The following is a 411,770-nucleotide window of genomic DNA, read 5'->3' as shown; positions in this document are numbered from 1 at the left end:
GTAATCGATGTCGAAGCCCAGAGTTTTCGCCGTCGCGTAGAGATTGGCTCCATCGATGAAGAGCGCGATCTTGTCGGAAGAGGAAGGTGACATTCAGTTCACGCTTTCGGTGAAGCAGCGCGGATTGAGCTGGAAGCGTCGCGGGCGCGCGACGCGGATGGGCAGTCGCATTCTATATAGGTCACTACCGCAGATCGTCGAGGAGACGGATGCTTTAAGCTTCTACTAATTTTAAATGTATCACGCCTTGGAACCTGACATTAGCCGAAAGTTGGGCTGTCAGATTTGTAATGTGTTCTGTCTATTTTCGGGTGCTTATTTCAGGGTGCTCGCGCCATGACAGTTGGCGACGTTGCTCTCTTTGATCTTTGGATTCGGCGGCGCGGCCGCGGCTGGCGGTGGTCTGTTTCAAGTCCATCCGGAAACCTTCTGTTGGTCGGAAGCGAGAGGAGCCGGTCCGCGGCGCGTTACATGGCTGCTCGAGCCATGTTCCAGTTGCTGCTGACCGCTCCTTGTCGCAACGGAATGAGATCTAAAGATAAGTCGGAACCGTGGCGTCGACCTGAATGCCAGGAGGGGCGTTGGCAGTGGATCGCTTAGGCCCACAAGGACGTCGCGGCGATTAAGGCGGGTCTGCAGTTCGGAGCGGGGCGCCACCGGATAGGTTCAAAGGACTAGTGCACCGAGCAGACCGGCGCCCGTGGACGGCTATCGGACCTGCCGGACGTTCCGCATCTCCATGATTTGAGCCGCTGTTCACTTGGCCCCTCGTACCTGCGCTCGCAGTGCTAGAGGGAACGCGCCCGATGTGCTGAATTGGAACCTCTTCCACGATAGGCGTGTTCACGGCAAAGAACCCGTAGGAGTTTGCCGATGAACAGACTGCTTGTGTCGCTCGGGACAGCAACCTTGATGGCGATCTCAATTGCCGACGCATCTGCGAAAGATAAGCAAAGCGAAACGTTCCTAAAGAAAGCAATCGAAGGCAATTTCGCTGAAGTGAGCATGGGAGAGCTGGCCCAGCAGAACGGTCAAAGCGATGCCGTAAAGTCATTTGGCAGAATGCTTTCCACAGACCACGCTGCCGCCAACCAGAAGGCTTTAGATGCTGCCCAAGGACTTGGAATGAACTCACCAAGCGGACCGAATGCGAAGCAAAAAGCCGACCATGATAAGATGTCAAAAATGTCCGGCGCGGGCTTCGATAAGATGTTCGCGAATCACATGGTCGCAGACCACGAAAAGGATATCGCCGAGTACAAGAAGGCATCAAAAACTAAGGATGCTGCCGGAGAATATGCTTCCGGCCAGATAGATACGTTGCAAAAGCATCTGGACACCGCAAAATCTTTGAAAAGTCGGTAATTGATCCGACGCGTTCGTGGAGACGTGCGAAGACTACTTGCCCGGCTGGCGAGCGTTTTGGATGATATCGGCACGCCAGCAGGTGATAATTCGGGACCGGTATATCGACACGCGTTCGAGGTGCGCTCGCAATTGCGGAGGCCTAAGTCTTCGCCTGCGCTCACGGCTGCACGTTTCGTTGCGACCGGATTGAGCAACAAGGCGTGTTCACCCGATCATGTCCCGCCGTCGGACGGGTTTAGCCTGGTATTGAGTTTGGTCCTCGGGCAATTCGCACTCGACGGCCGGCTGATCGGGTTTAGGTACTGCGGATTCTCGCACACGCCCATCCGGCGCTGTTTGACGGACCCCTGTCGTTTCCGAAAGGTGCGCCGCCGTCCCGAGGCTCGGGCATAATCGCGCCTAGGACGAGGGCCGCAGCAATGAGACGTTACTACTTCCCGATTTTCCACAAGGGAGAGACACAGGCGGACGATGCAGGGCAGGTGTTTGGCTCTGCTGAACTAGCCATCGAATACGGCGCCCGTGTTGCTCGGGATATCGCCAGTGATCCCGACTATGATTAGCCAAGCGGCGCCGCCGTCAGAGTCAATCGTCAATGGGTAGGGAAGCGCGACGTTGGCGAACAATGCCCACCAATTCATGCCGGCGGGCTTCCTGCACACGGCTGTGATGCGCATTGTGTGAAGTAGTTCACAACTGGCAGAGTATCACCGAACGTGGCGTGCGCGCTTCTAATGGAGGGAAGCGCAATGAAGTGGAACTTGGCAACCTATCGAATGCTCGCGCTGACGGCCGCTGTTCTGGTCGCGGCTGGTACTACTATGGCCATCGGTACTCCTCGTGGAGTCCCTGAACCAATGTTGGGCTCCGATTGGCAATGCAGCCGGACCATGCTGCTCGTGACCACGTGTGCGCACTGAAGCATTGATCGGATAGCCGCAGACGCGCGCTCGGCAAAGCTAGCGGGCGCTCGTTCACACATCTCGGCCCTACGAATGTCGAGCTAACAATCGGTTAACGAAGAACCAATGCGTGTTCCGCCGTTGACCTGCATCCCGTCACGCATGACGAGGTGGGTCTAGGACGGGGCCGATACCATGGCGGACCTAAGGGAAAAGTTGGACAAACTCCGTGCCGATGCCGCGGATTTGGTCCTTATGAGCAGGCGATCGAGCGACCCGCAAAAGCGCGCACTTTTCGAACGCTTGGCAGATGAGCTCGCCATAGAGGCTCTCGAACTCGAGCAGGTGGTGAAGCTGCAAAGCCGGCGCTCCGGTTACAGCGACATGGATAAAGTCGTGCCTCTCCACGTGCGTCCAGATCGTCGCTGACCCATTCCCTTTCCCTTTGTGGGCGTCGACACCAACAAACCCGATGCGGCGGCGGCCCGATGTACGTAAGGCCCGAGCTCGCCGCTCGAATGGCGCGACCAAGCAGATGGATAGCTCGCCGCCAAAAAAGCGACCCTCGCTCGCCCCACTAGGAGATCGGCGGCTTGCAATCTTTTCAAATGTCACCCCATTAAATATCAATTAACTGAATTAAATGCTAGACGAGATTTAAATTTGGATTAGAATGCGAATGCTTGGCGCCGGACGCACGCGTCAAGGACCTCCTGGAAGCGGCCCCATCATCGTGCCCCTGCTTACGCGGTCCAATGGATGTAGGGGCCGCTTCTTTGGCAAATTGGGAGGCGGATCATGCAGTTCCTGTCATTAGGTGATTGGTTTTTCATCTCCGCAGCGACGGGTACGCTCCTACTGGTCGAGGTCGGAGTTTTGATCATTGTGGGCGTGATCTGAGCCGGACGTTTTCCCTCAATTTCAATTTCAGCGCTCCCAGGGCGCGGACTGCAATTTATGCCCTACATAGTGTCTACGCACTTCAGCACAGAGCTTTCCGAGAGGTCGAGTGGAAGCTCGATGCGCCGCCCATGGTTGGCCGGACCCCGTCCGAGGACCTTGCCGAGTACTGCCGACGTCACCGCATCAGCTTCGACTGGATGCTCGGCGGCTGTCTGATGGACCTCAAGAAGATGGTCGACGAGCGCCGCGGTCGAGAGACGCAGCTGCGTCCGCCGAGCAGGTCGCAGCGAGATATGCTCAACCTTCGCCCGAGGATCAGGCGATCGTGAAGGATGAGATCAAGCGAATCATAGGGGAGCGTGACCAATGAAGCGCCGGCGCCGAGCGGCGCGCCCGGCAGCGGCTACTGACGCACCGCCGGCGGTTAAAGCGGTAACCTACCGTAAACAGGTATCGCGTTAGGATCTATCATCGCGGATTGGTGACGAGTACCGCGGTACGCATGGGCATAGAGGACCCGTCGGCTACCGGAGCCGGCGGGTTTTTCGGTCTCTGGCACCGATTAAAAGCCAGGGTCGCTGAGCCGGAACAGCGCCCTGACCGGGATAAGCCGGAACGAGAGGCGTCGGCCAGGAATGGCTACTTTTTCCGCTGGCGATCTCCATACTTTTCCTTACAGCGGGAATCGCCACGCGATACGAGATCGACCTGTTGAAGGGGCAGATAACAGTGAAGCAGCGCGTATTCGTTTGTATATGGGGCGGGTGAGCGGACGCAGACGTCTGCGCCAACTGGTAGATCGACCGACTGCCCGCCCATAAGCATGTAGCTGCAGCTGTCCATCTTCTTTGTTTGTCTGCGGCAATCATCGGCCGCCTCGGCTGAAACCAGCGAAGCAAGGGTGACGCCGGCAATTATGAGTTGCGCATTTGGATCCCTTTCCACTCGAGCGCGTCACGAATGTCTCGGAGATAGGACGTCGAGCCCCATCACGAAAGAGGTTACGCGCAGCCGCGAGAGGCTGAGGCGGTCGTTAGCCACCGCGGCCGACATTGGACGAAGCGTTATCCAGCCATCGCCGCGTTGCATCGTCACTCCATCCGGGGACCGCGAAGCGTGCCCGAGAATTGACATCTGGGCTCGGACGTTCCGCCGCGGGTTGGCGTGCCCGAGAGTGACGCACCTTCGCAGCGTCGGCCGAGGTGCACAGGAGCATCGAGAAACTCACCGCCAAAACCGAGCGCATAGGGTCAGCTCCAATTCCGCAACTGCCCCTATCTGATGCTCCGACTGTTCCCTCACAATCTGTGCCGGCTTCACAACTGCGAGAAAGAGGGGACCGCGTCGGCGATCGGAAGTCTGCGGCCGCATGGGGCGACATCAGCACGACACCGACGAGTTCTCGCGCATGGAGCGCATCTGCCTAGAGTTGGCTGGCAGCTTTCGGTGCAGCCGGAGGGTTTTTCGCCGTGGCTGCAGACGGGCCAGTAAGAACACGGGTGCGTATCTGACAGCGATGCCGGCCGCATTCTTTTGACACACCATCGATCTCATGGCGTCACACATTTCAATGCCTAATGGTCGGTTTACCGTTTCATCAGCAAGAGCGGTGCCAGTGCGGAGCATGCGCGGCAGCGGCGCGGAATGACGGCGTTGGAAATAGGGCACGTGAACCTGCGCGGAGTGGCCAGTCCAAACCCGCAAACGAGAACGGCTCCACCTCGCGAGGCTGGGATACACCAGAGCCGTCTCTTCCTGTGCGCTCCGCCGCGCGCAAACAGGCGTTGCCGGAGGCGCGGTCTCTGCCGATCACATGTTAGTTACCCCGGTGCTACCCTGATGTGTCCTGGCTTGATTCTCAGGCGGGAAATGCTGGGCTTGGGTCATTGATTTTGCCTGGTGAGCGCGCTGGGGCTAGAACCCAGGACCCCTGATCGAAAGCCATGTGCTCAGGCGTCCGTGCGCGCCTTAGATCCGCTCCCCGGCCATTTTGAAGGGAAAGCGTCCGTAGCCGTTCATGCGAACGGACCAGGCTTCGGCCTCCGTCCGTCATTGCCTGTTTGGCACGCTCGCGGGCTACTTGGGGCATCGATCTTTGCGCCCAGTATCCGGCCGCCCAGATTACCCTCACGACTTCGTACTCATGGCGGTGGATGGCCCATCGCCTGTTGAGGCAGCGCATCGGCAGGTCTGGAGTGGGGGAGAACAGGAAGCCTTCGACTCAGGGCGGACCGACGCGAATGACCGAAACCGGAAGTCCGCAGGCCAGGTTTTCTCAAGCGCGCGCCCGCCATAGCGTAACCGCAAGCAGTATATAGGCAGCACAAGTCCACAACGACTGCCAATTGTCCGGCCCTTCGCTAAGCGCCGCATAGAGGGCTGCCACCAAGAACACGCCGGCAAATATTGCTTCCGCCATAGGGCGGATTCCTTTCTTGGGGCCATTGAGCTGCGTCATAGCCGCAAAAGGGACCGCCGCCATAGTGAGGGCCGCAAAAGGAAAATCCTTTTCGCGCGGGTCAAACATGAAGCCGAGCGCGGTCTCCGCGCCGATCACGACGGTTACGATCAAGATCAATCCGTGCATCATCGCCAGGACCGATAGGGTGCGGTAGTCCTTCGGGCCCAGCAGTTCAAGAAATGTGGGCGGTGCGCGCCTCGACATCAAGGCGTTAACGCCGAACACTGGCGAGCCAGTTGCCGCCACCAGAAGTGCGCCCCACAGAAGCCAGCTGCCCGCATGGTGGCTTTCATAGAACATCTTTTGAGCGGCCACCCCAAACAGGACTCCGGCGGTGCTTGCCAATATTCCGACCGCAAACCATGAGACGAGCCGGGGCTGCGAGGGCTTCCGGCGCGAGGTCAGCCATGCAGCGCCGAACACCAGGATCGCCAGCGCCATTCCGGCGCTCATTTGCAGCTTCCAGAGCGGATAATTCCTGACGGGGACGCCGGGCGGATACTTCAGCGTGCGCTGCGCGGAATCGAATAAGCCCCACGATCCGCCGACGGTGCCCTCGAACTCATGCTTCCACAATTCATCATACGCCTCGAACAGGTCGACGCGGAAATTCTCGCGCCGGGCAACATCGAGGACCTCCGAGACCACCCGCGCCTGATTGGTGCGCGACGGTAGCGCCGAACCGCGCATCCGCCCTTCGCTCGGCCAACCAGTTTCTCCAACCAGGATTTCCTTGCCCGGAAACGCCGACGCCACCTGCTTTCGAACGGCGTCGACGTGAGCAGCGGCAGATTTCGCCGGGACCGGGACGTTTTCCCAATATGGCAGGATATGCACGGTGACGGAGTCGACCGCGTCACCGAGTTCCCGATAGCGCAACCAGTACTCCCAGACGTCGGAATAGGTGACGGGGACCGGCACTTGTGCCTTGACCGAGCGGATTAAGGCAGCAAGGTCGGAAGGCGTCATCTTCCGATGCAACAGAACCTCATTGCCGATCACGAGCGCGGTGATGGTTTCCGGATAATGCTGGGCCAGGCGTATGCCCGTGGATATCTGCGTCGCGTTCTTCTGTCGGTCCCTGTCGAGCCAAATTCCCTGAATGACTTTCAGCCCCACCTTGGACGCAAGTTCGGGGATCTGATTGAGACCGAGATCAGTCGCATAGGTACGGATACAGTCGGTTATTTTGGCAAGTTGGGCGAGATCTTCCGCGATCTGGTCTCGCGGCACTGGTGTCGGCGGCTCTGACGTTTGGTTGTTGCGGAAGGGCGCGTAGGATATGCAATGCAGTTTGGCATTCGGATCGATCGGTGCGCGCGCCAAGTTGATCGGTTTGGCCAGCCACCACCAGGCCGCCGCGATCGCACCTAGGGATATGATCAGAAGCGCCAGAGGCGTACGAAGCGAAATGGTTTGACCCTCCAACGTAGATATCGTCGGTCAAAAGGCATGCTGTCGTGACCCGACCACAACAGAAATCATCGTTCGCCGGGACCTACTTGATGCTGAAAGCTGCTGACAAATCGTCCGGGGCGCAAGAGGCGAGTACACATCCAACGAAGGCCTTAAGGCTACCGCAGGGCAGGGCAGGTAGAAATAATCTTCGCCATCTCCCGACACGGCCTACGGGGACCGGCAGCAGAGTGGCCTTTCTCTGGCGGTCGCAATGCCAGCTAACGAACGTCGCCTGCTGGCCCATTAGAGAAGTAGCGGCGCACTTCATTAAGTCCGCTCAGTGGCACAGCGGACTAGATTTGCTCAGGTTGAGTTCTTCACCCTTTGCCCCCCAACAGACATCGCGCTTGGAAGCGTCTCTTTTATGCAGTGGCCACTGGTTACATTGCGCGAGCAGTCCGGCGATCGGCGCTTCGTCGACAGATGTGCCTTCGCAAGGCTCTCCCATGTGCTATTCTGAATTGTATAAGCCATAGGTATAACATGACCGGTGTTGCAGAGTGGCTGGCATCGATCGGTTTGGGCGAGTACGCCGATCGATTCCGCGAAAACGCCATCGACCTCTCGGTGGTTCGAGATCTCACGGAGCAGGATCTAAAGGATTTGGGCGTCCTGCTTGGGCATCGCCGCAAGATGCTGCGCGCGATCGTAGAACTTCAGGGAGAGGTCCCGCGAACGCCTCAAGTCGGCGCTAAGCCGGCGTCGGCGGATCACGCCGGGCGGCGTCAGCTTACAGTCATGTTTTGCGATTTGGTCGGCTCGTCGGCACTTTCGGCCCGCCTTGATCTGGAGGACCTGCGGGCCGTAATGGGCACCTATCACCGCTGCATCGCAGAGGTTGTTGCCAGGAATGAAGGCGTTATCGCGCGGTACATGGGAGACGGCGTGCTCGCCTATTTCGGCTATCCCCAGGCGCACGAGGATGATGCCGAACAGGCGACACGCGCCGGGCTGGCGCTTGTCGATGCCGTAGCTAGCCTCCGGACAGACCCCGCCACCGAGCTGCAGGTTCGCGTTGGCATCGCTACCGGTATGGTGGTCGTGGGCGATTTGACCGGCGAAGGTTCAGCTCAAGAGCAGACGGTCATTGGCGAGACGCCGAACCTGGCTGCGCGCCTGCAGACCTTCGCCAATCCCGGTACCGTGCTGATTTCCGAAAGTACGCACCGGCTCACTGATGGGCATTTCGAATTCCGCAATCTCGGCCCTGTCGCGCTTAAAGGATGGGCGGAGCCACTGCCAGCCTGGCAGGTTCTGGGAACAACCGAAGTGGAAAGCCGGTTCGAGGCACAGCACAAAACCCGATTGGCACCGCCAATTGGGCGTGACGAGGAAATCGAGATGCTCTTGCGTCGCTGGCAGCACGCCAGGCGTGGCGAAGGTTGCGGGGTGATGCTCATCGGAGAGCCCGGTATCGGCAAGTCGCACATTGCGCTGGCGCTTGAGGAGCGGCTCCAGGGCGGACCGCATATCACGGTGCGCCAGTTCTGCTCGGCGCACCACACCAACAGTGCGCTGTATCCTTTCACCCGCCAGCTCGAACGCGCTGCCCGGTTCGAGCGAGGCGATCCGCCCGCAGAGAAGTTCGCTAAGCTCGAGGCTCTGCTCGTGCGGGCTGATGCCGACCGCGTGTTGCTACCTCTAGCTAACCTTCTGTCGCTACCAACCAGTGAGCGCTACCGCATTCCAGAGCTGAGCCCGCAGAAGCGCAAGGAGATGACACTGGCGGCGTTTTTGACTCAGCTCAATCTATTGGCGGCGCGACAGCCCGTGTTCGTCATTGTGGAGGATGTCCATTGGGCAGATCCGACGTCGCTGGAGCTGCTCACGATGACGTTGGAACAGCTACCCCGCCTTCGTGTGCTGCTGCTCATCACGGCGAGGCCAGAGTTCACGCCGCCGTGGCCAGGTCATGCGCATGTAACGACGATCTCGCTCACGCGGCTAAACCGAGGCAACGGGGCGGCGTTGATCGAGCGCGTCACCGCCGGCAAGACGCTCCCGGAAGAGGTAATGGACCAGATCCTTGCCCGGACCGATGGCGTGCCCCTGTTCGTCGAGGAACTGACCAAGACTGTGCTCGAAACCGGGCTATTGCATGAGCAGGGCGATCACTACGTCCTCAACCGTCCTCTGCCCCCGATGGCGATTCCGACGAGTTTGCACGCATCGCTGATGGCGAGGCTTGATCGATTGGCTCCGGTGAGGGAGGTGGCTCAGATCGGCGCTGTGGTGGGTCGCGAGTTCTCCTACGAACTGCTGAGCACCGTAGCCGGGTTGCCAAAAGAGAGACTTGAGGAGGCGCTTGCCCAGTTGGTTCGGTCGGAGTTGATATTCTGCCGGGGCGAGATACCCCAGGCGGTCTATACCTTCAAGCACGCGCTTGTCAGGGATGCTGCCTACTCGGGGCTGCTGAAGAGCCGACGCGCAGCGCTGCATGCCACCATCGCAGACGCCTTCGAGCAACGATTCCCGGAAATTGTGGAGACTCAACCCGAAACTCTCGCGCACCATCTGAAGGAGGCCGGGCTGTTTCAAAGGGCGGAGGCATATTGGCTGCGCGCCGGCAAGAAGGCCGCCATGCGCTCGGCCAACCTTGAGGCCATCGCGCACTTGCAACGAGGTATCGAGGCCTCGGGCCATCTGCCCGACAGCGAGCGAAAGGACAGGTTGGAACTTGACTTCCAATTCGCTCTCGGGCCTTGCCTGATCGCTACTCAAGGACCAGCCTCGAACAAGGCGATGGCAACCTTTGCCCGCGCGCGTGGGCTGTGCGAGCGCCTTGGAGACCCTCCCGAGCAACTCCAGGTGATGTTCTGGTTGACCACCGCGAGCGTAATGCGCGGTGAGTTGCCGGTGGCTGAGGAAACGATCGCCGCCCTGTTGCAACTCGCCGAAGCGCGCGACGATCGACCGACGTTGCTCAATGCGATGCGCGGGCAGGGGATGATCCGCCTTTTCATGGGACGTCTCACTGGTGCCCATGAAGCGATCGAACGGGCCTACGATGCGTTTGAGGCGAGCAGCGAAGGGGATAGGCTGGCGGCACGTGTGGCCGGCCAGGACGCCGGCGTTGCTGACCTGGCGTTGATGTCGTGGGCGCTCTGGCTGCTCGGCCACGCTGATACGGCACTCACGCGAGTGAACTTCGCCATTCAGCGTGCCGACGCCATCAGTCATCCGCATTCGCAGGCGTATGCTTGTTACTATGCATGCATTCTTCACGCTCTTCGCGGCGAGTTCCTGACTGCGCAAGGTCATGCCGCACGCTGTATCGCCCTGTCGGAGGAGCATGGATTCCGGCAATGGCGCTTGGCGCGCGCTATTCGGGGCATATGCGCGGCGTCGCTCGAACCTTCACCCAGCGCACTCGGGGAGATCCGTGCCGCGCTGGACGAATATCGTAGCGCAGGTTATCAGCTGGCCATCACCGCGCTGTACGTGCTTTTGTGTCCGCCATTGCTAATTGGTCACGACTACGAGACGGCGCTGGAATTGATCGAGCACGGCCTCGCTACAACGAACCGAAACGGCGAACGAATTTTGGAGGCCGAATTGTATCGGCTGAAGGCACGGGTGCTGGTCGCCCGCGGCGGACCGGGCGTTGAAGCCGAGGCGCAGGCGCTGCTCGACCGGGCATTGAGCACGGCAAGAAGCCAACGCGCCAGGACGCTTGAGCTCCGCGCCGCAACGGATCTAGCCGCTCTGTGGATCGATCAGGGCAGACGCGATGAAGCGCTCAACGTCCTCGCGCCGATCTACGCCTCGTTCACCGAGGGCTTCGACACACAGGATCTAAAGCAGGCAAAGGCTTTGCTCGACCGGTTGCGGTGACACGAACTACAACTGCTCCAAACGCGAGGCTGGCGCACCAAGGCGGTCGTAGATCGCTTTCACCTGGGGGACGCGTAGTGCGAAGTCGGGAAAAGGAATGGCGCCTATCGGATATTTGCCAGTCTCGTCCGACTCGACTTCTTTTCCCGACGCAGCATCAACCCACGATTCCATTCTTTCTAACCAACGCTTTTGATCGCGCGTGCCCTTCGCTTCGGCAATCGCGATTGCCAGCCGCTCCCTCTCGATATACCGCCCCCTTTTGTCGTCTTTCCTCTCGTTTATGAACCGAACTCTTTCGCTTTCGGCAAAAGGCGTTTTATCCCTCGCCTGATACGCGGCGACTGCTTCCTCCGCCGCCTTTCTTCCCAGCGTCCGCCCCTTATCCAGATTGCTATGATTCCACTTGAAATTAATGCCCGCCGGCACGTGAATCTCAACGACCGTACCGGTCCATGGCTTCTTCCCAGGGGCGGGCTTGTCATACTGGACGTGATATTTGAACAACTTAACGTCATCCTCACCGACGGTTGCTGCAAACAGCTGGCAGAGATTTGCTAGGGCATCATGAAGGTTGTCCGGCTTGCGGACTTGCTTCGCATCGACAATCCGCATCACCCAAATCTCGTCAGGATCTTCCTCGTCTATCAAGCTTTCGAAATTGACGGTGTCGACCAGCGCTCCTTCGCAGTACGTGTCTCCATCGATCTTTACAGTTTCCTCGACGAAGGGAAGAGCCGAACATGCGCACAAAGTTGATGCGTCGATCGGCCCCTGATAAAACCTATCGCGCATAGGACGATTTGAAAACAACGCGAGTTCCTGCTCATCTAGATTCCACGCATTGTGAAAAATAAATGGCTTCTTCTTCTCTTTCTCCTCTCCTTCCTTCCCTCCCTTCTTCTTGTCGAATAGGTTTTCGAATTTGATGCGCTTCATAAATTCGCTTTTCGGATAGTTGATCCTTGAAAGTCCGGTGACGTTGGACAAGTACATCATGGATGTTAGATAGCGAATGAAGGGATTCGGGGCCATCCCGTGATTGAGAATCCATCCATTGATATCTCCCTCGTCCAATTTGTCGTATTTCTTCCTCCCGTCACTGTCCTTCATGCGATTGAGCAGGAGCGACATGGATTCCTGAAACGAATCCACCATTCTGTACGGGTCCCATACAAAATCTTTGTAATTATCGGAATCCGTTACGAACTTACTCAGAGCTTTCATGTTAGCGCGCCAATCGGGCCCGAACACCGTATTGATCGGAAAGCGCTCATAGCTTTCGTCGTCTCGAAATACGCCATCCTTGAAGAACTGATAGGTTAGTCTGGCCCTGTCTTCGTCGTCATCGAATTGATTGTAGACGATTCCAACCCACGCGCCGATGCAGGACAACGCCCATACATCAAAGGTTATACCGGCAGCGGCAAAAGCTTCCAGAGCCCCGATGTGCAGCCCTGCTGCTGGTCCACCACCGCCGAGCGTAATCGCTCTCTTCACTGGTCCACCACCGCCGAGCGTAGTCGCTCTCTTCGCCATTGGTCCCTCCATCTAATTTATCGTGTGGGTTATTCTCCGATCAGGCTTCCTAGTTGCGTGAAGAGGAGATTAATCGTTTTTGGGATCGTTGGAAAGCGCGGTGGCGTCGATGCTCGACGCTTTTCTCCTGACCTGCCGATCGCACTAGCGCACATCCACTAAGCGCCCGGTCTCGCGTATCGTCCGCGGTTACATTTTGGCCTTCTCGTCCATTTGTGAACCCGTTCACGTTAGGCATTTATCGCTGGCGATAGTATGGGGTAGGTGCAGTCCACGTGACTTCCGTTATTGGCCGATTTTGCTGCAAAAGCCAGTTGAGACAGGGCGCGAGGCGGGACTCCGTTGTGCTGACGCGAATCGCGGCGAGGTCGATCTATGATGGCCGTCTGAAGGGTAACCAAGGTCAACTGTTCTACGAGTTTCGTCGTGTCGATGAGGTTCTGGAAGATCATTTGGTGCGCAAGATCGATGCTACTCTCGATCTGTCCTGGCTTCGCGGTCACCTTGCATCTCACTGCGCCCGTCGATTGATCCGGAACTGGTGATCCGGATGCTGGTCGTGGGGTATGTCGTTGCGATCCGCTCTGAAGGGCTGATCTGCCGTGAAGTGCAGGCGAACCTCGCCTATCGCTGGTTTTGCAAGCTCGGCATCGAGGACGCTAGGTCGGCACGGATGACGACGGCGGCAGGCGCGTGCGGTAGCTTTGCTTCTACGTCGAGCCGCTCGCCCGCGACAGTGAACTGCCTTTCATGAGCGGAGCAAAGCCCGAAGACTTTCTTCACACGCTGCTGAGAGACCATTCCGCTTGCATGGAGATCGCTGAAAACCTCCTCGCGCGCTTGATCGTGAGCGATCGGACAAGCAGTCCGCAGGTAATCTGAGAGTGTAGGCGTGGCTGGACAGGGCCCGCCGATTCGCGCCGGCGGGCCGGGCGCTTTGATCACGTGTACCGAAATTGAGTACACGCTTTGGTGCTGCGATCTTCGGCGCTTTCACCGCTCCAGTTCCTTGACGGCATCCTTTAGCAGTTCGAGAAGCCGGATTTCACATGCCCCCATCACGAACTGATCGGCGTCGTCAGGCACGACAATCTGCCCCTGCACGTGTCCATCATGGGATTGGATGATGAAGTCTCGGGCCTTGCACGCTTCGTTGCGGACGTTCGTTATCGCCGCAAGCGGACCCCATTCAATTCTGACAGCCATTGCTAACCTCGCTCTTGGGGGAACGCGCGCGAGCTACTGCGGGTCATGCGAGTTGACGAGCGGTAAAGCCGGCACATCGATCGGCTCGCCTGGAGGTCGATCAACCCTGTTCGCTTTCTTTCCGCTGACGAGGACACCAATATAGCCGTCACCCACCAGTAGGGCCCCTGCGATCATCAGCCAGTGCGGGAATGCCAAGGACATGGTCGCTGGCCTCAAAATACCGCGCTCACGGGCGCCGGTAGGACAAACCTATTCAACCATTTCGTAATTGAACAAGTCAAATATTTAATATATTTAATAGGTAAATTAACCGTTTAATTGTGAGATATTAAGAGCGGGGTGCACTTATGCCCTCGATAGAGTCTATGCACTTCAGCAGCACAGGGCCTTCCGACCAGTACCCCTATGATCGCGAGCCGGGTGCGCCTCCTGCGTGGCGTCCTTCGGCAAGTGGGCCAATCGACGCCGAGCCGGAAGCCGCGAATGACATCGCGGGCGAATGGCCTCTGCTGCCGTTCCCTGATGGCTGGTACGCCACCTGCTGAGTTGTGACGCGGCGTCTGCCTCTATGGTGCTGGCAACCGGCAAAGCCGACACCTGAAAGCGTCTGCGGGCCGGTGGGGTTGCCCATTTAGCACATTGGCGAGGATTCACCCCAATCAGGGATGATATGTGAGATACTCGACAGACAGTGTCGGAAGAGGCGATACTCTTGATGTGGGATGATGGGCCTAGTCGCGTCATTTTGCATGTCGGAAGATGTACTTCGCTTCTACCAGTTTGCTGAGGTGTGCAGGGAACGGGCGGCGCAAGCCCGTCAGTCCGCCGACGCGGAGCCGTGGCTAAAGCTTGCTGAGGACTGGCTCGAATTCGCACGAGCCGACCAGCAACGGAGCGCCTACGAGCCGCGCTGCATCCGATGAATAGCGACCAGAAGATCTGGCCGCTCGAGCACTTCCACCAGCTTGTCCGAGATGATGCGCTCGTTATTCCGGGGCCTCGGTTCTAAGTATTCTTCCAGAATGCGCTGGGCGTCGCTAACAGCCTGACGAGCTAGCTGTTCATCCGTCATCTGTTAGCCTCCAGTGGCCATTCAGAACGGAAGAACTTACGTGTAAGATAGTTCCAAATCCCTTAACTGCCGGTTGATGATGCGGTGCTCACGACAGGTGGGGAGGCCGGCGGGTTTTTCTTTGATCAGATCGGACCGGGGCAGGCCAGTCCACGATGACTAAGTTTCACCCATGTGTATGATTCCCTTGGGCGGGCTTGATTCGTCATGCTGGAAGCCATTCTCCTATTGCTGGGAATTGGGGCCGCAGCCCTTCTGCTGATCGCCTTCTGGGCACTGCAGCATCACGTATGACTGCGCCTCTGGGGCCTAGCGCATCGAGGGCCGCCGCTTCACGCAGCAGGCTTGCTGCACGCGACTGTGATGACCGTTACGAAGCGCCCTGTGAAGTAGTTCACGAGCGGGAGGTATCCCTGAGCCTAGTCTGCGCGCTTCCACTGGAGGGAAGCGCAATGAAGTGGAACTTGGCAACGTATCGAATGCTCGCGCTGACGGCCGCTGTTCTGGTCGCGGCTGGTACTACTATGGCCGTCGGTACTCCTCGTGGAGTCCATGAACCAATGTTGGGGTCCGATTGGCAATGCAGCCGGACCATGCTGCTCGTAACCACGTGTGCGCACTGAAGCATTGATCGGATAGCCGCAGACGCGCTCGGCAAAGCTAGCGGGCGCTCGCTCACACATCTCGGCCTTCACGAATGTCGGCCTTACAATCGGTTAACGAAGAACCCCTAGCGTGTTCCGCCGTTGACCTGCATCCCGTCACGCATAACGAGGTGGGTCTAGGACGGGCCGATACCATGGCGGACCTAACGGAAAAATTGAACAGACTCCGTGCCGATGCCGCGGATTTGGTCCTTATGAGCAGGCGATCGAGCGACCCGCGAAAGCGCGCACTTTTCGAACGCTTGGCAGATGAGCTCGCCATAGAGGCTCTCGAACTCGAGCAGGTGGTGAAGCTGCAAAGCCGGCGCTCCGGTCACAGCGACATGGGCAAAGTCGTGCCCCTCCACGTGCGTCCAGATCGTCGCTGACGCGATCCCGCGTCGCTTTTTGGCCACGCCTTAACTCGCGGCCTTTCGTTCACACCTGGCGGTCTTCATGCGACAGAGCCTCGCGCTTTGTCCGGATCTCGGTCTACAGGCCAAACTCCGTCGGCGGCCGGACAACAACTACCGCTCGACTTGCGCTGTCACATCGCCATTGCGAAGATGAGCGCAAAGACCGCAGTGACAGTGATCAACCGGGCCGTCTCGGATCGTGAGCGGGCCCCCCCACGTAACGCATGTGGCTCCGTTTGCTCGAAGGCGCTGCCGCGTGTTGCGACCAAGGCCTATTTAATTCGGGTGGCCAGGAGCATAATTAATCCATCACGTTGCCAGTTTTCTATTTACAGATGTGATTTGTGAGGCAAAGATCAGATATCGCCGGTTATTCGATTTCTAAATTGATATCTGTTGGATGTGCGTAGCGCGCCGCGCTTCGGATTTCTGAGGAGAGCCGAAAGCTGAACGACAGAATTGGAAACTCAGTGCCAGCGCAGCCCCGACAGCCGATCGCGACTCAAGCAGCGGCTAGCTCGGCCTGTAAGAAGGAACAGCCTGTCTAGACGCGAGCGTCGAACGGATGGCCGACCTGTACTCGTTTCGGATGCCGGCCGTCGCGCTCCTTAGTTGAAAGCCTCACTGCCAAACCAAACGGAGGGTAAGATGAAGAGTGCGCTCGCGATTATTGCTGTTGCTTGTCTCTTTGTTTCGTTTTCGTTGGAAGTAAAGGCGCAAGCCATGCCGCCCGCTCCCGGTGCGGCAAAATCAAAGGCGCCGGTGGCGCAACCAGCGAAGGGCGCGGCCGGGCAGAAAAGGATGATGACCACCTGCACGCCCCGTCAAAAAATGTCCGGAGCAACCTGCTCGTAACAAGCCGAAGGCCGCCGACGTCGGCGGCGGCCTTTTCGCTAGAGCGGAAACGAGCGGTCGGGCCCCCGATCCTCGTGCTTGTCCACTAGTTTCCTTGGTTGGCGTTGACCTTGATGCCAGGACAGGCTTCGACTGCATGCAAGCGACCCGAGCCGTCGCCAAGATATCTCAAAGCGACATCTGCCAACGGCCCATCCGCACTTGCGAAATGCGGCGCCGCGTTCAGGGTCTACTCGTGTGGGTCGTTTCCCTTCGGTTCTTGCAAGAATTTGGGCATGTGTCCACGCGCATCACGATCGCGCGGGGCGGGGCGTTCGGACGGGTCGCGGCCGAGCTTTGACTGCAGCTCGACGAGGTCGGTGAAGACGTCGGCCTGGCGGCGCAGCTCGTCGGCGATCATCGGCGGCTGGCTCGCGATCGTGGAAATCACGGTGACCCGCACGCCGCGGCGCTGAACGGCCTCGACCAGGGAGCGGAAGTCGCCGTCACCCGGCGGCTTGCATCGTTGCAAACGTCACCCGATTGAATATTAAACAAACAAATTACATTAAATGAATTAAATGCTAGACGAGATTTAAATTTGGATTAGGATGCGAAGCTTGGCGCCGGACGCACGCGTCAAGGACCTCCTGGAAGCGGCCCCATCATCGTGCCCCCTGCTTACGCCGTCCAATGGATGTAGGGGCCGCTTCTTTGGCAAATTGGGACGCAATCATGCAGTTCCTGTCATTAGGTGATTGGTTTTTCATCTCCGCAGCAACGGGTACGCTCCTACTGGTCGAGGTCGGAGTTTTGATTATTGCGGGCGTGATCTGAGCCCGGACGTTTTCCCTCAAATTCAATTTCAGCGCTCCCAGCGCGCGGACTGAACATTATGCCCTCCATAGAGACTACGCACTTAAGCACAGAGCTTTCCGAGCAACGCTCCCATGGTCGCGGGCGTGCGCCTGCTGCCTGCCTCTCTTCCCCTCCTACTGAGGGGGCGAGTGGGCGAAGAACCATCAACGTCATGCCCGAGGTTGCGAATGACAACGCGGGCACCTGGCCTCTGCTACCGTTTCCGGATGGTTGGTACGCCACCTGTTGATGTGTGATGCGGCTCGGTCGTGCGGGGGCTCAGCACGTAGCAGGCGGGCGGATTTTGATGGCTTTCGATTGCCCACCATCCGCCGGTTCTCGCTGGCGTGCCTTTGTGCTCAAGTAATTTCGCGGTCTGTCCGGATCGTAATCCTAGTCATCCCGCCGGGTCCCAGGTGGGCGGGCTTTTCATTTGCGAAAGCCGCCCGTTGCATCCGGTAGAAGCATCTTGACGCCAGTTAACTCAAAGGCTGTAGTGGCCATAATCTACCGCGTTAGCGGCCTCGCAGTTTCTTGTGTGTGATTATTTTTGGGGCGTTCCATGCGTAATTTTGCTCGCGCAGATGTCCTGCGCCGCCAGTATCTGAATGCACTCATCTCTGAACTTTCCGAACTCGAAGCCCTTCGCAACCGCGTGCTCGAAGCTGAGCAAAGAAGGATTGGCACGCCGCACCGACGGCGGAGAGGGTCAGTCAGAAGAACAGCTAAAGTTCGCGGGCGCCTCTAACCTTCCGCGCTCCGCAGACGACTAGTTGCCAGCTTCCCCTTTGCATGTCGGATAAAGAGCTGTGGCGACTCCACCGCTGGTCAATGACGTTCTTGCCGTAAGGCTCGTGGCAAGAAGGAAGAGCTTGAGCGAGGATTGGGGCTGCTTAACTGGGACGACAAGCCGCTCAATTTATAAGGTCGTCTGGCTCGTCGCGGCCCGCCATTCGCTCTGACTAGCCTCTGTGCTAACAGTTGCAGCCGCCACGCCGATCGTGCGGAACGTCGCGGCGTCGGTCGCAGGAGCAGCCTCTGGCCGTTCCTGCGACCTTCACTTTCGAGGCTCCGGCGCTCAAATCCGCAATTGGATTCGGCAGCGGGGAGCATTGGGGGCTGGAAAGCAAGCCGTGCCATCTTCGCTCTAAAGTGACAAGGCGCCACCGGTAGTTATACCGACTCCATCTTTGGAACGGGGTGTTCTACTCTCGGAACACCGGCGCGATTTAAGTACCAACCCAATTTCGAGTTGCCCGGGAATGCCGCAGTGGGGCTGGAACCACGCTGCGGCTTTTCCCATGGGTCGACCTTCGTTTCGAGGCTCTTTTTGGCAGCTTTCTTGTCCAAACTCGCTGAGGTTGTGGCTGGAAATGCGCCGATTCTGAGCGCATGGTAGGCAGATGCAGGTGCAATGCCCAAAATGCAAAGTGATCGTCGCCATTGGCAAAGCCAAGTGGTTCTTCGATGGCGGCGAGTGCAGGGAGCTTCGCGGTACTGTTGCGGGCGATGCTAAGGAATATGAAAGGTGCCCGGTCCTCATCGAAGCTGTGTCGACTGTCATGAAGAATGTCGCCACCTAGGCGAGCGCCTCGCTTCCCAGGGTGCCCGTGAGCGAGAGCGAACCCTCCCAAAAACCAGCCAAAGCGGATGCTCGCAGCTGCGTGGTCGCCAACCGAGATACGGCCCCGGCTTGGGGGCTGGAGCATTATAGACCGGGGCCGCTCCGCCAGCTCAGGGCGCCGAGCCAGCGCGGATTCAAGCAGAGTTTGCCCGGTCGGTTCCTAACGGAGTGCCAGCAGATCCTGGCCGGGCGTCAGCACCCGCACATACGTGCCGCTCTCATGCAGCTCTAACCGGCCCTTCTCGACAGCGCACCTGATACCGGCGCCGAACTCTGCGCCGCTTGCCTTGAGCGTGTAGAGGAAGGGGTAGTTGATCTTCTCGATATGGATTCTGCCGTCCTGCACCGCCTCGATGCCTAAAGCGAGCCGAAGGAGCTGGTGGGCGGCAGCTTCCGGATTGGCAAAAGGGCGTTCGGTGACGGCTTCATCGCTGGAATCAAAAACCTAAAGCCTATGCTTGGCCTGACTTGCCCGCGACTGTCATGCCAGTTCGGGACGATATGCACAGATCCTGCGGCGCCGCATGTGGAGCAGACCAGGCGCAAGCCGACGCGCGACACGGCTGATCCGGCGGGAGTGTATCGAGCCGCACGTCGATCCTGCGATCACAGAGGCCGTTCAGGCACTGGATGCTGCAGGTCACATGGCCGTCAGCCAGCCATTTACCAGGAGAGCGGGGCGGATAATGGCCGGACCATTTCGTGTATCGGCGAGTGCGCACGCCGCCTCAAGCGGCATCGTAAGTACATCGCAAATTATCGATTCCTGGTAGGCCCGGCCGCGCTCCTGCCACCGGCTGTCGTGGGTGAGGAAGCGCCGTGGACATTGGGAAATTTACGATCGAGTTCCTGCTGGCGGTGGTGGTGATCTGCAAGGCAGCCGCTAACGTATGAAGAGTATGGATCGCGAACGCGAGAAAGAAGCACTTAGGGGTAAATTGTCGTATTGTGAATGGGCGAAGCTAATTGCGGCGTCCATCCTTATCGCGCTTGCGGTTGATGCTTTCGGCTAGCGATCTGGTGGTACTTCATAAAGTAAGGCCGCTCAGAGGCTACTCCCGCAGAGCTGCACTGATGGTCTGCAACTGGGAGAAGACGAATGCATGTGATGCGCCATCTCATCATTGAAGGGTTCAAGCTCCAGTGTCGATAACGGCGGGGCTAGTACGATATCCTATCACACCCTACCAAACGCTATCCATGAGAGTAGTCAGCAATGCTTTGCGACGGATGGTGCTCTTCTCGCAGGTATGATCGGCCGACAATCGTCAGTGATCGCCGCCTTCAAAGATGTCCCGAACATATTGTTCATTCAGGCGGGACAAAACGATCTTCGTTCGACTGACGCTTCAGCGTGGCTGGCGGCATTTGCCGGTTATTTGGCCAACTTCCAGAATGCAAATAAGTCCTCACGCAAAATCCTGCAGCTCGGAAATCAGCACGCACAATTCCCGTAACGATAGTGTCTTCAATGTTAATCGGGCCGCCGCCCGATGGGGCTCTGCGGCTTTTTCCAAGGGAAGGAAAGTGCGACTTTGTTGTCGATTGGGCTGCCGATCCGACCTGGGGCCCTGACTCCGCTGCCGCAAACCAAACTTTATACCCTGACGGCACGCATCCTTCGCAGGGCGGACAAAGCAACATGGAGGCAAACCACTTTCGACCTACGCTCAACTCCCTCTTTCCCCTCACTTTGATTCATCCTAGAAATCTGCTCTCATTCGCTGGACCTGGAGGCTATGATCGACTTCAACATTTCCCGGGGGGCGATGGGCGAACGAGCTCAGTGTGCTGGTGGAACTTTATAGCCCCTCGATCTTTGCGTTAGGCGCCGAAGTGAACAGGCAAACGATGCTCCGCTGGCTTAGCTCAGATCATCAAAAGATCCGAAGCGATCGAAAGCAGCTTGAAGCGAGGGCTCGCCGCCTGCTGCATAGCTACCTGACGGCCAATGAGTGGCAAAAGCGCCAATACTATCAGGCAATCGCCGGCGCAGCTTCTGCATGTCAGCCTGGTATTGATGATCCGAGCCTAAGTAACGAGAAGCTTGCCGAATTAGCCGCTCAGGCGGCGACAAAAGTCGTCCAAGTACGTAATCGGATAGCCAAGGATGCGCACGATCATTCAGCTGTACTGATCACGGATGCATACGCAACCGTTGCAATCGCCTATCGACGAGCGGCTTCAGCCTACACTGCTGACAAGGAAATGGAGCAGCTGGGCACCGCCGCAGTACACCTGGTTACGATAGCGAATTCATTCATGAATGCTGAATCGGTGCCGTCACCGACAGAAATATGACTGCGGCTACGGCAAGCCGACGTCCCTCTTCGCTCTGGCGTATACCTTGCGCAAACCCTTTCTCCTAAGCTGGCCGTAAGGCATTGTTTGTACCGTCGTCACCAATAAGAAAAGGTGGGCGGCATGTCGATTGCATTTCGGATCGTTGTTCTCTTGTTTTGTGCTTACGCCGGTTGGGAAACCCCAAGCATTCAATTCGGCGAATTGCGAGAGCCTCAGCAGCAAGGGCGTTCTCCAACCGGATAAGTAAGGAATGAACAAAACAACCCTTCACCTTGAACGTCCGCAACCAAGCCAAGTCCGGCTTGCTGACCTCGCGCCGGCCACCGGTTATGCGATTCTCGTCGATGGTCGTTTCAAGACCGAATTTCTTGATCAGGACGCCGTGACTAAAGCGGCCCCTTGAATTGTCGGCCAAGTATCCGATGCTGAAGATCGAGATTTACGATGCAGCATCGAAGTCACGGACGTCCGCGAAATAGCCACTTCTGCGTCGCAACATGCGTAATAACCATGTCTTCCGTTTTAATCTACCTTTAGCCTTTTGCTAATAACCAGGTCGCAAGGTCGTCGCCAAACGGAGGCGGCCTGTGCCTTTGATGAAATACTTCGGATTCGTCGGCAGCGCTCTCGTCTTGTTGCTGATCGCAATCGGCTGGTGCCTGCCGCAGCAGGCGATGGGCCCGGGTAACAGTGACCTGGAGCGACCGGTCATCAGGATCAGCTCATCCGAGCGGGCACCTGAACGGGTCGTAATCGATACCAGCTTGCCGACCATTGTGGCTCCGACGAACATCAATCCTTCTATATCGATGACGTCGGTGCAATTTGCTCGGCCTCTGCAGAGCGCATTCTCCGAACTTGACGTAGCCCCGAAATCGGACACTCCGAAATCGGGCGTCGAGGTCTTGAAGCCGAAGCATGCTGCGAAAGGAGAAGCTGCGAAAAAAGTCTCTAGCCGTCGAGCAGCGAAACCGTTGAATATTAATCCCGTACCCGCAATGGGGACGCAAGTTGCGGCGCCTGATACGAGACTGTCGCTACTGGAAACGCTCAAGGAACGGCTGGGGCACACGTTTTTCAAGCTGAACTGATGACGGTGCCGACTATAGGACCTCGGGGAGCGCCATTCACCGCGGACGCGCCCCAGGCGTCGCCCCGCAGAGGCGAGGAACTCGGGCGTACGCCTTTCCCCGGGCTAAAATTCGAGCCACGGTCATGCGGCGACGCCACAGCGGTCTCGTCCATTGCAACCACAACCTTGTGGTTGAAGAGTGTTGCGTGATCTGTCCGGTGCCACCTGGGTGTATTGGCTTATTGATTTCGGAGTGCTGCCCTGATCGATTTGGCACTTGAGATCGGCAGTACGGTGAACCTCTTCGTCGTCTGCCCAGTAGGCCGCTATTCGGCCTGAGTGATAACCCAAGCACTGGGGCGTTCGAATGGGAGCTATTTTGTCTCAAAGAATGCAATTCTGGACCTCCTTTTCATCGATGCAGCCTTGGAGGAGAAGGGCCGAAGAGCCGAGGACCGCGAGGAGAGGGTAGAACAGGCCGCCGCGTTCGGATTGATTCTCCGTGGACTGACGCTGCCGGGACGCGCGGGAGAGCTCGCAACACTAAGGTGGCGCGACGTACAAGCCTTTAGGCTCGATGGAATTCCACTGCCCGCTGTCTCAGTGAAACTCTGGCCGTGAAGCCTGCCTGCAGCCACGCCATCGCCTGCGTGTGCCCAGCTTTGCGCGAACTCTCATTTCCCCACCAGGCACTGAATTTGTAAGCTGACGGCGGTAACGGCCTCCCAAGAATTCCCTCGATTTCCGAGAACGTGAGCCGAATAGTTTGCGCCCTTGTGCGCACCAGCTCCCTCAATAGCGGATCGTAAACGGACATGACGCTCGGCTCGTCACGTTGGTCTATCATCACCGCTCGCGGGGATGTTGAACCCCCGGGCGGCAAGTTCCAGCTCGAGTTCAGTGATCCGCTCGAAGATGCGAGCAGCAATCGCCTCGGAATCTTCAACGCTTAATGATTGCATGCCCCTTAAAGATAGCTCGTCCCTGAGAACCTTCGCCACAAGCAATTGAATTGCCATTGGATCAAATCCTAAAAAGACGATCCAACCGCAACCGAAGGGCGAGTGCAAGTGTTTAGGTGGTGCTGCCGTGCTTCGGCTAGTTGTCTCCGCTCGGAATGCTGAAGCTGCGCAGCTGCTCGCACAAGCCTTTCTGCCGCAGCCCTTAACAGCAAGCCCGTGTGCTCCATCGGGTGTCCTACCCTGCGTGATCTGTAGCCGCTTGGCCGTCTCGCTTTGCTTGAGCACGAGTCGTTAGCCTATCCAGCTTCGATTGCTCCTCGCTCAGACGTCTTTCGACATACTGCCGTTCGAAGTCCGTCAGAGTGGTTTGCAATAAGAGGTGATAGCGTTGAATATTGTTGCGATGTGCCCGACCAAATCGTCGTCAATCATCGTCGCCGCCTTTTCCGCTACCGAGACAACAAAAAATTCATCATCAAGCCGGATGGGCAGACGACCGGGCAACAGCAGGCCGGAGCATCTCCGCCGCTCTCTCCATGGTAGCGAGCTTTTCTTTCCCAATCTGTGAACTATTTCACACGGCCTTTGCGATCACACCTAGCTGGCAGCGGACACACTGCAGTGGTTTAATGGGCGTGGGTCGGCTTCATCCAACCCGATGACGGCGGTAGAGCCTAGCGCAGTGCAGCGCGCCGGTTCATCGGGCTTGGCTGAAGGCCAGAAGGTCTTTTATGAAGTCCAAGTCGTTCGAAAACGCCGGAAACAAGCTGCGAAGTCTATGCGTCTGACAAGCGCCAATGGCGTGGCGGTTCGATCACTGCATTTTCCGCCCGAGGTCTCTCAGCAGCGTGTGGAGAAAGTCGCTGGCATGGTCGTATTGTGCATTGCCGTTCGTGATTTGACGGACGTGTGGATCCATTACGCGGCCAACGGTTTCGGAGCCGAGCAACTCAGCTCTGTCCGACCACTGCTGCAGCAAAGCATCGGGTATATCGTCCGCAGATCCGAACATCCGCAAAAGGGAATGTTCGGCCTCGGGCTTGTGGTCGTGATGAGCCTTCGCCGCATAGAAAGCGAATAGTCCCCGGAAGGCATCACGGGAAACGGCAGGTTTTCCCATCGCAATGTCCCTGAAAAAATTACGTTCTCAATGGACGCAAGTTTGACGCCCCCGTTCGGGAAAAGCTAGAAAAAACTAAAACCCTGTGCTCAACCGTTTTCAAAGAATTTGCCGTTGGACGCTGAGTGCAATGCCAACCCGTCAATGATCTTGACCGATTTTGACGACGGCCTGGTTGAGCATTCGAGGGGCTCTCTGGCTCTTGCTGTTCCCCAGCCGCCCCATTGGCTGAAGCGTAGGCCGGCGGAGGGGCCATTTTGTACAAAGCCAGCGCAGAAGTTGCGCCGAACGGGCGGCTTGCACTAAGCTCATTCGATTAGATCCGAATTGTTTTTGTGGAGTAGCGTCATGTCGAGTACGATTGAGTTGTTTGGCGCTGGCGATCGGGACTTTCCTGCTTCGCTAGTCGCCACAGATGCGCGTTTCGGCCCCTCGATAGCTACCTAGATTGCGCCGATCTTCACGCAGAGTGCATGGGCGACCATGAATACCGGGAGCGCGATCAGGAACCAAACAATGGCGTCTGATTGGCGATCTGGCGCAAACTCCCGGTTCGCATCTGTCTCACGGGTATGAGGAACTACAGAAAAGACCTGGCTTGGTCGGGTGCGCTTGGCTGCGCGACGCAATAGCTGTTTGACGGCTGCTTCGCGCTTTAGCGTCGCAGTTGCGCGGGTTTCTTGATCAGACATCCGTTTCAGCTATCCATCTATCTTGACCAAATATACCGGGAGGCCAGCATCTGCCGATCGCGCCGCGGTCTGCTCTCGGTAAAGCTTCTTTTCGTCGGAATTGGACAGCCGCACGCGCAAGGTTGCGAGTTCGTCGCAAAGAGGGTTGCCACCCGAGCGAGCCGAACTGAGCTTGTCGCGGACTCTTTGGTCGGCACAGATGGTCTCAGCATCCGAATATTTGCGAGCTGAAAAAGCAAGGACTGGCTTTCGATCGACCTCGATTGTAAATACGGATAGTGAAAGCTTGTCGTCGATCATGCCTTTCCCTTGCCGCGGTCGACACGTTGCTCCCGGAACTCCGAAGGCCCTTTGATCAACCGGCGCTGCCGAGTGGCGTTTTCCTCGGCCGAAGCGGCAGGATCGCCAAGTCGATCGATGGTTTTTCCAACAAGCTCTTTGGCGCGCTCGGCGGAGACTTTTCCGGTGGACGTCATGGCCGAGTTTGATAGGGACTTACCCAGGCCGATCTCGGCCAGCCGCGGACTGCTTCTGAGCGAGATGCCGCGTTTGCGGTTGCTCATGCCTAGACGGGAATCGGCTAGGCCATCGTCGCGCCGAACTGGGGCAATCAATCGGGACAGGGTCGCCGCTCGCGGCAATTTTATCTTCCTATGGTGTTTTGGCACTCTCAGCCTTCTCCCGCTCCGCCGCCCTTTGGAGTTTTTTCACATAGGTAGCGGCGGCTAGCCCCTCTTCGCTGTCGACCAACTCGCGCTTAACAATTCATTTTCCAGTAGAGAAAACAAATACTCGGAAAACCTAACACCCGAGAGTCGACGAACCTCTTTTCGGTTGGCTTCCGCCATGTTCCCCGTCCGCAATACGGCAGCGACGGCATACTTGCCGCTGGTCTGCTTTTCATTCAGCGACTCAGTGAGAGAGTCCTTCGAGTAACCTTCCGCGCTCAAACTGCCAAAGCAGCATATGACGTCGTCGCTCTTGCAGTCGCAGGACAACACGTCGATCTCGAAGACGAGCGCCTTGTCGATCGGCTTGCCAAATTTCAGAGTGTACAGCCGCCACACCGCGCCGTTCGATAAGACAACCCAAGACACGCCCTCATTGGCGGCATAGTCTACAGCCTGTTTGACGTGAGAATCCTTGAGCTCAACGCCAATTGTTTTCGCCTCGATCAAGAAGCGCTTCTTATTGTCGACCGTGATGACGCGGTCAACGTAGGTACCGCGGATGGCATGCTCGCTGGAAACCTCTTTGTACTTATCGTAGCCTAAGGCGTTACAGAGGAAATCAGTGATGATCGTTACCGTATCTGCCTCGCCTATGTCGCGCTGCTTTGCTGTGGCGAGCACCTTCTGATATTTCTTTAGTTGTGGTGAAATTCTCGCAGCAACTTTTCCTGAAATTCCCATAATCGGCCTGCCCCAAGGAAAACAACCTCTGACCGATGATGATCCCGCGCCTCCGAAGCTTGCGCAAGGGGGATAGACGTCAGAGCCCAGTGCGGTGCGGCAGATTCAACTGCTTTGAGCCCGAGCGCGACCGGAGAGGGCTGCGCAGACCCATGGAAGCCTCAGCATGCGGGCATTCCACGCTTGGCAGGCGAGCCCGTCAGGGTCCTTCCGGGCGTCTCTGGCGCGCTCAGCGAGGATGCGGTGCGGAAAGTTTCCGCACCTATAGGTTCTCCCAGCAAAGGGGCAACTTGCCCCCCTTCGCGACAAGCAGTTCGGGCCTTACTCACAAGGTCGGCCGCTGATGGAGCACTGTTTTGGTTTGCAACAGTGCGGACGTACCTAGGCACTCGAGGCAGATGTATCGCCCCTCTCAGATCTCCATGAACTTAGGTCGCTCGGGAGCAGAACGGGTTCGCTCTCAACCTGTTTGTTTCGGGTAAACCCAAGGCCAATGAGTCCAGCCATTACCAACGCGGTGCCAGAAATCATCAACCAGTGTGGCAATTCCAACGCGAGCATCGCAGCCTCCCACTGAAAGGAGCGTGTTACGCAAAGCCTGCCGGAACGAATTACCTTCAACAGCGTCGATTATCGTCCGCAGAGCAGACCAAAGCAAGTTCGCCAAGGTCAGCGAAGGACAGAAATCAGCTTCTGGGGCTCGGCGACGTCGCTTGCGCGCGACCCGCGGTTGCGATTGGATGTGGCCCCTGGCGTATGAAGATCGCTGCGCCGATCGTGCGGAACGGTGGAGCGTGGCCGCAGGTACTGCAATTGCGGGCCTGCGGCCGTTTCCGCCCCAAGGGGAAAGGGAATGAGATGCGTACACTTATACTCGTAGGCGTCGCGTACACTTATACTTGTAGGCGTCGCCCTAGCGTCGCTTGCCGCAGCTAGGGCGGCCGATGAGAGTACGGTCGACAGAACAAAGAAAATGGATACCTGCAGCTACATGCTTGTGGACGGGCAGTCGGTCGATCTGCCGGTCGGCGCAAACGTTTGCGTCCGCTCACCCGCGCCATACACCAACGAATACGCGCTGCTCCACTGCTATCCACCACTACAAGAGGTCGATCTTGTAAAGCGTGGTGATTCCCGCTGCACTGAAAAGTACGAAGATCGCGAGCGGAAAAAGTAGTGGCCTAATTCGCATCTGGGCGTGGGCTTACACAGCAGTGATGGCATCCGCCGGACGGCGAAAGTGATCGCGCCCCGAGGCGCCCCGAAAGGGATGATGCTTCATTTTCCCTTCGCCGTCCTGGCCAGCCTATTCTTTTTGACCGGGCGGAATGGCGCCTGCGGCAGCGGCGGGCAGGGATGGCGGGGCGGTTTCAGCCGTGGGTGCGGCGCCTCTAAGTTCCGCGGCGTCCGTGCAGTCTCCTGCCCAAAGCTTCGTCCCTTTGACCGTTCCGACGAGCTTGCAACCCACCGGCGCTTGCGGCCTGAGCTGAACGGACGGGCGTTTGGCCGCCTTCGGTGGAGCAGTTTGAGCAAATGCGCCAGTCGTAAAGAGCAGCGCGATAAGTCCGATTAGCGGCTTCATCGTTTGTCTCCCCTTCGCCGAGCCTCCGTCTCAACCAACGCGCGGATGTTCCCGCAACGGAGACGAGCGCGCAAGGGGCAGATGAGCTGGTGAAAAAATGGTGTCCTGAATGTTGAACCCGGGCAGCCTATGCGAGCCGGATCCTCTTGTCCCACGTCTTCAAGCTCCCCGATGCCAGGCTGTATCCTAGGCAAAGAACCTGTCCGATCTTCGGTAAACGGGATGACGGCTACCCGCGACCGAGGAAGTGGAGTAGCGATGTGCCACCTGCGACGCCCTCCATCCGCTGGAGTCTCCGGGCGCGCGGTTGGATCGAAAGCTCGTTAAAGCCGCCCGATAAATAACTGCTCAACTTTGATCTGGGTCACGAGCGCCGCCGACGCGGGGCCGATGCTGCAGCAATGACCAGCATCATGTTTAGCTGTCCGACGACTGACCAAAACGTGCAGCAGTGGATCGAGGGCGATCTGAATGCAGCAAGTGATGCCTTTATGCTGGTGAGATGCCCGGCTTGCGGCAAGACCCATTTCATCAATCGGATGACGCATTGCCTTCTGGGCCAGGAAAACGAGCCCCAATCTGAGTAGCGCAATACCGCGTGCCGTGCAGATGGAACAGTGCCGACCAGACCAGGAGCATCGCGGACCAGGTCAACGGGATCGGTCGCATGGATGCGATTATTCACAACGCCGGGTCTACACCGAGGGAAGCCGCGGTGTCGCGCGAGCCGGTGTGGTTTCGACAGCCGCCGGACTATTGCTTCCCGCGTGCCAGCAAGATCCAAACTGGTGACGTGCCGTCCCAGCGCCGAAGCCGCCCGTAGAAACGCACCCGAACCCCGGCCACTTTCACCCGCTCGACCACGAGATGCAGTGCGATCACGTCGCCCTCTGCCACTCCACGCAATCGCGCTTGCGAGACCACACCGCCCCCGGGAAGCGAAACAGGTTGTGCTTCAGCCATCGGCCGCCCCGCTCGGATAGCGGTTGTAGGTCTACCTGTACGCCGTTCCGAGGCCGCAGGCCGACATCCGGCCGGCGGAGCAAATTCGCGATCCAACCCACTAAATTCGGCTATGCAACAAGCCCGTGGTCGTTATGGACGCAATTGGTTCGTCGGACGGACTGCTTGCTATCTTTCGGTGCTCCGGCGGCAGCACACGGTTGTGGAGATCGGCAGTGCGCGGCCCCAGATGGCGGCCTTCTGCCGAGGTTCACGCGCGCGGGTCTTCCTCTCTTCTAGTGAGGCGCCACCAGCTGCCATGCTGAATCCCACGACGCAAAGAGCTGCCAGGACGAAAGTGCTATGGCGATCTCTGCGCCGTGGTGGTCGCCTTTGGCCTCAATGGCGGACGAGCCTCGAGTGCATACCGATCAGCATTGTGTAGGCAAGCCGTCGCCAAATCAGGTTCATCAGGACTAGCATCTTGACGGAGCGGCAACCCCGCCGGTTCAAGCTGACGGTTTTTCTTGCCGTGACGTGCGTGCTCGATTTAAGCTCGGTTCATTGCCCGGTGCGCGGCCGGCCATTCTGCCTCAGTCGAAATGATAACCGGCGCACCGGCCACTGGCCTCGCCGCTATTCGCGATCATTATCTCGAACCGCCGCATGTTCGTGAGATCGTCAACAGAGCACCTTCGTCCAGCAGCATGGCCACACCTTGAATGCAGCATTCACCGTGTACCCGTCATGGCGTGCGCGGTCATCTGAGGCCAACGCCGTCGCGGCCATCAAGAAATTTCGCGAGGAACTCACCGCTAAGTTCGGTCTTGCAAACGCTCCGTTTGCGAGTCGCGACCTATGAGCGCGATTTCGGTGGTGTTCTCGGTCGGGTCACCAACCTCTCTCGTCATCGCATGAGACGTTGCCTCAAGCCTTTGCAGTTTGTGAACGCAGCGCGCCTCTGAGCGGGACTTGAGGGGGCAGATTGGCCTCGTGGCGGGTATCACCGCGATACCGGGGAAGATCCGTTGCGCCCCCGGATGGTAGGCGCTGTCTCCGATTGCCAGCATCACTGTATGGCGCGTGAACCTCTGATCCGCACGTTTTCTTAGCAAGAACAATTAGTTGGATCGACAGAGACGATATCGTGCGTCCGGATTGGTCAAACGGTGATTCAGCGGATCCCGCTTGACGCAGTTGCCGGACTGACGGTACTTACGAACATTCGTTAGTACCGATCAACGGCCAGCAGTTGGAGGGAGACGACCGATGCGGATGATTATCGTGGGAGCCGGAATCGCCGGCATGACTGCAGCCATTGCGCTTCATCAGAAGGGGCACGACGTCCTCGTCCTGGAGCAGGCGACAGCGCTCAAGGAGATCGGCGCCGGTATTCAGATTGCCGCCAATGCTACGCTGGTCCTCCGCGAGCTAGGCCTTGAAAAAGACGTTGCAAGCGTCAGCGTGATTCCGCAGTCGTACGAGATGCGGGATATCAGCACCGGTAAGCTGTTAAACTTGTCACCGCTTGGCGATCTCGGAACCAGGCATTGGGGCGCGCCGCTGTACAATATTCATCGCGCCGACCTTCTTGATCTATTAGCGAGCGCCGTTCCATCGGGAACATTGAGATTCGGTGCGCAAGTCGCTGGCTTTGAGCAAGACGACGACGGTGTGACCGTTCGCCTCGCTTCGGGCGAGCAAGTGCGCGGCGATATTCTGATCGGTGCGGACGGTATCCATTCCGTAATCCGAAAACAGTTGCGGGGCGCGGAGCCGACGCAGTTTTCGAACATCTTGATGTGGCGAGCGCTGATCCCGGCGGAAAAGTTGCGTGATGTTCATCTCGAAGAGAAGGGAAATTACTGGCTTGGGCCGGGGCGCACGCTGATCACCTACTGGGTGCGGCCGAACAATCTCTACAGCATTCTGGCCTCGGTACCCGCTGCGGAGGTCCAACGCGAATCTTGGACCGAAAGCGGCGACATTGAAGACCTGCGACGATCCTTTTCCGACATCGAGCCGAGGGCGCGGAAGATGATGGAGCAGATCGAATCTGGCTTTATCACGGGCATGTACTACCGCGATCCAATCGACCGCTGGACGTATGGGCGCGTGACGCTGATGGGGGATGCCGCGCATCCTATGGTGCCTTTCCTGGCGCAAGGTGCTGCGCAAGGCATCGAGGACGCCTGGACTATGGCGACGGTGCTGGAAAAGGCCTCGAAGAAAGACGTTCCAACTGCGCTTCAGGAATACGAGCAACGCCGCCGTCCACGGACAACGCGTGTGCAAGCAGGCGCTCGTGCGATGGTGAAACTCACCCACGAAACGGAGCCTGATCGCATTCGAGCAAGGAATGGACGCTGGAAGGGTATGCAGCACATCGATCCCATGACGGAGACAACATGGGGATTTGTCTGGGGATATGATGTGTTGAAGGCCGTCAAGCTGCCTGCCGGCGAAGTTTTGGGTTTGTCGGCCACCAAGGAAGGCAAGAGCCTGAAGCGGCCGGAGAGCCAGCGCGCGTTTTCTCTTTGGAAAAATGCGTTCTCGCCGGAGCAAGTTGCGCGTGGGCATGACGGGCTTCGAGAAGGATACGAGGAATTTCTGGCGAAGAATTTTCCCCTCAGTAAGGAGGTTGGGGTCGAGTCCCTTGAGTTGCATGGCGTCCCGTCGCTGCGTGTGCATGCGTTGAGGAAGCGCGCAAACGCGCCGACCGTTCTGCATTTTCATGGTGGGGGCTACGTGCTCGGTTCAGCGCGCGGATCGCTTGAATATGCGCATCGGCTCGCGGAAGCCGTCGGTGGTACGTCCATTGCCGTGGATTATCGGCTGGCGCCGGATCATCCGTACCCAGCTGCGATAGACGATGCGCTCGACGCATATCGCGGCCTTGTTAATAGCGGCGTTCCGGCGTCTTCCATCATCCTCAGCGGAGAATCGTCCGGCGGCGGACTCGCGCTTGCGTTGGCGCTGGCGCTGAAGACCGCAGGAACTCCGTTGCCGGCCGGCATCATCGGCGTGTGCCCCTTCGTCGATCTTACTTTGCGCGGACCGAGCGTATCCCAGTTCGCCGGAGATGATCCCGCCGCAAATCGCGACATGCTCACATATCTCGGCGCTTCCTATTTCCAGGGGCATGAGCCCACAGACCCTATGGTCTCTCCTCTTTACGGCGATCTCGCCGGGCTTCCGCCGCTGTTCCTGACCGCGAGCGAAGGAGAGGTGCTGCTGAGCGATACGACTCGCTTGATCGAGCGTGCACAGAAGGCCGGAGTCGATGTGACGTCGCGGATCGTGGATGATTCCGTGCATGTCTACACAATCTTTCCGTTCCTGCCGGAGACCGCCTCGACAATGAAGGCGATTGGGGAATGGATCGAAGGAAGTTTTAATCGATAAGCCTGGATGCGAAGTCAGGCTCGCTTCGGTGTGGCCTCACCTCGTTGAAAGACCAATCACGAAATGAGGAGGAGAATTCTATGGGGATTGCCAGGGGATTAATGCTCGCGTCCGCTCTCGGAGTGATGTTCACGGGAGGCCTGCAAGCGCAGCGACTGGGTATTTCAAACGACGTCGTGAAGATCGGCATCCTCGGCGATATGTCTGGTGTCTTTCAGGATCTCAGCGGGGCAAGCTCGGTAGTCGCGGCGCGCATGGCCATTGATGATTTCGTCAAGAATGAAGAACCTCCATTCAGGGTCGAACTGGTCGTATCCGATCATCAGAACAAGCCGGATATCGCGATGACCCGCGTTCGCGAGTGGTATGATGTCGACGGTGTCGATATGGTCACGGATTCGATCAATTCAGCAGTTGCTTTGGCGGTATCGGGACTTACGCGCGAAAAAAATCGCGTCCTGATGGTCACTGGTGCAGGAACCGTCAGTTTGATCAACGAGCAATGCTCGCCAAATACTGTGCTTTATACCTGGGACACGTACGGAATCTCCCGCGCTCTGGCCGGGTCCATCACGCGCTCAGGTAACAAGAACTGGTATTTCCTGTCCGTTGACTATGCGCTGGGTCAGGCGATCGAGAAGGATGCGACCAAAGCGATCATCGCTGCGGGTGGCAAGGTCATCGGGTCGCGGAAGCATTCGACCGGAACCTCTGATTTTTCGTCATTCGTGCTGAGCGCTCAAAGCTCGGGAGCGGATGTGATCGGATTGGCAAATGCGGGCGGCGATCTGATCAACGCGGTTAAGGCGGCGCGCGAGTTCGGGGTTTCCCAGACACTTGCCCCGATGGCCGCGACGCTGATGGATGTGCATGCGATCGGATTGGAAGCCGCGCAAGGCATGGTTCTGGTGGAGGGATTCTATTGGAATCGTAACGATGAGTCGCGGGCGTGGAGTCAGCGTTTCTTCAAGGAGCGCAATAGAATGCCGATCATGCTCCAGGCCGGCCTCTATTCCGCCATCACGACTTACCTGAAGGCGGTCAAGGAGACCGGGACAGACGAAGCGAAGACGGTGCTTAATCATATGAAGACAATGGCGATCAATGATGTTTTCGCTAAGGGAGGGCGGATTCGTGAGGACGGTCGCATGGTCTACGACATGTACGTCCTGGACGTGAAGAAACCCGCGGCATCCAACGGCGAATGGGACGATCTCAACGTTCGCGAAACAGTATCCGGGGCGGACGTCTATCAGCCGCTTTCCGAGTCAAATTGCCCGCTGGTGCACAAATGACCAGAGTTGGCGGCGTGGGCTGACCGGAAGGCTACGGATGTAGCTAAGAGGATTCTCGCCAACGATGCTGTGATAGCTACACCCCGGAAACCGCGCCGCTGTTGAGCGATAATTCTTCGTCTGGACTAAAGGTTGGCAAAATGCAGCGTGATAAGCGATCGTTAACGGCCTGGCCAAAGCGGCTGCCGGCTGCAGTTGAGCCTCCCGCCACCTCGTTGTGGGACAATCTGGCCGTCAATGCGCGCCGATATCCGGATCGGACAGCATTGGCTTTCCTGGGCGGTAACATCAGCTATCAGCAGCTGAAGCAGACCTCTGAGCGATTGGCTGGCCGTTTGCATGCGCTTGGCGTTCGGCGGGGAGACCGCGTCCTCGTGGTGATGCAGAACTGCCCTCAACTCGTGATCGCGCACTTTGCAATTGCTCGAGCAAACGCCGTTGTTGTGCCTGTCAATCCGATGAATCGAGCGGAAGAACTGCGTCACTACATCACGGATGCGCAAGCAAAGGTGGCGATTACGACAGCGGATTTGGCCGGGGAGCTAGCCGCTGCGAGCAATGGCATCGAATCCGGCAGTCATCTGGAGCATCTGATCCTCAGTCACTTCGCCGATGTGTTCAGTGAAGACGAGCAATTGGCGATACCGCAAGGGTGGCGGGACTGGCTAACGGCGCGGCATCCTTCGCCGAACCTCGCTCGCGGCAACGTCGTCCAATGGCGTGATGCAGTGCAGACAGATGACGCGCCCGGCGAACTGCTCATCAATTGCGATGACCTCGCGCTTCTTCCGTATACCAGCGGGACCACCGGTCTGCCGAAGGGGTGTATGCTGCCTCATTCGAACGTCATGCACAACGCCATAACGATGTCGTTCTGGACCAACGGCACGCCGGAAATGGTGAGTCTCGCGGTTTTGCCCTTGTTTCATATTACGGGCATCGTGTGCGTAATGCACGCTTCGATCTTCTCGGGGGGAACGATGGTCATCATGCCGCGGTGGGATCGCGAAGTGGCCGGCCAACTCATTTCGCAGTACGGTGTGAGCCACTGGACGTCGATTCCCACCATGATCATCGATTTGTTGGCCAGTCCCCGTCTAGATAGCTACGACCTATCCAGCCTCGTCTATATCGGGGGCGGCGGTGCGGCGATGCCTCAGACCATCGCCGAACGTCTGCTTGATCAATTTGGGCTGCAATTCGTTGAAGGGTATGGTCTCACCGAGTCATCAGCGGTTACGCTGATGAACCCGTGCGACACGCCAAAGCTGCAATGCCTGGGTATCCCCTTTATGAGCGTCGACGCGCGGATCATAGATCTCGATAGCGGGCTTGAGGTAGCCGACGGGGAGCAAGGCGAAATCGTCGTACATGGTCCGCAGATTTTTCGAGGGTACTGGAAGCGCGAAGACGCCACCAAAGAGGCGTTTATGACAATCGGCGGGAAGCGGTTTCTGCGTACGGGAGATATCGGATATAAGGACCAGGATGGCTATTTCTTCATCACGGATCGCCTCAAGCGCATGATCAACGCGTCGGGGTACAAGATATGGCCTGCCGAGATCGAGGCGCTCATGTTCCGACATCCGGGAGTTCAGGAAGTTTGCATCATCAGTTCAACGGACACTTACCGGGGCGAAACAGTGAAAGCCCTTGTCGTGCGCAAGCCGTCGCATGGGGATCTCACCGCGCAAAGCCTGATTGAATGGTGCCGCACCCAAGTCAGCGCGTACAAAGTTCCTCGGATTGTCGAGTTTGTAGTTGGGTTGCCAAAGAACGCCTCGGGTAAGGTGATGTGGCGCTTTCTGCAGGAAGCCGAATCCGCGAATAGATAATCGTCTCTAACAGTTAGCCCGGAGATGATCACCGGGGTTGAATTATGTACTTCTGAATCGTCGTTGCAGGTGCGGCGCGTCTAGGCTGTATCTACTATCCGTCTGGAGGATCGATGCGCTTGGCAGTTCGGCATGGTTCGGCCAACTCTTTTGCTGAGGTCGATTGGTCGTGTGGAGCAAGACGTAGATGAGCCGGACAGTAATGAAGCGGACTCGAACAGGAGCGCTAGTGCCAACTGACGGAGCAGCCCTCAGTTATCTTGGCGAGGCAATCGACGAGGCAGCCATTGTTCAGCTGCCGGAATCTTCTGCTGGCCGGGCACGTATTCGCATTCTCCTGGCCGCCATAGCGTTGTTTGCTGAACGAGGTTACGAGACCTGCAGTATGCGCACAATTGCCAGCGCTGTCGATCTGCGTGCGCCGACGCTTTACAATTACTACCCTTCAAAGGAGGCTTTGCTCGTAGCAGCGATTGATTTCGGTATCGATAATTTCTTCTCGTGCGTCCTCAAAGATATCGATCAAATAGGGCGAGGCCAACGCTTGTTCGAAATCGCTCGGCGTCATGTGGGTTATAAGTTACGTCATCAGGTGATCGCTCGGGCCAATGATCGGCTCATTGATCCTCAATTTGGGAAGCTGTTTCTTTCCGAAGATGACCGAAAACACTTTGGTAGGCGTCTCCACGATTACAGATACAGGATACACGGTCTGGTTACGGACTTCGTCGGTGAAAACGATCCAGTCGATCCAATGTTCGTCACGCTTTCCATTATGAACCAATGGGATCGTTCGGCCTATTGGTACAACCCTGAGGGAAGGATATCACATGCGGAAACGCTGGAGCAGATATTGATATTGACACGCCGTCTTTTGGATGTAGATGTCGATGGACAAAGCAAGGGCCTCCCTAAATCCAAGCGCCAACGTTGACCCCGATCAACGGGAATAGATTGATGCGCTTTTCACTCACGAATAAAACAGCTATTCGCGAGAACGCAGGCTGCTGATGAAGCGCGCGGCCTAGTGCCGAATAATTGTCCTGCGCGGATAGCTTAGTTGAGATCAGCATGGTTGGAAGCTCCGCCGGAGGAATTCCTGCAGAGCCACCGATCACTTGTTGTTAGATAACCCAGAGATACCAATCTCATGGATGTTCGGCAGATCACTTAGTTCATGCTCGTTCATGAAGAGAAAAGCGTCAGCAGGGCGGCACCAAGGCAAAGGTCGCTCAGCCGGCGGTGGGTAGCGCCGCCGCCCCAGGCCGCTTTCAACTCCCGCGTTCACATTGGTTCAATTCCGATCTTTCTGATGATCGCGGCCCATTTGGCACTTTCCGACGCCATGAAGTTTCTGAGTTCTTCCGGGCCGAGGACAAGCGGTTCGGCGCCTTGCTCGACGAAGAGGGTGCGCACCTTGGGATCATTCATGGCGTCCACCACAGCGGCATAAAGCTTGTCGATCACGGCCTTGTTAGTGTTGGCCGGCGCGAGCAGGGCAAGCCAGGCAGAGCTTTCGTAGTCCGGAAGGCCTGCCTCGGCAGCCGTCGGGATGCCGGGTAGCGCAGTCATGCGCTTGCTGCTGGCGACCGCGAGTGCCCGCGCATCGCCGTTCCTGATCAGGCCGATCACGTTGGGCAGAAGCTGGAATCCGAGCGGCACCTGGCCGGAGAGGAAGTCCGGCGTGTAGTTGGAAATGTTGCGATAGGAGACGTGTGTGAGTTCGGTGCCGGTGAGTTGCTCGAAATAGGCGCCGGCCAGATGCTGTGACGAACCGACCCCGACCGTGCCATAGTTCAGTTCCTTGGGATGTGTCTTTGCGTATTCGATCAATTCGCGAAGCGATTTCGGCGGAAGTTTCGAATTGATGACCACGACGTTCGGCAGGACGGCGAACAGGCCAATCGGCGCGAGATCCTTCAGTGGATCGTAGCCGAGGTCCCTGAACAACGACTTATTCGCGGCCAGAGGCCCGGAGGTGCTCATCAACAGCGTATAGCCGTCCGGTGCGGCATGCGCGGCTGCCGCAGTGCCGATATTTCCGCCGGCGCCGGGGCGATTGTCGACCACGAAAGTCCGCCCCAGCGACGTGGCCATCCTGTTGAGCAGGATACGCGTGATCACGTCGCTGGCGCTGCCTCCGGCAAAAGGCACGTACACCTGGATCGGTCGACTGGGATAATCGGTGGGTTGCGCTTCGGCAGAGGGCGCCCCCGCGACGGCAAGGATCACAGCCGCGCATATGGACAGGAGCGATCTCCGGGCGCTCCTGAAGCCTTCTGCATGCCGCGCCGTACACCTTGTAGTCCTGCTGCAACCAAGCCTTCCCATGTTCGGACTCCATCTTTCGACTGCCTTCTTGAATTGGCAGTCTGTTCGAATTCGCCCAGATATCCGGGAGCTAGGATGGCGCGAGGCACCGCGGCCGCGGCCTTGACGTTCGCCTGGAAAACTTGTCCCGCCACGAATTCTGCGCTTGCGGCGAAACGTAATCAGGCGGGAATATAACCGTCATGCCGGTTCGTCTCGAAACTTACCAACCGGTCTCATTCTGAGCTACGGCGCGACATCCTTCCGAGTGGGTTCGGCGAATCGAAGTCTAGGAGGTAGTTCGTCTGCGAAGCTGTTGGCGCGAGCCACGAGAAGGCGACCCCACGAGCGTCCGTACCGAAGCCGCAGCCTCCGCCAGATCATGGCTGATAATGTCAAGCACGGCCCTTGCAGCGACGGATACCGCCCTTCGTGGATGATGAACCCAGGCAATCGAGCGAACGATTTTTTGTTCGTCGAAGCGATGGGCTCGGATGCTCCCGGCCGAAAGGGACTGCCGCAGCGCGATGGTCGGCAAAACCGTTGCAAAATTGGTGGTCGCGAGCACGTCGCACAGAGCTGGCAGGGTGTCGAGCTCCAGCCGCGGTCTCAGGTCGATGCCGACCGCGGCAGCGTGCTCGTCGAGGATCAGTCTCAAGCCATGCCGTTTCGAGGGCAACACCAGATCGAAATCAGCGATGCGATCGAAGCGCAGTCTTGCCGGTGGCTTGATCGGTCCCTCTTTCCGGCAGGCCAAGACCATTTCCTCGTCCATCACGTGATGCGCGGCCAGGGGAGTCCGCCGGCGCGGTACGTTGATGAGCGCGAAATCGAGCTGGCCGGTGTTGACCCAATCGACCAGCGTTTCGGTGTAGCCTTCACAGGCGGACAGAGTGATCTCGGGGTATCGGCTGGCAACGGTTGCCGATGACCTTGCCATGATGCTTTGCGCGACCGAGGTGATGAGGCCGACAGACACCCGGCCGGAGATGCGTCCGCCGAGTTGCGCCATCTCCTGCTGCGCGTGCTCGGCATCGCGCACGATCGGCGCCGTCAGCCGCAGCAGCGTCTCGCCCGCGCTGGTCAGCGTCATCCCCTGAACGCTGCGGTCGAACAGCTTCTGGCCAAGCTCGGCCTCGAGCTTGGCGATCTGCATGCTCAGCGCGGGTTGCACGATGTTGAGCTGGCGTGCCGCGCGGGTGACGCTCTTTTCTTCGGCCAGGCACAGGAAATATTGCATCTGCCTGATTTCCACGGCGTTCTCCTCTAGTTCTGCGGATGAAGCCATCATTTCAGGTGATCGATACCATAATCAATCATTATTTGTGCTGATGATAGCCACTGCATAGTCTTGTCCATCGGTTGCGCGGCTCGGTCATGGGCCCCCGAACGCCAATCATGGGAGCGGAATGACAAACATGCAGGCCACGCCCAAGCGGCTAATCATCGGTATCTCGGGTGCATCGGGCGTCACTTATGGCGTGCGCATGCTGCAATTGTTGCGCAATGCCGGCGTCGAGACACATCTGGTGATGTCGAAGACCGCCGAACTGACTTTCGCCTATGAGACGGACCTGAAGATCGCGGAGGTGAGGGGGCTTGCCAATGTCAGCCATGCGATCGATGACATGGCTGCCTCGATATCGAGCGGCTCGTTCCGCACCGCCGGCATGATCGTAGCACCTTGCTCGATGCGTTCGATGTCTGAAATTGCATCGGGCGTGACCACGACGCTGCTGACCCGCGCCGCCGACGTCGTGCTCAAGGAGCGTCGACGCCTGGTGCTCATGGTGCGCGAAACCCCGCTGCACACCGGCCATCTGCGCACGATGACGGCATTGTCCGAGATGGGCGCGATCGTAGCGCCGCCGGTGCCCGCGTTCTATGCCAAGCCTGAGAACCTGCAAGAGATGGTCGATCATACCGTTGGCCGCGTGCTCGACTTGTTCGACGTGGATGTCGGCATCGTGCGCCGCTGGGGCGAGGACGATGCGCTGAAGCATCGTCCGCAAGCGGTGCGCAAGATCGTTCCCTGACGATTGTGACGACTTGAGGAAAGACCAGTCATATGCGAACTGAACACATGGTAAGGCAAGAGGCCAATCCGCCTTCCGATCTGCGAGCATGGCTTACCGATCTTACCGGACGTGGCAGGCTCGCGATTGCTCGCGAAGGCATTGGCCTCGTCGACGAACTGGCCGCGGTCGCCAAGCGCCTTGAGCGCGACCGTGCCGTGTTGTTTCCGCGCCCCGGCGGACACGAGATTCCAATCGTCGCCAATCTGTTTACCGGTCGTGACTGGGTCGCTGACGCCATTGGGGTCAGCGAGGATCAATTGCTGCCGCGATTTCTAGCGGCCGCGCGCGAGCCGCTGCCGACCAATGAAGTGGCAAGCGGGCCAGTGCAGGAGGTCGTCCATGGCAACGTCGATTTGCTCCGCCAGCTTCCGATTCCCAAGCACAACGAGCGCGACAGCGGGCCGTATATCACGGCCGGATTGCTGATCGCACGCAATCCCGAAACCGGCGTCCAGAACGTCTCAATCCACCGCTGCCAGATTAGTGGCCCGAACCGCATCGGCGTCCTGCTGCTTCCGCGCCACACGTTCTCCTACCATCGTATCGCTGAAAAGAAGGGGCAGGCGCTTGAAATCGCGATCGTCATCGGCGCTCATCCGGTCCTGCTGCTTGCCTCGCAGGCGATTGCGGCGTTGGACGAGGACGAAATGGCGATTGCCGGTGCGCTGCTGGGCAAACCCGTGGACGTCGTGAAATGCCGGACCAATTCGGTGCGCGTTCCCGCGCACGCGGAAATTGTGATCGAAGGACGAATCCTGCCCGGTGTGCGCGAGCCGGAGGGACCATTCGGCGAATTTCCTCAATATTACGGTCCCCGTGCCAATCGCGAGGTGATCGAGGTGGACGCGATCACGCATCGAGCGCAGCCCATCTTCCACACCATCGTCGGCGGTGGCTACGAGCACCTCATCCTCGGCGGCGTTCCACGAGAGGCGACCCTGCTCCAGCATCTGCGGCGCAGCTTTCCCAATGTGCTCGATGTCCGCCTCACGCGCGGTGGCACGTGCCGCTACCATCTCGCGATCAAGATTGACAAGACCAATGATGGCGAGCCGAAGAACGTCATGATGTCGGCATTCGGGGCCCATTACGACGTCAAACAGGTGGTCGTGGTGGACAAGGACGTCGACATCAGCAGCACCGACGAGATCGAATGGGCGGTCGCCACGCGCTTCCAGGCAGACCGGGATTTGCTGGTCGTTGCCGGCGCCCTCGGCTCCAAGCTGGATCCGACATCGAACGATGGTATTAGCGCAAAAATGGGCCTCGACGCGACAGCGCCCATCGATGCGCCCGAGCTCGACTTCAAGCGGATACGTGTGAAGGGTGAGGACCAGGTCGATCTGGCCGCGGCTCTGCAAGCCGATCCGAACGCCGCCTTCGCGCGAATTCTGGCAGAGGTCCGGTCGTGAGCCAATTGCCGCAGCATGACTGCATCTTGAATCTATCCGCACGAATAGCGTCGGTTCCAGATCCCAGTTATACTGGCGCTTCGGAAACCAGATCATTCCGCATCGCAATGCCTCAAGGGAAGTCATCCTGATGTCTACGGCCCTGCGCATCGCTCACGGTGCTTTCGGCAGGGTCGCTCTGCTCGACATGGACCGTTCGCTGATCCGTCACGCCCATCATCACTGCCATGTCCTGCTCAAGGTCGAAGGCGCCGACACGCAGTTCCTGGTTGGCGACCGGGTCTATCCGCTTACGGACACGACCGCCGTGCTCGTCGACGGGTGGAAGCCGCACGCCTACGTGCATGACGTCAACCGGCCGCGAACCCTTATCCTGGCGCTCTATATAGAGCCTGAATGGCTAAAGGAGTTCCGGCCAGGATGGGCCGCCAGCGGCGCGCCCGGCTTCTTCGAGCAACCGTCGGGCGAGATTTCTCCGCGCATTCGCCAGCTTACGCTGCACCTCGCGGCCGATATGATGGCGCATCCGGACGCCCTGTGCGCCCATGAGCAGACGTTGTCGGATCTCATGATTGCGGTGATCGAGCGGTTCACGCCCTGGCGCAGTTTTCCAAACTCGATCCGGGGCATGAGCGCGGTTAGCTGCGACTGGCGGATCCGACGCGCGATGGATGCCATGCGTAGCAGGAATTCCTACGCGAGCGTCGATCAGTTCGTGAGGGGTGCAGGCCTCTCGCGTGCGCAGTTCTTCCGCCTGTTCGAGACCTCGCTCGGAGTCTCGCCAAAACTCTATCTCAACGTCGTGCGGATGGAACGGGCACTGGGCGCGGTAATGCGCGAGGACACCCCGCTGGGCGAGCTCAGCGAGCGTTTCGGTTTTCCCGAGCCCGCGCACTTCACGCGCTTCTTCCGTGATCATGCCGGCGTCAGCCCGCGCGAATTCCGCAACGTCTCGCGTCTTGCGAGCTGATTTGCGGCGGCTGCTCCTTCAAATGAGACGATTTGGTAAGTCCTGAGAGCGGGCGGTATGGCCCTGCACCCCCAAGTCCTGACAAGTGTCGGCGTCGCATCGAATAACGCGTCGGGAGGCAGGCGAAGACATGGTGCAGGACGCGGCCCGAACCGCAACATCGATCGAGAGCGGGGGCGCCGACCGGCCGTGGGTCGGGCGTTCGATCGAACGCGTCGAGGATGCTGGGCTGCTAACCGGTCGCGGCCGTTTTATCGACGACCTCGGCGTCCGCCCCGGCACGCTGTACGCCGCCATCCTGCGTTCGCCCCACGCTCACGCTGAGATAGCTGGGATCGATAGCGAAATCGCGCGGCATGCGGACGGGGTTGTCGCGGTCTTGACCGGTGACGACATCAAGGCACTGACCGCCAGCCTTGTCGTCGGCGTGAAGGCTCCGGTCGAATGCTGGCCGATCGCGGTCGGACGGGTCCGCTATGTCGGGGAGCCGGTCGCCGTCGTGATCGCGTCTGACAGATATAAGGCCGAGGACGCGGTCGATTTGATCGTCGTGCAGTACCGGGCGCTTTCCGCCAACATTGACCCGCTCAAGGCGTTGTCGCCCGAATCCCCCGTTCTTCATGATGGATTTCGTGGGAACGTCGCGAGCGACCGGGCCTTCCGCTACGGCGATCCCGATCGCGCATTCGCCGAAGCTGCCCACCGTATCTCGGTCGACATCAGATATCCCCGCAATTCATGCACGCCGATCGAAACCTATGGCGTCATCGCTGATTATGACGCGTCAGAAGATGCCTTCGACATACTCGCAAACTTCCAGGGACCTTTCAGCATCCATGCGGTGATCTCGCGTGCCTTGAAAGTGCCCGGCAACCGCGTGCGGCTGCGTACCCCTCCGGATTCCGGCGGCAGTTTCGGCGTCAAGCAGGGCGTGTTTCCCTACATCGTGCTTCTCTGCGCTGCATCGCGCGCGGTCGGTCGTCCCGTCAAGTGGATCGAAGACCGCCTGGAGCATCTGACGGCCTCCGTGTCCGCGACAAACCGTGCCACCACGCTTTCGGCGGCAGTCGCATCCGATGGCAGGATTTTGGCGCTCGACTGGGATCAGGTGGAGGATTGCGGTGCGCATTTGCGGGCGCCCGAACCCGCCACGCTCTACCGCATGCACGGCAACCTGACGGGCGCATATGACGTTCGTCACGTCGCGGTGCGGAACCGGGTCGTCGTTACCAACAAGACGCCGACTGGCTTGAATCGCGGCTTCGGCGGACCGCAGGTCTATTTTGCGCTGGAACGGTTGGTGCAGCGGATCGCTGTCGAGCTAAATCACGATCCGTTGGATGTCATCAAGCGAAATCTGGTTCCGGCTGATGCTTTTCCCTACCGGACCGCGACAGGCGCCTTGCTCGATTCCGGCGACTATCAGGAAGCGATCGCGCGCGGTACCGCGGGTGGGGCGCTCGATGAGCTGAAAGCCCGCCGAGACGCCGCTCGGGCCGAAGGCAGGCTCTACGGAATCGGATATGCGGCTGTAGTCGAGCCAAGCGTCTCAAACATGGGGTATATCAGCACCGTGTTGACCGCGGCCGAGCGCCGCAAGGCCGGACCGAAAAACGGCGCGCAAGCCACGGCCACCGTGACCCTCGACCCCGTCGGTAGCATCACCGTTCACGTCGCATCGGTCCCCCAGGGACAGGGGCACCGAACCGTTTTGTCTCAGGTGGTGGCCGACGTCTTCGGCCTCACTCCTGCTGACGTACGGGTCAATACCGAAATCGATACCGCCAAAGATGCATGGTCGATCGCGTCCGGCAACTATGCGAGCCGCTTCGCTGCGGCGGTCGCCGGTACCGCGAAGCTTGCTGCCGAACGCATTGCAGCACGTCTGGCGCGCGTCGCCGCGAGCCAGTTCAATACCGATGCGGACGACATCATGTTCGCAAACGGCAGCGTGAACTCGAAGCGGAACCCGGACAACAGAATAGCGCTCTCGCGGCTCGCCGCACTGGGCCATTGGGCGCCCGGCACGTTGCCCGATGACGTCCAACAGACCATTCGCGAGACTGTGTTCTGGACGCCGCCCGAACTCACGCCGCCGGACGACGAGGACAGGATCAACTCGTCGCTTTGCTACGGCTTCATCTTCGATTTCTGCGGCGTTGAAATCGACCGCACGACCCTGATGACGCGCATCGATCGCTATGTGACCATGCACGATTGCGGCACGATCCTGCATCCTGCAATGGTCGACGGGCAGATCCGCGGCGGGTTCGCGCAGGCGTTGGGCGCCGCCCTCTACGAAGAGTACGCTTACGCGCCGGACGGCAGTTTCCTGACGGGCACATTTGCCGATTACCTGCTGCCGACCACGGCCGAAGTCCCGGATCCCGTCATCCTTCATATGGAGACACCGTCGCCCTTCACTCCGCTCGGATCGAAGGGGGTCGGGGAGGGGAATTGCATGTCGACGCCGGTCTGCATCGCCAACGCGGTAGCCGATGCGCTTGGCACCAAAGACGTGGAGCTGCCGATCGTTCCCGCCAGATTGACCGAGATCGTTCGCGGGGCCGAGCCGATCCCTCCGGCTGGGCGCCGTGCCGAAACGCCAGAATCCGGCAGGAGCGGTCGTCAACTCAATGGCGAAGGCAGCGCGAAGGTAAATGCTTCGCCCGAGGCGGTCTGGGAGATGCTGCTCGACCCGGCAACACTGCAGGCCGTCATTCCGGGGTGTCACGGGGTAGAGAAGATCTCCGACACGCATTTTCGTGCCGACGTCACGATCGGAATCGGGCCGGTCAAGGGCCGCTACCGCGCCGAGGTGACATTGTCCGATCTCGACGCGCCCCGCGCCGTGACGCTGGGGGGCTCCGCTGAAGGGGCTCTCGGGTTCGGCAGTGGCGAAGGTCGCATCACGCTGGCGCCCGAGAACGGCGGTACGCTGGTGCGTTATGAATACGACGCCGCGATCGGCGGCAAGGTCGCCACTATCGGCGGTCGTCTCCTGGACGGAGCGGCACGCGTCATCATTGGACAGTTCTTTTCGGCCTTGGCCCGCCAGGCGGGCGGCGCGGCGGCTGCAGTTACCGGGGCGTCCCTGATCGGCAAGCTGCGGTATCTGTTCAGGAGGCCGTCGTGAAGCCGGCTCGGTTCGATTATGTCCGAGCGGAGACGCTCGAGGAAGCCCTTGCCGTTCTGGCCGCCGAAGGCGGCGACGCGCGGATCATGGCGGGCGGGCAGTCGCTGATGGCGATGCTCAACACGCGGCTGGCAAAGCCGAAAGTCCTGATCGACATCATGCGGCTAAAGGAACTCGACCGCATCGAAACCAGGGCCGGATCCGTAACGGTCGGTGCCGGAGTCAGGCAAACGGCTCTGCTGACCTGGCCCTCGCTTGCCGAGAAATTGAATCTTGTGGCGTTGGCGCTGCCGTGGACAGGCCACGTCCAGACCCGCAGCCGCGGCACCATCTGCGGTTCGATTGCGCACGCTGATCCGAGTGCGGAAATGCCGCTGGCTCTCCTGGCGCTGGGTGGTGAGGTCCATTTGCGAACCGCCAGGAAGGGCCGAAGGGTTGCGGCCAGCGAATTCTTCACGGGCATGATGTCAACGGCCCGCGCCGACGACGAATTGATCGAAGCGGTTTCCTTTCCGTCGGGCAACGCGACACGTTGCGCGTTTCGTGAGGTGGCGCGGCGTCACGGCGATTTCGCGATCGTCGCATGCGCGGCGGTCGCCGATCGGAACGGCGTCCGCTTCGCGGTCGGCGGCGTTGCGGACACCGCCGTCCTGCGCGATTGGCCGCACCTCGACGGCAGCGCCCTCGACGATGCGTTGAACGCGCTCGCATACGAACTGGACGCGCGGGACGACGTACATGCAACGGCCCGATATCGGCGTGATCTGGTCCGCTTGATCGGACGCGACCTCGTGCGGGAGGTATTGCAATGACGCGTCTGCAATCGGAGCGGCGGCATCGTATCAGCTTCACTTTGAACGGTTCGACGGCGCATGGCGAGGCTGAACCCCGGATGCTGTTGACCGATTTTCTGCGCCACCAGATCGGCGTCACCGGAACCCATGTCGGATGCGAGCACGGTGTCTGCGGAGCCTGCACCGTCACCGTTGATGGCATGGTCACACGGGCGTGCCTGACGCTCGCCGTCCAGATCGACGGCAGCGAAGTGCGGACCGTGGAGGGTCTCGCACCGGCACCTGACCGCCTCGGCGTGCTGCAGTCCGCGTTCAAACGCCATCACGCGCTGCAGTGCGGCTTTTGCACGGCCGGAATCCTCATGTCGCTTGATCACTTGCTGCGCGACCATCCGACGCCCGATGAGGGCGATATCCGCGACCTGCTGAGTGGTCATCTGTGCCGTTGCACGGGCTATACGCCCATCGTCCGCGCAGCTCTCGATGCCGCGCGTGAGCTGGCAAGTTCCTCCACAAGCGAAGAGAAGACAGATGCTTGATCTTGGAACCAGCTTCGTTGCGAGCGTGGCCCGTGACCCTACTGCTGTAGCGATCGTCGATGGCGACCTTCGCCTTACATATTCGCAGTGGTACGCGCGAATATCATCAGTCGTCGCGTTGTTCGACGAGCTTGGGCTGAAGCCGGGCGATCACATTGTGACTGCGCTGCAGAACCGCTGGGAGGCCGCAACCATCCATTGGGCCTGCCAATTCGCCGGTGTCGTGATCACTCCGGTCAATTGGCGGGCCAAGTCCGACGAGCTCGATTTCTGCATCGAGAACTCGGAATCGCGGGCGGTGATCTACGAAGGCGTTTCGGCGGAAGCCGTGGCGAGCTCGAAGTTCGGGCGCCGCACGCTGCGTATCGCAGTCGGCGGCATCGCCGCAGAGGATCAAGGTTCAGTTTCGTTCGGAGAGATGCTGGCAAAATCGGTGCCTGAGATCACGCCACGCGTGGGTCCGGACGCCTGGTCGATCATGCTCTACACGTCGGGGACGACGTCGAAACCAAAAGGGGTTCCGCGCCGCCACCGGGCGGAGCGCGCCGCAAGCGTCGCCCATGTGGCGCAAAATCTGTACGGTCGTGATGAACGTACCCTCGGCGTCATGCCGCTCTATCATACCATGGGCGTGCGATCGCTGATTTCAATGTCGTTGATCGGCGGAACCTTCGTGTGTCTGCCGCGCTACGACACGAGACGGGCCCTCGCGGCTATTGAGCGAGAGAGGGTGACGAATCTCTATCTGGTTCCGACGCTCTATCACGACCTCGTCCATCACCCCGACTTCGTGCACACCGATATTTCCAGCGTGCGCAAGCTCGGATTCGCGGGCGCGCCAATGACCGATGGCCTTTTGAAAAAGTTGGACCAGACGTTCAAACCTGACCTGTTCGTCAATCATTACGGCAGCTCCGAAATCTACACCTTCACTATCGAGCCGAACTCTGTTGCAAAACCAGGATCGGCGGGCAGGGCGGGTATCAACCAGCACGTCAAAGTCGTCAAACTCGAGGCCCGGTCGGCGGCGGACACGGCCGGGCTCAACGAGGAAGGCGAAATCATCGCGCTGCTCGCGGGCGACGAATCGTTCGAGGGCTATTGGAGGCGTCCTGATGCGGACGCCAAATCTCTGCGAGACGGCTGGTATTTCACCGGCGATACCGGTTTTGCGGATCGGGATGGCGATCTGTTCGTCACCGGTCGCGTCGATGACATGATCATCACGGGGGGAGAAAACGTATCTCCCGTCGAAATCGAAAGCTGCCTGTCGCTGCATCCCGCCGTGTCCGAGGTAGCAGTCGTCGGTCTCGCGGACGAGAAATGGGGCAAGATCGTCGCTGCTTTCGTGAAGCGCAGTGCTCCGGTCAGCGAAGGCGAACTCGAAGCATTCTGCCGCGACTCCGGACTGGCCAACTTCAAGCGTCCGCGCCGCTTCGTCTTCGTCGACGCCATCCCGAAGTCCCCCGTGGGAAAACTGCTGAGGCGACTGCTCGTCGCCGGTGAATATGAAGCCGAAAGTCGATCGCCATCAACCACAGCCTAGCTTTAAGTGTCAAAAAAGGAAAAACGAAAATGCCATCACCTTTCAACTTCACTGACCCGCGTCTCGGTAAACTCGACGGCTTTCAGGTGGAAATCGACGAGGCGCATGAACGGGCCGACATCATTCTCAACCGGCCTCCCTACAACATCGTGGCGATGCCGCAGCGCGACCAGCTTCGGCTGGTGTTCGAGACGCTGGACGAGGATCCTCGTGTCAGGGTCATTGTCGTGCGATCAATCGGCGAGCATTTCTCGAGCGGCGGAAATATCGGAGGCTTCATGGAAGCAACGCCGGAGCACGTGTCGAAGCTCGCCTGGAACATCGCCTCGCCGGCGCGCTGCGCCAAGCCGGTGATCGTCGCCAACCGGGGATATTGTTTCGGGGTCGGGTTCGAGCTCTCTCTGGCGTGCGACTTCAGGATCGCATCTGAGACCACATTTTACGCGTTGCCGGAGCAGAAACTCGGACAAATTCCCGGTTCGGGCGGATCCGCGCGCCTGCAGAAGATGATCGGCATCACCCGCACCAAGGACATCGTGATGCGTTCGAAGCGGATTACGGGAAAGCAGGCGCAGGAATGGGGAATTGCGACCGAGTGCGTGCCTGATGGTGAACTGGAAAAGGCGACCGACAAGCTCGTCGACGAGCTTCGCACGTTCTCGCCGTTGGCTCAGCGCACGGCAAAGAAGCTGCTCAACGATACTGAGGATTCGACGCTCGCGATTGCGATCGAACTCGAGGGCCATTGCTACAGCCGTCTACGCCAATCGGCGGATTTCAAGGAAGGTGTCGAGGCCTTCAACGCCAAACGCGCTCCGAATTTTACCGGACTCTAGGCCAACATCGAACGTGCCCCGGCAGAAAGACCACCGTTCGCCGGGTCACGTCGCGCTGTGCGCCTCGCAAGCAACATTCAGGATCAGCATTTCATGACATCAACGCAGGCTCGCAATCTCATCGACGGTCTCTGGCAACCTGCTCAATCCGGCCGGACCGTGCCGAGCATTGACCCGTCGACCCAGCAGGTGTTGGGAAGTTATGCAGCAAGCGGGCTCGCGGATGCAGAAGCGGCCGTTGCTGCGGCACGCCGGGCCTTCGACCGTCCGGAGTGGGCGCAGAATGCACGACTCCGCCAAGTTGTGATGCTGCGATGGGCCGATCTGATGGAGAGCCGCGGGGAGCAATTGGCGCATCTCCTTACACTGGAGAATGGAAAGCCGCTCGCGCACTCGCGGGGCGAGGTCGCCGCCAGCGTATCGGAGATCCGCTACTATGCTGGATTGACACGCTACATTCCCGGACACGTATTCGAAGTCGAACCCGGAGCATATTCGACGCTGCTCAAGGAACCGGCCGGTGTCGCCGGGCTCATCATCCCGTGGAACGCGCCTGCAGTGCTTTTGATCCGGGCACTTACGCCTGCGCTTTGCGCGGGTTGCACCGTCGTTATAAAACCAGCGCCGCAAACTGCGATGATCACTGCGGAGCTTGTAAAATGCCTCCACGAAATCGCGGGGTTGCCCAAAGGAGTCGTCAATCTTCTCTCAGAAGAGGGGCATGAGATTGCGCAATATCTCGTCACCTCACCCGAAGTGGACGTCATAAGCTTCACCGGTTCGAACGCCACGGGGCAGCGCATTATGGCGGCGGCGGCCCCGACCATGAAGAAGCTGTCGCTTGAACTGGGCGGGAAATCGTCCTGTCTTGTTTTCGAAGATGCGGATGTGGCTGACGTTGCGCCGAAGCTTGCTGCGGCGGCAACGATCATCGCTGGGCAGCAATGCACCGCAGCCCGCCGCGTACTGGTCCACGCTTCGCGTTACGATGAAATGAAGACTGCACTCGGGTCCGCGCTCGCACGCGTCAAGATTGGAGCAGGCACAGAAAGCGCAGTGGAGATGGGGCCCCTGATCGACGCGATCTCTCTGGAAAACGTCTCCAGGCGAATTGCAGAAGCTATGGACGTTGCCGACGAGGTTGTCCTTTGCGGGGGACGGCCGGACGGCGATCTTTCGCGGGGATTCTTTTTGAGGCCGACGCTTGTCGCGCACAGCGACACCGCTGCATTCTTCGTCCAGGAGGAAATCTTCGGCCCGTTGGTGGTGATCGAGAAGTTTGAAGACGAAAAGGAGGCCGTCGCCCGCGCCAATCACAGCGAATATGGCCTCTCAGCCAGTGTATGGACCAACGACGGCGCACGCGCGATGCGGGTGGCACGTGCGCTGCGCAATGGAACCGTCTGGATCAACGACCACAACAAGCTGTTTGCCGAAGCCGAGACGGGCGGCTACCGCCGCAGCGGTCTTGGCCGCCTCCACGGCTATGAGGCGCTGAACGATTTTGTCGAGATCAAGCACGTGTATCAGAATTGCGGTGTGGTGTAGAGGCGAGCGATCTCCTTTCGATAATGCTACTGCCAAGTCTTTGTCAGTTCAGCCACACCTTGCGTAGCCGACAATGGCTGGCCGGCGCTGCCTTCGATCTTGAGCTTGCGCTCCATGAAGTCGAGAAACGCGCGCAGGCGGCGCGATTCCTTGCGCTTGCCGAGGAATGTCGCACTGACCTGCAGCGACGGACTTTCCCAGTCGGTGAGTACGCGCACCAGCCGTTTCGCCCTTACATCGTTCTGACACATGATGTTCGGGAGGATGCCAAGTCCGACCCCGCCGATCACGAGCTCGCGCGCGACGCCGATGTGATTCACTGAAATCCGCCCCACCACATCGATCACCTTGACACCAAGCTCGCTTCGAAAATTCCAGACGCCTTCGGCGCGTTGATGTTCGGTCACGATGCAATCGAAGCGTTCGAAATCGTCGACGCTGAGGGGAACGCCCTTTCTTTCCAGAAATGACGGGCTTGCATAAACGCCTCGCGTGATGCTTGCCAGGTGGCGGATGCCACCGTGCGTCTCCGGAAGAGTGCCGAGTTGTACTGCGACGTCGTAGGGTTCGACCGATACGTCGATCCAGCGGCTATTGGCGTCGATCACAAGATGAATGTCGGGATAACTGACAGCGAACGCGGCGATAGCGCTGCTGAGCCAACCGGTGCCAAAATCCACGGGCATGCTCACGCGCAGCATTCCCCGCAGTTCGGTTTGCATTCGCGTCGTGCCGAGACCAGCTTCCTCTATTTCGGCGGCGATGCGTTCGCAATGCTCGTAGAGAGCCTGACCGATGTCGGTGACCGCAAGCTTGCGGCCTCCTTTCTTGAACAGCACTGCGCCAAGCTGATCCTCGAGAAACATCAGCTTACGGCTAACCGTGGATTTTGGGATATCGAGTTTTTTCGAAGCGCTGCTGATGCTGCGAGCGTTCACGACTTCAAAAAACAGCAGCAGCGCGTTCAGATCCAGTTTTCTGGCCATCGACTGCACTCCTCCATCTCGGATCCCGTCCGCTCGTCCCATTTATGGAACGATGGTAGTCTAGAAATGCGCTATCGTCCCGGCTTTGGCAAGCATAGGGTCAATTCAAGGTTCGGATCGTGATGGCTTCGATCTTCCGGACTGGGCCCAAAAAGCAAGAAAAGACGGGCACGCATCGCTCTGGGAGGAGAAAATGGCGCAATTTACAAGGCGGAACTTCCTTGCCGCTTCGGCCGCGAGTTCTCTCACGCTGCCATCGGCTATCCGACATGCATTCGCGGCTGCGAATATTCGCGTTCGCTGGGCGTCGCTCCAGCCGGGTTTTACGGTCCTACCTGTTCAGTACATTCTGGCCAACGATCTTGGGGGCAAGAACGGCCTCTCTTTTCCTGATCCTGCCCCGTATACGGCGGTGTCGACCTACTACAACGATTTCGTCGCCGGAAACTACGACGTCTGCATCGGCAGTTGGGATACCTTCGCTGCCCGCTACCAGGCCGGCGTGCCCATCAGATACCTCTGCACGATTACCGACGCCAACATGATCGCGCTGTTGGGGCCCAAGGGCGGTGTCGACCATGTATCGCAGCTCAAAGGCAAGACGATCGCTGCCCTGCAGTCGACCGGCACCTACCGGATGGTCAAGGCCCTCATCAACGAAGCCTTCGGTTTCGACATCGAAAAGGACGCGACGATCCAGAACGTCGACAATCCCGCCGCGTCGGTAACGCTGCTAATGGCCGATCGCGCCGATGCGGCCTTGTCGTGGGAGCCAAACATAACGACGGGTCTGATGAAAAAGCCTGACCTGCGCGTGATTCTGAAGGCGGGCGACGCCTACAAAAGACTCTCGGGAGGGCTGGAGCTGCCCTACTTTGGCGTGGCGATCCGGAAGGAATTGGCCGACGCAAATCCTGGCATCGCAGCGAAGGTCAGTAAGGTCTTTGAAGATTGCCTCAGCGGCATCAACGCGGATACCGCCAAGGCGGTCGATCTATTTGGCAGCAAGACTGGCGTTGCGCCAGACGCGCTGAAGGAGGCGATGGGTTCGAAGCGTCTCACCTTCAACTATCGGCCTATGAGCGACGAACTTTCCAGATCAGCCATACTGCTCGCGAGCGATTTTCTGGCGCGCAACGGCCTGCTGACCAAGCCGGTTGATGCAAACTTCTTTGCCGTCTGACAGATCATGACGGAAAGACCGATGTCCATTACAGTAAATACCGGACGAACGTCAGGTCCAGAGCGCTCAGTCGCTGCGGAACTGGTTAAGCCCCTGACCGGAGTGATCGCGGTTCGGAAGAGCCCCGAGGGTAGACGCGATATCTTTGCGACGTGCGTCGTCGTCGTTGTCCTTCTTGCGGCGATGGAAATCACCAGCCGCTTCGTGCCGGACTACATCATGCCGTCGCCCGTGACCGTCTGGAAGGCGGCGCGGGAGCTGTTCTTTTCGGACCCCTATCACGTTGCGGTCACGCTCGTACGTCTCGCCATTTCCGTCATGATTGCGATGATCACGGGTGTGCTGATCGGTCTCGCGATGGGAATGTTTCCCTCGGTGCGCCCGTACCTGAAGGCCATCGTCGTTATCGATACCGGCATTCCGGCGCTGTCGTGGATGCTGATCGCGGTGTTCTGGTTCAAGAATCCGGAGTCCCGGATATTCTTCATTCTGCTCGTCATCCTGCTGCCGTTCTACGCTCTCAATGTCTACGAAGGCGTACGGGCGTTGCCGAAGGAGCTCGTCGACATGATCGAGAGCTTCCGCCCGTCGCGGTGGCAGGTGCTTCGCTATCTCATTCTCCCGCATATCGTGGCCTACATCTTCCTCACCACAAAATCGGTAATCGGTTACGCGATCCGCATGGTGATCTTCGCCGAGCTCGTCGCATCCGCAGTCGGAATCGGCGCGCGCATGAACCTTTCCCAATCAACGTTTCGGATCGATCAGGTGCTGGCATGGACCTTCTTCCTCGTGATCCTGAATCTGCTGCTACAGGCATTCGTGAACAGTCTGGAGAAGATTTCACTGAAATGGCGTGCGGAGGCGACGGTAAGATGACCAGGCACAATCTTATCGAGGTTCGCGACGTCACGAAGACGTTCGGCAGTTATCTGGCAGTGGACAATCTGTCGATGAATGTTTGGCGCGGTGAGATCGTGGTTCTGCTCGGGCAAACCGGTGCTGGGAAAAGTACCGTCTTGAATCTGATCATGGGCACGACGTGTCCGAATTCCGGCCAGATCCGCGTAGCAGGAGTCGATCCTTACGCGTCTTTCAAAGCGCTTAAGGGACAGCTTTCGGTCAGCTTCCAGACGGACAGACTTTTACCCTGGCGCACGGCAGTGGAGAACGTCGAACTTGGGCTTCTCATTCTGGGAAAAACCAAATCACAGGCACGAGCGCGCGCAAGAGAGTGGCTTGCGCGGGTTCGTCTCGACGGTGCCGACGACAAGTATGTCCACGAACTCTCGGGTGGCATGCGGCAGCGCGTCTCGCTTGCCCGCGCGCTCGCCATCGATCCCGAAATTGTATTCCTCGACGAGTCCTTCAGCCAGCTCGACCATGTCACATCAAAGACTTTGCGTCAGGACTTCCTTCAGATAGCGCGCGAATTCCAAAAGACCTGTCTGCTGATTACTCACCGAATCGACGATGCACTCGAGATGGCCGACCGTGCGTTGGTCTTGAGCGCCCCGGCAAAGGTAGCACTCGAAGTCCGGATCAGCGACGAGGCAAGGTCAAATCCGCACAAGATCGCAGAGCTTCACGCCCTGATCGCATCCGCGATGGGTGGTGCCTTCCAAGCCGCACACTGAATCACCGGAGAGCAAGTCATATGAAATACCAGGACGTTATCCTGAACCGGGAAAAAGGGTGGATCGAAATCACGATCAACCGGCCCGACAAGCTGAATTCGCTTCGCGAACAGACAGCCGACGAAATTCTCGGGATTCTCAACGAAGTCGAGCACGACAGAGACGTGCGCGCCGTGATCCTGCTCGGCAACGAGAAGGCGTTTTGCACGGGCATCGATACCAGCGAATTCCGGATCGAGGAAAACGGCTATTTTGATTTCTATCGGTTCCGCAAGAGGACCCGGAAGGTGAATCGGCTGTTCAAGGATATCGGAGGCTTCACCAAGCCGCTGATAGCCGCTATCGAAGGTTTCGCTTTGGGCGGCGGACTTGAGCTTGCACTCGTCGGAGACATCATTGTCGCTGGCGCGAACGCAAGATTCGGACTGCCCGAGATCAAGCTGGGAATGATGCCGGGCGGCGGTGGCACCCAGACGCTTCCAAGGCTGATAGGCAAGCCGCTCGCAAAGGAACTGATGTGGACCGGCAGGCGGATCACCGCCGCGGAAGCCGAGCGCTACCGCATCCTGAATCACGTTACAGAACAGGGAAAAGCACTCGAAAAGGCTCGCGAGATTGCGAAGAGCATCAGCGACAACGCGCCGATCCCGGTGATGATGACAAAGTCCGTGATCGACCGAGGCATCGACATGTCGCTTGCGGACGGCTTTGACGCCGAAGGTGACGCTTCCTTCCTGCTCTATTTCACCAGGGATCGTGACGAAGGGCTCAAGGCCTTCCGTGAGAAGCGGTCACCAGAATTCCGCGGAGAGTGAAAATGACTGCAAAAAAACGGGATATCGTAATCGCCGGGTATTCGGAGACGGCGATCGACTTCAAGACCGGACGCAGCGCGTTCGACCTCGGAGGCGAAGCCTTGGCCAAGCTTCTGGCCGCAACCGGCGTTTCAAAGGATACCATCGACGGCCTCTCCGTCACGACTCCGCTGAGCGAATGTCCTAATCCGTTTTTTGCCGTCTACATGACCGAGGCGTTGGGCCTCACGCCGACCTGGCTCAACTACGGCGGAACCGGCGGCTGCTCGGCGACCGGAGGGGTTGCCCGCGCGGCCTCCGCTATTCGCGACGGACATTGCGAGGTCGTCGTCGTTCTGTCCGCCGACGCTCCAAGCACGGCGTGGCGTGCTAACTATGGGGCTTACCGGTCGGAATTCCAGGATCCGCCCGGCGTGCAGGGGCCGCCGGCGACCTTTGGGCTTCTGATGAGCAGGTATAATCATCAGTTCGGCATCAAGCCGGAAGCGCTGGGCAAGATCGCCATCACGCAACGCGAGCATGCTCTGCACAACGAGAATGCCTACGGCAAGTTCAAGACGCCGATTACGATGGCGGATTATGAAAAGTCCCGCGTCATTGCCGATCCATTGCGTCTTCTTGACTGCGTCATGTTCTGCGACGGAGCCAACGCGTTCCTGGTGACGACCGAAGGAAAGGCTCGCAGTCTTGGGATCACCAAAATGGTCTATCCGACGGCCTATGCCGAAGTCACCAACTTCAACGGCACCGAGCCCCTCTCGGAGATCACTGAGACCGGTTTTTCGCAGGTTGCGCCCCGCGTCTACAAGCAATCCGGGCTGACCCCTAAAGATATCCGTATGTTCCAGCCCTACGATGATTTCACGATCGCCGTGATGATGAAGTTTGAGGATTTCGGTTTCTGCAAGCGTGGTCAAGGCAGCGACTTCACCCTCGATACCGATCTCTCGCACAAGGGAACGCTGCCGTTGAACACGGGAGGAGGCCAGATCTCGGCCGGCCAGCCGGGATTGGCGAGCGGAGGACTGAATCTCGCAGAAGCTGTGCGTCAGATGTTCGGCGAGGGCGGCGGGCGTCAGGTGGCAAATCCGAAGAACGCGCTGGTGACCGGCATTGGCGTTATTCCCTACGCGCGGAACTGGGGTACCAGCGCCGCTATGATCCTGGAGGCATAAATGGCTGATGACAAGGCGGGACGTCCGGTCCCCAAACCTTCGGTTTACGTCGACACCAAGCCGTTTTGGGATGGTGCCAAGGCGGGCAAGCTGATCCTGCAGTTCTGCAAGGACACTGGACAGTTTCAGCATTACCCGCGCCCGGTGAGCATCTTCACCGGCAGCCGAAATCTGGAATGGCGCGAGGTAGCAGGCAAGGGCACGATCTATGCCTGCACCGTGATCCGCGTTCCCGGCCCCGGTCTCGACGGCCGGCTTCCTCTTTCGGTCGCAACCGTTCAACTCGACGAAGGGGTGCGCATCATTGGGAACATCCTGAACAAGGACGCGGAAACGGTCGCAATCGGTCAACGCGTCGAGGTGGCATGGGATCGTCTTTCTGATGACGTACAATATCCAGCATTCAACGTGGTCTGAGGCATCCGGCATGCGTCTGGAAACCATATTCTGTGCGCAAGCCCTGCGTCACCCGGACAAGATTGCCCTGGTCTGCGGCGACGAACGGCTTACCTACCGGGATCTCGACCGCAGAATCCGAAGCGTCGCAAGTGGTCTTAGGACGCAAGGCGTTGGTCAGGGTGACCGGATTGTCGTGTTTCTTTCCAATGGCATCGAGATCGTCGAAATATTCTACGCGGCATTCTCGGTCGGCGCCATCGTGATCCCGGTCACGACGCGGCTCACGCCCCACGAACTGCAGCATATCTGTTTCGACAGTCAGCCCTTTGCGATTGTTTTCGAAGGGAATGGCGCGTCTATCTCCGAGGTGCTGCAGGCAAATCCGGACGCCATATGGATCACCACAGGAAGGGACGTAGAGGGCGCAGTTGAATATGCGGAGCTTAGAAAGACGGAGCCCGATCTCTTACCGCGGCTATCGATCGAATCGGATGACGCAATAATAATGTACACTTCGGGGACGACGGGAAAACCGAAGGGAGCCATCCTGACCCACTCGAATGTCGTTGTTCAGCATTGTTTCATAAACGCTGTCGAATGGGGAATTTCGAGCGAAGACCACTATCTGGTGACTACGCCGCTCGCTCATCGCACGGGCTTCGCCCGGCTCGCCAACTCGTTGACGCTAGGTGGCACCCTGGTCGTCATGAAAAAGTTCGACCCGCGTGAGACCGTCGACGTGATCGCAAGGGAAAAGATTACCGTCGTCGGCATGGTCCCCACGGTTTGCCGCATGCTGCTTCCCGAGATCAAGGCCGATCCCGCGCGCTGCGCGTCGCTCAGGCGCATCGTCGTGACGGGCGAGGCGTTTCCGGTTGAGCTGAAGCAGCAGTTTCTTGCGTTGCTTCCAGACGTAAGGCTGGTTTCGTTCTTCGCGATGACCGAAGTAGGTGGCGTGACCTCGCTTTCGCATGAGGAGCAGTTCGATCACGCCTCATCGATCGGTCGGCCGACGCCTGGTGTCGAGATTCGGATCGTCGACGATACAGGCGTCGAGGTGAAGACGGGCGAGCCAGGCGAACTGCTCGTGCGCGTGGGGCAGCCAGGGCGGTATTCCGTCATGCGTGGATACTACAACAGACCCGACGAAACAGCGAACGCCATCAAGGACGGGTGGATATATACGGGTGACGTCGCCAAGGCTGATGACGATGGCTACCTCTATATCGTCGATCGCAAGAAGGACATGGTGCTCAGCGGCGGCTTCAACATCTACACCAAAGAAGTCGAGCAGGCCCTGCTGCAAAATCCCGATGTCGCCGACGCCGCCGTAGTCGGGGTACCCGATGCCGTTTTCGGAGAGGCGGTTGCGGCCTTTATCGAGCGGGAACAAGGAGCCGCTCCTACGCGCGCCTCAGTTGTCGAGCACGTCCGCAACCTGATCGCTGGCTACAAGAAACCCAAATACGTCTTCGTTGTCGACGCATTGCCGCGAAATTCGCTCGGTAAGGTTCTCAAGCGCGAACTCCGCGATCGGGCAATCGACCTCGTCAAAAGCGCCCAGCTCCTTGAGAAGAGCGCCTAGCGTCATTGTAGCTGAAGAACCGCGGCCCGCCCAAGTCTGCGACGGTTATGGCGGTTTTGGTACTCGGGAGAACCCGCGGATAGGGGCGCGACTCTCGCCCAAATGTTTCCTCTGGTGCACCCAGCTGCAGTTGTTGCAGCCGCTGGTCAAGTTGAAGCTTTTCGCAGAAATCTTGCGAGTCAAGGATCGGCATCCGCTTGACGCCTTCGGCTTGCACCATCGTAAGGTCGGTGGCCCAACCGGTCCCGATGAGAGCTGGCCCCTTGTGGTTCTCCCCAAACTTCCTGGCCAAATTCGTTGGAGGTTATTCGGACGATCGCGGACCACATCTGCGTATGCGAATTCAAGCGGGCGATAGGGGTGTGCCGATATCGTTCGGACTGCTCCTGCGGCCTTGACCACCCGGCGATCGACTCTACTGGACCATGAGTGGTGCGGCAAGCTGGCGGCACCCACGGCCTTCGGCGCAATCGAGGTGGAGCCAAACAGGAAATCCACGTCAGGCAGTTCCTCGTGGAGATGCGAGCAGAGGTCTTGCCCGAGCCTAGTTGGCGCGTAGCTTGAAACAACGACGGACTTGAAGCATACAAAGCGTAGAAGCGATCGAACCGATCCGATGATCATATGGCAGCACGTGGCTCGCCATCGGTTATAGAGATCATCGACCGTTGGGTTTAACGTGCCGCCCGAAGGCGAGAACCTGGAAAACAATTCTTGTCGTCGAGGATGATTCAGACCTACGCGCTTATGTATCGGACGCGCTGAGGGATCTCAATTACCGCGTCGTTTCCGCTCCAAGTGCGCAGTCGGCGTTAACTACGCTGCTTCAGGACACTCCTCGGATCGATCTTCTTCTGACCGATGTAGTCATGCCTGGAATCAATGGGCGCGAGCTGGGCAGACGAGCTCTCCAGATTCGTGCCGGACTCAAAATTCTTTATATGACGGGGTACTCGCGCAACGCCATGGTCCACCAAGGTCGCCTTGAAGAGGGAGTGGACTGTTGGAAAAGCCTATATCCCTAGCCAAACTTGCGCTTCGTGTACGAGAGATGCTGGATCGGGCGGCCCCCAGTCAAGCGCTATTCTGCTTATGGGCCGTAGGTGGAGATGGCGGCCACATTCAGCACGACCGTAATCGGGGCCAGACCGGACGTCGCGCGTTCGCGGCCAAACCGACGCTTCTGCCCCGTTGCAGACTTCACTCGGAAGGGATTGTCCCTTACCTTTCAGGCCATGCCACGCCGTTGCTGCTGACGGGAACGTGATGACCAATTCACTTGAACCGACCGCCGCTATCCTACCTCCAGACTTTCCCGAATTAGAGGCCGATGCGACCTTTGGATGGTCATCGGCACATGACCCGCTTGGCCGCTGAGTTCACGCTTAACCGAGCCATGTTTCATGCGATGTACACGTGCCGCGTGAATGGCCGATTGGCTGGGGTTGGAGCAATTACAGACGCGCCTGCGATGGCCGCTCCGCCCATGTGGCGGATGCGGCGACTTTACGTCCACCGGCAATTCAGGCGGCGCGAAATTGCGCGCACCATAGCGGGCGCTCTGCTGCTAGAAGCGGTAGGTAAGGTTTCCACCGTGACGGTGCATGCGGGAAACGATGGGGCCGCCAAGTTTTGGGAAGCGATTGGATTTAGACCAGTGGAAGATCGAGCTTGGTCCCACGAAGCTCGGGTACCAGACAGATCCTAAGTCCGGTTGTGGCCCTTCGGCGAAGTGGCAGCATCCCTCCACGAGGTCCGCTTATTGAGGCATGGCGGACAAGATTTGCTCAGGTTGAGTTCTTCGCATTTTGACCCTAAGCCGACCAGGGGGGACCCAAGAAAGATAAATTAGTTCGGCCGAGGATTGTCTGGAATTGCAGACACGTCAGGTACTCGGTCATATCCGACCTGGCACAGCGGTGATATGTTTATCGAGGGCGGGGCCTTTCCCGCAAATCACGCGGCCTGACGTTCGGCCCCCGAAGCAACCCTAAGGTTTCGAGGAGGTCCCGATGCATCCAAACCGTCGCGACTTGCTGTTGGCGGGATGCTGCGCCGCCTCCACTCCGCTGCTTTGGAGCACTACGACTCGGCTCAGGGCCGAAGAGCTCGATCCGCCGCCAGAAACCACGACAATTCGCCTTGCGAAGCTCCCGGGCATCTGCATCGCTCCGCAGTACGTAGTAAGCGACCTGCTGAATGCCGAGGGCTTCACGAACGTCGTGTACGTCCAATCTAGTACTGGCGGGGTCGAGCTAACCAAAGCAGTCGCGAACGGCGATATCGACTTTACAATGAATTTCTCTGGTCCGCTCCTTCTTGAGGTTGATCGGGGCTTGAGCATTACTCTTCTGGCCGGTATTCACGTCGGCTGCTTCGAGCTGTTCGCTAAGAAAGACATACGCAGCGTCGCCGATCTGAAGGGTCGAACCGCCGGCGTTCAGGCGGTTGGGACCAGCCCGCACGTCTTCATCAGCGCGATGGCGACCCTTGTCGGACTTGATCCCGCCAAGGATATCGAGTGGGTGACGAGTGCGTCGGTCAAACCGATCGAGTTGTTTGCTGAGGGTAAGATTGATGCGTTCCTTGGCTTCCCTCCGGAGCCACAACGTTTGCGCTCGCAGAACGCCGGTCATGTCATCGTCAACAGCGCGCAGGATCGACCGTGGTCGCAGTATTTTTGCTGCATGTTGGTGGGAAATCGCGAATTCGTCCGAAGGAATCCCATCGCAACTAAACGTCTGGTTCGTGCCATGCTGCGGGCGACCGATTTGTGCGTGAGCGAGCCGGCCGTTGTCGCGCAACGTATAGTAGATAGCGGTTTCGCCGTTCGCCACGATTATGCAGTTCAGACTTTTGCGGACGTGCCGTACAACCGCTGGCGCGAGTACGATCCTGAGGACACAATCCGCTTTTACGCGCTTCGTTTACGTGAAGCTGGGATGATTAAATCGAGCCCTGCCAAAATTATCGCAGATGGAGCCGACTGGCGATTCCTCAACGAGGTTCGACGTGAACTTGGAGGCTGATTGATCTAAAGCGTTTTCGAGGAGGTCCCGATGAATACGAACCGTCGCGACTTGCTGTTGGCTGGGGCCTGTGCCGCTACCACTGCCCTGTTTGCAAGCGCGGCGGCGCGCCTGGCGGCCGAAGAGTCCGCTCAGCCGCCAGAGACCACGACAATCCGCCTTGCGAAGAACGCAAGCATTTGTATCGCTCCGCAGTACGTGGTGAGCGACCTCTTGAATGCTGAGGGGTTTACAAACGTCGTTTACGTCGAGTCTGACGCCGGCGTGGAGCAAACCAGAGCAATCGCGAAGGGCGACATCGATTTCACCCTGCATTTCTCCGGTCCGCTTCTTCTTGAGATCGATCGAGGCGCGAGCATTACTGTTGTGGCTGGGGTTCATGTCGGCTGCTTCGAGCTGTTCGCCAAGGAAGGCATACGTAGCGTTGCCGATCTGAAGGGGCGAACCGTCGGCCAGCAGGGGGTTGGCAGTAGCCCGCACGTTTTCATCAGCGCGATGGCGACCCTTGTCGGACTTGATCCCGCCAAGGATATCGAGTGGGTGACGAGTGCGTCGGTCAAACCGATCGAGTTGTTTGCGGAGGGTAAGATTGACGCGTTCCTTGGCTTCCCTCCGGAGCCACAGCGTCTGCGTGCCAAGAACATCGGGCATGTCATCGTCAACAGTGCGCAGGATCGCCCATGGTCGCAGTACTTTTGCTGCATGTTGGCGGGGAATCGGGAGTTCGTCCGAAAGAATCCCATCGCGACCAAACGTGTAGTTCGCGCTATGCTTCGGGCGACGGATTTGTGCGTAAGCGCGCCGGCCCTTGTTGCGCAGCGGATGGTAGATGGATATTTCACGCCTCGCCACGACTATGCGGCTCAGACGCTTGCGGATGTGCCGTACAACCGCTGGCGCGAGTTTGATCCCGAAGACACAATCCGCTTCTACGCTCTTCGTCTGCGCGAAGCGAGGATGCTGAAATCGAATCCTGCAAAGATTATCGCGGATGCAGCCGACTGGCGGTTCCTGAACGAGGTTCGACGTGAACTTGGAAGCTGATTCGACGTCTTTTCTTGGTCAGCGCCCGCTCCCTGCAACGTCGCGAGGAAATGGCGACGAGACGTCAGCGAAGAGCGGTCTTCTCGGGTTTGAGTTGCGCCCCTCGTTGCGCACGAAATTGCTGATGGCCTTCTTCGTCATCGAAATGCTCTTGGTCTCGGTTGGGCTAATCGGCCTCCTTTCGCTCCGCGAAGCGGACCAGCGGGCGAACCAGGTCGTTGGCCTGCAGCAGAAGATCGAGGCATATCGGCAGATGCAACACAATACGCTTCGACAGCTTTATGGCGTATCCACAGCGCTCGCATTTCCGAACGAAACGACATTGGCAGTTGTATTGCGGCAGATCAACCAGTTTGGGTACGACCTTGACCGCGTCTCGTTCGTCGCAAAGGACGAGGTGGCGCTGCTCAACCAGGTGCGCGAAGAATATGCGCGCTTTATTGCCGTCGTTTCACACATCGTCGATCTCATCCGCGGCGGGCGAGGGGCTGAGGCCAAACAGAGCGAACTCGCGGCGCTCGGGCCTCTCGCGGACAAGCTCGAACGACTGACCAATCAATTGGTCAACCGGGCTGAAGCGGACATGGTGGCCGGCATAGATGCGAGCCGACAAACCTACACCAAGTCGCAGATACTTGTCGCTGCGGTCGCGCTCGCAAGTTTCGTGCTTACGCTAGTCTTGGGACAAGCGATCTCCCGGTCTGTGATCGAACCAGTGCGCATCATTCATGACGGACTGAATCGGATAGCCGCCGGCGATTTCGCCCAGCGTATTGAGCTTCCCAATCGGGACGAACTCGGGGAGCTTGCGGCGCACGTCAATTCGACCTGCGAAGAGCTGCAGGAGCTCTACCGAAGTCTTGAGGAGGCCAGCCATCACAAATCGCAATTCCTCGCAAACATGAGTCATGAGTTGCGTACGCCACTGAACGCAGTACTCGGCTTTTCAGAGCTCATGCTCGACGGTATATACGGCAATCCTCCGGAGAAAATGCGATCCGCCATCGAACGCATCCAACGAAACGGCAGACATCTGCTCGGGCTCATCAACGATGTCCTTGATCTCTCCAAGATTGAAGCCGGACAGCTTCGACTTTCTCTGACCGATTACTCAGTAGAGGAATTGATAAACGTTGTTCATACCTCCGTTGAGTCGCTTGCCGCGGAGAAGAAACTAAGTTTGAGAGTTGCTGTTCCGCCTGGCTTGCCGCCGGCGCGCGGAGACGAACGCAGGCTCGCTCAGGCCCTGTTCAATCTCGTTGGTAATGCGATCAAATTCACAGACGCGGGAGAGGTCCGGATAGAAGTGGAAACGAGGGGAGATTCCTACGTCTTTTCCGTTCAGGACACCGGACCGGGCATCGGCTCCGCCGACCAGGCCAGAATCTTCCAGGAATTCCAGCAGGTGGATAACTCGATCACCAAGACGAAAGGAGGCGCGGGATTGGGGCTCGCCATCGTAAAGCGCATTGTGGAGATGCATGGTGGTCGAATCTGGATAGAATCCCGCCTCGGCCACGGGGCGAGATTCTCTTTTCTGGTGCCGGCTCGGCTCGAGCAGCAGGCCATGCAGACATGAGTAAGCGCATACTGGTGGTCGAAGATCAGGAGGACAATCGGCAGATTCTGCGCGATCTGCTTGCAAGCGTCGGTTACGAAATGATCGAGTCGCACGACGGCGAAGGAGCGCTCGTGGCGGCGCGAACCCAAAGCCCGGACCTGATCCTTATGGATATCCAACTGCCTATTCTTGACGGATACGAGGCGACACGGCGCATAAAGGCGCAGTCAGATCTCCGCCATATTCCAATCATCGTCGTTACCTCCTATGCGCTTGGCGGCGATGAAGAAAAGGCACGCGCGGCAGGCTGCGATGCCTATGTCGCAAAGCCCTACAGCGCAAGAAAGCTACTTGAGACGATCAATCGATACCTGACATGAAGTCCAGCGCATGCTGACGTGGAGCAGAGATGCATGTCCCACCCCGAATCTTAATCGTGGATGACAACGAAACGAACCGCTGCCTTCTTACAGCTCGCCTCGATGCCGAGGGTTATCAGACCATGGAGGCTGAAAGCGGCGAGAGGGCGCTCGCGGTCGTGCACGAAGTCGCGCCGGACGTTGTCCTCCTCGACGTCATGATGCCGAAGATCGATGGCTTTGAGGTCTGCCGGCGACTGAAGGTCGATACGACGCTCGGATTTGTTCCAATCATCATGGTGACGGCGCGAACCGACTCACAGGATGTCGTCACTGGACTTAACGCGGGTGCCGACGAATATCTGACCAAGCCGGTCGACCATGCCGCTCTCGTTGCGCGTGTTCGTTCCATGTTACGCATTAAGGAGTTACATGACCGAGTTGAAGCTCAGGCGATCGAACTCGCCGCGTGGAATAGAACGCTCGAGCAGCGTGTTGCGGAGCAAGTTGTGCAAATTGAACGGGTCAGCCGTCTAAAGCGCTTTCTCTCGCCGCAGATAGCGGAATTGATTCTTTCTTCATCGACATATGAGCCGTTAGCGAGCCACCGCAGACAGGTGACAATAGTCTTCGGTGACCTTCGAGGTTTCACGGCGTTCGCAGAGATTGCCGAGCCCGAAGAGGTGATGGCGGTGATGCAGGAATATCATGCCACCTTAGGCTCCCTTGTCCACGAGTTTGAAGGCACATTGGAGAGGTTCCTGGGCGACGGAATCATGGTGATTTTCGGCGATCCGATTCCTTGTACAGATCCATGCAAGCGAGCTGTCCAAATGGCTATCGCGATGCGAAGCCGCCTGCTGGAATTATCGAATAAATGGCGGCGTGCAAGACACGAACTTGGTTTTGGAGTCGGCATTGCATTTGGATATGCGACCCTCGGACCTATCGGTTTTGAGGGACGTTCTGAGTACAGCGCGATCGGAACCGTGGTAAATCTTGCTGCCCGTCTTTGCGCGGAGGCGCGCGACAGTCAGATTCTCGTGGATAGCAAGGTACGGGAAGCGCTTGACGCGAGGGTGACCGCGGAGCCCGTGGGTGAACTGACGCTCAAGGGGTTGCATCGTCCGATAGCGGCATACAACGTCCTTGAGATGACTTAGTCCGCTCGAATCGGCCGGCTAGAGGTCCGGATCTTGTCCGGCCGACCAGAGTTGATCCCGCAAACTATCTGAAAGGGCTACGCCGCCTGAGCTTCTTTGACCCGCGCGAAAGCGATCGAACGGATCAGCTTGGTCAGCTTGTGGCCCGTTACCGACCTCCGCCAACACAGCCGCTATGTCTGCCTTCAGGAAATAAGCCGACCCCAGCTCAAGTCGGGCGGAAGTCAGCCTGTGACCCGAAGCGGTCCTTGGACGGAGCATGCGCTGACCTCTATGGAGAGCGCACCTACGATCGATAAAATCCACTCTCTAAGAGAGACGTGCCTTTGCGACCAAAAAACAATCCTACACATCGTCGCGGGCGTTTGGCGCGGCAAAATGACGCCCGAGTACCGAACGAACGTAGATTACGGTCGCCGCGCAGTGAGATCGCCCGCGGCTATGTCGAAGATGTTGGCAAACTGTGAGGTAGTTTATATCCCTGCATTCTTGGCCCACGCTAATGTGGCAGAGGCTTCTTATTTTAAAGGAGGCATCCAATGCTCGCCGCAATCAAATGGAACTCCCGATATAGCGCTCGCGAATGGGTGATGATGGCTGGGGTGCTCGTCGTCCAACTCCGCGCACTAAATGCAAACCGACAGAACGGTGAAAGCAAGCCAAAGCGACCACTCTGGAAACACTTCGACGACACTCATCATTGGGACTCAACCGCGGAGGAATGGGTCCCCGACAAGATCAGTGATAGTCTAACGTATTATGCGTCCCGCAGGCCGAGTTCCGAGACTTCCTCTCACTAGCGGGCCTATCGAGCGGTGCCGTCGCGCACAAGTAGCTGGATCGGGATGTGCGTGCCTTCGGCCGCTTGATTGCGATCAGCAATTGCTTGGGCCGTTTGCCGGCCGCTTTGGTGAACAATCTGGATAACAAGGTCGGCCATCGCGCGCGTCGAGCAAGACACTTTCATCTGTCACATGCGTCAACTTGCCTGTCTTTCCCGATCGCATTCGCCGCCCGCCCCGCCATCGATGATCAAGGTTGGCGCGTGCCAATCCGTGCAAATGGCATATACTCACAAGCCGGTAGTATTACAGCCTAACGAAAGAATGCCCCTCGGAACAAATGCAACGCGACGTCCTACGTCAGGAGGACGTCGCGATGCAATTGTGCATCACAACCAGAGGGGAAGTTGCTATGAAGCGACGTTCATTGCTCTTGGCATTGTGTTCTTCCGCCTTCATCTCTGCACCGGCACTGGCCGATGAGGTCAAGCAGGAGGCCGAAAAATTAGCCGTCGCCTACACCGACTGCGTCTCCAAGAAAGACGCGGCCTGTGTCGCTGCGCTCTATACAAAGGACGGCGTCCAGATCAACCCGGGCGGTGTGTTTTCCGATCTCAAGACCGAATACGAAAACAACTTCAAGAACGGCACCGATCATATCGAGATTAGAGTCGGCAACATGTCGGTCATCAACAACGATCTGGTCGTTGCCAACGGCGAGACCGACATCTTCGGTAAGGACCCTAAGAGCGGCGACGCCACCAAGGTCACAGTCTTCTGGGGCGCCATCGACATACGTGAAGGCGGCGCTTTAAAAATCCGCCAGTTGACCGTCGGCATGAAGCCGCCTCCAGCTAAGGAAGCCAGCGCCGAGAAGAAGTAGGACGTCATCATGTCGTAAGTCACCACGCGCCCATCCTCTTTGAGGGTGGGCGTTTGATCTTGCTGCACGTCGGTCCGAAAGCGAATAAGTTGCCTCGAAATGCACACCGCTCGCGCGATGTCTGCAAGTGGCCCATCCACGAAGTGGCAGCACGTCTCATTGAGGTCCGTTCCATGGAGCTTAGCGGACTGAATATGCTCGCGTTGAGTTTTTCGCCTTTGAACCCGCACCGCACATCGCGCGGCTGGCAGGCGTACTCGAGAATCTGTGGCAGAGATCATGGCCGGACGGCCCCAATGTGTTAGTTTGGGGCGAGTGATAGGTTGTCTCTAGGCTTTGCGGAGGCATCAGACATGAAGCGGCGCGAGTTCATAACGGCACTCGGCGGCGCTGCGGTGTGGCCGCTGGCGGCTCAAGCGCAGCAATCTAAAAAGATTTACCGTATTGGATATCTGACGGCTAATCTGAGCAGCTATCCTTGGGTAAACGGCTTCGTTCGCGAATTAAGTGATCGCGGCTATTCAGAGGGCAACAATCTCACCATCGAATGGCGGGAGGCAAAAGGACATTCGGAACTTCTGCCCGGGATGGCTGCCGATCTCGTCCGGCAGAATGTCGACGTGATCGTGGCTGTGGGAAATTACCCCGGACTTTTGGTCCAGAAGATTACTGCGACAATTCCCATTGTCGTGCTCTCGAGCCGCGGCGGCGTTGAAACCAAATTATACTCGTCTCTTTCACATCCTGGCGGGAACCTTACGGGTATCGACAATCTCTCGCCTGCTCGCGATGTCAAACGTGTCGAGTTCTTGAAAGAAATTGTTCCAAAACTCTCGCGGTTGGCAGTTCTTTACAATCCGCTTCCCTCCTACGCCAGCAATCATCTCAACAGTATTTCTTCGGGATTTGAAAAATTGGAAATTGAAGCGCAGCCGTTTGAAGTTCGTTCACCGCCGGAATTTGAGGTCGCGTTTGCTTCAATCCTGCGCAAAAGGCAGGATACGAGGATTGATGCAATGACTACTGTCACCGATCCGATGTTCGTCTTTGATCGCAAGAGGATTGTCGACTTCGGAATAGAAAACAAAATCCCGAACGCCCATGAATATCGAGAATGGGTGCAGATCGGCGGACTGCTTGCCTATGGTCCGACAATTGATGGAATATGGCGCCGGGGCGCATATTTCGTTCAGAAGATCCTCAACGGGGCAAAGCCAAGTGATTTGCCCGTCGAAGGGCCGAGCGAATTTCATCTTGCGATCAACCTCAAAGCTGCCAAGGATATGGGCCTATCTGTTCCTCAGCATTTGGTCGCGAGGGCTGACGAGTTGATTAAAGCGGACGTGCGCTAAGTGCTCAGCGATGTCCGCTAATGACCACCCGAAGCGGACTCCAGGACATCGCGCTGTCCCTGAGGGAGCGGCGTGCGTTAACCGCGCTGAAGCAGCGACACCCTGCCGCAGTGAGGCTGACGTATTAATCCGCTATTTTACCTTTGGTAGTCTTTTGCTTTTGCTACTCGCGCTCTTTTGCTCTGACGCCGTCCTGATAGTGCTTTTTGTGCTGCGGAGGACATTTATGCGAGGCTCTCGCGCAATCCTTTACGTCGAACAACTTAGCGAACTCACTTCTCAGCTCTCAGAATTGGAAGATCTTCGAGGTCTGGTCGAAGAAGCAGAGCGCAGCGCCCGCGGTGTGCCCCCAATACGCTTCACACCTCCTACTTCGCGCCGCGTTCGAAGTCGCAAGCCGGGCGCCCTGTCTGTCCGTCTCCGTCGCCACGCACCTCAAGCGAGATAGCAGCTATTCAACACGCGGCGCTCCGAATGAGCGGCATCGCAGCCCGTCTCGAGGCTTTGACACGGGCGATGTCGAAAGGCACGGCGAGCGGAGTACATTGAGCACTCCCCTTCTTCCCCTGAGGGGAGTGGACTGTACCGTCCTCGCGCGGTGAGGCTTGAGCTGCTCATTTGGCATTCCCGCTTGTGGCCCATCGCGTCCTTTGCGGTGTGTCGCTGGATTGTCGGCTCGCGAGGGCGGACCGGAAATTTGCTGCCGGAACGCCAGTTGGACGACTTGTGACCCCAAAGCAGTCCTCACATTGGGATCGCATTCGCTTTTAGCAAAACAACTACGTCAAAGCTGCTGCCCGTATCGCCTTCTAAGGGCGCTGGAAAAACTGCTACCCGACTATCGTCCACGGGACTATAGTCACTTCAGCGCCCCTCCGTCACCAACGCCAAGTGACTCTAACCTTTGCTATTGGTAGCGCGTCTAATACGCTGATCAGTATACGTGGGGAGGTTACGATGACACCATTCTCCCGTCGCCGTTTGCTCGACATTGCTGGCTCCATAACAGCTGCGTCCGCTCTTAGCGCGCTGCTCCCTGTCCGAGTTGCGCAAGCCGCGGAGGAGAAGAGCACTTGGAACGTCAAAGGCCTTTTCATGGAAGCCTGCAATTGCGAAGCGATGTGTCCTTGCGTCGTGGGTAATGCCCCGACGCCCGGCACATGTGGGGTCCTTCTTGGCTACCATATCGAATCCGGTCGGAAGGGCGATGTCGCGCTCGATGGACTGAATGTGGTGAGAATGAACTTCTTGCCGGGCCATATTGCTAAAGGCAATTGGCGGGGGGCTTTCTACATCGACGAGCGCGCAAGCCCGGAGCAGCGCGAGGCACTGAGCGCGATCTTCTCCTTCAAGCTTGGTGGTGCGTTTGCGGCGCAGGCCCAATTGGTCGCCGAAGTGCTCGGCGTCAAGTTCGTACCAATCACCGTCGAGGGCCAAGGACGGCAGTGGAAGATGACCATCGCTGGAATCGGAGATGCTGACATCATTGCGATCGAGGGGTTCGGCGGCAAGGAGATCCGTGTCGAGAACTTGCAAGGAAGAGCGTTTCCACACGTGGTGGCGAAATCGACGCATACCGCGTACAAAGACTTTGATCTCCAGTGGGAGATCAGTGGCAAGAATGGATTCTATGCGCCTTTCGCCTTTAGCTCGGCCTGAGAGTCCTCGCCCACGTTTAGTGGAGGCTTGGCGCCTTCTGCCGGTGGGAACCTTGCTCGGGCTCTTTATCGGAGCGGCATGGACGTACCTTGTCTACATGGATTGGGGCATGCGCCACATGGATGTCGGCATGGACATGTGGATCATGCCTCAAATGGTAGACTGGGACGTGACAGATTTCAGCCTCGTGGTGCTGATGTGGGCGGTGATGATGGCTGCAATGATGCTGCCATCGGTTCTGCCAGTGATCGTGGTCCTTATCCGCATCGGCGGCTCCGCGCATGCCGCGGGGTTCATCGCAGGATATCTCATGGCGTGGGGCGGTTTCAGCGTCGGCGCAACTCTCTTGCACTGGGCACTGCTCAAGGCGGCTCTTGTCTCGCCGATGATGGAAAGCGTTAGCGTACCATTAAGTGCCACTGTGCTGGCCACCGCTGGCCTTTTCCAATTCACGCCATTGAAGCACACCTGTCTCACGCGCTGCCGTTCGCCATGGGGTGCGGTGCTCAATCCGTCGAGAGCTACAATCGCGATGCATGAGGGTCTGCGCCATGCCGCTTTTTGCGTCGGGTGCTGCTGGGCGTTGATGGCGCTGCTGTTCGTCGCAGGCGTCATGAATCTGATTTGGATCGCGGTCATTTCCGCCTACGTCATCGCAGAGAAATGGGCGCCGGGCGCGGAATGGTTTAGCCACGCGGTCGGTGCACTGTTGTGCCTAGCGGCGGTTGTGATGTTCGGCGTTGGCGCAAGCTAAACTAAAGACGTTTCAGGTGCTGGCGAAGAGCATCAGATCCCGGTGCTCCATTCGATCACCCTGTCTTGCGGAGATCGCTGCTCCCGGCGGGCACAAGTCTTCGGTTCGAAGCCTCGAGTTCGGCTTGTGGCCCATCTCGGACGAACTGGGCCGGTTCTATTATGTCCGCTCTTCGGGGTGCATCGGAAGTGACAGGTAGAAGTCTTTATCGACGCGAATGGCCCGATTGCTCGGTTGCCTTGTTCCGGCTCTCTAGCCACAGTATTGTTGGGGGCTCTTTGTTATGGAGCCTGTCGTGCGAATACTGATCGCGCTTGTTCTGTCGTTCGCCACCGTCGTGCCTGCTGAGGAGGGCGGACTTTTGCGCAGCCTGATAAGTGCGCCCCTACTGTTGCCAGTCAGGATGTCCGGCCTGGATTCGAAGCTCGATGGCTATGTCGTTCGCCCGGACCGCCCCGGCCGATTTACGTTGATGATTATTACTAATGGCACCCGGGACTGGACGACGCATTCTTTCGCAATATAGCAGGGCGAACGCCGACTGCCTTCAACACAGCCGCCGTCGCGTTGGCGCAGCGCGGCTATGCGACGTTGTCCATCATGCGGTCCGAAAATGACCACTTGTATGGTCCCGAACTCGCGCGCCAAATGCTCGCTGCATGCACGGCCAACGGCGCGACAGCGACATTGCACATTCTGCCGCCCTTTGCGACTGACGGCCACAAGGTCATCCTGAAGGCCGGCCGACGTCTGGCGCCCGGTCGTTGCAGAGCTCAAGTTGCCAACTTCGGTTCTAATCGATCGTCCCGAGCCTGCGCCACTTTCGTCAACAACAGGTCTTTCCCCCGATTGCCAGAAAGGCGTTCATTGGCTACGTGGCCGTAGGCAGCGACACCAAGGCGTTTGCCGTTGATGACAAGGGAGGCTGCGGTTTTGCTCGCAGCAGCCGGACAGTTGCGGAAGCGCGCGACTGAGCCGTTGCCGAATGCCAAAGCAGCACCTCAGGCACGGCATGCCATGTGTATGCGGTGGGCCAGCGCGTTACCGGGAGCTGAGCGATAAGCGTCCTACGAACCGACTTCCGTTGGCCCATCGCTTCCGTTGACGCACCGTCGATGCATTTCGGCTCATGAGGGCAGACCGGAAGTTTGCAGCCGGCTACCAATTCGGCGCGTTGTGTGCCGCTCGGCGGTGCGGCCTGGCAGGTGGGAAGGACTGGCTCTATCGACAAAAGCACATTCGGGTGGTACAAACGGCAAATTAGTATGATCGGTAAGTCTCTGATTTTGCTGTACTTTGTTGGATTGATGTCCAGTCCGCCCCTGGGCACCTCATCGAGCATCGCTCTTCGCAGCTTACGACTGCTACTCGTTTAGCGCAGCGCTCCCATTGGCTTGAACGACTCACTGGATCATCTCAACGCGTCAGATGAGTGGCCGCCCGTGGCGAATGGCGTCGCCGATCGTAGTTCTTGGTCCCCGTCGCGTTCTTGCTTTTGCTCGATGCTGCGCGAGTGTCATAGGCCGCCGAGATCAAGGGCGTTTTGTAAAGCCGACCACCGATTGACCACCGAAACTGCATGAACAAACGCCGATAAAGGTGGTCAATCGCGAGCAAGCTCCATTGTTTTGTTGATTTTTTCGCTTGCTACTTACGTTCGGGACGCAGCGCTCGCGGGTTGTGCGTGCGATTTACAATTCACGTGTAACCTATTGATCTGTATAGGCTCATTCAGCGATCATTTTACAGCTAAGCAGCTGTTTTCACTCGTAAAAGATGAGACTCTTAATCAGCGGGTCCCAGGTTCGAGCCCTGGTGCGCCCACCATTCAAGATCCTGCTGATGCGGGTTCTTTTCATTTCAACGCCCAGAACAAAGTGCGCTTTGTGCGAGGTTCTTTGTGTGGGCGGACGCGGCCAGCTTGCCGTTGGCTTTCCCTTGTTTCCATACCGTCACCCATTCGACTCGGCACGCGGATCCAATGGACAGATCGATGACGTGCTCATCGTAGTATAGGATACTGGAGCGGGCAAAACGGACGATCCGTTCTGCCCGTCGCCGCAGGATATCGCTTGCTGCAGAACGAAAACGAGATTGTTCGGGTCGAGTTCGAGTCGCTTTCCTACGGACCACAGTTCGGCAAACGGAGCTGATGGTCGCGGCTGGATTTTCCTGTGCGAATTCGGCTAGGCGGCCATTCGCAACAGATCGACGATCTCGGCTTCGCTCTTGAATGGCCGCGGATTGGCTTGGACGAAGCGATGATTGATCGCGATCTTGCTGATCTGATCAAATTTGTCTTCGCCGATCCCGACGTCGGCAAGACGGCCGGGCAATCCAAGTTTCTTGGTGAATTGCGCGAAGGCGGCGGCGGCTTCCATGCCCGGCTCGCCAAGGGCCGTCGCCAGGCGCTGTTGCGCATCCTCGGTGAACGGCTTGTTGTAACGAAGTAGGCTCGGCATGATGACTGGTGTGCAATAGTAGTGCGGAACACCGAAGGTACCGCCAAGCACATGGCCGATGCCGTGGCTGGCTCCCATCGGCACCCGCGCCTGGAGGCCGAAAGCGGCGAGCCACGCGCCGTATTGAGACAGTCGGCGCGCCTCCAGATCATCAGGTTGCTGCAAGGTTCGCAGCATTCCCTCACGCAGGGTGCGAATGCCGGCCAGGACGACCTCGTCGGCGAGCGGCGTGCCAGCGGGTGAGCACAAGGCTTCGATGCCGTGGTCCATCGAGCGCGTCCCCGACCCCATCCAGAGCTTGGAAGGCGTATGAACGGTGAGCGCGGGGTCGAGAATGATAGCCACCGGCATCATCCGGGGATGAAAGAAAATCTGCTTCAGCCTGTTGCGTTCATCGGTGACGAGCGCGGCTGCATTGTATTCGCCGCCATTCAGCGTGGATGGCACCGCGATCTGTCGGACCTTTGGCGATCGGAACGGAGAGACGGTGACGCCGGGGCCCATGGGGAATGGATCGAAACCCGCTTCGTCGCGGATATCATGTTCCATCGCCATGATGACGATCTTGGCGAGGTCGATTGCCGAGCCCCCGCCGACCGCGACGACCAGGTCGGCTCCGGCGTCTTTGGCTTGACGTGCAACCTCGGCAGCTTGCTTGCGCGTAGTGTGCTCTGCGATTCCATCGAAGCTCGCGACATGTCTTCCGCCGAGCGCGCGCCGAATCTTCTCGATCTCGTCGGTCTTGGTGCCCAAGGTGCGGCTAACGATCAGGAAGACGCGCTTGGCATCCAGTCGCACCGCTTCATCGTTCAAGGCCTCAGACGCAGCTTTGCCGTAAACGACACGATCGATTGCCGGAAAATTGTGTATCCCTGCCTTGCGCATTTGCGTTCTCCCCGTGAGTTATCAAGTACCGATCTTCAAGCGGCGACAGTGTCGCGAATCTGTCGCGACGCCGTTTCCAGAAAGGCCTGAGCGAGATCGGGATCGTTGACGACGCGTGAGAGTGTCAACGCTCCGACCATCGTCGAAAGAATGGCCATGGCTTTGCTCCTGGATTCCTCGTCGCTCGTTTCGACAATCAGGCGGCTGAGGATTTCGATATGCGCTTTGATCCCGCCTTCGAACGACGCTTTCACCTCGCTGCTCTGTCTGGCCACATCCGAGCCGAGCGCCACGATCGGGCAACCGTCCATCTTTTCGTCGCGATGGCCCGTGCTGAGATAGAACCCCATCACCGCCCCAAGGGGATCCTCAGGGTTCGCGGCGATGGCGGTCGACCATCGAAGCGTGGCGCTCTCCAGCGCGCGCGCCGACGCCTGTGCGGCCAGGTCCTCCTTTGACTCAAACTGCTTGTAGAATGCGCCTTGGGTCAGCCCGGCAGCTTCCATCAGGTCCTTGAGGCCGATGCCGTCAAATCCCCGCGACCGAAACAGGCGGCTTGCGACATTGATGACGTTTTGCCGGTTTTCCTCAGCCTGAATGCGACTCACTCGCATCATTGGTCTCCCCATTTAGATTGCGTTCGACATCTATTATCCGATATAGAGCTCGAACGCAATCTATCTGGCATGAGGCGATGTTATGAAAAAGCGACCGATGATCGTGCTGGGGAGCGTCCTGATCGCGGGATGCGCGGTGGCCGCATTCGTTGCGCTTCGCCCGCCGGCAGCCTCGGCCGTGAGTGATCCGAGGCAAGGAGCCCCGATCGTCAGGATCACGGCTGCGGCGCGGGTGACCGGATCGGAGCGTGGCTTCACCGGCATCATCGGGGCGCGGGTGCAGAGCAGCCTCGGTTTTCGCGTTCCCGGCAAGATCGTGGAGCGGCTTGTGAATACCGGTGAGCAAGTCAAAGCCGGTCAGCCGCTGATGCGGATCGACGAAACCGACCTTCGTCTTGCGGTCACGGCGAAGCGCAACGCCGTTGCCGCCGCGCGCGCGTCCGTCGTGCAGACCGAAGCGGACGAACAGCGATACGCCAAGTTGGTGAGCAACGGCTGGGCTTCCCGACAGCGCTACGAGCAAGCCAAGGCCGCGCTGGATACGGCCGAGGCGCAGCTTGCGAGCGCTGAAGCCGATGCACGGGTTGCCGAGAACGAGGCGACGTACTTGATCCTGGTCGCGGACGCGGACGGAACGGTGGTCGAAACGCTTGGCGAGCCCGGGCAGGTCGTCTCGGCCGGCCAGACGGTTGTTCGGATTGCCAAGGCCGGTCCTCGCGAGGCGGTGGTCGCGCTCCCTGAAACGGTCCGGCCGGCAATCGACTCCGTGGCCGAGGCCGGCGTGTACGGAGCAGCCGAAGGGCGGCGCTATACGGCGCGTTTGCGGCAATCGTCCGACGCCGACGATACCCAGACCCGAACCTATGAAGCCCGGTATATCCTGGACGGTGAAGCCGCGGCCGCACCATTTGGCGCGACGGTGACCATTCGGCTGCCGAGCCAGACGAGCGAGCCGCAAGTTCAGGTGCCGCTCGGAGCAGTGCTCGATGATGGCCGCAAGACCGGAGTTTGGATCCTCGACAGCGCCACCTCAACCGTACGCTTTCGGCCGATCAAGCTTGTTCGGGTGACCGACGAAACCGCCGTGATCTCCGGCTTGAATTCTGGTGATGCGATTGTTTCGCTCGGCGCTCACCTCCTGCAGGAGGGCGCTCGTGTCAGGACCGCCGCTGAAAGCCGGAGCAACTGAAGAGTCTCAATCGTTCCGCGCCAGCCGCTGGAGAAGCACATGTACAGCTACATCGTCGAGCAGGAGATCCGAAAGACCTTCGACCATGTTAACAACCATCGCTGGGATGAAGCGGTGAAGGCGGTCGCGCCGCACATCCATCACCGTGTTTCCGGCAATCACGCGTTGGGCGGGGAGCGCCACGACAAAGCGGCCCTGCGCCGCTGGTTCGAGCGGCTCGGACGCGTCCTGCCCACGCTCCAGATCAAGGTCAACAACGTCTGGGTGAAGGGCTGGCCCTGGAACACCACCGTGTTTGTCGAGTGGGACGGCACCGCAACGCTGCTCGACGGCGACGGCTCGTACGTCAACCGCGGTCTCCACGTGTTCACCCTGCGGTGGGGCAGAGTCCATGCACTCGAGGAATTTCAAGATTCACAGGAAGCCGCGCGCGGGCTTGCCGCGCAAGCGGCAGCTGGCCTCAAGGAAGCTGCCGCCCAGCCAATTATAAGTTAGCAGATGAACCTCAATCTTTCCGCGATCGCCGTTCGCGAACGGGCCGTCACCCTGTTCTTCATCATCCTGCGTTCGGGTTCAACGCCATTCTTGGCCTGATCGGACTGGCAGGCATCCTGATGCGTAACACCCTGATCCTTACCGAACAGATCAAGGAGAATCGTTCTGCCGGCCTCGATGACTATCAAGCCGTCATCGAAGCCACCGTGCAACGCACCAGGCCGGTGATCCTGACCGCACTTGCCGCCGTGCTGGCCTTCATTCCTCTGACGCATTCCGTGTTCAGGGGATCGATGGCCTACACGCTGATTGGCGGCACGGCAGTCGGCACGGTCCTGATCCTGCTGTTCCTTCCTGCGCTTTATGTGGCCTGGTTTCGCATCAAGCCGGCCCCGGACGAGCTCTACGAGCGTTCGGCGAAGGATGCAGAATTGCGAACAGCAATCGCCGCCGAGTAGGGCTCGGCGAGATCTATCCCTGCTGCGCCGTGGGTGTCTGGATAGATAAGCCAGGCACTGCGTGGCCTCGCGCCGGCCTTATAGTTCAAAAAAAGAATGTGTACAGCGGCGTGGAAATACGCCAGCGATCCTGTCCTGGAATAGTCGAAAACGCACCATTTCACGCGGGATTTAGACCGAATTATTTCCAAGTACGAGAGCGCGGCCTGTCGTCAAAGTCACGGCACGTGAGCATCTAATCGCTTGACGAGTTCAAAAAAAGAACTGTAGGCTGCGCACGAGATGGCCGAACGCAACGGCCGCGACGTGCCGGATTTACGGCTGGACCCGTTCTGCGCGATGCCTCTTCGCAAAGGGCGCGACGAGCCGCCACCGGCGCAACAAAACAAAGCCGCACGCTCGAAAAGGGGTGCAAGTTTGGGAGGACGCAATGCTGGTGAGATGGAAGATCGTCGCGGCTCTGGCTCTATTCCTGAGCGGCCCCGCATTCGGCGCCGACGAGCCGGGAATCACTGCCACCGAGATCAAGATCGGCGGAGTTTTCCCCTTCAGCGGACCGGCATCATCGATCGGTCTCGTGGGCAAGGGGCTCATGGCCTACATCCAGGCCTTGAACGACCGTGGCGGCGTCAACGGACGCAAGATCAACTACATCGCCTATGACGACGGATATAGTCCTCCCAAGGCGGTGGAGCACGTCCGCAAGCTCGTTGAGAGCGACGAAGTGTCGTTCATGTTCGGCCAGCTCGGCACGCCCGGCATCTCGGCCACTGCAAAATACCTGAGGGCCAAGGGGGTACCGAGTGTCGCGATCGTCAGTGGCTCATCCAAGTTCACGGACGTCGCCAATTACCCCCTGCTCACCACGGGCCTTGTCAGCTACGACACGGAGGGAAGAATCTACGCCAAATACCTGACGAAGACGCTGCCGAACGCCAAGTATGCCATCCTCTATCAGAACGACGATCTCGGCAAAGATTACGTCGCTGCCTTCAAGGCGTTTCTCGGCAAGGATTTCGATCGCAAGGTCGTCACTGCGTCCTACGAGGTCACCGAACCGACCATTGATTCGCAGATTACCAATCTGAAGAGCTCGGGAGCCGAGGCCCTGGTGATCGCCGGGACGCCGAAGTTCGCGGCACAGGCCATCCGGCAGGCTTCAGTGATCGGCTGGAAGGCGACCGTGATCATCAATTTCCCGTCCGGATCGGTCGGAGGCACGCTTGCACCGGCCGGGCTCGACAAATCGGTCGGCGTGATGGTCGGCACGACCAACAAGGATGTCCTGGACGAGACATGGAAGGACGATCCGGGCATGCGGGCTTACCGGGCATTTTTCGACAAGTATCTACAGGGGGCCGATATCACCAACGGCAGCTATCTGACCGGTTATCAGCAAGGCGTCCTGCTCGAGCAAATCCTCAAGCAATGCGGTGATGATCTGTCGCGGAAGAATATTCTGGCGCAGGCGAAGAACCTGAAAGACGTCGTCGTTCCGACCGTGCTGCCGGGGATCAAGGTCAACACCAGCGAGACCGAGAACATGATCTGGACGCAGATGCGGCTGCAGCGCTGGACCGGCACGACGTGGCAAGCCTTCGGAGAAGTCCTGGACGCCAGGTCCGAGTGACTTTGGCGCAGCCCGTTCTATCCATCCGCGGTAATTCAGGAGATCGTTCTCGATGTCGACGAAGCCATTGAGGTTTGCGCCAAGGGAGCTCTCCGTCGAGCGCCGGATCGACGGCACGCTCATATTGAGGTCGCCGCTCGAATTGGGGCCATGCGACTGGCGCGTCACCGATTTTCTGCCGCGCTGGGCAGCCGCGGCTCCGCAGCGAATATTCCTCGCACAGCGCAATGCCAAAGGGGGATGGGACGAGATCACCTATGGCGAAGCATGGTCGCAGGTGCAGGCGGTCGGCCAGAGTCTGATCGACATGGGCGCAAAGCCGGCTGACAGGCTGGCCGTGCTTTCGGGCAACTCCATCGAGAACGCGGTGATCTCCTTTGCTGCGATGTCGATAGGCGTCATTCTGGCGCCGATATCGCCGAACTACACGCTGATGCCCGGCGGCCTTGCGCGCCTCAAGGACATCGCGCAGGTGCTGCGTCCGAACTTCGTTTTCGTTCAGAGTGGACGCGACTTTTCCGCCGCCCGTTCCGTTCCCGAACTGGCAGACTCTACCTGGATCAGCGTCGATGGCGCGCCGGATACGATCCCCTTCCGCGTCCTGACGGATCGAACGGAGTGGACAGGATTTGCGCAAGCGTCGAGTGCGATCTCTACTGACGCCGTTGCGAAAATTCTCTTCACGTCCGGTTCGACCGGATTGCCAAAGGGTGTGCTGAACACGCACCGCATGATGGCGAGCTCCCTGCAAATGGGAAGCCTGCTGGTGTCGCCTCCGGAGGCGCCGGTTCAGGTCGAGTGGCTGCCGTGGCACCATACGATGGGCAGCAACGTCATTCTTCACGGCATTCTCAAGAACGGCGGGACGCTCTACATCGATGACGGCCGCCCGCTGCCTCAGCTCTTTCACAAGTCGGTGGCGAACCTCAAGGAGATCTCTCCGACGGCGATGTTCAATGTGCCCGCCGGCTATAACCTGTTGTGTGATGCCATCGAGAACGATGCCGCCCTCGGCGCGAGCATCTTCAAGCGGCTGGATCGATTGAGCTACGCCGGGGCTGCAATTTCGCAAGGCACGCTTGAAAAACTTTACCGGCTGACATCATCGATCACAGGCCGGCGGATTCCGGTGATGTCGGGCTATGGGACGACTGAAACGGCGCCGACAATCAGCACGACGCATTGGGCAACGGATCGGCCGGGCGAGATTGGTCTTCCGGCGCCGGGTGTGCAGCTGAAACTGATCCCTGTTTCCGACACGTACGAGGCCAGGGTGAAAGGCCCCAACGTTACCCCCGGTTACCTCGGCAGGGCCGATCTCACTGAGAAGGCCTTCGACGAGGAGGGGTTCTATCGCATCGGCGACACCGTGTCGTTTATCGATCCCGAGAAGCCGGAGCTCGGTCTGCGTTTCACGGGCAGAATTTCCGAGAACTTCAAGCTCGCGAACGGCACCTGGGTTGCGATCGGAGCGATGCGTGCCGCCATTCTGGCCGCAACGCGCGGCGTACTGCTGGACATCGTCGTTGCGGGAGAAAACCGTGAAGCCTGCGCGCTGCTGTGCTGGCTGAATCCGACCGAGGCGGCTCGGATTTCGAACGCGCCGGCTGCGGATTTGACTTGCGACCCCAAGGTAATCGAATTCCTGAGACATCGTTTGCAGGAATATAATGAGGCTGTCGGAAGCAGCGAAAAAATCTGCTCGTTCACCCTGCTGAAGGATCCGCCCTCATTGGCCGCGGGAGAAATCACCGACAAGGCCTATGTCAATCAACGTGCTGTGCTCAAGCACCGGGCTGAACAAACGGACCGTCTTCACTGCAACGAACCTGACGCAACTGTGATTCGAGTCTGAGGATGCGTTCAATACCTGACGCCGGTGGCCGGCTCAAGCCGCGCTGCGGCGGGCCTTTGCCTTCGTCTTGCCAGGTGCCTCCATCGTCCGCGGGCCTTGGGCTCCTGGCCCTGGATGGGTATGAACCTCCCTGGCCAGGAGCGGCTCGCCGCATTCAGAGCACACCATGACCGGGTCGAAGTCCTTGCCGCACTTGCGGTGCTGGTGCAACAGCGGCCGGCCGCGCTCGTCGACCATGTGAGTATCGCCCCAATGCACGAGCGCCATCATGATCGGATAGAGATCGAGGCCTTTCTGGGTCAGGATATATTCGTGTCGCTTGGGCGCTTCCTGGTAGGGAATGCGGCGCAGAATGCCCAGCCGAACCAGCTTCTTCAGCCGTTCGGCGAGGAGATGGCGGGTAATTCCAAGCGCCGACTGGAATCCTTCAAAGCGCCGTGTGCGCAGAAAGCATTCGCGCAGGATCAGAAGCGTCCAGCGGTCGCCGATCACGCCGATGGTTCGGGCCATCGAACACGGCTCTTCCTCCAGTTCTTTCCACTTCATCCGTATTCTCCAGTCATCCCGGCGAGACCCGCTCGATTCGCCGCCAGGGCCGCCGCATCTCCCTAGCATTCTAGATAGGTACTGAATTCCAAACAATACCCGATGAACCGGTCAAACCAGCACAACTCCCGCCAAATTTGACAGTTCGATTTTAGAACTATAGAAGTGAGAACAGGCAAGCCATGCGATTGGATCGCCGGTCCCTGACCATCCAATACGCTCTGCGGGAGAAGCGGTCATGACCCTCAAGATTGAATTCCAGTTCGATTTCGGCAGCCCGAACGCGTATTTGGCGGAGGTCGCCATCCCCGGGATCGAGCGGCGGACCGGCGTAAAATTCGAGTACGTCCCGGTCCTGCTCGGCGGGATCTACAAGGCGACCGGCAACATGTCCCCGTTCGACGCGCTTCGCGGGATCAAGAACAAGCCGGAATACCAGGCGCTCGAGACCCAGCGGTTCATCCGGCGCCACAACGTCACACAATTTCGCCAGAACTCCTTCTTTCCAGTCAACACTTTGATGCTGATGCGCGGCGCCGTCGCGGCCCAGTTCGAAGGCGTGTTCGAACCCTATTTCCGCGCCGCTTACCATCACATGTGGGAGGAGCCCAAGAAGATGGACGATCCCGAAGTGTTCCGGGCCGCATTTGCCTCCTCGGGGATCGACATCGACAGGCTGGTTGCGCGCGCGCAGCAGGATGACGTCAAGAAGAGGCTGATCGACTTGACCAATGACGCCGTCGCCCGCGGTGCCTTCGGCTCGCCGACATTCTTCGTCGGCAAGGAGATGTTTTTTGGCAAGGATCAGCTCCGGGACGTCGAGGAATCGATCGTCGAACAGACCCGGCAGCCCGTTTCCAAGACCGGCTAGTTACCAACTTGCGGTCCGTGCGTGTTGAGGCGAAGGGCTTACACCAAGCAAGAGTTTACCTTCAGCCGGTTGGCAGAAAAAAATCCAGGGAGAGTGCAATGGCTGGTCCGCTTGACGGCGTTCGTGTCCTCGATCTGACCGGCGTGGTGTCGGGCCCGTTTGCGACGATGTTTCTGGCGGATCAGGGTGCCGACGTGCTCAAGATCGAGCCGATCGGTGGCGATATCACCCGTCGCAGCCGGGCCACCATCGACAAGGACGGCGAGTTCTCCGCGCTGTTCATTTCGTCAAACCGCGGCAAGCGTTCGCTCTCGATCGACGTCAAGAGCACGGCCGGGCGTGAGGTGCTGGCCAAACTGGTCGCGCAGGCCGATGTCCTGGTGCAGAACTTCCGGCCCGGCACCATGGAGCGCCTCGGCCTCGGCGTCGAAGAGCTGCGCCGGCGTCATCCGCGCCTGATCTACGTCTCGATCAGCGGCGTCGGCGAGACCGGACCCTATATGAAGAAGCGCGTCTACGATCCAATCATTCAGGGCCTGTCGGGCTTTGCCGATATCCAGTCGCAGCCGGTCACCAATCGCCCGCAGATGATCCGCACCATCGTGTGCGACAAGACCACCGCCGTGTTCACCGCGCAGGCGGTGGCGGCCGCGCTCTATGCGCGTGAGAAGACCGGGCAGGGGGATCATATCCAGGTCGCAATGCTGGACGCGATGATTTCCTACCTCTGGCCGGAAGGCATGATGCAGTACACGGTGGTCGGAGCCGAGGCCGCGGCTGCCGATCCGAATGACCGGCCCGATCTCGTGTTCAAGACCAGCGACGGCTACATCACGGCCGGCACCATCTCCGATTCCGAATGGCAGGGCTTCTGCCGCGCGTCCGGCGATCCCGAGCTTGCCAACGATCCCAGGTTCGCGACCCCGTCGGCGCGTTCGGTCAACGCCACGGCGCGTATCAACAAGATGGCAGAGTATATCGGTCAGCACACGACCGCCGAATGGCTGGAGCGTCTGGATGCCGCGGATGTCCCTTGCGCGCCGATCCTGCGGCGCGGCGAGATCATCCACAATGAGCAGGTCGTGGCGCGCGGGATCATCGCAGAATTCGATCAGCCGAAGGTCGGCCTTGTGCGCCAGCCTAAGCCCGCGGCCCGCTTCGAGATCAACCAGGCTGCCATCGGCGGACCAGCCCCCCGCGTCGGGGAGCACTCGCGCGAGGTGCTGCGCGAACTTGGCTACGATGATGGCGCGATCGACGATATGGTCGCTGCACGCACGTTGCGCGTGGCCATGTAGACCGAAGCGCTTCGCGCGACCGGCGAACGGTTCTCAGGCCTTGGCAGGCGTCGGTGTAATTGGCGCGCGCGGAGCATTCGCCGCAGCCGCGCGCTGGTAAGCCTCCCGGCTTCGCATACGGTCGAGATAGGGCTGCGCATTGTCGCAAATGCCGACACCGTAGGCGACCGCCCAGTCCAGGCACGTCGTCAGCAGAATATCGGCGCTGCTGAATCGCTCGCCCATGATAAAATGTCGGCCGTCGGCCAGCGCGACCTCGACATGGCGCAGCTGCGCTCGAAAGTATTGGGCGGCTTGAGCTACGACCTCCGGCGCTACGCCGTAGATCAGGCCGAGCGCATCGGCGCTGTGACGGCGCATCACGTACAGGCTGGTCGAGTCGAGCTCGGTGACGATGAAGAAGCACCATTCCAGCCACGCTGCATAGTCGCGGGTGGATTCAGGGATCAATGCACGCTCGGGCGTGGAGTACATGCGCGACAGATATGCGACGATCGCCGCACTTTCGCCGATGCGAAAGTCGCCGTCCTGCAGCAGCGGAATCTTCTGGCGCGGATTGAGCTTGGTATATTCGGCGGTCTTGGTCTCGCCGGTCCGTGGGCCGATCGGTTTGATCTCGTAGGCCAGCCCCAGCTCGTGCATCGCCCAGTGCGGCCGAACGGTGCGGCTTGTCCCGACGCCCCACAAAGTGAGGTCTGGATTGTCGCTCATGTCACCATTTCTCTACAGCGGGACGAAGATCGAGTTCATGGGTCCAGCCGTCGCGGCTTTGCTGATGGGCAAACCAATACGCTTCGGCAATCGAGGAGGTCTTGGTCAGGCTGTCAGGCGGGATCTCGCTGGCCTCGATCCCCCTGGCCGCCTTCATGCGCTGATGGATGGCTTCGCTATCGACGCCGGCGTCGATGATGAGATGGACGACGTGAATATTCTCAGGCCCGAGCTCGCGCGCCATGGCCTGGGCGAGCGCGCGGAGACCGAATTTGGCCGATGCAAACGCAGCAAACCCCTTGCTGCCGCGGATGCTTGCGGTCGCACCGGTAAAAAAGATGGTGCCGCGTCCGCGGGACAGCATGACGCGCGCCGCTTCGCGCCCCACCAGGAAGCCGGCGTAGCAGGCCAACTCCCAGGCCTTGAAGAAGAGCTTTTCGGTAGTCTCCAGCAGGGGCTTGTTGACGTTCGAACCGGCATTGAACAGGCAGATCTCGATCGGCCCGATATCGCGTTCGACGTCCGCGAACAGCTTCTGCACTTCCGCTTCCTGGCGGGCGTCGACGCTGAAGGCGTGAATGCTGTGGCCTTTCCCCCTGAGTTCATCGACAAGCGCCTGGGACTTGGCTGCATCGCGCCTGCAGATGCAAACGGTGTAGCCACCGCTGGCAAACCGCCGCGCAACGGCAGCGCCGATGGCATCGCCCGCGCCGACCAGCATCGCGACTCCGCGACTCTCTCCCATGCTCGCTTCTCCCATAAGTTCTTATTTGATACGCTATCGGTATCGCCTGGAGGCCGCGTTGTAAACGGGGTTCTCGATAGTCTCTGTATAGGGCAGCGAACTTGCCATTTCTTGATCCGACTGTGACAACAAAATAGCGATTGACGAGTTCTAAAAAAGAACGCATGTTTCATCACAGGCGCAATGCTCAAAAAGGCGCCGATGTTCTTCAGTCGGGAGGCGGTTAGTCGTGGCGAAGCTGTCGCAAGCACTCGGTCTCGATCAAATTGCTTTTCGGTTTGCTTGCCGCATCGACCAATCGACAGGTCGCCATCTTGCCAAAGCGCTGGACCAGATCGGGCCGCTCGAGGACTGCGCCGCGGCCATGGTAGCCTCGATCAGCGCGATGGCGAAATTCCCATCGTTCTGGTCTGGCTCAAAAACGTGGTCCACGTTCCAGGACCGATAGAACAGCTTCGCATACAGCGCGCCTAACTTAACCGGGAGAAGTTCCTTGAAAAAGAGAAATGCAACCGTCGCCGTGATCGGCGCGGGCGATTTCATCGGCGGCGAGATTGCCAAGAAGTTTGCTTCCGAGGGCTTTACTGTCTTCGCCGGCCGCCGCAACGGCGACAAGCTGGCGCCGCTGGTCAAGGAGATCGAGGCCGCCGGCGGCGAGATTCACGCACGTTCGCTCGACGCGCGCAAGGAGGAGGAGATCATCTCCTTCCTGAACGACGCCGACAAGCACGCGCCCCTGGATGTCTGCATCTTCAACATTGGCGCCAACGTCAACTTCCCGATCCTCGAAACGACCGAGCGCGTTTTCCGCAAGGTCTGGGAGATGGCCTGCTACTCCGGCTTCCTTGCCGGGCGCGAGGCGGCCCGGCTGATGCTGCCGCGCGGCCAGGGCAACATCTTCTTCACGGGTGCGACCGCTTCGTTGCGCGGCGGCAGCGGCTATGCTGCCTTTGCCAGCGCCAAATTCGGACTGCGCGCTGTGGCGCAGGCGATGGCGCGTGAGCTGGGCCCGAAGAATATTCATGTCGCCCACCTCATTATCGATTCCGGCGTCGACACCGAGTGGGTCCGCCAGCGGCGCCTGGAAGCGCTCGGGCCCGGTGCGCTCGACGATCCGGATCTGCTGATGCCACCGGCCTCGGTCGCGACGTCCTACTGGCAGCTCTACCAGCAGCCGAAGAGCGCTTGGACCTTCGAGCTGGAAATCCGCCCCTTCGGTGAGAAGTGGTAGGGCGCTCAGGATGGAACTCGCACTGTCTCCCGAAGACGCGTCCTTCCGTGATGAGGTGCGCGCTTTCATTTCCGAAAACTATCCGAAGGAAATGCGGGTCCCCAATCCGGAGACCGACCTGACCAAAGAGCAATCGTTGCTCTGGCACCGCATCCTCTACAAGAAGGGCTGGATCGCGCCGCTCTGGCCCAAAGAATATGGCGGACCCGGCTGGTCGATCACCCGGCGTTTCATCTTCGAGCAGGAAACCAGCCGGGCCGGGACGCTGCCGCCGCTGGCGTTCAGCGTGACCATGGTGGGTCCGGTCATCTACACCTTCGGCAACGACGCGCAAAAACAGAAATTCCTGCCGCGGATTCTTTCGGGTGAAGATTGGTGGTGCCAGGGCTATTCAGAGCCGGGCTCGGGCTCGGACCTTGCCACCGTCCGGACCAAGGCCGTGCGCGACGGCGACCACTACATCGTCAACGGCCACAAGACCTGGACGACGTTGGCGCAGCATGCCGACTGGATCTTCTGCTTGGTGCGTACCGATCCGGGCGCAAAGCCTCAGGCCGGAATCTCGTTCCTCCTGATCGACATGAAGTCGCCCGGCGTCACCGTGCGTCCGATTATCACAATCGACGGATCGCACGAGGTCAATGACGTCTTTCTCGAGGACGTCCGCGTCCCCGTCGAGAACCTGATCGGCGAGGAGAACAAGGGCTGGACCTACGCAAAATTCCTGCTGGGCAATGAGCGCACCAGCATGGCCGGAATTGGCCGGTCGACGCGCTATCTCGACCGGTTGAAGAAGATCGTGAAGGCGGAGATCCCCGCGGATGATCCGGCGCATCTCGAATTTTGCAAGGAAATCGGGCGGATCGAGCTCGACGTGCTTGCGCTCGAGGCCACCGAGCTGCGGGTCGTTGCGCAGATGGCGCGCGGCATCGATCCGGGTCCTGCGGCTTCGCTCTTCAAGATCCGCGGCACCGAGATATTCCAGGGCATTACCGAGCTGACGCATCGCGCCATCGGAAATTACGGGCTGGCGCTTCGCGAGCAATCTTTGAGCGCAAACCAGTTCATGCCGGGTCCCGATTACGGCCACACCGCGACGGAAAAGTACCTGAACGCGCGCAAGCTCAGCATCTACGGCGGATCGAACGAAATCCAGCGCAACATCATCGCCAAAGCGGTGCTCGGTCTCTAGCAACAGCGCAACAAGAGGATCGGATGGACATCCAGTTCACGGAAGAGCAGGAACTGCTGCGCTCCAGCGTGCAGCGCATGCTGCGCGACCAGTACAGTTTTGAGGCGCGCCGCAAGGCCGTCGCCAGCGAAGAGGGCTGGAGCCGCAGGCAGTGGGATGCCTTTGCGGAGCTCGGCCTGCTCGCCGCGCCGTTCTCCGAGGAGAGCGGCGGCCTTGGTGGCGGCCCGCTCTCCACCATGATCGTTGCCCAGGAGTTCGGCCGTCACCTCGTCGTGGAGCCGTACGTCGAAACGGTCGTGCTAGCCGGCGGCTTGATCGAACATGCGGGGACCGATGAGCAGAAGCAGGCTTTGATTCCCGATATCATCGCCGGACAGAAGATCTGGGCGTTGGCCTGGACCGAAAAAGCCTCGCGCTTCGACCTCGCCAATGTCGCGACCACGGCGCGGCTTAACGGCAGCGATTACATGCTCACTGGTGAGAAGACCGCCGTTGTCGCCGCGCCATGGGCGGACTATTTCATCGTCTCCGCCCGCACAAAGGGCAAGCACGACGATCGCTCCGGCGTCAGCCTGTTCGTCGTCGATGCCCGGACGGCCAATCTGGATCTGCGCAGCTTCAAGACCATCGACGGCCGCCGCGCCGCGGAAATCACCTTACGGGATGTTCGCGGCGAGTTGCTCGGCAGCGAGGGGGAGGGCGTCGCCCTGCTGGAAGCCTGCCGGGACCGGGCCATCGGCGCGCTCTGTGCCGAGGCGGTCGGCGCCATGGCCGAGTTGAACTCAGCGACGCTGGAATACGCCAAGGCGAGAAAGCAGTTCGGCGTCACCATTGGCAGCTTCCAGGTGCTGCAACACCGGATGGTCGACATGTTCATTGCCCATCAGGAGGCGCTTTCCCTGATGCAGCATCTCAATCTTAGCCTCGGTGCCGGCGAGAGCGGTATCTCGCGCCTCGCCTCCGGCGCCAAGTCGAAGGTCGGCTATGCCGGCAAGTTCATCGCCGACCAGGCGGTTCAGCTGCACGGCGGCATGGGCATGACCGACGAATTGAACGTCGGCCATTACTTCAAGCGAATCTCCTCCATCAACATCCAGTTCGGCGATCCCGCTCACCACCTGCTGCGTTACGTGCAGCTCGACGCGGCTGCATAGTAAAAGAGGCAAGCATGACGACAGAGGCAGTTATCGTTTCCAGCGCACGCACCGGCGTCGGCAAGGCCTTTCGCGGTGCGCTGAACAACACCGAAGGTCCGACCATGGCCGGCCATGTGATGGCCGAAGCGGTGAGGCGCGCGGGCATTGATCCGGGCGAGGTCGAAGATGTGGTGATCGGTTGCGCGATGCAGCAGGGCACCATGGTGATGAACGTCGCACGCAAGGGGGCGATCCGGGCCGGCCTGCCAGTCACCGTTGCCGGCACCACGATCGATCGGCAGTGTGCCTCCGGCCTGCAGGCGATCGCGGTCGCGGCACGCTCGATCATGCTTGATGGCGTCGAGGTCGCAATCGGAGGCGGCATCGAATCGATCAGCCTGGTGCAAAACGAGCACATGAACAGATTCCATGCAGTCGACGACGAGCTGATGGCGATGAAGCCGGAGATGTACATGTCGATGCTCGACACCGCGGAAATCGTCGCCGAGCGTTACAAGATTGGCCGCGACCGGCAGGACGAATACAGCCTCGAATGTCAGCGCCGCATCGGTGCGGCGGTGCAGGCGGGCCGCTTCGATGACGAGATCGTCCCGATCAAGACGACGATGGCCGTCGTCAACAAGGACACCAAGGAGGTCACCTATCAGCAGGTGACGCTGTCGAAGGATGAAGGTCCGCGCCCCGAGACCACGGCGGAAGGACTGGCGAAGATCAAGCCGGTGTTCGAAGGCAAGACCATCACGGCCGGCAACGCCAGCCAGCTCTCCGATGGCGCATCGGCGTGCGTGGTCATGAGCGACAAGATCGCTGCGAAGAAGGGCCTGAAGCCGCTCGGCATCTTCCGTGGCTTCGTCGCCGCCGGTGTCGAGCCGGACGAAATGGGCATCGGTCCGGTCGCGGCGATCCCGCGCCTTCTCAAGCGGTACGGCCTGAAGATCGACGACATTGATCTCTGGGAGCTGAACGAAGCCTATGCGGTCCAGGTGATCTACTGCCGCGACAAGCTCGGCATCGATCCGGACAAACTGAACGTCAATGGCGGTTCGATCGCGATCGGCCATCCCTACGGCATGACGGGCAGCCGGCTTGTCGGTCACATCCTGATCGAGGGGCGCCGGCGCAAGGCGAAATACGGCGTGGTGACCATGTGCATCGGCGGCGGCATGGGCGCAGCCGGCCTGTTCGAAATTGTCAACTGATCGGAAAGCGGAGAAGCGCACGTGAAGACAGCAATCACCGAACTGTTCGGTATCCAGCATCCGATCATCCAAGGCGGCATGCATTATGTCGGCTTCGCCGAGCTTGCCGCCGCGGTATCGAACGCCGGCGGTCTCGGCATCATCACCGGCCTCACACAGCGGACGCCGGAGCTGCTGGCGAAGGAAATCGCACGCTGCCGTGACATGACCGACAAGCCGTTCGGTGTAAACCTGACCTTCCTGCCGAGCTTCACTGCACCGCCGTATCCCGAATATATCGCCGCCATCAAGGAGGGCGGCGTCAAGGCCGTGGAGACCGCCGGCCGCAGCCCGGAAGCGTACATGCCCGCCCTGAAGGCGGCTGGCATTAAGGTGATCCACAAATGCACCTCGGTGCGGCATTCGCTGAAAGCCGAGAAGATCGGTTGCGACGCCGTCAGCGTCGACGGCTTCGAATGCGGCGGTCATCCCGGCGAGGACGATATTCCGAACATGATCCTGCTGCCGCGCGCGGCGGATGAACTGAAGATTCCGTTCGTGGCCTCGGGTGGCATGGCGGACGCACGCAGCCTTGTTGCCGTGCTGTCGATGGGCGCCGCTGGCATGAACATGGGCACCCGCTTCGTCGCCACCAAGGAAGCGCCCGTCCATGCCAACGTCAAGCAGGCTCTGGTCAAAGCCACTGAACTCGACACCGTGCTGGTGATGCGTGCGCTGCGCAACACCGAGCGCGTGCTGAAGAACAAGGGCGTCGATCAATTGCTCGAAGTGGAGCGGGAGAAGGGGGCGAGCCTCAAGATCGAGGACATCCACGAGCAGGTGGCGGGCGTCTACCCCAGGGTGATGGTTGACGGCGAGATGGACGCCGGCGCCTGGAGCTGCGGCATGGTGGTCGGACTGATCCACGATATCCCGACGGTGAAGGAGCTGATTGATCGCATCATGACGGAAGCCGAACAGATCATCCGGCAGCGGCTGACCGGCTTCCTTGACGGTACTGTCGACAATGCGGCCACGCGCGCCGTTGCTTGACAAGGCCTTGTGAGAGAACCTTCAGTGCAAGGATCAATACTCGCCGATCGCATTCAACAGCTGATGGGCGTCGCCGATTGATCTCTCAAATCGAGGGGGGCGCGAGCCAGGCCGACATGCAAGGTAGAAAGCCGTGTTCACCGAGGAGCGACCGATGAAGTACTACCTCTGCAAGTACCTTCCGCCCCGGGCGGATTTCCTGGTGACCATGAACGCCGATGAGAAACAGTTGATGAAGCAGCACGGTGCGTTCCTGGATGATCTGCTCGCAAAGGGGCAGATCGTCGCGCACGGTCCCGTCATGGACCCGCGTGGCGGTTATGGCGTGTCGCTCTACCAGATCGCGGATGATCTCGACATCGAGGTGATCACCTCGGAAGACCCCATCGTGAAGAATGGCGCCGGCCACTACGAGCATCACCCGATGCTGCATCTGAAGGCGCGCGGCTGAGATCCTCGCCTCGTCCAATTCGACCGCTTCAACCGGGCGCATCTGCCGCGCCCGGCGCGCAGGATTCAGCAATCGGCATGGCCGGTACGCCCGGAAACCAAAACGGTCCGGTTGCAGATTGACGTGCTAGCGGTGTATCACTCGCTCGATGGCGATTGCGGTCGCTTCACCGCCTCCAATGCAGAGCGCAGCCACGCCCCGCTTGAGATTTTGGGCCTCGAGGGCATGCAACAATGTGACGATCAGCCGCGCACCGGTAGCGCCGATGGGATGACCGAGCGCGCAGGCGCCGCCGTTGACGTTCAGCTTCTCCCTGGGAATGCCGAGGTCTTTTTGCGCCGCCATCGCGACCACGGCAAAGGCCTCGTTGATCTCGAACAGGTCGACATCGCCGACACTCCAGCCGACCTTGTCGAGCAGCTTGCGGATCGCCGGGATCGGCGCCGTGGTGAACCATTGCGGCTCTTGGCTATGGGTAGCATGACCTTTGATCTCTGCCAGCACGGGTAGGCCATCGCGATCGGCGAGAGAGCGTTTTGCAAGGATGAGAGCCGCGGCGCCGTCGGCATTGGCGGAGGAGGCGGCCGGCGTAATAGTGCCGTTGGCGCGGAACGCTGCCTTCAGTCCGGGAATCTTGGCTGGATCCACTTTCAGCGGATGCTCGTCGTTCGCGATGATCCGTTGTCCGGCCTTTTCTGTGAGCGTGATCGGCGCGATCTCGGCCCTGAACGCGCCCCCTTGGACCGCGTTGCGCGCGCGGGTCAGCGTCTCGATCGCGTAGGCGTCCTGGTCCTTGCGAGTGAATTGATAAGCCTCCGCTGTGGCCTCGCCGAAATCGCCCATCGAACGCCCGGTTTCATATGCGTCTTCCAACCCGTCCATGATCATGTGATCAATGATCCGGTCGTGCCCGGCGCGATATCCACTCCTCGCTTTCGTCAGCAGATAGGGTGCATTGCTCATGCTTTCCATTCCGCCGGACAGCACGATCTCCGCTGACCCCGCCTTGATGATATCGTGGCCAAGCATAGTCGCCTTCATGCCGGAGCCGCAGACCTTGTTAACGGTCGTGGCGCCGGTCGCGTCGGGCAGTTTGGCGCCGCGCGCAGCCTGGCGGGCCGGTGCCTGCCCCTGTCCCGCCGGCAACACATTGCCCATGAACACCTCGTCGATCTTTTCAGGCGCCAGCTTCGCCCGCTCCAGTGCCGCACCGATAATGTGAGCGCCGAGCTTGTGGGCGCTCAGCGGCGACAACTCGCCCATGAACCGGCCAAGGGGCGTGCGAGCGGCGGAAACAATGACGATGGGATCGGAAACGGCGGCCATCGCGAACTCTCCTGCTGATATCTGTTGTTATATGATGACAGTCATATAAGATGGCATGCATTGCAATGAAATCTTGCCGCAGCCGTCAAGAAAGCGCGGTTCGAGAATTGTTCCGAGGGGACGAGTACGATTGTACGGCCGGTCCTCCAGGGAGCTTGCACGGGGTGGTGATGCGTTACGGAGAAAACCACAGGCGTCGGACGCACCGTCGGATCGTTGAAAATGCCTCTTACGGTTTACGCCAGAAGGGCGCCAAAGGGCTCAGCGTCATCGATTTGATGAAACTTGCGGGTCTGACGCATGGCGGCTTCTACAATCATTTCGAGTCGCGTGAGGCGCTTGTTGGCGAGGCGATCGCCTTTGCAATGGACCAAACGACCGAGCGCTGGAAAAAGCTGACTGACGACACGGCCAACGACGAACGCTTCGACATCTTGATTGCCGACTATCTGAGTCCGCGGCATCGAGACAATCCCAAACATGGTTGCGCCCTTCCAACCCTGGCTGTCGATATCGCTCGATCGGGCTCCAGCGAGCAGCAGGCGTTTGCCGACAAGCTGGAGAAGATGATCGACGTCTTTGTCGAGCTGCTTCCCGATCAGCCACCTCGACAGGCCCGCCAAATCGCGACCGGCGCTATCGCAACCTTGGTTGGATCAATCGTGCTGTCGCGCGCTGTTGGTGCTGGGAAGCTTTCCGACGGAATTCTCGCTGCGGGACGCATGACTGCCAGTGGCCGGACTCAAAAGCCTCGGCGGGCGACAAGGACGATGCGCTGCGACAAATAACAATACCAGGGAGGTCACCATGACGGCCGGCGAGTGGCTCAAAACAGCCTGCAACCTGTGTTACATCAATTGCGGGATCGAGGTGTTCGTGAACAACGAGCGCCTCGAGAAAGTGCGAGGCGACCGTTCGAGCCCGAAATCACAGGGCTATCTCTGCAACAAGGCGACCCGGATTCCCTATTATGCCCATCACAAGGATCGGCTGACCAAGCCACTACGTCGGCGCGCGGACGGAGGCTTCGACGAAATCGAGTGGGACGTGGCGATCGCGGAAATCGCGGCGCGGCTGCGTCAGATCGCGGACAAGCATGGCGGAAAGACTATTGCCCTTTACGGCGGTGGCGGGCAGGGCAACCACGCCGGCGGCGCCTATGCCAGCGGATTATTGCGCGCGCTGGGTTCGCGCAGCGTGTTCAACGCTCTTTCGCAGGAGAAGACCGGCGACTTCTGGGTCAATGGCCACATGTTCGGCAGCCAGACGTGCCACACCGCCGAGGACGTCCATCATTGCGATCTCTTGCTGGTCATCGGTGCAAATCCCTGGATCGCGCACGGCTTCCCCAATGCGCGCGATCATCTCAACCAAATCCGCAAGGATCCGGCCCGCAGGCTGATCGTCATTGATCCCCGGCGCACCGAGACCGCCGAAATGGCGGATCTACATCTCGCAGTGCGTCCGGGTGCCGACACGTTCCTTCTTGGCGCGCTGCTGGCCACGCTTGTCCGCTCCGATCGGATCGACGACGCATTCATTCAGGAGCACACCGTCGGCTTCTCGGAAGTGAGGCAGGCGCTACTGGATATCCCCATTGAACAATGGGCTGCAGCCGCCGATATCTCGATCACGGACCTGGAGCGGTGCGCCGCGATGATCGCAGCCGCGAAGGCCATGGTGGTGCGGGTCGAGCTTGGCATCCAGCAGGGCATCAACTCGACGCTCAACTCCTATCTCGAGAAGCTCCTGATCATGCTTTCCGGAAATTTCGGCCGGAAAGGCACCAACCAACTGCATAGCTGGCTCCAACCGCTATGGGGCAATTCGCCGAACCAGACCTTCGCACCGACTGGCGATGCAATTATCGGGGGCTTGTTGCCGCCCAACATCTTTCCCGAGGCGGTGCTCAACGACCATCCCGACCGGTTGCGATGCGCTTGGGTCGACAGCTCCAATCCAGCCAACACGGCGGCAAACACCGAAGCTGTAGAGCGCGCGCTGCGCTCGCTCGACCTATGCGTCGTGGTCGACGTTGCGATGACCGAAACCGCACGGCTCGCACATTACGTTCTGCCGGCGTCTTCGCAGTTTGAGAAAACGGAATTCACCCTGTTCAATTTCGAGTTTCCGACGAACTATTTCCACGTTCGGGCGGGTGTCCTGGCGCCGCTCGCCGGTACCCTGCCGGAGCCCGAGATCTACACGCGGCTTGCGATCGCCTTGGGACTTCTACCAGGTGACAATGTGCTGGCGCCGCTGCGCGAAATAGCACGGCGCTCGCGACCGGAATTCGCCGCGGCACTTCGTGCTTTCATCGCGGAAAACCCCGGGGCAGTGCCAGCCCTCGTGCTCTACCATACGCTGGGGCAGACGCTTCCGGATGGTACCGCGGCCGCGGCGCCTATGTGGAGCGCGGCACTGGCTTGCGCGAAGCGATCGCCGCAAGCGGTGCGACGGGCAATTGGTGCATCGAACGACGTGGCGGACCATCAACTCGGCGATCTCCTGTTCGACACGATCGTGGCTGCGCGGCAGGGGACGGCGATTACCGAGCACGAGTATGACGAGGTCTGGTCATTGATCAGCCATTCGGACCGCAGGGTTCGACTGGTGGTCCCGCAGATGTTCGAATGGCTCGCGCGGCTCGATCCACGTGCCGCGGGCGCGCCAAAGGAGTTTCCGTTCATGTTGGCAGCCGGCGGCCGCCGCATGTTCAACGCCAACCAGATCTTCCGTGACCCCGCATGGCGTCGCGAGGATCCGGATGGCGCCATGCTGATCAATTCGAGCGATCTGAGAAATCTGGGCGCGGAGGATGGTGACTGGGTCGCGGTGGAATCCGTGATTGGCCGGCTCGTCGTCCGCTGCAAGCTCGATGACGCCTTGCGAAACGGCCAGCTGGCGCTGCCGCACGGCTATGGGCAGGCATACCCCGCGTCGGACGGAGAGCGACTGATCAATGGGCCACGTATCAATCTGCTCACAGAGAGCGGCAACCGCGATCCCATTGCCGGCACGCCCTACCACAAGAATGTTGCGGTTCGTCTGGCCTTGGTGTCCGCGCAGGAGGCAGCCGCCTATCAGTCGCAGTCCGAGCGAATTCATTTGAAAGCGGCCGGACAATAACGTGGAGAAAGTTCAAATGAGTGAGAAACCAGTCGCGATCGTGACCGGGGTCGGGCCGGGCACCGGAGCTGCCATCGTCAAGCGCTTCTCTGCCGGCGGGTTCCGTATCATAGCGCTGGCTCGCTCAGCCGAGCTCATCAATCGCCTGGCGCAAGAGCTTCCTGATGTCCACGCGGCGACCTGCGACGTTTCAGACGAAAATCAGGTGCGGACCGTCGTTGCGGATGTAAAGCGGCGTTTTGGCGCGGCTGAAGTCCTCGTCCACAACGCGGTCGGCGGAGGCTGGGGGAGCTTTCGGGAGATCGATCCGAAGATGCTGAAGGGCAATTTCGAGGTCAACGTGATGGGCTTGTTATACCTGGCGCGCGAAGTGGCTCCTGACATGATCGACCGAGGCAAGGGCGCAATCCTGGTGACCGGAAACACGTCTTCGATCCGGGGCAAGGCCAACTTCGCCGGCTTCGCGCCGACAAAGGCGGCGCAGCGCATTTTGGCCGAGTCGATCGCACGTGACGTGGGACCTCTGGGCGTGCACGTCGCCTATGTTCTCATCGACGCCGTGATTGATACGCCCAGAATGCGCGCGCGGATGAGCGACAAGCCAGATGAATTCTTTATCAAGCCTGCTGCCATCGCGGACGAACTCTATCATCTCTATGGGCAGAATCGATCGGCTTGGTCGTTCCTCACAGAGCTGCGGCCATTCGGCGAAAACTGGTGACGCCCGGCTAGCGGGAAGCAGGGTCACGGCGGTTTCCGTGTCATCTCTTCATGGAGAGCGCGACAACGCAGGACTGGAAAGGTCAAGATGATTGATATCAAAAGTTCCGTGCACGAGGTTGCGGTGATCGTGGGGGGCGGTCCGGGCATCAGCTCGAGTTGCGCCCGGCTGTTCGCGGAGAACGGCATGCGTGTCTGCGTCGCAGCCAGGAATCCCGAAAAGCCGGTCCTCGAAGCCTTGGAGAAGACGCATCGTGTGCTTCGATATGCCTGCGATGCAACTGATCCGGCGGCGGTGACACAGCTGTTCGGCAACGTCGTTCAGGACGTCGGCACGCCACGACTTGTCGTGCATAACATCGATGGCCGGGTTCCCGGCATTTTCCGCAAAAGCATCATCGAAGCCGACCCGGGCATGGCGTTCGAAACACTTCGCAACTCGGCGTTCAGCGCGTTTCTGGTCGGTCAACAGGCAGCCCGGCTCATGCTTGGGAACGAACCCGACGCCAACGGCGGCAGAGGAACAATCATCTTCACGAACGCCAGCGCGGCGCTCAAAGGCTTCCCATCAAGTGGCGCATTTGCAATGGCATGTCATGCCAAGTCCGGACTCGCGCAGAGCATGGCAAGAGAATTGATGCCGCAGGGCGTCCACATAGCGAATGTGCCGATCGACGGCGCGATCGGCTGGACCCAGGAGGACGGCACTCGCGCGCATCGGCTGGCGGGGACAACTGTCGACGACAATATGGCCGACCCCGACCATATCGCGAAAACATATCTGCAGCTTCATCGGCAGCATCGGTCGACCTGGGCGTTCGAGGTCGTGCTGCGGCCTTGGGTCGAGAAATGGTAGTGAGCAGCGTTGGAGCGCAGCCAAGTACATCGGCCGTGCAGCCGGGGCGCACGGGAGGCGGTGACTGACCTCGACGAGTTGATCCGCCGCCTCGATCGCGAGGAGTTCGATCTCGTCGCGGTGGGGCGGGCGCTGCTTCAGGATCCGCAGTGGCTGCTGAAGATACGCGACGGACGGACGGAAGAACTGATGGCTTCTGAACGGACTGCGTTTGCGGCGCTGAGCTGAGCAAACTGACAGGTTAATTCTGCGCAACGTCGCGCAGTTGCCTATGAGCATTCGGAGACTAGAAAATGAGCGAGACGACGCAAGTCGGTCAGATCCGTACCGAGGTGCATGGGCATGTGTTCAAGATCGTCATCGACAACGTGGCGAAGAAGAATTCTTTCAGCCCGCAGATGATGGCGCAGATGTCGGATGCGATGACGCTTCTCGACCGCACCGACGACTATTGGGTCGGTGTGCTCTGCGCCGACGGCCCGGACTTCACGGCAGGCCTTGATATGCCGAAGTTCTTCGGAGCCAAGGCCGAAAATACCGAGATCAAGCCCGGCAACATCGATGCGTTCGCGCTGAAAAGCCGGTGTCGTAAGCCGATCGTGACGGCCGTGCAGGGGATCTGTTTCACGATTGGCATCGAAATGATGTTGGCCGGCGACATTGTTGTGGCCGCCGACGACGCCGGTTCTGCCAAATGGAATCCAAGCGCGGGATCGCGCCGCTCGGTGGCGCCCATTTCCGGTACGTGACGCGGGCAGGATGGGGGGATGCGATGTATCATCTGTTCTTGTGGGACGAGTTCAGCGCGGCGCGGGCGTATAAAATCGGGTTTGTTCAGGAAGTCGTCGCTCCTGGTCAGCAGATTCCCCGCGCGATGGAAATTGCTGGTCTGATCGCCAGGAACGCTCCGATCGGCATTCAGGTAACCAAAGAGGCCGCGCTGAAGTACATCGAGGCCGGCGAAAGAGCGGCGATCGACTATATCCCGAAAATCAAGGACCGCGTTTTCAGCAGCGAAGACATGAAAGAAGGCATCCAGTCTTTCGTGGAGCGTCGCCCGGCGGTGTTCCGCGGAGAATAAATCCGGCTGGCTGCCCCGATAGACGTCTGTTTGTGGGGCGGCGAGGTCGACAGCAGCGGCATCAAGAGAATATTGATCTTCTCGGCAAGAACGCCTTTGTCTGTGCGGACCGAGCGAGCGGCCGAGCGCCTTCCGATCTCTGACGGTATTTGAATTTAAACCGCACCAGTGCGCGCACCGCAATCTTCGCACCCACACAGTGCCGACAGTCGATTGACCCCGATAGGTACCGGAGCCACCAGCGTTGCGAGCGGCTCGAATTTTCTGTGAATTCAAGACCGAAAAATCGCAGTGGGTATATCGTCGGGATTTGTCCGTCACACGTGGAGAATTGTGCTTACAAATCAACGACGAAACGGCGTCCGATATAATTGAGGGGGCGTAGGGGCCGCGCCCTTGGCGACTGCTGACGCCGGTTAATTTCGCGCAGGCTACGTGGCTCCGGCACGCGCGGCATCCGATGTATGAATGCGCTCGGCAAATTTGGCGCCGACCGGTGTAAAGGCCGGTGGCAGCGGCCCGTCGGTGAATAGGTGGTTACAATCGGCGAGATGTCCGCCGCGCACCGTGGCGTTGCGGCCGAATTTTGTCGTGTCGGCGACCAGCACGGCGATGCGCGAATTGACAACGATGGATTGCCGCGCCAGGACTTCGTCGATGTGAAAGTCGAGCAGCGTGCCGTCCTGATCGACGCCTCCGACGCCGAATATCCCGTAATCGGCTCGATAGCCCGAGAAAAAGCGGGCCGCCGCTTCGCCCACGATGTCCCGGTCGAGCGAACGGAGCGTGCCGCCCGCGATCGTGATTTCCACGTCGGGATTTTGTGCGAACGCTGCGGCCACATTCAGATTATTGGTGATCACGCGCAGATCCTGACGGCGGGATAGCGCCTGCGCGACATATTCAGGTGTTGTACCCAGCCCGATCATAAGCGACGCCCCGTCGGGAATGAAGCTCGCAGTCGCGTGTGCGATGCGCCGTTTGGCGTCGGCATTCAATCCCTGTCTGCTTCCATAAGCGAGATTCTGGTTTTGAACGGGCAGGCTGACGCCGCCGTGCATTCGCCGGAGCAGCCCTTGATCGCAGAGCGCATTCACGACGCGGCGAATGGTCTGCTGCGTGACGTCAAAGCGCGTTGCAAGCTGCTCGATCGAGGCGAAGCCTTCGTCGCGCACGATCTCCAGTATGTAGGCCTGACGTGACGAGACTGTCTTGAGCATGGGGCTGTCCGTTCGAAGCAAACTATCATTCGAACGTCTAAGGCGCAATTTTCTGTTTCATATGGCGCTCCAATATGTTCATATGAACAAAATGACTTGCCGCGCCGGTGAACGTTGCGTGGCCATCGGGAGGGACGGCATGGATCTGTCTGCTCATGGCGACCAGCTTTGGGCTGCTCCGCGCGAGCAGAATGCTGCGAGCATGCCGAGCTATGTCTGCGCGCGGCGCAGAGCCCTGCAGCTGAGAGCGAACGGGCCATGTCAGCGATTACGCTGAGTCATGTCTCCAAGTTCTGGGGCGCGATGCGCGCCGTCGATGACGTCAGTCTGACGGCGGACGAGGGCTCGCTGCTGGTGCTGCTGGGACCGTCCGGCTGCGGCAAGTCGACCACGCTGCGGCTGATCGCCGGCCTTGAGAATGCTGACGCCGGCACGATCGCCATCGGCGGCGTCGACGTGACCCATCTGACTCCGGCGCAACGGAAGATCTCCATGGTCTTCCAGTCGTACGCGCTGTTTCCGCATTTGAGTGTAGCCGAGAACATCGTCTTCGGCCTGCGTGTGCGGCGCGTGTCGCGCGCCGAACGAGACGAACGGCTCCGGCGTGTGGCCGAGATCGTAGGCCTTGCGCAGCTGCTTGAACGCAAGCCGTCGCAGCTGTCCGGCGGCCAGCGCCAGCGGGTTGCACTGGGGCGAGCCATCATTGCGGAAGCGCGGGTCTGCCTCATGGACGAGCCGCTTTCAAATCTGGATGCCAAGCTGCGGCATGAGATGCGGACGGAGATCCGCGCCCTGCAACAGCGGCTCGGAATGACGATGGTCTACGTGACCCACGATCAGACCGAGGCCATGACGATGGCGGATCGCGTCGTGCTGATGCGCGATGGTCGTATCGAGCAGAATGGCACACCGGAGGAGTTATATAGCCGGCCCGCGACGGCGTTCACGGCGCGGTTCATCGGCACGCCGCCGATGAATCTTTTGCGCCATGGCGATCATCTCATCGGCATCCGGCCGGAGCATATCCGCATCGTGTCGGGCGGGGATCATTTTGCGCGCGTCAAGGCGATCGAGCATCTTGGGGCCGACAGCATCGTTCTGTGCGAGGTCGATGGTCAGCCGATTTCAGTGCGGCTCGAAGGTTTCAGCAAGGTTCGGCCAGGCGAGGATGTCCGGATCGTGTGGGAACCCGGGCTCGAGCATCGGTTCGATTCGAATTCGGAAGCTCGCTTGGAGACCATCGTCACAGAGGGCCAGCGGGCGATAACCAGTCGATAGCAGCGGCTGTTTCAAACGTGGTAACGAAGGAGATTGTCACATGTTTGCGCGACGAACGATGTTGATAGCAGCGGCACTCGCCGTGCTCTCGATGGCTGCCCGCCCGGCCGCCGCCGTGGATCTGACCATGTACTATCCGGTCGCGGTCGGCGGTCCCGTCACCAAGATCATCGACGACATGGTCTCGCGCTTCGAGAAGGACAATGCGGACATCAAGGTGACGGCGGTCTATGCCGGCAACTACACCGATACGATGACCAAGGCGATGACCGCCATGAAGGGCGGGCAGCCGCCGCAACTGTCGGTGTTGCTGTCGACCGACGTGTTCACGCTGATGGATGAGAACGCGATCGTGCCGTTTGACGGCCTCGTCGGCGACAAGGCCTGGTTCAAGGAGTTCTATCCGGCGTTCATGGCGAACGGGCAGATCGACGGCAAGACCTGGAGCGTGCCGTTCCAGCGTTCGACCATCGTGCTGTACTGGAACAAGGACGCCTTCAAGGAGGCGGGCCTCGATCCCGAGAAGGCGCCGGCGTCATGGGACGAAATGGTCGAGATGTCGAAGAAGCTGGTCAAGAAGGATGGCGGCAACACGACGCGCTGGGGCATCGAAATTCCCTCGACTGGTTATGCCTACTGGATGCTGCAGGCGCTGGCGATCGAGAACGGCCAGAAGATGATGAACGAGCCCGGCAACGAGGTCTATCTGACCGCTCCGAAGACGGTCGCCGCCCTCGAGTACTGGGTCGACCTGTCGCGCAGGCACAACGTCGCCCCCGCCGGCAGCATCGATTGGGCGACGCTGCGCAACGATTTCCTCGAAGGCAAGACGGCGATGATGTGGCACACCACCGGCAATCTGACGGCGGTCAAGGACGCCGCGAAATTCCAGTTCGGCGTGGCCATGCTGCCGGCTGGGGAGCGGCGCGGATCACCGACCGGCGGCGGCAATTTCTACATCTTCAAGAGTGCGTCTCCCGACCAGCAGAAGGCGGCCGTCAAGTTCATTCAATGGATGACGGCTCCGGAACGCGCGGCGGAATGGAGCATGAAGACCGGCTACGTGGCGGTGTCGCCGGCCGCCTACAAGACGCCGACGATGGAGGCCTACGCAAAGGGCTTCCCGCAGGCCACAGTTGCGCGCGATCAGCTGGAGCATGCGGTGCCGGAGCTCTCCGTCCATGAGAACGGCCGCATCTACAAGTTTGTCGGCGATGCCGTGCAGGCGGCGATCACGGGCGCGCAGAAGCCGCAGGAGGCGTTGGCTGCCGCGCAGCAGCAGTCCGACCGCGTCTTGCGCGCTTACAAATAGGGACGAGGCGGGATGGCGCGCCGCCGCCATCCCGCCGGCTCACAGATGTCCGACGAGGTCGCCTCATCGCCAATCGCCCCGCGCCGCGCCCGATCGCAGGCGTGGTGGAACACCGTGAACGCCTGGCTGCTGCTGTTGCCGGCGGCCGTCCTGCTGATCGCATTCACGCACTTTCCGATTCTGGCGACGATCCGGCATTCGCTATTCGTCACACGCCGGAACGGCACCGAGGCCTTCGTCGGGCTTGACAGTTATCGGTCCATGGCGGCCGATCCGATCTTCTGGAAGGCGCTGGTCAATAATTTCTGGTTCGCGCTCGGCACGATCCCTACCTCGATCGCCCTGGCTCTGGTGATGGCGATCTGGGTCAATCGCAACATGCGCGGCCGCGGCTTTCTGCGACTGGCCTACTTCACGCCGACCGTGCTGCCGATGATCGCCGTCGCCAACATCTGGCTGTTCTTCTACACGCCGGACTATGGGCTGCTCGATCAGTTGCGCGGCCTTTTCGGTCTCGGCGGCTGGAACTGGCTGGGCGATCCCTCGACGGTGATGAGCTGTCTGGTCGTGATGGTGATCTGGAAGGAGGCCGGCTTCTTCATGATCTTCTACCTGGCGGCGTTGCAGCAGCTCTCGCCGGATCTCGAAGAGGCCGCGTCCATCGAAGGCGCGAGCCGGTGGTACACGTTTCGCCGGATCACGTTCCCATTGCTGATGCCGACCACGCTGTTCGTGGCGATCAACGCAGTCATCAACTCCTTCAAGCTGGTGGACCATCTGGTCATCATGACCAAGGGCGGTCCGAACAACGCCAGCACGCTGCTGCTCTACTACATTTATGAGGTTGCCTTCACCTTCCAGGATTCCTCTTACGCGGCAACACTGACGGTTGTGCTTCTGATGCTGCTGAGCTCGGTTGCGCTGATCAAGTTCGGTTATCTCGATCGCAGGATCCACTATCAATGAAAGGCCGGACACGCCCCATTGAAGCCGTCGCAGCATGGCTCCTGGCTTTGATCTGGCTCGCCCCATTGGCCTATGCCTTCTGGAGCGCGCTGCATCCGGCCGCTTACGCCACGTCGTTCAGCCTGTCCGCGCCCTGGACGCTGGAGAATTTTGCCCGGGCCTGGAACCAGGCGCCGTTCGCCCGGTACTATCTCAACACGGTCGTACTGGTGACCCTGATCCTGGTCGGCCAGCTCATCCTGTCGACGCTGGCCGCCTATGCCTTTGCGCGCTTCAAGTTCAGGGGCAGCGGCATCGCCTTCGCCCTCGTTCTGCTCCAGCTGATGATCATGCCCGACGTCCTGATCGTCGAGAACTACCGCGCGATCGCCAAACTGGGATTGCTCGATACGATCCCTGCGATCGCGCTGCCCTATCTCGCGAGCGCCTTCGGCATCTTCCTGCTGCGGCAGACTTTCAAGGGTGTGCCCCAGGAGTTGGTGGAAGCCGCCCGGGTCGAGGGAGCGGGTCCGCTCGGAATCCTGTGGCGGGTCTATGTCCCGCTGGCTCGCCCGACCTACGTCGCCTTTGCCCTCGTCTCCGTCAGCTATCACTGGAACAATTTCCTGTGGCCGTTGATCGTCACGAATTCGGTGGAAGCGCGGCCGCTCACGGTGGGACTTGCCGTATTCGGCGCGCCTGAGACCGGTGTGGATTGGTCAGTGATCACGGCGGCAACCGTGATGACGATGGCGCCGCTGCTGATCGCGTTTCTGCTGTTCCAGCGCCAGTTCGTCCAGTCGTTCATGCGTGCAGGCATCCGGTAATGAGACTTCTCACCTGGAACATACAGTGCGGCAAAGGATGCGACGGCGTGACCGATCTGGCGAGGATCGTTGCCGTCGCCCAGCAGACGCTCGACGCGGACGTCTTCTGCTTCCAGGAGGTGAGCGCGAACTTCTCCAGATTTGGTGATGGAGCGGATCAGAGTGAACGGCTGGCAGCCCTTTTGCCCGGCTACTCCGCAATATTCCGACCTGCTATCGAAACTGTCGATCGTGATGGCAGCCTCCATCGCTTCGGCAACATGACGCTGTCGCGGTTGCCGGTGCTGCAGATCGCCAACCACCTGCTGCCATGGCCGGACGCAGCCACGGTGCGCAGCATGCGCCGTCACGCCCTGGAGGTGACGGTTCAGGCCTCGTTTGGCGCGGTCCGCATTGTCAACACGCATCTCGAATTCCATTCGGCCGGCCAGCGCGAGGCACAGATCGCCCGTCTGCTGGATTTGCAGGAGGAGGCGTCGATGAGCCCGAAGCAGGCCAGCTCCCGGCACGACGAGCCGTATGGAAGTCAGACCGTCGCTGCGTCGAGCCTGCTGTGTGGCGATTTCAATTTTGACGTTGCCGACCCCCAGCACGCATTGATTGCCCGATCCGGCCGGCCCGGTCTGGCCTATCGGGATGCATGGATCGCTGATGGCCGCGACCGAGCGCGTGCGCCGACTTGCGGAATCTACGACCGCGCGCAGTGGGCCGACGGGCCCAACTGCCGCGACTTCATTTTCGTGACGGAAGATTTGACCGGCTACGTTCGCAGCATCCAGGTCAACGAAGCGACCGATGCCTCCGATCACCAACCCATTGCAATCGAACTTTCGGAATAGAGGAATGTGCAGGCGATGCAGAAATTCCGGCGGCCACGCTGCTCATTGCGTGATCCCAGCGCCACAAACCTTGAGGGCGTTTGGCAACTACTCGGGATAGAGCTGAACGTCCTCCGGCCTTGGCTTCTTAAAAAGGATGAAGACCAAAGGATTGCCGGGCTCGGACATTGCGTCGCTGCGTTGGCCGGTTATCTCTCCGGCGACGGCGCTTGTATACTCCGCAATCACCTCGAAACTTGTCATTCCGACATAGATATTCGAGCTTCTCCAGGCTCGCGGTGGTGTCGCGACGTGATGCCGGACTCCTCAGACCCCTACCTCCAAGATGCCGGTGTTTGACGTCGTGGCGCCCAAGGCGATTGCGCCCGCCCTCGGGCTGGGTGAGCGCGGCCGGCAATGGACGCCAGCGAAATTTTCAGATCATTAACAATGTTGAATCACAGACCGGAGCGATTGCCCTACCGTGAACCTTTCCGCTGGGGCTTTCCATGATCGATACGGCGACAAAGGCGTTGTTGCGCACCGTTCTCGACGAGGTGTGCGAAGGTGTTCCACGCTGTGAGATCGGCGCCCGGACCCACGTGGCCTCGAAGCTTCTGGAGACTGCAAGCAGGGGCGACGTCTCTGCGGATCGCCTCAAACAAGCGGCCCGCAATGCTCTCTCAGAAGTCCCGACGATGTGACGATGGTCATGTGGGGGCGGGGGTGAATTTCCACGTGACGGTCCTCAAGATCCTGGTGAGCTACCCGGATGGGTTCGCTGCCCTGGAGGATCTCAAGCGGGATATGGCCATTCTGGCGACCAGCGGTCGCGACTGGACCGAGCGCACCCGGCGGCTCGCCGGGCGGGTGCCGGGGCTGGACGTCTTTTCGCAAAGGCTGATCGACCGGACAAATGGCGGGTGGCGCATCACGGCCAAGGGCCGCGCCGTGCTTGATCTGATGGAAGCTCGTCCGGACCCTGCGCCGATTGCCTGCGAACAACCTCCCTCAGAGCCGGAGTGCGTACCGGCGATCACGCGGCACTTTCCGGCGGAGAGAGGGCGAGGCCGGCTTGCAGCGCGCCGTCGCCGACGCAACGCTGGCCAGCAGGCTCGGGCGTCCTAGCAAGGAACGAGCGTCACTCCCAAAGCTTGAGCTAACGCCCCGTGATGGAAGATGCTCATGCAAAGTTCCGACGCCACCTTGTCGACCGCCCGTCTGTCGCGCGTGACGGACGATATCTGGGTCGTGGACGACGCCCCGATCAGCGCCGCCGGTCTAAAACTTCCGGTGCGTATGACCGTCATTCGGCTCTCGAACGGCGATCTCGTGCTGCATTCGCCGGTAAGATATTCGCCGGCTCTCCGCGGTGAGCTGGAGCGGCTTGGGACGATAAGGTACTTGCTCGCGCCGAATATCGCGCACTGGATGTTCCTGTCCGACTGGCAGAGAGAGCTGCCGCCGGCGGCGACTTTCGCGGCGCGCGGCCTTGCGGCACGCAGGCAAGTTCGAGCGGCACGTATCCGCATAGACCGCGAGCTTGGAGAGGCGACGCCCGAGGAATGGAGGGCCGACCTCGAAGCCGTCTCGGTGAATGCTCCGATGTTCTCCGAGATCGAGCTGTTCGACAAGCGCAGCCGGACACTGATCCTGACGGATCTCGTGCAAAATCTCGATCCCAACGATCTCAGCGCGCCAAATGAGGCGGCGGCAAACCTCCTGGGCATTTCCAAGCCAAACGGAATGGCGCCGGTCTATCTACGGCTTCTGCTGCGCCTCGGCGGCCGTTCCGTGCGGTCCGCAGCCGAGCGGCTTATACGGCTGTCTCCGGAGCGGGTGATCTTCGCGCATGGCGACTGGTTTGAAGCGGAGGGAACTGAGCGCCTCCGGCGATCCCTGCACTGGATGCTTCCGGCGGCCCGCTCCGGATCTGAGCCGCGGCAAATGACCGGCACGCGCGTCGTCATCACCGGTGCCTCGAGCGGAATCGGGCGTGCTGCGGCGCTGGCCTTTGCGGGCAAGGGCGCAAGCGTGGTCTTGGCGGCACGCCGTGCCGAAGTCCTGACGAGCCTCGCCGCAGAATGCGAGGCGCTCGGAGGCCGCGCATTGGCGATCCCGACCGATGTCACCGATGCCGAGGCGGTGCAGCGGCTGGCCCGAGAGGCCGAAGACGCGTTCGGTGGCATCGACGTCTGGATCAACAACGCCGGCACCGGCGTTTTCGGGGCCTATCAGGACGCGGATATCGCGCTTCATCGCCGAACGATCGAGGTCAATCTCCTCGGCACGATGCATGGCGCTTTCGCGGTGCTTCCGATCTTCCTCCGCCAGAACCGCGGCATCCTGATCAACAACATCTCGCTCGGCGGCTGGGCGCCGACGCCTTTTGCTGCGGCCTATACCGCGAGCAAATTCGGCCTTCGGGGCTTCACCGCTAGCCTGCGTCAAGAGCTCAGTGCTCACCGCAACATCCGTGTCTGCGGCGTCTTCCCGGCCATGGTCGACACGCCGGGCTTCGTCCACGGCGCCAACATGTCCGGCCGGACGCTTGATCCCGGTCCGCTGCTGTATCAGGCGGAGGACGTTGCCGAGACGTTCGTGAGCCTCGTCCGCGCGCCCCGAGACGAAGTCGCCGTGGGCTGGCCGGCTCGTGCCGGCCAATTTGCCTATGCGATGGCTCCGCAGATTACCGAGAACATCGTGGGAGCTGCCTTCCGCTACCTGCTGTCGCGCGCGCGCCCCGCAAAGAGCAGCGAGGGCACCATGATTGAAGCTGGTCCGCAGGGCACGTCGATCGATGGCGGTTGGCTGTCACGCAAGCAGCTCCCACCTGCCGGCGTCATCAGTCAGGGGCTCGCGGCGCTGGGAATAGCTGCGGGCGTAGCTCTCCTGGCGTCAGCAGTTGCGCGTCGCGCCGGCAGATCGGGACAAGGCGTAGGCAAGTACAAGCAAGTCCTGCCGAGGCAGATCACGGCAGCGCGTAGGCTCGCACGTAATCGCCGAGTTTAGTTCCGAATGACCCGTGGCCGCCGTCGACCGTCACGACATATTGCTTGCCGCCAGCCTCATAGGTCATCGGCGTCGACTGGCCGCCGGCAGGAAGGCGGTCCTGCCAAAGCTGTCTGCCATCGCGAACGTCAAACGCGCGGATGTAGTCATCCATCGTTCCCGTGATGAAGATGACGCCGCCCGCGGTGACGATCGGACCGCCCAGCATGGGAACGCCGAGCTTGAATGGCAGCGGCAGCGGGGCCTGATCGCGTATCGTGCCGATCCGATGCTGCCAGACCACCTTGTGCGTCCTAAGATCGATCGCTGCGATGTTGCCCCACGGCGGAGCAAGACAGGGAATGCCGAGCGGTGAGAGGAAAATGCCGAGATCAACGCCGTAGGGGGCGCCGTACATCGGCTGCACGCCCAGCTCGGTTCCTGGTGGATGCGCCGCATTCGGCGCGGCCGGATTGTCCTTTCCGCGCGGCACCAGGCGAGAGATGAAGGGAATCGATTGGGGATTCGCGATCGCGATCTGGCGCTGCGGATCGACGGCAATGCCGCCCCATTCGAACATGCCGAAGTCTCCGGGAAACACCAGCGTGCCTTGTTCAGACGGCGGAGTGAACGGCCCCTCATAGCGCAGGCGCTTGAACTTGATCCGGCAAGCGAGCTGGTCGAACATCGTGCTGCCCCACATCTGCGCGTCCGTAAGTTTGCCGGAGGGGCGGAAGCTCAGTTCCGAAAATGGCTGGGTTGGCGACAGCCGGTCTCCATTCGCGGCGCCCTGAGGCACCGGCTTCTCCGGTGCGGGCACCAACTGACGCCCGTCGCGCCGGTCGAGCACGAAGATGTCGCCAGTCTTTGCCGGGATGTAGATCGCCGGCGTCACGCCGCCGTTAGAGCGCAAATCGACCAGACTGGGCTGCGACGGCATATCCATGTCCCAGAGATCGTGGTGCACGTTCTGGAACGACCAACGCAGTTTTCCTGTCAAGACATCGAGCGCAATCAATGCCGAATCGTAGCGCTCGTTTTCGGGCGAACGGCCGCCGCCCCAGATATCCGGAGAACTCGAGCCGAGCGGCACGTAGATGAGTCCGAGCTTCTCGTCGACCGCCGAAATGCTCCACGAATTGGGTGAGCCGGCTGTAAAATGATGCAAGGCCGAAGGCATCTCGTTCGGATCGGAATTGCCGGCATCGAACGCCCAGAGCAACCGTCCCGAATAGATATCGAAGCCGCGGATCACGCCCGACGGGACGCGATCGGAATAGTTGTCGATCACCGCTCCGCCGACGATCAGAACCTTGTCCGTGACGACGGGCGGCGAGGTGCCCTCGTAGAAGCCGAGTGTCTGGATCTCGCTGCCTTGCTTGAGGTCGATCTGTCCCTGGTTGCCAAAACTCTGGCAAGGCACACCGCTCTGGGCATCGAGCGCGAACATCCGCCCGTCGTTGGTTGGTACGAAAATGCGTCCCGCACAGTCGCTCGGCGCCGGCGTGCCGTCGGCAGTCACCGCGCCGGGCCTGGTCGCGTGATAGGACACGCCGCGGCAGGTCATGTGCTGGAAGGCCTTGTTGTGTTGGACCTGCGGGTCGAACTTCCAGCGCAGTTTTCCGGTCGCAGCCTCGAGCGCGAACACGATCTGGTGCGGCGAACAAGTGTAGAGGAGATCACCCACCTTGAGCGGCGTTGCCTGGTTGGTGATCTCGTCGGGGTCATCAGGGCCCTTGTGGTCGCCGGTGCGGAATTCCCAGGCAAGCTTGAGGTCCTTGACGTTGTCCGTGGTGATCTGGCTCAGCGACGAGAAGCGCGTACCAAAGCCGCTGCCGCCGTAGGCCGTCCAGTTCTGGCCGGCAGCGGGTTGGTCCGGTTCGGAAGACGCAATGGCCCCCGTTGTTTCGCCCTCAGGTATCGTGCCGGCTAGATCGCGGCGATCGCTCGTCAGGGACATGCCGACGACGATGGCTGCGGCGACCAACACAAGGCCGAGCGCCCATCGCGCCGCGCGCAAGCGAGGCGCGAGGCGAGAGGCAATGAAGGGCAGCATCAACCATAGGCCAAGCGGCACGAGCACGTCGCCGCGCGGCGCCAGCGACCAGAAATCGAGGCCGGCCTCCCAAATCGCCCAAGCCATCGTTCCGGCCAGCAGCGTGGCATAAATCCAGAGCGCCTCGGCGCGACGGCGCGCGAGCAGCCAGCTCGTGAGCAGAAGCATGATCCCCGCGATCAGGTAGTAGACGGAGCCACCGAGGGCTGCGAGCCAGGCACCGCCAGCCAAGAGGCCCAGTCCCATGATGGCGACAACCACGACGGTGATGGCCAGCAATGGCGCGTCACGGAACCAATTCGTTGAACGATGTGTCGGAGTCATGATGGTCACTTGAGCGTATAGAGAAACGCCGCGATGTCCCGCGCGTCTTTTTGCGGGATACCCATTCTCGGCATCGCATTGCCCGGCAACGCCCGCTGTGGATCCTCGATCCAGTCAGCCATGTTGTCCGGCGAATTGTGGATGTAGCCGGCGATGTAGGTCCGCGTGCCGATCCGATGCAAGGGTGGGCCGACATTGCCTTCGGCGCCGGCAATGCCGGGAATATCGTGACAGCCGCCGCACTGGTACTGCTTGACGAGGTCGGCGCCACGACGCGCGTCGCCGCTGAAGTTATCCGGGCCCGCAGCCTCGCAGGCGGCGGTAGCGGTAGCCAGGAGTGCAGTGACTAGCAATTTCGCGATCGGATTTACCATCGCTGCTCCGCTCGGCCGATCAGGGCTTCTGGCCGAAGTTGAAGGACTTGGTGGCAGACCAGGGATCGGTCGTGGAGACCTGTTCGCTCGGGACTTGCTCGACCTCGGGCGATGGCAGATTGGCCGAAAAGGTGCGGCCCCATTGGTGGCTTGGTTCGTTGCTGATCTTGCCGATATAGGTGACGAGATCCCAGATCACGCTGTCGGGCAGCACGCCGCCCCAAGCCGGCATTCCGTTCGGCCGCCCCTGGTAGATCGAGAGAAAGATGTTCTCGGGCTGCGCTCCGTAAGTAAAGATGTTGTTGCTCAGCGCCGGCCCCATGCCGCCGCCGCCATTCGGCGCGTGGCAGCCGACGCAGTTGAAGTTGACATAGTAGGTCATCCCGCGCTGCTGCGCGTTGGGATCACCTTGCACGGGATTCTTGATTTGGGGCGGGTCCGGCTGCGCGCCGGGATGGAGGTGACTGACCGGGACCTGCATGAAGACGCCGGGGCTGCCATTGCCGACGCTGCCACCGAAATTCGGGCGCGGAGACAGCGTCGGCATCTGCGCCTCCTGCGACTGCGGCAAGGTCTGCTGGGCCAGCCCTGCACCATTCGGCAAGACCGCCAGCAGCAACGACAGGGCGCTCGCGCGCATTGCTGGAGCAGACATCACTCATGTCCTCCCGATACCGTGACGGGTTGGTCCACCAGCGGAACGCCGTAACTGCGCAGCAGCGAGGTGATCTCGGACCAATGCTCGTCGATGAACTCGTTCAGCCGGTCGCGCAAGGCGTCGTCGCCTTTGCGTACGCCCATCGCGATGGCGAACCGGAACTGCTGAGGTGCAAAGCGTTCGTAATCCCGGATCGGCGTGACCGTCAGCGGGACGGGAGAGTGCTGGGCGAAATATCCGCCGAGGGGGCCCCAAGCTGCGGCGACATCGAGGCTGCCGCTTTCGACGGCTTCGATCAGGCGTGCCGGCGGATCGGCCTGGCGATAATCGCCGTAGATGGAGTAGCCGCGGACGTTATCGACGATGCCTTGGTCGCCGAGCGCCTGCGCAGGCGGTGGATTGTTGCCGTCGTCGCCGATCAGATGCACGCCGATCACGAGGTGATGCAAGCGCGGGTCGAGCAGGGACGAAAGGTCGAGGTGCTGGTCCTGCCGCGTGACGAACACATAGCTCGAGCGATAATAGGGCTTGGTCGTCTCGACGAGATCATAGCCGGACGGTACGCCCATCACGACGTCGCATCTGGCGGCTTTCAGTGTGTTGCGGATGAAGCCGCGGCGCTGCGCCCACCAGGTGTAGGTGACCTGCTGGCCGAAATGCTCGGCCACCATCGTCGCGAGCCTGTTCTCGAATCCTGCTTCGGCTTTGTTCGAGAACGGCAGATTGTTGGGATCGGCACAGACGCGGAGCTCGCGATCCGACGCTGCCGCCGCCGTGGTTGCAAGCCCGACCAGAAAACCAAGGGCGATGCCCGGACAACTATTTCGAAGGCGCATGGCTGGTATCCTCACCATTTGCGCCGTCGAGCTTGAAGACCAGCAGTTCGCTCCCGCCGGCGGTGTAGAACGGCAGATCCTGCGTCGCGCCGGTGAACCCCAGCGCACCGTTGCGCACCCGCGGATCGACCTCGGCATTGGCCACCACACCGGGCCAGCCGCCGACGCCCGACAGGATCGCGACGTATTGCTGTCCGTCGGAGCCGCGATAGGAGATCGGTTGGCCGATGAACCCGGATCCGGCGCGGAATTGCCACAGCACATGTCCATCCTTGGCATCCACGACTTTGAAAAGCCGATCCATGGTGCCGTAGAAGGCGACATCACCTGCTGTGACCAGCGCGCCGCTCCAGACCGGCAGCTTCTCGTGGATCTCCCAGACCTTCCTGCGCGCGATTGGATCCCACGCCATGAACTCGCCGCGATAGCCGCCGGGGCCGGCATACATATCGACGTCTGCGCCGACATAGGGCGTCCCGGCGATGTAGCCGACCTGAGAGGCCTTGAAGCTCATGCAGAGATGCTGATGGGGCACGTAGAGAAGTTTTGTACGCGGTGACCACGCCGTCGGTTGCCAATCCTTGGCGCCCGGCGCGCTCGGGCAGATGTTCTCGACGGTCTTGCCGACAAGCGGCGTCTTCTCCTCGTTCGGGATGATCTTGCCGGTCTTCAGATCGACGCCCTTGTAGCTGTTGACGAAGTCATAAGCGTCCGCCGAGATCACCTCGCCAGTGGCGCGGTCCATGACGTACATATAGCCGTTGCGGCCGGGGTGGATCAGCACCTTGCGCGGCCGTCCATTCAGTTCGAGGTCGACAAGCACGTTCTCGTTGATCTCGTCGTGGTCGAACAGATCGTGCGGGTTGATCTGGTAGGCCCATTTGGCGCGGCCGGTGTCGGGATCGCGGGCAAAGATTGTGGTGCTCCAGAGATTGTCGCCGCTGCGCTGGTTCGCGTTCCAGGGACTCGGATTGGCCGTGCCGTAATAGATCAGGTTCAGATCGGGATCGTAGGAGATCCAGCCCCAGACCGTGCCGCCGCCAACCTGCCAGCGGTCGGCGGGCCAGGTCTTCACGCCGAGATCCTGGCCTTTGAGATTGTCGTAGAATGGCTTGAAATCGTCGCCGATCAGCACGTCCTTGTCGGGACCTGTCGAATAGGCGCGCCAAGCGATGGCGCCGGTGGTCTCGTCGAGCGCGGTCACCCAGCCGCGCACGCCCAGTTCGCCGCCGCTGTTGCCGACGAGAATTTTGCCTTTCACCACGATGGGAGCCATCGTGATCGTTTCGCCCTTGTTGATCTCGCCGAGCTTCGTGTGCCAGAGCTCTTTGCCGGTCTTGGCGTCGATGGCGACGGTGTGGTTATCGAGCGTGTTGAGGAAGACCTTGCCATTGTCGAAGGCCAGCCCGCGATTGACGACGTCGCAGCAGGCAACGCCCGCGGCTGCGGGCTCCGGCTTCGGCGCATAGGACCATTTCAACTCGCCAGTCGTGGCATCTAGCGCGAACACGCGGTTGGGATAGGGGCCGGCATAGGGACCGACCACATACATGGTGCCGTCCACCACGAGCGGCGCCGCTTCCTGGCCCCGGTCGGCGCCCACCGAGAAGGTCCAGGCGAGCTGGAGGCGCGAAGCATTGGACGCGTTGATCTGGTCGAGCTCGCTGTAGCGGGTGTTGGCGTAGTCGCGCGCCGCCATCGGCCACTGGCCGGGATCTTTCATGCGGCTGGCGAGATCGCTTTGTGCTGACGCGGATGACAGCATCGCGCAGCAGGCGCAAAGGATGGCCGGAATCCGGTTGAGCAGACGCGTGAGACCACGCACTAACATATGTAAAGATCTCCACGGCAGGGATGCGGCCGTGCCGCATTGCAGGCCGGCTTGCGGACGTACAAACGTTCCGACTTCCCTTGGTTCCAAAAAGCGGCGATTGACGCAGCGCTATCTCACCACGTTGCCGGATACGCCGGCGCCGAGGTCGACTGATATCTGATCTTCCTTGCCGTTACACTTGGGATGGCCAAATCCCGACGGGCTTTTGCCGTCGGGGCCGATGTCGTAGATGATCGCGTCCTTCATGTTGGGGCTGACTCCGGCCGGCACCCGGTCAAGCCCGAGCTGGTGACGCACGCGCCAGGCCACGTTGTGATCCGCGCAGGAGCTGTCGCCGCTGACGCCCAGCGCGCCCGTGACGCCGTTGCCGTCATAGAGCGCGAGCCCGCCTCCGAACACGATCGTGCCGCCGATCGGCTTGCCCACCATCGGATCCTGAGCCGTGCCGAAGTTGTCCGGAGATCCGGCGTACAAGGCTTCCTGGGATGGCGGGTTGCCGAGTGCCGCGCCGAACAGGAACCCGCCCGGCTGCGCACCTGCATAGAGATTGGCGGTCGCCATCGCCTTGTCCTTCAGGCTGAACGCATTCGCTGTGTTGGCCTTCTCGGCCGCGATGGCACGGCTGCCCAGCCACTGGTCGTCGACCTTGCCGCCGCTGTAGGCAATTGCGCAGACGACGCCCTGCCGATTGACGACGGCAGCCCATTCGTTGTTGTCCAGACCTCCGTTGCTGGGGCCGCCGCCCGACTTGACGCTCTTCTTGAGGATATCGGCGAGCTTGTCATGGTTGACCGGGCACGACATCCCCGGCTGGGGTTGGTCCTGCGCGTTCAAGACTGCAGGCACCAAGAATGCTGCGGTGAAGATAGCCGTTAGCGCCATGACGGATCGTTTTTCCATGTGGCCTCCGTGGAGTGTCGCAGTCGGCAGGCGAACGTTCGAACAGAAGTTGCGGTTCCTATGCCGCATCGCTCAGCCCGGATGTTGAAGGGAGCGGCAGGTGGGAATGGCCGCCGTTCGCAGTCAGCCACCGGTGAGCAAAGAACAACGCCGCGCCGGTATAGAGTAGGCCCATGGGCATCCACATCAGGATGCCGGCGAGTTGCTGGTCCTCGAGTGCCGAGAGGCCGAATTCACCGGCGAGGGCGCCTTGACCGGGGATCCACAGCCGCGGCGACACCGTCAGCAGAGCCCCGAGCACACCCGAATGCAAAATCGTGATGAACAGGCACGCGACAGCGATGCCGTCGCGAATTCGTGTGCTACGGCCCTGACCGCGGCCATGCAGCAGCACCCACCAGAACAACAGCGCGGTCGCAAAGAAGCTGATGTGCTGGAGACGATGGATCGCCGTATTCTCGAGCGCCCATGCATATAACGGCGGTGCGTGCCAGACCCAGAGCGCTGCGCCGTGGAGGATGGTCGCGCTCATGGGGTGGCTCACAAACCGCCACGGCCACGCCAGTATCGGCCAATTGAGCATTCGACCCGCCGCCGGGCGGAGCCGGGCCGGCAGGCTCCACAGCAGTGGGCCATTAATCCGGGCGAACGCCATCAGCGGTGCTGCGACCACCATCAGGAGTTCATGCTCGACCATGTGCGCGGTGAACAGACGCTCGCCGAGCCAGTGCAGCGGCGAGGTCACAGCAAGGGCGGCCACCAGCCATCCGGTCCAGAATGCGGCCACCTGGCGGAAGCTGACGCCGCGGCCGCCGCCCGCATGATGCCAGAGCCGCTGCGTTCCGACATAGAAGGCGATACCGACGGCATAGAGCGGGGCCATCAGCCAGGGATCGTAGCTCCACAGCGAGCCGGAATCGACCTCCGATAGTCCGTGCGCATCGGCCGGCGCCGTGAGCAGCGCGAGCAGCAGTGCTGCAAGGCTCAGCGCAGGCATGGGCTGATCATGAGCGAGGCGGCGAACTGGTTCGCGATCACCAACGCAAACAGCACGCCGGAGCCGACGCCGAGCCAGGCCATGAACGTTCGTGGCCCGCCGCCTTGCGCATCCGTCCATTCAGCCCCCGCGCCGCGTCGAACCGCGCGGGCGGAAATGACAGTGCCCGCGAGGGCGACGACAGCCAGAACCGCACTCATGATCGCGCCGCTGATCCTGGTCTGTTCGCAGGAGAAGTGCGCGAGCACGTAGCCGGCCTGCAAATTGATCCCCCACGCGATGGGGCCAAGCGCAACGCCGGCCCAGTAGAGCAGTCTGGAACGTCCGTCGGCTGCGGTCATAGGCGAGGCACCCAATCGAGCAAGACATAGAGCGGCAGCCAGGCGAGCACGACGAAGTTCCAGTAGAACACGTTGTCGGTCACGTCGCTGAACCGGCGCGGTTTCGCATGGCGCGTGAACATCAACACCGCCAGCACGACCGTGTCGCCGACGTCCGTGGCAAGGTGGGTCGTGTGCAGCCCCAGAATGAGCCATACGATCGAGCCATAGGCTGAATTGTCCCAGCGGGTGTTGAGATGCGCGAACTCGAAGCCGCGCAGCACCAGGAGCGCGATGCCGATCAAGGCCATCACGATCAGGCCGATCCGCACCTTCGCGAGATCCTGTCGGTGTGCGGCGCGGTTTGTGAACTCGTTGGGAATGATGCTCAATAGATAAATCACCGTCTCGACCGTCCCCGGCCAGAGATCCGGCGGGGGTGCTCCGATCGGCCAGGTCGGGTTGACTGCGTAGAGATAAAGGTAGGCGCCGATGGCAATGGCAAAGCCCATGCCTTCGAGCGCCATGAAACCCATGGCGCCCCACCACGGGCCACTGCGCGGGCCGTAGCCATAAGTCGGGAGGTCCGAGACATTGCGGACGATGGTCTGTCTCACTCCTCGTCCTCCTTGCTGCCGGTCGGCCAGAACCAGCCGATCAAGGTGACGGCCATCGGCGGCGTGCCCCAGAGCACCGCCCAGGGCGTGAAGATCGAGCCGATGAAGAAGATCGTCGTCGCGATCGCCGCGAGCAGTGGCCAGATGCTCGGTTCGGGCGAAGCCTCGCGGATCTGCGGCTCGGCTTCCGCCAGCGAGGTCAGCAGCACCTCGCGCCGCTCTGCGCTCAGGCCCGCGACCACAGGCAGGCTCTCGCTATCGGCCCACAGCGGGTCGCGGTGCTTGACGACCGGAATGCGGTCGAAATTCTGCGGCGGAGGCGGCGATGAGGTCGCCCATTCCAGCGTCGAGGCATCCCAGGGGTTGTCGCCCGCAAGCGCGCCCTTGCGCAGGCTATAGACCACATTGGCCAGAAGCAGCGCGAAGCTAAACGCGAAAACGAGAGCACCGCCGCTGGACACGAGGTTCAGATGCGCCCAGTCCATGTCGGCGGTGTAGGTATAGACCCGGCGCGGCATTCCGATCAGCCCGAGAATGTGCATCGGGAAGAAGGCGACGTTGAAGCCGATGAAGGCCAGCCAGAAATTCCAGCGCCCTAGTCTTTCGCTCAGCATGCGGCCGGCGATCTTGGGAAACCAGTAGTAGACCGCGCCGACCAGCGGGAAGACGGCGCCGCCGATCAGAACATAATGGAAGTGGGCGACGACGAAATAGGTGTCGTGCACCTGGGTATCGATCGGGACCGAGGCGACCATCACGCCGGACAACCCGCCGAGCACGAAGATCACGATGAAGCCGATCACGAACAACAGCGGCGTCCGGTACACTGGACGTCCGTCCCAGAGCGTTGCCAGCCAGCAGAAAATCTGCAGCCCGCTCGGCACCGCGATCAGCATGCTGGAGGCCGTGAACAGGGCCGCACCGAGTTGGGGCAAGCCCGTGACGAACATGTGGTGGACCCAGAGGCCGAACGACAGGAAGCCGGTCGCGATCAAGGAGAGGATCACCACGGGATAGCCGATCACCGGCCGCCGCGCGAACGTCGCGAGGATCGCCGAAACCATTCCCGTGCCCGGGATGAAGATGATGTAGACCTCGGGATGGCCGAAGAACCAGAACAGATGCTGCCAGAGCAAGGGATGGCCGCCCGATGAGGAATCATAGAAGCGGGTATTGACGAGGCGATCCAGGATCAGTGACGTCGATGCGACCATGATCGAGGGCATTGCGAACATCACAAGGAAGGCCGTCACCAGCATGGCCCAGACGAACAGGGGAATGCGGTCGAGCGTCATCCCTGGCGCGCGGAGCTTGAACACGGTCACGACGATTTCGACGGCGACCGCGAGCGCCGCAACCTCGGTAAAGGTGATCATCTGCGCCCAGACATCGGCGCGCTTGGTCGGTGTGAACTGCAGGCTGGAGAGGGGAACGTAGGAAAACCAGCCGACGTCGGGGCCGACGTTGAACAGGAAGGAGGTCCACAGGAAGCAGCCGCCGAACAGAAACATCCAATAGCTGAAGGCATTCAGGCGCGGAAAGGCGATGTTCCGCGTGCCGACCATCAACGGCACCAGATAGACGGCGAACGCCTCCATGACAGGCACGGCGAACAGGAACATCATCGTCGAGCCGTGCATCGTGAAGACTTGATTGTACTTGTCGGCCGAGAGAAACGTCTTCTCCGGCCCGGCCAGCTGAATGCGCATCAGGACCGCAAGGATGCCGCCGAGGAGCAGAAAGGCGAATGCGGTCAAGATGTAGCGACGTCCAACGACCTTGTGGTCGACCGACATGAGCGCACCGACAAGTCCAGACGGCGTGCGCCACACCCGCTCGAGCTGCGTCGAAAGCTGCAGACCGTTCAGGACGTCGTCCCGCAATTCATTTGGTTCAGCGGCCATGCTCACTTGAGCTGCTCCAGATAATGAATGATCGCGATCAGCTCGTCCGATTGCAGCGGCATCTTCGGCATGAGATTGCCGGGCTTGATGTGCTGGGGATCGGCGATCCAGGCGCCGAGCGTCGCGCGCGTATTCGGCAGCGTCCCTGCCGCGATGGTCGTGCGGCTGCCGATATGCGTGAGATCCGGGCCGAGCTGGCCGCCGGCCAGCGTGCCGCTAATGTTGTGGCACAAGGCGCATCCGCGCGCCCGGAACAGAGCCTCGCCCTGCTTGCCGGGCTGATCCGCGGGGTTACTCGCGCTCTGGTTTTCATGGTCGCGCCAGCGGCCGAACTCGTCGGGGGACATCGCGATCACGGCGAACGCCATGTGGGCGTGCTGGATCCCGCAGAACTCGGCGCATTGACCGCGATAGATGCCCGCGTTCTTCGCCGTAAATTGCAGCTCATTCTTCTGCCCGGGGATCAAGTCCATCTTGCCCGTCAGGCTGGGCACCCAGAAGCTGTGGATCACGTCGGCGGATTCCAGCTCGACTTTGACCGGTTGCCCGGTCGGGATCCGGATCTCGTTGGCGGTCACGAAACTCTGGTGCGGACTATCGGCCTCATAGCGGACCTCCCACCACCATTGGTGACCGATGATCTTGAGTGTGTGGGTTTTCTCGTCCTTGGCAAAGACGGTGCGCTGACCGGCATAGCTGACCAGGGAGAGGCCGAGCACGACGACGGTGGTCGCAATCCCAAGCGCGAGGATGACGCGCCCGGAGCGTCGTTCGAAGGGCTGGTGGAGGTCCAGCGGCTGATCGGCTGCGCGCTTTCGGCGCAACAGCCCCACGCCCAGAACGATGACGACGGCAGTCCAGACGATCGCCGCGACAATGAGGAAGAGAAACAGCGTGTGACGAATCTGCTCAGACTGTAGCCCTTGAGGGTCGAGCGCCGACTGCTGGCCCACGCACGCGGCAAGCGGCCAGGTCATGCACAACACCAGAACCCTTTGCACCCGGACCTGCATTGACGTTTTGCCGCACTCCGCTTCACAGGCGGAACCGGTCAGGCCTACAAAGGTTCCTATGCGCAGCCGGAACGGTTGGCCGACGAAGGACATGTCCCACATCGATCATCGGGCTAAAACGGCCAGCCCTTCACGGCGATCACGATCGCCGCATCGCCAGCCGCCATCAGCAACAGGACGGCAAGACTGGCGATGATCGCACCCGGCTGGGCAAGCACGCGCAACTCTCCGAGCATGTGTCGGCTCCAAACGCAGCAATGCCGCGACGACCCTGAGGGTTCCTGCGGACATGCCGGGAGTTGACCTGCGAGCGCCGGAACGAAGGCTCGAGATCGCGCGTTCCTGCGACGAATTCGAGGGTTCACGTGCCGCGCTATCATTTCGATCTGGTCGATTCGAAGACCGTTGCAGACGAGGGAGGTGCTGAATTGCCCGACGACATCATGGCCCTGGATGTTGCCGAGGAGATCGCGAAGAGGCTCCTTGCGGAGCGTCCCGAACTCAGAAATCGTCATTTTTCCATCCTGGTCACGAACCAGGAGGGTGAGGAGATCGGGAAGGTACCCCTTGATGTCCTGCACTGAAGCGCTGGCCTGACATGACGTTGAGGATCGGCGTGATCTCGGATACGCACGGCCTTCTCAGGCCGGAGGCCGAACGCCGTCTTGCGGGGGTGTCGCATATCCTCCACGCCGGTGATATCGGCGCGCCGGAGGTTCTGGAGAGGCTTTGCCGAATAGCACCGGTCACCGCCATCAGGGGAAACGTCGACGTCGCCAGTTGGGCGAAGCGCTATCCCGAAACCGAAACAGTGCACCTCGGCGCTCGTTGTTTCTACCTCCTTCACGATCTCAAGGCGCTCGCCATCGACCCCGCGGCAACCAGTGTGAACGTGGTGATATCAGGACATTCGCATCGGGTGCAGGTCAACACGATCAACGGAGTGCTTTTCCTGAATCCCGGAAGCGCCGGTCCAAGGCGCTTCAAGCTGCCGATCACGCTGGCGACGCTCGAAATGGATGAGGGCGGCGACCTGCGCCCCACCATCCATGAGCTCGACCCGTGAACGACGTGCGTGCGTGCCAGCTAGTGAGTATTCGACTTTTGCCACCGCTCCAGATCAATCGGGGGACGCTTTGGGTCGATCTGCTCCTTCTCGGGATTCCCCTGCCAAGGCTGGTCCGTCTGCCGGTGGGTTGGCAAATCAGTCTGCTGTCGCGGATCGTCGACCGGGGTTTCTCTGGGGTCGTTTTCAGGTGCTTTCGCTCTCGGCATAAGTTGTCCTCTTTATGGTCTGTCGATGCGGCGGCACGCGATCAGCGTACGCCAGCGATAATTGCCGCGACGCGGCGCGAATGCTGATCGACAATGACGAGATCGTTTCCGGCGATCAGATATTGATCGCCCCAGAACCCGTTCAGCACTTGGGTGACTTCGGGCGGCAAATCGGCAACCTCGGTCTGGCGCGGCACAGACGTACCGATCATCATTTCGAAATTCGGGCGATCCATCGTCGGGCCATGCGCCGATGAGATGGTGGCGCGGAGCTGCTCGCGTTGCTGATCGTTGAGGCCAGCCGGCTGGGCGCTCTGCTTCACATCCCGCGCACGGGCGCCGGTCGTGTCTTCATTGCCAGCCGGGTTTTCCTTGGCCGCTTTGCTGACTGCTTCGCGTTGCGTGGGAACTCCCGTGCCGACCGTTGTGGCAGGGGCACCTTTGTCGGCGCCTGTGGAGGGGCGGCCCAGATAGTCTGTTGCCCCGAACATCTGGGGCACGGCGAACCAGACGATGAAACCTACAAACAGGACCGCGGCCACTCCCGATCCTGCCATCATCAGCTTCCGGGTGCCGTCCTTCTCCGTTTCACGCGATAGATACTTGACCATGAACAAAAAGCCTTCGGTATGAACTGCGGAGTCAACCCGCGCAGGAATCGTTCGTTCCTACGGGCATGCATGGGCATCGATCAGGAACGACCGCCGCCGCATCTCATTGCCAGCGCATGAGGTCGCGAGACCGAAGCAAGGAGCATGCAATGACCAAAATGCCCCCCGTACCGCCGGAGCAGCGCAGCGACAAGGGACCCGGATCTGATCCAAAGATCGAGACGGACGAAAAGCTGCCCGGCCGCGAGAACTTCGACACCCAGGGACGTCACGGCAACATCAAACAGAACACGACAAACCAAGGCTACCAGCAGGACCGATGAATGCCACACAAGAACCCAGACACTGAACGCTTTGGTGGTCCGGGCTCCTCGCGGCAGGATCGCAAGCACCCTGAAAAGGGAGGTCGCGACCTTGAGTGCCCTGCGCCCGGAACGCCCACCAACGACCGCAAATCCGTCTCGGGAGGCGGTGGTGAGCGCGATCAACATCACACGCATAATGATCGTGAGAGGAGCTGAGCAATGCATAGGACAAGTTCGAGCTTGATGCTGATCGCCTTCCTGGCGAGCGCGTCGATAGGGGCCGCCTCGGCGCAGAGTGGCGGGGGTGGGGGCGGCGGCGGTGGCGGTTCGGGAGGATCGGGCGGAGCAAGCGCGAGCAGCACGAGCGGCGGCACCGGCGGTGCGACAAGCCCCGGGTCAGCCGGCGGTGCTTCGAGCCTTGGGTCTGCAGGTCCTGGGTCTGCAGGTCCTGGGTCTGCAGGTCCTGGGTCGACAGGTCTTGGGTCGACGGGAGCGACAAACCAGGCGGGGGATGTATCGCCCAGCCTGGTCAATCCAGCCGACGCGGCCGCGGCTTCGCGCGGCACGACGGCTACCGGCACGAACACCGCTGGAACGGCCCAATCAACGGGTAGCGGCCCGCAAGGATCGACCACCGTCGGGCGGGCCGGCAATCCCGCAGGAGGCACCAGCAGCGGACGGATCGACGGAACTGCGACACCCGGTCCGTCGATGCCGGGCGATGCCGAAATACGCTCCGAGAACTCTCAGGATTCCCACGTCGATCGAAAGATCAAGAGCATCTGCAAAGGCTGCTAGATCGAGGATCAGGACGCCGGATTTCCCGGCGTCCAATCGAGGTCGTCCTCGCTTCGAGGTTCGGGGTCGGGCGAGCAGGACTTGATCTTCAGGTCGTCCTCGAGCCTGGGCTTGCCCTCGCTGCTTTCGACCAGATCAGCGTCTTCGGCTCTCTTCAGCGTTTCCTCTTTGGTCGAAAATGTCCGGCTCAGTTTTTCGTCATCCTTGAACAGGGCATACGCCATCTCGGTCCTCACAGTTTGATCATCGGCAACTTTGACGGCGGCCGTCACGCGCGGCCACCGCCAATGCTACGGCTGCCACTTCCGCTTGCGCTTGAGACGTTGCGCGCCGTTTCCCCTTTTTCCTTTGCCGTGCTTCACGGGGGCCGTCTCGATCTTCTTGCCATTTGTACCTCCTTGTCGCTGGGGTGAACCTCTAGCCGACTTCCCTGAGACTGCTCAGGATCGCAAGGTGACGCTGGATGATGGGCAGCGACATCTGTGCGACCTGCTGTTCGCTGGGGTTGCCACCGGATCGCAAATACGAATTGTTGAGCGCGAGCAATTCACGGTGTCCGCGGATCTGCCCCTGCACGTACATCCGGTCGAAGGGAATCGACGGTGTGGCCTGAAGGCGCTGAAGCAGGGCGGCATGATCCGGCCGCAGCGGTGCCGATCCCGGCGCTGCTCCGAGCGCGCTCGCGACCTGGACCTGTTCGGTGATCTCTGCATTGGCGAAGTTGACGATGTCGGGATTGCCGGTGCGCGTCAGGGCGAGCTGACTCGTCTGCATCGCAAACGCGCCACCCATGAGGTCGGCCGTTCGAAAATCCCGCTGTGGGACTGGCTTGGATTGCGCAGCGTAGGTCGATAGTCCGAGGCCGCCCAACGCAAGTAAAAACGATCTTCTCAGCATGATGAATCTCCAATGTTGGATTCACACGACGCTGCGACCGTTTCGAACGTTCCTATCGTCACCATAAGCGGCCGAGCGATGCTCCACCGAGCGCCTTCGGTGGCATGAAGATGAGCAGGCAGGTTAACGCAGGTTATTGGCAGGGGGAGTGTGTCATGATCATAGGAACGGCAACCTGGAGGAGGGTTTGTCCATCATCCAGATGCGGACCGACGCACGAGCAGATTCATGCAAGACAGCAATTCATCCAGCTTCCCGATTTCCGCGGGTGTCCTTCTCGGGCTCGGCCTGGGCGGGTTTTTTGACGGCATCGTGTTTCATCAGCTGCTGCAATGGCATCATATGTTGAGCGGCTGGTACCCGCTCAACTCCATCGACAACGTCAAGCTCAATACGACCTGGGACGGCATCTTCCACAGTGCGACCTATCTGCTTGTGCTGCTCGGCCTGTATGTGCTGTGGCAACGGGCGCGCAGGTCCGACATTCACCTGTCGGGCGGCCGGTGTCTCGGAGCGGTCTTGCTCGGTTGGGGCATCTTCAATCTGGTTGAAGGCGTGGTGGACCATGAGATCTTCAAGTTGCATCGGGTGAATGAGACCGTGCCCGACGAACAGCGCATCTTCTGGGATATCGGATTCCTGCTATGGGGTGCGGCCATGTTGGTGATCGGCGCAGCCATGACACGCGCCGCCACGCAAGCGAGGGTACATGCGGAAAGCAGTCTACAGGCTCGCTAGAGAGACCCCGCCAGCTCTGGTCTATGCCCTTTTTATATTGCTGCTGATGCTCGCGACAGCACCGGCCTTTCGCATCGTGCTGTTTGGTGTGTCGCTGGATGATCTCCTGCAACTACGTTGCTTCAATCCCAATTGATGCGCAGTTATCAACGCCTCATGTCCGCCCGGAGGTAACATGGTCGAGTTCAGGCTTCCGAAACACTCCCGCGTCGAAAAGGGAAGGATCTGGCCCAAGCCGGACAGCAAATCGTTGCGCGAATTCCAGGTCTATCGCTGGAATCCCGACGACGGTCGCAATCCCCGGCTCGACACCTACTTCGTCGATATCAGCGATTGCGGGCCCATGGTGCTGGATGGTCTGATCTGGATCAAGAACAACATCGACTCCACACTGACGTTCAGGCGGTCCTGCCGCGAAGGCGTGTGCGGCTCCTGCTCGATGAATATTGCCGGCCAGAACACGCTCGCCTGCACCAAATCCATGAGTGAGGACGTCCCGAACGGCGAGCCGTTGCGCGTGCTGCCCTTGCCGCATCAGCCCGTGGTCAAGGACCTCGTTCCCGACCTGACGAATTTCTACGCCCAGCTCGCATTGATCGAGCCTTGGCTGCAAACCGTGTCGCCCACGCCGCAGAAGGAATGGCGGCAGAGCCATGAGGATCGGGCGAAGCTCGACGGGCTGTACGAATGCATCCTCTGCGCCTGCTGCTCGACGTCTTGTCCAAGCTACTGGTGGAATTCCGAGCGTTTCCTGGGCCCAGCGGCTTTGATCCAGGCGGCGCGGTGGGTCAATGACAGCCGCGACGAAGCGACAGGCGAGCGCCTCGACAAGCTTGAAGACCCCTTCAGGATCTATCGCTGTCACACCATTCTCAACTGCGCGAAGGCGTGTCCCAAGGGCTTGAATCCGGGCGAAGCGATTTCCGGATTGCGCCTCAAGATGGTCGAACGGAAGTTCTGATCGTAGATGGACGCTCCCCGCAGAAAGGAACGATGGCTGCGGCGTAGGCTTATCGACCAAACTGGAGGCGCCTGATGGGCAAGAAACAATTCGCCGCTTTGCCGTTCACGCTGAACAATTCCGAATTGCGCGTGATGCTGATCACGACCAGGCGTAAGGGCAGGTGGAGTGTCCCGAAGGGGTCGCCGATGCGCAAGACCGAGCCGCATCGTACGGCTGCGCTCGAGGCATACGAGGAGGCCGGTCTTGTTGGCGTCACCGCAAAGCGCGCGCTCGGGTCCTTCAAGCATCGCAAACGGAAGGGCGATCGCAAGCAGACCCTGAACGTCGCCGTCTTTCCCATGAGGGTCCACGGGCAGGAGCGCTGGTGGCCGGAAAAGGGAGAGCGCGAAGCAATCTGGGTGTCGCCGAAGAAGGCGAACCGTCTGGTACACAAGGCGCAGCTTCGGCGTCTGATCGCCCGGTTCGCAGCGCAGACGGAGAAGACCGCCTCCTTACCGCTGGGCGACGGCCCAGGAACCCGCGTCTCGTCCAGCTATTCAAGGTAGATGAACCAGCAACCGACCGGACTCGCATTCGAGGAGCGACCGCCTCATGAGGTCCTGGCCGCTGCGATCAAGCGGCGCTGCGCCATCCTGTTCGTCGGTGCCGGCGTCTCGATGGCTGTCGGCCTGCCGTCCTGGCAGTCTCTGATCGACCACCTGCTGGATGACCTTGGACTTGAGCGCAACGTGATCGTTGGAATGCACGGCGGCTATCAGATGCTGGCTGAGTACTACCGGCTCAAGCGCGGCGGAATTGGCCCGCTCCGCAGCTGGCTCGACCGCAACTGGCGCGTCGACCCGGACAGGATCGCGGCCTCGCGGCTCCACAAGCTGATCGTGGAGCTCGATTTTCCGACCATTTACACCACGAACTACGACCGCAACCTCGAGACAGCCTTCGACGTCCTGGAAAAGCCCTACGCCAAGATCAGCAACGCAAAGGATATTGCGGGCGCCCGTTCCGGCGTCACACACAGCATCAAATTCCATGGCGACTTCGACGACGATGCCTCGCTCGTCCTGACCGAGGCCGACTTCCTCAACCGGCTCGCGTTCGACTCGCCACTCGATATCCGGTTTCGCGCCGATGCCTTGGGAAGCACGTTGCTTTTCATCGGATACAGCATGTCCGATCCCAACATTCGGCTCCTGCTGCACCGGATTTGGCAGAGTTGGGAGGAGTCCGGGCACCGCCAGGACCGACCGAGGTCCTTCGCTTTCGTCACGCAGCGCAATCCGGTGCAGGAAGCGGTATTGGCGAACTGGGGCATCACCACCATAGCGCCGCCCGATGGCGTCAGCCCGGATGATGGTGTTACCCGGTTCTTGCTGGACATCCGCCAACGCATCGACCGAAAGAAGTGAGTGCCTCAACTGCGCCGCCACGATGCGCGCCCAGACCAAGACCACCGGCGAACACGATAGCCGTGAGCATTTGCTCTGCTGCCATGGGGCGCTCGGCTCAGCGGCGGGATCGGTCAGAACGGGGCTCGATTGCCAGTCCGCAAGCGGGACTGGTCACCGATATCCCCTATACCGCCGGCCATAGGCATAGCGAGGATTGACGCCGCAATAGGCGTTCGTTCCCGATGCAGTCGCCATGCACTGAGCGTAACTGGCGAACTGGCAGTTGCCCGGATAGCCCCAAACGCGGCCCTGAAGGCAGTAGCGGTCTTGTGCGACGGCGGCCGTCGAGGAGCCGAAGCCCATCACAAGCGCGAGAGACGCGGCAGCCAGGAGCAATCGATGTTTCATGAAAATCTCCAATTTCAACATTGAACGTCCCTCGTGAAGCGGCGTTCCAAAGTGCGACGTTGACGGCTCCTTTTCTCGGGTTCGACGCGAATCGTTAACCTGTGTGAAGCCGTTTGATGCCGATCGCGATTAAGGTGACGGATGTCCTCGATCGGAAGCCGTATGCCTGACCAATCTCCCAGCCTTAGAAATTTCACCATCAATTTCGGTCCACAGCATCCCGCCGCTCATGGCGTGCTGAGGCTCGTGCTCGAACTTGACGGCGAAGTCGTCGCACGGGTCGATCCGCACATTGGTCTTCTGCATCGGGGCACCGAAAAATTGATCGAGGCCAAGACCTATCTTCAGGCGATCCCCTATTTCGACCGGCTCGACTATGTCGCTCCTTTGACGCAGGAGCACGCATTTTGCCTGGCGATAGAGAAACTGATCGGGCTTGAAGTTCCGCGGCGAGGGCAGCTGATCAGGGTACTCTATCACGAGATCAGCCGCATCTTGTCTCATCTTCTGAACGTCACGACGCAAGCGATGGACGTGGGGGCCTTGACGCCACCCCTTTGGGGCTTCGAAGAGCGCGAGAAGCTCATGGTGTTCTACGAGCGTGCGTCCGGCAGTCGGATGCATGCCAACTATTATCGCCCCGGCGGCGTGCACCAGGATCTGCCACCAAAACTGATCGACGATATCGAAGCTTGGTGCGATCCGTTCCTGCGCGTCGTCGACGATCTGGATCGTTTGCTCTCGCTCAACCGCATATTCAAGGCCCGAAACGTCGATATAGGCCGGGTGACGCTCGATCAGGCCTGGGCCTGGGGCTTCTCCGGCGTGCTGGTACGGGGGTCGGGCGCGGCCTGGGACTTGCGAAAGGCACAGCCCTACGACTGCTATGCCGAGATGGACTTCGACATCCCCGTCGGCAGGAACGGCGACTGCTACGACCGCTATCTCATCCGCATGGAGGAGATGCGGCAATCCGTGCGTATCATGAAGCAATGCATCGAGAAGCTGAAGTCGGCCGACGGCCAGGGCCCGGTGCTCGTGCAGGACAACAAGGTCGCGCCGCCGAGACGTGGCGAGATGAAGCGTTCCATGGAGGCGCTGATTCACCACTTCAAGCTCTACACGGAGGGCTTCCACGTTCCCGCCGGCGAGGTCTATGTCGCCGTCGAGGCACCGAAGGGCGAGTTCGGTGTGTTCCTCATCGCGGACGGGACCAACCGTCCCTACAAGTGCAAGATCAGGTCGCCGGGATTCGCCCACCTGCAAGCGATGGACTTTCTCTGCAGGGGGCATTTGCTCGCGGACGTCTCGGCGATCCTCGGGTCGCTGGACATTGTCTTCGGCGAGGTCGATCGCTGACTGGAAAACCGCACTGGAGGATCAGCATGGATATCAGGGAAAGCTCCGCCATGACCGAAGCGTCGGGTCTTGTGGACGATCAGTTCACCGCGCAGAGCGGCTCGTACGCGCCGCACGGTGATACAAGAACAGGACTCGATGCGCGTTCCCAAGCGCCCTCGGCGCAATTGGCCGACCAACTGCGGAAGATGACCAGGGCAGCGCCGCTGCAAGCGGTCTTTGCGGCGTTTCTGCTGGGCGTTCTGGTGGCTCGGCGTCGCTAGACGTCGGCCAGGGCGTCCCTTTCATCGGACGACCCCGGCCGTTGCACGAGAATCAGGCCAACGCGTTCGTCACCGGCGGCTCGTTCATCTGCTCCACCTGTGCGCCGCTATCCGGCCGCGCCGGTCCGAGCACAGGCTCCTCGCCCAAAGGCTCGAACGCGGCGCGGAAGCTGAACGACCCCTGGCCGTCGAGCGAAGGACCTTCGCAGTAGCGCCCCGGCTGCAACGGCGCGGCGTTGCGTTCGGTGCCCATGAACATGTAGCTGAATTCGGTTGCCTCCTTGCTGCGGTCAAAGCTGTTCGGAATCGGTAGGGCAGCATCCGCGCCCATCTCCTCGATCACCGCGAGCCATTGCTGTTGATGCATGGTGTCGCGCGCAATCAGGTAGCTCAGCATGTCCTGCATGCCGGGATCGCTGGTGGAGTTGAAGAGACGCACGGCGAGGGTCCGGCCCGTGGATTCAGCCGCGACGTTGCAATACATGTCGGCGGCCAGATTGCCGCTGGCATAGACATGCGAACAATCGAAGGGGACGCCGTCGCAATTGGCAGGGAAGGCAGCCATGCCGGTCGAGAGCAGATGCCGGTGCAGCATGCCCTCGATCACATGCCGCGGCCGCTCACCGCCGTTCATCACCGCGCCGACGACTGGATTGGCCTGCAGGCTGGTCTCCTGCATCGTTGCCGGCGCATTCTCCAGGTTCAGCGCTACCGCGGTCGCGAGCATCTCGACGTGGCTGATCTCTTCGGTCGCGGTATTAAGCAGGATGTCGCGATATTTGGCCGGCCCCCGCGCACCCCAGGCCTGGAAGAAATACTGAAGGCAGACGCGGATCTCGCCTTCGACGCCGCCGATGGCTTGCTGCAGCTGGCGGGCGAAGATCGGATCGGGCTTCTCGACCCTGACCGGATATTGCAGTCGCTTGTCGAAGTAGTACATGCGCAGCTCCTTTTTGTGTTGACGCTATTGCGCAATGAGTGCTGCCGGGTTGCGTTCCTATGGAGTTTCTAGCGACTATTTTGAAAGCCTTCAAATTTAGACGTGAACGCGATGCGGCCCCGGCGAGGAGAGGATCTCGCCGAGGCCGCTCTCAGGCGCGCAACAGCAGGGAGCGCGCGTTAGAAAATTGCGAACCGCGAACCGTTAGCGCCGCGGCATGGTGCCGTTGGACGGTGGGGTCGTCTCGTTGCGCATGCCGGGAGGACTGGAAGCACCTTGTCCGCCCCGCTCGACATGGGTGATGCCGCCGCCACCGGAGCCGCCGGCTCCGCCCGAGCCGGCTCCTGCACCGCCAGCGCCAGCTCCAGCACCGCCGCCCGCGCCGCCGCCCGCGCCACCTCCGGCGCCACCCGCACCACCGCCGGCGCCGCCTGCGCCACCACCAGCGCCACCGCCTGCACCTTGCGCGAACGCTGCGCCGACTGAAGCGCCTGCAAGCATTGCTGCCGTAAAGATCGTCAGGATCGTCTTACGCATCTGTCTTCTCCTTGAGGTTTCGATGTCGGACCAATCATGTGAAGCATCCACCGTTCCTAGCCGTGCAGCGCGATCAAGCTCTGTCCTCGACGACTCCGCGTCGATATTGCGAAGGCACGGCAACTTCGTCGAACCGTTCGGCGAGAGCATCGAGAGCCGCGCGCATCTGCGGCCCCTGCATGGCCGCGCCGTGCCCGGTGACGACGATCTCTGGAGCGAGCGCGGCAAGTGCGCGCACCGATGTCTTCGCGCTTTCCCAATCGGGCGTGAAATACATCGGTGGCCCGTGCATCTCCGGTGTTTGCGTCACCGCGGCGTAAACGGATTCCTGCCGCGTCGTGATGAAGGCGTCGCCGGCGATCAGCACGCGATCGCGTTCGCGCCAGAGCGAGATATGCCCTGGGGTATGGCCGGGCGTATGGATCCACCGCCATTCCGGCATGAAGGGTACGCTATGATCAAAGGGAAGATCATAGAGGCGCGATCCGACGTTCACCGGCCTTGTCGGGAAGAGCGGAGAAAGCCGGGCGAGCAGCCCGCCACCGACGCTGGGATCGGCCGACGGATAGGATTGGCTTCCGTCAAGATAGGGATGCTCGGCCGCATGGGCATAGACCGGCACCTCCCATTCATTCGCCAGCGTTTCGAGAACGCCGACGTGATCGAAGTGCCCATGCGTCATGATGATGCAGGCCGGCCGGCCGTTCCCTCCGAATCTCGCTTTCGCGGCAGAGCGGATGGCGCCAGCCGATCCGGGGATGCCGGCGTCCACCAGCCCCCAATTGCCGTCGCCGGCGTTCTCGAAGCCAACGAAGATGACGTTGACAATCGCAAGCTGACGATAGGCTACGTCAGTGACGATCTGCCGCGTGTTGTCATTGCGGTCGAGGTCGGATTGCGGGTGCTCCGCGTCGGCGGAAGAGGGAAGCGAGATCTGCGTCATGTTCATTCGGGTCCGATGTAATCAATTCTCTAGCGCTCAATCGTACCCATGCGCCGGATCTTCTTCTGAAGCAGCATCACGCCGTATAGAAGCGCCTCTGCGGTCGGCGGGCAGCCGGGCACGTAGATGTCGACCGGCACGACGCGATCACAGCCGCGCACGACCGAGTAGGAATAGTGATAATAGCCTCCGCCGTTGGCACAGGACCCCATTGAGATCACGTAGCGCGGCTCGGGCATCTGGTCGTAGATCTTGCGAAACGCCGGCGCCATCTTGTTGGTGAGCGTGCCCGCGACGATGATCACGTCCGACTGGCGCGGTGATGCGCGTGGCGCGAATCCGAAGCGTTCGGCGTCGTAACGCGGCATCGACATCTGCATCATCTCGACCGCGCAGCAGGCGAGCCCGAACGTCATCCACATCAGCGAGCCGGTCCGCGCCCAGGTGATCAGCTCCTCCGCCGTCGCCGTGAAGAAGCCCTTGTCCGCAAGATCGTCGCGGATCGTCATGAAGAACGGATCGCAAGTGTTGTCCGGCCGTCCCTCGCCCGGCCGGCCAGATCCAGGCCGGTCAAGCGAAGGGCCTGAGCTGCCGACGTGCGGAAAATTGTTTGTCATTCGTGTCCCTGAGCGCTGCGGCCGTTTGGCGATGCGACCACCCGCTCCGGGAAACAGTGATTTGCATGAGGCGTTCCTGCGGCGGGAGGAGGATTTGCGTTCTGTTATCGCAGGTTAGCTTCGGGTCCGACGGCCGGAACCCGGCGTTGGCGTCGTGGATCACCCTAGGAACGATCCACCAAAACTGCGGTTGGCGGCGACAGGGCCTCGTGAAATGGAGAACATGAAATGACGAACGCAGCCCGCGATACATTCGTGGTTGGGTTACGCAATGCGCATGCCATGGAAGTGCAGGCGCGAGAGTTGATGGAACGTCAGTCGGAACGACTGGACGAATATCCCGAGGTCAAGGCCAAGGTCGCCGCTCACCTTCAGGAGACCAACGAGCAGCTGAAGCGGCTGGAGAGATGTCTGGAAGCCTGCGGCGAGAGTACCTCCAGCCTCAAGGATACGACGCAATCCATGATGGCGAACATGCAAGCGATGGCACACTCTGTTGCCGGCGACGAGATTCTCAAGAATACGTTCGCCAACAATGCCTTCGAGAATTTCGAGATCGCTGCCTACAAGTCTCTGCTCGCCCTCTGCGGCGCCGCTGGGTTCGCGGAGGCCAAGGAGCCGCTTGAGGCATCGCTGAAGGAGGAGCAGCGCATGGCCGCCTGGATCGACTCAAACGTCGAGAAGGTGACAATGGAATATCTGGCGCATCAGCGCCAGGCAGCCTGATCGAACATCACACCCGCAAGGGCGAGACCAGCGGCTACGGCCGCTGAGTCCCGCCTGCGTTCTCATATGGGCTCGCAGGACCGAAACCCTCTCATCCACGTTTTGGGTGTCATGGCGCATATCATCTTCAGCGACTACCGCAATCCTGCTGCCGAACAGGCCTATGAGATCGCATGGGACTTTCTGGCCCGCAGTGGGGCGATCCACGATGAGTTCGAGGCGTGCGTGTTTCTGGCTCAACGCATCACCATGATGGTCGAGGAAGGGCAGGCAAACCGAATCCGGATGGCCAATCGCGCGATCTCCGAATACCAGTACCATCTCGAGAACCTCTGCAAGCCGGCCCGTGGCGCGGCTGCTTCACGCGCTTGAGGGCTCGCGCGGGTTCGTGGGCTGTTACTGCCGATCTGCGATCGCGAGCTGGCCGCGTGCCCCGGTACGTCCGCTCCTCCGCGGTGCAATGGCCGGGACCAGTGCCGGCGCTTCGCCGGCCATGCGCATGGCGAAATAATCAATCGTCGCGCGAAGACCATCCTTGAGCGCCACGCGCGGGCGCCACCCCAACGCCTTCACGGCCGTGTCAATGACGGGCTTGCGGCGCTTCGGATCGTCTTTCGGCAGCTCCTCGAACCGGAGCGGGGAGGCTGATTCCGTATACGCCAGCACGTCGCGCGCGATCGCCTCGATCGTAACCTCGTGCGGATTACCCAGGTTGCACGGTCCGGTGACTGACGATGAGCTCTCCATGAGCAACTGGAGGCCACGCACGAGATCGTCGACGAAGCAGAAGCTCCTGGTCTGCGTACCACCTCCATAGATCGTGATCGGCTCTCCGCGAAGCGCCTGCACGATGAAGTTGGAGACCACGCGTCCGTCGTTCTCCAGCATCCGGGGTCCGTAGGTGTTGAAGATGCGCGCGACCTTGATTTCGACCCCGTACATGCGATGGTAATCAAACATCAGCGTTTCGGCGGCCCGCTTGCCCTCGTCGTAGCAGGCCCGGGGCCCGATCGGGTTGACATTACCGAGATAGCTTTCCGGCTGAGGATGGACCTCTGGATCACCGTAGATCTCGCTGGTCGATGCCTGCAGCACCCGGGCGCCTTTCCGCTGCGCGAGCTCCAGCATGTTGATGGTGCCGAGCACGCACGTCTTCATCGTGCCGACCGGATCCTTCTGGTAATGACGGGGCGACGCCGGGCAGGCGAGGCTGTAGATCCGGTCGATGTCGCCCTCGATCTCGACGGGATCGCGTACGTCATGTTCGATGAAGCGAAAGTTCGGATGATTGAGCAGCGGCCGGATGTTGTCGATCCTTCCCGTAAACAGGTTGTCGAGGCAGATCACGGTGTGGCCGCGCTGCAAAAGCGCGTCGCAGAGGTGGGATCCGATGAAGCCGGCGCCTCCGGCCACCAGAACGGTGGGAGAGCGGCGGGACGCGTTGATGCGGGTCTGAACTGTCATGGTGCTGCCTTTCAGATTTGAGCGACCTGCATGGGACGCGAGGCGGGAAGTTGCGGTGCTTTCCGGCGGCGACGTACCGATGCCTCGGCGTAGTAGGTCTCCACTTGCCGGGCGCGATGGTCGGAGGTGTGGTCGGCCAGAACGCGGCGCCTTGCGTTTTCCGCGATCGTGCGCCTTTGCTCCTCGGGCATGTCGCGCAGGATCTCCACGACGTCGCGTGGGCTCGATGCGAGCAGGATTTCCCGCGAAGGCTCGAAGACGGTCTCGATTCCAGGCCACCGGTCCGAGATGACGGGCGTGCCGCACGCGGCCGCTTCGAACAGCCGAACGCTGGGCGAGAAGCCGAGCGCACGCATGTCGGCGCGGGTGGCATTTAGCGTAAAGCGTTGCTCCGCGTAAAATCCCGGATGATGTCTGGGCGTGAGGTGCTCGATCCGGGCGACATTGGCGGGCCAGACCACCTCATCAGGATATTGCGCCCCGGCGACGACGAATTGCTCGCGTGACAGAGTGCGAGCAGGGGCGAGCAGCAACTCCTCCAGAACCGGTTGCCGGTCCTCGCTGTAGGTTCCGAGATAGCCCAGTGCCCATTTCTTCTCCGCGCGTTGCGGCGCGTAGATGTCGGTGTCGGCACTGCAATACAGCACCCGAGCCAACGGACTGCCATAGTTCTCCTCGATCATGCCGGGCACCGGGCCGCCGGCAAAGGACAGATAAAGGTCGAAGCGCGGGATCATCGCCGCGGAAAGGTAGTCCAGGCCCTGCTCGAGCTTCGCAAACGTGACCGGCGTGTCGATGTCGTAGAAGGCGGTAATCCCCCGGGCATGGGTGGTGATCCATTCGGAGATCGCGATGCCCTCAGGCACGTAGGAGCCGATGACCACCAGATCGGCGTCGCGGATCATCTTGCCGAAGCGCTGCGGGATGTCCTTCAAGGATTGATAAAGCTCGACGGTCCAACCGGAAGGCTTGGCAAGATCACGATGCTCGCGATACCAGGGGACGTCGCGTTCCAGAAACGTGACGTGGTGACCTCGTCGTGCCAGGGCTTCGATCAGGGCGCGGTAGGTCGTGGCATGGCCATTGCCCCAGGACGAAGTAACCGAAAGACCGACGACAACGATGGTGAGCTTCATTCTGCTGCCTCGATTCGCGAACTGCTTGCGGCAAAGAGATCGTTGAACTGGCGCGCGCGCTGCCGGTAGGTGTGATGGCTCAGAATGCGCGCACGAGCGCGCGCTGCGATGGCCCGAGCCCGGTCGGGGCGCAGTGCGGCAAGATGCTCGGCGACCTCCGCCCCGCTCGCGGCCACCAGCACCTCGCGATCTGGCTCGAGAAAATGATCGATGCCGTCCCACTGGTCGGTGATCAGGCAAGCTCCGGCACCGATGGCCTCGAACACGCGCGTTGGCGGCGAGAAGCCGTAGCGCGCCATGCTGTCGCGATTGACGTTCAGCGTAGCGAGACCGGAGCCGAAAAAGGCGTTGTGGTCGCCGGTCCCGACATGCCCGACCTTGTGCAGATTGGCTGGCGTGTCTTTGGAGTCCCACCCCGATCCACCGAGCACGAACGTTTTGTCGGGCAATTGGCGTGCGACATCGATGAAGAACCGCTCGACGCGCTGCTCGCGATCGGGCAGGCGGTTTGCCAGCAGGCTCAGATCGCACGTGAAGCGCACATTGGGCGGCGCCGGAAAGTGCGTGGCGGGGTCGAGCGCATTGTAGATCGGCACGCAGTGCCGCGCGCCGATGCCGCGATAGGCGGATACGACGGCATCGCCGCCGCCATAGGTCAAAACCATGTCGTAGGACCGGATCGCATGGCGGAGATGATGGTCTGGATTGTCCGCCACCGACTCCAGCGTCGCGGGGGCATCGACGTCCCAGTAGATGCGCATTGCATTCGACGGGACGTCGGCGACCGCGTTCTCCAGCTCAAGATCGAAGACGCCGACGCCGCTGGCCTTGACCAGCATGTCGGCCGAGCGGGCGGCGTCCTCAAGCGCGCTTCGCCAGCCGTCGGGCGTTGCGGCGTAGACCACCACCTTCGCCCAGTCGGGATCGTCGATGTCGCGATGGGCCTGGCGCTCGAAGGCATCCGGCTCGTAGAATGTGACGTCGTGGCCGAGGGCCGCAATCTCCTTCAGCATGCCGCGGTAATAGGTGGCGGCACCGTTCCAGTAGGATGAGACAAGGCTGGATCCGAAGAAGCAGATCTTCATGCGGAGGCTCCGATGTATCGCAGGGGCTGTGTGGAGTGGCCTGAGGCCCTGAGGTCCTGCACAATGCCGACAAGCTGCTCCGCCCGGTGACGGCAGGTGTGACGCTCCTTGATCGTCCGGAATCCGGTCTCCACGGTGGCGGACCATAAGTCCCGGTCGTCGAGCAGCGCACGAAGCGCCCGCTTCATTTCGGTGCCGTCGGAAGCGCTGAGATAGGCACCTTCCGGGAACAGTCCTTCCGCGTCTGACCAGGGGGCCGAGACCAGTGGAATGCCGCACGCCATCGCCTCGAAGACGCGAATGGTCGGAATGCCCGGAAGCAAGCGGACATAGGGGCCGCGGGGGACGTGGACAGTCGCACGTGCGCCAGCGAAAGCAATGGGAGCCCAGTGCGCGGGCAGCCAGCCGCCATACCGAATACCTGCGGCCTGAATGGTGGCGAGGGCTGGGTCCGAATAGCGGACGCCATAGACCCCCGCGCGCAGCTTCAGCTCGGCCACGGGTTCGACCAGAAATTCGTTGAGCTCGGCACTGCGTTCGCCGTCGCCCCAATTGCCGATCCAGACGACATCGTCGGTGCGCTCGATATGCGGCAGCGGATGATACAGGGCGACATCGGCCGCCTCGTGCCAAGTAAAGGCCCGGTCGGCCCAGCCGAGCTTCAGATAGATTTGGCGAAGCACCTCGCCAAAGGCGAGCACACCGTCGAATCCGTCGAGGTCGAACTGCGCAAGTTCGTCCGGTGCGCTGACGGCGCGATGATGGGTGTCGTGGAACAGCAGCGTAAACGGAGCGCCGTGAGCCCGTCTCGATCCGATGTCTGCGATCAGATCAGGTGAATTCCATTCGTGGACGACGACGAGATCGGCGCCGTGCAGCGCCTCATCGAGATCAAGGGAGGCATCATAGCGGCGGATGCCGATGCCGGGAAACAGCGTTGGAATATCCTCCATGGTCTGATTGCCACCCTCGCGGATCGCATTCAACCGGCTCCAGCCGTCGATCGGCTCGAACACGACGACCTCATGACCGAGCGCGTGAAGTTCGCGGGCATAACCGCGCAGGAAATGGGCATTGCCGTTGTTCCAGCAGGAGGTGAACGCGTGGTAGAACAGAACGCATTTCATGCACGGACCTCCATGGGGGCGGGCGCGTGATGGACGGCAAGCAGCTCCTCGTACAGGCTGAGATAGGCGCTCGTGGTTCGGGTCAGCGAGTAGGTCAGGGAATGCTCGAAGGCGGCACGTTGCAGCCGCACCCGCTCGCGATCGTCGGTGCACAGACCTGCGAGCGCTCGATGCAGCGCCTTGCTGTCGGTGGGATCGACGAACAGCGCGGCCCCACTCCATAATTCCTTGAAGGTCGGAATGTCGGACAGGACGAGGGCACATCCCGCGGCCGCGGCTTCCAGAACGGAGAGGCCGAACGGCTCATAGAGCGCGGGGCTGGCGAAGATGGCAGCGTGCTGCAAGTGCGCGCGCATGGCTTCGTGAGACAACTGCCCGAGCCAGGTGACGGAAGCCGAAGGGCACTCATCAGCCGGCCCGGCGACCTGAACGGGCCAGTCCAGTCCAGGCGCCGCGGCCGCCAGGACCTCGATGTTCTTGGCGCGGTCCCAGAGCCGGCCCGCTGCAAAGATCATGTCTTGCTTCCGTCCCGCGAGGCCCTGAGGCTCAATTCCATTCCAGATCACGATGCCTCGCGAGCGAGGCCGATAGATTTCCGCAATGTCATCGTGGAAGGACTGGCTGGGACAAACCCAGGCCTGTGCCGTGTCGAATGCGGCCGTCACCCGTTCGGTGTAGCCGCGCCATTTCGGTTCGCCGAGCCAGCTCGTATCGCGGCACGCGAGCCCCCAGGAGTTGACGCAGGAATGCGCGACGACCACCACTGGAGCGCGCCAGGCGAAGTTCGCTTCGCGAAAGCTGTTGAGGTGAACGACGTCAGGCCCGATTTTGGCTTCGAGCTTCGCAAGGACGCGCCTGGCCTGGGACAGATATTGTCCTTCCGGATCCTGCCATTCGAGTGCAAGGTCCCTTTCGATCAGGCGGACCCGCGAGCCACCGAGCATCTCAAGCTGGCCGGCCCGCGCGCGCGGACCCATCGTCACCAGGGTGACGTCGGCCCCCTTCGCTGCAAGGGACGAAGCCAGAGATGACGAATAGGTCCAGACGCCTCCGACGGTATCGGTCGTCATCAGGATCCTGAGCTGCGAGCTGCGGCTCATGATGCCACCTGCAGTTCGAGAGCCTCGAGCGGGACCGGGCGATCGTTCTGCACATCGCTGAACTGGTCGAACATCGCGAGATAGTGCCGGTGTGCGCGTTCCCAGGCGAAATCGTCGGGCTCGCCCCACAGCTTCCGATAATCCGGCGAGCCGGGATAAGGATAGAGCGGGACCGGATCGTTGGCCCAGATGCCGGCATCCTGCATGGTGCGGCGCCAGCGCTGCACGATGGGATCCTCGTCCTCGGGCACTTCGATCAAATTGGCCTGCACGAAGGGGACGTGACGGCGCGCTTCGACCAGCCGTTCGGCGAGCTGGTCGGTCGTCATCTTGCAGTTCTTGGCGAGCGCGGCGCGGCCCTCGACCGTGAGGCTCTCGATGCCGGCTTCAATCGAGACGCAGCCGGCGCGGCCGAGCAGAGCCAGCATGTCCGGCTTCCAGAGGTCGATGCGGGTCTGCACCCCGAACTTCAGCCCGCGTGTGGCCAGCCCTTCCAGCAGTTCCTCGTTCGGAAGAAATATCTCGTCGATGAAATAGACATATTCGATGCCTTGACGGCGCAGGCCCTCGATCTCTTCAAGAACGATGGTGGCAGGCCGCTTGCGGTAGGCGTTGCGGAAGTTCTCCTTGGCGCAGAACGTGCAGTTGTACGGACATCCCCTGGACGCCTCGACCTCGGCGCCCGGCGCCTGCGGCTCGGCTTCGAAACGGTGGTGGTGATGGTGGTGCCGTCGGATCATCTCCTCCGGCCAGTCAAGCGGCGGCTGATCCTTGAATGCGACCGCCTGCGGGCCGCCATTGACGCGGAGCGACGCGCCGTCGGCAAAGCACAGGCCCGGAAAGTCCCGCTCACCATTGGCAAGACGCAATAAGGAGGCCTCGCACTCGCCCATCACAACGATGTCGGTGCCGAGCTTTCGAAGCGCCGCTTTTGGCACGGTCGAGCCATGGGGGCCCACCGCGACGAGGATCGGAGCCAAGTCGCGCACCGCCCTCGCAAGCTCCTGCGGGACGCGGAGCTCGGGAGGGGCACAGCGCCAGAACAGATAGGTCGGTGCCGTCGTGATGACGATCTGGTCGGGGCCGAACGCGCGCAGCTCGGCTTCGATATCGGCGAGAGAAAGGTCGAACATGTGGGAGTCGAGCAGCAGCGTCTTGTGCCCGGCCGCCTTCAAATAATGCTCGGAGATCCCGAGTTCGAGCGGAAGGTGAGGGGATCGGCAGCCGAAATAGATGCTGCCGCCAAAATCCCAGTTCGGGTTGATGAGGGCAACACGCGTCATGCCAGCGCCTCGCGGTTGCCTTGTGACGATCCGAACCGGCCGTCCAGCCAGGTGTGAAGGGATCGGAGGCCGTCTGCGAACGAAACCTGAGGCGCCCACCCGAGCGCGCTGGAGAGCGCGCGCGTGTCGGTCACGTACCAGGGCTGATCGCCGGGCCTCCAATCGGCAAAGCGATAGGCCACCTTGCGGCCGGTCAGATCGGTGATGCGGTCGATCAATTCCAGCAGACTGATCGCGTTGGCCGGACCGCCGCCGAGATTGAAGACGCGTCCACGGGCGAGCGCGATGCCATCGAGCACGGCCAGCCAGGCGGACGCCGCGTCGAAGACGTGAAGCGCATCGCGGACCTGATGGCCGTCGCCATAGATCGTCAGCTCTTTGCTGCGGATGGTGCTCAGCAGGAAATGCGCGATCCAGCCCTGATCCTCGGTGCCGAATTGACGGGGCCCATAGATGCAACTCATGCGCATCACCACGGTCTGCAGGCCGTACACCCGCGCATAGTCGTGGACGTATTGATCCGCCGTTCCCTTGGAGCATCCATAGGGACTGTAGAAGTCGAGCGGCGCATTTTCCGAGATGCCGGCGGCGAGCAGGCCGCTTGTCGGCGTGTAGCGGCGGCCGGCGAGCGCGATCTCGCCATCGTCGATCAGGCGTCCGTAGACCTTGTTAGTCGAGGCGAACACCACCGGCGCGGCGTTGTTATGGAGGCGCACGGCTTCGAGCACGTTCAATGTGCCCCGCGCGTTGATCTCGAAATCGGCGGCCGGATCGCTCACGCTGTCGGTGACGGCGACCTGGGCGGCCAGGTGCAGCACGGCGCGGGCTTCGCGTACGGCGTCGATCACCGGGATCGGCTCGCGAATGTCGGCCACGGTGATTGTGACCCGGTCGCCATGCCGGGACTTCAGCCACTGCGCATTCTCCCGCACGCCGGCGCGGGCGAGGTTATCCAGGATCAGCACCGGCTCGCCGCGCTCCGCGAGGCGGTCGGCAAGGTTGCACCCGATAAACCCGCAGCCGCCGGTGATCAGGACGGGTCTGTTGTCTCCTTCACTCATCACGCGACCAATCCTCGTTGCTGCAGCTCCTTGGTGGCCCGCTCCGCCTGATCGTCGGCGATCTGGTCGGCGAGATATTCCGCCAGCTCTTCGAGCCCATCCCTGAATGCGACGCGAGGCTCGAAGCCGAGCACGTCGCGGGATTTTCCCATGTCGGCGAAGCAGTGCCGGATATCCCCGGCGCGATACTTCCGCGTCAGCTCGGGCGCAATGTCGCGGCGCCCCATGACTTCGGCTAGATCCTCCGCGACCGATAGAATGGTGCGACTCTGGCCGGAGCCGACGTTGAAGACGTCCTGCGCGTGCTCCGCCTCCAGCGCCATCCGGCAGGCGCGGGCGACGTCATGGACATGGACGAAGTCGCGGCGCTGCCGGCCGTCCTCGAAGACGAGGGGAGGACGGCCGTTGAGCAGCCGGGCGGCAAAGATGGCCAGCACGCCGGTATACGGATTGGACAGGGCCTGACGCGGTCCGAACGCATTGAAGAAGCGTAGCGCCACCGTCGGGATGCCATAAGCCTTGCCTGTGATCAAGCACATGCGCTCCTGCGCATATTTATTGAGCGCATAGATCGAGCTCAGCGAAGGCTGCTTTGTCTCCGGGGTCGGAACAGGATCGAGCGGGTTGCCGGTTGCATCGCGCAGCTCCCAATCGCCTCGGCGAAGCTGCTCGACCGCCCGCTCCTCGCAGGCGACCACGCTCTGATCGGCGCTCCGGTAGAGGCCCTCGCCGTAAATACTCATGGACGAGGCCACCACGAGCCGCGCGACCGGGCGCTTGGACAATGTCTGCAACAGCACGGCGGTGCCGAGCTCGTTGGTCCTGACATAAGGTTCGATGTCGTACATGCTCTGGCCGACGCCGACTGCTGATGCGAGATGCAGGACCATGTCGGTGCCGCGCAACGCATGATCGACCGCGAGAGCGTCGGTGACGTCACCGACGACGAGCTCCGCGTCTTTGGCAAGGTAGGCGGGACGCTGGCGGTTGCCTCCGTGGACCTGCGGCGAGAGATTGTCGAGCAGGCGGACTTCATAGCCGCCCGCAAGCAGCGCGTCGGCCGCATGCGATCCGATGAATCCCGCACCTCCAGTGATCAATACTCGCGTCATTCACCGCTCCGTGCCGCCGTGAGATCGATCCTGCGGGATCAATCCGTGATGAGAATGAAAGCGCGCTGCTGTTCTGGTCGGGCGACCGGCGCGCCAGTCACATTTGGGAGTAGAAGCGATGCAAGGAATGTTCGTTCCTGCGAAACCTACAAACGAATATTTCTCTAACCTGGATCAATAACCCAGGTGAATTGCCGGGTGCAGCGGGCTAGAAATGCACGCCGTGACCTGGCGCCCGCAGTTCGAGATGCCTAGAGACCGCTGCGCCGATGTCCGCAAATCCGGCGCGCTTGCCGATCGAAGAAGTTGAGCGCGGGCTCCATGCCAAAATCGGCACTTGCTCCCGCGTGTGGTCGGTACCGCTCCAGGTCGGGTCGCAACCATGATCGGCCGTGATGATCAGGAAATCATCGTCGCGCAGGCGGTTCAGCAGATCCGGAACGCGCGCATCGAATGTTTCGAGCGCCGCTGCATAGCCCGCAACGTCGCGCCGATGGCCGTACAGAGTGTCGAAATCGATGAAGTTGGCAAACAACATCCCGCCCTCTGCGAGAGAGGCCAGCCCATCGAGCGTGGCATCGAACAGCGCCTGGTTGCCATCGCCGCGCAGGTTCCTCCCGGTCCCGCGATGAGCGAAGATGTCGTCGATCTTTCCGATCGTGACGATGTCACGGCCTGCGCTTTCGGCAAGATCGAGGATCGTCCGCTCCGGCGGCGGGACCGAAAAGTCCTTCCTTTGCGATGTCCGCTTGAAGCCACCCGCCGACGTACCGATGAAGGGACGTGCGATGACGCGCCCGATGTTGAGGGGATCGACCAGTCCGCGGGCAATGCGGCAGACCTCATAGAGGCGTTCGAGTCCGAACGTCTCCTCGTGCGCTGCGACCTGAAACACGCTGTCGGCCGATGTATAGCAGATCGGTTCGCCCGTTCTGATGTGATGCTCGCCGAATTCGGCGATGATCTCTGTGCCGGAGGCGTGACAATTCCCGAGGATGCCGGGCAATCGCGCCTGTTCGCACAGGCGCTCCATCAGGTCGCGCGGGAAGCACGGCTTGGTTCTTGGAAAATAGCCCCAGTCGAACGGCACCGGAACGCCGGCGATCTCCCAATGACCGGATGGTGTGTCCTTGCCTTTGGAGGTCTCGCTCGCACAGCCAAATCGCGCATGCTCAGGACGGCCATCGAGCCCCGGCGGCACGCGCCCGGTGGCGAGACGGCAAGCCTGGCCAAGTCCGAGCGCAACCAGATTGGGTAGCCGAAGCGGCCCCTCCCGGCGTGGTCCGTCGGCATTGCCGGCCATGCACATCTCGGCAATGTGGCCGACAGTATCGGCGCCCTCGTCGCCGTAATTGATGGCATCCGGCGCGGCGCCGATCCCGACGGAGTCCATCACCAGGATCAGGGCACGCATGTCGGCTCCGAGATGGCCGGGCGCGAAGACGCGGACGGCGCGAGTCCGGTTTTCGCGCAATAGCGTTCGACCATCTGTGCGCAGAAATCCGCGAACTCGTTGACGTCGAGCGGCGGGCTGGTGTGATGAGGCTCGATACCTCGATGTTCGGGGGTGAAGCAGAAGGTCACGGTGACCTGAAACTCGGCCAGCGCGTCCATCTGCCGATCGAACCAGGCGAGCGCATTGGGACGGAAGCTGTCGGCCCAGGACAGGCCAGTCCTGAGATGCTGCACGCCGAGCCGGCGCATCCAGCGCACGGCGTCGTCGAGGCGGTGGTCCTCGAAGTGAAACCACTGGCACAGGCCCATCGCAGGCACATATTGGCTGAACAGGCCCGCGGCAGCTTTCGGCGTGCCGTCCTCGCGCAGCAGCCCCATGTGGAAATGCCGATAGTAGGAGGAACCTTCAGCTTCCTTGTGCCGCGTCGTCGCCTCCCAACTGGAAGGAAGATCGTAGAGGCTGTACCAGTGAATCCGCGGCGCCCGGCCAGTCAACAGCTCGGCGGTCCGCGTCAGTCCCCAGGCCTGCACCTCCTCGGCACCGAAGGACGAGACTCCCACCTCGCTCACCCACACCGGCAGGGAAGTGACGGCCTTGATCTCGTCGATCTTGGCCGGCCATTCTGCGATCTGCCACAGGTTCCAGTCGAGCGGAAAGCCATGCACGGCCACGGCATCGACATGATCGAGCACGCCGCGCGCCTGCATGTTGCGGATGAAGGACGGATCGATCGGCGATATGCCGCCGAGCAGGCGCGGGAGTGTGGGATGCGCGCTGCGGATCGCCTTTCCCGCAGCGAGCGCCAGGCTCGCGAACATGGTCCAATCCGGATCGATCAGGATGTCCCAGTGCGACTTGTTGTTGGGCTCGTTCCAGATCTTGGCGGCTTCGATCATCGGCCGGTCTCCCGCGACGGATAGACCGGACCTTCCGCCTGCGGCCTTGCTACCCGCTTGCATAGATAGACTTCGTCTTCCGGATGCGCCGCGATCGCAAAGCCGGCGCTGCGCAGCATGGCTTCGGCGCAGGCGCGGTTCGGCACCCACCAATTGGTGGGGTCGTCGGCATATTTGTTCTCGATGAAGTGCAGCTTTGGATAGCCCGGGGAATCGAACTGATCGGTGGTCCAGAAGTCGTAGTTCTTGTCGACGCAATCCACGCGGCTGTCGCCGCGCTGCATCGACTGGAACAGCAGGAGATCGCCGGCCACGTGCTCGTGGATCAGATCGAGTGCCAGCAGAGGGTGCCGCAGGTGGTAGAGCACGCCCATGAAGATCACGAGATCGAACTTTTCGCGCAGCTGTCCGACGTCGTAGGCTGACATCTTGCGGAATTCGATCCTAAGCCCGTTCACCTCGGCCGCGAAGCGGGCTTGTGCGAGATATTCGTCGTCAGTGTCCAGGCCGAGGACGCGCTCGGCGCCGCGCCGCTTCATCTCCATGGCGTAGAAACCGGCGTTGCAGCCGATATCGAGCACGGTCTTGCCCTCGAGGCGGTCCGGGATGATCCCGGAGAAGCGGCGCCATTTCACGTTGGGATAGTCGCCGAGAAAGTGTGAAGGCGCGGTCGGCACGCCGTTCAGGTCCAGATTGTGAAACCATGGCCCGAGCGCATCGATGCGCTGGCGGATTTCCTCGCGGGAGAGGGCGCCTCTGCTCATGCGGTCACTCCATTGTTCATTGCGTGGGCCGGGCGGGCTGCCTCCGGCGAACCGCCGGCCAGCAGTCGAGAGCGTCCGTTCCCGACGGAGCTTTCGGCGAGCAACGTCATTGCCGTCCGGTAGCCGTCGATGGTGCCGACGTCGACATAGGATTCGCCGGCCTTGACGCCGAGACCCTGGCCGCCGGCCGCGATGTAGGCGTTGACGAGCGTCCCGAAATATTCATCCCGGCGCTCGCGCTTCGTCCACAGCGACTGTAGCTCGCGAAATCCGTTGCCGGACATCTTGAAGGCGCCCCATATCCATTTCGACGCCGCATCCGGCTGCTTGACCTGGATCTCCGTGACGCGATCCCCGTCGAGCACGACGGCATCGAAGAACTCGGGGTGTTCGACCGGAAACAGCAGAAACGACAGGTCAGCGGCCGGCAGCGCCTGCAGGGCGGCCTTTGGGAACCAGACGGTATCCGGAAGTCCGACCAGGATGTCTTCGTTGTGGCCAACCACCGTGCCCGCCCTGAACACGGCATCGCACAGCCCCGACGCATCGGGCTGCACGACATAGGCGAGTTGAGCGCTGCCGTAATGATCGCCGAAATATTCGAGGATGTCCGATTTGCCGGGGGAAATCACGAAGCAGATCTTGTCGGCACCCCCAAGGATCAGCCGCTCCAGCAGATATTCGGAGACGGCGCATGGACGATCGATGCCGTCGTCCCGTTGGCTTCCGACCGGAAGCAACTCCTTGGAGAAGGCGAGCGGCTGGATGCGGCTGCCGCGGCCCGCGGCCGGAACGATGCCCCACATGATCAGGCCTCCTCGGGTTGCTGTCGGCGCGCGCTGAGGGATGCCGTCTGCTCGAGCAGCGAAATCAGTTCGGCAGCGCGCTTGTCGGATGTGTGCTGATCCATGGTCCGCTCATATGCGCGCCCGGCGATGTGCTGAAGGTCGGCGTCGGCCATCGTCAACGCAGCAAGCGTGTCCTTCGCATCGTGTGCGATCAGGATTTCCTGGCCGGGTACAAAGAATTCATCGAGTCCCGGCCAGTCGTCGCTGAGGAGCGGGGCCTTGCAGGCAGCGGCTTCGAACAGGCGGCCGGAGGGACACCAGCCCATCTCCGCCATGGCGCGGCGCGTGACGTTGAGCGTCAGCCGGGACGACGCAAAGAACGACGCGTGCTCAGACGGCGGCAAGTGCTGCACGAAGTAGATGTTTGGCGACCAGGGAAAATCTTCCGGGTACTGTGCACCCCCGATCAGGAAACGCCGATCCTGCCTGTTGCGTGCGGGTTCGACGAACAGAGCCTCGAGCGCGCGCTGGCGATCCTGCGAATATGTGCCGAGATAGGACAAATCCGCACGGTAATGCGGCTGCGACGACACCGGTCGATGGGTGTCCGTATCGACATGGCCGTAGAGCGGGCGGACATTGCCGGCGCCGAGCCTGTCGCGAAATTCGTTGCAGATGCGTGGACCGCCGGTGAAGCTCAGGACCAGGGCGAAATCCCGCAGGCCCCGCGGCCCGATATAGGGAACGGCCTCGCCGGCCATGAGCTTCGCCAGCGTGACCGGCGTGTCGAGGTCGTAGAACACGGGCACCGCGTGGCCCTCGGACAGGGCAAGTTCCGTCGCGGCGATCGCGTCGGGACAATAGGAGGTCACGATCGCGACATCGGCATCACGAAGGTCGCTGCGCGCCAGAGGAAGTACATCGTCCCAGTTCGAGAACAGGCGCAATTGGCCGCCGGGCACTTCGTGCAAATCCCGCGCGCCGGCGTAATAGGGAACGTCGCGCTCGAAAAAGACGACGTTGTGGCCGGCTCGCGCGAGATGCTTGCAAAGCCCTCGCCACAAGGTGGCGTGACCGTTGCCCCAGGATGAGGAAATTGTCAGGCCGAAAATCACGATCTTCACGCTGGCACCCGCTGATTGATCACGGTGATCTTGAGTCCGCGATTGTCCACGCTGAGGGTGCTGACGCTGCCGGGGTCGATCTCGATCGAGAGGAAGTCGTCCAGCTCTTTCCGGGAATAATGCAGCAGCGCCGCGCGGATCGGTTCGGCGTGGCTGACGGCGACGACGACCGTGCCGCTACCATGATCGTTGCGCAGCTGCTCCAGATGGGCGACGACGCGCCTCTGGAGCGACCGCATGCTTTCGCCGCCCGGCGGGCGGTTCGTTCCGCGTTGTTCGTTCCAGCGCGACCATCGGGGGTCTCGGGCGAGTGCCTCGAACGACAGTCCGGTCCATTCGCCGTAGTCGAGCTCGTCGAGTGCCGGCACGATCTCCACCGGCAAGCCGAAGCGTGCGGCCAGGATGCAGGCCGACTGCATGCAGCGCCGCTGCGGGCTCGACTGAACCATGTTCGGCGGCGGCGTGAAGGTATCGGCACATCGCACGATTTCCTCGCAGCCGAGATCATCGAGCTCTACGCCTTTCATCCGGCCACAGAGCGTGCGGCCGAGCAGGGCATGATGCCCGTGGCGGATCAGATGAATGATCTTCGCCATCAGGTGTACGCCTTGTCGTCGATGAAGGCGCGCGTTCGCCGTCCGGCTTCCTCGTCCGTGAACTGCTGAGGCGGCGACTTCATGAAATAGCTCGAGGGGCCCGTCAGCGCGCCGGCTTGCCCGCGGTCCATGGCAAGCTTGGCGCAGCGGACCGCGTCGATCACGACGCCCGCCGAGTTTGGAGAGTCCCAGACCTCGAGCTTGACTTCCGCGCTCAAGGGAACACCGCCGAACGTCGTGCCCTCCAGGCGGATAAAGGCCAGCTTGCGGTCGGTCAGCCACGGCACATGGTCGCTCGGGCCGACATGGATATTATCGGCATCCATGGGCACGTCGAACTGGCTGGTCACGGCCTGGGTTTTGGAGATCTTCTTTGATGTCAGCCGCTCGCGCTCGAGCATGTTCTTGAAATCGGTGTTGCCGCCGACGTTGAGCTGGTAGGTTCTGTCCAGCCGCACGCCGCGTTCGCGGAAGAGATTGGCGAGCACCCGGTGCAGAATGGTGGCGCCGACCTGGCTCTTGATGTCGTCGCCGACGATCGGCAGGCCTGCATCCTCGAATCGCCGCCGCCAGTCGGGATTCGAGGCAATGAAGACCGGGATGCAATTGACGTAGCCGCAGCCGGCCTCGATCGCGCGCGCGGCGTAAAATTCGCTCGCTCGCTGCGAACCGACGGGAAGATAGGACACAAGCACGTCCGTGCGCGAGGTCGCGAGCACTTCGGAGACGTCGGCTTCCGGGACATCCGCAATCGGGACGTCGTCCTTGAGATAATGGCCGACGCCGTCCATGACCGGGCCGCGGTGGACCATGACGCCGGTGGCTGCGACGTCGGAGAAGCGGTGCGTATTGTTCGGCGCTGCGAAGATCGCCTCCGCCACGTCGCGTCCGACCTTGCCGGCATGGACGTCAAAAGCCGACGCGACCTGAATGTCGCTGATGTGGTAGCCGCCGAGATCGGCGTTCATCAGCCCAGGCACCGGCTCGTTCGATTTGGCGTCCCGGTAATAGGAGAGCCCCTGAACGAAGGAGCTCGCACAATTGCCGACACCGACGATGCCGACGCGCACGCGCCGCCTGTCCTGAAGACGAGAATGCATGGATCTAGGCCCTCCGGAAGGCATTGCAGCGCTAAGGCATGCAGCGTTGAAGAGATGCAGTGTTGACGTAAGTACGTCGGCGAACGTGAGGAACGTATGTTCGTTCCTGAACTCACGGCACTATGTCCGCTCACGTCGGATTTCGGCCGAAAAAATTTCGCGCGCTTAACCTGGGATAGAATCCCGGGCAGTTTGGCGGGAACGAAACGCTTCCATGATGAAGATGAAGAAGATGATGCTTTGAGAGAGTCCGGCCTACGAAAGAACAAATCCTCGCGTCCGGCGTTCACGGCGAAACAGTCTGACGCGAGGGCCGATCCGTCGCTCGCTCCTTGTCAGAAATCGAGGTGTCACATGTCATCCAAATCACAAACCAGCGAAGCCCAGCAGACCACCAGCCATGACGTGATCCGGAAATGGGCGGAGGAACGCGGCGGAAAGCCCGCGACGGTCAAGGCTACCGAGGAGGACGGACACGCCGGCATCCTGCGCATCGATTTCGATCCGCCCGACGAAGGGCTCGACCGGATCAGCTGGGACGAATTCTTCGCCAAGTTCGACGAGACCGGCATTGCGTTCCTCCACCAGGACCGCACCAAGGACGGAAAGCCGAGCCGCTTTCACAAATTCGTTCGGCGTTGATCGGATCACCGCGGGTGTCGGGCGGTTGGACGGAGGCGATGCGGGCAGGCGAATTCGAACGCGCCTGGGCGATCAACGATCGCGATCTGGCAACGTTTGCGTATCCACCCAAGCATACCGGGCCTCGTCACCTCCAGCGCATCTGGCGCGGCGAGGAGCTGAGGGGCAAGGATGTACTGGTCCGCTGTTACCACGGGCTCGGCGACACCATCCAGTTCCTGCGCTTCATGCGACCGCTTCGTGACGTCGCGCGCCGCGTCACGGTCTGGTGCCAGGGCGAGCTTCTGCCGCTGGTCGAGCGAGCGGCAGGCGTCGATCGGGCTTTTGCGCTCCATGATGGTGCACCTGAGATCGACTTCGAGGTCGATATCGAGATCATGGAGGTGCCGCATGCCATAAGGGCGAGGCGGGAGCACGTCGAGATGCGTGCATCTTACGTATCGCTGCCGCGGGCGCTCGAGCAAGTCCGAGGTCTTGAAGTTGGAGCTCTTGCCGTCGGCCTGGTTTGGGAAGTCGGCAACTGGGACAAGCGAAGGACCATCCCGCCGTCCCTGCTAGGGCAACTTGCCGTTCCCGGAGTGACGCTCTGCTCGCTGCAACGCGGGGCCCGAACGCGCGAACTGGCCGAGATCGACGCGAAGGACGTCAGCACGCCTGACATTACGGTTCTCGGTCGTCTCCTCCAGCGGCTCGATCTCCTCATTTGCGTTGATACCATGGTGGCCCATCTTGCGGGAGCGCTCGGCTGTGACGCGTGGGTCTTGTTGCATGCGGATTGCGACTGGCGCTGGCCGTCATCCGAGTCCCGTTCCCTTTGGTATCCGAGCCTGCGGCTGTTTCATCAGAGGACATCAGGCAATTGGGATGACGTCCTTGGAGAGGCGCGGGAGGCCCTGATTGCACGCTCCGCAAGTTTCCAACGTGTCGTCCGAAAGGGGCTCAAGCGAGCGCAAGGTCCGCCGTAAGTGGCCGGAGCCGCAATGACGACGCATCGTCGCGGCTGGACTGAATGCCCAGGTAAGTCGGATCGAATCTTGCGAGCCGCACGAGTCCCGGCCAGTCCGTAATCGTTACCGTCTTACCCTGCCATTGCAGGAGGTTGCATCGTCGCAGCTCCTGAATCGTGCGGTTGGCGTGGACCGGGGAGATGCTGCATGCTGCCGCAAGGTCCGATTGGGTAAAAGGTGATGGCAACCTGAGATCTCTCGCCAAGCCGACGCTTTGCAGGCGGATGGTGATCTCGCACAGCAGATGCGCCACACGCGTCAATGCATCACGGCTACCCAGGTTCACTGTCCAGTTGCGCTGAATCGCGTGGCTGGTGAGCAGCATCAGCAGCAATGCGCGAGACATCGCGGGCGAACGCGCGGACAAATCGTGGAAGAAGCGGTGGGGCACGAGAGCGACGATGGCAGGCCCGAGCGCGATCAAATTGCCGTCAACGCGAGGACGATAAAGTGTGTGCAGATCGGCGATGTCACCGGGAACATGGATTGACGTGATCTGCCCGTCCGCACTCTCTGCATCCTGCCAGGACAGATATCCCTGAAGGAGCAGACAGCACTGGCTGGCATCATCGCCATGCCGCAAAACGGCCTGACGCGAACTTAGATGCGCGATTGTGCTTGCCATGTCCGCGAGCAGGTGGAGATCGTCGGCCGTTACGGGAGTGAGGCTCGCCAACCGGTCGGCGAGCTTGGAGAACGCAAATCCTGCCTGCATTGGTCGCCTAACAACTCAGAACCCGTCCCCAATCTGATCGATGAGAACGACAGAGCGCATTAAACTTTGATAGTTTCACTCCATGCAGGTCATTGTTTGTCTGCCCAGCATGCGCCCGGAAGTCGGAGGAACCATCGGTCTAAATGGTTCCGGAACAGTAGACGGCGCATGCGATCGTCCTCAAGGATCGGACGATTCGGGAACCGGAAGCGCGAGGAGCGCTCAGGCGAAGCCCCAGCGATTTCGCGGCGGGATCCGCGGAGATCGCGCTAGTCATGCTCATACTGTTTCGAGAGAAACTGATTGATCGCGTCGAACGCCTGCAACCGGTTCTTCTCCAGTAGCACCGTGTGAGTGCCTTCGCCGATCTCGACCCATCGCCGATATTACGCGTGTTTGTGCGCACCGAAATCGGCGTGCGGGACGCGTCCCCTACTCCAAGTCCACGCCGAGGGCACTGGGCGTGCCTATCAGCTGGTCACATGCTCCGCTGTGCGAGGTAGACAAGAGGTGCGATTCCGACCGTCCATGGCGGTTTTGACCCGCCACGGCTCTCGCCGCGACGGCGACGCATCATTTCCTGATCGTCCCCTATGGAGGCTCGTTCTGAAACTTGACGCGTGCGCAATCAATTGGGTTGTCAGCGTTGCCGCCATCGCGCAGGCGCCAGGCCGAATTCACGCCTAAACGCCCGGCTGAATGCTTCTCCGGATCCGTAACCCACTTCCTCTGCGATTTGGTCGATGGGCTTGCGTGTTTCTCGTAGGCTCACCTTGGCTGCCTGAAGCCGCCAGATGGTCAGATACCGGATTGGTGGCACCCCGATCAGGGTTGTGAAGCGGTCGACGAAGGCGCTCCGCGACATCGAGACTTCTCTCGCGAGGGACTCCGCGGACCACGGCAGCCCGACGTTATGATGAATGGAGGCGAGCGCGCGTCCGATTTGCGGATCGGCAATCCCCTTCAGCCATCCCCCATCTTGATCGGTGTATGTCACGGAATACTGGCGCATCGCCTCTACGAACAGCAGTTCGGAAAGCCGAGACATCAGGTTTGACGAGGCGAACCTGCCGGCCGTCAGTTCGCCGGCTGCATATCGCACTGAAGCCTCGATCCAGTCGCGTGCGACGCCCTCGCGAATGTCGAGCTTCAGCACTCTTGGCAGGGCCGCGATCAACGGATTATAGGTTTCCTCGCTGCCGAGAAACCCGCACACGATTTGCGCCGGCTCACCGCCTCCGCCGTGCAGAATTTTTGCCAGCCCTCCATCCACTGAGGGCTGAATGAGATGACGCGCGCTTGTCGGTACCAGACCCGCGTCGCTGGCCAGCGTATGAACATCGTTTCGCGGCAGCAGTACGATTTCCCCGGCCCGCACTTCAATGGTGGGTTCACCATCGACGCTGAGCAATAATTTTCCCGCGATGACGAAGTGGTAAGCGATCAACAGCGACGGTTTGTCTGCGAAAGTCCCGCAGTCCTCAGCGACGATCTGGGTATGCACGCTCCACGGCGCGGTGAAACGCGCATCCAGAAAGATCCCGCCAGTCAGGCGAACCGATCGAAGCACTTCCGATAGCGGATCGATCATTAGGCTAATCTCAGATTTGGACGATCGGTCAACTGATCCGGCTGGGCGATCATTCACCGTGGCGGTCCCCGCGCTTATACGGGGCTCATGAATGAACTGCCAAGCAACCGATTCCTCCACGTTTCCTTGAGACGCTGTCCAGACGGTCAGGCGGACGCGGAACCGGTTGCGGAAGAACGGAAAAGCGGGACGCCACGACGGGGTTCCGGATGGCAACCAAGCAGACGGACATCTAGATCATGAGCATCGCGCAGGCTAACGCAACCGTCACTCCGTATATCGATTTCTGGAACGCAATACTGGCTCCGAAATTCAATGCGTGGCGGCACATCCTCGCCGGCGGCCTTCACCTGCATGGCGCTAAAGTATTCCCGTCGCTGCCGATCAGAGCCGGCGGCAGGGTCCTGGATGTGGGATGTGGCTGGGGCGACACCGCAATTGAACTTGCGCGGCGCGTCGGACCGGCCGGATCCGTCCTCGGCCTCGATTGCTGCAATGCCTTCCTCGACGTCGGCCGCGCAGATGCGAAGGAGGCAGGGGTGACCAATCTCAGCTTTCTCGAAGCGGATGTTCAGACCCATCCGTTCGAGCCGGTACATGATTTGTGCTTCTCTCGCTTTGGAACCCAGTTCTTCGAAAACCCAACGGCTGGCTTGAGCAACATGCGATTTGCGCTCAAGCCGGGTGGACTGATGACGATGGTCGTCTGGCGCGAACGGGCGGACAATCCGTGGCTTACACTGTCGAAGGAGGTTCTGCTTCGTTACCTGCCCCCCGTCAGGGAAGACGCCGCAACCTGCGGCCCCGGACCGTTTTCCATGACCGATCCCGAGGCCGTGACTCGGCAATTGATGATTGCCGGCTACAGCGGCATCAGGTTCGAACGGATCGATGCCGAAGTCCTGGTCGGGCGAGATCTTGACGAAGCGGTCGCGTTTCAGCTCGCGATCGGTCCCGCAGGGGAAGTCTATCGCGAAGCCGGCCCGAAGGCTGCTCGCCTGTTTGATACGCTGGTGGCGGCCTTGAAGGACGAGTTGAAACAATTCGTCCGCCCTGAAGGCGTGATGATGAATTCAAGCTCTTGGATGGTCACCGCGCAGAATCCGGGATCACCGCAGCGGCCCCGGGGGTGACGTACCCGCGCCGGTCGCTGCTCGAAATCTCTCCATTGTAAGCACCGCCGCAGCCGCCGCGATCTGACGAATCGATGCAAAAAAATTGAACTCTCTGGGAGAAGATTGATGGCGGGTCTAGTTGCGGTCCTCTACGGCACTGCCGCTTACGGGGTGACGCTGATCGCGTTGCTCTATCTCATTGGCTTCACCGGGAACCTGGTCGTTCCAAAGTCTGTCGATTCCGGGGCCATTGGTCCGGTTCTGCCAAGCATTGTTATCGATGTGCTGCTAATCGGACTGTTCGCGATCCAGCACAGCGTGATGGCGCGTCGGGGCTTCAAGCGCTGGTGGATGCGAATCGTGCCGGCTTCGGTCGAGCGCAGCACCTACGTGCTGTTCGCCAGCTTTGCACTGCTGTTGCTGTACTGGCAGTGGCAGCCGATCCCCACGCCGGTCTGGACCGTGAGCCACCCGGTCGCGGCGGGGGCAATCGACGCCATCTTCTGGCTGGGTTGGGTCGTGCTGGTGGCCAGCACGTTTCTTCTCAATCATTTCGAGTTGTTCGGCCTCAGCCAGGTGTTCATGCGCCTGTTCGGTAAACAACCGTCCGAAGCCAGCTTCCGCACGCCGTTGCTCTACCGGTATGTCCGCCATCCGATCTATCTCGGCGTCCTGCTCGCAGTCTGGGCCACGCCTGCGATGACGATCGGTCATCTGCTCTATTCGCTTGGCATCACCGCCTACATTCTGATCGGCATTCAGTTGGAAGAGCACGACCTGATCCAGCAGTTCGGCGACCGGTATCGCCGCTACCGCCGTCATGCGGCCATGCTCGTCCCGCTTCCAGGCCGAAGATTCGCTGCTTCCGAGGACGCCGACATCTGACCCAAGACGCTCGTCAAGACAGGCCAATCAGTCAGCAAGCAGGGTGGATTGAAAGAGCCTGGGCACAAGCTATCCGCGACTGGCACTTGCTGGGCAGGCCTTGATTGCCGCCCGCGCCAAGTGTCGCGCTATTTGGCGGGGTTCCAGGGCGGCGCGTTGTCCGTTCGCAGCCGTATCGACACGGGCGGGGCGGCGTGCGCATCGCGTTCTGATCAACTCATTTTCAACCTGAAGCGTCCGGCCAAGATGTCACCGATCGCACTGATCATCCTCCATTTGAAGGATGGCCGATATTCCCCGCGGCCCCGCTGGGACACGATCAAAATGATTTGAGCGCGACACCGGCTCGATATCAGCGGAAAAGCTTAAAGTTGGTTCATAGCTATCCTCATACCGGGGCGCGTCGTCGAATGAACAGGGTTTCACATCCGCGGTCGGCTTCGGAATCGTCGCAAGACAATTCAGATGATCAGCAGCAACTGAGCGACCTGATCAGCGTCATCTACGATGCCGCAATCGATCCCTCTCGTTGGGAAGACGCCATCGTCAGCATCGTGCAATTCGTTGGCGGCGCGGGAGGCGGGCTGTTCTGCAAAGACATTGGTGTTCAACACGCCACGGTGCCCCATCGCTTCGGATTTGACGTGCCGTTGCGGGTCGAACTTTTTCGGCAGATTTATTCCTCCGCGGAGGGTCACTTTCTCGGTGACCTCGAACAGCCGGTCGCGACGACCGATTTGATGTCCTTCGCAGCACTCACCCAGAGTGAACTATACCGGCAGTGGGCCGAGCCCCAGGGGCTTGTCGATTTCGTCAGCGCGGTTGTCGACAGAACCACGGTCAGCACAGCCATTTTTGGGGTCTTCCGCCACCGGCGAAATGGGATCGTAGACGAGCACGCGCGCCGGCAAATGAGGCTGATAGCGCCGCATGTCAGGCGTGCCGTCGTGATCGGGAAGATGTTCGAGTTCAAGGCCGCTGAACTCGCGACGTTCGTTGACACGTTGGACGGGCTCGGTGCCGGCATGTATCTCGTCGATCCCGGTGGACGTCTCATTCACGCCAATACGGCCGGGAATGCCATTCTCGACGCCCGCGATATTTTGAGTTCGGTGGGTGGGCGGCTGGTCGCCAGCGATCCGCAGATCGATCGCACCCTACGAGATGTCTTCGCCACCGCGGGGCAGGGCGATGCCGCACTTGGTATAAGGGGCATCGCGGTGCCGCTGACCGGCAGGGAGGGCGACCGCTATGTGGCCCATGCATTGCCGCTCACGTCAGGCGCGCGTCGGCGGGCCGGTATTGTTTACACCGCCACGGTGGCCTTGTTCGTTCGCAAGGCGTCGCTGGCCGTCGCTTCTGTTCCCGGAGCCATCGGCAGCGCGTTCAAGCTGACGCCGACCGAGCTTCGCGTGTTGCTGGCCGTCGTCGAGGTCGGTGGCATTCCCGAGGTTGCTATGGCGTTCGGGGTCGCGGATAGCACGGTTAGGACGCATGTCAGCCGGTTGTTTGAAAAAACAGGTGCCGCGCGCCAGGCGGATCTCGTCAAGCTGGTTGCAGGCTATACGACGCCGCTGGCCGAATAGGAGAGAGGTCGCTCGTTGCAGCACCCAGAAGCAGCAAATATTTGCGCGCTCCTCCCACGTTCGCAGGACGACACCCAAGCAGCGGTTGTTCAGGATGGCATGCGTCCCGCCGGCACGCAGTGGGGTAGGTGATCAGGCGTCCCTGCCTCGCCGCATCTGGACAGGAGTTGGGAGCGCAGCATGTCCATTGACGTCGAGGGCACGGTTTCTGCGGCGGGGCATGGGCGTAAAGCAGGGGCGGCGGCGCGCAGAATAGTGATTTGTGCCCTGGCGGCGACAGGCATTCTTGCAACCAACATCTTCTTGCCTTCGCTGCCGGTCATCGCGGCCGATTTGCATGTATCCAGCGCGGCGGTCACGTCGGCCTTCACGATCTTTCTGGCGATTTTCGCCATAGGGCAATTGATTGCCGGCCCGCTGTCGGACCGGTTCGGGCGACGCATGCCGATCCTGATAGGACTCGGAATTTTCATCGCCGGTACGATCTGGTGCGCTTTCGCGCGCGATCTATCGAGCCTGCTGATCGGCCGATCGATGCAGGCTTGCGGCGCATGTGCGGCTTCGGTGCTTTCACGTGCGATCGCCCGGGATCTGTTCGATGGCCAGGCACTTGCAAAGGTCATGGCGTCGATCACAATGGCAACCGCGGCCGCCCCAGGCTTTTCACCGCTGCTGGGGAGTGTGCTCGATCTATTCTTTGGCTGGCGCTCGGAATTTGCCTTTGTCGCGGCCTTCGCGCTCTGCACGGCTTTGGCCTATGCGACCTTCGTCGGCGAAACCAATGACGGCGCGCGTCGTTCTCTGAACCCGCTCAAAATTGCCGGGGCCTATCTGGAGCTTGTTCGGGATCGCCGGTTCGTTGCGCCTGCTAGAACCGCTGGACTGGTGATGGCCGGTCTATTCGCGATTTTCTCCAGCGCGCCGCGGGTGCTGCTCGAATTGTTTGGATTCTCGCCAATCACACTTGGTCAGCTATTTGCGGGCGTCGTCTTCCTGGTGTTTGCGGCCGGCATGCTGGCGCCTAGGCTATCGGCGCGGGTTGGTACCTGCCGTGCGACGTCGGTCGGTTTGGGATTAACCGTCCTCGGAGGCGTCGGGCTGCTTTGCGCGGTGCTGCTCGCGAACGGCGCGCTGCTGCCATTTCTGTTAGCGGCTTCCGTCTTTCTGTTCGGCGTCGGAGTGGTGAGCCCGCTGTCGAGCGCGGCAGCGCTGTCGCCGTTTGGCAGCAAGGCCGGTATCGCCGCAGCCCTGTTCGGATTCTCGCAAATGGCGGGCGCTGCATGCGGTGCCTCTCTCGCGGCGATTGTCGCCAGCGATCCGGCCGTCGGGCTAGGTATCGTGCTGACAGCAACGTCGCTGGTGGCGGTTATCCTTCACAAGCGGCGCTAACCTGAGGTGGATCTTGCCGAGAACAAAATGGGTTTGGTGTGAGGTTCTTTGCGGCGCCTTGGCATGCCACTATTGTCGAGCGGCGATGGCCGTGATCTCGAGTTTGACGCCGGGACCGAGATCGGCCACGCCGATTGCGGCGCGCGCCGGCAGATGAGCTTGTGCAAAATGCGCCTTCCAGGCGGCATTGAACTCCGCCTTCTCCTTGAGGCCGGCCATGTAGATGGTCACCTGCAAGACGTTGGTCAGATCGGATCCGAGGGTCTTGAGCAACTGCGCCAACTGCCCGAGGACGTCGTTTGCCTGGCCCGACATGTCGAGGCTCGTGTCCTCGGGGACGATGCCACCGATGTAAAGCACGCCATTGTGCTCGACTACTTCGTGGAGCAGACCTTCGTAGGGCAAGACGCGCTTGATCATGATGGGACCGATGTTGCTGTGTGACGGGCCGGGATATCGCACATTTCAATGTCAGTGTCGTCGCAAGAGATCTCGCGCCAGGTCTTGTCGGAAGACGGACCTGCACAGCTCCGAATGCAGACGGCTAACGCGTTGAAAATAAAAGCACAAACTGGTCGAAAAATCGCCGCCTGTCGTCCCTGCGAACGTTCGCCAATCTGTCTTTGCACGAGCGGCCGGCATTTTCGCCGGCCCTGACCCGACGACATCGAAGAGCGGATCGCTATACTGCTATCTTGGATGACATCGGTGCGGCCGGGACGGTGCCGCGACCGAAATAAGGAATGCGACGATGGACGATACGATTGGCTTCCCCGACCCCGGCCTCGACCTCTCCGGCGGTTTCAAGCCGCACACCTCGCATTGGGGCGTGTTCTCGGCACGTCAAGGCGAGGCCGGGCTCGAGGTCAGGGCCTATGCGGGCGATCCCGATCCAAACCGCATCATCGACAATTTTCCCGGCGCGCTGCGCCATCAGGCGCGCATCACCCAACCTGCGATCCGCCGCGGCTGGCTCGAACGCGGTCCCGGTCCGGACGATCGCCGCGGCCGCGACGAATTCGTCTCCGTCAGCTGGGAGAAGGCGCTCGATCTGCTCGGCGACGAGCTGGCACGCATCCGTGACACGCGCGGCCCCGGCGCGGTGTTCGGCGGCTCCTATGGCTGGTCGAGCGCGGGCCGCTTCCACCACGCCCAAAGCCAGGTGCATCGCTTCCTCAACGTCGCCTTGGGCGGCTATGTGCGCTCGGTGAACTCCTATTCCTCCGGTGCGTCCTCGGTGCTGCTGCCGCAGATCCTCTGCGGTTACGAGGACATCACCAAGCGCAACGTCACCTGGGAGCAGATCGCGGCTGATACCGACATCGTGCTGGCGTTCGGCGGCATGGCGCTGAAGAACTCGATGGTCGCCGGCGGCTCGATCAGCAAGCATGTCGAGCGCGGCGCCATGGAAGCCGCGCGCCGCCGCGGCTGCGAGTTCATCCTGGTCAGCCCGTTGCGCGAAGACCTGCCCGTCGAGGCCGGCGCCGAATGGATGACATGCGTGCCCGGCACCGACACCGCGCTGATGCTCGGCATCGTTCATACGCTGGTCGCGGAAAACCTGCACGACCAGGCTTTCCTCGATCGCTACACCGAGGGATGGCCGGTCTTCCTGCGCTATCTCACCGGCGAGAGCGATGGCCAACCCAAGCACGCCGAATGGGCCGCCGCGATCTGCGGCGTCGACGCGAATACAATCCGCAAGCTGGCGCGCCGGCTCGCCGGCAAGCGTGCGCTCATCACCGTCTCTCATTCGCTCCAGCGCGCCGAGCACGGCGAGCAGCCGGTGTGGATGGGCATGGTGCTGGCGGCGGCGCTCGGCCAGATCGGCCTCTCCGGCGGCGGCTACGCCTATTCGTTGGGGGCGATCGGCTATTACGGCCGCCGCGTCAACGACGTGCCGGGGCCGACACTGGGGCAGGGCCGCAACGCTGTCCGCGATTTCATTCCGGTGGCGCGCATCGCCGACATGCTGCTCAATCCCGGCAGCACCTATCGCTACAACGGCGAGACGCGCACCTATCCGGATATCCGCCTCGTCTACTGGGCCGGCGGCAATCCCTTCCATCACCACCAGGACATCAATCGCTTGCGCAAGGCGTTTGCGAAAGTCGACACGCTGGTCGTGCACGAACTCGCATGGACTGCCACGGCCCGGCATGCCGACATCGTGCTGCCCTCGACGATGACGCTCGAGCGCGAAGACATCGGCTATTCCAGCAACGATCCCCTGATGGTCGCCATGCACCGGATTGCCGAGCCGTTCGGCCTTGCGCGCGACGACTACGAGATCTTTGCCGATCTCGCCGACCGTCTCGGCGCGCGCGAACCCTTTACCGAGGGGCGGACGTCACGGCAGTGGCTGGAGCATCTTTATGAGCCGACCCGCGCCTCGCTCGAAGCGCGCGGCCTGGAGGCGCCGAGCTTCGAAGAGTTCTGGCGGCGGGGCAGCCTGGTGGTGCCGCAACAGCCCGACGACGGCGGCCGGCTGCGCCGCTTCCGCGACGATCCCGTCAACCACGCTTTGCCGACGCCGAGCGGTCGCGTCGAAATATTCTCTGCCAAGATCGCGGGTCATGGCGATGCGGATTGCCCGGGCCATCCGGTCTGGCTGGAGAAGTCCGACATGCCGAAGCCGGGGGCGCCGTGCTTCCTGGTCGCCAACCAGCCGGTGACGCGTCTGCACAGTCAGCTCGATTTCGGTGGACATTCGCTTCAAAGCAAACATCGCGGCCGAGAGGTCGCGCGCATGAACCCGCAGGACGCAGACGCACGCGGAATCAAGCACGGCGACATCATTCGGCTGTTCAACGCGCGCGGCGCCTGTCTCGCCGCGGTTCACGTCACCGACGGTATCGCGCCCGGCGTGGTTCAGCTCCCGACCGGCGCCTGGTACGACCCGATGGACCCCGAAGACGACGCGCCGCTCTGCGTGCACGGCAACCCGAACGTGCTCACACGTGACGTCGGCACCTCGTCCTTCGCGCAGGGCTGCACCGGCCAGCTCACGACAGTCGAGGTCGAGAAGTTCACCGGCAATCTGCCGCCGATCCGGGCTTTCGATCCGGTGTAGAAAAAAAGGGGCCGCCCTGTGGGTGCAGGGACAGCCCCGAGTGGCTCGCAGGCCCGGGAGGATGAGGGCGCGAGCGAATGTTCACGCGGCTGCGCTGATCCAGTCTCTCTCCGTAGAAGGATGACGCGGCGGGAGTGCTTGGACCTCTCGCCGTTCGCCCTTGCTGGCGAGGCGCCAGCGTGCCGGGGATTGATCGCTGATGCGCTTGAACACGGTCGAAAAATGCGCCTGCGTGCTGAAGCCGATCGCAAGCGCGATCTCCGCCAACGGCCGGTCGGTGGTTGCCAGCAGCATCTTGGCATGCTCGATCCGGTGATTGAGAAGATATTCGCGGGGCCGGTAACCGGTCGCGACGCGGAACTGCGCCGCAAAGTGCATTCTGGACAGGCCGGCGACGTTGGCGAGTTCGGACAGGCTGATGCAGCGGTGGAAATGATCGGCGACATATTGCTCGACGCGCCGCAGTCGCCATTTCGGCAAGGCATTGACCCTGGCGCGTGGCAATTCCAGGCGCGCCAGATGCATCGCAAGGGTTTGACCGATGCAGCGCGTAAACTCGTGGTCCGCGGCGTCGCCAAGTTCGATTAGCGCCTTGGCAAGCTCGGCTGCGAGCGGATCGCGCAACAGGACGAGATCATTCAATCCCTCGGTCCCGGAAAATTGTGCCGGAAATTGGTCCGCGGAAATGTGAATGTGCAGGAAGGCGCATGGCGACTGGAATTGCACGGCAAGGGGCTTCGACGGCGCGGTGAGATACAGTGTGCCCGCGGGCATGGTCCCGTCGAAAATGACTTGGCGATCCCGGGTCAGTTTCGCCCGCGTGGTCTTGAGGGCGATGCCGACGAAATAGCGATCCTCAGGCGTCGTCGCTTGATGCGACGAGGTGCTCCGCGGGTCTTCCCATCGCGAGATCGCGATGTCCTCTGCCACCGCGCCCGTGCGCGGATCGACCTGACGCCATTGATGCTCGCGAATGATTGCCTGTGTTGCCCGGGGGAGCTCGCGATCCCCCGAGGCGCCCGGAAATTCAATCCAGGCATCACCTGCCTGCAAATTGGTCAACATCGTTCGTCCTCTCCGGGCGTTCTCCGCTGTTTGCAACCAGCAAACCTGCAAAGCCCTGCTTTCCATGTTGAGAGGATAGGCGTGAGCTGACCTGCAAGCTCGTTAGTGGTGATTAGGATGTGTTAGTTTTTGTGGGAGCGCATCAGGTGCGGCATCCCGTCTCAGGAAGCGTCCTTTTTGTACAATTTATCAGATATTTGCGCATTCTCGATCCGACTCAGGAGAGCGCCGGACGTCGCGAGGAGATCGATGCGGCGGTGTGAGTTCCATGCGTTGCCCTCGCTGGACCTCGCATCGGTGCCGGGTATAGTCGCGCCGCATTTCGAAGGAGCGATCGTCAGGATGAGTCAGAAATGACCGAGCTCTCGGCAGGACATGGCCCCCGCGGCAGCGACGCCGCAACGATTCTGGATCTCAATGCCGTCGCGTTCGGGCCATTTTCGCTTCGGTCGCGGCTGCTGGAGAAGGATGGCTTGCCGGTCAGGCTCGGCAGCCGCGCGACGGATATTTTGCGCCTGCTGGTCAGTCGCGCCGGCGAAGTGGTCCCGAAGAACGAAATTCTCGGCTATGCGTGGTCCGGACTTTCCGTCGAGGAGGTCAGCCTGCGCGTCCATGTCGCGGAGCTGCGCAAGGTGCTCGGCGACGGAAAGGATGGTGCCCGCTACATCACCAACATCCCGGGCCGGGGCTATTGCTTTGTCGCGCCCGTGCGGCGTGGCGGGCGCGCGGAGGTGGCTACACCGGCGTCGCGTGTGCCTGAAAGGGCCGCGCCGCCACCGTCGCTACCGCGCCGATTGGACCGGATGGTCGGGCGGGAGGACGCCGTGGCCGAGTTGGCAGCGCGCTTGCTCCGCGATCGCTTCGTCACCCTGCGAGGGCCGGGCGGCATTGGAAAGACCACCGTTGCGACCGCGCTCGCGCACGAGATGTGCGATAGCTTCGACGGCAAGGTCCATTTCCTCGAATTCGGTCCGCTCAAGGACGGAGCGCTGGTCGCGAGCACGGTTGCAGCCGCGTTGGGCCTCGTCGTGCACCACGAGGACCCCTCGGCCAGCATCGTCAATTTCCTGCGCGGCCGCCGGCTGCTTCTCGTGCTCGACAGCTGCGAGCACGTCATCGAGGAGGTCGCGCGCCTTGCAGAAAACATCTACCGGGAGGCGCCCGGCATCGTCATCCTCGCAACCAGCCGCGAGTCGCTGCTGGTGGAAGGCGAGCAGATTTTCGAGCTCGTTTCGCTCCCTGGTCCGCCGCAGGGCACCCGCCTTAGTGCCGGCGAGGTGCTGGCCTATCCCGCTGTGCGCCTGTTCGTCGATCGCGCCGTCGCGGCGGGGCATCGCGACGACATCACCGACGAGGATGCCGAAGTCCTGGCCCGGATTTGCGGCAAGCTCGACGGCATCGCGCTGGCGATCGAGCTGGCTGCCGCACGTGTTGGTCTCTATGGACTGCGCGAGATGGCGGCGCTGCTCGACAACCGGCTGCAGCTCGAATGGCGCGGGCGGCGGACGGCGCCGCCGCGGCAGCAGACGCTCGGCGCTACGCTCGACTGGAGTTTCGGTCTGATCGGCGAGAGCGAGCGGATCGTATTTCAGCGCCTCGCCGTCTTCGCAGGTCACTTCACGTTGAAGGGCGCGATAGCAGTCGCGGCCGGGGCGGAGATGGCGGAGGATCGCGTCGTCGAGGCCCTGGAGCAACTCGTGGTGAAGTCGCTGGTTTCCACCCAGCCGGACGGCGCATCGCGGCGCTATCGCCTGCTCGACGCAACGCGTGCCTATGCCCTGCAGAAACTGGCCGACGGCGGACAGCTGGCGCAGATCGCGCATCGTCATGCTCTCTATGTTCAATGCACGCTCGAAGCGGGCATGAGGGACAAGGAGGGCAGCGATCATGCGTCACGTTTGCAGGAACGCGCGAGCCTGCTCGCCGATGCCCGCGCTGCGCTGCAATGGGCTTATGCCAACGACGACGGCGCCGGCTTGCGCGTGCCGCTCGCCGGCAGCTGCACAAGGCTGTTCGTCGAACTCAATTTGCTGAACGAGGCCCGCATCTGGTCCGATCGCGCACTCGCAATGCTGGACGAGGCCGACCGGGGCGGCGCATGGGAGCTCGAACTTCAGTCGACGCTCGGTCACGCCTTCATGTTCACCGAGCGTAACAGCGAGCAGGCGGAATCGGCGCTCCGGCGCGGGCTGGAGATAGCGGAAGCGCTTTCCGATCACGCCAACACATTCAGGCTGTTGTCCCGGCTCAACATGTTCTACCGCCGGACCGGTCGCTATCGGCATCTGGTGCCGACTGCGCTTCACGCCGAGCGGATTGCCCGTGTGATCGGCGATACCGCGGGCATCGCCGGGAGCAAAGCGCTGCTCGGCGTGTCATATCACCTCGCCGGAGACCAGGCCGAGGCGCAAGCCCATCTCGACCAGGGCCTGCGCGACGACGCTGCGCTCCGCGGGACGCAACCTGGGCATTTCGCCTATTCACGCACACCGCAGATTCCGCTCGCGCGCGTCCTATGGCTGCGCGGCTTTCCCGATCGCGCGCTCGAATGCGTCCGGCCGCTCGTCGGCGCTTCGGCGCCGCATGACGTGGTCATGCATTGTATCGCATTATGCTGGTCCGCTTCGGTGTTCGGCTGGCTCGGCGACTGGTCGTCAGTCGAGGCCATGACCGATCGCCTGGCGGCGCATGCGAGCATGCACGGACTCGTGCCCTACGAAGCCGTCGCGACGGGTTTTCGGGCACAGAGCATGATCGCCCGGGGCGAGGTGGCCGGCGGCGTCGACCTAATGCGGAGTGCGCTTCCACGCCTGCATGCCGATCGCTACGAACTCTATGCCTCGGCGTTCGCCGCGGATCTGTCCCAAGGTTTGGTCACGTTGGGACAATTGACGGAAGGCATTCAGGTTCTTCACGAATCCATTGCTGGGGTCGAGCAGGAAGGCGGCGCCTTCGACCTGCCCGAGCTGCTCCGCCTGCGCGGAGAGCTGGAAATCCTTGGCGGCAATCCCGACGCGGCCGAGGCGGATCTTGTCGCCTCGATCTCGCTTGCCGAACAGCAGGGCGCCTTGTCCTGGCGGCTGCGAGCCGAGATGTCGCTGGCGCGGCTTCGAATCCGGCAGCATGTACAAAATCCGCTCGCACAGCTCGCTCAAACCTATGCCCGGTTCTCCGAAGGTTTCGAGACCGCCGATCTCATTGCAGCACGGCACATGCTGAACGGGCCGGCGGCCTGACCAGGTCGACACGACCGTGCCCTTCTCGCTGCTGAGCGCGTCCACCAGTGCTCAACCCTTGTGTCCACCCAGCCGCGCCAGGAAGTCGCGGACAAGCGTAGCGATCTCGTCGGTGGCTTCATCTAGCGCGAAGTGGCCGGCTTCGAGGATGTGAACCTCGGCATCCGCCACATCGTCGCGATAGGACGTCGCGCCTGCGACAGTGAAGGACGGATCGTATTTGCCCCAGACCACCAGCGTCGGTGGCCGCGTCTGGCGCAACCACGCCTGCCACTTCGAATAGGAGGCGACGTTGGTCCGGTAATCCAGGAACAGCGTGGTCTGAATCTCGGCCTGGCCGGGACGCGTCAGGAACGCGTATTCGTCGATCCAGGCGTCGGGGTCGTAGCGCTCGGGACGCGGACTGGAGCCGAGATGCCGCTGACGCGTCGCCTCCAGGGATGTGAAGTTGGCCTTGAGCGCCTCGAGCTCGCGTGCCGGATCGGCCCAGTACTTCCTGCGCGCATTCCACAGCGGGCTCAGCCCCTGCTCGTGCGAAACCGCGTTCTGGATGATGATGGCGCGAACGCGTTCGGGATGCGCCAGCGCCATGCGGAAGCCGACAGGACCTCCATAGTCCTGCATGAACAAGACGTAGTCCGTGAGGCCGAGCTTCGTTGTGAGCTCGCCCATTGCGGCGGCGATGTTGTCGAACGTATAGTTGAAATCGGACGGCAGCGGCGCGCTGCTGTTGCCGAAACCGGGATAGTCCGGCGCGATCAGATGATATTTGTCGGCGAGCAGCGGCATCAGAGGTTCCCACATCCGCGACGACGAGGGAAACCCGTGGAGCAGCAGCACCGTCGGAGCGTCGGCGGGCCCGGCCTCGCGGTAGAAGATCTCGAGGCCGCGGATGTCGACCTTGTGATAGCTGATCGAGCGCCGGCTCGATCGCAGATCCTGCGCCGAAACCTGCACGGTCGCGCAGGCCAAAGCGGCTGATAGGGCAAGAGTGATTGGGATGTTCATGTCATCGCTCCGAATCCAGCATGTGGCGTGAAGATGTATCGCAAGTGCGGGACATTGCGCTTGCTGCGGGGCATGCCTCCGGCCTGTCGGGGTCGAGAGGCACCATTGCGGGTACCTCTCGTGATGTGCCGTATCCGGGAACTACGAAGCGCGTGCCAGCGGCTTGCCCTTCAGGGCGGCCAGCAGGGCCTGCGCGGCTGGACCCGAGGAGTGCGGGTTCTGGCCCGTGATCAAGAGGCCGTCGGTGACGACGTGAACGCCCCAGTTTGCCGTTTTCGAGAAGACGGCGCCGAGCTTCAGCATTTCGTCTTCGACCAGGAAAGGCACCACCTTGGTGAGGCCGACGTCCTCCTCTTCACCGTTGGTGAAACCGGTCACCTCCTTGCCGTGGACCAGTGGCTTGCCGTCGGGTGTCTTGACGTGGCGCAGCGCGCCGGTCGAGTGGCACACGACGGCGACTGTCTTGCCGTCGGCAAGGAAGGATTCGATGAGCTTGACCGAGTCCTTGTCCTCGGCGAGGTCCCACATCGGGCCGTGACCGCCGGGGTAGAAGACGGTGTCGAAATCTTCCTGCTTGACGCTGTCGAGGCGAACCGTCTTGTCGAGTTGGGCTTCCGCGTCGGCGTCGGCTTCGAAGCGCAGCGTCAGGTCGGTGCGAAATTCGGGCTCGTTGCTCTTGGGGTCGAGCGGCGGACGGCCACCCTTCGGCGAGGCGAGGGTGATCTCGGCCCCGGAATCCTTAAAGACGAAATAAGGGGCGGCGAGCTCCTCGAGCCAGAAGCCCGTCTTGCGCCCGGTGTTGCCGAGCTGGTCGTGCGAAGTGATGACCATCAATATTTTCATGACCGTTCTCCTTGAGTGCGTTTGCGGCGATGACGCACTCCATTGTGGTGGAGATGCGCCGAGCTGGACCTCGTCCGAGCACGTCACGTCGTTCGTTGCTCGCGATCCCAATCTGCACTCAAGGCCGGCTGTTGGCGCGTTATGTATTGTTAGACGTTGAGAGCACGGAGATGTCGCGCGTCCCGCTACTCGAAGACGGCGTCAAAGATCTCGACGTCCATCAGCACAGGCTTGGCGACCACGGTTCCGTCGGGCCGCAGCGTCTGCGCGCGTCGGAGCGTCGGCACCACGATGCCGCCGAAGCTGTCATGGGCCCAGGAGTAATGCGCGACTTCCATGCCGAACAGATCGTGGTCGGTCCGCCGCTGCAACGCGTTATGGTCGAAATAGAAGATCTGCTCGGGCGCGAGCGTGATCAGGCCCGGCGGGAACTGCGCCCGCAACCGCCGCCATGACTCGTTGTTCTCCTGCCACGGCGGCAGTTCCTCCACCACCACGTCGGGATGGGCGAGCAGGAATGGATTGGTCAGATAATTCCAAATCGCGACGCCGCAGAAGAACACGAGATGCAGTTCGTCCGCGAGCGCGGGCGAACCAGTCTCGGTGAACGCAAGGCTCGGATTGGGCCAGGTCCTGAGGATCTCACCCTCGAGGCTTTCGATCGTGATCGCGTCAGGCTGAAAAGAGCCAGAGTGTTCGCCTCCGGTGATGCCGGTGAAGCGGACCGACTGGGTGCGGATCGAGCCCTCCGCCGTCACGTCCTTGAATTCGCTGGCATGTCCGGTGCTGGAGAACAGCGTTCCGGCGACGGAGAGGTGAAGCGTGAACCGGCTCAAGCTATTCCAGCGGGCCATTCCGCCGCTGGCATCAATTACATCGTCAAGAAGCGCCATGTCCCGCCATATCCACCATGAAGTGTCACCACCATGGCGGGGCGGATGCGGCTTGGCGTGTTAGAATTTGTTAGGAGTTGCGAGCGGATAGCCTTGCGGTATCCCATTGAAGATACTCTCAATTCAGCGCCGTAAGGAGCTCCCTGGCGGCGACGAGATCACGGGTCTGGAGGCCCTCCTGGTATCGTGCGACGAGCGGAGCGAGCAGGGCGCGGGCGTCTCGGGCTTTACCAGCTTGGCGCCAGACCCGGCCGAGACTGATGGCCCCCCGCAGTTCCCAGCCGAGCGCGCATTGGCGACGTGACAGATCGAGCGAGTCCCGGAAGCAGCTTTCGGCCTCCGCGGCCTTGCCCGACCGGGCAAGGATGTCGCCCTTGACCCTGAGCATCTCCGGCATGTCGAAGGATTCGCCATGATCGGGAATCTCGGCGATGGCATCATTGATGGTCTGCAAGGCTTCGCCGGCCTGGTTCTGGAAGGCGAGACCCTCCGCGAGCGCAGTTGCAAACACCGTCGTCATGATCCGGTGTCGCGTCGCGTACAGCGTGGCCTGGCTGCGGCGGAGGTGCTCGATGCCGGCGGCGACGTCGCCGCGGCGAAGCAGCAGCTCACCCTTCTGGCCGATGCCGACCGCGTGATAGGGCCCGAGGAAGTGCCGTGCGGAATGATCGATCAGCCGCTCGATCAGGATTTCCGCATTGGCCAGATCGCCGACCCACAGGAACACGTAGATGGTCCAGATCAAGGAAATACCGAGAGTGAGCGGCTGTTCGAGCAGCTCGGCTTCGCGAATGGTGTATTGCGACGCCTCGATCGCACGATCGGGCCGGCCGGTGAGCCAAAGCCCGCGTGCCAGCGCCACCAGTGCGACGATGCGGTCGTCATAGCCGAGATGCCCGATATTCAGCCGCTGCGAGCCGGGATTATGCAACATCGCGCTCTCGCAGAGCTGCACTGCCTTGTCCTGGTTGCCGATTAAATGATGGGCGACCCCCAACATCCATTCGACGTTCAGCGTGCTGGCGGGATCGTTCAGCTTCCGCGCGACGCTTTCGCCCTGTTCACCGATTCCGAGTGCTCCGTGAAAATCCCCGACCCTGGTGAGGTAGATGTGTAATCCGCGCAGCAGCCAGAGCTGCCAGTGCAAATCCTGGAGCTCCCGCGCAAGCTGAAGACTGCGCGTGAATGCCGAGCGGACCGCTTCGGTATTGCCTTGCGTGAACATCGCGGAGACGCCGAGCGCGGCCTGCAAGATCATTTCATTGCGGCCATCCTCCGCGCTCGCGTCGAGGGACGCCAGCGCCTGCTGGGTCCAGCGGTAGCATTCCGTCAGCAATGTCAGCTCAAGGAAGAACTGGGCCGCTGACGCCGCCAGATCCACGCCGATCGTTCGGTCCCCGCCGTCCGAAAAGCTCCAGTTCAGCGCGGCCCGGACATTGGGCAGGTGGTCGGCATAGGGAAGAAAGCCGCCGGCACTCTGCATGCCCGTGGATTGGAGAGCGATGTCGCGCAGGAAGTCGCGAAAATATTCGGCGTGGGCGCGTGCGACGCGGTCCGCTTCGCCGTTCTCGACGAGCTTCTCCGCGACGAAGGCACGTGTGGTGTCGAGCAGGCGATAGCGCAGCCGCCGCTCCGCAGGCGAGGTCGCGATCAGCGATTTGGAAAGCAGATTGGAGATCGCCTCGGCGGCTTCTGCTTCGCCAATGCCCTGACAGGATGCGACCGCAAGCGCGGCTTCCAGGGTGAATGGCCCGACGAATGCCGACAATCCGCGCAGCGTTGCGCTTTCGGTTGCCGGCAGCAAATCATAGCTCCAGGCGAGCGCCGCACTCAGGGTGTGGTGCCGCGGGACGGCGGTGCGCCGCCCGCGCCACAGCAGCGAGAAACGGCTGTCGAGCAGAGAGGCGGTCCCGGCGATGCCATAGGCATTCACACGCCCGGCCGCGAGCTCGATGGCGAGCGCGATGCCGTCCAGCCGACGGCAGATATCGGCGACGAGCGGCGCATCCTCTTCGCTGAGCTCGAACTCGCTCAGGCTCTCTGCGATGCGTTCCACGAAGAGCTGAGTTGCAGGATAGGCAAGGATGTCGGCGATGCCGAGGCCGTCGCGCTGTGGCGGGCAACCCAATGGAAACAGCCGATGGACACGCTCACCTTCGGCGCGGAAAGATTCGCGGCTGGTGGCGAGAATATGCAGCTCGCCCGCTTCCCGGACGATGCGCTCGGCCAGAGGGGCGAGATCGTCGAGGATGTGCTCGCAACTGTCGAAGACCAGCAGCATCCGCCGGCTGCGCAGGAATGTCAGCAACCCCGGCATCGGGTCGTCGGAATTGACTGTCAGGCCCAGCGCGGCCGCAATCGTTCCCGTAACGAGCCGGGTCTCCCTCAGTGCGCCGAAATCGACAAAACACACCTGGCCGTCGAAGGCCTGGAGCTCGCGATGCGCGACCGCCAGTGCCACCGAAGTCTTGCCGATTCCGCCGGGGCCGACGATCGTGACGAAGCGATGCAAGGCCAGCTCGGCGGAAATTCTTTCGACCGCATCATCCCGCCCGATCATCCTCGCGAGCGGCGAGGGCAGCGAGCGCGGCGCAGCAACGGGCAGGCTGGTCCGGCTCTCCGAAGGGGCGGCCTGGAGCAGCGCGGCCGTGAAGCAATAACCTCGTCCGGGGACGTTGACGACGTAGCGGGAGCCTTCGCCCGGATCGCCCAAGGCCTTGCGCAGTGTCGTGATGTGAAAGCGCAGGCTGCCTTCGTCCACATTCACGTCGGCCCAGACCCGCCGCATCAACTCACGCTTGTCCACGACCTCGCCGGCTCGCTCGGCGAGAAAAACGAGAATGTCGAGCGCACGGCCGCCGAGGTGAACCGGGGCGCCGTCCTTCTCGAGCAGCCGCGTCTTTGCGAACAGCCGGAAAGGCCCGAAAGCAATGGCCGAATCCTGGTCGTTAGTGTCCGGCACGTGCCAATCATTCCAGTGAAAGAGCTGAACTCTGCACTTTGATCTACCAGAAGGGAACCCTGAGTAAACTGGTCGAAAGTGGCGAAATCGCGTGGAGGGTGCCGGCAATTGGCCGGTCGCGCGCGACGATCCGTCGCAAATTGTACTCAAACGCGAGCATCTTGCGAAGCGATCGGGACAACCCGGCAGCGTGCTTGACCGACCAGCTCACGTTCGGAGTGCCCGTCGTCGTACCGCCATCATAACAGAATCTTGCAACGTCTAACGAGCAATGCGCACGAACTGCATCCAGTATCCGTTCCGAGTTTGGCGTTAATTCCAACGGGGAGGCTACGATGTCCGGTATCGATGCTCGGCCGAATGACGACGTCGTTCGATCTCAATTTGTGGCTAGTCTTGACGATCAGTCGCGTGACTGGGAGCTCGTGCTGCGGGAATCCCACCATCGGATGAAGAACACGCTGACGATACTCGGTGCGTCAGTCCGCCGCGATTTCACCAGAACGGGTACCAGGGACGTGTCGCTTGCAGCGGACCGGCTCGAGCGGCGCATCGTCGCCTTCGGCAGGCTCTATCAGCTCTTGTCCGACAATGACGACCATACGGCGATCCCGGTCGCGGCCTTTTTCGAAAACCTGTGCGGAGCGATTTCCGAGGCCGTGCTGGAGCCGGCGGGCATCCGCTGCGAGGCTGCGATCGAAAGCGGGACGCTGCCGGCGTCGCAATGCCATCGGCTTGCGCTGATGCTGACGGAGCTGGTGACGAATGCGGCCAAGCACGCCTTCCCGAACAGGAATGACGCACTGATCCGCATCGACATGGCCAATCGCGACGGCGCCTGGTTCTGCACGGTAACAGACAACGGGATCGGCGCGACCGGGCCGCTTCAGGGCACCGGCAGCCGGATTCTCGAAGGACTCGCACGCAGCATTCACGCCCGGCTGCAGGGCGAGGCGGGAGAAGACGGCACACGGGTTACCATCGTGATGCCGATCACAGCTGCTTGAAGCTCGTCTTAGATCCAACCCAGGGAGTTCGACATGGCCACTACCGAAATCGACCGCGACGCCGCGGCCAAGCCTTCCAACAAGTCTGCGAAGACGCCTTCGACATCGCCTAGCGTCGATCAGCGGCTCGAGGTGATCGTGATCCCGGTGTCCGATGTCGATCGCGCCAAGGCCTTCTACGCGCGTCTCGGTTGGCGACTGGACGCCGATTTTGCCTCCGGCGATGACTGGCGCGTGATCCAGTTCACGCCGCCGGGTTCGGCCTGCTCGGTGATCTTCGGCAGGAACGTGACGGCGGCAGCGCCGGGCTCGGCGCGAGGCTTGTACCTGATCGTCTCCGATCTGGAGGCGGCGCGAACGGATCTGCTCGACCGCGGCGTCGAGGTCAGCGCTCCATTCCACGGTGCCGGCGATGTTCACGCCGGGACCGACGAGCCTTATCTCTCCGGCAGCGTTCGGGTGAGCGGTGCTGACCCGAAGCGCGGCAGCTACGGCTCATATGCGTCGTTCAGCGATCCCGACGGCAATGGCTGGTTGTTCCAGGAGGTCACGACGCGATTGCCGGGACGGATCGCGGGCGGCGGCACGACATTCGCTTCACAGACTGCGCTGGCCGCAGCACTGCGCCGCGCGGCGGCGGCACATGGCGAGCACGAGAAGCGGACCGGCAGGCACGACGAGAACTGGGCCGATTGGTACGCCGATTACATCGTCCGCGAGCAGGCCGGCCAGCCGCTGCCATCCTGAGCTGGACAGCACAGATTCTTCGACTGATGCAAGCCGACACGGCGCGCGATGACTGAGCTCATCGCGCGCCGTGTTGCTTTGGCGGCGCGCATCGCGAGTCGACGATCGCTCTCCTCGGTGTCGCGCGGCTCGCAACTGCTAACGCGGTCTAACAACCCATAACGAGCAAATTGCCAGGGCCTGCGCCAATCTCTCTGCATGACGAACCGAGGCGTTGATGTCGAATTCGGTCAGCGTCACCGACCAAAGCCAGGGAGATCGAACATGACCACGCAAGCACGTATCGACATTCTCAATCCAGACCGCCGTCAATTGTTGGGCCAGGCCGCGATGACCGCGGTTGCCGCAAGCGTATCGAGCTTGCTGCCGCTGCATTCCGCGAAGGCGGGCGTGAGTGGGGCGGTTCGCCCGTTCCACGTCAGCGTGCCCGAGCAGGATTTGCTAGATCTCCGCCGCCGTCTCGCGGCGACGCGCTGGCCCGATCGCGAGATCGTCGCCGATCAATCACAGGGCGTGCAGCTGACGACGGTGCAGCAACTCGTGAGCTACTGGCAGAACGACTACGACTGGCGCAAGATGGAGGCGCGGCTGAATGCCTTGCCACAATTCGTCACCGAGATTGACGGCGTCGACATCCACTTCATTCACGTTCGCTCGCACCACGAAAACGCGCTGCCGATGATCGTCACGCATGGCTGGCCTGGTTCGATCATCGAGCAGATGAAGATCGTAGGCCCGCTCACCGACCCCACCGCACACGGCGCGACGGCGGTGGACGCCTTCGATCTCGTGATCCCCTCGCTGCCCGGCCACGGCTTCTCCGGCAAGCCGACGGAGCTGGGCTGGGACCCCCAGCGCGTGGCGCGCGCCTGGATCGTGCTGATGAAGCGGCTCGGCTACAACCGCTATGTCGCGCAAGGCGGCGATTGGGGCAATGCCGTGACGGAGCAGATGGCGGTGATCGCGCCGCCGGAACTGCTCGGCATCCACACCAACATGCCCGCGACCGTTCCGGACGACATCGCCAAGGCGCTTCAGCCCGGCGGATCGCGGCCGTCGAACCTCTCGGCCGACGAGCGCTACGCTTACGATCAGCTCGATGACTTCTACAAGCACGGTCTCGGCTACGCGATCGAGATGTCCAACCGGCCGCAGACCCTCTATGGCCTGGTGGATTCGCCGGCGGGTCTCGCGTCCTGGATGCTCGATCATGATGCGCGCAGCACCGCGATGATCGCTCGGGTGTTCGCGGGCAAGACGGAAGGGCTGTCGCGGGACGACGTGATCGACAACATCACGCTCTACTGGTTCACCAACACCGCGGTGTCCTCGGCGCGGCTGTACTGGGAGAACAAGCTGGCATTCTTCGAGCCCAAGCACATCAAGATCCCGGTCGCCGTCAGCGTCTTCCCGGACGAGATCTACGCCGCGCCGCGCAGCTGGACCGAGAAGGCCTATCCGAAGCTGATGCACTACAACCGCCTCGACAAGGGCGGCCACTTCGCCGCCTGGGAGCAGCCCGCATTGTTCTCCGCGGAAATGCGCACCGCCTTCCGACCACTGCGTCAGTCGATCTGAGAACTGCGGGGACGCGCACTTCCGCGCGTTCCCTTCTTTCCCCACAGACAGGAATGCAATCATGAACCGCCCCGAACGCACTTTCACGACGGACCAAATCCGCTTGGAACGTCGCCTGCCGTCATACTGGCGCGTCACCTTTGACATGCCCCCGGTCAATATCTTTGGCCCCAAGCAGCTTCCGCTTCTCGACGACGTCGTCACGGCGATCGAGACCGATCCTGAGGTGAAGGTCGTGGTGTTCGACAGCGCCGTCGAAGGCTTCTTCATCACGCATTACGACTTCCTCGCGCCGCTGGAGGATTCGCTTCGTATCCCGCCCGGGCCGACCGGCCTGCAGGCGCTGCCCGACATGCTGGTGCGTCTCAGCCGCGCGCCGGTCGTCTCGATTGCCTCGATCCGGGGCCGCGCGACCGGCGTCGGCAGCGAGCTGGCGCTCGCGAGCGACATGCGCTTTGCCAGCCGCGAAAAGGCGATTCTGTCGCAATGGGAAGTCGGTGCGGGCCTGGTGCCCGGCGGCGGGCCGATGGCGCGGTTGCCGCGCCTGATGGGCCGCGGCCGCGCGCTCGAAGTTCTGCTCGGCGCCGATGATATCCACGGCGATCTCGCCGAACGTTACGGCTATGTGAACCGGTCGCTGCCGGATGCCGAGCTCGACGGCTTCGTCGAGGCGCTGGCTATGCGCATCGCGTCCTTTGACAAGGAGGCGATTACCGAGACCAAGCGCCTCGTCGACGTCGCGAGCCTGCCGCCGGATGTCGAGATCAAGCCGGAATGGGACGCGTTCCTGGCCTCGCTCAGCCGCCCCGCGAGTCAGACCCGCATAAAGGCGCTGATGTCGCGCGGCTTCCACCGCGCCGGTGACGTCGAGAACCGGCTCGGCTTCCACGTCGGACAGATTGGCGCCTAACGGAACCGCTGCGGCGTTCGGCCGGGCGGAACGGCGACAGGTGGTCGTGCCAATGTCGCTTTCGTCCGGTACCGAGCCCCGGTGCTGAAATCAAACATGGAGAATTGAGATGATCCGCAAGGCAACAGCAGTCTGGAAAGGCACCGGTCGCGATGGCACCGGTCAGCTATCGAGTGAATCCGGCGTGCTCGCCGCGGCGCCCTATTCGTTCAAGACCCGCTTTGAGAACGAGAAGGGCACCAATCCCGAGGAATTGATCGCGGCGGCCCATGCCGGTTGCTTCACCATGGCGCTGGCCTTCGGCCTGCAGCTCGCCGGCTTCACGCCTGACGAGCTCTCGACAGAAGCCGCGGTCACGCTCGAACCTGAAGGCAAGGGTTTCAAGATCAGCAAATCGGCGCTGACGTTGCGTGCCAAGGTGCCGAACCTCGATGACGCAGGTTTCGCCAAGATCGCCGGCGAAGCCGAGAAGAACTGTCCGGTGTCGAAGGTGCTCAATGCCGCGATCACGCTCGACGCCAAGCTCATCTAGCTCAACACACCAGGACTGCCGTCATGCCCCGCCAACATCAGCCGGACGAAGACAGGTTCCGGGCCATTCTGCCCGAGGATATCGCATGGCAGCCGTTTCCGGCATTCCCGCCGGGCGCGCGGCTGGCCGTCATGGTTGGCCACCCCAGTGAACCCGGGCCTTACGTAGTCCGGGTGAAAGTGCCCGGCGGCACCAGGCTGATGCCGCACAAGCATCCGGAGGACCGCATCTACACAGTCATGTCGGGTGTGTTCTACATCGGGCTCGGCGAAAGCTTTGATGGCGACAAAATGAAGGCTTATCCGCCGGGCAGTGTTATCGTGCTGCCCGGCGAGACCTGGCATTTTCATTGGGCGAAGTCCGGCGAATACGTCACGCAGGTTTCCGCCATCGGCCCATTGGGCCTGGAGTATCACGACGACCATGATGACCCGCGCCTGCGTGCCATCGCAGAACAGCGGTAAGCATCTCAGCTAAACGGATGGAGCATCGAATGACAACGGAACGCGCAATTCTGGCCGGAGGCTGCTTCTGGGGCATGCAGGATCTGATCCGCAAGCAGCCGGGCGTGATCTCCACCCGTGTCGGCTACACCGGCGGCACGGTGAAGAATGCCACTTACCGCAATCATGAAGGTCATGCCGAAGCGATCGAGATCACCTTCGATCCCGCCAAGACCAGCTTCCGGACCATGCTGGAGTTCTTCTTCCAGATCCACGATCCGACCACGCTCAACCGCCAGGGCAATGATTTGGGCACGAGCTATCGCTCGGCGATCTTCTATATGAGCGACGAACAGAAGCGGATCGCAAAGGACACGATTGCAGACGTCGAGGCGTCCGGTCTCTGGCCTGGCAAGGTCGTGACCGAGGTCGCGCCCGCGGGCGAGTTCTGGGAAGCCGAGCCGGAGCATCAGGATTATCTCGAACGCTATCCGGACGGCTACACTTGCCACTTCATCCGCCCCGACTGGAAGCTGCCGCGGCGCGGGGCTGCAGCGGCAGGCTAAAGCTGGTCGTCGCTATTGCCGGGTGGAGCCATGGCTGAAATCCGCGAGATCATCGCCGGCATCCGCAGAGCACATCGACCGCTTTTCGGGCCATCTCCCTCAGCTCGGAGCGGCGGGCGCCGGCACGGGCGCGAATGGCAATGGTGTGCATCGTGGCTGAAGCGAGAATGGCAAGCGCCGCCGGATCGGCGTCGCGCTTCAGCTCGCCCTTGTCCTGCGCGAGGCGGAAGCGGGCTTCGAAATCGGCATCTATCATGCGCAGTCCCGCCGCGACGCTGCTCCGGATCGCGGCATCTTCTGCGACTTCGGTCACCGCCGTCCCCACCACGAAGCAGCCGCGCGCGGTTCCCTTGCCGGAAAAATAGATCGACAGCGCCGCGTCATAGGCAAGCATCAGCGCTTCGTCCAAGGGATGGTCCCGGGCGAGAGCCTCACGCGTCGCGGCCAGGCTGATCTCCCAATAACGCGCGAGCGCCTCGAGATAGAGCGCATGCTTGTTGCCGAACACTGCGTAGAGGCTCGGCGGACTCATCCCGGTCGCGGCAGCGACCTTGTCCAGGGAGGTACCGGAATAGCCCGTCCTCCAGAACGTTTCGGTTGCCCGCTTCAAGGCCGTCTCTGCGTCGTAGGCCGGTGGCCGTCCCCGGCGGGCCGGGCTCGTTTCGCTCTTTTTCCGTGCCATGTCGTCAGAATTCCGGTTGCCACGTTCCACACATATATTTGTATGGACCGTTATAAAAATCAAGGTCGCGCCCTTGATCACCACGTCGGAGCACAATATTTGTAACGATCGTTATTAAATAGTTTGAATCGGAGGATATTTCGATGCGTTTCGATTTTGCGCCGATCGCCGGCGGGCTCGGCGATCGCAACAGGTTCCGCACGAGCGAGGCCGCCGCGCAATGGTTCAGGACAGGGCTTGGCAAGCGGCTGCGACGGCCGCTGATGCTCGCGCTGCCGATGGCGGTGGCCGTGGTCGGCGCCTTCATCTATCTGGCGCAGGAGCAATATGTCTCGACCGACGACGCATTTGTTCGCGCCGCCAAGGTGACCATCAATGCCCGGGTTTCCGGCCAGGCGGTCGAGATCGCCGTACGTGACAATCAGCGCGTCCGGCGGGGGCAGGTGCTGTTTCGCATCGACCCGGAGCCTTATGAAATTGCCGTCGACCAGGCCGAGGCGCGCCTCGGAAGTACGCGGCTCCAGATCGAATCCCTCAAGGCGACCCATCGTCAGCAGCAGGCGGAGCTGCAATCGGCCAAAGAATCTGCTGCCTTCGACGAGCGCGAGTTCGACCGCAAGAAGATGCTGGTCGCTTCCGACTTCACGCCGCGCGCGGTCTACGAGCGGGCCGAGACGGACATGAAGGTCGCTCGCCACCGCATGGTGTCGATCGAACAGCAGATCGCCAATACAATCGTTGCCCTCAATGGCGATGCCGATATCGACATCGATCGCCATCCGACCGTTCGCGCGGCCAGGGCACAGCTCGACCGTGCGCGGCTCGATCTCTCCTATGCCACCGTGACGGCGCCGGCGGACGGCATCGTGACCAAGGTGGACGATCTCCAGATCGGCGGCTTCGTCAATGCCGGGGCACCGACGTTCTCGCTGCTGTCGAGCCGGCACGTCTGGGTCGAGGCGAATTTTCGCGAGACCGGTCTCAGTCATATGCGTCCAGGGCAGGAGGCGACGATCGACGTCGATGCCTATCCGGATCGCAAGTTCAGGGCGCATATCGTCAGCATGAGTCCCGGCACCGGATCGGACTTCTCGCTCCTGCCGCCCGAGAATGCGACGGGAAACTGGGTCAAGGTCGTCCAGCGATTGGCGGTGCGCCTGGAACTCGACGATCTCGATCCAAGCCGGCCGCTGTTCTCGGGCATCAGCGTGACGGCGCGGGTTGATACCGGCCATCGCCGCAGCTGGGCACATCTGCCCCAACCCGCGCGCGCAACGGAGGGAAAATGACTACGCCCCTTCCATCGACCACGGCGCCCGGTGGTCGTCACGCGATCGCCGCGGCCGCCCTCATGGCGACCTACATGCAGGCCGTCAACATTTCGATACCGAACGCGGCGCTACCTCATATTCAGGCGACGCTCTCGATGGCCAATGACGAGGTCGGCTGGGTGTTTTCCTCTTATATCGCTGCGAGCGCCGTGACCATGTCGATCACGCAATGGCTGGCGGGACGCTACGGCCGGAAAGTGGTCTATCAGGCCGCCGTCACGATTTTCGTGTTGGGTCTCGCCCTCGATACACTGGCGACGACCTCGATTCAGTTCGTGCTGGCGCGAATCCTCCAGGGCGCGGCGAGCGGACCGCTGGCGCCGCTCTCGCTGGCGATCCTGCTCGAGGCGACATCGCCGGTGCGACATGCGCGCATGAGCCTGGCGTGGACCGTCTGCTCCCTGCTCGGCATCAGCAGCGGCCCAGCCATTGGCGGTTGGCTCAGTGAATATTACGGCTGGCCCGCGATCTTCTATTTCAGCCTGCCGATGACGGGCTTCATTTTCCTGACGATGGCTCAGCTGCTCGGCGAGAAGCGGGCCGAGCGGAGCCAGCCCTTCGACTTCTTCGGCCTGGCGACGTTCTCCGTCGGCATGATCGGGTTGCAGATGTTGCTCGACCGCGGCGAGCGCCTGGAATGGTTCGCCTCGACGGAAATCTGGATCGAGGCGGGCGCCTCCGTGCTCGGCTTCTATCTCTTCATCGTGCACGTTATGACGACAAAGGAGCACTTTCTCCGCACGGCGCTGTTCAGGGACCGCAATCTCGTGCTCTCGACGGTCATCTCCTTCGCGCTTGGTTTCGTGCTGCTGCCGACCCTGGCCCTGACGTCCCCGATGCTGGAGGAATTGCTCAACTACCCCGTCGACACCACTGGATACATGACTGTTCCGCGCGGCGTCGCGCTGGTGGGAGCGCTGGTGCTGACGAGCCTGATCCCGGCGCAGATCGACTACCGGCCGTTCCTCGTGGGCGGAATGACGCTGGTGGTCTATGCCAACTGGCTGATGCTCGGCTATTCGCCGGCGATGGATTGGCGGCCGGTGGTCGAGGCCGGCCTGCTCCAGGGAGCGGGTCTCGGCATGTTGCTGCCCGCGCTCGCCAGGGCCGCGTTCGGCACGCTCGATCCGAAGCTCCGCCCGGAAGGCAGCGCGTTGGTCAACCTTTCGCGCCTCTATGGCAGCACCATTGGCATCGCGGTCGTCCAGCTCTTCTTCTACGCCAACACGCAGGCTGTGCACGCCGCACTCGCAAAGAATCTCACGCCCTATCGTGTCGCCGCTTATGTCGGGGGCTCGGTCGGCAAGCCGGGCCTTGCGGCCCTCAACGGCATGGTCACGCGTCAGGCGGCGACCGTCGCGGTCATCAACCAGTTCGAGATCCTGATGTTCGCCATGCTCGTCGTGATTCCGCTCGTGTTTTTTCTCCGTAAGCCGCGGCCTACCGGTTAACGCCTGGAGCCGTGGAACGACATCGCATCGTCAATTCCGAATACCTCGTCCCTCACTTTTGAGGGAGCCGTGGACAAGCAAAGGAGCATCAGCATGACTTCGTCAGATACGCTTCGTTATACGAGAATTCCAACTCATCAATCCGGGACGATTCCCGCGGTGGGATTTGGCACGCTCATTCCGGATCCGCTCGTGACCAGGCGGGCCACCAAGGCTGCGTTGGAGGCCGGATTTCGACATCTTGATTGCGCGGAGCGCTATCGCAACGAGGAAGCGGTCGGCGACGCGCTGCAGGAGACCTTCAAGGCGGGGACGCTTCAGCGCAAGGACCTGTTCGTTACGACGAAGCTATGGAACACCAATCATCGGCCGGAACGGGTCAGGCCTGCCTTCGACGCCAGTCGCCGACGGCTGCAGCTCGACGAGATCGATTGCTACATCATCCATACGCCCTTTGCCTTTCAACCCGGCGACGAGCAGGACCCGAGGGATGAGCACGGTCGGGTCATCTATGATTCTGGGGTTACGCTGGCCGAAACGTGGGGGGCGCTGGAACGCCTTGTCGACGAGGGGCACTGCAAGTCGATCGGCCTGTCGGACATCACCCTGGACAAGCTGCGCGAGATCGTTTCGGTCGCGCGGATCAGGCCCGCCATGGTGCAAGTCGAATCGCATCCGTATCTCCCCGAATGGGACCTGCTCGACTTCTGTCGAGAGCACGGAATTGTGCTGCAGGCGTTTGCAGCGCTGGGACACGCGATGAAGCCGAACGTCCTGGTTGATCCGGTGATCACTGCCATCGCGGAGCGTTTGCACAAGACACCGGCTCAAATTGCGCTGGCGTGGGCCGTCCAGCGCGGCACCGCTTTCCTGACGACTTCGACCAATCCCCGGCGCATCCAGGAAAACTTCGATATTTCAGCCTTGCCCGAAGACGCCATGCGAGAGATGAGGGACCAGATCACGACAAACATCAGGTTCAACACGGTCGTCGAGACCGGCGTGCCCGGATTCATCCCGCGGGCTGGGTGAATCAGTGCCGGTCAGCCGACTCGTCAAGCCCGGAGCTGCTCGATCAAATCGTGGGCGCTACGGATCTCGGCGATGCCGGCGCCCTCTTTGAAAGGCCCGCATGCGCGTTCCAGAATTGCCAAGGCTTCCGTGGTCTGGCCAGCCCCAATCATGAACCGCGCCAGGCTGACCGCGCTTCGCAGCTCCCAGAAGCGCGCGCCTTGCTGGACGGCAATGTCCATGGCCTCGCGAAAGTGCGCCTCGGCGTCTTCCGAACGCCGAGTGCTCCTGAGCATCAACTCTCCCTTGATGCGGATCAGCTCCGGTAGATACCAGAGCTCCTGCCGGTCGTTGCAGCGGGTCAGGACATCCTCGATCACGTCGAGCCCGCGATCGACCTGGTCGGCCTCTCCGGAACACGCGGCGAGCTCGCCGAGCAGGGGCAGAAAGCGCGGCAGGAAGCGCGCATCGCCGGCGCGATTGAGCTCCTCACGCAGCAGCGGCAACCCGGTCGTGACGTCGCCGCGCTTGACCATGACCGCGGCATTGAAGGCCCGCGCCCACAGGCCCCACAGCCGGATCGCGTGGCGCTCGGTGTGTTCGAGCAACTCGGCGCCGTGACGTTCCGCAGCGTCGAAATCGCCGGACCAGAAGGCGATCGGGCAGGCGGCTTGTCCAAGCACGCTGCAGAAGGTCAGTGCGTGGCCGTTGGCCCGGCCTTCCTCGATGTTTCTGGCGGTAAGGGCCTGAGCCTGATCGGCCAGGCCCTGAAGCCACAGGATGCGAGCCCGAAAATATTGCGTCGAGATTCTCAGATCGAGCGGAAAGATTTTCGGCTTCTCCGCCAACACATGCAGCGATGCATTGACCCGCTCGATGCGCAGCCGAGCCTCGTTCTGATCCCCGAGATAGTGCAGCGCCACGGCCATCAGCCGGTCGCCCAGCATGACATCGGTCTTGTCGGGCGAGTTCGCGGCCGCGTTCGCAAAGCGATCGGCGAGCGCACGGGCCTTGCCGAACTGTCCGTTGTTGAACTGGTCGATGCACAAGCCCCAGAGCGCGCGCAGCCGGAAATCCTTGTCGTCGAGCCTGTCAGCAAGCTCAAGGGTCGTCTCGAGGATCGGCCGCGCCTCGCGCGCGCGGCCCTCGCCATACATCAGCGACCAGCCGAGCGCCGACAGCAGCTGCATGCGGATGCGGTTATCGTCGGCGGTGTCTCCGAGCGCCGCGAGCGCCGTTCTGCTGCGCTCACGGCACTCCGCGAACAGCGAAAGACGCACCCACAGCGTGACCGCGGCCGCCGTCAGCGCGATACCGAGTCTCGCCTCGCCGTCGGGGCCGAAGGCCCAGTCCAACGCCGCACGCACATTGTCCAGCTCCGCGCCATAGATGCTCAGCCATTCGGGCAGCGGCGTCGAAATATCCGCCTCCGCGCGCTGGAATAAATCGCGAAAATGCTCGGCATGACGCCGCGCGAACTGCCTGGCTTCGCCGAGCTCGTTGAGTTTTCCGTATGCATAGGTGCGCGTGGTGTCGAGCAGCCGATAGCGCAGCGTGCGCGAGCCGGACGGCGAAATAAGCGACTTGGTCACCAGGCTGTCGATTGCTTCGAGAGTCTCGGATGCATTGAGTCCGTCACCGGACGCGACCGCGGCAGCCGCCTCCGGCGCGAAAGGCCCGGCGAAGACCGACAGGCGTCGCAGCGTGGCGCTCTCCACGGGAGGCAGAAGGTCGTAGCTCCAGTCGAGAGCCGCAGCGAGCGTCTGGTGCCGCGGCACGGCGGTACGCCGGCCCCGCCATTGCAGCGAAAAGCGGCTGTCGAGCAGGGATGCCGTGCCGGCGATGCCGTAAGCATTGACGCGGCCCGCCGCGAGCTCGATCGCCAGCGCGATGCCGTCGAGGCGCCGGCAGATGCTCGCGACGAGGGGCGCCTCCTCTGCGCTGAGCTGGAACGGGCCCGAGCTCTGCGCAATGCGGTCCACAAAGAGTTGAGCCGCGGGATAGGCAAGGACCTCGTCGACAGCAAGCCCTTCGCGCTCGGGCGGACAATCCAGCGGGAACAGCCGGAAAATCCGCTCGCCTTCGCTGCGGAACGATTCGCGGCTGGTTGCGAGAACACGAAGCTGCGGTGCCTCGCGAACGATGTGCTCGACCAGCGGCGCCAATTGATCCAACACATGTTCGCAACTGTCGAAGATCAGCAGGGCCGGGCCGGTCTTCAGAAACGTCAGCAGAGCCGGCGTCGGATCCTCCGCGCTGATTGTCAGTCCGAGCGCCGAAGCAATGGTGGTCGCGATGTGGCTGGCGTCCCTCAGCGGACCGAAATCGACAAAGAAGACTCGCCCGTCGAAATCCTGGGAACGGCGATGCCCGACGGTGACGGCGACCGAGGTCTTGCCGATGCCGCCCGGGCCGACGACGGTCATGAAGCGATAGAGCGAAAGTCCGTTCGAGATCTTCTCGATGACATCTTCCCGGCCGACCATCCTTGTGAGCTGAGCGGGCAGGGAGCGGGGAGGGGCGGTTTCGGCCGGGAGCGGGGCGGCCGGCAGAGCTGCTTGAGCGAACGAGGCGACAAAACAATAGCCTCGGCCCGGCACGTTGACGACGTAACGGGCCGACTTGCCGGTGTCGCCGAGCGCCTTGCGCAGCGCCGCCACGTGGAAGCGCAGGCTGCCCTCGTCGACATTGACGCCGGCCCAGATGCGCTTGACCAGCTCTCTCTTGTCGACGACTTCTCCTGGGCGTCCGGCAAGGAAGATGAGAATGTCGAGCGCGCGGCCGCCGACATGAAGCGGCGAGCCCTCCTTCTCCAAGAGCCGGGACTTCGGAAACAGTCGAAATGGCCCAAAGGAAATGGCCGAGTCTTCGCTACGATCTGGCACGCGCCATCGCCCCCTCGAAGGGAGTCAAAAGGTATTAGTTTTTGGTCTACCAGAACGAGGCGTACAGTAAACTGGCCGAAAGCAGTGGGCAGGGCTGGCAGCCCTGCGTGGACGGCTTGGGTCGGCTCGCTCGCGAAATTATGCTTGGAAAGTAAAGAGTTAGGCCGACGTGACAATGCGATGACACCGGGGTTCGTCCGGATGGAGCATTGACTGTGGTGCCGGATTGCTGCGATGGCATGGTCCGGGAGCCGGTCCCGCCACCACATTGACTGCCGACTTCCGGAATTTCCAGCATGACCTCTTTCACGCGGCGACAATTCGTGCACGCGTTGACAAGCGCGGCGGCGCTCGCCGCGCTTCCCTGCAGCGGACAAGCCGCCGACTATCCGTCTCGTCCCATTCGCCTGGTGATTCCCTACGGAGCCGGCGGATCGGGCGACCAGATCGCGCGCCCCTGGGTGGACAGGATGCCGTCGCTGCTGGGGCCGACCTTCGTCGAATATATCGGCGGCGCGGGCGGCGCCATCGGGACCGCGGCGGTCGCGCGCGAGGAGCCCGACGGCTATTCGCTGCTGCTCGGCAACGGCAGCACGCAGGTCATCATTCCCTTGACGTCGGCGAATCCCGGATATTCCGTTGGCGATTTCCGCGCCATCTACCGCCTGATCAACAGCGCGCTGGTTTTCGCCATCAATCCTTCGGTGCCCGCCGCAAACCTGCGCGAGTTGATCACCTATGCGAAAGCCAATCCGGGAAAGCTGTCCTATGGCACGCCGGGGATCGCCACCGGAAACCATCTGGTCGGCGAGTCCTTCAAGCAGCAGGCCGGTGCGCTGGACATCGTCCACGTGCCCTATCGGGGCATCGCGCAGGCGACCAACGATCTCGTCAGCGGCCAGATATCGCTCGTCATTGCCGTCATGTCCGTTCAATTGCAGCAGTTGGCTCAAGCGGGGAAAGTCAGACTGCTGGCGGTCACCACCGAAACGCGGCTGAGCGGCGCGCCCGAGATCCCTACCGCCGTCGAATCCGGCATGCCCGGCATCCGGTATGAGGGCTGGTTCGGTCTGTTCGCACCCAAGGACACCGGCGATGCGATCATCGACCGGATTGCGCAGGCGACGCGGCTCGCCATGGCCGATACGGCGCTTCTGGCGAGCTATCGCGCCCAGGGCATGGAGCCGGACAACGATTCAAGCCCGGACAAATTCCAGCGCATCGTCGAGGCCACATCCGCGAGCCTCGCGCCCCTGATCAAATCGATCGGGCTGAGCAATTTGTGAGGCCGCTCAGCCGTCGGCGCGCGTAACAATGCGCGCCGTCAGCGTGACGAGGCCCATCAGCGCGGCCAGGAGCCAGAACGCGACCGGCAATCCGCCAAGACGTGCGACGAAGCCGACACCGGCGGGGCCGACGAGAACGCCGGCGTAGCCGGCGGTCGTGATCGCCGCGACGGCGAGCCCCGTGGGCATCACCGTCTGTCTCGCCGCCCGGCGGAACAGCACCGGCACGAGGTTCGATGCGCCGAGGCCGATGAGCAGGAAGCCGGCCACAGCCACCGCCACGACGGGAGCCGTGAGCAGGACCACGAAACCCGCGATCGCAATCAGGCTGCCCCAGAACAATGTGGTGCGGTCTCCGATGCGCGCGACGACGGCGTCGCCGCCGAGCCGCCCGATCGTCATCGCGACCGAGAACACGATATAGCCAATCCCGCCTTGCGCTTCGGAGACGAGGCCCGCGCCGATGACGAGCAACGCGCCCCAATCGAGCATCGCGCCTTCGACCAGGAAGGTGATGGCGCAAAGCAGTGCGAGCAGGAGCACGGCGCCATGCGGCAGCACGAACAGCGGTCCCTCCTGCACCTGCACGGAGCGAAGCAGCCGCGGCCAGGCCACCAGCATCGCGATCAGCATCAGGACGGAGCAGATCAGCGTGCAAGCGAGCGCGCCGAGTTGCAGCGAGAGCAGTGCGGTCATGAGTGCGGCCCCGGCGAAGCCGCCGATGCTGAACAGCGCGTGGAAGCCGGACATCAGCGGACGTCCCGCGGCGCGCTCCACCTCCACCGCCTGGATGTTCATGGCGACGTCGATAGAACCGAGCGCGGCACCGAATGCGAGGAGTGCCAGCGCCAGCGTCGCCGGCGAGCTCGCGATTGTCAGCAGAGGCAGGACCAAGGCAAGACCGAGCCCGCCCGCAATGATGATCGGCTTGCTGCCATAGCGCGCGCTCAGCAAGCCGGTCAGAACCATCGCGATGACCGAGCCGATGCCAAGGCTGAGCAGGAGCAGTCCGAGGATGCCGTCGTCGACGGCGAGCCGCGCCTTCGCGAACGGCACCAGCGGTGCCCAGCACGCGATGCCGAAGCCCGCGACGAGGAAGGCAAGCCTGGTCGCAAGGCGTGTCGCCGGCTTGTCGGCAGAAGACATGGGAACTCCGGGGAGGAGAATTAGGGCGGGGGCGATCGACAAGCCTCGCAATTGTTGCGTCTTTATGTCCGCGGCGGACTCGAATTTGTCGCAGGCGGCCCTGGGCGGACGGAACGCCAGTGCGAACAAAGGAGTGAGGCTTCGTAGCCCGGATGGAGCGCAGCGCAATCCGGAGCCGCTCGCGCGCATTCGGCACCGTCCCGGATTACGCTTGCGCTCCATCCGGGCTACACGACCGCCTCTGTGTCGCCCTCCTGTCAATCCCACCGCGCAAAAATATTCCACTTTACCGAAATTCGGTTTTGGCGTATATGTCGCCCATCCCGGCTCATCCTTGAGGGGCGATCTTGTGGTCGTCACGTTCGCGAGCCGGGCTTGCGGTGGACGCGGCAGCGTTCGGGTACGAGAGGCCAAGGGCAGGGCGGATTGCTCTCCGTGAGCCCAAACTTCGTGCCGACGAGCGGCGCTGCTAGGGCTTCGTCTCGTCATCAGGTCGGCGGCAACGTGCACAACGTCGTCGAAACCGGTGGCAAAATGGCGGGCCGTGCGTACGGCAAAACCGTGTGGTCCTGGCCGTCGTTGCTACGGTCAAGCTCTTGCGGATGCGGCATTGGCGTCAACCGGCGCGATGTCGGTGACTTCCGCGAAGGCGAGGGAGGCCAGCAGGAACTCGGCTCCCGGGAGAGCACGGCATAAGCCGTCCAACCATCGCGCAGGGAAGGCCGAGTGATTGGCACCGCCTGTATGCTGCTGTGCGGTTTCCTTGCGCTACATCTTCGCGCAGCGGACCGCGGGTGCCAGCCGGCACCCGGCCTTCCCTGCGCCCTCTTGGATTTGAGGGTGGAGTGACGAAGCAAAGCTCGGGCGAAACGCGCCGCGAGGATGCGAAGGCGTGTCTGCAGATCGAGCCTGCATTTGGAGGATGAGGATGCTGGCCCCTTGCTTCGTCATTGCGAGCGCAGCGAAGCAATCCAATCTGCCGCCGCGGAGGGATTCTGGATTGCTTCCGCCTTCGCTAAAGCTTCGGCGGACAAGTCGCTGCGCTCGCAATGACGATGTGGAGAGAGTGTGCGCCACACTCCGTTCTCGTGCCGGACGCAGCGCAGCGTCTCTTCGACGGTGCGTTGCAGCGCTTCCGGGACACGAGAGTGGGGCGGCGTTCTAGCCGCTGAGTATCCTCCGGCAAGCTTCGACGAACACCTGGGCGCCGGTGACGATGTCGACGTCGGCGGTGTTCTCGGTCCAGTGATGGCTGATGCCGCCGATCGACGGTACGAACAGCATGCCCGCGGGCATGATTGTCGCCAGCATCTGCGCATCATGGCCGGCACCGCTGGGCATGCGAATGGATCGTCCGCCGGCCAGAGTCTTGCTCGCGGCTTCGATCGCGTCCTGGATGCCTGCCTTCATCATGGCCGGCGCGCCGGTGCGCAGTTTTTCCACGGTGACGGTGCAGGGACCCTTCGCACTGGCCTCGTCCGCCATGCTCCGCAGCAGCTCTTCCAACCGGGCGATGACGGAAGGATCGTCGTCGCGGATCTGGAACAGCATTTCGGCGCCACCCGGAATGATGCTCGGCGCGCCCGGATCGAGCGTGATGCGGCCGGTGGTCCAGACCGTGCGCGGACCGCAGCTCTCGGGAAAACGCTCGTCGATGGCGACGCAGAACTTTGCCAGCGCCAGCCCGGCATCCTTCCGTGCAGCCATGCGGGTGGTGCCGGCGTGATTCTGCTCACCGACGAAATTGATCTGGTATTGCCAGATGCCGACGATGGAGGTGACGACGCCGACCGCAAGGCGACCGCTTTCGAGCGTGTCGCCCTGCTCGATATGGGCTTCCAGATATCCGACGTGCCGGCCCGGCTCGGCGGTGATGCGCGGTCGTCCTGCGAGCCCCATGTCGGCGAGTGCGTCCCGCATGGTGCGGCCGCTGGTGCGGTCGCGTGCGGCATCAATGTCGGCCTCGCTCACTTGCCCGACATAGGAGCGCGAACCGAGGAAGTGCCCAAAGTGTCCTTCCTCGTCGCACCAGGCGGCAATCTCGACCGCGCCTTCGAGCGAGGGATCGGCATTGAGCACGCGCGCCGCTTCGAGCGCGTAGACGACACCGAGCGGGCCGTCGAGCCAGCCGGCGTAGTTCTGGCTTTCGAGATGCGATCCCGCGAGCAGCTTGGGTCCCGCCTTTGCGCTGGTGCCGAAGACATTGCCGATGCCGTCGATCGCGGCGGAGAGGCCCGCGTCGGGCAGCTTCCGCACCAGCCAATCCAGCGAAAGCTTGTGCGGTTCGGAGAAGGTCGGTTTGTGCACGCCGGTCTTGTAGGCGCCGATGGCACGGAGCGCATTGAGATCGGCGAGAACGCGCTCGCCGTTTGCGCGTGAAAAGGTGTCAGGCATGTTCGGCAACCTTCAACGCCTCGGTGCGGATCTCCTCGACCAGCCGTTCCTTCAACTGGACGAATTCGGGCGTGGTCTTGATCTTGTAGGAGCGCGGATGCGGCAGGCCCACGTTGATCTCGGCTTTGATGCGGCCGGGACGTGCGCTCATGACGATGACGCGGCTGCCGAGGAAGATCGCTTCCTCGATGTCGTGGGTCACGAACAGCACGGTCTTCTGGTCGCGCTCCCAGATCCCGAGCAGCATTTCCTGCATCAGGGCGCGCGTCTGGTTGTCGAGCGCGCCGAAGGGCTCGTCGAGCAGCAGGATCTTGGGATCATTGCCGAGCGCGCGCGCGATCGCGGTGCGCTGCTGCATGCCGCCGGAGAGCTGTTTCGGCCAATGGTTCTCGAAGCCGGACAGACCGACCTGGCGGATGAAGCCATCGGCGACCTTGTTGCGCTCCACCTCGGACACGCCGCGCTCGCGCAGGCCGAAGGCGATGTTCTCGCGCACTGTCAGCCAGGGAAACAACGTGTAGGACTGGAACACCATGCCGCGATCGGCGCCGGGGCTGGTCACCTCGCGTCCGTCGAGCACCACACGTCCGCCGGTCGGGCGATCGAGGCCGGCGACGATGCGAAGCAGCGTGGACTTGCCGCAGCCGGAAGGGCCGAGGATGGTGACGAAGTCGTTGTTGCCGATCACAAGATCGGTCGGCTCCAGCGCCCTGGTCGGGGCGTTGCCGTGGCGCGCGGGAAAGGTTCGCGAGACCTGTTCGATCTTGAGGATCGTCATGCGAGCCTCCAGGGAAACAGCCAAGCGTTGAACGCCTTGAACAGGAAGTCCGAGACCAGGCCGATCAGCCCGATCACGATGATGCCGAAGATGATCTGGCCGGTGTTGAGCAGCGCCTGGCTGTCGGTGATCATGTGGCCGATGCCGGAGGAGGAGCCGATCAGTTCAGCGACGATGACATAGGTCCAGGCCCAGCCCAGCACCAGCCGCAGGATCTCGGCGATCTCAGGCGCGGAGGAGGGCAACAGCACGCGGCGGATGATGCCGCGGTCGCTGGCCCCCAGTGTATAGGCCGCCTCGACCAGGTCGCGCCGCGTCGTGCCGACGGTGACCGCGATCATCAGGATGATCTGGAACACCGAGCCGATGAAGATGACGAGCAGCTTCTGCAGCTCGCCGATGCCGGCCCACAGGATCAGGAGGGGAATGAAGGCGGAGGCTGGCAGATAGCGCGCAAAGGAGACGAACGGTTCGAGGAACGCCTCGACCGGCTTGTACGCGCCCATCAGCACGCCGAACGGCACCGCGATGAGTGCGGCCAGCACGAAGCCGCCGACGACGCGCCAGATCGTCATGCCGATGTCGAACAGGAAGCCCTGTTTGATGATCAGATCGACGCCTTCCTGCACCATGGTCAGCGGGTTGGCGAGGAATACTTTCGACACGTGGCCGCCGAAGGTCGCCCAGGACCAGAGGGCAACGAACACTACGAAGAACGCAAGGCCGTAAGCCACGCGCTGCCTTGACGTCACGGGATCGAGGGGACGCATCAAACTGTCTATCCGGGCGGTGAATAAGTTTACCGGCCCCGCCGCGAGACGGGGCCGGCGGTTCCTGGGAGGCTTACTTGATGTAGCTGGCGTCGAAGAGATCCTCGACCTTCGGCGCGGCCTTGATGATCCCGATCTCCAGCAGGAGGTCGGCGGCCTCCTTGTTGAAGGTCAGGAAGTCGCCGGCGAAGAATTTCTGGTTCGCGGCCTTGTCCTGCCAGCGCAGATACTTCGCCGAGTTGCCGAACGCCTCGCCGCTCTGCTTCACGTCGGCGCCCATGATCTCGTAGGCCTTGGCCTGGTCCTTGGCGATCATGTCGAGGGCCTCGAAATAGCTGTCGGCGAGCGCCTTGGCGGCCTTCGGGTTCTCGGTGAGGAATTTCGGCGTGCAGCCGAACGTGTCCATGACCATCGGATAGTCGAGCGTGGTCGCGATGATCTTGCCCTTGTCGGGGGCGGCACGAACCGTCGACAGATACGGCTCATAGGTCATCGCGGCATCGTTCTGGCCGGAGACGAAGGCCTGCGCGGCCGCGGCCGGCTCGAGATTGACGACGGTGACGTCCTTTACCGACAAGCCGTTCTTCTTCAGCATCCAGGCCAGCGCGAAATAGGGCGAGGTACCGGGCGCGGAAGCCGCAACCGTCTTGCCCTTCAGATCCTTGATCGCGGCGAGCTCGTTGCGCACGGCCATGCCGTCGGCGCCGTAGCTCTTGTCGAGCTGGAAGATCTGCTTGGTCGCGACGCCGTTGGCGTTCCAGGAGATCCAGGTCTCCACGGTCGTTGCCGCGCACTGGACGTCACCGGAGGCGATTGCGAGATGGCGATCCTTCTGCGGAATCTTCTTGATGGTGACCTCGAGGCCGTTCTTCTTGAAGATGCCGGCTTCCTTCGCCAGCGTCAGCGGCGCGAAGCCGGTCCATCCGGAGATGCCGACGCCGACCTTGACGTCGTCGGCGAGCACCGGGGTGGAAGCTGCGAGGGCAATGATTGTCGCAAATACTTTTGAACTACGCATGATTGTCGTCCTCTTGCCGATCGATGGATTGACGTCCTGTTGATCTCGGTCGGTCCTCATGGACCGTTGCCCGAAGCGTTGCACGATTTGTGCCGACACGTCCCCTCAGCCTCCCTTGAATCGGGCGACAAGGCGGTGAGAGTCACCGGGATAGAGCAGCCGCACCGCGGTAATCGTGCGCGCGCTGCGCCAGGTATAGCGGTCGATCACGAGGCAGGGTGCGCCGACGGCGATGTCGAGCGCCTCCGCCGTGCGATCGTCCGCGACGATAGCGCTGATCGTATGCTCGGCCTCTGTCCATGGAACATGGTGAAGCAGCCACGAGCCGGGTGGCTCACGCGAAAAATCCGCGGTCGCTGCGTCCGGCACCGACGCGAGATCGATCAACCTGTCCTCGACGGCGAAAGGTACGTCGTCGGCGCTGTGGCGGCAGGTGATCGCGACCACCCTGCCGGCCTTCTTGACACCGAGGCGGTCACGGTCGGCCGCGGTCGCGGCGCGGAGCTTGCGACCGATCAGCTCGTAACCGTAAGCGCGCCCGAGCGCGGTGATCTCGGCGCGCATGTCGGCGATCTTGAGCACGGCAGACTGATGTTGCGGCCGGCGGACGAAGGAGCCGGCACGTCGCCGTCGCTCGATCAGGTCGGCTTGCGCGAGCTCCGACAGCGCCTTGTTCACGGTCATGCGCGAGCAGCCGTAACGCGCCACCAGCTCGTGCTCGAACGGGATGCGATGCCCGGGCGGCCACTCGCCGGTCAGGATGCGCTTCTCGATATCGGCGCGAATCCGTTTGTAGAGCGTCGGCTGGTCCGGTGTATCAGTAGCGAGACTCATGCAACGAGCCTCCGCACCGATGTGTTGAAGTGTTCGCGCGCGGCCTGGCGCAGTCTGTGCCGGCCGCCCTCGACGACCTTGTCGCCGCCGGCCCAAACGCAATCGATCGCACCGCTGCCCGCGGCAAAGATCCAGCCGTCGATGGCGGCGTCGCGCGCGCGCCCCGCCAGCGAGGGATGCGTGGTGTCGAGCGTGACGATGTCGGCGCGCGCACCGGATGTGAGACCGACTGACATCTGTGCCAGTGCCCGCGCGCCGCCTGCAAGCGCATGATCGAACAGCGTGCGTCCCGTCGAGCGCCCCGCGCCGGCGGAGAGCACGTTGCGCTCGCGGTGCTTGAGCCGTTGGCCATATTCCAGCTGGCGCAGCTCGTCGGCGACGCCGACCAGCACGTTGGAATCCGTGCCGATGCCAAAGGCACCGCCGGCACCGACGAATTCGCGAGCCGGGAAAATGCCATCGCCAAGGCTCGCCTCGGTAACGGGGCAGAGGCCGGCGACCGCGCCGGTCTTGGCGAGGGCGGCCAGTTCCTCATTCGTCGTATGGGTGGCGTGAATGAGGCACCAGCGTTGATCGACGGGCGCGTGCTCCAGCAACCATTGCACCGGACGTCGTCCGGACCAGGCCAGGCAATCCTCGACTTCCTTCACCTGCTCGGCGGCATGAATATGGACCGGGCCGCCGTCCGCGAGCGGAAGGATTGCCGCAAGCTCGGCCGGCGTCACAGCGCGCAAACTGTGCGGCGCGACGCCGATGTTGGCACCCGGCAATGTTGCGAGCGCCTTGCGCGAGGCGCTCACCAGCGCGGCGAACTGATCAACCGTGCAGATGAAGCGGCGCTGGCCGGCATGCGGTGCTGCGCCGCCAAATGAGCCATGCGCATAAAAACTCGGCAGCAACGTCAGCGCAATACCCGAGGCTTCGGCGGCCTGCGCGATGCGTGCGGCCATTTCGCCGATGTCGGCGTATGGCGAGCCGTCGCGATCGTGATGCAGATAATGGAATTCGCCGACGCGGGTAAAACCCTGCTCCAACATCTCGACATAAAGCAGTGTCGCGACCGCCGCGACATCGTCAGGCGTCATCGCCAGCGCGAAGCGGTACATCGTCTCGCGCCAGGTCCAGAAAGTCTCGGTGCTATCGCCGCGCAGTTCTGCGAGACCCGCCATGCCGCGCTGGAAGGCGTGGCTGTGCAGGCTAGCAAGTCCCGGAAGCGCGATTTGGTGGCGTTCGTCGCCGTCGGCCGGGGCCACATCCGGCGTCACCTCGGCGATCGCGCCGGCGGTGATCACCACCTGCACGTCATTGGCCCAGCCCGAGGGCAGGAGCGCGGAGGCGAAATGCAGTCGTGTCATGTTTCCATGCCGGCTGGACAGAACCGCGACACGATTATATGTCTAGACATATAAGTCAAGCATCCCACGCGAAGGGACAGTTGCATGGCAGAACGCTTCGACCGGATCTGGCATAACGCCCGGCTCGCCACGATGCGGGCCGACCGTCCCGATCTCGGGGAGATCGAGCACGGCGTGATCGCCTCGCGCGCCGGCCGTATCGTCTATGCGGGTGCGCAGACCGATTTTCCGGCGAATGCCGATACAGCCGAACGCATCGATTGCGAAGGGCGTTGGATCACGCCCGGTCTCGTCGATTGCCACACGCATCTGGTCTATGGCGGCAACCGCGCTCATGAATTCGAGCTGCGCCTGAAGGGCGCGAGCTACGAGGAGATCGCGCGGGCCGGCGGCGGTATCGTCTCGACAGTGGCCGCGACGCGCAAGGCAAGCGAGGCCGAGCTCGTAGCACTCGCGCTGCCGCGGCTCGATGCGCTGATTGCTGAGGGTGCCACCACGGTCGAGATCAAGTCCGGCTACGGCTTGGACACCGAGACCGAGATGCGGCAGCTGGCCGCCGCGCGCACTCTGGGCCGACAGCGGCCGGTCGCGATCCGCACGTCGTTTCTTGGCGCGCATGCGCTGCCGCCAGAGGCCGATGGCGACAAGGATCGCTACATCGATCTCGTCTGCAGGGAGATGTTGCCTGCGGTCGCGAAGGCGGGCCTCGCCGATGCGGTCGATGCCTTCATGGAAGGTATCGCATTTTCCGGCGAGCAGACGACGCGGGTGTTCGAGGCAGCGAGGCGGCTTGGCCTGCCGGTCAAGCTGCATGCCGACCAGCTCTCGAACCTCGGCGGCGCTGCGCTCGCCGCAAAATTCTCGGCGCTCTCGGCCGATCACCTCGAGCACACCGACGAAGCCGGTGCAGCGGCGATGGCAAAAGCTGAAACGGTGGCCGTGCTGCTGCCCGGCGCCTTCTACTTCATCCGCGAGACGCAAAAACCGCCGGTCGAGGCATTCCGCAAGCACGGCGTTGCCATGGCGCTGGCGACCGACTGCAATCCGGGCAGCTCGCCGCTGACATCGCTCCTGCTCGCCATGAACATGGGCGCGACGCTGTTCCGGATGAATGTGACCGAGTGCCTTGCCGGTGTCACTCGCGAAGGCGCGCGAGCGCTCGGCGTGCTCCATGATATCGGCACCCTCGAGGCCGGCAAATGGTGCGACCTTGCGATCTGGCACATCGAGCGCCCTGCCGAGCTGGTCTACCGCATCGGCTTCAATCCGCTGCACCGCCGGGTGTGGAGGGGACAGTGACGGAGCCGCGCGCGCCGATCGTTGTCAAGCCGGGAACGGTCAGCCTCGATGATCTCGCGCGCGTGCTCGAAGGCGCATCTGTCGTTCTCGATCCCTCGTTCTGGCCGCGCGTCGACGCGGCCGCGGAGATCGTAGCAAGGGCCGCGCGAGCGGATGCTCCCGTCTACGGCATCAACACCGGCTTCGGGAAGCTGGCGTCGAAGCGCATCCCGCCCGATCAGACCGCGCTGCTCCAGCGCAATCTTATCGTCTCGCATTGCTGCGGCGTCGGTGCGGCGACGCCCGAACCGATCGTCCGCCTGATGATGGCGCTGAAGATCATCTCCCTCGGGCGCGGCGCCTCCGGCGTGCGCCGCGGGGTGATCGAGCAGCTGCAGGCCATGCTGGCGCGGCGCGTCTCACCGCTGGTGCCGCAGCAAGGTTCGGTCGGTGCTTCCGGCGATCTCGCGCCGCTCGCGCATATGACCGCTGTGATGATCGGCGAAGGGCAGGCGATCGTCGACGGCACGACGGTGTCGGGCAGCGAGGCGCTCGCGGCCGCCGGCCTGCCGCCACTGACGCTCGGTCCCAAGGAAGGGCTCGCGCTGATCAACGGCACGCAATTCTCCACCGCCTACGCCGTCTCCGGCGTGCTGCGCGCATTTCGCATGGCTCGCGCTGCGCTGGTCACCGGCGCGCTGTCGGTCGATGCGGCGATGGCCTCGACGGCGCCGTTCCGCCCCGAGATCCAGTCGCTGCGCGGCCATTCCGGACAGGCCGCGGCTGCGGCAACCCTGATGGCGCTGCTCGACGGCAGCGACATCCGCCTGTCGCATCTCGAAGGCGACGAGCGCGTGCAGGATCCCTATTGCCTGCGCTGCCAGCCGCAGGTTGCGGGCGCGGCGCTCGACCTGATCGTGCAGGCGGCGCGGACGCTTGTCGTCGAGGCCAATGCCGTCACCGACAATCCGCTCGTGCTGGTCGAGACCGGCGAGATCGTCTCCGGCGGCAACTTCCATGCCGAACCGGTGGCTTTTGCCGCGGATACCATCGCGCTCGCGCTGTCGGAAATCGGTGCGATCAGCGAGCGGCGCATCGCGACGCTGGTCGATCCCGCGCTCAATTTCGGCCTGCCGCCGTTCCTCACTCCCGATCCCGGTATCAATTCCGGATTCATGATCGCCGAAGTGACGGCGGCCGCGCTCTATGCCGAGAACAAGCAGCGCGCCGCCGCCTGCTCGATCGACTCGACCCCGACCAGTGCCAACCAGGAAGACCATGTCTCGATGGCCGCGCATGCTGCGCGGAGGCTGTCGGACATGGCCGACAATCTCGCCACCATCCTGGGCATCGAGCTGCTGGTCGCCGCCCAGGGCATCACGCTGCGCGCGCCGCACGCAACCAGCGCGCCGCTCGCTGCCGTCATCGCCACACTTCGCGAGAAGGTGCCGCCGCTCGGCGCCGACCGCTACATGGCCGGCGATCTCTCCAAGGCTGCAGCGCTGGTCGAGGCCGACGCGCTGCCGGCTGCGGCGCTCGCCGTGCTTTCAACCGACCCGTTTCCGACACTTGCCTGACGAGGTGTTCCGCATGAACCGCCGACTGGACAATGACCGCACCATCCGCGCACCCCGCGGCAGCGAAATCAGCGCCAAGAGCTGGTTGACGGAAGCGCCCCTGCGCATGCTCATGAACAATCTCGATCCCGACGTTGCAGAACGTCCGAGCGAGCTCGTGGTGTATGGCGGCATCGGCCGCGCTGCGCGCGACTGGGAGAGCTTTGACCGGATCGTTGCTTCGCTGCGCGAGCTTGAAGATGACCAGACGCTGCTGGTCCAGTCCGGCAAGCCGGTCGGTGTGTTCCGCACCCATGCCGACGCGCCGCGTGTCCTGATCGCCAACTCCAACATTGTGCCGCACTGGGCGACGCTCGACCATTTCAACGAGCTCGATCGAAAGGGCCTGATGATGTACGGCCAGATGACGGCCGGTTCCTGGATCTATATCGGCAGCCAGGGCATTGTGCAGGGCACCTACGAAACCTTCGTTGAAGTTGGCCGCCGCCACTATGGCGGCAGCCTTGCCGGCAAATGGATTCTGACCGCCGGTCTCGGCGGCATGGGCGGCGCGCAGCCGTTGGCTGCGACCATGGCCGGGGCTTCGATGCTGGCGGTCGAATGCCAGCCGAGCCGCATCGAGATGCGTCTGCGCACCGGTTATCTCGATCGACAGGCCGCGACGCTCGACGAGGCGCTTGCGATCATGGCGGAGGCGACGAAGACGATGAAGGCCATCTCGGTCGGCCTGCTCGGCAACGCCGCGGAGATTTTTCCCGAGCTGGTCCGCCGCGGTGTCAGGCCCGACATCGTCACCGATCAGACCAGCGCGCACGATCCGATCAACGGCTATTTGCCGAAGGGCTGGACACTCGCCGAGTGGGAAACCAAGCGCGCCGCCGACCCCAAGGCCGTGGAGCGCGCCTCGAAGACCTCGATGGTCGAGCACGTCCAGGCCATGCTGGATTTCCATGCGCAGGGCATTCCGACGCTCGACTACGGCAACAACATCCGCCAGATGGCGCAGGACATGGGCCTGAAGAACGCCTTCGATTTTCCCGGCTTCGTCCCCGCCTATATCCGTCCCTTGTTCTGCCGCGGCGTCGGGCCGTTCCGCTGGGCCGCGCTGTCGGGCGATCCCGAGGACATCTTCAAGACCGACGCCAAGGTCAAGGAGCTGATGCCTGACGACAAGCACCTGCACAATTGGCTCGACATGGCCAGGGAGCGCATCAAGTTCCAGGGCCTGCCGGCGCGGATCTGCTGGGTCGGGCTCGGCGATCGCGATCGCCTGGGCCTTGCCTTCAACGAGATGGTGGCGCGTGGCGAATTGAAGGCACCAATCGTGATCGGGCGCGACCATCTCGACAGCGGCTCGGTGGCGAGCCCCAACCGCGAAACCGAAGCGATGAAGGACGGTTCGGACGCTGTGTCCGACTGGCCCTTGCTCAACGCGCTGCTCAATTGCGCCAGCGGCGCGACCTGGGTGTCGCTGCATCACGGCGGCGGCGTCGGCATCGGCTATTCCCAGCATGGCGGCATGGTGATCGTCGCCGACGGTACGCCGGAAGCGGCGAAGCGCATCGCGCGCGTGCTCTGGAACGACCCTGCCAGCGGCGTCATGCGCCACGCTGACGCGGGTTACGAGACCGCGATCGAATGCGCCCGCGAAAAAGGGCTCGATCTGCCGAGCCTGGCGACGTAGCCAGGCTCAGTCGCGCGCCAGGAGCCTCGGCATCGTGGTCTTCGCACCGTCCATGAAGGTCTGGACGGCATCGCGAACGATCGCGTCGAGATCTGCCGGGATTGGCGTCGCGTAGATGAATTTGCGGATCGCGAGATAGAAAATGCGGCCGTGCAGGCCCCAGAACAGCTCGGTCTCGCGCTCGCCGAGCGGAAGTGTCTTTGCTTCGGGCAGTTTCAGGTCGTGGCGCAGTTCGCCGGCCGCCGGCTCGATGATCTCGCGCCTGATGATGTCGAGATAGCGGCCGGTGATGCCGAACGACTTCATGCCGGAGAAGACGAAGATCCGCACCCAATTGTATTCGAACACGCGTTCGACATAGTCGAGATAAAAGCGCGTCAGCCGGGCCTCGAGCGATAGCGAGCGGTCGCGGATCATCGGACCCCAATCGGGCGACCAGCGGCTGAGATAAACCTCTTGGTAGACACGCTCGATCAGCGCTTCCTTGCTCGGGAAGTGGCGGTAGATCGCCGAATGCGTGATTCCCAGGCGCTTGGCGAGCTCGCGCGTCTGCCCCTCGAAGCCGCGCTCGGCAAAGAATCGGATTGCCTCGTCCAGGATGGCGCGCTCGCGGTCGGCCGCACGCATGTTGCGGCGCTTTGGCGCGGACTTGCTGCCTGTCTCGGACCGCTTCCGGACCGGTCGCTTCGCCGTTTTCTGCGCTTTGCGGGCCATTTCGTCGCTGAATCGCACGTCCCGTCGTCTTCATAGCCCAACGCGCATTTGTAACCAAATGGTCATTTCCTGTTGACCGACTTCCGATGGCGTGTCAGGATTTTGAGACCAGATGGTTACAAATCTGGCGTCCCGGCTGATGAGCCGAGGAATCCGAGGAAACGGCGGTGAAGGCGAGGGCTTTCAGCTATTTTCGCGCTGCGACGATCGACCAGGCGTTGGATGCTCACGCGCGCGCCGGCGACGATGCGCGTTTCATTGCCGGCGGCCAGAGCCTCGTGCCGGCGTTGTCGCTGCGGCTGCAGGCGCCGCGGCTGCTGATCGACATCACTCATATCTCCGAGCTGCGTGGCGTCAGGCGTGAGGGCGGATATTTGCGCATCGGTGCGTTGACGCGCCATTGCGAGATGCTGAGCGAGCCGCTGATCGCCGAATTCGCGCCGCTGTTGCATGCGGCTGCGCCCTTCGTCGCCCATCCCGCGATCCGCAACCGCGGCACGTTCGGCGGCAGTGTCGCGCAGGCCGACCCGGCTTCCGAATTTCCGGCGATGACGCTGGCGCTCGATGTCGAGATCGAGATTGTCGGCCCTTCGGGCAGCCGGCGCGTCAAGGCCGACGACTTCTTCGTCGACCTGTTCGAGACGGCTTTGCAGCCCGGCGAGCTCATCACCGCGGTCTTCGTCCCGCTGTTCAAGGCCGATCAGCGCTTTGCGTTTGACGAATTGGCCCGGCGGCGCGGGGACTATGCCCTGGTCGGTTGCGGCATGCTCGCAACCTGCACCGGCGAGCGCATCGATGACATAAGGATCTCGTTCTTTTCTGTCGGCAATACGCCGACGCGGGTGAAGGGAACGGAGGCTACGCTCATCGGCTCGAGCCTTGGCACCGAACGCATCGCCGCCGCGCAGGCCGCGCTCGAAGGTGATCTGACGCCACCGGATAGCGACGAGGTGCCGCCGGCGATGCGGCTGCATCTTGCCCGCGTATTGCTCGGACGCATGCTCGGACGTCTCGGAGCGGGCGGATGAGCGGCTTCGACGGATCCCTCCTGGATGATGCGGACGAGACCGTGCGCGTTCGCTTCACCGTCAACGGCCGCAAGGTGGCCTGTGAGGTCGCGCCGCGCGAGACGCTGGTCGATTGCCTGCGCAACGCGCTCGAGCTGACAGGCACGCATGCCGGCTGCGAGATGGGCGCCTGCGGCGCGTGTCTCGTCCAGCTCGACGGCAAAGCCGTGCACGCCTGTCTGATGTTCGCGGTGCAGGCTGACGGCGCCAGGATCGATACGATCGAAGGTCTCACGGAGAGCGGCGTGATCGCCGACCTCCAGGCTGAATTCCACCGCCGCAACGCTCTGCAATGCGGCTTTTGCACGCCGGGCATGCTGGTCAACGCGCACGAACTCCTCTCGCAGGTGACGCGGCCAAGCCGCAAGGACATTCGTGACGCGCTGTCGGGCAATTACTGCCGCTGCACCGGCTATGAAGCCATCGTAGATGCCATCGACGCGGTGGCAAAAGCCCGCAGCGAAAGCGGAGGCGTGACATGAGCGCGCCGCTGACCTCACTGGATCGCCCGAATTCCTATATCGGCCGCTCCGTGCCGCGCCCGAACGCCAAGCGGCTGCTCGCCGGGCGCGGGCGCTATGTCAGCGATCTCAGGCTGCCGCGGATGCTGTATGCCGCGTTCCTGCGCAGCCCGCACGCGCATGCGAAGATCATCTCGATCGATGCCGGGCGGGCGAGCGCGCTCGAAGGCGTGCATCTCGTTGCGACCGGTGCCGATCTCGCCAAGATCTGCTCGCCCTGGACCGGCACGCTCGACCATTTCAAGGGGATGATCTCGGCACCGCAATTACCGCTGCCGCTCGACCGCGTGGTCTGGGCCGGGCAGGCGGTGGTTGCAGTCGTTGCCGAGAGCCGTGCGATCGCCGAGGATGCGCTGGAACTGATCGAGATCGACTACGAAGACCTTCCGATCGTCGCCGATATCGATAGCGCGCGTGAGAGCGGCGGGCCGCTGATCAATCCTGGCAGTGCCAACAATGTCTGCTTCCGCAGCCAGCTCGACAACGGCAGCGTCGACGACGCCTTTGCGCATGCGGCCCACGTGGTGGAGGAGGAGTTGTCCTTCGGCCGCCATACCGCGGTGACGCTGGAGCCGCGCGCCATCGTTTCCGATTACGATCCTTCGGCCGAGATGCTCACCGTGCATCACGCGACACAGACGCCGTATCAGTTCCAGGATCTCTATTCGCGCCACTTCGGCATTCCGGAGGCCCGCGTTCGCGTGATCGCGACCGACATCGGCGGCTCCTTCGGGATGAAGCTGCATGTCTATCATGAGGACATGGCCGTGGTCGGCCTCTCGATCCTGCTCGGCCGTCCCGTCAAATACGTCGCCGACCGCATCGAATCGTTCGTCTCCGACATCCATGCCCGCGACCACCGCGTCCGCGCCCGGATGGCGCTTGATGCCAAGGGCGAGATCCTTGCGATGGACGTGCTGGACCTGACCGCAATCGGGGCGTTTTCGACCTATCCGCGTACAAGCGTGGTGGAGGGCAACCAGGTCATCCGCCTGATCGGCGCGCCCTATCGCTTCAAGAACTACCGCGCGACGCTCGAAGTGCTCTTCCAGAACAAGGTGCAGACCAGCCAGTATCGCGCGGTCGGCCATCCCATCGCCTGCGCCGTCACCGAGCGGCTGGTCGACATGGCCGCGGCGAAGCTCGGTCTCGATCCCTTGGCGATCCGAGCGCAGAATGTCATCGCCGATGATGCCTATCCGCAGACCTCGCCGACCGGCTACCGTTTCGAGGCGTTGTCGCATCAGGCCTGCCTGAAGCGGCTGCACGAGATGATGGATTATGACGGGCTGCGCGCCGAGCAGGCGGAGTTGCGCAAGGGCGGCATCTATCGCGGGATCGGCATCGCGGCCTTTGTCGAGATCACTAATCCAAGTCCGGCGTTCTATGGCGTTGGCGGAGCTCGTATCTCCTCGCAGGACGGTGCGATCATCAGCCTGACGCCATCAGGCGAAGTGCGCTGCCTGATCTCGGTCACGGAGCAGGGGCAGGGCACCGAGGCGATCATCAGCCAGATTGTGGCAGACCAGCTCGGCCTCGCGCAGGAGCACGTCAAGGTCATCACCGGCGATACCGAGGTGACGCCCCATGGCGGTGCGACCTGGGCCTGCCGCGGCGCCGGCATCGGGGGCGAGACCGCGCTCCAGGCCACGCGCGCGCTCAGGCGCAATATCCTGGAAATCGCCGCGCTCATCCTCCAGGAGCAGCCATCGGCACTCGACATCATCGATGGCGAGGTCGTCGATGCTGGCACGCGAAACCAGCGGATGCCGATCTCTGAGATCGCGCGCATTGCCTATTTCCGTTCCGATACGCTACCGCCGGGCACGCAGGCCCAGCTCACCGTGAGCCATCACTTCGCGCCACAGGGCTATCCGTTCGCCTTCACCAACGGCATCCAGGGCTGTTCGCTGGAGGTGGACGTCGAGACTGGCTTCATCAAGATGTTGAAGCATTTCATCGTCGAGGATTGTGGCCGGGTCATCAATCCGATGCTGGTAGACGAGCAGCTCCGCGGTGGCATCGTGCAGGGATTGGGCGCGGCGCTGTTCGAGGAGTGTCGCTACAGCGAGACCGGCCAGCTCGTGAACGGCTCGCTCGCCGACTACCTCGTCCCGATGCCGATGGAGATGCCTGACATCGTCATCGCCCATGTCGAGACACCGACCGCCGACACCGAGCTTGGCGCCAAGGGATGCGGTGAGGCGGGCACGGCGGCGGCGTCGGCCTGTGTGCTGAACGCCGTCAACGACGCGCTCGCACCGTTCGATGCAACGATCAATTCCATCCCGATCACGCCTACAAAAATCCTGAAAGCCCTGAAGCGATTCTAGAAAAAGATAATTGGAGGAAATCATGCCCAAGTCCGCTTCCACCTCGAAAATATCCCGCCGCACCGCGCTCGCCGGTCTCTCGGCAAGCGCGGCACTGCTCGCCATGCCGCGGCTCGGGCGCGCTGCCGACGAAACGATCCGCATCGGCTTTCCGACCCCGCTGACCGGCCCGTTCGCTGCGGAGGCGCGCGACCAGGTCAAATGCGCCGAGCTCGCGGTCAAGCTCGCCAACGACAAGGGCGGCATCGGCGGCCGCAAGGTCGAGCTGTTGGTGCGCGACGATAAGCTCAATGCCGGCGAGGCCGCGACCCGTACGCTGGAGCTGATCGAGAAGGACAAGGTTCACGCCGTGGTCGGCGCGCTCTCCAGCGCCGTGCAGCTCGCGGTCAACGAAGTCACCCGCGCCCGCGGCGTGATCTATGTTTCGATCAGTCAGTCCGACACCATCAACGAGGTCAAGGATTTCAGCAAATACACCTTCCACGAGGCGCTGAACCCGCACATGACGACCGCCGCCGTGGCACGGCAGACCCTGAAGAAGGGCATGAAGGTTGCCCATCTCGTCGCAGATTACGCGTACGGGCATGAGATGCTGCGCGGCTTCAAGCGCGCGCAGGCGGCGATCGGCGCGGATAGCGTCGGCGAGATCCTGCATCCGTTCGGCGCTGCCGACTATTCCACCTTCATGCCGCGCCTGATGTCGCTGCGGCCCGACGTGCTCTGCATTTCCAATTTCGGCCGTGACCAGGCCAATGCGATCAAGCAAGCGGTGGACTTCGGCGTCAAGCAGCAGATGAAGATCGTCGTGCCGGTGATCCTGCACAACCAGCGGCTCGCGGTCGGCCCCGACGTGTTCGAGGGCGTGGTCGGCGGCGCCAACTATTACTGGGGCCTGGAGACGCAGAGCAAGTCCGCCGCCGCTTTCAACACCGCCTTCAAGGCAGCCAATGGCGGCGCCATCCCGACCGACTACGGCGCCTACGGTTATGCCGGCGTCGGGTCGCTGCTGGCGGCCATGCAGACCGCGGGTGGCACTGATACCGACAAGGTGGTCGATGCCCTGGAGAAGCTGCAATACGACCTGACCAAGGGTCCGCAGCACTACCGCAAATGCGACCACCAGTCGGTGCAGCCAGTGCTGGTGCTGGAGTCCAAGAAGAAGTCCGCCATGGCCAACGACAACGATCTGTTCGCCATTCTCGCCAACGACACTGGCTCCGACGACATGTTGCGCAGTTGCAGCGAGCTGGGCCACGCGACCTGAAGCCTGGGCAATGGACCTGTCGCTGATCATCATGCAGCTTCTTTCCGGGATCGCCCTTGGGGCGGTCCTGGTGATCACTGCGCTTGGACTGACGATCGTGTTCGGCATGCTCGGGGTGGTCAATTTCGCTCATGGCGCGCTGTTCATGATCGGGGCCTATGCGGGGCTGTATTTGGCGTCTCTCACCGGAAGCTTCTGGTGGGGATTGCTGCTGGCGCCCATCCTGATCGGCGCCTTCGGCATGCTGATCGAGTTCGTCCTGATCCGAAGGCTCTATGGGCGCTCGATCGACGATCCACTGCTCCTCACTTTCGGCCTCAGCTACATCCTGGTCGAGGGCGTCCGGATCGTGTTCGGCAGCGACGGCATCCCGTTTCCGACCCCGCCGCAGCTGATCGGCGTGCTCGATCTCGGCATCGGCTTCTTCCCGCGCTACCGCCTGTTCGTCATTGCGCTGGTGGCGGTGGTGCTCCTGGTGCTCTGGCTGACGCTGGAGAAGACGCGGATCGGCTTGATCGTGCGTGCGGGCGCCCGCGATCCCACCATCATGCAGGTGCTCGGTGTCGACATCGGCCGGGTCTGGCTCGCGATCTTCGGGCTAGGCGTCGGGCTGGCCGCGCTCGGCGGCGTGCTCGCGGGTCCCATGCGCAGCGTCAATCCGGAGATGGGATCGCTGGTGCTGGCGGAAGCCTTCGTGGTGACCGTGATCGGCGGCCTCGGGTCGATCGTCGGGGCTGTCGTCGCAGGCCTCATGGTCGGCATCTCGATCAGCCTGGTCGCGCTGTTCGCGCCGGAGATGGCGACCATCGTCATGTTCGCGCTGATGGCCGTGGTGCTGCTGATCCGCCCGCAGGGCTTGTTCGGCATCAGAGGGAGGGCCGCGTGACCTCACCATCGAGCGGCGAAGCGGTCGCCAAACTCTCGTCCGTCGGGCTCGGCCGGCTTCTCGACCAACGCGTGTTGCTCTCGATCGGGGTGCTGGCTGTGTTGCCTTGGCTGTTGCCGTCCTACGCGCTGGCCGTCAACGTCCTGATCTACGGCGTCGTGGTGATGGGCTACAATCTGCTGTTCGGCTACACGGGGTTGTTGTCGTTCGGCCAAGCCGCGTTCTTCGGTGCGGGCGCCTACTTCACCGGCATTGCGATCGGCCGTTACGGCGTGCCCTGGTTCGCCGCGGTCCCGATCGCCGTCCTCCTCAGCACAGGCCTCGCCGCCGCGATCGGCATCGTCTCGACGCGCACGCGCGGCATCTATTTCTCCATGGTGACGCTTGCGCTGGCTCAGCTCGTTTATTACGTGGCGCTCCAGGCCTCGTCCTTCACCGGTGGCGAGAATGGCCTGCGCGGCTTTACCGTCGATCGCATCAGCCTGTTCGGCTTCCCCGTCAATTTCCTCGACCCCGTCAACAAATATTATGTGCTGATGGCCTTCGCCGCATTGGCGATGTGGTTCCAGTCGCGCATCCTGAACTCGCCCTTCGGCGCCGTGATCGAGGCCATCCGCGAGAACGAGCAGCGGGCGCGGGCCTGCGGCTATGACGTCGAGCGCAGCAAGCTGATCGTGTTCATGCTGTCAGGCGCGATCTCCTCGCTCGGTGGCTGCATGCTGGCGCTACATCTGTCGATCGTGCCGCTCGACATCCTGCACTACCAGACCTCGGGCATGATCGTGATGATGGTGCTGCTCGGCGGCGCGCGCAGCTTCTTCGGGCCGTTCGTTGGCGCGGCGGCGTTCCTGATTCTGGAGGACGTCATCTCGGTCTGGACCCCGCACTGGCAGCTCTTCGTCGGCGCGATCTTTGTCCTGTTCGTGCTGTTCCTGCCCAAGGGCATCTGGGGCACGCTGCTCGACACATTGGGTGTCGGAAAGGCGCGGCCATGAGCGACGAATTGCTTCGTGCCGAGGGGATAGGCAAGCACTTCGGCGGCTTCGTCGCGCTCGAAGGCATCACCGTGTCTTTTGCGGCCGGACAGCTCACCTCGATCATCGGGCCGAATGGCGCTGGCAAGAGCACGTTCTTCAACATCCTCTCCGGCGCGCTGACACCGACGTCAGGCAAGCTGCATTTCAGAGGACGCGAGCTGAACGGCCTTCCGCAGCATCGGTTCGTGCATCAGGGCATCTCGCGCTCTTATCAGATCACAAACATCTTCCCGGACCTGTCGGTGCACGAGAACGTCCGCGTGGCGGCGCAGGCATTGACCGTGAGTTACGACATTTGGCGTAACCGCGCCCGACTTACAGAGCTCAATGCCCGCGCCGATGCTGCACTCGACGCAGTCGGGCTATCTGGCAGGCGCGCCGAACTGGCGAAGTTCCTGTCGCATGGCCAGCAGCGCGCGCTGGAGATCGCGATTGCGTTGGTCTCGGAGCCGGAATTGCTTCTGCTCGACGAGCCGACCGCTGGTATGGGGCCGGAGGAGACCAAGGACATGGTCGCGCTGCTCGAACGGCTCGCCGAGAAGCGCACCGTGCTTCTCGTCGAACATAAGATGAAGATGGTGCTGGGCCTATCCAAGCGCGTCGTGGTGCTGCATCATGGCCGCCTGCTTGCGGACGGCGCGCCCGATGAGATCAGGAGCAATCCGGAGGTCCGCCGGGTCTATCTCGGACAGAGTGAAGGCTATGGCTGAGACTGCACTGCTCGAAATCAGGGATCTCCACGCCTGGTATGGCGCGAGCCACGTCCTTCACGGCATTTCCTTGCATGTGCAGCCCGGCGAGGTCGTTGCCCTTGTCGGCCGCAACGGGGCCGGGAAGACCACCACGCTGCGGTCGATGATGGGCCTGATGCCGAAGGCGACGGGTCGCGTGCGGTTTGCGGGCCGGGAGCTTCTGCAGCTGCGCGCCCATCAGCGCTTCCATCTCGGCCTTGCTTACGTCCCCGAGGAGCGCCGCATCGTCCCCGGTCTCTCCGTGCGCGAGAACCTTCGTCTCGGCCTCGTCGCGGCAGGAAGCGACATCGATGAGCGCGTCGCGATCGACGAGATCGCCGAGACCTTTCCGCGCCTGAAGGAGCGCCTCGACCAGGAGGGTGTCACGCTGTCAGGCGGCGAGCAGCAGATGCTGGCGATTGCACGCGCCTTGATCGCAAAGCCTAAGATGCTTCTGCTCGACGAGCCGTCGGAGGGCATCATGCCTGTCCTGGTCGAGGAGATGGGCGTGCTGTTCCGTCGCCTGCGCGACGAAGGCAAGACGCTGCTCCTGGTCGAGCAGAACGTCGAATGGGCGCTGCGGCTCGCTGACCGTGCCGTGATCATCGATCAGGGTGAAGTCGTGCATCAAAGCAGCGCCGCGGCGCTGCTGGCGGACAAGGACATCCAGGAGCGCTACTGCGCGGTCTGACTTTAGGCCACGACCCTGGATACGGCGCCGCCGAGGCGCTGGCCTTCCCTGGCGAGATACTCGTCGATGGCGTCGCCATGCATGGGCTTGGCGAAGTAGTAGCCCTGGATGAAGTCGCATCCCAGCCGGCGCAGGGTGTCGAGCTGAGCGCGGGTCTCGACGCCCTCGGCGACGGAGGCGATCTCCATGTCGTCACAGAGGCCCGTGAGGGACTTGATGATCTTGTGGCTCACTGGATTGTCGTTGACGTCGGCGATGAAGCTGCGGTCGATCTTGATTTTGTCGAGCGGCAGCCAGTGCACGTGGCTCAGCGAGGAGTACCCGGTGCCGAAATCGTCCAGCGAAATGCCGCAGCCCATCGCCTTCAATGCCGCGATCGACTGTTGTGCGCGTACGAAATCGAAGGTGACGGCGGTCTCGGTGATCTCGAAGTCGATCCGGTGCGGCGGTAGCCCGCTCTTCTCGATGATGGTGATCAGCGGCAGGATGCCCTCGGGCGAGCAGACGTCGTGGGCGGACAGGTTGAACGACAGGCGGATGTGGTCGGGCCAGGTCCTGGCCGTCGCGAGCGCGCGTACCAGGAGCGCCTGCGTCAGCGGCCGGATCAGGCCAATGCGCTCGGCGGCCGGAATGAAATCGGCCGGCGAAACCAGGCCGAGGCGGGAGCTGTGCCAGCGCGCCAGGACCTCGAAGCCGGCGGTATGCTCGCTCATGGCGTCCACGATCGGCTGGTACACCAGGTCCATCTCGGTGCTGAAATCGGCAGTGCGCAGCAAATTCTCGATGACGCCGCGGCTGCGGATCTCGGCCTCGAGCTCGCTCGAGAAGATCACGTTGCGGCCGCGCAGATGGCGCTTGGCGTGATAAAGCGAATAGTCGGCGCATTCATAGAGCGCTTCTGCCGTCGTTGCCGATTGCGGGAACAGCGCGAAACCGATCGAACAGGACAGCCCGGTATGGGCGGTGTCGAGCTGGTAGGGCAGCTTGACCTGGTCACCAACTCGTTCGCCGAGCCGCATCAAATCCGCATCGTCAGGGTCGCCGCACACGACGAGGCCGAACTCGTCGCCGCCGAGCCTGGCGAATTCCACCCGCTGCGGGCCGAAGCCCTCGCAGACCTCGCGGATGCGCCGGCCCGCCTCGATCAGAACGCGGTCGCCAACCGAATGGCCGTAATTGTCGTTGATCGGCTTGAAGCCATCGAGGTCGATGATCCCGACCGCGACGCGAACGTTTCTGCGCTCGGCATCGGTGAACGCGCTCGACAGCTCGGCGAAGAAGCGGCGGCGGTTCGGCAGCTCGGTGAGGGAATCGAGGTTGGCGAGGCGGAAGTTCTCGTCCGATAGGGCTTGGGTGGCCGCCTGCTGCGCCAGCAGCGATTTGCGGCTGGCGACGAGGTCGGCGAAGTCGCGATAATAGATGAACAGCACCGTCACCATCGCACCGGTGACCAGCAGATTGTTGACGGCCATCGCCTCCAGCGTCGGTTCGCCCGTGGCGAAGTAGAACAGCACGTAGGGCACGTCGACGACCAACGTCACGATCAGCGCTGCCGAGCGCAGATGCATCAGCGAGAAGATGCAGCCGATCACGGTCACCGCCATATAGAAGGCAACCTGACTCTTGGCGAAAGCGTCGCCGTAGGGATACAGGGCAAACGACCAGAGAGTAAAGCCGGCGGCGATCGGCGCTGCAATCCAATTGGTGAGGCGCAGGTTGCGCAGGATGTCGGCATCGTTGCGGACGACACCGCGCTGGCGCAGCCACCAGAATGTGCGAAAGCCTGTCACCGCGATCAACACGGCCGGCACGATCATACTGAGCGAGGCCGGTGCCAGCGGCACATAGGTATAAGCCACCGCGATCGTGTTTGTGATCAGGATGAAATAGAGTAGCGGGATCTGTTTCGAGAAGGCGTCGAATTGCGCGCGCATCAGCTCCGGATTGTCGGCCGGCACCCGAAACAGCTCTGCAACGGCAGCTAGATGTGACTTCAAATTGGTGACAGGCATTGCAATATCAGCCCTGAATTTCCTCAAAACGCGGGCGATCTTGCACGGCGGCGGTAAAGGGGGCGTTAGATTGGAGTCCTCGCGAGAGGTTCGACGCGCCGCGGATCTTCTCGATCCGCGCACCGGTGAGGCCGCGTTAACGATATCCGGCGGCGGAAGTGCGGGGATTGGCTGAAAGAGAGCTTGCATAAATTGCGGCTACGCTCTGCTAACCATATGCGCCAGCGGAGCGTATTGTCGCATCGACACAGTGCGAGCCGGCATGCCGGCTCCGCCTCTCCCCCGGAGAGAAGGAGAGGTGAAGATAGCGCGAGACGATCGCTATTTCTTCTCGAGCGCGGCGGTCTGCTTGGCGAGCTGCTTGTCGAAATCTTCCGACAGGGTTGTGGAGTAGGCTGCGAGTTCACCCGGCTTGACGAACGGGTTCGGTGCGCCGTCCTTCATTTCGGCGCGCTTGGCCTGCATGCCATAGACCTCCGGATGCGGCCCGAGCAGCACGTCGATCTTCATCGCCTTCACTTTGGCGTAGGTCGCACGGTAGTCGTCGACGATTCCGGCGTGGGTCGGCTGGCCGACCAGCCGGTTCAACGCCACCGTGCCGCTACAGAAGAACAGCACCTCGCGGTCCTGATTGCCGTCCTTGACGGTCATCTCCCAACTCGTGCAGCCGGGCGAATGGCCGGGGGTGGCGTGAGCCGTCAGCGTGGTGTCGCCGAGCGTGATCTTGTCGCCTTCCTTCACGGCGCGATCGACCTTCACTGCGGGGAAGGCGAGGTCCTCGTTCTTCTCGTCGCCAGGATAATAGCCGCCTTCCAGCAGCGGCTTGTCGCGGTCGCCGGCGATCAGCTGCGCGCCGGTCTCCTTCTTGATTTCGGCGAAACCGCCGGTGTGGTCGAAATGCGCGTGCGTGTTGAGGATGATCTTGATGTCGGAGACCTTGAGACCGAGCTTGGCAATGTTGTCCTTGATCATGCCGGTGGATTCCGGAAGCGCCGTATCCATCAGGATCAGGCCTTGTGAGGTCTTGATGATGTAGACGGCGATGCCGTCAGTGCCGATATAGTAGATGTTGCCGATGAGCTGGAACGGCTCGAACGGCGTGGTCCATTTCTTGGTGACCACCGCCAGGAAGTCCTTGACGGTCTGCGCCTGCGCGCCGGTTGCGAGGAACGCCAGCGCGCACAGCGCGGCCGTGAGCTTCTTCATGGTTTGTCTCCCGGGATTGTTCTTGCAGATTGTTCTTGCAGATTGTTCTTGTCGTCTTGATCGGGCGCGGCCTTCGCGCGGCCGACCGGCAAGCTACGTCGTGCGAGGTGCGGCAGCAACGGCCACGTGTCTGAAAAAGTTCGTGGCATGCGCGGAATAGCCGTGTCTGTCCGTTTTGAGCATGGCGGCCATTGCGGTAACGCGGCCGGGCGGGATTTGACCACGCGCAGGCGGCTCGTCATACTTTGCGCCAAGGCGAGCCAGAAAGACTCGTCGGCATCGGGAGCTGAAATGACCAATTCGTTGTCCGTCCTTGCGGGGACTCTGATTTCCCTCGTCTCCTTCACGTCGATTGCCTTCTCGCAGCCGGCCTGCGTCACCCAGAACATGGTGGTGCCGCCTGGGGCCAACAGCACCGACAAGGCGGGCCCGTTCTTCATCGATACGACGGGTCTCGACTTCAAGACGGCGCCTCCGACGCGTGATCCCTCCAATCCCAATTATCCACGCGCCACGGAGCTTCCTGACGGAACGCTGCCGCCACCGGATGCCGAGGGCAATTTCATCATCGGTCCCACCCACAATCCTGCGCCGGAGACGATCGCGAAGGAGGGCGTGCCGCGTGGGACGACAAAGTCCTTCACGTTGTCGTCGAAGGAGAGCACCATCTACAATCCGGGTCTGATCCGCGACGATCTTGCTGGTTGCACCAATTCCTCGATCATGACGACCGTCACGGCGCCGGACGACAAGTCGCACATGATCGTCACCACCAGCCATCCCGGCGTCTGGTCGCGCACCATCGACGTCTATGTGCCGGCGCAATATGTGCGCGGCAGCGAGGCGCCGTTCATCGTGGTCGGCGACGGTGGCTCCAACGCCTACAAGGATCTCGCCGTCACGCTGGACAATCTGATCGCGCAGCGCCGCGTGCCGCCGATGATCGCGATCCAGATCGGCAATGGCGGGCAGGACGCGCAGGGCAGTCAGCGCGGCCGCGAATATGACGCGGTGTCAGGCGCCTACGCGCAATTCGTCGAGCGTGAAGTGCTGCCGCTGGTCGAAAAGAACGCCGAGGTCAGGCTGACCAAAAATCCCGATGGGCGTGCGACCATGGGGCTGAGTTCAAGCGGCGTGGCAGCCTTCACGATGGCGTGGTTCTATCCCGATCTCTATCACCGCGTGCTGGCGTTCTCGCCGACCATGGTCAACCAGCAATGGCCGCATGACCCGTCGCTGCGCGGTGGCGCCTGGGAATATCACAGCGCATGGCCGGGGCCGGCCACACCCAATCTCATCTCCAAGGCGGGCGTGCTCACGCCGGCCGAGCCGCCCGGCGTGCCGCTGATCGTCGCTGCGCCGACCAAGCCGATCCGCTTCTGGTTCTTCGGCGGCGACCAGGATCTGTTCTATCCGAACCCCACCATTCCCGACGGCATGCACGACTGGACCCTCTCCAACGCGCTGATGGCCAAGGTGCTGGCGGAGAAGGGCTACCACTATCAGTTTCTGTTCGTACGCAACGCCAAGCACGTCGACCGGCCCACGATCGCGCAGACGCTGCCGTCGGCGCTGGAGTGGGTCTGGAAGGGCTATCCGCTCCCCTGAGCGAAGTGGCCTAGCGTCCGATCGTCACGCCGGCGGTCGAGCGCATGGCATCTTTGAGGCTCGTCGCGTTCTTGTCGTCGAGGACCTCTCGCGTCATCACGGTGGTCTGGCCGGGCGTGTTGAGGATCGTCTCTCCGCGCGAAGAGGAGAGGCGGTCGGCTTTGTAGGGTGACGCCTGATCGGTCGCGGGCGCATGGCGTTTACTGGATGCGGCAAAGGCTCCTTGAGAGACGCAGAGGGCGGCAATCACAACCAGTCGCAATGATTTTGTGGGCATGCGATCTCCCAAATTCAAGGCGTTAGCCTATCATATGGGCTGGTCGTCGTAGGAAATAAAGGGTCAGGCGAGAGCGGCCTGGCGTTCCCGCATTGGTTCGCGGACCCGATCCGGTTTCCCCGGCTCCGCGAGCCGCGTAAAACTGCGCTGGCTCGCATGCGCGGGTGCTTCGACGATCACGCCCTCGCAGACGATTTGTCCGCCGAGCATCCTGAATTCCAGCTTGTCGTAGCGCGGCATTGTCTCGCCAGGCGCGGGCGGCAGCAACCCGACGCTTCCCTGGATGTTCAGCGTGGCATCACCGGCGCCGTGGACGCGCGGATTCCACATCCTGCTCCCGGTCTCCGTCCAACGCTGCCGGATCAGCGCGGCGCGGTCGGCGGGTTCTGCGATCTTTGCACGAATCTTCGGCGCGCTGGTGATCTCCGCAGCGGGAGCCTCGAGGGCTGGCTCCGGCGCAACATCCGTGACGACGCTGGGCGTGCTGGCGACGACTTCCGCCGCGCTGGAGGCAAGCGCGACACGCGTGTCGTCGAGAGTTGAGCAAGTATCCACGTCGACGGCGGAGGAATGCTCGTCGTTGATGGCGAGAGCGGGGGCATCAACCGGGACGAGTTCGACATCGACGGAGGAGGCCTTCTCCACGACAATGGGCTCAACGTCGTCCGCGAGTTCGGGAGATGGATCGCTGTTGATGGTGAGTTCGGGGACGTCGACCGTCTCACGCTCGACATCGATGGTCGCGACCGAAGCTTCCTCCACGACGACCAGCTCGACTTCCGCCGCCGTCTCCCGGGATGAATCGTCGCTGCCGCTAACATCGGCTGGCGCTTCCGACGGGCTCTCCGCGATGACGGGTCTGGCGGTCCCGTCTTCGGCGGCTGAAGCGGCGGCCGCAACGTCGCAGTTTGACGTGTCCGCGCTGATGCTGGTGTCCAGAGCCGGAGCGGCTTCTAAAATCTCGGCAACGAGGGAGGGCGAGGCGTCCGCGGCATCAGCTGCGACGTCGATGCTGCCGCCGTGCGGCGCGGGCCGGAGCCGGTTGAACGCCCATTTCACCGCGGGGATGCGGCGCAGCAACGATATCAGTCTCGAAAGCACTGGGAGTTGTCCAAGAGGTACTCGGCTTGAGGCCATCGCTGATTCGCCAGCAATGTAAAAATCCCCGGCTGTCACACTGATGTCAATGTAGGTGGGACCAATTGCAGAACATCCACGCTTTCAGAGCGCGAAGCTGCGATGTCGCCGGCGTGACTGCAGTCAAGGTGCAGCCTCGCCAATGCGCTTTGTTCGACACCAAGACCCTTTGCGCATGACGTCGACAAGCTTTTGACGGCATGAAGACATCTGAGGAGAGGGGACGATCGCCCCCTCTCCAGATTTCCGATCGATGCCGGCCTACTTCCCGGAGCCCGCGCCGCCGCCGGCCTGGCTGCCCATGTTACTGGTGTTACTGCCACCGGCGCTCGGAGCCTGCTTGCCCTTGCTGTCGGCGGCCTCGTTCTGCATGTTCGACGACGTGCCGGTCGTCATGCCCTTGGTCGCGGGGCCCCGGGACGAGGGCCCGACGTCGCCCTGACCGGATGCGCCTGGGGCGGGTTGTGTCTGTGCGAAGGCGCCGCCGGTCGCCAGCGCCATGATGCACGCGGATGCCAAAATGATCTTCTTCATCTGGTTTCCTCCTGGGTTGACTTGATGACAACTTGCGCGCGGAGCGGACGTTCCTCACAGGGGAGCGTCGCGACGATCATGACCAAGCGCGTTGCGGCGCTTGTTGGGGTTCCCTGTGCGTCTCTGTCGACGGTAGAGTTTGGAACATCCGGCATCTGGTGTAAGGACGAGCATGAAAAGGATAATGACTCTCGGAGCGATTCTGCTCTGGTCCACGATCGCATTCGCGCAGGAGCGCGCCATCACCGTGGCCTCGACGACGTCGACGGAACAGTCGGGGCTGTTTGGCTATCTGCTGCCGCTATTCTCGAAGGCCGCGGGCATCGACGTGAAGGTCGTTGCCGTCGGCACGGGCCAGGCACTCGACATCGGGCGGCGCGGCGATGCAGACGTCGTGTTCGTCCATGACAGGCCAGCCGAGGACAAGTTCATGTCCGAAGGAGAGGGCGTGAAGCGCTTCGATGTCATGTACAACGACTTCGTCATTGTCGGGCCGAAGAGCGATCCCGCGAAGATCGCCGGCGGCAAGGACGTGGCCGAGGCGCTGCGCAAGATCGCGGCCGCGAAGGCGCCGTTCATCTCGCGCGGTGACAAGTCCGGCACGCACGCGGCCGAATTGCGGCTTTGGAAGGAGGCAGGCGTCGATCTCGGTGCCCCCAAGGACGGCTGGTATCGCGAGATCGGCCAGGGCATGGGTCCGGCCCTGAACATGGCGTCGTCGTCGAATGCTTATCTGCTGTCGGATCGCGGCACCTGGTTGTCATTCAAGAACCGCGGCGAGCTCGCCGTCCTGACCGAAGGCGACAAGCGGCTGTTCAACCAGTACGGCGTCATGCTGGTCAATCCGGCCAAGCATGCGAACGCGAAGGCGCAGGACGGGCAAGCCTTCATTGACTGGCTGATCTCTTCGAAAGGGCAGGAGGCCATCGCCGGCTACAAGGTCGGGGGCGAGCAGCTATTTTTCCCCAACGCGTCCCACTAGCAGGAAGGCGACGGTCGACACTGCGACGCTGAGTGCGAGCAGGATCAGCCCGAGTCCGAGCGCCAGCGGCAGGTCGCCCTTGCTGGTCTCCAGAGCGATCGCCGTCGTCATCGTGCGCGTGAAACCGCGGATGTTGCCACCGACGATGAGGATGGCGCCAACCTCCGCAATCGCGCGGCCGAAGGCTGCGAGAAAGGCCGTCAGCAGCGAGGTCCGGCCCAGCGCGAACAGCAAGCCGATGCTGCGTAGTGTTGAGAGCCCATCGATCCGCGCCAGGTCGCCATACTCCGCCCACAGCAGGCTCGCCGGCCGGTGCACCAGTGCGACCACGATCGGTGTGGCGAGCAGCGTCTGCGCGACCACCATGGCCGCCGGCGTGAACAACAGGCCGGCGGCCCCGAGCGGCCCGGACCGCGACAGCAGAAGATAAAGCGCGAGCCCGACCACGACCGGTGGAAGACCAAGCAAGGCATTGGTCAGGACGATGATGACCTGCCGCCCGCGGAACCGGGTGATCGCAAGCAGGACCCCGAACGGCGCCCCGATCAGAAGCGCGAGGATGCTGGCGGTCAGGCTGACGCGCACCGACAGTCCGACGATGCCCAGAAGCTCTGCATCGGCCTCGCCGATCAGCGTGAATGCGGCGCCGATGGATCGCGCAAAGTCGTTCATCCGTGCCCGAGCTTCGGCGCCCGCCACGACGTCTTGGGTGCGTCGATTTCAGGACTGCGGAGGTGTTTCACGTATATTTCCCTGAGGGTATCGTCGGGCAAAGCAGCGGCGCGGTCGCGCTCCGCAGGCAGGTTTGGTAACTCGAATTTGGCCGGAAATCAAAGCCGCGGGTGGCATGGCACGATGCCGCGTTTGGGCTCATCGTTTGATGCTGGCCGATGCAGGGACTGTCGGGGCTCAGATCAACCCACGCAGCACCTCAACAAGCCGGGCACACTCCGCCTCCGTTCCGACAGTGACGCGCAGGAAGTCCTCGATGCGCGGCTTTCCGAAATGACGGACCAGAACGCCACGCTGGCGAAGCGCTGCCGCGAGATCTGCTCCGCTCCGGCTTCGATGGCGCGCGAAGACGAAGTTGGCGAGCGACGGCAACACCTCGAAGCCAAGTTGTCCAAGGTCTCGGGCCAAGGTTTCGCGGCTTGCGATGATACGAGCACGGGTGTCTCTGAACCAGCCCTCGTCCTTGATCGCGGCGACGGCGCCGGCGATCGCGAGGCAATCGACGGGATAGGAGTTGAAACTGTCCTTCACCCGTTCCAGCGCTTCGATCAGCGGTCGTTGGCCGATGGCAAAACCAACCCGTAGGCCAGCCAGTGAGCGCGACTTCGAGAAGGTCTGGATGACCAGCAGATTGTCGTGGCGTGCAACCAGCGGCACGGCGCTCTCGGCGCCGAAATCGACATAGGCCTCGTCCACCACCACCAGCCGGTCCGGCTGTTCGGCCAGCAGGGATGCGATTGCGTCGCGCTGAAGGGCGATACCGGTTGGAGCGTTCGGATTGCAGAGCAGGATGGCGCTCGATGGTCGACTGTAGTTGGAGATATCGATCCTCATCGCAGCATCGAGCGGCACCTTTTCATGCGTTATTCCATAGAGGCTGCAATAGACGGGGTAGAAGCTGTAGGTGACGTCGGGGAACAGAAGCGGCGTGTCGTGCTTCAGAAGGGCCTGGAAGGTGTGGGCCAGAACCTCGTCGGAGCCGTTACCGACGAACACTTGCTCGGGCACCACATCGCAATGGGCCGCGATCGCCTCGCGCAGGCGCGTTGCGCGCGGATCGGGATAAAGGCGCAGCCGCTCCGCGGCCGATGCGATCGCCGCCAGCACGCGCGGCGAGGGCGGGTAGGGATTCTCGTTGGTATTGAGCTTGACGATGCCGTCCTGCTTGGGCTGCTCGCCGGGGACATAGGGCGAAAGCGTGTGGACGACCGGACTCCAGAAACGGCTCATGAGCTCCAATCCGAATTGATCGGGGTACAGTAGGGTATGCGGGACCTCGGCGGAAGTGCGCCTGCATTCAGCATTCCACGCAAATCCGCACGAGGCTTACTGCCGGGGATGTTCCCGCAACCGCGACCCCTATGCTAGGGTCGTTGCACCACCGCCCAGAATGAAAACAAGAACGAAGCCTTGCGCGCCCCAAGGCGCTGAACGGCCGAAAAGAGAGGAACACATGCCGGGTGCAGCCCTTCCCATCGCTCCCTCGATTCCGACCGCACCCGTGACCTCAGCCGTTCTCGACCGCTTGCGGGCCATCGTCGGCGACAAAGGCCTGATCCTGGACGAGCACGACAAGCAGCCCTTCGTGACCGACTGGCGCGGCGAACTGGCGGGGCAGGCCGCGGCGGTCGTGCGTCCGGCCAGCACCGCGGAAGTCTCCGCTGTCGTCAAGCTCTGCTACGACAACGGCATTGCCATCGTTCCGCAAGGTGGCAACACCGGGTTGATGGGCGGCGCCACGCCGTGGCCCATGCACCGCGGCATCGTGCTGTCGCTCGGTCGCATGAACCAGGTGTTGAACGTCGATCCCGTCGGCTACGCCATGACTGTGGAGGCAGGCTGCATCCTCGAGACGCTTCAGGACGCAGCCGCGCGCCACGACCGCCTGTTTCCGCTTAGCCTGGGTGCTCAGGGCTCCTGCATGATCGGAGGTAATCTGTCCACCAATGCCGGCGGCGTGCAGGTGCTGCGTTATGGCAACGCGCGAAATCTGGTGCTGGGTCTCGAGGTCGTGCTGGCTAACGGCGATGTCTGGGATGGCCTGCGCGCACTCAAGAAGGACAACACCGGCTACGACCTCAAGCACCTGTTCATGGGCGCCGAAGGGACGCTCGGCATCATCACCAAGGCGGTGCTGAAACTCTGGCCGGCGCCGAAAGACGTGTGCACAGCATGGCTCGCAATCCGCGATCCCAAGGCTGCCATCGAGCTTCTGTCGGAGGCGCATGCCGCTTCCGATGACAATGTCGGCTCCTGTGAGCTCATCAGCCGTGCGTGCACCGACATGGTGCTGCGCCACATTCCCGGCACTCAGGATCCTCTCAAGGCTGAGACCGAATGGTACCTCCTTCTCGAATGGTCGTCGGCCCGGCCCCGGCAGGACGGTGGCACGGGCATGTCGGACAGGATGGAGCAGTTCCTGGCGGACCAACTCGAGGCGGGCCGGGTGCTGGATGCTGTGATCGCGCAAACCGAAGCGCAGTCGCGCAACACGTGGCGGATTCGCGAGAGCGTGGCCGAGGCATCGCGCACCGAAGGTCCGGGCTTGAGCTACGATGTGTCGGTTGCGGTCTCCAGGATTCCCGAGTTTATCGACAGCGGTCTCGAGGCCGTGCTCGCCATTTTGCCGACGATCCGCCCCTATCCGCTCGGCCACATCGGAGACGGCAATGTGCACTTCTCCTTCATGGGCCCGAAGGGCATGGACCGCGATACGCTCTCCCAGTATTCCGCGGCGATCACACGGGCCGTCAACGACCTCGTCACCTCCATGGGCGGTTCGATCTCGGCGGAACATGGCATCGGCATCGAGAAGCTCGACGAGCTCCAGCACTACCGTTCCCGGACCGAGCTCGACATCATGCGCACGATCAAGCGGGCGCTCGATCCCAAGAACATCATGAATCCGGGCAAGGTGCTTCGTCTCGGTTAAGCCGCTACCGCCTCGAGCCCGGTGCTCCCCGCACACTCGCGCCCTCCGGGGACGGGATGCCGCAGATAGGCCGGGCCAAACAGGCCGGGGCACCAAATCACGCCGTTTGGCGGCCGAAAGGCGGCTTTATTCCCGCCTTGGATGCTTTAAGGAAGGGAGAGGATCAGGTCGCACCCGCCCGGGGGCGGTGCTAGACCCTGGTGCAGGAACAAAGGGGCGGGCCGGTATGGCACGTCCGCAAGGATGAAGGATTTGAGGCAATGATCCAAACCGTTGGCATCATCGGGGCAGGCACCATGGGGAACGGCATCGCGCAGATTTGTGCCGCGGCCGGGCTTTCGGTCGTGATGGTCGATATTTCCGATGCGGCAGTGAACCGCGGGATTTCAACGGTTGGCGGCAGCCTCGAGCGCCTGGTCAAGAAGGAGAAGATGTCGGCGGGCGATCGCGACGCCACGCTCAAGCGCATCACCGGCACCACCGACCGCGCCAAGCTCGTCGATTGCGATCTCGTCATCGAGGCCGCGACCGAGAACGAGGAACTCAAGGTCAAGATCCTGAAGGATCTCTGTGCGACGCTGTCGCCGCGGACACTGCTCGCCACGAACACCTCGTCGATCTCGATCACGAAGCTCGCTGCGGCGACCGACCGGCCCGACCGCTTTATCGGCATGCACTTCTTCAATCCGGTTCCGGTCATGGCGCTGCTGGAGCTCATCCGCGGCCTGCAGACCTCCGACGACACCCATGCCAAGGCGCTGGATTTCGCCAAGCGCGTCGGCAAGGTGGCGATCACGGCGAAGAACAGCCCGGGCTTTGCCGTCAACCGCATCCTTTGCCCGATGATCAACGAGGCGATCTTCGCGCTGCAGGAGGGGATTGCGACGGCGGAAGAGATCGATGCCGGTATGAAGCTCGGTTGCAACCATCCGATCGGGCCGCTGGCGCTCGCCGATCTCGTCGGGCTCGACACCATGTTGTCGGTGATGGAGGTCTTTTACAAAGGCTTCAACGACCCCAAATACCGTCCAGCCCCCTTGCTCAAGGAAATGGTCGACGCCGGCCATCTCGGCCGCAAGACGGGGCAGGGCTTTTACACCTACAGCGCCTGACAACGGCGCGCGGCGGGTGTTGAGTGCTCGCCGCCGGACCCCGCGATTTGCGCTGCGACAAAGACGCCGCGCGCAATCGGCCCGACAATGTCGAACGGGCGGCCTGCGGGAACAACGGAACGGATAACAAGGGACATGTCGGATCGACTGAAGGCCGAGCGCGAGGCTGCGGCCGTGCGGCGGAATTTGCTGACCCAGGATGCAATCGAGCGCACCGGGATCACCGAAGAGATGATCGGGGAACTCGTCACCCGCTTCTACGGGCGCGTGCGCGAGGATGAGCTGTTGGGGCCGGTGTTCGCGGTCGTGCAGAATTGGGACGAGCATCTGGCCAAGCTCCGGGATTTCTGGTCGTCGGTCGTGCTGATGAGCGCCCGTTACCACGGTTCGCCGATGCGGGCGCATATGCCACTGAACCTGATCGGAGATCATTTCGACCGCTGGCTCGATTTGTTCGAACAGACCGCGCGCGAGGTCTGCCCGCCGCAGGCCGCCGCGCTGTTCATCGACAGGGCGCGCCGCATCGCCGACAGCTTTGAGATGGCGTCGGCAACCTTGGCCGGTCGCATCGCTTCGCCGCGTCACCTGCTCCGCTCCTAGAATACAGAATGCCTGCCTGAGAAATGCGCAGGCGGCACTGATGGCGCTACGATCGCGCCGCGCGTCGGCGCATTGCACCAATACCGCTAGCATTTACCTGATCTGCAAAATCATCATGCCGGTCGCGTAGCGTGACGTTGCAATTAAAAAAATACGCGTAAATGCGCGTGTTCGCGTTCAATCATTGCGAGCAAAACCCTGTGATGCACTGCGGGAAAAAATCTTTGCCTTTTTTTCGGCAGAGTTCCAGCGCCTGCTTGTGGACATGTCGAGTGCATCGTTCAACACATCCTCTTCATCCTCCGACAACACAGCGGAATCCGAAGCTGACGCGTGCACGGAGCAAACCCGGCGGGCGCTGTTGATGAGTGCGTTGGCCACCACGGCGTGCCTCGCTTGTTCCACGCAGGTCCACGCGGGCGAGGATGCGCCCGGCTCCGACGAGCGGCCTCAGAAGGGCGATCTGCTCGTGTTCTCCGAAGGCGATCAAGAGGGAAAGCCCGTGACCGCGGCCGATCTGTCGGCCGGCGGCCCGCCGGTGCATGCCTGGCCGAAAGACCCGAAGACGTCGGTCGTGCGCAGCGCCTCGCGCCTCAACGAGATTCTGATCATCCGCCTCGACCCCGCCGAGCTCGACGAGCAGACGAAAGCGCGCGCTGTCGACGGCATCCTCGCCTATTCGGCAATCTGCTCGCATGCCGGCTGTCCTGTCACGGCCTGGGTGAAGAGCGATGTCGGCGACAAGGAAGTGCTCAAATGCATGTGCCACAACTCCGAATACGATCCTCGCGCGGCCGCGCAGGTCGTGTTCGGGCCGGCGCCGCGACGGCTCGCTGCGCTGCCGCTGGCGCTGGCTGACGGCTCGCTCACCGTCGCCGGAAACTTCGTCGGAAAGGTAGGTGGCGCGCAGCCGGGATGATGGACGTGCGGGTTGTGCCCGCGTCACGAGAGGCCGCATCCGCCGGTGGGCGGACGACGGGACGAACGACAAGAATTCAAAACAAGAATTCAAACGGATGAAAAAGGGGAACGTCCATGACCAGGAAGCAGTGGTTACTGTCCGGCTTCGTCGCCTTCACGTGTCTTGCGTCGACCGCCGCCGTATCAGGCCCGGTCGAGAACTACGCGCCGGTCACCGCGCAGCGGTTGGAAAACCCGGAGCCCTCCAACTGGATGCTGTACCGGCGGACCTATGACGGGCAGGGCTACAGCCCGCTAGACCAGATCAACACCTCGAATGTGAAGAACCTCACCCCGGTCTGGACCTTCGCGACCGGCGTCGTCGAAGGCCACGAGGCGCCGCCGATCGTCAACAACGGCGTGATGTTCGTGGCAACCCCGATGGGGCAGGTGATTGCGCTGAACGCCAAGACCGGCGACGAATATTGGCGCTACAAGCGGCAGCTCCCCGACGATCTGTTCCAGCTGCATCCGACCAGCCGCGGCGTCGGCCTCTGGGAGGACAAGCTCTATCTCGCCACCACCGACGACCATGTCGTCGCGCTCGACGCCAAGACCGGCAAGGTGGTGTGGGACACCAAGGTGCAGGACTACAAGAAGGGCCAGTACATGACCCTGATGCCGCTGATCGTCGACGGCAAGGTCATCGTTGGCGGCTCCGGTGGCGAGTTCGGCGTGCGCGGCTATGTCGCCGCCTATGATGCCAAGGACGGCAAGGAGTTGTGGAGGACTTATACGATTCCGGGCGAAGGCGAACCCGGCCACGACACCTGGCAGGGCGAGGACTGGAAGAACGGCGGCGGCTCGGCCTGGATGACCGGCAATTATGACAAGGACACCAAGACGATCTATTGGGGTGTCGGCAACGCCGCGCCGTGGCCCGGCGAGATGCATCCCGGCGACAATCTCTATACCTCCTCGGTACTCGCGCTCGATCCGAACACCGGCAAGATCAAGACTTATCACCAGTACCACCAGAACGATTCCTGGGATTGGGACGAGGTCGAAGCGCCGATGTTGATCGACCTGCAACGTGACGGTCGCAACATCAAGAGCCTGGTCCATCCGGGACGCGATGCGATCTTCTGGATACTCGAGCGCACGCCGACCAAGATCAACTACGTCGCCGGTTGGCCGTTCGTCTCCACTGACGTCTGGAAGGGCATCGACGCCGAGAGCGGCAGGCCGATCGTCGACCCCGCGCACAAGCCGATGGTCGGCAAGCGCGTGGAGTTCTGTCCGTCGCTGTGGGGCGGCAAGGATTGGCCGTCGGCGGCCTACAGCCAGAAGACCGGCCTCGTCTACGTACCCGCCAACGAGAATTTCTGCGGCGGGTTCACCGGCGAGAAGGTTCCGCTCAAGCCCGGCGAGCTCTGGCTCGGCACCAAGCCGGAGGACATCGGGCTGAAGACGAAGCCCGGGGCGGATCATTTCGGCGAGCTCCAGGCCTGGGATCCCGTTACGGGCAAGAAGATGTGGCAACACAACTTCCCGAAATCGCAGCTGTTCGGCTCGGTGACGGCGACCGCGGGCGATCTCGTCTTCGTGGGCGGCACCAACGACCGCAACTTCCGCGCCTTCAACGCGAAGTCCGGCGAGCTGCTGTGGGAGCAGAAGACCAACTCCGGCATCATGGGCATGCCGGTGTCTTATGAGATCGACGGCACGCAATACATCGCAATCCAGTCGGGATGGGGCGTGGATGCGCAGCGCATCCAGGATGCACTCGTGACCAACAATATCGGCATCGAAGCCAACGTGCCGCAAGGCGGCGTGATCTGGGTGTTCGCGCTCAAGAAATAAGCTCCGCTGGCGGATCGAAAGAAGCGGAGTGTCAGGGGGCAAATGCGGCGGACGGCAACGTCCGCCGCATTTTGCGTTGGCGTCTTCCCTTCGCTCCTTGCGGAAGAAGGTGGCGCGAAGCGCCGGATGAGGGGTTCCATCCGCGCATCTCAACGTGCGAGGCTCGCGCAGGCATACCCCTCACCCAGCGTGATCGTGGCAACCGGCGTCGCTGCCCTCTCCTGCAAGGGGAGAGGGCACAACGATGCGGTTCGGCGAAGAAGTAGAGCCGATAATCACGACGTCAAAACGCCAATGCGCAGATCGCTACTTCCCCTCGCGCTCGACCTTGTCCTTTTCCTTCTGGTTCATCTCGCGAACCTTGGGATCTGGATTGTGCTGCCCGGTGGTCTGGGTGGTCGAGGGCGGCGTGGCATTGGCGTTGGGCACAGAGTTCTGGTCCGGCGTACTGGGGCGCGTCGCCGTTGTCGGCGGCGTGGTGTTGCTCTGGGCGTATGCGCCAGTGGCCGTCAAAAGAAAGGCGCTCGACAGCAATGAGACTGCGAGCGCCTTTGAGATATGGGTCATCGATCTGCTCCTGTCAGATCGATGCAAACGGCGCGAGGCCGCCTTGTGTTCCCGCCTTTACGCTTCCAATTGCTTGCCGAGCGGAAGGCTGCGGATGCGCTTTCCGGTCGCAGCGAAGATGGCATTCATCAGCGCTGGCGCGAATGGCGGGACGCCGGGCTCGCCCACGCCGCTCGGCGGCGTGTCGGGTCCGGGCGGCACGATGTAGACGTTGGTCACCGCAGGGGATTCGTCGATCCTGAGGACCTGGAAGTCGTCGAAGTTCTTCTGCTGCACCTTGCCGTCCTTGAAGGTGATCTCGCCGTATTTCGCGAGACTGAGCCCCATGATCGCCGCGCCCTCGATCTGCGAGGCGATGCGCTCGGGGTTGACATAGGTGCCGCAGTCGATGGCGGTGTCCACCCGCGGCACCGTCAGCTTGCCCTTGTCGTCGACGGCCACCTCGACGATGGTCGCGATATAGCTGACGAAGCTGCGGTGCACGGCGATGCCGAGGCCATGGCCCTTAGGCACCTGTCGGCCCCATTCGCCCTTCTCGGCGACCAGCTCGACCACCTTGCGCAGGCGCGCGGTGTCGATCGGATAGCTGTCCAAGGGCTCGCCGTAGTTCCACATGTCCTTCACAGCAGGCTTGACGATGCGCGGGCTGCCGATCAGCGCGAGCAGCGTCTCCTTCTGGTCGCGGCCGGTTGCATGGGCGATCTCACCCACCATCGACTGCACCGCGAAGGCGCGCGGGATGTTCGAGACCGAGCGGAACCAGCCGATGCGGGTGAACGCCGCGGCCTCCGGGTTCTCGCAGGAGATGTTGGCGATCTCGAAGGGCATGTCGACGAGGCCCATGCCGAGCTCGAAGGGCGCCTCATGCTTTGCACCCGCCGCGAACGTCGAGGCGATGCTCGGGGCCACGCTGCGATGGCGCCAGGCGATCACCTTGCCGCTCTTGTCGAGCCCCGCCTCGATCCGTTCCACGGAGACCGTGTGCAGGAAATCGTGGCGGACGTCGTCCTCACGCGTCCACTGCACCTTGACGGGCACGCCGAGCTCCTTCGACAGCAGCGCGGCCTCGAGCGCGAAGTCGCATTTCGACTTGCGGCCGAAACCGCCGCCGAGCAGCGTGACGTTGACCGTGACATTGCCCTCGGGAATGCCGAGCGTCTTCGCGACGTCCTCGCGCGTGCCGCCCGGGCTTTGCACCGGCGCCCAGATCTCCGCTTTGTCACCCTTGACGTCGGCGACCGCCACCGGCGGCTCCATGCTGACATGGGCAAGGTGCGGCAGATAATATTCGCCGACAACGATCTTGTCGGCGCCCTTCAGAGCAGCCTCGGCGTCGCCTTCCTGGCGCACGACAAGGCCCGGCTTGCGCGAGGCCTCCTCGAGCTCCTTGCGGTAGGCGACGGAGTCGTATTTGCCGTTGGCGCCGTCGTCCCAGGTCAGCTTCAGCGCGTCGCGGCCCTTGATCGCCGCGCCGGTGTTGCGCGCGATCACGGCAACGCCGCCGAGCGGCTGGAATTTCGACGGCCACGGCCATCCGCGCACCTGCATCACCTTCTCGACGCCGGGGACCTTCAACGCCGCGTCCGGATCGAACTTGACCAGCTTGCCGCCGGTCACCGGCGGGCGCGCGATCACGGCATACTTCATGCCTGGCAGCCGCACGTCGGCGCCGTAACGCGCCTTGCCGGTGGTGATGTCATGGAGATCGACGATGCCGATCTGGCCCTTGCCGAGATAGCGGAAGTCCTTGGGGTCCTTCAGCTTGAGCCCTTCGATGCTCGGCACCGATTCCTTGGCGGCGTCGGCTGCGAGCTCGCCGAAGCCGAGCTTGCGGCTCGTCGCGCTGTGGACGACCTCGTGATTGACGGCCTTGACCTCGGTTGCCGGCACACCCCAGCGTTTCGCGGCGGCTTGCTCGAGCATGGTGCGTGCGGAGGCACCGATCTGGCGCATCGGCATCAAATAATGCCGCGTGCTGCGCGAGCCGTCGGTGTCCTGGTTGCCGAACTTGACCTCGTCGCCATGGGCCTGTTCCACCTTGACCCGCGACCAGTCGGCTTCCATCTCCTCAGCCACGATCAGCGGCAGGCTGGTGCGCACGCCCGTGCCCATCTCGGCGCGGTGGGCGAGGATGGTGACGGTGCCGTCGGGTGCGACCGCGACGAACACGCGCGGATCGACCACGACGCCGTGCGGCATCTTGCCGGCGCCGGTCTCGTAGGCGAACGCCTGGCGCGACATCACGGGAGCAGCGAGCACAAAGCCGCCGGTGATGCCGAGCCCCTTCAAGATGCTACGGCGCGAGACCTTTTCGACCCTGATGTTCTTCTCGAAGCCACGAAGCTTCCTCGGATTGTCGATGAAATTCATGTCACACTCCCGTCGATGCGAGATGGACCGCATTCTCGATGCGCTGGTAGCAGCCGCAGCGGCAGATGTTGCCGGACATCGCTTCGCGGATCTGGTCGTGCGACGGCTTTGGATTGTCCATTAGCAGCGCAGCCGCCTGCATGATCTGGCCTGCCTGGCAGAAGCCGCATTGGGGGACGTTGACCTGCCGCCAGGCCTTCTGCACCGGGTGATCGCCGTTCGGATGCAGTCCCTCGATCGTCGTGATCTCGCGGCCGGCGACGTCGTTGATCGACGTGATGCAGGCGCGCACAGCTTCCTTGTCGACGATGACGGTGCAGGCGCCGCACAGTGCCTGGCCACAGCCGAATTTGGTGCCGGTCAGCCCGGCCTCGTCGCGCAGGAACCAGAGTAGCGGGAGATCCGGGTCGCCGTCCCAGCTCTGTTCCTGGCCGTTGATCTTCACCTTGATCATGATCGTCCCTCGCTCTTCATAAGCTTGTTGATTTCAGATTTTCCAGATGCCGGTCGGTGCCATGCCCGCTGCGCGGCGTCGCATTCCGGCGGTCATCCCGCGCGGGCAGATCCCGGCAGGACTCAGGAATGCCAATTCATGTCCGGATGTGCTCGATACCTCCCGTCGTGTTCTTGATTATTGAATTTCGCGCGGCATCGTCACGACGCGATCTTAGTGGGATCGCTTCGGTCCGGTCACAGCCAAGTGTTCTCTCGTCAGCTGTTCTCGATGGAAAAGATTGCAACGAAGGTTTGTCAAAAGCAGGGCGCCGCATCACGCCGTGCGCCTCTTGAGATGGGCACAACGAAAAAAAGCTTCGTCCGCCAGAAGACCTGTGCGGACGAAGCAGGATGCCTCAGTCGAGGGAGGGAGAAACGCAGGGGCCGCGGACTTCAAGCAGGAAGCCGGCGGTCCTGCGCAGTCATTCAGAGACCAGGACTGAGGGAGCTGACGGTCCCAAACAAGTGCAGTCGAGAAGCGGCGGCATCGCCGCGATTGTCCCAGGTCGGCTCGTCCGCTCGCTGGGTGTGGTGGAACCAGCGAGCGGGCGGGTGCGGCAAACGTCAGGCGGCCTTTGCTCTGAAGCGGCCTTTACTTAGGCGGCCTTGGCCTTCGCCACGTGGGTCGCGATGGCGTCCATCAGCGCCGGCGACAGGCAGTCATAGGGCTCGAGTCCAAGCTCCTTGAACCGAGCCCGTATTCCGCCCATCTGCTCCGGCTTCACGCCCGATTCGATCACCGACGAAACGAAGGCGGCGAATTGCGGCGCCTGCGAACCCTGTTCCTGGAACAGTTCGGGGTGAATGAAGTCGAGGCCGTAGAACGGGTGACCCTTGTTCTCGATGCGGCCGTACATGTGTGTGCCGCAGGCCTTGCAGGCGTAGCGCTGGATCACCGCCGATGGATCGACGATCTGGAGCTTGTCGCCGTTCTCGAGCACGGTGACGTTCTGGCGGGGCACCACGGCGACGACGGAGAAATTCGCGCCCTGCGGCTTCCAGCACTTGGTGCAGCCACAGGCATGGTTATGCGCGACGTCGCCCTTGACGGCGACCTTGACCTGATGGTCGCTGCATTTGCATGCGAGTGTGCCGCCGGCGAAGCTGCCGCTGCCCTGTTTGATGCCGTTATCGATTGAGGGATGGAGTGCAACAGTCATGGGTCGATCCTCCTTGGGGTGACGCTTTTCGAGTTAGAACACGACGACTGAACGGATCGATTTGCCCTCATGCATCAGGTCGAAGCCTTTGTTGATGTCTTCGAGCTTGAGCGTGTGGGTAATCATCGGGTCGATCTGGATCTTTCCGTTCATGTACCAGTCGACAATCTTCGGCACGTCGGTGCGGCCCCGCGCCCCGCCGAAGGCGGTGCCGCGCCAGTTTCGCCCGGTGACGAGCTGGAACGGGCGGGTCGCGATCTCCTTGCCGGATTCGGCAACGCCGATGATGATCGAGGTGCCCCAGCCGCGATGGCAGGCTTCCAGCGCCTGGCGCATCACTGTGGTGTTTCCGGTGCAGTCGAAGGTGTAGTCGGCGCCTCCATCCGTCAGGGTCACGAGATGCGGGACGATGTCGCCCGTGATCTTCTTGGGATTGACGAAATCGGTCATGCCGAACCGGCGTCCCCATTCCTCCTTGGAGTCGTTGATGTCGACGCCGATGATCTTGTCCGCGCCAGCCATCTTGGCGCCCTGGATCACGTTCAGGCCGATGCCGCCGAGGCCGAACACGACCACGTTGGAGCCCGGTTCGACCTTGGCGGTGTTGACGACGGCACCGACGCCGGTGGTGACGCCGCAGCCGATGTAGCAGCTCTTGTCGAACGGCGCGTCCTCGCGGATCTTGGCGACCGCGATCTCCGGCAGCACGGTGAAGTTCGAGAAGGTCGAACAGCCCATGTAGTGGTAGATCGGCTTGCCCTTGTAGGAGAAGCGGCTTGTGCCATCAGGCATCACGCCCTTGCCCTGCGTCGCGCGGATCGCGGTGCAGAGATTGGTCTTCTGGCTGAGGCAGCTTTTGCATTGCCGGCATTCCGGCGTGTAGAGCGGGATGACATGGTCGCCCGGCTTCACCGAGGTCACGCCAGGGCCGATCTCGCGGATGATGCCCGCGCCCTCATGGCCCAGGATCGACGGGAAGATTCCTTCGCTGTCGAAGCCGTCGAGCGTGTAAGCGTCGGTATGGCAGATGCCCGTCGCTTTGATCTCGACCAGGACTTCGCCGACCTTCGGTCCTTCCAGATCGACTTCGACGATCTCGAGCGGCTTCTTGGCTTCGAAAGCGACGGCGGCACGTGTCTTCATCTTAAGCTCCTCAAATTCCGGCAGGGCGCCAAGAACCAGGTCCTGGTCGGGCTCCGCACGTTCACTTCTTGCCCATGCACGAATCTTCGTTCTTGGTATAGGCGTCGTTCTTGTCGTCGTGCTTGCCAGGTCTGGTGCGGCCCCAGGCCTCGTTGGAGCGGGCGCGCAGATAGACGTAGAGATCGTCCATGTAGCAGGCGACGTTCGGGTTATCGCCGAAGGCCGGCATCACGTTCTCTGCGGCAGTCGAGATGTTCTTGCGGCCGGAGGCGACGACGCCGAGAAAATCGGCATAGCTCATCGTCTTCAGCGAATCCTTCAGCGCCGGGGCGTAGGTCGAGCCCATGCCATCCGGGCCGTGACACACATGGCAGTCCGAGTGATAGCGGCGGTATCCGGAATAGGTATACCAGTCGACGGAGCCGTCGGTGATCTTGTAGGTTGGGTTGCCTTCCTTGTCGGACCATTCGCCGGTTTCGTTCTGCTTGACGGCAGTCGGGTCACCTGAGCCGTCCGCGACGGCAATTCCCCCGGACGCGATCAAGAACATCGCGGCAATGGCAGAGCAGATTTTACGCAAGAGATTTTCCTCGGAAGGCATTCGGTGAGACGAGCCGGCGCGTGGAGTTGATCCACGCGCCGGAGCGATGCTGAGAGGCCTAGTTGGGCAGCGAGAACACGGTCAGCGTACCGCCGAGTGCCGTGTAGTTGCTGAGCGCCGCGTAGCCACCGACTGCGCCGAGACCGGCGGTCGGATCGGTCAGACCTGCCGCCAGACCGATGCCAGCCCAGCCGCCCACGCCGGAGAGCACTGCGACATACTGCTTGCCGCCGTTCTCATAGGTGGTGACGTTGCCGATGATGCCGGAAGGAGTCTTGAACTTGTAGAGCTCCTTGCCGGTCTTGGCGTCGACTGCCTTCAGGTAGCCTTCGAGCGTTCCGTAGAACACCACGTTGCCTGCGGTTGCGAGCGCACCCGACCAGACCGAGAACTGCTCCTTGTTCGACCAGACGATCTTGCCGGTCTTGCCGTCCCAGGCGATGAAGTTACCCATGTGGGTTTCACCCTGCGGCGGATACATCGAGAGCGTCGCACCCACATAGGGCTGGCCCGCGGTGTAGCTCACCTTGAACGGTTCATAGTCCATGCAGACGTGGTTGGTCGGGACGTAGAACAGCTGCGTGTCCGGCGAGTAGGCTGCCGGCTGCTCGTCCTTGGTGCCGAGCGCGGCCGGGCAGATGCCCTTCACGTTGTGGTCCTCGCCCGCCTTGTCGGTCGAAGCTGCGTCGAGCACCTTCGGGCGGCCGTAGGTCGGCGAGTTCTTGTCCATGTCGACGCCGGAGGTCCAGTTCACCTTCGGATCGTACTTTTCGGCGACCAGGAGCTCACCGGTGGCACGATCGAGCGTGTAGCCGAGGCCGTTACGATCGAAGTGCGTCAGCAGCTTGCGCGGCTGGCCGTTGATCTGCTGGTCCGAGAGGATCATTTCGTTGACGCCGTCATAGTCCCACTCGTCGTGGGGCGTCATCTGATAAACCCACTTGGCCTGGCCGGTGTCAGGGTTGCGAGCCCAGATTGTCATCGACCATTTGTTGTCGCCGGGACGCTGCTTCGGATTCCAGGTCGAGGGATTGCCCGATCCGTAGTAGACGAGGTTCAGCTCGGGGTCGTAGGAGATCCAGCCCCAGGTGGCGCCGCCGCCGATCTTCCACTGATCGCCTTGCCAGGTCTTCAGGCTGGAGTCCTTGCCGACCGGCTTGCCGAGTGCGGTGGTCTTCTCGGCGTCGACCAGGATTTGATCATCCGGTCCTTCAGAGTAGCCGCGCCAAGCCAGCTTGCCGGTCTTGATGTCGTAGGCGCTCATATGCGCCTGAACACCGAACTCACCGCCGGAAATGCCGATCAGCACCTTGTCCTTGACGACGAGCGGCGCCGAGGTGCCGGTCTCGCCCTTGCCGGGATCGCCATTCTTGGCGGTCCATGCAACCTGACCGGTCTTGGCATCGAGCGCGACCAGGGTGGTGTCAGCCTGATGCAGGAAGATCTTGCCGTCGCCGTAAGATACGCCGCGGTTGACTGTGTCGCAGCACATCACGGGGATGACGTTCGGGTCCTGCTTCGGCTCATACTTCCAGACGATCTTGTTCTCGTTCGAAAGGTCAATAGCGTAGACCTTGTTCGGGAACGGTGTGTGGACGTACATCATGTTGCCGATGATCAGCGGGCCGCCTTCATGGCCGCGCAGCACGCCGGTCGAGAAGGTCCAGGCGACCTGGAGCTTGCCGACGTTTTGAGCATTGATCTGGTTGAGCTTGGAATAGCGGGTATTGGCATAGTCGCCCGCCGGCATCACCCAGTCTTTCGGGTTCTGCGCCATCTTGTTCAGCTCGTCATTGGCTGACGCGCTGCCTACGGCGAGAGCCGCAGCGGACCCAAGAAAGGTCGCCAGTAGTACCTTGCGCATAGTCATTCCTCCGTTGTCTCGTTTATTTTTCCGAAGCATTGCTCAATCACCGGGCTTCTCGTCCGGTGTCTGCTCGTGCAGGGCGGTCACATTTGGGACCAGAAACGATGCTGGGTGCTTTCTCCTCCTGATGAGAGCTACGGGTCCACGTGCAGGAGCGGCCCGTTTTTGTTGTTCCTGATGCATCCGTAGCGACTTCGCCATCGGGAAACTTGCCCAAGAGAGAAGCTGGTTTGCTTGACAGCGCACGGCCGCGAAGATTTTGATTTTGCAGTAGCGAATTCAGCGGCTTCCGCAGCGCTTAGGGACTGTCTTCCACGCTTAGGTTCCCCTTGACGGCGCTGCAACTAAGGCGGAGGATTAACTTCCAAGGGTGGCAATGGAACGATGGCGCTCGTTCCAGAAGATCGCTCAAAATCGAGGTAAACGTCACGCAATCACGGTTCAGGGCTCCGGCAGCGCGGCTCGCGATTCGCGTCAAAATCTCCGGATCAAACCAGTGGCTGGATTAATGTCCGACACAATTCACACGCTCTCGACGACGGGAATGACGCCGAAGCGGCAGATCCAGAGCTGGATTGACGGGCTGACGAGCCTGTGTGGGCATTTCGACGTCGATCCGCTGGAAGCGTCTTCGCTCGAAGGCCGCATCGACTACACCAGCGTCTCGCGCCTGAAGCTCTGCCAGATCGAGGTCAGCCAGCATCGCATCGCGCACACACTGGCGCGCGCCAAGGCCAACGAACACCCATATATCAAGATCCACTTCCAGACTTACGGCGTGTCCTATTTCGAGCAGGAAGGCCGCCACATCGAGATCAACCCGGGCGACATCATCGCCTATGACGTCTCCTGTCCGCATTCGATCATCAGCCCTGCTTTCACGCGCCACGACGTGGTGATCGTACCCAAGGCGCTGCTGCGCGACCGCGGGTTCCCGTCGCAGCGAATGCCGGCCTGCAAATTGACCTCACGCACGGGAACGGGGCGGATCGCCCACGATTTCGTCCATGCGACCTTCGACGAGGCGGCCAAGCTGTCGGCGAATAGTGCGGTCGGCGTCGCCGATTCGCTGATCGACCTCTTGCTGCTGCCGCTGCGCGAGGCGGACACGATGCTCGATCGCGTCGGTCCCGAAGCGACCTATGTGCGCGCGCAGTTCTTCATCCGCGAGCATTTGCGCGATCCGGATCTGTGCATCGACCAGATCTCCGGCGAGCTCGGCTGCTCCAAGCGTTATCTGCACATGCTGTTCTCGGAGCGCGGCACCACGGTGAGCGACTACATCTGGCAGGCGCGTCTTCAGAATTGCCGCCAGGAGCTCGAGGCCCACGCCGGCAAGACCATCACCGACGTCGCGTTCTCCTGGGGCTTCTCCAGCTCATCGCATTTCAGCCGGGTGTTCCGGAAATATTTTGGCGTAGTGCCGTCCTCGATCCACAAGGCGCAACAGGGCGCGGTTGCCGCGGACGAGCATTAGGCAAACGCCAGGTTCGGCGACGACGACGGTTGACCGTCGCGCGCCCGCGATGTCTCTCACGCCGATATGGCGATGTAGGGAATGCTGGTCAGGAGAGCGGCGAGCAGCACCGCATTGCCGAGCATTCCACTCCAATGTAGTCGGCGTAGCCGGCGCGGGGCCTCGGCATCGCCGGCGTCCCTGGCGCTGAGCTGTTCGTCCATCCGTTGCATGAACCAGCGGCGTCCGTAGATCGCCAAGGCTGCAAGAAGGCCAACGCCCATCGCGGCGACCAGACGACCGTCGAGCAGGAAAGCGACCGCTCCGATGAGTCCGGCAACGCGCATCACCAGAAAATGCGCATTGAACATTCCGCGCAAAAGCTGGGCGACGGGCTGGATATCCAGCTTCACCAGCAGGAAGGCCGGAGACGCCAACGTGAAATAGCCCATCGGAAAGAGCAGGATGATCATGACGGCTACGGCAACGCCATCCGGTGTCATGGGATCGGCCTTTCTCGTCCGCGCCGGTGAGAGCTTCCCGGCAGCGTCGCACAATCATAGCGGGAAAATACGTTTCCGGCACTAGGCTTTGGTCGAATGCTGCGCCGCGAAGAGCGTCTTGTCTCGCGGTTCAGGAGGGCTCGAGGCCGAGCGACCGCGCGCTATCGATCCAGATCGGCAGCTCGCGCTGATACAGCGCGTTGGTGTCCTTGAAGCCGATCGCGGGTTCGAGCACGAACGTGTTGAGAACCTCCTTCACCTTCGGATCGTTGTTGGCAGCAACGCAAAGCTCCGCCAGGCGGTCGACGACCGGTTGCGGTGTCGCCTTCGGCACGGCCCAGCCGGAGAAGCCGCTGACGGTGAAGAATTTCGACGTCGCGCCCTGCTCGGGGAGGGTCTTGATATCGGGGATGGCGTCGACCTTCTTCGAATGAACCGCGAACACTGTGCCGCGATCGCTCTGCAAAACCGATTGCGCTGCCGTGTAGCTGCCCATGGCGACATCGAGCGTACCTTCCAGCATGCCCGTCCACATCGGGGCTTCGCCGCGATAGTGGATCGGCTCGATGGCAAGGCCATACTGCTTGTTGAGCTCGTGGACCGTCATATGCGGGGCCGAGCCCGCGCTATAGGTGCCGAAGTTGACCTTGCCGCTCTTGCGCGCAAAGGCGACGAAATCCTCCAGCGTCTTGACGCCGGTTTTCGGGTTCGCCACCAGCAACAGGCCGGCGCCCGGAATGACGCTGACGAGCGTCAAATCCTTGTCCATGTCGTAGCCCGGAGTCTTCATCACCACCCGGTTCATGATGTAGGTGGTGGAGATCGAGCACAGGATGGTGTGGCCGTCGGGCTCCGCGCGGGCGACCTCCGCCGTCCCGATCGCGCCCGCGGCACCCGGCTTGTTCTCGACGACGACGGTCTTTCCGACCTGCTTGGCAATGAATTCGCCATAGGCGCGTGCGAGCAGGTCAGTCTGTCCGCCGGCGGGATAGCTGCAAATCATGCGGATCTGCCGCGATGGCCACGCAGCCTGCGCCGAGGCGTTGCGCGAGACGAAGGGCGTCGCGAGTGTGGCGGTGCCGGCGGCAATGAAGTGGCGGCGATCGAGTTTTGGGGACATGATTCTCTCCCGGGTTGTCGCCGACGGTACTGCATCGGGTCGCCTCTGCCATGGGTGACAGGCGAGACAGATTGGCGCATTCGAAGGGCCGCGCTGTGCCTATTCGGGCGTCATCCGGACAATCGCACTTTTCGCATGACACGCAACCAGACGATTTCGGTCAGGGCTACCGCAAGCAAGCCAAAGGTGCCGCCGATCAGCACGTTGACGATGCGCTCCTCCGCGATGCCGCTGGCGCTGCCGGCGAAAGAGGCGGCCAGTGCGATGAAGAAGCAGCGCAGGCCGAAGCCGATGATGTAGCGGGAGAACGAGATCAGCGTGAGGGTGGCCGCGAGAACCGCGAGCGCATAGCCGACCCGGCTTTGCGGCAGCACCATGCCGGCGAGGAAACCGAGCGGCACGCCGGCGACGGCGCCGATCGCCCGCTGCTTCAGCTTGCCGGTCGAAGCGGCGAGATCGCCGACCACGACGCTTGCGGCCGACCACATCACCCATTGGCCCTGCGCGAGATCGAGGATCTCGACCAGAGCCGCCGCAGCGAACACCGCAAGGGCGGTTGCCGCCGCGGGCACAAACCATTCGGCCGCGGGCGCTCCGAACGAGGTCGCGGCATCGCCGCACCGTCGCTGGTCGTAAATCCGGATGGCGCAGACCAGAGCCAGCGCGATCGGAGAGGACACCATGATCATGCCGGCATGGCGCAGGGCTTCCGGGGCGCTCACGCCCTCCCGCACCTCGCAGGCAAGATACACGGCGGGGATGAACACCCAATTCCCGAGCGTGCGGAAATGTTCGCCGTGGCGCGTCACTGCGACCGCAAGGAATCCGGCGAGCGCCGTCAGCACTGCGAATAGCGGCTTGATCGGGTTCGCGAGGAACAGCGCGGCAAAGGTGAGGAGGATGGCGAGATAATGCCACGCGACGACTTTCGGCGGCAGGTGCAGCCTGAGTGCGGGAATGAGCAACGAGACCGCGACCAACCCGAGATTCAGCAGCGCCGTCTCGCGCGCGATGAAATAGGCGGCGACCATCGGGCCGACGACGATCAGCGCCCGCACCAGCTCGCCGGTCTTGATTTCGCGCGAGAGGAGATCGCGCAGGCTTGCGGCGGAAGGATTCACGATGCCACCAGATGGCCGAATGAAAACGGCGGCATCATAGGGTGCAGAATGTCGCCGAGCTAGCCATGGTTGTAGCGGCCCATCGACCACTTTATCCGTCATTCCGGGAGCCGGACGCTCCGGTCAACGCTGAATGATCTTCATCCAGACGTCGCCGAGGATCGCGGGCTCACGCGGCGGCAGATAGGTCAGCCCCGCCTGCCTGCCGAATTCGGCGATCTTGCCCTCGGCAGCAAGCCCGGTCAGCGCCTTGTTGACGGCGTCGGTCAGCGCGGGATCGCTGGCGAGCCCGACATAGCCGCGATTGGCCCCGATCGGATAGTAGTAGCCGGACGCGGTGATCGCTGTATCGGGGTGCGCGGCGCGATGGGCGTCGAGGCGGCCGAGGTCGATCAGCGTCGCGTCATAGTCGCCGCGGGCAAGTGCACCGAGGAGATCATCGCGGCCGGGGACGAGATGGGTGATGTCGTCGATGAGGCGCCCCTTGTCGAAGGTCATGAGGATCGCATCGCCGAGCGAGCCGCTCTCGATGACGAGGCGCAGGCCGGCGAGATCGCCGATATCGCCGATCTTGCGACCCCGCGCCTTCGGTCCGAGCACGACCGTCATCGGCGAGTAGACATAGGGCTGGCTCGGCGCGAGCACGCCGAGCGCGACGCGGCGGCGCCGGTCGTCGCGCGTGGCGCCGGAAAAACCCGGCAGGCGCGCCGTTTTCATGCCGGGCTTGACGAGGGAGTCCGTCGTCAGCGCGTAGCCGCCAACGAGCGAGCAGCGGCCGTCGGACAGCAGCGCATTGGCCTCGAGCTGCGGGCTCGAATCCTCGTCCAGCTTGCTCTCGAACCACTGGATCGTCAGCGGCCGTCCGAGCCGATCGGCGATCGCTTGCGCCAGCAGCACGTCGAAACCCGAGCCCGGCTTGCCCTTGTGATGCATCGAGAGCGGCGGCCTGTCTTCGTCGAGACAAATCTTGAGCGGATCGTCGGCCGCGCGTGCAGCCGCGGCCGCCGCCGCGAGGATCGCGGCAATGCTCCAAGCGGCCAGCCAGCGCCTCATGGTTTTCTCCGGCTCGAGATGAAGGCCCAGAGATTCCCGATCTCCTCGTCGCTGAGAATATCGGCCCAGGGCGGCATCTTGTTGTTCTTGCCGTTCTTCACGGTGGTGACGAAGCGCGTCTTGTCGTCGGGGAAGGCGCGCAGGTCCGGCGTGATGGTGCCGGGGTTCATCATGTTGGGACCGTGGCAGTGCGAGCATTTCTCGGCATAAGTCGACTTGCCGTGGTCGATCTGTGCCTGCACGGGATTGCCGGTTGAATCATCCGCGGCACGAACGGTCGCCGCAAGCGCGACCGTCAGCACCGCGACGGTGGCGAGGATCGCCACCGTCTTGTGAGATAGCTTTCTCAGCATCGTGCCGTGGTTATTGCTTGACCGCAAAAACCCAAAGCGAGCCGCCGGGCGGGACTTTGGCCAGCCGTTCGTCGCCGGAGAACAGCGAGTAGACGCCGCCGTAGCCGCTCGTCACGGCGACATACTGCACGCCGTCCTGCTGCCAGGTCACCGGTTGTCCTTCGATGCCCGAGCCGGTCTGGAACTGCCAGAGCTTCTTGCCGGTGTCGGCATCGAAGGCCTCGAACTCGCCGGTCAGCGCGCCCGAGAACACGACGCCGCCCGCAGTCGACAACACGCCGGAGAAGCGCGGGATGTCGCTTGGTGCTTCCCACTTCGCCTTGCCGGTCATGGGATCGATCGCCTTCAGATGACCGCGCGGACCATCACCCCATTCCCAGAGATCGGTAAGGTCCATGCCGAGATACCATTCACCCTGCTTGAAGGTGGCGGGTTCGGTCTTGTACCTGCCGCCGAAGGCTAGCGTGTTGGCGTAAGCGAGGCCGGTCTGCGGATTGAACGACATCGGCTCCCAGTTCTTGCCGCCGAGGATCGACGGATAGACTGTCACCTTCTTGCCCTCACGCGCGTCCTTCGAGACGTCGGTCTCGATGGGACGTCCGGTCTTCATGTCGATTTCTGTCGCCCAGTTGACCTTCACGTAGGGATTGGCCGCGAGCAGCTTTCCGTTGGTGCGGTCGAGCACGTAGAAGAAGCCGTTGCGGTTGGCGTCCATCAACACTTTGGTCGGCTTGCCCTCGACGTTCATGTCGGCGAGGACCATCTCGGCCACGCTGTCATAGTCGAATGGATTGTTGGGCGAGAACTGGTAGTGCCATTTGATCTTGCCGGTCTTGGGATCCATCGCCAGCACGGAGCAGGTGTAGAGGTTGTCGCCCGGGCGAACCGCCGAGTTGAACGGTCCGGGATTGCCGATACCCCAATAGACCGTGTTCAGCTCGGGGTCATAGGAGCCCGTAATCCAGGTCGAGCCACCGCCGAGCTTCCAGGTATCGCCCTTCCAGGTGTCGCCGCCGGGCTCGTCGGGGGAGGGGATCGAATGGGTGCGCCACAAATGCTTGCCCGTTGCGGGATCCCAGCCGTCGATGAAGCCGCGGGTGCCGAACTCGGCGCCGGAGATGCCAGTGATCACGATGCCGTCGGCGACCAGCGGCGCCACCGTCATCGAATATCCCTCCTTGATATCGGCCGCCTTCTGCCGCCACAGCTCCTTGCCGTCCTTGGCGTCGAGCGCGATCACGTTGGCGTCGAGCGTGGTGCGGAACACCTTGCCGTCATAGAGTGCTGCGCCGCGATTGATGATGCCGCAGCAGACGATGCGCGGCGTTTCGGCAGGATACTCGACCTTGGATTTCCAGATCTGCTTGCCGGTCTTGGCGTCGACCGCCATGGTCGCGTTGTGCGACGTCACGTAGATCACGCCCTGGTACACCAGCGGCTGCGATTCCTCGCTGCGATCGTCGTTGAAAGAGTAGTTCCAGACCGGGACAAGGTTCTTGACGCTGTCCTTGTTGATCTGGTTCAGCGTCGAGAAACGCTGGAGATTGTAGCCCATCCCGTAATTGAGAACGTTCGATGTATCGGTCGCGCCCTTGACCAGCTGCTCGCTGGTTTGTGCATTTGCCCAAGTCGATGCAAGCATGACGAGGCTCGCGGCCATCGCAAAGCGTTTCATCCGTTCCTCCCAATATGCGCGCCTATTGACGCTGCGACAGCAACACTCCGCCCGAATGCAAAACGCGTCAATACGAAAGTCGTAATTGCGATGCCGATATGGTGGGCGGCGCGGGATGCCGGTCATCTGACGGAGAGCTGACAAGCAACTCTCACTTGTGCGCAGGCGCTGAAGAAATTCCGCGACACGGAGCAGGAGCGCGTGCGCCACGGCAATGGTCGGGCCGACGGGTTCCGCAAGTTGTACGGGCGCAGGCTGCAATTCGGGGCTTGAACCGAGGCTCGCTTGGGGACTTATGTCGTCGATCTGGCTCGAATCGGAGCTCTTGGTCTGGGAGGTTTTCATGATATCGCGTCGCTCTGTTGCACTTGCGCTCACGATTGCACTGCTGTCCGGTCCGGCATGGTCGGCCTCCGGCAATGCGGTCAAGACGTTCGATACCGACAATGACGGCACGCTCGATCTCGCCGAGGTGAAGAAGGCGGCGGCCGCGTTGTTCGCCAAGCTCGATCCCGATCACGACGGCACGCTCGACGCCCGCGAGTTGCGCGGACGGTTAACGGCGAAAGAACTCGCCGCCGCCGATCCCGATCGCGACGGGACTCTCACGCTCGACGAATATCTCTCGGTGGTGGAGCAGCGCTTCAACGCAGCGAATCCCGACAAGGACGGAACGCTGGATGCGAAGGAGATGAACTCGCGCGCCGGCCGCGCGCTGCTGCGCTTGTTGCGGTGAGAACTGCGCCGCTTGACTGAGAGCGAAGGCGAGTTGCCCGAGAGAGAAATTTGCAAGCGCGATGCGACAGTTCGCTGTGTCAACGGCGCGATTCCAGACTTGCGCTGTGCCTGACGCAGCCCTAGGTTTTGGCCGGCGCGATGTCGCGCTCAATCCCTTGGGAGTCCCCGAATGGCCTGGAAAGCTCCGAAGATCGTGGAAGTGCCGGTCGGCATGGAAATCAACATGTACGCCTGCGCTTTGCGCAAGTAAGACTGCAAGACTGACGACCTGCCGCGGCTTCGATGGCAAACACCGTCGAAGCCGTGGTAGTGTCGGGGATGCGAGCGAGAGCCCATACATTCTGGACCATAGTCGCCTGCACCGTCGCGCTCGCGCCGGCATGCGTCAGCGCCGAAGAGGGCTTCGATACCGAGCACATCTTCGGCTTCATGATCGGCACCGATGTCGGCAATCCCGGCGAGCGCGAATTCCAGACCCAGACGACAGGTCGATTCGGCAAAGGCGGCGGGACCTATCGCGCGCTGTCGCAGGAGGTCGAAATCGAGGTCGTGCCGCTGCCGAACTTCCGCGTCGAGGTCGGCGGCACTGCCACCCTGCACGACATCACCGGCGTCCCCGATATCGGCGACCGTCGCCAGTTCAATTTCCAGGGCGCTTCGCTCGACCTGCGCTATCGCCTGCTCGATCGCGAGCGCGCGCCATTCGGGTTAACTGTTGCCGCCGAACTCCATGGCGACCGCATCGACGAGACCTCCGGCGCAAAAGGGCGGATGTACGGTACCGATTTCACGCTCGCTTTCGATCGCGAGCTGATCCCGAACTTTGCTATCGGGGCGCTCAACCTGATCTATCAGCCGGAATGGGCGCGCTTCGAGATGACGGGGCTGTCCGAAAAGAGCTCGACCATCGGCGCGGCGTTCGCCGGCCTCGTGCGCGTGCGGCCCGATGTGCTGCTCGGCGGTGAGGTGCGCTACTTCCGGCAGTACGAAGGCATCGGCCTCGGCGAGTTCGCAGGCCAGGCCCTCTTCGTCGGTCCGACCGCCTATTTCCAGCTTTCGGAGCGCTCGCGCCTAACCATGAGCTGGAGCATGCAGGCCTGGGGCCGTCCGGCCGGATCGGGCGGCAATCTTGACCTCGTCAATTTTGAGCGCCATCAGGCGAGGCTGGTGTTTGGGGTCAATTTCTAGCGCTCGCGCACCGGTTGCGGGGACAGGCGACGGGCGATTCCCGCTCGATTTCGCGCGGCCGGATTGAAACTTCCCGCTCCTCGGAACGTAATCTTTTGTGCTAACTTCATCGCCTCTGCGAGGATCCCGGCATGAACCCGATCGACCTGGTGGTGACTGTGTGTGCGGTGCTCTCGCCTGCGACCTGCGAGGAGCAGCATCTGGTGTTCAACTATGCGGGGTCGCCGACGCAATGCGCGATGGCTGCGCCGCCCTATATCGCGCAATGGGTCGGCGACCATCCGAAGTGGCAGGCGGTGCGGTGGCGCTGCGAATATCCGCACCCGAACGACAAGGCGTGAAGCCCTGAGCTGCGTTGCCGGTCGCGACTGGCTTAGGTCCTCATCCTGAGGAGCTTGCGAAGCAAGCGTCTCGAAGGATGGCCGCAGGCGACAGACGGGCCTGCATGGTTCGAGACGCGCGTTCCGCGCTCCTCACCATGAGAGGAAAACACTCGTAACGCAGCCCGCGTTACTTGCTGCAATCCTTCAGATCCTTGTCGGCGATCGAGAACACCGCATCCGCCTTGATCTCGATGTCGCGCACGATGCACTGCCGTGCATTGGGATAGCTGACCCTGGCGTCGTAGCGGCCGGGCTCGACGCCGGTGATGCGCAGCCGCTCGTCGTGGTCGACCTCCTTGTCCTTGTCGTTCAGGCACTGGTTCGGCCCCCACTCGGTCTTCCCGGCCGGCGAGAGCTGGAAGCCGGAGATCGTCTCCGTCGTCAGATTCCAGAGCCGGATACCTTTGCCCTTGGCCTGCGCGAGCGCCGCGCCCGGCATCGCAACCAACAGGATGCCGATCGCAATCAGCGTACGTCGCATGGTGACCTCCCGCGAAGATTTCGTTGGTCCAGTTGACCATGAGTTCTCATTTTGATTCAAGCTGCAGCGCCGCGAGCTCGGCTCTGATCCTGCCGAGCTCGGCCTCGCTGCGCTCCGCGCGCGGGATGGCAATCGGCACCTCGCGCACGATGCGCGCCGGTCGCGGCGACAGCAAGAGCAGGCGGTCGCCGAGCCGGATCGCGTCATCCAGGCTGTGGGTGACGAGCAACGTCATCACCGGACGGCGCGCCATCAGCGTCGCGATCTCGTCGCGCAAACGGCCGGCGAGTGCATCGTCGAGCGAGGCGAGGGGTTCGTCGAGCACGAGCAGGTCGGGCTCCACCGCAAAGGCCCGGGCGAGCGCGACGCGCCGGGCGAGGCCGAGTGACAATTCGCCGGGAAAATGGCTGCGATGCGCCTCCAGCTCCAGGATCCTGAACAGCTCGGCGAGCTTGGCATCAGTGACATCGGGTGCCGCAAGCCGCACATTCTGCTCGACCGAGCGCCATGGCAGCAGCCGCGGCTCCTGGAAAACCATGCCGATCCGCGCTTCCGGCGGGCGCGAGACGCGTCCCTCGAAATCGCGGTCGAGCCCGAGGATGATGCGCAGCATCGTGCTCTTGCCGCAGCCGGACGGGCCGATCAGCACACCGACCTCGCCGGATTGAAGCGCGAAGTGGACCGGCGCGAGCACCTCCTGCGTTCCGCCGGCCGCACTTCTGAACGTCTTGCCTGTGATATCGACCTCAAGCCGCACGGGGTCGCCACCGGGTCGCACGAGCTTCGAACGGTTGCACCAGCGCGGTCTCGATCACGAGCACGACGGCGGCGAAGGTCAGTGAATAGGCCAGCAGCCGCGGCGTGTCGAACAGCTGGAAAGCGACGCCGATCTCGAAGCCGACGCCGTTCGGCCGGCCCAGGAGTTCGGCGACCAGTACGATCTTCCACACCAGCGACAATCCGGAGCGGGCTGAGGCTGCGATATAGGGCGCCAGTTGCGGCAGCACGACGTGGCGGAAGGCGCGCAAGCGCCGCATCGCGAACACGCTCGCCATCTCGTCGAGCGAGCGGTCGAGCGCGCGCGCGCCCTCGCGTAGGGTAACGATGGCGGTCGGCAGCTTGTTGATGGCGATCGCCGCGATCGCTGCGGCCTCGGTGAGCCCGGCCCAGATATAGGCGAGCACGATCACGACCAGGGCGGGCAAGTTCAGGAGCAGGATCAGCCAGGGATCGCCGAGCCGGTCGGCGAGCTTCACTCGTCCCATCAGATAGCCGATGGCGCTGCCGAGCGACATCGCCAGCACGAAGGCGAGGCTTACGCGGGCAAGCGTGGCGCCGAGATGCAGGAACAGCGCGCCGCTCGATGCTTCCGCGATGACGACGTCGAGCACGGCGGGCGGGGAGGGCAGCTTTGCGGCGCCGACGAACAGCGCGGCTGTCCACCAGATCGCGAGCAACAGGGCAAACGACAGAAGACGCAGCACCTCAGTCTCCGGGAACTGCGTGATAGAACGTGCCTGGCTCGAGTTCAGCGGCCGAGCCAACGAGGTCGCGTCCGCCGGTCTCGGCCAGCACGCGGTAGAGCACGCGCGCGTCCTTTTCTTCGTCATCGATGCTCCGGCGCGGAATGCCGTCGCGATAGCGCTCGCGATAGGTCTTGAGCAGGGTGGCATCGTTCGTGCCGGTGAGCGGTGCGATCTTGTCCCAGGCAGCATCCGAGGTCACCAGCAGCTGCTTGGCCCTGCGAGTCATCGCGATGAAGCGCGCCACAGCGTCCCGATGGCTCGCCGCCCAGCTCTCGTCGAAGACATAGCCGACTGCGGAGACGGCGCCCTTGGCGCCGAGCTTCGGCAAAATGTCCTCGATGCCGGCGAGGCGTCTAAAGCCCTTCGCCTCCAGCTGTGCGCAGAAATTCCAGAAGTTGAGGCTTGCATCCATCTCGCCGTCGAGCGCCTTGGCGGCGATCAGGGGCGGAGCCCCATAGACGATAGTTGCCTCCGATTTCAGGTCGATGCCGTCCTGCTTCAAGCGCGCCTGGAGCAGCAGCCAGCTCTTGTCGATGGGACCACCGCCGACCGCGAGCTTGCGGCCCTTCAAATCGGCGAGCGACCTGATCGGCGAGGAAGCCGGCACCATCACCGCGCCGAGCGCGCTGGAATAGGGATAGAAGGTGAGCTTGGCGCCCAGCGTGCGCTCGCGAGACACCCACAGCCAGTCGGACAGGATGATGTCGGCGTTACCCGCACGCAACGCGATCTTACCGGCCTCGGGGCTCGCAAGCTCGGTGACGTCGAGCGACAGGTCGGCCTCCTTGTCGAGGCCGCCGGCGCGGATCGCGGCCAGCTCCCAAGAGAATGTTCCGGTCTTCTGCACCGCAAGGCGGATTGTATCCGCGGCGCGGCCGGGCCCGGCTAGTGTCAGCGCCAGCGTCACCGCAAGTGCCAATGATCGACCAATTGCTCTCATCACCTTGTGAGCCGTTTCCTCAGACAGAGTGCTTTTCAGGACAATAGGCATAGCATAACTTCCGTCGCAACCAGCGGGAGGACGCGCATGAATCTGGCCGGACAGCTACGACCGATTGTCGCCGCATTGGCTGTGTGGGCTGCGACCGCGCTCGCCGCGCAGGCTGAAGAGGCCAATGATTATCCGACGTCGGCGCGTGCCGAGTATGTCTATGGCTGCATGAAGGCCAATGGCGAGAGCCGGCAGGCGATCGAGCAATGTTCCTGTTCGATCGACGTGGTGGCCTCGATCGTATCCTATGAGCGCTACGTCACCGCAGAAACCGCGCTCAGCATGTCCCAGGTCCGCGGCAATCTCGGCGTCCAGTTCCGCACCTCGGAGCAGGCGAACTCGGCCGTGAATGATTTGAGGCGAGCACAGGCGGAAGCCGAGGTGAGGTGTTTCTGACCGCTTCGCGGCGCCTGTAGTGGTCGTCATGCGGCCGGGACAAGTCCGGCCATGACGACTAGGAGACCTACGTCCCCGGCTTCTCCACATCCCACTCGTTGCGGAACACGTGTCCGTCCGTGTCCTTGGCTTCCGCGCGAAAACGCCTGGCGCCGTTGGACACATAGGTGAAGCGCAGATTAGGATCTTCCGAGATCGAGATGCCGCCTTCCATCGAGAGTACGGGGCTGTCGTCCTGCGTCAGCTTGAGCTGGTTGACGAAGAAGGCGGGAATATAGAGCTGCGTGACCTGGTCCATCTGCAGCCCGGAATTATTGGGATGGCCGATCATGATCTGAGCCTCCCGCATGCGGCTCGCCGGTGCCTCCTCGCGCGCGAATTGCCGGTAACGCATCTGCCCGAGCCGGTTCTGGGCTTCCTCCGCATTCTTTCCTGCCGGGGCCGAGCAACCGCCGGAAGCCTTTACATAGACCTTCGAGACATAGAGCTGGCCGTCGCTGAGCTCGGCCACCGCATGGACGTCGGTGTAATTGTTGACGCGCACGCGCGTCGAGATTTCGGTGACGTTGGCATCCGATCCGAGTTCGAACTTCGCCGCCATCGGCGCGGGATTACGATCGATCACCAGCGTGATCGAACGGATGCGGCGGGCATCGCCAGGCGAGAGCTTGCTGCGCAGAGTGACCGGCACGATGGCCGCGTCCTCGGCACGATACGGCATCTCGATGCCAATGACATTGCCGCCGTCATTCATCGGACGGTTGCTGAAGATGTCCTGCACCAGGCCCGGCCAGGGATCGTAAGCGTCTTCCGCCTGCGCCGGCACGGCGAATGCAATGCCGAGGAGCAGGGCGATCAGAGGCAGGCGGCGCGTGCATCCCGTCATGGTCATGGTCTCGCGGACGAAGCAACGTTACGGACATCGTAGCGCGTCCGCTACTCCCATTCAATTTCCGAAAATGCTGCGGTTGCGTTGCGGGCATTGTAGTCATCGAACAGCTCCCAGTGCGGCCGTTCCGAGGCGGCGGCCTTGTCTGCGGCGGTCCGGATCGGCTCGCCCTTCTTGTTCGATGCCCGGACGTCCGCCAGCAGTGCCATCAGATAGCGCCGCTCATCGGACAGCGCCGCAGGCCATTCGCTCACGGGCCCGTGACCGGGAACGACGCGCTGCGCCGGAATGCTCTCGAGTTCCCCGAGGGTGCCGAGCCAGCCGCGAATGCTGCCGTCCATCACCGGAATATGGCGGAGGAAGACGAGGTCGCCAGTGAACAGCGTCTTCGTCATCTCATCGAACACGGTCAAATCATTGTCGCTGTGCCCGGCCGGCCAGGCCCGCAAGGTCAGGCGGCGTGCGCCGAGATCGAGCGTCATTGTGTCCGTGACGAGCATTGTGGGCGGCACGATTTTCACAGGAGAGATCAATTCGTCGCCCATGATCCGTCTAAAATTATCGAGATAGTACGGGCCGCGCGCAGCCAGCGCCCGCGGCAGCCTGCTGTGACCGACGAAAATGGTGTCCCCGACTGCGAAGGCCGCATTCCCGAAAACATGGTCGGGATGGCCGTGGGTATTGATGACGTAGCGGATCGGCTTGCTGGTTCGGGCCCGCACCGCCGCCAGCAGCGCCTCGCCCTCGCGAACGCTACCGCCGGTATCAATCACAGCCACCGCATCCTCGCCCACGATGAAGCCGACATTGGCGATGTCACCCTCGTTCTCGCGGGTCATCAGGGCGATGGTCCCGGAGTGTACGAATATTCCCGGTGCGACTTCGCTCACAGGCAATTCGGCCGCTGCGGCGCATGCTAGCGTCGCTGTCACCAGCAGGGACAAGGCTGCGATCACGAGAGCGATGCGAGACACTTTTCCGCCTCAGTTCAAAGGGTTGCGCGCATTGCACTGCAATAAAGAAAAGCCAGCACACAATCTGGCAAAACATGGCGCGTCATGCGTTGCATGGCTAGCATTCAAACAAGCCCAGGAGGAAGCGCGATGACGGAGGCCGGACGACATCGTCGCTGGTTGTTTTCACTGAGTATCCTGGTTGCGTCTTGCGCGTTCGGCGACGTCGCCATCGCGCAGACCAACGAGACGGGTGACCTCTCGTTCGAGCTGGTCGATCCCAAGGTGTTGCGCGTCTGTTCCGACCCACGCAATCTGCCGTTCTCAAATGAGAAGGGCGAGGGGTTCGAGAACAAGCTTGCCGAGCTGTTTGCGGACAAGCTCCAGAAGAAGCTCGACTATGTCTTTTTTCCGCAAGCCACCGGCTTCGTGCGCATGACGCTCGGCTCGCATCGCTGCGACGTCATCATGGGCTTCCCCCAAGGCGATGACCTCGTGCAAGGCACCAATCCCTATTACCGCACGAGCTATGCCCTAGTCGCGAAAGCAGGCAGCGGGCTGGAGGAGGTCGACACGCTCGAGGATGCCAGGCTGAAGGGCAAGCATGTCGGCATCGTCGCCGGCACGCCGCCTGCGACCAACATGGCCATCGCGGGACTGATGGGTGATGCAAAGCCCTATCCGCTGATGATCGACACGCGCTACGACAATTCGGCGCAGGCAATGATCAATGATCTCACGGCGGGCAAGATTGACGCCGGCGTGCTGTGGGGACCGATGGCGGGGTTCTACGCGAAGAAGGCGGGCTCGCTTCATGTCACCCCGCTGGTCAAGGAAACCACCGGGCCAAAACTGGTCTATCGCATCGGCATGGGCGTGCGTGGCGCCGACCAGAACTGGAAGCGGCAGCTCAACAAGCTGATCCAGGAGAACCAGGGCGAGATTAACAAGATCCTGCTCGACTTCGGCGTTCCGCTGCTGGACGAGAACGATCGGCCGCTCGGCGCGGAGACGGCCAAAAAGACGCCATGAGGCAGACGCCATGAGGCGGCACCTTGCCGTTGCGCTGGTCGCCACCGCGCTGATGGCGCCGGTCGTTGCGCAGCAGCAGGAGCCGTTCGAGCCCGAGGGTTATCGCACCGACAATTACCGCGCGCCTGTGCCGGCGACGCTGGGCGGCGCGCGCGTGCTGTCGACGTCAGAAGCCGAGGTGATCTGGCACGCGAAGAGCGGCGCCTTCATCGACGTGCTGCCGCGCGCGCCGAAGCCGAAGAACCTTCCAGCGGGTACCGTCTGGCGCGAGGCGCCGCGCAAAAACATTCCGGGCAGCATCTGGCTGCCGGATACCGGCTACGGCACGCTGCCGCCCGCCATGGACGACTACTTTCAGCGCGGCCTCGCGCGTGCATCACACGGCGACAAGACCGCGCTGCTCGTGGTCTATTGCCTGGCCGATTGCTGGATGTCCTGGAACGCCGGCAAGCGAGCGCTCGCGTACGGCTACTCCAACCTCGCCTGGTATCCCGATGGTACCGACGGCTGGGAGCGCGCCAAACTTCCGACCGAGGAGGCGCAGCCGGAGCCGCGGCCGGAGCAATAGGCAAGCGATCGTCATGCCCGGGCTTGTCCCGAGCATCCACGTTCTTGGTGCCGCGTGGCTATGCGTGGATGGCCGGGACAAGCCCGGCCATGACGCCCTGTCGCACGTGGGAAGAGGCGAGGAAAGCCTACTGCTTCTGCAATTTCGTCAGCGTGCCCGTGCCGTTATTGTCGGTCGCAGAGTAGCTCACCCTGTCGCCGGCGTGGACGGCATCGAGCATCGCGGCATCCTTGGCCTTGTACTCCTGGAGCGCGCCGGCGCCGCCTGCGCTGCCGCCGACTGTGCCCCTCTGTGTCTGCTGGATCGAAATCGTGCTGTTGAGCCGATCTATCCGGGTGACCATTCCGGTCAAATCGTCAGCGAATGCGCTGCTTGCGAGCATGCTGATGGCCGCAGCGCCTGCGAGGATGAATTTTGTGGTTCCCATCGAGGCCTCCCGATGCCTTGGATTACCCATCGACAAGACATCCTAGATCGATTTGGTTCCGGCATATAGCGCGGCGACAGGTTAATCATCGCAATGGGGGCGCGGGAACCTGCCGCAAGCGGTCAATGAGGCTGACGCTATTCCATTTCCTGTTGGATCACGCGTCCGAGCGCAAACAGCCGCTGGTCGATTGTGGTGGGAACCTCGCAGACGAACCGTACCACCTTATAGCGGTCCTCGAAAATGCGGGTCTTCCAGATCAGCTCGTTGCTGAGCGCATCGACCTTGGCCTCGTCGCGCGGCGTGGCGCCCTGGAGCGCCTGGAGCTGCACACTCTCCTCACGGATCTTGTCGGCGGCTTCGCGCTGCTTGCGGCTGACGCGTTCCAGTCCGCTCATGACCTGCGAGCGCTGAGCGTTGAGCGTGTCAAACAAGCCTGCGAACAGCAGTTTCGCATTCGCGGTCTTGTCGGCCGCGGAGCCCGCCAAAAACTCCCTCACCAACTTCTCGGCTTCGTCCAGCGGCGTCTTGCGTGCCGACAGTTTCGCGACCAGCGCGCTGACTTTGGCGTCGTCCTTCCACTGGTTCTGCACGTCGTCGAGCGAAGGACCGGCCCAGACGGCCGCGAGCGAAATGTCCGGCACTTTGGCCTGCGTGCAGGGCCAATCCGGATAGCGCGGATCGGCCGCGCGTGCCGCCGTGCTCGCGGCTGCGAGCATCAGAGCGGCCATGGCCAGAACCCGAACCGTCATCCTTCGCCTCCCGCAGGGCCCCGTCGCGCCAGCCCGCGCGAGGGATCATAGGCATAGATCGCGCCGATCATGAAGACGATTGTGCAGGTCGCGACCACCGCCAGCGAGATCCAGTTGATTTGCCCGTAGAATGCAAAACGTATGAGCTCGACCGCATGGGTGAACGGATTGGCCTCGCAAACGTAGTAGAGATAGGGGCTGCCCTCCTGCACGCGCCAGAGCGGGTAGAGCGCCGATGAAGCGAAGAACATCGGGAAAATGACGAAATTCATCACGCCGGCAAAGTTCTCCAGCTGCTTGATGCCGGAGGAGATCAGCATGCCGAGCGAGCCCAGCATCAGTCCGGACAGGATCAGTGCCGGCAGCACCGTGAGATAGCCGGATAGAGGAGGGGTGATGTCCCAGAACCAGGCGATCAGCAGGAACGCATAGACCTGGAGCAGCGACACCGCGGTGCCCGCGAGCAGCTTGCAGAACAACAGGTAGCCGCGCGGCAGTGGGCTTACCAGCAGCGTGCGCATGTTCCCCATCTCGCGGTCATAGACCATCGAGAGCGAGGACTGCATGCCGTTGAAGAGCTGGATCATGGCCATCAGCCCCGGCGCGATGAAGACCTCGTAGAGGATGTAGGTTTCGTAGGGCGGGATGATGGAGATGCCGAGCACCTGGCGGAAACCGGCGGCGAAGATGAACAACCACACCAGCGGCCGCACCAGCGCCGAGACGAAACGCTCGCGCTGGTGCAGGAAGCGCAGGCCTTCGCGCCAGACGATGCCCGTGAGGCAGGTCATGTATTCCTGGAACGAGAAGCCGCGTGGGGCATCGCGGGTGGCGATGCTGCTCATGCGCCGCCTCCCGGCAGCGTCTGCGCGCCGGTCAGACGCATGAAGGCGGTGTTGACGTCCTGCGCGCCGGCTTCCGCGACGACGCGGCTCATCGGCCCCTGCGCCAGCACCTTGCCCTGGTGCAGCACCACGAGATTGTCACCGGCCATGATCTCGTCGAACAGATGCGTGGCCCAGAGCACGCCGATGCCTTGCTCGCTCACGAGCTGGCGCACATGGCTGATGATGTCGGCGCGCGCCTTGACGTCGAGGCCGACGGTGGGCTCGTCCAGCAACAGCAGGCGCGGCCGGTGCAGCAGCGCACGGGCGATTTCCAGCCGCCGCATCTGCCCGCCCGAGAGATCGCGCACCTTGCTGCCGGCGCGCTCTGTAAGCCCGATGCGGCCGAGCAGCTCGGCGGCTCGCGCGCGGGCCTCGCAGCGGCTGATGCCGTGGAGTGCGGCGTGATAGAGCAGGTTCTGCGTCAGCGACAGATCGAGATCGAGCGTGCGCGGCTGGAACACAACGCCGAGCAACCGCAGCGCTTCGCCGGGGCTTTTGCCGACGTCATGGCCGAAAATGCTGACGCGGCCGGATTGGATGCCGAACAGCCGTGTGATCAGCGAGAACAGCGTGCTCTTGCCCGCACCGTTGAGGCCGAGCAGGGCCGTAAAGCTCGCGGGCTGCACGTTGAAGGACACGTCCATCAGCGCGCGGCGCGGGCCATAGGCGTGGCTGACGCCGTCGATCGAGAGCGCGGGCACCGCCGCCGGATCGGGCCTTGTTGTTTCGCGTTGTTCGGCGATGGGAGCAGGGTTGGTCATGGCGCGATCGTGATACCCCAGGGCAGTTCACCCACTTGAATGGTCTTGATCACCTTTTGCGCGGCGACGTCGATGACGGAGACGTCGTTCGAGACGCCATTGGTGGTGATCAGGTATTTTTCGTCCGGCGTGAAGGCCATGTGCCAGACCCGTTGTCCTACCAGCAGATATTTCGTCACCTTGCGCGAGGCGGTATCGACCACGGCGATGCGGTTGGCGGGCCCGAGCGCGATGAAGGCGGTCTTGTCGTCCCGGGTCATGCCGATGCCGACGGGCTGGATGGCCTCCTTCCTCAACCCCGGAATCTCGAAATTGATCTTGCCGGTCACCTCGTGCTTTCCGGGGTCGATGATCGAGACGGTGCCGCCGATCTCGGAGGACACCCACAATTCGGAAGCGTCGTGCTTGAATTCGGCAAAGCGCGGCCGCGCGTCGACCAGCACGTTGGCGACGATCTGGCGCGACGACGTGTCGATGAAATGCGCCATGTTGGTGGTCTCGGACGTGTTGATCAGCGTCTTGCCGTCCGGGCTGATGGTCATGCCCTCGGGCTCGACGCCGACCTGAATGTCGCCAAGGCGGGCGCGCTTCTCGAGGTCGATCACCGTCACTGTGTTGTCGTTCTCGTTGGCGACATAGAGGACCTTGCCGGCGGCATCTTGGGCGAACAATTCAGGGTCGGGCCCGGAGGGCAGGCTGTCCACCACGGTTTGCGTCTTGACGTCGATCATCTGGATGGTGTCGTCGTCGCCGACCGCGACCATCACGAACTTGCCGTCGCGCGTGAAGTCGATGCCGCGCGGGCGCTGGCCGACCTTGATGGTCTTGGTCACCGTCCAGCTGTCGGTATCGATCACCGACACCGTGTTGCTCTTCTCGTTCGAGACATAGGCGATGAACGCATGCGCGGGCGCTGCCGTCAGCGCCAGCCCGGACAGCAGTCCCACACGCCACAAGCGCAACATCTTCTTCCTCATTTCAGCTTGCATTTGCTCTCCGGGCGGTCATAGCCGAGCGTGTCGAGCTCGGAGACCTGGTGCAGGAAACCTTCCTGCGGCGACACCGACACCACCATGCGGCCGTCGACCAGCAGGATCGGCTGGCGCAGCTGTAGGTTCCAGTCGCGCAGGGTCAGCTTCGTTCCCTTGAAGGCGGCGACCGAGAACTCCGGACCCTTGATGAAATCGGTGACCTTCTTGATGTCCCCGGAATTGGTGCGCGAGGTGGCCTCTCCGATCATGCGCACGGCCGTCCAGGCCTGCATGTCGAGCGCGGTCATCCGCCGCGCGTTCAGCTTGACGAAGCGGTTCTGCATCTGGATCGCGCCCCACTGGTCCTGCGCGGCGTCCCAGCTCCGCGGCACGAGGCCGGCAGAGCCCGCGACAGGCCGCGGATCCCAGGTGCGATAGGGCAGGTAAGCGCCGAATACCTCGCTCTCGTCGGCCGCGAGCAGCACGTCGTAGGCCGGAGCCTGTTGCGTGAACACCGGCATCTGGCGCTGGATCAGCGTCACGCCCGAGTCGGTGCGGCGCGCGCCGCCTTTGTCTTCGAAGCTGCGCTCCTGCACGATCTTGGCGCCGAACCGCGTCGCGGTGCGCCGGAGCGCCTCGGCGAACAGTTTGTCCTCGTCATGCGAGCCGACCACGAGCAGCCAGCGCTTCCACTGCTTCCACACCAGATATTGGCCGAGCGCATCGGCCAGCATTGCGCGCGTCGGCGCGGTGTGGATGACGTTGGCACGGCAATCGGCCTCGCGCAGCCGCTCGTCGATCGCGCCGGCGTTGAACAGCAGCGTGCCGCGCTCGCGCAGGGCGTCGGCCACTTTCAGCAGCGCGTCGGCCGGCAGGTCGGCGATGATGAAGCCGTTGCGTGAGGCGAGGTCGGTCGCGGCCTGCACGGCATCCTCGCCCTCCTTGATACGCCGCTCCTCCAGCGCAAAACGCTGGTTGAGGAACTTGCCGGTGGTGTTGTTGTCCTCGATGGCGAGGCGTGCGCCGGCGATGCCGTCATTCTCCGCGGGCTGCTCGACCAGCGACAGCGTCGATCTGGTGCCGGCGACTCCGAGATAGCCGACGCCGATCATGACAGGGTCGGCCGCGAGCGCACTCGTCGCAGCAACACCCAGGCCGATCAGGCCGACCAACCATCGGATCATGTTTCCTCCGTACAACTCCCCGGCTTGACCACCGATGGAGAATTGTCTCTGCTAAAGCATGACCGATTTGTCAGGCCATGCAACCCCGCATTTCGTCCTCGCGCGCGTGAGGCCGGGAATCACGATCATGCGAGCGCTGATAGGTTTCGCGGCTTTGCTGTTGACGGGCTCGGTCGCGCTCGCCGATCCGCCGAAACTCGCGGTGTTCGATTTCGAACTGATCGACACCAGCCTGCCCGGAGAGTTCTACGGCTCCAAGCCGGAGGAGGCGAGGCTCGACCTTATCAGCGAGCAGTTGCGCAAGGCACTGGTCGAGTCAGGCAGGTTCCAGCTGCTCGATATCGCGCCGATCCGGGATGCGGCGCGTCACAGCAATTTGCAGGCCTGCGGCAATTGCGACCTCAAGCTTGCCGGGCAGTTGGGTGCCGATTTGGAAATCACCGGCATGGTGCAGAAGGTTTCGAACCTGATCATCAATCTGAACATCTACCTGCGCGACGTGAAGACCGGCAATATGATCACGGCCGCCAGCGCCGACATGCGCGGCAACACGGATGAATCCTGGACGCGCACGATGAGCTATCTGATCCGCAACCGGTTGCTGGCACCGAACTACGGCAAGCCGGAGTAGGTTCTTCCAAGAGAGAAGAAGCCATCACCCTTTCAATCTCTCCGCATGCCAGTGCAGATGGTCGCCCATGAAGGTCGAGATGAAATAATAGCTGTGGTCGTAGTCCGCCTGCCGCCGCAGCGTCAGCGGAATGTTGGCTGTGGTGCAGGCGGCTTGCAGCAGTTCAGGACGAAGCTGCTCCTTCAGGAAATTATCGGCCTCGCCGACGTCGACCAGGAAGCCTGAAAACTTCGCGCCGTCCTCGATCAGCGCCACCGTGTCGTGGCTGCGCCAAACGTCCTTGTTCGGCCCGAGATAGCCGGTCAGCGCCTTGATGCCCCAGGGCACGAGCGACGGCGCCACGATCGGCGCAAAGGCGCTGGCCGCGCGAAAACGGTGCGGGTTGCGCAGCGCGACCGTCAGTGCGCCGTGGCCGCCCATCGAATGGCCCATCACCGATTGGCGCTTCGCGTCGACCGGAAAATTCTCCGCCACGAGTTTCGGCAGTTCGTCGGTGACGTAGCTCCACATCCGATAATTGCGTGAAAACGGCGCTTCCGTCGCGTCGACATAGAAGCCGGCGCCGAGGCCGAAATCATAGGCATTGTTCGCATCGCCCGGCACGTCGGGGCCGCGCGGGCTGGTGTCGGGCGCGACGAAGATCAAGCCGAGCTCGGCGCAGGCTTTGCGGAATTCGCCCTTCTCGGTCACGTTGGCGTGCGTGCAGGTGAGGCCGGAGAGATACCAGACCACGGGCAGCTTGGCGCCCTGCGCGTGCGGGGGAACATAGACCGAGAACGTCATGTCGGTTCCGGTCGCCTGGCTGGCATGGCGATACACGCCCTGCACGCCGCCATAGGATGTATTGGTCGAGACAGTCTGGATCGTCATGCCGTTATGCTCCGTGGCATCAAGCCACATCAGGATTCCAACGCTTGTGTGACCGAATTCGTGGCGGCCTTCAGGCCACGCCGCTGTCGATCGCGAGCCGCACCAGCTCGACAGAGGTTTTCACCCCGAGCTTCTGGCGCATGATGGACGAGGTGTTGGCGACAGTCTTGTAGGACGACTGCACCAGCCAGGCGATCTCGGAAAGGCTCTTTCCCGCGCTGAGCAGCCGCAAGATCTCCATCTCGCGCGCGTTCAGCTTCGACAGCGGGCTTTGCGCCAGCGCGGGTCCTGCAAAGGCGATGCTGCGCGCGATCGCGCTTGGCAAATAGGTACCGCCGCTGCCGACGGTGCGGATCGCCTCGACGAGATCGTCGGGGTCGCCGGTCTTTGAGACGTAGCCCTTGGCGCCGCACTCGATCGCACGCGCGGCAAACGCAGGGTCGTCGTTCATGCTGAACATGATGATTCGGGCCTCGGGCGCGCGCTCCAGAATGCGGCGCGCCAGCTCGAAGCCGGACACGGTCGGCAGGTTGATGTCGATGATCGAGAGGTCAGGGCGCTCGACGATGAAGACGCACTCGCCGTCTTCGGCGTCGGCGGCCTCCAAAATCTCGATCTCGCCCTCGTCGGCCAGCACGGCACGGCAGCCGGAGGCGACGATGGGATGATCGTCGACGATCAAAATGCGCATAGGCGTTCCTCGCGACAGCGTCTTGGCCTGTTTCGCGCCCGGCCGGGATTGCTGTACGCTTTCGATTAGATATCGGGCGCTTCGCATCTGTCAACGTTATCGGACAGGCGCAGGCCAATCCTTCGCGGGGGCACGGGCGATACCAATGTGGCAAAATCTATCCTTGCGTGGGCGCATCAACCTGCTGCTGGCGCTGCTGCTGGCGCTGGGGCTCGCCGTCAATATCGGCCGCCAGGTCGCGGAAGCCGGGCCGCGCGTGCAGGCCGAGGACCAGAGCGTGATCCGGCTCGCGCGCGAATTCATCGAAATGATCGTGGCGGATCTCAACGAGGCGCCCGATCCGGACGCCAGGCTGAACCAGATCGCACGCGACCTCAGCCGCCTGCGCCATGTCAGCATTGCGCTTCGGGACGAAGCGGGCAGTCCGCTGACGCAGCCCCGGACCGACGCCGACGACGACACCCGCGCGCCGCCGGCCTGGTTCGTCAGCCTGGTCCATCCCGAGCAGACCGCGGTGAGCGTACCCGTCTCGATCCATGGCAAGCCGGGTTCGCTGCTGATCACCTCCCATCCCGATGACGAGATCGCCGAGATCTGGGACGCCATCGTGACCCAGCTCGAGGTCGGCTCGGTGATCGCGCTGGCGCTGTTTCTGGTGATGATGAATGTGATCGGCCGGGCACTGGCGCCGCTCCAGTCCCTTGCGGATGTGATGGCCGAGCTCGAAGACGGGCGCTATCAGGCGCGCGTCGCGCCGGGCGGCGCACCGGAGCTCGCCGCGATCTGCACCAAGCTCAACCATCTTGCGGCAACGCTCAGCGAGGCGATCGAGGACAAGCGGCGCCTCGCCGAGCGAACGGTGTCGCTCCAGGACGTCGAGCGCAAGGAGATCGCGCGCGAGCTCCATGACGAGTTCGGGCCATACCTGTTCTCGCTGCGTGCGCATGCCAGCGCGCTGGCGAAGCAGGCGGACGGACGCGCCCCCAGTGCGGAGGCCGTACGAAAACACGGCAGCGCCATGCTGGAGCAGATCAACGCGCTTCAGCAGTTCAATCGCCGGGTGCTGGAACGCCTCCGGCCCGTCGGCCTTGCCGAGCTCGGCCTGCGCCAGGCGCTGGAATCGCTGTCGCGGCTGTGGCGGGAGTCGCATCCCGATGTCACCATCGAGACCGCGATCTCGCCGGCGCTTGGCGTCACCGGGGAGACCGCCGACCTCACCATCTACCGCATCGTGCAGGAGGCGCTCACCAACGTGTTCCGCCACGCTGGCGCGACCTCGGTCAATGTCGTCATCGAGCCGGTGGCGCAGGCGGCAAGCGATGGCCGCGGCTGTGCGCGGGTACGGGTCAGCGACAACGGCCGCGGCATGGAGCCAGGCCAGAAGCTCGGCTTCGGGCTCGTCGGCATGCGCGAGCGGATCCTGGCGCTGGGCGGCACGCTCAACGTCGTTTCCGGTGATGGCGGTCTGACCGTCGAAGCACTGGTTCCGACGGCGGCGGCCTGATCAGGTCGGGAAAAATTCCCGATTTTGTCGGGAAAGTTGGTGCGAATACGCCCGATCTTTTGTGGGTGGCGCACGCATCTCTGCCGATTACACTTCGTCTCGACCAACCGGCGAAAATCAAAACAGCCGGTGGTCACGGATGGGAAGGCTGGGATGGGCGATCGTGTTCGGTTCAAGCGTTTTGGGTTCAAGCCTCTTGGGTTCAAGCGTCGTTTGGTGATGGCCTCGGTTTCGACCGGGCTGGTGTCGGGGTTGATCTTCGCGATCCCCGCGGGGGCCGCGCAGGACGAGGAAACCAACGTCCAGAACCTGCCGCCGGTCGAGGTGACGGCGCCACCGCCGTCGACGGCGCGGCGCACCGCGTCGTCGCGTCCGGTCGCACACGTCGGGGCACCGTCATCCGCCAGCCCCAGGACGCGCCTCTACGTCTATCCGACCGCGCCGGGTACCGGCAGAGGTCTCGACGTCGACAAGGTCCCGTCGGCGATCAACGCCGTCGATGCCAGCCAGATCAAGCGCACCGGCTCGATGAGCATCACCGACGCGCTTCGCGACAACATCGCCGGCGTCAACATCAGCGAGGTCACCGGCAATCCATTTCAGCCGGATGTCGAATTCCGCGGCTTCGTTGCCTCGCCGGTGACGGGCACGCCGCAAGGCCTCGCTGTGTATCAGAACGGCGTTCGCATCAACGAAGCCTTCTCCGACGCCGTCAATTGGGACCTCATCCCGACCGCGGCGATCCGGTCGGTGACGCTCGTGACCAACAACCCCGCCTTCGGCCTCAACGCGCTGGGCGGCGCGATCAATTTGCAAATGAAGGATGGTTTCACCTATCAGGGCGCGGAGCTTGATCTCATGGGCGGCTCGTTCGGCCGCATCCAGGGCTCGGCGCAATGGGGCAAGACGGTCGACAAGAACTTCGGCGTCTATGCCGCGCTCGAAGGCCTGCACGACGGCGGCTTCCGCAATTTCTCCCAATCGGACGTGCGGCGCTTCTACGGCGATGTCGGCTACAAGGCCGGCGACAGCGAATTCCACGCCAACATGGGCGTCGCCAAGAACGATTTCGGTGCCAGCGCCACCGTTCCCGCCGAGCTGCTCGATAAATATTGGGGCGCGACCTACACGATCCCGCAGACCACTTCCAACCGCGTCGGCTATCTCAACCTGACAGGCAAGGTCGATGCGACGCCGACCTGGACGCTCGAAGGCACCGCCCATGTGCGCAGGTACGAGCAGAAGCTCGTCGACGGCAATCCGACCGACGCGCAGGAATGCACCGATCCGGGGCTCACCGGCCTTCTTTGCTTCGGCGACGGCGCCACACCGGCGAACGGCGTGAACGGCCTGCCGCTTGCCAATCCTTTCGCGTCCGGGACCATCCTCGGCGAGATCGACCGCAGCTCGATACGCTCGACCACCTTCGGCGTGTCGGGGCAGGCCACCAACACCGATCAACTGTTCGGCCACGACAACCGCTTCGTGATGGGCACGACCTATGATGCCAGCGTCACGCGCTACAACGCCACCGCCGAAATCGGCACGATCGGAGAAAACTACGTCGTCAGCGGCAGCAGTCTCTTCCTGGGGCCGACCGGCGTACCTGAAACCGTTGCCGGCCCTGTCTCGCTGCGGACCGTCAACCAGTATAACGGCATCTACGCAATGGACACGTTCAATATCACGGACGCCTTCGCCGTCACCGGCGGCGGCCGTTTCAACGTGGCGCGCATCACGCTGGAGGATCAGCTCGGGACCGATCTTAACGGCGATCACACCTTCACCCGCTTCAATCCGGTGATCGGCGGCACATACAAAATCACACCGGAGCTGACGGCCTATGCCGGCTATTCCGAGGCCAACCGCGTTCCGACGCCGCTCGAGCTCGGCTGCTCCGATCCCGCCCGTCCCTGTCTCATTGCCGCGTTTCTCGTCTCCGATCCACCGCTGAAGCAGGTCGTGTCCAAGACCGTGGAAGCGGGCCTGCGCGGCAGCAGGGAGCTGAACATCGGCACGGTCGGTTGGAAAATCGGCGGCTTCCGCGCCACCAATTACGACGACATCGTCGCCGTTCCCGCAGTCGGCCGCACCGGGTTCGGTTATTTCTCCAACGTCGGCCGTACCAGGCGTCAGGGGCTCGAAGCCGAGGTCAACATCAAGTCGCCCACGCTTCAGTTTCAGGCGAGCTACGCGTTCGTCGACGCACGCTATCTCGATGCTTTCGCGCTAGGTTCCGAAAGCCCGTTCAGGGATATTGCCACCGAGACCATTCAGGTGCTGCCCGGCAACCAGCTCCCCGCGATCCCGCGCCATCGCGTCAAGGTCGGTGTCGACTATGCCGTCACCGACGTCTGGAAGGTCGGCGGGAACGCGCTGTTCGTCTCCAGCCAATATCTGGTGGGCGACGAGTCCAACCAATATGCGAAGCTGCCGTCCTACTCCGTGTTCAACCTGCACACGTCCTACCAGGTGACCAAGAACTTCCAGCTCTACGGCAAGATCGACAACATCTTCGACAAGCGCTACGCGACCTATGGACAGTTCTTCGACACAGGAGCCTTGCCAAACTTCACCAACGGCGCCGCCGACTTCAACGACCCGCGCTCGCTCAGCCCGGCAAGGCCGCGTGCATTCTATGCGGGGATGCGGGTGACGTTCTGATCTGGCTCGCAAGCCCCGGCCCATGTGGGATGACGAGGAGGCCGGTTTGCGCCGGCGCGGCGTGCCGCCACGGGTGTGTTCTACCTCAAGCCGATTGACTCATTGTTCATGTTTTGTTCTTATGCTGCTCGTCCAGCCAAGGGAGCGAGCCATGGACAACCGCATCAACGAGATCCGCAGGATCATCAGGGCGTTACGCGTCAGCATGCGTGAGGCCGAGGCCATCATGCATGAGCAGATCAACAGGGACGAGGACTGCGGCTTCGTTGCGGGCGAAGTCATGAAAATGCGCACGGTGATGAGCGGCCTCGTCCAGGAGCGGGCCGCGCTCGGAGACACCGACCCGATCGTTGTCGCCAGCCTCTTCGTTCCCCGCCGGCGACCGATGCCATCGCGCGTCGGCGTTGAGACGCACCGCTTTGTTCCGCCGCGAGAGATGGCACGGGCATGAAGGGGGAGAGGCCGACCTACTTCTCCGACATGCCGGAGCCCCCGGAATTTCTGAAGGCTCTCCATCATGCGCGGCGCCTGTCCTGCCTCGAGGGCTGGTGCCGCATGCACATCGAGGCCATCCAGGTCGCGATCGACCAGTACGCGGAGGCGGCTCTCGGTAACCGGGAGTTCTTCCTCAACAAGCCGCACAGCATCGGTGGAAGTCGCAACAACGGCGAGGTGCCGTGACAGCGGTACGTGTCAGCGTATCGACCTTTTGACGTCCCATGGTCCGCGCGTCGGCAAAGCCTGGCCTGCGTTGTTTTACCGATCAGAAACCATAGCGAATGATCCTAAAATTGTAACGAAACTGTTCGGCTGTCTCTGCGTCGTTTCGTCGGAGGGCCCGTCCGATGACAGAGCACCAGTTGAAAGAGCAGGAATTCCAGATCGCGCGTTACCGGCATTTGGAGCGCGAAGTGACCGATCCACTTGCCGCCTGCCTGCTTCACAGCATCATTGAAGACCTGGAGGCCGAACTGCGCAGGGATAGCCCGGATTGGCACAGGCCGCGCGATTAACGCTTTGTTAGCGCTGATCGTGTCGATGATGCGCGAGGGAATACCGGGAGACTGCTCCCATGTTGAAGGACGGCACCTACGCCGCCTGGTACAAGACGCCGCTCGATCAGGGGACCGGGATCGTCCATGTCGCAGACGGACAGATTTGGGGCTGCGATAGCCTGATGACCTATCACGGCTCTTGCAAGGTCGACGGCGATCGCTTCACCGCCACCGTGTCGACGAGGCGCCATACCGACGGACGCGCAACGGTGTTCGGCGTCGACGATGAGCTCACGCTGGATATCGAGGGAAACTGCCCGGGCAAGGTCGCGACTTACACGGCGGCGGCAGCGCAGGTGCCGGGAATGGTCCTCCAGGGTACGCTGATTCTGACGGAACAGCAGACCCCCGCACCCGAACGAGCCCGGCAGATACCGCCGTTCAATCCCGACAAGATGCCAAAATTGCCGAAGCGCTCACGCTGATCGCGGAAGCCGCCGTCGTCAAGCAGTTCACTGCGAATACGAAAGCTGATCTTCCGTGACGACTCGCTCGATTTTCTCCGACTTGCACTTGATGCGGTATCGGAGACGTCCATCGGACTCGATGGGCATATGCTGGACGATGGTGTAAATCATCGGCGGCTCAGTTGCGGCACGTCCTTGTGGGCCTTGGGGCTGGTGGCGAACGTCTTCATTCAGCTTGTAGGCATACGACATATATCTACCTCGAATTCACAGTGGCTCTGACGTGGGGTCGGTCGATGTATCCCTGGCGGGACATGCGCTTGGTCAAGCGGAAGAGGTGACCACAGTCTCATGCGGTCAAGCCGCGTCCTAAGTCAGTCGTTCTCTTGCTTGACCGGTGCAGACAGACAATCGCCCAGAGCGGAGCGGCGATGGTTGCACCATACGCCATATTTTCGAACTTTGGTCGTAATTTCCGAGCGGTTTAGGGCATTCTGTGAGCCTACGGGCCCTCTTATCGAGGGGAACTGACAACTTCCTCGCCGGATTGGGCTGGTATTTCAGCTTTGGGGTAGCTCTGCCGACAATCGCCCTAGTCCCTTTCGGACAACTTTGTCGCATTCCGCAATCCTGCATCCTCGGCCCTCGGCTCGCCCGCTTCTCAAACGACCCGCGATTCGCCATGGTGCCGCCGAAAGAGCATCACCCGGAGCACTATCAATGTCGGACAAGGTCTCGCGCCGCCAGTTCGCCACGCTGGCGGGATTGTCCGCAGCCGGAATCGCCAATCCTCTTGAGGTCGCGGATGCCAAGCCCGCATCGTCCCCGCGGAGCGTGGACGGCTTTCCGGCGGGCTTTGTCTGGGGCACGGCGACCTCGTCCTATCAGGTCGAGGGCGCGGTCAACGAGGACGGGCGAGGGGCCTCGATCTGGGACAAGTTCGTCCGCATCCCCGGCAAGATCGAGGACGGCAGCACCGGCGACCGCGCCAACGAGCACTATCACCGCTACAAGGAAGACATCGCGCTCATCAGGGAGCTCGGCTGCAAGGCCTATCGCTTCTCGGTGGCCTGGCCGCGGCTGTTTCCGGACGGCGATGGCAAACCCAACCCGAAGGGGCTCGACTTCTACAACCGCCTGGTCGACGAACTCCTCAAGAACGGCATCGAGCCGTGGCTGACGCTCTATCATTGGGACCTGCCGCAATCGCTCCAGGACCGGTTTGGCGGCTGGCGCTCGACGGAGACCTGCAAGATTTTCGGTGATTACGCGGCCTATGTCGCCGAGCATCTGACTGATCGCGTCAAGAACGTGTTCACACTGAACGAGAGCGGTCGCTTCGTCCATTTCGGCTACGGTATCGGCATCGACGCGCCCGGGGTGACGCTGCCGCAAGCCGAGGTCAACCAGATCAGGCACAACAGCGCGCTCGCGCACGGGCTCGCGGTGCAGGCGGTGCGCGCCCATGGCCGCCGCGGCACCAGGGTAGGGCCGGCCGAGAACATCGATGCATGCGCCCCCGCGATCGACACGCCGGAGAACGTCCGTGCCGCCGAGATCGCGCTGCGCGAGATGAACGCCGGCTATCTCAACGTCATCATGACGGGCCAGTACACCGACGCCTTCCTGAAGTTCGCCGGGCGCGACGCGCCGAAATACACCGATGCGGAGCTGAAGATCATCTCTTCGCCCGTCGATTTCCTCGGCCTCAACATCTACGCGCCGCAGAACTATGTGGTGGCGTCCGACCAGGGCGCGGGCTTCATGCCGCTGCCGATCCCGAAATCGTTCCCGCACATGAGTTCGGACTGGCTGCGCGTCGGACCCGAGACGATCTACTGGGTGCCGAAGCTGGCGGCGAAGATATGGAAGACGGACGCGATCTATATCAGCGAGAACGGCACCTCCGGCGACGACGTCGTGACGCCCGATGGCAAGATCTACGACACCGACCGCATCATGTATCTGCGCAACTACCTCGCTCAGCTCCAGCGCGCCACCGCCGAAGGCGTGCCGGTGCGCGGCTACTTCCTCTGGAGCCTGATGGACAATTTTGAATGGGTGTTCGGGCTCAACAAGCGTTTTGGGCTCTACCACGTCAATTTCGACACGCAGGTGCGTACGCCAAAACTCAGTGCCAGCTTCTATCGCAACGTGATCGCGAAGAACGCCGCGGGGGCGTGATTGCTCTCCCTCTCCCCGTCCTTGCGGGGCCCGACGAGCTTGGCTCGCGCTGAGAGGGCAGGGTGAGGGGGTCCGCCAGCGCGCATTGACTCCCTTCGGTCCTTGATTCAAAACGCCTTCAACCATTCAAAATAGAGGATAACGCCAATGACCGACGCACTCATCATCGATGCCTGCCGGACCCCGCGGGGCGTCGGCAAGGCCGGCAAGGGCGCACTCTCGGGCATTCATCCGCAGCAGCTGGGAGCAACCGTGCTGCGCGCGCTCGCGACGCGCACCGGCATCGACACCGCCGATCTCGACGACATCATCTGGGGCTGCAGCGCGCAGGTCGCAACGCAAGGCGGCGATCTCGGCCGCATGTCGGCGCTGGACGCCGGCTACGACGTACGCGCCAGTGCCGTGACGCTCGACCGCTTCTGCGGCTCCGGCATCACCAGCGTCAACATGGCCGCAAGCTCGATCATGGCGGGCGCGGAAGATCTCGTCGTCGCCGGCGGCTGCGAGATGATGTCGATGGAAGGACGTCGCGGCGGCGGCCCGATGATGATGGACAACGGCAATCTGCGCCTGCGTGCGCGGCATCCGCAGTCGCATCAGGGCGTCTGCGCCGACGCGATCGCGACCATGGAAGGCATCACGCGAAGGGACGTGGACGCGCTCGGCCTCGAAAGCCAGAAGCGCGCAGCCTTCGCGATCGCGAACGGCCACTTCAAGAAGAGCCTCGTGCCGGTGCATCGCGAGGACGGCAGCCTCGCGCTCGACCACGAAGAATATCCGCGGCCACAGACCACGATGGAAGGGCTGAGCGCGTTGAAGCCCGCATTCCCCGCGGTCGCCGACCATGCGCTCGATGACAAGGGCACGACCTATCGCGGCCTGATCCTGCAGGAGTACCCCGACCTCGAGATCGACTTCATGCACCACGCCGGCAATTCGTCCGGCGTCGTCGATGGCGCGGCTGCGATCCTGCTGGCGTCGCCGGCTTATGCCAAGGCGCATGGCCTGAAGCCTCGCGCCCGCGTGGTCGCGATGGCCAACATGGGGGACTCGCCGACCCTGATGCTGAACGCGCCGGTGCCGGCGACGCGCAAGGTGTTGGCGAAGGCGGGGCTGACCATCGACGACATCGACCTGTTCGAGATCAACGAGGCCTTTGCCGTAGTTGCGGAAAAATACATCCGCGACCTCAAGCTCGACCGCGCGAGGGTCAACGTCAACGGCGGCTCGATCGCACTCGGCCATCCCATCGGCGCCACCGGCTCGATCCTGATCGGCACCCTGCTCGACGAGCTCGAACGGCGCGACTTGAAGCGCGGTCTCGTCACCATGTGTGCGGCCGGTGGCATGGCCCCGGCCGTCATCATCGAACGTATCTAGCGCGAGTGAAGCTCGTCGCTCCTTAGAAATAAGGGACAGAAAGTCCCCGAGATCGCCGCATCACGACGGTCTAGCCTTATTTTCCAGGGTGAATCGCGACCGACCTTTCACAAAGAGGCCGGTCGTCGCTTGTCGAAAGCGTCGAATCAGCTTTAGCAAGGCTGCGTGCGGGCCTTTGAAACAAGGTAAAATCCGCTGCCTGAGGCTTCTCCCGCTCCGGAAGTGGCTAAAAAGCAGGGTTTTTTGCCACAGAGGGCCAAAAAAGCCCGTAAAACCCCGACAAAACTGTGCAGAAGGCTATAGGCCTTCACCGGTTGGTCTAATATGCAGCCGTCAACGAATCAGAGGAGACACGATGGCCACCCAAATGTCGAAATCGCAGCTGATCGAAAAGATCGCGACCACCACCGAGCTTTCCAAGCGTGACGTCAAGAGCGTCATGGAGACGCTGACCGACGTCGGTCACAAGGAGCTCAAGAAGAACGGCCTGTTCCTGGTGCCGGGCTTCGCCAAGTTCGTGGTCATCAAGAAGCCTGCGACCAAGGCGCGCAAGGGCACCAACCCGTTCACGGGCGAAGAGATGATGTTCAAGGCCAAGCCGGCCCGGAAGATCGTCCGCGCCCGCCCGGTCAAGGCCGCCAAGGACGCCGTCGGCTAACAACGCAAAGGCCCCCTCGCGTGGAGGGGGCCTTTTGTTCGGGGCTGTCGCGAGGACTTGAGACGGAGGGCTCAACCCTTGCGGCGCTTCGCCCGGACCGGGGCCGGCTGAAGCCGCGGTCCCGGCACCGCCAGCGCATCGCGAACCCCGTCGATGGCGCGATCGAGCAACTGGCGCAGCCGTTGCGTTGTCCGCGATCGCTTCGCTCTTTCCAGCAGTTTTTTCATCGCATTCACTCCGCCGCTTCGACCTTGGCCTCGATCTTGGCCTCGGCCGGCTCGAGCGCCGCGGCGATGGCTTCGTCGACGCGCTCAAGCCAGATGAATTCGAGGTTATCCCGCGCGCTCTGCGGGATGTCGTCATAGTCTCGCTTGTTGCGCGCCGGCAGCATCACCCGCTTCAGGCCCGCGGCCGCAGCCGCCACCACCTTCTCCTTGATGCCGCCGACCGGCAGCACCAGGCCGCGCAGCGAGATCTCGCCGGTCATGGCGGTGTCGCTGCGCACCGTGCGGTTGGTGAGCAGGGACGTCAGCGCCGTGAACATCGCAACGCCCGCGCTCGGCCCGTCCTTCGGGGTCGCGCCTGCGGGCACGTGAACGTGGATGTCGCTCTTTTCGAACAGCTGCGGATCGATGCCGAGCTGCGTGGCCTTGCTCTTCACCAGCGTCATCGCAGCCTGCACGCTCTCGCGCATGACCTCGCCGAGCTGGCCGGTCAGGATCATCCCGCCGCGACCGGATACCCGCGAGGCCTCGATGAACAGGATGTCGCCACCGACCGGCGTCCAGGCAAGGCCGGTGGCCACGCCTGGGATGCTGGTGCGCTGCGCGATCTCGCCTTCGAAGCGCGGCTGGCCGAGCACGGTGCCGATATCCTTCGGCGCCACGACGACCTTGGCAGCCGTGCCTTCGGCGACCTGCACGGCAGCATGGCGGAACAGCTTGCCGATCTCGCGCTCGAGGTTACGCACGCCGGCTTCGCGGGTGTAGCCCTTGACCACCAGCTGCAGCGCCTCCGGCTCGATCTCGGCTTGCTCCGGCGTCAAGCCATTGGCCTCGAGCTGCCGCCGCACCAGATAGCGCTTCGCGATCTCCAGCTTCTCTTCCTGGGTGTAGCCGGTGAGGCTGATCAGCTCCATGCGGTCCAGCAACGGACCCGGGATCTGGTCCAGCATGTTGGCGGTCGCGATGAACACCACGCGCGACAGGTCGAAGGGCACGCCCAGGTAATTATCCCGGAACGTCCCGTTCTGCTCGGGGTCGAGCACCTCCAGCATCGCTGCGGAAGGATCGCTCTGCACGCCGCGTCCCATCTTGTCGATCTCGTCCAGCATCATGACGCAGTTCCGGGTGCCGGCCTTCTTGATGCCCTGGATGATGTTGCCGGGCAGCGCGCCGATATAGGTGCGCCGATGGCCGCGGATCTCGGCCTCGTCATGCACGCCGCCGAGGCTGACGCGCACGAAGGGACGATCCATCGCGCGTGCGATGGATTGGCCGAGCGAGGTCTTGCCGACGCCGGGCGGTCCGACGAAGCACAGGATCGGCGCCTTGCCCTGCGGCGCCAGCTTGCGCACCGCCAGATATTCGATGATCCGGCTCTTGATCTTCTCCAGGCCAAAGTGATCGGCATCAAGGATGCGGCGCGCTTCCTTGATGTCGATCGGCTTCTCCGCGGGCAGCGCCCACGGCAGCTCGATCAGCCAGTCCAGGTAAGTGCGGACCATGCCAGCTTCCCCGGCGGCCTCCGGCATGCGCTCGTAGCGGCGCAGCTCCTTCTTCGCATGAGCGTCCGCCTCGGGCGGCATGTTGGCCTTAGCGATGGCAGCGGTCAGTTCGGCGACCTCGGCCGCCTTGCCGTCGCCTTCGCCGAGCTGGCGCTGGATGGTCGCCATCTGCTCGCGCAGGATCGCTTCGCGCTGCCGCTCGTCGAAGCTGGCGCGGGTCTGCTGGCCGATCTCGTTGCTGATGCGCAGCACCTCCAGCCGTTCGGCCAGATGCTTCGACACCTTCTCGACACGCAGCGCGAGGTCGATGGTCTCCAGCACCTCCTGCTTGTCCTGCGGCTTGATGTCCATGAACGAGGTCGCCAGGTCCGCCAGCGCGCCGGGCGCGGTGGTGCCCTGGAACATCGCGATCAGCTCGGGCGGCGCCTGCGGCAGCAGCTCGATCGCCTCGATGGCCTGGCGCTGCAGGTTCAGCCCGCGGGCCTCGATCTCTGGCGTGCTCGTGGTCGGCTCCGGAATCTGCTGGATGCGCGCGGCCGGGAACGGCGTCCCGGGCAGAAAGTCGAGGATGCGCGCGCGCTGCACGCCCTGGCAGACGATGTGATGGGTGCCGTCGGGCGCGGTGATGTAGCGCACGATGTTAGCGATGGTCGCGACCCGATAGAGGTCGTCCGGTCCGGGCTCCTCGGTCTCGGGGCTGCGTTGCAGGACGATGCCGACCGGCCGCTGCTCGCGCAGCGCCTGTTGCGCGGCGGCGACCGACTTCGGCCGCGCGATCGCGATCGGCGCGATGGCGCCGGGGAACAGCACCATCTCGCGCACGGGAATGATGATCAGCGCGTCTTCGGGAATCTTCACGTCGGAATTGCTCTGGGGATTGGTCGGTGCGGTATTCATTGGTTCGGTGGCCATGATCGACCTCAGGATTTGGCGAGGCGCAGCGCGACGCAGCCGTCCATCACGAAGCGGCTGATGGCGTAGCGACCAACGGGCAATGCAATGCGGCGCTCAAAACGCCCCTGCGGCAGCTCGAGCCGGTGGATGCGGGCGTTGCGAAGCTCCGGCGGAAGGGTGCGCTGGCCGGAGATGACGAGCACGCCGTCATGGATGACAGTCTCGACATTGTCGGGATTGACGCCGGGAAGCGCGACCAGGATCAGGAGCTCATGCTCGGTTTCGAGCACGTCGATCGGCGGCTCCCAGCAGGCTTCCTGGCGGCCGAACTGCTGGCGCAGCCGCTCGGCGCGGGTCAGCGAGTCCAGGGCTTCGGACAGCATCCAGTCGAGGGGATTTTTGGGTTGCATGATGCAGGCTCGGCGGTGGGGAACGCTGAATATGGGGCCGGTTCCCAAGAATTCCAGCCCGGCGGCGCGGAGGTGCCATGCGGATCGTGCGATCCGAAAAGACAAGCGCCGCGGCCTTCCAGACCGCGGCGCTCCGTTGTCACGCGATGTGCGGCTCAGGCCGCCTGGCGGTATTCCTCTTCCGCCTCGAGGTTGATCACGGAGGTGGCGAGCTCGGTCAGCGCGTGATCGGTCGCCTCTTCCTCGTCCAGCGTCGCCTGCAGCAGCCTTGCGGCGTCTTGCATGCCGAGCTCCTCAGCCCAGGTGCGCAAGGTGCCGTAGCGGGAGATTTCGTAATGCTCGACCGCCTGCGCGGCTGCGAGCAGGCCGGCGTCGAGCGCAGGCGCGTTCTTGAACTCCTTCATGATCTCGGCGCCTTCGTCGGTGATGCCGTTGATCGCTTCGCAAGGCTTGCCGCGGGCCGGCTTGCCTAGCATTTTGAAGATCTGGTCCAGACGTTTGACCTGGCCCTGCGTTTCGCGCAGATGCTTGTTGAAAGCCGCCGCGAGCTCCTTCGAGTTGGCAGCCTTGGCCATCTTGGGCAAGGTCTTGATGATCTTGTTCTCGGCGAAATAGATGTCCTTGAGCGTTTCCAGGAATAGGTCGCTCAACATCTTCGGCGCCTGACGGGCGCGGCCCGTCGACGATTTCTTGGTTGTGCGCTTCTTTGCTTTCTTGGCCATACATCCTCCTCTTGAGGTGACACGCGAAGGCATCGCCTTCCGCAATCCTCAGGCGGTCAAAAGCTTTCGGAGAACGAAAGTTCCAAACGGCAACCTGCGCTCAGGTCGGACGCTTGTAGGGATCTTCCTGCCGCTGCCGCGCCTCGGTGTTGCGGTCAAGCTGCGCGCGCTCGTGGCGCCGCAGGCGCCCCGCCTTCGCCACGCCGTAGACGAGGACCGCACCCAGCACGAAGGCTCCGATGAACCAGAGCCAGAGCAGGTTGCCCGAAAGCTGGCCCAGCAACATTCCAATTCCACTGTCGCTCATTGTGCATCTCCGGTGATTTTCAAAGCGGTTCTGTCGGGCTAAGTCACTCCGCCAGCGATCGTTCCTGCGTCCAGGGAGCCCACGAGACATGATCGACTTCACCTTATCTGCGTTCGTGACGCTGCTGCTCGTGGTCGATCCCGTGGGCCTTGCGCCGGCCTTCCTTGCCGCGACCGGAGGTATGCCCGACAAGACCAAGCGCACCATCGCGCTGCGCGCGCCGCTGATTGCGGCGTCGATCCTGGTGGTGATCGCCCTGATCGGAAACTGGCTGCTGCGCCAGCTCGGGATCGGCATCCCCGCCTTCCAGATCGCCGGCGGACTGCTGCTGTTCGGCGTGTCCTACCAGATGATCTTCGGCGACCGTCCGCATCGCGAGGCCCGCGAGGCCGACAAGGCAACCTCCGAGCATGCCTCCGACGTCGCGGTATTCCCGCTGGCGATCCCGATGATGGCCGGTCCCGGCGCGATCGCGACCACGCTGCTCCTGACGGGCGATGCCGGCTACGGTCCGAGGCTCGCGATTATCATCGCGGTCGTGCTCTCGGTGTGCCTGCTCTGCACGCTCTGTTTTATCTTCGCGAACATGATCGCGCGGAGCCTTGGACGCACCGGCAACGCCGTCCTCTCGCGCGTGCTCGGGATGCTGCTCGCGGCCTATTCGGTGCAGTTCGTGATCAATGGGATCGCAGCGGTCCGGGCGAGCTTGCCGTAGAGCTGCGACAATCTGTTAATGCGTTGATTTTCATGTTTATTTCATGATGCCACGCGGCGGCTGGCGGGCTCGCGCGCGATCCGGCCCGCTTTCTCTTGCGCTGCCATATTGCTTGACGTACTCCCCGTCTGACAGGCGCCCATCGTCAGGAAATCGAGATGTCGATGACAGCGGACGAGCTCGACAAGAGACAGGCCATCATCGGCGCCTGCCGCCGCATGAACGCGCTCGGCATCAACCAGGGCACCTCGGGCAATATCAGCGTCCGGCATGTGGACGGGCTTCTGGTGACCCCGACCAGCGTGCCCTACGACGCCATGACGCCGGACCAGATCGTGTTCATGACGATGGATGGCTCGCACGCGCCCGCTCAGAAGCCGTCCAGCGAGTGGCGCTTCCACCTCGACATCCTGAAAGCCCGGCCAGACGTCAACGCCGTCGTCCACGCCCATCCGACCTATTGCACCATCTTGGCGATCATGGGCCTGGAGATCCCGCCCGTGCACTATATGATCGCGGCCGCCGGCGGCGACAGCATCCGCTGCGCGCCCTATGCCACCTTCGGAACGATGGAGCTGTCCGAGCATGCCGTTCGGGCGCTGGAGGGCCGGCTTGCCTGCCTGCTCGACCATCACGGCATGATCGCGATCGGGAAGTCGCTGGACAAGGCGATGTGGCTCGCCGTCGAGGTCGAGACGCTGGCGCGGCAATATCACGGCTGTCTCCAGATCGGAGAGCCGCCGCTGCTGTCGAGCGCCGAGATCGAGCGGGTCCGCCAGCGCATGTCCGGCTACGGCATGTCGGAAGGGTAGGGCGGACAGAAAGTGTTCCTGCGGATCAGACATCTCGCCGACCGCAAGGGGACGAACCGCGTCATGGTTCGGCTGCGGGCGCTGCTGCGCAGCAACGAATTCTATCTGATCCCGCTGGCGCTGGTGATCGGCACGCTTGCCGGCGCCATCGTGACGCTGATGGCCGAGATTGCGCAGATTGCCCATATGGTGATCTACGGCATTCCCATCGACGTCCGCCTGTCCGCCAATACCAGCGTCAGTCCCTGGGCCGCGCTGATTGCGCCCGCGCTGGGTGGATTGGCGCTCGGTATCATGGAGTGGTGGCGGCGACGGCTCAAGCTCTCCAGTGCGGTCGATCCGATCGAGGCGAACGCGCTGCGTGGCGGCAATCTGTCGATGCGCGACAGCGTGGTGGTGTCGAGCCAGACGTTGATCTCGAACGGTTGCGGCGCCTCAGTCGGCCTCGAGGCCGGCTATACCCAGATCGGCTCGGGCATCGCCTCGCTGCTCGGCAAGTTCTTCAATCTGCGCCGCAACGATCTGCGCCTGATCGTCGGCTGCGGCGCCGCCGCGGCGATCGCGGCGGCCTTCGGTGCGCCGATCACCGGGGCCTTCTACGCCTGCGAGCTGATCGTCGGCGTCTATTCTGTCGGCAGCGCCGCGCCGATCCTCGCAGCCTCGCTCGCCGGTGCGCTGACCGCGCAATGGCTCGGCGGCGCGCCATACTCGCTCGAAATACCCAAGGTCAGCGCCGTCGGCGTCGAGCAATATCTGGCGCTGATTGGTCTCGCGCTCGTCACCAGCGGCGTCGGCATCGCCGTGATGCGCTCGTCCTCCATGTTCGAGCGCCTGTTCAAATGGCTGCCGGTCTGGCTGCGCCCGGTGATCGGCGGCCTCATCGTCGGCGGCTTTGCGATTGTCACGCCGCAGGTGCTGGCGGCCGGCCACGGCGCGATGGTGCTCGATCTCTTTCACGACATGACGATCGGCCTGATCGCGCTGATCATCGCCTTGAAGGTGACGGCTTGCCTGATCTCGCTCGCCTCCGGATTCCGCGGCGGGCTGTTCTTTGCCTCCCTGTTCGTCGGCAGCCTGATCGGAAAGTTCTTTGCCGCGGTGCTGGTCTTGATCAGCCCGAACTTCGTGATCGATCCGCTGGTCGCGATGCTGACGGGCATGGCGACGCTCGGCGTCGCCATCGTCGGCGGTCCCTTGACCATGTCGTTCCTCGTGCTCGAGATGACCCGCAACGTCGACGTCACCGCCGTGGTGCTGGCCGGCTGCATCGTCACCTCGATCTGCGTCCGCTTCATGTTCGGCCACTCCTTCTCGACCTGGCGCCTGCATCTGCGCGGCGAGACCATCCGCAGCGCCAACGACGTCGGCTGGCTGCGCAACCTCACCGTCGAGCGGCTGATGCGCTCCGATGTCGGCAAGGTGCCGTCGACCACGACGATCGCCGCGGTCCGCCGTGAATTCGCGCTGGGCTCGCGGCCCGGGATCGTCATCGTCAACAATGCGGACGAATATGTCGGCCTCGTCCTGCTGCCCGACCTGTTCTCCGGCGACCTCGACAGCATCGCCGACGAGATCCAGGTGATCGAGCTCGCGCGCCTGACCGAGATCGTGCTGATCCCGGAAATGAACGTGAAATCGGCGATGGCGGTGTTCGACGAGGCGGAGGCCGAAATGCTGGCGGTGGTCGATTCCACCGACAGCCGCAAGGTGGTCGGCTTCCTCACTGAGACCTTCGTCCGGCGCCGCTATGTCGAGGAGATCGACAAGGCGACGCGCGGCGTGCTCGGGGCGCTGTCGTAAGGTCATGCGGAAGCGGGACGGCGTGCATCATGCGCCGCCGTCCGCGCCCGCTATCGGCCCGATTGGGAGGGAACGGCAACGACGCTAGCCACGATCCGGCGGACCAGCGGCAGCACCATCAGCAGCGTCGGAAACGCGACGAGCCATTGACAGCGCCCAGGCGCCCGGCCAGGTCGCGAGAAACGCCGGCGTTGCGCCGAGGCTTCGAAGCGTGGAAATGACCGACACCACGGCCGTCATGAGGATGGACAGCACGAATGGCATCACGATCGGCGCATAGCGCGCCGGCAGTTTGCGAACCGCAATCATCTGATTTCTCTTTGGAATAGGACGCGTCAGTCACGGTGAACCCAAAAATGGCATCGATCCCGACGACGTCGGTTGATGCGTTGGTTCACGTAAAACGCTTACGGCGACCGAAAAACGGTGCGTCCGTTCATTATCCGCTCATGTTGGATGGTTCAAGCTGGATGTGGACGTTCGGTTTACAATCGTTCAAAGCGTGGCAGATTGCCGCGATCACGAAACCATTTCAGTGGTTTGTGCATTAGGTCTTGTTTGATTATGTCGCTTTGAGCGAGAACAGGGAAGGTCACGATGAATAAAGGACCGATGATTTCTGCAGCCGGCCGCAACGTTGTGTTGGCGGTTTTCGCAAGTCTCGCTCTGATTACGGCCTCTATCACGCCTTCGGCTGCCGACTCGCCCGCGCCCACCAAGGCCGCTGCCGCGGGCCCGGCCGCTCCGGCTGCCACCGATTTCAGCGCCGCTCGCCGCCACCGCTATTATCGACGAGGTCCGAACGCTGCAGGTCTCGCCTTCATGGGCGTGGCGGCAGGTCTGATCGGCGGCGCGATCGCAGAGAGCAGACGCCAAGAGTACTACGAGGACCGCTATAATTACGGACCCCGTCCTTACTACGGCGGCCAGGGATATTACGGCGGCGGTCCCTATTATGGTCCGCGTGGCTATTATCAGCCGTATTAGGCGCCTGTCCTCGCCGCAGTCTTGATTGCGCCAAAGGGGCGGTGTTTTGCGCCGCCCCTTGTTGCTTCTACGCGAGGCGTGTCATTGCGCGGCCTGTGTCGCGGGCGCGTCAATCCCCTTCGGGAAAAATATTCCACTTTACCGAAATTCGGAAATGGCGTATGTGTCGCCCATCCCGGCTCATCCTTGAGGGGCGATCTTGTGGTCGTCACGTTCGCGAGCCGGGCTTGCGGTGGACGCGGCAGCGTTCGGGTGCGAGGCGTGGGGCAGGGCGGATTGCTTTCCGTGAGCCCAAGGCTTCGTTCCGACGAGCGGCGCTGCTAGGCTTCGTCTCGTCATCAGGTCGGCGGCAACGTGCACAACGTCGTCGAAACCGGTGACGAAATGGCGGGCCGTGCGTACGGCAAAACCGTGTGGTCCTGGCCGTCGTTGCTACGGTCAAGCTCTGGCGGATGCGGCACTTGCGTCAACCGGCGTGGTGTCGGTGAATTTCGCGAGGGTGAGGGAGGCCAAAAGGAACTCGGCTCCCGGGAGAGCACGGCATAAGCCGTCCAACCATCGCGCAGGGAAGGCCGAGTGATTGGCTACACCTGTATGCTGCTGCGCGGTTTTCCTGCGTGTGCTTTTCGCGCAGCGGACCGCGGGTGCCAGCCGGCACCCGGCCTTCCCTGCGCCCTCTTGGACAAGAGGGTGAAGCGACGAAGCAAAGCTCGGGCGAAATCAGCCGCGAGGCTGCGAAGCTGTGTCTGCTTCAAAAATGCGAGCTGGAAGCGTGGCGCTGCCGCCTCATACTTCGTCATTGCGAGCGCAGCGAAGCAATCCAGAAATGCATCCGGGGAGAATGTCTGGATTGCTTCGTCGCAAGAGCTCCTCGCAATGGCGACGTGGAGGCAGTTTCGCTTGATCGCGCTAGGCTTCCCGCATCACCGTCCCGCTGGTGCAGACATCGCGCCGTTGGAATAGCGCGACCAGGCGGGCTCGGTCCGTTGTGATGGCCAGAGCGCGGCGTTGGAGTCGCGCACCGACTGGGTGATGGGATGGGGCTGCGCCTTGCGGACATGACGGCGGTCGTTCGCCGCGGCGATTTGGATCGTGGCGGCGGCAATCAGCGTCGCGCCGAGAATGATGAAAGTCTTTTGCATTGTTTCTTTCTCCCGTGACGACAGCCCGGCTGTGAGATTGTGTGTTTGTGTGCTCGCCGTCGCGGCTGACATGGCGACGCGCCCAGCCGATATCAGCGCTCGCGACATCACATTGGGGCGAGCCAATTTTCTAGCCTCGGCTAAATATTCGGCAATCGCGCCCGTTGCACCGGTGGACTTGCTCCCTCCAATCCGGTTCAATGGGCCAGATCTAGTTTTCAGGCGACAATGATGTCGAAATATCTGCTGGTCCTTCTGCTGATCGCTGCGCCAGCGGTGGCGCAGGTCAAGCTGACCCCAAAAAAATCGGTGGCGCATCCGGACCCCTGCGCGCCGATCGGGCATACCGCGGACGGCAAGCTGGTCTATTCCATGAAATGCGAGAATTTGCCGGTGCCGCCTCCGCCGCCGCAGGCGGAACTGAGGGAGGCGCCGCAGCCCGCCGCCGAGCCGGAGCCCGAGACGCGGCGGAGTGGCGTTTTCGGCTGGTCCTACGACCGCAGGTAACTTGAGGTGACTTGCCGCGCCCCTTGCGCGAAGCCCGATGGAATGCTCTTTGCCTGAAAATTCCCCGTGGGGCCACCGCCCCCGATCCAGAGAGATGAGATGAGCAAACTCGTTATCCGTGCCGGCGACTTCACCTTCGATGCCCGTTTCGAGGAGCAAGCGGCGCCCAAGACTGTCGCCGCGTTCCGCAAGGCGCTGCCGTTCGAAAGCCACATCATCCACGTGCGCTGGAGCGGCGAGGGCGTGTGGATGCCGCTCGGCGACCTCGATTTCGGTGTCGGCTACGAGAACCACACCAGCTATCCCGCGCCCGGCCAGATCATCCTCTATCCCGGCGGCATCAGCGAGACCGAGATCCTGATGGCCTATGGCGGCGTGCACTTCGCGAGCAAGATGGGGCAGCTCGCCGGCAACCATTTCATCACGCTGACCTCCGGCCTGGAGAATTTGGCGACGCTCGGCAAGAGCGTGCTGTGGAAGGGCGCGCTGCCGATCCGCTTCGAGGAAGTCTGAGTGACTGGTACCCGCTACCCGCGCGATCTCCGCGGTTACGGCCGCAACCCGCCGCATCCGCAATGGCCCGGCAACGCGCGGGTCGCGGTGCAGTTCGTCGTCAATTTCGAGGAGGGCAGCGAAAACAACATCCTGCATGGCGACCCGGCCTCGGAAGCATTCCTGTCCGACGTGCTCGGCGCTCAGCCTTGGCCCGGCCAGCGCCACGCCAATATCGAATCGATGTTCGAATATGGCTCGCGCGCCGGCTTCTGGCGGCTGTGGCGGATGTTCGGCGAGCGGAAGTGGCCGACCACCGTGTTCGGTGTCGCCACAGCGCTGAAGCGCAATCCGGAAATCGTTGCTGCCATGAAGGAGGCGGGCTGGGACATCGCCAGCCACAGCCTGAAGTGGATCGAGCACAGGGACATGACCGAGGCGCAGGAGCGGGCGGAGATCGCGGAAGCGATCCGCGTCCACACCGCCGCGACAGGCTCGCGTCCGCTCGGCTGGTATACCGGACGCTCCTCGATCAACACCAACCGTCTGTTGATGGAGGAGGGCGGCTTCCTCTATCTCAGCGATTCCTATGCCGATGATCTGCCCTATTGGATCAAGGGCGCGAGCGGCAAGCAGCTCGTCATTCCCTATACGCTCGACGCCAACGACATGCGCTTCATCAACCCGCAAGGATTTGCCGAAGGCGAGCAGTTCTTCACCTATTTGAAGGATGCCTTCGACGTGCTCTATGCCGAAGGCGAGAGCGCGCCGAAGATGATGTCGGTCGGCCTGCACTGTCGTCTCGCCGGTCGCCCCGGCCGTGCGGCGGGGCTGATCCGCTTCCTCGACTACATCGGCAAGCACGACCGCGTCTGGGTGCCGACACGGTTGCAGATCGCCCAGCATTGGCACGACAAGCTCGCGCACCTTGCGGCCGATGCATTCGAGATCGGGTGAGGACGATGTCGCAGATATCGCTGTCTGATCTCAATGCCGCCGATGAAGCCGATTTCGTTGCCGCGCTCGCCAACGTCGTTGAATATTCGCCGTGGATCGCCGGGCAACTGGCCGCGAAGCGACCGTTCGCCGGCATCAACCAGTTGCACGCCGCGCTGGTGGCGGCGATCCAGAGTGCCGAACCCGACGTGCAATTGGCGCTGATCCGGGCGCATCCGGACCTCGCCAACAAGACCCAGCGCGCGGCGGGGCTCACCGCGGAATCGACCGAGGAGCAGAACAGCGCCGGCCTCGACCGGCTGTCGGATGCCGAATACGCGGCGTTCGAGCGCGTCAGCAATGCCTATCGCGAGAAGTTCGACATCCCCTATATCGTCTGCGTGCGCCGTCACACCAAAGATTCCGTGCTGCGCGATTTCGAGACGCGGTTGCGCAATATCGCCAAGACCGAGACGCGGCGTGCGATCGAGGAGATTGGCCGCATCTCGGCTTTGCGGCTCGATCAACTCGTCGCAGCCGATGACAAGCTCAAGGTCCACGGCCGGCTCTCGACCCATGTGCTGGACAACCACGTCGGCAAACCTGCGCCAGGCATTCCGGTCGAACTGATCGAGCTCGCGAACCTCGGCGAGAGCCGCGTGATAGCGCGCGCGGTGACCAATGCGGACGGCCGCACCGACCAGCCGTTGATCGGCGGCCGTCCGCTTCCGATCGGCCGCTACGAGCTTCGCTTCAGCGTGGCCAAATATTACGCCGAGCGCAACGTGCAGCTCTCTGACCCGCCGTTTCTCGACGAAATCCCGCTTCGTTTCGCGATCAGCGAGCCGGAGAGCCACTACCACGTGCCGTTGCTCGTCACGCCGTGGAGCTATTCGACCTATCGCGGTAGTTAAACATGTTGCGCGGATGAGGCGACCGCTGCTGCATCCGCTTCCGCGGCTGCGCCGCCGCTCAATCCGTTGAAGAAGGCGTTGAGCAGCACGGAGACGATCGCACAGAGCAGAATGCCTGACTCCAGCAGCGGCTGGAGATCGTGCGGTAAATGGCTCAGGGCATCGCGATCGACCGTCTTGCCGGTGATGTCGCCGAGCGCGAGGAACATGCCGAGCGATTCGATCATCACGACGACCATGACGACGCACATGGTGATAACAGGTACCAGATGGAATTGCGGCATGCCGAAGCGGAACGGGATCACGATGGCGCCCCAGGAGGCCGCAGCGACCTTGTCAAAATGCATCACGCCCAGAATGCTCGCGAGCACGGCGTCGGCGATGATGCCAAGCGGCACGGAGACGTTGGCGAGAAAGCCGGTGCCCCATTTGATCAGGCCGAGAATGAAGAGCAGCACGAACAGCGAGATGCCTAGCCCCTGCAACTGTCCGTAGGCCGGATTGGGAAAGCTGCCGGCGACGCCGTCCACCATCCTGGTCAGCGTCGGCAGGCCGCCGCCGGCCCAGTTGATGCCGACCCGCATCAAGGAGATTCCAATCACGAGAATGATGCTGCCGGTGACGACGGGCGGAAATAGCGGCAACAGCCGGCTGACGAACGGCGCTGCGACAACGCCAAACAGGCCGGCGGCGATCACCGAACCGTAGATGCCGAGCAGGCCGATGTCAGGTGAAGCCGCCATCGACAGCATCGGACCGACGGATGCGAAGGTCACGCCGATCATCACGGGCAGGCGGATGCCGACGCCGGGAAAACCAAGGCATTGCACCAGCGTCGCGAGTCCGCAGGCGAACAGGTCGGCACTGATCAGGAAAGCGACATCCTCCGGCGGCAGTTTCAGCGCGCGCCCGATGATCAGGGGCACCGCGACCGCGCCGGCATACATCACCAGCACATGCTGCAACCCGAGCGCCAGCAGGCGCGGGACCGGCAAGACCTCGTCGACGGGATGGACTTCGCTGCTCATGGATCAATCCCCCGAAATATGCCTACCCAAACTTATCGTGCAGCGCCGGAAACAGCCTGTCCGGCTTGAAGGGCGGCGCCCTGAAGCGGATGCCGGTGGCATCGGCAATCGCGTTGCCGAGGGCGGCGGCGACCGGATTGTACGGACTCTCGCTCATCGACTTAGCCCCCAGCGGGCCGATCGTGTCGGAGGTCTCGGCGAAGAAGACTTCGGTGCGGGGCACATCCGCGAAGGAGGGAAGATGGTAGTCGCGGAATTTGGGGTTGACGACGCGGCCCTCCGCATCGATCACCATCTCCTCGTAGAGCGCGGCACCGAGTGCCTGCGCGACACCGCCATCGACCTGACCGCGGCACTGCATGGGATTGGCGACGACGCCGGCGTCCGCCGCATGCACGCTCCTGAGAATCCGGAGCTCGCCGGTGCCCTTGCTCACGGCGACGCGAAAGCCTTGCACGTTAAAGCCGACCGAACGCGGCGTGCCACCGGAATTGCCGGCGCCTGCGAACGGCTGTCCGCGTTCGCGCGCGAGCTTGGCCAGCTCCACAAAGGACATCCGCCGCACGCCACTGACGACGGCCTCGTTCTCGAGCGCGCAGCTCCCGACGTCGCAGAGCCATGCGCCGGCGGCGGCCGCCTTCAGCTCAGTCGCGAGCTTCATGGCTGCCGCATGCGTCGCCTTGCCGGCAACGAACATGCCGGCGCTGCCATAGGCGCCGGTGTCGTGGCCGCCATGGGCGGTGTCGGACTGGCGCAGGCGGATGCGGTCGACGGTGGTCGCAAGCGTCGTGGCCGCGATCTGCCGGTGCACGGTGCTGGTGCCGTTGCCGAATTCGGCGGTGCCGACGATGAGGTCGAAGCTGGCGTCGTCGTTGAGCGTGACCATCGCATCCGCGAGATGGCCCGCCGGGGGCACCGTATCGATCATGGTCAGCGCGATGCCGTCGCCGATCAGCCACTCCGGCGACAGGTCCGGCTGCGGGCCATCAGCCTGCATCGCGCGCTCGACGAGGTCGAGGCACTGGTCGAGCCCGTAGGAGCCGTAGAGCACGTCGTGGAATTCCGATGACGGTGGCGACACCATGGGATCGCCGGGCTTAACGACGTTGCGCCGGCGCATCTCGTAAGGGCTGATGCCGAGCTGCTTGGCCAGTTCGTCGATCGCGGCTTCGACCGCGATCAGCGTTTGCGGCAAGCCATATCCGCGAAACGCGCCTGCCGGCACCGTATTGGTGTAGACGGCGCAGCCGTCGACCCGCTTGTTCGGGCAATTGTAGACGCTGATGGATTCGGCCAGCGAGTGGAACATCACGGGGCCGGCATGATTGCCGTAGGCGCCGGTGTTGGAGAGCACGTCGAGCTGGAGCGCGGTGAGCTTGCCGTTCGCGTCTGCACCGGCCTTGACGTGGACCCGCATCGGATGCCGCGTCGACGTCGCTATGAACTGCTCCTCGCGGGTGAGCTCCAGCTTCACCGGCCGTCCGGTCTTGAGCGCGGCGAGCGCGAGAATGTCCTCGACGAACATCTCCTGCTTGCCGCCAAAGCCGCCGCCGACGCGCTCGCAGAAGACGCGGACCTTCTCCAGCGGGAACTCGAAGATGTCGGACAGCGCGCGCCTGGTCAGAAACGGCACCTGCGTCGAGGTGCGGATATTGAGCACGCCGGAAGCATCGAGCCAGGCGAGGCCGCCGTGGGTTTCCAAAGCGGCATGCTGCACACGGTGACTGTGGAAGGTGCCCTCGAAGGTGACGGCGGATGTCGCGAGCGCAGCCGCCACGTCGCCGAATTCGCCATGCGTCTCCGCGGCGAGGTTGCGCTGGGCGTCGGCAACGCGGTTCGCGGTGGTGCGATCGGGATGAATGATGGGGGCGCCGGACGCCATCGCCTGCTCCGGATCGACCAGCGCGGGCAAAATCTCGTAACTGACCTTCAGCCGGCGGCAAGCGTCCTCGGCGGCGGCTTCGCTGTCTGCGACCACGGCGGCGACCTTCTGGCCGATGAAGCGGACGATGTCGTCGAGAACACGAGTGTCCTCGGGATCCATCCAGTCCTTCTCATGCCGCGCGGTCGAACTCAGAATCGTTGGCGCATCCTCATGCGTCAGCACCGCGTGCACGCCGGGAACGCTCAGGGCTTCCGACTTGTCGATCACGACGATTCTCGCGTGGGCGTGCGGTGACCGGAGCAGCTTGATATGCAGCAAGCCGTCAATCTGCGTGTCGAACGTGTAGCGCGCCTTGCCGCGCACGACATCGGGGCCAGCTGGCGCCGGCAGGCTGCGGCCGAATGCGGCGCCGGCCTCGACGTTCTCCTCGATATTGGTCTTGCCGATCAACGCATCCTCGATCGAACGATACCCGGTGCAGCGGCAGATATTGCCCTTCAGCGCGACGCCGAGATCGGTGCGCTGCGCCTGGTTCAGCGAGGCACAGGTCAGGATCATGCCAGCGGTGCAAAAGCCGCATTGAAAGCCCTGCGCATCGAGGAAAGCCTGCTGCATCGGGTGCGCGCCGCTGTCTCCGCCGAGACCTTCGATCGTGGTGACGGCGCGCCCCTCGGCACGGAAGGCCGGGATCAGGCAGCTATGCACCGGCTCGCCGTCCAGCAGCACGGTGCAGGCGCCGCAATCGCCGGCGTCGCAGCCCTTCTTCACGCCGAAATGGCCGAGCTCGCGCAGGAACGTGCGCAGGCACTGGCCGGCGCGTGGCTCCTGCGGAAACGTCGTGCCGTTGACCTCGAAGCTCATGACGATGGTGCTCCGAGGAGTTCGTCGCGGATCTCTTCGGCAAGCCGCAGTGTCATGTGCTTGCGCCAGAGCGGCTTGCCGTGGATGTCGGTGTGGTACAGATCGTCCGTGATCTGCTGCGCGATGGCGTCGCGGAGCGCTGTCACGTCGGGGGCCTCGCGAAAGGACAACCGGATCGGCCGCACCGTCGAGGCGGTGACCGTGAGCGTCAGCGTGCCATCGGCATCCAGACTGCCGATCACCAGCGCCGCCGAGCGGCCGACCGGCGCCAGCGAGATCTGGCGAAAGACCGTACGACGCTTCAAGGCGGCAATCGGGATATCGATCTGCCGGAGCAGGTCCCCCGGCGCCAGCAGGTTGCGCTGGTTGCCGGTGACGAAGTCGACGACAGGCATCATCTGTTCGCCGCCGCCGGCCTTCCAGATGGTGCAAACACCGTCGAGCGCCGCGGTGAGTGAGATCATCGGTCCCGCCGGCAGCGACATGCAGAGATTGCCGCCGACGGTCGCCGTCTTCCAGATCTTGAACGAAGCAAGGAAGGCGCGGCAGCACTGGTTGATCAGCGGCGCCGCGAACCAGTCGGGTGGGCAGAGGAATCCATCGAGCTGCGCAACGGTGCAGGTGGCTGCGATGCTGAGATGGCTCTCGGTGACCGTCAGCGCCGACCATTTCAGGTCGGTGAGATCGATGAGTCGGGTGAGGTGAACTTGCGGCTCCGAGAACAGCCAGGTGCCGCCCGCGAGCCAAGCATCACCTGGCGTCCAAACGGGCAGCTGCGCGCGCGTTTGCGGATGGGCGACCGCTGTGATGGTATTCAAGTCCATGGCGACGCCAACGCTTCCAACGAGTGAATCGAGCCAGGAGAAAGTCTTGCAAGACGAGCGCCAAGTCGCAACAACAAGTCGCAACAAAAGTGCAATCGGGCCGGCTTCTGCCTTGCAGGCCTGTCGTCAGCGGATGTTACGAGGAGCAGATTCATGAGCGACGCAAAGCCGATCTGGATCAGGGATCCCCTGGCTATCCTCGCCGATGGCGCCGAGCGCGGGATCGTGGTGAAAGGCGGCAGGATCGTCGAGCTGGTGCCGGCCGGCGGTGCGCCCGCAACCGCTGACGTCGCGGTGTTCGATGCTGGCGACCACGTCGTGCTGCCGGGCCTCATCAACACCCATCATCATTTCTATCAGACGCTGACGCGGGCGTTGCCGGCGGCGATGGACCGCGAGCTGTTTCCCTGGCTCCAGGCGCTCTATCCGGTGTGGGCGAAGCTGACGCCTGAAGCTCTCGAGCTCGGCGTCACCGTGGCGATGTCCGAACTGCTGCTGTCGGGCTGCACCACCACAACGGATCATCACTATGTATTTCCGGCAGGGCTCAAAGACGCCGTCGATATCGAGGTGGCGGTGGCCAGGCGGCTCGGCGTGCGCGTGCTGCTCACGCGCGGCTCGATGAACCTGTCGCAGCGCGACGGCGGTCTGCCGCCTGATAGCGTCGTGCAGGACGAGGACACCATCCTCGCGGACAGCGCGCGTGTGGTCGCCAAGTACCACCAGCGCGGCGCGGATGCCATGGTGCAGATCGCGCTGGCGCCATGCTCGCCGTTCTCGGTGACGACGTCCCTGATGCGCGCCACCGCCGATCTGGCCAAGAAGCTCGACGTGCGGCTGCATACCCATCTCGCCGAGACCGAGGACGAGAACAAATTCTGCCAGGAGATGTATGGCTGCCGTCCGCTCGATTATCTCGAGCAATGCGGCTGGCTCAATGCGCGGACGTGGCTCGCCCATGGCATCTTCTTCAACGAGGACGAGATGAAGCGGCTCGGCAAGGCGAAGACGACGATCAGTCATTGCGCCTGCAGTAACCAACTCCTGGCCTCCGGCTGCTGCCCTGTCTGCGAGATGGAGGAGGCCGGCGTCGGCGTCGGCATCGGCGTCGATGGCTCGGCCTCGAACGACGGATCGAACCTGATGCAGGAGGTGCGGGCCGCGTTCCTGCTGCAACGTGCGCGCTACGGGGTGACGAAGGTCAGTCACAAGGATGCGCTGCGCTGGGCCACCAAGGGCTCAGCGGCCTGCGTCGGTCGGCCGGAACTCGGGGAGATCGCGCTCGGTAAGGCGGCCGATCTCGCGTTGTTCAGGCTCGACGAGCTACGCTTCTCCGGCCATGGCGATCCCCTGGCGGCACTGGTGCTGTGCGGGGCGCATCGGGCCGATAGGGTGATGGCGGCAGGAAAATGGGTCGTGATCGACGGCGCGGTCCCCGGCCTAGATGTGGCAGACCTCATCCACCGTCACAGTTCGGCGGCGCGGGCCATGCAGGCGGGATAGTATCCAGCCGAAGATAGAAAGAGGGGGCGACCACAAGTGCCGGGTGCTTCTGGCCACCCCCTCCGAACCTCCTCCGGGAGGAGCAGGTGATTTAGGCGATGCAAGAAGCGTGCTACTTGCCCGGCAGCTTGTCGTCGATGCCTTTGACATAGAAATTCATGCCGAGGATCTGGCCGTCGTCGAGATTGGCGCCGCCCTTGCACTCGACCGGCTTGCCGTCCTGCCCAAGGACCGGGCACTTGAACGGATGCAACTTGCCCGCGGTGATCGCGGCCTGGGCATCCTCGGCAATCTTCTTCACGTCGTCAGGCATGTTGGTGTAGGGCGCCATCGCGAACATGTGGCTGTCGAGGCCGCCCCAGCTGTCCTCGGATTTCCAGGTTCCGTCGAGCTCGGCCTTGACCCGGGCGATGTAGTAGGGACCCCAGGTATCGAGGATCGAGGTCAGCTGGGTCTTCGGTCCGAACTTGATCATCTCGGAATCCTGGCCGAAGGCGAGCTTGCCGCGTTCGCTGGCGATCTGCATTGCCGCCGGCGAATCCGTATGCTGCATGATCACGTCGGCACCCTGGTCGATCAGCGCCTTGGCGGCGTCGGCTTCCTTGCCCGGGTCGAACCAGGTGTTGGCCCAGATGATCTTGACCTTGATGTTCGGGTTGATGGTCTGCGCGGCGAGGATCGTCGCGTTGATGCCGGAGACGACCTCGGGAATCGGGAACGAGCCGATATAGCCGAGCACGCCGGACTTCGACATCTTGGCCGCGATCAGGCCCTGGATGTAGCGGCCCTGATACCATTTAGCCGAATAGGTCGACATGTTCGGGTTGCGCTTGTAGCCGGTCGCGTGCTCGAAATGCACGTTCGGATATTTCTTCGCGACCTTCAGCGTCGGATCCATGTAGCCGAACGAGGTGGTGAAGATCAGCTTGTTGCCGGCGCGGACGAGCTGCTCGATGGAGCGCTCGGCGTCGGGGCCTTCAGGCACGTTTTCGAGAAAGGTGGTCTCGATCTTGTCGCCGAGCTCTTTCACCAGCGCCTGGCGTGCCAGCTCATGTTGATAGGTCCAGCCGAGGTCACCGACCGGGCCGAGGTAGATAAATCCGACTTTCAGCTTGTCGGCGGCGGAGGCTGCACTGACGCTCCCGGCAAGCAAGAGCCCTGCGGCCAGCGCAAGAAGTGATTTCCTCATCATCAATCTCCAAATGTCAGGGGAAAGCCACGATCCGCAACGTGCGCGCCCCATCGCGCACGGTGTGGAAATGAAACTCAGCGGTCAGGCACGAACACGGTGCCAAGCGCAGCCGGTGCGGTCGATCCACCCGTGCGCGCGCGGGAGAGCAGGACCAGGACGACGACAGTCGCAAGGTAAGGCAGCGCCGACATCAACTGCGAGGGAATGCCGACGCCCCAGCCCTGCGCGTGCAGCTGCAGGATCGTCACCGCGCCGAACAGATAGGCGCCGACCACGAGGCGGCCCGGCCGCCAGGACGAGAACACCACCAGCGCCAGCGCGATCCAGCCGCGTCCCGCGGTCATGCCCGGAATGAAGAACGGCGTATAGGCGAGCGGCAGATAGGCACCGGCAAGTCCGGCGCAGGCGCCGCCGAACATCACCGCTAGGGTGCGGATGCGCAGCACGGGATAGCCGAGCGCATGCGCGGAGACATGGTTGTCGCCGCAGGCGCGCAGGATCAATCCTGGCCGCGTGCGGTACAGGAACCACCAGACGCTGACGACCAGCGCCAGCGAGAAATAGACAAAGGCGTCCTCGCCGAACAACACGCGGCCGACCAGCGGAATATCCGTGAGACCGGGAATGTTGAGATGCAGCGCCGGGGTGATGCGCTCGCCGACGAAACCGGCGCCGATCAGGCCGGAGAGTCCGACGCCCAGGATGGTCAGCGCAAGACCCGTTGCAACCTGGTTGACCGCAAGTCCGAGCGCCATCAGTGCGAAGACCAGTGACATCAGCGTGCCGGCGACGATGCCAAACAGTGCGCCAATGAGGATCGAGCCGGTCAGCCACGCACCTGCAAAGCCACATGCGGCGCCGACGATCATCATGCCCTCGACGCCGAGATTGAGCACGCCGGAGCGCTCAGTTACGAGCTCGCCGGTCGCCGCGATCAGGAGCGGCGTCGAAGCGGCGAGCACTGCGAGAATGATGGCTTCAATGAGTTCCACGAGCCACCTGTCGGTTCGGGAAGACCAGCTTGAAGCGGTAGAGAATGAGGGAATCGCAGGCGAGCACGTAGAACAGCAGGATGCCTTGAAAAACCTTGGTGACGTCCAACGGGATCTTCATCGCGATCTGCGCCTGCTCGCCGCCGATAAAGGTCAACGCGAGAAAAAGGCCTGCAATTAATATTCCAAGGGGGTTCAACCGGCCGAGAAAGGCCACGATGATCGCCGTAAAACCGTAACCCGGCGAGATGCCGGGCTGGAGATGTCCGACCGGACCCGCGACCTCGATGATGCCGGCGAGGCCGGCCAGCGCGCCCGAGACGGCGAAGGTCAGGATGATCAACTGGTTGGAATTGAAGCCGCCGAACCGCGCGGCGCGAGGCGCCGCACCGACCACGCGAATCTCGAATCCCTTTATGGTGCGCCCGAGCAGGATCGCCACCGCCGCGACGACGAGAAGGGCGATGATGGAGCCGAGATGCAGCCGGCCGCCTTCGATCAGGAGCGGCACCGTTGCGACCGGATCGAACTCGGCGGTGGTCGGGAAGTTGAAACCGTGTGGATCGCGCCAGGGGCCGCGCACGAGATAGTCGAGGAAGAGATCGGCGACATAGACCAGCATCAGGCTGGTCAGGATTTCGCTGGCGCCGAACTTCACCTTGCAGATTGCCGGGATCAGTGCGTAGAGCGCGCCCGCCGCGGCGGCGAGCACGAGCATGACTGGCAGCACCCAGCCGCCGGCGTCGGTGCCCTGCGTCTTCACCGCAATCCAGCTTCCGGCGACTGCACCAATCAGGAACTGCCCTTCGGCGCCGATGTTCCAGGCATTGGCGAGATAGCAGAGCGATAGTCCGATTGCGATCATCACCAGCGGAGTTGCTTTCACCGCGATTTCCTGGAGCGAATAGCTGTCGGTCAAAGGCGCGATGAAATAGGCGTGCAGGGCGAGCAGCGGATTCTTGCCGAGGATCGCGAACAGGATGACCATGGTCACGATCGTGAGGCCGATCGCGATCAGCGGAGAGATCAGCGCGATCGTGTTGGAGCGCTCGGCGCGCTTCTCAAGCACCAACTGCATGCGCGGCCTCCTTCGGCTCCAGCGTGCTGCCGCCCATCAACAGGCCGAGTTTTTCGCGCGTCGCCTCGCTGGTGGCGAGCGGTGCAGACAGATGGCCATGGAACATCACGGCGATGCGGTCGGCGATTTCCGCGAGCTCGTCGAGGTCCTGGCTGGTGACGAGCACGGCGGCGCCTGCGGTTGCGAGATCAAGCAGCGCCTGGCGGATGACGGCGGCAGCGCCGGCGTCGACGCCCCAGGTCGGCTGGCTCACCACCAGCACCGCGGGATTGCGCAGGATCTCGCGTCCCACAATGAACTTCTGCAAATTGCCGCCGGAGAGGGATGCTGCTTCCGGATCGCGCTTGGCCTTGCGGACGTCGAACGTCTCGGTTGCGCGGTCGACCGTCTTCAGAGTGGCCGCAGTATCGATGAAGCCGTGATGGACCATGCCGCTGGCGGCATGCCCGGTGAGAAGCGCATTCTCCGAAAGCTTCATGCGGGGCGCGGTGCCGTGGCCGAGCCGCTCCTCGGGAACGAAGGCCGCGCCGAGCTTGCGGCGCTGCGTGATCGAGAGATGGCCGGCAGCAAGGCCTTCGATCACGATCGTGCCGGGATCTTTCGACAGGCGTTCGCCGGAGAGCGCGGCGAACAATTCGTCTTGGCCGTTGCCGGCAACCCCGGCGATGCCGAGGATCTCGCCGCCTTTCAGCTCGAACGAGATGTGCTCGAGCCGCACGCCATGCGCCTCGCCGGGGGCGAGCGAGAGATCGTTGACGACGAGGCGCGGCACCGTGGTCTGCCGGCCGGCGGCCGCCTTCACTTCCTTGATCTCGCCGCCGACCATCATGCGCGCGAGCGAAGCGGCGGTCTCAAGCCTGGGATTGCAGGTCTCCACCTTCTTGCCGCCGCGCAGGATCGTTGCCGTGTCGCACAGGCGCTTCACCTCTTCGAGCTTGTGGCTGATATAGAGGATCGCCCGGCCTTCGGCCTTGAGCCGCTCCAGCACGATGAAGAGCTGGTCGGCTTCCTGTGGCGTCAGCACCGCGGTGGGCTCGTCAAGGATCAGGAATTGTGGATCCTGCATGAGCGCGCGAACGATCTCGATGCGCTGGCGTTCGCCGACCGACAATTGCCAGACCTCGCGTTTGGGATCGAGCGGCAATCCATAAGTCTTCGACACCTGCTCAAGCCGCGCCGACATGTCCTTGAAGGATTCTTTCCCGTCGAGGCCGAGCGCGACGTTCTCGGCGACGGTGAGATTGTCAAACAACGAGAAGTGCTGGAACACCATGCCGATGCCGCGGCTGCGCGCTTCCGAGGGGCCGGACAGCACGATCGGCTGGCCCTGCCAGAAAATCTGGCCAGCGCTGGGCTGGATCAGCCCGTAGATCGCCTTGACCAGCGTCGACTTGCCGGCGCCGTTCTCGCCCAGCAGCGCGTGGATTTCCGTCGGCCAGATATCGATGTCGATGGCATCGTTGGCGAGGAAATCGCCATAGCGCTTGGTGAGCCCGACCGTCCTGAGGAGCGGGGACTCGCCGGAATGCAGACTCTTAGCCGTGGGATCCAACATTCGCTGATGCGCTTGCATGGGGTGAAGTGCCTCAATACTGGGCTAGTTTGAACCGCCGCGTAAGGTGTGAAAAAGCGTCATCCCTTGCTCAACGCTTCGGCAGGCAAGTGGTGTCGGCGAGTCGCGGCTGTCGCCGGGCGGCGATCGCCCTCAAAGCCTGCCGAGCAGCCTTTGCAGTCCCGACTTGCGTGCGACGCGTGTTGCAAATTTGTGACGGCTCAAGCCAAATCGGAACCCGCTATGCAGGCTTGGCGTGAAGTTAAGCAGAGACGCGCCATCACGCGTATGCATTTGCGAACACCGCGACAGTAGCTCCCGCCCATCTTGTCTGCCTCGTCCGCTCGACATGAAAAGGCGAGCGAAATCAAACGGGAATATCCGGCAATGGCCGCTCTCGCCTGACGTATGGCGGTGAGGCTTGGCCTTCCAAATCCGCCAGTGAAACGCAGCACCCTGTGCAAACAAGCGGCATGCCTTGAAACAAGTTGAGGCTTCTCACTCCGGGAGATCGGCGCAAGTGTCGCACCCAAGGGACGTTCATTTTTACGTGTCCAAACTTGGGGGTATTCGATGTCGTTTCGTATGAAGGCAGTTGCGGCGGCGGCGCTGTCACTTGCTACGCTCGCTACCGGTGGCATGGCTCAGGCAGCCGACTTGCCGGTCAAGGCTGCCAAGAAGGCGGCTGACCTTCCGTTCTTCCTGGTGATCGACGACCGCGTCACCTTCTCCTACATCTTCAATGCCTCGCAGCCCGGTGCATTCACCAACACCAACGGCGTGATCAACGCCAAGACGACGAAGCAGGTCTACTCCTTCACCCACTTCGATGCCTGGACCTACGGCACCAACTTCTTCACCATCTCGATGTTCAAGTCGGACCACAACGATCCGGCAGGCCCCTGCACCGCCACAGGCGTGGTCGTTTCGCCGGCTGCGGGCTTCGCTGCGACGCCGACGAGCTGTGCCGGCGCGACAGAAATCTACGGCCTTTTCCGCTCAACCTTCGGCTGGAACGAGATCTTCAACACCAAGGCCTTCACGCAAGGCCCCCTGCACAACATCTCGTTCGAGGTTGGTATGGATGCCAACACGGAGAACCGTTATTTCGGCGCCGCCAAGCGCGACGTTGTCGCGGGTCTGCAGTTCGCCTTCGATCTTCCCTATAAGGGCTACTTCAACGTCGCGCCGCTGGTGTATTGGGAGTTCGCCAACCACAACTCCTTCTCGCAGTGCGGCGCCGGTTGGTCCGCTCCGTGTATTGCCGACGGCAACACGTCGTTCAAGCCGACCTGGGCGATCGAAACCAACTACTATATGGACCTCGGCTTTCTGCCGCAGAACATGCAGTATTTCTCGATCAGCGGCCGCGCGGCGTGGTACGGCAAGAAGGGCACCGACACCGAGCCGCTTCCCGCCAGCGTCGCCAACAACGTCTATCCGACCAAGGTCGAGTTCAATTCCGAGCCGATCCGCCTGACCCTCGATGCCTCGAAGGCGATTTGGGGCGACAAGTACTCGCACTTCGTCGACGTCTGGGTCGCCTATCGCTACTGGCAGAACAAGTTCGGCCTCGATCACAACAATGCCTTTGCTTGCACCACCTTCGTCGGTGGTACGAAGGTGAGCACCGGATCCTGCACCGAGTCCTCGCTCTACTCCGGTATCACTGTGAAGTTCTAACCACCTGACACTCTTCAGGTGAATGACGATGACGCCGCGTCAAACCTCCGCGGCGTCATCTTCGTTTGGGGGATGGGCTGGGTACCGTCAGGCAGCCCTTCAATGAGCGCGGGGCAAGGCCCGCTCGGCGGCGTCTACTTCGTCCACACGCCATCGTGCAGCGCTTCGGCCTCGTCTTCGAGCAACGGCCCCGCAACGTCTGTCGGCCTCTGGCCACTGGCAAAGACCTCGCGGCAGGGCAGGTCTAGCGTCGGATTCTCCGGATGATCGCCGGTAATGCTGCGCAGGCGGTGTTCGCTGAGGCCATAGACGACTCGGCCGATGCCGGCCCAGTAGATCGCGCCGGCGCACATCGCGCAGGGCTCGGCGGAGGAATAGAGGGTGGCTCTCGCCAACACCTCGCGGCCGAGCGTCCGGCAGACCAGTGTCGCGGCGAGGCGCTCGGCATGCGCGGTGCCGTCGTGATCCGGCATGTAACCGTTCTCTGCCTCGATCAGCACTTTGCCTTCAGCATCGACGACGATGCAGCCGAAAGGATGGTTGCCGTGGGTGAGGGAACGGCTGGCGACCGCAAAGGAAAGGCGGAGGAAGTGCTCGTCGCGCTCGGACCCGCCGCTCATCGCTCTCCCCTGGTCAATGCCCCGCCATATGCCGACCGACAACGGTGAGATCGGCTTCGCTGGTCCGTGCTTCATACACGAATTCGCCGTGGAACATCACCACCAGCCGATCGGAGAGTTCAAGGAGTTCGTCGAGGTCCTCGCTGACCAGCAGCACCGCGGCGCCGCGGTTGCGCGCGGCCATGATCTCGGCATGGATTTGCGCCACCGCTGCGAAATCGAGCCCGAAACAGGGATTGGCTGCGATCAGCACCTCGACGGCGCCGCCGAGTTCGCGGGCCAGCACGGCGCGCTGGACGTTGCCGCCCGACAGCGCCGAGATCGGCGTGTCGGGCGTGCGGGTCTTGATCTTGTACTGGGTGATCTTCTTCCTGGCGTCGACGCGGAAGGCACCGCGGTTGAGCCACCAGCCGAAGCTAGCGAAAGGCGCGCGGTCGAACTCGCGAAAGGCGATGTTGTCGGCGACGCTCATGCCGCCGACACATGCGTTCTTCAACGGCTCCTCCGGCAGGAGTGACATATTGTGCCGCCGCATCTCCTCGCGGCTGGCGTGATAGGGATCGCCGGCGACACGGATCTCGCCACTCTCGGCTTCGCGCTGGCCGGCCAGCACCTCGACGAGCTGGCGTTGGCCGTTGCCGGAGACGCCGGCGATGCCGACGATCTCGCCGGCGCGGACCGTGAGGGAGACATCATGAACGGCGATGGCGCCGGCGTCGTCGAGCGCGCGCATCTTCGCCAGCTCCAGCCTCGCCTTGCCGGCCTCTCCGGTGCGGGGCGGCTGCACCGTCAGCTCCTCGGCGCCGATCATGGTGCGCGCCATCGCGTCCGGCGTCAGTTCGGACACCTTGCCGGCACCGGCGAGCGTGCCGCGGCGCAGGATCGTGACGTCGTCGGCGAAGGCCATAACCTCGCGGAACTTGTGCGTGATCATCAGGATGGTCAGCTCGCCCTTGACCACCATGTCGCGGAGCATGCCGAGCACCTCGTCGGCTTCCGCCGGGGTCAGCACCGAAGTCGGCTCGTCCAGGATCAGGAAGCGGCGCTTCAGGTAGAGTTGCTTGAGGATCTCGCATTTCTGGCGCTCGCCCGCGGAGATGTCGGCGACTTTTGAGCTGAGCGGTACCTTGAATGGCATGCGCGCGAGAAAGGCCTCGAGCTCCTTCATCTCTTTCGGCCAGTTCACGACAGCCGGCACGTCATCGCGCGCCAGCACCAGATTTTCGGCGACGGTCATCGCCGGCACCAGCGTGAAATGCTGGTAGACCATGCCGAGGCCGAGGGCGTGGGCGTCCTTAGGATTGCCGATCGCGTGCTCGCGCCCGCCGACCAGAATGTCGCCCTCGGTGGCGTGATAGTAGCCCATGATGCATTTGACGAGGGTCGACTTGCCGGCGCCGTTCTCGCCGAGCAGCGCATGGAACGAACCCGGCCGCACTTTCAGCGCGACATTGTCCAGCGCCAGGAAATCACCGAAGCGTATGGTCATGGCGATGGCATCGACGCCGAAGGCGCCCGATGGCGGCGGCGTTTCGCCGACGATCACGAAATCGCTCCGATGAAAGCGTCGGACGTCGAGACCGCGCCGAACACGCCGCCCTGCATCTTGATCATCTTCAGCGCGTGGTCGTGGTTGCTCTTGTCGGTGGCACCGCAGCAATCGTGCAGCAGCACGCATTCGAAGCCGCGGTCGTTGGCCTCACGCATGGTGGTGTGAACGCAGACGTCGGTGGTGATGCCAGTGAGCACGATGTTCTCGATGCCGCGCACGCGCAGGATCAGCTCCAGATCGGTGGCGCAGAACGAGCCCTTGCCAGGCTTGTCGATGATGGGTTCGCCGGGCAGCGGCGCGAGCTCCGGGATGATGTCCCAGCCGGGCTCGCCGCGCACCAGGATGCGGCCGCAGGGACCGGGATCGCCAATGCCGGCGCCGATCTGCCGGGACCGCCAGCGCTTGTTGGCCGGCAAATCCGAGAGATCGGGACGGTGGCCTTCGCGGGTGTGGATGATGTGAAAGCCTTGGCCCCGCATGGCCGTCAGCAGTCTCTTGATCGGCTCGATTGGCGCCCGCGTCAGTGAGAGGTCGTAGCCCATCTTGTCGACATAGCCGCCGACGCCGCAGAAATCGGTCTGCATGTCGATGATGATGAGCGCGGTATTCTCGGAACGGAGATCGCCGCTATAGGGCCAGGCATAGGGCTCGGACTTGATGGTGCGCTCGGGCATAATTTGGCTCTCTAGCGGGTGATCGACAATTCGGCCGGGGCTCCGGTCAGCGTGCGTTTCGGCGAGCAGGTGATGATCATGATCGCCAGCGTCAGGATGTAGGGGGCGGCGTTGAAGAGGTGGTAGCCGGAGGTGACGCCGACCGATTGCAGCGCCGGGCCCAGTGCTGCAGCACCGCCAAAGGCGAGCGAGGCCCACAGACAGAGCAAGGGATCCCAGCGCGCGAAGATCACGAGTGCAACCGCCGTAATGCCCTGGCCCGAGGACAGGCCCTCGTTCCAGCTTCCGGGATAGAACAGCGACAGGAAGGAACCGCCGATTCCGGCAAGGAAGCCGCCGACCATGGTTGCGCGCAGGCGGATCAGCAGCACGGAGTGGCCCATCGCACGCGCGGCGTCCGAACTCTCGCCGGCGGTGCGGATCAGGAGGCCCCAGCGCGTAGTCCGGAAGGCCCAGTAGAGAATTGGGGCGAGCGCGACGCCGATCAGGAACAGCACGTTGACCCGTAGGGCCGCGCGCACCTGCGGAATATCGCTCCACCAGCCGAAATCGATTGCGGGCAGTCGAGGTGCCGTCGGCTCGATCAACGGTTTGCCGAGGTAGAAAGCTAGTCCGGTGCCGAACAACATCAGCGCGATGCCGACCGCGACGTCGTTGACGCGCGGCAGCGAGCAGATGCCGGCATGCAGCGCGCCCAGAAGCGCACCGGTGATGCCAGCGGCGAGCACGCCCAGCCACGGCGATCCCGTGAGATAGGAAATGCCATATGCGCTCATCGCGCCCATCACCAGCGTGCCTTCGAGGCCGAGATTGATGCGGCCTGAGCGCTCGGTGATGCATTCGCCCAGGCTCACGAACAGGAACGGGGTCGAGACGCGAATGGCGCCGCCGAGCACGGCGAGCGGGACGGTCCAAAGTCCGATCGAGCCGTCTGCCATCTCAGGACTTTCCCTTCAGAAACCCGATGCGGCCGTAAAGCGCATCGCTGGCCAGCACGAAGACGAAGATGATGCCTTGCAGCACCAGCACGGATGCATCCGGTAATCCGAGGCGGCGCTGCAACAGCCCGCCGCTGGCGCTGATACCACCGAGCAGGATCGCGACGGGGATAATGGCGAGCGGATTTTGTCGCGCCAGGAAGGCGACGAGAATCCCTGTAAAGCCGTAGCCCGCGGCGAGGTTGGCGTTGGTGCGCCCCTGCACGGCGGCGACCTCGACCATGCCGGCAAGGCCCGCGGCGCCGCCGGCGAGGAAGCAGATGGTCAGGATCAGCTTGCTGACATTGAGGCCGACGATCTTCGCAGCGCGGATGTTGCCGCCGGCAACACGCGCGGCGAAGCCGAACACGGTGTGATAGATCAGGATATAGGCGGCGATCGCGGCGATCAGGCCGAACACGAGACCCCAATGCACGTCGGTGCCGGGGATCGATCCGATCATGTTGGCCGCGCCGATCTCGCGGGTTGACGGCTTGTTGAGGCTCGCGGGGTCGCGCATCACGCCTTCGACGAGATGGTTGAGGACCGCGAGCGCGATGTAAACGAGCAGCAGGCTCGAGATCGTCTCGTTGACGCCGCGATATTGCCGCAGCGCGCCCGAGAGCATGACCCAGAGGCCGCCGCCGATCACGCCGGCGATGACCATGGCGATCTGCACGACGAGCGGCGGCATGCCCTGAAGCACCAGTGCCGCGCTGGTTGCCGACAGCGCGCCGATCAGGAGTGCGCCTTCGCCGCCGATGATGACCATGCCGAGTTGGGCGGGCAGCGCCGTGCAGAGTGCGGTAAGGATCAGCGGCGCCGCGCGCGTCAACGTGTTCTGCCACGAGAACCAGGTGCCGAACGCGCCGTAGTACATGTAGAAATAGAGGTCGAGCGGGCTCTTGCCGAACATCGCGACGAAGATACCGAAGACCCCGAGCGCGCCGGCCAGCGCCGCGCCCGGGATCAGGATATATTCGATCGCTCCGCCGTGACGTTGGAGGAATCCCGGATCGGCGGCCGGGGCAACCGTCCCGACCGCTTCAACAGGATCCGCAGCTTCCGTCGTCACGAAGTCGCCCCAACCACGCCCTCCACAAGATAGTCCATCTTCTCGAGCTCGGGATCCTTCTGGCCGCGATCGGTGCCGGCTGCGATCACCGTCTTGCCCTTGTTGTCGACCAGGCCTCCCTTGAAGATGGCGTAGCCGTCACCGGACAAGAACTTGGCCTTGACGTCGTCGGCGTGCTTGCGCGCCTCGGCGGAGACCGCTTCGCCATAGGGCGAGGTCTTGACGATTTCCTCCTTGAGGCCGCCGCGATAGAAGTTCGGGATGCTCTCGCCGGCGGCGATCATCTTGACGAACTTGGGGTACAACGCTTCCCAGTTCCACTCGGCTCCCGTGAGATACGCCTTTGGCGCGAGTGGCGACTGGTTGACGTGATAGCCGCACACCATGGCGCCCCGGCGCGCGGCGTTCTCGACCATGGTCTTCGGACCGTCGACATGGCAGGTCAGCACGTCGACGCCCTGGTCGATCAGACTGTTGGTGGCCTCGGCTTCCTTGATCGGCATCGACCAGTCACCGGTGAAGATGACCTGCGTGGTGGCCTTGGGATTGGCGAGCCGCGCGCCGAGCGCGAATGCGTTGATGTTGCGCAGCACCTGCGGGATCGGTTTCGCGGCGACGAAGCCGAGTTTGCCGCTCTTGGAGCTGTAGCCGGCGACGATGCCCGAGATATACTGGGCTTCATCGATATAGCCGAAATAGCTGCCGGCGTTCTTTGGGTCCTTGTCGCTCCACAGGCCGCCGCAGTGCTCGAAGTGAAGCTTCGGGAATTTGTTGGCCATCTTGACCATGTGCGGATTGTAGTAACCGAACGAGGTCGGGAAGAGCAGGGTGGCACCGTCGAGATTGATCATCGACTCGATCGTCTTCTCGACCGCGTCGGTCTCCGGCACCTTCTCTTCTTCCACGACCTTGAGGCCGGGAATCTTCTTCAGCGCCGCCGCGCCCTGCGCATGCGCCTGATTGTAGCCGTAGTCGTCGCGCGAGCCGACATAGATGAAACCGATCGTCGTCTCGGCCGCAAAGGACGGGCGGGCGCCGGCCGCCGCGCCGAGCGTGAGGGCCGCACTGCCCTGCAACAAATGACGTCGTGAGATCCTGCCAAATTCCATTGCTTGCTCCCCTTGGCGGATGCACCGCCTCATCTCGCGCTGCGCCGGTCTGGCGGAGCCCGGGATCAATTGTCGCAAGCTTCGTGCCAGAGGTTGCCGAGAGAGAATCTTTTATTAAGCCGTTGAAATTAATTAGATATTTTCGGCAATTCGAGCTTGATCAGGAAAGCAGCAGATGAAATTATAGGCAATATTTTATAGTTGTATGCAATGGAGTTAAGCAGTCTTAACCGGCCTGGACATGTGCATGACGAGGGCCGGGTGGTCTGCCGGCGACCGCATTCATGCTAACCACGCGCTGATTGGAACGGTGTCGGCCGCGTGATTTCGCTGGCACCGAACTTGAATCGATTGCGCCAGGACCGCCGTCGCCGCGGTCCCAAGAGATGGAAAGCTCGCCGAGATGGCTGCTGGTAACGCCGTTCACACTGGTTCGCTCGGCGAAGAGATCGTGCGAGGGATCAATGAGCTCGCGGCGATCTCGGAAGAAGGCGACAAGCTCACCCGCATCTATCTGACCAGCGAGCTGCGCAAGGCGGCGGACCTCATCCTGAGCTGGATGCGCGACGCCGGCATGAGTGCGCGTCTCGACGCGATCGGCAATGTCTGCGGGCGCTACGAAGGCGAGCAGCCGGGCGCGCCTTGCCTGATGCTCGGCTCGCACTACGACACCGTGCGCGATGCGGGCAAATGGGACGGGCCGTTGGGCGTGATCACCGCGATCGCCTGCGTCGCCGATCTCAATGGCCGCGGCAAGCGCCTCCCGTTCGCGATCGAAATCGTCGGTTTTGCTGATGAGGAAGGGGTGCGCTTTGCTTCGACCTTGCTCGGCAGCCGCGCGGTCGCCGGCACCTTTGACGAGAGCGCCCTCAACACACGCGACCGCGATGGCGTGTCCATGCGCGACGCGCTGGTGCAGTTCGGGCTCGACCCCGATCATATTGGCGCGGCCGCGCGAGCCCGGCGCGAGCTGCTTGCCTATCTCGAGCTGCACATCGAGCAAGGGCCGGTGCTGGAAGCACAAAACCTGCCCGTCGGCGTGGTCACCGCGATTGCGGGCGCGACACGGCTTGCCACGCGGCTGACCGGCATGGCGGGGCACGCAGGCACGGTGCCGATGGCGCTCAGGCGCGATGCGTTGGCGGGCGCGGCCGAATGTATCGGCGCGATCGAACAGTTTTGCCGCACCGACGAGGACGGGCTGGTCGGCACCGTCGGCTACATCCAGGCGAGGCCCGGCGCGACCAACGTCATTCCGGGCGAGGTGTCGTTCACCATCGACATGCGGGCACCGACCGACATGCACCGCAAGCGCGCGGTCGCCGATGTCGTCAGGCAGATCGAGGCCGTCGCAAAGCGCCGCCAACTGTCGCTTCAGCTCGACGTCACCCACGAGAACCGCACCGCGCCGTGCGCGCCCTGGCTGAAGGACCAGATCGCGCAGGCAATCAAGGCGGAGGGTTTTTCCGTGTTCGAGCTGCCGAGCGGGGCCGGGCATGACGGCATGGCCATGATCGATATTGCCGATGTCGGCATGATCTTCGTCCGCTGCCGCGGCGGCATCAGCCATCACCCGGACGAGCATGTCGAGCTCGCCGATGCCGACGCCGGCGCCCGGGTGCTGCTGCGGCTGATCGAGGATTTTAGGCCGCGGAAAGGGTAAACTGAACCCGCAAGTCACGGGATGGAGACACGAATCATACAGGTCTAGAGCCACGACGGCCTCCCGCCGAACCACGAGACACCATTCGACGGCGCCTATGAACAGCAGCATCTCGTTTCCATCCCATCGCGAAAACCGATTTTACCAGGGTGTGGCGGCGACCTTCGTCGCCAACGCGCTCCAAGCCGTGAACTTTCTCGGTGATCGATTCCTGAGGCAGTCACATCATCCGTTCACGGCCATCGAAGACCTTTACCGGCACTCGATGGACAGCGCCTTTGCGGTGACTGAGTCCTTTCTCGTCACGGGCGCGCCGCACGCCTCTGCGTATTATCCGCGCGACTTTGCCTGGTTCTATCCCGACGTCCTCGACCCCGACACCATCATGGATTCGCAGGATGCGGTGCGGCGGGCTCGTCTGCTCGACAAGAGCGTCCGCCTGCTGCTGGAAGCGGTTCGCGCCAACGTCGTCACGACGACCATCGTCCCGGCTGGGCCCGCCAGGTATCTTGGCGTGAACTATTTCTCGCGCCCCTCGGATACGCTGCTCGGCATTCTGGCCGGCCTGCGGCAGATGATCTCTGCCGAGGAGAGAGGGTCATCCTACCTGGCGATGTCGCAATGCGCGCATGCCGGCCGCCTGCTGCTGGCCGAATATTGCGGTGATCTGAAGCGCGCGATCCTCCAGCTCGCAAGCGAGCTCGAACCGTTCAATGATGATGGCTCCACCTATTTGCTGTGCGACGCCAGTACTCCGCGCTCCGCGGCAACCGACACGCGCGCCGAGCGCAGGCGTTTCGTCACTAACGCCTGCGTTCACACGACGTTCGTGTGGGGCGTGCAGCTCGGAATCGTCAACGAGAACGAGCTGAAGCGGCGGCTCGGACGCGACCTGGCGCAGTACAAGAGGGACCTGCTCCACCTGTTCGGCAAGGGCGGCCATATCAGGCATTCTCTTGATGGCCCTACGGGCTCGCCGGTGTCCTCGGTCGCGCTGGATTTCGTCAATGTGCATCGCGGCTTCTGGGATATGAGCGAGGAAAGCGAGCGCGCGCTGTTCGCGGCCACGGCGGATCTGATCATTGCGGAGCCGCGCTTTCGCATCCCCGGCACATTCCACTTCCTGGTGTCCGCGGATAATCCGCGTAACAAGATGATCCATAAGATCGCGGCTCCCGCCTACCAGGGACGGTCCTCCTGGCCGACGTTCAACGTCGAGTTCGCGGATCGCATGCTGGACTACGACGAATTCTCGGGGAGCAATACTTACCGTTCCTGCGCCCAGGGAATTCTGAAGGACATTCGCACCGCGACCGAAGTCCACGGCGGCTATCAGGAACTGATCTCGGAGCAGGGCCTGAAATATCGCACCTGGGCCTACAAGGGCGCCGTAGCCCACTCCTGGTTTCCGCGTTTCCTCTCCGTCTGGAGGAGGGCGCATGGAACGCCGCTCCTCCAGTGGAATGACTGAACGGCGGTCGTTACCCCGCCGTTACGTCCACGAGCTCGCCGCCGTCGAGGACCTTCGCCGCCTTGGCGCGGTCGAGGTCGCCTTCCCAGGCGGCCACCACCACGGTGGCAACGCAGTTGCCGGTGAGGTTGCCGACCGCGCGAGCCATGCCGATGAACCAGTCGACCGACAAGACCAGCACGAGGCCGATCGCAGGGATGCTCGGCACCGCGTTCAGCGTCGCCGCCAGAATCACGATCGCGGAGCCCGGTACGCCATGCGCGCCCTTCGAGGTGATCAGGGAGACGCCGAGCACCAGCAGGAGGTCGCCGAATGACAGCGGCGTGTTGGTCGCCTGCGCGATGAAGACGACCGCAAGCGTCAGGTAGATCGAGAACGCGTCGAGATTAAAGGAATATCCGGTCGGGATCACCAGGCCGACCACGGAATCCTTCACGCCCATCCGCTCCAGCTTCTTCATGATCTGCGGCAGCACGGCGTCCGACGAGGCGGTCGCGAGCACGATGGTCAACTCCTCGCGCAGGTAGGCGAGGAATTTGAGGATGTTGATGCCGGCGAGCGCCATGACGCCGCCGAGCACGCCCAGCACGAAGATGCCGACCGAGACGTAGAACAGCGCCACCAGTGAGACGAGCTGCTTGAGCGAGCCGACGCCGTATTTGCCGACGGTGTAGGCGACTGCGCCGAGCACGCCAAGTGGAGCGACGCGGACGATAAGCCCCATGACGCGGAACAGCACGGTTGAGGCGGCATCGATCATCGAGGTGACGAGCTTGCCTTTCTCACCGCCGACCAATGCGAGGCCTACGCCGAACAGCACTGCGAAGAACAGCACCTGGAGCACGTCGTTGCGCGACAACGCGTCGAACGAGGTGCTCGGGATCACGTTGAGGAGGAAGGAGCCGATGCCGCCGCCCTGAAGCTTGTGGGCGTTGTCGGCATAGGTATTGAGGGCCTTGGCGTCCAGCGTCGAAGGGTCGATGTTCATGCCGTGGCCGGGGCCGAAAGTGTAGGCCAGGATGAGACCGACCACGAGCGCGACTGTGGTCATCACCTCGAAATAGACCAGCGCCTTGACGCCGACGCGTCCGACCTTCTTGAGGTCGCCCGCACCGGCAATGCCGTGCACGACGACGCAGAACACGATCGGCGCCACGATCATCGAAATCAGCTTCAGGAAGGCGTCGCTCAGAATCTTGAGCGAGATGGCAAAATCCGGCGCGGCCACGCCGAGAATGATGCCGAGGATCAGCGCGGCCAGGACCTGGACGAACAGCGATGTATAGAGCGGCTTTGGCTCGGCAGCCGGGGCCGCGGCAATGGTCGACATGGTGACTCCCCCGTTTTGACGACGTCTCGATCGTCGAAAGGAGCAACTAGCGTGCCAGATTGTCGCGGTTTCCGCTGAGGAGGAGGTCTATTTGGTCGCTTTTGCGGTGCGACTGGGCATCCGCATCGGCACCGGGCCACCGTTCGAGCTGCCATCGGTCACATGGACAGCCGATTTTGCGGTCGTACCGTCATGTTCCGCATGCGGGTGGCCGTGTCACGCCGCCAGATCCAGCAGCCGACACGATCCGCGTACCAGCACCTTGCGTCCATTCGGCGTCATGACCGGCACACCGTCGCAGACGACGACAAGACCGAGCTTAACGAGGCTCTCGATGAGATAGGCCTTGGAAAGGCGACCGTTCGACACCGGGTTGCGAAGCGCCTTCAGAACCTCCCATTGGTCTGGCGAAAGATCGAAGTCGATGTCGTTGCTCATGTTGCCTCAAGCCGTAGTGCCGTTCGTGCGCCTCTGTTAGAGGCGCTGCATGAAGACCGTGCGACGACAATGAGTCGGGAATTCGGTGAGGTGTTTAGAACTCCTCTTCACAAATTGCTGCACGCCATTGCGCCACAAGCGTTAAGACCGCTCGATCACGAGGACCGTCTGGAGCTCGATCACATATTGATGATGTGGGCTTCATATTGGTCGGCGAACCACCGCACTGCACGGGAAGCGCTGCTGTCCCATTTTGCGTCGCAATATGCACAGAAATCATGAGACGAAGGGTTCGGGATTCTGTACGCTGATTCGCGGGGAATGGCTTCACACGGCAGGAGTGGAGTGCATGAACAGACTAGTCGAAATTCGTAGTCAGGAATCCCTGTGCCGGGAGCGCGCCGCGCTTGATTTCCAGCGCCGGGTTTTCTGGCTTGCGCAAGCTCAGGAATGGGAGCAGCGCGCGCTTGACGAGATCGCCTATCATTTCCGGGAGTGCAATGTGGCTCAGACGGAGCTGATGCGAAACTGACGTCGGCTTGGGTAAGGCCTACTGATAAGTCGCCACAATATCGGACACCGCGCGCTCGAGCTGCTGCGCGGTGGCGCACTGGCGCACCACGCTGCAGAAGGTCGCATAACGCGGCATCTCGGAATCGCCAAAGCCCCAGGCGAGACGTCCTTCGGGATTGAGCCACACCAGTCGCTTCGAGCGCTCAGAGATGCGGCGCAGGATGTCGGCGCGCGGATCGAGATTGTTGCTGCGGGCATCGCCCAGCACGATCACCGTGGTCTGCGGCGTCAGCGTGCTCATAAACTCCTTGTCGAAATCGGCCAGCGAAGAGCCGTAGTCGGAGGAGCCGAAGCCGACCTTGGACATGATCTCGGCCATCGCCTCTTCCGGCGGTTTCGATTCCAGGACGTCGCTGACTTCGATCAGATGCGAGGAGAAGGCGAAGGAATGGACGTCGTCGACCACCTCGTGCAGCGAGTGGATCAGGAGCAGGAAGAAATCCGAGACCTGCGCGACCGAGCCCGAGACGTCGCAGAGCGCCACGATCTTCGGCCGGTCGCGATGCTTGCGCTTCCAGGCCGTGAGAAAGGGGATGCCGCCCCAGGCGGCGTTGCGGCGCAGCGTGCGGCGGACGTCGAGATGACCGCGCCGCTGGCGCTTGCGTGGCTTCGAATAGCGCTCGCGCAGGCGCCGCGCGATCTGGCGGATGAGAGCGCGCATTTCCGCGACATGGCGCCGCTCGATGCGGGCAAGCGGCGCGTTGCGCAGAATCTCGTTGCGGAGGTTTTCAGCCTCCTCGCGGGCATAGAGCGCAAGCCCCTGCGCGACAGTGTCGCGAACGGCGTCGCGCAAGCCATCCAGCGCGGCGCGAAGCCGCTCGGCCAGTGCCGGATTGGTCGCGGTCAGCTCGTCGAGATCGTCGCGTAGCCGCTGGAGCCCCATGGCGTCGAGGATGCGGCTGGAGAAGATGCCGCGCTGGGTGGAGTAGCGGATGTCGGACAGGGAGGCCGCACCTGAGGCGCTGGCGATCGCGGCGGTGATCGCGTTGCGATCCTGCGACAGCAGCATCTGCGCGAGGGGGCCCAATTCTGCGGGAGGCGAACCGCGGCTCGCATCGCTGGCCTCGCCGGATGACGGAGATTGATCTGCGTCCTCCGAAACATCGTTGCTGTCGGCTTCAGACTGTTCCTGCCGCGGCTCCGGCTGGCTGAAGAACAGATCGAAGCAGTCACCAAGCGCAAGCTTTTCGTCCTGCGACTTGGCGAGCGTCAGAAGGAGCGCATCGCGCAGAATGGTCCGGTCGGAAACGCCGACCTGCGCGACCGCACGCATCGCATCGATGCTTTCGGCCGGCGAGACATGGACCCCGGCGCCCCGTGCCGCACGGAAGAAGCGATGAATATTCTCGCGCATCGGCGTCAACCGAAGACGTTGGATCGTGCTGCCTTGGCAATGAAGGTCGTAATCTGAGGCTGAGCCGCCTCGATGTCGGCCTCGTATTTCAGAAGCACGTTGAGCGTGTCCTTGACGATCTCGGTGTCGAGCTCCGAGGCCTGCAAGAGCACCAGCACGCGTGCCCAGTCGATGGTCTCGCTGACCGAAGGCAGCTTCTTCAGGTCGAGCGAGCGGATTTCGTGGATGAAGCCGACCATCTGCCGCCGCAGCGTCTGCGAAATGTTGGGGACGCGGCTCTCGACGATGCGCTCCTCGAGCCGCTGCTCGGGAAAGCCGATGTGCAGATGCAGGCAGCGCCGTTTCAGGGCGTCGCCGAGATCGCGCTCGCTGTTCGAGGTGAGGATCACCGTTGGCGGCGTGATCGCGGAGACGGTGCCGAGTTCGGGGATCGTGACCTGGAAGTCGGAGAGAATTTCCAGCAGCAGCGATTCGAACTCCGCATCCGACTTGTCGATCTCGTCGATCAGGAGCACGCAACCGCCCGGCTGCTCCAGCGCTTGCAGCAGCGGCCGCGGCTCGACGAACTCCTTGGAGAAGAACACGTCACCGAAATCGTGGAGCTGATTAAGTGCAGCGTGCAAAGTCTGCGCGCCGCCAAGGACTTCGCCGAGCTTGTCCTTGAGGATCTGCGTGTAGAGAAGCTGCTTGGCGTATTTCCATTCATAGAGCGCCTTGGCCTCGTCGAGACCTTCATAGCATTGCAGGCGGATCATCTTCAGGCCGCGCCAGGCCGCGATCGCCTTGGCAAGCTCGGTCTTGCCGACGCCCGCGGGGCCTTCGACCAGGATCGGCTTCTCGATCTGTTGCGACAAATACACGGCGGTCGCGATCTGCCGGCTCGCGATGTAGCCTTGCGCGGCGAGGCCGCTCTCCACTGCTTCGATCGCTGTCGAGGGCTTCTGTTCAGCCAAGAAAAGGCGCTCCAAAGGTCTTGATTGAGGCTTGTTCTGCCTGCGTTCACGGGAAAGAACAAGCCTCGTTTGGGAGAGCCCAGACCCGCGCGAATGGGCGTTTTTTCCGCTCAGCGCAAATAGTCTAGCAGCCACCAGCCGCGCGATCAGTGCCGCAGCAACTCCGGCTTGCGGATCGACTGTCTGACCTCGGCGCCGCAATCGGCGCATTCATAGACGAAGTCGATCTTGGCAAGACTCCAATGCGGTTCGACCTCGCGCACATACATTGGAAGGAACCCTGTGCAAGCAGGGCAAATCACAGGCGCGATCTCGATATCCTGATGATGCTGTACATAAGCTGGCATCTCGGCTCTCCTTCGCAGACGACCTCCAAACCCGCGCGAAGGCTACTGCCGGCTGGCGCAAGGCCGACATCAACTCTTTCGAACAGAGGCGGAACGGCGGAGGTTTGTCGTTCGCTGTGACATTCTTGTTACGTCTCTGTACTGTGACGGGCGGACCAAATACCTATTTCAAAGCCCGATCCGATATTCGGACTTTGACCTCAACGATAATGGAGCAACGCCCATGACGCATGCCATTCGCTTTCACAAGACTGGTGGTCCGGAAGTGCTGGTCTGGGAGGAGGTCAGTGTCGGCAAGCCCGGACCGGGCAAGGCACGAATCCGCCATACCGCCGTCGGTCTCAACTTCGTGGACATCTACAACCGTTCGGGCCTTTACCCGGCGCAACTGCCGAGCGGGCTTGGCAGCGAGGCCGCTGGTGTCGTCGAGGAGGTCGGGCCCGGTGTCACCGATCTGAAGCCGGGCGATCGCGTCGCCTACGGCGCCTCGCCGCTCGGCGCCTATTCCGAGGCGCGGCTGATCCCGGCCGACCGACTGCTGAAGCTGCCGGAAGGTGTCGACGACAAGACCGCGGCGGCGATGATGCTGAAGGGGCTCACCACGCAATATCTGATCCGGCAGACCTATCGTGTGAAGGCCGGCGACACTATCCTGCTTCATGCGGCAGCCGGTGGTGTCGGCCTAATTCTCTCCCAGTGGGCCAAGCATCTCGGCGCGACCGTGATCGGCACCGTCAGCAACGACGAGAAGGCCAAGCTCGCCAAGGCGCATGGCTGCGACCATGTCATCATCTATAGCCGCGAGGATTTCGTGAAGCGCGTGGATGAGATCACTGGCGGCAAGAAGGTGCCGGTGGTCTATGATTCTGTCGGTAAGGATACGTTCCTGAAGTCGCTCGACTGCCTCGCGCCGCTCGGCGTCGCCGCGCTGTTCGGTGCGTCGTCCGGCGCCGTCGAGCCGCTCAATCTCGGTTTGCTAGCGCAGAAGGGCTCGCTCTACGTCACCCGGCCGACGTTGTTCACCTACGCCGCCAAGCGTGAAAGCCTGGTCGCGATGGCAGGTGAGTTGTTCGACGTGGTCAAGTCCGGCGCGGTCAAGATCGAGGTGCACCAGACCTATCCGCTGAAGGACGCCGCCAAGGCGCATGCCGATCTCGCCGCGCGCAAGACCACGGGATCGACCGTCCTCACGGTGTGATCTCCGACCGGGCTGTGGCGCAGGCCGCTTGGCCTTGCGTCACGTCGGCTCGTGCTTACGCAGATCGTGGGCGTGATCGAGGCGGATAGCCTGTAAGTCGACTTCTTCGGGCCGGATCTCCGGGAGGGCCGCCTCGGCGAGGATGGCCTCGGTAATGTCCTCGACCGAGCTCTCCGCGATCTCGTGGATGAACGAGATGTTCCGATATTCACCTGAGGCAACGCGGGAAATGACCTCACGCCTGGTGATTTCAGGGTCGACGACCGCCTCGCGGCCGCGGCGCCCATAATCGATCATCACGACGAAATACTGCATGAAACGATCCTGCCGTGCCCATGTGGGGCACGGCAGAGTATTTCCGAAAAACGGAATCAAGTCAAGGTGCATTTCGTAAAAACAGAAATTCCAGCCTACTTGCTCCTCTTGCGAGGGCGCGCCGACTTGGCGCGCAGCCGCTCCAGCTGCCCCTTGGGCATGGAGAGGCAGATCTCGCCGACCCACTCCAGTTTCACGCCGACGATCTGCTTGGCATTGAAGCTGCTGAGATTGACGACGGAGGGGGATTTGCCCCGCTCGATCGTCTTTAGATAGCGCTCGCCGGTCTTGAGCCGGACCACGGCCTCCTCGCCGTAGAAGCTCGACAGGGGATGGCGCTGGTCCTTGTAGACCACGATGACGTCGCCGCTCTCGTATTTGGGCAGCATCGAATCGCCCACGATCTCGAATGCGATGGTCTCTTCCATGATCGGAAAGGGCAGCGCGATGTCGCCTAGGCCTTCCGGGGGAACCTGCTCATAATCCGGCTCGATCACGGCACCGGCGCCGACGCGGCCCATGATCGGCGCCAGATTGAGCTCGAGATATTCCATGATCGGAATGATTTCCGAAGCCTTCACCAGGCGTTCACCGCCGAGGATCTCCGAGACCGCGCCGGGCCGTACGCCCATGGCAGCCGCCAGGCCGCCCTTGCTCTTGCCTGTCTTTTCCAGGCCCCGTTCGATCATTGCAGCGTCCAACATGGTGATTCCCTCGATTGTCCATCGTTCCGCCTCTTGTAATCCGAAATTCGGAATTGATGCAATTATGAATATCAGAATTATCGCTTGACTCTCACTTCGGAATACCGGAATGTGCGCTTCGCCTCGCGATCGTGCGATCGGAGGAGGCGCATCACAGGACATCAGCATGGAACCGGGCCATTGGCCGTCGGAGCACTCCGACGCGCTTCGCGACTATTTTCTCAAGGGAATGTCTTATGCGGAGATCGGAAGACAGATTAACGCAAGGTTTGGAACGTCTTACACGCGCAACGCGGTGGTCGGCCGCGCCAAGCGGCTCGGGCTGGTCGTGCAGGTGCGGACGGCGAGCCCGTCGATCGTCCCAGTGTTGCCGTCTGGGGGCTGTCTTGTCCTGCCGCACCGCCCTACGGTGCTGACCCTGCCGCCGAAATCTGCGATGAAGCCTGCCGCGCAGGTCAAATTGCGCTGCGTCGGCGTCCAGCCGCGCCTGGTCCCATTGGTCGAACTCGCTGGCGAGGACTGTCGCTATCCTTATGGCGGCGACAAGGACGGCGAGGAGATCACCTTCTGCGGCCATTCGCGTGAGCCGGGCTCGAGCTATTGCACGCCGCATGCGCGCCTGACGCGCCGCGCCGGAGCTGGATCCACTCGCATCGCCGGCCCCGTCGTACTGAGGCTGGTCTCTGCCGCCTGACCTGACGACCGCCCGTTCAATCGTCAATTTCGCAAGGAGTATCCGAGTGGCACGTGTCCGACGCAACAGGTCCTACAAACTGGCGAATGTCTACGATCGACGCTCGCGCGAGATACCGTTCAATGCGGAGATCGCGGAAGTCGAGGTGGACAATCCGCTGGCGCTCGACCCCGGCGAGAAGATCATGGCCGTGCGGTCGATCCGCAGCGATCCGCTCGGCCGGCTGCACGCGCACCATCAGATCGACGAGGCGCAGTATCGCGGCGGGCGCGCCTTCCAGAACGATTGGGAGAGGGCCGAGCGTGGCCCTCAGGCGATGGACCCGACCCGCGAATATGTCGATGGCGCGCGCACGCGCGAGCCGGTTACCGAGAGCCAACGTCAGGCGGTGCTGCGGCTGAACCGGATCGAGCGCGAACTCGGCACCGACGGTGCCGCGCTAGTGCACGACGTGTTGGTGCTAGGCCTGACCATGGACGAGATCGGCCAGCGTCGCGCTGTTCGTACGCAACGCTGGACCGACTATTTTTCCCGACGTTTTCGTGAATGCCTGGACCGGTTGGCACTGATCTACGGCTTTGCGACGGAAACGGGGACACGGCGTGCAGGGCAGCGCAGATGACAAGGGCGCGCCCGCGACCTCGGTCGCAGGCGCGCCGGTCTGCTGCTTAGGGATGCGGTAGGATCTGGTAGGTCGTGGTATACGGCTCGACCCGGAGCGACGCGTTGGCCAAAAGCCCGATTCTGGCGGTCGGCGCTTGCTGCAATTCGCCGTTCGGACCGCGATGCACGTTGTATTGCCAGACAGTGAGATCGCCCTTCTGTGCCAGAGCATGTGCAACGGCGCTGGCATCATTGCCGCCGAGCGCCTGAAGCTCCTCCGTCGACAATCCGACGACGATTTCGTCCTTGATGGTGACGATCTTGAACAGGTTCATCCTGGTCTCCTGCGCCCATGCGCCTTGTATCGAGAAAGTGAGAAGCGCGACTGCGGCGCCCTTGATGAGATCGCAGCGAGAAAGCATGCCGTCGTCCTTTGGTTCTGGGGCGCCGAATCGATCAATGCATCGGCCATGCCGCCCGTGATCTGCGTGACTGTTTCGACACCGCTTTGTCGTTTGCTCCTCAAAAACGGTTCACCGCCGGAAACAAATGCGGCCCGATGAATTCTGATGCGAAGAGGCGAGTCCAAGTCCAAGAGCTCGATGGGGCGGGTTTAGAGGAATCCAAGCGCCAGTCTGTCTCTTGGTTCAGAAGGCCGCGCTGTGGCCACCGATCCATGGCCCGAGATCGACGTCTATTTCGCGGACGATACAACCGCCGACGACGGACTCAACAATTACGTGCATAAGCTGAAGAGCACTGGTTCGGGTCCACCAATGTCCATTCACATCTGAAACAAGACGAAACAAGGCGTCGATTGACGGCGATCGAGGCTGCATGCCTGATCGATGACGCTTCTTGACGCAGGTGGGTGACGGCTGGCCATATTCCTGTTATCCGGAATTGCCGTGGCGCGATGCAGACGAAGCATCGCTGGGTCAACTGTTAGGCTTGCCGGAAGGGTTGTTTTTTGACATAGTTGCAACCTGTTCAAGTGTGGCCGCTTGCACATGTAGCTCGGCGTGCGAACACACCGGGCTTCCCCCGGACGAAAGCGCGCCATCGCCATAGCATCCGGTTGTGGCGTTCGGTTGTGGCGTTCGGTTTTTAGTTGGGACCTCGATGTTGGATCACGAAGTCCGATGCTTGTCATAGGTGCGAGATGAAGAACCTCAATTTCGTAGCTGAGCTGCACCTCAAGCTCGGCGCGCCTGCAAGCGGTACTGTCGAAAGCCTGCGCCTGCTCCGCGCCTTTCTGAAGCTCGCGCCCCGGCAGCGTTTCGAAGTCATCAAGCTCGTCGAAGACCTCGCCACCGAAGAATCCCTTCCCGAACACCCCCTTCCCGAACACCCCCTGTCCTGAGCCGGCCTGCACGCTGGCCTTACCCCTTGCCCTTCGTTTTCCTGCCAGAGCCGGCCGCCGGGCGACGTCTTCCCCGGCCTGGACGCTGGCAGGCGATCCGGCAAGTGTGGTATTCAGTTCTGAAAACGGGAGGAGTGCGACCATGATCGAACCGAAGCTCGAAGTTCCGGCCGAACTGCGCGACCTGGCCGAGAAGACGATTGACCAGGCGGAAAAAGCTTTCGGCATGTTTTTCGAAGCCGCCACCAAATCGATGACGACCGTTCCGGGTGCGGGGACGGACGTCTCGAAGCAGGCGCTCGCATTCACCGAGCAGAACATGAAGTCGGCGTTCGAGCATGCTCGCAAGCTCGTCCATGCGACCGACCTTCAGGAGGCGATGCGAATTCAATCGGATTTCCTGCGCAGCCAGTTCACCAATGCCGGAGACCACATGCGCCAGATGACCGGCAGTCTCATGCAGCCAGGGAAGGGCAAGTCCTGATTCTCGGTGTGTTCCTGGCGCGTCCAGAGATTGGACTTGCCCGGGCGTGATTATCCGCACGTCGATGCGGGTACTGGTCCATGCTGGGCCGTCGAATGGACCTCATTCGCCGCCCATCATCCCTTCTGCTGATCCCTGTCGGTTCTCAGGCAGGGATAAGCATTTGTCGCGGGTGTCTCGACCGATCGGTGGCTCTGCTAGCGCAGCGATGCGATGTAGGCCGCGATATCGCCGGCTTCGATCCGGCTCAAGGGGAAATTCGGCATCTTCGGATGCGGGGCTAGCAGGAAAAAGGCGAGCCTTTCCGAACTGAAGTCAGGCCTGCGCGCAACGGACGCGAAGGAGGGGACGTCGGCGCTCGCCTGGATCTGGCCGTTCGCCACGACATGGCAGCTGGCGCACCAGCGCCTCGCAAGGTCGGCGCCGTGATCTGCATCGGCGGCGAGAGCGGACGACGCGCACACGCTCGAGGCCACTGCAACCAGCAGACAGATTCGTCTCAAATGCCGGTGCATAGGGCAACCCTGTGTGTTGTTGGCTAGTGACGCCGTCCTCATCCGCAACACGAACCCGGAAACTGCGAGAGGTCGATGCGGGCGATGATCGACCGCAGCAGCTTGCGGGCCAAACGATAGAGATGCCGGGCGAATCTCGGCGTCCTTGCCGCAGGCAGGACAAAGCTTGTCGCAGCGAGTCTTTTCGTACCAAGGCTTTCGATGGAGTACGACACGGTGTCTCTCCGAGATGGCAAGGCCCTTTCTAGCGTGGCCGGCTCGCCGCAGCCTTGATCTGCCGCAAAGGTGCTGGACTAATAGTCGCCGGGGTTCATGATCATCGGGCTTCGTGTATCGGCCGGCGCGAGCGCGCTGCTGGCGCTGTCGCGCAGGAAGCGGTCGAGTGTCGCCTGGATCTTCTCCTTGACCGCATCGGGACCGCGATCGCTCATCTCGGTATGCTGCGCACCGGTGTGGATAATGTCGATGCCGCGCGCCTTGGCCTCTTCCGGCGTCGGCAGCACGCCGGGATCGGTTACGAAATGCGGATCCTTCGAGCGGAACGACAGGATCTTCATGTTGTCGCTAAGCACGAAAGGCACTCGCAGATTGTCCAGCGTGATCACTTTCGACACCAATTCCGGGTGCTGATGGGCGACATACATCGAAACGTCGCCACCGTTGGAATGCCCGACGAGCGTGATGTGGTCGTAGTCGGCGTTCTCTTGCCGCCGCTTCAAGTCGCCCAAGGTGAAAAGGATGTTGGCCTCGCAGCGGATATAGACCTCGCGCCGGCCGACATATTGCTGGCCGGTCTTGGTCATCAGCGGCGGATCGCTCGGCAGATCCTGCTGGATGCTCGCGACGAGATAACCGCGTGCGGCGAGCACGTTGGCGAGGAAGGAATATTCGGTGGCCTTGACAGTATTGCCGTTGCTGATGATGGCGAGCGGGAGCTTCCAGAGGCCGAGATTGGCCTTGGTCTCGTAATCGCGCCGTACAGCGATTTCGACCGCAATCGGCCGCTGGCGCGCGGCGTCGAACAGGGTCAAAACCTCATGGCGGATCGCGAACCGGCTGACGACGAAATACTGGCCGACGCCGAGGATGCAGAGAAACGCCAGAACAGCAAAAACCTTTTTCATGGTTCCGTCTCAAATCACTTTTGACTGAACATGGCCATTGGGAACTCCCGGATCGAGCGATCGTGAGCAGGTTACGGGATTAAATTTAGGCAAGTCTGTGAGCCGCGCCCCAAAAGAGCCGCATGCCCGGGGCCATAGCGCGAAGGGCGAGGGTTTACAGACAGCCGCCCTTGCCGCGTTCGGAGCAGAGCCGCAGCGCGCTGGACAGAGTAAACAGGAAGCGGGGGCTGCGGCGGTCGTTGTCGGGCGCCCGGTAGCTCAGGGGGACGGCCACGCCGAGATCGGCCTGGAAATCGTCCGGCAGGAAGAACCGCACGCCAGCTCCGGCCGAGGTCAGCGACAGGCCGTCGCTCAGGCGGTAACCGTCGTTCCAGACGGCGCCGGCGTCGCCGAAGGCATAGAGCTGATAGCCGGTCCAGTAGCGGTAGTTGAGTTTCTGGTCGAAGCGCAGTTCGAGAGAGCCGGCAAGACCGTTGTCCCCGCTGATCTCTGCTGCGCCATAGCCGCGCCCGAAGGCAGCGCCACCGAGATAGAATTGCTGCGAGGTGAACAGCGGCCGTGACGCCGTCTGGCTCGCAGCGGAAAGCTTGAGCGACCAGACGTCGTTGAGCGTCTGGTAGCGCGTGAACCAGAGGTTTAGCACCGAGAAGTTCGATGACGTGCCATCGCGCGACAAAAGATCGTCCTCGAAATGCGAGGCACCGAAGATGTCGAGGCCCTGGCGGTAGGTCAGCGTCGCGAAATTGGTGCCGCCGAAATGGTCCTGAAGCCGGTAATCAGCGGTCAGGCTCGCGGTCCTGATGTGGTCGTTGTACCAGGCGCCGTAAAGGTCATGCTCGGACACGTTGCTGAAGGTCGTCGCCGCGGTCAGGGTCAGCGAGGAGGATTGCGACTGCAATGGGACGATGCTGGCACGCAGTTCGAACGCCTCGGTCGTGGTGATATCGCTGTCGAGGCGGCGTGCATCGCCCGGTCTAACCGCGCTGTACAGGACGGACCCGCCGAGACGCACACCGTCGACACCGACCGGTGCATCGTAGGACAGCCGTGCGAAGCCAAGCTGGCGGGGGTCGTTGGCGATGGTCGACAGATTGACCGCCAGCGTGTCGCCGGGCGTGAGATAGGAGTTGAACGCGCCGGTCGCATAGGTCTGCCACGGACCAACTGATGATGAGCCGAGATTGTCCAGACCGAACGACGAGAAGACGTGCCAGGTCTTCAAATAGACGATGAGGCGGAATCGGCCGGTTGCGCCGCCGATCTCCTCCAGTGCGGTATCGGTGATCCGGACGCCAGGTCTGCCGTTGACGAGAAAGAGCTGACGTTCCAGCGTTGCCAGGCGCGACGGTTGCTCAGCCAGAACCGGCCCAAGCATCGGTCTCACGCCGAACTGCTCGGCGCCGTCGCCTTTCAGCTCGGCCTCCAAGATGGCGCCTTCGACGACCTGGATCCGGACGCGTCCGTCCGCAATATCCTGCGGCGGCACGATCGCACGGCTCAAGTGAAAACCATCGGCACGGTAGAGATCGCTGATCGCGCCTGCGATCGCGGCGAGATCCGCCTGCGAAACCTTCTTGCCGACATAGGGCTGGTAGACCGCGGCGATGAGATCGGGGGAAACGGCCCGGGCTCCGCTGACATCGACGCCGCGCAGCACGAATTGAGGCTTGGTATCGCCGCCGGTGTTGGGCTGGCCGACTGTCGGCAGCCTGACCGGAGGGCGGGTCAGCGATTCCCGCTCGGTTTGGTTTTCAAAATATTTCTCAGGCTGGCGCGGATCGAAGCCCGGCTGGTTCGCCTGTTGTGCGAAAGCCTGAGGAACTCCCGTGAAAAAAGGGGCTAACAGCGCCAATGTGGTAATGAGATGCCGCTTCCCGCCGCGCGCAATGCGCCTGTCCCCGTAGTTCGACGGAGATGTGCCCCTGATGCGATAAGGGTTCGTTAGCCACATGATTTTTCATAGTTTTTTATGGTCAATGAACCGTTAACGCGACCGCTCTGCTGGCCGCTTCCCGCTAATCCTATGTTGAGTGATTTCGGATACCCCTCAGGCTGGCTGTAACGCGGACTGAGGATCGTCATGCTGAGCAAAATTGGAATGCGGTGCGCCTTCGCGGCTGCGCTGATCCTGGGAACGGCTTGCGGCGCATCCGCCGCCGACGATGGCGTCTGGTCGGTCGGCAAAGCCACCGGCGAGGTCTGGGTCGCCACCAGCGGCGCGCAGCAGGTCTCGTTGAATCAGCAGGAGGCGCTCAAGCCCGGCGACACCATTCGCACCGGACGTAATGGCCGCGTGCTGCTCGTCCGCGGCGAGGAAACGATCCTGATCTCTCCCAACTCGGTGGTCGGCTTGCCGACCGAGAGCAAGGAGGGCCTCTCGACTACCATCATCCAGCAGGCAGGTTCGATCCTGCTCGAGGTCGAGAAGCGCAACGTCAAGCATTTCGAGGTCGAGACGCCCTATCTCGCCGCTGTCGTTAAGGGAACGCAGTTCAGCGTCACCGTGAATGCGGGCAGCACCAAGGTCGGCGTGCTTCGCGGCCAGGTCGAGGTCTCCGACTTCAAGACGGGACAGATCGCCCAGGTCCTGCCGGGGCAGGCCGCCACCGTCTTTGAGCATGGCAAGCCTGGTCTCAGCCTGAGCGGCGCCGGGACCTTCAATCCGATCGAGCACGGCAAGCCACGCGCCTCGAGCATCGAGCGCGTCCCCGTGCCGAAATCGGGCCTGCCGGCGCCGCGCAACGGGGCGAATGGCCACATGATCCATGCGCTCGGGCCGATCGATAAGGGCACCAAGGCGGCTGGCGCGCTCAAGCCATCGCAACAGGCGGCTGGAGCTCACGCGTCCAAGGGCGGTGCTGCAAAGCCCGGCGTCGTACGCATCTCGAACTCGCTCGGCGAGGTCAAGCTGAACGTCCACAAGGTCACGCACGGGCTCGCCCACGGCGGCGGTGCCCCCGGACAGGTGCGCAACGCGCACGCCAGCACGGAGACGGTCTGGAGCGACTCGAAAGCTAGCACAAACGCATCCAACAGCACCGTCCAGACTGCGGTCACCACGAGCAGCGGCGTGACGGCTGGCAGCACCAGCTCGTCGGCTGCGAGCACGACAATAGCCGCGACCACGGCTGGTGCGTCCAGCGACGGCTCTGGCGGCGGCAGCGGAAATTCCGGTGGCAAGACCAACCCCGGCAACGGCAACTCCGGTAACGGCAATTCCGGCAATGGGAATTCCGGCAACGGCAATGGCAACAGCGGTGCCACCGGAAACGGCAGGGGCAACAACGGCAACGGCAATGGCAATGGCGGCGGCAACGGCAGCAATGGCCACGGCAATGCCTTTGGCCACAACAAGCACTGAGGCGATTTCCTGGGGATGAGGGGGCGCAACCGCAGAAGCGGGTGCGCGGGAGGACCGGAGTGAAGCGCTATCGTCCGCATATTCTAGTCGTGACCGCGCTGGCGATCGTGCTGTCGACGGGGTGGCATGGTGCGCTTCGCAACGCGCTGACCGACCTACGGTTTGCCTGGCAATCGCGCGCCGCGAGCGGCAACGTCGTCGTGGTGGCCATTGACGCGCCCTCAATCGACCAGATCGGGGTATGGCCCTGGCCGCGCCGGCTGCACGCGGAACTGTTGCAAAGGTTAGAGGCTGCGGGGGCACAGGACGTCGCTTTCGACGTCGATTTCAGCTCGCCATCCGATGCGGCCTCCGACGAGGCTTTCGTCAACGCGCTGCGTGAGGCCGGCGGCTCGACCATCCTGCCGTCCTTCAAGCAGCCGGCGCCGAATGGCGGCGCAGCTCACATCAATCGCCCCCTGAAGCCGTTCGGCAACCAGTCGTGGCCCGCGCTGGTCAATGTCGCCATCGAATCCGACGGGCTCGTTCGCCGATATCCGTTCGGCGAGAAGCTCGGCGATGCCCTGATGCCTTCGATGGCCGTCGTGCTGGCCGGGCAGGACGCCAATCGGCGGCCGCCGTTCCTGATCGATTTCAGCATTCGGGCGGGCTCCGTTCCAAGTGTCTCCTATGTCGACGTGCTCCGCGGCAAAGCCGCCGCTCTCGACAGGCTGAGAGACAAGAAGATCATCATTGGAGCGACGGCGCTCGAACTCGGCGACCGCTTCAGCGTTCCAAATGGCCGCATCATCTCCGGACCCATCCTCCAGGCGCTGGCAGCGGAATCGATCCTGCAGAACCGGATGCTGCGCTGGACTTCCGATACCGGCATGATCCTGGGTCTCGCTGTGATTTGCCTGCTGATGGTGTATTCGTGGCGCCGCTTCGCACCGGGAATTCGCGTCGCAATCTTGATCTCGGCCGGGGCAGCCTTCGAGCTGGTTGCGATCCTCGTGCAGGCAAGATGGCCCTTCATCATCGACACATCGCTGTTCCACATCGCGATTGTCGCTTATCTGACGGCGATCGCACTCGACGAAATCGATTTCCGCGGTCTGCTGGGGCGCATCGCCGAAAGCCGCTTTCATCGTATCGCGATGTCGCTCGGCGATGGCCTCGTCTGCACCGACGAAGATCAGCTGATCACCGTTTGGAACCCCGGCGCCAGCGCGATCTTCGGCTATATGCCCGCCGAGATCATCGGCCGCCCGTTCGAAACGCTATGTGCCGTTCCGGTGGACGGTGAGGCGAGGCCGTCCACGCGCGACGCCGCGCGCCAGGCACTCCTCGCACCCGGCGGAGCGGTCGTCATCGAGTTCGAAGGGCGGCGCAAGAACGGTGAAACTTTCCCGGTCGAGGCGAGCTTCTCGGGCTGGCAGGGAACGGACGGCTTCCAGTACGGAGCCATCCTGCGCGATATTTCGGTCCGTAAGCGCGAGGCCGAACGCGTCAGATACCTCGCCGAGTACGACGCGCTGACCGGCCTTGCCAACCGCAACACGCTGCATGCCGCCCTGGTCGGCATGATCGCGGATGCCGGGCAGCGCCCTTGCGAGGTCGCGCTGCTCGTGATCGGGCTCGACGGCTTCCAGAGCATCAACGACATGCTGGGTCATTCCGCCGGAGACCTCGTGCTGCAGGCGGTCGCTACTCGTCTGAAAGCCGAGGCGCGCGACGGCGCTGTCGTTGCCCGGCTTAGCGGAGACGAATTCGCCATTGCGCGCAAAGGGGCCAATACCGACGAGCCGATCGCAGAGTTCGCCGAGCGCATCGCGCGCGCGTTCGAAGCGCCGCTTGCGACCGGCGCGCGGCAGCATCGCGTCAGGATCAGCATCGGCGTCGCGGTCCATCCGGAAGGCGGGCACAACGCCGACGATCTCCTGAGCAACGGCCATCTTGCGTTGACCAAGGCAAAGCTGACGCGGCGCGGCGGCCATGTGATCTTCGAGAGCGCGATCCGGGAGGAGCTGGAAAACCGGCTGACGCTCGAGAGCGAATTGGCGCTTGCCGCGGACCGGGGCGAGTTCGAGCTGTTCTACCAGCCCCAGGTTCGCCTGGTCGACGCCAGCCTGGTCGGAGCCGAAGCGCTCATCCGTTGGCGGCACCCCGTGCGCGGCTACGTTTCGCCGGGAGAGTTCATGCCGGTGGTCAACAGCTCAGCCCTGTCCGAGCGGATCGGAAACTGGGTGATGGAGACCGCCTGCCGGCAGGCACGCGCCTGGGAATTGTCCGGCGACAGAGTGCGCGTCGCGATCAATTTGTCGCCCTCGCAGCTGCACTCCGGCGATCTCGCGCATTCGGTTGCGGGGATGCTCGAAGCGACGGGGCTCACGCCGTCGCTGCTCGAGCTCGAGGTCACCGAGGACATCCTGCTTCATGACGAAGCCCGCGTGCTCGATATGTTCAAACGCATCCAGCAGCTCGGCGTCCGCGTTCTGTTCGACGATTTCGGCACTGGCTATGCGAGCCTGAGCTATCTGAAGAAGTTTCCGCTCGACGGGCTCAAGATCGACCGGTCGTTCGTGCTCGGTCTGCTCGCGAATTCCGACGATGCCGCGATCGTCGGATCGACCATCGGCCTCAGCAAACAGCTCGGACTGACGGTCGTGGCCGAGGGCATCGAGAATCGCGCTACGGCCGACTTCCTGGTGAGCATGGGATGCGAGGAAGGCCAGGGCTATTTCTTCGGCCGTCCAATGCCGGCGGAAGCATTCGAGCGGCAGTTCCTCGCAGCCGAGTGCGCCGCCGTCAGTGCGGCCTGAACATACGTTGCTCTAGCGCCGCCGCGCGACCGCGACGCCGAACAGGAAAGCAACGAACAGGCTGGCGAGCGGCGCTTCGCGCGTGATCGCGGCGACGGTCGCGAGGGGCCGGCCCGGCTTTCGCGCTTCGTCGATAGCGGAGGTCATGCGGTCGACAGCTGCATGCAGGCCACCCGCGACTTCACCGATGGTGCGGGATACGTCCGTCGCGGCATCGATGGCGCGCTCGGCCATGCCGGGATGTGAGGTGGACTGCGGGATCTCCGTGCTCAAGTGCGCGACCTCCGGGCTGATCATGTGACGGAGGCCGATACCTTTGGCTATCCGCGCGAGCGCTCGTTCTGAACAGCGGGTCAGATGACCTTTGGCTATCCGCGACAGGCGCCGTGGTTTTTACGGCGGGTACCGGCCTTGAATGAGCAATTCGGCGCGCGGGCTTTTGTTCCGAAACGATCCGCCCCTGCGCGGACCGCCCCCGTGAAACGACGGATGCGAATCTCTGTTAGGCTGGCTCAATCTTGCTGATGTCAGGAGACAGCTGTGACCGACCGGACCACGACGGATCGAGCCCGGCGCATCGCCTTGCTCGGCGCTCCCATCGACATGGGGGCTTCGCAGCGCGGTACCCTGATGGGCCCTGCGGCGCTCCGCACTGCCGGCCTTGCGACATTGCTCGAGAGCCTGGATTTCGAGGTCGTCGATTACGGCGATCTCTCGGTGGCCGAGCTCCGGGACCTCGCAGACAGGGCCCCCGACAAAGCCAATCACTACCGCGAAATCCAGCGCTGGACGCGCGTGCTGAGCCGCAGAGGCTACGAGATCGCGAAAACCGGCGCGCTGCCGATTTTTCTCGGCGGCGATCACACGTTGTCAATGGGATCGGTGAATGCCATGGCCCGTCACTGGCAGGAGCGCGGACGCGAGCTGTTCGTGCTCTGGCTCGATGCCCATGCCGACTACAACACCCCGGAGACGACGATCACTGCCAATATGCACGGCATGTCGGCGGCATTCCTTTGCGGCGAACCCGGCCTCGAGGGGTTGCTGGGCGACGATCCGCGCGCCTCGATCGATCCCGACAGGCTCGACCTGTTCGGCGCGCGCTCGATCGACAAGCTCGAAAAGGAGCTGATGCGCACGCGCCGGATCAGGGTCGTCGACATGCGCCAGATCGACGAATTCGGCGTCGCCGTGCTGATCCGCCGCGTCATAGAGCGCGTCAGGGCCAGCAACGGCGTATTGCATGTCAGTTTCGACGTCGATTTTCTCGACCCCTGCGTCGCACCTGGCGTGGGCACGACGGTGCCGGGTGGAGCGACCTATCGCGAGGCGCATCTGATCATGGAGCTCCTGCACGATTCCGGCGTAGTCGGTTCACTCGACATCGTCGAGCTCAATCCGTTCCTCGACGAGCGTGGGCGCACCGCGCGCACCGCGGTCGAACTGATCGGCAGCCTGTTCGGCCAGCAGATCGCCGACCGGCCGACCCCGAGCAATGCGATCGCGCCGGGCGAGTGACGGACGAGCCGTTTGTGCGTTGCGAAGAAGAGAATTGCCGTCGCCGCCACCGGATTTAGATCAGTCCAGATCGAAATCGCCTGTTTTTGAAACAGGTGCGAATTGCAAATGCTCGTCGCAGAATGTTTCATGCGGGTCGCGCTTCAACCGAGGATCCGCAAATGAGCCGCACGTTCGACGCCGCCGACAAATCCGCGGGGACGACTCGCCGCCGCTTTCTGCGCGGCAGCGCTGCCGCTGCGGGTGGTACTGTCCTGGGCGCCGGCGCATCGGTTGCTGCCGGGACCGACAACCTTCCACCCAACATTCCCGAATGGATGAAGGCGCCGGGCGAACCGACGGGGGGCCAGCTCTATGGCGCGCCATCGTCGTTCGAGAAGGGCGTCGTCAAGAACATCTCGAAGACTCTCAAGCAGTACATCTCGGCCTCCAGCCGGACGCCGTTGCAGGAGCTCGATGGCATCATCACGCCGAATGGACTGTTCTACGAGCGTCACCACGGCGGCGTTCCGACCATCGATCCGGCCCAGCACCGGCTGATGCTGCACGGGCTGGTCGAGCGCCCGCTGATCTTCACAATGGACGATCTCAGGCGTTTCCCGTCGGAATCGCGCGTCCACTTTCTCGAATGCTCCGGCAATCCCGGCTACAGCAAGCCTTACGGCAAGACCGCGTCGGACCTTGTGGGTCTGGTGAGTTGTGCAGAATGGACCGGCGTCAGCCTCAAGCTGGTGCTGCAAGAGGCCGGGCTGAAGCCGGAAGCCAAATGGGTCGTCGCCGAGGGCGCCGACGCGGCTGCACTGACCCGCAGCATCCCGATCGAGAAATGCCTCGAGGACGCCATGCTGGTCTACAGCCAGAACGGCGAGCGGCTGCGCCCGCAGCAGGGCTATCCGCTGCGGTTGTTCCTGCCGGGCTTCGAGGGCAATATGAGCGTGAAGTGGTTGCGCCGCCTGCATGTGACGGCTGAGCCGGTTTACTCGCGCGAGGAGACCTCGAAATACACAGACCTGCTGCCGGACGGCACCGCGCGTGAATTTTCGTTCTACATGGAGTCGAAGTCGATCATCACGAGGCCCTCCGGCGGCCAACGCCTGGGCGCGCCCGGCTTCCACGAGATCACCGGCATCGCCTGGAGCGGGCATGGCAAGATCGCGCGCGTCGAAGTGTCCGTCGACGAGGGAAAGAGTTGGCAACCGGCGCAATTGCAGGAGCCGGTGCTGACGCGAGCGTTGACACGCTTTCGCCTGCCCTGGCAGTGGGACGGCAAGCCTGCTGTGATCCAGAGCCGTGCCATCGACCAGACCGGCTATGTGCAGCCGACGCTCTCCGAATTGCTCGCGGTGCGCGGCGAGAACTATTTCTACCACAACAACGCGATCTGGCCGTGGCGCATCGCGGCCGACGGCGAGGTGACCAATGCGCTGGCGTGAGACTTGCGGCATTGCTGTCGTCATCTTGCTGTGTGCGTTCGCGAGCGGAGCGCAAGCACAAAGCCTGTACGGCCTCGGACGCCCCGCGACAGCTGCGGAGATCGCGGGCTGGAATATCGACATCGGACGCGACGGTAGCAATCTCCCGAAGGGAAGTGGCTCGGTCAGCCATGGGCGCGAGGTGTTCGCCCAGCAATGTGCATCATGCCATGGCGACAAAGGCGAGGGCGGGCTGGGTGACCGGCTCGTCGGTGGGCAGGGCACGATGGCAACGCCAAAGCCGATCCGCACGGTCGGCAGCTATTGGCCGTATGCGCCGACGCTGTTCGACTACATCCGCCGCGCGATGCCGCAGAACGCGCCGCAATCGCTGAGCGATGAGGAGGTTTATGCGGTCTCCGCCTACATCCTGAACCTGAATGGACTGGTAGGAGCGGATGCGACGCTCGATGCCAAATCGCTTGCGGCTGTCAAAATGCCGAACCGCGACCGGTTCGTCGGCGATACCCGGCCGGATGTGAAACACTGAATGCCTTGTGGCGCTCAGGTTCCCCGTATGGGCTGGACAACGGCGGAACTCGCAGGACGCGACTGCATTAACCTGTGAGAGGAAAACGTATGGATTCCACGATGCCAACGGATCGCTTCGCAAATTCCATGTCCTCAGCGCTTCGCCATCCCGGCGTAATCGCGTTGATTGTGGCCGCTGTGACCATTGCTGCGATGCTCATCGTCGATCATGGGCCATGGAATCGCGCCAAGACGCAGCCTGCTCACGTTGCGATGTATGCGACCACGGGCGAGGCCGCCCGCGCCGCAGGCGCCGCAGTGCTCCCGACCGAACAGAAGTCGCCGCTCGAGCCGGAGCGGCCGGGGCCGAAGACGTCCCCGACCGTCAATCCCGTGACGCCGTAAGACGCTCTAGCCTTTGCGGCCGTAGTTGAGCAATCCGCCGCTGGTCTTTGGCGGGTGCGCCCGAAGGGCTTCCTCGTTCGGATCGGTACCCCAGCCGGGGCGGTCCGGAATGACCAGATGGCCGTCCTGAATTTCGGGCTCATGCGTGAACAGTTCGCGGTCCCACGCCAGGCGATCGATGTCGATCTCCATGATGCGCAGGTTCGGCACGGCGGCGCAGAAATGCGCGTTCATCATCGAGCAAAGATGGCCGTAGAAATTGTGTGGGGCAACGTTGACTTCGAACGCTTCAGCAGCGGCTGCGATCTTCATCGACTGCCAGACGCCGTTCCAGGGCGTGTCGATGATCGCGACGTCCATGGCCTGCTCGCGGAAATAGGGCAGGAATTCCCGCAAGCCCAATAGCGTTTCGCAGGACGAGATCGGATGCGGGCTTTGCCTGCGGATGTAACCGAGCGCTTCCGGATTGAAACTGTCGATCTCGACCCAGAACATGTCGAAATCCGCGATGGTGCGCAGGATCTTCAGGTAGCCCTCGGTCTTGGCGTTGAAGTTGCAGTCAAGCAGGATGTCGACGTCGGGGCCCGCCCCGTCGCGGATCGCTTCCAGATGCATGCGCAGGTCGCGCAGGATCTTGCGATCGACGTTGATTTCGGGGGCGAAGGGCGAGCCGAAGCCCGGTCGCCAACCGGTTGGCTTGCCGTCGTCGTAGGAGAAAATGTTGGTCTTGAGCGCGGTGAACTTGTTCTCGCGGACCTCGCGTCCCATTGCCTTGACGCCGTCGAGGTTCTCGATCGGCGGTTTGTACCAGGACGGATGATTGATCCGCCACGTCGCGCAATGCGACCAATAGACCCTGACACGGTCGCGGATCTTGCCGCCGAGCAGTTCGTAGCAGGGCACACCGAGACACTTCGCCTTGGCGTCGAGCAGCGCATTCTCGATCGCGCCGAGCGCCTGCGCCACTACGCCGCCGGCGGCGGGACGCGTGGCCGCGAACAGCTCTGCGTAGATGCGCTCGTGCCGGAAGACGTTCTGCCCGACGACGCGGGCGGACAGGCGCTGGATCGCAGCGCCGACGCCAGGCGAGCCGAAGCCCTCGTCGAACTCGCTCCATCCGACGATGCCGTCCTCGGTCGTCAGCTTGACGAAGTGGTAGTTTCGCCAGCCGGCGTCGCAGGCGAGAATTTCGAGACTCGTTGCTTTTGATGATCTGGTCATGTCGCTCCCTGTGACCCGGCTGGGTCCTTTTTTGTTTGGCCGGCTCGCAAGCCCCGCTCCAGCCGCAACTGTTAAGCTAATGGCCCTGCGCAGTGAAGCCCGCGGAGCTGCGCCGGGGGCGCTTTGCCGCCTTTCTTCGGCGGGAAAGGTCGGGGAATCCGGTGGGGGACAGCCATGATCTTTCCCGGGATCGTCCTGAAAAGGGACCATGCTTTGACGTTTTTGGCCACAATCGGGATCGACCCTCCGGCCATGAAATTTCTGGCTGTGATTTCGATCCTGGCGCTGCTCACGATGGGTGGAGCCGCCATTTCCGATCAGTTTCTGACGGCCGATCAGCACGTCGCGCACGGGGTGGAATAGCGCGGCGGGCGGAGATGCTTTTTGTCTTGGGGGAGACAGCGATGCTTTCGATCGATCAATTCCTGCGGTTCATCAGCGTGCCGGCCGTGTTCGCGGCCCTCGTCATCGCCTCGCAGATCTCGGCCGCCTTGTCGCAAGGTTAGTGAAAGGCTGGTCAACCGATCGCGGACGAGCCGAGTAAAGCGAGCACGGCCAGCGCCATCAGCGCGGTGCCGAGCCAGCCCAGCGCGATGAGCCAAGAGCGGCCCTTGAAGCGACCCATGATCGCCTTGCTCGACACGATCAGCATCATCATGGCCATGATCGGAACGGCGACGATGCCGTTGAGCACGGCGCTCCAGACCAGCATGTGGATCGAATCGATCCCGGTGAAACCGAGTCCGAAGCCCATGATGGTTGCCGCGGCGATGATGGTGTAGAAGCCGACCGCCTCGTCGGGCTTCGCCTCAAGCGTCGCGCGCCAGCCGAAGATCTCCGCCACGCCGTAAGCGGCCGAGCCCGCCAGCACCGGAATCGCGAGCAGGCCGGTGCCGATGATGCCGGTCGCGAACAGGGCGAAGGTGAAGTCGCCGGCGAGCGGCCGCAGCGCTTCGGCGGCCTCCGTCGCCGAATTGATGTTGGTGACGCCATTCGCGTGCAGCACCGACGCGGTGGTGAGGATGATGAAGAAGGCGATGCCGTTCGAGAGCAGCATGCCGGCGATGGTGTCGGACCTGATGCGTGCCAGCTCCGGACTGCCGCCGCGCTTGAGCTCGCGCAGCGGCTTGTCGCGCTTGCCCTGGTTCATCTCCTCGATCTCCTGCGAGGCCTGCCAGAAGAACAGATACGGGCTGATCGTGGTGCCGAGCACGGCGACGACCATCATGAAATAGTCGGCGCTGACATTCGTCTTCGGCCACACCGCCGCGAGCAGCGCCGTGCTCCACGGGATCTCGACGGTGAAGGCGGTCGCGACATAGGCGAACAGCGCCAAGGTGAGAAATTTCAGCACCGGCGAATAGCGCCGATAGGGCAGGAACACCTGCAGCAGGGTCGAGCCCGCCGCGAAGATCAGCGCGTGCTCGTGGTTGAGGCCGCCGATCACCAGCGACAGCGCCTCCGCCATCGCGGCGATGTCGGCGGCGATGTTGAAGGTGTTGGCGGCGACGAGCATGGCGACCAGCGACAGCACCGCCCAGCGCGGCGCGATCTGCATGACGTTGGCGGCGAGCCCCTTGCCGGTGACACGGCCGATCCGGGCGCTGACGAGCTGGATGGCGATCATGAACGGCGTGGTCAGAAACACCGTCCAGAGCAGTCCGTAGCCGAATTGCGCGCCGGCCTGCGAATAGGTGGCGATGCCGGACGGATCGTCGTCGGCCGCCCCGGTGACGAGACCCGGCCCCAGCCTCTGCAACAGCGTCGGCGTTGATTTCGTGGGGGTGAGGGCACTGTCGGTCATGGCAGGAGGGACCTCGGTCGGGCGCGTCCTTCACAAATGCTAAGCAGGAAACAAGGTTCCCGAGCCAGAGGTGAGCGGGCGTCTCATCCGATTCGGATAAAGCTAATCGCCTTTGACTCGTCGGGCAAAACACCTGTATAAGTGCATCATCGGAGAATACCCGGTGCCCGCTTTGGCGCGCATCCCCGGGCGCAACCGGGCGGCCATGGACGGCTGTCGCGCATTCCGCAACCCCCGTACTACGGACACCAGCAAGGTGTTCGTCCCGCAGAGAGTGCGGTCGGGATTATTTGATGCTGACGAACATGCCCCAGGCGCCGGCCAGCGCGGCGCCGGAAAAGACGATCAGCGGATTGTCGCAGAACGCACTGCCATAGGTGCACATGGTGACGCCGAACGAGCCGATCTCGTGATGGCCCGCGGAGTAGAACAGTCCGGACAGCACCAGCAATGCGGCGGCGACGAAATACATCGACGATCTCTCCGAGCTATCCCCCTTGCGTCTGTCGCAAGGGACCTGTCAAGGGACGCGTCCCAGCATGGCGCGAACCCGTTGCGTCCTGCCGAATTCGCCCTGCTGCATTTGAACTAAAGTTGACGCGTCCCGCGGGATGCCGCCGTCGGCTGCAGTTTGCTGCGCAATCTGGACGTGCGAGCGGGACCGGAATATCTGCGCGGGAACTGTTGGACGCGCTCTCCATTAACGAACATGAACAATTGGACCAACTGAGGGGAGTGGCCCATGGGCGCCGAGCGGATGCACCCTCCGCGGTACTGGCGGATGCGGGCGGAAGAATTCCGCACCAAGGCGGACAATTGCGAATATCCGGAGACGCGGGACGTGCTGCGCAAGGTGGCGGAAAATTACGACGAGCTGGCCCGCCGCGCCGCGCGCATCTCCACACTCGAGAGCCTGGACGAACTGCGGGGGGGGGGGGGAGCCCGCCAACAGCAAGCCGGCTTGATCGTTCAGGACAAACCCGCTTGATGGTTCAGGACAAAGCCCATGACCAGCGCGCACGATCATGGGGCGTCTAGGCCCTCGCTTCTATCACAAGCACCGCCCGCGCCATTGGAACGAATGTCCACTTTGGCACTTAGGAACTCGGTCCTCCAATGAGGGATGAGATGAGCAGCGAACAGCAGGGCCCGGCAACGAGGCCGGATCAGCATTTCAGGCCGGGGCCGGCCTGCCCCAAATGCGAGAGGGGGACGCGCTGCCTGACCTCGATCTTCGACGTGAGGCGCGATTGCTCGATCCTGATCTATCGCTGCGACTCGTGCCGCGAGGACGTCTGGATCTGAGTGAGGGCGGTCCCCGGCTTCCGCCCAATCTGCAGGACGGCGTTTTGCGGGTCGCAGAGGAACGCCGCATAGGAACTTCGCTTGTTTCGCGCGCTTTTCGTCTGCGTCGACCACGCAAGGCGAGACAGCTTCCGACCATGCAATCACGCTACCCGTTGTTGAAGAAGTGGACAGCGGAAGAGCACGAGCGGCGGAAGGCGCTGGCCGAAGCCGGCTGGCGGCCGGACGAGATCGCCGGCGAGCTTGGTCGCAGCGAGGCGGCGGTGAGGGTGCGCGCCTGGCAGCACGGCATCGCGCTGCGCCTCGTCACGCAGAAGCGCGCACGATCCGATCACCCATGATATACCGGGCCGATGGCATTACTTTGGCGCCTGCAAGCCTGGGGACTTCAACCAATCGCTGATGTGCGCGGACGTCTCCGCTAGGCGTGCCCGCCTGAGAAGACTGTCGCGCTCCGCGCCTGCGGGTAATTGATTGGCCAGGTCTTTGAACTGGGCGGCCAGTTCGGCCAGTCGCTCTTCCAGGGAACGAGTATGCTTCACTCTGCGGCGATGCCCGATCACGACGCACGCTCCTGAGCTGTTGACGACGACTCCAAAACTGAAAACGGTAAGTTCAGTTCCCTGCTCGGAACAAATTATGTGCTTTTCAAATATGCCTTCGATGGCCGTGGGTTAAACAGCAGCCCAAGTCGATGGAGACATGCATGGTCTCGCGTGCTGCCGTATCTGTCGCCGGTCTCGTTAAGTTCACTTCTGAACTGTCCGCAATCATCTCTTGACCTACTTCGCCCATCGAGCAGGAAGACGGGAGCTTGTCATGCTCACCAGCAAGGAATTCGAGGCGTATCTCGACCGGCAGAAAACGCATCAGCTTGATGGAAGCCAAACGACGCGGCAGATGCTGCGCCGTTCCCGGGAGCAGATCGCGGCGTCAATGGCGCTGCTTCAGCACCAGGTGCCGAAGATCTGGCATCCCGAGCCTCCAGAACAATAGAGACCTCGTCCACCGTTCTTCACGAGGCACTTGCGATCGAGACATCCAGCCGCTGGAGCCCCGCAACCTGCGGCAGCGACATGAAGCCTGGTTTGGCGAAATAGTAACCCTGGAACAGCGCGATGCCGGCGGCCCGCAAGGAAGTGAGCTCGGCCTCGCTCTCGACGCCTTCGGCCAGCACGGTGATATCGAGCTCGCGCGCGATCGCGGCCACCGCGGCGACGATCACCTGCTTGGGATGGCTGAGCTGGATGTCTCGCACGAGCTCCATGTCGATCTTGATCAGGTTCGGCTGCAACCGCGCAAGCAGGCTGAGGCCGGCATAGCCCGCGCCGAAATCGTCCAGTGCGGTCCAGAACCCGAAGGCCTTGTAGGCGCGGACGATGTTTTCGATATGGGCGGGATCGCTGATCCGCTCGTTCTCGGTGAATTCGAACATCAAATTCGAGGTCGGAAAGCTCGCGCGGCGCGCGGCCTCCAGCGATTTCTGGATGCATGCGCGCGGCTCGTAGACCGCATTCGGCAGGAAGTTGATCGAGAGCCGCGCCTCCGGATCGTCGAACAGCGCGCCTGCGGTTTCGATCGCCAGCACGCGTGCGGCCTGGTCGAAGCGGTAGAGCTGCTGGTCGGTGAGCTGGCTAAGGACGCTATGCGCACTTTCGCCGTTCGGACCGCGCACCAGGGCCTCATAGCCCCAGATGCGGTGCTCGACGACGTTGACGATCGGCTGAAACGCCATCTTGAACTGGAACGGGAGCTCGGTCCCGTCGGCACATCCCGCACACTTCACAGCCATCACGCGAACCCCAAGCCCTCTCAAGCGCCGCGGGAAAAACTAGGTCGCAGGCGTTAAGGAACAGCGAAGAGCAGAACGATAGAAACCTCCTGCTCTGTCCCGCGTTTGCGCGGATGGCGAACCGAGACACCAGGCAGCGGCCGATGTGTGCCGCGTGCAACAAGCCCATGACCTTCATCGACGCGGTGAGTTCACCCGAGGGGGCGATTGCGATCTTCCGGTGTTCCGGCTGCAACAAGCTGTCCTGGGAGAAGCCCAGGCGAGACCAGAACCAGGCGCGCTCGCGTTGAATTTGCGCGGGGGAAGAAACGGCCCCAGCCCGGGGGCGGAGCTGAGGCCGTGGGGGGTAGCCGGTCGTGCATCCGGACCGACGCACCGATAACCTTTAGCCCGAACAGCTGTTCCTATTTCAGACGACCATGTCGCGCGTCGCGACGAAACACGCCTGAAACAGTGCTGAAACCCGATTGTCTCGAACGCCCCGCCCGCTGTGCCCGACCAACCTAGCGAAAAGGAGATCATCATGATCCAGGTCGGTTCGAAGGAAGAAGTCGCGTTTCTGCTGGCGCTGTTCGGCACCCACACCCAGCCGGTCAAGCGGCCGGCGAAATCGCGCGCGTGAGGCGCTGATCCCATGCCAGGTTTGGCCGAATGCCAGAGCCTCTTGCGGCTTCTGATCGCAAGGGGCGACCCGAAGGCCATCCCGCTCGCGAAGGGCGCCATCGATCAATATCTGAACACGGCGCCAATCTGCATGCGCGGCCGCGGCCTGCGCGTGCTCCAGCGCGACGCGCTCGACCAGCATGGGACCGCGGTCGGCGTGCAGCGCTCGTTCGCCGAAACGGTGGATGCCTATATCGTCGGGAAGCTTGCGGAGGAGTGAAGGGCCGAATGTCGTTTCGCCCCTGTCGCTTCGCACCTGTCGCTTTCGCTTCAAGAAGAGACACGAACGCGGCAGGCGATGCTGCCGCGTTCGATTTATCATCGTATCCTGCGCGCGGGCTCCCGCGCGATTACTGGGTCGGCGGCAGCACGGCCTGCGTGGTCTGCTGCGGCAGGTTGGTGTAGGTCGCGCTTTCCTTGGTGCAGATATCCCTGAACACCACGACGCTGGCCTGCGGATATTCCTTCACGAGGCAGTTGCAGTTGTTGTTGACCACCGGAGTGGGCGCAGCCGCCGCGACCGGTGCCGCAACCACGGTGGCGGGCCGCTGCACGACCACAGTCTTCTCCACCACCTGCGGCGTCGGAACGTACACCGGCCTGTTCACGACAACCGGATACTGGACCGGCCGGACCACGACCTGCGGCGGGATATAGACCGGCGGCGCGGGCCGCGGATAGACGTTGACCTGGGGCATCGGCCGGGGGCCGGGATAGACCACCGGGCGCTGGCCGCCGTTGCCGCCATAGCCGTTGAAATGGGGACCGAACTGGGGCCGCGCCTGCGGCGCGTTGCCGTACTGTCCGTTCTCGCCCCAGCCGGCCTGAGCCGAGCTGCTCGCAACGCCTGCCGCAACACTGGCCAACACGATCGCTGCCGCCATCTTCGTGATCATCAGGGTCTTCGTCATGGTCCACCTGTCTGGTTGTTTGTTTTGTCTCATGCCGTCGTCGTGGGATGAGTGATAGGCGGACATGGCGCGTGCATCCGTGACCCCGCGCACACAGCAGGCGAAATCCTCCTTCGTTGGAATGAGAGATGACGGGGGAGGGGCGGCGCGGCCGGCGCTCGTTGCCTGCCGGATCGACTTGGGATGGGTACACGCAGGCGAAGTGCAGGCGCAGGTCGGGAAAACCCCGGGTTCCCGGAACCTGTTGATTCCACCAGATTTTTTCGGGCCCGCCGGAAACTCTTTGTCCGCTTCGGGCCTATTACGGGCAAAGGATGCTGCAATGCCCCGATATTATTTCGACCTGCGCGACGACACCGGTGTAGCGCTCGACGAGGAAGGGTTGGAGCTGGCCAGCGCGCGCGCCGTTCAGGCGGAGGCCGCCAAGTCGGTCGCGGACATGGCGCGCGATGCCATCCTCTCCGCGCCTCCCGCAGGTGCCAGGCAGACCATGGCGATCGACGTTCGCGATGCCAAAGGTCCCGTGATGCAGGTCAAGTTCTCGTTCGCGATCGAGACCTTCAGGCCGCCCTCGACATCACGCGATCATTGACGCGTGAGAAATTCCGGCGGGTAGGAGTCGGACTCGAGCACGGCGATCTTGCGGCCGAGCTGCCAGACCTCCACCTTCCCGTGCCGCGTGAACTGCTGCGCGAAGGTGAGGGCGTTCGCATCCGACGCGGCCTCGAACGCCTCGGCGGAGCGGAACACGCCGTTGTCGCCGACCAGATAAGCGCGATATTGCTGCATCATGACGGTGCCCTCAGCCCGGGCGATTGCAGCCAGGCGTCGATGTGCATGGCGGTCTCGTCCTGCCGCGCGCGGCGCAGCAGCATCTCGCGGCGGCGCCCCGGTGCCAGCGTGCGCGCTTCCTCGCGCAGCCGGGCGGCCTCCTCGGCCAGCCGTTCGGTGAGTGTCGTGGTCTGCTTGAATCGTCGTCGTGTCGGCATGCACGTCTCCCTCGTTCGTGTGCGGGGTGGGAGCGCTTTTTCGGCGTTCTCATCACCGGTCGACGCCAATTGCCTTGCGGTGATGGATAAAGCTTACGCCCCGCGTTTGAGGGAGAGACACAGCATATGATATGTCGGCGGATTAAATTGCGAGAGCGGGTTGAGCCAGTTGAGGGACTTGCTCAACTTGAGTGCCTGCGATTCCAATGTTCACTTTTGAACAAAGCCAGCTCACCTCGCGTGGGAAGGGAAGCGCCGGAGGATCAGCGCGGGATGTGAGACCTCTGCGCCGGCGCAAGCGCTGCCGAGCTCGGCGCAGCAAAGCCGATGACATCATCACGCGCGAGATGATTTCAGAACAACGTGCGTGTGGCCCGCAAGCCGATGCTGGCGAAGAGGATGACTTGACGATGTTCGTGTTTTGTTCTAGCAAAGTAAAAGTTCAACCTCTGGGCGGGGAGCAAATGTATCTGGTCTCGCTCCCAAAATTTCTGCGCGATAGCCGATGAGCAATTCACTGCTCGCTTTGGTCCTGTTGGACACGCCTGCAACGCCGGACATGTCGGCACTTGCCAAGGCGCTCCGCGCGCGACATCCGGAGCTGGCAACTGATGTTGCGGAGAACGGAGACGCGCAACAGGCTGAGGCAAACTCGCCGCTCATTCGCTGTGGCAACGAGCTTGTTGCCGTCATGTCGATGCCGGCGCGCATTCCCGACGATCCCGGCTTGTGGTCGCGCGCTTCCACGACATGGCCGCAGGCGAAGGCGGCCGCGGCGCGACATCGAGGGCATCTGATCGTCTCTGTGCTAGGCCAAAGCCAGCAGCCGCTGTCCGCCGCTCGTCTGACGACGGCTGTCATCGGCGCATTGATTGCGACGGTGCCGGAATGTTGCGCCGTTGTATGGAATGGCAAGGTCGCACGATCCGCCGAACTATGGTTGGACATGTCCAGCCGATCGTTTGCGCCGTATCCCGACTATCCTTCCTCACTGTGGGTGGACATATTGCCTTTCCGATCAGAGACAGGCATCGGAGCAGTAACGATGGGTCTGTCGGCATTCGCTGAGCGTGAAATCGAGTTCGAGACCCACAAGCTGACACTTCCAACGCTGGTCAACAAGGTGGACGGCCTTGCCGTCTATCTGGTTGAGCACGGGCTCGTGGTCAAAGACGGCGATACGTTTGGTCGGGACTCGCGCGAGCGCTTCTCGGCTCGTTACAAGGACTCCGATCGATTTGAAGGCTTGCCCGTTCTTTTCTGTACCGATGGTTCGGCATAACTGACTGCAACGATACGCGAAGAGAGTTGCGCGCGCCTCATTCAGGATAACGGACACCAGAGCCATGATGCATAGTCAGTGCGAGTCATACTAAACTGTCGGGGCAGCTCAATCCTGGGAGCAATATCGTGCAGATTAAGCTACCTCAAGCGGACCTCAAATCAGCCCAGAGTCTCCTAGCCATTGAACTCAAAGATGGAGGCGGCCAGCACGTGGGCCAATACTTCTTCGGAAAGGGACACGGCCGAACGGTTTTCTTGTTCGGCAAGTACAAGGGCGCCTTCAAAACGCACGCTGAGTGTCAGGCCTTCGTCGACGGCGTTCTTGCAGTGCTCTTCCCCTGATGGAGTGGCTAGCAGCTACTGCTCTGAAAGGTGTACCAGGTCGCTAGAGGTTTGACATGATGCCTCCAGAACAGACGGGCTAGTTTTCCGAAGGTGCCTTTACTGCGCGACCACACCCTTAATTGCTCACATGACGGCTTCTTTGACCTTGGTGTTGGAAAGGTCGAACTCGCGGGTCGGGTTGCAGTTAGGCGGAAGGAAGGCGATCAGATCGGGGAACGCGGCCTCGGCCGCCCCGATCTCGCCTATGCGCTGGCGCTTGGAGTCGTTGAGTTCGACGCCGTCCAGCTCGGTTACAGCATCGCTTGCGTCTGCCGGCGGCGCCTGATCGGCAGGCATCTACGGCGGTCTGGCGTTCGTCTTCGCGTTCATGGTTGCCCCTCGTGGGGTTAACCAAACAATTCTTTTACGGGTAATCATCGAATTGCGCAACTTATTTTACGCTACTTTGACGAGCTACACTTACAGGTTGATTGCAACATGAAGCTCTGACATCTCGTCTCGTTCTTGAAGAATCACCAGCAACAGTAACAGCGTGACAGAAGAGAATATTCAGATCGGCACGTCGCCGGGGCCCGCGCGCTGCAACAGTCCAGACGAGGCTTTGCTCACCAAATGGCCGCTTGCGATCGCCTTGGTAATAATGTGCGGGTTTGCAGGCCTTGTGCTCCGTTACCTCACCCGGGAGCACGCCACCGTCGACGCCTTTCAGTTCCTGATCCCGTGGTATTCCTTTGCTCGTGATCACGGTTTCGGCGCGCTGGCCGAACCTTTCACCAATTACACCCCGTTTTTTAGCTATCTCCTCCTGATCGCCGCGCAATTTGATTGGCTTGGCCAGCCACTTTCCCTCGTGAAGATGATCTCGGCAGTATTCGAATTCGGTTGCGCCATCGTTGTCGCCCAGATGGTCTGGCGCACTACAAGGGTGCTATTGCGCGCGTCCTTAGCCTTCTGCGCGGTTTGGCTTGCCCCTACGGTGATCTTAAATGGTGCATTGTAGGGGCAGGCCGATTCGATCTGGACCTTTTTCACGCTGGTTTCCGTGACGCTGTTCATGCGAGACCGAAACGGCATTCTGCCTTTCGCGGTGGCTTTTTCAGTCAAGGCCCAGGGCGTATTCTTGGGCCCTTTTTTGTTGGGTATGATGTTGCGCCGCCGGATCCACCTGGCATGGCTCGCAACGGTCCCCGGGGTCTATATGGTCCTCGCCATTCCGGTTCTCATCGCGGGCAGATCCTTGGTCTCCGTGTTGGGGGTCTATGTCGACCAAGCCAATACTTTTGATCGTCTCTTCATAAGTGCAGCGAACATCTGGATCTTCGCCGCAGGCACACCGTACACCGCCGGAGTCGCCGTCGGCTTGGTGCTGACAGCGGCAAGCGGATTTGCCTTGTCGATTTTTATAGCGGAGTCCAAACGGGTGGGGCCGGAGTTTGTTCTGCTCGTCGCGTGTGCATCACTCATGTTCATGCCCTACCTGCTGCCGAAGATGCATGAGCGATACTTTTACCCGTTCGAGATTACGTCGATCGCCCTGTCCTGCATCAATCTGCGCTATCTGCCGTTCGCGGTTATTGCTCAAGTCGACGGTGTAATGTCCTATCTCGCTTTCGATCGCGGCATCGTCATGGCTCTACCGCCGGCAGCGCTATGCAATACCTTTCTCGCGTTCTACCTTGTGCTTGATCTTTGGCGCGGCGGACGTGGATTTCATTTTCCGAAGCTTGCCTGGCTTGGCTTCGCCGTGTCGGCCGCGGGATTGCTGTGCTATTTAGTGGTCACAGGTAGCGGATGGAACATGTCCCCTGCCTACCTGATCGCCACAGCTCTTACCACTGCTATGACGGTGCGGCTCCTGAAGGAGTCGCAGCGTGCCTCGACGTCCAGTGACGGCCGACGAGCGTAAGCCTTTGAGTGGCTGTCACCTTAAGAGACGCGAGGTCGGCTCTGAGTCATGAACGACAAAACTCAGTCTGAGCATAATAGGCCGGCTTTCGGGTGCAGTCAGCGTTCTCGGCAGCTTCGGGCAAAGAATAATTTCGATGCCGATTATGAAGAGCTTTAGCTGAGTTCGCAGGATAAGGCATGAGCACGGAAGCGAAAGGGCGTCAAACTCGCGTTGAAGCAGGTCCAGGCACCGGATGGCCGCAATGGACGCCGATGGGCTAGCATATGAATCGGAAAGGCCGGTTCTGGCATTTGGCTTGGCGGGAAACCCAGCCGGATCGGAGGCCGACGAGCGGTGCAACATCCGAATCTTGAGTCGCGCCAAAAACCTGTTACTCAACAGCCGTCGGCGAACCGCGGGCTGTTGTTTCAGCGGCGGGTGCACTGCTTCTCGCTACGCCGCAGGCGCCCCGAACCATCTCGTCAGCGCGTCCGCAAGTCCGTCATGGCCTTGATCTCTCACCCAGGCCACGTGCCCGTCCGGCCGCACCAGAACGGCGCTTGGTGCTGCGACTTGTCCGACGGTCGGAAGCTCCCAGGCGCCGTCGTGTTCGACATCCACTGTCTTGATGCGATCAACCCATGGTGCGGTATCGAAGCTGTTCTTCTCGCCAAAATTGAACAGCAAGCCGCGCGCTCCGCGCAACAGCGTGAATAGTCGCAGCGGGCGCCCTTCGACCGTGAGGTCGAGATCGGGCATGCGCCGCCCGAGCAGCGCGTGTCCTTGGCCGAGATCATAGTGCACGTCGAGCCCGCTCATCATTGCGCCAAAGCGTTTTCTCGGCTCGTCCATGCCGAGTAGTTCGGAGAAGATTTCGCGCGCGGCCTTGAGGCCGTCCTCGCCGCGGCGGAGCAGGGCGATTTGCGCCATGGTGTTGCGCAAGGTCCGCGCGGCGACGGGATGGCGCTCGGCGTGGTAGGTGTCGAGCAGGGTTTCGGGCGACAAACCCTTGACCACTTGCGCGAGCTTCCAGCCGAGATTGACGGCGTCCTGCACGCCGGTGTTGAGGCCTTGTCCGCCGACGGAATGATGGATATGCGCGGCATCGCCGGCGAGCAGCACGCGACGCTTGCGATAGGACACGGCCTGCCGTGCCGCATCGGCGAAGCGGGAGATCCAGGACGGGTTTTGCAGGCCGAAGTCGGTGCCGTAGACGGCGACGAGGGCGTCGCTGAGATCGCGCGGACCGGGCGCGCCCGTGCGATCGAGCGTCGCTTCCGTCACGACCACCAGCACGCGTCCGCTCTCGGTCTTGCTGAGGCCGTGAAAGCCGAGCGCGTCGTGACGCAGACCCCATGCTGGCTCCTCTCGCATCTCGACTTCGGCCATGAGGTTGCTCAGCGTCGGATCGGAGCCTGCGAAGTCGATGCCGGCGGCCTTGCGCACCAGGCTGCGGCCGCCATCACAGCCGACCAGATAATTTGCGCGCAAGGTCTCGCCGCCGGACAGCGTCACGTCGATGCCGGTTTCGTCCTGCGCAAAACCCGTCATCTCGCGGTTTCGATAGATCGGCACCGCGAGCTCGCTGACCCAGTCGGCCAGGATGCGCTCGATGTGGCTCTGCCGCAGTACGAGCCCGTAAGCGTGCCGGGTGGGGAGATCGCTGATGTCGAGCCTGGTCCAGGCGAAGCCCGCGAGCTGGGTGATTTGTCCTTCGCGCAGGAAACGATCCGCGACGCCGCGCTGGTCGAGGATCTCGATGCTGCGCGCGTGCAAGCCGCCGGCGCGCGTGCCGACCAGTTCCTGATCGGCGCGCCGTTCGACGACGGCGACGTCGACGTTCGCGAGCGCGAGCTCCGCGGCCAGCATCAAGCCCGTCGGGCCAGCGCCGGCGATCACCACCGCGTGGTCTTTCACGCGGTCTTGCACGTGATCTTGCGCGCGACGGGCGCCGGGCCCTTTGCTGTGGTCGCGCGTCCGGGACGTCGGAAGCAGTACAGGCATGTGATGACCCCTCGGGTTTGGATGGTGTTCGGGTCGAGGGTTCTACGGCAGGGTCGGGGGCTTGAAGCAAGCCCGTTGCACACCACATATCTGAGTGGGGAGAGGGAAATCCTTTGTCCGCGTTCGCCGCGTTGACACGTCGGGCAAAACACCGGCATAATGCCATCATCGAAAAGAGTGTGGTTCAACCCGCGCGGACGCGATCCGACGCGGGTTTTGTTTTGGGGTTTGGGTTTGCAACGTCTTGTTGCGACGTCTTGGGCTTGCGACCTTCAGCAGATGCCGGTGGTCCGCTGCATGGTGCTGGCGAGTTCCTCGAACGAGAACGGCTTTCTGATCATGGGAAGGCCGTCGCGCCGGGGTTCACGCCCCGACAATTGCAGGATCTTCAGTTCCGGGCGGTCTCGCCTGGCCAGCTCGGCGAGCTCGTGACCGTCCATACCGGGCATGTTGATGTCGGTGATGAGGATGGAGATATCCTGGTTCTGCTTGAGCCGCTCGAGCGCATCCGCGCCGCTGCGGGAGCTGATCACCGCGCAACCAAGATCTTCCAGCATGTCGACGATGACGTCGAGCACGCCGGGATCGTCGTCAACAACCAGTACGGTGTGGCTCATCGCACAATGTTCCTCCTGATGAAGGAATAAACGCGCCCGCCTTGGCGTAAGTTCCGGCACGGCGTGGTCGAACGAGCGATGTTTCACACGTCGCGCCGCCTGCGGAGCGGCCTAATCGTCCTTCGACAAATCGCCGGGGCTGGTGGGGAGGTCGATGGTGCCGCCCTCGCCATGCACGAGATCGCGCTTGTTGTCTTCGGTGTCGCCGGCGTCTTCAACGAGGGTCTCTTGCGTGTCGCGCTCCTTGTCGATGCGCGGCTTTCGTCGTGGAAGATTTCGCGATGTGTCTTGTGATGGAGTTTTGAGCGTCATCTGCCGGCCTCCTGATCGTCTAACGCAGCTTGAGCAAATTCGTTCGTTTGACACGTCGGGCAAAACACCGGCATAATGCCATCATCGAGACGAGTTTGGTTGACCCGCGCGGAACGCATCCGCCGCGGGTTTTTTCGTCTCGATCGAGATCGGACGGCGGCGGCGCATTGCGGCCACGTACTCGTCAAACCTGGAGCGCCGATCGGCGCGCCGCCGGCCGTGCCATTGCTGGCCGCGTACGCGCGAACGTGCCGGCCCGCGGCGCTGGGCCGGTGCTCGCGCTGCTGCTGTCTCCGGAGCTAATCTGGTTGTCTCCTACTTCGCCAAGCGCGGCTTCGCGAACATTGAGAGGATCATCAAGCGGTGAAGATGGCAGATGACGAAATCAGGGCGGTCGTTGCCGAGACGCTGGCTGAGCAACACAGGCTTCAGCAGCCGAACATCGATGCCATCGTATTGCGGGCAGTGGCATCGGTGCTGGCGTCTTTCGGAATAGACGATGACGATCGAAAAGAGCTAAGGGCGGATTTTCAGCACCTGCGCCGATGGCGAAGGAGCGTGGAGCAGGCGCAGAGCTACACGCTCAAGGCCGTGATTACAGTGATCGCGACCGGCCTGATGGGCGTGGTTGGGCTAAGCGTCAAGTTCGTGCTCGGGAAGTGAGCCTCAGCCGCGACGACATTTGCTGCATTCCACTCGCGTCATCCTTCGCCAACGGACCGTCTCATGTAGAGAATTCGCATCGTCGATGCATCCGATGACGACATCGCCGATCTTCATCGGTTGACGTACTTCGATGCGGCTCCCTTGTACAATTCGAGTTAGGGGCCTGGTGGCTTACCTATCACGGCGATGAGGCAGTAGCCTTCGCCGGTGTCGTGCCGTCAACGCACCTTCGAAACGGCGGTTGTCTCTCCAGGGTCGGTGTGTTGCAGCGGCACCGGGGACGTGACCTTCAGTGCAGGCTGATGCGGGTGATCGAGGCAAGGGCACGGCATGTTGGATGGAAGAGCATCGTCTCGGATACGACGGACAATCCGGTGTCTGCGAATAATTTCATCCGGGCGGGCTATCGGCTCTTCGAACCCCATGTGCCCTGGGCCTGGGCGCATACGCTTTGCTGGCGAGCGCGGCTTCGCTAAGCGAGTGGAGCCAGGTTTCCCGTGGTGCGGAACGCGATTCCCGCTACGGAAAATGGTCAGCGCGAGATGAAGCGCAACACGGAACGTCCAAGGGCCCGGCAGCTTGACAGCTGCCGGGCCCTTTTTGCGTATTGAAGCGATGCGGGCGAAGGACTTGCGAAGTCAGCGGTGCCGGGCTTTAAGTTTGCTCCTGCGGGAAATTCGGCAACCATAAGCCGATGTAAGGGAGCGCCGTCGATGCCCACCAAGCCTCAATTGCCGGAACGTTCGTCGCGCGCGACGGGGGCGCCTACCGCGCTCGACGGTCTGCTGGTCGTCGATTTCACGCGTGTGGTTGCCGGCCCGGCCTGTACGCAGACGCTTGCTGATTTCGGTGCGCACGTCATCAAGATCGAGAATCCAGACGGAGGCGATGACACGCGTGCGTATGAACACGCCGAGATCGGTGGAGAGAGCGCTGCCTATCTGAGCCTCAATCGCAACAAGCGTGGCATCACGCTCGACCTTACCGTGCCGGAGGCTCGTGAGATCGCGCTGGATTTGATTCGCAAGGCGGACGTGGTCGTCGAGAACTTCTCCAGCGGGGTCATGAAGAAATTTGGCCTCGACTATGAAACGGTTGCGCCGCTCAATCCGCGGCTAGTCTATTGCTCGATCTCCGCCTACGGGCGCACCGGACCGTTTGCCTCGCGTCCCGGCTTTGATCCGATCACGCAGGCGGAAAGCGGCTTCATGTCGCTCAACGGATTTGCCGATGGCCCGGCGGTTCGCACGGGCCCGCCGATCGTGGACATGGCGACGGGGATGTCTGCCTGCAACGCCATCCTGATGGCGCTGCTGGCGCGGGATCGGCTCGGTCGCGGTCAGCATGTTGAGGTCGCCCTGTTCGACGTCGCGATGGGCATGACCGGCTTCTATGGCATGGCCTATCTGATCAACGGCGAAAATCCCGGCCGGTTTGGTAATTCGCCGAGTGGCTCTCCTACCGTCGGCGTGTACGAGGCCTCCGATGGGGCGCTTTACATGGCCTGCGCGAACGACCGGCTCTATCGCCGGCTGGTTGTCGAGGTGCTGAACCGGCCGGAACTGATCACCGATCCGCAGTTTGCCTCGCGCAAGGCGCGTTCCGAGAACAAGGAGCTTCTGCGGGCAGCCATCGCGGAGGTCTTTGCGAGCGATACTCTCGAGAACTGGATGACCAAGATGAAGCTGGCCAATATCCCGGTCGGCTATCTCCGGACGGTAGAGGAGGGGTTCAATGCGCCGGAGGCGCGAGAGCGCCATCGCTTGAACCGGATTCCACATCGTACGGCAGAGTGGGTCCCGAACATCGAGCCGCCGATTGCCATGAGCTTGACCGGCCCGATTGATCCTGTGGCTGCTCCATTGCTGGGCGAGCACACCGAGCAGGTCTTGCGTGATACGCTCGGTTATGACGAGCGCCGGATCTCGGAGTTCAACCAAAAGGGGGCTTTTGGATCGGGCAATCCATCGGAGCAGGTCTGAACCCAAGCGGTCGTTCCCTTGGGACGTGCAAATCGCGCCCTTTCGCTGCATCCGCTTGATTTGGCGATGTTCCAGCCGCATAAATGCGTGAAAGCGAGGGATACGAATGGCGCCTGGTCAAGAGCCGAGCGCGGGCCAACCCGCAGGGGCGCAATTCGACGAACCTGCCCATGCGGCAATGGTCGCGAAGGCCCGCGCGCTCGTCCCGCGGCTGCGGGAGCGGGCGGCGCGGACGGAGGAGTTGCGGCATTTGCCGCCCGAAACGGAGAAGGATCTGCACGACGCGGGCCTGTTCCGGATGCTTCAGCCCAAGCGCATTGGCGGCGCAGAACTCGATTATGTCGCCTTGATCGACTGCGCGGATTTGCTCGGACAGGCGGACGCGTCGGTGGCGTGGAATCTGGCCAATCTGGCGAGCCATCACTGGATGCTCGGCATGTTCGAGCCGGCGGCGCAGGATCTGGTCTGGGGCCTTGATCCGGACGCACTGATCGCGTCCTCGTTCATTTTTCCTGCCGGACGTGCCACGAGAGTGGAGGGCGGATACCGTCTCCATGGCAGCTGGCCGTTCTCCTCGGGCGTTGCCTCCTGCGCATGGAACATGCTTGCAAGCGTCGTCTACTCCGACGACGAGGCGGACGGCATCGAGTATCGGATATTTCTGCTGCCGAAAGCCGACTACAAGGTCCTCGACACTTGGAATGTCGCGGGGCTGCGCGGGACGGGGTCTTGCGACGTGGAGGTCAGGGACGCTTTCGTGCCCGAGGACATGACGGTTGCAGTCGGCGATCTTGACGGCGGTCCGACGCCGGGAAGCAAGCTCAATCCTAACCCGCTGTATGCGCTCCCGGTATTCTCGCTGTTTCCCTACGTCCTCTCCGGCGTCGCGCTGGGGAACGCGCAGGCGTGTCTCGACGATTATGCGGAGGTCGTCCGTCATCGCATTTCCACCTACAACCACGCCAGGCTGAGCGACTTTCAGAGCACCCAGATCAAGATCGCCGAGGCCTCGGCGAAGATCGACGCTGCACGCCTGATCATGCGATCGCCCTGTCTGAATGCCATGGAGGATGCACGGCGGGGGCATATCCCCGATATGGCGACCAAGACCAGATATCGGCGCGACGGCGCCTTTTCAGTAAACTTCTGCACGGATGCGGTGTCGATGCTGTTCGCCGCGAGCGGAGCGCGGGGCCTGTTCACGACGGGCGCGTTGCAGCGGCAGTTCCGCGATGCGCACGCGATCAATTCGCATCTCGCGTTCAATTTCGATGCAGCCGGGACCAACTATGGACGCGTGGCGTTGGGCCTGCCGTCCGAGAATCTCACGCTGTGAGGCCGGCCGATGAATGATCTGCCGAAGCAGCCGGCCGTTCCCGATCCGGCCAACGAACTCGCGAGCGACAACTCGCCGATCGATCCCCGTGATTTCCGCAGTGCGCTAGGCACCTACGCCACGGGGGTGACGATCATCACAGCCGCTGCGCCTGACGGCAAGCCCTATGGCCTGACGTGCAATTCGTTTGCCTCGGTCTCGCTGAATCCGCCGCTGGTTCTTTGGAGCCTTGTCGTCTATTCCTCTAGTCTGACCATCTTCCAGAACGCCAGTCATTTCACGGTCAACGTTCTTGGCGTTTCGCAACAGGCGCTTGCGAGCAAATTCGCCAAGTCGTCTGATGACAAGTTCACCGGTGTCGACTGGACGCCGGGCCTCGGCAACGCGCCGGTGCTCGCCGAGAGCGTCGCCAATTTTCAATGCCGCTCGGTCAATCGCTATTACGGCGGCGACCACGTGATCTTTCTCGGTGCGGTCGAGGCCTATACTTACAATGCGAAGGAGCCGCTGCTCTTCGCGCGCGGCGCGTTCGGCCGATTTCTCGCCGACGGCTAGCGCAAGTAGTCACTCAAAGCGTGCTTCAGCTTGCGGGCGACGGTTGAGCGCCCCCTGCCGAAAGCTTGTAGATTTCGAGCGCATCCGCGTCCGCGCCTCGCGCGGCCTTGGCGAGCCTGAAAAGTTGTCTGCGAGCGAGGCCATGGGCACCGGAGTCGACGTCGTCTGCGCGACATCGGCGACGGTATCGAGGTCCTTGAGCATTGTAGCGATGTGACCAAGCGGCGGTGAGTGAATGCCCTGGACCATTCGCGGCACGAACAGCTGTAACGGAATGGAATCCGCGAAGCCGCCGGCGAGTGCTTCGGGCAACCGGTTGGCATCGATTCCGGCGTTCACGGCAAGGCGTGTTGCCTCCGCAAGAACAGCCATCGCGCATCCGACGATCACCTGATTGCATAGCTTTGTGGTCTGGCCGGCGCCGGTCGGGCCCATGTGGGTGAACCTGCGTGCCATGGCCAGTACGTAGGGGCGGACCCGGTCGATATCGTCTGCTTTTCCGCCGGCCATGATGGCAAGCGTGCCTTCCTCGGCGCCCTTGGTGCCACCGGAGACCGGCGCATCGATCCAGTCCGCGCCGTTCGCAGCTAACAATCGTGTTGCAAGGTCCCGTGCGGCATCAGGATGGATCGACGAGAAGTCGACCACGAGCTTACCCGCGCCGGGCGCTGTTGAGATGCTCGTGGGCCCGAAGATCACCTCTTCCACGGCGGCCGCATCCGTCACGCACATGAAGACGATGTCCGAGCTCTCCATCAAGTCGCGTGGGCTGGCTGCGCGCCTGGCACCGGCTTCGACGAGCGCGGCCATCTTCCCTTCCGAACGGTTCCAGACAGTGACCTGATGGCCGGCGTTGAGCAGGCGCCGGTTCATCGGTGTCCCCATCAGTCCAAGGCCGAGATAGCCGAGCCGCTCGACGCCTTGCGGGTTTGTCTTGCTTGCCTCAGCCATAGGTTGCCTCCATCTGCTGCTGTGCGACGCTGCACTACCATATAGGGCGTATCCCACGACGAAACCGCCCGGCCTGCATGGCTTGCTTGATTGTTTGAACCATGAAACATTTGCCGCAGTCGGGTTGGATGGCGCGGGTCGGCGCCTGGGCAGCGGAGTGGGCACGATGCGAACCGTTTCGAAGTGGATCCTGGCTTTGGGGGCGGCAGTGGCCGTGAGCGCGAGCGCGGGCCCGTCATGGGCGCAGCAGACAATTCGCGTCGGCTGGACGATTCCAGCCGAGGAATCCAAATACTGGATGATGCGCCGCCCGGCTGAGTTTCCCAACATCGGCAAGGCCTACAATATCGAATGGACCCAGTTTCAGGGCACCGCTCCGATGACGCAGGCCTTGGCGGCCGGCGCGCTGGATTGCGCGACGCAGGCGCCGCTGTCGCTCGCCAACGGCGTGGTTGGCGGCAACCTCAAGGCCTACATCGTGGCGCAGCATGTCTTCGAAAAGGCCGGCGGTTTCTCGGTCTACTGGGCTGTCATGGACGACTCCCCGATCAAGACCATCGCCGATCTCAAAGGCAAGACGGTCGGAATTTCCGTGATCGGCGGCGGCACGCAAGGCCCGTTCAATCTGTTGCTGAAGCAGAACGGCATCGATCCGGCCAAGGACATCAAGCTGGTCGAGGTCGGCTTTGCCGTCTCCGAAGATGCGTTGCGGCAGGGCCGCGTCGATGCGGTCAACATGAACCAGCCGTTTGCCGCGCGCGCGGAGGCAAAGGGCGGCACGCGCAAACTGTTCTCGCTGTCGCAGGCGATGCCGAACATCGTGCACATCCTGGAAGCCTGCCGTGCCGATTTCGTCGACAAGAACCCGGAATTGGTCAAGGCTTACGTGCGTGACATTACCTCCGGCATGAAGAAAGCGCTGGCGAACCGCGAAGAGACGTTGAAGGTCGTCAACGAAGTCCTGAAGGCACCTATTCCGGTTCTCGAGACCTATCTGCTCAAGGACAATGATTTTGGCCGCGATCCGGGTGCGGCGCCGAATTTCCCCGCGATCCAGAAGATGCTGGACATCTACGCGGAGACAGGGATGCTGCCGAAATTGGATGTCGCGCAATTCAAGCATTCGACGATTGTCGCTCCACTGCAATAGGCGATCGGGCGAACGAACCGAGCGAGAAGGTCGTGGCGTCCAGGATGATCCGGGACGTTGCATGAAGAAGATGCACGTATGAAGAAGCTCCGATCTCGGATCACGACGGATGGTCTCGACCGGGCCCCGCACCGCGCGTTCATGCGCGCTATGGGGCTTGACGACGTTGCAATTGCCAAGCCGATGGTCGGCGTCGTCAGCATGAAGGGCGAACAGACGCCCTGCAACATGACGCACGACTTTCAGGTCGCCGCGGCCAAGACCGGAATTGAAGAGGCCGGCGGCACGCCGCGCGAGTTTTCTACCGTATCGGTTTCCGACGGTATCAGCATGAATCACGAGGGGATGAAGTTCTCGCTGTTTTCGCGGGAGCTGATCGCCGACTCGATCGAGGCCGTCGTCCATGGTCTCGCCTACGATGCGCTGATCGGATACGGCGGATGCGACAAGACGCTTCCCGGCGTGATGATGGGCATGGTCCGGTGCAACGTCCCGTCCATTTTCATCTATGGCGGCAGCGCGCTGCCGGGCCGTATGGACGGGCGGACCCTCACCGTGCTCGACTCCTATGAGGCTGTCGGCAGCTTCATGACCGGAGAGATCGACAGTGCCACGCTCGAGCGGATCGAGCGGGCTTGCCTGCCGACAATCGGCGCGTGCGCCGGCCAGTTCACCGCGAACACCATGGGGATGGTGTCGGAGGCGATGGGCCTCACCATTCCCAACGTATCGATGGTGCCGGGTGTCTATGCCGAACGCGCGCAGATATCCAGGCGGGCCGGGCGCCTCGTCGTGGAGATGCTGGAGCGGGGCGGGCCTTTGCCGCGCGACATCGTGACACGGAAATCCCTGGAAAACGGTGCGGCGATCGTGGCCGCCACGGGCGGTTCGACCAATGCTGCGCTACATCTGCCGGCGATCGCAAACGAGGCCGGGATCGCATTCACGATCGACGATGTCGGCGAGGTTTTTGCCAGGACGCCGCTGATCGGAAACCTGCGGCCTGGAGGCAAATATACAGCGAAGGATGTCTACGATATCGGCGGTGCCGCCGTGGTGATCCGGGAGCTGATCCAGAGCGGGCATATCGATGGCAGCTGCTTGTCTGTCACGGGCCGTACACTTGCCGAAGAATACGGCGCCGCCAATGCACCTGACGGCGAGGTCGTTTACGCGGCTCGCGCGCCGATCATGCCAGATGGCGGCGTCGCTGTGCTGAAGGGAAACCTCTGTCCCGACGGCGCGGTCATCAAGGTCGCCGGCCTGAAGAGTCAGTTCTTTGAAGGCGTGGCGCGCGTTTTCGAAGACGAGGAGGCCTGCGTCGCTGCGGTTCGTGATCGCACCTATCAGGCGGGCGAGGTTCTCGTGATCCGAAACGAGGGGCCGGTGGGCGGCCCCGGCATGCGCGAGATGCTCGGCGTCACGGCGCTGATCTATGGACAGGGCATGGGCGAGAAGGTGGCCCTGATCACGGATGGACGCTTCTCTGGCGCCACGCGCGGAATGTGCATCGGCTATGTGTCTCCCGAGGCCTTCGTCGGCGGTCCGCTGGCGCTGGTTCGCGATGGCGACAGGATCCGGATCGATGCTGCGAACCGGCGGATGGATATGCTGGTCGACGAGCAGGAACTCGCTGCTCGCCGGCACGATTGGAAGCCGCGTCCGCCTCGTCACCGTGCCGGCGCGCTGGCGAAATATGCCCGATTGGTTGGCCAGGCACCGGGCGGGGCCGTGACGCATGAGGGGCCCGCGGAATGGCCCTGGTTCGGATGACGCGGCGCACTTGCCCGAAAACAGCCAATCGTCTGGCAAGTTTCTTGCTAAGCTCGCGTCGCTGACGAAGGATGTTCAGCAAGCCTGTTGCGCAGGGGTCGCGCGAACGAAGTGAGACGGGATGAAGGTAGTGCCTTCGAGATCGAGCGAATGGGTGAGACCGGTGACGCCGCAAAAACCGGCTTCTGCAATCATCGAGATCGAGAGCGTCTCGCAGGTATTTCAGACCTCGGCGCGCAAGGATCATGTAGCGCTATCGGACATCTCGCTGGCGATCGACGAAGGAGCCTTCGTCTCCATCCTTGGTCCGTCCGGCTGCGGCAAGTCGACACTGCTTTACGTCGTCGGCGGCTTCGTCAGCCCGACCAGCGGTTCAGCGAAGATCAAGGGACGGACGATCACGGGTCCAGGGCCGGATCGCGGCCCGGTGTTTCAGGAATTCGCGTTGTTTCCGTGGAAGACCGTGCTGGGCAATGTGATGTATGGCCCTCGCCAGCAGGGCGTGCGCACCGCCGAGGCGGAAGCACAGAGCCGGGCCTTGATCGAAATGGTCGGGCTCAAGGGCTATGAGAACTTCTATCCCAAGGAGCTGTCCGGCGGCATGAAGCAGCGCGTAGCGCTGGCTCGAACGCTGGCTTACCATCCTGAGGTTCTGTTGATGGACGAGCCGTTCGGCGCGCTCGATGCTCACACGCGAACTCGCCTGCAGAACGATCTGTTGAATATTTGGGAGCGTGATCGCAAGACGGTGCTGTTCGTCACCCATTCGGTGGACGAAGCGGTGTTCCTGTCAGACAAGGTCGTGATGATGTCGAAGTCTCCCGGCCGCATCCGCGAGGTCATCGACATCGATCTGCCGCGGCCGCGCCGACGCAGCGAGTTGCTGCTCGATCCACGCTACCAGAAATACGTTGTCGATATCGAGCGGATGTTCGACGAGACCGACCCTGTCGGGTCTCCGTCATGATATCGCTCGCCGCTTTGGCGAGACGGGCTGCCCCGGTGCTTGCCTGCATCGGATTGCTCGCGATCTGGCAGGCGGCGTCCCTCGCGTTGAAGAATGACAGCTTTCCGACGGCGATCGAAGCAATTCGTGCAATCCCGGACATTCTCGGGGACAAGGAATCGCTGATCAACATCCTGGCCTCGCTCCGCCGCATGGCGGTCGGGTTTGGCATAGCGGTATCGGTTTCGATTCCGCTCGGCTTGTTGATGGGCCGCAGCCGGGCCGTCGCGGCCTTCTTCAATCCGCTCCTGATGGTAATCTACCCGGTGCCGAAGGCCGCCTTGATGCCGATCATCATGCTGTGGCTCGGCGTCGGCGACATCACGAAGACGCTGGTGATCTTCCTCGGTGTCAGCTTGCCCGTGATCTATCACAGCTTCGAGGGCGCCAAGGCGGTGGAAGAGAAGATGCTGTGGTCGGGTGCCGCGATGGGGCTTTCGCCTGCGCAACGGCTGGTCCGGATCGTACTGCCGGCGGCGCTGCCGGAAATTCTGACCGGTTGCCGCACCGGACTCGTGCTGGCGCTGATCACGATGATCACCAGCGAGATGATCGCCCGTCAGTCCGGCGCCGGCAACATCTTGTTCAACGCTCTCGACATGGGCCAATACGACACCGTCTTTGCGATGATCATCATCGTCGGCGCGATGGGAATATGCCTGGATGCGATCTTCGAGCGGGTCCGCGCAAGGCTGGTGCGCTGGTCTGAACCGCAGTTCGACATGCCGCTGAGCTTCTCATGATGCCGCAGCTTCGCTCCACCAGCATCATTCTCGGGCTTGCGCCGATCGTGCTGGTGATCGCGCTGTGGCAAGGCCTTGTATCATTTGGCTTTGCGCCTGCGGTCTTGCTGCCGCCGCCGGGATACGTATTCAGCAGGCTGCTTCAGCAACTCCTGACCTGGACGTTTCAGCAGGAGATCGCGGCGACTCTGATCCGGCTGTTTGCCGGCTTCGCGATTGCGGTCGTGCTCGGTGTCAGCATGGGCATCGCCGCTGCCGCCAATCCGGCTATCAACGCCGTGGTTCGGCCGATCGTTCGCGTGCTTGCACCCTTGCCAAAGGTCGCGCTCTATCCAGCATTGCTGCTGCTGCTCGGCTTCGGTCACGGATCGAAGATTACGCTGGTGGCGGCGGATGCACTCTTTCCCATTCTGTTGTCTACCTATTACGGTGCGTCGACGGTGGAGCAGAAGCTGATCTGGTCGGCCATGGCGGCGGGAACGCCGCGCTATGAGATCCTGTTCAAGGTGGTGCTGCCGGCCGCGATGCCGTCGATCCTGACCGGTTGCCGGATCGGCCTTGTCATTTCCTGCATCGTGGTGTTTCTGGCGGAGATGATCACGTCGAGCGACGGGCTCGGACATGTGCTCGTCACGGCGGCCCGGACCTTTCAGGCCGTCGACATGTTCGTGCCGCTGATCACGATCTCGCTGCTGGGCCTGATCCTCAATGGTCTGCTGGGGGCAGTGCGCGCGTATCTGCTGCGGGGTTTCCCCGAAGCATGAACTGACGAAGAAGAAACAGAAAGACGGGAGTAGACATGCTGGCTGATCGCATTGAGGCAAAATGGATCGACGCATTTTGCGAGATTTTTGAGCGATGCGCCGTCAAGGCCGGCGATACCGCGGCGATCCTCTCGGAAACCCAGTCACGTGCGTTGAACGTTCATCTGGCGGAGCTCGCGCTGTTGCGGATGGGCGCCCGACCGTTTCACGTGGTCATGCCGACCCCGCGTAACCGGAATATCGTTCCGGTTCGCTCGACAGGGGCGAGCGAGGCGATCCAGCGGCTCGGCCCGGTCATTACCGCGCTTCAACAAGCCGGCTTTGTGGTGGATTGCACCATAGAGGGCTTGATGCATGCGGTGGAGACACCCGAGATCCTCAAAGCCGGCGCGCGCATCCTGGTGATCTCCAACGAGCATCCCGAAGCGCTGGAGCGGATGGTGCCGGATTCCGCGCTCGAGAAGCGCGTTCGCGCGGCGGCGAAGATGCTGCGCGGGACCAAGCGGATGCGGGTGACGTCGAAGGCCGGCACGGCGCTCGACGTCGATATGGTCGGCGCATCCACGGTCGGCGTGTGGGGGTGGACGGACAAGCCCGGTACGCTGGCGCATTGGCCCGGCGGGATCGTCGTCAGCTTCCCCAAGAGCGGAACGATCAATGGCACGCTGGTGATGGCGCCAGGCGACATCAACCTGACTTTCAAGCGGTACCTGACGTCGCCGGTGAAGATGACACTGAAGGACGATTATGTCGTCGAGCTGGAAGGCGAGGGCACGGATGCCGCAATGATGCGTGCCTATCTTGCCGCCTGGGGCGATCGAGAAGCCTATGCGGTGTCGCATGTCGGCTTCGGCATGAATCCCGGCGCGCGCTACGAGGCGCTGTCGATGTATGACCAGCGCGACACCAACGGCACGGAAATTCGTGCCGTCTCCGGCAACTTCCTGTTCTCGACCGGTGCCAACGAATTCGCCGGCCGTTACACGGCGGGCCATTTCGATCTGCCGATGATGGGGACGACGATCGAGCTCGATGGTGCCGCCGTGGTGAGTGAAGGGGTGCTGCAGGACGTGTTCGGCTAGTTCCTATCGAGCACCGGCGGGCGAGCCAGGTCAAAGTGACGGAGCAGGTCGACCATGGCCTGAAGCCGTTTTGCCTGATAGGCGTCGATGTCCATACCTGAATAATCGAGAAAGCCTGCGCCCGTTCGCAGGCCGATCCGGCCCTCGTGCATGTTCCGCGAAATGACCTCGGGTGCACGATAGCGGTCGCTGCCGAGTGCGCTTTCAAGATAACGACTGGCGTAGTAGAGGATGTCGCCGCCACCCCAGTCGATGAATTCGAGCAGCCCGAGCACGGCATAGCGGAAGCCGAAGCCGTAGCGGATCGCCTTGTCGATGTCTTCTGCGCTAGCGACGCCTTCCTCGACCATGCGCGCGGCCTCGTTCATCGCCAGCGCCTGGATGCGCGGAACGATGAAGCCAGGTGTCGCTGCGCAGACCACCGGGACCTTGCCGATGCCTTCGAGTAGCGCCTTGACCGCCTCGATGATGCCTGGATCGGTGGCCTTGCTTGGCGAAACCTCGACCAGCGGGATCAGATAGGCCGGATTGAGCCAGTGCACATTGAGGAAGCGGCGAGGATTCACGATCGCGCCAGAGAGATCGTCGACAAGGATGGTCGACGTCGTCGATGCGATGATCGTATCGGGGCCGACTTGTTTTGAGGCCGCCCCCAGCACATCCCGCTTGAGCTCGACGATCTCTGGGACTCCTTCGAAGACTATTCCCGCATCGGACAGTGCCGCATCGCTCTGGCTGGCCGGCACCACCGAGACCCGCGCGATCAGCGGATCGACATCCGCCTCGGTCAGTAGCCCCAGCTTCGCCAGGCTGGCAAAGGTCTTCCTGACTTCGCCGAGCGCATCTGCCTCCAGCATGGCGAAATCTTCGGCTGAACGGGCCTTGATGTCGATCATCGTGACCATATGCCCCGCGTAGGCGAACGCGACGGCGATGCCGCGGCCCATCCGGCCGGCCCCGAGACAGGCGATTGTGGCTCGGCTGGTCATCGGCCAAATCCCTTGCGAAGAAGCGTCTGCAAAGCGGCCTTGTCGAGATTGCCGAGGCCCAGCGTCTCGAGGGTTCGGCCGCCTTGCGTAAAATCCTCACCGCAGATTGCGCCACCGATGGCCAGAAATCCTTTGGCCAGCGGCGTAGCCACGCACGCCAGGCCGGCGACAGAGACCAGCAGCGATAGCCCAAGCCGCAAATCTTCTCTCATGTAGCGGTGCTCGGTCAGCACGATCCGCTCGCGCCAGTCGCCGGAATCGGTCAGCCGGTCGTGCGAGCCGCGGCCATACATCCAGATCTCGCCTTCCTTGGCATAGTGATGGGCGAGCGGAAAATGCGGTGCGCCATATCCGAGCGCCTCACGCACGGCAATCCGTTCGGCATCGAGCGCGTCGGTGACACGGCGAATCGCGGCTTGCGTTCCTTCCTTGTGGATGTCCCACTTCTCGAAATGCTCGATCGGGCCAGCATTCATCACGATCAGGGGCGGATGGATAATCGGACCTGCGTTCATCAGTGCGCCGGACAGAGCATCGCCGCACGGCTCGATTGCGCCGGCGAAAGCCTGTCCGATCACCTCAAGTGCGCGCGGCGCCTGATCGAGCGGGAAAACGCCGACGGGCAGTCGCTTGGCGCGGATGGTGATCGCGACCTCGAACGGGCCGTGCTTGCGGGTCAGCCAGGGCAAGGTCCCGGTTTCGGCAAAGCACGCCTTGGCGCGGTTGCCGGCATCCCGCGCAGCCTGGGCGAAGATCATCGAGCCGAACGTGGCCGGCGGCAGAAACACGACCTGTCCATCCCGCAGATGTGGAGCAAGCAGGCGCGCAATATCAGGCTGCGCGAAGCCGGGGGCGGGGCACAGGATCAGCTCTGCGCCGTTGACGGCTTCGGCGATGGCAGCGGTGACCAGCGCGAGCTTGACGTCGTGACGGCCGTCATGATCCTTCACCAGGATGCGCGAGCCGGCGGCGCGATGGGCTGCGACCTGATCCGCGTCGCGGCGCCAGAGCCGGACCTCATGCCCCGACAGCGCAAAATCGCCCGCGGCCGCGAAAGAGCCGTTTCCCCCACCCAAAACCGCAATCTTCAAGATGCTTCTCCTTGCGCGCGCGATTGCGCATCAAGCTGCTTCAGCAGGAAATGCTGGACCTTGCCCAGCGCTGTGCGCGGCAGGTCGGTGACGAAAACGATGTCGCGCGGAACCTTGTAGCGGGCGAGTTGGGCTTGAAGATGCGCTTTCAACGCGTCTGCTTCGAGCCGACAGCCGGATCGCGGGATCACGTAGGCGATGGGCACCTCGTCCCATCGTGGATCGGGCCGGCCGATCACGGCGCATTCGCTGACATCGGGATGTTCCAGCAGGACGCGTTCGACCTCCGCCGGATAGATGTTCTCGCCGCCGGAAATGATCATGTTCTTCTTGCGGTCGCGCACCCAGAAATAGCCGTCCGCGTCGCACAGGCCGATATCGCCGGTACGATACCAGCCGTCGTGCAGCGCATCGCGCGTTGCGTCCGCATTGCCCCAATATTCGAAGAACACGTTGGGGCCGCGCACTGCGATCTCCCCCGGCGCTCCCGTCGGCACCTCGTTGCCGGCCTGATCGATGACTTTCGCTTCGCAGCACAGGCCGGCAAGTCCGGTCGATCCCGCGCGCGAGAGATCGCCACCAAGCCGGGTGTAGACGGCGATGGGACAAGTTTCCGTCGAGCCGTAGACCTGAAGCACGGGTACGCCGCGCGCCACGAAGCGGTCGATCAGATGCGGCGGCACGATGGTCGAGCCGGTCGCAACGGCTTTGAGTGACGAAAGGTCGGTCGTGGGCCAGGCGGGATGCTCGCTCACCGCCTGGATGATCGCCGGCACCATCACGGTCAAGGTCGGCCGTTCCCGTTCGATGGCTGCAAGCGCGGTGTCCGGCGTGAAGCGTGCGTGAACCGTGACCGTCGCGCCCAGCTGGAGCGCCGCCGTGGTCTGGATGTTGAGGCCGCCGACGTGGAAGAACGGTAGCAGCGTCAGCACATGGTCATCGGACGTCATGTTGTGCATGTGCTGGCTCATGACGCCGTTCCAGAACAACGCCTCCTGGCGCAGCACTGCGCCTTTGGGCCGTCCGGTCGTTCCCGATGTGTAGACAATGAGGAGCGGACAGGAGAGATCAGTGTGCGGGTTGCGGCCGGTGCCGCGGCTTCGAGCCAACAGGTTTTCGAACGTCATGCTGCGGGCCGGCTCGAAATCGAGCCCGACGATTGCGGTCCCCTCAAGCTCGGCGAGTACCCCCTCAAATGCCTGCTCGAGCACCAGGACCTTGGCGCCGGCATCGTTGAGGATGAAGAGCTGCTCGGCCACAGCGAGCCGCCAGTTCAGGGGCACCAGCATCGCGCCGAGCCGCGCGCAGGCATAGAGCAGAACCAGATAGTCCGGCCGGTTCAGGCTGAGGATCGCAACGCGGTCGCCCCGGCCTACGCCGAGCTCCTGCTTCAACGTCGCCGCCGTCCGCTCGATGCGTGCAGCGAATGCCGCATAGCTCAACCGTTCGCCCTCGAAGGCGATGGCCGTCTTGTCTGGCGCGAACGCCGCGTTGCGATCGATCAGACTGCAGAGATCCACCGTTAGTCGTCCGTTTCGCCGGCCTCGTACAGCGCCTCGCGCCCGATCCGGTCGAGGCAGAGCTCGGCTGTCCAGGGCAACATCAGCGAGCCGCAGCGGCTATCGCGATAGATGCGCTCCAGCGGCAGCGAGCGCAGCATGGCCTGTCCGCCGCAGGTGCGGATCGCGAGCGCGGCGAGCTCATTGGCACCCTCCATCACCGAATATTGTGCGGCATAAGCGCGAAGCACCTGCTCCTTGCTCGGATTGGCGCGCGCTTCGGTGACTGCCTGGAACCAGATCGCCTTGATCTGCTCGAGCTTGATCTGCATCTGCGCGACCGCAATTTGCTTGGTCGGATACATCCTGCGCTTGACCGGCGGCATGCCCGGTACTTCGCCGCGCAGATACCGCACGGTGAAGTCATAGGCGGCTTGCGCAAGGCCCATATAGGTCGGCGACAGCGTCAGGAACATGTGCGGCCAGCGCATCGCGGCCTGGAAATAGACGCCGCGCGGCATCAGCGCCGAATCTGCCGGCACGAACACGTCCTTGAACAGCAGCGTGCGCGAGACCGTCCCGCGCATGCCGAGCGGATCCCAGTCGCCGACGACCGAAACGCCTTCCGATTTCGCAGGAATGGCGAGGTAAAGCGTATTGCGGCGCGAAGCCTTCTCGCCTTCCTCGATCTCCGTGCAGAGAACACCGTAATAGTCGGCATGGCCGGAGAGCGATGCAAAGATCTTCTTGCCGTTGACGATCCAGCCACCCTCGACCGGCCTTGCTTCCGTGCCGAAAGCGACGCCGCCTGCCGCTGCCGCACCGCCCTCGGAGAAAGGCTGCGAATAGATCGCGCCATCCTCGACGATGCGCTTGTAGTGGACTGCACGCCGCTGCTCGTGCTCGGCGCGGGTTTGAGCATCCATGTCGAGATCGTCGGCGAGCGGACCGGACCACAGCGTCGAGCAGACATGCATGTTCCAGGTGAGCGCAGTCGCGCCGCAATACCGGCCGATTTCGGCTGCCGCCAGTGCGTAGGTTTGATAATTCGCGCCGAGCCCGCCATGCTTCTTGGGTACGGCAATACCGAGCAGGCCGACGCGATGCAGGTCGCGATAATTCTCAGACGGGAAGATCGCCTCGCGGTCGTAAGTCGCGGCGCGGCCGGCGAACACGCTCTGGCCGATCTCGCGCGCCCGCGCGATGATGCCGGCCTGCTCGTCGCTCAGTCGGAATGCGACGGGATCGAAGATCGGCGCATCCAGCGCGACCTTGTCACTCGCGCCGATGGTCTTGCTGACTTGCATGGTCATGGCGCAGTCATCCTACGTTTTCGTCGCGACGGAATTCAGGAATCGGCCGAGCGCCTCGTTAAAGGCATCGGGGCGTTCGAGGTTGGCGAGATGGCCGACAGCGTCGAGCTCGACATATTCCGCGGAAGGAATGTAGGTCGCCGTCTTCGCCATCATTGGGGCTGGCGCGTTGTTGTCCTTGGAGCCGGACAGCAGCAGCGTCGGGATGGAAATATCCTTGAGGGTGCTGCGTTGGTCGAAGCCGATCAAGGCCAGCATCATGGCGCGATAGCTCGCCTCGGGCACACTTGCCATGCACTCGCGTGCAAGCTCCATTCCCCTGGGATCAGGATCGTCGCCCACCAGCTCCTTCACCAGAGAGGGAGCCAGCGACTTCATCGTTTCGCCGCGATCGAGCGGCCCGAGCCGGGCGGCGATAAACGATTTCTGCCAATCGCCGTCGGCCTTGCCGAACGCCGGGCTGGTCTGCGCCAGCACGACCGCGCGCGCCAGTTTTGGGGATTGCACCAGCCATTTCTGGACGATCATGCCGCCGATGGAATGTCCGACCAGAATTGGCTTGCTCGCCCCAAGCTGCTCGATGAATCGCTGAAGCGCATCCGCCAGGGCAGCGATGCTGACGGTGGCGAGCGGCGCCGAGCCGCCATAGCCCGGCATGTCCCATGCAATCGCGTGGAAGCGGTCGCCGAATGTCGCAAGCTGCTGCCGCCAGGCCCGTGCCGCACCGCCGATGCCATGCAGGAAAATCAGAGGTGTCCCGCCCGGATCGCCCGCTGCTTCATAGGCGAAGCGGCCGTCCTTTGTTATCATTGGCGCAGGCTGCGACACGCGACATCCTTTTGCTTGGCCCTTCGATGCTAACAGGCCTGTGAGGGATGGGAAGAGATAATTTTATACTTAAAGCAATTTTCAGGCCGGTCTTTGGCGTGCGGCTGTTTGCGAGGCCAAGTCGAGCTTTGTTTGCAAAAGTTTGAAGGTTAAAATATATCGAGAAGAGCGATCAGCAGAATGCAAGGAAGCCAGCGCATGTCCGGATTACCGCATTCGCCGCACGCGCTGGTGACCGGTGGCGGTCGCGGCATCGGTCGCGCCATCGCAGCAGCGCTCGTCGGGGGCGGTGCCACCGTGACCGTCCTTGGGCGGAACGCTGCGACGCTTGAAGATGCTGTCAGCGCAGGGGCAGCGCATTTTGCGGCCGTCGCCGACGTCTCGGACGAAACCTCAATGAAAGTCGCCATCGCTCAAGCGAGTGCGCGGCAGCCGATCGATATCCTGATCGCCAATGCGGGAAGCGCCGAGTCCGCGCCGTTCGCCAAATCCGACAGCGCACTGTTCGCGCGCATGATGGACGTCAATTTCATGGGCGTGGTCCATGCTGTCAGCGCTGTGCTGCCCGGGATGAAGGATCGTCCCTATGGCCGTATCGTCGCGATCGCGTCGACGGCGGGGCTCAAGGGATATGCCTATGTCAGCGCCTACACCGCGGCCAAGCACGCTGTGGTCGGTCTCGTGCGTTCCCTCGCCATTGAAATGGCCGGCAGCAATGTGACCGTCAACGCGGTGTGTCCCGGTTTCACCGACACCGATCTGGTCGCCGGCAGCATCGAGAACATCATGAAAAAGACGAGGCGTAGCCGCGAGCAGGCCATTGCCGAGCTCGCAAAGCATAATCCGCAGGGACGATTGATCTCTCCTCAGCAGGTCGCGGATACCGTGCTCTGGCTGTGCGGCGAGGGTGCCGGCGCAATCACAGGGCAGGCGATCGCTGTTGCCGGTGGTGAGATTTAGCGCGCATGGCACCGGCACGGAACAAGAAAGCCAAGGAGATCGTATGAGCAGACCAGCCAATCCTGTGACCTTACCGCTTGCGGACTATTCGCCGCAGCACTTCCTGCTGGCCGTCGTCGATGGTGTTGCAACCGTGACGCTCAATCGTCCGGAACGGAAGAATCCGCTGACCTTCGAGAGCTATCGTGAACTCACCGATTTCTTTCGCGCCTGCGCGTTCGACGATGCGGTCAAGTCCATCGTCGTGACCGGCGCTGGTGCCAATTTCTCGTCCGGCGGCGATGTGTTCGAGATCATCGGTCCGCTCGTGAAGATGGACACCAAGGGGCTGACGGCGTTTACGCGGATGACCGGTGACCTCGTCAAGGCAATGCGGGCCTGTCCGCAGCCGATCGTTGCTGCGGTTGAAGGCATTTGCGCCGGCGCGGGCGCGATCATCGCCATGGCGTCGGACATGCGGCTTGCGGCGAGCGGGGCCAAGGTCGCCTTCCTCTTCAACAAGGTGGGCCTTGCCGGTTGTGACATGGGCGCCTGCGCGATCCTGCCGCGGATCATCGGACAGTCCCGCGCTTCCGAGTTGCTCTACACCGGCCGGTTCATGACCGCGGAGGAGGGCGAGCGCTGGGGCTTCTTCAGCCGTATCGTCACGTCGGAGCAGGTGCTGCCCCAGGCACAGCTACTGGCCAAGCAGATTGCTGAGGGACCGACCTTCGCCAACACCATGACCAAGCGGATGCTGGCCATGGAATGGGCGATGTCGGTGGAGGAGGCGATCGAGGCGGAGGCCGTTGCTCAAGCGCTGTGCATGACAACCGCCGATTTCGAACGGGCCTTCGAGGCCTTTGCCAACAAGGTCAAGCCGGTCTTCAGGGGCGACTAGGCCGGCCTTTGCCGGCAGCCTGCTGCAATGGGGACTTGCGCGAGATTATTTTAGGCTTAAAATAGTTTCGCCGGGTTGAATTGGCGAGGCTCCCATGAAAGTCGCGATCATCGGTGGCGGACCTGCGGGTCTCTACGCTGCAATCCTGCTGAAGAAGCAGCGGCCGAGCGCCGAGATCGCGGTGTACGAGCGCAACCGCGCCGACGACACCTTCGGCTTCGGCGTGGTGTTCTCGGACGCCACGCTAGATAATTTCGAGAAGCACGACCTTCCGAGCTATCGCCGCATCACCCAGGAATTCGCCTACTGGGATGACATCGCCGTGCACTTCCGCGGAACGGTCCATCGGGTCGGTGGCAACGGCTTTTGTGGTTGCTCGCGGCAGAAGCTGCTCCTGATCCTGCAGGCGCGCGCGCGCGAGCTGGGCGTCGTCCTGAATTTCGAAGCAGACGTCGAGGACGAGTCCCGCTTCACCGACGCCGATCTGATCCTGGTCGCGGACGGCATCAACAGCCGCTTCCGCGACAAATATGTCGATCATTTTGCGCCGGAAGTCGATCTCCGTGCCAACAAGTTCGCCTGGATGGGTTCGACCAGGCCGCTGGATGCCTTCACCTTCATCTTCCAGGAGACGGAGTGGGGACCGTTCATCGCCCATGCCTATCAATATGAAGCCGGGCACTCGACCTGGATTTTCGAGACCGATCCGGAGACGTTCGAGCGCGCCGGGCTGACGGGGCTGAACGAGACCCAGTCGGCTGCGCGAATGGCCGAGATCTTCGGCTGGTTCCTCGATGGGCATCAATTGCTCACCAATCGTTCGACGTGGCGCAACTTCCCGATGATCCGCAGCAAGCGCTGGGTCAAGGACAACATGGTTCTGCTCGGCGACGCCAAGGCGAGCGCGCATTTCTCGATCGGCTCGGGCACCAAGCTCGCGATGGAAGATGCGATTGCGCTGGCAGAGGCGATGGAGAAGGCGCCCAGCATCAAGGCGGCGCTGGACGTCTATGAGCACGGGCGGCGTGAGGAGGTCGAGAAGACGCAGCACGCCGCGGACGTCTCGCTGGTCTGGTTCGAGCATGTCGACCGCTTCTGGGATTTCGATCCCGTGCAGTTTGCCTTCGGCGTGATGACGCGCTCGAAGGCGATCACCTACGATAATCTGAAGCTTCGCGCACCTGACTTCGTGGCGGAGGTCGAAAGATCGTTTGCCAAGCGTGTTCGTGACAGCGGTTTCGAAGTCGACACCGAGAAGCCAATGGTGCCGCTGTTCCAGCCCTTCCGGCTGCGTGAGATGGAGATCGCCAATCGCGCCGTGGTGTCGCCGATGTGCATGTATTCGGCGAAGGAGGGCGTGCCGACCGATTTCCATCTGGTGCATTACGGATCGCGCGCGATCGGCGGCGCCGGCCTGATCTTCAGCGAGATGGTCTGCGTCAGCCGTGAGGCGCGGATCACGCCGGGCTGCGCAGGACTGTGGAATGACGAGCAGGAGGCTGCATGGCGGCGCATCGTTGATTTCGTACATACCAATTCAGCCGCAAAAATCTGCCTGCAGTTGGGCCACGCCGGGCGCAAGGGCGCGACCAAGCTGATGTGGGACGGCATGGACCGTCCGCTCGAGGAGGGCGGCTGGGAGGTGTTTTCGGCGTCGCCGCTGCCCTATTTCCCCGACAGCCAGGTTCCGCGCGAGCTCGATCGCGCCGGCATGAATGCAGTGAAGGACGCTTTCGTTGCGGCGGCCGAGCGCGGCGAGCGTTGCGGCTTCGACATGCTCGAACTGCACTGCGCCCACGGCTATCTGCTTGCGAGCTTCATCTCGCCGCTGACGAACACCCGCACGGATGAGTATGGCGGCTCGCTCGAAAACCGCCTGCGCTTCCCGCTCGAAATCTTCGAGGCGCTGCGGGCCATATGGCCGTCGCACAAGCCGATGTCTGTGCGCATTTCCGCGACCGACTGGGCCGAGGGTGGCATCGGCGGCGACGATGCGGTGGCGATCGCGCGCGCGTTTGCCGAAGCCGGCGTCGATCTCGTCGACGTCTCGACCGGGCAGACCGTGCGCGATGCGCAGCCGATCTATGGCCGCATGTTCCAGACCCCGTTCTCCGACCAAGTCCGCAATGAGGCGCGCGTGGCCACGATGTGCGTCGGCAACATCACGATGGCGGACCAGGCCAACACCATCCTGGCTGCCGGCCGGGCCGACCTCGTCGCGCTCGGGCGGCCGCATCTGGTCGATCCCTCCTTCACCATGAGGGCGGCAGCCTGGTACGGGGCGGACGACGCGTTCTGCCCGCCGCAATATCTTCCCGGAAAAGATCAGATTTTCCGCAACAGCGTGCGCGACCGGCAGGATCTCGAGGAGCTGAGAATTAAGGCTAAGCCCAAGACCCGGGCCGAGCTCAAGGCGGAGGCGACAAAGCCGCTTGCGGCCGAGTGACCGCCCGTGCGACTTTGGCCGCATTGCCTGGTGTGTACCGAGTGGAGTGAGGGCGATGAAGGCGATTATCGTCGGTGGCGGTATCGGTGGTCTCACCACCGCTTTGATGCTGCGCTCGCGGGGCCTCGCTTGCGAGATCTTCGAGCAGTCCGACACCATCCGCGAGCTTGGCGTCGGCATCAACACGCTGCCCCATGCCATGCGTGAGCTGGCAGGCCTCGGTCTGCTGCAGCAGCTTGACGATGTCGCGATCCGCACCGACCAGCTCTATTACCTCAACCGTCACGGCCAGGAAGTCTGGCGCGAGGCCCGCGGCATCGACGCCGGCCACGATGTGCCGCAATTCTCGATCCACCGCGGCCGCCTTCAAGGCGTCATCCATCGGGCCGTCGAGGAGCGGCTCGGGCCGGAGGCCATCCACACCGGCTGCCGCCTCGGTGCCTTCACGCAGGACGAGGGCGGCGTCACCGCGTACTTCTTCGACCGCTCAGGCGCGCACATCCATACCGCGCGCGGCGACATCCTGATTGGTGCCGACGGCATCCATTCGCGGGTCCGTGACACGCTGTTCCCGAGCGAGGGGCCGCCGTGCTGGAACGGCCTGATGCTGTGGCGCGGTGCGCGGGATTGGCCGCTATTCCTTACCGGCAAGTCGATGATCGTCGCCGGCGGGCTCAACGCCAAGGTGGTGATCTATCCCATCGCGGAGGGATCGAGCCCGGCGAGCCGTCTCACCAATTGGGCGGTGCTGGTGAGGGTCGGCGAGGGCAACGCGCCGCCGCCGCGGAAGGAAGACTGGTCGCGGCCGGGCCGTCGCGAGGAGCTGATGCCGCATGTGGCGCGCTTTTCGGTGCCTTACGTCGACGTGAAGAGCCTGATCTCGGCCACGCCCGAGTTCTACGAATATCCGACCTGCGACCGCGATCCGTTGCCCTATTGGTCGTCCGGCAGAGTGACGCTGCTCGGCGATGCCGCGCATCCGATGTATCCGGTTGGCTCCAATGGTGCCTCGCAGGCCATCCTCGACGCGCGCTGCCTCGCCGACGCGCTGGTGCGCGCCGAGCATCCGCGCCAGGCGTTGCTTGAATACGAGAAGAAGCGCCTGCCCATGACCGGGGATATCGTCCGCTCCAACCGGCGCGGCGGCCCCGAGGGCGTCATCGACGCCGTCGAGCAGCTCGCGCCTGATGGTTTCGACAATGTCGACAACGTGCTGAGCTATTCCCAGCGCGAGGCGATCGTGCGCGGCTATGCCACCAAGGCCGGCTTCGCCGCAGTGCCGGGACTTGCGGCGGTGCGGGCTTGAGATGCGCTGCTAGCCGCCGGGAGGCGGCGGCAGGAAGTGGATGTTGAACTCGGCGGCCATCGCCACCACGTCCTCGGGCTTCTGTTCCTTCATGTTGTGAAGGCCCCAGAACAGGTCGAACAGCTTGCGGGTCGGTGACACCCAGAACAACACCTTCGCGGTCTGATCCGATTTGTTGAAGATGCCATGCGGCACGCCCATGCCGAGCCGGATCAGGTCGCCCGCGGTCGCCTGCGACTCGGAATTGCCGAGCATGAAATCGAGCTTGCCCTCCAGCATGTAGAGATATTCATCCTGGTCCGGATGAATGTGCGGCGGCACGAACGTGCCCGGCGGCAGCGTCGCATGCCAGGAGAAGCTGTGCTCCGTGTTGCTCTTCGGCACATAGGTCTGGCCGAGGATGTTCCAGGAGATGCCCTGGATCCCCTCATTGGCCCGTGTGATGCCGGTGATTTCGCTTTTCATCGTGATCCTCCCTCGACGCGACGTGCGGCTTAGTTCGCCGCCTTGCAGTCCTTGGCGTAGCGGTCGCCGTAATTCTCAAAGACTTTCTGGACGATCTCGGTCTGGAACTTGCCGTCCGCGCGCTTGGCGACCTTGGTCAGGTAGAAATCCTGGATCGGATAACCGTTGGTGTTGAACTTGAAGGCGCCGCGCAGCGAGGTGAAGTCGGCCTTTTTCAGAGCGGCCGCGACCGCGTCCTTGTTGGAGAGGTCGCCCTTCACGGCCTTGATGGCGCTGTCGATCAGCATCGCGGCATCATACGCCTGGAAGGCGTAGGTACCGGGCACGCCGTTATAGGCGGCCTCGTAGGCGGCGACGAACTTCTTGTTCTGGGGATTGTCGAGATTGGGCGCCCAGTTCGCGCCGCCGAACATGCCGACCGCCGCGTCCTGCTGCGCCGGCAACGTCGATTCATCCACCGTGAAAGCCGAGAGCACCGGAATGCTGTCGGCGAGGCCAGCCTGCCGGTATTGCTTGACGAGATTGACCCCGAGGCCGCCGGGCATGAACGTGAAGAGCGCATCCGGCTTCTGCGATGAAATCTTGGAAAGCTCCGGCTGGAAGTCCAGCGTGTTGAGCGGCATGTAGGATTCTTCGACGATCTCGCCCTTGTAGTCGAGCTTGAAGCCCGCCACCGAGTCCTTGCCGGCCTGATAATTCGGCACCATCAGATACATGCGCTTGTAGCCGCGATCCTGCGCGACCTTGCCGAGGATTTCGTGCACCTGATCGTTCTGATACGAGGTCACATAGAAGAACGGGTTGCAATCCTTGCCGGCAAAAGTGGACGGGCCGGCATTGGGGCTGATCAGAAAGGTTTTCGATTCCGTGACCGGCCGGTGAATCGCCTGGAGGATGTTGGAGAAGATCGGGCCGACCACGAAGTCGACCTTGTCGCGCTCCAGAAGGCCCTTGACCTTGGTAACCGCTGCGTCCGGCTTCAATTCGTCGTCGACCACGACGACCTCGACATCGCGGCCGCCCATCTTGCCGCCGAGATCCTTCATTCCGAGCGCAAAGCCGTCGCGAACCTGTTGGCCGAGCGCGGCGGCGGGTCCCGACAGGGTCACGATCACACCCAGCTTGATTTTCTCCTGGGCGAGGGAAGGACTCACCGTGGTGCCAAGCAGCAAGGCGGCTGCGGCCAACGTCATTTGCGTCTTCATGATCTGTCCCCCGTGACAACAGGACTTGCGCTGCAAGCCGCTACTCCAATCCAAGTTTATGCCGATGATTGCTGCCGCGGCAAGCGAGCTCAAAGCGTCGTCATCTGCGGACAGCGGCGCATGCAAGCGGCGCGCCAATTATTTGAAGCCTAAAGAAATCGGGATGCGATCGATTGTTGCGGCTTTAGGCTTGCAGCCGGCTTCGATTTATTTGAAGCTCAAAATGTTGGGAATCCGTGCCGGGCGCCAATGCTAGGCCGTGAGTGACTGCATCAACATGCTCGATTCCGAGACCAAGGCCGTCGAAACTCCGGAGGATCACGCCGAAGAGCTTCGGCTGTGGCTGCGCCTCTTGACCTGCACGACGCTGATCGAGGGCGAGGTCCGTGGCCGGTTGCGGCAGCGCTTCGACGTCACATTGCCCCGTTTCGACCTGATGGCGCAGCTCGACAAGGCACCCGACGGCATGACGCTGTCCGACGTCTCCAAGCGCATGATGGTGTCGAACGGCAACGTCACCGGTCTCGTCGAGCGCCTCGTGGAATCCGGTCATCTCGACCGCCGCACGTCGGAGACCGACCGCCGCGTCCAGGTGATCCGGCTGACCAAACTCGGTCGCGCCGAATTTCGCAGAATGGCCGCGGAACACGAGACCTGGATCGCCGATCTTTTCGCCGACCTGACGCCGAAGGATGTGCGCGAATTGATGCGGCTGCTCGCCAAGACCAAGGCATCGGCGCAGAAATCGGCCGGTCGCCGCCGGGCCTAGTGCGCGGCTGACGCGCCCACCAATCCCATTTGCCGCCGGAAAAAGCACGGGATGCCCAAAATCCGCTATTGCACGAAATTGCTTTAAGCCTAAAATGTTTCCGAGTGAGTGCTGCCGGGTGCTTTCCATGCTGAAAGGAGCGTGCGATGGCCAACGCCGCCAAGGTTCAAGTCTCGGGCTCGCGTGACGATAACGCCGCGACAGCCCATGTCGATACGTTCGCGCGGCAGCATCTTCCGCCAGCCGAGCTCTGGCCGGAATTCATCTTCACGCGACCGGAACTGCAGTATCCGCCCCGCCTCAACTGCGTCAGCTATTTCCTCGACCGCTGGGTCGAGCAGGGACATGGCGACGCTCCTTGCGTGATCAGCCCCGCCGTCAGCTACACCTATCGTGAGCTGCAAACGGTCGTGAACCGCATCGCCAATGTGCTGGTCGGCAAGCTTGGTCTCGTCACCGGCGGACGCGTGCTGCTGCGTTCGGCCAACAATCCGCTGATGGTCGCGACCTATCTGGCAGTGATCAAGGCCGGTGGCATCGTCGTCGCGACGATGCCGCTGTTGCGTGCCAAGGAGCTGTCCTATCCGATCCAGAAGGCCGAGATCACACTCGCACTCTGCGACGGCAAGCTCGCCGACGAAATGGAGAAGGCGAAAGCCGCAGCCCCCGGCCTCAAGCGCGTGGTCTATTGGGGCAACGGCGGCAGCGACTCGCTCGAGGCGCTGATGGAGGATGCAAGTCCGGAGTTCAGGGCTGTCGATACCGCCTCCGACGACGTCTGCCTGATCGCGTTCACGTCGGGCACGACCGGCGATCCCAAGGGCACCATGCATTTCCACCGTGACATGCTGGCGGTCTGCGATGGCTATGCGCGCAACATCCTGCGCGCGGAGCAGAAGGATCGCTTCGTCGGCTCGGCACCGCTCGCCTTCACGTTCGGCTTCGGCGGCGTGCTGTTTCCAATGCACATCGGCGCCTCCTTCGTCGTTCTGGAGAAGACGGCGCCCGACGACATTCTGAATGCGATCGAGCAGTACAAGACCACGGTCTGTTTCACCGCGCCGACCGCGTACCGGGCGTTGATCGGCAAGCTTCCGGGCCGCGATATTTCCTCGCTTTGCAAATGCGTGTCCGCCGGAGAGACGCTGCCCAAGCCGACATTCGATGCCTGGCTGAAGGCGACCGGCATCAAGCTGATGGACGGCATCGGCTCGACCGAGCTGCTGCACATCTTCATCAGCGCGACCGAGGACGAGATCCGCCCCGGTGCGACGGGCAAGCCGGTGCCGGGGTATGAAGCGAAGATCGTCGATGATTCCGGCAATGACGTTCCGCCGGGCACGATGGGAAGGCTCGCGGTACGCGGGCCGACCGGTTGCCGCTATCTCGCTGACGAGCGGCAGCGCAAATACGTCCAGAACGGCTGGAACATCACGGGCGACACCTATCTGATGGATAGCGAGGGCTATTTCTGGTACCAGTCGCGCTCGGACGACATGATCGTGTCGGCCGGCTACAACATTGCAGGCACGGACGTCGAGGCGGCGCTGCTTACGCATCCCTCCGTCCTCGAGTGCGGGGTCGTCGGCGCGCCGGACGAGGCGCGCGGCATGATCGTGAAGGCGTATGTCGTTGCCGCGCCGGGCGTAACGCCGGATGCCGAGCTCGTGGCTGCGTTGCAGGAGCATGTCAAACGCGAGATCGCGCCATACAAATATCCGCGCGCGATCGAGTTCGTGACGCAACTACCGAAGACCGAGACCGGCAAGTTAAAGCGCTTTGCCCTGCGGCAACTGGCGCAGACCGCGGTGACGTCCTCCGGCGTCGCGGCGGAATGAGAGAAGGATAGAGAATTGTCCGTGACGACGCCGAAAAGCCCGCAGCTTGCGGTGCTGCCGACAGCAGCTGAGGACGAAACCCGCGCCAGGGCGCAGGTGCTCCAACCGTCCGGTTGGCCGGTGCCGAAAGGCTATGCCAACGGCATGGCCGCCGAGGGACGCATCGTCGTCACTGGCGGTGTCATCGGCTGGGATGCCGAGGAGCGTCTCGCGGAGGGTTTTGTCGCGCAGGTGCGCCAAACCCTAGGCAACATCGCCGCGATCCTCGCGGAGGCCGGCGCGCAGCCCGAGCATCTGGTGCGCCTGACCTGGTACGTCGTCGACATGGACGAGTACCTGACGAACCTGAAAGAGCTCGGCAAGGCCTACCGCACCATCTTCGGCGCGCACTACCCGGCGATGGCGCTGGTTCAGGTCGTCCGCCTCGTCGAGAAGACGGCGCGCGTCGAAATCGAAGCCACCGCCGTCATTCCGCGCTGAACTGCGATCGGTGCGCGGTCAGCTTGCCTTGGTCAGCTTGCCTTGGCGAGGTCATCGTCTTCGGGCGAGTTCAGGTATATTCCTGACATGGTGTCGACCCAGCAGAGATGGTCGTGCACCTTCTTCACGCCGTTGACGTTCTCCGCTGCGACGACCGCGGCCTGTCGCACGCGCTCCTCGGTGATGACGCCGCTGAGATGAACGATGCCGTCGCGGACGATGACGTTCAGCCCGAACGGGCACCAGTCGTTCTTCTCCATGGTATCGATGATGCGGCTGCGAATGTGATCGTCGTCCGCGGTCGGGTCGGGTACGTCTCGGGCGAGGTCCGCCACCGCCTGGAGCAGGTTCGCGCGCGACACGATGCCGACGATTTTGTCGCCGCGGATTACCGGGAGACGCTTCACGTTGTTCCGCTCCATGAGATCGACGATCTCGGCAAGCGCCGTATCCTCGGTGATGGTCACCGGTGAAGAGGTCATCACCACCGAGACCTTGCGGCCGTGCTCGTGGACGAAGTCGCTGGCCGATTTGCCGGATCCGAGAATGAACCGCAGCCAGCGCCCGCGCTTGCGTCCCGTGCCGATTTCGCTGCGGCGGATGAAGTCGCCTTCCGAGACCACGCCGACCAGCTTGCCGGCATTGTCCACGACCGTGAGACCGCTGACATGCCGCTTCAGCATGATGTTTGCCGCCTCGACGATGCTGGTGTCGGGCGTAACCGAGATGACCGACCGGGTCATGATCTGATGGGCGCGCATGGCAGACTCCGCTGGCTTGTCGATGTCGATGCGCAAAACCTAGCTCTCGCGTCGTGCTGCGGCTTGACGCAGGTCAAGGGGTGAAGCGGGGCTCTTTCCGATGCCCGGACTTGATGCAGCTCAACGCGCATCCCAAGCCTCGCCATATCCTGCTGCCACGCAGCCAAGAAGCCGGCAGGAACATTCAGCCATGAGCGTCGTGCAGATATTTCCAAGGTCCGAAGGGCCGGCCGCGCAGGCTCTCTCCGTCAATCCTGTCGTTGAGCCAGAAGCCTCTACGACCGGCCCCGAAGCGCCGGCTGGAATGCCAGTCGCCGCCGATCCCCTGCCTGTATCGGAGCCATACCCTCTCGATCGCGCGTTTCATGCGATGCTGGCGCGGTTGACGGGCGGGATTTCGCCGCTGGCCTTGTTGCTCGCCTGGCTCGATTGGAGCTCTCATCTGGCTGCCGCGCCGCAGCGTCAGGTGGAGATGTCGCGCAATGTCCTTCGCGACATGGGCCAGTTCCTGGAAGCCGCCGCGCATGCGACGTCGCAAAAGCCGTGGTCCGTGATTGCACCGCAGGGACGGGATCGTCGCTTCAGGGGGCCGCAGTGGGAAGCCGCACCGTTCAATCTGCTTGCGCAGGCGTTCCTGCTCAGAGAGCGCTGGTGGCACGATGCCACGACCGGCGTACGCGGCGTGTCGCACGCAAATGAAGCCATCGTCGAATTCTCGATGCGTCAGATGCTCGACATGCTGGCGCCGTCGAATTTCGCGGCGACCAATCCGCAAGTGCTGGAGAAGGCGTTCCGGAGCGGCGGGGAGAATTTCGTATTCGGCTGGCAGAACTGGTGCAGCGACCTGATGCGCCTGCTCTCCGCCGCAAGGCCAGCGGGCGACGAACAGTTCATCGTCGGCAAGACGGTCGCGGCTTCGCCGGGCAAGGTCGTTTATCGCAATGCGTTGATCGAGCTGATCCAGTACCATCCGACGACGGCTCAAGTGCGACCCGAGCCAATCCTGATCGTGCCCGCCTGGATCATGAAGTACTACATCCTCGATCTGTCGCCGCAGAATTCTCTGGTGAGGTATCTGACCGGCCAAGGCTTCACCGTATTCGCGATTTCCTGGCGAAATCCGGATGCCAAAGACCGGGATGTTGCCTTCGACGACTATCGCAAGCTGGGTGTCATGGCGGCGTTGGACATGATCGGCCGGATCCTGCCGGGCCGGAAGACCCATGCGCTCGGCTACTGCCTGGGTGGCACATTGCTGTCGATGGCTGCGGCTGCGATGGCACGCGATGGCGACAAGCGACTGTGCACGACCACCCTGCTTGCCGCACAGACGGATTTCACCGAGGCCGGCGAGCTGACGCTTTTCGTCAACGAGAGCCAGGTCGCCTTTCTCGAGGACCTGATGTGGCAGCGGGGCTATCTGGACACGACGCAGATGGCCGGCGCGTTCCAGTTGTTGCGCTCCAACGAACTGATCTGGTCGCGGCTGTCGCACGACTATCTGATGGGCGAGGGCGCGCCACCGAGCGACCTGATGGCCTGGAACGCCGACGCCACGCGGCTGCCTTATCGCATGCATTCGGAGTATCTGCGAAAGCTATTCCTGGGCAACGATCTCGCCGAGGGCCGCTATCGTGTCGAGGACAAGAGTGTGTCGCTTTCCGACATCCGTGCGCCGATGTTCGTGGTCGGCACGCTCGCCGATCACGTGGCGCCGTGGCGATCGGTCTACAAGATCCACTATCAGGTCGATGCCGACGTGACCTTTGTGTTGACCAGCGGCGGCCACAATGCCGGCGTCGTCGCGCCGCCGGACGAGCCCGGCCACAGCTATCAGGTGCTGATCAAGGCCGCCGATGCGCGCTATGTTGGCCCGGACGAATGGCTGAAGCTGGCACCGCAAGTCGAGGGATCGTGGTGGCCGGAATGGGCCGAATGGCTGGCCGCACACTCCGGGGCGCCCTGCGATCCGCCGCAAATCGGAGGCGGAGACCTTGACGGTCTGCCCGACGCGCCGGGAGACTACGTCCACACCTAGTCCTCAGGCTCAGCATTCGGCGCAAGGTCGGCGGAGCGGAACGGCTTGGCCTTGTCCAGTTTCCGGTAGGCGTCCGAAGCGATCCGCAACAGTTTCTTTTCGCGCTTGCGATTGAGGAAGCGAATGCCCGCCTCGGGGACGGCCTCGTTCAACGACGCCGCCAGGGCCTGACCTCGCGCATCGTCGTTCAGTTGTCCGAGGGACTTTTGCGCCTTGCGCAATTGCTTGAGGATCGACTTCTGCTTGGTCAGCGACTCGTCGGCGAACAGGTCCTCGAGCGACTCGATCGAATAGGTCAGCCGCTTGTTGAGAAGCCGCAGCTTGTGCCGTTTCTCGACGTCAAGCTTGCGGAGCTTGCGCGCTGTCTTGAGCAGCGTCTTTTCCCATTGCGTGAGTTTCGCTGTTGCGTGGTCGGCGAGCGTGCAGCGGCGTAGCCTGATAGCTTCCTTGCTGCGCCGGGTCGACCAGGGGCCGCTCTCGATCCAGGCTGACGTCTGCTCGACGAGACGGAGATACCGCGCGGATTGCAGCGCGCGCGCCAGCAGGCGGTGGCTCTCGGCGCGCTTTTCGTCCCAATGCTGGAGCTCGGCAATCACGGTCAACTCGCCTCCACTCTCGGCGATGACCCGCTCGATTGCCACGTCGAGGTCCCGGACCATGCCGAGTTGGCTGTTCAACCATTTCAGTTCGATCCAGACCTCTGGCCGAAGGGCATCATCGACCATCGGCGAGAAGAAGCGGATGGCGGTGCGCAGATGCGTCAGTGCAATCCGGATCTGGTGCAGTGCCTCGGGATCGCCGCGGCAGGTGCCGTCATGCTGGGCGAGAACGGCGGCGAGGTGACGGCGGGCGATGATCCGGAACGCGGTGTCGCAAACCATGCCGGGGCTGAGGCGGCCGGGCAGGACATCGTGCCTCGCCGCAGGCTTGACGCGCGCGGCCGTCGAATTCGTGCTGGGTCGCGCCATTTGCAGATTGCCTTACTTGCTCTCGGCGATCGCGTCCCGGCAGTTCTGGAGCGTCTGCTCTTGCGTCCCGGATGCGTCGATGGTCGCCCAACCGACATGGCCGATATTATAGTGCTCTTGCAGCGCGGCAACCTCTTGCGTGGCGTCGGATGCGTCGCCCCGGCGGCCTCCGATCCGCGCCTGCCGGGTCGCGAGGTCGGCAACCAGAAACAGGCCGCTCAGCGGCACGTTGCGCTCGCGCGCCAGCGCGGCGACCGCGTCTCGTTCGTCCTCGCGGGCGAACACGCCGTCGATGATCGCTGAATGGCCTTGCGCCAGCACCCGCCCGGCGTACTCAGCCAACATGTCGTAAACGCGGGCGGTAACCTCCGGCGTGTATGCGGATGCCGGCAGCCGGTCCGTGTCCTCGACTCCGAACATCTGCTTGCGGACCAGGTCGCTGCGCAGCACGACTGCGCCCGGCTGCGGCGTGACCTCCGGCGCGAGCGTGCGTGCCAAGATCGTCTTTCCGGTGCCTGACAATCCGCCGACTGCAATTAGCCGGGGAGCCGGCGGCTGGATCAGCGCGCGGGCTAGGCCAAAATAGCGCCGCGCCCCGTCGAGAATGCTGGGATCATCGGAATGCGGCGGCTTCAGCCGTGCCAGCGCGACCTGGGCGCGGATCGCCGCCCGGATGGACATGAACAATGGCAGTGCGGAGAGCGCGTCGAGATTTTCGACCGGAGTCGCGGCGAGATAACGGTTCAGCACGATGTTGGCCGCGCGTGCCTGACCGTGGTGCAACAGGTCCATCAATCCGAATGCGAGATCGTAGAGCACGTCGGTGGTTGCCATCTGCGCATCGAATTCGATGGCGTCGAACAGCACCGGCTTCTCGTCGATCGACACGATGTTCGCAAGATGCAGGTCGCCATGGCAGCGGCGGACGAAGCCTTGACGGCCGCGCTCTTCGAGCAAAGGCCGGAGCCGGACCAACATCGCGTGCGAGTCTCTGCCGAGTTCTGCGATCTCTTCGCCTTCGAAATGATTGCCGGTCCGCAGGCCATTGCTGTTGCCATCGATCAGGCCGGGGATGGAGGAAACCCATGCGTTGCCGTTGGCGCCAACAGCCTGCGCATGCGAAGCGGCGATCGCGTCGGCGACAGCCGAAGCAAAAGTGTCATCCAGCGCTCCGGCCTTGGCCAGATGATCCAGCGTGCGGCTTTCGTCGAAGCGCAACATCTCGACCGCATACTCGATCGGCCGGCCGCTTCCGTCGACCTTCACCGATCCATTGGACTGTTCCGTGATCGCCACGACGCGGTGATAGATCTGCGGCGCCAGCGCCCGGTTGATCCTGATCTCCTTCTCACACGCCGCCTTGCGCTTCTCGAGCGTCGAATAATCGAGGAATGGAAATTTCACGGCGCGCTTGATTTTCAGGGCGCGTCTACCTTCGAGGAAGACTGAAGCGGCGTGCGTATCGATCCGCCTCACGTTTGGATGATCCGCGGAATTGGTGAGCGCCGCAAAGATCCGGTCCTGAGTCGCAGAATCGTCTGTCATTCCAGCTGGTACGTCCAGATGCGTCGGAAGGCGGCTCGCCCCGCGATCAGGGTAATCCATAGAAGCAGATCGCGGCCAGTCCTTGACTTCGGTCAACGCCTGTCTCCTTCCGGCCGGTCGAAGTTCCCGGGCTTGACGAGGATCAAGCGTCCCGACCAAAGCCAGCCTATTCTGGCGCCTGAGGAGAATCCCGATGCCGATCAAGGACGTCTTTCTGCCGCTCGTAGGCCAGCCACGCGGCCCGGCCCTTGCTGCGATCGAGAAATGCGTGGCCGTTGCCGCCGACCTCGGCGCCAGGATCACCGCGCTTGCCCTCGAGGAGGATGTCTTCGTGCGGCCGAAGGTGATGCTCCCCGATGATTCCGATGCGGCCGAGGCAAACGGGCCGCTTGGGGCGGGCGACACGCAGGATCTCCTGGGCGCGTTCACCCGTGCAACCTCCCGCACCGGCATCCGCGCTCAAAGCCGGTCGGCCAAGGTGCCGGCAGACCAGATCGCCTCAGTGCTGGCCGAGCACGGACGCTTCAGCGATCTCACGCTGCTCCCCGTGAAGCAGCACGACAGCCGAACCGAGCACATCATCGAGACGCTCCTGTTCGAATCCGGGCGGCCAGTGCTGCTTTGCCCGGAGCAGCATGTGGACGAACTGCGACCGGAATTCGAGAACGTCATGATCGCCTGGGATCACTCCGCGCGTGCGGCGCGTGCGGTCGGCGACGCGCTGCCTATCCTTCAGGCAGCAGCCCTGGTCCGCGTCGTGACCGTGGCGGACGACAAGTCAGACGCGATCGTGCAATCCGGGACGGCTCTGGTCGATCATTTGAGGGAACATGGGGTCTACGCCTCGTTCGAAACCACGACGGGCAGCGGCAGCTCGATTGGCAAGGTGCTCGGAAGCTGGGCGAATTCCCATGCCATCGATGCAATCGTGATGGGCGCTTACCATCATTCGCGCCTGAACGAGATCGTTTGGGGCGGTGTGACAAAGACCGTCATTGGCGAGCCACCGTGCTGGGTTATGCTCTCGTACTAGGCGGGTCGCCAGTTTATCGGGCTTGATCGTCAACCATCGGAACCGCCGCCGACCGGGCGCATTTGTTTTCATGTCAACCTATCGTCTGAAGAACCTGCTGTCGCCGCGTTCGGTCGCGCTCGTCGGTGCGAGCGCCCGCCCGGTGTCCGTTGGACGCGCCGTTCTGGAGAACATCCGCAAGGCTGGATTCACGGGACAGTTCGGCCTCGTCAATCCGCGCCATGCCGAGATCGGCGGCGTCGCGGCCGTGGACAGCCTCGACAAATTGCCGTTCGTACCCGAGCTCGTGATCATCACCGCGCCGGCGCGCGCGGTTCCCGGCATCGTCGATCAAGCCGGGCGACGCGGCTCGGCGGGCGCCCTGATCGTCTCGGCCGGGCTCGGTCACGGACCGGGGTCCCTGCAGGAAGCCGCCATCGCTGCGGCCCGCAAATACGGCATGCGGCTGATCGGGCCGAACTGCCTGGGCATCATGATGCCCGGCGTGAGCCTCAATGCCAGTTTTGCCGCGCACATGCCGGGGTCGGGGAATCTCGCGCTGATCTCGCAATCAGGCGCGATCGCGGCCGGCATGGTCGATTGGGCCGCGCAGCGCGGCGTCGGCTTCTCCGGCATCGTCTCGATCGGCGATCAAATCGACGTCGATGTTGCCGATCTGCTCGACCATTTCGCGATGGATCACAAGACCCGCGCGATTCTGCTCTACATCGAAGCCATCAAGGACGCGCGCAAGTTCATGTCGGCCGCGCGAGCCGCGGCGCGTGTGAAGCCGGTCGTGGTGGTGAAGTCCGGCCGAATGGCGCAGGGCGCGAAGGCGGCCGCCACCCATACCGGTGCACTCGCCGGCGCCGACGCCGTCTATGACGCGGCGTTCCGGCGCGCGGGCGTCCTGCGGGTCTCCGATCTGCGTGAGCTGTTCGATTGCGCCGAGACGCTCGGCCGCGTCGAATCGCCGGCGGGAAAGCGCCTCGCCATCCTGACCAATGGCGGCGGCATCGGCGTCCTCGCCATTGACCGATTGGTCGAGCTCGGCGGCATTCCGGCAGCCATCTCGGCCGACGCCCGCAAGAAACTCGATGACGCGCTGCCGCCGACCTGGTCCGGCGCAAATCCCGTCGACATCGTGGGCGACGCCGATGCGTCGCGCTATGCGGCGGCGCTCGAGGTGTTGCTCGCCGATCCCGACAACGATGCGGTCCTCGTTCTCAACGTGCAGACCGCGATCGCCTCGGCTGCCGATATCGCAACGATGGTGACCGAACGGGTCAAGGCATATCGCGAGAAGCACCGCAGTTGGGCCAAGCCCGTGCTCGCCTCGTGGATCGGAGCAGACCAGAACATCATCGAAACACTGTCCGGTGGGGGCATCCCGAACTATCCGACCGAGGATGACGCCGTGCGCGGCTTCATGTACCTCGTGAGGCACCGCGAAGTCGTGGAGGAGCTGAGCCAGGTTCCACCGGCGATGCCCGAGACTTTCGTGCCGGACGCGCGTGCTGCAAAACAGATCATAGCTGCTGCCATCGCAGACGGCCGCCAATGGCTCGAGCCCGTCGAGATCAAGCACCTGCTCGAAGCCTACGATATCGCGATGGTGCCCACATACGCCGCGGCCGATGTCGAGCAGGCGGTGGCCTACGCGAAAGACATCTTTGCGCAAGGCGCCACGGTCGTGCTGAAGATCATGTCGCGCGACATCGTCCACAAATCCGATGTCGGCGGCGTCGTGCTCAATCTGACGACGGTCGAGGCGGTCCGCGCCGCCGCCACCGACATTCTCGCCCGGGCGGGGAAGCTGCGTCCCGAAGCTCGCATCGAGGGCGTCATCGTGCAGGCGATGGTCGTGAAGGCGAAGGCGCGCGAGTTGATCTTGGGCCTCGCCGACGATCCGACCTTCGGCACCGTCGTCGTGTTCGGCCGCGGCGGGACCGCGGTCGAGATCATCAACGACAAGGCGCTTGCGCTGCCGCCGCTCGATCTGCAACTGGCCCGCGACCTGATCGACCGCACGCGCGTGTCACGGCTGCTTCGCGCTTACCGGGACGTGCCGGCGGTGAAGCCCGACGCGGTCGCCATGATCCTGGTCAAGCTGGCGCAGATGGCCGCCGACCTTCCCGGGATCCGTGAATTCGACATCAATCCGCTGCTGGCGGACGAAACCGGCGTGACCGCGGTCGACGCTCGCGTCGCGGTCGGGCCACCGCAACGGAAGTTTGCGGGCTCCGGCGCCGCCAATTTCGCCGTTCGGGCCTATCCGTCGCAATGGGAGCGCCGCCTCAAGCTCAAAGAGGGCTGGCGGATCTTCGCGCGGCCGCTGCGTCCGGAGGACGAGCCGACCATCCACGCATTTCTGCGTCATGTCACGGCGCACGACCTTCGCCTGCGTTTCTTCGCGCCGATGAAGGAGTTCACCCACGAGTTCATCGCGCGCCTGACCCAGCTCGACTACGCGCGCGCAATGGCCTTTATCGCGTTCGACGAGGCGACCGGCGAGATGGTCGGCGTGGTCCGACTCCATTCGGACTCGATCTACGAGAGCGGTGAATATGCGATCCTGCTGCGGTCCGATCTCAAGGGCAAGGGGCTGGGATGGGCCCTGATGCAGCTGATCATCGACTACGCGAGATCGGAGGGGCTCAAAGCGATCTCCGGTGATGTTCTCAGGGAGAACACCACGATGCTCGAAATGTGCCGGCAGCTCGGCTTCGAGGTGAAGCCGGATCCGACCGAGCCGGATATTTGCGACGTCAGGCTGAAACTTTGAGCGCCCGCTATGAGCGCGCTTCGGCCGGATTTGCCGCGGCGGAGTCCTTGGCCGGTCTCCGCAAAGTCTTGACCAGGACCGCAATCAGCGGCACCAGCACGGGCACGATCGTGCCGAGCGGATGGTGCACGGCCCCCGACACCTGGGCCTGGAATGTGCGTGCCTCGAGCTGAAGTGCTTCGATGGATGCGCAGTGAATCTCGTTGGCGAGTTCGATGTCGCGGCCTGCAGGAGGCCGGCCGGCAATCACAAAGAGAATTGTGGCGATGGCAAAATTGACGGCGCCGAGGATGGCCGCCGCGCCAATGGCACTCCAGATCTGCACCAGTGCGAAATAGGCGGACAGCTCCAGCATCAGGAGCCCGAACGCGGCGATCAGCGCCGCAAAGGCGCGCAGGCCTAGGCCGATCAGAAGGTGGCGCAGCCTGATGTCCGCGATGATCCTGTCGGTACGCCAGAGCACACGCAGATGTTTGACGACATTTTCGGTGTTCACCTAGTGCCTCCGCAGCATAAAGCCGACGACCACGCCGAGCGCGAAGGCCGAGGCCAATGATGTGATCGGGCGGTCCGCAATGAGGCCCTGAAGCTGCTGCTGCTCCTCGTCGACGGTCTCGCCGAGCTCGGCGAGCGCGGCCCTGATCTGATCGGCAAGCGCCTCCGCGCGGTCTTTCGAACTGTCGAACATCTCCTCGCCGGCCGTGCTCAGCAAGCGTGTGACGTCAAGCTTCAGCGTGCGCAGTTCTTCGCTCATCCTGTCGCTGTCGAACATGGATCTGATTTCCCCGTTAATGGAAACAAACCTAGGACTCACCGGCCCGACCGGGCTTGATTTGCGTCAAGAAGGCAGACGCGTCGTGGTCTTGAGACAGGTCAAACCGGCTGCCACATGCTGGCCTAGAATGACCGGCTGAATGGGGACCCGGTTGTCCCGATGAGGTGGAAGCGTGAACTCCGAACCGCTGTTGCTGGCAACCTCCGGCGAAGAGCTGAAATTGTGCCCGGAAGGGCCGTGGATTGCCGCGAACGTGTCGATGCTGGAGACATTGTCCCGGTCGGTCGGGGCTGATGTCGATCAATCCAGAGCCGTGACCCTGGACATGTCGGGCGTCAGCGCGCTCGACACGCTCGGCGCCTGGGTCCTGGAAAAGCTGTCGCGCAGGGCTTCATCATCCGGCAGGTCGGCCGAGTTTATCGGTGTCGCCGACCATTTCAGTGGCCTGATGGACGAGGTGCGCCAGGTCAACCGCCACACCCCGCCGCCGGCGCCTGCACCCAACCCTGTTCTGCTCAGGCTGAACGATCTCGGCAAGTCCACGGTCGGCGCGCGCGAAGACATCACGATCTTTCTTCAAATGCTGGGTGCGCTGTTCATGGCCCTGATCGGCGTGCTGCGCCGGCCGCGCTCGCTGCGACTGACATCGCTGATCTACCAGCTCTACCGCATCGGCTGGCAGGCCATCCCCATCGTCGTGCTGATCACCTTCCTGATCGGCGCCATCATCGCCCAGCAGGGATTTTTCCATTTCCGCAGGTTCGGCGCGGAGTCCTACACCGTCGACATGGTCGGCATCCTGGTGCTGCGCGAGCTCGGCGTGCTGATCGTCGCCATCATGGTCGCCGGCCGCTCGGGAAGCGCCTACACCGCCGAGCTCGGCTCGATGAAGATGCGCGAGGAGGTCGACGCGCTGTCGACCATGGGCCTCGATCCCGTCCACGTCCTGATCCTGCCGCGGGTTGCGGCCCTGGTGATTGCGCTGCCGATCCTTGCTTTCATCGGATCGATCGCCGCACTCTATGGCGGCGGCCTGGTCGCGCAGTTCTATGGCGGCATGGCGCCGGCGATCTACATCGCGCGGCTGCACGAGGCGATCTCGGTCACCCATTTCGAGGTGGGCATCCTGAAGGCGCCGTTCATGGCGCTGGTGATCGGAGTAGTCGCCTGCAGCGAGGGCTTGCGCGTGAAGGGCAGCGCCGAGTCGCTGGGACGACAGACCACGACGTCGGTGGTCAAGTCGATCTTCCTGGTGATCGTGCTCGACGGCCTGTTCGCGATCTTCTTCGCCTCGATCGGAATGTGATCATGGAAGAATCGCAAGAGCAGTTCGCGATCCGCGTCCGCGACCTCGTGGTCGGCTTCGGCCGGCAGACCGTGCTCGATCATCTGTCCCTCGACGTGCGCCGGGGTGAGATCCTCGGGCTCGTGGGGGCGTCCGGTGGTGGCAAGTCGGTGCTGATGCGAACCATCATCGGCCTCATCCCGCGCCAAGGCGGGACCATCGAGGTTACGGGACGGCCGATCGGCGGCCGTACCGAAGGCGCCGCCACGACATGGGGCATCCTGTTCCAGCAGGGCGCGCTGTTCTCCTCGCTGACGGTCCGGCAGAACATCCAGTTTCCGCTCCGTGAAAATCTCGTCCTGTCGCAGGAGCTGATGGACGAGATCGCGATCGCCAAGCTCGAAATGGTCGGGCTGCGGGCGCAGGACGCCGATAAATATCCGGCGGAGCTGTCCGGTGGCATGACCAAGCGAGTCGCGCTGGCGCGCGCGCTCGCGCTCGATCCGCCGATCCTGTTCCTGGACGAGCCGACATCAGGTCTCGATCCGATCGCTGCGGGCGATTTCGACGCGCTGATCGGGACCCTGCAAAAGACCCTCGGCCTCACCGTGTTCATGGTCACCCATGATCTGGCGAGCCTCACCACGGTCTGTGATCGCGTCGCCGCTCTCGCCGACGGCAAGATCGTGGCGATCGGTCCGATGCGCGAACTGCTGCAATCCGAGCATCCCTGGGTGCGGGCCTATTTCCACGGCAAGCGCTCGCAGATGCTGCAACACGAGATGAGATGAGACATGGAAACCCGCGCTCCCTACGTGCTGATCGGCAGTTTCGTCCTGGCTGCGATTCTCGCGGTGTTCGGCTTCGTCTATTGGCTGAACAACACCGGCGGCATCGGGCCGCGCACGAGCTATCACGTGCAATTCCAGGGCCCGGTGCCCGGTCTTCTGGTCGGCGCCGGTGTGCTGTTCAACGGCATCCGCGTCGGCGAGGTCACCCAGCTCGGGCTTGCGCCGGACAATCCACGCTTCGTCAATGCGACGATATCGGTTGCTTCAACCACGCCTGTGCGCGCCGACAGCAGGGTCGGGCTCGATTTCCAAGGGCTGACCGGCGTGCCGGTGGTGACCCTTGAGGGAGGCATCATCGTCGCCAAATCCGGCGAGCCCCCGACCCTGATTGCCGAGGCGGGTGCGGGCCAGAGCATGACGCAGGCCGCGCGGGATGCACTGCGGCGGGTCGACACCGTGCTGGAGGACAATTCGGGCCCGCTGAAGGACACCATCGCCAATCTCAAGACCTTCTCGGACGGGCTTGCGCGCAACACCGGCAAGATTGACGGCATTTTGGCGGGCCTGGAGAAAATGACTGGCGGCGGAACGCCGGCGCAGAAAGTCACCTATGACCTGCGCACGCCGCAGAACCTCGGTCCTGCGACCAAGACGCTCGCGGCGTCACTGGCCATTCCCGAGCCGACGGCGGTCGCCATGCTCCAGACCCAGCGCATGCTGTTCGCGCCCGGCGGGGATAATCCGGGCTTTGCGGACTTCCTCTGGGCCGACAGCATTCCGAAGCTGGTGCAGGCGCGGCTGATCGACAGTTTTGAGAACTACGACATCGCCCATGCGCCGTTGCGCACGGCCGATCTCGGGCAGGCGGACTATCAGCTGCTGATCGACATCAGGCGCTTCCGCATTGCCACCGAGGGAGAGACACGGGTCGAGATCGTCCTGTCGGCCCGGATCGTCGACAAGAACGGCAAGGTGGTCGCCTCGCGTCTCATCGAGACCAGCGAAAAGCTCGACAAGGTTGAACCGGCCGCGGCGGTCGCAGCGTTCGATACGGCCTTCACGCGCATCGCGAAGGAGCTGATCGGCTGGACGGTGCAAGCGGTATGAGGGCGGCTATTCCAGGGTCTTGAGGTAGGACAGGAGATCGTGAATCTGGTCCGGACTGAGCTCGAAGGCCGGCATGTCGGCGTGGCCGGTGTTGATGCCCTCGGCCAGCGCCTCCCCAAGGCTCTCGATCGGATAGCGCTGGTGCAGGGCTCGCAGCGGCGGCGCGATCTTGAGCGGACTGTTCGACGCACGGTCGATCGCGTGGCAACGGGCGCAATTGGCGCGCGCAAAGGCCTTGCCGCGTTGTTCGGCGGTCGGGGCCGCCAGGGCACGCGTCATCAGAAGCAACCCGACCAACCCGTGACGCAGCGTGCCTTGCAGCATGTAAAGTGACCCCGTTTAAGTCCGGGAGAAGAATAGGGCGGGGATTCCCTTCAAAATTGATCTGGGTCAACCGGCTTTGGCGCAGTGCAGTAAAATGCATCCGCGCGACGGGGTGGGCCTGATGGGCAGCCGGCGCTTGGAGCGGTCGATGAAGCCCGTAGTCACGATTGAGCCGAACTGGCAGCTCTGCAGCGATTGCGCCGTCCGCTCATCAGCGGTTTGTTCGTCGCTGGACGCCGTCGAGCTTCGGGAATTCGAGCATCTCGGCCGGCGCGTCCATTTTTCCTCGGGCGAGACTGTGTTCTCCGAGGAGGACATCACGACCTCGTTCTACAATCTCTTCGAGGGCGTCATGCGGCTGTACAAGCTGCTGCCCGACGGCCGCCGGCAGATCGTGGGCTTTGCCTTGCCCGGCGATTTCCTGGGGATGAATATTTCGGGCAGGCACAATTTTTCGGCCGATGCGATCGGCGCGGTGACCGTGTGCCAGTTCGCGAAGGCACCCTTCGGCCGTTTCATCGAGGACCGGCTGCACCTCCTCAGGCGGATCAACGAGCTGGCGATTCGCGAGCTGAACCAGGCCCGGGACCACATGGTCCTGCTCGGCCGCCGTTCGGCGGACGAAAAGGTTGCGGCCTTTCTGCTCGGCTGGCGCGAGCGGCTGGTTTCGCTGAAGGCGGCGTCGGACACGGTTCCGCTTCCGATGAGCCGCCAGGACATCGCCGATTACCTCGGCCTGACCATCGAGACCGTCAGCCGCACGTTCACCAAGCTGGAGCGCCACGGCGTGATCGAGATCATTCATGGCGGGATCAGCCTGCTCGATCCGGCGAAGGTCGAGGCCTTGGCCGCAGCCTGATTCCGACGCAGCGCGGCTCGATTTTGATCGGGATCAATGCATTCGGCCGCGTGCCCCGAATAATGCCTGAAACCACAGGGGAGGGCATCATGCCGGCTGACGCGTTGCTTATGAGCATCATTGTCGTAGCAATCTTTGTCACATTCGCCGGGGCACTGGCCTGGGCAGACCGGCAAACCAGTGCAGGCCCGCTCAAATCGGACGCCAAGCGTCGAAGCTCCTGAGATCACGGTCGCATTTGCGCCCGCGGCGCGGGCTATGCCGCGCGAGTGCGGGAGGGTTGGCAGCGCCTCAACGCAAGGCGGCGTGCGGCGCCTGCAACTCTGCATCGCCTAGGACGCATTGGCTCATCCTTCGGCTGCCGGCTTCACGCCTGACCGCGGCATTTTCGCCGCGTTTGCCTCAAATAGGGAGCATGCTTTCCGGTTGAAAAACTGGGCTACACTGACTACGCAGGGACCCCAGTGCCTCGCAGTCTTAGGAGCCCAGTGGCGTGCCTCAGGACAAGACCGGCGACGACCCCCGACAAGCGGCGGGAAATAAATTATCGGTCCTGCGCAAGCACCCGATCTTTGCGGATCTGGGGCCGGAGGCGCTGGATCAGCTCTGCCGTTACGCCAAGCACACCACGGTGAAGCGCGGCGCGACGATCGCCGCCAAGGGCGATCCCGGCAACAACCTGTTTGCGGTGATCACGGGAACGGTGAAGATCTCCTCTTCGTCGCCCGATGGCCGTAACGCCATTCTCAATCTGATCGGTCCCGGCGAGATCTTCGGCGAAATCGCGGTGCTCGACGGCGCCCCCAGGTCGGCCGATGCGACCGCCAACACCAATTGCGAGCTCTACATCATCGATCGCCGGGACTTCCTGCCGTTCGTGAAGAGCCAACCGGCGCTCGCAATGAAATTCATCGAGCTGCTCTGCGCGCGCCTGCGCTGGACCAGCCAGCAGGTCGAGCAGGTGATCCTGCAAAATCTGCCGGGCCGGCTTGCGAGCGCGCTGCTGGGGCTCACCGAAGAGCGCAAGTTCGACTCCGGCAGCGGCACGCTCGTCATCACGCAGCAGGAGATCAGCGAGATGGTGGGGATGACGCGCGAGAGCATCAACAAGCAATTGCGCGCCTGGGCGGGCCGCAACTGGGTTCGCCTCGAGCACGGCGCCATCGTCGTGCTCGATATGGATGCCTTGCGCGAACTCGCCGAGAGCGGGCTCGACAGCTAGCTGTCGATGATCGCGACGGCGCGGGTCCAGCCTGCGGAGGCCCGCTCGATCTTCACCGGAAAGCACGAGACGGTGAACCCGGTCGAAGGCAGCTGGTCGAGATTGTGCAGCTTCTCGAGATGGCAATAGCCGATGTGCCGCCCCGCCTTGTGGCCCTCCCAGATCAGGCCGGCGTCTTTCGTTTCGGCGTATTTCTTCGCGGTATGGACGAACGGCGCGTCCCAGCTCCAGCCGTCGGTGCCGGTCAGCCGCACGCCGCGCTCGAGCAGATACATGGTGGCCTCATAGCCCATGCCGCAGCCCGAGCTGACATAATCGGCTTGGCCGAACCTGGCGCCGGCGCCGGTGTTGACGACGACGATCTCCAGCGGCGACAGCGCATGCCCGATCCGCCTCAACTCCTTCTCGACGTCGTCGGCGCTCGCCACGTAGCCGTCGGGGAGATGACGGAAGTCGAGCTTCACGCCGGGCTGAAAGCACCATTCCAGCGGCACCTCGTCGATCGTCCATGACCGCTCGCCGCGATTCATGGTTGGATGGAAGTGCCAGGGCGCATCCAGATGCGTGCCGTTATGGGTCGACAGCGAGACCTGCTCGACCGCCCAGCCCTGGCCGTCCGGCAGGTCCTGCGCCGTGAGGCCCTCGAAGAACTGCAGCATCCGCGGCAGACCCTGCTGGTGATCGATGTACTGGATTGCCGGGTGATTGCCCGGCGGATCGGCCGTCACGTCGTTTCTGAGCGGCACGGAGATGTCGATCAGCTTCCGCGGCATGGGCATTCCTCGGGATGGTCGTTTTGTTTCGCAGCATCTTGAGGGGGCCGCACCGGCGTCGTCAAGCAACGCCCATGAACGCTTCCCGCGCCGGACGACCAGATGATTTCGGAAAAACTGGACGATGGGCCGGTTGTCTGCCCAAAGCCGGCTTGATCCATCGATGCAACTCTAGCATTGATCGATGCCGGATTTAGCTTGGACAGAGAATGCCGCGCGCCCTAGGGACGACAATGGCGCTTGACTTCACACCGGAAGTGGAGCGACCCAAGGCGGCCCGCAGCTCTGCCCAACGACATAATCAACTCAGGAGGAAGCTCAGATGAAGATACTTACCGGCGTCATCGCAGCCGCTCTGCTGGCGGTCTCAGCCCCCTTGGCGACCGCACGCGATTTCCGTTCCGCCGACATCCATCCCGCCGATTATCCGACCGTCGAGGCCGTCAAGTTCATGGGCAAGCAGCTCGCAGCGGCGAGCGGCGGCAAGCTCGGCGTGAAGGTGTTCCCCAACGGTGCGCTGGGCTCCGAGAAGGACACCATCGAGCAGCTCAAGATCGGCGCACTCGACATGATGCGGATCAACGCATCGCCCTTGAACAACTTCGTGCCGGAAACGATCGCGTTGTGCCTGCCCTTCATCTTCCGGGACACGCAGCACATGCGTACCGTTCTTGACGGGCCGATCGGCGACGAGATCCTGGCGGCCATGGCGCCCGCAGGCCTGATCGGCCTCGCCTATTACGACAGCGGCGCCCGGTCCATCTACACCGTCAAGGCACCGATCAAGTCGCTCGCGGACGTCAAGGGTCTGAAAATTCGCGTCCAGCAATCCGATCTGTGGGTCGGCATGATCCAGAGCCTCGGGGCCAATCCGACGCCGATGCCCTACGGCGAGGTCTATACCGCTCTCAAGACCGGTCTGGTGGACGCTGCCGAGAACAACTGGCCGTCTTACGAGTCCTCGCGCCATTTCGAGGCCGCCAAGTTCTACAACGTCACCGAGCACTCCCTGGCGCCCGAAGTTCTCGTGATGTCGAAGACGGTCTGGGACACGCTGAGCAAGGAGGACCAGGCGATGGTCCGCAAGGCGGCGAAGGAATCGGTTCCCGTCATGCGCAAGCTCTGGGACGAGCGTGAGCAGGCGTCCCGCAAGACCGTCGAAGCGGCCGGTGTTCAGGTCGTGACGATCGCCAACAAGGCGGAATTCGTCGACGCGATGAAGCCGGTGTACGACAAGTTCGCCGGTGACGAGAAGCTGAAGGGCCTCGTCAAGCGTATCCAGGACACGAAGTAAGACCATAGCGTCGGTCCGGCGCGCCGACTGGCGACGCCGGACCGACGCGTTGGAGGCGCGCAAGGAGACTTGCAAGGAGACTTGGATGACAGACCCTCACGTCGCAGACCACGAACTGGACGTAGCCGGACGCCCGTCCACCGGTTTGCTGTCCCGGATCAATGCTCCCGTCGCTCGGCTAGGGATGTATCTGTCGGTGACCGGACTGCTCGTCATCGTCACCATCGTCTTCTACCAGGTGTTCGGACGCTACGTGCTCAATTCCAGCCCGACCTGGACGGAGAACCTTGCGTTGGTTCTGATCCTGTATGTCACGTTGATCGGCGCCGCGGTCGGCGTGCGCGATGCCGGACATATCGGCATGGATAGTTTGCTGGTGATGCTGCCGGATCATGCGCGGGAGAAGATCGAGCTTGTGATCCACGTCCTGGTGGCCGGGTTCGGCGTCGCGATGGCCTATAACGGCTGGATCCTCGGAGCCTCGGTCGGAACGGTGAAGATCCCCAATCTCGGCCTGCCCGAAGTCATCCGCTACGTGCCGCTGATCGCCTCCGGCGTCCTGATCGTCTCCTTTTCAATCGAGCACATCATCGCTCTCCTGCGCGGCGAAGAGGTCGTCCCCTCATGGAACTGATCATTCTCGGCGCCAGTTTCTTCGGCTTCCTCGTCCTCGGCGTCCCCGTCGCCTTCGCGATCGGCCTCTCGGCGATTTGCACCATCCTCTACGAAGGCCTCCCGGTCGCGGTCATCTTCCAGCAGATGATGTCGGGGATGAACATCTTCTCCTTCCTCGCCATCCCGTTCTTCGTCTTCAGCGGTGAGCTGATGCTGCATGGCGGCGTCGCCGACAAGATCGTGCAGCTCGCCAAGAATCTCGTCGGACACATCCGCGGCGGGCTCGGCATGTCGAACGTGGTCGCCTGCACGCTGTTCGGCGGCGTGTCCGGCTCGCCCGTGGCCGACGTGTCGGCGATGGGGGCGGTGATGATCCCCATGATGAAGAAGGAAGGTTTCGACACCGACTATGCCGTCAACGTCACGACCCATGCTTCGCTGGTCGGAGCACTGATGCCGACCAGTCACAACATGATCATCTATGCGCTCGCCGCCGGCGGTAAGGTCTCGATCGGAGCGCTGATCGCCGCCGGCCTGCTGCCGGCGCTGGTGCTGATGGTGTGCATGCTGGTCGCCGCTTACGCGGTCGCGGTGAAGCGCGGCTATCCGGCCGGCAAGTTCCCGGGCTGGCCCGCGGTTTTCCGTTCGTTCGCGGCCGCTCTGCCCGGCCTTCTGATCGTCGGCATCATCCTCTCAGGCATCCTGTCGGGCGTGTTCACGGCGACCGAATCCGCGGCCGTCGCGGTCACCTACACGATCCTGCTGACGTTCTTCATTTACCGCACCATGACCTTGCCGAACTTCCTGCGCGCGGCGGCCAAGGCGGTGAAGACCACGGGGGTGGTGCTGCTGCTGATCGGCGTCTCCACCATGTTCCAGTATTTGATGGGGCTTTACGAGGTGGCCGACTTCGCCGGCGAGATGATGAGCAGGGTCTCGACCCAGCCCTGGGTCATCTTCCTGCTCATCAACGTCATTCTGTTCGTGCTGGGCACGTTCATGGACATGGCCGCGACCATCCTGATCTGCACGCCCATCTTCCTGCCGATCGCGATGAAGGCGGGCATGGATCCGGTGCAGTTCGGCATGCTGATGCTGATCAACTGCGCGCTCGGGCTGAACACCCCGCCGGTCGGGACGACGCAGTTCGTGGGCTGCGCCATCGGCGGCATCTCGGTGGGCGCGGTGATGCGCACTATCCTGCCGTTCTACGCCGCCCTGATCGCAGCTCTGATGTTCGTGACCTACGTCCCCGCCTTCTCGCTGTGGCTGCCCCGTCTGCTGATGGGCTACAAGGGCTAGCAGCAACGAAGGGAGAATCTATCCGTGACTGACTATCGCAAGCTCTTCGATCTCACCGGCAAGACGGCCGTGGTGCTGGGCGCCGCCTCCGGAATCGGCAAGTCGTCGGCCGAGGCGCTGGCCGGGCTCGGCGCCCGTGTCGTCTGCGCCGATCGTGCGCTTGAAGGCGCTGAAGCAACCGCCGCTGGCATTCGTGAGAAGGGCGGCTGGGCCGAGGCGGCTGCGTGTGACGCGGCGAGCGCTGCGGACGTCAATGCACTGGCGAAGACCGTGATGCAGAAATTTTCGCGGCTCGACATCGCGGTGACGACGCCCGGGCTCAACATCCGCAAGACCATCCTCGACTACACCGAGGAGGATCTCGACCGCGTCCTCAACCTCAACATCAAGGGCACGGTCTGGTTCTTCCAGGCCTTCGGCCGCATCATGGTCGAGCAGAAGGGCGGCAGCATCATTGCCTGCTCCTCGGTGCGGGCGGTGACTATCGAGCCGGGCCTTGGCGTCTACGGCTCGACCAAGGCCGCCATCGGCCTGCTGGTGAAGGGCTTTGCTTCGGAGGTTGGACGCTCCGGCGTGCGCGTCAACGCGATCGCGCCGAGCATCGCCGAGACCGCGCTGACCGGCCCGTTCAAGCAGCGTCCGGACATCTACAATCTCTATGCCGGCCATACCGTGTTCAACCGCTGGAGCAGCGCCGACGAGGTCGCGACAGCCGTCGCCTATCTCGCCTCGGACGCCGCGAGCTATGTCAGCGGCAGCACATTGTTTGTCGATGGTGGCTGGACCGCCGTCGACGGTCCGCCGACCGGTCTCACCCAGTTGCACACATAGGGCGATTATCTAGCCTGCAAAGCCGGCGCGCTGGCGCAGATCCCTGCGGTCTGCGCTGGTCAGCAACGCGATCAGCGCGGCCGCCTCTTGTGGGTGTACGGCCCGCGTGGTCACGCCGGCCGTATACATCGTCACGAGCTCGCAGCCCGGCGGCAGCGCTCCTGACAGCGCGATGCCGTCGGTTGCAATGATCTCGGTCGCTTGCGTGCAGCCAATCGGATGCGCGGCGGTGGACGCCGCAAGCTCCCGCATCGCGGTCGCGCCGTTGGGGAAGATCTTGAGGCGCGAAGCGACCTCGTAGGCGATGCCGAGCTGATCCAGCACCTTTGCGACGTGCTGTCCCGCCGTCGAGGCTTTCGTATCAGGGACGTAGATCGCGTCGGCGCTGCGCAGTACCTCGCGCAAATTGGCCTCGGTCTTCACGGTCACCTTGGGATCGCGGCTCCGGACCGCCAGCGCGGTCTCGACCCGCCCGACATTTGTGATCGAGGAAGGGATGACGAGCGTCTCTTCGGCAAGCTTTGCAAGCAGCGCCTGCGTCAGGATCACCAGATCGGCCGCCGTTCCCGTGCGCAGCTTGTCGGCCATGATGCCGACTGCGCCGAACTCGCCGTCGATGCCGAAGCCGGTCTGCGTCTTGAAGGGATCGCCGAGGCCGCGCACCAGGCCTTGCGCCGCGCCTCCGCTCAAAATGCTCACTGTCGTCACGATGCCAGCTCCATGGCTGCAATGATCTTGTCGCGGGTGATCGGCAGGTCGCGCAGGCGCACGCCGAGGCAATCGTAAACGGCATTCGCGATCGCCGCCGTCACCGGGCCGTGGGCGGCCTCGCCAGCGCCGACCGGCTCGATCTCCGGCCGCTGGACGATCTCGACATCCACCATTGGCACCTCGCTGAAGGTGAGGATCGGATAGTCGGTCCAGGACGTCGATGTGATGCGCGTGCGGTCGAAGCGGACGCGTTCCTTCAGCACCCAGCTTGTCGCCTGGATCGCGCCGCCCTCGATCTGGTTGATGACGCCGTCCGGGTTGATGGCCTCGCCGACATCGACCGCAAGCGTCAGCCGCTTGACGCGGATGTTGTCAGTGCCCTCGATCTCCGCAATCGCGGCGCAATAGGCCCCCATGTTCTTGTAGCGGGCGAAGCCGACGCCGTGACCGATGCCGGACTTCTTTTGCGGCTTCCATTGCGCGCGTCGTGCCACCGCGCGAATGACCTCCTTTGCCCGTTCGTCGCGCAGATGGCGCAGGCGGAACGCGATCGGGTCTTCGCCGCGCAGCGCGGCGATCTCGTCGAGTAGGGACTCGATGGCGAACACATTGCCTTGTCCGCCAAGTGTCCGCAGCGCCGAGGTCCGCACCGGCATGGTCAGCAACCGGTGGCTCGTGACCGTCCAGGCCGGGAGGTCGTAGAGCGGAACGGAGTTGCGGTCGCCGCCGCCGCCATTGGCCGCGGGCGGATTGGTCGAGATCATGCGCGGGTAGGGGGTCGCAATCTCGGTTGCGGCAAGCAGCGCGGGCTGTGCTGCGCGCCCGGGCCGCGCCGCGTGGCCGTTGCTCCAGATCGCATGGCGCCAACCGACGATCTCGTTGTCCCCATCGAGGTCGGCCTCGATCTCGATCGCCATCGCCGCGCCGAACGGCGCGTGGGCCATCTCGTCGTGGCGCGACCACTGCACCCGCACCGGACGGCCGCCGGCCGCTTTCGCCAGCAGCACGGCATCGAGCGCGACGTCATCGGCCGCGTTGTGTCCGTAGCAGCCGGCGCCCTCCATGTGCTCGACGACGATGCTCTCGATCGGCAGCTTGAGCACGATCGCGAGGTCGGCGCGCAGCAGATAGACACCCTGGCTGTGCGTCCACACGTGGACGCGATCGCCGTCCCATCGGGCCATCGCACAGGACGGCGCGATCGAGGCATGCGCGATGTAGGGACGGATGTATTGCCGGCGGAGGGTGCGAGCAGCGTTCTTTATCGTTGCTGCAGAGGTCCTGGTGTCGATGACAGTGGTCTCGACCGGCTGGCTCTTCAGGAACCCGGCGAGATCAGCTTCCGGCAGCGGCTCGCCAGCCGACCATGTCGCCCCCTTACGCAAGGCTTTCAGCGCGGCTTCCGCCGCTGCCTCGCCGTCGGCAACCACGCCGGCAAAGCCGCCGTCGCGGACGATCGCGACGAGGCCGGGAACGGCTCGCGTCGCCGTCTCGTCGAGCGCGATCAGCCTGGCGCCGGAAATGTCCGGCCGCAGCACGCGTCCGTGCAGCAAGTCCGGCAGCGGACAGTCATGGATAAAGCGCGGCCGTGCGAACACCTTGTCGGGAATGTCGACGCGCTGGACCGAATGTCCGGCCACAGTGCGTTTGGCGACGATCTTCGCTGTCGCACCGGCTTTGGCGTCGTGGTCGAGCGAGACGTCACCGGCCAACTCCCAATAGCTCGTCCTGACATTGCCGGGGCCCGAGATCGTGCCGTCATGGATGTCGAGCAGCGACGCATCGACACCGAGACGCTCCGATGCTGCGAGGAGGAAGCGCTGGCGGATTTCGGCACAGGCGTGGCGCAGCGCCCGGCCGGACTGCTGGACCGAAAGGCTGCCCGAGGTGACGCCCTCGTTCGGACTTGCCGCCGTGGAGGCGCGGATCATCTCGATGCGGCCAATATCGACGTCGAGCTCGTCGGCTGCGATCTGCGCCAGGGCCGTGACGATGCCCTGGCCGATCTCGACCTTGCCGGGCGAGATCGCCACACGGCCTTCGCCGATGAGCTTCACCCAGGCTGACAGCTTGGGATTGGCCGCAAGGCTGACCGGCAGTGTCGGGGTAGGGGACGGCGCACTCATGATGTCGCCATCTCCGCGGCCGCCCGCAGCACAGCGCGGACCATGCGATTGTGCGATCCGCAGCGGCACAGATTGCGATCAAGCGCGGTTCTCACCTCAGCCTCCGTCGGCGACGGATTGCGCTTCAGCAGCGCCGCCGCGCTAATCAGGATCCCCGAGACGCAATAGCCGCATTGCATCGCCTGCTCGGCGATAAAGGCGCGTTGCAGCGGATGCGGCTGCTCCGCTGTGCCGAGGCCTTCCACCGTGACGACGTCCTTGTCCGCGACCGACCACATCGGCAGGTCGCACGAGGCCATCGCGCGGTCGCCGACCATGACATGGCAGGCGCCGCACTCGCCGGCCCCGCAGCCGAAATGCGGACTTGTAACGCCGAGCCGGCTGCGCAGCACGTCGAGCAGCGTCTGATCCGGATCGGCATCCACGGCCGCGGCCGTGCCGTTGAGCTGGAATTGAATGGTAGGCATTGTCGCTCTACAGCCTCAGGACTTGTCGAACTTCTTGACCACGTCGGCCCATTTTTCGATGTCAACGCGCAGGAACTTGTCGAATCCCTCCGACGTCATTGACATCGGCACCGCGCCCTGCGCAGTCCAGAGCTTGACGATGTCGGGCCGCTTCACCATTGCGTTCACGGCGGCATTGAGCTTGTCGATCACAGGTTTTGGCGTGCCGGCCGGCGCCATCAGGCCGAGCCAGATCGTGGCTTCGTAGCCTGCGACCCCCGCCTCGATCGCGGTCGGCACGTTCGGCAGCACCGCTGAGCGTTGCTTGCCGGTGGTCGCGAGCGCGCGGACCTGGTTCTCGCCGATGTTCGGCGCCATCGCCGGCACCGCGTCGATCATCATCTGAACCTGCCCGCCGATCACGCCGCTGCGCGCCTCACCACTGTTGCGATAGGGGACGTGGACGAGATCGATGCCGGCCATGGCTTTGAACAGCTCGCCGGCCATGTGATAGGGCGTGCCCTGGCCGGAGGAGGCATAGTTCAACTTCCCCGGCTGCGACTTGGCGAGCGCGACGAACTCCTGCAGCGTCTTCGCTGCGACTTGCGGGTTCACCACGATGACGAGATCGGAAGAGTTGACCGGTGCGATCGGCGCGAGGTCGCGCATCAGCTCGTATTTGCGCTTGTCCGGCGTCAGCAGGGATTCGTTCGCGGTCTGGGTGTTGGACATCATCAGCAGCGTGTAGCCGTCGGCGGGCGACTTCGCCGCTTCGACCGTGCCGATGACGCCGCCCGCGCCGGTGCGGTTCTCGATCACGAAGGGTTGGCCAAAACTCTCCTGGAGCGCATTGCCGATCAGCCGGGCCGCGACATCGGCCGGCCCGCCGGCGCCGAAGGGCACGACGATCCGGACCGAATGGTTGGGATAGTCCTGCGCCAAGGACGGGCTTGCGGAGGACGCGCTGAGCAGACCGGCGGCCAGCGCCAGCATGAATTGTCGGGCCGTCACACCCACCTCCCTGATGTCGTTCTTGTTGTTGGGCACTGTAGCGGCAGGGGAGGCGGACTGTCGACGCCTCACAAGACCGATGGTGCCTGGAATATCGGGCGGTTTTCGGTGTGGCGGCGCCGCTCTTCGCGGTCGCGGCAGGAACCGGCGGCGCACACGGTCTGAGCAAATCGCATGGGCGTTGCCGGATAAATACCCTCGGCTGAGGGGTATTTTGGTGTTACCAAATTGGACATGAACCAGCACGCCAAGATCGAAATCCGCCATTCGACCTGTCCGCATGATTGCCCGTCGGCCTGTGCCCTCGATGTCGAGGTGCTCGAGGGACGCAGCATCGGTCGCGTCCGCGGTTCGAAAAAGCAGACCTATACGGCCGGCGTGGTCTGCGCCAAGGTTGCCCGTTACGCCGAGCGCATCCATCATCCTGAACGGCTGATGTATCCGCTGCGTCGAACGGGTGCGAAGGGCTCCGGCCAATTCGCCCGGATCAGCTGGGACGAGGCGCTGGACGAGATCGCGGATCGCTTCAACCAGGCCGAGCGCGAGTTCGGTGCGGACTCAATCTGGCCGTACTATTACGCCGGCACGATGGGGCTGGTGATGCGCGACGGCCTCAACCGGCTCACGCATGTGAAGAAATATTCGCGGTTCTACCAGACCATCTGCGCCAATGTCGGTCGCATCGGGTTCGCGATCGGCACCGGCAAGATCGCCGGCGTCGATCCGCGCGAGATGGCGCTGTCCGATTTGGTGGTGATCTGGGGCACCAACCCCGTCAACACGCAGGTCAACGTGATGACGCACGCCGCGCGTGCGCGCAAGGAGCGTGGCGCCAAGATCGCAGCCGTCGACATCTACGACAACGAGACCATGAAGCAGGCGGACATCAAGATCATCCTGCGGCCCGGCACCGACGGCGCGTTCGCTTGCGGCGTGATGCATGTCCTGTTCCGCGACGGCTATGCCGATCGCGCCTATATGGACAAGTACACCGATTGCCCTGGCGAGCTCGAGGCGCATCTGAAGACGCGTACGCCCGAATGGGCCTCCGCGATCTCAGGCGTGCCGGTGGCGGAGATCGAGGCCTTTGCCAAACTGGTCGGGGAGACCAAGCGGGCCTTCTTCCGGCTCGGCTACGGCTTCACCCGGTCGCGCAACGGCGCGGCGCAGATGCATGCCGCGAACTGCATTCCCGCGGTGACCGGCGCCTGGCAATATGAAGGCGGCGGCGCCTTCTTCAACAATTACGCGCTGTGGCACTTCAACGAATCCATCATCGAAGGCCATGACGCCATCGACCCAACTATCCGCGCGCTTGACCAGTCGCAGATCGGCCGCATCCTCACCGGCGATTCCAAGGCGCTGCACGGCAAGGGTCCGGTCAAGGCGATGCTGATCCAGAATACCAACCCGATGACAGTGGCGCCGGAGCAGGCGCTGGTGCGGCAGGGTTTTGCGCGCGAGGATCTGTTCGTCGCGGTGCACGAGCAGTTCATGACCGAGACGGCCGAGATGGCCGACATCGTGCTGCCGGCGACGATGTTCATGGAACATGACGATCTCTATTACGGCGGCGGCCACCAGCACATCTCGGTCGGACCGAAGCTGATCGATCCGCCCGGCGAATGCCGCTCCAATCACGAGGTGTTGCAGGCGCTGGCGCCGCGGCTTGGCGCCAGGCATCCGGGATTTGAGCTGACGCCGCGTGAATTGATCGACGCGACGCTGAAACTGAGCGACCACGGCGACATTGCCGGCCTCGAAGCCGACCTCTGGCGCGACCTGCAGCCGGACTTCCGCACGTCGCATTATCTCGACGGCTTCGCCCATGCCGACAGGAAATTCCATTTCAAGGCCGATTGGGCGCATCCGCCGTTCGGCCAGAAGATGGGTGACTTCGACAAGATGCCGTCGCTGCCGGACCATTGGGCGGTGATCGAGCATTCCGACCAGGCCCATCCGTTCCGGCTTGCTACCAGCCCGTCGCGCAGCTTCCTGAACACCACCTTCAACGAGACGCCGTCCTCGCAGGCGCGCGAGGGCAAGGCGAGCGTGATGATCCATCCCCTGGATGCCGCCGCGCTCGACATTGGCGATGGCGATGCGGTGACGCTTGGCAACACCCGCGGCGAGACCACGATTGTAGCGACTTTGTTCGACGGCGTGCGGCGTGGCGTGCTGATCGCGGAATCCGTGCATCCCAACAAGAACCATATCGGCGGGCGCGGCATCAACATGCTGACGGGCGCCGAAACCGTCGCGCCGATCGGCGGGGCCGCATTCCACGACAACAAGGTCTGGATCCGGAAAGCGGCTGCGGCCTGAGCCGCGCAATTTGCGTCGAGGCGCTAAGCGGCGCCTCCCGACAGATTGCCCTTGCACCTCGCGCCTGAGCTGCCGCAAATGCTGCAGACCGGGAGCAAGGATCAAGCGTCATGACCGACACCACAGCCGTCATCACCGAGAAGCGCGGGCAGGCGTTCTGGATCACCATCAACCGGCCGGAGAAGCGCAATGCGCTGAACGGCGACGTGATCGCCGGCATCGCGGAGGGCTATCGCGACGCGCATGAGGACAAGGACGTCCGCGTCATGGTGCTGACCGGCGCGGGCGACAAGGCGTTTTGCGCCGGCGCCGACTTGCAGAATTCCGGCGCGGCGTTCGCAATGGATCATTCCATGCCGAACGTCGATTATGCTGATCTCTTGCGCCTGTCGCAGAACGCGACCAAGCCCGCGATCGCGCGCGTCGGCGGCGTCTGCATGGCTGGCGGCATGGGCCTGTTGTGCATGACCGACATGGCGGTCGCGGCTGACCATGTCATCTTCGGCCTGCCGGAGGTGAAGGTTGGCGTGTTTCCGATGCAGGTGCTGAGCCTGATGCAGGAGATCGCACCGCGACGCCTCGTCAAAGAATGGGCGCTGACCGGCGAGCCGTTCGATGCGAAGGCGGCATTGGCAGCGGGCCTGCTCAACTACGTCGTGCCCACGGCCGAGCTCGACGCCAAAATCGACTGGCTGATCGGCCGGATCGTCGACAAATCCCCGACCGCGATCCGCCGCGGCAAATACGCCATGCGCGCGATTGCATCGATGTCCTTCGACGAGAGCATCGCCTACACCGAAAGCCAGATCGCACTGCTGGCGATGACCGAAGATGCCAAGGAGGGGCTGAAGGCGTTCAGCGAGAAGCGCAAGCCGGTCTGGATGGGGAGATGAGAGCTCGCGGATTCCACGCAAGCAGCATCCGTTGTTTAAACGAGATTAAGCAGGGCAGCGCACCGGCCGTGGGTACCGAAGACGATGGAGAGATGATCGCCGTGCTGAGGGATGCGGTGTCCGCGTTCCTACTACTCGCCCGCTCGGGTGGATGGTCAGACCGGAGCTCGATATGATGCAAGCCGCGGCGAAGATCGTCGTGCCGCAGAAGGACATTCCGCCGAACATTGAGATCGCGCAGAACGGGGACATCGAAGATGCGCGAGTTTCCGGCTGGAATCTTGGTGACGGAAGTTCATTGCGGGGCCGCGGAAAGCGTCCTCAGACGCAGGCCGATCCCGCGGCGGGACTTTGGATGACAACGTCTTTTGTAGCACCGGGCGAGCGGGCGCTATCGTTCAATGGCGGCTTGCGTTGCCTTCGCGCTGGCGCAACACGATCTCGACGAGGCGGCGGAGCCGTCGCACCGATCCGCCGCGCCAATGGTGCGCGATGGCGGTGGTTTCGCTCGGGCTCAGGCCCTGCATCCAGCGCCGGTCCATCCCCTGGTCGCGCAGGATATCGGAGACCACCACGGGGATTAGAGCCGGAAGGTCCGCCTCCGTCGGCTTGGGAAAGTCTATCTTGCGGAAGCGATCGAGCAAAGGAGAGGGCAGGTTGTCGATGAAATTCGCCGTTGCAACGTAGCAAACGTGCCGCAAGTCAACGGTGGTCTGCAGTGCGGGATCCGGATATTGCCGCGCCGAGTCGATTTCGAGGAAGCCAAGAAGGCAGTCAAACAAACGGCCATGGTCTCGCCCCGTCGCGGCCTTGTCGAGCTCATCAAGCAGGATAATTACGTTGGCATGCCGAGCGCGGGCGATCGCCAGAAGGGGATGGCACGGCTGCGCGGTCGCCCATCTGCGGTCGGTCCCGGAGAACGCGGCGCCATCGGCTCCACTTGAATCCGTCCGCCACATGCCCACACCGAGCAGCTGCTGCAGTCGTTGCGCGAAACGCGTCTTCCCGCTCCCGGGCGGACCCACCATCAGCAGGGGGCCGAAAGCGATCGTGGGGCGACCGACGAGATCGGATAGCACGAAATCGACGACATCGGCCGCGTAACTGAATTCCGCCATCAACTGGCGGCGCACTTCCCCAAGCGCCGGTGTCTTGATCAGCGGCAAGGGTACATCGATCAGGCCTTTCAAGGGCGTGATGATCTCCTTCGATTTATAGCCGGTCATAGTGACCGGATCCGTTCGCACCACGACGACATGCCCCTCGGGAACGTCCGGCAGCGGCCTTTCGGTATTGGCGTCGCTGTGCATGGCCTCCCGCTCGTCGGCTTTACGCAGACGCTCCCGCGAGCGGGCGAATGCCGTCTCCTCGGCTTCATCGATCCTGCGCCGCGCCATGCGGGCGCCGAGCATCGCCGCTGCCTGGATTGCAGGCGTCTGGAAGGCGCCCACCACATCGTGCGCGCAGACCGGCAGTGCCGCCCACCCATAAACTACGGCCTCCACCTCTGCGGCGAGCTCGAGGGAGATGGACTGCGGAAGTTTGCGAAAGGCAGCAACAAGCGCGCCGGCGACACGGCGGTGCTCTTCGCCGAGCCCCCTGTCGCGAGGTAGCGCCAGCGAGATGAGCCGCACGCAATCCGCAAGGCTCCGGCATTCGGACTTATCTTCGCGGACAGCCCGATGGTCGAGCTCGACGGCAAGCGCGCATCCGCTTCCGGCATCGGGCGTGTCGATCCATGTCTCCGTCAGAGTGATGTCGGGGCAGACCGTCTCGATTTCGGCGGCGAGGCGCTGGTAGACCGAAGGGTCGGCGCGCGAGGCCAGGACCGCGTAGCGCAGCACGCGCGGCAAGCTGGCAGTGGCTTGCTCTCCGGATGCGGAATCCTCGGCGGCGCCCGCGATGACATCTTCATCGAGGTCGCTCGGCCGCTGGTCATCCAGATCATCGATCATGAGATTGCTCGGTCGCGTCGGCGCCAAAACAGGGCGGCAGGCGTTCCTACTGCGAAAAATCGCGGATCGCTCTTGCCATTGCGGACGAGAACAAGGCCGCGCCCACGCAAACGACGAACATGGACGCCGCGGAAAACCTTCTGCGGCGTCCAGTCGCGCTTCGGTCTAGATCTGCATCACCGGGCGCTGCGTCGGATCGACCGGCCGCCACTTCGAGCTATCGACATGCGCCCCGCAGACGGCCTTGGCGGCGGTCGCCATCGAGGGAAAGGCGATGTCCACGGTGATGCGCATACGATCGATGGCGCCCGGGATCGGCGTCAGCACGCCGGCCTCGAACAAGGCGGCTCGACGCGCCCGGGTCACCGGGCTCGCGCTCGGATTGGTGGCGATGCGGAAATCCGAGCCGGCCGCCACGACGAAACGGTCGTTGGCGGGATAGCCGCGCGCCCAGATCGTCTCATCATAACGCAACTCGAACTCCGCGCCGCCAGGCGCCAGGTGCACATCGATCTCCATCGGGCCGCTCTCCACATCGTCAGTCGCCTCCGGCGACAGCGCCGGCGCGTCCACCTGCGGCACGCCGCCCGGCAGCGGTTCGAAGGCGGTCACTCCGGCATCGAACAGCAAGCGTTTGGCGTCTTCGAGCATCCGCTCATGCAGCGGCAGGTCCAGTGGATCGATCTCGGGCATCCGCGGCGGGCTGCCCGCGACCACCTTCATGACGCCGCAGCGATCGGCCGCATGCGTCAGCCAGAACTGCAGGTAGGCCGCGGTCTCCTTCGTGAAGCGCACCTCCTTCGATGTCCCGCGCACCACGACCATCAGGCGGGCCCACGCCTTCTGCGGATCGGCAAGGTGTTCGCCCAGCCGCCGGCTGAAGCAATTCGTCTCGCCGAGATAGATCGGAACGCTGCCGTCCTGAGCGTCGCCGGTCATGGCATAAAAGGCCGGGCAGGCGAGTTCGCTCGCGACGAGCTTGGGACCGAGGCTCATGGGGAAGACCAGAACCCTGACATGGGCGGCGCGGTCGATGATTTCGCGAACGTCTGCAACACCTCCATACGGGCGGTGCACATGGCTCGTGGTGCGCGTGCTGATGAGCGGCTTGTCCTTGAAGTAAGACATGTTGAAGAACTCCTGTTCGATGGAATGTCCGTTGAAATCCGAACCGCATGAGCCCTTGACACCTCAAGTGCCGAGAAGCTGTGCCGTTCGGAAAGCTCGATGGGACGAAGGCTAGCGGATCGCGATCCACGATAGCGAATGGCCGCCGTCCGTGCGCGCCGGACGGCCCAACGCGCCCATGAGCTCCCAGCGCGCTTGGCGCGACGGGACAGCCATCCGAGAGGGAACAGGAAGATCAAAAGCGAAATTCGCCGACGAATCGGCAATATACTGGCTGACAGCCATTGGTAGACTCCTTCACAGTCTGCTGTGGTTAGGTCGCCGTCCGATCTGATCCATCGGCGGCGGCCGCCCTGCGCTTCATCGCGCAAGCCGGACAAATATAGAACAAAATGTGGCCGTGCGCCACCGCAAAGTGAAAATTCGTTGATTTTCCCGAAATCGTCCCGGGCGATTTGCCTCGTCCTCGAACTGCGCAGCTCGCTCGACGAGGCGACATCCCGCTACCGGCCGGCCTTGGGATAGTGGGATCTTGGTCCGAGATATCTTTGCTCGCAATAGTGAAGACCGCGAACGAAGCTTTGAACGGCCATCCATCGCAATCACGATGGGCCCAACGACTCAGACAAGTCGAGCGGCCGGTCGCCCACCCGGCAGGAGTGGTAAACTCCCTTGAGGCAGGGGGAGGAGCTAGCGTCGTCTCGGCAAACTTTATCTGTGAAGTTTTTTAGTGTGTGCAGCGCTCGAGGGGACATCGCCACTCCGCGTTGGCCTCAAGGGCCGCGGCTTGGATGCCTGCAACGCACACGCCTCGTCATTGTCGGAGGAGTCGCCGGAGACGCCAACGGCGTCGAGGAGCGTGATGCCGTCCATGATCAGCACGCCGCCGGGCACGGCACAGCGCTAGTCCGAAGACGGTGAAGGACTTCATCGCGGCCGCAAAGGCGGCGAACGCGCCGTTCAAGATGGGTGGCACCCGCTCGCGACATCCTCCTTGGGCTATAATCTGGCCAAGCGTTTCGCCAAGCCCCCCGAGAGCTTCGGCAAGGGCCGCACATGGAGGGCGTGTTCGCGCCGGAGACGGCGGCACATGCCTCCTGCAGCTCGGCGCTGCTGCCGATGCTGGCGCTCGGCATTCCTGGCCTCCACCACGCCGCGATCCTGCTCGGCGGGCTGATGGTGTGGGAGCTCAATCTGGGGCCGCTGCTGTTCGTCGAGCACAAGGAACTTCGTCTGGGGCCTGATCGCCTCGATGTATCTCGGCAATGTCGTCGGCCTCGTGCTGGTGCTCACGACGTGCCGATCTTCGCCTCGATCATGGGCGTGCCGTTCGCTGCCGTCGCGCCGATGATCGTGTCCTGCGCGATCCGCGCCTATGCCATCCAGAATGCGATGTTCGACATCTGGCTGATGCTCGGCTTCGGGGTGGTCGGCTACGTCTTCAAGAAGATCGGCACTCCGTGGCGCCGCTCACGCTAGCGCTCGTGCTCGGTAAGCGTACCAAGGACGCCATACGCCTGTCGATGACCGGCTCCGGTGGCGACCCTTCCGGATCGGAGCTGTGTTGGCGGGCCAAATACGAAACGGTTTCGCTTTTGACGGCTTCCGGGTGATGGCTGGCGATGGTTATTTCGCTCACGCATTTAACCCTTGCAAGTTGGGATTTTATTCGGCAGCCTCTAATCGAGAGCTGCCTGCCAAGCGCTTCTCGTCGTGGTGTCGTAGGCGCGTTGTACCCCCGTAATTGCCTGTTTTTGCAGCGTCCCGCGGATTTTCCGCGTTGCAGCAGGCTCAGCGAGAGGTTGCCATGGGCACCACATTCGACTACTCGGCGATTTCGCCGAGCGACGCCGCAGATCTGCGGAAGATCGCAGCGGAAGTACGCGAGCTCGTAAACCGCATGACGCCGCTGCTCATCGATATTGGGGAGCGGTTGATTTCTGCAAAGGCGAAACTGCCCCACGGTACGTTCGGAACATACTGCCGGGCCGAAGCTCGGGTGAACCCCCGCAGAGCGCAGCTGTGCATGCGGCTCGCGCGCTTCGCGCGCTCGCACTCCCAGACCCATGCGTTCGCGGCACGGACGGGCTACATGCTGGCAAAGACGAACACGCCCCCGCAGGTGATCGCAGAGGTGATGACGGAAGCGCGCGCGGGGCGGCCGCCGAGTCACAGCGATGTCGAATCGCGTATCGCGGCCACTAAGTCCGAAAAGTCGTCCTCCTCCGTCCTGGATGTCGATAAGCTCGCAGCGCGCCTTTTGGACGCACTCGACGAGGACGATGTTCGTAATGTTATCCTCCTGGTCGGCAAGGGGACCAGAGCAATCACCTCGCTGTTCTGCGAGCGTCTCCGGGCTGGCCTGCAACAGCAGCGCAGCACCGATACCTCTGAAGTGACTTCGCAGAGCCCGCACTAACCCTGCGTCGCTCAATTGGACTTCGACGGCACAATCGCAACACGCCGATTGCGCCGTCGACACACACACTGCCGGGAAACTAGACTTCCTTCGCCTGACCTTACAACTGTTGCAAAAGGGGGGAAGTAACGGGGGGTGTCGATCCGAATGCGCCTACTCTACGTGCCCGTTGAAACCCTTGGCGTCAGATGAGCGAGCAGGAAACTCCCAAAAATCGCGACTTGCGGCTCCCCCCGCGACCGGTCGCGCCCCTGAGGCAAGCGCTCAATCTGCAGAAGTTTCCCAAGCCGACAGAGAATGATGCCGTTGGCACCCCCGCGGGGCAGCAGCTTGCTACTGCAAGCGAATTTACTTGGGAGCCATTTCCGACACCCATGGATTCCATATCCAATCCCGCCATCGCCTTGCCAGCGTGTCGATCCGTTCGCGATCACGTCAAACCTTGCGGTCCCCATCCTGAAGAGCTGAAGATGGTTGTGACTGCTATCACGCAGCGAAATTTGCGGCGGCGCGCTTCATGGCGCTTGCGCAATCTCGACCTAGGCGAAGAGGCTCAGGAAAATCAGGACGGACTTCTTGCCGGCGAGGGCCGAGTGAGTGAGGCGAAGCCCGATACTTACGCAGGATATCTGAGCCGCGGAATTGGACTGCTGGCGCGCTACAAACATGAGCTAAATATTCGTGCGCCAACCGAAGACGTCGACCCGCGTATTTTCGCCAATTGGGTCCTCGCATCGAAGTCCACATCGACCGCGGGGACATGGCGCAACTATCGTCAGGCGGCAGTAGCTGTCATTCGCACCATCCCTTCGATCCATATCGAGGAAGCGATTGGGTTGCTGAATGAAGATCTTCAGGTCGGAGCGGATGAAGGGCGTTCGCGGACCCCTTTGGACGGCGAGACCGACGGATGCTTCGCCAAGCGAATGGACCGCTTGCACTTCTTGCGGCTGAGGCAGGCGGCCCTTGATTTGAAGCCCAGCAAAGTGCGCTTCGCTTTGTGGAATTGGCTGAATGCCGGCATGCACACCGGCCTCCGACCGATGGAATGGGAAACGGCGTTTATCGAGAGGATCGCTCACAAAGACGGTTCGCAGATGTGGTTGCATGTCGTAGCCCTGCGAGGCGACGAGGAAGAGCATGCCTACCGGTCGTTGGATATCACGACCTTCAGTTCCGAAGCACAGCAAGCTGTCGAGCGTATGGTCGAGCTATCCAGGAGCTGGACCTCATTCAATCGATTCGCCATTTGGCAGAGAGAAGTAGCGAAGTTGCTGGGTTCGATCTGCGACGAGATCTTCCCACGGATGGCTCTGCCTTACACGCTCTGGAGCTTGCGTTACCAGTTTATCGCGAACATGGCATCGCGTTACGACCGCGAGGAGGTTGCTGCGTTAACCAACTATGTTCCTAGTGACAAAAAAGCCAAGCATTACCAGAAACGGCGTCCTTACTGGCTCAAGAACGAAATAGAGGAAGTGCCGGCTCCCTTGCTCGAACAGGTTACGCGCATCAGGAGCCGGTTGCAACTTGCCGACGAGAGACAGGCCATCAAGTCGATGAAACAGGCTGCAGCCAGGAGCAGGCGATAGTTCACGCTGCCGGTCTCGTGGCATTCGAACCTTCAAACAGGCCGGTGCTTCGATTTGGAGAACAGCTATCCCGCGTTGGCCTTCAGCCCCGCGGCCTGGATGCCTGCCACCGCACAGGCTTCATCATTGTCGGAGGTATCGCCAGAAATGCCGACGGCGCCGAGCAAGGTCGTGCCGTCCATGATCAGCACGCCGCCGGGAACCGGGACCAGCGCGCCCTTCGCAATCGTGTTCACGGCGTCGATGAAATAGGCCTGCTCCTGCGCGCGCTGGAACAGGGCGCGTGAACCCATGCCGAGCGCGAGCGCGCCATAGGCTTTGCCGTGGGCGATCTCAGCGCGCATCAGGCTGGTGCCGTCCTGCGCCGCGGCGATCTTGAGCACCCCGCGGGCGTCGAGGATGGTGACGACGAGCGGCTTCAGCTTCAGCTCCGTGGATTTCGCGAAGGCGGCGTCGAGGATCTTGCGGGCGGTGTCGAGGGTAAGGTCAGCCATGACTGGTTTCCTTTGCAAGGGGAGGGGTTGTGGATTGGGTCTGCGCACGATCGAGGCTCATCGCCAGCACGCGGGCGACGTGAAGCGCCTCGCGCTGGGCGCCGTCGTGGATCTGGTGTCGGCAGGAGGTGCCGTCGGCAATGACGAGCGTATTCTGGTCCGCGCGCCGCACGGCGGGTAGCAACGACAGCTCGGCCATCTCGATCGAGGCATCGTAGGTGTCCGCGCCATAGCCGAACGCGCCCGCCATGCCGCAGCAGCTCGACTCGATGGTCTCGACCTTCAGGCCGGGGACGAGGCGCAGCACCTGCTCGACCGTTTTGAACGCGCCGAAGGATTTTTGATGGCAATGGCCGTGCACAAGGGCTTTGTCGGCGACGGTGCCGAGCGGCAGTTGCAGCCGGCCCGCCTCGGCCTCGCCCACCAGGAATTCCTCAAAGGTCAGCGCGTGGGCGCCGACGGCCTTGGCGTCGTCGTCCTTGCGCAGCGAGGCGAGCTCGTCGCGCAGGGTCAAAAGGCAGCTTGGCTCGAGCCCGACGATCGGGACGCCGCGCGCGGCAAAGGGCGCGAAGGCGGCGACAAGACGATCGAGTTCAACTTTGGCTTCGTCGACGAGACCGGCGGACAGGAAGGTGCGGCCGCAGCACAGCGGACGGCTGCCGCTTGCGGGTTTCGGCAGATGCACGCGATAGCCGCCGGCCGCGAGCACGCGCAGCGCGGCCTCGAGATTTTCGCGTTCATAGATGCGGTTGAAGGTGTCGGCGAACAGCACGACCTCGCGGCCGGTCTCCGGCCCGACCGCTTCGGCCGGCGGCACGAACACGTCGCTGCGGAAGGCGGGCAGCGCGCGGCGGGCGCTGATGCCGGCAAAGCGCTCGAACAGTTTCCGCAGCAGCGGGCTGCGGTTGCGCAAATTCGCCAGCGGCGCGAAGCTCGACGCGAGGCCGGCATAGCGCGGGAGGTAGCCGACCAGCCGGTCGCGCAAGGTCAGGCCATGCGAGGCCGCGCGCGCGGCGAGCACCTCGATCTTCATCTTGGCCATGTCGATGCCAACAGGGCATTCGTGGCGGCAGGCCTTGCAGGACACGCAAAGCTTTAACGTCTCCATCATCTCGTCGGAGGAGAGCGTGCCAGCGCCAAGCTGGCCGGAGATCGCAAGCCGCAATGTGTTGGCGCGGCCTCGCGTCACGTCCTTCTCGTTGCGCGTCGCGCGGTAGGACGGACACATCACGCCGCCCTCGAGCTTGCGGCAGGCGCCATTGTTGTTGCACATCTCGACCGCGCCCTGGAAACCGCCGCCGGCCCCGGGATAAGCGGACCAGTCGAGTTTTGTCTTGATCTCTGCGACGCGATAGTCAGGCTTGAAGCGGAATAGCGAACGATCGTCCATCTTCGGTGCGTCGACGATCTTGCCGGGGTTGAGCACGCCCTCGGGATCAAAGCGCTGCTTCACTTCCCTGAAGTCGGCGACCAGGCGCTCGCCGAACATCGTTTCGTGGAATTCGGAGCGCACCAGGCCATCGCCGTGCTCGCCGGAATGCGAGCCCTTGTATTCGCGCACCAGTTCGAAGGCTTCCTCGGCGATGGCCCGCATCGCCTTGACGTCCTTGTCCAGCTTCAAATTCAGCACGGGCCGCACATGCAGGCAGCCTTCGGAGGCGTGAGCATACATCGTGCCGCTGGTGCCGTGCTTGGCGAACACCTCGCTCAGCCGTGCGGTGTAGTCGGCGAGATGCGGCAACGGCACGGCGCAGTCCTCGACGAAGGAGACCGGCTTGCCCTCCTGCTTCATCGACATCATGACGTTGAGGCCGGCGGCGCGGAAATCGGCGATCCCGCTCTGGAGCGCGGGCTCGGTGATGTCCACCACGCCGCCCCATTTGCGCTTGTCGTTGTTCCAGCCGAAGCCGAGATCGCCCATCAGCTCGCCGAGCTGCTTCAAGCGCACGAGGTTGTCCGCCTGATCCTCCTCGGCGAACTCGACCACGAGTACCGCATCCGGATCACCCTTGATCGCAGTGGAGATGATGGGTCGGAACATCGCGATGTCGCGGCCGAGTGCGAGCATGGTGCGGTCGACCAGCTCGACCGCGATCGGCTTGAGCTTGACCAGATGCTGGGCCGCGTCCATCGCCTCGTAAAAACTGCCGAAATGGCAGATGCCGAGCGCCTTGTTGCGGATCACAGGCCACAGCTTCAGCTCGACCTTGGTGGTGAAGGCGAGGGTCCCCTCGGAGCCGACGAGAAGGTGCGCCATGTTGTTGCGGGCATTGCGCGGCACCAGCGCATCGAGATTGTAGCCGCCGACACGGCGCTGCACTTTTGGAAAGCGTGCGGCGATCTCCCCGGCCTCGCGGGCGCCGAGATCGAGCATGTCGCGGAACAGGGCGCGGGCGCTGTCGTTCGCATCGAGATCGGAGAGATCGCGCGAGACCTCGCCGAAGCGGCTCAGCGTGCCGTCGGCAAGCGCGGCCTCCATCGACAGTGTGTTGTCGCGCATGGTGCCGTAGCGCAGGCTACGGCCGCCGCAGGAATTGTTGCCGGCCATGCCGCCGATTGTGGCGCGCGAGGCCGTAGAGACGTCGACCGGAAACCAGAGGCCGTGTTTCTTCAGCTGGCGGTTGAGGTCGTCGAGCACGATGCCCGGCTCGACCACGCAGGTGCGTCCTTCGACGTCGAGCGACAGGATCCGGTTCAGGTGCTTCGAGAGATCGACCACGAGACCGTCATTGACGGTCTGGCCGCATTGCGAGGTGCCGCCGCCGCGCGGGGTCACCTTCAGTCCCTCGTCGCGCGCGATCGCCAGCGCCCGCAAGGCCTCGTCCATGGTGCGCGGCACCACCACGCCATGGGGCATGATCTGGTAGAAGGAAGCGTCGGTGGCGTAGCGGCCGCGGCTGAAAGCGTCGAACAGGACGTCGCCGGTCACGTCCCGGGCCAGACGTGCCGCGAGGCCGTCCTTTTTGGCCGATTCCTGTGATTTCCCGGGCACTTCCGCCGCCATGGTCCGCTCTTGCCTGTTCGCCGCCCCGTCTTGCCTCCGGTCACGGCCCTTGGCAAGGCGAGCCCTGCTTCTTGTGCATTGACGGACCCCGCCCGGCGAGGGACAAGCCCGGCGAATAGTGATATTCGAGCGGCTCGCGCAGCCCCTTGAGACCAAAAGGCTGGAAGTCAAGCTGGGCTCAAGGCCAAGACAGACGCAAAAGACAGATTCAAAGACCGGGAAGGACGCCGATGACCGTGCATACTGGAAGGCATTTTCTCCAGATTCCAGGACCGACCAACGTGCCCGACCGGGTGCTGCGGGCGATGGACATGCCGACGCTGGATCATCGCGGTCCGGAGTTCGCCGAGCTCGGTTTCGCCGTCCTCGCCGGCATGCAGCGGGTGTTCCGCACCAAGCAGCCCGTGATCATCTTCCCCTCGTCCGGCACCGGCGCCTGGGAAGCCGCGATGGTCAACGTGCTCGCGCCCGGTGACAAGGTCCTGATGTGCGAGACCGGCCAGTTCGCCGTGCTGTGGCGCGGCATCGCCGACAAGTTCAAGCTCGACGTCGATTTCATCCCGAGTGACTGGCGCCATGGCGCCGATCTCGCCGAGATCGAGAAGCGCCTTGCCGCCGACAAGCAGCACACCATCAAGGCGGTCTGCGTCGTCCACAACGAGACCTCGACCGGCTGCGTGACGCCGCCGCTGGAGGTGCGCAAGCTGCTCGACCGGGTCAAGCATCCCGCGCTGCTGATGGTCGACACCATCTCCGGCCTCGGCTCGATCGAGTACGAGCACGATGCCTGGGGCATCGACGTCTCGGTCGCCGGCTCGCAGAAGGGCCTGATGCTGCCACCGGGCCTCGGCTTCAACGCCGTCTCGGAGAAAGCGCTCGCGGTGGCCAAGGCCAACCCCGGCATGCGCTCCTATTGGGACTGGCAGGAGGTCATCTCCTTCAACAAGCTCGGCACCTTCCCCTATACGCCCGCCACCAATTTGCTCTACGGCCTGCGCGAGGCGATCAAGATGCTGGAAGAGGAGGGGCTCGAGAACGTCTGGACCCGCCACAAGCGCCATAGCGCGGCGACGCGCGCCGCGATCAAGGTCTGGGGCCTGGAGACGCAGTGCGCCGATCCTGCCGCGCATTCGCCGGCGCTGACAGGCGTGCGCGTGCCTGATGGCCATGACGCCGATGCCTTCCGCAAGGTGGTGCTGGAAAACTTCGACATGTCGCTCGGCACTGGCCTGAACAAGGTCAAGGGCAAGGTGTTCCGCATCGGCCATATCGGCCATTTCAACGACCTGATGCTGATGGGGACGCTCGCCGGCGTCGAGATGGGCCTCGATCTTGCAAAGATCCCGCACCGGAGCGGCGGCGTGTTGGCGGCCATGGACGTCCTGAAGGGACGCGACGCGGTGCCGATGACCAAAGCTCAGGTGGCCTGAAGGCCCAGGTTGCCTGAACTAACCTAGAGAAAAGAGAGCGCGCGATGAACGCACCGACGACCGCCAACGAAGACCTGCTCTACTCCGTCACGGACGGCATCGCGCGGATCACCTTCAACCGCCCGCAGGCGCGCAACGCATTGACCTTCGCCATGTACGAGCGCATGGCGGAGATCTGCCAGGAGATTAACGCCGACCGCTCGATCAAGGCGCTGATCCTGACCGGCACCGGCGACAAGGCGTTTGCCTCCGGCACCGACATTTCTCAATTCCGTGCGTTCAAAACCGCGCAGGATGCGCTCGACTATGAGGCCCGCATCGACCGCGTGCTCGGTACGCTCGAGCAGTGCCGCGTGCCCGTGATTGCGGCGATCGCGGGGGCATGCACCGGCGGCGGCGCCGGAATTGCGGCTTGCTGCGACCTGCGCATCGGGACTGAAACGACGCGCATCGGGTTTCCGATCGCGCGCACGCTCGGCAACTGCCTGTCGATGTCGAACATCAGCCGCGTCGTCTCGCTGGTCGGCCCCGCCCGCACCAAGGATCTGATCTTCAAGGCACGCCTCGTCGAAGCGCCGGAAGCACTGGCGCTCGGCCTTCTCAACGAGATCGTCCCTGATGTCGAGACGCTGCAGCGCCGCGCCGACGAGACCGCCAGGCTCGTGGCGAGCCACGCCCCGCTGACGCTTGAAGCGACCAAGGAGGCAGTCCGCCGCATCCGCCGCACGCTGTCGCGCGAAGAGGGCGAGGATCTGATCCTCAAAGCCTATATGAGCGAAGATTTCCGCGAGGGAATGGACGCCTTCCTCAACAAGCGCACGCCGAACTGGAAGGGCAAGTAGCGCAGCTAGGCTGGCTTCGTCCGAAAGTCATAGGTAGCGGCATCCTCGCCTGCTTGAACTCGCTCGCAATAGTCCGCACAATGTGTCGATAAATTCCTGGCAAACAAAGCCAATAATCCAGGGGACGAAACTCGTGCGAATTCTAATGCAAGCTGTTGGCGTCGCAGCAGCGCTATCGTTGAGCACGCCGGCCTTTGCGGGATGGGAGCCGACCAAACCGGTCGAGATCGTGGTCGCGGCGGGCGCGGGCGGCGCCTCCGACCAGATGGCGCGGATGATGCAGGCCGCCATCCAGAAGAACAATCTGATGAAGCAGCCGATCGTGGTCTCGCTAAAGGGCGGGGCTTCCGGCGCTGAAGCGCTGATGTACATGAAATCCAGCGAGGGCGACCCCAACAAGGTGCTGATCGCCTATTCGCTGATCTACATGCTGCCGCTGTCGGCAAAGATCCCGTTCAACTGGCGTGAGCTGACCCCGGTTTCGGTGATCGCGCTCGACCAGTTTGTGCTGTGGGACAACAGCGCGGGTCCCAAGACGGTGAAGGAGTTCGTGGCAGCCGCGAAGGCGGCGAGCGCGCCGTTCAAGATGGGCGGCACCGGCTCAAAGCGCGAGGATCACGTGTTGACCGTGTTTCTCGAGCAGAAGACCGGCGCGAAATTCTCCTATCTGCCCTACAAGTCCGGCGGCGAGGCCGCGACCCAGCTCGTCGGCAACCACACCGAATCCAACGTCAACAATCCATCCGAAAATCTCGAGGTCTGGCGCGCGGGCCAGGTGCGTCCGCTCTGCGTGTTCGACAAGGAACGAATCTCCTACACCAGCAAGGTGACGGACACGCAGTCCTGGGCCGACATCCCCACCTGCAAGGAGGAGGGCGTCGATGTGCAGTATCTGATGCTGCGCGCGACGTTCCTGCCCGGCAAGGTCACGGCGGAACAGCAGGCGTTCTACGTCGAGCTGTTCCACAAGGTGACGCAGACGTCCGAATACAAGGACTACATGGAAAAGCAGGCGCTGAAGCCGATCTTCCTCACCGGCAAGGACATGGTACAATTCCTCGAGGAGGACGATGCAGTCAACAAGTCGCTGATGACGGAAGCCGGATTCGTCGCGAAGTGATTGCTTCACCTCGCCCCGCTTGCGGGGAGAGGTCGGATTGCATCGAAGATGCAATCCGGGTGAGGGGGGACTCTTCGCGAGTCCAACTCTCACCGTCCCCGCCGTGACTTCCCCTCACCCTAACCCTCTCTCCGCAAGCGGGGAGAGTGGATCAGCCGCAGCGGTTGTTGTCAGCTCATGCCCCAAACCGATCTTGAAATCGTCGTCGACGATCCGACCGCGCCCGAAGACGACTCGCCTTCCGTCGTCTCCTCCGGCACGATCGAGATATTCGTCTGTCTGCTGTTGCTCGCGTTGGCCGCCACGCTCGGCTACGACAATTGGCGCACCGGCGCCTCCTGGGATTCGACCGGGCCGGAGCCCGGCTATTTTCCCTTCTATCTCTCCGTCGTTCTCGGTGGTGCCAGCCTCTACGGCCTGATCGTGGCGCTGGTCGCGCACCGCGCGGCAGCTGAGACCTTCGTCACGCGCGCGCAAGCCCGCCGCGTGATGGCGGTGTTCGGGCCGACGCTGCTGTTCTGCGTGACGACGCAGTTTCTCGGCCTCTATGTCGCGAGTTTCCTCCTGATCGCCAGCTTCATGCGTCTGGTCGGCAAGATCGCGCTGTGGAAGTCGCTGCTCACCGCTGCTGTATTCACGGCGGTCATGTTCGTGACCTTCGACATCGCCTTCGACGTCATCATGCCGAAAGGGCCGCTCGAAGCGGCCTTCGGCCACTAAGGCGGGCCCGCGATGGAAGCTTTCGGTCTCTTGCTTCACGGCTTTGCGGTCCTGCTGACGTGGAAGACGCTCGCGCTGATGATGGTCGGGCTGGTGCTCGGCATCTTCGTCGGCGTCTTGCCCGGGCTCGGCGGACCCAACGGCGTCGCGATCCTGCTGCCGCTCACCTTCACGATGGATCCGACCTCGGCGATCGTGATGCTGTCCTGCATCTATTGGGGCGCGCTGTTCGGCGGCGCGATCACCTCGATCCTGTTCAACATCCCGGGCGAGGCATGGTCGGTCGCGACCACTTTCGACGGCTATCCGATGGCGCAGCAGGGCAGGGCGGCGGAAGCGCTGACGGCGGCGTTCACGTCCTCCTTCATCGGCTCGCTGGTCGCGGTGCTCCTGATCACCTTCCTCGCCCCGATGATCTCGTCCTTTGCGCTGAAGTTCGGTCCTCCCGAGTTCTTCGCGGTGTATCTCCTGACCTTCTGCTCCTTCGTCGGTCTCGGGCGCGAGGCCAAGCACAAGACTGTCATCTCGATGTCGCTGGGGCTGTTGCTCGCCGGCATCGGCATGGACACGGTGTCTGGCAATCTGCGCATGACCTTCGGCTCGTCCGAGCTGCTCCGTGGCATCAACTTCCTCGTCGCCGTCATCGGCCTGTTCGGCATCAGCGAGATCCTGTTGACGATGGAGGAGCGCCTTGCGCTGCGCGGACACGCGGCGAGCATTTCGCTGCGCGTCGTGCTGAGTGTGTGGAAAGGCCTGCCGAAATACTGGGTGACGCTGCTGCGCTCCTCCTTCATCGGCTGCTGGCTCGGCATTACCCCGGGCGGCGCGATCGCGGCCTCTTTCATGGGCTACAATCTCGCCAAGCGTTTCTCCAAGGATCCCGAGAGCTTCGGCAAGGGCCGCATCGAGGGCGTGTTCGCGCCCGAGACGGCGGCGCATGCCTCCGGCACCGCGGCGCTGCTGCCGATGCTGGCGCTCGGCATTCCCGGCTCCGGCACCGCCGCGATCCTGCTCGGCGGGTTGATGGTGTGGGGGCTCAATCCGGGACCGCTGCTGTTCGTCGAGCACAAGGACTTCGTCTGGGGCCTGATCGCCTCGATGTATCTCGGCAATGTCGTTGGCCTCGTGCTGGTGCTGACGACGGTGCCGATCTTCGCCTCGATCCTGCGCGTGCCGTTCGCCGCGGTGGCGCCGATGATCGTGGTGTCATGCGCGATCGGCGCCTATGCGATCCAGAACGCGATGTTCGATATCTGGCTGATGCTCGGCTTCGGCGTCGTCGGCTACGTCTTCAAGAAGATCGGCATTCCGCTCGCGCCGTTCACGCTGGCGCTCGTGCTCGGCAACCGCGCTGAGGATGCCTTCCGTCTGTCGATGATCGGTGCCGGCGGCGACCTCAAGGTGTTCTGGTCGAACGGCCTGGTCGGCTCAATCACGACCTTGGCGATCGTGCTGCTGTTTTGGCCTGTGATCGACGCCTTGCGGGGCTGCATGGGCTCGGCGCGGCGGGCGAAGCAGACGCCGAACTAGGCGGGCGAATCTATCGCCCCAGGTTCCCAGCGAAGGTATTATCATGCTGACAGGCCGCAGCGTGAGTGTTGCTGGTTGTTGAGTGGACTCACACCACTTTGGCGTCCCTGAGCTTGGCAATCTCGTCCGTGCCGAAGCCGAACTCCGTCAGCACTTCGTCGGTCTGCTCGCCGAATTCCGGCGGCCGCGCCACCATCCTGCTCGGCGTGCGCGACAGCGTCACCGGCTGGCCGACCAGGCGGATCTCGCGACCCTCTTCATTCGGCACCTCCTGCGCGATGCCGAGATGCCTGACCTGCTCGTCTTCGAACATCTGGTCGATAGCGTAGATCGGCCCGCAGGGCACGCCGGCCTCGTTGAGTTCACGGACCCACGTCTCGGTGGACTTCGTCAAGGTACGCTTCTCGATCTCGGCATTGAGCGCGTCGCGGTTCTTGGAGCGGGCGGGCGCGGTCAGATAGTCGGGATGGCTGTAGAGTTCCGGAGCGCCGATCGCCTGCGCGCAGCGCTCCCAGATCCGGCCGCCCGTGGTGGCGATGTTGATGTAGCCGTCCGAGGTCTTGAACACGCCGGTCGGAATGCTGGTCGGGTGGTTGTTGCCGGCCTGCTTGGCCACTTCCTTTTCCATCAGCCAGCGTGCGGCCTGGAAGTCGAGCATGAAGATCTGGGCCTGCAGCAGCGAGGTCTGCACCCACTGGCCCTTACCCGAAACCTCGCGCTCCAGCAGTGCGGTGAGGATGCCCATGGCACAGAACAGACCGGCGGTGAGGTCGGCGACCGGAATGCCGACCCGCATCGGGCCTTCGCCCGGCGCGCCGGTGATCGACATCAGTCCGCCCATGCCTTGCGCGATCTGATCGAAGCCCGGCCGCTTGTGGTAGGGCCCGTCCTGGCCGAAGCCGGAGATGCTGCCGTAGACGAGGCGGGGGTTGATCCTGGCGAGGCCCTCATAGTCGATGCCGAGCTTCTTCTTCACGTCGGGCCGGAAATTCTCCACCACAACGTCGGCCTTGGCAGCGAGGCGCTTGAACACGGCGAGCCCGCGCTCGTCCTTCAGGTTCAGCGTCATCGCCCGCTTGTTGCGATGCAAGTTCTGGAAGTCGGAGCCCCGCCGCGGCCCGCCCGGCTGTTCGCCGCCGGCATCCTCGGTGAGCGCGTCGATCTTGATCACGTTCGCGCCCCAATCCGCGAGCTGCCGCACGCAGGTGGGCCCGGACCGGACGCGGGTCAGATCGAGCACGGTGAAGCGTGACAGGGCTTCCGAGGCATGCGGAAAGGGCATCTTGATGGGCTCCGGGACAGATTGCGGGCCTACCATAGTGCCGAAAGACCATGCAGCAAGACGTCACGCGGCAGGTCAGGGCCGCGCGGATGCCACCTGTCGAAATGCAATGCCTGAGGGGCGCCCGCGAAGGATCAGCGCGCCAGCCGCTTCAGCTCAGTGCGCGCCTGCGCGGCCAGCGGGTCATCGCCGTGGCGCGCAATGAACAGCTCGAACGCCGCCCGCGTTCCCGTGCGACGGGCGGATTCGTACTCCTCCGCGACCGCAGCCGAGGGGTCGCGGGCCATTGGAACGGAGGGCGCGCGCCCCGCTGTGCCGCCTTGTTTGCCGCTCTCATCCGCGTTGGCTTTTCCGACCATGTCAGGCAGTCCTCCGAAGGGCAGTTGGCCCGGCCCTGCGAGCGCCACCAGGGCGCCGAACAGACCGGCCGAGAGGGAACGTGGTTTCATGATTTCACTCGCAACACGGCAGCTAGCCGGAACCGACGTCCTTGCCCTGGCCCGTATGAATACGGGATTTGATGGCTAACACGGCCTTACGGAAGGAGTCTGGACCGGTTCGCCAAAATTAAACCAAACGTTCAACTCTCAAGCTAGAATCACCTGTCGCGCCCCGAATCGAACGGGGTTTGCTGCTTCGGAGATTCCCTTGGCTACCGCCGTCAACGTCAGTGCCACCAACAACGCCGAGATCGACGGCCTGCTGTCGGGCTACAAATGGACCGGCACGATTACCTACAGCTTTCCGGACGCTGCAAGCGACTACGCCAGTCCCTACAGCGGCGGCAGCAGTGAGCCGACGACCTCGGGTTTTGCCTCGGCGCCGAGTCAGATGCAGGCGGCGATCAATTACGCGATCGGACTGATCCTCGGCTACACCAACGCCAACATCCAGTACGCCGGGACGAACGGCGCCGACATCATGGTCGCGCAGTCGCCGGCCGCCAGTCCGACCTCCTATGCCTATTACCCCGGCAACTATGCGTCCGGCGGCGACATCTGGTTCGGAACCGCCTACAACTATTCGCTGGCTGCGCTCGGCAATTATTATTTTGCGACTGCGTTGCACGAACTCGGGCACGCCCTTGGCTTGAAGCACAGTCAGGAGGCAGGCGGCCCCGCCAATGTCGCGGTGCCGAGCGCGCACGACGACAGCGAATACACCGTCATGAGCTATCGCAGCTATGTCGGTGCTTCGACCACGAGCGGCTACACCAACGAGGCCTATGGATATTCGCAGACCTATATGGCCAACGATATCCTCGCGCTGCAGACGATGTACGGCGCGGACTACACGACCCAGAGCGGGACCACCGTCTATTCATGGAGCTCCACCACCGGGCAGGAGTTCATCAACGGCGCTGGCCAGCCGGCCGACAATGGCGGTGCCGGTGGCTCGGCCAATCGCATCTACGAGACGATCTGGGATGGTGGCGGCGTCGATACCTACGACCTGTCGAACTACACGACGAACCTGACCATCAATCTCAATCCCGGCGCCTCGTCGGTGTTTTCCACCACGCAGCTGGCGTATCTCGGCAACGGCCATTACGCGTCCGGTAACGTCTACAACGCCTATCTCTACAACGGCGATACGCGCTCGCTGATTGACAACGCCACCGGCGGTTCCGGCAATGACATCATCATCGGCAACGCCATCGCCAATGTGCTGAAGGGCGGCGCGGGCAACGATACCATCACTGGCGGTGGCGGCAACGACACTATCGACGGCGGTCCCGGCACGGACACTGTCGTCTATTCAGGCAACAGGGCGGATTACCTCGTCACCTACAATGTGAGTTCAGCGACGTGGACCATCGCCGATCAGCGTAGCGGCTCCCCCGATGGCACCGACACCGTCACGGCGGTAGAGAATTTCAAATTTGCCGATGGCATTATCGACAGCACTGTTGTTGTACAGCCCCCTCTGCCAGATTTGACCGCGTCGTACGACAGCGTGAGCAGCACGACGATAGCGGCGGGCGGAAGCACTAACATCGACTTCTGGGTGGTGAATTTTGGCAAGGCTGCCGCCGCCGCGTCGATCTCGGGCCTCTATCTATCGACCGACGCAACGATCACGACTGGAGATACACTACTGACGACTGTGGCCTCGCCAGGGCTGTCGGCGAACGGGGCGACGGGCTATTTCGATCACCAGACGATCTCGCTGGAGCTGCCAGCCAATCTGGCGCCCGGCACCTATTACATCGGCGGAATCGCGGACTACAATAATGCAATTTCGGAAAGCAATGAGGCCAACAACAATCACAATGTTACGCAGATCACGGTGACTGCGCCGGCAAAGCCCGATTTGACCGCGTCGTTCGACAGCGTGAGCAGCACGACGATAGCGGCGGGCGGAAGCACTAACATCGACTTCTGGGTGGTGAATTTTGGCAAGGCTGCCGCCGCCGCGTCGATCTCGGGCCTCTATCTATCGACCGACGCAACGATCACGACTGGAGACACGTTACTGACGACTGTGGCCTCGCCAGGGCTGTCGGCGAACGGGGCGACGGGCTATTTCGATCACCAGACGATCTCGCTGG

At 62.5% G+C, this 411,770-nt stretch carries 391 protein-coding genes and 9 pseudogenes; 216 read left to right on the top strand and 184 right to left on the bottom strand.

Annotated features, from left to right (window positions below):
- A pseudogene (locus tag IVA75_RS17420) lies at positions 1-93 on the bottom strand (NYN domain-containing protein); the annotation flags it as partial.
- A gap of 780 nt (positions 94-873) precedes the next feature.
- On the opposite strand from IVA75_RS17420, the gene IVA75_RS17415 reads away from it, so the two are divergent.
- Positions 874-1,365: a DUF4142 domain-containing protein gene (locus IVA75_RS17415; RefSeq protein WP_247289113.1), complete on the top strand. Its 492-nt coding sequence runs from the start codon at positions 874-876 to the stop codon at positions 1,363-1,365.
- Between the two features lie 422 nt (positions 1,366-1,787).
- The gene (locus IVA75_RS17410; RefSeq protein WP_247289115.1) at positions 1,788-1,931 is read left to right on the top strand and encodes a hypothetical protein; all 144 of its coding nucleotides are present in this window, start codon (positions 1,788-1,790) and stop codon (positions 1,929-1,931) included.
- 3,517 nt (positions 1,932-5,448) lie between these two features.
- Here the strand turns inward: IVA75_RS17410 and IVA75_RS17405 are convergent.
- Positions 5,449-7,062: a glycosyl hydrolase family 17 protein gene (locus IVA75_RS17405; protein ID WP_247282093.1), complete on the bottom strand. Its 1,614-nt coding sequence runs from the start codon at positions 7,060-7,062 to the stop codon at positions 5,449-5,451.
- Between the two features lie 513 nt (positions 7,063-7,575).
- Between IVA75_RS17405 and IVA75_RS17400 the strand changes: the two genes are divergently transcribed.
- Positions 7,576-10,926, top strand: coding sequence for an adenylate/guanylate cyclase domain-containing protein (locus IVA75_RS17400; RefSeq protein WP_247282094.1), 3,351 nt, complete (start codon positions 7,576-7,578; stop codon positions 10,924-10,926).
- 6 nt (positions 10,927-10,932) lie between these two features.
- On the opposite strand, the gene IVA75_RS17395 is transcribed toward IVA75_RS17400, so the two are convergent.
- A complete protein-coding gene (locus tag IVA75_RS17395) occupies positions 10,933-12,465 on the bottom strand; it encodes a patatin-like phospholipase family protein (RefSeq protein WP_247282095.1) in 1,533 nt (510 codons plus the stop codon).
- Between the two features lie 386 nt (positions 12,466-12,851).
- On the opposite strand from IVA75_RS17395, the pseudogene IVA75_RS17390 reads away from it, so the two are divergent.
- Positions 12,852-13,123: pseudogene (locus IVA75_RS17390) on the top strand (transposase); the annotation flags it as partial.
- A gap of 335 nt (positions 13,124-13,458) precedes the next feature.
- Here IVA75_RS17390 and IVA75_RS17385 read toward each other — a convergent pair.
- The 4 genes from IVA75_RS17385 to IVA75_RS17370 all read right to left on the bottom strand — a co-directional run bounded on the left by IVA75_RS17385 (position 13,459) and on the right by IVA75_RS17370 (position 15,806).
- Positions 13,459-13,671 (bottom strand): hypothetical protein, encoded by a 213-nt coding sequence (locus IVA75_RS17385; protein ID WP_247282096.1) that lies wholly within the window; start codon positions 13,669-13,671, stop codon positions 13,459-13,461.
- A 33-nt stretch (positions 13,672-13,704) separates the two neighbouring features.
- Positions 13,705-13,875: a hypothetical protein gene (locus IVA75_RS17380; protein ID WP_247282097.1), complete on the bottom strand. Its 171-nt coding sequence runs from the start codon at positions 13,873-13,875 to the stop codon at positions 13,705-13,707.
- Between the two features lie 697 nt (positions 13,876-14,572).
- Positions 14,573-14,746: a hypothetical protein gene (locus IVA75_RS17375; RefSeq protein ID WP_247282098.1), complete on the bottom strand. Its 174-nt coding sequence runs from the start codon at positions 14,744-14,746 to the stop codon at positions 14,573-14,575.
- An 808-nt stretch (positions 14,747-15,554) separates the two neighbouring features.
- Positions 15,555-15,806, bottom strand: a complete 252-nt coding sequence (locus IVA75_RS17370) for a hypothetical protein (RefSeq protein WP_247359417.1) — start codon at positions 15,804-15,806, stop codon at positions 15,555-15,557.
- A 648-nt stretch (positions 15,807-16,454) separates the two neighbouring features.
- Here IVA75_RS17370 and IVA75_RS17365 point away from each other — a divergent pair.
- Positions 16,455-16,661 carry a hypothetical protein gene (locus IVA75_RS17365; RefSeq protein WP_247289119.1) on the top strand — a complete coding sequence of 69 codons (207 nt, stop codon included), beginning with the start codon at positions 16,455-16,457 and terminating at the stop codon, positions 16,659-16,661.
- Positions 16,662-16,890: 229 nt separating this feature from the next.
- Here IVA75_RS17365 and IVA75_RS17360 read toward each other — a convergent pair.
- Positions 16,891-17,151, bottom strand: a pseudogene (locus IVA75_RS17360) (NYN domain-containing protein); the annotation flags it as partial.
- A 2,131-nt stretch (positions 17,152-19,282) separates the two neighbouring features.
- Positions 19,283-19,468, bottom strand: coding sequence for a hypothetical protein (locus IVA75_RS17355; RefSeq protein WP_346658428.1), 186 nt, complete (start codon positions 19,466-19,468; stop codon positions 19,283-19,285).
- Positions 19,469-20,910: 1,442 nt separating this feature from the next.
- Between IVA75_RS17355 and IVA75_RS17350 the strand changes: the two genes are divergently transcribed.
- From IVA75_RS17350 to IVA75_RS17340, 3 genes are all read left to right on the top strand, one after another.
- On the top strand, positions 20,911-21,423 hold the full coding sequence (locus tag IVA75_RS17350; protein WP_247289121.1) for a hypothetical protein: 513 nt from the start codon (positions 20,911-20,913) through the stop codon (positions 21,421-21,423).
- Between the two features lie 253 nt (positions 21,424-21,676).
- A complete protein-coding gene (locus tag IVA75_RS17345; RefSeq protein WP_247289124.1) occupies positions 21,677-21,829 on the top strand; it encodes a hypothetical protein in 153 nt (50 codons plus the stop codon).
- Positions 21,830-22,013: 184 nt separating this feature from the next.
- On the top strand, positions 22,014-22,517 hold the full coding sequence (locus tag IVA75_RS17340) for a hypothetical protein (protein WP_247289125.1): 504 nt from the start codon (positions 22,014-22,016) through the stop codon (positions 22,515-22,517).
- Positions 22,518-23,328: 811 nt separating this feature from the next.
- On the opposite strand, the gene IVA75_RS17335 is transcribed toward IVA75_RS17340, so the two are convergent.
- Positions 23,329-23,517, bottom strand: a complete 189-nt coding sequence (locus IVA75_RS17335; RefSeq protein WP_247289126.1) for a hypothetical protein — start codon at positions 23,515-23,517, stop codon at positions 23,329-23,331.
- A 625-nt stretch (positions 23,518-24,142) separates the two neighbouring features.
- On the opposite strand from IVA75_RS17335, the gene IVA75_RS17330 reads away from it, so the two are divergent.
- Positions 24,143-24,541 (top strand): hypothetical protein, encoded by a 399-nt coding sequence (locus IVA75_RS17330; protein WP_247289127.1) that lies wholly within the window; start codon positions 24,143-24,145, stop codon positions 24,539-24,541.
- A 482-nt stretch (positions 24,542-25,023) separates the two neighbouring features.
- Here the strand turns inward: IVA75_RS17330 and IVA75_RS17325 are convergent, their stop codons facing one another.
- The 4 genes from IVA75_RS17325 to IVA75_RS17310 all read right to left on the bottom strand — a co-directional run bounded on the left by IVA75_RS17325 (position 25,024) and on the right by IVA75_RS17310 (position 26,684).
- The gene (locus IVA75_RS17325; protein WP_247289128.1) at positions 25,024-25,272 is read right to left on the bottom strand and encodes a hypothetical protein; all 249 of its coding nucleotides are present in this window, start codon (positions 25,270-25,272) and stop codon (positions 25,024-25,026) included.
- Positions 25,273-25,281: 9 nt separating this feature from the next.
- Complete coding sequence (locus IVA75_RS17320) at positions 25,282-25,572, bottom strand: hypothetical protein (RefSeq protein WP_247289129.1); 291 nt, start codon at positions 25,570-25,572, stop codon at positions 25,282-25,284.
- Positions 25,569-25,835 (bottom strand): hypothetical protein, encoded by a 267-nt coding sequence (locus tag IVA75_RS17315; protein WP_247289130.1) that lies wholly within the window; start codon positions 25,833-25,835, stop codon positions 25,569-25,571. Before IVA75_RS17315 ends, IVA75_RS17320 begins: the two co-directional genes overlap by 4 nt.
- Positions 25,836-25,997: 162 nt before the next feature.
- On the bottom strand, positions 25,998-26,684 hold the full coding sequence (locus IVA75_RS17310) for a type I restriction enzyme HsdR N-terminal domain-containing protein (RefSeq protein WP_247289131.1): 687 nt from the start codon (positions 26,682-26,684) through the stop codon (positions 25,998-26,000).
- A 1,983-nt stretch (positions 26,685-28,667) separates the two neighbouring features.
- Here IVA75_RS17310 and IVA75_RS17305 point away from each other — a divergent pair.
- From IVA75_RS17305 to IVA75_RS17280, 6 genes and pseudogenes are all read left to right on the top strand, one after another.
- Positions 28,668-28,853, top strand: a complete 186-nt coding sequence (locus IVA75_RS17305; protein ID WP_247289132.1) for a hypothetical protein — start codon at positions 28,668-28,670, stop codon at positions 28,851-28,853.
- 29 nt (positions 28,854-28,882) lie between these two features.
- Positions 28,883-28,983: pseudogene (locus tag IVA75_RS17300) on the top strand (daunorubicin C-13 ketoreductase); the annotation flags it as partial.
- A 1,494-nt stretch (positions 28,984-30,477) separates the two neighbouring features.
- Positions 30,478-32,613, top strand: a complete 2,136-nt coding sequence (locus IVA75_RS17295) for an alpha/beta hydrolase fold domain-containing protein (RefSeq protein ID WP_247289133.1) — start codon at positions 30,478-30,480, stop codon at positions 32,611-32,613.
- Positions 32,614-32,693: 80 nt separating this feature from the next.
- On the top strand, positions 32,694-33,908 hold the full coding sequence (locus IVA75_RS17290; protein ID WP_247289134.1) for an ABC transporter substrate-binding protein: 1,215 nt from the start codon (positions 32,694-32,696) through the stop codon (positions 33,906-33,908).
- Positions 33,909-34,048: 140 nt separating this feature from the next.
- Entirely contained in the window at positions 34,049-35,743 is a 1,695-nt protein-coding gene (locus IVA75_RS17285; protein WP_247289136.1) for a long-chain fatty acid--CoA ligase, read from the top strand.
- A 229-nt stretch (positions 35,744-35,972) separates the two neighbouring features.
- On the top strand, positions 35,973-36,677 hold the full coding sequence (locus tag IVA75_RS17280; protein ID WP_247289138.1) for a TetR/AcrR family transcriptional regulator: 705 nt from the start codon (positions 35,973-35,975) through the stop codon (positions 36,675-36,677).
- A 350-nt stretch (positions 36,678-37,027) separates the two neighbouring features.
- Here IVA75_RS17280 and IVA75_RS17275 read toward each other — a convergent pair whose 3' ends face one another.
- Complete coding sequence (locus IVA75_RS17275) at positions 37,028-38,074, bottom strand: tripartite tricarboxylate transporter substrate binding protein (protein ID WP_249799447.1); 1,047 nt, start codon at positions 38,072-38,074, stop codon at positions 37,028-37,030.
- Between the two features lie 268 nt (positions 38,075-38,342).
- Positions 38,343-39,293 carry a LysR family transcriptional regulator gene (locus tag IVA75_RS17270; protein ID WP_247289221.1) on the bottom strand — a complete coding sequence of 317 codons (951 nt, stop codon included), beginning with the start codon at positions 39,291-39,293 and terminating at the stop codon, positions 38,343-38,345.
- Positions 39,294-39,471: 178 nt separating this feature from the next.
- Here IVA75_RS17270 and IVA75_RS17265 point away from each other — a divergent pair, with 178 nt between their 5' ends.
- The 9 genes from IVA75_RS17265 to IVA75_RS17225 all read left to right on the top strand — a co-directional run bounded on the left by IVA75_RS17265 (position 39,472) and on the right by IVA75_RS17225 (position 50,912).
- Positions 39,472-40,089, top strand: a complete 618-nt coding sequence (locus IVA75_RS17265) for a UbiX family flavin prenyltransferase (RefSeq protein ID WP_247289223.1) — start codon at positions 39,472-39,474, stop codon at positions 40,087-40,089.
- A 32-nt stretch (positions 40,090-40,121) separates the two neighbouring features.
- A complete protein-coding gene (locus tag IVA75_RS17260; protein WP_247289142.1) occupies positions 40,122-41,543 on the top strand; it encodes a UbiD family decarboxylase in 1,422 nt (473 codons plus the stop codon).
- A 130-nt stretch (positions 41,544-41,673) separates the two neighbouring features.
- Positions 41,674-42,513, top strand: a complete 840-nt coding sequence (locus tag IVA75_RS17255) for a helix-turn-helix domain-containing protein (RefSeq protein ID WP_247289144.1) — start codon at positions 41,674-41,676, stop codon at positions 42,511-42,513.
- A gap of 130 nt (positions 42,514-42,643) precedes the next feature.
- Complete coding sequence (locus IVA75_RS17250; protein WP_247289145.1) at positions 42,644-45,649, top strand: molybdopterin cofactor-binding domain-containing protein; 3,006 nt, start codon at positions 42,644-42,646, stop codon at positions 45,647-45,649.
- A complete protein-coding gene (locus IVA75_RS17245) occupies positions 45,646-46,461 on the top strand; it encodes an FAD binding domain-containing protein (protein ID WP_247289146.1) in 816 nt (271 codons plus the stop codon). Before IVA75_RS17250 ends, IVA75_RS17245 begins: the two co-directional genes overlap by 4 nt.
- The gene (locus IVA75_RS17240; RefSeq protein ID WP_247289147.1) at positions 46,458-46,982 is read left to right on the top strand and encodes a (2Fe-2S)-binding protein; all 525 of its coding nucleotides are present in this window, start codon (positions 46,458-46,460) and stop codon (positions 46,980-46,982) included. Before IVA75_RS17245 ends, IVA75_RS17240 begins: the two co-directional genes overlap by 4 nt.
- Entirely contained in the window at positions 46,975-48,528 is a 1,554-nt protein-coding gene (locus tag IVA75_RS17235; RefSeq protein WP_247289148.1) for an AMP-binding protein, read from the top strand. The genes IVA75_RS17240 and IVA75_RS17235 overlap by 8 nt, the downstream gene beginning before the upstream one ends.
- 29 nt (positions 48,529-48,557) lie before the next feature.
- Positions 48,558-49,364 carry an enoyl-CoA hydratase-related protein gene (locus IVA75_RS17230; RefSeq protein ID WP_018458933.1) on the top strand — a complete coding sequence of 269 codons (807 nt, stop codon included), beginning with the start codon at positions 48,558-48,560 and terminating at the stop codon, positions 49,362-49,364.
- A 93-nt stretch (positions 49,365-49,457) separates the two neighbouring features.
- Complete coding sequence (locus IVA75_RS17225) at positions 49,458-50,912, top strand: aldehyde dehydrogenase family protein (protein WP_247289149.1); 1,455 nt, start codon at positions 49,458-49,460, stop codon at positions 50,910-50,912.
- A 26-nt stretch (positions 50,913-50,938) separates the two neighbouring features.
- On the opposite strand, the gene IVA75_RS17220 is transcribed toward IVA75_RS17225, so the two are convergent.
- Complete coding sequence (locus IVA75_RS17220; RefSeq protein ID WP_247289150.1) at positions 50,939-51,898, bottom strand: LysR family transcriptional regulator; 960 nt, start codon at positions 51,896-51,898, stop codon at positions 50,939-50,941.
- Between the two features lie 193 nt (positions 51,899-52,091).
- On the opposite strand from IVA75_RS17220, the gene IVA75_RS17215 reads away from it, so the two are divergent.
- The 14 genes from IVA75_RS17215 to IVA75_RS17150 all read left to right on the top strand — a co-directional run bounded on the left by IVA75_RS17215 (position 52,092) and on the right by IVA75_RS17150 (position 65,848).
- Positions 52,092-53,081, top strand: a complete 990-nt coding sequence (locus IVA75_RS17215) for an ABC transporter substrate-binding protein (protein ID WP_247289151.1) — start codon at positions 52,092-52,094, stop codon at positions 53,079-53,081.
- A 21-nt stretch (positions 53,082-53,102) separates the two neighbouring features.
- Positions 53,103-53,960 carry an ABC transporter permease gene (locus tag IVA75_RS17210; protein ID WP_247289153.1) on the top strand — a complete coding sequence of 286 codons (858 nt, stop codon included), beginning with the start codon at positions 53,103-53,105 and terminating at the stop codon, positions 53,958-53,960.
- On the top strand, positions 53,957-54,718 hold the full coding sequence (locus IVA75_RS17205; protein WP_018458928.1) for an ATP-binding cassette domain-containing protein: 762 nt from the start codon (positions 53,957-53,959) through the stop codon (positions 54,716-54,718). The genes IVA75_RS17210 and IVA75_RS17205 overlap by 4 nt, the downstream gene beginning before the upstream one ends.
- A 20-nt stretch (positions 54,719-54,738) precedes the next feature.
- The gene (locus IVA75_RS17200) at positions 54,739-55,533 is read left to right on the top strand and encodes an enoyl-CoA hydratase-related protein (protein WP_247289155.1); all 795 of its coding nucleotides are present in this window, start codon (positions 54,739-54,741) and stop codon (positions 55,531-55,533) included.
- Positions 55,534-55,535: 2 nt separating this feature from the next.
- Entirely contained in the window at positions 55,536-56,708 is a 1,173-nt protein-coding gene (locus IVA75_RS17195) for a thiolase family protein (protein WP_247289157.1), read from the top strand.
- Entirely contained in the window at positions 56,709-57,125 is a 417-nt protein-coding gene (locus IVA75_RS17190; protein WP_018458925.1) for a Zn-ribbon domain-containing OB-fold protein, read from the top strand.
- Positions 57,091-58,692 (top strand): class I adenylate-forming enzyme family protein, encoded by a 1,602-nt coding sequence (locus tag IVA75_RS17185; protein ID WP_247289159.1) that lies wholly within the window; start codon positions 57,091-57,093, stop codon positions 58,690-58,692. Before IVA75_RS17190 ends, IVA75_RS17185 begins: the two co-directional genes overlap by 35 nt.
- Positions 58,693-59,360: 668 nt before the next feature.
- Positions 59,361-59,717 (top strand): response regulator, encoded by a 357-nt coding sequence (locus IVA75_RS17180; protein ID WP_247289161.1) that lies wholly within the window; start codon positions 59,361-59,363, stop codon positions 59,715-59,717.
- Positions 59,718-60,022: 305 nt separating this feature from the next.
- A complete protein-coding gene (locus IVA75_RS17175; protein ID WP_346658427.1) occupies positions 60,023-60,400 on the top strand; it encodes a GNAT family N-acetyltransferase in 378 nt (125 codons plus the stop codon).
- A gap of 304 nt (positions 60,401-60,704) precedes the next feature.
- Positions 60,705-61,721 (top strand): ABC transporter substrate-binding protein, encoded by a 1,017-nt coding sequence (locus tag IVA75_RS17170; RefSeq protein WP_247289164.1) that lies wholly within the window; start codon positions 60,705-60,707, stop codon positions 61,719-61,721.
- 30 nt (positions 61,722-61,751) lie between these two features.
- Positions 61,752-62,765 (top strand): ABC transporter substrate-binding protein, encoded by a 1,014-nt coding sequence (locus IVA75_RS17165; RefSeq protein ID WP_247289165.1) that lies wholly within the window; start codon positions 61,752-61,754, stop codon positions 62,763-62,765.
- A complete protein-coding gene (locus IVA75_RS17160) occupies positions 62,749-64,344 on the top strand; it encodes an ATP-binding protein (RefSeq protein WP_247289166.1) in 1,596 nt (531 codons plus the stop codon). Before IVA75_RS17165 ends, IVA75_RS17160 begins: the two co-directional genes overlap by 17 nt.
- Positions 64,341-64,706, top strand: a complete 366-nt coding sequence (locus tag IVA75_RS17155; protein WP_247289167.1) for a response regulator — start codon at positions 64,341-64,343, stop codon at positions 64,704-64,706. Before IVA75_RS17160 ends, IVA75_RS17155 begins: the two co-directional genes overlap by 4 nt.
- Before the next feature lie 56 nt (positions 64,707-64,762).
- On the top strand, positions 64,763-65,848 hold the full coding sequence (locus IVA75_RS17150) for a response regulator (protein WP_247289168.1): 1,086 nt from the start codon (positions 64,763-64,765) through the stop codon (positions 65,846-65,848).
- 805 nt (positions 65,849-66,653) lie between these two features.
- Here the strand turns inward: IVA75_RS17150 and IVA75_RS40155 are convergent.
- Positions 66,654-66,788 (bottom strand): hypothetical protein, encoded by a 135-nt coding sequence (locus IVA75_RS40155; RefSeq protein ID WP_256465228.1) that lies wholly within the window; start codon positions 66,786-66,788, stop codon positions 66,654-66,656.
- A gap of 254 nt (positions 66,789-67,042) precedes the next feature.
- Here IVA75_RS40155 and IVA75_RS17145 point away from each other — a divergent pair, with 254 nt between their 5' ends.
- From IVA75_RS17145 to IVA75_RS17130, 4 genes are all read left to right on the top strand, one after another.
- Positions 67,043-67,513 carry a nuclear transport factor 2 family protein gene (locus IVA75_RS17145; RefSeq protein ID WP_247289169.1) on the top strand — a complete coding sequence of 157 codons (471 nt, stop codon included), beginning with the start codon at positions 67,043-67,045 and terminating at the stop codon, positions 67,511-67,513.
- 353 nt (positions 67,514-67,866) lie between these two features.
- Positions 67,867-68,865: an ABC transporter substrate-binding protein gene (locus IVA75_RS17140; RefSeq protein ID WP_247289170.1), complete on the top strand. Its 999-nt coding sequence runs from the start codon at positions 67,867-67,869 to the stop codon at positions 68,863-68,865.
- Between the two features lie 957 nt (positions 68,866-69,822).
- Complete coding sequence (locus IVA75_RS17135; protein WP_247289171.1) at positions 69,823-70,524, top strand: DUF1326 domain-containing protein; 702 nt, start codon at positions 69,823-69,825, stop codon at positions 70,522-70,524.
- A 109-nt stretch (positions 70,525-70,633) separates the two neighbouring features.
- The gene (locus IVA75_RS17130) at positions 70,634-71,278 is read left to right on the top strand and encodes a DUF2182 domain-containing protein (RefSeq protein WP_247289172.1); all 645 of its coding nucleotides are present in this window, start codon (positions 70,634-70,636) and stop codon (positions 71,276-71,278) included.
- 2,186 nt (positions 71,279-73,464) lie between these two features.
- Here IVA75_RS17130 and IVA75_RS17125 read toward each other — a convergent pair.
- Both IVA75_RS17125 and IVA75_RS17120 read right to left on the bottom strand, forming a co-directional pair.
- Entirely contained in the window at positions 73,465-74,625 is a 1,161-nt protein-coding gene (locus IVA75_RS17125) for an iron-containing alcohol dehydrogenase (protein ID WP_247289173.1), read from the bottom strand.
- Positions 74,626-74,660: 35 nt separating this feature from the next.
- The gene (locus IVA75_RS17120; protein ID WP_247289227.1) at positions 74,661-75,239 is read right to left on the bottom strand and encodes a TetR/AcrR family transcriptional regulator; all 579 of its coding nucleotides are present in this window, start codon (positions 75,237-75,239) and stop codon (positions 74,661-74,663) included.
- An 85-nt stretch (positions 75,240-75,324) separates the two neighbouring features.
- Here IVA75_RS17120 and IVA75_RS17115 point away from each other — a divergent pair, with 85 nt between their 5' ends.
- The 5 genes and pseudogenes from IVA75_RS17115 (at position 75,325) to IVA75_RS17095 (ending at position 80,869) form a co-directional block, all read left to right on the top strand.
- On the top strand, positions 75,325-76,431 hold the full coding sequence (locus IVA75_RS17115; protein ID WP_247289174.1) for an efflux RND transporter periplasmic adaptor subunit: 1,107 nt from the start codon (positions 75,325-75,327) through the stop codon (positions 76,429-76,431).
- Positions 76,432-76,470: 39 nt separating this feature from the next.
- Positions 76,471-76,926: a nuclear transport factor 2 family protein gene (locus IVA75_RS17110; protein ID WP_027570865.1), complete on the top strand. Its 456-nt coding sequence runs from the start codon at positions 76,471-76,473 to the stop codon at positions 76,924-76,926.
- A gap of 71 nt (positions 76,927-76,997) precedes the next feature.
- Positions 76,998-77,384, top strand: a pseudogene (locus tag IVA75_RS17105) (efflux RND transporter permease subunit); the annotation flags it as partial.
- Positions 77,385-77,814: 430 nt separating this feature from the next.
- Positions 77,815-79,014 carry an ABC transporter substrate-binding protein gene (locus IVA75_RS17100; RefSeq protein ID WP_247289175.1) on the top strand — a complete coding sequence of 400 codons (1,200 nt, stop codon included), beginning with the start codon at positions 77,815-77,817 and terminating at the stop codon, positions 79,012-79,014.
- 52 nt (positions 79,015-79,066) lie between these two features.
- Complete coding sequence (locus IVA75_RS17095) at positions 79,067-80,869, top strand: AMP-binding protein (RefSeq protein WP_247289176.1); 1,803 nt, start codon at positions 79,067-79,069, stop codon at positions 80,867-80,869.
- Between the two features lie 33 nt (positions 80,870-80,902).
- Here the strand turns inward: IVA75_RS17095 and IVA75_RS17090 are convergent, their stop codons facing one another.
- The gene (locus tag IVA75_RS17090; protein WP_027570869.1) at positions 80,903-81,415 is read right to left on the bottom strand and encodes a helix-turn-helix domain-containing protein; all 513 of its coding nucleotides are present in this window, start codon (positions 81,413-81,415) and stop codon (positions 80,903-80,905) included.
- 238 nt (positions 81,416-81,653) lie between these two features.
- On the opposite strand from IVA75_RS17090, the gene IVA75_RS17085 reads away from it, so the two are divergent.
- Both IVA75_RS17085 and IVA75_RS17080 read left to right on the top strand, forming a co-directional pair.
- A complete protein-coding gene (locus IVA75_RS17085; protein WP_247289177.1) occupies positions 81,654-82,286 on the top strand; it encodes a 2-hydroxychromene-2-carboxylate isomerase in 633 nt (210 codons plus the stop codon).
- Positions 82,287-82,384: 98 nt separating this feature from the next.
- Entirely contained in the window at positions 82,385-83,584 is a 1,200-nt protein-coding gene (locus IVA75_RS17080; protein WP_247289178.1) for a CaiB/BaiF CoA-transferase family protein, read from the top strand.
- A 33-nt stretch (positions 83,585-83,617) separates the two neighbouring features.
- On the opposite strand, the gene IVA75_RS17075 is transcribed toward IVA75_RS17080, so the two are convergent.
- Together IVA75_RS17075 and IVA75_RS17070 are read right to left on the bottom strand one after the other, a co-directional pair.
- Positions 83,618-84,295 carry a glutathione S-transferase family protein gene (locus tag IVA75_RS17075; protein ID WP_247289180.1) on the bottom strand — a complete coding sequence of 226 codons (678 nt, stop codon included), beginning with the start codon at positions 84,293-84,295 and terminating at the stop codon, positions 83,618-83,620.
- A 1-nt stretch (position 84,296) separates the two neighbouring features.
- A complete protein-coding gene (locus IVA75_RS17070; RefSeq protein WP_027570873.1) occupies positions 84,297-85,040 on the bottom strand; it encodes an SDR family NAD(P)-dependent oxidoreductase in 744 nt (247 codons plus the stop codon).
- A gap of 229 nt (positions 85,041-85,269) precedes the next feature.
- Between IVA75_RS17070 and IVA75_RS17065 the strand changes: the two genes are divergently transcribed.
- The 7 genes from IVA75_RS17065 (at position 85,270) to IVA75_RS17035 (ending at position 91,302) form a co-directional block, all read left to right on the top strand.
- Positions 85,270-85,488 carry a hypothetical protein gene (locus IVA75_RS17065; protein ID WP_247289182.1) on the top strand — a complete coding sequence of 73 codons (219 nt, stop codon included), beginning with the start codon at positions 85,270-85,272 and terminating at the stop codon, positions 85,486-85,488.
- A gap of 45 nt (positions 85,489-85,533) precedes the next feature.
- Positions 85,534-86,271, top strand: coding sequence for an SDR family oxidoreductase (locus tag IVA75_RS17060; protein ID WP_247289184.1), 738 nt, complete (start codon positions 85,534-85,536; stop codon positions 86,269-86,271).
- A gap of 10 nt (positions 86,272-86,281) precedes the next feature.
- Positions 86,282-87,463, top strand: a complete 1,182-nt coding sequence (locus IVA75_RS17055; RefSeq protein ID WP_247289185.1) for an acyl-CoA dehydrogenase family protein — start codon at positions 86,282-86,284, stop codon at positions 87,461-87,463.
- A gap of 23 nt (positions 87,464-87,486) precedes the next feature.
- Positions 87,487-88,617: an acyl-CoA dehydrogenase family protein gene (locus tag IVA75_RS17050; protein WP_247289186.1), complete on the top strand. Its 1,131-nt coding sequence runs from the start codon at positions 87,487-87,489 to the stop codon at positions 88,615-88,617.
- 14 nt (positions 88,618-88,631) lie between these two features.
- Positions 88,632-89,819 (top strand): acetyl-CoA C-acyltransferase, encoded by a 1,188-nt coding sequence (locus IVA75_RS17045; RefSeq protein ID WP_247289187.1) that lies wholly within the window; start codon positions 88,632-88,634, stop codon positions 89,817-89,819.
- 21 nt (positions 89,820-89,840) lie between these two features.
- Entirely contained in the window at positions 89,841-90,851 is a 1,011-nt protein-coding gene (locus tag IVA75_RS17040) for a nitronate monooxygenase family protein (protein WP_247289188.1), read from the top strand.
- A gap of 154 nt (positions 90,852-91,005) precedes the next feature.
- Positions 91,006-91,302 carry a YciI family protein gene (locus tag IVA75_RS17035; protein WP_247289189.1) on the top strand — a complete coding sequence of 99 codons (297 nt, stop codon included), beginning with the start codon at positions 91,006-91,008 and terminating at the stop codon, positions 91,300-91,302.
- A gap of 126 nt (positions 91,303-91,428) precedes the next feature.
- Here IVA75_RS17035 and IVA75_RS17030 read toward each other — a convergent pair whose 3' ends face one another.
- The gene (locus tag IVA75_RS17030) at positions 91,429-92,628 is read right to left on the bottom strand and encodes an acetyl-CoA C-acyltransferase (RefSeq protein ID WP_247289190.1); all 1,200 of its coding nucleotides are present in this window, start codon (positions 92,626-92,628) and stop codon (positions 91,429-91,431) included.
- 170 nt (positions 92,629-92,798) lie between these two features.
- Between IVA75_RS17030 and IVA75_RS17025 the strand changes: the two genes are divergently transcribed.
- The 7 genes from IVA75_RS17025 (at position 92,799) to IVA75_RS16995 (ending at position 98,414) form a co-directional block, all read left to right on the top strand.
- A complete protein-coding gene (locus tag IVA75_RS17025) occupies positions 92,799-93,416 on the top strand; it encodes a TetR/AcrR family transcriptional regulator (RefSeq protein ID WP_247289229.1) in 618 nt (205 codons plus the stop codon).
- Positions 93,417-93,435: 19 nt separating this feature from the next.
- Positions 93,436-95,757 (top strand): molybdopterin-dependent oxidoreductase, encoded by a 2,322-nt coding sequence (locus tag IVA75_RS17020; RefSeq protein ID WP_247289191.1) that lies wholly within the window; start codon positions 93,436-93,438, stop codon positions 95,755-95,757.
- A gap of 1 nt (position 95,758) precedes the next feature.
- Positions 95,759-96,478 (top strand): SDR family NAD(P)-dependent oxidoreductase, encoded by a 720-nt coding sequence (locus tag IVA75_RS17015; protein WP_247289192.1) that lies wholly within the window; start codon positions 95,759-95,761, stop codon positions 96,476-96,478.
- Between the two features lie 87 nt (positions 96,479-96,565).
- Entirely contained in the window at positions 96,566-97,333 is a 768-nt protein-coding gene (locus IVA75_RS17010; RefSeq protein ID WP_247289194.1) for an SDR family oxidoreductase, read from the top strand.
- A gap of 60 nt (positions 97,334-97,393) precedes the next feature.
- Positions 97,394-97,561, top strand: coding sequence for a hypothetical protein (locus tag IVA75_RS17005; protein ID WP_346658426.1), 168 nt, complete (start codon positions 97,394-97,396; stop codon positions 97,559-97,561).
- A 65-nt stretch (positions 97,562-97,626) separates the two neighbouring features.
- Positions 97,627-98,082, top strand: a complete 456-nt coding sequence (locus tag IVA75_RS17000; RefSeq protein WP_247359403.1) for an enoyl-CoA hydratase-related protein — start codon at positions 97,627-97,629, stop codon at positions 98,080-98,082.
- Positions 98,028-98,414: an enoyl-CoA hydratase-related protein gene (locus IVA75_RS16995; RefSeq protein ID WP_247359402.1), complete on the top strand. Its 387-nt coding sequence runs from the start codon at positions 98,028-98,030 to the stop codon at positions 98,412-98,414. The genes IVA75_RS17000 and IVA75_RS16995 overlap by 55 nt, the downstream gene beginning before the upstream one ends.
- Before the next feature lie 431 nt (positions 98,415-98,845).
- Here the strand turns inward: IVA75_RS16995 and IVA75_RS16990 are convergent, their stop codons facing one another.
- Positions 98,846-99,634 carry a DeoR/GlpR family DNA-binding transcription regulator gene (locus tag IVA75_RS16990; protein WP_247289196.1) on the bottom strand — a complete coding sequence of 263 codons (789 nt, stop codon included), beginning with the start codon at positions 99,632-99,634 and terminating at the stop codon, positions 98,846-98,848.
- Positions 99,635-99,892: 258 nt separating this feature from the next.
- Between IVA75_RS16990 and IVA75_RS16985 the strand changes: the two genes are divergently transcribed.
- The 5 genes from IVA75_RS16985 to IVA75_RS16965 are packed head-to-tail and all read left to right on the top strand — an operon-like array spanning position 99,893 to position 104,835.
- Positions 99,893-100,912 carry an ABC transporter ATP-binding protein gene (locus IVA75_RS16985; RefSeq protein WP_247289231.1) on the top strand — a complete coding sequence of 340 codons (1,020 nt, stop codon included), beginning with the start codon at positions 99,893-99,895 and terminating at the stop codon, positions 100,910-100,912.
- 58 nt (positions 100,913-100,970) lie between these two features.
- Positions 100,971-102,224 carry an ABC transporter substrate-binding protein gene (locus IVA75_RS16980; protein WP_247289233.1) on the top strand — a complete coding sequence of 418 codons (1,254 nt, stop codon included), beginning with the start codon at positions 100,971-100,973 and terminating at the stop codon, positions 102,222-102,224.
- A 45-nt stretch (positions 102,225-102,269) separates the two neighbouring features.
- On the top strand, positions 102,270-103,190 hold the full coding sequence (locus IVA75_RS16975; protein ID WP_035963518.1) for a sugar ABC transporter permease: 921 nt from the start codon (positions 102,270-102,272) through the stop codon (positions 103,188-103,190).
- On the top strand, positions 103,187-103,996 hold the full coding sequence (locus IVA75_RS16970) for a carbohydrate ABC transporter permease (RefSeq protein WP_247289198.1): 810 nt from the start codon (positions 103,187-103,189) through the stop codon (positions 103,994-103,996). The genes IVA75_RS16975 and IVA75_RS16970 overlap by 4 nt, the downstream gene beginning before the upstream one ends.
- Positions 103,996-104,835, top strand: a complete 840-nt coding sequence (locus IVA75_RS16965) for an endonuclease/exonuclease/phosphatase family protein (RefSeq protein WP_249799449.1) — start codon at positions 103,996-103,998, stop codon at positions 104,833-104,835. The genes IVA75_RS16970 and IVA75_RS16965 overlap by 1 nt, the downstream gene beginning before the upstream one ends.
- Positions 104,836-104,922: 87 nt before the next feature.
- Here IVA75_RS16965 and IVA75_RS16960 read toward each other — a convergent pair.
- A pseudogene (locus tag IVA75_RS16960) lies at positions 104,923-105,072 on the bottom strand (peptidase M14); the annotation flags it as partial.
- A gap of 251 nt (positions 105,073-105,323) precedes the next feature.
- Here IVA75_RS16960 and IVA75_RS16955 point away from each other — a divergent pair.
- From IVA75_RS16955 to IVA75_RS16945, 3 genes are read left to right on the top strand one after another with little or no spacing between them, the layout of a single operon-like run.
- Positions 105,324-105,518, top strand: coding sequence for a hypothetical protein (locus IVA75_RS16955; RefSeq protein WP_247289201.1), 195 nt, complete (start codon positions 105,324-105,326; stop codon positions 105,516-105,518).
- On the top strand, positions 105,490-105,942 hold the full coding sequence (locus tag IVA75_RS16950) for a hypothetical protein (protein ID WP_247289202.1): 453 nt from the start codon (positions 105,490-105,492) through the stop codon (positions 105,940-105,942). The genes IVA75_RS16955 and IVA75_RS16950 overlap by 29 nt, the downstream gene beginning before the upstream one ends.
- A gap of 57 nt (positions 105,943-105,999) precedes the next feature.
- Positions 106,000-107,826 carry an SDR family oxidoreductase gene (locus IVA75_RS16945; RefSeq protein ID WP_247289203.1) on the top strand — a complete coding sequence of 609 codons (1,827 nt, stop codon included), beginning with the start codon at positions 106,000-106,002 and terminating at the stop codon, positions 107,824-107,826.
- Here the strand turns inward: IVA75_RS16945 and IVA75_RS16940 are convergent.
- The 12 genes from IVA75_RS16940 to IVA75_RS40150 all read right to left on the bottom strand — a co-directional run bounded on the left by IVA75_RS16940 (position 107,786) and on the right by IVA75_RS40150 (position 119,874).
- Positions 107,786-110,185, bottom strand: a complete 2,400-nt coding sequence (locus IVA75_RS16940; RefSeq protein WP_247289204.1) for a glucose/quinate/shikimate family membrane-bound PQQ-dependent dehydrogenase — start codon at positions 110,183-110,185, stop codon at positions 107,786-107,788. The genes IVA75_RS16945 and IVA75_RS16940 overlap by 41 nt on opposite strands.
- Before the next feature lie 5 nt (positions 110,186-110,190).
- Complete coding sequence (locus IVA75_RS16935) at positions 110,191-110,559, bottom strand: c-type cytochrome (RefSeq protein WP_247289205.1); 369 nt, start codon at positions 110,557-110,559, stop codon at positions 110,191-110,193.
- 19 nt (positions 110,560-110,578) lie between these two features.
- Complete coding sequence (locus IVA75_RS16930; RefSeq protein ID WP_247289206.1) at positions 110,579-111,214, bottom strand: cytochrome c; 636 nt, start codon at positions 111,212-111,214, stop codon at positions 110,579-110,581.
- Entirely contained in the window at positions 111,214-112,053 is an 840-nt protein-coding gene (locus IVA75_RS16925; protein WP_247289207.1) for a substrate-binding domain-containing protein, read from the bottom strand. The genes IVA75_RS16930 and IVA75_RS16925 overlap by 1 nt, the downstream gene beginning before the upstream one ends.
- On the bottom strand, positions 112,037-113,818 hold the full coding sequence (locus IVA75_RS16920) for a methanol/ethanol family PQQ-dependent dehydrogenase (protein WP_256465231.1): 1,782 nt from the start codon (positions 113,816-113,818) through the stop codon (positions 112,037-112,039). Before IVA75_RS16920 ends, IVA75_RS16925 begins: the two co-directional genes overlap by 17 nt.
- A gap of 177 nt (positions 113,819-113,995) precedes the next feature.
- On the bottom strand, positions 113,996-114,787 hold the full coding sequence (locus IVA75_RS16915; RefSeq protein ID WP_247289209.1) for a heme-binding protein: 792 nt from the start codon (positions 114,785-114,787) through the stop codon (positions 113,996-113,998).
- A gap of 58 nt (positions 114,788-114,845) precedes the next feature.
- The gene (locus IVA75_RS16910) at positions 114,846-115,784 is read right to left on the bottom strand and encodes a cytochrome c oxidase assembly protein (RefSeq protein ID WP_247289210.1); all 939 of its coding nucleotides are present in this window, start codon (positions 115,782-115,784) and stop codon (positions 114,846-114,848) included.
- A complete protein-coding gene (locus IVA75_RS16905) occupies positions 115,772-116,125 on the bottom strand; it encodes a hypothetical protein (protein WP_247289211.1) in 354 nt (117 codons plus the stop codon). The genes IVA75_RS16910 and IVA75_RS16905 overlap by 13 nt, the downstream gene beginning before the upstream one ends.
- The gene (locus IVA75_RS16900) at positions 116,122-116,721 is read right to left on the bottom strand and encodes a cytochrome c oxidase subunit 3 (protein ID WP_247289212.1); all 600 of its coding nucleotides are present in this window, start codon (positions 116,719-116,721) and stop codon (positions 116,122-116,124) included. The genes IVA75_RS16905 and IVA75_RS16900 overlap by 4 nt, the downstream gene beginning before the upstream one ends.
- Complete coding sequence (gene ctaD / locus IVA75_RS16895; RefSeq protein WP_247289213.1) at positions 116,718-118,625, bottom strand: cytochrome c oxidase subunit I; 1,908 nt, start codon at positions 118,623-118,625, stop codon at positions 116,718-116,720. Before ctaD ends, IVA75_RS16900 begins: the two co-directional genes overlap by 4 nt.
- 2 nt (positions 118,626-118,627) lie before the next feature.
- Positions 118,628-119,731 carry a cytochrome c oxidase subunit II gene (coxB, locus tag IVA75_RS16890; protein ID WP_247289214.1) on the bottom strand — a complete coding sequence of 368 codons (1,104 nt, stop codon included), beginning with the start codon at positions 119,729-119,731 and terminating at the stop codon, positions 118,628-118,630.
- Positions 119,732-119,751: 20 nt separating this feature from the next.
- Positions 119,752-119,874: a hypothetical protein gene (locus IVA75_RS40150; protein ID WP_018460395.1), complete on the bottom strand. Its 123-nt coding sequence runs from the start codon at positions 119,872-119,874 to the stop codon at positions 119,752-119,754.
- 129 nt (positions 119,875-120,003) lie between these two features.
- Between IVA75_RS40150 and IVA75_RS16885 the strand changes: the two genes are divergently transcribed.
- Both IVA75_RS16885 and IVA75_RS16880 read left to right on the top strand, forming a co-directional pair.
- Positions 120,004-120,222 carry a hypothetical protein gene (locus IVA75_RS16885; protein WP_247289215.1) on the top strand — a complete coding sequence of 73 codons (219 nt, stop codon included), beginning with the start codon at positions 120,004-120,006 and terminating at the stop codon, positions 120,220-120,222.
- A 14-nt stretch (positions 120,223-120,236) separates the two neighbouring features.
- The gene (locus tag IVA75_RS16880; protein WP_247289216.1) at positions 120,237-120,704 is read left to right on the top strand and encodes a metallophosphoesterase family protein; all 468 of its coding nucleotides are present in this window, start codon (positions 120,237-120,239) and stop codon (positions 120,702-120,704) included.
- A gap of 20 nt (positions 120,705-120,724) precedes the next feature.
- On the opposite strand, the gene IVA75_RS16875 is transcribed toward IVA75_RS16880, so the two are convergent.
- Positions 120,725-120,913, bottom strand: coding sequence for a hypothetical protein (locus tag IVA75_RS16875; RefSeq protein WP_081747987.1), 189 nt, complete (start codon positions 120,911-120,913; stop codon positions 120,725-120,727).
- A gap of 41 nt (positions 120,914-120,954) precedes the next feature.
- Entirely contained in the window at positions 120,955-121,524 is a 570-nt protein-coding gene (locus tag IVA75_RS16870) for a DUF1236 domain-containing protein (protein WP_247289217.1), read from the bottom strand.
- Between the two features lie 149 nt (positions 121,525-121,673).
- Between IVA75_RS16870 and IVA75_RS16865 the strand changes: the two genes are divergently transcribed.
- Both IVA75_RS16865 and IVA75_RS16860 read left to right on the top strand, forming a co-directional pair.
- Positions 121,674-121,847, top strand: coding sequence for a hypothetical protein (locus IVA75_RS16865; RefSeq protein WP_247289218.1), 174 nt, complete (start codon positions 121,674-121,676; stop codon positions 121,845-121,847).
- Positions 121,848-122,045 carry a hypothetical protein gene (locus tag IVA75_RS16860; RefSeq protein WP_247289219.1) on the top strand — a complete coding sequence of 66 codons (198 nt, stop codon included), beginning with the start codon at positions 121,848-121,850 and terminating at the stop codon, positions 122,043-122,045.
- A gap of 590 nt (positions 122,046-122,635) precedes the next feature.
- On the opposite strand, the gene IVA75_RS16855 is transcribed toward IVA75_RS16860, so the two are convergent.
- Positions 122,636-122,899: a hypothetical protein gene (locus tag IVA75_RS16855; protein WP_247290835.1), complete on the bottom strand. Its 264-nt coding sequence runs from the start codon at positions 122,897-122,899 to the stop codon at positions 122,636-122,638.
- A gap of 145 nt (positions 122,900-123,044) precedes the next feature.
- Positions 123,045-123,524: a DUF4142 domain-containing protein gene (locus IVA75_RS16850; RefSeq protein WP_247290832.1), complete on the bottom strand. Its 480-nt coding sequence runs from the start codon at positions 123,522-123,524 to the stop codon at positions 123,045-123,047.
- Positions 123,525-123,752: 228 nt separating this feature from the next.
- Here IVA75_RS16850 and IVA75_RS16845 point away from each other — a divergent pair, with 228 nt between their 5' ends.
- The 4 genes from IVA75_RS16845 to IVA75_RS16830 all read left to right on the top strand — a co-directional run bounded on the left by IVA75_RS16845 (position 123,753) and on the right by IVA75_RS16830 (position 126,632).
- Positions 123,753-124,262: a DUF2243 domain-containing protein gene (locus IVA75_RS16845; protein ID WP_247290831.1), complete on the top strand. Its 510-nt coding sequence runs from the start codon at positions 123,753-123,755 to the stop codon at positions 124,260-124,262.
- Between the two features lie 175 nt (positions 124,263-124,437).
- Positions 124,438-125,223, top strand: coding sequence for a succinate dehydrogenase iron-sulfur subunit (locus tag IVA75_RS16840; protein ID WP_247290829.1), 786 nt, complete (start codon positions 124,438-124,440; stop codon positions 125,221-125,223).
- 74 nt (positions 125,224-125,297) lie between these two features.
- Positions 125,298-125,771 carry an NUDIX hydrolase gene (locus IVA75_RS16835; protein WP_247290827.1) on the top strand — a complete coding sequence of 158 codons (474 nt, stop codon included), beginning with the start codon at positions 125,298-125,300 and terminating at the stop codon, positions 125,769-125,771.
- On the top strand, positions 125,772-126,632 hold the full coding sequence (locus IVA75_RS16830; RefSeq protein WP_247290825.1) for an SIR2 family protein: 861 nt from the start codon (positions 125,772-125,774) through the stop codon (positions 126,630-126,632).
- A 153-nt stretch (positions 126,633-126,785) separates the two neighbouring features.
- Here IVA75_RS16830 and IVA75_RS16825 read toward each other — a convergent pair whose 3' ends face one another.
- Entirely contained in the window at positions 126,786-127,022 is a 237-nt protein-coding gene (locus tag IVA75_RS16825) for a DUF3551 domain-containing protein (protein WP_247290823.1), read from the bottom strand.
- 162 nt (positions 127,023-127,184) lie between these two features.
- On the opposite strand from IVA75_RS16825, the gene IVA75_RS16820 reads away from it, so the two are divergent.
- Together IVA75_RS16820 and IVA75_RS16815 are read left to right on the top strand one after the other, a co-directional pair.
- On the top strand, positions 127,185-128,381 hold the full coding sequence (locus IVA75_RS16820; RefSeq protein ID WP_247290821.1) for an NADH-quinone oxidoreductase subunit D: 1,197 nt from the start codon (positions 127,185-127,187) through the stop codon (positions 128,379-128,381).
- 26 nt (positions 128,382-128,407) lie between these two features.
- Complete coding sequence (locus tag IVA75_RS16815; RefSeq protein WP_247290819.1) at positions 128,408-128,644, top strand: hypothetical protein; 237 nt, start codon at positions 128,408-128,410, stop codon at positions 128,642-128,644.
- A gap of 52 nt (positions 128,645-128,696) precedes the next feature.
- Here IVA75_RS16815 and IVA75_RS16810 read toward each other — a convergent pair whose 3' ends face one another.
- The 4 genes from IVA75_RS16810 to IVA75_RS16795 all read right to left on the bottom strand — a co-directional run bounded on the left by IVA75_RS16810 (position 128,697) and on the right by IVA75_RS16795 (position 131,681).
- Positions 128,697-129,584: a manganese catalase family protein gene (locus IVA75_RS16810; protein WP_247290817.1), complete on the bottom strand. Its 888-nt coding sequence runs from the start codon at positions 129,582-129,584 to the stop codon at positions 128,697-128,699.
- Between the two features lie 204 nt (positions 129,585-129,788).
- On the bottom strand, positions 129,789-130,121 hold the full coding sequence (locus tag IVA75_RS16805; RefSeq protein ID WP_247290815.1) for a hypothetical protein: 333 nt from the start codon (positions 130,119-130,121) through the stop codon (positions 129,789-129,791).
- Positions 130,122-130,194: 73 nt separating this feature from the next.
- Positions 130,195-131,064, bottom strand: coding sequence for an MBL fold metallo-hydrolase (locus tag IVA75_RS16800; RefSeq protein ID WP_247290813.1), 870 nt, complete (start codon positions 131,062-131,064; stop codon positions 130,195-130,197).
- 29 nt (positions 131,065-131,093) lie between these two features.
- Positions 131,094-131,681 carry an NADH-quinone oxidoreductase subunit B gene (locus IVA75_RS16795; protein ID WP_276577094.1) on the bottom strand — a complete coding sequence of 196 codons (588 nt, stop codon included), beginning with the start codon at positions 131,679-131,681 and terminating at the stop codon, positions 131,094-131,096.
- A 228-nt stretch (positions 131,682-131,909) separates the two neighbouring features.
- Between IVA75_RS16795 and IVA75_RS16790 the strand changes: the two genes are divergently transcribed.
- Positions 131,910-132,407 carry a ferritin-like domain-containing protein gene (locus tag IVA75_RS16790; protein WP_247290810.1) on the top strand — a complete coding sequence of 166 codons (498 nt, stop codon included), beginning with the start codon at positions 131,910-131,912 and terminating at the stop codon, positions 132,405-132,407.
- A 111-nt stretch (positions 132,408-132,518) separates the two neighbouring features.
- Positions 132,519-132,779, top strand: a complete 261-nt coding sequence (locus tag IVA75_RS16785) for a hypothetical protein (RefSeq protein ID WP_247290808.1) — start codon at positions 132,519-132,521, stop codon at positions 132,777-132,779.
- A 24-nt stretch (positions 132,780-132,803) separates the two neighbouring features.
- Here the strand turns inward: IVA75_RS16785 and IVA75_RS16780 are convergent, their stop codons facing one another.
- From IVA75_RS16780 to IVA75_RS16710, 15 genes are all read right to left on the bottom strand, one after another.
- Positions 132,804-133,871: a UDP-glucuronic acid decarboxylase family protein gene (locus tag IVA75_RS16780; RefSeq protein WP_247290806.1), complete on the bottom strand. Its 1,068-nt coding sequence runs from the start codon at positions 133,869-133,871 to the stop codon at positions 132,804-132,806.
- Positions 133,872-133,882: 11 nt separating this feature from the next.
- Positions 133,883-135,007 carry a glycosyltransferase gene (locus IVA75_RS16775; protein WP_247290804.1) on the bottom strand — a complete coding sequence of 375 codons (1,125 nt, stop codon included), beginning with the start codon at positions 135,005-135,007 and terminating at the stop codon, positions 133,883-133,885.
- The gene (locus tag IVA75_RS16770; RefSeq protein WP_247290802.1) at positions 135,004-136,092 is read right to left on the bottom strand and encodes a glycosyltransferase; all 1,089 of its coding nucleotides are present in this window, start codon (positions 136,090-136,092) and stop codon (positions 135,004-135,006) included. The genes IVA75_RS16775 and IVA75_RS16770 overlap by 4 nt, the downstream gene beginning before the upstream one ends.
- On the bottom strand, positions 136,089-137,219 hold the full coding sequence (locus IVA75_RS16765; RefSeq protein WP_247290800.1) for a glycosyltransferase: 1,131 nt from the start codon (positions 137,217-137,219) through the stop codon (positions 136,089-136,091). Before IVA75_RS16765 ends, IVA75_RS16770 begins: the two co-directional genes overlap by 4 nt.
- Complete coding sequence (locus IVA75_RS16760; protein ID WP_247290790.1) at positions 137,216-138,319, bottom strand: glycosyltransferase family 4 protein; 1,104 nt, start codon at positions 138,317-138,319, stop codon at positions 137,216-137,218. Before IVA75_RS16760 ends, IVA75_RS16765 begins: the two co-directional genes overlap by 4 nt.
- Complete coding sequence (locus IVA75_RS16755) at positions 138,316-139,602, bottom strand: TIGR04295 family B12-binding domain-containing radical SAM protein (RefSeq protein ID WP_247290788.1); 1,287 nt, start codon at positions 139,600-139,602, stop codon at positions 138,316-138,318. The genes IVA75_RS16760 and IVA75_RS16755 overlap by 4 nt, the downstream gene beginning before the upstream one ends.
- The gene (locus IVA75_RS16750; protein WP_247290786.1) at positions 139,599-140,663 is read right to left on the bottom strand and encodes a GDP-mannose 4,6-dehydratase; all 1,065 of its coding nucleotides are present in this window, start codon (positions 140,661-140,663) and stop codon (positions 139,599-139,601) included. Before IVA75_RS16750 ends, IVA75_RS16755 begins: the two co-directional genes overlap by 4 nt.
- Positions 140,663-141,775, bottom strand: a complete 1,113-nt coding sequence (locus IVA75_RS16745) for an NAD-dependent epimerase/dehydratase family protein (RefSeq protein ID WP_247290785.1) — start codon at positions 141,773-141,775, stop codon at positions 140,663-140,665. Before IVA75_RS16745 ends, IVA75_RS16750 begins: the two co-directional genes overlap by 1 nt.
- A 208-nt stretch (positions 141,776-141,983) precedes the next feature.
- Positions 141,984-143,189, bottom strand: a complete 1,206-nt coding sequence (locus tag IVA75_RS16740) for a phosphopentomutase (protein WP_247290782.1) — start codon at positions 143,187-143,189, stop codon at positions 141,984-141,986.
- Positions 143,177-144,127: a beta-xylosidase gene (locus IVA75_RS16735; RefSeq protein ID WP_247290780.1), complete on the bottom strand. Its 951-nt coding sequence runs from the start codon at positions 144,125-144,127 to the stop codon at positions 143,177-143,179. The genes IVA75_RS16740 and IVA75_RS16735 overlap by 13 nt, the downstream gene beginning before the upstream one ends.
- A complete protein-coding gene (locus IVA75_RS16730) occupies positions 144,124-144,891 on the bottom strand; it encodes a TIGR04290 family methyltransferase (RefSeq protein WP_247290777.1) in 768 nt (255 codons plus the stop codon). Before IVA75_RS16730 ends, IVA75_RS16735 begins: the two co-directional genes overlap by 4 nt.
- Positions 144,888-145,697, bottom strand: a complete 810-nt coding sequence (locus tag IVA75_RS16725; protein WP_247290776.1) for a nucleotidyltransferase family protein — start codon at positions 145,695-145,697, stop codon at positions 144,888-144,890. The genes IVA75_RS16730 and IVA75_RS16725 overlap by 4 nt, the downstream gene beginning before the upstream one ends.
- A gap of 2 nt (positions 145,698-145,699) precedes the next feature.
- Positions 145,700-146,803, bottom strand: a complete 1,104-nt coding sequence (locus IVA75_RS16720) for a glycosyltransferase (protein WP_247290774.1) — start codon at positions 146,801-146,803, stop codon at positions 145,700-145,702.
- Positions 146,800-147,399 carry a histidine phosphatase family protein gene (locus tag IVA75_RS16715; protein WP_247290771.1) on the bottom strand — a complete coding sequence of 200 codons (600 nt, stop codon included), beginning with the start codon at positions 147,397-147,399 and terminating at the stop codon, positions 146,800-146,802. The genes IVA75_RS16720 and IVA75_RS16715 overlap by 4 nt, the downstream gene beginning before the upstream one ends.
- Entirely contained in the window at positions 147,399-148,499 is a 1,101-nt protein-coding gene (locus IVA75_RS16710) for an inositol-3-phosphate synthase (protein ID WP_247290761.1), read from the bottom strand. Before IVA75_RS16710 ends, IVA75_RS16715 begins: the two co-directional genes overlap by 1 nt.
- 354 nt (positions 148,500-148,853) lie before the next feature.
- On the opposite strand from IVA75_RS16710, the gene IVA75_RS16705 reads away from it, so the two are divergent.
- Both IVA75_RS16705 and IVA75_RS16700 read left to right on the top strand, forming a co-directional pair.
- The gene (locus tag IVA75_RS16705) at positions 148,854-149,141 is read left to right on the top strand and encodes a hypothetical protein (RefSeq protein ID WP_247290759.1); all 288 of its coding nucleotides are present in this window, start codon (positions 148,854-148,856) and stop codon (positions 149,139-149,141) included.
- A gap of 38 nt (positions 149,142-149,179) precedes the next feature.
- Positions 149,180-150,106 (top strand): hypothetical protein, encoded by a 927-nt coding sequence (locus IVA75_RS16700; RefSeq protein ID WP_247290757.1) that lies wholly within the window; start codon positions 149,180-149,182, stop codon positions 150,104-150,106.
- Here IVA75_RS16700 and IVA75_RS16695 read toward each other — a convergent pair.
- Both IVA75_RS16695 and IVA75_RS16690 read right to left on the bottom strand, forming a co-directional pair.
- Complete coding sequence (locus tag IVA75_RS16695; RefSeq protein WP_247290754.1) at positions 150,081-150,863, bottom strand: Crp/Fnr family transcriptional regulator; 783 nt, start codon at positions 150,861-150,863, stop codon at positions 150,081-150,083. The two genes, IVA75_RS16700 and IVA75_RS16695, sit on opposite strands and share 26 nt — an antisense overlap.
- A 640-nt stretch (positions 150,864-151,503) precedes the next feature.
- Entirely contained in the window at positions 151,504-152,454 is a 951-nt protein-coding gene (locus IVA75_RS16690) for an AraC family transcriptional regulator (protein ID WP_247290752.1), read from the bottom strand.
- A 239-nt stretch (positions 152,455-152,693) separates the two neighbouring features.
- Between IVA75_RS16690 and IVA75_RS16685 the strand changes: the two genes are divergently transcribed.
- The 4 genes from IVA75_RS16685 to IVA75_RS16670 all read left to right on the top strand — a co-directional run bounded on the left by IVA75_RS16685 (position 152,694) and on the right by IVA75_RS16670 (position 157,429).
- Positions 152,694-153,587 carry a methyltransferase domain-containing protein gene (locus tag IVA75_RS16685; RefSeq protein ID WP_247290750.1) on the top strand — a complete coding sequence of 298 codons (894 nt, stop codon included), beginning with the start codon at positions 152,694-152,696 and terminating at the stop codon, positions 153,585-153,587.
- Positions 153,588-153,695: 108 nt separating this feature from the next.
- Positions 153,696-154,454, top strand: a complete 759-nt coding sequence (mddA, locus tag IVA75_RS16680; protein ID WP_027566476.1) for a methanethiol S-methyltransferase — start codon at positions 153,696-153,698, stop codon at positions 154,452-154,454.
- A 410-nt stretch (positions 154,455-154,864) separates the two neighbouring features.
- Positions 154,865-156,040 (top strand): helix-turn-helix transcriptional regulator, encoded by a 1,176-nt coding sequence (locus IVA75_RS16675; RefSeq protein ID WP_247290748.1) that lies wholly within the window; start codon positions 154,865-154,867, stop codon positions 156,038-156,040.
- Positions 156,041-156,220: 180 nt separating this feature from the next.
- Entirely contained in the window at positions 156,221-157,429 is a 1,209-nt protein-coding gene (locus tag IVA75_RS16670) for a multidrug effflux MFS transporter (protein ID WP_051462638.1), read from the top strand.
- 69 nt (positions 157,430-157,498) lie between these two features.
- Here IVA75_RS16670 and IVA75_RS16665 read toward each other — a convergent pair whose 3' ends face one another.
- Entirely contained in the window at positions 157,499-157,849 is a 351-nt protein-coding gene (locus tag IVA75_RS16665; RefSeq protein ID WP_247290745.1) for a RidA family protein, read from the bottom strand.
- Between the two features lie 331 nt (positions 157,850-158,180).
- Between IVA75_RS16665 and IVA75_RS16660 the strand changes: the two genes are divergently transcribed.
- The gene (locus IVA75_RS16660) at positions 158,181-160,502 is read left to right on the top strand and encodes a molybdopterin guanine dinucleotide-containing S/N-oxide reductase (RefSeq protein ID WP_247290743.1); all 2,322 of its coding nucleotides are present in this window, start codon (positions 158,181-158,183) and stop codon (positions 160,500-160,502) included.
- A gap of 81 nt (positions 160,503-160,583) precedes the next feature.
- Here IVA75_RS16660 and IVA75_RS16655 read toward each other — a convergent pair whose 3' ends face one another.
- Entirely contained in the window at positions 160,584-161,567 is a 984-nt protein-coding gene (locus IVA75_RS16655; protein ID WP_247290741.1) for an AraC family transcriptional regulator, read from the bottom strand.
- A gap of 353 nt (positions 161,568-161,920) precedes the next feature.
- Here IVA75_RS16655 and IVA75_RS16650 point away from each other — a divergent pair, with 353 nt between their 5' ends.
- Positions 161,921-164,803: a winged helix-turn-helix domain-containing protein gene (locus IVA75_RS16650; protein WP_247290739.1), complete on the top strand. Its 2,883-nt coding sequence runs from the start codon at positions 161,921-161,923 to the stop codon at positions 164,801-164,803.
- A 51-nt stretch (positions 164,804-164,854) separates the two neighbouring features.
- Here the strand turns inward: IVA75_RS16650 and IVA75_RS16645 are convergent, their stop codons facing one another.
- The 4 genes from IVA75_RS16645 to IVA75_RS16630 form a co-directional block, all read right to left on the bottom strand.
- Positions 164,855-165,811 (bottom strand): alpha/beta hydrolase, encoded by a 957-nt coding sequence (locus IVA75_RS16645; RefSeq protein ID WP_247290737.1) that lies wholly within the window; start codon positions 165,809-165,811, stop codon positions 164,855-164,857.
- A 141-nt stretch (positions 165,812-165,952) separates the two neighbouring features.
- Positions 165,953-166,654: a type 1 glutamine amidotransferase domain-containing protein gene (locus IVA75_RS16640; protein WP_247290735.1), complete on the bottom strand. Its 702-nt coding sequence runs from the start codon at positions 166,652-166,654 to the stop codon at positions 165,953-165,955.
- A gap of 185 nt (positions 166,655-166,839) precedes the next feature.
- Complete coding sequence (locus IVA75_RS16635; RefSeq protein ID WP_247290733.1) at positions 166,840-167,547, bottom strand: hypothetical protein; 708 nt, start codon at positions 167,545-167,547, stop codon at positions 166,840-166,842.
- Positions 167,548-167,665: 118 nt separating this feature from the next.
- Positions 167,666-170,509 carry a winged helix-turn-helix domain-containing protein gene (locus IVA75_RS16630; RefSeq protein WP_247290731.1) on the bottom strand — a complete coding sequence of 948 codons (2,844 nt, stop codon included), beginning with the start codon at positions 170,507-170,509 and terminating at the stop codon, positions 167,666-167,668.
- 335 nt (positions 170,510-170,844) lie between these two features.
- Between IVA75_RS16630 and IVA75_RS16625 the strand changes: the two genes are divergently transcribed.
- From IVA75_RS16625 to msrA, 7 genes are all read left to right on the top strand, one after another.
- Entirely contained in the window at positions 170,845-171,516 is a 672-nt protein-coding gene (locus tag IVA75_RS16625) for a sensor histidine kinase (RefSeq protein ID WP_247290729.1), read from the top strand.
- Positions 171,517-171,549: 33 nt separating this feature from the next.
- Complete coding sequence (locus tag IVA75_RS16620; RefSeq protein WP_247290728.1) at positions 171,550-172,263, top strand: VOC family protein; 714 nt, start codon at positions 171,550-171,552, stop codon at positions 172,261-172,263.
- 264 nt (positions 172,264-172,527) lie between these two features.
- On the top strand, positions 172,528-173,841 hold the full coding sequence (locus IVA75_RS16615) for an epoxide hydrolase family protein (protein WP_247290726.1): 1,314 nt from the start codon (positions 172,528-172,530) through the stop codon (positions 173,839-173,841).
- Between the two features lie 61 nt (positions 173,842-173,902).
- Positions 173,903-174,751: an enoyl-CoA hydratase/isomerase family protein gene (locus IVA75_RS16610; RefSeq protein ID WP_247290724.1), complete on the top strand. Its 849-nt coding sequence runs from the start codon at positions 173,903-173,905 to the stop codon at positions 174,749-174,751.
- 109 nt (positions 174,752-174,860) lie between these two features.
- Positions 174,861-175,283 carry an OsmC family protein gene (locus IVA75_RS16605; RefSeq protein ID WP_247290714.1) on the top strand — a complete coding sequence of 141 codons (423 nt, stop codon included), beginning with the start codon at positions 174,861-174,863 and terminating at the stop codon, positions 175,281-175,283.
- A gap of 23 nt (positions 175,284-175,306) precedes the next feature.
- The gene (locus IVA75_RS16600) at positions 175,307-175,747 is read left to right on the top strand and encodes a cupin domain-containing protein (protein WP_247290712.1); all 441 of its coding nucleotides are present in this window, start codon (positions 175,307-175,309) and stop codon (positions 175,745-175,747) included.
- 29 nt (positions 175,748-175,776) lie between these two features.
- A complete protein-coding gene (gene msrA, locus IVA75_RS16595; RefSeq protein WP_247290708.1) occupies positions 175,777-176,292 on the top strand; it encodes a peptide-methionine (S)-S-oxide reductase MsrA in 516 nt (171 codons plus the stop codon).
- Between the two features lie 49 nt (positions 176,293-176,341).
- Here the strand turns inward: msrA and IVA75_RS16590 are convergent, their stop codons facing one another.
- Positions 176,342-176,902, bottom strand: coding sequence for a TetR/AcrR family transcriptional regulator (locus tag IVA75_RS16590; protein WP_247290706.1), 561 nt, complete (start codon positions 176,900-176,902; stop codon positions 176,342-176,344).
- A gap of 215 nt (positions 176,903-177,117) precedes the next feature.
- Between IVA75_RS16590 and IVA75_RS16585 the strand changes: the two genes are divergently transcribed.
- From IVA75_RS16585 to IVA75_RS16575, 3 genes are all read left to right on the top strand, one after another.
- Positions 177,118-178,263, top strand: a complete 1,146-nt coding sequence (locus IVA75_RS16585) for an HlyD family secretion protein (RefSeq protein WP_247290704.1) — start codon at positions 177,118-177,120, stop codon at positions 178,261-178,263.
- Positions 178,260-179,756, top strand: coding sequence for an MDR family MFS transporter (locus tag IVA75_RS16580; protein ID WP_247290694.1), 1,497 nt, complete (start codon positions 178,260-178,262; stop codon positions 179,754-179,756). The genes IVA75_RS16585 and IVA75_RS16580 overlap by 4 nt, the downstream gene beginning before the upstream one ends.
- Before the next feature lie 93 nt (positions 179,757-179,849).
- Positions 179,850-180,788, top strand: coding sequence for an aldo/keto reductase (locus IVA75_RS16575; RefSeq protein WP_247290849.1), 939 nt, complete (start codon positions 179,850-179,852; stop codon positions 180,786-180,788).
- Positions 180,789-180,811: 23 nt separating this feature from the next.
- Here IVA75_RS16575 and IVA75_RS16570 read toward each other — a convergent pair whose 3' ends face one another.
- On the bottom strand, positions 180,812-183,652 hold the full coding sequence (locus IVA75_RS16570) for a winged helix-turn-helix domain-containing protein (protein ID WP_247290692.1): 2,841 nt from the start codon (positions 183,650-183,652) through the stop codon (positions 180,812-180,814).
- 296 nt (positions 183,653-183,948) lie between these two features.
- Here IVA75_RS16570 and IVA75_RS16565 point away from each other — a divergent pair, with 296 nt between their 5' ends.
- On the top strand, positions 183,949-184,938 hold the full coding sequence (locus IVA75_RS16565) for a tripartite tricarboxylate transporter substrate binding protein (RefSeq protein WP_247290690.1): 990 nt from the start codon (positions 183,949-183,951) through the stop codon (positions 184,936-184,938).
- A 6-nt stretch (positions 184,939-184,944) separates the two neighbouring features.
- On the opposite strand, the gene IVA75_RS16560 is transcribed toward IVA75_RS16565, so the two are convergent.
- The 7 genes from IVA75_RS16560 to IVA75_RS16530 form a co-directional block, all read right to left on the bottom strand.
- Entirely contained in the window at positions 184,945-186,084 is a 1,140-nt protein-coding gene (locus tag IVA75_RS16560) for an MFS transporter (RefSeq protein WP_247290688.1), read from the bottom strand.
- Positions 186,085-187,245: 1,161 nt separating this feature from the next.
- Positions 187,246-188,478, bottom strand: a complete 1,233-nt coding sequence (locus tag IVA75_RS16555; RefSeq protein ID WP_247290687.1) for a Zn-dependent hydrolase — start codon at positions 188,476-188,478, stop codon at positions 187,246-187,248.
- Complete coding sequence (locus IVA75_RS16550) at positions 188,471-189,256, bottom strand: ABC transporter ATP-binding protein (RefSeq protein WP_247290685.1); 786 nt, start codon at positions 189,254-189,256, stop codon at positions 188,471-188,473. The genes IVA75_RS16555 and IVA75_RS16550 overlap by 8 nt, the downstream gene beginning before the upstream one ends.
- Positions 189,253-190,026 (bottom strand): ABC transporter permease, encoded by a 774-nt coding sequence (locus IVA75_RS16545; RefSeq protein ID WP_063995399.1) that lies wholly within the window; start codon positions 190,024-190,026, stop codon positions 189,253-189,255. Before IVA75_RS16545 ends, IVA75_RS16550 begins: the two co-directional genes overlap by 4 nt.
- 73 nt (positions 190,027-190,099) lie before the next feature.
- The gene (locus IVA75_RS16540; RefSeq protein WP_247290683.1) at positions 190,100-191,044 is read right to left on the bottom strand and encodes an ABC transporter substrate-binding protein; all 945 of its coding nucleotides are present in this window, start codon (positions 191,042-191,044) and stop codon (positions 190,100-190,102) included.
- Between the two features lie 105 nt (positions 191,045-191,149).
- Positions 191,150-191,878, bottom strand: coding sequence for a histidine utilization repressor (gene hutC, locus IVA75_RS16535; protein ID WP_027566503.1), 729 nt, complete (start codon positions 191,876-191,878; stop codon positions 191,150-191,152).
- Positions 191,875-193,233 carry a formimidoylglutamate deiminase gene (locus tag IVA75_RS16530; RefSeq protein ID WP_247290672.1) on the bottom strand — a complete coding sequence of 453 codons (1,359 nt, stop codon included), beginning with the start codon at positions 193,231-193,233 and terminating at the stop codon, positions 191,875-191,877. The genes hutC and IVA75_RS16530 overlap by 4 nt, the downstream gene beginning before the upstream one ends.
- Positions 193,234-193,317: 84 nt before the next feature.
- Between IVA75_RS16530 and hutI the strand changes: the two genes are divergently transcribed.
- Genes hutI through hutU form a run of 3 tightly spaced genes read left to right on the top strand, consistent with a single transcriptional unit; the run spans position 193,318 to position 197,772 of the window.
- Positions 193,318-194,532, top strand: a complete 1,215-nt coding sequence (gene hutI, locus IVA75_RS16525; protein ID WP_247290661.1) for an imidazolonepropionase — start codon at positions 193,318-193,320, stop codon at positions 194,530-194,532.
- The gene (gene hutH / locus IVA75_RS16520) at positions 194,529-196,088 is read left to right on the top strand and encodes a histidine ammonia-lyase (RefSeq protein ID WP_247290659.1); all 1,560 of its coding nucleotides are present in this window, start codon (positions 194,529-194,531) and stop codon (positions 196,086-196,088) included. Before hutI ends, hutH begins: the two co-directional genes overlap by 4 nt.
- A gap of 13 nt (positions 196,089-196,101) precedes the next feature.
- Entirely contained in the window at positions 196,102-197,772 is a 1,671-nt protein-coding gene (hutU, locus tag IVA75_RS16515) for a urocanate hydratase (RefSeq protein ID WP_247290658.1), read from the top strand.
- 6 nt (positions 197,773-197,778) lie between these two features.
- On the opposite strand, the gene IVA75_RS16510 is transcribed toward hutU, so the two are convergent.
- Complete coding sequence (locus tag IVA75_RS16510; protein ID WP_027566508.1) at positions 197,779-198,399, bottom strand: TetR/AcrR family transcriptional regulator; 621 nt, start codon at positions 198,397-198,399, stop codon at positions 197,779-197,781.
- Positions 198,400-198,653: 254 nt separating this feature from the next.
- Here IVA75_RS16510 and IVA75_RS16505 point away from each other — a divergent pair, with 254 nt between their 5' ends.
- The 8 genes from IVA75_RS16505 to IVA75_RS16470 are packed head-to-tail and all read left to right on the top strand — an operon-like array spanning position 198,654 to position 207,016.
- Positions 198,654-199,514 carry a xanthine dehydrogenase family protein subunit M gene (locus IVA75_RS16505; protein ID WP_247290656.1) on the top strand — a complete coding sequence of 287 codons (861 nt, stop codon included), beginning with the start codon at positions 198,654-198,656 and terminating at the stop codon, positions 199,512-199,514.
- On the top strand, positions 199,511-200,035 hold the full coding sequence (locus IVA75_RS16500; protein ID WP_247290654.1) for a (2Fe-2S)-binding protein: 525 nt from the start codon (positions 199,511-199,513) through the stop codon (positions 200,033-200,035). The genes IVA75_RS16505 and IVA75_RS16500 overlap by 4 nt, the downstream gene beginning before the upstream one ends.
- Positions 200,032-202,407 (top strand): xanthine dehydrogenase family protein molybdopterin-binding subunit, encoded by a 2,376-nt coding sequence (locus IVA75_RS16495; RefSeq protein ID WP_247290643.1) that lies wholly within the window; start codon positions 200,032-200,034, stop codon positions 202,405-202,407. The genes IVA75_RS16500 and IVA75_RS16495 overlap by 4 nt, the downstream gene beginning before the upstream one ends.
- A 22-nt stretch (positions 202,408-202,429) precedes the next feature.
- Positions 202,430-203,671, top strand: a complete 1,242-nt coding sequence (locus IVA75_RS16490; protein WP_247290641.1) for an ABC transporter substrate-binding protein — start codon at positions 202,430-202,432, stop codon at positions 203,669-203,671.
- A gap of 10 nt (positions 203,672-203,681) precedes the next feature.
- On the top strand, positions 203,682-204,557 hold the full coding sequence (locus tag IVA75_RS16485) for a branched-chain amino acid ABC transporter permease (RefSeq protein ID WP_247290639.1): 876 nt from the start codon (positions 203,682-203,684) through the stop codon (positions 204,555-204,557).
- Positions 204,554-205,552 carry a branched-chain amino acid ABC transporter permease gene (locus IVA75_RS16480; protein WP_247290637.1) on the top strand — a complete coding sequence of 333 codons (999 nt, stop codon included), beginning with the start codon at positions 204,554-204,556 and terminating at the stop codon, positions 205,550-205,552. The genes IVA75_RS16485 and IVA75_RS16480 overlap by 4 nt, the downstream gene beginning before the upstream one ends.
- A complete protein-coding gene (locus tag IVA75_RS16475; protein ID WP_027566515.1) occupies positions 205,549-206,304 on the top strand; it encodes an ABC transporter ATP-binding protein in 756 nt (251 codons plus the stop codon). The genes IVA75_RS16480 and IVA75_RS16475 overlap by 4 nt, the downstream gene beginning before the upstream one ends.
- A complete protein-coding gene (locus tag IVA75_RS16470; RefSeq protein WP_247290635.1) occupies positions 206,297-207,016 on the top strand; it encodes an ABC transporter ATP-binding protein in 720 nt (239 codons plus the stop codon). Before IVA75_RS16475 ends, IVA75_RS16470 begins: the two co-directional genes overlap by 8 nt.
- A gap of 2 nt (positions 207,017-207,018) precedes the next feature.
- Here the strand turns inward: IVA75_RS16470 and IVA75_RS16465 are convergent, their stop codons facing one another.
- Positions 207,019-209,028, bottom strand: a complete 2,010-nt coding sequence (locus tag IVA75_RS16465) for an EAL domain-containing protein (RefSeq protein ID WP_247290633.1) — start codon at positions 209,026-209,028, stop codon at positions 207,019-207,021.
- Between the two features lie 321 nt (positions 209,029-209,349).
- Complete coding sequence (blaBJP, locus tag IVA75_RS16460) at positions 209,350-210,234, bottom strand: BJP family subclass B3 metallo-beta-lactamase (RefSeq protein WP_027566518.1); 885 nt, start codon at positions 210,232-210,234, stop codon at positions 209,350-209,352.
- A gap of 291 nt (positions 210,235-210,525) precedes the next feature.
- Between blaBJP and IVA75_RS16455 the strand changes: the two genes are divergently transcribed.
- A complete protein-coding gene (locus IVA75_RS16455) occupies positions 210,526-211,842 on the top strand; it encodes an alpha/beta hydrolase-fold protein (protein WP_247290631.1) in 1,317 nt (438 codons plus the stop codon).
- Between the two features lie 10 nt (positions 211,843-211,852).
- Here IVA75_RS16455 and IVA75_RS16450 read toward each other — a convergent pair whose 3' ends face one another.
- From IVA75_RS16450 to IVA75_RS16440, 3 genes are all read right to left on the bottom strand, one after another.
- Positions 211,853-212,119: a TonB-dependent receptor plug domain-containing protein gene (locus IVA75_RS16450; RefSeq protein WP_247290629.1), complete on the bottom strand. Its 267-nt coding sequence runs from the start codon at positions 212,117-212,119 to the stop codon at positions 211,853-211,855.
- Positions 212,120-212,182: 63 nt separating this feature from the next.
- Entirely contained in the window at positions 212,183-213,220 is a 1,038-nt protein-coding gene (locus IVA75_RS16445) for a hypothetical protein (protein WP_247290627.1), read from the bottom strand.
- A gap of 297 nt (positions 213,221-213,517) precedes the next feature.
- The gene (locus IVA75_RS16440; RefSeq protein WP_247290624.1) at positions 213,518-213,790 is read right to left on the bottom strand and encodes a hypothetical protein; all 273 of its coding nucleotides are present in this window, start codon (positions 213,788-213,790) and stop codon (positions 213,518-213,520) included.
- A 172-nt stretch (positions 213,791-213,962) separates the two neighbouring features.
- Between IVA75_RS16440 and IVA75_RS16435 the strand changes: the two genes are divergently transcribed.
- A complete protein-coding gene (locus IVA75_RS16435) occupies positions 213,963-214,772 on the top strand; it encodes a substrate-binding domain-containing protein (RefSeq protein WP_247290622.1) in 810 nt (269 codons plus the stop codon).
- On the opposite strand, the gene IVA75_RS16430 is transcribed toward IVA75_RS16435, so the two are convergent.
- Positions 214,746-215,444 carry an ABC transporter permease gene (locus tag IVA75_RS16430; RefSeq protein WP_027566524.1) on the bottom strand — a complete coding sequence of 233 codons (699 nt, stop codon included), beginning with the start codon at positions 215,442-215,444 and terminating at the stop codon, positions 214,746-214,748. The two genes, IVA75_RS16435 and IVA75_RS16430, sit on opposite strands and share 27 nt — an antisense overlap.
- Positions 215,445-215,681: 237 nt before the next feature.
- The gene (gene hisC, locus IVA75_RS16425) at positions 215,682-216,734 is read right to left on the bottom strand and encodes a histidinol-phosphate transaminase (protein ID WP_247290621.1); all 1,053 of its coding nucleotides are present in this window, start codon (positions 216,732-216,734) and stop codon (positions 215,682-215,684) included.
- Positions 216,735-216,957: 223 nt separating this feature from the next.
- On the opposite strand from hisC, the gene IVA75_RS16420 reads away from it, so the two are divergent.
- The 5 genes from IVA75_RS16420 to IVA75_RS16400 all read left to right on the top strand — a co-directional run bounded on the left by IVA75_RS16420 (position 216,958) and on the right by IVA75_RS16400 (position 222,911).
- Positions 216,958-218,436, top strand: coding sequence for an FAD-binding oxidoreductase (locus IVA75_RS16420; protein WP_247290618.1), 1,479 nt, complete (start codon positions 216,958-216,960; stop codon positions 218,434-218,436).
- A 200-nt stretch (positions 218,437-218,636) separates the two neighbouring features.
- On the top strand, positions 218,637-219,548 hold the full coding sequence (locus tag IVA75_RS16415; protein ID WP_155809552.1) for a 3-hydroxybutyryl-CoA dehydrogenase: 912 nt from the start codon (positions 218,637-218,639) through the stop codon (positions 219,546-219,548).
- 135 nt (positions 219,549-219,683) lie between these two features.
- A complete protein-coding gene (locus tag IVA75_RS16410; protein ID WP_247290617.1) occupies positions 219,684-220,148 on the top strand; it encodes a group III truncated hemoglobin in 465 nt (154 codons plus the stop codon).
- A 265-nt stretch (positions 220,149-220,413) separates the two neighbouring features.
- Positions 220,414-221,067 carry a Rieske 2Fe-2S domain-containing protein gene (locus tag IVA75_RS16405; RefSeq protein ID WP_247290615.1) on the top strand — a complete coding sequence of 218 codons (654 nt, stop codon included), beginning with the start codon at positions 220,414-220,416 and terminating at the stop codon, positions 221,065-221,067.
- Positions 221,068-221,183: 116 nt separating this feature from the next.
- On the top strand, positions 221,184-222,911 hold the full coding sequence (locus IVA75_RS16400; RefSeq protein WP_027566530.1) for a methanol/ethanol family PQQ-dependent dehydrogenase: 1,728 nt from the start codon (positions 221,184-221,186) through the stop codon (positions 222,909-222,911).
- 306 nt (positions 222,912-223,217) lie between these two features.
- On the opposite strand, the gene IVA75_RS16395 is transcribed toward IVA75_RS16400, so the two are convergent.
- The 7 genes from IVA75_RS16395 to xoxF5 form a co-directional block, all read right to left on the bottom strand.
- Positions 223,218-223,478 (bottom strand): hypothetical protein, encoded by a 261-nt coding sequence (locus tag IVA75_RS16395; RefSeq protein ID WP_027566531.1) that lies wholly within the window; start codon positions 223,476-223,478, stop codon positions 223,218-223,220.
- Between the two features lie 57 nt (positions 223,479-223,535).
- The gene (locus tag IVA75_RS16390) at positions 223,536-225,848 is read right to left on the bottom strand and encodes a molybdopterin cofactor-binding domain-containing protein (RefSeq protein WP_027566532.1); all 2,313 of its coding nucleotides are present in this window, start codon (positions 225,846-225,848) and stop codon (positions 223,536-223,538) included.
- Between the two features lies 1 nt (position 225,849).
- Positions 225,850-226,302: a (2Fe-2S)-binding protein gene (locus IVA75_RS16385; protein WP_007601363.1), complete on the bottom strand. Its 453-nt coding sequence runs from the start codon at positions 226,300-226,302 to the stop codon at positions 225,850-225,852.
- A gap of 637 nt (positions 226,303-226,939) precedes the next feature.
- On the bottom strand, positions 226,940-227,503 hold the full coding sequence (gfa, locus tag IVA75_RS16380) for an S-(hydroxymethyl)glutathione synthase (protein ID WP_027519384.1): 564 nt from the start codon (positions 227,501-227,503) through the stop codon (positions 226,940-226,942).
- A 33-nt stretch (positions 227,504-227,536) separates the two neighbouring features.
- A complete protein-coding gene (locus IVA75_RS16375) occupies positions 227,537-228,646 on the bottom strand; it encodes an S-(hydroxymethyl)glutathione dehydrogenase/class III alcohol dehydrogenase (RefSeq protein WP_027566533.1) in 1,110 nt (369 codons plus the stop codon).
- A gap of 61 nt (positions 228,647-228,707) precedes the next feature.
- Positions 228,708-229,196 (bottom strand): c-type cytochrome, methanol metabolism-related, encoded by a 489-nt coding sequence (locus tag IVA75_RS16370; RefSeq protein WP_027566534.1) that lies wholly within the window; start codon positions 229,194-229,196, stop codon positions 228,708-228,710.
- 109 nt (positions 229,197-229,305) lie between these two features.
- Positions 229,306-231,111: a lanthanide-dependent methanol dehydrogenase XoxF5 gene (xoxF5, locus tag IVA75_RS16365; protein WP_027566535.1), complete on the bottom strand. Its 1,806-nt coding sequence runs from the start codon at positions 231,109-231,111 to the stop codon at positions 229,306-229,308.
- A gap of 511 nt (positions 231,112-231,622) precedes the next feature.
- Between xoxF5 and IVA75_RS16360 the strand changes: the two genes are divergently transcribed.
- Complete coding sequence (locus tag IVA75_RS16360; protein ID WP_027566536.1) at positions 231,623-232,591, top strand: helix-turn-helix domain-containing protein; 969 nt, start codon at positions 231,623-231,625, stop codon at positions 232,589-232,591.
- Between the two features lie 56 nt (positions 232,592-232,647).
- On the opposite strand, the gene IVA75_RS16355 is transcribed toward IVA75_RS16360, so the two are convergent.
- From IVA75_RS16355 to IVA75_RS16330, 6 genes are all read right to left on the bottom strand, one after another.
- Positions 232,648-233,073: a hypothetical protein gene (locus IVA75_RS16355; protein ID WP_027566537.1), complete on the bottom strand. Its 426-nt coding sequence runs from the start codon at positions 233,071-233,073 to the stop codon at positions 232,648-232,650.
- A 130-nt stretch (positions 233,074-233,203) separates the two neighbouring features.
- Positions 233,204-234,193 (bottom strand): tripartite tricarboxylate transporter substrate binding protein, encoded by a 990-nt coding sequence (locus tag IVA75_RS16350; protein ID WP_247290613.1) that lies wholly within the window; start codon positions 234,191-234,193, stop codon positions 233,204-233,206.
- A 110-nt stretch (positions 234,194-234,303) separates the two neighbouring features.
- Positions 234,304-235,314 (bottom strand): FUSC family protein, encoded by a 1,011-nt coding sequence (locus tag IVA75_RS16345; RefSeq protein WP_247290612.1) that lies wholly within the window; start codon positions 235,312-235,314, stop codon positions 234,304-234,306.
- A 123-nt stretch (positions 235,315-235,437) separates the two neighbouring features.
- Complete coding sequence (locus IVA75_RS16340) at positions 235,438-236,367, bottom strand: transporter substrate-binding domain-containing protein (protein ID WP_247290610.1); 930 nt, start codon at positions 236,365-236,367, stop codon at positions 235,438-235,440.
- Entirely contained in the window at positions 236,364-236,720 is a 357-nt protein-coding gene (locus tag IVA75_RS16335; protein WP_027566541.1) for a cytochrome c, read from the bottom strand. Before IVA75_RS16335 ends, IVA75_RS16340 begins: the two co-directional genes overlap by 4 nt.
- A 10-nt stretch (positions 236,721-236,730) precedes the next feature.
- Positions 236,731-238,395: a methanol/ethanol family PQQ-dependent dehydrogenase gene (locus tag IVA75_RS16330; protein ID WP_247290608.1), complete on the bottom strand. Its 1,665-nt coding sequence runs from the start codon at positions 238,393-238,395 to the stop codon at positions 236,731-236,733.
- Between the two features lie 343 nt (positions 238,396-238,738).
- On the opposite strand from IVA75_RS16330, the gene IVA75_RS16325 reads away from it, so the two are divergent.
- The 4 genes from IVA75_RS16325 to IVA75_RS16310 all read left to right on the top strand — a co-directional run bounded on the left by IVA75_RS16325 (position 238,739) and on the right by IVA75_RS16310 (position 240,662).
- Complete coding sequence (locus IVA75_RS16325; RefSeq protein WP_027566543.1) at positions 238,739-239,131, top strand: EF-hand domain-containing protein; 393 nt, start codon at positions 238,739-238,741, stop codon at positions 239,129-239,131.
- A gap of 171 nt (positions 239,132-239,302) precedes the next feature.
- Positions 239,303-239,383, top strand: coding sequence for a pyrroloquinoline quinone precursor peptide PqqA (gene pqqA, locus IVA75_RS16320; RefSeq protein ID WP_018460299.1), 81 nt, complete (start codon positions 239,303-239,305; stop codon positions 239,381-239,383).
- Between the two features lie 32 nt (positions 239,384-239,415).
- Positions 239,416-240,321 (top strand): hypothetical protein, encoded by a 906-nt coding sequence (locus tag IVA75_RS16315; protein ID WP_027566544.1) that lies wholly within the window; start codon positions 239,416-239,418, stop codon positions 240,319-240,321.
- Between the two features lie 131 nt (positions 240,322-240,452).
- Complete coding sequence (locus IVA75_RS16310) at positions 240,453-240,662, top strand: hypothetical protein (protein ID WP_027566545.1); 210 nt, start codon at positions 240,453-240,455, stop codon at positions 240,660-240,662.
- 169 nt (positions 240,663-240,831) lie between these two features.
- Here IVA75_RS16310 and IVA75_RS16305 read toward each other — a convergent pair whose 3' ends face one another.
- From IVA75_RS16305 to IVA75_RS16290, 4 genes are read right to left on the bottom strand one after another with little or no spacing between them, the layout of a single operon-like run.
- Positions 240,832-241,185, bottom strand: coding sequence for a hypothetical protein (locus IVA75_RS16305; RefSeq protein WP_007601387.1), 354 nt, complete (start codon positions 241,183-241,185; stop codon positions 240,832-240,834).
- A gap of 46 nt (positions 241,186-241,231) precedes the next feature.
- On the bottom strand, positions 241,232-241,942 hold the full coding sequence (locus IVA75_RS16300) for an ABC transporter ATP-binding protein (protein ID WP_247290606.1): 711 nt from the start codon (positions 241,940-241,942) through the stop codon (positions 241,232-241,234).
- Positions 241,932-242,669, bottom strand: a complete 738-nt coding sequence (locus IVA75_RS16295; protein ID WP_027566548.1) for an ABC transporter permease subunit — start codon at positions 242,667-242,669, stop codon at positions 241,932-241,934. The genes IVA75_RS16300 and IVA75_RS16295 overlap by 11 nt, the downstream gene beginning before the upstream one ends.
- A 1-nt stretch (position 242,670) precedes the next feature.
- Positions 242,671-243,651 (bottom strand): ABC transporter substrate-binding protein, encoded by a 981-nt coding sequence (locus tag IVA75_RS16290; RefSeq protein ID WP_247290847.1) that lies wholly within the window; start codon positions 243,649-243,651, stop codon positions 242,671-242,673.
- 87 nt (positions 243,652-243,738) lie between these two features.
- Here IVA75_RS16290 and IVA75_RS16285 point away from each other — a divergent pair, with 87 nt between their 5' ends.
- The gene (locus IVA75_RS16285; RefSeq protein WP_027566550.1) at positions 243,739-244,098 is read left to right on the top strand and encodes a hypothetical protein; all 360 of its coding nucleotides are present in this window, start codon (positions 243,739-243,741) and stop codon (positions 244,096-244,098) included.
- Between the two features lie 67 nt (positions 244,099-244,165).
- Here IVA75_RS16285 and IVA75_RS16280 read toward each other — a convergent pair whose 3' ends face one another.
- Positions 244,166-244,984 (bottom strand): quinoprotein dehydrogenase-associated SoxYZ-like carrier, encoded by an 819-nt coding sequence (locus IVA75_RS16280; RefSeq protein ID WP_247290604.1) that lies wholly within the window; start codon positions 244,982-244,984, stop codon positions 244,166-244,168.
- A 50-nt stretch (positions 244,985-245,034) separates the two neighbouring features.
- Positions 245,035-245,961 carry a quinoprotein relay system zinc metallohydrolase 2 gene (locus tag IVA75_RS16275; RefSeq protein WP_247290594.1) on the bottom strand — a complete coding sequence of 309 codons (927 nt, stop codon included), beginning with the start codon at positions 245,959-245,961 and terminating at the stop codon, positions 245,035-245,037.
- A 129-nt stretch (positions 245,962-246,090) separates the two neighbouring features.
- On the opposite strand from IVA75_RS16275, the gene IVA75_RS16270 reads away from it, so the two are divergent.
- Together IVA75_RS16270 and IVA75_RS16265 are read left to right on the top strand one after the other, a co-directional pair.
- Positions 246,091-246,972, top strand: a complete 882-nt coding sequence (locus IVA75_RS16270) for a substrate-binding domain-containing protein (RefSeq protein ID WP_247290591.1) — start codon at positions 246,091-246,093, stop codon at positions 246,970-246,972.
- Between the two features lie 10 nt (positions 246,973-246,982).
- Complete coding sequence (locus IVA75_RS16265) at positions 246,983-247,540, top strand: PQQ-dependent catabolism-associated CXXCW motif protein (protein ID WP_247290589.1); 558 nt, start codon at positions 246,983-246,985, stop codon at positions 247,538-247,540.
- 127 nt (positions 247,541-247,667) lie between these two features.
- Here IVA75_RS16265 and IVA75_RS16260 read toward each other — a convergent pair whose 3' ends face one another.
- The 6 genes from IVA75_RS16260 to IVA75_RS16235 all read right to left on the bottom strand — a co-directional run bounded on the left by IVA75_RS16260 (position 247,668) and on the right by IVA75_RS16235 (position 252,522).
- The gene (locus IVA75_RS16260; RefSeq protein ID WP_027566555.1) at positions 247,668-247,967 is read right to left on the bottom strand and encodes a copper-binding protein; all 300 of its coding nucleotides are present in this window, start codon (positions 247,965-247,967) and stop codon (positions 247,668-247,670) included.
- A gap of 137 nt (positions 247,968-248,104) precedes the next feature.
- On the bottom strand, positions 248,105-248,719 hold the full coding sequence (locus tag IVA75_RS16255; protein ID WP_247290587.1) for a hypothetical protein: 615 nt from the start codon (positions 248,717-248,719) through the stop codon (positions 248,105-248,107).
- Positions 248,716-249,564, bottom strand: a complete 849-nt coding sequence (locus tag IVA75_RS16250; protein WP_247290585.1) for an ABC transporter permease — start codon at positions 249,562-249,564, stop codon at positions 248,716-248,718. The genes IVA75_RS16255 and IVA75_RS16250 overlap by 4 nt, the downstream gene beginning before the upstream one ends.
- Positions 249,561-250,367, bottom strand: coding sequence for an ABC transporter ATP-binding protein (locus IVA75_RS16245; protein WP_247290583.1), 807 nt, complete (start codon positions 250,365-250,367; stop codon positions 249,561-249,563). The genes IVA75_RS16250 and IVA75_RS16245 overlap by 4 nt, the downstream gene beginning before the upstream one ends.
- A complete protein-coding gene (locus tag IVA75_RS16240; RefSeq protein WP_247290581.1) occupies positions 250,364-251,356 on the bottom strand; it encodes a YVTN family beta-propeller repeat protein in 993 nt (330 codons plus the stop codon). Before IVA75_RS16240 ends, IVA75_RS16245 begins: the two co-directional genes overlap by 4 nt.
- Positions 251,341-252,522, bottom strand: coding sequence for an ABC transporter substrate-binding protein (locus IVA75_RS16235; protein WP_247290579.1), 1,182 nt, complete (start codon positions 252,520-252,522; stop codon positions 251,341-251,343). The genes IVA75_RS16240 and IVA75_RS16235 overlap by 16 nt, the downstream gene beginning before the upstream one ends.
- A 58-nt stretch (positions 252,523-252,580) precedes the next feature.
- Here IVA75_RS16235 and IVA75_RS16230 point away from each other — a divergent pair, with 58 nt between their 5' ends.
- A complete protein-coding gene (locus tag IVA75_RS16230; RefSeq protein WP_247290578.1) occupies positions 252,581-253,153 on the top strand; it encodes a DUF3280 domain-containing protein in 573 nt (190 codons plus the stop codon).
- A gap of 24 nt (positions 253,154-253,177) precedes the next feature.
- Here the strand turns inward: IVA75_RS16230 and fghA are convergent, their stop codons facing one another.
- Together fghA and IVA75_RS16220 are read right to left on the bottom strand one after the other, a co-directional pair.
- Positions 253,178-254,023, bottom strand: a complete 846-nt coding sequence (gene fghA / locus IVA75_RS16225) for an S-formylglutathione hydrolase (protein WP_247290577.1) — start codon at positions 254,021-254,023, stop codon at positions 253,178-253,180.
- 70 nt (positions 254,024-254,093) lie between these two features.
- On the bottom strand, positions 254,094-254,714 hold the full coding sequence (locus tag IVA75_RS16220) for a response regulator transcription factor (protein WP_007612921.1): 621 nt from the start codon (positions 254,712-254,714) through the stop codon (positions 254,094-254,096).
- Positions 254,715-254,859: 145 nt separating this feature from the next.
- Between IVA75_RS16220 and IVA75_RS16215 the strand changes: the two genes are divergently transcribed.
- From IVA75_RS16215 to IVA75_RS16175, 9 genes are all read left to right on the top strand, one after another.
- The gene (locus IVA75_RS16215; RefSeq protein ID WP_247290576.1) at positions 254,860-256,218 is read left to right on the top strand and encodes a histidine kinase; all 1,359 of its coding nucleotides are present in this window, start codon (positions 254,860-254,862) and stop codon (positions 256,216-256,218) included.
- A 153-nt stretch (positions 256,219-256,371) separates the two neighbouring features.
- Positions 256,372-258,882: a TonB-dependent receptor gene (locus tag IVA75_RS16210; RefSeq protein ID WP_247290575.1), complete on the top strand. Its 2,511-nt coding sequence runs from the start codon at positions 256,372-256,374 to the stop codon at positions 258,880-258,882.
- A gap of 151 nt (positions 258,883-259,033) precedes the next feature.
- Entirely contained in the window at positions 259,034-259,333 is a 300-nt protein-coding gene (locus IVA75_RS16205) for a hypothetical protein (protein WP_247290574.1), read from the top strand.
- Positions 259,330-259,563, top strand: a complete 234-nt coding sequence (locus IVA75_RS16200) for a hypothetical protein (RefSeq protein ID WP_027566566.1) — start codon at positions 259,330-259,332, stop codon at positions 259,561-259,563. The genes IVA75_RS16205 and IVA75_RS16200 overlap by 4 nt, the downstream gene beginning before the upstream one ends.
- Before the next feature lie 164 nt (positions 259,564-259,727).
- A complete protein-coding gene (locus tag IVA75_RS16195) occupies positions 259,728-259,895 on the top strand; it encodes a hypothetical protein (RefSeq protein ID WP_247290572.1) in 168 nt (55 codons plus the stop codon).
- Positions 259,896-259,954: 59 nt separating this feature from the next.
- Positions 259,955-260,362 (top strand): hypothetical protein, encoded by a 408-nt coding sequence (locus tag IVA75_RS16190; RefSeq protein WP_247290570.1) that lies wholly within the window; start codon positions 259,955-259,957, stop codon positions 260,360-260,362.
- A 702-nt stretch (positions 260,363-261,064) separates the two neighbouring features.
- Positions 261,065-262,528 carry a GH1 family beta-glucosidase gene (locus IVA75_RS16185; protein ID WP_247290568.1) on the top strand — a complete coding sequence of 488 codons (1,464 nt, stop codon included), beginning with the start codon at positions 261,065-261,067 and terminating at the stop codon, positions 262,526-262,528.
- A 147-nt stretch (positions 262,529-262,675) separates the two neighbouring features.
- Positions 262,676-263,908, top strand: coding sequence for an acetyl-CoA C-acetyltransferase (locus IVA75_RS16180; protein ID WP_247290566.1), 1,233 nt, complete (start codon positions 262,676-262,678; stop codon positions 263,906-263,908).
- 355 nt (positions 263,909-264,263) lie between these two features.
- The gene (locus tag IVA75_RS16175) at positions 264,264-264,566 is read left to right on the top strand and encodes an HU family DNA-binding protein (protein ID WP_007601427.1); all 303 of its coding nucleotides are present in this window, start codon (positions 264,264-264,266) and stop codon (positions 264,564-264,566) included.
- Positions 264,567-264,637: 71 nt separating this feature from the next.
- On the opposite strand, the gene IVA75_RS16170 is transcribed toward IVA75_RS16175, so the two are convergent.
- The 5 genes from IVA75_RS16170 to IVA75_RS16150 all read right to left on the bottom strand — a co-directional run bounded on the left by IVA75_RS16170 (position 264,638) and on the right by IVA75_RS16150 (position 268,625).
- Positions 264,638-264,793: a hypothetical protein gene (locus tag IVA75_RS16170; protein ID WP_247290564.1), complete on the bottom strand. Its 156-nt coding sequence runs from the start codon at positions 264,791-264,793 to the stop codon at positions 264,638-264,640.
- Between the two features lie 5 nt (positions 264,794-264,798).
- Positions 264,799-267,204: an endopeptidase La gene (lon, locus tag IVA75_RS16165; protein WP_247290562.1), complete on the bottom strand. Its 2,406-nt coding sequence runs from the start codon at positions 267,202-267,204 to the stop codon at positions 264,799-264,801.
- A gap of 8 nt (positions 267,205-267,212) precedes the next feature.
- Positions 267,213-267,596: an Hsp20/alpha crystallin family protein gene (locus IVA75_RS16160; protein ID WP_007601432.1), complete on the bottom strand. Its 384-nt coding sequence runs from the start codon at positions 267,594-267,596 to the stop codon at positions 267,213-267,215.
- Between the two features lie 155 nt (positions 267,597-267,751).
- The gene (locus tag IVA75_RS16155; protein WP_027566571.1) at positions 267,752-268,318 is read right to left on the bottom strand and encodes a ferritin-like domain-containing protein; all 567 of its coding nucleotides are present in this window, start codon (positions 268,316-268,318) and stop codon (positions 267,752-267,754) included.
- A gap of 100 nt (positions 268,319-268,418) precedes the next feature.
- A complete protein-coding gene (locus tag IVA75_RS16150) occupies positions 268,419-268,625 on the bottom strand; it encodes a hypothetical protein (protein ID WP_027566572.1) in 207 nt (68 codons plus the stop codon).
- Between the two features lie 88 nt (positions 268,626-268,713).
- On the opposite strand from IVA75_RS16150, the gene IVA75_RS16145 reads away from it, so the two are divergent.
- From IVA75_RS16145 to IVA75_RS16135, 3 genes are all read left to right on the top strand, one after another.
- Positions 268,714-269,340: a MarC family protein gene (locus IVA75_RS16145; protein ID WP_247290560.1), complete on the top strand. Its 627-nt coding sequence runs from the start codon at positions 268,714-268,716 to the stop codon at positions 269,338-269,340.
- A 158-nt stretch (positions 269,341-269,498) separates the two neighbouring features.
- On the top strand, positions 269,499-270,152 hold the full coding sequence (locus tag IVA75_RS16140; protein ID WP_247290558.1) for an L-fuculose-phosphate aldolase: 654 nt from the start codon (positions 269,499-269,501) through the stop codon (positions 270,150-270,152).
- A 12-nt stretch (positions 270,153-270,164) separates the two neighbouring features.
- On the top strand, positions 270,165-271,952 hold the full coding sequence (locus IVA75_RS16135; RefSeq protein WP_247290556.1) for a chloride channel protein: 1,788 nt from the start codon (positions 270,165-270,167) through the stop codon (positions 271,950-271,952).
- A gap of 50 nt (positions 271,953-272,002) precedes the next feature.
- On the opposite strand, the pseudogene IVA75_RS16130 reads toward IVA75_RS16135, so the two are convergent.
- A pseudogene (locus IVA75_RS16130) lies at positions 272,003-272,261 on the bottom strand (DUF2798 domain-containing protein).
- Positions 272,262-272,549: 288 nt separating this feature from the next.
- Here IVA75_RS16130 and IVA75_RS16125 point away from each other — a divergent pair.
- Positions 272,550-272,939, top strand: coding sequence for a hypothetical protein (locus IVA75_RS16125; protein WP_027566577.1), 390 nt, complete (start codon positions 272,550-272,552; stop codon positions 272,937-272,939).
- Between the two features lie 923 nt (positions 272,940-273,862).
- Here the strand turns inward: IVA75_RS16125 and IVA75_RS16120 are convergent.
- Positions 273,863-274,081, bottom strand: coding sequence for a hypothetical protein (locus IVA75_RS16120; RefSeq protein ID WP_247290554.1), 219 nt, complete (start codon positions 274,079-274,081; stop codon positions 273,863-273,865).
- Between the two features lie 228 nt (positions 274,082-274,309).
- On the opposite strand from IVA75_RS16120, the gene IVA75_RS16115 reads away from it, so the two are divergent.
- The 4 genes from IVA75_RS16115 (at position 274,310) to uraD (ending at position 276,930) form a co-directional block, all read left to right on the top strand.
- Positions 274,310-274,588, top strand: coding sequence for a hypothetical protein (locus tag IVA75_RS16115; protein WP_035961174.1), 279 nt, complete (start codon positions 274,310-274,312; stop codon positions 274,586-274,588).
- Positions 274,589-274,687: 99 nt separating this feature from the next.
- Positions 274,688-275,101, top strand: a complete 414-nt coding sequence (locus tag IVA75_RS16110) for a DUF3830 family protein (RefSeq protein WP_027566580.1) — start codon at positions 274,688-274,690, stop codon at positions 275,099-275,101.
- Complete coding sequence (gene puuE, locus IVA75_RS16105) at positions 275,102-276,037, top strand: allantoinase PuuE (protein ID WP_247290552.1); 936 nt, start codon at positions 275,102-275,104, stop codon at positions 276,035-276,037.
- Between the two features lie 5 nt (positions 276,038-276,042).
- Complete coding sequence (uraD, locus tag IVA75_RS16100; RefSeq protein ID WP_247290550.1) at positions 276,043-276,930, top strand: 2-oxo-4-hydroxy-4-carboxy-5-ureidoimidazoline decarboxylase; 888 nt, start codon at positions 276,043-276,045, stop codon at positions 276,928-276,930.
- Here uraD and IVA75_RS16095 read toward each other — a convergent pair.
- Genes IVA75_RS16095 through IVA75_RS16085 form a run of 3 tightly spaced genes read right to left on the bottom strand, consistent with a single transcriptional unit; the run spans position 276,927 to position 281,528 of the window.
- Positions 276,927-277,958 carry a solute carrier family 23 protein gene (locus tag IVA75_RS16095; RefSeq protein ID WP_247290548.1) on the bottom strand — a complete coding sequence of 344 codons (1,032 nt, stop codon included), beginning with the start codon at positions 277,956-277,958 and terminating at the stop codon, positions 276,927-276,929. The genes uraD and IVA75_RS16095 overlap by 4 nt on opposite strands.
- A 22-nt stretch (positions 277,959-277,980) precedes the next feature.
- On the bottom strand, positions 277,981-280,704 hold the full coding sequence (locus tag IVA75_RS16090; protein ID WP_247290546.1) for a molybdopterin-dependent oxidoreductase: 2,724 nt from the start codon (positions 280,702-280,704) through the stop codon (positions 277,981-277,983).
- The gene (locus IVA75_RS16085) at positions 280,701-281,528 is read right to left on the bottom strand and encodes an FAD binding domain-containing protein (protein ID WP_247290544.1); all 828 of its coding nucleotides are present in this window, start codon (positions 281,526-281,528) and stop codon (positions 280,701-280,703) included. The genes IVA75_RS16090 and IVA75_RS16085 overlap by 4 nt, the downstream gene beginning before the upstream one ends.
- Before the next feature lie 153 nt (positions 281,529-281,681).
- Between IVA75_RS16085 and IVA75_RS16080 the strand changes: the two genes are divergently transcribed.
- Entirely contained in the window at positions 281,682-283,031 is a 1,350-nt protein-coding gene (locus IVA75_RS16080) for an 8-oxoguanine deaminase (protein WP_247290542.1), read from the top strand.
- A 112-nt stretch (positions 283,032-283,143) separates the two neighbouring features.
- On the opposite strand, the gene IVA75_RS16075 is transcribed toward IVA75_RS16080, so the two are convergent.
- The 4 genes from IVA75_RS16075 to IVA75_RS16060 form a co-directional block, all read right to left on the bottom strand.
- On the bottom strand, positions 283,144-284,220 hold the full coding sequence (locus IVA75_RS16075) for a BMP family ABC transporter substrate-binding protein (RefSeq protein WP_027566587.1): 1,077 nt from the start codon (positions 284,218-284,220) through the stop codon (positions 283,144-283,146).
- A gap of 77 nt (positions 284,221-284,297) precedes the next feature.
- Complete coding sequence (locus tag IVA75_RS16070) at positions 284,298-285,215, bottom strand: ABC transporter permease (RefSeq protein ID WP_247290540.1); 918 nt, start codon at positions 285,213-285,215, stop codon at positions 284,298-284,300.
- Positions 285,202-286,293, bottom strand: a complete 1,092-nt coding sequence (locus tag IVA75_RS16065; protein WP_247290538.1) for an ABC transporter permease — start codon at positions 286,291-286,293, stop codon at positions 285,202-285,204. The genes IVA75_RS16070 and IVA75_RS16065 overlap by 14 nt, the downstream gene beginning before the upstream one ends.
- On the bottom strand, positions 286,277-287,848 hold the full coding sequence (locus IVA75_RS16060) for an ABC transporter ATP-binding protein (protein WP_027566590.1): 1,572 nt from the start codon (positions 287,846-287,848) through the stop codon (positions 286,277-286,279). The genes IVA75_RS16065 and IVA75_RS16060 overlap by 17 nt, the downstream gene beginning before the upstream one ends.
- Before the next feature lie 570 nt (positions 287,849-288,418).
- Here IVA75_RS16060 and IVA75_RS16055 point away from each other — a divergent pair.
- The gene (locus IVA75_RS16055) at positions 288,419-289,528 is read left to right on the top strand and encodes a hypothetical protein (RefSeq protein WP_247290536.1); all 1,110 of its coding nucleotides are present in this window, start codon (positions 288,419-288,421) and stop codon (positions 289,526-289,528) included.
- A gap of 134 nt (positions 289,529-289,662) precedes the next feature.
- Here the strand turns inward: IVA75_RS16055 and IVA75_RS16050 are convergent, their stop codons facing one another.
- Genes IVA75_RS16050 through IVA75_RS16025 form a run of 6 tightly spaced genes read right to left on the bottom strand, consistent with a single transcriptional unit; the run spans position 289,663 to position 295,535 of the window.
- Positions 289,663-290,148: a nucleoside deaminase gene (locus tag IVA75_RS16050; protein ID WP_247290534.1), complete on the bottom strand. Its 486-nt coding sequence runs from the start codon at positions 290,146-290,148 to the stop codon at positions 289,663-289,665.
- A gap of 13 nt (positions 290,149-290,161) precedes the next feature.
- On the bottom strand, positions 290,162-291,694 hold the full coding sequence (locus tag IVA75_RS16045) for an ABC transporter ATP-binding protein (RefSeq protein ID WP_247290533.1): 1,533 nt from the start codon (positions 291,692-291,694) through the stop codon (positions 290,162-290,164).
- Positions 291,691-292,374, bottom strand: coding sequence for an isochorismatase family cysteine hydrolase (locus IVA75_RS16040; RefSeq protein WP_247290531.1), 684 nt, complete (start codon positions 292,372-292,374; stop codon positions 291,691-291,693). The genes IVA75_RS16045 and IVA75_RS16040 overlap by 4 nt, the downstream gene beginning before the upstream one ends.
- A gap of 11 nt (positions 292,375-292,385) precedes the next feature.
- A complete protein-coding gene (locus tag IVA75_RS16035; RefSeq protein WP_007612833.1) occupies positions 292,386-293,312 on the bottom strand; it encodes an ABC transporter permease in 927 nt (308 codons plus the stop codon).
- 1 nt (position 293,313) lies between these two features.
- Positions 293,314-294,426 (bottom strand): ABC transporter permease, encoded by a 1,113-nt coding sequence (locus IVA75_RS16030; protein WP_247290529.1) that lies wholly within the window; start codon positions 294,424-294,426, stop codon positions 293,314-293,316.
- On the bottom strand, positions 294,423-295,535 hold the full coding sequence (locus IVA75_RS16025) for a BMP family ABC transporter substrate-binding protein (RefSeq protein ID WP_247290527.1): 1,113 nt from the start codon (positions 295,533-295,535) through the stop codon (positions 294,423-294,425). Before IVA75_RS16025 ends, IVA75_RS16030 begins: the two co-directional genes overlap by 4 nt.
- A gap of 403 nt (positions 295,536-295,938) precedes the next feature.
- On the opposite strand from IVA75_RS16025, the gene IVA75_RS16020 reads away from it, so the two are divergent.
- Entirely contained in the window at positions 295,939-297,198 is a 1,260-nt protein-coding gene (locus tag IVA75_RS16020; protein ID WP_247290525.1) for an allantoate amidohydrolase, read from the top strand.
- Positions 297,199-297,295: 97 nt separating this feature from the next.
- Positions 297,296-298,669, top strand: coding sequence for a hypothetical protein (locus tag IVA75_RS16015; protein ID WP_247290524.1), 1,374 nt, complete (start codon positions 297,296-297,298; stop codon positions 298,667-298,669).
- A 10-nt stretch (positions 298,670-298,679) separates the two neighbouring features.
- Here IVA75_RS16015 and IVA75_RS16010 read toward each other — a convergent pair whose 3' ends face one another.
- Entirely contained in the window at positions 298,680-299,999 is a 1,320-nt protein-coding gene (locus IVA75_RS16010) for a dicarboxylate/amino acid:cation symporter (RefSeq protein WP_018456682.1), read from the bottom strand.
- A gap of 216 nt (positions 300,000-300,215) precedes the next feature.
- The gene (locus tag IVA75_RS16005; RefSeq protein ID WP_247290522.1) at positions 300,216-300,437 is read right to left on the bottom strand and encodes a hypothetical protein; all 222 of its coding nucleotides are present in this window, start codon (positions 300,435-300,437) and stop codon (positions 300,216-300,218) included.
- Positions 300,438-300,786: 349 nt separating this feature from the next.
- Between IVA75_RS16005 and IVA75_RS16000 the strand changes: the two genes are divergently transcribed.
- Positions 300,787-300,969 (top strand): hypothetical protein, encoded by a 183-nt coding sequence (locus IVA75_RS16000; RefSeq protein WP_027519316.1) that lies wholly within the window; start codon positions 300,787-300,789, stop codon positions 300,967-300,969.
- An 18-nt stretch (positions 300,970-300,987) separates the two neighbouring features.
- On the opposite strand, the gene IVA75_RS15995 is transcribed toward IVA75_RS16000, so the two are convergent.
- The 3 genes from IVA75_RS15995 to IVA75_RS15985 all read right to left on the bottom strand — a co-directional run bounded on the left by IVA75_RS15995 (position 300,988) and on the right by IVA75_RS15985 (position 303,664).
- On the bottom strand, positions 300,988-302,364 hold the full coding sequence (locus IVA75_RS15995; protein ID WP_247290520.1) for a VWA domain-containing protein: 1,377 nt from the start codon (positions 302,362-302,364) through the stop codon (positions 300,988-300,990).
- Positions 302,365-302,369: 5 nt separating this feature from the next.
- Positions 302,370-303,317 (bottom strand): MoxR family ATPase, encoded by a 948-nt coding sequence (locus IVA75_RS15990; protein WP_007601482.1) that lies wholly within the window; start codon positions 303,315-303,317, stop codon positions 302,370-302,372.
- A gap of 146 nt (positions 303,318-303,463) precedes the next feature.
- A complete protein-coding gene (locus tag IVA75_RS15985) occupies positions 303,464-303,664 on the bottom strand; it encodes a hypothetical protein (protein WP_247290518.1) in 201 nt (66 codons plus the stop codon).
- 223 nt (positions 303,665-303,887) lie between these two features.
- Between IVA75_RS15985 and IVA75_RS15980 the strand changes: the two genes are divergently transcribed.
- Entirely contained in the window at positions 303,888-304,862 is a 975-nt protein-coding gene (locus tag IVA75_RS15980; RefSeq protein WP_247290516.1) for a quinone oxidoreductase, read from the top strand.
- A 39-nt stretch (positions 304,863-304,901) separates the two neighbouring features.
- Here IVA75_RS15980 and IVA75_RS15975 read toward each other — a convergent pair whose 3' ends face one another.
- Both IVA75_RS15975 and IVA75_RS15970 read right to left on the bottom strand, forming a co-directional pair.
- On the bottom strand, positions 304,902-305,177 hold the full coding sequence (locus tag IVA75_RS15975; protein ID WP_247290514.1) for a hypothetical protein: 276 nt from the start codon (positions 305,175-305,177) through the stop codon (positions 304,902-304,904).
- A 95-nt stretch (positions 305,178-305,272) separates the two neighbouring features.
- Complete coding sequence (locus IVA75_RS15970; protein ID WP_007612810.1) at positions 305,273-305,881, bottom strand: S24 family peptidase; 609 nt, start codon at positions 305,879-305,881, stop codon at positions 305,273-305,275.
- A gap of 166 nt (positions 305,882-306,047) precedes the next feature.
- Here IVA75_RS15970 and IVA75_RS15965 point away from each other — a divergent pair, with 166 nt between their 5' ends.
- Both IVA75_RS15965 and IVA75_RS15960 read left to right on the top strand, forming a co-directional pair.
- Positions 306,048-306,575, top strand: coding sequence for a GcrA family cell cycle regulator (locus tag IVA75_RS15965; protein WP_247290512.1), 528 nt, complete (start codon positions 306,048-306,050; stop codon positions 306,573-306,575).
- Positions 306,576-306,621: 46 nt separating this feature from the next.
- Positions 306,622-307,197: a hypothetical protein gene (locus tag IVA75_RS15960; protein WP_247290510.1), complete on the top strand. Its 576-nt coding sequence runs from the start codon at positions 306,622-306,624 to the stop codon at positions 307,195-307,197.
- 46 nt (positions 307,198-307,243) lie between these two features.
- Here IVA75_RS15960 and IVA75_RS15955 read toward each other — a convergent pair whose 3' ends face one another.
- Positions 307,244-307,600, bottom strand: coding sequence for a hypothetical protein (locus tag IVA75_RS15955; protein ID WP_007612800.1), 357 nt, complete (start codon positions 307,598-307,600; stop codon positions 307,244-307,246).
- A gap of 740 nt (positions 307,601-308,340) precedes the next feature.
- Here IVA75_RS15955 and IVA75_RS15950 point away from each other — a divergent pair.
- Positions 308,341-308,541 carry a hypothetical protein gene (locus IVA75_RS15950; protein ID WP_247290508.1) on the top strand — a complete coding sequence of 67 codons (201 nt, stop codon included), beginning with the start codon at positions 308,341-308,343 and terminating at the stop codon, positions 308,539-308,541.
- Positions 308,542-308,683: 142 nt separating this feature from the next.
- Positions 308,684-309,025: a phasin gene (locus IVA75_RS15945; RefSeq protein WP_027519308.1), complete on the top strand. Its 342-nt coding sequence runs from the start codon at positions 308,684-308,686 to the stop codon at positions 309,023-309,025.
- A 197-nt stretch (positions 309,026-309,222) separates the two neighbouring features.
- Here IVA75_RS15945 and IVA75_RS15940 read toward each other — a convergent pair whose 3' ends face one another.
- The 3 genes from IVA75_RS15940 to IVA75_RS15930 form a co-directional block, all read right to left on the bottom strand.
- Positions 309,223-309,540 carry a cytochrome c gene (locus tag IVA75_RS15940; protein WP_247290506.1) on the bottom strand — a complete coding sequence of 106 codons (318 nt, stop codon included), beginning with the start codon at positions 309,538-309,540 and terminating at the stop codon, positions 309,223-309,225.
- A gap of 293 nt (positions 309,541-309,833) precedes the next feature.
- The gene (locus IVA75_RS15935; protein WP_247290504.1) at positions 309,834-310,664 is read right to left on the bottom strand and encodes an alpha/beta fold hydrolase; all 831 of its coding nucleotides are present in this window, start codon (positions 310,662-310,664) and stop codon (positions 309,834-309,836) included.
- A gap of 154 nt (positions 310,665-310,818) precedes the next feature.
- Positions 310,819-312,615 carry a POTRA domain-containing protein gene (locus IVA75_RS15930; RefSeq protein WP_247290503.1) on the bottom strand — a complete coding sequence of 599 codons (1,797 nt, stop codon included), beginning with the start codon at positions 312,613-312,615 and terminating at the stop codon, positions 310,819-310,821.
- Between the two features lie 129 nt (positions 312,616-312,744).
- On the opposite strand from IVA75_RS15930, the gene IVA75_RS15925 reads away from it, so the two are divergent.
- Together IVA75_RS15925 and IVA75_RS15920 are read left to right on the top strand one after the other, a co-directional pair.
- Entirely contained in the window at positions 312,745-314,025 is a 1,281-nt protein-coding gene (locus IVA75_RS15925) for a FecR family protein (protein ID WP_247290501.1), read from the top strand.
- 59 nt (positions 314,026-314,084) lie between these two features.
- A complete protein-coding gene (locus IVA75_RS15920; RefSeq protein ID WP_247290499.1) occupies positions 314,085-316,826 on the top strand; it encodes an EAL domain-containing protein in 2,742 nt (913 codons plus the stop codon).
- A 12-nt stretch (positions 316,827-316,838) separates the two neighbouring features.
- Here IVA75_RS15920 and IVA75_RS15915 read toward each other — a convergent pair whose 3' ends face one another.
- Positions 316,839-317,123: a hypothetical protein gene (locus IVA75_RS15915; RefSeq protein WP_007612789.1), complete on the bottom strand. Its 285-nt coding sequence runs from the start codon at positions 317,121-317,123 to the stop codon at positions 316,839-316,841.
- A gap of 243 nt (positions 317,124-317,366) precedes the next feature.
- Here IVA75_RS15915 and rocF point away from each other — a divergent pair, with 243 nt between their 5' ends.
- The 4 genes from rocF (at position 317,367) to IVA75_RS15895 (ending at position 320,692) form a co-directional block, all read left to right on the top strand.
- Entirely contained in the window at positions 317,367-318,344 is a 978-nt protein-coding gene (gene rocF / locus IVA75_RS15910; protein WP_247290496.1) for an arginase, read from the top strand.
- A 161-nt stretch (positions 318,345-318,505) separates the two neighbouring features.
- Positions 318,506-319,777, top strand: a complete 1,272-nt coding sequence (gene soxC / locus IVA75_RS15905) for a sulfite dehydrogenase (RefSeq protein ID WP_247290494.1) — start codon at positions 318,506-318,508, stop codon at positions 319,775-319,777.
- A complete protein-coding gene (locus IVA75_RS15900) occupies positions 319,764-320,306 on the top strand; it encodes a cytochrome c (RefSeq protein WP_247290492.1) in 543 nt (180 codons plus the stop codon). Before soxC ends, IVA75_RS15900 begins: the two co-directional genes overlap by 14 nt.
- 89 nt (positions 320,307-320,395) lie before the next feature.
- Complete coding sequence (locus IVA75_RS15895; protein WP_247290490.1) at positions 320,396-320,692, top strand: hypothetical protein; 297 nt, start codon at positions 320,396-320,398, stop codon at positions 320,690-320,692.
- Between the two features lie 6 nt (positions 320,693-320,698).
- Here IVA75_RS15895 and IVA75_RS15890 read toward each other — a convergent pair whose 3' ends face one another.
- Entirely contained in the window at positions 320,699-321,913 is a 1,215-nt protein-coding gene (locus tag IVA75_RS15890) for a mandelate racemase/muconate lactonizing enzyme family protein (RefSeq protein WP_247290489.1), read from the bottom strand.
- 174 nt (positions 321,914-322,087) lie between these two features.
- Here IVA75_RS15890 and IVA75_RS15885 point away from each other — a divergent pair, with 174 nt between their 5' ends.
- The gene (locus tag IVA75_RS15885; protein ID WP_027566617.1) at positions 322,088-322,276 is read left to right on the top strand and encodes a hypothetical protein; all 189 of its coding nucleotides are present in this window, start codon (positions 322,088-322,090) and stop codon (positions 322,274-322,276) included.
- A gap of 154 nt (positions 322,277-322,430) precedes the next feature.
- Here IVA75_RS15885 and IVA75_RS15880 read toward each other — a convergent pair whose 3' ends face one another.
- Both IVA75_RS15880 and IVA75_RS15875 read right to left on the bottom strand, forming a co-directional pair.
- Positions 322,431-323,717, bottom strand: coding sequence for a divalent metal cation transporter (locus IVA75_RS15880; RefSeq protein ID WP_247290486.1), 1,287 nt, complete (start codon positions 323,715-323,717; stop codon positions 322,431-322,433).
- A 286-nt stretch (positions 323,718-324,003) separates the two neighbouring features.
- The gene (locus IVA75_RS15875; protein ID WP_247290484.1) at positions 324,004-324,189 is read right to left on the bottom strand and encodes a hypothetical protein; all 186 of its coding nucleotides are present in this window, start codon (positions 324,187-324,189) and stop codon (positions 324,004-324,006) included.
- Between the two features lie 270 nt (positions 324,190-324,459).
- Between IVA75_RS15875 and IVA75_RS15870 the strand changes: the two genes are divergently transcribed.
- The 4 genes from IVA75_RS15870 to IVA75_RS15850 all read left to right on the top strand — a co-directional run bounded on the left by IVA75_RS15870 (position 324,460) and on the right by IVA75_RS15850 (position 326,018).
- A complete protein-coding gene (locus tag IVA75_RS15870; RefSeq protein ID WP_247290482.1) occupies positions 324,460-324,705 on the top strand; it encodes a hypothetical protein in 246 nt (81 codons plus the stop codon).
- Between the two features lie 140 nt (positions 324,706-324,845).
- Positions 324,846-325,022, top strand: coding sequence for a hypothetical protein (locus IVA75_RS15865; RefSeq protein WP_247290480.1), 177 nt, complete (start codon positions 324,846-324,848; stop codon positions 325,020-325,022).
- 137 nt (positions 325,023-325,159) lie between these two features.
- On the top strand, positions 325,160-325,363 hold the full coding sequence (locus tag IVA75_RS15860) for a hypothetical protein (protein ID WP_247290478.1): 204 nt from the start codon (positions 325,160-325,162) through the stop codon (positions 325,361-325,363).
- 478 nt (positions 325,364-325,841) lie between these two features.
- Positions 325,842-326,018, top strand: coding sequence for a hypothetical protein (locus IVA75_RS15850; protein WP_247290468.1), 177 nt, complete (start codon positions 325,842-325,844; stop codon positions 326,016-326,018).
- A 19-nt stretch (positions 326,019-326,037) separates the two neighbouring features.
- Here the strand turns inward: IVA75_RS15850 and IVA75_RS15845 are convergent, their stop codons facing one another.
- The gene (locus IVA75_RS15845; protein WP_247290466.1) at positions 326,038-326,814 is read right to left on the bottom strand and encodes an EAL domain-containing protein; all 777 of its coding nucleotides are present in this window, start codon (positions 326,812-326,814) and stop codon (positions 326,038-326,040) included.
- 167 nt (positions 326,815-326,981) lie between these two features.
- Here IVA75_RS15845 and IVA75_RS40145 point away from each other — a divergent pair, with 167 nt between their 5' ends.
- Both IVA75_RS40145 and IVA75_RS15840 read left to right on the top strand, forming a co-directional pair.
- Positions 326,982-327,104: a hypothetical protein gene (locus IVA75_RS40145; protein ID WP_256465266.1), complete on the top strand. Its 123-nt coding sequence runs from the start codon at positions 326,982-326,984 to the stop codon at positions 327,102-327,104.
- Between the two features lie 344 nt (positions 327,105-327,448).
- Positions 327,449-327,697: a hypothetical protein gene (locus tag IVA75_RS15840; RefSeq protein WP_027566624.1), complete on the top strand. Its 249-nt coding sequence runs from the start codon at positions 327,449-327,451 to the stop codon at positions 327,695-327,697.
- Between the two features lie 130 nt (positions 327,698-327,827).
- Here the strand turns inward: IVA75_RS15840 and IVA75_RS15835 are convergent, their stop codons facing one another.
- Positions 327,828-328,388: a hypothetical protein gene (locus tag IVA75_RS15835; protein ID WP_247290464.1), complete on the bottom strand. Its 561-nt coding sequence runs from the start codon at positions 328,386-328,388 to the stop codon at positions 327,828-327,830.
- Positions 328,389-328,710: 322 nt separating this feature from the next.
- Between IVA75_RS15835 and IVA75_RS15830 the strand changes: the two genes are divergently transcribed.
- A complete protein-coding gene (locus IVA75_RS15830; protein WP_027566626.1) occupies positions 328,711-328,980 on the top strand; it encodes a hypothetical protein in 270 nt (89 codons plus the stop codon).
- Here IVA75_RS15830 and IVA75_RS15825 read toward each other — a convergent pair.
- Both IVA75_RS15825 and IVA75_RS15820 read right to left on the bottom strand, forming a co-directional pair.
- Positions 328,974-329,180, bottom strand: coding sequence for a hypothetical protein (locus IVA75_RS15825; RefSeq protein WP_247290462.1), 207 nt, complete (start codon positions 329,178-329,180; stop codon positions 328,974-328,976). The genes IVA75_RS15830 and IVA75_RS15825 overlap by 7 nt on opposite strands.
- Positions 329,177-329,377 (bottom strand): hypothetical protein, encoded by a 201-nt coding sequence (locus tag IVA75_RS15820; RefSeq protein ID WP_027566628.1) that lies wholly within the window; start codon positions 329,375-329,377, stop codon positions 329,177-329,179. Before IVA75_RS15820 ends, IVA75_RS15825 begins: the two co-directional genes overlap by 4 nt.
- A gap of 206 nt (positions 329,378-329,583) precedes the next feature.
- Here IVA75_RS15820 and IVA75_RS15815 point away from each other — a divergent pair, with 206 nt between their 5' ends.
- The 3 genes from IVA75_RS15815 (at position 329,584) to IVA75_RS15805 (ending at position 331,003) form a co-directional block, all read left to right on the top strand.
- Positions 329,584-329,886, top strand: a complete 303-nt coding sequence (locus tag IVA75_RS15815; protein ID WP_247290460.1) for a hypothetical protein — start codon at positions 329,584-329,586, stop codon at positions 329,884-329,886.
- Positions 329,883-330,659, top strand: coding sequence for a DUF4261 domain-containing protein (locus tag IVA75_RS15810; protein WP_247290458.1), 777 nt, complete (start codon positions 329,883-329,885; stop codon positions 330,657-330,659). The genes IVA75_RS15815 and IVA75_RS15810 overlap by 4 nt, the downstream gene beginning before the upstream one ends.
- Before the next feature lie 128 nt (positions 330,660-330,787).
- Positions 330,788-331,003, top strand: coding sequence for a hypothetical protein (locus tag IVA75_RS15805; RefSeq protein WP_247290456.1), 216 nt, complete (start codon positions 330,788-330,790; stop codon positions 331,001-331,003).
- Positions 331,004-331,129: 126 nt separating this feature from the next.
- On the opposite strand, the gene IVA75_RS15800 is transcribed toward IVA75_RS15805, so the two are convergent.
- Positions 331,130-331,342 carry a hypothetical protein gene (locus IVA75_RS15800; protein WP_247290454.1) on the bottom strand — a complete coding sequence of 71 codons (213 nt, stop codon included), beginning with the start codon at positions 331,340-331,342 and terminating at the stop codon, positions 331,130-331,132.
- 196 nt (positions 331,343-331,538) lie between these two features.
- Here IVA75_RS15800 and IVA75_RS15795 point away from each other — a divergent pair, with 196 nt between their 5' ends.
- Together IVA75_RS15795 and IVA75_RS15790 are read left to right on the top strand one after the other, a co-directional pair.
- On the top strand, positions 331,539-332,006 hold the full coding sequence (locus IVA75_RS15795) for a hypothetical protein (RefSeq protein WP_247290452.1): 468 nt from the start codon (positions 331,539-331,541) through the stop codon (positions 332,004-332,006).
- Between the two features lie 42 nt (positions 332,007-332,048).
- Entirely contained in the window at positions 332,049-332,912 is an 864-nt protein-coding gene (locus tag IVA75_RS15790; RefSeq protein ID WP_247290450.1) for a hypothetical protein, read from the top strand.
- Between the two features lie 435 nt (positions 332,913-333,347).
- Here the strand turns inward: IVA75_RS15790 and IVA75_RS15785 are convergent, their stop codons facing one another.
- The 3 genes from IVA75_RS15785 to IVA75_RS15775 all read right to left on the bottom strand — a co-directional run bounded on the left by IVA75_RS15785 (position 333,348) and on the right by IVA75_RS15775 (position 335,827).
- On the bottom strand, positions 333,348-334,898 hold the full coding sequence (locus tag IVA75_RS15785) for an FAD-dependent monooxygenase (protein ID WP_247290448.1): 1,551 nt from the start codon (positions 334,896-334,898) through the stop codon (positions 333,348-333,350).
- A gap of 272 nt (positions 334,899-335,170) precedes the next feature.
- Positions 335,171-335,602 carry a response regulator gene (locus IVA75_RS15780; protein WP_247290446.1) on the bottom strand — a complete coding sequence of 144 codons (432 nt, stop codon included), beginning with the start codon at positions 335,600-335,602 and terminating at the stop codon, positions 335,171-335,173.
- Between the two features lie 24 nt (positions 335,603-335,626).
- Positions 335,627-335,827 (bottom strand): hypothetical protein, encoded by a 201-nt coding sequence (locus IVA75_RS15775; RefSeq protein WP_247290444.1) that lies wholly within the window; start codon positions 335,825-335,827, stop codon positions 335,627-335,629.
- Positions 335,828-336,190: 363 nt separating this feature from the next.
- Here IVA75_RS15775 and IVA75_RS15770 point away from each other — a divergent pair, with 363 nt between their 5' ends.
- From IVA75_RS15770 to IVA75_RS15750, 5 genes and pseudogenes are all read left to right on the top strand, one after another.
- A complete protein-coding gene (locus IVA75_RS15770; RefSeq protein ID WP_247290442.1) occupies positions 336,191-336,490 on the top strand; it encodes a hypothetical protein in 300 nt (99 codons plus the stop codon).
- Positions 336,491-336,562: 72 nt separating this feature from the next.
- Positions 336,563-336,969 (top strand): annotated as a pseudogene (locus IVA75_RS15765) (GNAT family N-acetyltransferase).
- A gap of 237 nt (positions 336,970-337,206) precedes the next feature.
- A complete protein-coding gene (locus IVA75_RS15760; protein ID WP_247290845.1) occupies positions 337,207-338,475 on the top strand; it encodes a CoA transferase in 1,269 nt (422 codons plus the stop codon).
- Positions 338,476-338,581: 106 nt separating this feature from the next.
- Complete coding sequence (locus IVA75_RS15755) at positions 338,582-339,811, top strand: acyl-CoA dehydrogenase family protein (RefSeq protein ID WP_247290441.1); 1,230 nt, start codon at positions 338,582-338,584, stop codon at positions 339,809-339,811.
- Positions 339,812-339,820: 9 nt separating this feature from the next.
- A complete protein-coding gene (locus IVA75_RS15750) occupies positions 339,821-340,366 on the top strand; it encodes a flavin reductase family protein (protein WP_247290439.1) in 546 nt (181 codons plus the stop codon).
- 9 nt (positions 340,367-340,375) lie between these two features.
- Here IVA75_RS15750 and IVA75_RS15745 read toward each other — a convergent pair whose 3' ends face one another.
- Positions 340,376-341,317 (bottom strand): NAD(P)-dependent oxidoreductase, encoded by a 942-nt coding sequence (locus IVA75_RS15745; RefSeq protein ID WP_247290437.1) that lies wholly within the window; start codon positions 341,315-341,317, stop codon positions 340,376-340,378.
- A gap of 166 nt (positions 341,318-341,483) precedes the next feature.
- Between IVA75_RS15745 and IVA75_RS15740 the strand changes: the two genes are divergently transcribed.
- The 6 genes from IVA75_RS15740 to IVA75_RS15715 all read left to right on the top strand — a co-directional run bounded on the left by IVA75_RS15740 (position 341,484) and on the right by IVA75_RS15715 (position 347,835).
- Positions 341,484-342,467, top strand: coding sequence for an ABC transporter substrate-binding protein (locus IVA75_RS15740; protein ID WP_247290435.1), 984 nt, complete (start codon positions 341,484-341,486; stop codon positions 342,465-342,467).
- A gap of 78 nt (positions 342,468-342,545) precedes the next feature.
- Entirely contained in the window at positions 342,546-344,240 is a 1,695-nt protein-coding gene (gene ilvD / locus IVA75_RS15735) for a dihydroxy-acid dehydratase (protein ID WP_247290433.1), read from the top strand.
- A gap of 121 nt (positions 344,241-344,361) precedes the next feature.
- On the top strand, positions 344,362-345,207 hold the full coding sequence (locus tag IVA75_RS15730; RefSeq protein WP_247290431.1) for an ABC transporter ATP-binding protein: 846 nt from the start codon (positions 344,362-344,364) through the stop codon (positions 345,205-345,207).
- A complete protein-coding gene (locus IVA75_RS15725; RefSeq protein WP_247290429.1) occupies positions 345,204-345,989 on the top strand; it encodes an ABC transporter permease in 786 nt (261 codons plus the stop codon). The genes IVA75_RS15730 and IVA75_RS15725 overlap by 4 nt, the downstream gene beginning before the upstream one ends.
- Complete coding sequence (locus tag IVA75_RS15720; protein ID WP_247290427.1) at positions 345,986-346,753, top strand: ABC transporter permease subunit; 768 nt, start codon at positions 345,986-345,988, stop codon at positions 346,751-346,753. Before IVA75_RS15725 ends, IVA75_RS15720 begins: the two co-directional genes overlap by 4 nt.
- Positions 346,754-346,788: 35 nt before the next feature.
- Positions 346,789-347,835, top strand: coding sequence for a hypothetical protein (locus IVA75_RS15715; RefSeq protein ID WP_027566684.1), 1,047 nt, complete (start codon positions 346,789-346,791; stop codon positions 347,833-347,835).
- Here IVA75_RS15715 and IVA75_RS15710 read toward each other — a convergent pair.
- Genes IVA75_RS15710 through IVA75_RS15690 form a run of 5 tightly spaced genes read right to left on the bottom strand, consistent with a single transcriptional unit; the run spans position 347,832 to position 353,537 of the window.
- Positions 347,832-348,824 (bottom strand): 3-hydroxybutyryl-CoA dehydrogenase, encoded by a 993-nt coding sequence (locus IVA75_RS15710; RefSeq protein ID WP_247290425.1) that lies wholly within the window; start codon positions 348,822-348,824, stop codon positions 347,832-347,834. The genes IVA75_RS15715 and IVA75_RS15710 overlap by 4 nt on opposite strands.
- Complete coding sequence (locus IVA75_RS15705; protein ID WP_247290423.1) at positions 348,821-349,915, bottom strand: NAD/NADP-dependent octopine/nopaline dehydrogenase family protein; 1,095 nt, start codon at positions 349,913-349,915, stop codon at positions 348,821-348,823. Before IVA75_RS15705 ends, IVA75_RS15710 begins: the two co-directional genes overlap by 4 nt.
- Complete coding sequence (locus IVA75_RS15700; protein ID WP_247290422.1) at positions 349,912-351,435, bottom strand: long-chain fatty acid--CoA ligase; 1,524 nt, start codon at positions 351,433-351,435, stop codon at positions 349,912-349,914. Before IVA75_RS15700 ends, IVA75_RS15705 begins: the two co-directional genes overlap by 4 nt.
- A 2-nt stretch (positions 351,436-351,437) precedes the next feature.
- Positions 351,438-352,727 (bottom strand): acyl-CoA dehydrogenase family protein, encoded by a 1,290-nt coding sequence (locus IVA75_RS15695; protein ID WP_247290419.1) that lies wholly within the window; start codon positions 352,725-352,727, stop codon positions 351,438-351,440.
- A 12-nt stretch (positions 352,728-352,739) separates the two neighbouring features.
- Positions 352,740-353,537, bottom strand: coding sequence for an alpha/beta hydrolase (locus IVA75_RS15690; protein ID WP_051462646.1), 798 nt, complete (start codon positions 353,535-353,537; stop codon positions 352,740-352,742).
- 216 nt (positions 353,538-353,753) lie between these two features.
- On the opposite strand from IVA75_RS15690, the gene IVA75_RS15685 reads away from it, so the two are divergent.
- The 4 genes from IVA75_RS15685 to IVA75_RS15670 all read left to right on the top strand — a co-directional run bounded on the left by IVA75_RS15685 (position 353,754) and on the right by IVA75_RS15670 (position 359,147).
- On the top strand, positions 353,754-354,515 hold the full coding sequence (locus IVA75_RS15685) for an SDR family oxidoreductase (protein WP_247290417.1): 762 nt from the start codon (positions 353,754-353,756) through the stop codon (positions 354,513-354,515).
- Between the two features lie 43 nt (positions 354,516-354,558).
- A complete protein-coding gene (locus tag IVA75_RS15680) occupies positions 354,559-355,395 on the top strand; it encodes an enoyl-CoA hydratase family protein (protein ID WP_027566691.1) in 837 nt (278 codons plus the stop codon).
- Between the two features lie 94 nt (positions 355,396-355,489).
- A complete protein-coding gene (locus IVA75_RS15675) occupies positions 355,490-357,841 on the top strand; it encodes a bifunctional salicylyl-CoA 5-hydroxylase/oxidoreductase (RefSeq protein ID WP_247290415.1) in 2,352 nt (783 codons plus the stop codon).
- 55 nt (positions 357,842-357,896) lie between these two features.
- The gene (locus tag IVA75_RS15670) at positions 357,897-359,147 is read left to right on the top strand and encodes a flavin-dependent oxidoreductase (RefSeq protein WP_247290413.1); all 1,251 of its coding nucleotides are present in this window, start codon (positions 357,897-357,899) and stop codon (positions 359,145-359,147) included.
- A gap of 9 nt (positions 359,148-359,156) precedes the next feature.
- On the opposite strand, the gene IVA75_RS15665 is transcribed toward IVA75_RS15670, so the two are convergent.
- Both IVA75_RS15665 and IVA75_RS15660 read right to left on the bottom strand, forming a co-directional pair.
- Positions 359,157-359,612, bottom strand: coding sequence for a cupin domain-containing protein (locus IVA75_RS15665; protein WP_027566694.1), 456 nt, complete (start codon positions 359,610-359,612; stop codon positions 359,157-359,159).
- A 29-nt stretch (positions 359,613-359,641) separates the two neighbouring features.
- Positions 359,642-360,817, bottom strand: coding sequence for an ABC transporter substrate-binding protein (locus IVA75_RS15660; RefSeq protein ID WP_247290410.1), 1,176 nt, complete (start codon positions 360,815-360,817; stop codon positions 359,642-359,644).
- A 277-nt stretch (positions 360,818-361,094) separates the two neighbouring features.
- On the opposite strand from IVA75_RS15660, the gene IVA75_RS15655 reads away from it, so the two are divergent.
- The 3 genes from IVA75_RS15655 to IVA75_RS15645 all read left to right on the top strand — a co-directional run bounded on the left by IVA75_RS15655 (position 361,095) and on the right by IVA75_RS15645 (position 363,904).
- Entirely contained in the window at positions 361,095-361,586 is a 492-nt protein-coding gene (locus IVA75_RS15655) for a MarR family transcriptional regulator (protein ID WP_027566696.1), read from the top strand.
- Between the two features lie 146 nt (positions 361,587-361,732).
- The gene (locus IVA75_RS15650) at positions 361,733-363,424 is read left to right on the top strand and encodes a benzoate-CoA ligase family protein (RefSeq protein ID WP_247290408.1); all 1,692 of its coding nucleotides are present in this window, start codon (positions 361,733-361,735) and stop codon (positions 363,422-363,424) included.
- Between the two features lie 21 nt (positions 363,425-363,445).
- Positions 363,446-363,904 (top strand): RidA family protein, encoded by a 459-nt coding sequence (locus tag IVA75_RS15645; RefSeq protein WP_027566698.1) that lies wholly within the window; start codon positions 363,446-363,448, stop codon positions 363,902-363,904.
- Between the two features lie 32 nt (positions 363,905-363,936).
- Here IVA75_RS15645 and IVA75_RS15640 read toward each other — a convergent pair whose 3' ends face one another.
- Positions 363,937-364,665, bottom strand: coding sequence for a CBS domain-containing protein (locus tag IVA75_RS15640; protein WP_247290406.1), 729 nt, complete (start codon positions 364,663-364,665; stop codon positions 363,937-363,939).
- Positions 364,666-364,855: 190 nt separating this feature from the next.
- Here IVA75_RS15640 and IVA75_RS15635 point away from each other — a divergent pair, with 190 nt between their 5' ends.
- Complete coding sequence (locus tag IVA75_RS15635; protein ID WP_247290404.1) at positions 364,856-366,703, top strand: alpha/beta fold hydrolase; 1,848 nt, start codon at positions 364,856-364,858, stop codon at positions 366,701-366,703.
- On the opposite strand, the gene IVA75_RS15630 is transcribed toward IVA75_RS15635, so the two are convergent.
- Both IVA75_RS15630 and IVA75_RS15625 read right to left on the bottom strand, forming a co-directional pair.
- Complete coding sequence (locus IVA75_RS15630) at positions 366,700-367,671, bottom strand: CHAD domain-containing protein (RefSeq protein WP_247290402.1); 972 nt, start codon at positions 367,669-367,671, stop codon at positions 366,700-366,702. The genes IVA75_RS15635 and IVA75_RS15630 overlap by 4 nt on opposite strands.
- 12 nt (positions 367,672-367,683) lie before the next feature.
- The gene (locus IVA75_RS15625) at positions 367,684-369,216 is read right to left on the bottom strand and encodes a bifunctional aminoglycoside phosphotransferase/ATP-binding protein (RefSeq protein ID WP_247290399.1); all 1,533 of its coding nucleotides are present in this window, start codon (positions 369,214-369,216) and stop codon (positions 367,684-367,686) included.
- Between the two features lie 193 nt (positions 369,217-369,409).
- On the opposite strand from IVA75_RS15625, the gene IVA75_RS15620 reads away from it, so the two are divergent.
- Positions 369,410-370,249, top strand: coding sequence for a universal stress protein (locus IVA75_RS15620; RefSeq protein WP_247290397.1), 840 nt, complete (start codon positions 369,410-369,412; stop codon positions 370,247-370,249).
- 70 nt (positions 370,250-370,319) lie between these two features.
- The gene (locus tag IVA75_RS15615; protein ID WP_247290395.1) at positions 370,320-373,013 is read left to right on the top strand and encodes a bifunctional acetate--CoA ligase family protein/GNAT family N-acetyltransferase; all 2,694 of its coding nucleotides are present in this window, start codon (positions 370,320-370,322) and stop codon (positions 373,011-373,013) included.
- Between the two features lie 7 nt (positions 373,014-373,020).
- Here the strand turns inward: IVA75_RS15615 and IVA75_RS15610 are convergent, their stop codons facing one another.
- Entirely contained in the window at positions 373,021-373,509 is a 489-nt protein-coding gene (locus IVA75_RS15610) for a phage holin family protein (RefSeq protein ID WP_247290384.1), read from the bottom strand.
- Entirely contained in the window at positions 373,510-373,785 is a 276-nt protein-coding gene (locus IVA75_RS15605) for a hypothetical protein (protein ID WP_027566706.1), read from the bottom strand. It lies immediately after the preceding gene.
- Between the two features lie 175 nt (positions 373,786-373,960).
- Here IVA75_RS15605 and IVA75_RS15600 point away from each other — a divergent pair, with 175 nt between their 5' ends.
- From IVA75_RS15600 to IVA75_RS15590, 3 genes are read left to right on the top strand one after another with little or no spacing between them, the layout of a single operon-like run.
- The gene (locus IVA75_RS15600) at positions 373,961-375,094 is read left to right on the top strand and encodes an ABC transporter permease (protein WP_247290382.1); all 1,134 of its coding nucleotides are present in this window, start codon (positions 373,961-373,963) and stop codon (positions 375,092-375,094) included.
- Between the two features lie 2 nt (positions 375,095-375,096).
- Complete coding sequence (locus IVA75_RS15595; RefSeq protein WP_247290380.1) at positions 375,097-375,864, top strand: ABC transporter ATP-binding protein; 768 nt, start codon at positions 375,097-375,099, stop codon at positions 375,862-375,864.
- A gap of 3 nt (positions 375,865-375,867) precedes the next feature.
- Complete coding sequence (locus IVA75_RS15590) at positions 375,868-376,971, top strand: ABC-type transport auxiliary lipoprotein family protein (RefSeq protein ID WP_247290378.1); 1,104 nt, start codon at positions 375,868-375,870, stop codon at positions 376,969-376,971.
- Between the two features lie 6 nt (positions 376,972-376,977).
- Here the strand turns inward: IVA75_RS15590 and IVA75_RS15585 are convergent, their stop codons facing one another.
- Positions 376,978-377,295, bottom strand: coding sequence for a cytochrome c (locus tag IVA75_RS15585; protein ID WP_247290376.1), 318 nt, complete (start codon positions 377,293-377,295; stop codon positions 376,978-376,980).
- Between the two features lie 148 nt (positions 377,296-377,443).
- Here IVA75_RS15585 and IVA75_RS15580 point away from each other — a divergent pair, with 148 nt between their 5' ends.
- Together IVA75_RS15580 and IVA75_RS15575 are read left to right on the top strand one after the other, a co-directional pair.
- Positions 377,444-378,154, top strand: coding sequence for a helix-turn-helix domain-containing protein (locus IVA75_RS15580; protein WP_247290374.1), 711 nt, complete (start codon positions 377,444-377,446; stop codon positions 378,152-378,154).
- A 493-nt stretch (positions 378,155-378,647) separates the two neighbouring features.
- Complete coding sequence (locus IVA75_RS15575; protein WP_027566711.1) at positions 378,648-379,376, top strand: Crp/Fnr family transcriptional regulator; 729 nt, start codon at positions 378,648-378,650, stop codon at positions 379,374-379,376.
- Here IVA75_RS15575 and IVA75_RS15570 read toward each other — a convergent pair.
- Positions 379,373-380,149, bottom strand: a complete 777-nt coding sequence (locus IVA75_RS15570) for a cyclase family protein (RefSeq protein ID WP_247290372.1) — start codon at positions 380,147-380,149, stop codon at positions 379,373-379,375. The genes IVA75_RS15575 and IVA75_RS15570 overlap by 4 nt on opposite strands.
- A 322-nt stretch (positions 380,150-380,471) precedes the next feature.
- On the opposite strand from IVA75_RS15570, the gene IVA75_RS15565 reads away from it, so the two are divergent.
- The 4 genes from IVA75_RS15565 to IVA75_RS15550 all read left to right on the top strand — a co-directional run bounded on the left by IVA75_RS15565 (position 380,472) and on the right by IVA75_RS15550 (position 384,191).
- Positions 380,472-381,443 carry a TRAP transporter substrate-binding protein gene (locus IVA75_RS15565; protein ID WP_027566713.1) on the top strand — a complete coding sequence of 324 codons (972 nt, stop codon included), beginning with the start codon at positions 380,472-380,474 and terminating at the stop codon, positions 381,441-381,443.
- Positions 381,444-381,528: 85 nt separating this feature from the next.
- Positions 381,529-382,077, top strand: a complete 549-nt coding sequence (locus IVA75_RS15560; RefSeq protein WP_027566714.1) for a TRAP transporter small permease — start codon at positions 381,529-381,531, stop codon at positions 382,075-382,077.
- Entirely contained in the window at positions 382,068-383,360 is a 1,293-nt protein-coding gene (locus tag IVA75_RS15555; protein ID WP_247290369.1) for a TRAP transporter large permease, read from the top strand. The genes IVA75_RS15560 and IVA75_RS15555 overlap by 10 nt, the downstream gene beginning before the upstream one ends.
- 24 nt (positions 383,361-383,384) lie before the next feature.
- Positions 383,385-384,191 carry an SDR family oxidoreductase gene (locus tag IVA75_RS15550; RefSeq protein WP_247290367.1) on the top strand — a complete coding sequence of 269 codons (807 nt, stop codon included), beginning with the start codon at positions 383,385-383,387 and terminating at the stop codon, positions 384,189-384,191.
- A 9-nt stretch (positions 384,192-384,200) separates the two neighbouring features.
- On the opposite strand, the gene IVA75_RS15545 is transcribed toward IVA75_RS15550, so the two are convergent.
- The 4 genes from IVA75_RS15545 to IVA75_RS15530 are packed head-to-tail and all read right to left on the bottom strand — an operon-like array spanning position 384,201 to position 388,467.
- Positions 384,201-384,899 (bottom strand): substrate-binding domain-containing protein, encoded by a 699-nt coding sequence (locus IVA75_RS15545; RefSeq protein ID WP_247290364.1) that lies wholly within the window; start codon positions 384,897-384,899, stop codon positions 384,201-384,203.
- Positions 384,896-387,028: a molybdopterin cofactor-binding domain-containing protein gene (locus IVA75_RS15540; protein WP_247290362.1), complete on the bottom strand. Its 2,133-nt coding sequence runs from the start codon at positions 387,026-387,028 to the stop codon at positions 384,896-384,898. The genes IVA75_RS15545 and IVA75_RS15540 overlap by 4 nt, the downstream gene beginning before the upstream one ends.
- A complete protein-coding gene (locus IVA75_RS15535; RefSeq protein WP_247290360.1) occupies positions 387,025-387,495 on the bottom strand; it encodes a (2Fe-2S)-binding protein in 471 nt (156 codons plus the stop codon). The genes IVA75_RS15540 and IVA75_RS15535 overlap by 4 nt, the downstream gene beginning before the upstream one ends.
- Before the next feature lie 15 nt (positions 387,496-387,510).
- Complete coding sequence (locus IVA75_RS15530) at positions 387,511-388,467, bottom strand: tripartite tricarboxylate transporter substrate binding protein (protein WP_247290843.1); 957 nt, start codon at positions 388,465-388,467, stop codon at positions 387,511-387,513.
- A gap of 252 nt (positions 388,468-388,719) precedes the next feature.
- Between IVA75_RS15530 and IVA75_RS15525 the strand changes: the two genes are divergently transcribed.
- Both IVA75_RS15525 and IVA75_RS15520 read left to right on the top strand, forming a co-directional pair.
- Complete coding sequence (locus IVA75_RS15525; protein WP_247290357.1) at positions 388,720-390,810, top strand: molybdopterin-dependent oxidoreductase; 2,091 nt, start codon at positions 388,720-388,722, stop codon at positions 390,808-390,810.
- Between the two features lie 110 nt (positions 390,811-390,920).
- Entirely contained in the window at positions 390,921-391,703 is a 783-nt protein-coding gene (locus IVA75_RS15520; protein ID WP_247290355.1) for an enoyl-CoA hydratase/isomerase family protein, read from the top strand.
- Between the two features lie 398 nt (positions 391,704-392,101).
- On the opposite strand, the gene IVA75_RS15515 is transcribed toward IVA75_RS15520, so the two are convergent.
- The 4 genes and pseudogenes from IVA75_RS15515 to IVA75_RS15500 form a co-directional block, all read right to left on the bottom strand.
- Positions 392,102-393,658: an AAA family ATPase gene (locus IVA75_RS15515; RefSeq protein WP_247290353.1), complete on the bottom strand. Its 1,557-nt coding sequence runs from the start codon at positions 393,656-393,658 to the stop codon at positions 392,102-392,104.
- Between the two features lie 165 nt (positions 393,659-393,823).
- A complete protein-coding gene (locus IVA75_RS15510) occupies positions 393,824-394,786 on the bottom strand; it encodes a hypothetical protein (protein ID WP_247290351.1) in 963 nt (320 codons plus the stop codon).
- Between the two features lie 111 nt (positions 394,787-394,897).
- Positions 394,898-395,071 carry a hypothetical protein gene (locus IVA75_RS15505; protein WP_247290349.1) on the bottom strand — a complete coding sequence of 58 codons (174 nt, stop codon included), beginning with the start codon at positions 395,069-395,071 and terminating at the stop codon, positions 394,898-394,900.
- A gap of 442 nt (positions 395,072-395,513) precedes the next feature.
- A pseudogene (locus tag IVA75_RS15500) lies at positions 395,514-395,680 on the bottom strand (heme-binding protein); the annotation flags it as partial.
- A 162-nt stretch (positions 395,681-395,842) separates the two neighbouring features.
- On the opposite strand from IVA75_RS15500, the gene IVA75_RS15495 reads away from it, so the two are divergent.
- The 3 genes from IVA75_RS15495 (at position 395,843) to IVA75_RS15485 (ending at position 398,797) form a co-directional block, all read left to right on the top strand.
- Entirely contained in the window at positions 395,843-396,265 is a 423-nt protein-coding gene (locus tag IVA75_RS15495; protein WP_247290347.1) for a tripartite tricarboxylate transporter permease, read from the top strand.
- A gap of 328 nt (positions 396,266-396,593) precedes the next feature.
- The gene (locus IVA75_RS15490; RefSeq protein ID WP_247290346.1) at positions 396,594-397,205 is read left to right on the top strand and encodes a DUF3102 domain-containing protein; all 612 of its coding nucleotides are present in this window, start codon (positions 396,594-396,596) and stop codon (positions 397,203-397,205) included.
- Between the two features lie 188 nt (positions 397,206-397,393).
- Positions 397,394-398,797: a hypothetical protein gene (locus tag IVA75_RS15485; RefSeq protein ID WP_247290344.1), complete on the top strand. Its 1,404-nt coding sequence runs from the start codon at positions 397,394-397,396 to the stop codon at positions 398,795-398,797.
- Between the two features lie 65 nt (positions 398,798-398,862).
- Here the strand turns inward: IVA75_RS15485 and IVA75_RS15480 are convergent, their stop codons facing one another.
- Complete coding sequence (locus IVA75_RS15480) at positions 398,863-399,291, bottom strand: heme-binding protein (RefSeq protein ID WP_247290341.1); 429 nt, start codon at positions 399,289-399,291, stop codon at positions 398,863-398,865.
- The gene (locus IVA75_RS15475) at positions 399,284-402,295 is read right to left on the bottom strand and encodes an FAD-binding and (Fe-S)-binding domain-containing protein (protein WP_247290338.1); all 3,012 of its coding nucleotides are present in this window, start codon (positions 402,293-402,295) and stop codon (positions 399,284-399,286) included. The genes IVA75_RS15480 and IVA75_RS15475 overlap by 8 nt, the downstream gene beginning before the upstream one ends.
- Before the next feature lie 230 nt (positions 402,296-402,525).
- On the opposite strand from IVA75_RS15475, the gene IVA75_RS15470 reads away from it, so the two are divergent.
- From IVA75_RS15470 to IVA75_RS15450, 5 genes are all read left to right on the top strand, one after another.
- Complete coding sequence (locus IVA75_RS15470; protein ID WP_247290336.1) at positions 402,526-403,725, top strand: aminotransferase class V-fold PLP-dependent enzyme; 1,200 nt, start codon at positions 402,526-402,528, stop codon at positions 403,723-403,725.
- A 44-nt stretch (positions 403,726-403,769) separates the two neighbouring features.
- A complete protein-coding gene (locus IVA75_RS15465; RefSeq protein WP_204511855.1) occupies positions 403,770-404,567 on the top strand; it encodes an enoyl-CoA hydratase/isomerase family protein in 798 nt (265 codons plus the stop codon).
- A gap of 145 nt (positions 404,568-404,712) precedes the next feature.
- Positions 404,713-405,687 (top strand): tripartite tricarboxylate transporter substrate-binding protein, encoded by a 975-nt coding sequence (locus IVA75_RS15460; RefSeq protein ID WP_247290334.1) that lies wholly within the window; start codon positions 404,713-404,715, stop codon positions 405,685-405,687.
- 177 nt (positions 405,688-405,864) lie between these two features.
- On the top strand, positions 405,865-406,407 hold the full coding sequence (locus IVA75_RS15455; protein ID WP_247290331.1) for a tripartite tricarboxylate transporter TctB family protein: 543 nt from the start codon (positions 405,865-405,867) through the stop codon (positions 406,405-406,407).
- A 12-nt stretch (positions 406,408-406,419) separates the two neighbouring features.
- A complete protein-coding gene (locus IVA75_RS15450) occupies positions 406,420-407,937 on the top strand; it encodes a tripartite tricarboxylate transporter permease (protein WP_247290329.1) in 1,518 nt (505 codons plus the stop codon).
- Between the two features lie 88 nt (positions 407,938-408,025).
- Here IVA75_RS15450 and IVA75_RS15445 read toward each other — a convergent pair whose 3' ends face one another.
- Both IVA75_RS15445 and IVA75_RS15440 read right to left on the bottom strand, forming a co-directional pair.
- Entirely contained in the window at positions 408,026-409,219 is a 1,194-nt protein-coding gene (locus IVA75_RS15445; protein WP_027566732.1) for a CoA transferase, read from the bottom strand.
- A 134-nt stretch (positions 409,220-409,353) separates the two neighbouring features.
- Positions 409,354-409,668 carry a hypothetical protein gene (locus IVA75_RS15440; RefSeq protein ID WP_247290327.1) on the bottom strand — a complete coding sequence of 105 codons (315 nt, stop codon included), beginning with the start codon at positions 409,666-409,668 and terminating at the stop codon, positions 409,354-409,356.
- A 199-nt stretch (positions 409,669-409,867) separates the two neighbouring features.
- Between IVA75_RS15440 and IVA75_RS15435 the strand changes: the two genes are divergently transcribed.
- On the top strand, positions 409,868-411,770 hold a 1,903-nt coding region (locus IVA75_RS15435; RefSeq protein ID WP_247359382.1), incomplete at its 3' end, for a M10 family metallopeptidase C-terminal domain-containing protein.

The organism is Bradyrhizobium sp. 134 (assembly GCF_023074155.1).
In the GTDB taxonomy this organism is placed as follows: Bacteria; Pseudomonadota; Alphaproteobacteria; order Rhizobiales; family Xanthobacteraceae; genus Bradyrhizobium.
This window is presented reverse-complemented; position numbering and strand designations above follow the sequence as displayed.

Excerpts from the sequence above, each read along its gene's own strand:
- IVA75_RS17415 (WP_247289113.1), top strand. The coding sequence starts at position 874 with ATGAACAGACTGCTTGTGTCGCTCGGGACAGCAACCTTGATGGCGATC.
- IVA75_RS17410 (WP_247289115.1), top strand. The coding sequence starts at position 1,788 with ATGAGACGTTACTACTTCCCGATTTTCCACAAGGGAGAGACACAGGCG.
- IVA75_RS17400 (WP_247282094.1), top strand. The coding sequence starts at position 7,576 with ATGACCGGTGTTGCAGAGTGGCTGGCATCGATCGGTTTGGGCGAGTAC.
- IVA75_RS17395 (WP_247282095.1), bottom strand. The coding sequence starts at position 12,465 with ATGGCGAAGAGAGCGACTACGCTCGGCGGTGGTGGACCAGTGAAGAGA.
- IVA75_RS17385 (WP_247282096.1), bottom strand. The coding sequence starts at position 13,671 with ATGGCTGTCAGAATTGAATGGGGTCCGCTTGCGGCGATAACGAACGTC.
- IVA75_RS17380 (WP_247282097.1), bottom strand. The coding sequence starts at position 13,875 with ATGTCCTTGGCATTCCCGCACTGGCTGATGATCGCAGGGGCCCTACTG.
- IVA75_RS17375 (WP_247282098.1), bottom strand. The coding sequence starts at position 14,746 with ATGACGGATGAACAGCTAGCTCGTCAGGCTGTTAGCGACGCCCAGCGC.
- IVA75_RS17365 (WP_247289119.1), top strand. The coding sequence starts at position 16,455 with ATGAAGAGTGCGCTCGCGATTATTGCTGTTGCTTGTCTCTTTGTTTCG.
- IVA75_RS17345 (WP_247289124.1), top strand. The coding sequence starts at position 21,677 with ATGAACAAAACAACCCTTCACCTTGAACGTCCGCAACCAAGCCAAGTC.
- IVA75_RS17335 (WP_247289126.1), bottom strand. The coding sequence starts at position 23,517 with ATGGCAATTCAATTGCTTGTGGCGAAGGTTCTCAGGGACGAGCTATCT.
- IVA75_RS17325 (WP_247289128.1), bottom strand. The coding sequence starts at position 25,272 with ATGTCTGATCAAGAAACCCGCGCAACTGCGACGCTAAAGCGCGAAGCA.
- IVA75_RS17320 (WP_247289129.1), bottom strand. The coding sequence starts at position 25,572 with ATGATCGACGACAAGCTTTCACTATCCGTATTTACAATCGAGGTCGAT.
- IVA75_RS17315 (WP_247289130.1), bottom strand. The coding sequence starts at position 25,835 with ATGAGCAACCGCAAACGCGGCATCTCGCTCAGAAGCAGTCCGCGGCTG.
- IVA75_RS17310 (WP_247289131.1), bottom strand. The coding sequence starts at position 26,684 with ATGGGAATTTCAGGAAAAGTTGCTGCGAGAATTTCACCACAACTAAAG.
- IVA75_RS17305 (WP_247289132.1), top strand. The coding sequence starts at position 28,668 with ATGACCAGCATCATGTTTAGCTGTCCGACGACTGACCAAAACGTGCAG.
- IVA75_RS17295 (WP_247289133.1), top strand. The coding sequence starts at position 30,478 with ATGCGGATGATTATCGTGGGAGCCGGAATCGCCGGCATGACTGCAGCC.
- IVA75_RS17290 (WP_247289134.1), top strand. The coding sequence starts at position 32,694 with ATGGGGATTGCCAGGGGATTAATGCTCGCGTCCGCTCTCGGAGTGATG.
- IVA75_RS17285 (WP_247289136.1), top strand. The coding sequence starts at position 34,049 with ATGCAGCGTGATAAGCGATCGTTAACGGCCTGGCCAAAGCGGCTGCCG.
- IVA75_RS17275 (WP_249799447.1), bottom strand. The coding sequence starts at position 38,074 with ATGGGAAGGCTTGGTTGCAGCAGGACTACAAGGTGTACGGCGCGGCAT.
- IVA75_RS17270 (WP_247289221.1), bottom strand. The coding sequence starts at position 39,293 with ATGCAATATTTCCTGTGCCTGGCCGAAGAAAAGAGCGTCACCCGCGCG.
- IVA75_RS17265 (WP_247289223.1), top strand. The coding sequence starts at position 39,472 with ATGCAGGCCACGCCCAAGCGGCTAATCATCGGTATCTCGGGTGCATCG.
- IVA75_RS17260 (WP_247289142.1), top strand. The coding sequence starts at position 40,122 with ATGCGAACTGAACACATGGTAAGGCAAGAGGCCAATCCGCCTTCCGAT.
- IVA75_RS17255 (WP_247289144.1), top strand. The coding sequence starts at position 41,674 with ATGTCTACGGCCCTGCGCATCGCTCACGGTGCTTTCGGCAGGGTCGCT.
- IVA75_RS17250 (WP_247289145.1), top strand. The coding sequence starts at position 42,644 with ATGGTGCAGGACGCGGCCCGAACCGCAACATCGATCGAGAGCGGGGGC.
- IVA75_RS17240 (WP_247289147.1), top strand. The coding sequence starts at position 46,458 with ATGACGCGTCTGCAATCGGAGCGGCGGCATCGTATCAGCTTCACTTTG.
- IVA75_RS17235 (WP_247289148.1), top strand. The coding sequence starts at position 46,975 with ATGCTTGATCTTGGAACCAGCTTCGTTGCGAGCGTGGCCCGTGACCCT.
- IVA75_RS17230 (WP_018458933.1), top strand. The coding sequence starts at position 48,558 with ATGCCATCACCTTTCAACTTCACTGACCCGCGTCTCGGTAAACTCGAC.
- IVA75_RS17225 (WP_247289149.1), top strand. The coding sequence starts at position 49,458 with ATGACATCAACGCAGGCTCGCAATCTCATCGACGGTCTCTGGCAACCT.
- IVA75_RS17220 (WP_247289150.1), bottom strand. The coding sequence starts at position 51,898 with ATGGCCAGAAAACTGGATCTGAACGCGCTGCTGCTGTTTTTTGAAGTC.
- IVA75_RS17215 (WP_247289151.1), top strand. The coding sequence starts at position 52,092 with ATGGCGCAATTTACAAGGCGGAACTTCCTTGCCGCTTCGGCCGCGAGT.
- IVA75_RS17210 (WP_247289153.1), top strand. The coding sequence starts at position 53,103 with ATGTCCATTACAGTAAATACCGGACGAACGTCAGGTCCAGAGCGCTCA.
- IVA75_RS17205 (WP_018458928.1), top strand. The coding sequence starts at position 53,957 with ATGACCAGGCACAATCTTATCGAGGTTCGCGACGTCACGAAGACGTTC.
- IVA75_RS17200 (WP_247289155.1), top strand. The coding sequence starts at position 54,739 with ATGAAATACCAGGACGTTATCCTGAACCGGGAAAAAGGGTGGATCGAA.
- IVA75_RS17195 (WP_247289157.1), top strand. The coding sequence starts at position 55,536 with ATGACTGCAAAAAAACGGGATATCGTAATCGCCGGGTATTCGGAGACG.
- IVA75_RS17190 (WP_018458925.1), top strand. The coding sequence starts at position 56,709 with ATGGCTGATGACAAGGCGGGACGTCCGGTCCCCAAACCTTCGGTTTAC.
- IVA75_RS17185 (WP_247289159.1), top strand. The coding sequence starts at position 57,091 with ATGACGTACAATATCCAGCATTCAACGTGGTCTGAGGCATCCGGCATG.
- IVA75_RS17175 (WP_346658427.1), top strand. The coding sequence starts at position 60,023 with ATGCGACCTTTGGATGGTCATCGGCACATGACCCGCTTGGCCGCTGAG.
- IVA75_RS17170 (WP_247289164.1), top strand. The coding sequence starts at position 60,705 with ATGCATCCAAACCGTCGCGACTTGCTGTTGGCGGGATGCTGCGCCGCC.
- IVA75_RS17165 (WP_247289165.1), top strand. The coding sequence starts at position 61,752 with ATGAATACGAACCGTCGCGACTTGCTGTTGGCTGGGGCCTGTGCCGCT.
- IVA75_RS17155 (WP_247289167.1), top strand. The coding sequence starts at position 64,341 with ATGAGTAAGCGCATACTGGTGGTCGAAGATCAGGAGGACAATCGGCAG.
- IVA75_RS40155 (WP_256465228.1), bottom strand. The coding sequence starts at position 66,788 with ATGGCCGACCTTGTTATCCAGATTGTTCACCAAAGCGGCCGGCAAACG.
- IVA75_RS17145 (WP_247289169.1), top strand. The coding sequence starts at position 67,043 with ATGAAGCGACGTTCATTGCTCTTGGCATTGTGTTCTTCCGCCTTCATC.
- IVA75_RS17140 (WP_247289170.1), top strand. The coding sequence starts at position 67,867 with ATGAAGCGGCGCGAGTTCATAACGGCACTCGGCGGCGCTGCGGTGTGG.
- IVA75_RS17135 (WP_247289171.1), top strand. The coding sequence starts at position 69,823 with ATGACACCATTCTCCCGTCGCCGTTTGCTCGACATTGCTGGCTCCATA.
- IVA75_RS17130 (WP_247289172.1), top strand. The coding sequence starts at position 70,634 with ATGCGCCACATGGATGTCGGCATGGACATGTGGATCATGCCTCAAATG.
- IVA75_RS17125 (WP_247289173.1), bottom strand. The coding sequence starts at position 74,625 with ATGCGCAAGGCAGGGATACACAATTTTCCGGCAATCGATCGTGTCGTT.
- IVA75_RS17120 (WP_247289227.1), bottom strand. The coding sequence starts at position 75,239 with ATGCGAGTGAGTCGCATTCAGGCTGAGGAAAACCGGCAAAACGTCATC.
- IVA75_RS17115 (WP_247289174.1), top strand. The coding sequence starts at position 75,325 with ATGAAAAAGCGACCGATGATCGTGCTGGGGAGCGTCCTGATCGCGGGA.
- IVA75_RS17110 (WP_027570865.1), top strand. The coding sequence starts at position 76,471 with ATGTACAGCTACATCGTCGAGCAGGAGATCCGAAAGACCTTCGACCAT.
- IVA75_RS17100 (WP_247289175.1), top strand. The coding sequence starts at position 77,815 with ATGCTGGTGAGATGGAAGATCGTCGCGGCTCTGGCTCTATTCCTGAGC.
- IVA75_RS17095 (WP_247289176.1), top strand. The coding sequence starts at position 79,067 with ATGTCGACGAAGCCATTGAGGTTTGCGCCAAGGGAGCTCTCCGTCGAG.
- IVA75_RS17090 (WP_027570869.1), bottom strand. The coding sequence starts at position 81,415 with ATGAAGTGGAAAGAACTGGAGGAAGAGCCGTGTTCGATGGCCCGAACC.
- IVA75_RS17085 (WP_247289177.1), top strand. The coding sequence starts at position 81,654 with ATGACCCTCAAGATTGAATTCCAGTTCGATTTCGGCAGCCCGAACGCG.
- IVA75_RS17080 (WP_247289178.1), top strand. The coding sequence starts at position 82,385 with ATGGCTGGTCCGCTTGACGGCGTTCGTGTCCTCGATCTGACCGGCGTG.
- IVA75_RS17075 (WP_247289180.1), bottom strand. The coding sequence starts at position 84,295 with ATGAGCGACAATCCAGACCTCACTTTGTGGGGCGTCGGGACAAGCCGC.
- IVA75_RS17070 (WP_027570873.1), bottom strand. The coding sequence starts at position 85,040 with ATGGGAGAGAGTCGCGGAGTCGCGATGCTGGTCGGCGCGGGCGATGCC.
- IVA75_RS17055 (WP_247289185.1), top strand. The coding sequence starts at position 86,282 with ATGGAACTCGCACTGTCTCCCGAAGACGCGTCCTTCCGTGATGAGGTG.
- IVA75_RS17050 (WP_247289186.1), top strand. The coding sequence starts at position 87,487 with ATGGACATCCAGTTCACGGAAGAGCAGGAACTGCTGCGCTCCAGCGTG.
- IVA75_RS17045 (WP_247289187.1), top strand. The coding sequence starts at position 88,632 with ATGACGACAGAGGCAGTTATCGTTTCCAGCGCACGCACCGGCGTCGGC.
- IVA75_RS17035 (WP_247289189.1), top strand. The coding sequence starts at position 91,006 with ATGAAGTACTACCTCTGCAAGTACCTTCCGCCCCGGGCGGATTTCCTG.
- IVA75_RS17030 (WP_247289190.1), bottom strand. The coding sequence starts at position 92,628 with ATGGCCGCCGTTTCCGATCCCATCGTCATTGTTTCCGCCGCTCGCACG.
- IVA75_RS17025 (WP_247289229.1), top strand. The coding sequence starts at position 92,799 with ATGCGTTACGGAGAAAACCACAGGCGTCGGACGCACCGTCGGATCGTT.
- IVA75_RS17020 (WP_247289191.1), top strand. The coding sequence starts at position 93,436 with ATGACGGCCGGCGAGTGGCTCAAAACAGCCTGCAACCTGTGTTACATC.
- IVA75_RS17010 (WP_247289194.1), top strand. The coding sequence starts at position 96,566 with ATGATTGATATCAAAAGTTCCGTGCACGAGGTTGCGGTGATCGTGGGG.
- IVA75_RS17000 (WP_247359403.1), top strand. The coding sequence starts at position 97,627 with ATGAGCGAGACGACGCAAGTCGGTCAGATCCGTACCGAGGTGCATGGG.
- IVA75_RS16995 (WP_247359402.1), top strand. The coding sequence starts at position 98,028 with ATGGAATCCAAGCGCGGGATCGCGCCGCTCGGTGGCGCCCATTTCCGG.
- IVA75_RS16990 (WP_247289196.1), bottom strand. The coding sequence starts at position 99,634 with ATGCTCAAGACAGTCTCGTCACGTCAGGCCTACATACTGGAGATCGTG.
- IVA75_RS16985 (WP_247289231.1), top strand. The coding sequence starts at position 99,893 with ATGTCAGCGATTACGCTGAGTCATGTCTCCAAGTTCTGGGGCGCGATG.
- IVA75_RS16980 (WP_247289233.1), top strand. The coding sequence starts at position 100,971 with ATGTTGATAGCAGCGGCACTCGCCGTGCTCTCGATGGCTGCCCGCCCG.
- IVA75_RS16975 (WP_035963518.1), top strand. The coding sequence starts at position 102,270 with ATGTCCGACGAGGTCGCCTCATCGCCAATCGCCCCGCGCCGCGCCCGA.
- IVA75_RS16970 (WP_247289198.1), top strand. The coding sequence starts at position 103,187 with ATGAAAGGCCGGACACGCCCCATTGAAGCCGTCGCAGCATGGCTCCTG.
- IVA75_RS16965 (WP_249799449.1), top strand. The coding sequence starts at position 103,996 with ATGAGACTTCTCACCTGGAACATACAGTGCGGCAAAGGATGCGACGGC.
- IVA75_RS16955 (WP_247289201.1), top strand. The coding sequence starts at position 105,324 with ATGATCGATACGGCGACAAAGGCGTTGTTGCGCACCGTTCTCGACGAG.
- IVA75_RS16950 (WP_247289202.1), top strand. The coding sequence starts at position 105,490 with ATGCTCTCTCAGAAGTCCCGACGATGTGACGATGGTCATGTGGGGGCG.
- IVA75_RS16945 (WP_247289203.1), top strand. The coding sequence starts at position 106,000 with ATGCAAAGTTCCGACGCCACCTTGTCGACCGCCCGTCTGTCGCGCGTG.
- IVA75_RS16940 (WP_247289204.1), bottom strand. The coding sequence starts at position 110,185 with ATGACTCCGACACATCGTTCAACGAATTGGTTCCGTGACGCGCCATTG.
- IVA75_RS16935 (WP_247289205.1), bottom strand. The coding sequence starts at position 110,559 with ATGGTAAATCCGATCGCGAAATTGCTAGTCACTGCACTCCTGGCTACC.
- IVA75_RS16930 (WP_247289206.1), bottom strand. The coding sequence starts at position 111,214 with ATGTCTGCTCCAGCAATGCGCGCGAGCGCCCTGTCGTTGCTGCTGGCG.
- IVA75_RS16925 (WP_247289207.1), bottom strand. The coding sequence starts at position 112,053 with ATGCGCCTTCGAAATAGTTGTCCGGGCATCGCCCTTGGTTTTCTGGTC.
- IVA75_RS16920 (WP_256465231.1), bottom strand. The coding sequence starts at position 113,818 with ATGCTGTCATCCGCGTCAGCACAAAGCGATCTCGCCAGCCGCATGAAA.
- IVA75_RS16915 (WP_247289209.1), bottom strand. The coding sequence starts at position 114,787 with ATGGAAAAACGATCCGTCATGGCGCTAACGGCTATCTTCACCGCAGCA.
- IVA75_RS16910 (WP_247289210.1), bottom strand. The coding sequence starts at position 115,784 with ATGCCTGCGCTGAGCCTTGCAGCACTGCTGCTCGCGCTGCTCACGGCG.
- IVA75_RS16905 (WP_247289211.1), bottom strand. The coding sequence starts at position 116,125 with ATGACCGCAGCCGACGGACGTTCCAGACTGCTCTACTGGGCCGGCGTT.
- ctaD (WP_247289213.1), bottom strand. The coding sequence starts at position 118,625 with ATGGCCGCTGAACCAAATGAATTGCGGGACGACGTCCTGAACGGTCTG.
- coxB (WP_247289214.1), bottom strand. The coding sequence starts at position 119,731 with ATGTCCTTCGTCGGCCAACCGTTCCGGCTGCGCATAGGAACCTTTGTA.
- IVA75_RS40150 (WP_018460395.1), bottom strand. The coding sequence starts at position 119,874 with ATGCTCGGAGAGTTGCGCGTGCTTGCCCAGCCGGGTGCGATCATCGCC.
- IVA75_RS16880 (WP_247289216.1), top strand. The coding sequence starts at position 120,237 with ATGACGTTGAGGATCGGCGTGATCTCGGATACGCACGGCCTTCTCAGG.
- IVA75_RS16875 (WP_081747987.1), bottom strand. The coding sequence starts at position 120,913 with ATGCCGAGAGCGAAAGCACCTGAAAACGACCCCAGAGAAACCCCGGTC.
- IVA75_RS16870 (WP_247289217.1), bottom strand. The coding sequence starts at position 121,524 with ATGGTCAAGTATCTATCGCGTGAAACGGAGAAGGACGGCACCCGGAAG.
- IVA75_RS16865 (WP_247289218.1), top strand. The coding sequence starts at position 121,674 with ATGACCAAAATGCCCCCCGTACCGCCGGAGCAGCGCAGCGACAAGGGA.
- IVA75_RS16860 (WP_247289219.1), top strand. The coding sequence starts at position 121,848 with ATGCCACACAAGAACCCAGACACTGAACGCTTTGGTGGTCCGGGCTCC.
- IVA75_RS16850 (WP_247290832.1), bottom strand. The coding sequence starts at position 123,524 with ATGCTGAGAAGATCGTTTTTACTTGCGTTGGGCGGCCTCGGACTATCG.
- IVA75_RS16845 (WP_247290831.1), top strand. The coding sequence starts at position 123,753 with ATGCAAGACAGCAATTCATCCAGCTTCCCGATTTCCGCGGGTGTCCTT.
- IVA75_RS16840 (WP_247290829.1), top strand. The coding sequence starts at position 124,438 with ATGGTCGAGTTCAGGCTTCCGAAACACTCCCGCGTCGAAAAGGGAAGG.
- IVA75_RS16835 (WP_247290827.1), top strand. The coding sequence starts at position 125,298 with ATGGGCAAGAAACAATTCGCCGCTTTGCCGTTCACGCTGAACAATTCC.
- IVA75_RS16830 (WP_247290825.1), top strand. The coding sequence starts at position 125,772 with ATGAACCAGCAACCGACCGGACTCGCATTCGAGGAGCGACCGCCTCAT.
- IVA75_RS16825 (WP_247290823.1), bottom strand. The coding sequence starts at position 127,022 with ATGAAACATCGATTGCTCCTGGCTGCCGCGTCTCTCGCGCTTGTGATG.
- IVA75_RS16820 (WP_247290821.1), top strand. The coding sequence starts at position 127,185 with ATGCCTGACCAATCTCCCAGCCTTAGAAATTTCACCATCAATTTCGGT.
- IVA75_RS16815 (WP_247290819.1), top strand. The coding sequence starts at position 128,408 with ATGGATATCAGGGAAAGCTCCGCCATGACCGAAGCGTCGGGTCTTGTG.
- IVA75_RS16810 (WP_247290817.1), bottom strand. The coding sequence starts at position 129,584 with ATGTACTACTTCGACAAGCGACTGCAATATCCGGTCAGGGTCGAGAAG.
- IVA75_RS16805 (WP_247290815.1), bottom strand. The coding sequence starts at position 130,121 with ATGCGTAAGACGATCCTGACGATCTTTACGGCAGCAATGCTTGCAGGC.
- IVA75_RS16800 (WP_247290813.1), bottom strand. The coding sequence starts at position 131,064 with ATGACGCAGATCTCGCTTCCCTCTTCCGCCGACGCGGAGCACCCGCAA.
- IVA75_RS16795 (WP_276577094.1), bottom strand. The coding sequence starts at position 131,681 with ATGACAAACAATTTTCCGCACGTCGGCAGCTCAGGCCCTTCGCTTGAC.
- IVA75_RS16790 (WP_247290810.1), top strand. The coding sequence starts at position 131,910 with ATGACGAACGCAGCCCGCGATACATTCGTGGTTGGGTTACGCAATGCG.
- IVA75_RS16785 (WP_247290808.1), top strand. The coding sequence starts at position 132,519 with ATGGCGCATATCATCTTCAGCGACTACCGCAATCCTGCTGCCGAACAG.
- IVA75_RS16780 (WP_247290806.1), bottom strand. The coding sequence starts at position 133,871 with ATGACAGTTCAGACCCGCATCAACGCGTCCCGCCGCTCTCCCACCGTT.
- IVA75_RS16775 (WP_247290804.1), bottom strand. The coding sequence starts at position 135,007 with ATGAAGCTCACCATCGTTGTCGTCGGTCTTTCGGTTACTTCGTCCTGG.
- IVA75_RS16770 (WP_247290802.1), bottom strand. The coding sequence starts at position 136,092 with ATGAAGATCTGCTTCTTCGGATCCAGCCTTGTCTCATCCTACTGGAAC.
- IVA75_RS16765 (WP_247290800.1), bottom strand. The coding sequence starts at position 137,219 with ATGAAATGCGTTCTGTTCTACCACGCGTTCACCTCCTGCTGGAACAAC.
- IVA75_RS16760 (WP_247290790.1), bottom strand. The coding sequence starts at position 138,319 with ATGAGCCGCAGCTCGCAGCTCAGGATCCTGATGACGACCGATACCGTC.
- IVA75_RS16755 (WP_247290788.1), bottom strand. The coding sequence starts at position 139,602 with ATGACGCGTGTTGCCCTCATCAACCCGAACTGGGATTTTGGCGGCAGC.
- IVA75_RS16750 (WP_247290786.1), bottom strand. The coding sequence starts at position 140,663 with ATGAGTGAAGGAGACAACAGACCCGTCCTGATCACCGGCGGCTGCGGG.
- IVA75_RS16745 (WP_247290785.1), bottom strand. The coding sequence starts at position 141,775 with ATGACGCGAGTATTGATCACTGGAGGTGCGGGATTCATCGGATCGCAT.
- IVA75_RS16740 (WP_247290782.1), bottom strand. The coding sequence starts at position 143,189 with ATGCGTGCCCTGATCCTGGTGATGGACTCCGTCGGGATCGGCGCCGCG.
- IVA75_RS16735 (WP_247290780.1), bottom strand. The coding sequence starts at position 144,127 with ATGATCGAAGCCGCCAAGATCTGGAACGAGCCCAACAACAAGTCGCAC.
- IVA75_RS16730 (WP_247290777.1), bottom strand. The coding sequence starts at position 144,891 with ATGAGCAGAGGCGCCCTCTCCCGCGAGGAAATCCGCCAGCGCATCGAT.
- IVA75_RS16725 (WP_247290776.1), bottom strand. The coding sequence starts at position 145,697 with ATGTGGGGCATCGTTCCGGCCGCGGGCCGCGGCAGCCGCATCCAGCCG.
- IVA75_RS16715 (WP_247290771.1), bottom strand. The coding sequence starts at position 147,399 with ATGGCGAAGATCATTCATCTGATCCGCCACGGGCATCATGCCCTGCTC.
- IVA75_RS16710 (WP_247290761.1), bottom strand. The coding sequence starts at position 148,499 with ATGCATTCTCGTCTTCAGGACAGGCGGCGCGTGCGCGTCGGCATCGTC.
- IVA75_RS16705 (WP_247290759.1), top strand. The coding sequence starts at position 148,854 with ATGTCATCCAAATCACAAACCAGCGAAGCCCAGCAGACCACCAGCCAT.
- IVA75_RS16700 (WP_247290757.1), top strand. The coding sequence starts at position 149,180 with ATGCGGGCAGGCGAATTCGAACGCGCCTGGGCGATCAACGATCGCGAT.
- IVA75_RS16695 (WP_247290754.1), bottom strand. The coding sequence starts at position 150,863 with ATGCAGGCAGGATTTGCGTTCTCCAAGCTCGCCGACCGGTTGGCGAGC.
- IVA75_RS16690 (WP_247290752.1), bottom strand. The coding sequence starts at position 152,454 with ATGATCGATCCGCTATCGGAAGTGCTTCGATCGGTTCGCCTGACTGGC.
- IVA75_RS16685 (WP_247290750.1), top strand. The coding sequence starts at position 152,694 with ATGAGCATCGCGCAGGCTAACGCAACCGTCACTCCGTATATCGATTTC.
- mddA (WP_027566476.1), top strand. The coding sequence starts at position 153,696 with ATGGCGGGTCTAGTTGCGGTCCTCTACGGCACTGCCGCTTACGGGGTG.
- IVA75_RS16675 (WP_247290748.1), top strand. The coding sequence starts at position 154,865 with ATGAACAGGGTTTCACATCCGCGGTCGGCTTCGGAATCGTCGCAAGAC.
- IVA75_RS16670 (WP_051462638.1), top strand. The coding sequence starts at position 156,221 with ATGTCCATTGACGTCGAGGGCACGGTTTCTGCGGCGGGGCATGGGCGT.
- IVA75_RS16665 (WP_247290745.1), bottom strand. The coding sequence starts at position 157,849 with ATGATCAAGCGCGTCTTGCCCTACGAAGGTCTGCTCCACGAAGTAGTC.
- IVA75_RS16660 (WP_247290743.1), top strand. The coding sequence starts at position 158,181 with ATGGACGATACGATTGGCTTCCCCGACCCCGGCCTCGACCTCTCCGGC.
- IVA75_RS16655 (WP_247290741.1), bottom strand. The coding sequence starts at position 161,567 with ATGTTGACCAATTTGCAGGCAGGTGATGCCTGGATTGAATTTCCGGGC.
- IVA75_RS16650 (WP_247290739.1), top strand. The coding sequence starts at position 161,921 with ATGACCGAGCTCTCGGCAGGACATGGCCCCCGCGGCAGCGACGCCGCA.
- IVA75_RS16645 (WP_247290737.1), bottom strand. The coding sequence starts at position 165,811 with ATGAACATCCCAATCACTCTTGCCCTATCAGCCGCTTTGGCCTGCGCG.
- IVA75_RS16640 (WP_247290735.1), bottom strand. The coding sequence starts at position 166,654 with ATGAAAATATTGATGGTCATCACTTCGCACGACCAGCTCGGCAACACC.
- IVA75_RS16635 (WP_247290733.1), bottom strand. The coding sequence starts at position 167,547 with ATGGCGCTTCTTGACGATGTAATTGATGCCAGCGGCGGAATGGCCCGC.
- IVA75_RS16625 (WP_247290729.1), top strand. The coding sequence starts at position 170,845 with ATGTCCGGTATCGATGCTCGGCCGAATGACGACGTCGTTCGATCTCAA.
- IVA75_RS16620 (WP_247290728.1), top strand. The coding sequence starts at position 171,550 with ATGGCCACTACCGAAATCGACCGCGACGCCGCGGCCAAGCCTTCCAAC.
- IVA75_RS16615 (WP_247290726.1), top strand. The coding sequence starts at position 172,528 with ATGACCACGCAAGCACGTATCGACATTCTCAATCCAGACCGCCGTCAA.
- IVA75_RS16610 (WP_247290724.1), top strand. The coding sequence starts at position 173,903 with ATGAACCGCCCCGAACGCACTTTCACGACGGACCAAATCCGCTTGGAA.
- IVA75_RS16605 (WP_247290714.1), top strand. The coding sequence starts at position 174,861 with ATGATCCGCAAGGCAACAGCAGTCTGGAAAGGCACCGGTCGCGATGGC.
- IVA75_RS16600 (WP_247290712.1), top strand. The coding sequence starts at position 175,307 with ATGCCCCGCCAACATCAGCCGGACGAAGACAGGTTCCGGGCCATTCTG.
- msrA (WP_247290708.1), top strand. The coding sequence starts at position 175,777 with ATGACAACGGAACGCGCAATTCTGGCCGGAGGCTGCTTCTGGGGCATG.
- IVA75_RS16585 (WP_247290704.1), top strand. The coding sequence starts at position 177,118 with ATGCGTTTCGATTTTGCGCCGATCGCCGGCGGGCTCGGCGATCGCAAC.
- IVA75_RS16580 (WP_247290694.1), top strand. The coding sequence starts at position 178,260 with ATGACTACGCCCCTTCCATCGACCACGGCGCCCGGTGGTCGTCACGCG.
- IVA75_RS16575 (WP_247290849.1), top strand. The coding sequence starts at position 179,850 with ATGACTTCGTCAGATACGCTTCGTTATACGAGAATTCCAACTCATCAA.
- IVA75_RS16565 (WP_247290690.1), top strand. The coding sequence starts at position 183,949 with ATGACCTCTTTCACGCGGCGACAATTCGTGCACGCGTTGACAAGCGCG.
- IVA75_RS16560 (WP_247290688.1), bottom strand. The coding sequence starts at position 186,084 with ATGTCTTCTGCCGACAAGCCGGCGACACGCCTTGCGACCAGGCTTGCC.
- IVA75_RS16555 (WP_247290687.1), bottom strand. The coding sequence starts at position 188,478 with ATGCCTGACACCTTTTCACGCGCAAACGGCGAGCGCGTTCTCGCCGAT.
- IVA75_RS16550 (WP_247290685.1), bottom strand. The coding sequence starts at position 189,256 with ATGACGATCCTCAAGATCGAACAGGTCTCGCGAACCTTTCCCGCGCGC.
- IVA75_RS16545 (WP_063995399.1), bottom strand. The coding sequence starts at position 190,026 with ATGCGTCCCCTCGATCCCGTGACGTCAAGGCAGCGCGTGGCTTACGGC.
- IVA75_RS16540 (WP_247290683.1), bottom strand. The coding sequence starts at position 191,044 with ATGCGTAGTTCAAAAGTATTTGCGACAATCATTGCCCTCGCAGCTTCC.
- hutC (WP_027566503.1), bottom strand. The coding sequence starts at position 191,878 with ATGAGTCTCGCTACTGATACACCGGACCAGCCGACGCTCTACAAACGG.
- IVA75_RS16530 (WP_247290672.1), bottom strand. The coding sequence starts at position 193,233 with ATGACACGACTGCATTTCGCCTCCGCGCTCCTGCCCTCGGGCTGGGCC.
- hutI (WP_247290661.1), top strand. The coding sequence starts at position 193,318 with ATGGCAGAACGCTTCGACCGGATCTGGCATAACGCCCGGCTCGCCACG.
- hutU (WP_247290658.1), top strand. The coding sequence starts at position 196,102 with ATGAACCGCCGACTGGACAATGACCGCACCATCCGCGCACCCCGCGGC.
- IVA75_RS16510 (WP_027566508.1), bottom strand. The coding sequence starts at position 198,399 with ATGCGTGCGGCCGACCGCGAGCGCGCCATCCTGGACGAGGCAATCCGA.
- IVA75_RS16500 (WP_247290654.1), top strand. The coding sequence starts at position 199,511 with ATGAGCGGCTTCGACGGATCCCTCCTGGATGATGCGGACGAGACCGTG.
- IVA75_RS16495 (WP_247290643.1), top strand. The coding sequence starts at position 200,032 with ATGAGCGCGCCGCTGACCTCACTGGATCGCCCGAATTCCTATATCGGC.
- IVA75_RS16490 (WP_247290641.1), top strand. The coding sequence starts at position 202,430 with ATGCCCAAGTCCGCTTCCACCTCGAAAATATCCCGCCGCACCGCGCTC.
- IVA75_RS16485 (WP_247290639.1), top strand. The coding sequence starts at position 203,682 with ATGGACCTGTCGCTGATCATCATGCAGCTTCTTTCCGGGATCGCCCTT.
- IVA75_RS16475 (WP_027566515.1), top strand. The coding sequence starts at position 205,549 with ATGAGCGACGAATTGCTTCGTGCCGAGGGGATAGGCAAGCACTTCGGC.
- IVA75_RS16470 (WP_247290635.1), top strand. The coding sequence starts at position 206,297 with ATGGCTGAGACTGCACTGCTCGAAATCAGGGATCTCCACGCCTGGTAT.
- IVA75_RS16465 (WP_247290633.1), bottom strand. The coding sequence starts at position 209,028 with ATGCCTGTCACCAATTTGAAGTCACATCTAGCTGCCGTTGCAGAGCTG.
- blaBJP (WP_027566518.1), bottom strand. The coding sequence starts at position 210,234 with ATGAAGAAGCTCACGGCCGCGCTGTGCGCGCTGGCGTTCCTCGCAACC.
- IVA75_RS16455 (WP_247290631.1), top strand. The coding sequence starts at position 210,526 with ATGACCAATTCGTTGTCCGTCCTTGCGGGGACTCTGATTTCCCTCGTC.
- IVA75_RS16450 (WP_247290629.1), bottom strand. The coding sequence starts at position 212,119 with ATGCCCACAAAATCATTGCGACTGGTTGTGATTGCCGCCCTCTGCGTC.
- IVA75_RS16440 (WP_247290624.1), bottom strand. The coding sequence starts at position 213,790 with ATGAAGAAGATCATTTTGGCATCCGCGTGCATCATGGCGCTGGCGACC.
- IVA75_RS16435 (WP_247290622.1), top strand. The coding sequence starts at position 213,963 with ATGAAAAGGATAATGACTCTCGGAGCGATTCTGCTCTGGTCCACGATC.
- IVA75_RS16430 (WP_027566524.1), bottom strand. The coding sequence starts at position 215,444 with ATGAACGACTTTGCGCGATCCATCGGCGCCGCATTCACGCTGATCGGC.
- hisC (WP_247290621.1), bottom strand. The coding sequence starts at position 216,734 with ATGAGCCGTTTCTGGAGTCCGGTCGTCCACACGCTTTCGCCCTATGTC.
- IVA75_RS16420 (WP_247290618.1), top strand. The coding sequence starts at position 216,958 with ATGCCGGGTGCAGCCCTTCCCATCGCTCCCTCGATTCCGACCGCACCC.
- IVA75_RS16410 (WP_247290617.1), top strand. The coding sequence starts at position 219,684 with ATGTCGGATCGACTGAAGGCCGAGCGCGAGGCTGCGGCCGTGCGGCGG.
- IVA75_RS16405 (WP_247290615.1), top strand. The coding sequence starts at position 220,414 with ATGTCGAGTGCATCGTTCAACACATCCTCTTCATCCTCCGACAACACA.
- IVA75_RS16400 (WP_027566530.1), top strand. The coding sequence starts at position 221,184 with ATGACCAGGAAGCAGTGGTTACTGTCCGGCTTCGTCGCCTTCACGTGT.
- IVA75_RS16395 (WP_027566531.1), bottom strand. The coding sequence starts at position 223,478 with ATGACCCATATCTCAAAGGCGCTCGCAGTCTCATTGCTGTCGAGCGCC.
- IVA75_RS16390 (WP_027566532.1), bottom strand. The coding sequence starts at position 225,848 with ATGAATTTCATCGACAATCCGAGGAAGCTTCGTGGCTTCGAGAAGAAC.
- IVA75_RS16385 (WP_007601363.1), bottom strand. The coding sequence starts at position 226,302 with ATGATCAAGGTGAAGATCAACGGCCAGGAACAGAGCTGGGACGGCGAC.
- gfa (WP_027519384.1), bottom strand. The coding sequence starts at position 227,503 with ATGACTGTTGCACTCCATCCCTCAATCGATAACGGCATCAAACAGGGC.
- IVA75_RS16375 (WP_027566533.1), bottom strand. The coding sequence starts at position 228,646 with ATGAAGACACGTGCCGCCGTCGCTTTCGAAGCCAAGAAGCCGCTCGAG.
- IVA75_RS16370 (WP_027566534.1), bottom strand. The coding sequence starts at position 229,196 with ATGTTCTTGATCGCGTCCGGGGGAATTGCCGTCGCGGACGGCTCAGGT.
- xoxF5 (WP_027566535.1), bottom strand. The coding sequence starts at position 231,111 with ATGCGCAAGGTACTACTGGCGACCTTTCTTGGGTCCGCTGCGGCTCTC.
- IVA75_RS16360 (WP_027566536.1), top strand. The coding sequence starts at position 231,623 with ATGTCCGACACAATTCACACGCTCTCGACGACGGGAATGACGCCGAAG.
- IVA75_RS16355 (WP_027566537.1), bottom strand. The coding sequence starts at position 233,073 with ATGACACCGGATGGCGTTGCCGTAGCCGTCATGATCATCCTGCTCTTT.
- IVA75_RS16350 (WP_247290613.1), bottom strand. The coding sequence starts at position 234,193 with ATGTCCCCAAAACTCGATCGCCGCCACTTCATTGCCGCCGGCACCGCC.
- IVA75_RS16340 (WP_247290610.1), bottom strand. The coding sequence starts at position 236,367 with ATGAGGCGCTGGCTGGCCGCTTGGAGCATTGCCGCGATCCTCGCGGCG.
- IVA75_RS16335 (WP_027566541.1), bottom strand. The coding sequence starts at position 236,720 with ATGCTGAGAAAGCTATCTCACAAGACGGTGGCGATCCTCGCCACCGTC.
- IVA75_RS16330 (WP_247290608.1), bottom strand. The coding sequence starts at position 238,395 with ATGAAACGCTTTGCGATGGCCGCGAGCCTCGTCATGCTTGCATCGACT.
- IVA75_RS16325 (WP_027566543.1), top strand. The coding sequence starts at position 238,739 with ATGATATCGCGTCGCTCTGTTGCACTTGCGCTCACGATTGCACTGCTG.
- pqqA (WP_018460299.1), top strand. The coding sequence starts at position 239,303 with ATGGCCTGGAAAGCTCCGAAGATCGTGGAAGTGCCGGTCGGCATGGAA.
- IVA75_RS16315 (WP_027566544.1), top strand. The coding sequence starts at position 239,416 with ATGGCAAACACCGTCGAAGCCGTGGTAGTGTCGGGGATGCGAGCGAGA.
- IVA75_RS16310 (WP_027566545.1), top strand. The coding sequence starts at position 240,453 with ATGAACCCGATCGACCTGGTGGTGACTGTGTGTGCGGTGCTCTCGCCT.
- IVA75_RS16305 (WP_007601387.1), bottom strand. The coding sequence starts at position 241,185 with ATGCGACGTACGCTGATTGCGATCGGCATCCTGTTGGTTGCGATGCCG.
- IVA75_RS16290 (WP_247290847.1), bottom strand. The coding sequence starts at position 243,651 with ATGAGAGCAATTGGTCGATCATTGGCACTTGCGGTGACGCTGGCGCTG.
- IVA75_RS16285 (WP_027566550.1), top strand. The coding sequence starts at position 243,739 with ATGAATCTGGCCGGACAGCTACGACCGATTGTCGCCGCATTGGCTGTG.
- IVA75_RS16280 (WP_247290604.1), bottom strand. The coding sequence starts at position 244,984 with ATGACGGGATGCACGCGCCGCCTGCCTCTGATCGCCCTGCTCCTCGGC.
- IVA75_RS16270 (WP_247290591.1), top strand. The coding sequence starts at position 246,091 with ATGACGGAGGCCGGACGACATCGTCGCTGGTTGTTTTCACTGAGTATC.
- IVA75_RS16265 (WP_247290589.1), top strand. The coding sequence starts at position 246,983 with ATGAGGCGGCACCTTGCCGTTGCGCTGGTCGCCACCGCGCTGATGGCG.
- IVA75_RS16260 (WP_027566555.1), bottom strand. The coding sequence starts at position 247,967 with ATGGGAACCACAAAATTCATCCTCGCAGGCGCTGCGGCCATCAGCATG.
- IVA75_RS16255 (WP_247290587.1), bottom strand. The coding sequence starts at position 248,719 with ATGACGGTTCGGGTTCTGGCCATGGCCGCTCTGATGCTCGCAGCCGCG.
- IVA75_RS16250 (WP_247290585.1), bottom strand. The coding sequence starts at position 249,564 with ATGAGCAGCATCGCCACCCGCGATGCCCCACGCGGCTTCTCGTTCCAG.
- IVA75_RS16245 (WP_247290583.1), bottom strand. The coding sequence starts at position 250,367 with ATGACCAACCCTGCTCCCATCGCCGAACAACGCGAAACAACAAGGCCC.
- IVA75_RS16240 (WP_247290581.1), bottom strand. The coding sequence starts at position 251,356 with ATGCAAGCTGAAATGAGGAAGAAGATGTTGCGCTTGTGGCGTGTGGGA.
- IVA75_RS16235 (WP_247290579.1), bottom strand. The coding sequence starts at position 252,522 with ATGATCCGATGGTTGGTCGGCCTGATCGGCCTGGGTGTTGCTGCGACG.
- IVA75_RS16230 (WP_247290578.1), top strand. The coding sequence starts at position 252,581 with ATGACCGATTTGTCAGGCCATGCAACCCCGCATTTCGTCCTCGCGCGC.
- fghA (WP_247290577.1), bottom strand. The coding sequence starts at position 254,023 with ATGACGATCCAGACTGTCTCGACCAATACATCCTATGGCGGCGTGCAG.
- IVA75_RS16220 (WP_007612921.1), bottom strand. The coding sequence starts at position 254,714 with ATGCGCATTTTGATCGTCGACGATCATCCCATCGTCGCCTCCGGCTGC.
- IVA75_RS16215 (WP_247290576.1), top strand. The coding sequence starts at position 254,860 with ATGTGGCAAAATCTATCCTTGCGTGGGCGCATCAACCTGCTGCTGGCG.
- IVA75_RS16210 (WP_247290575.1), top strand. The coding sequence starts at position 256,372 with ATGGGCGATCGTGTTCGGTTCAAGCGTTTTGGGTTCAAGCCTCTTGGG.
- IVA75_RS16205 (WP_247290574.1), top strand. The coding sequence starts at position 259,034 with ATGGACAACCGCATCAACGAGATCCGCAGGATCATCAGGGCGTTACGC.
- IVA75_RS16200 (WP_027566566.1), top strand. The coding sequence starts at position 259,330 with ATGAAGGGGGAGAGGCCGACCTACTTCTCCGACATGCCGGAGCCCCCG.
- IVA75_RS16195 (WP_247290572.1), top strand. The coding sequence starts at position 259,728 with ATGACAGAGCACCAGTTGAAAGAGCAGGAATTCCAGATCGCGCGTTAC.
- IVA75_RS16190 (WP_247290570.1), top strand. The coding sequence starts at position 259,955 with ATGTTGAAGGACGGCACCTACGCCGCCTGGTACAAGACGCCGCTCGAT.
- IVA75_RS16185 (WP_247290568.1), top strand. The coding sequence starts at position 261,065 with ATGTCGGACAAGGTCTCGCGCCGCCAGTTCGCCACGCTGGCGGGATTG.
- IVA75_RS16180 (WP_247290566.1), top strand. The coding sequence starts at position 262,676 with ATGACCGACGCACTCATCATCGATGCCTGCCGGACCCCGCGGGGCGTC.
- IVA75_RS16175 (WP_007601427.1), top strand. The coding sequence starts at position 264,264 with ATGGCCACCCAAATGTCGAAATCGCAGCTGATCGAAAAGATCGCGACC.
- IVA75_RS16170 (WP_247290564.1), bottom strand. The coding sequence starts at position 264,793 with ATGAAAAAACTGCTGGAAAGAGCGAAGCGATCGCGGACAACGCAACGG.
- lon (WP_247290562.1), bottom strand. The coding sequence starts at position 267,204 with ATGGCCACCGAACCAATGAATACCGCACCGACCAATCCCCAGAGCAAT.
- IVA75_RS16160 (WP_007601432.1), bottom strand. The coding sequence starts at position 267,596 with ATGCAACCCAAAAATCCCCTCGACTGGATGCTGTCCGAAGCCCTGGAC.
- IVA75_RS16155 (WP_027566571.1), bottom strand. The coding sequence starts at position 268,318 with ATGGCCAAGAAAGCAAAGAAGCGCACAACCAAGAAATCGTCGACGGGC.
- IVA75_RS16150 (WP_027566572.1), bottom strand. The coding sequence starts at position 268,625 with ATGAGCGACAGTGGAATTGGAATGTTGCTGGGCCAGCTTTCGGGCAAC.
- IVA75_RS16145 (WP_247290560.1), top strand. The coding sequence starts at position 268,714 with ATGATCGACTTCACCTTATCTGCGTTCGTGACGCTGCTGCTCGTGGTC.
- IVA75_RS16140 (WP_247290558.1), top strand. The coding sequence starts at position 269,499 with ATGTCGATGACAGCGGACGAGCTCGACAAGAGACAGGCCATCATCGGC.
- IVA75_RS16125 (WP_027566577.1), top strand. The coding sequence starts at position 272,550 with ATGAATAAAGGACCGATGATTTCTGCAGCCGGCCGCAACGTTGTGTTG.
- IVA75_RS16120 (WP_247290554.1), bottom strand. The coding sequence starts at position 274,081 with ATGCAAAAGACTTTCATCATTCTCGGCGCGACGCTGATTGCCGCCGCC.
- IVA75_RS16115 (WP_035961174.1), top strand. The coding sequence starts at position 274,310 with ATGATGTCGAAATATCTGCTGGTCCTTCTGCTGATCGCTGCGCCAGCG.
- IVA75_RS16110 (WP_027566580.1), top strand. The coding sequence starts at position 274,688 with ATGAGCAAACTCGTTATCCGTGCCGGCGACTTCACCTTCGATGCCCGT.
- uraD (WP_247290550.1), top strand. The coding sequence starts at position 276,043 with ATGTCGCAGATATCGCTGTCTGATCTCAATGCCGCCGATGAAGCCGAT.
- IVA75_RS16095 (WP_247290548.1), bottom strand. The coding sequence starts at position 277,958 with ATGAGCAGCGAAGTCCATCCCGTCGACGAGGTCTTGCCGGTCCCGCGC.
- IVA75_RS16090 (WP_247290546.1), bottom strand. The coding sequence starts at position 280,704 with ATGAGCTTCGAGGTCAACGGCACGACGTTTCCGCAGGAGCCACGCGCC.
- IVA75_RS16085 (WP_247290544.1), bottom strand. The coding sequence starts at position 281,528 with ATGGACTTGAATACCATCACAGCGGTCGCCCATCCGCAAACGCGCGCG.
- IVA75_RS16080 (WP_247290542.1), top strand. The coding sequence starts at position 281,682 with ATGAGCGACGCAAAGCCGATCTGGATCAGGGATCCCCTGGCTATCCTC.
- IVA75_RS16075 (WP_027566587.1), bottom strand. The coding sequence starts at position 284,220 with ATGAGGAAATCACTTCTTGCGCTGGCCGCAGGGCTCTTGCTTGCCGGG.
- IVA75_RS16065 (WP_247290538.1), bottom strand. The coding sequence starts at position 286,293 with ATGCAGTTGGTGCTTGAGAAGCGCGCCGAGCGCTCCAACACGATCGCG.
- IVA75_RS16060 (WP_027566590.1), bottom strand. The coding sequence starts at position 287,848 with ATGTTGGATCCCACGGCTAAGAGTCTGCATTCCGGCGAGTCCCCGCTC.
- IVA75_RS16055 (WP_247290536.1), top strand. The coding sequence starts at position 288,419 with ATGTCGTTTCGTATGAAGGCAGTTGCGGCGGCGGCGCTGTCACTTGCT.
- IVA75_RS16050 (WP_247290534.1), bottom strand. The coding sequence starts at position 290,148 with ATGAGCGGCGGGTCCGAGCGCGACGAGCACTTCCTCCGCCTTTCCTTT.
- IVA75_RS16040 (WP_247290531.1), bottom strand. The coding sequence starts at position 292,374 with ATGCCCGAGCGCACCATCAAGTCCGAGCCCTATGCCTGGCCCTATAGC.
- IVA75_RS16035 (WP_007612833.1), bottom strand. The coding sequence starts at position 293,312 with ATGGCAGACGGCTCGATCGGACTTTGGACCGTCCCGCTCGCCGTGCTC.
- IVA75_RS16025 (WP_247290527.1), bottom strand. The coding sequence starts at position 295,535 with ATGGAATTTGGCAGGATCTCACGACGTCATTTGTTGCAGGGCAGTGCG.
- IVA75_RS16020 (WP_247290525.1), top strand. The coding sequence starts at position 295,939 with ATGGCTGCTGGTAACGCCGTTCACACTGGTTCGCTCGGCGAAGAGATC.
- IVA75_RS16015 (WP_247290524.1), top strand. The coding sequence starts at position 297,296 with ATGAACAGCAGCATCTCGTTTCCATCCCATCGCGAAAACCGATTTTAC.
- IVA75_RS16010 (WP_018456682.1), bottom strand. The coding sequence starts at position 299,999 with ATGTCGACCATTGCCGCGGCCCCGGCTGCCGAGCCAAAGCCGCTCTAT.
- IVA75_RS16005 (WP_247290522.1), bottom strand. The coding sequence starts at position 300,437 with ATGAGCAACGACATCGACTTCGATCTTTCGCCAGACCAATGGGAGGTT.
- IVA75_RS16000 (WP_027519316.1), top strand. The coding sequence starts at position 300,787 with ATGAACAGACTAGTCGAAATTCGTAGTCAGGAATCCCTGTGCCGGGAG.
- IVA75_RS15995 (WP_247290520.1), bottom strand. The coding sequence starts at position 302,364 with ATGCGCGAGAATATTCATCGCTTCTTCCGTGCGGCACGGGGCGCCGGG.
- IVA75_RS15985 (WP_247290518.1), bottom strand. The coding sequence starts at position 303,664 with ATGCCAGCTTATGTACAGCATCATCAGGATATCGAGATCGCGCCTGTG.
- IVA75_RS15980 (WP_247290516.1), top strand. The coding sequence starts at position 303,888 with ATGACGCATGCCATTCGCTTTCACAAGACTGGTGGTCCGGAAGTGCTG.
- IVA75_RS15975 (WP_247290514.1), bottom strand. The coding sequence starts at position 305,177 with ATGCAGTATTTCGTCGTGATGATCGATTATGGGCGCCGCGGCCGCGAG.
- IVA75_RS15970 (WP_007612810.1), bottom strand. The coding sequence starts at position 305,881 with ATGTTGGACGCTGCAATGATCGAACGGGGCCTGGAAAAGACAGGCAAG.
- IVA75_RS15965 (WP_247290512.1), top strand. The coding sequence starts at position 306,048 with ATGGAACCGGGCCATTGGCCGTCGGAGCACTCCGACGCGCTTCGCGAC.
- IVA75_RS15955 (WP_007612800.1), bottom strand. The coding sequence starts at position 307,600 with ATGCTTTCTCGCTGCGATCTCATCAAGGGCGCCGCAGTCGCGCTTCTC.
- IVA75_RS15950 (WP_247290508.1), top strand. The coding sequence starts at position 308,341 with ATGAAGAACCTCAATTTCGTAGCTGAGCTGCACCTCAAGCTCGGCGCG.
- IVA75_RS15945 (WP_027519308.1), top strand. The coding sequence starts at position 308,684 with ATGATCGAACCGAAGCTCGAAGTTCCGGCCGAACTGCGCGACCTGGCC.
- IVA75_RS15940 (WP_247290506.1), bottom strand. The coding sequence starts at position 309,540 with ATGCACCGGCATTTGAGACGAATCTGTCTGCTGGTTGCAGTGGCCTCG.
- IVA75_RS15935 (WP_247290504.1), bottom strand. The coding sequence starts at position 310,664 with ATGAAAAAGGTTTTTGCTGTTCTGGCGTTTCTCTGCATCCTCGGCGTC.
- IVA75_RS15930 (WP_247290503.1), bottom strand. The coding sequence starts at position 312,615 with ATGTGGCTAACGAACCCTTATCGCATCAGGGGCACATCTCCGTCGAAC.
- IVA75_RS15925 (WP_247290501.1), top strand. The coding sequence starts at position 312,745 with ATGCTGAGCAAAATTGGAATGCGGTGCGCCTTCGCGGCTGCGCTGATC.
- IVA75_RS15915 (WP_007612789.1), bottom strand. The coding sequence starts at position 317,123 with ATGATCAGCCCGGAGGTCGCGCACTTGAGCACGGAGATCCCGCAGTCC.
- soxC (WP_247290494.1), top strand. The coding sequence starts at position 318,506 with ATGAGCCGCACGTTCGACGCCGCCGACAAATCCGCGGGGACGACTCGC.
- IVA75_RS15900 (WP_247290492.1), top strand. The coding sequence starts at position 319,764 with ATGCGCTGGCGTGAGACTTGCGGCATTGCTGTCGTCATCTTGCTGTGT.
- IVA75_RS15895 (WP_247290490.1), top strand. The coding sequence starts at position 320,396 with ATGGATTCCACGATGCCAACGGATCGCTTCGCAAATTCCATGTCCTCA.
- IVA75_RS15890 (WP_247290489.1), bottom strand. The coding sequence starts at position 321,913 with ATGACCAGATCATCAAAAGCAACGAGTCTCGAAATTCTCGCCTGCGAC.
- IVA75_RS15885 (WP_027566617.1), top strand. The coding sequence starts at position 322,088 with ATGATCTTTCCCGGGATCGTCCTGAAAAGGGACCATGCTTTGACGTTT.
- IVA75_RS15880 (WP_247290486.1), bottom strand. The coding sequence starts at position 323,717 with ATGACCGACAGTGCCCTCACCCCCACGAAATCAACGCCGACGCTGTTG.
- IVA75_RS15875 (WP_247290484.1), bottom strand. The coding sequence starts at position 324,189 with ATGTATTTCGTCGCCGCCGCATTGCTGGTGCTGTCCGGACTGTTCTAC.
- IVA75_RS15870 (WP_247290482.1), top strand. The coding sequence starts at position 324,460 with ATGGGCGCCGAGCGGATGCACCCTCCGCGGTACTGGCGGATGCGGGCG.
- IVA75_RS15865 (WP_247290480.1), top strand. The coding sequence starts at position 324,846 with ATGAGCAGCGAACAGCAGGGCCCGGCAACGAGGCCGGATCAGCATTTC.
- IVA75_RS15860 (WP_247290478.1), top strand. The coding sequence starts at position 325,160 with ATGCAATCACGCTACCCGTTGTTGAAGAAGTGGACAGCGGAAGAGCAC.
- IVA75_RS15850 (WP_247290468.1), top strand. The coding sequence starts at position 325,842 with ATGCTCACCAGCAAGGAATTCGAGGCGTATCTCGACCGGCAGAAAACG.
- IVA75_RS15845 (WP_247290466.1), bottom strand. The coding sequence starts at position 326,814 with ATGGCTGTGAAGTGTGCGGGATGTGCCGACGGGACCGAGCTCCCGTTC.
- IVA75_RS40145 (WP_256465266.1), top strand. The coding sequence starts at position 326,982 with ATGACCTTCATCGACGCGGTGAGTTCACCCGAGGGGGCGATTGCGATC.
- IVA75_RS15840 (WP_027566624.1), top strand. The coding sequence starts at position 327,449 with ATGCCAGGTTTGGCCGAATGCCAGAGCCTCTTGCGGCTTCTGATCGCA.
- IVA75_RS15835 (WP_247290464.1), bottom strand. The coding sequence starts at position 328,388 with ATGACGAAGACCCTGATGATCACGAAGATGGCGGCAGCGATCGTGTTG.
- IVA75_RS15830 (WP_027566626.1), top strand. The coding sequence starts at position 328,711 with ATGCCCCGATATTATTTCGACCTGCGCGACGACACCGGTGTAGCGCTC.
- IVA75_RS15825 (WP_247290462.1), bottom strand. The coding sequence starts at position 329,180 with ATGATGCAGCAATATCGCGCTTATCTGGTCGGCGACAACGGCGTGTTC.
- IVA75_RS15820 (WP_027566628.1), bottom strand. The coding sequence starts at position 329,377 with ATGCCGACACGACGACGATTCAAGCAGACCACGACACTCACCGAACGG.
- IVA75_RS15815 (WP_247290460.1), top strand. The coding sequence starts at position 329,584 with ATGTTCACTTTTGAACAAAGCCAGCTCACCTCGCGTGGGAAGGGAAGC.
- IVA75_RS15810 (WP_247290458.1), top strand. The coding sequence starts at position 329,883 with ATGAGCAATTCACTGCTCGCTTTGGTCCTGTTGGACACGCCTGCAACG.
- IVA75_RS15800 (WP_247290454.1), bottom strand. The coding sequence starts at position 331,342 with ATGCCTGCCGATCAGGCGCCGCCGGCAGACGCAAGCGATGCTGTAACC.
- IVA75_RS15785 (WP_247290448.1), bottom strand. The coding sequence starts at position 334,898 with ATGCCTGTACTGCTTCCGACGTCCCGGACGCGCGACCACAGCAAAGGG.
- IVA75_RS15775 (WP_247290444.1), bottom strand. The coding sequence starts at position 335,827 with ATGACGCTCAAAACTCCATCACAAGACACATCGCGAAATCTTCCACGA.
- IVA75_RS15760 (WP_247290845.1), top strand. The coding sequence starts at position 337,207 with ATGCCCACCAAGCCTCAATTGCCGGAACGTTCGTCGCGCGCGACGGGG.
- IVA75_RS15755 (WP_247290441.1), top strand. The coding sequence starts at position 338,582 with ATGGCGCCTGGTCAAGAGCCGAGCGCGGGCCAACCCGCAGGGGCGCAA.
- IVA75_RS15750 (WP_247290439.1), top strand. The coding sequence starts at position 339,821 with ATGAATGATCTGCCGAAGCAGCCGGCCGTTCCCGATCCGGCCAACGAA.
- IVA75_RS15745 (WP_247290437.1), bottom strand. The coding sequence starts at position 341,317 with ATGGCTGAGGCAAGCAAGACAAACCCGCAAGGCGTCGAGCGGCTCGGC.
- IVA75_RS15740 (WP_247290435.1), top strand. The coding sequence starts at position 341,484 with ATGCGAACCGTTTCGAAGTGGATCCTGGCTTTGGGGGCGGCAGTGGCC.
- ilvD (WP_247290433.1), top strand. The coding sequence starts at position 342,546 with ATGAAGAAGCTCCGATCTCGGATCACGACGGATGGTCTCGACCGGGCC.
- IVA75_RS15730 (WP_247290431.1), top strand. The coding sequence starts at position 344,362 with ATGAAGGTAGTGCCTTCGAGATCGAGCGAATGGGTGAGACCGGTGACG.
- IVA75_RS15725 (WP_247290429.1), top strand. The coding sequence starts at position 345,204 with ATGATATCGCTCGCCGCTTTGGCGAGACGGGCTGCCCCGGTGCTTGCC.
- IVA75_RS15720 (WP_247290427.1), top strand. The coding sequence starts at position 345,986 with ATGATGCCGCAGCTTCGCTCCACCAGCATCATTCTCGGGCTTGCGCCG.
- IVA75_RS15715 (WP_027566684.1), top strand. The coding sequence starts at position 346,789 with ATGCTGGCTGATCGCATTGAGGCAAAATGGATCGACGCATTTTGCGAG.
- IVA75_RS15710 (WP_247290425.1), bottom strand. The coding sequence starts at position 348,824 with ATGACCAGCCGAGCCACAATCGCCTGTCTCGGGGCCGGCCGGATGGGC.
- IVA75_RS15695 (WP_247290419.1), bottom strand. The coding sequence starts at position 352,727 with ATGACCATGCAAGTCAGCAAGACCATCGGCGCGAGTGACAAGGTCGCG.
- IVA75_RS15690 (WP_051462646.1), bottom strand. The coding sequence starts at position 353,537 with ATGATAACAAAGGACGGCCGCTTCGCCTATGAAGCAGCGGGCGATCCG.
- IVA75_RS15685 (WP_247290417.1), top strand. The coding sequence starts at position 353,754 with ATGTCCGGATTACCGCATTCGCCGCACGCGCTGGTGACCGGTGGCGGT.
- IVA75_RS15680 (WP_027566691.1), top strand. The coding sequence starts at position 354,559 with ATGAGCAGACCAGCCAATCCTGTGACCTTACCGCTTGCGGACTATTCG.
- IVA75_RS15675 (WP_247290415.1), top strand. The coding sequence starts at position 355,490 with ATGAAAGTCGCGATCATCGGTGGCGGACCTGCGGGTCTCTACGCTGCA.
- IVA75_RS15670 (WP_247290413.1), top strand. The coding sequence starts at position 357,897 with ATGAAGGCGATTATCGTCGGTGGCGGTATCGGTGGTCTCACCACCGCT.
- IVA75_RS15665 (WP_027566694.1), bottom strand. The coding sequence starts at position 359,612 with ATGAAAAGCGAAATCACCGGCATCACACGGGCCAATGAGGGGATCCAG.
- IVA75_RS15660 (WP_247290410.1), bottom strand. The coding sequence starts at position 360,817 with ATGAAGACGCAAATGACGTTGGCCGCAGCCGCCTTGCTGCTTGGCACC.
- IVA75_RS15655 (WP_027566696.1), top strand. The coding sequence starts at position 361,095 with ATGCTCGATTCCGAGACCAAGGCCGTCGAAACTCCGGAGGATCACGCC.
- IVA75_RS15650 (WP_247290408.1), top strand. The coding sequence starts at position 361,733 with ATGGCCAACGCCGCCAAGGTTCAAGTCTCGGGCTCGCGTGACGATAAC.
- IVA75_RS15640 (WP_247290406.1), bottom strand. The coding sequence starts at position 364,665 with ATGCGCGCCCATCAGATCATGACCCGGTCGGTCATCTCGGTTACGCCC.
- IVA75_RS15635 (WP_247290404.1), top strand. The coding sequence starts at position 364,856 with ATGAGCGTCGTGCAGATATTTCCAAGGTCCGAAGGGCCGGCCGCGCAG.
- IVA75_RS15630 (WP_247290402.1), bottom strand. The coding sequence starts at position 367,671 with ATGGCGCGACCCAGCACGAATTCGACGGCCGCGCGCGTCAAGCCTGCG.
- IVA75_RS15625 (WP_247290399.1), bottom strand. The coding sequence starts at position 369,216 with ATGACAGACGATTCTGCGACTCAGGACCGGATCTTTGCGGCGCTCACC.
- IVA75_RS15620 (WP_247290397.1), top strand. The coding sequence starts at position 369,410 with ATGCCGATCAAGGACGTCTTTCTGCCGCTCGTAGGCCAGCCACGCGGC.
- IVA75_RS15615 (WP_247290395.1), top strand. The coding sequence starts at position 370,320 with ATGTCAACCTATCGTCTGAAGAACCTGCTGTCGCCGCGTTCGGTCGCG.
- IVA75_RS15605 (WP_027566706.1), bottom strand. The coding sequence starts at position 373,785 with ATGTTCGACAGCGACAGGATGAGCGAAGAACTGCGCACGCTGAAGCTT.
- IVA75_RS15595 (WP_247290380.1), top strand. The coding sequence starts at position 375,097 with ATGGAAGAATCGCAAGAGCAGTTCGCGATCCGCGTCCGCGACCTCGTG.
- IVA75_RS15590 (WP_247290378.1), top strand. The coding sequence starts at position 375,868 with ATGGAAACCCGCGCTCCCTACGTGCTGATCGGCAGTTTCGTCCTGGCT.
- IVA75_RS15585 (WP_247290376.1), bottom strand. The coding sequence starts at position 377,295 with ATGCTGCAAGGCACGCTGCGTCACGGGTTGGTCGGGTTGCTTCTGATG.
- IVA75_RS15580 (WP_247290374.1), top strand. The coding sequence starts at position 377,444 with ATGAAGCCCGTAGTCACGATTGAGCCGAACTGGCAGCTCTGCAGCGAT.
- IVA75_RS15570 (WP_247290372.1), bottom strand. The coding sequence starts at position 380,149 with ATGCCGCGGAAGCTGATCGACATCTCCGTGCCGCTCAGAAACGACGTG.
- IVA75_RS15565 (WP_027566713.1), top strand. The coding sequence starts at position 380,472 with ATGAAGATACTTACCGGCGTCATCGCAGCCGCTCTGCTGGCGGTCTCA.
- IVA75_RS15560 (WP_027566714.1), top strand. The coding sequence starts at position 381,529 with ATGACAGACCCTCACGTCGCAGACCACGAACTGGACGTAGCCGGACGC.
- IVA75_RS15555 (WP_247290369.1), top strand. The coding sequence starts at position 382,068 with ATGGAACTGATCATTCTCGGCGCCAGTTTCTTCGGCTTCCTCGTCCTC.
- IVA75_RS15540 (WP_247290362.1), bottom strand. The coding sequence starts at position 387,028 with ATGAGTGCGCCGTCCCCTACCCCGACACTGCCGGTCAGCCTTGCGGCC.
- IVA75_RS15535 (WP_247290360.1), bottom strand. The coding sequence starts at position 387,495 with ATGCCTACCATTCAATTCCAGCTCAACGGCACGGCCGCGGCCGTGGAT.
- IVA75_RS15530 (WP_247290843.1), bottom strand. The coding sequence starts at position 388,467 with ATGCTGGCGCTGGCCGCCGGTCTGCTCAGCGCGTCCTCCGCAAGCCCG.
- IVA75_RS15525 (WP_247290357.1), top strand. The coding sequence starts at position 388,720 with ATGAACCAGCACGCCAAGATCGAAATCCGCCATTCGACCTGTCCGCAT.
- IVA75_RS15520 (WP_247290355.1), top strand. The coding sequence starts at position 390,921 with ATGACCGACACCACAGCCGTCATCACCGAGAAGCGCGGGCAGGCGTTC.
- IVA75_RS15515 (WP_247290353.1), bottom strand. The coding sequence starts at position 393,658 with ATGATCGATGATCTGGATGACCAGCGGCCGAGCGACCTCGATGAAGAT.
- IVA75_RS15510 (WP_247290351.1), bottom strand. The coding sequence starts at position 394,786 with ATGTCTTACTTCAAGGACAAGCCGCTCATCAGCACGCGCACCACGAGC.
- IVA75_RS15505 (WP_247290349.1), bottom strand. The coding sequence starts at position 395,071 with ATGGCTGTCAGCCAGTATATTGCCGATTCGTCGGCGAATTTCGCTTTT.
- IVA75_RS15495 (WP_247290347.1), top strand. The coding sequence starts at position 395,843 with ATGGAGGGCGTGTTCGCGCCGGAGACGGCGGCACATGCCTCCTGCAGC.
- IVA75_RS15490 (WP_247290346.1), top strand. The coding sequence starts at position 396,594 with ATGGGCACCACATTCGACTACTCGGCGATTTCGCCGAGCGACGCCGCA.
- IVA75_RS15485 (WP_247290344.1), top strand. The coding sequence starts at position 397,394 with ATGAGCGAGCAGGAAACTCCCAAAAATCGCGACTTGCGGCTCCCCCCG.
- IVA75_RS15480 (WP_247290341.1), bottom strand. The coding sequence starts at position 399,291 with ATGGCTGACCTTACCCTCGACACCGCCCGCAAGATCCTCGACGCCGCC.
- IVA75_RS15475 (WP_247290338.1), bottom strand. The coding sequence starts at position 402,295 with ATGGCGGCGGAAGTGCCCGGGAAATCACAGGAATCGGCCAAAAAGGAC.
- IVA75_RS15470 (WP_247290336.1), top strand. The coding sequence starts at position 402,526 with ATGACCGTGCATACTGGAAGGCATTTTCTCCAGATTCCAGGACCGACC.
- IVA75_RS15465 (WP_204511855.1), top strand. The coding sequence starts at position 403,770 with ATGAACGCACCGACGACCGCCAACGAAGACCTGCTCTACTCCGTCACG.
- IVA75_RS15460 (WP_247290334.1), top strand. The coding sequence starts at position 404,713 with ATGCAAGCTGTTGGCGTCGCAGCAGCGCTATCGTTGAGCACGCCGGCC.
- IVA75_RS15455 (WP_247290331.1), top strand. The coding sequence starts at position 405,865 with ATGCCCCAAACCGATCTTGAAATCGTCGTCGACGATCCGACCGCGCCC.
- IVA75_RS15450 (WP_247290329.1), top strand. The coding sequence starts at position 406,420 with ATGGAAGCTTTCGGTCTCTTGCTTCACGGCTTTGCGGTCCTGCTGACG.
- IVA75_RS15445 (WP_027566732.1), bottom strand. The coding sequence starts at position 409,219 with ATGCCCTTTCCGCATGCCTCGGAAGCCCTGTCACGCTTCACCGTGCTC.
- IVA75_RS15440 (WP_247290327.1), bottom strand. The coding sequence starts at position 409,668 with ATGAAACCACGTTCCCTCTCGGCCGGTCTGTTCGGCGCCCTGGTGGCG.